At 37.9% G+C, this 461,373-nt stretch carries 402 protein-coding genes, 10 tRNA genes and 1 pseudogene (2 of these 413 cut by a window edge); 214 read left to right on the top strand and 199 right to left on the bottom strand.

What is annotated here, in order from left to right; genetic code table 11:
* Positions 1-1,394: the 3' portion of a hypothetical protein gene (locus GGR22_RS04920; RefSeq protein WP_182492791.1), read on the top strand. 241 nt of this gene lie to the left of the window's left edge; 1,394 of the gene's 1,635 nt are visible here — the last part of the coding sequence; its start codon lies beyond the left edge, outside the window; its stop codon occupies positions 1,392-1,394.
* Between the two features lie 56 nt (positions 1,395-1,450).
* On the opposite strand, the gene GGR22_RS04915 is transcribed toward GGR22_RS04920, so the two are convergent.
* From GGR22_RS04915 to GGR22_RS04900, 4 genes are all read right to left on the bottom strand, one after another.
* Positions 1,451-1,795: a DUF6370 family protein gene (locus GGR22_RS04915; RefSeq protein WP_182492790.1), complete on the bottom strand. Its 345-nt coding sequence runs from the start codon at positions 1,793-1,795 to the stop codon at positions 1,451-1,453.
* A gap of 7 nt (positions 1,796-1,802) precedes the next feature.
* On the bottom strand, positions 1,803-2,963 hold the full coding sequence (gene purT, locus GGR22_RS04910) for a formate-dependent phosphoribosylglycinamide formyltransferase (RefSeq protein ID WP_182492789.1): 1,161 nt from the start codon (positions 2,961-2,963) through the stop codon (positions 1,803-1,805).
* A 97-nt stretch (positions 2,964-3,060) separates the two neighbouring features.
* Positions 3,061-4,245 (bottom strand): pyridoxal phosphate-dependent aminotransferase, encoded by a 1,185-nt coding sequence (locus tag GGR22_RS04905; RefSeq protein ID WP_182492788.1) that lies wholly within the window; start codon positions 4,243-4,245, stop codon positions 3,061-3,063.
* Positions 4,246-4,279: 34 nt separating this feature from the next.
* Positions 4,280-5,374, bottom strand: a complete 1,095-nt coding sequence (locus GGR22_RS04900) for a fatty acid desaturase family protein (RefSeq protein WP_121375231.1) — start codon at positions 5,372-5,374, stop codon at positions 4,280-4,282.
* A 118-nt stretch (positions 5,375-5,492) separates the two neighbouring features.
* On the opposite strand from GGR22_RS04900, the gene rsmG reads away from it, so the two are divergent.
* On the top strand, positions 5,493-6,122 hold the full coding sequence (gene rsmG, locus GGR22_RS04895) for a 16S rRNA (guanine(527)-N(7))-methyltransferase RsmG (protein ID WP_182492787.1): 630 nt from the start codon (positions 5,493-5,495) through the stop codon (positions 6,120-6,122).
* A 107-nt stretch (positions 6,123-6,229) separates the two neighbouring features.
* On the opposite strand, the gene pruA is transcribed toward rsmG, so the two are convergent.
* The 3 genes from pruA to GGR22_RS04880 form a co-directional block, all read right to left on the bottom strand.
* Positions 6,230-7,858 carry an L-glutamate gamma-semialdehyde dehydrogenase gene (pruA, locus tag GGR22_RS04890; RefSeq protein ID WP_182492786.1) on the bottom strand — a complete coding sequence of 543 codons (1,629 nt, stop codon included), beginning with the start codon at positions 7,856-7,858 and terminating at the stop codon, positions 6,230-6,232.
* Between the two features lie 166 nt (positions 7,859-8,024).
* Positions 8,025-8,411 (bottom strand): Co2+/Mg2+ efflux protein ApaG, encoded by a 387-nt coding sequence (gene apaG / locus GGR22_RS04885; protein ID WP_121375229.1) that lies wholly within the window; start codon positions 8,409-8,411, stop codon positions 8,025-8,027.
* A gap of 101 nt (positions 8,412-8,512) precedes the next feature.
* Positions 8,513-9,763: a type IX secretion system plug protein gene (locus GGR22_RS04880; RefSeq protein ID WP_182492785.1), complete on the bottom strand. Its 1,251-nt coding sequence runs from the start codon at positions 9,761-9,763 to the stop codon at positions 8,513-8,515.
* A gap of 210 nt (positions 9,764-9,973) precedes the next feature.
* Between GGR22_RS04880 and GGR22_RS04875 the strand changes: the two genes are divergently transcribed.
* Positions 9,974-12,784, top strand: coding sequence for a M16 family metallopeptidase (locus GGR22_RS04875; protein WP_182492784.1), 2,811 nt, complete (start codon positions 9,974-9,976; stop codon positions 12,782-12,784).
* A 63-nt stretch (positions 12,785-12,847) separates the two neighbouring features.
* Here GGR22_RS04875 and GGR22_RS04870 read toward each other — a convergent pair whose 3' ends face one another.
* The 5 genes from GGR22_RS04870 to GGR22_RS04850 all read right to left on the bottom strand — a co-directional run bounded on the left by GGR22_RS04870 (position 12,848) and on the right by GGR22_RS04850 (position 22,144).
* The gene (locus GGR22_RS04870; RefSeq protein ID WP_182492783.1) at positions 12,848-13,612 is read right to left on the bottom strand and encodes a class I SAM-dependent methyltransferase; all 765 of its coding nucleotides are present in this window, start codon (positions 13,610-13,612) and stop codon (positions 12,848-12,850) included.
* Positions 13,612-14,433, bottom strand: coding sequence for a type I methionyl aminopeptidase (map, locus tag GGR22_RS04865; protein WP_121375226.1), 822 nt, complete (start codon positions 14,431-14,433; stop codon positions 13,612-13,614). The genes GGR22_RS04870 and map overlap by 1 nt, the downstream gene beginning before the upstream one ends.
* 93 nt (positions 14,434-14,526) lie before the next feature.
* Positions 14,527-18,090 carry a T9SS type B sorting domain-containing protein gene (locus GGR22_RS04860; protein ID WP_182492782.1) on the bottom strand — a complete coding sequence of 1,188 codons (3,564 nt, stop codon included), beginning with the start codon at positions 18,088-18,090 and terminating at the stop codon, positions 14,527-14,529.
* Between the two features lie 208 nt (positions 18,091-18,298).
* On the bottom strand, positions 18,299-19,816 hold the full coding sequence (gene gpmI / locus GGR22_RS04855) for a 2,3-bisphosphoglycerate-independent phosphoglycerate mutase (RefSeq protein ID WP_182492781.1): 1,518 nt from the start codon (positions 19,814-19,816) through the stop codon (positions 18,299-18,301).
* Positions 19,817-22,144 carry a DUF5916 domain-containing protein gene (locus GGR22_RS04850; RefSeq protein WP_317169773.1) on the bottom strand — a complete coding sequence of 776 codons (2,328 nt, stop codon included), beginning with the start codon at positions 22,142-22,144 and terminating at the stop codon, positions 19,817-19,819. It abuts the gene before it with no gap.
* Between the two features lie 295 nt (positions 22,145-22,439).
* Here GGR22_RS04850 and GGR22_RS04845 point away from each other — a divergent pair, with 295 nt between their 5' ends.
* Positions 22,440-23,150 carry a murein L,D-transpeptidase catalytic domain family protein gene (locus tag GGR22_RS04845; RefSeq protein WP_121375222.1) on the top strand — a complete coding sequence of 237 codons (711 nt, stop codon included), beginning with the start codon at positions 22,440-22,442 and terminating at the stop codon, positions 23,148-23,150.
* Here the strand turns inward: GGR22_RS04845 and GGR22_RS04840 are convergent.
* Positions 23,139-24,722 carry a L,D-transpeptidase family protein gene (locus GGR22_RS04840; protein WP_182492779.1) on the bottom strand — a complete coding sequence of 528 codons (1,584 nt, stop codon included), beginning with the start codon at positions 24,720-24,722 and terminating at the stop codon, positions 23,139-23,141. The genes GGR22_RS04845 and GGR22_RS04840 overlap by 12 nt on opposite strands.
* A gap of 77 nt (positions 24,723-24,799) precedes the next feature.
* On the bottom strand, positions 24,800-25,246 hold the full coding sequence (locus tag GGR22_RS04835; RefSeq protein ID WP_182492778.1) for a GNAT family N-acetyltransferase: 447 nt from the start codon (positions 25,244-25,246) through the stop codon (positions 24,800-24,802).
* Between the two features lie 170 nt (positions 25,247-25,416).
* On the opposite strand from GGR22_RS04835, the gene GGR22_RS04830 reads away from it, so the two are divergent.
* Positions 25,417-25,489, top strand: a tRNA-Gly gene (locus GGR22_RS04830).
* Positions 25,490-25,546: 57 nt separating this feature from the next.
* On the opposite strand, the gene pepE is transcribed toward GGR22_RS04830, so the two are convergent.
* Positions 25,547-26,254: a dipeptidase PepE gene (pepE, locus tag GGR22_RS04825; RefSeq protein WP_182492777.1), complete on the bottom strand. Its 708-nt coding sequence runs from the start codon at positions 26,252-26,254 to the stop codon at positions 25,547-25,549.
* Between the two features lie 152 nt (positions 26,255-26,406).
* Here pepE and GGR22_RS04820 point away from each other — a divergent pair, with 152 nt between their 5' ends.
* From GGR22_RS04820 to GGR22_RS04785, 8 genes are all read left to right on the top strand, one after another.
* A complete protein-coding gene (locus GGR22_RS04820) occupies positions 26,407-27,168 on the top strand; it encodes a peptidase associated/transthyretin-like domain-containing protein (RefSeq protein ID WP_182492776.1) in 762 nt (253 codons plus the stop codon).
* The gene (locus GGR22_RS04815; protein ID WP_182492775.1) at positions 27,158-27,895 is read left to right on the top strand and encodes a hypothetical protein; all 738 of its coding nucleotides are present in this window, start codon (positions 27,158-27,160) and stop codon (positions 27,893-27,895) included. The genes GGR22_RS04820 and GGR22_RS04815 overlap by 11 nt, the downstream gene beginning before the upstream one ends.
* A complete protein-coding gene (locus GGR22_RS04810) occupies positions 27,882-28,634 on the top strand; it encodes a carboxypeptidase-like regulatory domain-containing protein (RefSeq protein WP_182492774.1) in 753 nt (250 codons plus the stop codon). Before GGR22_RS04815 ends, GGR22_RS04810 begins: the two co-directional genes overlap by 14 nt.
* Positions 28,624-29,343, top strand: coding sequence for a carboxypeptidase-like regulatory domain-containing protein (locus GGR22_RS04805; protein WP_182492773.1), 720 nt, complete (start codon positions 28,624-28,626; stop codon positions 29,341-29,343). The genes GGR22_RS04810 and GGR22_RS04805 overlap by 11 nt, the downstream gene beginning before the upstream one ends.
* 13 nt (positions 29,344-29,356) lie before the next feature.
* Entirely contained in the window at positions 29,357-29,857 is a 501-nt protein-coding gene (locus GGR22_RS04800) for a DUF6702 family protein (RefSeq protein WP_182492772.1), read from the top strand.
* Positions 29,858-29,923: 66 nt separating this feature from the next.
* The gene (locus GGR22_RS04795) at positions 29,924-32,182 is read left to right on the top strand and encodes a M1 family metallopeptidase (protein WP_182492771.1); all 2,259 of its coding nucleotides are present in this window, start codon (positions 29,924-29,926) and stop codon (positions 32,180-32,182) included.
* A 91-nt stretch (positions 32,183-32,273) separates the two neighbouring features.
* A complete protein-coding gene (locus GGR22_RS04790; RefSeq protein WP_121375212.1) occupies positions 32,274-32,648 on the top strand; it encodes a Sec-independent protein translocase subunit TatA/TatB in 375 nt (124 codons plus the stop codon).
* Positions 32,649-33,254 (top strand): phosphatase PAP2 family protein, encoded by a 606-nt coding sequence (locus tag GGR22_RS04785; protein ID WP_182492770.1) that lies wholly within the window; start codon positions 32,649-32,651, stop codon positions 33,252-33,254. It begins immediately after the preceding gene.
* Position 33,255: 1 nt separating this feature from the next.
* Here the strand turns inward: GGR22_RS04785 and GGR22_RS04780 are convergent, their stop codons facing one another.
* On the bottom strand, positions 33,256-33,897 hold the full coding sequence (locus GGR22_RS04780; RefSeq protein WP_182492769.1) for an O-methyltransferase: 642 nt from the start codon (positions 33,895-33,897) through the stop codon (positions 33,256-33,258).
* Between the two features lie 77 nt (positions 33,898-33,974).
* Between GGR22_RS04780 and rlmN the strand changes: the two genes are divergently transcribed.
* The 7 genes from rlmN to dnaG all read left to right on the top strand — a co-directional run bounded on the left by rlmN (position 33,975) and on the right by dnaG (position 42,020).
* The gene (gene rlmN, locus GGR22_RS04775; protein WP_182492768.1) at positions 33,975-35,018 is read left to right on the top strand and encodes a 23S rRNA (adenine(2503)-C(2))-methyltransferase RlmN; all 1,044 of its coding nucleotides are present in this window, start codon (positions 33,975-33,977) and stop codon (positions 35,016-35,018) included.
* Between the two features lie 130 nt (positions 35,019-35,148).
* Complete coding sequence (locus GGR22_RS04770; protein ID WP_182492767.1) at positions 35,149-36,129, top strand: polyprenyl synthetase family protein; 981 nt, start codon at positions 35,149-35,151, stop codon at positions 36,127-36,129.
* A gap of 101 nt (positions 36,130-36,230) precedes the next feature.
* A complete protein-coding gene (locus GGR22_RS04765) occupies positions 36,231-37,421 on the top strand; it encodes an aspartyl protease family protein (protein WP_182492766.1) in 1,191 nt (396 codons plus the stop codon).
* Positions 37,422-37,569: 148 nt separating this feature from the next.
* Positions 37,570-38,130 carry an RNA polymerase sigma factor gene (locus GGR22_RS04760; protein ID WP_182492765.1) on the top strand — a complete coding sequence of 187 codons (561 nt, stop codon included), beginning with the start codon at positions 37,570-37,572 and terminating at the stop codon, positions 38,128-38,130.
* Positions 38,117-38,821: a hypothetical protein gene (locus GGR22_RS04755; protein ID WP_182492764.1), complete on the top strand. Its 705-nt coding sequence runs from the start codon at positions 38,117-38,119 to the stop codon at positions 38,819-38,821. Before GGR22_RS04760 ends, GGR22_RS04755 begins: the two co-directional genes overlap by 14 nt.
* A 34-nt stretch (positions 38,822-38,855) precedes the next feature.
* Complete coding sequence (locus GGR22_RS04750) at positions 38,856-39,914, top strand: coiled-coil domain-containing protein (RefSeq protein WP_182492763.1); 1,059 nt, start codon at positions 38,856-38,858, stop codon at positions 39,912-39,914.
* 129 nt (positions 39,915-40,043) lie between these two features.
* Positions 40,044-42,020 (top strand): DNA primase, encoded by a 1,977-nt coding sequence (dnaG, locus tag GGR22_RS04745; protein ID WP_182492762.1) that lies wholly within the window; start codon positions 40,044-40,046, stop codon positions 42,018-42,020.
* Between the two features lie 2 nt (positions 42,021-42,022).
* Here the strand turns inward: dnaG and GGR22_RS04740 are convergent, their stop codons facing one another.
* Positions 42,023-42,652, bottom strand: a complete 630-nt coding sequence (locus GGR22_RS04740) for a response regulator transcription factor (RefSeq protein WP_121375202.1) — start codon at positions 42,650-42,652, stop codon at positions 42,023-42,025.
* Between the two features lie 83 nt (positions 42,653-42,735).
* Complete coding sequence (nadE, locus tag GGR22_RS04735) at positions 42,736-43,542, bottom strand: NAD(+) synthase (RefSeq protein ID WP_182492761.1); 807 nt, start codon at positions 43,540-43,542, stop codon at positions 42,736-42,738.
* Positions 43,543-43,670: 128 nt separating this feature from the next.
* Between nadE and gldB the strand changes: the two genes are divergently transcribed.
* Positions 43,671-44,630: a gliding motility lipoprotein GldB gene (gene gldB / locus GGR22_RS04730; protein ID WP_182492760.1), complete on the top strand. Its 960-nt coding sequence runs from the start codon at positions 43,671-43,673 to the stop codon at positions 44,628-44,630.
* Positions 44,630-44,971, top strand: coding sequence for a gliding motility protein GldC (gene gldC / locus GGR22_RS04725; RefSeq protein WP_182492759.1), 342 nt, complete (start codon positions 44,630-44,632; stop codon positions 44,969-44,971). The genes gldB and gldC overlap by 1 nt, the downstream gene beginning before the upstream one ends.
* Positions 44,972-44,984: 13 nt before the next feature.
* On the opposite strand, the gene yihA is transcribed toward gldC, so the two are convergent.
* Both yihA and GGR22_RS04715 read right to left on the bottom strand, forming a co-directional pair.
* Positions 44,985-45,605, bottom strand: coding sequence for a ribosome biogenesis GTP-binding protein YihA/YsxC (yihA, locus tag GGR22_RS04720; RefSeq protein WP_121375199.1), 621 nt, complete (start codon positions 45,603-45,605; stop codon positions 44,985-44,987).
* 98 nt (positions 45,606-45,703) lie between these two features.
* Positions 45,704-46,468 (bottom strand): alpha/beta fold hydrolase, encoded by a 765-nt coding sequence (locus GGR22_RS04715; protein WP_121375198.1) that lies wholly within the window; start codon positions 46,466-46,468, stop codon positions 45,704-45,706.
* Between the two features lie 431 nt (positions 46,469-46,899).
* On the opposite strand from GGR22_RS04715, the gene mraZ reads away from it, so the two are divergent.
* The 16 genes and pseudogenes from mraZ (at position 46,900) to GGR22_RS17130 (ending at position 64,329) form a co-directional block, all read left to right on the top strand.
* On the top strand, positions 46,900-47,373 hold the full coding sequence (gene mraZ / locus GGR22_RS04710) for a division/cell wall cluster transcriptional repressor MraZ (protein WP_182492758.1): 474 nt from the start codon (positions 46,900-46,902) through the stop codon (positions 47,371-47,373).
* Positions 47,348-48,256: a 16S rRNA (cytosine(1402)-N(4))-methyltransferase RsmH gene (gene rsmH, locus GGR22_RS04705; protein ID WP_182492757.1), complete on the top strand. Its 909-nt coding sequence runs from the start codon at positions 47,348-47,350 to the stop codon at positions 48,254-48,256. The genes mraZ and rsmH overlap by 26 nt, the downstream gene beginning before the upstream one ends.
* Before the next feature lie 60 nt (positions 48,257-48,316).
* Positions 48,317-48,664, top strand: coding sequence for an FtsL-like putative cell division protein (locus GGR22_RS04700; RefSeq protein ID WP_121375196.1), 348 nt, complete (start codon positions 48,317-48,319; stop codon positions 48,662-48,664).
* Positions 48,655-50,652, top strand: a complete 1,998-nt coding sequence (locus GGR22_RS04695) for a penicillin-binding protein (RefSeq protein WP_121375195.1) — start codon at positions 48,655-48,657, stop codon at positions 50,650-50,652. The genes GGR22_RS04700 and GGR22_RS04695 overlap by 10 nt, the downstream gene beginning before the upstream one ends.
* Positions 50,649-52,112, top strand: a complete 1,464-nt coding sequence (locus tag GGR22_RS04690) for a UDP-N-acetylmuramoyl-L-alanyl-D-glutamate--2,6-diaminopimelate ligase (RefSeq protein WP_182492756.1) — start codon at positions 50,649-50,651, stop codon at positions 52,110-52,112. The genes GGR22_RS04695 and GGR22_RS04690 overlap by 4 nt, the downstream gene beginning before the upstream one ends.
* Before the next feature lie 7 nt (positions 52,113-52,119).
* The gene (mraY, locus tag GGR22_RS04685) at positions 52,120-53,343 is read left to right on the top strand and encodes a phospho-N-acetylmuramoyl-pentapeptide-transferase (RefSeq protein ID WP_121375194.1); all 1,224 of its coding nucleotides are present in this window, start codon (positions 52,120-52,122) and stop codon (positions 53,341-53,343) included.
* Positions 53,344-54,681 carry a UDP-N-acetylmuramoyl-L-alanine--D-glutamate ligase gene (gene murD, locus GGR22_RS04680; protein WP_121375193.1) on the top strand — a complete coding sequence of 446 codons (1,338 nt, stop codon included), beginning with the start codon at positions 53,344-53,346 and terminating at the stop codon, positions 54,679-54,681.
* A gap of 50 nt (positions 54,682-54,731) precedes the next feature.
* Positions 54,732-56,045 (top strand): FtsW/RodA/SpoVE family cell cycle protein, encoded by a 1,314-nt coding sequence (locus GGR22_RS04675; protein ID WP_182492755.1) that lies wholly within the window; start codon positions 54,732-54,734, stop codon positions 56,043-56,045.
* A gap of 70 nt (positions 56,046-56,115) precedes the next feature.
* Positions 56,116-57,219, top strand: coding sequence for an undecaprenyldiphospho-muramoylpentapeptide beta-N-acetylglucosaminyltransferase (gene murG / locus GGR22_RS04670; RefSeq protein WP_182492754.1), 1,104 nt, complete (start codon positions 56,116-56,118; stop codon positions 57,217-57,219).
* Between the two features lie 50 nt (positions 57,220-57,269).
* On the top strand, positions 57,270-58,619 hold the full coding sequence (murC, locus tag GGR22_RS04665; protein WP_182492753.1) for a UDP-N-acetylmuramate--L-alanine ligase: 1,350 nt from the start codon (positions 57,270-57,272) through the stop codon (positions 58,617-58,619).
* A complete protein-coding gene (locus GGR22_RS04660; protein WP_182492752.1) occupies positions 58,606-59,331 on the top strand; it encodes a cell division protein FtsQ/DivIB in 726 nt (241 codons plus the stop codon). The genes murC and GGR22_RS04660 overlap by 14 nt, the downstream gene beginning before the upstream one ends.
* Before the next feature lie 3 nt (positions 59,332-59,334).
* The gene (gene ftsA / locus GGR22_RS04655; protein WP_182492751.1) at positions 59,335-60,729 is read left to right on the top strand and encodes a cell division protein FtsA; all 1,395 of its coding nucleotides are present in this window, start codon (positions 59,335-59,337) and stop codon (positions 60,727-60,729) included.
* 60 nt (positions 60,730-60,789) lie between these two features.
* Positions 60,790-62,721 carry a cell division protein FtsZ gene (ftsZ, locus tag GGR22_RS04650; protein WP_182492750.1) on the top strand — a complete coding sequence of 644 codons (1,932 nt, stop codon included), beginning with the start codon at positions 60,790-60,792 and terminating at the stop codon, positions 62,719-62,721.
* Between the two features lie 166 nt (positions 62,722-62,887).
* Positions 62,888-63,337 (top strand): GatB/YqeY domain-containing protein, encoded by a 450-nt coding sequence (locus tag GGR22_RS04645; protein WP_182492749.1) that lies wholly within the window; start codon positions 62,888-62,890, stop codon positions 63,335-63,337.
* A 31-nt stretch (positions 63,338-63,368) separates the two neighbouring features.
* Positions 63,369-63,442: transfer RNA gene (locus tag GGR22_RS04640), tRNA-Arg, on the top strand.
* Positions 63,443-63,510: 68 nt separating this feature from the next.
* Positions 63,511-64,329, top strand: a pseudogene (locus GGR22_RS17130) (zinc-dependent peptidase).
* Positions 64,330-64,392: 63 nt separating this feature from the next.
* On the opposite strand, the gene rpe reads toward GGR22_RS17130, so the two are convergent.
* The 3 genes from rpe to GGR22_RS04615 all read right to left on the bottom strand — a co-directional run bounded on the left by rpe (position 64,393) and on the right by GGR22_RS04615 (position 67,282).
* Positions 64,393-65,055: a ribulose-phosphate 3-epimerase gene (gene rpe / locus GGR22_RS04625; protein WP_182492746.1), complete on the bottom strand. Its 663-nt coding sequence runs from the start codon at positions 65,053-65,055 to the stop codon at positions 64,393-64,395.
* Between the two features lie 307 nt (positions 65,056-65,362).
* The gene (locus tag GGR22_RS04620) at positions 65,363-66,226 is read right to left on the bottom strand and encodes a sigma-70 family RNA polymerase sigma factor (RefSeq protein WP_026707723.1); all 864 of its coding nucleotides are present in this window, start codon (positions 66,224-66,226) and stop codon (positions 65,363-65,365) included.
* Between the two features lie 99 nt (positions 66,227-66,325).
* Positions 66,326-67,282 carry a hypothetical protein gene (locus GGR22_RS04615; protein WP_182492745.1) on the bottom strand — a complete coding sequence of 319 codons (957 nt, stop codon included), beginning with the start codon at positions 67,280-67,282 and terminating at the stop codon, positions 66,326-66,328.
* Positions 67,283-67,383: 101 nt separating this feature from the next.
* Between GGR22_RS04615 and GGR22_RS04610 the strand changes: the two genes are divergently transcribed.
* The gene (locus tag GGR22_RS04610) at positions 67,384-67,962 is read left to right on the top strand and encodes a hypothetical protein (RefSeq protein WP_182492744.1); all 579 of its coding nucleotides are present in this window, start codon (positions 67,384-67,386) and stop codon (positions 67,960-67,962) included.
* A complete protein-coding gene (locus tag GGR22_RS04605; protein WP_182492743.1) occupies positions 67,955-68,569 on the top strand; it encodes a hypothetical protein in 615 nt (204 codons plus the stop codon). Before GGR22_RS04610 ends, GGR22_RS04605 begins: the two co-directional genes overlap by 8 nt.
* 101 nt (positions 68,570-68,670) lie before the next feature.
* Here GGR22_RS04605 and GGR22_RS04600 read toward each other — a convergent pair whose 3' ends face one another.
* The 8 genes from GGR22_RS04600 to GGR22_RS04565 all read right to left on the bottom strand — a co-directional run bounded on the left by GGR22_RS04600 (position 68,671) and on the right by GGR22_RS04565 (position 77,185).
* Positions 68,671-69,351 (bottom strand): hypothetical protein, encoded by a 681-nt coding sequence (locus GGR22_RS04600; protein WP_182492742.1) that lies wholly within the window; start codon positions 69,349-69,351, stop codon positions 68,671-68,673.
* A gap of 305 nt (positions 69,352-69,656) precedes the next feature.
* Positions 69,657-71,075 (bottom strand): hypothetical protein, encoded by a 1,419-nt coding sequence (locus tag GGR22_RS04595; protein ID WP_182492741.1) that lies wholly within the window; start codon positions 71,073-71,075, stop codon positions 69,657-69,659.
* Entirely contained in the window at positions 71,065-71,616 is a 552-nt protein-coding gene (locus tag GGR22_RS04590) for an RNA polymerase sigma factor (RefSeq protein WP_182492740.1), read from the bottom strand. Before GGR22_RS04590 ends, GGR22_RS04595 begins: the two co-directional genes overlap by 11 nt.
* Before the next feature lie 31 nt (positions 71,617-71,647).
* Positions 71,648-72,934 carry a DUF1566 domain-containing protein gene (locus tag GGR22_RS04585; RefSeq protein ID WP_182492739.1) on the bottom strand — a complete coding sequence of 429 codons (1,287 nt, stop codon included), beginning with the start codon at positions 72,932-72,934 and terminating at the stop codon, positions 71,648-71,650.
* 46 nt (positions 72,935-72,980) lie between these two features.
* Positions 72,981-73,823, bottom strand: coding sequence for a hypothetical protein (locus GGR22_RS04580; protein ID WP_182492738.1), 843 nt, complete (start codon positions 73,821-73,823; stop codon positions 72,981-72,983).
* Between the two features lie 138 nt (positions 73,824-73,961).
* Positions 73,962-76,115: a polyribonucleotide nucleotidyltransferase gene (locus GGR22_RS04575; RefSeq protein WP_182492737.1), complete on the bottom strand. Its 2,154-nt coding sequence runs from the start codon at positions 76,113-76,115 to the stop codon at positions 73,962-73,964.
* A 152-nt stretch (positions 76,116-76,267) separates the two neighbouring features.
* Positions 76,268-76,537, bottom strand: a complete 270-nt coding sequence (gene rpsO / locus GGR22_RS04570; RefSeq protein ID WP_121375174.1) for a 30S ribosomal protein S15 — start codon at positions 76,535-76,537, stop codon at positions 76,268-76,270.
* A 192-nt stretch (positions 76,538-76,729) separates the two neighbouring features.
* Positions 76,730-77,185, bottom strand: coding sequence for a GAF domain-containing protein (locus GGR22_RS04565; RefSeq protein ID WP_182492736.1), 456 nt, complete (start codon positions 77,183-77,185; stop codon positions 76,730-76,732).
* 74 nt (positions 77,186-77,259) lie between these two features.
* Here GGR22_RS04565 and xrtF point away from each other — a divergent pair, with 74 nt between their 5' ends.
* From xrtF to GGR22_RS04535, 6 genes are all read left to right on the top strand, one after another.
* A complete protein-coding gene (xrtF, locus tag GGR22_RS04560) occupies positions 77,260-77,808 on the top strand; it encodes an exosortase family protein XrtF (RefSeq protein ID WP_182492735.1) in 549 nt (182 codons plus the stop codon).
* Positions 77,792-78,247: an exosortase F system-associated membrane protein gene (locus GGR22_RS04555; RefSeq protein WP_182492734.1), complete on the top strand. Its 456-nt coding sequence runs from the start codon at positions 77,792-77,794 to the stop codon at positions 78,245-78,247. Before xrtF ends, GGR22_RS04555 begins: the two co-directional genes overlap by 17 nt.
* Before the next feature lie 53 nt (positions 78,248-78,300).
* Entirely contained in the window at positions 78,301-78,726 is a 426-nt protein-coding gene (locus GGR22_RS04550) for an HYC_CC_PP family protein (protein ID WP_182492733.1), read from the top strand.
* A 64-nt stretch (positions 78,727-78,790) separates the two neighbouring features.
* Positions 78,791-81,037 (top strand): TonB-dependent receptor, encoded by a 2,247-nt coding sequence (locus GGR22_RS04545; protein ID WP_182492732.1) that lies wholly within the window; start codon positions 78,791-78,793, stop codon positions 81,035-81,037.
* Positions 81,038-81,076: 39 nt separating this feature from the next.
* Positions 81,077-81,418: a heavy-metal-associated domain-containing protein gene (locus GGR22_RS04540; RefSeq protein ID WP_121375169.1), complete on the top strand. Its 342-nt coding sequence runs from the start codon at positions 81,077-81,079 to the stop codon at positions 81,416-81,418.
* A gap of 85 nt (positions 81,419-81,503) precedes the next feature.
* Positions 81,504-82,844 (top strand): hypothetical protein, encoded by a 1,341-nt coding sequence (locus tag GGR22_RS04535; protein WP_182492731.1) that lies wholly within the window; start codon positions 81,504-81,506, stop codon positions 82,842-82,844.
* A gap of 56 nt (positions 82,845-82,900) precedes the next feature.
* On the opposite strand, the gene GGR22_RS04530 is transcribed toward GGR22_RS04535, so the two are convergent.
* The 13 genes from GGR22_RS04530 to GGR22_RS04470 form a co-directional block, all read right to left on the bottom strand.
* A complete protein-coding gene (locus GGR22_RS04530) occupies positions 82,901-85,276 on the bottom strand; it encodes a P-loop NTPase family protein (RefSeq protein WP_182492730.1) in 2,376 nt (791 codons plus the stop codon).
* A 119-nt stretch (positions 85,277-85,395) separates the two neighbouring features.
* A complete protein-coding gene (gene groL / locus GGR22_RS04525; protein ID WP_182492729.1) occupies positions 85,396-87,024 on the bottom strand; it encodes a chaperonin GroEL in 1,629 nt (542 codons plus the stop codon).
* Between the two features lie 34 nt (positions 87,025-87,058).
* A complete protein-coding gene (locus GGR22_RS04520; protein WP_182492728.1) occupies positions 87,059-87,421 on the bottom strand; it encodes a four helix bundle protein in 363 nt (120 codons plus the stop codon).
* A gap of 63 nt (positions 87,422-87,484) precedes the next feature.
* Positions 87,485-87,760 carry a co-chaperone GroES gene (locus tag GGR22_RS04515; protein ID WP_182492727.1) on the bottom strand — a complete coding sequence of 92 codons (276 nt, stop codon included), beginning with the start codon at positions 87,758-87,760 and terminating at the stop codon, positions 87,485-87,487.
* A gap of 144 nt (positions 87,761-87,904) precedes the next feature.
* Positions 87,905-88,273, bottom strand: a complete 369-nt coding sequence (gene secG / locus GGR22_RS04510; protein WP_121375164.1) for a preprotein translocase subunit SecG — start codon at positions 88,271-88,273, stop codon at positions 87,905-87,907.
* Positions 88,274-88,276: 3 nt separating this feature from the next.
* Positions 88,277-89,206 carry a tetratricopeptide repeat protein gene (locus GGR22_RS04505; RefSeq protein WP_182492726.1) on the bottom strand — a complete coding sequence of 310 codons (930 nt, stop codon included), beginning with the start codon at positions 89,204-89,206 and terminating at the stop codon, positions 88,277-88,279.
* Positions 89,207-89,234: 28 nt separating this feature from the next.
* On the bottom strand, positions 89,235-89,738 hold the full coding sequence (locus tag GGR22_RS04500; RefSeq protein ID WP_121375162.1) for an LptE family protein: 504 nt from the start codon (positions 89,736-89,738) through the stop codon (positions 89,235-89,237).
* A 27-nt stretch (positions 89,739-89,765) separates the two neighbouring features.
* Entirely contained in the window at positions 89,766-91,022 is a 1,257-nt protein-coding gene (locus GGR22_RS04495; RefSeq protein ID WP_182492725.1) for a sigma-54 interaction domain-containing protein, read from the bottom strand.
* A gap of 32 nt (positions 91,023-91,054) precedes the next feature.
* A complete protein-coding gene (gene miaB, locus GGR22_RS04490; protein ID WP_182492724.1) occupies positions 91,055-92,503 on the bottom strand; it encodes a tRNA (N6-isopentenyl adenosine(37)-C2)-methylthiotransferase MiaB in 1,449 nt (482 codons plus the stop codon).
* A 113-nt stretch (positions 92,504-92,616) separates the two neighbouring features.
* On the bottom strand, positions 92,617-93,909 hold the full coding sequence (locus tag GGR22_RS04485; RefSeq protein ID WP_182492723.1) for an HlyD family secretion protein: 1,293 nt from the start codon (positions 93,907-93,909) through the stop codon (positions 92,617-92,619).
* A 1-nt stretch (position 93,910) separates the two neighbouring features.
* Positions 93,911-96,103, bottom strand: coding sequence for a peptidase domain-containing ABC transporter (locus tag GGR22_RS04480; protein WP_182492722.1), 2,193 nt, complete (start codon positions 96,101-96,103; stop codon positions 93,911-93,913).
* A gap of 287 nt (positions 96,104-96,390) precedes the next feature.
* Entirely contained in the window at positions 96,391-96,612 is a 222-nt protein-coding gene (locus GGR22_RS04475) for a hypothetical protein (protein ID WP_182492721.1), read from the bottom strand.
* Between the two features lie 252 nt (positions 96,613-96,864).
* A complete protein-coding gene (locus tag GGR22_RS04470) occupies positions 96,865-98,415 on the bottom strand; it encodes a vitamin K epoxide reductase family protein (protein WP_182492720.1) in 1,551 nt (516 codons plus the stop codon).
* 396 nt (positions 98,416-98,811) lie between these two features.
* On the opposite strand from GGR22_RS04470, the gene topA reads away from it, so the two are divergent.
* The 7 genes from topA (at position 98,812) to GGR22_RS04435 (ending at position 108,367) form a co-directional block, all read left to right on the top strand.
* Positions 98,812-101,331 carry a type I DNA topoisomerase gene (gene topA, locus GGR22_RS04465; RefSeq protein WP_182492719.1) on the top strand — a complete coding sequence of 840 codons (2,520 nt, stop codon included), beginning with the start codon at positions 98,812-98,814 and terminating at the stop codon, positions 101,329-101,331.
* Positions 101,332-101,334: 3 nt separating this feature from the next.
* Complete coding sequence (locus tag GGR22_RS04460) at positions 101,335-102,486, top strand: formimidoylglutamase (RefSeq protein WP_182492718.1); 1,152 nt, start codon at positions 101,335-101,337, stop codon at positions 102,484-102,486.
* Positions 102,487-102,632: 146 nt separating this feature from the next.
* Positions 102,633-104,003 carry a T9SS ring complex lipoprotein PorK/GldK gene (gene porK / locus GGR22_RS04455; RefSeq protein ID WP_121375153.1) on the top strand — a complete coding sequence of 457 codons (1,371 nt, stop codon included), beginning with the start codon at positions 102,633-102,635 and terminating at the stop codon, positions 104,001-104,003.
* A 67-nt stretch (positions 104,004-104,070) separates the two neighbouring features.
* Positions 104,071-104,718, top strand: a complete 648-nt coding sequence (gene porL / locus GGR22_RS04450; protein ID WP_121375152.1) for a type IX secretion system motor protein PorL/GldL — start codon at positions 104,071-104,073, stop codon at positions 104,716-104,718.
* Positions 104,719-104,772: 54 nt separating this feature from the next.
* Positions 104,773-106,314, top strand: a complete 1,542-nt coding sequence (gene porM, locus GGR22_RS04445; RefSeq protein WP_182492717.1) for a type IX secretion system motor protein PorM/GldM — start codon at positions 104,773-104,775, stop codon at positions 106,312-106,314.
* 49 nt (positions 106,315-106,363) lie between these two features.
* Positions 106,364-107,251, top strand: coding sequence for a type IX secretion system ring subunit PorN/GldN (porN, locus tag GGR22_RS04440; protein ID WP_121375150.1), 888 nt, complete (start codon positions 106,364-106,366; stop codon positions 107,249-107,251).
* Between the two features lie 66 nt (positions 107,252-107,317).
* Complete coding sequence (locus GGR22_RS04435; RefSeq protein ID WP_182492716.1) at positions 107,318-108,367, top strand: NAD(P)/FAD-dependent oxidoreductase; 1,050 nt, start codon at positions 107,318-107,320, stop codon at positions 108,365-108,367.
* A gap of 1 nt (position 108,368) precedes the next feature.
* Here GGR22_RS04435 and GGR22_RS04430 read toward each other — a convergent pair whose 3' ends face one another.
* Positions 108,369-108,752 carry a DUF983 domain-containing protein gene (locus GGR22_RS04430; protein WP_182492715.1) on the bottom strand — a complete coding sequence of 128 codons (384 nt, stop codon included), beginning with the start codon at positions 108,750-108,752 and terminating at the stop codon, positions 108,369-108,371.
* A gap of 70 nt (positions 108,753-108,822) precedes the next feature.
* Between GGR22_RS04430 and GGR22_RS04425 the strand changes: the two genes are divergently transcribed.
* The gene (locus GGR22_RS04425; protein ID WP_182492714.1) at positions 108,823-110,727 is read left to right on the top strand and encodes an ABC-F family ATP-binding cassette domain-containing protein; all 1,905 of its coding nucleotides are present in this window, start codon (positions 108,823-108,825) and stop codon (positions 110,725-110,727) included.
* Positions 110,728-110,758: 31 nt separating this feature from the next.
* Here the strand turns inward: GGR22_RS04425 and GGR22_RS04420 are convergent, their stop codons facing one another.
* Positions 110,759-111,745 (bottom strand): App1 family protein, encoded by a 987-nt coding sequence (locus GGR22_RS04420; RefSeq protein WP_121375146.1) that lies wholly within the window; start codon positions 111,743-111,745, stop codon positions 110,759-110,761.
* 62 nt (positions 111,746-111,807) lie between these two features.
* On the opposite strand from GGR22_RS04420, the gene GGR22_RS04415 reads away from it, so the two are divergent.
* Positions 111,808-112,683 carry a diacylglycerol/lipid kinase family protein gene (locus tag GGR22_RS04415; protein WP_182492713.1) on the top strand — a complete coding sequence of 292 codons (876 nt, stop codon included), beginning with the start codon at positions 111,808-111,810 and terminating at the stop codon, positions 112,681-112,683.
* A gap of 5 nt (positions 112,684-112,688) precedes the next feature.
* Here the strand turns inward: GGR22_RS04415 and GGR22_RS04410 are convergent, their stop codons facing one another.
* From GGR22_RS04410 to GGR22_RS04390, 5 genes are all read right to left on the bottom strand, one after another.
* Positions 112,689-113,837: a peptidogalycan biosysnthesis protein gene (locus GGR22_RS04410; protein ID WP_121375144.1), complete on the bottom strand. Its 1,149-nt coding sequence runs from the start codon at positions 113,835-113,837 to the stop codon at positions 112,689-112,691.
* A gap of 59 nt (positions 113,838-113,896) precedes the next feature.
* Positions 113,897-114,379, bottom strand: a complete 483-nt coding sequence (locus tag GGR22_RS04405) for a DUF1761 domain-containing protein (RefSeq protein ID WP_182492712.1) — start codon at positions 114,377-114,379, stop codon at positions 113,897-113,899.
* A gap of 80 nt (positions 114,380-114,459) precedes the next feature.
* Positions 114,460-115,776: a TolC family protein gene (locus GGR22_RS04400; protein ID WP_182492711.1), complete on the bottom strand. Its 1,317-nt coding sequence runs from the start codon at positions 115,774-115,776 to the stop codon at positions 114,460-114,462.
* 4 nt (positions 115,777-115,780) lie between these two features.
* On the bottom strand, positions 115,781-118,870 hold the full coding sequence (locus tag GGR22_RS04395) for an efflux RND transporter permease subunit (protein ID WP_182492710.1): 3,090 nt from the start codon (positions 118,868-118,870) through the stop codon (positions 115,781-115,783).
* A gap of 7 nt (positions 118,871-118,877) precedes the next feature.
* Positions 118,878-119,939 carry an efflux RND transporter periplasmic adaptor subunit gene (locus GGR22_RS04390; RefSeq protein WP_182492709.1) on the bottom strand — a complete coding sequence of 354 codons (1,062 nt, stop codon included), beginning with the start codon at positions 119,937-119,939 and terminating at the stop codon, positions 118,878-118,880.
* 414 nt (positions 119,940-120,353) lie between these two features.
* On the opposite strand from GGR22_RS04390, the gene GGR22_RS04385 reads away from it, so the two are divergent.
* On the top strand, positions 120,354-122,729 hold the full coding sequence (locus GGR22_RS04385) for a GAF domain-containing protein (protein ID WP_182492708.1): 2,376 nt from the start codon (positions 120,354-120,356) through the stop codon (positions 122,727-122,729).
* Here GGR22_RS04385 and GGR22_RS04380 read toward each other — a convergent pair.
* On the bottom strand, positions 122,726-123,910 hold the full coding sequence (locus tag GGR22_RS04380; protein WP_182492707.1) for a Pycsar system effector family protein: 1,185 nt from the start codon (positions 123,908-123,910) through the stop codon (positions 122,726-122,728). The two genes, GGR22_RS04385 and GGR22_RS04380, sit on opposite strands and share 4 nt — an antisense overlap.
* 36 nt (positions 123,911-123,946) lie before the next feature.
* Here GGR22_RS04380 and GGR22_RS04375 point away from each other — a divergent pair, with 36 nt between their 5' ends.
* The gene (locus tag GGR22_RS04375) at positions 123,947-127,675 is read left to right on the top strand and encodes a metallophosphoesterase (RefSeq protein ID WP_182492706.1); all 3,729 of its coding nucleotides are present in this window, start codon (positions 123,947-123,949) and stop codon (positions 127,673-127,675) included.
* Here the strand turns inward: GGR22_RS04375 and GGR22_RS04370 are convergent.
* Positions 127,658-128,533: an NHL repeat-containing protein gene (locus tag GGR22_RS04370; RefSeq protein ID WP_121375137.1), complete on the bottom strand. Its 876-nt coding sequence runs from the start codon at positions 128,531-128,533 to the stop codon at positions 127,658-127,660. The genes GGR22_RS04375 and GGR22_RS04370 overlap by 18 nt on opposite strands.
* Before the next feature lie 140 nt (positions 128,534-128,673).
* On the opposite strand from GGR22_RS04370, the gene GGR22_RS04365 reads away from it, so the two are divergent.
* Genes GGR22_RS04365 through GGR22_RS04350 form a run of 4 tightly spaced genes read left to right on the top strand, consistent with a single transcriptional unit; the run spans position 128,674 to position 133,652 of the window.
* Positions 128,674-130,653 (top strand): LTA synthase family protein, encoded by a 1,980-nt coding sequence (locus GGR22_RS04365; RefSeq protein WP_182492705.1) that lies wholly within the window; start codon positions 128,674-128,676, stop codon positions 130,651-130,653.
* Positions 130,650-131,531 (top strand): diacylglycerol/lipid kinase family protein, encoded by an 882-nt coding sequence (locus GGR22_RS04360; protein ID WP_121375135.1) that lies wholly within the window; start codon positions 130,650-130,652, stop codon positions 131,529-131,531. The genes GGR22_RS04365 and GGR22_RS04360 overlap by 4 nt, the downstream gene beginning before the upstream one ends.
* A 33-nt stretch (positions 131,532-131,564) precedes the next feature.
* Positions 131,565-132,233, top strand: coding sequence for a response regulator transcription factor (locus GGR22_RS04355; RefSeq protein WP_182492704.1), 669 nt, complete (start codon positions 131,565-131,567; stop codon positions 132,231-132,233).
* Between the two features lie 6 nt (positions 132,234-132,239).
* Positions 132,240-133,652, top strand: a complete 1,413-nt coding sequence (locus GGR22_RS04350) for a sensor histidine kinase (protein WP_182492703.1) — start codon at positions 132,240-132,242, stop codon at positions 133,650-133,652.
* A gap of 121 nt (positions 133,653-133,773) precedes the next feature.
* On the opposite strand, the gene GGR22_RS04345 is transcribed toward GGR22_RS04350, so the two are convergent.
* Positions 133,774-134,220: a KTSC domain-containing protein gene (locus GGR22_RS04345; RefSeq protein WP_121375132.1), complete on the bottom strand. Its 447-nt coding sequence runs from the start codon at positions 134,218-134,220 to the stop codon at positions 133,774-133,776.
* A 203-nt stretch (positions 134,221-134,423) separates the two neighbouring features.
* Between GGR22_RS04345 and GGR22_RS04340 the strand changes: the two genes are divergently transcribed.
* Together GGR22_RS04340 and GGR22_RS04335 are read left to right on the top strand one after the other, a co-directional pair.
* Positions 134,424-134,954, top strand: coding sequence for an HD domain-containing protein (locus tag GGR22_RS04340; RefSeq protein WP_182492702.1), 531 nt, complete (start codon positions 134,424-134,426; stop codon positions 134,952-134,954).
* 277 nt (positions 134,955-135,231) lie between these two features.
* Positions 135,232-135,432 (top strand): hypothetical protein, encoded by a 201-nt coding sequence (locus tag GGR22_RS04335; RefSeq protein ID WP_182492701.1) that lies wholly within the window; start codon positions 135,232-135,234, stop codon positions 135,430-135,432.
* Here the strand turns inward: GGR22_RS04335 and GGR22_RS04330 are convergent.
* Positions 135,396-135,797: a hypothetical protein gene (locus tag GGR22_RS04330; RefSeq protein WP_182492700.1), complete on the bottom strand. Its 402-nt coding sequence runs from the start codon at positions 135,795-135,797 to the stop codon at positions 135,396-135,398. The genes GGR22_RS04335 and GGR22_RS04330 overlap by 37 nt on opposite strands.
* Positions 135,798-135,934: 137 nt before the next feature.
* Between GGR22_RS04330 and GGR22_RS04325 the strand changes: the two genes are divergently transcribed.
* The 4 genes from GGR22_RS04325 (at position 135,935) to GGR22_RS04310 (ending at position 139,459) form a co-directional block, all read left to right on the top strand.
* A complete protein-coding gene (locus GGR22_RS04325; RefSeq protein WP_182492699.1) occupies positions 135,935-136,576 on the top strand; it encodes a DUF6266 family protein in 642 nt (213 codons plus the stop codon).
* Between the two features lie 177 nt (positions 136,577-136,753).
* Entirely contained in the window at positions 136,754-137,596 is an 843-nt protein-coding gene (locus GGR22_RS04320; protein ID WP_182492698.1) for an FRG domain-containing protein, read from the top strand.
* Positions 137,597-137,880: 284 nt separating this feature from the next.
* Positions 137,881-138,087, top strand: a complete 207-nt coding sequence (locus tag GGR22_RS04315) for a hypothetical protein (RefSeq protein WP_182492697.1) — start codon at positions 137,881-137,883, stop codon at positions 138,085-138,087.
* 169 nt (positions 138,088-138,256) lie between these two features.
* Positions 138,257-139,459, top strand: a complete 1,203-nt coding sequence (locus tag GGR22_RS04310; RefSeq protein WP_182492696.1) for an AbiH family protein — start codon at positions 138,257-138,259, stop codon at positions 139,457-139,459.
* Positions 139,460-139,537: 78 nt separating this feature from the next.
* Here GGR22_RS04310 and GGR22_RS04305 read toward each other — a convergent pair whose 3' ends face one another.
* Together GGR22_RS04305 and GGR22_RS04300 are read right to left on the bottom strand one after the other, a co-directional pair.
* Complete coding sequence (locus GGR22_RS04305; protein ID WP_182492695.1) at positions 139,538-140,320, bottom strand: alpha/beta fold hydrolase; 783 nt, start codon at positions 140,318-140,320, stop codon at positions 139,538-139,540.
* A 46-nt stretch (positions 140,321-140,366) separates the two neighbouring features.
* Positions 140,367-140,720, bottom strand: a complete 354-nt coding sequence (locus tag GGR22_RS04300) for a winged helix-turn-helix transcriptional regulator (RefSeq protein WP_182492694.1) — start codon at positions 140,718-140,720, stop codon at positions 140,367-140,369.
* A 119-nt stretch (positions 140,721-140,839) separates the two neighbouring features.
* Here GGR22_RS04300 and GGR22_RS04295 point away from each other — a divergent pair, with 119 nt between their 5' ends.
* The 7 genes from GGR22_RS04295 (at position 140,840) to GGR22_RS04265 (ending at position 147,043) form a co-directional block, all read left to right on the top strand.
* Complete coding sequence (locus GGR22_RS04295; protein WP_170148740.1) at positions 140,840-141,190, top strand: DoxX family protein; 351 nt, start codon at positions 140,840-140,842, stop codon at positions 141,188-141,190.
* A 179-nt stretch (positions 141,191-141,369) separates the two neighbouring features.
* Entirely contained in the window at positions 141,370-142,707 is a 1,338-nt protein-coding gene (locus GGR22_RS04290) for a tetratricopeptide repeat protein (RefSeq protein WP_182492693.1), read from the top strand.
* Positions 142,708-142,816: 109 nt separating this feature from the next.
* Positions 142,817-143,593 carry a hypothetical protein gene (locus GGR22_RS04285; RefSeq protein ID WP_182492692.1) on the top strand — a complete coding sequence of 259 codons (777 nt, stop codon included), beginning with the start codon at positions 142,817-142,819 and terminating at the stop codon, positions 143,591-143,593.
* A gap of 71 nt (positions 143,594-143,664) precedes the next feature.
* Positions 143,665-144,972 (top strand): alpha/beta fold hydrolase, encoded by a 1,308-nt coding sequence (locus GGR22_RS04280; RefSeq protein ID WP_182492691.1) that lies wholly within the window; start codon positions 143,665-143,667, stop codon positions 144,970-144,972.
* An 18-nt stretch (positions 144,973-144,990) separates the two neighbouring features.
* On the top strand, positions 144,991-145,470 hold the full coding sequence (locus GGR22_RS04275; RefSeq protein ID WP_182492690.1) for a DinB family protein: 480 nt from the start codon (positions 144,991-144,993) through the stop codon (positions 145,468-145,470).
* Between the two features lie 115 nt (positions 145,471-145,585).
* Positions 145,586-146,548: a S41 family peptidase gene (locus tag GGR22_RS04270; RefSeq protein WP_182492689.1), complete on the top strand. Its 963-nt coding sequence runs from the start codon at positions 145,586-145,588 to the stop codon at positions 146,546-146,548.
* A gap of 81 nt (positions 146,549-146,629) precedes the next feature.
* Positions 146,630-147,043, top strand: coding sequence for a DUF6157 family protein (locus GGR22_RS04265; protein ID WP_182492688.1), 414 nt, complete (start codon positions 146,630-146,632; stop codon positions 147,041-147,043).
* Positions 147,044-147,107: 64 nt separating this feature from the next.
* Here GGR22_RS04265 and GGR22_RS04260 read toward each other — a convergent pair whose 3' ends face one another.
* The 6 genes from GGR22_RS04260 to GGR22_RS04235 all read right to left on the bottom strand — a co-directional run bounded on the left by GGR22_RS04260 (position 147,108) and on the right by GGR22_RS04235 (position 151,608).
* The gene (locus GGR22_RS04260) at positions 147,108-147,704 is read right to left on the bottom strand and encodes a short chain dehydrogenase (protein ID WP_182492687.1); all 597 of its coding nucleotides are present in this window, start codon (positions 147,702-147,704) and stop codon (positions 147,108-147,110) included.
* Between the two features lie 36 nt (positions 147,705-147,740).
* Positions 147,741-148,772 carry an NAD(P)/FAD-dependent oxidoreductase gene (locus GGR22_RS04255; RefSeq protein ID WP_182492686.1) on the bottom strand — a complete coding sequence of 344 codons (1,032 nt, stop codon included), beginning with the start codon at positions 148,770-148,772 and terminating at the stop codon, positions 147,741-147,743.
* Positions 148,769-149,002, bottom strand: coding sequence for a hypothetical protein (locus GGR22_RS04250; protein ID WP_182492685.1), 234 nt, complete (start codon positions 149,000-149,002; stop codon positions 148,769-148,771). Before GGR22_RS04250 ends, GGR22_RS04255 begins: the two co-directional genes overlap by 4 nt.
* Positions 149,003-149,090: 88 nt before the next feature.
* Complete coding sequence (locus GGR22_RS04245; RefSeq protein WP_182492684.1) at positions 149,091-149,954, bottom strand: helix-turn-helix domain-containing protein; 864 nt, start codon at positions 149,952-149,954, stop codon at positions 149,091-149,093.
* A 118-nt stretch (positions 149,955-150,072) separates the two neighbouring features.
* Complete coding sequence (locus tag GGR22_RS04240; RefSeq protein ID WP_121375113.1) at positions 150,073-150,624, bottom strand: T9SS type A sorting domain-containing protein; 552 nt, start codon at positions 150,622-150,624, stop codon at positions 150,073-150,075.
* Between the two features lie 6 nt (positions 150,625-150,630).
* On the bottom strand, positions 150,631-151,608 hold the full coding sequence (locus tag GGR22_RS04235; protein WP_182492683.1) for a hypothetical protein: 978 nt from the start codon (positions 151,606-151,608) through the stop codon (positions 150,631-150,633).
* 341 nt (positions 151,609-151,949) lie between these two features.
* Between GGR22_RS04235 and GGR22_RS04230 the strand changes: the two genes are divergently transcribed.
* From GGR22_RS04230 to GGR22_RS04215, 4 genes are all read left to right on the top strand, one after another.
* The gene (locus tag GGR22_RS04230; protein ID WP_182492682.1) at positions 151,950-152,273 is read left to right on the top strand and encodes a DUF6660 family protein; all 324 of its coding nucleotides are present in this window, start codon (positions 151,950-151,952) and stop codon (positions 152,271-152,273) included.
* 97 nt (positions 152,274-152,370) lie between these two features.
* On the top strand, positions 152,371-156,717 hold the full coding sequence (locus tag GGR22_RS04225) for a CusA/CzcA family heavy metal efflux RND transporter (protein ID WP_182492681.1): 4,347 nt from the start codon (positions 152,371-152,373) through the stop codon (positions 156,715-156,717).
* Positions 156,718-156,724: 7 nt separating this feature from the next.
* The gene (locus GGR22_RS04220; RefSeq protein ID WP_182492680.1) at positions 156,725-157,990 is read left to right on the top strand and encodes an efflux RND transporter periplasmic adaptor subunit; all 1,266 of its coding nucleotides are present in this window, start codon (positions 156,725-156,727) and stop codon (positions 157,988-157,990) included.
* A gap of 15 nt (positions 157,991-158,005) precedes the next feature.
* A complete protein-coding gene (locus tag GGR22_RS04215; RefSeq protein WP_182492679.1) occupies positions 158,006-159,907 on the top strand; it encodes a heavy metal translocating P-type ATPase in 1,902 nt (633 codons plus the stop codon).
* A gap of 69 nt (positions 159,908-159,976) precedes the next feature.
* Here GGR22_RS04215 and GGR22_RS04210 read toward each other — a convergent pair whose 3' ends face one another.
* Both GGR22_RS04210 and GGR22_RS04205 read right to left on the bottom strand, forming a co-directional pair.
* The gene (locus GGR22_RS04210; RefSeq protein WP_182492678.1) at positions 159,977-163,093 is read right to left on the bottom strand and encodes a choice-of-anchor D domain-containing protein; all 3,117 of its coding nucleotides are present in this window, start codon (positions 163,091-163,093) and stop codon (positions 159,977-159,979) included.
* 351 nt (positions 163,094-163,444) lie between these two features.
* Complete coding sequence (locus GGR22_RS04205) at positions 163,445-164,302, bottom strand: AraC family transcriptional regulator (RefSeq protein ID WP_246336912.1); 858 nt, start codon at positions 164,300-164,302, stop codon at positions 163,445-163,447.
* A gap of 65 nt (positions 164,303-164,367) precedes the next feature.
* Here GGR22_RS04205 and GGR22_RS04200 point away from each other — a divergent pair, with 65 nt between their 5' ends.
* Complete coding sequence (locus tag GGR22_RS04200; protein ID WP_182492677.1) at positions 164,368-165,309, top strand: NADP-dependent oxidoreductase; 942 nt, start codon at positions 164,368-164,370, stop codon at positions 165,307-165,309.
* A 65-nt stretch (positions 165,310-165,374) separates the two neighbouring features.
* On the opposite strand, the gene GGR22_RS04195 is transcribed toward GGR22_RS04200, so the two are convergent.
* The 4 genes from GGR22_RS04195 to GGR22_RS04180 all read right to left on the bottom strand — a co-directional run bounded on the left by GGR22_RS04195 (position 165,375) and on the right by GGR22_RS04180 (position 167,694).
* Entirely contained in the window at positions 165,375-165,935 is a 561-nt protein-coding gene (locus tag GGR22_RS04195; RefSeq protein WP_182492676.1) for a porin family protein, read from the bottom strand.
* A gap of 88 nt (positions 165,936-166,023) precedes the next feature.
* On the bottom strand, positions 166,024-167,157 hold the full coding sequence (locus GGR22_RS04190) for a helix-turn-helix domain-containing protein (protein WP_246336911.1): 1,134 nt from the start codon (positions 167,155-167,157) through the stop codon (positions 166,024-166,026).
* Positions 167,158-167,490: 333 nt separating this feature from the next.
* A tRNA-Met gene (locus GGR22_RS04185) sits at positions 167,491-167,563 on the bottom strand.
* A gap of 58 nt (positions 167,564-167,621) precedes the next feature.
* Positions 167,622-167,694 (bottom strand) — tRNA-Met (locus GGR22_RS04180).
* Between the two features lie 117 nt (positions 167,695-167,811).
* Here GGR22_RS04180 and era point away from each other — a divergent pair.
* A complete protein-coding gene (gene era, locus GGR22_RS04175) occupies positions 167,812-168,696 on the top strand; it encodes a GTPase Era (RefSeq protein WP_121375104.1) in 885 nt (294 codons plus the stop codon).
* Here era and GGR22_RS04170 read toward each other — a convergent pair whose 3' ends face one another.
* A complete protein-coding gene (locus GGR22_RS04170; protein WP_182492674.1) occupies positions 168,697-169,191 on the bottom strand; it encodes a hypothetical protein in 495 nt (164 codons plus the stop codon).
* Between the two features lie 160 nt (positions 169,192-169,351).
* Between GGR22_RS04170 and der the strand changes: the two genes are divergently transcribed.
* The 3 genes from der to GGR22_RS04155 all read left to right on the top strand — a co-directional run bounded on the left by der (position 169,352) and on the right by GGR22_RS04155 (position 175,179).
* On the top strand, positions 169,352-170,662 hold the full coding sequence (gene der / locus GGR22_RS04165; RefSeq protein ID WP_121376221.1) for a ribosome biogenesis GTPase Der: 1,311 nt from the start codon (positions 169,352-169,354) through the stop codon (positions 170,660-170,662).
* 204 nt (positions 170,663-170,866) lie between these two features.
* Positions 170,867-173,659 (top strand): outer membrane beta-barrel protein, encoded by a 2,793-nt coding sequence (locus GGR22_RS04160; RefSeq protein WP_182492673.1) that lies wholly within the window; start codon positions 170,867-170,869, stop codon positions 173,657-173,659.
* Positions 173,660-173,724: 65 nt separating this feature from the next.
* On the top strand, positions 173,725-175,179 hold the full coding sequence (locus tag GGR22_RS04155; protein ID WP_121375101.1) for a glycoside hydrolase family 30 protein: 1,455 nt from the start codon (positions 173,725-173,727) through the stop codon (positions 175,177-175,179).
* Between the two features lie 66 nt (positions 175,180-175,245).
* Here the strand turns inward: GGR22_RS04155 and GGR22_RS04150 are convergent, their stop codons facing one another.
* Genes GGR22_RS04150 through GGR22_RS04130 form a run of 5 tightly spaced genes read right to left on the bottom strand, consistent with a single transcriptional unit; the run spans position 175,246 to position 178,465 of the window.
* Entirely contained in the window at positions 175,246-176,058 is an 813-nt protein-coding gene (locus tag GGR22_RS04150; RefSeq protein WP_182492672.1) for a TPM domain-containing protein, read from the bottom strand.
* Complete coding sequence (locus GGR22_RS04145) at positions 176,059-176,496, bottom strand: TPM domain-containing protein (RefSeq protein ID WP_182492671.1); 438 nt, start codon at positions 176,494-176,496, stop codon at positions 176,059-176,061.
* 13 nt (positions 176,497-176,509) lie between these two features.
* On the bottom strand, positions 176,510-177,097 hold the full coding sequence (locus GGR22_RS04140) for a LemA family protein (RefSeq protein WP_182492670.1): 588 nt from the start codon (positions 177,095-177,097) through the stop codon (positions 176,510-176,512).
* Between the two features lie 58 nt (positions 177,098-177,155).
* Complete coding sequence (locus tag GGR22_RS04135; protein ID WP_121375097.1) at positions 177,156-177,488, bottom strand: MerR family transcriptional regulator; 333 nt, start codon at positions 177,486-177,488, stop codon at positions 177,156-177,158.
* A complete protein-coding gene (locus tag GGR22_RS04130; RefSeq protein ID WP_121375096.1) occupies positions 177,488-178,465 on the bottom strand; it encodes a M23 family metallopeptidase in 978 nt (325 codons plus the stop codon). Before GGR22_RS04130 ends, GGR22_RS04135 begins: the two co-directional genes overlap by 1 nt.
* A 233-nt stretch (positions 178,466-178,698) precedes the next feature.
* Between GGR22_RS04130 and alaS the strand changes: the two genes are divergently transcribed.
* Entirely contained in the window at positions 178,699-181,335 is a 2,637-nt protein-coding gene (alaS, locus tag GGR22_RS04125) for an alanine--tRNA ligase (protein ID WP_182492669.1), read from the top strand.
* Positions 181,336-181,399: 64 nt separating this feature from the next.
* On the opposite strand, the gene GGR22_RS04120 is transcribed toward alaS, so the two are convergent.
* Genes GGR22_RS04120 through GGR22_RS04110 form a run of 3 tightly spaced genes read right to left on the bottom strand, consistent with a single transcriptional unit; the run spans position 181,400 to position 182,739 of the window.
* Complete coding sequence (locus GGR22_RS04120; RefSeq protein ID WP_182492668.1) at positions 181,400-181,816, bottom strand: VOC family protein; 417 nt, start codon at positions 181,814-181,816, stop codon at positions 181,400-181,402.
* 24 nt (positions 181,817-181,840) lie between these two features.
* Complete coding sequence (locus GGR22_RS04115) at positions 181,841-182,263, bottom strand: SRPBCC family protein (RefSeq protein WP_182492667.1); 423 nt, start codon at positions 182,261-182,263, stop codon at positions 181,841-181,843.
* Positions 182,233-182,739 (bottom strand): hypothetical protein, encoded by a 507-nt coding sequence (locus GGR22_RS04110; RefSeq protein WP_182492666.1) that lies wholly within the window; start codon positions 182,737-182,739, stop codon positions 182,233-182,235. The genes GGR22_RS04115 and GGR22_RS04110 overlap by 31 nt, the downstream gene beginning before the upstream one ends.
* Positions 182,740-183,005: 266 nt before the next feature.
* On the opposite strand from GGR22_RS04110, the gene GGR22_RS04105 reads away from it, so the two are divergent.
* The 5 genes from GGR22_RS04105 to GGR22_RS04085 all read left to right on the top strand — a co-directional run bounded on the left by GGR22_RS04105 (position 183,006) and on the right by GGR22_RS04085 (position 187,117).
* The gene (locus GGR22_RS04105) at positions 183,006-183,233 is read left to right on the top strand and encodes a microviridin/marinostatin family tricyclic proteinase inhibitor (RefSeq protein WP_121375091.1); all 228 of its coding nucleotides are present in this window, start codon (positions 183,006-183,008) and stop codon (positions 183,231-183,233) included.
* 113 nt (positions 183,234-183,346) lie between these two features.
* Positions 183,347-184,321, top strand: coding sequence for an MvdC/MvdD family ATP grasp protein (locus tag GGR22_RS04100; RefSeq protein WP_379730244.1), 975 nt, complete (start codon positions 183,347-183,349; stop codon positions 184,319-184,321).
* Positions 184,322-184,369: 48 nt separating this feature from the next.
* Positions 184,370-185,374, top strand: coding sequence for an MvdC/MvdD family ATP grasp protein (locus GGR22_RS04095; protein ID WP_182492664.1), 1,005 nt, complete (start codon positions 184,370-184,372; stop codon positions 185,372-185,374).
* Positions 185,375-185,479: 105 nt separating this feature from the next.
* Positions 185,480-186,430 (top strand): GSCFA domain-containing protein, encoded by a 951-nt coding sequence (locus GGR22_RS04090; protein ID WP_182492663.1) that lies wholly within the window; start codon positions 185,480-185,482, stop codon positions 186,428-186,430.
* A 75-nt stretch (positions 186,431-186,505) separates the two neighbouring features.
* Positions 186,506-187,117 (top strand): DUF4230 domain-containing protein, encoded by a 612-nt coding sequence (locus GGR22_RS04085; RefSeq protein ID WP_220477629.1) that lies wholly within the window; start codon positions 186,506-186,508, stop codon positions 187,115-187,117.
* 32 nt (positions 187,118-187,149) lie between these two features.
* On the opposite strand, the gene GGR22_RS04080 is transcribed toward GGR22_RS04085, so the two are convergent.
* The 5 genes from GGR22_RS04080 to GGR22_RS04060 all read right to left on the bottom strand — a co-directional run bounded on the left by GGR22_RS04080 (position 187,150) and on the right by GGR22_RS04060 (position 192,073).
* Positions 187,150-188,907, bottom strand: coding sequence for an aromatic amino acid hydroxylase (locus GGR22_RS04080; protein ID WP_182492661.1), 1,758 nt, complete (start codon positions 188,905-188,907; stop codon positions 187,150-187,152).
* A gap of 150 nt (positions 188,908-189,057) precedes the next feature.
* A complete protein-coding gene (locus GGR22_RS04075) occupies positions 189,058-189,594 on the bottom strand; it encodes a DUF4136 domain-containing protein (RefSeq protein ID WP_182492660.1) in 537 nt (178 codons plus the stop codon).
* A 36-nt stretch (positions 189,595-189,630) separates the two neighbouring features.
* Entirely contained in the window at positions 189,631-189,798 is a 168-nt protein-coding gene (locus GGR22_RS04070; protein ID WP_170148736.1) for a hypothetical protein, read from the bottom strand.
* 18 nt (positions 189,799-189,816) lie between these two features.
* Positions 189,817-191,799: a urocanate hydratase gene (locus GGR22_RS04065; RefSeq protein ID WP_182492659.1), complete on the bottom strand. Its 1,983-nt coding sequence runs from the start codon at positions 191,797-191,799 to the stop codon at positions 189,817-189,819.
* A 94-nt stretch (positions 191,800-191,893) separates the two neighbouring features.
* Positions 191,894-192,073: a DUF5522 domain-containing protein gene (locus GGR22_RS04060; RefSeq protein ID WP_121375083.1), complete on the bottom strand. Its 180-nt coding sequence runs from the start codon at positions 192,071-192,073 to the stop codon at positions 191,894-191,896.
* A 28-nt stretch (positions 192,074-192,101) separates the two neighbouring features.
* Between GGR22_RS04060 and GGR22_RS04055 the strand changes: the two genes are divergently transcribed.
* The 4 genes from GGR22_RS04055 to hemL are packed head-to-tail and all read left to right on the top strand — an operon-like array spanning position 192,102 to position 195,568.
* Positions 192,102-192,443, top strand: coding sequence for a hypothetical protein (locus GGR22_RS04055; RefSeq protein WP_121375082.1), 342 nt, complete (start codon positions 192,102-192,104; stop codon positions 192,441-192,443).
* 13 nt (positions 192,444-192,456) lie between these two features.
* Positions 192,457-193,359: a 1-aminocyclopropane-1-carboxylate deaminase/D-cysteine desulfhydrase gene (locus tag GGR22_RS04050; protein ID WP_220477628.1), complete on the top strand. Its 903-nt coding sequence runs from the start codon at positions 192,457-192,459 to the stop codon at positions 193,357-193,359.
* On the top strand, positions 193,352-194,233 hold the full coding sequence (locus GGR22_RS04045) for a glucosaminidase domain-containing protein (protein ID WP_182492658.1): 882 nt from the start codon (positions 193,352-193,354) through the stop codon (positions 194,231-194,233). Before GGR22_RS04050 ends, GGR22_RS04045 begins: the two co-directional genes overlap by 8 nt.
* A 48-nt stretch (positions 194,234-194,281) precedes the next feature.
* Positions 194,282-195,568 carry a glutamate-1-semialdehyde 2,1-aminomutase gene (gene hemL, locus GGR22_RS04040; protein WP_182492657.1) on the top strand — a complete coding sequence of 429 codons (1,287 nt, stop codon included), beginning with the start codon at positions 194,282-194,284 and terminating at the stop codon, positions 195,566-195,568.
* A 56-nt stretch (positions 195,569-195,624) separates the two neighbouring features.
* Here the strand turns inward: hemL and GGR22_RS04035 are convergent, their stop codons facing one another.
* From GGR22_RS04035 to GGR22_RS04015, 5 genes are all read right to left on the bottom strand, one after another.
* Complete coding sequence (locus tag GGR22_RS04035) at positions 195,625-195,942, bottom strand: hypothetical protein (protein ID WP_147406566.1); 318 nt, start codon at positions 195,940-195,942, stop codon at positions 195,625-195,627.
* 79 nt (positions 195,943-196,021) lie between these two features.
* Complete coding sequence (locus GGR22_RS04030; RefSeq protein WP_182492656.1) at positions 196,022-196,444, bottom strand: hypothetical protein; 423 nt, start codon at positions 196,442-196,444, stop codon at positions 196,022-196,024.
* Positions 196,445-196,597: 153 nt separating this feature from the next.
* Entirely contained in the window at positions 196,598-196,924 is a 327-nt protein-coding gene (locus GGR22_RS04025; RefSeq protein WP_121375077.1) for a hypothetical protein, read from the bottom strand.
* A gap of 310 nt (positions 196,925-197,234) precedes the next feature.
* A complete protein-coding gene (lysS, locus tag GGR22_RS04020) occupies positions 197,235-198,938 on the bottom strand; it encodes a lysine--tRNA ligase (protein WP_182492655.1) in 1,704 nt (567 codons plus the stop codon).
* Between the two features lie 130 nt (positions 198,939-199,068).
* A complete protein-coding gene (locus tag GGR22_RS04015) occupies positions 199,069-199,881 on the bottom strand; it encodes a GEVED domain-containing protein (protein WP_182492654.1) in 813 nt (270 codons plus the stop codon).
* A gap of 171 nt (positions 199,882-200,052) precedes the next feature.
* Here GGR22_RS04015 and lipB point away from each other — a divergent pair, with 171 nt between their 5' ends.
* Positions 200,053-200,772, top strand: a complete 720-nt coding sequence (gene lipB, locus GGR22_RS04010; protein WP_121375075.1) for a lipoyl(octanoyl) transferase LipB — start codon at positions 200,053-200,055, stop codon at positions 200,770-200,772.
* Here the strand turns inward: lipB and GGR22_RS04005 are convergent.
* Positions 200,769-201,377, bottom strand: coding sequence for a ribonuclease HII (locus GGR22_RS04005; protein ID WP_182492653.1), 609 nt, complete (start codon positions 201,375-201,377; stop codon positions 200,769-200,771). The genes lipB and GGR22_RS04005 overlap by 4 nt on opposite strands.
* 194 nt (positions 201,378-201,571) lie before the next feature.
* On the opposite strand from GGR22_RS04005, the gene GGR22_RS04000 reads away from it, so the two are divergent.
* The 5 genes from GGR22_RS04000 to GGR22_RS03980 all read left to right on the top strand — a co-directional run bounded on the left by GGR22_RS04000 (position 201,572) and on the right by GGR22_RS03980 (position 211,779).
* A complete protein-coding gene (locus GGR22_RS04000; protein ID WP_121375073.1) occupies positions 201,572-204,712 on the top strand; it encodes a SusC/RagA family TonB-linked outer membrane protein in 3,141 nt (1,046 codons plus the stop codon).
* Between the two features lie 14 nt (positions 204,713-204,726).
* Complete coding sequence (locus tag GGR22_RS03995; protein WP_182492652.1) at positions 204,727-206,256, top strand: RagB/SusD family nutrient uptake outer membrane protein; 1,530 nt, start codon at positions 204,727-204,729, stop codon at positions 206,254-206,256.
* 112 nt (positions 206,257-206,368) lie between these two features.
* A complete protein-coding gene (locus GGR22_RS03990) occupies positions 206,369-208,225 on the top strand; it encodes a S8 family serine peptidase (RefSeq protein WP_182492651.1) in 1,857 nt (618 codons plus the stop codon).
* A 94-nt stretch (positions 208,226-208,319) separates the two neighbouring features.
* Positions 208,320-210,290 (top strand): putative porin, encoded by a 1,971-nt coding sequence (locus GGR22_RS03985; protein WP_182492650.1) that lies wholly within the window; start codon positions 208,320-208,322, stop codon positions 210,288-210,290.
* 127 nt (positions 210,291-210,417) lie between these two features.
* Complete coding sequence (locus GGR22_RS03980; protein WP_182492649.1) at positions 210,418-211,779, top strand: pyridoxal-phosphate dependent enzyme; 1,362 nt, start codon at positions 210,418-210,420, stop codon at positions 211,777-211,779.
* Positions 211,780-211,839: 60 nt separating this feature from the next.
* Here the strand turns inward: GGR22_RS03980 and GGR22_RS03975 are convergent, their stop codons facing one another.
* Positions 211,840-213,516, bottom strand: a complete 1,677-nt coding sequence (locus GGR22_RS03975) for a GLPGLI family protein (protein WP_182492648.1) — start codon at positions 213,514-213,516, stop codon at positions 211,840-211,842.
* 113 nt (positions 213,517-213,629) lie between these two features.
* Here GGR22_RS03975 and GGR22_RS03970 point away from each other — a divergent pair, with 113 nt between their 5' ends.
* From GGR22_RS03970 to GGR22_RS03855, 24 genes are all read left to right on the top strand, one after another.
* Positions 213,630-214,898 (top strand): DUF2851 family protein, encoded by a 1,269-nt coding sequence (locus GGR22_RS03970; protein WP_182492647.1) that lies wholly within the window; start codon positions 213,630-213,632, stop codon positions 214,896-214,898.
* Between the two features lie 56 nt (positions 214,899-214,954).
* Positions 214,955-215,182 carry a hypothetical protein gene (locus tag GGR22_RS03965; protein WP_056071361.1) on the top strand — a complete coding sequence of 76 codons (228 nt, stop codon included), beginning with the start codon at positions 214,955-214,957 and terminating at the stop codon, positions 215,180-215,182.
* 49 nt (positions 215,183-215,231) lie between these two features.
* Positions 215,232-216,101, top strand: a complete 870-nt coding sequence (locus tag GGR22_RS03960) for a ComEA family DNA-binding protein (protein ID WP_182492646.1) — start codon at positions 215,232-215,234, stop codon at positions 216,099-216,101.
* Between the two features lie 203 nt (positions 216,102-216,304).
* Complete coding sequence (locus tag GGR22_RS03955) at positions 216,305-217,474, top strand: acyl-CoA dehydrogenase family protein (protein WP_182492645.1); 1,170 nt, start codon at positions 216,305-216,307, stop codon at positions 217,472-217,474.
* Between the two features lie 72 nt (positions 217,475-217,546).
* On the top strand, positions 217,547-217,741 hold the full coding sequence (gene rpsU / locus GGR22_RS03950) for a 30S ribosomal protein S21 (RefSeq protein ID WP_121375064.1): 195 nt from the start codon (positions 217,547-217,549) through the stop codon (positions 217,739-217,741).
* A gap of 72 nt (positions 217,742-217,813) precedes the next feature.
* Positions 217,814-218,710: a tyrosine-type recombinase/integrase gene (locus GGR22_RS03945; protein WP_182492644.1), complete on the top strand. Its 897-nt coding sequence runs from the start codon at positions 217,814-217,816 to the stop codon at positions 218,708-218,710.
* Between the two features lie 32 nt (positions 218,711-218,742).
* The gene (gene hpf, locus GGR22_RS03940; RefSeq protein ID WP_121375062.1) at positions 218,743-219,045 is read left to right on the top strand and encodes a ribosome hibernation-promoting factor, HPF/YfiA family; all 303 of its coding nucleotides are present in this window, start codon (positions 218,743-218,745) and stop codon (positions 219,043-219,045) included.
* A 91-nt stretch (positions 219,046-219,136) separates the two neighbouring features.
* Positions 219,137-219,210, top strand: a tRNA-Thr gene (locus tag GGR22_RS03935).
* Positions 219,211-219,244: 34 nt separating this feature from the next.
* Positions 219,245-219,325: transfer RNA gene (locus GGR22_RS03930), tRNA-Tyr, on the top strand.
* A gap of 83 nt (positions 219,326-219,408) precedes the next feature.
* Positions 219,409-219,480: transfer RNA gene (locus GGR22_RS03925), tRNA-Thr, on the top strand.
* 54 nt (positions 219,481-219,534) lie between these two features.
* Positions 219,535-220,728 (top strand): elongation factor Tu, encoded by a 1,194-nt coding sequence (tuf, locus tag GGR22_RS03920; protein ID WP_121375061.1) that lies wholly within the window; start codon positions 219,535-219,537, stop codon positions 220,726-220,728.
* A 59-nt stretch (positions 220,729-220,787) separates the two neighbouring features.
* Positions 220,788-220,858, top strand: a tRNA-Trp gene (locus tag GGR22_RS03915).
* A gap of 15 nt (positions 220,859-220,873) precedes the next feature.
* The gene (secE, locus tag GGR22_RS03910) at positions 220,874-221,071 is read left to right on the top strand and encodes a preprotein translocase subunit SecE (protein ID WP_056069298.1); all 198 of its coding nucleotides are present in this window, start codon (positions 220,874-220,876) and stop codon (positions 221,069-221,071) included.
* 8 nt (positions 221,072-221,079) lie between these two features.
* On the top strand, positions 221,080-221,631 hold the full coding sequence (gene nusG, locus GGR22_RS03905) for a transcription termination/antitermination protein NusG (protein WP_121375060.1): 552 nt from the start codon (positions 221,080-221,082) through the stop codon (positions 221,629-221,631).
* Positions 221,632-221,700: 69 nt separating this feature from the next.
* Positions 221,701-222,141: a 50S ribosomal protein L11 gene (gene rplK / locus GGR22_RS03900; protein WP_056069304.1), complete on the top strand. Its 441-nt coding sequence runs from the start codon at positions 221,701-221,703 to the stop codon at positions 222,139-222,141.
* Between the two features lie 8 nt (positions 222,142-222,149).
* On the top strand, positions 222,150-222,839 hold the full coding sequence (rplA, locus tag GGR22_RS03895; RefSeq protein ID WP_121375059.1) for a 50S ribosomal protein L1: 690 nt from the start codon (positions 222,150-222,152) through the stop codon (positions 222,837-222,839).
* Between the two features lie 22 nt (positions 222,840-222,861).
* A complete protein-coding gene (gene rplJ / locus GGR22_RS03890; RefSeq protein WP_182492643.1) occupies positions 222,862-223,362 on the top strand; it encodes a 50S ribosomal protein L10 in 501 nt (166 codons plus the stop codon).
* 53 nt (positions 223,363-223,415) lie between these two features.
* Positions 223,416-223,787: a 50S ribosomal protein L7/L12 gene (gene rplL, locus GGR22_RS03885; RefSeq protein WP_121375057.1), complete on the top strand. Its 372-nt coding sequence runs from the start codon at positions 223,416-223,418 to the stop codon at positions 223,785-223,787.
* Between the two features lie 256 nt (positions 223,788-224,043).
* Positions 224,044-227,856 (top strand): DNA-directed RNA polymerase subunit beta, encoded by a 3,813-nt coding sequence (gene rpoB, locus GGR22_RS03880; protein WP_121375056.1) that lies wholly within the window; start codon positions 224,044-224,046, stop codon positions 227,854-227,856.
* Between the two features lie 96 nt (positions 227,857-227,952).
* The gene (gene rpoC, locus GGR22_RS03875) at positions 227,953-232,254 is read left to right on the top strand and encodes a DNA-directed RNA polymerase subunit beta' (RefSeq protein WP_121375055.1); all 4,302 of its coding nucleotides are present in this window, start codon (positions 227,953-227,955) and stop codon (positions 232,252-232,254) included.
* 3 nt (positions 232,255-232,257) lie between these two features.
* Positions 232,258-232,569 (top strand): DUF3467 domain-containing protein, encoded by a 312-nt coding sequence (locus GGR22_RS03870; RefSeq protein WP_121375054.1) that lies wholly within the window; start codon positions 232,258-232,260, stop codon positions 232,567-232,569.
* 947 nt (positions 232,570-233,516) lie between these two features.
* Positions 233,517-240,461 carry an Ig-like domain-containing protein gene (locus GGR22_RS03865; RefSeq protein ID WP_182492642.1) on the top strand — a complete coding sequence of 2,315 codons (6,945 nt, stop codon included), beginning with the start codon at positions 233,517-233,519 and terminating at the stop codon, positions 240,459-240,461.
* 241 nt (positions 240,462-240,702) lie between these two features.
* Positions 240,703-242,940 carry a T9SS sorting signal type C domain-containing protein gene (locus GGR22_RS03860; RefSeq protein WP_182492641.1) on the top strand — a complete coding sequence of 746 codons (2,238 nt, stop codon included), beginning with the start codon at positions 240,703-240,705 and terminating at the stop codon, positions 242,938-242,940.
* Between the two features lie 12 nt (positions 242,941-242,952).
* The gene (locus GGR22_RS03855) at positions 242,953-243,156 is read left to right on the top strand and encodes a hypothetical protein (RefSeq protein ID WP_121375051.1); all 204 of its coding nucleotides are present in this window, start codon (positions 242,953-242,955) and stop codon (positions 243,154-243,156) included.
* 69 nt (positions 243,157-243,225) lie between these two features.
* On the opposite strand, the gene GGR22_RS03850 is transcribed toward GGR22_RS03855, so the two are convergent.
* Positions 243,226-244,815 carry a peptide chain release factor 3 gene (locus GGR22_RS03850; RefSeq protein ID WP_121375050.1) on the bottom strand — a complete coding sequence of 530 codons (1,590 nt, stop codon included), beginning with the start codon at positions 244,813-244,815 and terminating at the stop codon, positions 243,226-243,228.
* Positions 244,816-245,067: 252 nt separating this feature from the next.
* Between GGR22_RS03850 and GGR22_RS03845 the strand changes: the two genes are divergently transcribed.
* The 6 genes from GGR22_RS03845 to GGR22_RS03820 all read left to right on the top strand — a co-directional run bounded on the left by GGR22_RS03845 (position 245,068) and on the right by GGR22_RS03820 (position 254,079).
* Positions 245,068-247,038 (top strand): peptidylprolyl isomerase, encoded by a 1,971-nt coding sequence (locus GGR22_RS03845; RefSeq protein ID WP_182492640.1) that lies wholly within the window; start codon positions 245,068-245,070, stop codon positions 247,036-247,038.
* Positions 247,039-247,887 (top strand): hypothetical protein, encoded by an 849-nt coding sequence (locus tag GGR22_RS03840; RefSeq protein WP_182492639.1) that lies wholly within the window; start codon positions 247,039-247,041, stop codon positions 247,885-247,887.
* Complete coding sequence (locus GGR22_RS03835; RefSeq protein WP_182493506.1) at positions 247,850-249,280, top strand: peptidylprolyl isomerase; 1,431 nt, start codon at positions 247,850-247,852, stop codon at positions 249,278-249,280. The genes GGR22_RS03840 and GGR22_RS03835 overlap by 38 nt, the downstream gene beginning before the upstream one ends.
* Positions 249,281-249,332: 52 nt before the next feature.
* Entirely contained in the window at positions 249,333-250,286 is a 954-nt protein-coding gene (locus GGR22_RS03830; protein WP_182492638.1) for an AAA family ATPase, read from the top strand.
* Between the two features lie 80 nt (positions 250,287-250,366).
* Positions 250,367-251,494 carry an acyltransferase family protein gene (locus GGR22_RS03825; RefSeq protein ID WP_182492637.1) on the top strand — a complete coding sequence of 376 codons (1,128 nt, stop codon included), beginning with the start codon at positions 250,367-250,369 and terminating at the stop codon, positions 251,492-251,494.
* Between the two features lie 317 nt (positions 251,495-251,811).
* Positions 251,812-254,079 carry an aconitate hydratase gene (locus tag GGR22_RS03820; protein WP_121375044.1) on the top strand — a complete coding sequence of 756 codons (2,268 nt, stop codon included), beginning with the start codon at positions 251,812-251,814 and terminating at the stop codon, positions 254,077-254,079.
* Positions 254,080-254,128: 49 nt separating this feature from the next.
* Here GGR22_RS03820 and GGR22_RS03815 read toward each other — a convergent pair whose 3' ends face one another.
* The 6 genes from GGR22_RS03815 to GGR22_RS03790 all read right to left on the bottom strand — a co-directional run bounded on the left by GGR22_RS03815 (position 254,129) and on the right by GGR22_RS03790 (position 259,397).
* Complete coding sequence (locus tag GGR22_RS03815) at positions 254,129-254,542, bottom strand: DUF1801 domain-containing protein (RefSeq protein WP_182492636.1); 414 nt, start codon at positions 254,540-254,542, stop codon at positions 254,129-254,131.
* Positions 254,543-255,001, bottom strand: a complete 459-nt coding sequence (locus tag GGR22_RS03810) for a GNAT family N-acetyltransferase (RefSeq protein ID WP_182492635.1) — start codon at positions 254,999-255,001, stop codon at positions 254,543-254,545.
* 13 nt (positions 255,002-255,014) lie between these two features.
* Positions 255,015-255,482 carry an OsmC family protein gene (locus tag GGR22_RS03805; RefSeq protein WP_182493505.1) on the bottom strand — a complete coding sequence of 156 codons (468 nt, stop codon included), beginning with the start codon at positions 255,480-255,482 and terminating at the stop codon, positions 255,015-255,017.
* Positions 255,483-255,559: 77 nt separating this feature from the next.
* Positions 255,560-256,237, bottom strand: a complete 678-nt coding sequence (locus GGR22_RS03800; RefSeq protein WP_121375040.1) for a C1q-like domain-containing protein — start codon at positions 256,235-256,237, stop codon at positions 255,560-255,562.
* A gap of 166 nt (positions 256,238-256,403) precedes the next feature.
* Positions 256,404-257,852, bottom strand: coding sequence for a glyceraldehyde-3-phosphate dehydrogenase (locus tag GGR22_RS03795; RefSeq protein ID WP_121375039.1), 1,449 nt, complete (start codon positions 257,850-257,852; stop codon positions 256,404-256,406).
* Positions 257,853-258,005: 153 nt separating this feature from the next.
* Entirely contained in the window at positions 258,006-259,397 is a 1,392-nt protein-coding gene (locus GGR22_RS03790; RefSeq protein ID WP_182492634.1) for a S1C family serine protease, read from the bottom strand.
* A 181-nt stretch (positions 259,398-259,578) separates the two neighbouring features.
* Here GGR22_RS03790 and dapF point away from each other — a divergent pair, with 181 nt between their 5' ends.
* The 5 genes from dapF (at position 259,579) to GGR22_RS03765 (ending at position 263,629) form a co-directional block, all read left to right on the top strand.
* Positions 259,579-260,361, top strand: a complete 783-nt coding sequence (gene dapF / locus GGR22_RS03785) for a diaminopimelate epimerase (protein WP_182492633.1) — start codon at positions 259,579-259,581, stop codon at positions 260,359-260,361.
* Positions 260,362-260,382: 21 nt separating this feature from the next.
* Positions 260,383-260,916: a GNAT family N-acetyltransferase gene (locus GGR22_RS03780; protein ID WP_182492632.1), complete on the top strand. Its 534-nt coding sequence runs from the start codon at positions 260,383-260,385 to the stop codon at positions 260,914-260,916.
* 16 nt (positions 260,917-260,932) lie between these two features.
* A complete protein-coding gene (mltG, locus tag GGR22_RS03775; RefSeq protein WP_182492631.1) occupies positions 260,933-261,973 on the top strand; it encodes an endolytic transglycosylase MltG in 1,041 nt (346 codons plus the stop codon).
* A 56-nt stretch (positions 261,974-262,029) separates the two neighbouring features.
* Complete coding sequence (locus GGR22_RS03770) at positions 262,030-262,890, top strand: DUF2279 domain-containing protein (protein ID WP_246336910.1); 861 nt, start codon at positions 262,030-262,032, stop codon at positions 262,888-262,890.
* A gap of 97 nt (positions 262,891-262,987) precedes the next feature.
* Positions 262,988-263,629 carry a peptidoglycan-binding protein LysM gene (locus GGR22_RS03765; RefSeq protein WP_121375033.1) on the top strand — a complete coding sequence of 214 codons (642 nt, stop codon included), beginning with the start codon at positions 262,988-262,990 and terminating at the stop codon, positions 263,627-263,629.
* A 75-nt stretch (positions 263,630-263,704) separates the two neighbouring features.
* On the opposite strand, the gene GGR22_RS03760 is transcribed toward GGR22_RS03765, so the two are convergent.
* The 3 genes from GGR22_RS03760 to dnaA are packed head-to-tail and all read right to left on the bottom strand — an operon-like array spanning position 263,705 to position 266,363.
* Entirely contained in the window at positions 263,705-264,421 is a 717-nt protein-coding gene (locus GGR22_RS03760; protein WP_182492629.1) for an SAM-dependent methyltransferase, read from the bottom strand.
* A complete protein-coding gene (locus tag GGR22_RS03755; RefSeq protein ID WP_121375031.1) occupies positions 264,418-264,885 on the bottom strand; it encodes a low molecular weight protein-tyrosine-phosphatase in 468 nt (155 codons plus the stop codon). Before GGR22_RS03755 ends, GGR22_RS03760 begins: the two co-directional genes overlap by 4 nt.
* 50 nt (positions 264,886-264,935) lie before the next feature.
* Positions 264,936-266,363 carry a chromosomal replication initiator protein DnaA gene (gene dnaA, locus GGR22_RS03750; protein ID WP_121375030.1) on the bottom strand — a complete coding sequence of 476 codons (1,428 nt, stop codon included), beginning with the start codon at positions 266,361-266,363 and terminating at the stop codon, positions 264,936-264,938.
* Positions 266,364-266,563: 200 nt separating this feature from the next.
* On the opposite strand from dnaA, the gene GGR22_RS03745 reads away from it, so the two are divergent.
* On the top strand, positions 266,564-266,974 hold the full coding sequence (locus GGR22_RS03745) for an acyl-CoA thioesterase (RefSeq protein ID WP_182492628.1): 411 nt from the start codon (positions 266,564-266,566) through the stop codon (positions 266,972-266,974).
* 23 nt (positions 266,975-266,997) lie between these two features.
* On the opposite strand, the gene GGR22_RS03740 is transcribed toward GGR22_RS03745, so the two are convergent.
* The 3 genes from GGR22_RS03740 to ribD are packed head-to-tail and all read right to left on the bottom strand — an operon-like array spanning position 266,998 to position 269,256.
* Entirely contained in the window at positions 266,998-267,609 is a 612-nt protein-coding gene (locus tag GGR22_RS03740; protein ID WP_182492627.1) for an IMPACT family protein, read from the bottom strand.
* Between the two features lie 2 nt (positions 267,610-267,611).
* Positions 267,612-268,220 carry an HAD family hydrolase gene (locus GGR22_RS03735; RefSeq protein WP_182492626.1) on the bottom strand — a complete coding sequence of 203 codons (609 nt, stop codon included), beginning with the start codon at positions 268,218-268,220 and terminating at the stop codon, positions 267,612-267,614.
* Complete coding sequence (ribD, locus tag GGR22_RS03730; RefSeq protein WP_182492625.1) at positions 268,213-269,256, bottom strand: bifunctional diaminohydroxyphosphoribosylaminopyrimidine deaminase/5-amino-6-(5-phosphoribosylamino)uracil reductase RibD; 1,044 nt, start codon at positions 269,254-269,256, stop codon at positions 268,213-268,215. The genes GGR22_RS03735 and ribD overlap by 8 nt, the downstream gene beginning before the upstream one ends.
* Positions 269,257-269,284: 28 nt before the next feature.
* Between ribD and GGR22_RS03725 the strand changes: the two genes are divergently transcribed.
* The 3 genes from GGR22_RS03725 to prmC are packed head-to-tail and all read left to right on the top strand — an operon-like array spanning position 269,285 to position 271,465.
* Entirely contained in the window at positions 269,285-269,770 is a 486-nt protein-coding gene (locus tag GGR22_RS03725) for a GNAT family N-acetyltransferase (RefSeq protein ID WP_182492624.1), read from the top strand.
* A 3-nt stretch (positions 269,771-269,773) separates the two neighbouring features.
* A complete protein-coding gene (locus tag GGR22_RS03720; RefSeq protein ID WP_182492623.1) occupies positions 269,774-270,586 on the top strand; it encodes a hypothetical protein in 813 nt (270 codons plus the stop codon).
* Positions 270,587-270,610: 24 nt separating this feature from the next.
* Positions 270,611-271,465 (top strand): peptide chain release factor N(5)-glutamine methyltransferase, encoded by an 855-nt coding sequence (prmC, locus tag GGR22_RS03715; protein ID WP_182492622.1) that lies wholly within the window; start codon positions 270,611-270,613, stop codon positions 271,463-271,465.
* A 6-nt stretch (positions 271,466-271,471) separates the two neighbouring features.
* On the opposite strand, the gene GGR22_RS03710 is transcribed toward prmC, so the two are convergent.
* Complete coding sequence (locus GGR22_RS03710) at positions 271,472-272,713, bottom strand: ABC transporter permease (RefSeq protein WP_121375023.1); 1,242 nt, start codon at positions 272,711-272,713, stop codon at positions 271,472-271,474.
* 149 nt (positions 272,714-272,862) lie between these two features.
* On the opposite strand from GGR22_RS03710, the gene hisS reads away from it, so the two are divergent.
* Complete coding sequence (gene hisS / locus GGR22_RS03705) at positions 272,863-274,230, top strand: histidine--tRNA ligase (protein WP_182492621.1); 1,368 nt, start codon at positions 272,863-272,865, stop codon at positions 274,228-274,230.
* 87 nt (positions 274,231-274,317) lie between these two features.
* Here the strand turns inward: hisS and GGR22_RS03700 are convergent, their stop codons facing one another.
* From GGR22_RS03700 to GGR22_RS03675, 6 genes are all read right to left on the bottom strand, one after another.
* Positions 274,318-278,964, bottom strand: coding sequence for a LamG-like jellyroll fold domain-containing protein (locus GGR22_RS03700; RefSeq protein ID WP_182492620.1), 4,647 nt, complete (start codon positions 278,962-278,964; stop codon positions 274,318-274,320).
* A gap of 325 nt (positions 278,965-279,289) precedes the next feature.
* Complete coding sequence (locus GGR22_RS03695; RefSeq protein WP_182492619.1) at positions 279,290-279,496, bottom strand: hypothetical protein; 207 nt, start codon at positions 279,494-279,496, stop codon at positions 279,290-279,292.
* A gap of 17 nt (positions 279,497-279,513) precedes the next feature.
* Complete coding sequence (locus tag GGR22_RS03690) at positions 279,514-283,560, bottom strand: M14 family zinc carboxypeptidase (RefSeq protein WP_182492618.1); 4,047 nt, start codon at positions 283,558-283,560, stop codon at positions 279,514-279,516.
* A 384-nt stretch (positions 283,561-283,944) separates the two neighbouring features.
* Positions 283,945-284,493, bottom strand: a complete 549-nt coding sequence (locus GGR22_RS03685) for a hypothetical protein (RefSeq protein ID WP_182492617.1) — start codon at positions 284,491-284,493, stop codon at positions 283,945-283,947.
* Positions 284,494-284,946: 453 nt separating this feature from the next.
* Entirely contained in the window at positions 284,947-286,065 is a 1,119-nt protein-coding gene (locus tag GGR22_RS03680; RefSeq protein WP_182492616.1) for a DUF4238 domain-containing protein, read from the bottom strand.
* A 30-nt stretch (positions 286,066-286,095) separates the two neighbouring features.
* Positions 286,096-287,181, bottom strand: a complete 1,086-nt coding sequence (locus tag GGR22_RS03675) for a DUF3883 domain-containing protein (RefSeq protein ID WP_182492615.1) — start codon at positions 287,179-287,181, stop codon at positions 286,096-286,098.
* 252 nt (positions 287,182-287,433) lie between these two features.
* On the opposite strand from GGR22_RS03675, the gene GGR22_RS03670 reads away from it, so the two are divergent.
* From GGR22_RS03670 to GGR22_RS03635, 8 genes are all read left to right on the top strand, one after another.
* Entirely contained in the window at positions 287,434-288,198 is a 765-nt protein-coding gene (locus GGR22_RS03670; protein ID WP_182492614.1) for an HNH endonuclease signature motif containing protein, read from the top strand.
* A gap of 4 nt (positions 288,199-288,202) precedes the next feature.
* Positions 288,203-288,613, top strand: a complete 411-nt coding sequence (locus tag GGR22_RS03665) for a hypothetical protein (RefSeq protein ID WP_182492613.1) — start codon at positions 288,203-288,205, stop codon at positions 288,611-288,613.
* On the top strand, positions 288,586-289,149 hold the full coding sequence (locus GGR22_RS03660; protein WP_182492612.1) for a hypothetical protein: 564 nt from the start codon (positions 288,586-288,588) through the stop codon (positions 289,147-289,149). The genes GGR22_RS03665 and GGR22_RS03660 overlap by 28 nt, the downstream gene beginning before the upstream one ends.
* Positions 289,150-289,337: 188 nt before the next feature.
* On the top strand, positions 289,338-290,675 hold the full coding sequence (locus GGR22_RS03655; protein WP_182492611.1) for a hypothetical protein: 1,338 nt from the start codon (positions 289,338-289,340) through the stop codon (positions 290,673-290,675).
* A 21-nt stretch (positions 290,676-290,696) separates the two neighbouring features.
* Positions 290,697-291,227: a hypothetical protein gene (locus GGR22_RS03650; RefSeq protein ID WP_182492610.1), complete on the top strand. Its 531-nt coding sequence runs from the start codon at positions 290,697-290,699 to the stop codon at positions 291,225-291,227.
* Between the two features lie 76 nt (positions 291,228-291,303).
* Positions 291,304-294,978: a YecA family protein gene (locus GGR22_RS03645; RefSeq protein ID WP_220477627.1), complete on the top strand. Its 3,675-nt coding sequence runs from the start codon at positions 291,304-291,306 to the stop codon at positions 294,976-294,978.
* 191 nt (positions 294,979-295,169) lie between these two features.
* A complete protein-coding gene (locus GGR22_RS03640; protein WP_182492609.1) occupies positions 295,170-297,122 on the top strand; it encodes an ATP-binding protein in 1,953 nt (650 codons plus the stop codon).
* Positions 297,123-297,374: 252 nt separating this feature from the next.
* The gene (locus tag GGR22_RS03635; RefSeq protein ID WP_182492608.1) at positions 297,375-297,962 is read left to right on the top strand and encodes a hypothetical protein; all 588 of its coding nucleotides are present in this window, start codon (positions 297,375-297,377) and stop codon (positions 297,960-297,962) included.
* Between the two features lie 37 nt (positions 297,963-297,999).
* On the opposite strand, the gene GGR22_RS03630 is transcribed toward GGR22_RS03635, so the two are convergent.
* Positions 298,000-298,239, bottom strand: a complete 240-nt coding sequence (locus GGR22_RS03630; protein WP_182492607.1) for a hypothetical protein — start codon at positions 298,237-298,239, stop codon at positions 298,000-298,002.
* 1 nt (position 298,240) lies between these two features.
* Here GGR22_RS03630 and GGR22_RS03625 point away from each other — a divergent pair, with 1 nt between their 5' ends.
* Both GGR22_RS03625 and GGR22_RS03620 read left to right on the top strand, forming a co-directional pair.
* Positions 298,241-298,477: a hypothetical protein gene (locus tag GGR22_RS03625; protein WP_182492606.1), complete on the top strand. Its 237-nt coding sequence runs from the start codon at positions 298,241-298,243 to the stop codon at positions 298,475-298,477.
* Between the two features lie 25 nt (positions 298,478-298,502).
* Entirely contained in the window at positions 298,503-298,718 is a 216-nt protein-coding gene (locus GGR22_RS03620; protein WP_182492605.1) for a hypothetical protein, read from the top strand.
* 38 nt (positions 298,719-298,756) lie between these two features.
* Here GGR22_RS03620 and GGR22_RS03615 read toward each other — a convergent pair whose 3' ends face one another.
* Both GGR22_RS03615 and GGR22_RS03610 read right to left on the bottom strand, forming a co-directional pair.
* On the bottom strand, positions 298,757-299,824 hold the full coding sequence (locus tag GGR22_RS03615) for an ImmA/IrrE family metallo-endopeptidase (RefSeq protein ID WP_182492604.1): 1,068 nt from the start codon (positions 299,822-299,824) through the stop codon (positions 298,757-298,759).
* A gap of 9 nt (positions 299,825-299,833) precedes the next feature.
* Positions 299,834-300,244, bottom strand: a complete 411-nt coding sequence (locus GGR22_RS03610; protein WP_182492603.1) for a hypothetical protein — start codon at positions 300,242-300,244, stop codon at positions 299,834-299,836.
* A 318-nt stretch (positions 300,245-300,562) separates the two neighbouring features.
* Between GGR22_RS03610 and GGR22_RS03605 the strand changes: the two genes are divergently transcribed.
* From GGR22_RS03605 to GGR22_RS03575, 8 genes are all read left to right on the top strand, one after another.
* Entirely contained in the window at positions 300,563-301,486 is a 924-nt protein-coding gene (locus GGR22_RS03605) for an IS1595 family transposase (RefSeq protein ID WP_182492602.1), read from the top strand.
* 24 nt (positions 301,487-301,510) lie between these two features.
* The gene (locus tag GGR22_RS03600; protein ID WP_182492601.1) at positions 301,511-301,750 is read left to right on the top strand and encodes a hypothetical protein; all 240 of its coding nucleotides are present in this window, start codon (positions 301,511-301,513) and stop codon (positions 301,748-301,750) included.
* 284 nt (positions 301,751-302,034) lie between these two features.
* Complete coding sequence (locus tag GGR22_RS03595; RefSeq protein WP_182492600.1) at positions 302,035-302,460, top strand: hypothetical protein; 426 nt, start codon at positions 302,035-302,037, stop codon at positions 302,458-302,460.
* Positions 302,461-302,513: 53 nt separating this feature from the next.
* Positions 302,514-302,870 carry a hypothetical protein gene (locus GGR22_RS03590; protein WP_182492599.1) on the top strand — a complete coding sequence of 119 codons (357 nt, stop codon included), beginning with the start codon at positions 302,514-302,516 and terminating at the stop codon, positions 302,868-302,870.
* A gap of 27 nt (positions 302,871-302,897) precedes the next feature.
* On the top strand, positions 302,898-303,206 hold the full coding sequence (locus GGR22_RS03585) for a hypothetical protein (RefSeq protein WP_182492598.1): 309 nt from the start codon (positions 302,898-302,900) through the stop codon (positions 303,204-303,206).
* Positions 303,207-303,495: 289 nt separating this feature from the next.
* Positions 303,496-303,630: a hypothetical protein gene (locus GGR22_RS17165; protein ID WP_262888860.1), complete on the top strand. Its 135-nt coding sequence runs from the start codon at positions 303,496-303,498 to the stop codon at positions 303,628-303,630.
* Positions 303,631-304,289: 659 nt separating this feature from the next.
* Entirely contained in the window at positions 304,290-305,153 is an 864-nt protein-coding gene (locus GGR22_RS03580) for a hypothetical protein (protein WP_182492597.1), read from the top strand.
* A gap of 83 nt (positions 305,154-305,236) precedes the next feature.
* Positions 305,237-306,040 carry an AAA family ATPase gene (locus tag GGR22_RS03575; protein ID WP_182493503.1) on the top strand — a complete coding sequence of 268 codons (804 nt, stop codon included), beginning with the start codon at positions 305,237-305,239 and terminating at the stop codon, positions 306,038-306,040.
* A gap of 144 nt (positions 306,041-306,184) precedes the next feature.
* On the opposite strand, the gene GGR22_RS03570 is transcribed toward GGR22_RS03575, so the two are convergent.
* Entirely contained in the window at positions 306,185-306,472 is a 288-nt protein-coding gene (locus tag GGR22_RS03570) for a hypothetical protein (protein WP_182492596.1), read from the bottom strand.
* Positions 306,473-306,528: 56 nt separating this feature from the next.
* On the opposite strand from GGR22_RS03570, the gene GGR22_RS03565 reads away from it, so the two are divergent.
* The 3 genes from GGR22_RS03565 to GGR22_RS03555 are packed head-to-tail and all read left to right on the top strand — an operon-like array spanning position 306,529 to position 308,446.
* Positions 306,529-307,095: an SHOCT domain-containing protein gene (locus GGR22_RS03565; protein WP_182492595.1), complete on the top strand. Its 567-nt coding sequence runs from the start codon at positions 306,529-306,531 to the stop codon at positions 307,093-307,095.
* An 11-nt stretch (positions 307,096-307,106) separates the two neighbouring features.
* A complete protein-coding gene (locus GGR22_RS03560) occupies positions 307,107-308,000 on the top strand; it encodes an SHOCT domain-containing protein (RefSeq protein ID WP_182492594.1) in 894 nt (297 codons plus the stop codon).
* 38 nt (positions 308,001-308,038) lie between these two features.
* On the top strand, positions 308,039-308,446 hold the full coding sequence (locus GGR22_RS03555) for a hypothetical protein (RefSeq protein ID WP_182492593.1): 408 nt from the start codon (positions 308,039-308,041) through the stop codon (positions 308,444-308,446).
* A gap of 306 nt (positions 308,447-308,752) precedes the next feature.
* Here GGR22_RS03555 and GGR22_RS03550 read toward each other — a convergent pair whose 3' ends face one another.
* A complete protein-coding gene (locus tag GGR22_RS03550) occupies positions 308,753-309,376 on the bottom strand; it encodes a recombinase family protein (protein WP_182492592.1) in 624 nt (207 codons plus the stop codon).
* Positions 309,377-309,636: 260 nt separating this feature from the next.
* On the opposite strand from GGR22_RS03550, the gene GGR22_RS03545 reads away from it, so the two are divergent.
* Entirely contained in the window at positions 309,637-310,026 is a 390-nt protein-coding gene (locus tag GGR22_RS03545) for a hypothetical protein (protein WP_182492591.1), read from the top strand.
* Between the two features lie 381 nt (positions 310,027-310,407).
* Here GGR22_RS03545 and GGR22_RS03540 read toward each other — a convergent pair whose 3' ends face one another.
* From GGR22_RS03540 to GGR22_RS03525, 4 genes are all read right to left on the bottom strand, one after another.
* Positions 310,408-311,037 (bottom strand): hypothetical protein, encoded by a 630-nt coding sequence (locus GGR22_RS03540; protein WP_182492590.1) that lies wholly within the window; start codon positions 311,035-311,037, stop codon positions 310,408-310,410.
* A gap of 587 nt (positions 311,038-311,624) precedes the next feature.
* On the bottom strand, positions 311,625-312,425 hold the full coding sequence (locus GGR22_RS03535; RefSeq protein WP_182492589.1) for a DUF5131 family protein: 801 nt from the start codon (positions 312,423-312,425) through the stop codon (positions 311,625-311,627).
* A 187-nt stretch (positions 312,426-312,612) separates the two neighbouring features.
* Positions 312,613-312,912, bottom strand: a complete 300-nt coding sequence (locus GGR22_RS03530) for a hypothetical protein (protein WP_182492588.1) — start codon at positions 312,910-312,912, stop codon at positions 312,613-312,615.
* 118 nt (positions 312,913-313,030) lie between these two features.
* A complete protein-coding gene (locus GGR22_RS03525) occupies positions 313,031-313,768 on the bottom strand; it encodes a hypothetical protein (protein ID WP_182492587.1) in 738 nt (245 codons plus the stop codon).
* Positions 313,769-314,016: 248 nt separating this feature from the next.
* Between GGR22_RS03525 and GGR22_RS03520 the strand changes: the two genes are divergently transcribed.
* Positions 314,017-314,673 carry a hypothetical protein gene (locus GGR22_RS03520; protein ID WP_182492586.1) on the top strand — a complete coding sequence of 219 codons (657 nt, stop codon included), beginning with the start codon at positions 314,017-314,019 and terminating at the stop codon, positions 314,671-314,673.
* On the opposite strand, the gene GGR22_RS03515 is transcribed toward GGR22_RS03520, so the two are convergent.
* The 3 genes from GGR22_RS03515 to GGR22_RS03505 form a co-directional block, all read right to left on the bottom strand.
* The gene (locus GGR22_RS03515) at positions 314,674-316,140 is read right to left on the bottom strand and encodes a hypothetical protein (protein ID WP_182492585.1); all 1,467 of its coding nucleotides are present in this window, start codon (positions 316,138-316,140) and stop codon (positions 314,674-314,676) included.
* Between the two features lie 44 nt (positions 316,141-316,184).
* Positions 316,185-320,435, bottom strand: coding sequence for an NACHT domain-containing protein (locus tag GGR22_RS03510; protein ID WP_182492584.1), 4,251 nt, complete (start codon positions 320,433-320,435; stop codon positions 316,185-316,187).
* Between the two features lie 110 nt (positions 320,436-320,545).
* Entirely contained in the window at positions 320,546-322,699 is a 2,154-nt protein-coding gene (locus tag GGR22_RS03505) for a CHAT domain-containing protein (protein WP_182492583.1), read from the bottom strand.
* Between the two features lie 643 nt (positions 322,700-323,342).
* Here GGR22_RS03505 and GGR22_RS03500 point away from each other — a divergent pair.
* Positions 323,343-323,720: a hypothetical protein gene (locus tag GGR22_RS03500; RefSeq protein ID WP_182492582.1), complete on the top strand. Its 378-nt coding sequence runs from the start codon at positions 323,343-323,345 to the stop codon at positions 323,718-323,720.
* The gene (locus GGR22_RS03495; RefSeq protein WP_182492581.1) at positions 323,720-324,979 is read left to right on the top strand and encodes a site-specific integrase; all 1,260 of its coding nucleotides are present in this window, start codon (positions 323,720-323,722) and stop codon (positions 324,977-324,979) included. The genes GGR22_RS03500 and GGR22_RS03495 overlap by 1 nt, the downstream gene beginning before the upstream one ends.
* Positions 324,980-325,089: 110 nt before the next feature.
* On the opposite strand, the gene GGR22_RS03490 is transcribed toward GGR22_RS03495, so the two are convergent.
* Positions 325,090-325,163, bottom strand: a tRNA-Met gene (locus GGR22_RS03490).
* A 150-nt stretch (positions 325,164-325,313) separates the two neighbouring features.
* On the opposite strand from GGR22_RS03490, the gene GGR22_RS03485 reads away from it, so the two are divergent.
* Together GGR22_RS03485 and GGR22_RS03480 are read left to right on the top strand one after the other, a co-directional pair.
* Entirely contained in the window at positions 325,314-325,706 is a 393-nt protein-coding gene (locus GGR22_RS03485) for an START-like domain-containing protein (RefSeq protein ID WP_121374990.1), read from the top strand.
* A 56-nt stretch (positions 325,707-325,762) separates the two neighbouring features.
* Positions 325,763-326,599, top strand: a complete 837-nt coding sequence (locus GGR22_RS03480) for an aminotransferase class IV (RefSeq protein WP_182492580.1) — start codon at positions 325,763-325,765, stop codon at positions 326,597-326,599.
* On the opposite strand, the gene GGR22_RS03475 is transcribed toward GGR22_RS03480, so the two are convergent.
* The 5 genes from GGR22_RS03475 to GGR22_RS03455 all read right to left on the bottom strand — a co-directional run bounded on the left by GGR22_RS03475 (position 326,596) and on the right by GGR22_RS03455 (position 331,116).
* On the bottom strand, positions 326,596-327,156 hold the full coding sequence (locus tag GGR22_RS03475; protein ID WP_182492579.1) for a YqgE/AlgH family protein: 561 nt from the start codon (positions 327,154-327,156) through the stop codon (positions 326,596-326,598). The two genes, GGR22_RS03480 and GGR22_RS03475, sit on opposite strands and share 4 nt — an antisense overlap.
* A gap of 117 nt (positions 327,157-327,273) precedes the next feature.
* Positions 327,274-327,552, bottom strand: a complete 279-nt coding sequence (locus tag GGR22_RS03470; RefSeq protein ID WP_056069491.1) for an HU family DNA-binding protein — start codon at positions 327,550-327,552, stop codon at positions 327,274-327,276.
* A gap of 178 nt (positions 327,553-327,730) precedes the next feature.
* Positions 327,731-328,678 (bottom strand): methionyl-tRNA formyltransferase, encoded by a 948-nt coding sequence (gene fmt / locus GGR22_RS03465; protein ID WP_182492578.1) that lies wholly within the window; start codon positions 328,676-328,678, stop codon positions 327,731-327,733.
* Position 328,679: 1 nt separating this feature from the next.
* The gene (locus GGR22_RS03460) at positions 328,680-330,572 is read right to left on the bottom strand and encodes a RecQ family ATP-dependent DNA helicase (RefSeq protein ID WP_182492577.1); all 1,893 of its coding nucleotides are present in this window, start codon (positions 330,570-330,572) and stop codon (positions 328,680-328,682) included.
* Positions 330,573-330,576: 4 nt separating this feature from the next.
* Positions 330,577-331,116, bottom strand: a complete 540-nt coding sequence (locus tag GGR22_RS03455; RefSeq protein ID WP_121374986.1) for an AAA family ATPase — start codon at positions 331,114-331,116, stop codon at positions 330,577-330,579.
* Positions 331,117-331,311: 195 nt separating this feature from the next.
* On the opposite strand from GGR22_RS03455, the gene GGR22_RS03450 reads away from it, so the two are divergent.
* From GGR22_RS03450 to murA, 3 genes are all read left to right on the top strand, one after another.
* Positions 331,312-331,596: a DUF493 family protein gene (locus tag GGR22_RS03450; protein WP_121374985.1), complete on the top strand. Its 285-nt coding sequence runs from the start codon at positions 331,312-331,314 to the stop codon at positions 331,594-331,596.
* Positions 331,597-331,613: 17 nt separating this feature from the next.
* Positions 331,614-332,318, top strand: coding sequence for a DUF4290 domain-containing protein (locus GGR22_RS03445; protein ID WP_121374984.1), 705 nt, complete (start codon positions 331,614-331,616; stop codon positions 332,316-332,318).
* A gap of 67 nt (positions 332,319-332,385) precedes the next feature.
* A complete protein-coding gene (murA, locus tag GGR22_RS03440; RefSeq protein ID WP_121374983.1) occupies positions 332,386-333,693 on the top strand; it encodes a UDP-N-acetylglucosamine 1-carboxyvinyltransferase in 1,308 nt (435 codons plus the stop codon).
* 56 nt (positions 333,694-333,749) lie between these two features.
* On the opposite strand, the gene GGR22_RS03435 is transcribed toward murA, so the two are convergent.
* The 3 genes from GGR22_RS03435 to GGR22_RS03425 form a co-directional block, all read right to left on the bottom strand.
* Positions 333,750-336,218, bottom strand: a complete 2,469-nt coding sequence (locus GGR22_RS03435) for a DUF5686 and carboxypeptidase regulatory-like domain-containing protein (RefSeq protein WP_182492576.1) — start codon at positions 336,216-336,218, stop codon at positions 333,750-333,752.
* A gap of 94 nt (positions 336,219-336,312) precedes the next feature.
* On the bottom strand, positions 336,313-336,726 hold the full coding sequence (gene aroQ / locus GGR22_RS03430) for a type II 3-dehydroquinate dehydratase (protein ID WP_182492575.1): 414 nt from the start codon (positions 336,724-336,726) through the stop codon (positions 336,313-336,315).
* Positions 336,727-336,834: 108 nt separating this feature from the next.
* Entirely contained in the window at positions 336,835-337,371 is a 537-nt protein-coding gene (locus tag GGR22_RS03425; protein ID WP_182492574.1) for a porin family protein, read from the bottom strand.
* A gap of 199 nt (positions 337,372-337,570) precedes the next feature.
* Between GGR22_RS03425 and GGR22_RS03420 the strand changes: the two genes are divergently transcribed.
* The 3 genes from GGR22_RS03420 to GGR22_RS03410 all read left to right on the top strand — a co-directional run bounded on the left by GGR22_RS03420 (position 337,571) and on the right by GGR22_RS03410 (position 339,992).
* Entirely contained in the window at positions 337,571-338,095 is a 525-nt protein-coding gene (locus GGR22_RS03420; RefSeq protein ID WP_182492573.1) for a porin family protein, read from the top strand.
* Between the two features lie 218 nt (positions 338,096-338,313).
* Entirely contained in the window at positions 338,314-338,916 is a 603-nt protein-coding gene (locus GGR22_RS03415; RefSeq protein ID WP_182492572.1) for an OmpW family outer membrane protein, read from the top strand.
* Between the two features lie 128 nt (positions 338,917-339,044).
* Positions 339,045-339,992: an ABC transporter ATP-binding protein gene (locus GGR22_RS03410; RefSeq protein WP_182492571.1), complete on the top strand. Its 948-nt coding sequence runs from the start codon at positions 339,045-339,047 to the stop codon at positions 339,990-339,992.
* Positions 339,993-340,053: 61 nt separating this feature from the next.
* Here GGR22_RS03410 and GGR22_RS03405 read toward each other — a convergent pair whose 3' ends face one another.
* Positions 340,054-342,462: a S9 family peptidase gene (locus GGR22_RS03405; RefSeq protein WP_182492570.1), complete on the bottom strand. Its 2,409-nt coding sequence runs from the start codon at positions 342,460-342,462 to the stop codon at positions 340,054-340,056.
* A 213-nt stretch (positions 342,463-342,675) separates the two neighbouring features.
* On the opposite strand from GGR22_RS03405, the gene GGR22_RS03400 reads away from it, so the two are divergent.
* Both GGR22_RS03400 and GGR22_RS03395 read left to right on the top strand, forming a co-directional pair.
* The gene (locus tag GGR22_RS03400; protein WP_182492569.1) at positions 342,676-343,686 is read left to right on the top strand and encodes a 3-oxoacyl-ACP synthase III family protein; all 1,011 of its coding nucleotides are present in this window, start codon (positions 342,676-342,678) and stop codon (positions 343,684-343,686) included.
* 179 nt (positions 343,687-343,865) lie between these two features.
* Entirely contained in the window at positions 343,866-344,285 is a 420-nt protein-coding gene (locus tag GGR22_RS03395) for a L,D-transpeptidase family protein (RefSeq protein WP_317169784.1), read from the top strand.
* A gap of 89 nt (positions 344,286-344,374) precedes the next feature.
* On the opposite strand, the gene GGR22_RS03390 is transcribed toward GGR22_RS03395, so the two are convergent.
* Together GGR22_RS03390 and GGR22_RS03385 are read right to left on the bottom strand one after the other, a co-directional pair.
* A complete protein-coding gene (locus tag GGR22_RS03390) occupies positions 344,375-346,795 on the bottom strand; it encodes a TonB-dependent receptor (protein ID WP_182492568.1) in 2,421 nt (806 codons plus the stop codon).
* Positions 346,796-347,041: 246 nt separating this feature from the next.
* The gene (locus tag GGR22_RS03385) at positions 347,042-351,211 is read right to left on the bottom strand and encodes a T9SS type B sorting domain-containing protein (RefSeq protein ID WP_182492567.1); all 4,170 of its coding nucleotides are present in this window, start codon (positions 351,209-351,211) and stop codon (positions 347,042-347,044) included.
* A 589-nt stretch (positions 351,212-351,800) separates the two neighbouring features.
* On the opposite strand from GGR22_RS03385, the gene argS reads away from it, so the two are divergent.
* The 5 genes from argS (at position 351,801) to GGR22_RS03360 (ending at position 358,705) form a co-directional block, all read left to right on the top strand.
* Positions 351,801-353,579, top strand: coding sequence for an arginine--tRNA ligase (gene argS / locus GGR22_RS03380; RefSeq protein WP_182492566.1), 1,779 nt, complete (start codon positions 351,801-351,803; stop codon positions 353,577-353,579).
* Positions 353,580-353,601: 22 nt separating this feature from the next.
* A complete protein-coding gene (locus GGR22_RS03375) occupies positions 353,602-355,050 on the top strand; it encodes an SGNH/GDSL hydrolase family protein (RefSeq protein WP_182492565.1) in 1,449 nt (482 codons plus the stop codon).
* On the top strand, positions 355,043-356,473 hold the full coding sequence (locus GGR22_RS03370) for a LysM peptidoglycan-binding domain-containing protein (RefSeq protein ID WP_182492564.1): 1,431 nt from the start codon (positions 355,043-355,045) through the stop codon (positions 356,471-356,473). Before GGR22_RS03375 ends, GGR22_RS03370 begins: the two co-directional genes overlap by 8 nt.
* Positions 356,473-358,161, top strand: a complete 1,689-nt coding sequence (locus tag GGR22_RS03365; protein WP_182492563.1) for an MBOAT family O-acyltransferase — start codon at positions 356,473-356,475, stop codon at positions 358,159-358,161. The genes GGR22_RS03370 and GGR22_RS03365 overlap by 1 nt, the downstream gene beginning before the upstream one ends.
* Before the next feature lie 85 nt (positions 358,162-358,246).
* Positions 358,247-358,705: a hypothetical protein gene (locus GGR22_RS03360; RefSeq protein ID WP_182492562.1), complete on the top strand. Its 459-nt coding sequence runs from the start codon at positions 358,247-358,249 to the stop codon at positions 358,703-358,705.
* 41 nt (positions 358,706-358,746) lie between these two features.
* On the opposite strand, the gene GGR22_RS03355 is transcribed toward GGR22_RS03360, so the two are convergent.
* The 3 genes from GGR22_RS03355 to GGR22_RS03345 all read right to left on the bottom strand — a co-directional run bounded on the left by GGR22_RS03355 (position 358,747) and on the right by GGR22_RS03345 (position 362,560).
* Positions 358,747-361,014: a TonB-dependent receptor plug domain-containing protein gene (locus GGR22_RS03355; RefSeq protein WP_182492561.1), complete on the bottom strand. Its 2,268-nt coding sequence runs from the start codon at positions 361,012-361,014 to the stop codon at positions 358,747-358,749.
* An 83-nt stretch (positions 361,015-361,097) separates the two neighbouring features.
* A complete protein-coding gene (locus tag GGR22_RS03350; protein ID WP_182492560.1) occupies positions 361,098-361,997 on the bottom strand; it encodes a FecR family protein in 900 nt (299 codons plus the stop codon).
* A 38-nt stretch (positions 361,998-362,035) separates the two neighbouring features.
* Complete coding sequence (locus GGR22_RS03345; protein WP_182492559.1) at positions 362,036-362,560, bottom strand: RNA polymerase sigma factor; 525 nt, start codon at positions 362,558-362,560, stop codon at positions 362,036-362,038.
* 174 nt (positions 362,561-362,734) lie between these two features.
* On the opposite strand from GGR22_RS03345, the gene GGR22_RS03340 reads away from it, so the two are divergent.
* From GGR22_RS03340 to GGR22_RS03330, 3 genes are all read left to right on the top strand, one after another.
* Complete coding sequence (locus GGR22_RS03340; protein ID WP_182492558.1) at positions 362,735-364,114, top strand: LamG domain-containing protein; 1,380 nt, start codon at positions 362,735-362,737, stop codon at positions 364,112-364,114.
* A gap of 147 nt (positions 364,115-364,261) precedes the next feature.
* On the top strand, positions 364,262-365,599 hold the full coding sequence (gene ffh / locus GGR22_RS03335; RefSeq protein ID WP_182492557.1) for a signal recognition particle protein: 1,338 nt from the start codon (positions 364,262-364,264) through the stop codon (positions 365,597-365,599).
* 81 nt (positions 365,600-365,680) lie between these two features.
* Complete coding sequence (locus GGR22_RS03330; protein WP_121374960.1) at positions 365,681-366,562, top strand: bifunctional 5,10-methylenetetrahydrofolate dehydrogenase/5,10-methenyltetrahydrofolate cyclohydrolase; 882 nt, start codon at positions 365,681-365,683, stop codon at positions 366,560-366,562.
* A 40-nt stretch (positions 366,563-366,602) separates the two neighbouring features.
* Here GGR22_RS03330 and rluF read toward each other — a convergent pair whose 3' ends face one another.
* Entirely contained in the window at positions 366,603-367,430 is an 828-nt protein-coding gene (rluF, locus tag GGR22_RS03325) for a 23S rRNA pseudouridine(2604) synthase RluF (protein ID WP_182492556.1), read from the bottom strand.
* Between the two features lie 159 nt (positions 367,431-367,589).
* On the opposite strand from rluF, the gene GGR22_RS03320 reads away from it, so the two are divergent.
* Positions 367,590-369,251, top strand: a complete 1,662-nt coding sequence (locus GGR22_RS03320; RefSeq protein ID WP_182492555.1) for a S8 family peptidase — start codon at positions 367,590-367,592, stop codon at positions 369,249-369,251.
* 16 nt (positions 369,252-369,267) lie between these two features.
* Here the strand turns inward: GGR22_RS03320 and GGR22_RS03315 are convergent, their stop codons facing one another.
* Genes GGR22_RS03315 through GGR22_RS03305 form a run of 3 tightly spaced genes read right to left on the bottom strand, consistent with a single transcriptional unit; the run spans position 369,268 to position 372,058 of the window.
* A complete protein-coding gene (locus GGR22_RS03315) occupies positions 369,268-370,143 on the bottom strand; it encodes an alpha/beta hydrolase (protein ID WP_182492554.1) in 876 nt (291 codons plus the stop codon).
* A 37-nt stretch (positions 370,144-370,180) separates the two neighbouring features.
* Entirely contained in the window at positions 370,181-370,960 is a 780-nt protein-coding gene (locus GGR22_RS03310) for a zinc ribbon domain-containing protein (protein ID WP_121374956.1), read from the bottom strand.
* A gap of 3 nt (positions 370,961-370,963) precedes the next feature.
* The gene (locus tag GGR22_RS03305; RefSeq protein ID WP_182492553.1) at positions 370,964-372,058 is read right to left on the bottom strand and encodes a Nif3-like dinuclear metal center hexameric protein; all 1,095 of its coding nucleotides are present in this window, start codon (positions 372,056-372,058) and stop codon (positions 370,964-370,966) included.
* A 116-nt stretch (positions 372,059-372,174) separates the two neighbouring features.
* Between GGR22_RS03305 and lpxK the strand changes: the two genes are divergently transcribed.
* Both lpxK and GGR22_RS03295 read left to right on the top strand, forming a co-directional pair.
* Positions 372,175-373,197, top strand: coding sequence for a tetraacyldisaccharide 4'-kinase (gene lpxK / locus GGR22_RS03300; RefSeq protein WP_182492552.1), 1,023 nt, complete (start codon positions 372,175-372,177; stop codon positions 373,195-373,197).
* Entirely contained in the window at positions 373,169-373,981 is an 813-nt protein-coding gene (locus GGR22_RS03295; protein WP_121374954.1) for a purine-nucleoside phosphorylase, read from the top strand. Before lpxK ends, GGR22_RS03295 begins: the two co-directional genes overlap by 29 nt.
* On the opposite strand, the gene GGR22_RS03290 is transcribed toward GGR22_RS03295, so the two are convergent.
* From GGR22_RS03290 to recF, 11 genes are all read right to left on the bottom strand, one after another.
* Entirely contained in the window at positions 373,978-376,164 is a 2,187-nt protein-coding gene (locus tag GGR22_RS03290) for an ATP-binding protein (protein WP_182492551.1), read from the bottom strand. The two genes, GGR22_RS03295 and GGR22_RS03290, sit on opposite strands and share 4 nt — an antisense overlap.
* A gap of 30 nt (positions 376,165-376,194) precedes the next feature.
* The gene (gene gap / locus GGR22_RS03285; RefSeq protein WP_182492550.1) at positions 376,195-377,199 is read right to left on the bottom strand and encodes a type I glyceraldehyde-3-phosphate dehydrogenase; all 1,005 of its coding nucleotides are present in this window, start codon (positions 377,197-377,199) and stop codon (positions 376,195-376,197) included.
* Positions 377,200-377,289: 90 nt separating this feature from the next.
* A complete protein-coding gene (gene lipA, locus GGR22_RS03280; protein ID WP_121374951.1) occupies positions 377,290-378,162 on the bottom strand; it encodes a lipoyl synthase in 873 nt (290 codons plus the stop codon).
* 173 nt (positions 378,163-378,335) lie between these two features.
* Complete coding sequence (locus tag GGR22_RS03275; protein ID WP_182492549.1) at positions 378,336-379,187, bottom strand: energy transducer TonB; 852 nt, start codon at positions 379,185-379,187, stop codon at positions 378,336-378,338.
* A 210-nt stretch (positions 379,188-379,397) separates the two neighbouring features.
* A complete protein-coding gene (locus GGR22_RS03270; RefSeq protein WP_182492548.1) occupies positions 379,398-380,876 on the bottom strand; it encodes a T9SS type A sorting domain-containing protein in 1,479 nt (492 codons plus the stop codon).
* A gap of 85 nt (positions 380,877-380,961) precedes the next feature.
* Positions 380,962-381,513, bottom strand: coding sequence for an RNA polymerase sigma factor (locus GGR22_RS03265; RefSeq protein WP_182492547.1), 552 nt, complete (start codon positions 381,511-381,513; stop codon positions 380,962-380,964).
* A complete protein-coding gene (locus tag GGR22_RS03260) occupies positions 381,504-382,610 on the bottom strand; it encodes a glycosyltransferase (RefSeq protein ID WP_182492546.1) in 1,107 nt (368 codons plus the stop codon). Before GGR22_RS03260 ends, GGR22_RS03265 begins: the two co-directional genes overlap by 10 nt.
* Before the next feature lie 140 nt (positions 382,611-382,750).
* The gene (gene murB, locus GGR22_RS03255) at positions 382,751-383,764 is read right to left on the bottom strand and encodes a UDP-N-acetylmuramate dehydrogenase (protein WP_182492545.1); all 1,014 of its coding nucleotides are present in this window, start codon (positions 383,762-383,764) and stop codon (positions 382,751-382,753) included.
* A 61-nt stretch (positions 383,765-383,825) separates the two neighbouring features.
* Positions 383,826-384,497: a DUF2461 domain-containing protein gene (locus GGR22_RS03250; protein ID WP_121374945.1), complete on the bottom strand. Its 672-nt coding sequence runs from the start codon at positions 384,495-384,497 to the stop codon at positions 383,826-383,828.
* Positions 384,498-384,595: 98 nt separating this feature from the next.
* Positions 384,596-386,707, bottom strand: coding sequence for an ATP-binding response regulator (locus tag GGR22_RS03245; protein WP_182492544.1), 2,112 nt, complete (start codon positions 386,705-386,707; stop codon positions 384,596-384,598).
* A 177-nt stretch (positions 386,708-386,884) separates the two neighbouring features.
* Positions 386,885-387,964, bottom strand: a complete 1,080-nt coding sequence (recF, locus tag GGR22_RS03240; RefSeq protein WP_182492543.1) for a DNA replication/repair protein RecF — start codon at positions 387,962-387,964, stop codon at positions 386,885-386,887.
* 145 nt (positions 387,965-388,109) lie between these two features.
* Here recF and GGR22_RS03235 point away from each other — a divergent pair, with 145 nt between their 5' ends.
* From GGR22_RS03235 to GGR22_RS03210, 6 genes are all read left to right on the top strand, one after another.
* Positions 388,110-388,898: a tetratricopeptide repeat protein gene (locus tag GGR22_RS03235; RefSeq protein WP_182492542.1), complete on the top strand. Its 789-nt coding sequence runs from the start codon at positions 388,110-388,112 to the stop codon at positions 388,896-388,898.
* Between the two features lie 65 nt (positions 388,899-388,963).
* Entirely contained in the window at positions 388,964-389,458 is a 495-nt protein-coding gene (gene ribH / locus GGR22_RS03230) for a 6,7-dimethyl-8-ribityllumazine synthase (RefSeq protein WP_182492541.1), read from the top strand.
* 141 nt (positions 389,459-389,599) lie between these two features.
* Positions 389,600-391,492, top strand: a complete 1,893-nt coding sequence (mutL, locus tag GGR22_RS03225; RefSeq protein WP_182492540.1) for a DNA mismatch repair endonuclease MutL — start codon at positions 389,600-389,602, stop codon at positions 391,490-391,492.
* Entirely contained in the window at positions 391,489-392,307 is an 819-nt protein-coding gene (locus tag GGR22_RS03220; protein WP_182492539.1) for a rhomboid family intramembrane serine protease, read from the top strand. The genes mutL and GGR22_RS03220 overlap by 4 nt, the downstream gene beginning before the upstream one ends.
* Before the next feature lie 9 nt (positions 392,308-392,316).
* Entirely contained in the window at positions 392,317-393,180 is an 864-nt protein-coding gene (locus GGR22_RS03215; RefSeq protein ID WP_182492538.1) for a rhomboid family protein, read from the top strand.
* A gap of 48 nt (positions 393,181-393,228) precedes the next feature.
* Entirely contained in the window at positions 393,229-394,278 is a 1,050-nt protein-coding gene (locus GGR22_RS03210; RefSeq protein ID WP_182492537.1) for an endonuclease/exonuclease/phosphatase family protein, read from the top strand.
* A gap of 12 nt (positions 394,279-394,290) precedes the next feature.
* Here GGR22_RS03210 and GGR22_RS03205 read toward each other — a convergent pair whose 3' ends face one another.
* The 14 genes from GGR22_RS03205 to udk form a co-directional block, all read right to left on the bottom strand.
* Positions 394,291-394,905, bottom strand: coding sequence for a WbqC family protein (locus GGR22_RS03205; protein WP_182492536.1), 615 nt, complete (start codon positions 394,903-394,905; stop codon positions 394,291-394,293).
* A gap of 1 nt (position 394,906) precedes the next feature.
* Positions 394,907-396,481 (bottom strand): signal peptidase I, encoded by a 1,575-nt coding sequence (gene lepB, locus GGR22_RS03200; RefSeq protein WP_182492535.1) that lies wholly within the window; start codon positions 396,479-396,481, stop codon positions 394,907-394,909.
* A gap of 44 nt (positions 396,482-396,525) precedes the next feature.
* A complete protein-coding gene (dapB, locus tag GGR22_RS03195) occupies positions 396,526-397,227 on the bottom strand; it encodes a 4-hydroxy-tetrahydrodipicolinate reductase (protein WP_182492534.1) in 702 nt (233 codons plus the stop codon).
* 9 nt (positions 397,228-397,236) lie between these two features.
* A complete protein-coding gene (locus GGR22_RS03190) occupies positions 397,237-397,797 on the bottom strand; it encodes a DUF5683 domain-containing protein (RefSeq protein WP_182492533.1) in 561 nt (186 codons plus the stop codon).
* Positions 397,797-398,696, bottom strand: coding sequence for a ParB/RepB/Spo0J family partition protein (locus GGR22_RS03185; protein WP_121374932.1), 900 nt, complete (start codon positions 398,694-398,696; stop codon positions 397,797-397,799). Before GGR22_RS03185 ends, GGR22_RS03190 begins: the two co-directional genes overlap by 1 nt.
* Before the next feature lie 4 nt (positions 398,697-398,700).
* Positions 398,701-399,468, bottom strand: coding sequence for a ParA family protein (locus tag GGR22_RS03180; protein ID WP_121374931.1), 768 nt, complete (start codon positions 399,466-399,468; stop codon positions 398,701-398,703).
* 154 nt (positions 399,469-399,622) lie between these two features.
* Positions 399,623-400,411, bottom strand: coding sequence for a T9SS type A sorting domain-containing protein (locus GGR22_RS03175; RefSeq protein WP_182492532.1), 789 nt, complete (start codon positions 400,409-400,411; stop codon positions 399,623-399,625).
* 126 nt (positions 400,412-400,537) lie between these two features.
* The gene (locus GGR22_RS03170) at positions 400,538-401,419 is read right to left on the bottom strand and encodes an SDR family oxidoreductase (protein WP_182492531.1); all 882 of its coding nucleotides are present in this window, start codon (positions 401,417-401,419) and stop codon (positions 400,538-400,540) included.
* 114 nt (positions 401,420-401,533) lie between these two features.
* On the bottom strand, positions 401,534-402,187 hold the full coding sequence (locus tag GGR22_RS03165) for a VOC family protein (protein WP_182492530.1): 654 nt from the start codon (positions 402,185-402,187) through the stop codon (positions 401,534-401,536).
* Between the two features lie 144 nt (positions 402,188-402,331).
* Complete coding sequence (locus GGR22_RS03160; protein ID WP_182492529.1) at positions 402,332-402,787, bottom strand: YciI family protein; 456 nt, start codon at positions 402,785-402,787, stop codon at positions 402,332-402,334.
* Positions 402,788-402,875: 88 nt separating this feature from the next.
* Positions 402,876-405,005, bottom strand: coding sequence for a methylmalonyl-CoA mutase (gene scpA / locus GGR22_RS03155; protein ID WP_182492528.1), 2,130 nt, complete (start codon positions 405,003-405,005; stop codon positions 402,876-402,878).
* 3 nt (positions 405,006-405,008) lie between these two features.
* Positions 405,009-406,379, bottom strand: a complete 1,371-nt coding sequence (locus tag GGR22_RS03150; protein ID WP_182492527.1) for a methylmalonyl-CoA mutase subunit beta — start codon at positions 406,377-406,379, stop codon at positions 405,009-405,011.
* A gap of 63 nt (positions 406,380-406,442) precedes the next feature.
* Positions 406,443-406,793 (bottom strand): FtsB family cell division protein, encoded by a 351-nt coding sequence (locus GGR22_RS03145; RefSeq protein ID WP_182492526.1) that lies wholly within the window; start codon positions 406,791-406,793, stop codon positions 406,443-406,445.
* A gap of 35 nt (positions 406,794-406,828) precedes the next feature.
* Positions 406,829-407,437: a uridine kinase gene (gene udk / locus GGR22_RS03140; RefSeq protein ID WP_121374925.1), complete on the bottom strand. Its 609-nt coding sequence runs from the start codon at positions 407,435-407,437 to the stop codon at positions 406,829-406,831.
* A gap of 169 nt (positions 407,438-407,606) precedes the next feature.
* Between udk and GGR22_RS03135 the strand changes: the two genes are divergently transcribed.
* Positions 407,607-408,152 carry a GNAT family N-acetyltransferase gene (locus GGR22_RS03135; RefSeq protein ID WP_182492525.1) on the top strand — a complete coding sequence of 182 codons (546 nt, stop codon included), beginning with the start codon at positions 407,607-407,609 and terminating at the stop codon, positions 408,150-408,152.
* A gap of 303 nt (positions 408,153-408,455) precedes the next feature.
* On the opposite strand, the gene GGR22_RS03130 is transcribed toward GGR22_RS03135, so the two are convergent.
* Positions 408,456-410,042, bottom strand: coding sequence for an ABC-F family ATP-binding cassette domain-containing protein (locus GGR22_RS03130; protein WP_182492524.1), 1,587 nt, complete (start codon positions 410,040-410,042; stop codon positions 408,456-408,458).
* Between the two features lie 589 nt (positions 410,043-410,631).
* Between GGR22_RS03130 and GGR22_RS03125 the strand changes: the two genes are divergently transcribed.
* On the top strand, positions 410,632-411,270 hold the full coding sequence (locus GGR22_RS03125; RefSeq protein ID WP_182492523.1) for a DUF6624 domain-containing protein: 639 nt from the start codon (positions 410,632-410,634) through the stop codon (positions 411,268-411,270).
* Between the two features lie 87 nt (positions 411,271-411,357).
* Here the strand turns inward: GGR22_RS03125 and GGR22_RS03120 are convergent.
* Positions 411,358-411,432, bottom strand: a tRNA-Pro gene (locus GGR22_RS03120).
* A gap of 161 nt (positions 411,433-411,593) precedes the next feature.
* On the opposite strand from GGR22_RS03120, the gene trxB reads away from it, so the two are divergent.
* Positions 411,594-412,541 carry a thioredoxin-disulfide reductase gene (trxB, locus tag GGR22_RS03115; protein ID WP_182492522.1) on the top strand — a complete coding sequence of 316 codons (948 nt, stop codon included), beginning with the start codon at positions 411,594-411,596 and terminating at the stop codon, positions 412,539-412,541.
* 67 nt (positions 412,542-412,608) lie between these two features.
* On the opposite strand, the gene GGR22_RS03110 is transcribed toward trxB, so the two are convergent.
* The 6 genes from GGR22_RS03110 to GGR22_RS03085 form a co-directional block, all read right to left on the bottom strand.
* Positions 412,609-413,442 carry a GIN domain-containing protein gene (locus tag GGR22_RS03110; protein WP_182492521.1) on the bottom strand — a complete coding sequence of 278 codons (834 nt, stop codon included), beginning with the start codon at positions 413,440-413,442 and terminating at the stop codon, positions 412,609-412,611.
* Positions 413,443-413,529: 87 nt separating this feature from the next.
* The gene (locus GGR22_RS03105) at positions 413,530-414,267 is read right to left on the bottom strand and encodes a head GIN domain-containing protein (protein WP_182492520.1); all 738 of its coding nucleotides are present in this window, start codon (positions 414,265-414,267) and stop codon (positions 413,530-413,532) included.
* A gap of 2 nt (positions 414,268-414,269) precedes the next feature.
* A complete protein-coding gene (locus tag GGR22_RS03100) occupies positions 414,270-416,030 on the bottom strand; it encodes a PspC domain-containing protein (protein WP_182492519.1) in 1,761 nt (586 codons plus the stop codon).
* A 5-nt stretch (positions 416,031-416,035) separates the two neighbouring features.
* A complete protein-coding gene (locus GGR22_RS03095) occupies positions 416,036-416,365 on the bottom strand; it encodes a PadR family transcriptional regulator (RefSeq protein WP_056069700.1) in 330 nt (109 codons plus the stop codon).
* Positions 416,366-416,418: 53 nt separating this feature from the next.
* Complete coding sequence (locus GGR22_RS03090) at positions 416,419-417,195, bottom strand: GIN domain-containing protein (RefSeq protein WP_182492518.1); 777 nt, start codon at positions 417,193-417,195, stop codon at positions 416,419-416,421.
* Positions 417,196-417,278: 83 nt separating this feature from the next.
* Positions 417,279-417,821 (bottom strand): DUF4870 domain-containing protein, encoded by a 543-nt coding sequence (locus GGR22_RS03085; RefSeq protein ID WP_121374918.1) that lies wholly within the window; start codon positions 417,819-417,821, stop codon positions 417,279-417,281.
* A 243-nt stretch (positions 417,822-418,064) separates the two neighbouring features.
* Here GGR22_RS03085 and GGR22_RS03080 point away from each other — a divergent pair, with 243 nt between their 5' ends.
* Together GGR22_RS03080 and GGR22_RS03075 are read left to right on the top strand one after the other, a co-directional pair.
* Positions 418,065-418,517 carry a DUF4442 domain-containing protein gene (locus GGR22_RS03080; protein ID WP_182492517.1) on the top strand — a complete coding sequence of 151 codons (453 nt, stop codon included), beginning with the start codon at positions 418,065-418,067 and terminating at the stop codon, positions 418,515-418,517.
* Between the two features lie 95 nt (positions 418,518-418,612).
* Positions 418,613-419,524, top strand: a complete 912-nt coding sequence (locus GGR22_RS03075; protein ID WP_182492516.1) for a TIGR01777 family oxidoreductase — start codon at positions 418,613-418,615, stop codon at positions 419,522-419,524.
* A 55-nt stretch (positions 419,525-419,579) separates the two neighbouring features.
* On the opposite strand, the gene GGR22_RS03070 is transcribed toward GGR22_RS03075, so the two are convergent.
* A complete protein-coding gene (locus GGR22_RS03070) occupies positions 419,580-420,254 on the bottom strand; it encodes a YceI family protein (protein WP_182492515.1) in 675 nt (224 codons plus the stop codon).
* Positions 420,255-420,431: 177 nt separating this feature from the next.
* Between GGR22_RS03070 and GGR22_RS03065 the strand changes: the two genes are divergently transcribed.
* The 8 genes from GGR22_RS03065 to GGR22_RS03030 all read left to right on the top strand — a co-directional run bounded on the left by GGR22_RS03065 (position 420,432) and on the right by GGR22_RS03030 (position 427,297).
* Positions 420,432-421,010: a nucleotide exchange factor GrpE gene (locus tag GGR22_RS03065; RefSeq protein ID WP_121374914.1), complete on the top strand. Its 579-nt coding sequence runs from the start codon at positions 420,432-420,434 to the stop codon at positions 421,008-421,010.
* 66 nt (positions 421,011-421,076) lie between these two features.
* Positions 421,077-422,195, top strand: a complete 1,119-nt coding sequence (gene dnaJ, locus GGR22_RS03060; RefSeq protein WP_182492514.1) for a molecular chaperone DnaJ — start codon at positions 421,077-421,079, stop codon at positions 422,193-422,195.
* 193 nt (positions 422,196-422,388) lie between these two features.
* Positions 422,389-423,312 carry an ABC transporter ATP-binding protein gene (locus GGR22_RS03055; protein ID WP_182492513.1) on the top strand — a complete coding sequence of 308 codons (924 nt, stop codon included), beginning with the start codon at positions 422,389-422,391 and terminating at the stop codon, positions 423,310-423,312.
* Positions 423,313-423,373: 61 nt separating this feature from the next.
* Positions 423,374-424,678 (top strand): ABC transporter permease, encoded by a 1,305-nt coding sequence (locus GGR22_RS03050; RefSeq protein ID WP_182492512.1) that lies wholly within the window; start codon positions 423,374-423,376, stop codon positions 424,676-424,678.
* A gap of 20 nt (positions 424,679-424,698) precedes the next feature.
* The gene (locus GGR22_RS03045) at positions 424,699-425,862 is read left to right on the top strand and encodes a sigma-54-dependent transcriptional regulator (RefSeq protein WP_182492511.1); all 1,164 of its coding nucleotides are present in this window, start codon (positions 424,699-424,701) and stop codon (positions 425,860-425,862) included.
* Between the two features lie 19 nt (positions 425,863-425,881).
* Entirely contained in the window at positions 425,882-426,520 is a 639-nt protein-coding gene (locus GGR22_RS03040) for a DEAD/DEAH box helicase (RefSeq protein ID WP_182492510.1), read from the top strand.
* 24 nt (positions 426,521-426,544) lie between these two features.
* The gene (locus GGR22_RS03035; protein WP_121374908.1) at positions 426,545-426,760 is read left to right on the top strand and encodes a putative signal transducing protein; all 216 of its coding nucleotides are present in this window, start codon (positions 426,545-426,547) and stop codon (positions 426,758-426,760) included.
* 12 nt (positions 426,761-426,772) lie between these two features.
* Complete coding sequence (locus tag GGR22_RS03030; protein ID WP_182492509.1) at positions 426,773-427,297, top strand: GNAT family N-acetyltransferase; 525 nt, start codon at positions 426,773-426,775, stop codon at positions 427,295-427,297.
* On the opposite strand, the gene GGR22_RS03025 is transcribed toward GGR22_RS03030, so the two are convergent.
* Entirely contained in the window at positions 427,298-428,410 is a 1,113-nt protein-coding gene (locus tag GGR22_RS03025) for an AI-2E family transporter (RefSeq protein ID WP_121374906.1), read from the bottom strand.
* A gap of 163 nt (positions 428,411-428,573) precedes the next feature.
* On the opposite strand from GGR22_RS03025, the gene GGR22_RS03020 reads away from it, so the two are divergent.
* The gene (locus GGR22_RS03020; RefSeq protein WP_121374905.1) at positions 428,574-430,208 is read left to right on the top strand and encodes an ABC-F family ATP-binding cassette domain-containing protein; all 1,635 of its coding nucleotides are present in this window, start codon (positions 428,574-428,576) and stop codon (positions 430,206-430,208) included.
* Positions 430,209-430,259: 51 nt separating this feature from the next.
* The gene (locus GGR22_RS03015) at positions 430,260-431,342 is read left to right on the top strand and encodes a PAS domain-containing sensor histidine kinase (RefSeq protein WP_182492508.1); all 1,083 of its coding nucleotides are present in this window, start codon (positions 430,260-430,262) and stop codon (positions 431,340-431,342) included.
* Between the two features lie 51 nt (positions 431,343-431,393).
* Here the strand turns inward: GGR22_RS03015 and GGR22_RS03010 are convergent, their stop codons facing one another.
* The 4 genes from GGR22_RS03010 to GGR22_RS02995 all read right to left on the bottom strand — a co-directional run bounded on the left by GGR22_RS03010 (position 431,394) and on the right by GGR22_RS02995 (position 436,009).
* A complete protein-coding gene (locus tag GGR22_RS03010) occupies positions 431,394-431,750 on the bottom strand; it encodes an FEKKY domain-containing protein (RefSeq protein ID WP_182492507.1) in 357 nt (118 codons plus the stop codon).
* A 5-nt stretch (positions 431,751-431,755) separates the two neighbouring features.
* A complete protein-coding gene (locus GGR22_RS03005; RefSeq protein ID WP_317169771.1) occupies positions 431,756-434,509 on the bottom strand; it encodes a YfbK domain-containing protein in 2,754 nt (917 codons plus the stop codon).
* Between the two features lie 2 nt (positions 434,510-434,511).
* Complete coding sequence (locus GGR22_RS03000; RefSeq protein WP_182493501.1) at positions 434,512-435,012, bottom strand: RNA polymerase sigma factor; 501 nt, start codon at positions 435,010-435,012, stop codon at positions 434,512-434,514.
* Between the two features lie 151 nt (positions 435,013-435,163).
* On the bottom strand, positions 435,164-436,009 hold the full coding sequence (locus GGR22_RS02995) for a DUF6929 family protein (RefSeq protein ID WP_182492506.1): 846 nt from the start codon (positions 436,007-436,009) through the stop codon (positions 435,164-435,166).
* Between the two features lie 129 nt (positions 436,010-436,138).
* Here GGR22_RS02995 and GGR22_RS02990 point away from each other — a divergent pair, with 129 nt between their 5' ends.
* Entirely contained in the window at positions 436,139-437,020 is an 882-nt protein-coding gene (locus tag GGR22_RS02990) for a PPK2 family polyphosphate kinase (RefSeq protein ID WP_182492505.1), read from the top strand.
* A 46-nt stretch (positions 437,021-437,066) separates the two neighbouring features.
* On the opposite strand, the gene GGR22_RS02985 is transcribed toward GGR22_RS02990, so the two are convergent.
* The gene (locus GGR22_RS02985; protein ID WP_121374900.1) at positions 437,067-437,612 is read right to left on the bottom strand and encodes a hypothetical protein; all 546 of its coding nucleotides are present in this window, start codon (positions 437,610-437,612) and stop codon (positions 437,067-437,069) included.
* 223 nt (positions 437,613-437,835) lie between these two features.
* On the opposite strand from GGR22_RS02985, the gene GGR22_RS02980 reads away from it, so the two are divergent.
* From GGR22_RS02980 to GGR22_RS02970, 3 genes are all read left to right on the top strand, one after another.
* On the top strand, positions 437,836-439,227 hold the full coding sequence (locus tag GGR22_RS02980) for an MATE family efflux transporter (RefSeq protein ID WP_182492504.1): 1,392 nt from the start codon (positions 437,836-437,838) through the stop codon (positions 439,225-439,227).
* A 20-nt stretch (positions 439,228-439,247) separates the two neighbouring features.
* The gene (locus tag GGR22_RS02975) at positions 439,248-439,478 is read left to right on the top strand and encodes a hypothetical protein (RefSeq protein WP_182492503.1); all 231 of its coding nucleotides are present in this window, start codon (positions 439,248-439,250) and stop codon (positions 439,476-439,478) included.
* 187 nt (positions 439,479-439,665) lie between these two features.
* On the top strand, positions 439,666-440,229 hold the full coding sequence (locus GGR22_RS02970; RefSeq protein WP_182492502.1) for a hypothetical protein: 564 nt from the start codon (positions 439,666-439,668) through the stop codon (positions 440,227-440,229).
* 53 nt (positions 440,230-440,282) lie between these two features.
* Here the strand turns inward: GGR22_RS02970 and meaB are convergent, their stop codons facing one another.
* The 3 genes from meaB to GGR22_RS02955 form a co-directional block, all read right to left on the bottom strand.
* A complete protein-coding gene (gene meaB / locus GGR22_RS02965) occupies positions 440,283-441,383 on the bottom strand; it encodes a methylmalonyl Co-A mutase-associated GTPase MeaB (protein ID WP_182492501.1) in 1,101 nt (366 codons plus the stop codon).
* Between the two features lie 150 nt (positions 441,384-441,533).
* Positions 441,534-442,181, bottom strand: coding sequence for an NAD(P)-dependent oxidoreductase (locus GGR22_RS02960; protein WP_182492500.1), 648 nt, complete (start codon positions 442,179-442,181; stop codon positions 441,534-441,536).
* Positions 442,182-442,236: 55 nt separating this feature from the next.
* A complete protein-coding gene (locus tag GGR22_RS02955; protein ID WP_121374895.1) occupies positions 442,237-442,644 on the bottom strand; it encodes an Rrf2 family transcriptional regulator in 408 nt (135 codons plus the stop codon).
* A gap of 138 nt (positions 442,645-442,782) precedes the next feature.
* Here GGR22_RS02955 and GGR22_RS02950 point away from each other — a divergent pair, with 138 nt between their 5' ends.
* The 4 genes from GGR22_RS02950 (at position 442,783) to GGR22_RS02935 (ending at position 447,257) form a co-directional block, all read left to right on the top strand.
* On the top strand, positions 442,783-443,988 hold the full coding sequence (locus GGR22_RS02950) for a multidrug effflux MFS transporter (RefSeq protein ID WP_182492499.1): 1,206 nt from the start codon (positions 442,783-442,785) through the stop codon (positions 443,986-443,988).
* A 43-nt stretch (positions 443,989-444,031) separates the two neighbouring features.
* Entirely contained in the window at positions 444,032-445,249 is a 1,218-nt protein-coding gene (locus GGR22_RS02945; RefSeq protein WP_121374893.1) for an MFS transporter, read from the top strand.
* Positions 445,250-445,321: 72 nt separating this feature from the next.
* On the top strand, positions 445,322-445,753 hold the full coding sequence (locus GGR22_RS02940) for a DoxX family protein (RefSeq protein WP_121374892.1): 432 nt from the start codon (positions 445,322-445,324) through the stop codon (positions 445,751-445,753).
* A gap of 91 nt (positions 445,754-445,844) precedes the next feature.
* Positions 445,845-447,257 (top strand): FAD-binding oxidoreductase, encoded by a 1,413-nt coding sequence (locus GGR22_RS02935; protein ID WP_182492498.1) that lies wholly within the window; start codon positions 445,845-445,847, stop codon positions 447,255-447,257.
* A 30-nt stretch (positions 447,258-447,287) separates the two neighbouring features.
* On the opposite strand, the gene GGR22_RS02930 is transcribed toward GGR22_RS02935, so the two are convergent.
* From GGR22_RS02930 to GGR22_RS02860, 15 genes are all read right to left on the bottom strand, one after another.
* Entirely contained in the window at positions 447,288-448,544 is a 1,257-nt protein-coding gene (locus tag GGR22_RS02930; RefSeq protein ID WP_121374890.1) for a cation:proton antiporter, read from the bottom strand.
* A gap of 256 nt (positions 448,545-448,800) precedes the next feature.
* Entirely contained in the window at positions 448,801-449,409 is a 609-nt protein-coding gene (locus GGR22_RS02925) for a hypothetical protein (RefSeq protein WP_182492497.1), read from the bottom strand.
* Between the two features lie 84 nt (positions 449,410-449,493).
* Positions 449,494-450,093 (bottom strand): N-acetylmuramoyl-L-alanine amidase family protein, encoded by a 600-nt coding sequence (locus GGR22_RS02920; protein ID WP_182492496.1) that lies wholly within the window; start codon positions 450,091-450,093, stop codon positions 449,494-449,496.
* 23 nt (positions 450,094-450,116) lie between these two features.
* On the bottom strand, positions 450,117-450,626 hold the full coding sequence (locus GGR22_RS02915) for a GNAT family N-acetyltransferase (RefSeq protein ID WP_182492495.1): 510 nt from the start codon (positions 450,624-450,626) through the stop codon (positions 450,117-450,119).
* The gene (locus GGR22_RS02910; RefSeq protein ID WP_182492494.1) at positions 450,623-451,078 is read right to left on the bottom strand and encodes a GNAT family N-acetyltransferase; all 456 of its coding nucleotides are present in this window, start codon (positions 451,076-451,078) and stop codon (positions 450,623-450,625) included. The genes GGR22_RS02915 and GGR22_RS02910 overlap by 4 nt, the downstream gene beginning before the upstream one ends.
* A gap of 28 nt (positions 451,079-451,106) precedes the next feature.
* Complete coding sequence (locus GGR22_RS02905; protein ID WP_182492493.1) at positions 451,107-451,598, bottom strand: hypothetical protein; 492 nt, start codon at positions 451,596-451,598, stop codon at positions 451,107-451,109.
* A 31-nt stretch (positions 451,599-451,629) separates the two neighbouring features.
* Positions 451,630-452,802, bottom strand: coding sequence for a non-hydrolyzing UDP-N-acetylglucosamine 2-epimerase (gene wecB, locus GGR22_RS02900; protein WP_182492492.1), 1,173 nt, complete (start codon positions 452,800-452,802; stop codon positions 451,630-451,632).
* Positions 452,799-453,980, bottom strand: a complete 1,182-nt coding sequence (locus GGR22_RS02895; protein ID WP_182492491.1) for a glycosyltransferase family 4 protein — start codon at positions 453,978-453,980, stop codon at positions 452,799-452,801. Before GGR22_RS02895 ends, wecB begins: the two co-directional genes overlap by 4 nt.
* Positions 453,980-454,819 carry a DUF2334 domain-containing protein gene (locus GGR22_RS02890; RefSeq protein ID WP_182492490.1) on the bottom strand — a complete coding sequence of 280 codons (840 nt, stop codon included), beginning with the start codon at positions 454,817-454,819 and terminating at the stop codon, positions 453,980-453,982. The genes GGR22_RS02895 and GGR22_RS02890 overlap by 1 nt, the downstream gene beginning before the upstream one ends.
* Before the next feature lie 212 nt (positions 454,820-455,031).
* Complete coding sequence (locus tag GGR22_RS02885) at positions 455,032-458,409, bottom strand: T9SS type B sorting domain-containing protein (protein ID WP_182492489.1); 3,378 nt, start codon at positions 458,407-458,409, stop codon at positions 455,032-455,034.
* A 189-nt stretch (positions 458,410-458,598) separates the two neighbouring features.
* Positions 458,599-459,015 (bottom strand): hypothetical protein, encoded by a 417-nt coding sequence (locus GGR22_RS02880; RefSeq protein WP_182492488.1) that lies wholly within the window; start codon positions 459,013-459,015, stop codon positions 458,599-458,601.
* 274 nt (positions 459,016-459,289) lie between these two features.
* Positions 459,290-459,721 carry a hypothetical protein gene (locus GGR22_RS02875; protein WP_182492487.1) on the bottom strand — a complete coding sequence of 144 codons (432 nt, stop codon included), beginning with the start codon at positions 459,719-459,721 and terminating at the stop codon, positions 459,290-459,292.
* Positions 459,718-459,984 carry a hypothetical protein gene (locus GGR22_RS02870; protein WP_182492486.1) on the bottom strand — a complete coding sequence of 89 codons (267 nt, stop codon included), beginning with the start codon at positions 459,982-459,984 and terminating at the stop codon, positions 459,718-459,720. Before GGR22_RS02870 ends, GGR22_RS02875 begins: the two co-directional genes overlap by 4 nt.
* 501 nt (positions 459,985-460,485) lie before the next feature.
* The gene (locus tag GGR22_RS02865) at positions 460,486-461,031 is read right to left on the bottom strand and encodes a hypothetical protein (RefSeq protein WP_182492485.1); all 546 of its coding nucleotides are present in this window, start codon (positions 461,029-461,031) and stop codon (positions 460,486-460,488) included.
* A gap of 70 nt (positions 461,032-461,101) precedes the next feature.
* Positions 461,102-461,373 carry the 3' portion of a hypothetical protein gene (locus GGR22_RS02860; protein WP_182492484.1) on the bottom strand. The gene runs 1 nt beyond the window's last position, so the window shows 272 of its 273 coding nt (coding positions 2-273); only part of the start codon is in view: it crosses the right edge, with 2 bases visible at positions 461,372-461,373; the stop codon is at positions 461,102-461,104.

Raw genomic sequence — 461,373 nt, 5'->3', positions numbered from 1 at the left:
TGGTGGTGCCGTTAGCGACATCGTTGCCGATGTTCAGAAGCAGTGCTTATCAAAAATTAATCGGGAAAGTTGAAAATGGAGAAGACCTTAAAAATCACATCGCGCCGATTTCTCTCGATAAAATTAGAGTGGTAGATGAAGAACTTGCCATGCTTTTAGGCGAAAAGATAATCGGTTCGCAGCCGTCTTTAGGGAGCCAAGCAGAAATAGGGGAGTTTACGATTCAAAAAGTAAATGATGAATTGTATTGGGTTGCCCCATTGCTGCATACAGGTTTCTTTAAATGGTATAATAATTCTGAAGGTACTCCTGGCTATGTTATGGTTTCTGCTACAAACGAAAGAGATGTCAAGCTGATCCAAGATATAAATGGGAAACGCCTTTCTATAAAATACCAGCCAGCGGCCTATTTTGGGTCTAGGATTGATAGACATGTTTATTTTAATGGCTATGCAACCGTCGGATTAGAAGATTTTAATTTCGAGATTGACGATAAAGGAAATCCGTATTGGATTGTTACCAAATACAAAAAAAGAATAGGCTTTGCCGGAAATGACGCGACAGGTGTTCTGACAGTTGACGCACAGACCGGAGAAATTAAAGAATACGATATCAATAATACGCCGCTTTGGGTAGACAGGATTCAGCCGATAAGTTTTATCGAAGAACAGCTAAACGATTGGGGCGAATATGTTCATGGATTTTGGAATTTTTCGAATGAAAATAAACTCCAAACCACCGAAGGATTGACCCTTGTGTATGGCGAAAATCATAAATCCTATTGGTACACAGGATTGTCTTCTGTTGGTAAAGAAGAATCGACTGTAGGATTTGTTTTGGTAGATACAAGAACCAAAGAAACTACTTATTACAAGCAAAGTGGTGCCACTGAATATGCGGCCCAAAGTTCTGCCGAAGGAAAAGTCCAAGAAAAAGGATACCATGCTTCGTTGCCTATTCCGTATGTGATTAACAACATACCGACTTATGTAATGACTTTGAAAGACGATGGCGGTCTGGTAAAAATGTTTGCCATGGTTTCCATAAACGATTACACGATTGTTGGCGTTGGAAATACAATGAGGGAAACGCTTATGGCTTATAAAAATGTGTATAACATGGCCGATAATGGTATCAATCCGGAAAGTGTAACTAGCAAGAAAAGCTTAAAAACTATAGTGACAAGAATTGAAAATGATGTCAAAAACGGCAACAGTTTTTACTATTTTACCGTAAAAGATTATCCGAATATTTTTGTAGGATCATCACAGTTGTCAAATGAATTACCTGTAACAGCCATTGGAGATTCCATCAGTATTTCTTTCGATGTAGATTTGGAAGAAGTAATAGATGTTTCGAGTTTCGACAACAAGAACATCGGAAATAAAAAATAAGATGCAACTAAAAAGCGCTTGAATTTCAAGCGCTTTTTTTATGTAATAATTTAGGACTATTTCCCTTTAGGTTTTTCAGGAAGTAATTTGAAAGAAGTAGCTACAAAACGATTGTTTTTAACTTCACCTACAACTTCTGCTTTTCTGATTTTGGAGCAAAATCCATCGCCAGCATGAGAATCGCCATGGTCGTCAATTCCAGTGCCGTCTACAAAATAAGGCTTTCCATCAATTCGTACCGCCAAATCACAGCCGTGTCCTTTCATTCCGAATTGGCATTGGCCGCATGAGGCTTCAACTATTTGTGGTTTTGGTCCTGTTTTTTTCTGTTTTGATTTTGAGTCTTGCGCATTCGCTGAGAAAGCCAAAAACAAGAAGGCAATTGCAATTATGTTTTTCATATCTCGATTATTTTATGGTTACTAATCTGGCAGCATTTTGTGCTCTTTCAACTATTTCTTCAATAGGAGTTTCTAAAGTGTCGTTGGTCAGTGCGACAGCCATTCTTCGATACGGTCTTGTTGTCGGCTTGCCAAAGATTCTGAAATCTGTTTTAGCAAGGCCAGCAATTTTTTCCAAACCTTCATAATTCGGATTAGAACCTTCTTTTGAAGCCAGAATTACGGCACTAGCACCTGCTTTTTCGAGTTTTATTTCAAAAATAGGCAAGCTTAAGATGGCACGCAGATGCAATTCGAATTCGTTGAAATTTTGCGTTCCAGCCAAAGTTACCATTCCAGTATCGTGTGGTCTTGGAGATAGTTCCGAGAAATAGATGCCGTCATCAGCCAAGAAAAATTCCACACCAAAAAGTCCGGCGCCGCCTAAAGCTTCGGTTACTTTTTCAGCCATGTCTTGCGCTTCAAATAAATCTTTGTCCGAAATTCGTGCCGGTTGCCAACTTTCTTGGTAATCGCCGCGTTCTTGTCTATGTCCGATTGGAGCGCAAAAAAGCGTCGGATTGTTATTTTGGGTAATCGTTAATAAGGTAATTTCAGAATTGAATTTTACAAAAGCTTCCACGATGACTTCCACGACATCGCCACGTGAGCCTTCTACAGCGTAATTCCACGCTTTTTCAATATCATCCGGAGTCTTGATTGTGGATTGCCCTTTACCCGAAGACGACATTAATGGTTTTACAACACAAGGAATTCCGACTTCTTTTACTGCTTTCTGTAATTCTTCGGCTGAGGTAGCATATCTGTAATTGGCTGTTTTTAATCCTAGTTCTTTTGCTGCCAAGTCGCGTATTGCTTTTCGGTTCATTGTAAAATTTGCCGCTTTCGCAGAAGGAACCACGGTAATACCTTGCTTTTCGTACTTGTAAAAACGTTCGGTACGGATGGCTTCAATTTCAGGAACAATAAAGTCGGGTTGGTGCTTTGCGACGATTTTGTCTAAGGCATCACCATCTAGCATGTTGATGACTTCAAAACTATGAGCAACCTGCATGGCAGGAGCATTTTCATAACTATCGACAGCAATTATGGTCTGTCCGATGCGTTGTGCGGCGATTGTAAATTCTTTTCCTAATTCTCCGGAACCGAGTAATAGTATTTTTGACATTCGTATCTTTTTATATGACCCTGTCAGAGTTTAAAACTCTGACAGGGTTGGAGTTGTAGATTAAAAAAGCCCCAAGTTTCCTTGAGGCGTATTTGTTTTAAGCTAAAGCTTCTTTGATTCTTCGTAAGGCTTCTGTCAGCAATTCTTCGCTTGTTGCGTAAGAGAAGCGAATACAGTTCGGATTTCCGAAAGCATCTCCTGTTACAGTAGCAACATTTGCTTCTGCCAAAAGATACATAGAAAAGTCATCTGCATTTTTGATTTCAGTTCCTCTTAATGTTTTTCCGAAATAGGAAGAAACATCAGGGAAAACATAAAAAGCACCTTCTGGAACATTGAGTTTCAATCCAGGAATGTCTTTAATCAATCCAACAACTAAATCTCTACGGCCTTTGAAAGCAGCCACCATATCGTTTAATACGCTTGGGTCGGCATCAACAGCAGTAATCGTAGCTCTTTGCGCGATTGAATTCGCACCGCTGGTTACTTGTCCTTGCATTTTTGTACAGGCTTTTGCGATGAATTCTGGAGCGCCGATGTAACCGATCCTCCACCCAGTCATAGCGAAAGCTTTAGCAACACCGTTTACCGTTATAGTTCTGTCAAACATTCCTGGGATAGAAGCAACGCTGCAGAATGTTCCTGAAAAGTTGATATGCTCGTAAATTTCGTCAGCGACTACAAAAATATTTGCATATTTTTCTAATACTTTCGCCAATGCTGTCAATTCTTCACGGCTGTAAACAGAACCGCTCGGATTGCAAGGAGAGCTGTACCAGATCATTTTTGTTTTTGGCGTAATGGCTTTTTCTAACTGTTCTGGCGTAATCTTGAAGTCGCTTTCTACTGAAGTCGGTACTTCAACCGGAATACCGCCTGACATTTTTATGATTTCGTAATAACTTACCCAATATGGAGCAGGAAGGATTACTTCATCGCCCTCATTAAGCATTACTTGTGCGACATTGTATAAAGATTGCTTGGCACCAGTGGAAACAACAATGTTTGCTGGCGTATAGTCAAGATTATTGTCTCTTTTGAATTTTCTGCAGATGGCTTCTTTTAGCTCTACATAACCGTCTACAGGTGAATAAGTACTGTAGTTTTCGTCGATTGCTTTTTTTGCGGCTTCTTTGATAAAATCCGGCGTGTTGAAATCCGGTTCTCCTAAGCTTAAGCTGATAATGTCTTTTCCTTGTGCTTTTAATTCTCTTGCCAATGCCGCCATTGCCAAGGTTTGTGAAGTTGATAATTTGTTAATTCTATCCGATAAATGATTCATGGAAAAACTTGTTGTTTGTGTGTATTGTAGTTAATTATGCGATGGCAGGATTTTGCCCTAGTTCTTTCAGATGCTTGAAATGAGCTACAACCGCGCTACGCATTGTCTTAAATTCATGATAAGGAAGATTGCACTCTTTTGCTGTCTGTTTTACAATTTCAGCAATTTTTCCATAATGGACATGGCTGATGTGAGGGAAAATATGATGCTCGATCTGATGATTCAATCCTCCAGTAAACCAGTTGACAATCTTATTTTTTGGAGCGAAATTCGCTGTAGTATACAATTGGTGAATGGCCCAAGTATTTTCGATTTCTCCTTCTTCATTCGGAACAGGGTTTGTCGTTTCATCAACAACGTGCGCCAATTGGAAAACGATGCTCAAGATCAAACCTGCTGTGTAGTGCATTACTAAAAATCCTAGTACTACTTTCCACCATGTAATTCCTAAAATCATAGGAAGTACCAGCCAGATCGAAACGTAGATGATTTTCGTAATAACTAAAACGGTCCATAATTTCGCCGGGCTTTGCGGTTCTCCGTAAGACAGTTTTCTTTTTAGGTAGCTTTTCATCTGTTTGAAATCGGTTGTGATTGCCCAGTTGAAAGTCAATAATCCGTAAAGAAAAACAGAGTAATAGTGTTGGAATTTATGGAATTTGTGCCATTTTGCTTCTTGTGTAAATCGGATAATTCGTCCAGCATCTAAATCTTCATCATGTCCGTGAATGTTAGTGTAGGTGTGGTGAAGTACATTATGCTGTACTTGCCAGTTGTAAACATTTCCTGCCAAGATATAAATACTGCCTCCCATGAACTTATTCAGCCATGATTTGTTGGAGTAAGAGCCATGATTTCCGTCATGCATTACATTCATTCCGACGCCTGCCATTCCAATGCCGATTACGATAGACAAAAGTAACATTACCCAAAACGGCATGTCTAAAGTCAGGATCAAGAAATAAGGCGTCAGGAAAATCGTAAACATTACGACTGCTTTTAAGTGCAATTTCCAGTTCCCGGTCTTCTTGATATTATTTTCTTTGAAATAATTATTGACACGCGTATTTAGAGTCCTGAAGAATTTCAGGCTGTCTTGTTTGGAAAATGTTGGAATTGTGGTATTCATATATAATTTATAATTAATCAAAATAAGTTTTCAAAGGTAAATATTCTTAATAATGTAAACGGATAAAAACCTAAAAAATTTCAATTTGAAAATGATTACTTTTGTGAAAATTTTTAAAATGGAAGAAATTCTAAAATATTTCCCTAATCTGTCTGATATTCAGAAGCAACAGTTTCAGAAATTAGAGGAATTATATCATGATTGGAACGCTAAAATCAACGTGATTTCTCGCAAGGATATCGACGAATTATATACGAAACACGTGCTTCATTCACTGGCAATTGCAAAAATTCAAGAATTTGATCCTGGAACGTATGTCTTGGATGTAGGGACTGGCGGTGGCTTTCCTGGAATTCCGCTCGCTATTTTGCTTCCTGAAACTCGATTTTATCTTATTGATGTTATTGCGAAAAAAATAAAAGTGGTTCAGGCTGTTGCCGAGGCTTTAGAGCTGAAAAATGTAAAAGCCGAACAGATTCGTGCCGAAAATGTCAAAGGCGATTTTGATTTCATCGTAAGCCGCGCCGTGACTAATATGCCTGATTTCGTGGCTTGGGTAAAATCAAAAATCAAAAAACAGCAAAAGCACGAACTCAAAAACGGAATATTATATCTTAAGGGTGGCGACCTGACCGAAGAGTTGAAAGATTTTCCAAAAGCCAAAGAATACAATATTGCCGATTTTTTCGATAATGAATTTTTCGAAACTAAAAAGGTGGTTCATCTACCATTGAAGTTTAAAGTGTAAAAGTCGAAAGTCATAAAGTAAAAAGCCGAATCTATATTTAGACTCGGCTTTTTTTATTTACAATCAAAAGTCTTTACAGCTTTCGACCTTCAAACTTTATGACTTATTTATTCCCCAAGAAAAGGATATCTATAATCCGTTGCAGGAATAAAAGTTTCTTTGATGGTTCTTGGAGAAACCCAACGAAGCAAATTCAGGATAGAGCCCGCTTTGTCGTTTGTTCCCGAAGCTCTTGCGCCACCAAATGGCTGTTGGCCAACTACAGCTCCAGTCGGCTTGTCGTTGATGTAGAAGTTTCCGGCAGCATTAACCAAAGTTTTTGCAGCAAAGTCAATAGCGTAGCGGTCTTGAGAGAAGATAGCTCCAGTCAAAGCATAGATTGAAGTCTCGTCAACTAATTTTAACGACTCTTCCCATTTGGCATCTTCGTAAACATATATTGTCAATACAGGACCAAATAATTCGGTCGACATCGTGTCGTATTTCGGATTTGTAGTAACGATAATCGTAGGCTCGATAAACCATCCTTTTGATTTGTCATAACCACCGCCAACAATAACTTCTGCTTCTGAAGAGGCTTTTGCATCGTCAATTGCTTTCGCTAATTTATCAAATGATGCTTCTGTAATTACGGCAGAAACAAAGTTTGTTGTGTCTTCTGGTGAACCCATTTTAAACGATTTGATGTCGGCTACAACGCGTTCTTTTACAGCACTCCAGATAGAAGCAGGAATATAGGCTCTTGAAGCCGCAGAACATTTTTGTCCTTGGTATTCAAAAGCGCCACGAGACAGGGCAGTAGCTACTTCAATCGGATTGGATGACGGATGTGCCCAAACGAAATCTTTTCCTCCAGTTTCTCCGACGATTCTTGGGTACGTTTTGTACTTGCTGATGTTTTGTCCGATTTTTGCCCACATACTATTGAAAACTCCAGTTGAACCTGTAAAGTGGATTCCGGCGAAATCTGGGCTTTCCAAAAGCGTATCTGTAATCATGGCAGAATCTCCATTGACCATATTGATAACGCCTTTTGGCAATCCCGCTTTTTGGAAAACTTCCATAATTACATTCGCAGAGTAGACTTGAGTTGCAGAAGGTTTCCAAACCACAACATTACCCATCAAGGCAACGCAAGAGGGCAGGTTTCCTGAAATTGCAGTAAAGTTAAACGGAGTAACCGCATACACAAAACCTTCTAACGGACGGTGCTCTAAGCGGTTCCAGATTCCTTCAGAAGAAACAGGCTGTTGTGCATAGATTTCCGTCATGAACTGTACGTTGAAACGCAAGAAATCGATAAATTCGCAAGCCGAATCAATTTCTGCTTGGTGAACCGTTTTTCCTTGAGCAATCATAGTTGCAGCATTGATCTTAGCGCGATAAGGTCCAGCTAATAATTCAGCTGCTTTTAAAAATATCGCCGCTCTATGTTCCCATGGCATGGTAGTCCATTTTTCACGAGCTTTCAAAGCAGATGAAATCGCTTTTTCTACCAAAGGCTTGTCCGCTTGATGGTATTGACCTAAATTATGCTGATGGTCAAACGGCGGAAATAATCTTTTTGTATCTCCCGTTTTGATTTCTTCATCACCGATAAATAAAGGGATATCGACAGTTGAATTATATAATTCTTTATACGTTTTTAAAACTTGTTCTCTTTCTGGACTTCCTGGAGCATACGACTTAACAGGTTCGTTAATAGCTCTCGGAACATTGTAAATTCCTTTTGGCATACTGATTTGTTTTTATATTTAATAATATCAAATTTTTGCGTGGCAAAGATACGAAATGAATAGGGATTATAGAAAGAATTACCATTTCAATAACAATAATGTAATTCTTATTGAATGAAACAGCTTATGCCGACTAAGCAAGATGAAAGGGCTAGAATTTTTAAGATTAATTCAACGCAAAAGGAGCGCTTAATCTGAAAGTAGGAACAATCACTCTAAAGTTTCTTGTCGATGTAAAATTGATCATGTTGAAATAGCCTTTCATAGCGCCAAAAGGCGATGAAAGAAGACAGCCAGAGCTATACGTATGGGATTCTCCTGGTTTTAATACAGGCTTTTTGCCGATCACACCTTCGCCATCGACAAATTCTTTGTTATTTAAAGAATCAAAAATTTCCCAGTGGCGGGACATGAGCTGTACAGAATCTTTGCTATGGTTTTCAATCGTGATTTCATAACTAAAGGCAAAGTGAATCTTGTAGTTCTTGAAGTACGTTCCTTCAAAACTAGTCAGGACAGAAATTTTAATGCCTCGAGTTATTTGCGTAACCATAAATTGCTAATAATGTTTCAAAATTACAAATTTATACTATTGGATGGCTGTTTTTGCTATTAAATTTTGCTTAATGGTTTTAAAAACAGTTTTTTAGCATTTTAGTTGATAATGTTTTCAGAATTAGCGATTCCTCTTCCGATTACTTTATCATACCTTTCATTCATGCCTCTGTAATAAACAATTACCTGATAGTTGTTCTCCGTTTGGTAAAAATTTCCGTCAATTGCATTGGCATGATCAATCTTGCCTGTTTTGTCTGCAATGACATACTGGAAGTTCGTAAAGCCTTGCTTGATAACAATTGCTTTTTCATACAATCCTGTTTTTGTATTAAAATCCATACGATTTTCGTCATTCAAAGCATAATTGTTAAACATGCCATTGATGTATATATTATTCTTGCCGAAATAATTAGGTGCATCTAACGTGAAAAATACCCACGCGTAATCAGCTTCTACTTCATTGTTTTGTGCGTTCAGATTACGGACCACGAAGTTTCCGTTTACGTCAGGATTGAAAGTATATACTTGGCTCGCTCTTGCTTTGTTGGCGTAGAGGTGCGGCTCATACAAATCTTTTGCTTGTACATAACTGATGTTGTTTACCGGCGATCGGATTTCCTTATTGTCAAAATATAAAAATTCGTTGCCTCCCCAAAACTGGGTCTCTTTATCGTATTTATAAATCAGGTCATTGCCGATTGTGTATTGCGGTTTGATATTGTAGATAGCTTCGTTAAACTGCCCGTTCTGCAAGAGCATGACTTTTACGCTTTGCAACGGATTGACAAAAGTGATGGCATTCGATTTTACTGCGAAATCTAAATTGTGCATATAATTGATATCGCGGACATCCCTGGCTCTTTTTATCTGTAAAGGAACAGAAACCAAATCTTCATATAAAATGAGTTTTCTAGAAAAGACGACATCTTTGTCTTCATTTAAAATTTTGATCATGTAATTGCCGCTCACCCTAAATTGTGTGAATTTATTTGGGAAGGACAATCTGTAGTGAGAGTAAAGTTGCAACGTATTAAAAGAATTTTCATAATCTTGAATTCTTTGGTTGTCGAATCCTTGGATATACTCGCTTTTTACAAGTTGAGAAGGCGTCCAGTTATAGTCACAGTGAACAATCTCATAATAATAGTTGGCCTCGTTGCCGTATAAATCGTCAAATTGAAGCTGAAATCCATCTTGAAGACTGAATATCGGAATTACATTTTGTCCGTTTTGAACAAATGAAACTGTTTTTATATTGAAAGGAGGAGCAATTTCTGTTTGGACTTGTGCTTTACTTACGCTACAGAATAAGCAGGCAAGCAAAACAATAAAATAATTCTTATTCATCTTAAAGTAGATTTTATCGGATTTATAATAACAAATATAATGATAATAAATTGTACGAGAATTATGCCAAACATTGAGGGTGTTAAGGAATAATTAAAATAATTTTAATAAGATAAGAAAAAGGTGCGTATTTTCTGTTAAATGTTTTATAATAAATAGTTTTATTTGTAGTTATAACTTTAGTTTTATAACAACAAAAATAGCAACCAAATGAAACATTACAACAAACTATTTGTGCTTTTGCTGGCATTTCCGATGTCGATTTTTGCACAAGAACTTAAAGGCGACAGTCCCGTTCCTTTTGACTCCACTGTGAAAACAGGAAAATTGGAGAACGGATTGACGTACTACATCAAAAAAAATGCAAAGCCTGAAAACAAAGTAGATTTAAGGCTTGTCATTAATGCCGGTTCTATCCTTGAAAACGACGACCAGCAAGGTCTTGCGCATTTCATGGAACATATGTGCTTTAACGGAACAAAGCGTTTCCCGAAAAATAAATTGGTAGACTATCTGCAGAGTATCGGCGTTAAGTTCGGACAGCATTTAAATGCTTATACCAGTTTTGACGAAACCGTTTATTTCCTTCCGATTCCATCTGACGATCCTGAAAAACTTGAAAAAGGGTTCCAGATTATCGAAGATTGGGCTTTCAATGCTGTTCTTACTCCAGAAGAAATTGACAAAGAACGTGGGGTTGTTTTAGAAGAATATCGTATCGGTTTAGGAGCGGGTAAAAGAATGATGGGACGTTATATGCCGAAAATGATGTACAACTCGCATTACGCGGAACGTCTTCCGATCGGTAAGAAAGAAATCCTTGAAAACTTTAAATACGATAAGCTGGTAAGCTTCTATAAAGATTGGTACCGTCCGAACTTGATGAGCGTTATCGTGGTTGGAGACATCGATGTGGCGGCTATGGAGAAAAAAATTAAGGAGCATTTCGCTTCGTATAAAAATCCTAAAAACGAAAGACCTAGAAAAGTGTATGATGTTCCAAACCACAAAGAAACTTTTGTAGCCGTTGAGAGCGATAAAGAAGCTTCGGCAGCGCAAGTTCAGTTGGTTTATAAAGACTACGATACGCCAAAACCGATTGTAAATGTCAATGATTTTAGAAAATCTTTGGTTGAAGGATTATATTCTACAATGATCAACAACAGATTGAATGAGCTTACCAACTCGCCAACGCCGCCATTTACCTATGGTTATTCCTATCATGGAGGCACGTGGGCTCGAACAAAAGAAGCGTACCAATCATTTGCAATGTCGCAAGAAGACAAGCAATTGGAAGCTTTAAAAGTGTTGGTTACAGAAAACGAAAGAGCAAAAAAATACGGCTTCACGCAAGGCGAGCTAGATAGAGCAAAATCTGAATTTTTAGCGAATACAGAATCTGCGTATAACGACAGAGACAAAACAGATTCTAGAGAATTTGTAGGCGAGTATCAGTCGCATTTCCTAGAAAAAGAGCCAACTCCTGGAATTGAGTGGACATTTAATGCCATGAAAAAAATATTGCCAGGGATTGAACTGAAAGATGTAAATGGTCTGGTTAAAGATTATATCAAAGAAGACAATAGAGTCGTAATCCTTACAGGTCCTGAAAAAGACGGATTGAAAAAACCGACGGAACAAGAAGTGTTAAATACTTTAAAAGTAAACGACGCTGACATTACTCCTTATAAAGATACAGAAATTGCTTCTAGCCTTTTGAGAAAGGAACTAAAACCGGGAAGCATCGTAAAAAAAGAGAAAAACGACAAAATCGGAACGACTACTTTGTTTCTTTCTAACGGAGCAAAAGTGACTTATAAGAAAACCGACTTCAAAAACGATGAAATCTTGATGGAAGCTATCAGCTTTGGAGGTACGAACTTGTATTCGAATGAAGAGCTTAAAAAAGTACAGTTTGCTAATGGAGGCTTGACTCAGGCTGGTTTCTCTGGATTAAAAGAGAATGATATCAACAAATTCATGTCTGGGAAAGTAGCCAGCGTAAATCCATACATCGGTAATACCACAGAAGGTCTTAGAGGAAGCGCTACGCCAAAAGATTTGGAATACCTATTCCAGATGATGGTTGGGTATATCACCGACTTGAATTTTGACAAGGACGCTTTTGAAGGCTACAAGCAAAAACAATCAGGTTTTTTCAAAAACATGGCATCGCAGCCAGGATTCTATTTCCAACAAGAATTGTATGGCTACCTGCTTAAAGAAAATCCTAGATTCTTTGGAATGATTCCTGATGAAAAAGCATGGGAATTTACAGATTACCAAGTAGCGTACAATAAATATAAAGAGCGTTTTGCGAATGCAGCCGATTTCGAATTTTTCTTTGTAGGAAACATCGATGATAAAAAAATAGAAGAATATTCAGCTAAATATTTGGCGGCTTTGCCATCTAGCGACAAGAAAGAAAAAGCAATCGACTTAGGCTACAGAATGCTTAAAGGTGAACATAAGAAAATTGTAAACAAAGGTACTGATCCAAAAAGTACAGTTTCGATTATGTTCTATGGCGATGCACAATACAGCCCAAAAGAAGCCTTGGCAATGCAGGCTCTTGGCGAAGTGTTGACAATCAAACTGATTGAAGAGCTAAGAGAAAACGAAAGCGGTGTTTATGGAATCAGCGCTAGAGGAAGCATGAGCAAAGTGCCAAACGGAGCTTATAACTTTACGATTGGTTTCCCTTGCGGTCCAGACAATGCAGAGAAATTGACAGCTTCGGCTTTGAGAGAGTTGCAGAAAATAATCGACAACGGTCCTCAAGCTGCTGATGTTACGAAATTCAAAGAGGCAGAACTTTTGGATTATAAAAAAGACATCAAAGAAAATAGATATTGGCTGACAAATTTCAACCGTTCTTACACGAATGGGACAAGTCCAGAAGATATCTTGAAAGTGGAGGAGAAAATCAATGCTATCACGGCAAAAGACATCCAAGACGTAGCTAAAAAATACCTTACAAAAGATAAAGTAGTTGGTATCTTGATGCCAGAAAAAAGCTAATTAGAAATAAGCAAAAATGTAAAAAGCCTGATGAATTTCATCAGGCTTTTTTATTAAATTTTGTTATTTATAGCAGACCGGAATGATTTCTCCGTTGGCTAAACAATACTGTTCTACGAGCTCGGAGCCTAATTTTTTAGTATAATCTTCTTCGACAACGGTAAAGCCAATGCTTCTTAGTTTATCGAAATAATCCCTTCCGTACACGCGAACGTGGTCGTATTGTCCGAAAATTTTAGCACGCTCTTTTTGATCAGTAATCGAATTGTCTTCAAAAGTAGTTTCTCTTTTTAGGTCTTGCGGAATTTGAAAAATTCCCATGCCGCCAGGTTTTAATACCCTGTATAATTCCTGCATGGCTTTTGTGTCGTCTGGGATATGTTCCAAAACGTGGTTGCACAAAATGACATCGTATGAATTATCTTCAAAAGGCAAATTACAGATGTCTGCTTTTACATCGGCCAATGGCGACAGCAAATCGGTTGTCATATAATCCAGATTTTTTTGATTTCTGAAGATTTTATAAAATGCCTGTTCTGGAGCAAAATGCAGTACTTTTTTCGGAGCCGTAAAAAAATCAGTTTCGTTTTTTAAATATAGCCAAAGCAGACGATGCCTTTCTAAAGATAAAGTGCTTGGGGAAAGTACATTGTTTCGCTGCGTCCCATAGCCATACGGTAGAAACTTTTTAAAGCTTCGTCCGTCAATCGGATCCGTATATTTTTTTCCTTTCAAAGCAAGGGCAAGGACAGGGCGTATAACATAGCTAAGGCGAATCAATATCGGCCTCGGAATCGTATTTAAGACAAATCTGAAAATTTTTTTCATTAGGAAAGTACCAAAGGCTGACTTCTGAATTCATTTTCTTCATTGCTTTCAATTCCTAATGCTTTGTAGATATAAGAAAAAGTCGAAAGCAGTTCCGGTTTTCCGTTGACCAAAGCCACGTCATGCTCGAAATGGGCACTCGGTTTTCTATCGGCAGTAACAATCGTCCAGCCGTCTTTTAGCTGTTTGATATTTTTTGTGCCCAGATTGATCATCGGCTCGATAGCGACGACCATTCCTTCTACAAATAATTTTCCGCGTCCGCGTTTTCCGTAATTCGGCATTTCTGGATCTTCGTGCATTTTTTTGCCAAGACCGTGTCCTACCAATTCGCGAACTACTCCATAACCATGAGCTTCGGTATATTTTTGGATAGCATTTCCTACGTCTTCAACACGGTTTCCCATCTTGAATTCTCTTATTCCTACATACAGTGATTCTTTGGTAACTTGAAGCAGTTTTTTAGTTTCTGGAGCCACGTCACCAATTTCAAAAGTATAGGCATGGTCGCCATAATATTCATTCTTTAAAACACCGCAATCTACAGAAACAATATCGCCTTCTTCAATTATAGTATTTGTCGGCAAGCCGTGAACAACTTGATCGTTAACGCTAGTCAAGATGGAAGACGGACAGCCATAAAGACCCAAAAAACCTGGAACGGCATCATGGTCGCGAATAAATTCTTCTGCTAATTTGTCCAGATGCAAAGTCGTGATTCCGGGCTTGATTTCTGCGGCAATCATGCCTAATGTCTTTGAAACTAAAAGAGCACTTTCACGCATCAATTCAATTTCTTCTCTAGTTTTTTGGATAATCATAAATTTGAATTTATCAGTTTGCAAAAGTACTATTTTTATGCGAATTAGGCCAAATAAAAAAGCTGCCTCCATAAGAGACAGCTTTTTGTGGTTTTATCTTTTCAAGGTAAAGTGACTCTTGAATTCTTTTTTCACTCCATCCTTTTCGTAAAGTATCTTAAACCAATAATCGTCAGATGGAAGCGGATGTCCATTATACATACCGTCCCAGCCGATGCCATTTACGCGAAGGTCTGTCAAGATTTTACCATAACGGTCAAAAATATAGATGTTAGAAATATCTAGCGAAGTCCTTCCGCCGATGTTCCAGGTATCGTTAAATCCGTCACCGTTTGGTGTAAAGTATTTAGGGTAATCGACGATTACGATTCGTGTGCTGATTTCACCACAGCCAAAACGGTTTCTGACTTTCAGAATATGTATGCCTTCTTTGATATTATGGAATACATTGCTGTCTTGCCAGCCGTTGTCATCGATCATGTATTGAAAATCGGGCGATTGCGGCGTAACAATTGCAGTAACCTTGCTATCCGACTCGAAAGTAATTTGCTCCGCTGGATCTCCTAGGATTGAAAAAGGAATCAATGTGTTCCTCACCGTGAAATTTATTATTCTAGAACAGAGAGCCGTGTTGGTTGTATTCGTGATTTTAACAGAATAATTTCCAGGTACTGATGTAGAAAAAGTGCTTGTTGTTTCAGACGAAATTTCGTTTGATGGATTCGCGTCTGATTCATTATACCATACAAAATCATAGTCGGGTTCTGATAATTGCGTATCAATAAATGCGGGATTGATCACATTGTTCTGAATGTCGATACAGATTCTGTAGGGTTGCGGCTGAAGATTATTTGCAGGCAGCGGCCTTACGAACAATTCTAATTCGAGTATCCTGAAACAAGCGATTCCGCTTTCGCTGTCAATGTTTACGGTGCTGTTCAATCGCACATAAATTTTTTGATAGCCTGCTGTTCTGTTAGTGAAAGCACTAGGCACAGGAATAGTAGTATTGGAGTTGGCCAAGGCTTCCGTCTCATCCGTATAATATCGGAATTGAATCGTATTCAAAGGAGTCGTTCCTGCCATCTGGCTTTGTCTTTGGGTCAAGTCGAAACTATAAAATCCGCTGTCATCACACGCTTGAAGGATGTCAGGATTGACAGTGTTGCCAGGACTTCCCACAACTCTCAATTGCAATGAAGTTGTTGATGAACAGCCGTTGTTTGTTGGGTCAATGACTTTTATGTAGATTGTTTTTGAGGCCGAATTGTAGGCGTTTGTGACAGGTATACGAGTATCAGTTGCTAAGTCGGCTGGTGTTTCATAAAAGAATACCTGATAGTTAGTATTGCCCGAAGTAATCTGTGTAATTCTTCCGTCAAGATTAAAATCGGCTGTTGTTGTACCACACATTGTGATCGGATCAGGAGCAGTTATTACTGGATTTGCAAATACGTTTATATTGAAATCGGCTATGGAGAAACATTGTGTTGCTGTATCAAATAATCTCACAAAGATTGTTTTGGTTCCTACAATTAATGGGAGAGACGTGTTTTTGTTTATAGCGCTGACATTGTCTCGAGCATTATCAAATGTGTTGAAATAGGTAGCGCTTACCGTAGGATTCTGTCCTGTTAATATTTCAATGTCTTTGCTGGACAAAATTATGGTTTCTGTTTGGCAAGCATTGATAGGGGTTATTGCATTTCGAGCAGGAGTGCTATATACTTCAACCGTAAAAGTCCCAATTCCTGCGCAATTGTTATTTGTTTCTACTCTGGTATAGATGGTTGAAATTCCTATTGGTAGTTGCGATGAATTTGTCAGCTCATTTGCTTCGATAGAGGCATCAATTTCATTACTGTAAAAAGCAATATTAACATTGGTTGTAGGGAAGAACGTATTTTTTATGATAGTTCTTTGCGAATCAAAATCAATCAGCCCGTAGTTCGTGTTTAATTCAGGACATACAGGAGCCCTATTGGTATAGGCCGCAACGCTTGTCGGGTTTATGACCAGATTGATAATTGCTACATTCGATGTGCATATTGGCGTTTGAGCAGGATATACTCCTGTAACGTAAATATTTTGGGTAAATGGAAGTGTATTTGTAAATACATTAGGATTGGTTATAGGCTGTGTCAGTCCTGCATCCAAAAAGTAGCTTAAGGTCAATCCAGTAGCTCCGTTCGTGATGCTGTTGTAGGCTTGATTCAGGTTTACGATGGCGATTCCGTCATTATTTGGTGAAATATAATCGCATTGCTGGAGCAGGACAGGAGTCGTGCTTAAGCTTGGCTTCGCATTCATCGTTATGGATACTGAATTCGAAGCGGTCATGCATAATCCTTGTTCTGTAACTTCTAAAACATAGGCAGAAGTCGTATTCGGATTTTGATTTGCAACAGAAACAGTATAGGTTGCCGAAGTAGCACCAGCAATCGGATTGCCGTCTTTGTACCACTGATACGTCATACTTGTAAGATTGGCGTTGTTTGCAATAACCGATGTTATTTGATAAGTAGTATTCTCACAGATGGTCTGATTGTCTGATATCGTAACTTGAGGGGATTCATAAATAGTAATCACATTTGAATCAACAGGAGAACAGCCGTCATTTGAAATTCTCACAAAATAATTTCCTGCCAAAGTAGGAGTAAAAGTAGAGCCGATAGCTCCAGCAATAGAAGCTCCATTTCGGAACCATTCATAGGTATAAGTCTGAACAACCGTATTATTGTCAACCGTTTGCAAAACGGGTGTACTGCTCAAGCATTGCGTATTGGTGTTTTGCAATGTCATGTTTGGAGCAATAAAGAATTTCAGCGCAATTTCGGCATCGCTTACTTCTAGCGTATTGAGGTCTACTGTCGGATCTGTACTGTCGTAAGCTGTTGTCTCGACTTTATAGGTGCCGCTTTCCGAAACGGTTAAGGCATTAGTGCTAGAAAGCGAATTTGCTATGGTCGAAATCAAAATTCCGTCTTTATACCATTTGTAATTAAATCGTAAATCAGCGACATTTCCAGGGAAATCAGTGACATCGATAGTAGCAACAAGGTCTTTAGTCGCAGGCTGGCAATAATTGAACTGCGTGATGTCATTTCCTGCATTGTCTTTTATCTTGACTGAAGAAAGAAAGCTACAGTCGGAACTTCCATCGCCTCCAGTTTGCGTAATGGTTATCTGGCCTGGCGTGTTGGAATAATTGTCTACTAAAAGGATGTATAATTGCCCGGCAACTGCATTTGGTAAGGCTACATTTTCGGTTCCATCTGGCAGCCAGCTACAATCCACTTCTTTCGATAAGTCCAATTGGCTGCAGATATTGTTCAAATTATTGAACGGTCCCCATAAGACAAAATCTACATCAGAAGGAATTCCGAAATTGTCAACTTGAGAAATCTGTAAAAAGATATCACCGCTCGTCTTAATCTTCATGAAAAACCAGGTCGGACCTTGAAAAGGTTCCCCGATACAAGTCGTATTAAAAACCTCGCCACTAATATTATTGGTCGAGTTTTCAAAAGGAATGCTTGTTGCGCAAGATTGGTATTGCTCAAAATTAGCTTGCAGTTCTGCGCAAGAAGAAGCTCCGCCTTGTGAATAGGCAATTTCTGCTAAAACAAGAAAAATGAAGAGTAGTGTTCTGTTCAATGATGTCATATTAAAAAAGAAACAACGTTGTGAAATTTAAATGTTTTCAACGCGAAAATAATCAGTTTATTTTTAATTGATGATAATTTGTAACAATATTCTGCTGTAAATCTGTAATTTAACAATTGATATCAAAGAAAAACAGCAAGAACTTCACTTTTTGGATGAAATTTTGCTGTTTTAGTGTAGATGTCTTATTTGCAATTGATTAGAGCAAGGAATGCTGTGTCATCGCTTCTGGCTTTTTGATGCCCATCAGATCAAGGATGGTTGGGGCAATGTCTCCCAAAACACCATTGCTGATATGTTTTAATTCTTTATCGACTAAAATAATCGGAACCGGATTTGTCGTGTGCGCCGTATTTGGGCTTCCATCAGGATTAATCATCGTTTCGCAATTTCCATGATCAGCTATAACAATGGTCGTGTAATTGTGTTCCAAAGCGGCAGTAATTACTTTTTCGGCACATTTGTCAACGGCTTCACAAGCTTTTATAGCTGCTTCCATAACGCCTGTGTGGCCGACCATATCACCGTTGGCAAAATTTAGGCATACAAAATCTACTTCTTCTTTTTCTAATTCTGGAACCAATGCGTCTGCTAGTTCATAAGCACTCATTTCGGGTTTCAAGTCGTAAGTCGCAACTTTCGGAGAGTTTTTTAAGATTCGGGTTTCACCAACAAAAGGAGCTTCTCTTCCTCCTGAGAAGAAAAATGTCACATGAGGATATTTTTCGGTCTCGGCAATTCGGATCTGTTTTTTATGGTTCTTTTCTAAAACTTCGCCAAGCGTTTCGGTGATGTTGTCTTTATCGTAAATGACATGCATTCCAACAAAACTATCATCATAGTTGGTCATCGTAACATAATACAAGTTCAGCTTGTGCATGTTTTGCTCATGACAGTCAAACTGCGTAAGAACTTCAGTCAACTGTCTTCCACGGTCTGTCCTGAAATTGAAAAATATCACGACATCATCATTTTGGATTGTTGCGACAGGATTATCGTTTTGATCGACCATTACTATAGGTTCGATAAACTCGTCGGTTATATTTTTTTCATAATTGTCATGGAGGCTGCTGACAGCATTTTGAGAATGAGTTCCGATTCCGTTGACCAATAAGTCGTAAGCGCGTTTTACCCTTTCCCAACGCCTGTCACGGTCCATAGCATAATAACGTCCGATTATCGAGGCCAATTTTACTGGCGTGTTTTCGATATGTTTCTCTAAAGCCGAAATGAAGAATATTCCAGATTTTGGATCGACATCTCTTCCATCGGTAAAGGCATGGACAAAAACATTTTCTAGTCCGAAATCTTGCGTAGCATCAATCAGACCTTTTAGATGATTGATGTGGGAGTGAACGCCGCCATCAGAAACTAGGCCTAAAAGATGTATTTTTTTGTTGTTTTGTTTTGCGTATTGGAAAGCTTCAACCAATGTTTTTTCTTGTTCCAGTGTTTTATTTTCAACAGCAAGATTTATTTTTGCCAAATCTTGATAGATAATCCTTCCGGCTCCAAGATTCATGTGTCCAACTTCTGAATTTCCCATTTGGCCTTCTGGCAGACCAACATTCAGTCCGTCAGTTCGTAGCTGAGCGTTTGCATATCGTGGATATAAGCTGTCTATAAAAGGTGTGTTCGCATTGTCAATTGCAGAAACTTTCGGATCTGGAGATTTGCCCCAGCCATCCAAAATCATTAGGATTACTTTCTTGTTCATCTAAAATTTATTTTTAATCGAATTGTAGTCAATAAAATATCTGATGCTGATCGAGAAGATATTGTTCAGGTTGTTGTCAAAAAGATTCTTGAAATTATTTCCTAGCCTTCTGTCGATTTCTGTCCTAAAGTCGGTTGCGTTGTTTCTGTAAAGTACAGAAATCTGGCTTCCGGGAGCAAACCACCACGAATAGGAAAGGTCAAAATTCCAAGTGCTGAAATTCGAATTTTTATTTACTGTAAATGTACTATTTGATGCTAACGTTCCGTCGTTTTGAAGTGTTAAATATTGGTTATTTTCTGCATAAGACCAGTAATGCCTAGCGGCTAGGTTTAAAGTCATTTTCGGATTCATAGCGTATTTCAACCCAAGCTCATTGGTCAGTGTTCTTCGGTCCCGTTCTGCAAAAATAATGTCGTTATTGTCAAAGGCAACCCAGCCTCTGTCGCTATTTTGGTTGTAAATCTCAATCATGTAATTCATCAGCAGTCTGTTGCTGAATCGGTATCGCGGGGCTATTTTTAAGCCGTAAGAAGCACGATTTTTTTCGCTTGTTATCGTGCAATAAGGTGTTATGTCTAGAGCAAATTTTCGGTTGTAATTCGACGAGAAATAAATTGAAGAATAAATGTTCTTCGGGATATTTACATATCGTCCGTCTACTCTCGACTCGTAGAAATCATAGGTTTCTAGCGGATTGATATAGACTGCTAATGCATAATAGTCGTTTTTTCTGCTGGTTGAGTTAAAATCAATGTTTATTTCTCCTTTCTGCAATCGGCCTGTTGTATTTTGAAACTCGGCATAATAATTTGTGTTGATCTTGAAAGTGTTAAAAATAGAATTTGGATTCAAGATTCGGTATCCAATGTTAGTGTAAACACCATGAAAATTGTTTATGAACGTAATTCCCAAGTCATTTGCATCGTATTTTTTTGAAACATACGATCCTCCGGCATTATACCTCCATTTGCCGCCTTTTTTTCCAATTTGTATTGCTGTATTGATGCCTTCTTGATTGTCATTGTCGCCATATTCGTTAATGTAGCTGTATTTGAAATCGCCCGTAAGGTTGAATTTGTTGTTCTTGGTATTTAGGTCGTAAACTATGGCAGAAACATTCGCATCGCGGAATTCTCCATTGCGTGTTACATTGGTGTTGACAAGCGCAACCGACGAATTTTGGTTGAACCGTTGGTCTAAAACCAGGATATTATAATTGGTTAGCGGTTCTACGACTACTTTTGTTGTCTCGTTTGTTTGGGTATTTCTGAAGTTGCCATAGGTTTTTTCGGTAACGGCATTAAGCACTCCAATTCCTAATCCTTTTGAGGTTCTTCCAGAGACTTTTACGGCGTTGATGAGGTTTACAGAAGACGGATTACTGGCAATAATATTTTCGTCGGTTGAAGATAAGTATACCGAAGGGCTTCCGCCGATTCTTCTAGAGTACAATAATTCTCCTTTGTTAAAAAGGTCGGTTCCTTCTGTAAAAAAAGGACGATTTTCATTGAATTGCTGTTCAAAAGGACCAAGATTTAATACTACATTGTCGTACTTGGTCTGGCCGAAGTCGGGAACCAAGATAGCATCCAGCGTAAACGAATCGTTGATGCCGTATTTGATGTCCATTCCGGCTTTGAATTTGTTGTCGGTTCCTTCTTCGCTGTTTTCCACATAAAAAGAAGAATAGGGGATAAAGAAAAGGCGAGTAGGAGGTTTTATATTTTCAATACCTTCCAGCTGTCCGGTTTGCGGAAGTGTCGCCCCGATTTTCATGTCAATCAAGTTCCAAGTATATTTTTGGCGGTCTCTTTTGATTTCTCTGTAAAAGTTAACGCCCCAAGTCTGCTTTTCGGCATTAGAGAAACGCAAGGCGGCATAAGGGATTTTCATTTCAACGACCCAGCCGAATTCTGTTATTGAAACTTCACTGTCCCAAATAGCATCCCAGCTGTAGTCTTCGTTGCCTTCGGTAGCAAGACAGTCCATCTGTACGCCTGAAGCACTTACAAAAAACCGAAAATCTTGCTGGCCGTCATTAAATCCGTTGATAAAGATTCCAAAATAATCTGCTGTCCCAAAATTATCTCTTTGGGTCATTTCTTTCAGGATTTTTTTAGGATCGTCATCATAAAGCAATGCGGCTACATAAATGGCATCATTGTTGTAAAGTATACGGACGTCGGTTTTTTTTTCGGAGCTTATTGGCCTTCCATTGTCAGGCTCGAGCATTAAGAAATCGGTAGCAACAGCGGCACTATTCCAGATGGATTCGTTTAATTTTCCATCAATGGTAATGCTTTCAGAAATTGATTTTGTTTGCAAATTTTTTCTTTGACCGTAAGCATCAAAAGTAAAAATGATTGAGAAAAAGAATAAAATCAATAAAAGCGGCTTGCCCATTAGTGCTTGTTTGGAGTAACAAAAATAGCCATAAAATATAGATACACAATTACTTTACAATATTTTTGAATTTTTTCCGTTAGTATCTCTGTTACATTAATTTTAAGAAACGGTTATTTTTGTTAAATACCTCATTTTAAGAGTAATAAATTTTGTGAGTAAATTTTTTTTAATACTTTTGGCGCTCCCCAAGTCAATTTAACCCATCAGAATTTCAATGATTTATAAGTTTTTACCCGTCTTTATGTTGTTTATTGCTTCATTTTCAACAAATGTGAGCAAGCCTACAGAACCTGAAAAATTAATCGCAGCCACTTCAGAAGCAAGTTTTTCGATGAAAGCCGAAAAAATATACAGCACGCTGCATTCTAATAATCTTCCTTTGCCAAAAATGGAGAGCTTTTCTAAAGCGCTTCAAGGTTTTTACCAGCTGAAAGAAAAAGGACTGATTACAAAAAATATCCTGACAATTGTTGATTTTAGCTTGTCATCTAATGCGAAAAGGCTTTGGATTATTGACATGTCTACAAACACAATCCTTTACAATTCGCTTGTTGCTCACGGAAGAAATACTGGTGAAGAGTTTGCAAAAGAATTTTCAAATGCATCTTCTTCAAACAAAAGCAGTCTTGGATTTTATGCAACAGGAGAAGTATATCAAGGAAAACATGGACTTTCGCTTCGTCTTGACGGACTGGAAAAAGGAATCAACGATAATGCTAGAAATAGAGCGGTCGTGATTCACGGTGCAGATTATGTGGCAGAATCTTTTATAAAAAGTCATGGAAGATTAGGAAGAAGCCAAGGTTGTCCTGCATTGCCAGTCGGAATTACGAAAGAAGTTATCAATGTGATTAAAGATAAGTCTTGTCTTTTTATTTACCATCCTACGGCAAATTACAAAACAGCTACCAAATTAATTTCGTAATTTAGAATACAGTTCGCTGTCTAAAGTATAGATATCTGGCCTGAACTGGAGTATGTTATCATGGCTCCAAGCGGTCCAATAGAGCTGGTAGATGTAGATTTCATTTTTGATTTTAGCACTTTGTGTTTTTTCTCTTTTTAGCGTTTCCGTAATTTTTTCAAGACTCCAGTTGGCTTTGTCATCTAGTAGATACTCGGTCAATTCTAACGGATTTTGAACGCGGACGCATCCAGAACTTAGCGAGCGGTTTGTCTTGTCGAAATATTCCCTATGATTCGTGTCGTGCAGGTAAACCGTGAAATTGTTTGGGAATATTATTTTTACCATTCCTAACGAATTATAAGTTCCAGGACTTTGGACATATCGGTAATTCAAGGCTTTTTCTGGATTCCAGTTGGCAGCGCTTATTTCTTTTCCGTTTTTGTCATAGACTGTAATGTTTTTGCTAGCCAGATAATTTCGGTTTTTGGTCGTTGCAGGAATAATATCTTCTTTGAGAATTGTCGGCGGTACAGTCCATGTTGGGTTAAAAACGGCATAGCTTAGCTTAGAACTTAATATGGGCGTCTTTCTTTTAGAAGTCCCGACAATAATATTGTGTGTTCGCGTCGTATCGTTCTTGAAAACGGTATGAAGCTTATAATCGGGAATATTAGCAATGATATAATGTTCTCCCATTTCTCGCGGAAACCATCTCCAGCGCTCAAGATTTGCGATAATCTGTTCTTTTCTTGTGTTTTTTGTAGTATTCAATGCCATAACGGTACCGCTTCCAATTACTCCGTCTGCGGCTAGTCCATGCCTAAGCTGGAATCGTTTTATAGCCTTTGCTGTTTCCGGATCATAAAGTGAAGTAAGAGAATCGGGGGCTTTTAAATCCCTCCAATACATCAGTCTTTTTTTGATGTCTATCAAAGAAGAGCTGGTGTCATTGACCTTTAATTTTACCGCAATTTCAATTTTTTTTAAGGTATCGGTAGGGAAAGTATTAATGAGAATCAGAGCGTCTTTCAGTTTCTTGTAAACGATATGAGTCGGTTTGGCCTTTTCGATAATGATTTGCAAAGAATCTCCATTAGCTGCAGTCGTCAGCATCTGGTTGATGTCAGCCTTGTTCTGTGCCAGGTCCCAATCGGTGTATAATTCTCGAGGATTTAGTTTTCCTTGTGTTAAATGCCGGAGGTATTTTTGGATAGAAAGCGTCATCAAAACATCATAGCCGGCAATTTCTTTGTTGGTTAATGTAGTGATGTTTTCTCCATAACGATTCAAATCTTTGACATTATACTCTGTAGGGTCTAATCCTTCCTGATCGGCTCTTAAAAGCGCATCAATGATTACCGTCCTGTTTTTTGGAGTGTTCCATACAGTCTGGAAGCCATTGATTTTATAAAACGAAGTAAGCGAATCGTTTTCAAAAGTTGCGACATAAGTAGAATCGACTGCATAACGCTTAACTTCATTTTCGGTTTTCTTTGTGACATCTTTTGAAGGCTCAGCGTATGCAATTTCTTTCTCCTTGCAGGAAACCAGCAGCATGAATAATGTCGTTATGAGAACAAATCGATACATGGCCAAAATAGCTTTAGGGGACTTCTTTGGTGAAATTACTTAAAAAGTTTCAAGTTGCGAACTAATTTGGATAAACTTTATATCGTATCCAGATTTTTATACATGACGTAATGCTTTCCGATATCTTCAATGTCGAACGGATCGCCGATAATTTCATAGCCTAACTTTTTATAGAAGGGCACGGCTATTTCTCGAGCATTAAACCACATGAGTTTTCCGCCTCTTTCGATAGCATCTTTTTCGGCATGCTTGACCAAAATTTCTCCTATTCCTTTTTTTTGATATTCCGACAATACAGCCATGCCTCTCAGCTGAAATTGCTGTTCTTCTTTGAAAAAAGGAGTAGGGTGTTTAAATAATGAAGCGATACCTGCTAATTTTTCATCATTAAAATACCCGAAATGCTTCGTTGTTTCTAAATTATCACCTTCAAATTGGCAAGTTTCTATCGATTTACCCGGCCTCAAAACAGGAAGTCGGACCGAAAATGTTTCTAGCGCGGGTATTTCTTTTATCGTTTGCATTTTTATTTTGAAATTTTTTTAATTGAATTGAAAATATAACATTTTAATACTAAAACTTTTAGAGGCTAAAAAGCGCATCACTGCAAAGTTTGCGAAAAAAAGATTGCATTTTTTTTGAAAAAAAACTTGCAACTGAAAAAACTTATTACTTATATTTGCACCGTAGTAATGCGGAAGTAGCTCAGTTGGTAGAGCTCCAGCCTTCCAAGCTGGTTGTCGCGAGTTCGAGCCTCGTCTTCCGCTCTAAAATCAAACCTCAAGTGAAAGCTTGAGGTTTTTTGTTTTTAGTATTTCTGTAAATTATTTAAGAAAACTCAGATCGCTTCCACTTTCTAATTCTTCTGGTTCTTGGTTTTGCCTAAAAAGCCTGGCTTTTAAATTTCCTTTCAAAGTGATGGTTTCGTTTCTTACCTCGAGCCAGCTTCCTTCTCGCAATCCTAAAACAGGCAAAGTGTTGAATTGGTGAAATTCTTTGATTCTCGTTTCTCTGGTTTCGCCCATGTGTGTTGAATTAGTATCAGGATCCAAATAATGTGGATTCAAGTTAAAAGGAATCATTCCTAAAGTCTGAAAGCTGGGCGGATAAATGATAGGCATATCGTTCGTAGTTTGCATGGTCAGTCCCGTTATATTACTGCCAGCGCTGGTTCCTAAATAAGGCGTTCCTTTTTTTAAAGTTTCCGATAGCAAGGTCATCAGGTCATAACGGTACAATTGGGAAACCAATAAGAAGGTATTTCCGCCGCCCGTAAAAATTCCCTCTGCCTGTTTTATAGCTTCTTTCGGGTTTTCAAATTCATGCAATCCTTTGACTTTGATGTCGATTTTGGAAAAAGCCTGTCGTACTTTTTCAGTATATTCGTTATGGGTAATGCCGCTGGGCCTTGCATAAGGTATAAAGAGCAGCGTGGTGATATTTTTAAAATGTGCCGAAAGCTCAGGCAGCAGATAGTCGAGGTAGCCACCGCCATGAAGTGTTGAAGTGCTGGCGATAATCAGGTTTTTCATTTCGTTAGATTTAATAGCCGTAAAGTTAGCAAGGTTTATAAATTATTGAGTGCTGGTTTGCAAAAGTTTATTATTAACATAATTTTAGTACGTCTTTGGCAATATATTTGGAGGCAGATAGGATATTTTTACCAGACAAACCTATCCCCCACATGATTATGCTTAAAAAGTTATTTTTATGCTCCTTTTTTATTGCCATTTCTCCTTCGGTGCTTGCCCAAGCTTCTGAAAGGAAAACGCTGAAAGGAAAAATAACTGCGTATACGCCGAGTCTTGACGGGATTTACGTTCTGAATCTGTCTTCTAGAAAAGAAACAGTAACCAAAGAAGGCGGTTACTTTTCGATTATGGCTAAAGAAGGCGATTCTATAATGTTTTCGTCCATACAGTTTAGAGGAAAAACCGTTGTTGTCGATCCGAGTGATTTTGAAAAGGAATTGCTTTTTGTAAAACTGGAAACCATGGTAAACCAGCTGGATGAAGTTATGGTCGTCCAATATAAGAGTATCAATGCCTATGATTTGGGAATTATTCCGAAACCTGCCAAAGTCTATACGCCAGCCGAAAGAAAATTAAGAACGGCCACTGGTTTAGATCCAAAAGTAGGACTGAATTCTTCGCTTACGATCGATCCGCTCTTTAATATGCTTTCGGGAAGGACAGCTATGCTGAAAAAAGAATTAGAAGCTGAGCGGAAAGAAAAATGGATGAGCCAGCTCGAGGATATGTTTGATGAAGACTATTACACGCAAAAACTAAAGATTCCTTCCGACCATGTAAGAGGATTTTTGTATTATGCGGTGGAAAACGAACGATTCGTGAAAATCTTGAGCAGTAAAAATAAAGCGATGACGACATTTTTATTAGGAGAGATAGCTAAAAAATACATTCAAACCATAACCGATGAAAAATAACTACTTTTTTATAATGCTGATGATGCTTTCTCAAGTCGTCTTTTCTCAAAAAAACGACAACAAGAAGATGCAAGGAAAAATAACGGCTGGCAAAGCTTTGGTCGAAGATGTTGAAGTTGTTAATTTTTCGAATGCTACCATGGCGCGTTCTAATGCCAAAGGCGAATTCGTCATTTATGCAAAAACGGGTGATGTACTGATATTGTCAGGAACAAATTTAGAGCATAAAAGAAAAACCATTACCCGCGATGAATTCACTGCTGGAACCCTTGAAATTGTCATGCAGCCTAAAGTTACGGTACTTGACGAAGTCGTTGTCAACAAAGACAGCGATGGTTTTTCGGTTGTGAAGCCAGCAAAAGTCTATACGCCAGCAGAAAGAAAACTAAGAACAGCCTCAAAACCTGTAGAGCTGATTCAAGGCCTGGGTATCAGCAACGATGCCATACTTAATTTTTTATCTGGAAGGACAAAAACACTGAAAAAAGGCGTCCAAGTTGAAAAAGAAATAGCCAGGCTCGAAAAAATCGATAATTATTTTGATGAAAGCTATTATACTGAAAGTTTGGATATTCCAAAAGACTACGTTAATGGTTTCAAATACTACATTGTCGGCGATGAAGAATTCGCGAAGGCTATGGACGCAAATAATAAGATAGCCATGGAAGCTTCCATAATCAAGTTAGCAGAAAAATATAAAGCCTTGCTAGCCGATGAGAAAAAATAATTATTTTGCCTTATTTTTTCTCCTGCTGACAGGGATTGTGTTTTCGCAATCTCAGGAAAAGCTACTCCACGGAAAGGTTCTAGCCGATGGTAATTATGTGCAAGGAATTAATGTGGTCAATCTTGTCAATGAAAAATCAGCTATTACGGATGCTGATGGAGAATTCCACATTTTGGCAAAAGAAGACGATCTGCTCGTGCTCTCGGCGATAAATTTTGAATATAAAAGAAAGATTATAGCTTCAGAAGATTTGAAGGCAGAAATAATCACAATCCATATGGTTCCAAAAACGAATCAGCTCGACGAAGTCGTCATTACAGAATATTCCAATATCAATGCGGTTGATTTAGGGATTTTGTCAAAGCCAGCAAAAGTATATACGCCAGCAGAAAGAAAGCTCAAGACCGCTACTGATTTAAATCTTTCGGTAGGTTTTGGAGCTATATTTAGTCTTGATCCTATTATTAATGCAATCTCGGGACGTACAAAAAATTTAAAAAACCAATTAAAAGTAGAGCGAAAAGAGCTTTTGATAAAAAGATTTCAAGAGTTGTATGAAGATGATTATATCATAAATACGTTGAAAATTCCATCAGAAAATGTAAAAGGCTTTCAATATTATGCTATTGAAAACGCGCAGTTTATAAAAGAACTTAACAATAAAAACAAACAAATGATGAATTTTTTGCTAGGCCAATTGGCAACAAAATACATCCACATTCTTTCAGATGAAAAATAGCTTCCTTTTAATAGGCTTGTTTGTTGTGCAGTTTCTTTTTTCACAAGAAAAAACGATCCACGGAAAAGTCACGGCCGACGGCAATAATGTGGAAGGAATCAACGTGGTCAATCTTGTCAATGAAAAATCGGCTCAAACTGATGCAAAAGGCGAATTCCGAATTCTTGCTAAAGAAGATGATCTTTTGGTGTTATCTGCCCTTAGCCTAGAATACAAAAGAAAAATTATAGAAGCTGACGATTTGAAATCTGAAACCGTTTTCATCACTATGATACCCAAAGCGACGCAACTAGATGAGGTCGAAATTACCAAATATAATAACATCAATGCTGTTTCGCTAAGCATCTTATCCAAGCCTGCAAAAGTATATACGCCTGCCGAAAGAAAGGTACGAACGGCGACGACAGGACTTCTTGATCCGTTGCTAAATTTCATGTCAGGAAGGACAAAAAGGCTTAAACAACAAGTGTCTGTAGAAAAAAAAGAAATGCTTTTAGAGAAAGTAGACAATCTGTATGACGATGCTTTCTACACTGAAACGCTCAAAATCCATCCCGATTATATAAGAGCATTCAAGTATTTCTGTATCGAAGATTTGAAATTTGCGACTGCTGTAAGGGCCAAAAACAAAACGCTGGCTACTTTTTTGATTAATGAGCTTGCAGTGGAATACAATAAGCTGCAAAATTCAGAAGTTCCGAAAGATTAAGTATTTTTGGAAAATGAAAAAAGTAATCCAGACAATTTCTCTTCTATTTCTTTTTGTGACACTGACTTCCGTGTCGCTGCATAAATTTTATGTATCTGTAAATCAGCTGGATTATGTTCCGCAAAAAAAAGCGATAGAAATTACTTCCCGATTATTTATTGATGATATAGATTTGGCTCTCGAGAAAAAATTTAATAAAAAAATATACCTCGGAACCTCAAAAGAATTAAAAGATAGCAAAGAGTATCTTCAGAAGTATTTTCAAGAAAAATTCAGCATCAAGGTAAATGGCCAAGAAAAAGAAATTCATTTTTTAGGAAAAGAAGTCGAAGACAATGTGCTGATTTGCTACTTCACCATCAAAAACATCGAAAAAGTGAGTTCGTTAGAAATAAAAGACGCCATCCTCATGGAGTTGTACGACCAGCAACATATTTTCCATACCAATATTGCAGGGAATAAGCAAAGCTTGCTGCTTACGTCGGGAAAAATGCGCGGAGTGTTAAATTATTAGCAATTTTTTTTGCATTACGCCAAATTGACTAAATTTCAATCCTTAAAACAAAATCATCGATTTTCAATGAAAAGAATAATTTTTCTACTAGCAATGCTTCCTGCCGTAGTTTTCGCACAGGAAACAAAAAACACCGATAAGAAGCGCGAGCCTGGAAAATACGATACCAATAAATTCAGCCAGATGTATGATCTTTTGGCGACACCTAATATGTTCAGAACGGCTTCTGGAGCTCCAGGACCGGCCTATTATCAGCAGCAAGCCGATTATAAAATGGACATCGAATTGGATGACAAGAACACGAAAGTTTATGGGACGGAAACGATAACATATCATAATAATTCGCCTGAAAATCTGGAATATTTGTGGGTGCAGCTGGATCAAAATCAAAAAGAGAGAAACTCTAAATCTACATTGGTAGAAAATCAAAAAATGGAGAAAGCCATGACTCCTGCTGGATTTTCAAAGAAATTCATGGAAGAAAGCTTTGACGGAGGTTTTGTAATCGAATACGTAAAAGACGCCAAAGGAAAACCGATGAAATACACCATCAACCAAACCATGATGCGTATTGATTTGGACACGCCGCTAAAATCAAAAGAAAAAATCTCATTTTCCATAAAATGGTGGTACAACATAAACAATTATAGAGTAGACGGAGGACGTTCTGGATATGAGCATTTCGAAAAAGACGGCAATAATCTCTATGTAATCGCTCAGTTTTATCCAAGAATGGCTGTCTATAATGATGTGGAAGGCTGGCAGAACATGCAATTTTGGGGAGCTGGAGAATTTGCGCTTCCTTTTGGAAATTTTGATGTGAATATTACGGTTCCTGCCGATCATGTTTTAGAAGCTACAGGCGACCTGATGAATAGAAAAGAGGTTTTTACAGCAGAACAATTAAAAAGATACCAATTAGCCGAAAAGACCTATGACAAGCCTGTCGTGGTAGTTACTCAAGAAGAAGCAGAAGCTGCATCAAAAGGATTCTCGGATAAAAAGAAAACATGGAAATTCAGCGCTAAAAACGTACGCGATTTCGGAATTTCGACATCCAGAAAATTCATCTACGATGCTATGGCTGTGAAGCTTTCCGAAAAATCAGTGATGGCGATTTCTTTATATCCGCCAGAAGCCAATCCGCTATGGGGCGAATATTCGACAAAAACGGTTGCGCACACTTTAAGAAGCTATTCGTCGCACACTTTTGATTACCCGTATCCAAAAGCGATTTCGATTTCTGCCGAAGATCAAGGTATGGAATATCCGATGATTTGTTGGAATTACGGACGTCCGGACGAAAATGGTTTCATCAGCGAAAGAATAAAATACGGAATGCAAAGCGTGATCATCCACGAAGTAGGACACAATTTCTTCCCGATGATTGTTAATTCAGACGAACGCCAATGGACATGGATGGATGAAGGTTTGAACACATTCATGCAATATATGGCCGAGCAAGAATTGAGTTCTAGCTATCCTTCACAAAGAGGGCCTGCGGCAAAAATTGTTCCGTATATGAGCGGTCCTCAGGACTTTTTGGAGCCTATCATGTCCAATTCAGAAAGCCTCCAACAATTTGGAGCGAATGCGTATGCCAAGCCAGCAACGGGGCTTAACATTCTTCGTGAAACTATTATGGGAAGAGAGCTGTTTGATTATGCATTTAAGACCTATGCAAATCGATGGAAATTCAAGCATCCGACGCCAGAAGATTTTTTCAGGACGATGGAAGATGCATCTGCAGTTGATTTGGACTGGTTTTGGAGAGGATGGTTCTATTCAACAGATTATGTAGATATCGGAATCCAAGACGTGAAAGAATACTATGTGTCGTCTGAAGCTCCAAAAGAGACTAAAGACGTAACGATACGAAGAGGCCGTTTTAATAAAGAAGATGGGCCATTTGTGTATATGGTTTCTGGGGATTCAAAAGATCTCAATAAAAAGAATATGAAGTCTTTTGATGTAAATGATATAAAAGTTTTGGCCGATTTCATCCAAGAAAAATATACGCAAGAAGAAAGAAGCAAGCTTAAATCTCCGAAATATTTTTATGAAGTCGCCTTTGATAAGCCGGGCGGCATGTTGATGCCTATTTTGGTACAGCTGACTTACGATGACGGATCTACAGAAGATTATAATTTTCCGGTACAAATCTGGAGAAAAGGAAATCAGACGGTATCCCGTGTTTTTGCTACTGAGAAGAAAGTTGCTAAGATAAAACTGGATCCAAAATTACAGACTGCCGATATCGATCTTGAGAATAATTCATGGCCGAAAGAGAAGATAAAATCAAAGTTTGACGAATTAGGAGGTTAGTTAAAATCGTATTAAAATAGATTAGTAAAAAGATAAAGCTGAAACTGCAGCTAGTTTTTTACCGTATCTTTGTGATATAAAATACAAGATTATGTTTGGTATAGGAGGATCAGAATTTATATTCATCATATTCATCGCAATCATGCTTTTCGGAGCAGACAAAATCCCAGAAGTTGCAAGAGCACTCGGTAAAGGAATGCAGCAGCTTAAAAATGCGACTGAAGATATTAAGTCGGAAATTCACAAAACTGCCTCAGATAGCGGTCTAGATACAAAATCTTTGACAGGTGGTTTTTCTGATGAAATCAATAAAGTAAAGGAAAACTTCAACAAGATTATTGAAAATTCCAACGACAATAGTTTTGGCTTAGATAAAATCACTCAAGATGTAGATGCCGAAATTAATAAAGTCAAAGAAGATATCGAAACCATAGGAGAGGGGCCAATAAAAAGACAAGACAGATAGATGGAAACAATATTGGAACTTGATAAAAACCTGTTTATTTATCTTAATAGCCTTGGTTCGGAACAATTCGATGGTTTTTGGCTATTCATTACAAAACAGATAAATTGGATTCCAATCTTTGCGATTATCATGTATCTTGTGTTCAAGCACCTTGGCTGGAAACATGCCTTGATGATAATAGTGGTCATGGCTTTGCTGATTGCATTGACAGATCAAACTACAAATCTTTTTAAAAATGGCTTTCAACGACTGCGGCCAGGTAGCAATCCTGATCTGGCGGACTTGATTAGGGCCGTACAAAAAAGAAAATCCTTTAGCTTTATTTCGGGCCATGCCTCAAATTCGATGGCGGCAGCCTTCTTTCTGTATAAGGTACTAAAGCCTTATCTGAAATACATGGGATTCATTTTCCTTTGGCCTTTAATTTTTGCGTATAGCAGAATCTACCTTGGACTACATTACCCTGGCGATATACTTTGTGGTTACATCTGGGGAATCCTGATGGCTTTGATTATGCTGAAATTATATGCTTATTTAAGAGATAAGTATTTTCCGCAAAAAGAATATGTCGACAATCCGACGAACGACGAGCCAATCCGAAATTAAGTTACAGAACTCTGCTCACGGTTAGTCCGTCTCGAATTGGCAATAATACTGTTTCTACTCTCGGATCTTCCTTAAGTTTTTTATTATATTCTAATAAAACATTTGTACTTAAGTCCCTTGGATCTGGCGTTTCGAGTACTTTTCCGCTCCATAGCACGTTATCGGAAAGAATAATTCCGCCTTTGTTCATCAAGGGAAGAATCATGTCAAAATAATTCAGATAGTTGTCTTTGTCGGCATCAATAAAAACTAAATCATAGGTCTTTCCCAAAGTTGGGATGATTTCTAAAGCATCACCCAAATGCTGTGAGATTTGGTTTTTCCATGGCGATAAGTCAAAATACTTTTTTTGGATGCTAGACAATTCTTCATTGATATCAATCGTGTCGATTGAGCCATTTTCCTGCATTCCCTCTGCTAAACACAAAGTTGCATAACCAGTATACGTCCCGATTTCAAGGATATTAACTGGACGTATCAATTTAGAAAGCATGCTCAAGACTCTCCCTTGAAAATGACCGCTCAGCATTCTTGGCTGCATGATTTTTTGATAGGTTTCTCTATGCAGTGCTGCTAAAAGCGCAGGCTCGTTTTCGGAATGCCTTTCGACATAAAGTTCTAGTTCGGGAGAAATAAAATGCATGGTAAAAAGTTTTTGCAAAATTATAAAATATTAACACTCATTAGGTACTTATCACTTCTAATATATAACTTTGCGCCATGCAAATCGAGAAAAAAGACATCAGAGCATTATCCAAAGACCAGCTTCGCGAGTTTTTTGTATCCAACGGAGACAAAGCCTTTCGTGGTAACCAAGTCTATGAATGGCTCTGGAGCAAGGGCGCCCATAATTTTGACGACATGACAAATGTTGCAAAAACAACGCGCCAAATGTTGGAGAAAAACTTCGTTATCAATCATATTAGGGTAGACCAGATGCAGAAAAGCGAAGATGGGACTGTAAAAAATGCAGTACGTCTTCACGATGGCTTAGTAGTAGAATCTGTCTTGATTCCAACAAATACAAGAACAACAGCCTGTGTTTCTTCTCAAGTTGGCTGTAGTCTCGATTGTAATTTTTGCGCTACCGCAAGACTCAAAAGAATGCGAAACCTCAATCCAGATGAAATCTATGACCAAGTTTTAGCTATCGATAACGAAAGCAAGCTCTATCATAATCGTCCGCTTTCCAATATTGTTTTTATGGGCATGGGCGAGCCGCTCATGAACTACAATAATGTTATCAAGGCGATTGACAAGATTGTATCTCCAGAAGGACTCGGAATGTCGCCAAAAAGAATAACTGTTTCTACATCAGGAATTCCGAAGATGATTAAAAAACTTGCCGACGATGAAGTGAAATTCAGGCTGGCTGTTTCGCTCCATTCCGCAATAGACGAAATTCGTTCTCGAATCATGCCGTTCAGCCAAAACTTTCCGTTGGCAGACTTGCGTGAGTCATTGGAATATTGGTATAACAAAACCAGAAGTAAGATTACCTATGAATATGTTGTCTGGAAAGGCATTAACGATAATAAAGCTTCGGTTGATGCTCTGGTGAAATTCTGCAAATACGTTCCTTGCAAAGTCAATCTGATCGAATACAATCCAATTGATGATGGTGAATTTCAGCAAGCTTCAGAAGAATCTATAAACGAATACATTAAAGCTTTAGAAAAAAATGATATCGTTGTTAAAGTGAGAAGGAGCAGAGGAAAAGATATCGATGCTGCTTGCGGACAATTGGCTAATAAAGAAGCATAATTTAGAGTAAAAGAATATACAAGGACGCTGTCAGGGTTTCAAATCCTGACAGCGTCTTTTTTTAAAAGAGAACTTTATAATCTTATGACACTTCTTGCACTTTAACACTTAAATAGTATCTTTGTTTCCAATGAAAATCACCGAGCAAATAAAACAGCCGATTCTTGCCGAAATGGAACTTTTTGAAAAAAAGTTTCACGAAGCAATGTCTTCAAAAGTAGCTTTGCTCAACAGGATAACTTACTATATCGTCAACCGAAAAGGGAAACAAATGCGTCCGATGTTTGTTTTTCTGACAGCCAAGATGGTTTCTGAAGGCATAGTCAATGAAAGGACGTATCGTGGTGCTTCAGTCATCGAATTAATCCATACCGCAACCTTAGTTCATGATGATGTCGTAGACGATAGTAACAGGCGCCGTGGTTTTTTCTCCATCAATGCCTTATGGAAAAATAAAATTGCCGTTCTTGTAGGCGATTACTTGTTGTCGAAAGGATTGTTACTTTCTATTGATAATGGCGATTTTGATTTACTGAGAATCATTTCCGTAGCCGTTCGCGAAATGAGCGAAGGCGAACTACTCCAGATCGAAAAAGCAAGAAGGCTTGATATTACTGAAGATATTTATTACGAAATCATACGCCAGAAAACAGCGACTCTGATTGCTGCTTGCTGCTCGCTTGGAGCCTGCTCTGTGCTTCCAGAAAATAGCGAGATTATTGAAAGGATGCGCAAATTCGGAGAACTTATCGGTATGGCTTTTCAGATAAAAGATGATTTGTTTGATTATACAGATGACGCTATCGGAAAGCCGACTGGAATTGATATAAAAGAGCAAAAAATGACGCTTCCGTTGATTTATGTCTTGAATCACTGTTCGCCAAAAGAAAAAAGCTGGGTAATCAATTCCATCAAAAACCATAATAAAGACAAAAAACGCGTCAAGGAAGTAATCGCGTTTGTCAAAAACAACAATGGCTTGGCATACGCCGAAGAAAAAATGATTCAATTTCAAGAAGAAGCCCTTCTTCTGATACAAGATTTTCCAAGCTCTCCTTATAAAGACGCGCTTACCTTGATGGTAAATTACGTTATCGAAAGAAAAAAATAATTTCTTTCAATCCGTTGACAACTATTATTTTATCCTTCATGCAACCTTTTTTGTAGCAGTATCGTCTTAGACTATAGCATGTCTAACCTAATACTTTTGCTATGAGATTCTTATATGTGTTTTTTTTTCTTTGTTCAGCGTATGTACATGCCCAAAAACCTAAAGAAGTTCTGAATTGGATCAACACCGCAAAGTCAGAAAACAAAGATTTTTATTATGAAATTCCTTTTGAATATCGCAATAACGAAATCGTGATTCAAGTTCGGATAGGAGGCCAGACGTATGATTATATTTTTGATACCGGCGGCTATAATAATATAACCGATGCTATTCAGGCGAAAAACAACTTTCCGATACTGACGAAACAGACGGTCGGAAGCAGCAACAAAATCAAAAAAGAAATCAACATCGTAAAAGTGGACAGCTTGCATATCGGAAAACTTATATTTCATGATATAGTTGCGCTCCAGATGAATTTTGATGAATCGCCAACTATAAAATGTACGATTGATGGCGGATTGATTGGAGCCAGTATTATCAAAAATTATATCTGGCAGATTGATTACCCAAATAAGAAAATAATAGTAACAGACCAGATTAGTAGGATAGTGAATCTAAAACAAGCTGTGAAAGTTCCTGTTACGTTTAATAGCAGGCTCATGCCTTATATCGAAATAAAGATAAACGACAAGAAAGAAAAAATGATGTTTGATTTAGGAAGCGCTACGTTATTCAGCATGACTGAAAAAATAGCCAAAAAGCACGGAATAGAAAATGCGATTACTTTAACAGGCGGCGGAACTGAAGGCGGAAACGGTGTTATCAAAGAGCCGATTTATATCATAAACTCCGGTAAGGTCGAAATTAAAAACCTCCTTTATCTGAACAAGCCGATTTATTATACTTCGACAAACAACGAACCGCTAATTGGCAACCCAATCATAAAAGATTATATCGTCACAATGAATTTCAAGGACGATCAGATCTATTTTCTTCCTATAAATGAATCTGCTGTGAATGATGGCTGGAGTACATTTGGCTTCACAATAGAATATAACGACGGGAAATCAAAAGTAGCCACGTTGCTCAAAGATTCCGAAGCAGCAAAAGCAGGACTTCAGGTCAATGACGAAATAGTGGCTGTTGACGGACAAAAAGCAGACTGTCTTGATTATTGTCAATGCAAAAAAATATATAGCATGCTTTTAGAAACCAAGAACGAAATTACATTAGACGTAAATAAAAACGGGCAGACACAAAAGATAACCCTCAAGAAGCAAAAAATATTTTAACTTTAACCCTTGTTTTATAAGAGGTTGCTACCTTTAAGCAATTTAATTTGAATTTTTTTTACACCCCATGCAACCCTTTTCGAACGAATCTCGTCTATGCTAATAGAACACTGATTGAAATGTTCAAGTCAAAGATCAAAAACACTAAATGAAAGTAATCGCTTTACATCAAGAGGAAAAAGACATAATCAGCCAGGCTGTCGCAAACAACCGTCATGCGCAGCAAAAGATTTATGCCGGCCATGCCCCGAAGATGCTAAGTGTCTGCAGGCAATATATAAAAGATGTACACCAAGCAGAAGATGTGATGATTACCGCTTTCATGAAAGTTTTTGCCAACCTTAAAAACTTTGAACACAAAGGAAGCTTTGAAGGCTGGATCAGAAGAATAATGATCAACGAATGCATTTCGTTCATCAGGGTTCAAAAAAAAGTAAAATATATTGAAGATGAGACTTATTTCGAAGAGACTCATAATAATACAGACAGCCAATTCAATGTTGAAGATATTCAATTTTTGATTGACAGTCTGCCAGACGGCTACAGGATGGTTTTCAACCTCTATGCTATTGAAGGATTCAAGCATCAGGAAATTGCGAAAATGCTCGGAATAAACGAAGGGACATCCAAATCGCAATTGTCACATGCTCGAAAAATGTTGCAGGAACAAATTAACAAACTAAAGAATTTTCAAAATGGAACCGAATAAACTAGAAAAGGATTTCAAAAAGAAACTAGACGAAAGGACCATTCAGCCTTCTGAAATGGCCTGGGATAGATTGGATGCCATGCTTTCGGTAGCCGAAAAGAAAAAACCTAAAAAAAGAACATGGCTCTATATCGCAGCAAGTTTTTTGGGATTTTTATTGGTCGGGACAATCTTCTTCAACCAATCAGAAGCGGTAATAGAGAAAGGGAATGATGTAGTTGTGACTGAAGAAAAAACTGAAAAAACAGTTGAAAACAGGACCCCAGAAGAACAAAATATAAAATCATCAAATCAAATCACGATAGTTAATTCAGAAGCCATCGCTTCAAGGTTGCCGGTGCAAAAAAAGAATCAAAAAGCTGGGTCTTCCACTTCTTTGAAGAAAGAAGACCAAGCGCTGCAGCCGACGCAAGAAAAGACAGAAATGATAGCTTCTGCTGGGCAAAACGAGATGACAAAAGCCAATAAGTATATCGAATCAGAACAGCTTTTGGCTGAAGCTGAAACGAGAATCCAATCGCAGTCTATCAAAAAATACGTTGCAAAATCGAGCGTGAAAGTAGATTCCAAAGGCTTGCTTTCTTCTGTAGAAGGAGAATTGAACGAAACTTTTAGAGACAAGGTGGTCAAATCCATCGGCAAGAATTACGAAAATGTAAAGACGTCTCTTGCAAATAGAAATAACGAATAAATCAATCTGACTTTACAAACTAAAACCAAATATCATGCAAAAAATTATTTTTTACGCAGCGGCATTGCTATGCCTTTTTGCATCCAAAGCATTTGCACAAGAAACCTTTGAGCAAAGAGCCAAAGCAATCGCACAGCGTATTGAAGCCATCACAAAAGAAGAAAAAGATGCCCTAAAAGAAGAGGTCGAAGCCGTAAACAAACAGCTAGACAATGGGGAAATTTCGCAAGAAGAAGCGGATAGCCAAAAAGCCACGCTTGCCGACAGCAGAGCAAAAAATATTGAAGAAAGAGTCGGAACCGAAGAAGCAAAACTGACCGCTTTAGTGAAAGAAAAAGTAGATGGCAAATTGCCTCCGGAACGAAGAAAAACAGCCTTCAGTATTTATTGGGATAGTTGGGATAAAGACTCTAAAAAAAGAGACTCTATCGTAAGAACTAGAAGCGAATCCAGGACAACATCACAATTTGTTTTTGCTTTTGGTCTTAACAATGCGCTGACAGAAGGCGACCTGAGTTCTGTTGAAGGTTCTGATTATAGAGTGTGGGGATCGCATTTTTACGAATGGGGAATCACGTTCAATACAAGATTAGCGAAAAACCACAACCTTTTGCATGCCAAATACGGACTGTCGTTGATGTATAACAATCTTCGCCCTACGGACAATCGTAATTTTGTGGTAAACGGCGACCAGACAAATTTGGTGACAAATCCAATCAATCTGAAGGATTCACGTTTTAGAAATGTCTATTTGGTAGTTCCTGTGCATCTAGAATTCGATTTCACAAAAAAACGCGTTACCGAAAAAAGAACCTACTTCCATTCGCATGAAAGCATCCGATTCGGTATCGGAGGTTATGGAGGAGTAAATGTAAAATCCAAACAAATCTTGCGCTATGAAATCGACAATCATAACGTAAAAGAAAGAAGCAAAGGCGATTTCAATGTAAACGATTTTATTTATGGACTTAGTGCCTATATCGGATACGGCGAAATAAGTTTGTATGCCAAATACGATCTGAATACGATTTTCCGAGATAATCCAGTAGACCAAAATAATATTTCCGTAGGAATTAGATTTGATTTAAATTAAAGAGTGTTTAAGTTAGTGAATACGTAGAAAAGTGCTCATGCCGACAAAAAGGTGTGAGCGCTTTTTGTATTTATGCAAGCCGAAAATCTTCGTATCTTTGAACTCTTAAAACCGAATACTTCTTTATAATTGATAGCCAAGACAACCATAGATACAGTTTTTGAAACCGCCCGAGTCGAGGAGGTCATAGGCGATTTCGTGCAGCTCAAAAGAGCAGGGAGCAACTTCAAGGGACTGAGTCCTTTTTCTGACGAACGCTCTCCTTCGTTTATGGTTTCGCCCGTAAAGCAGATATGGAAAGATTTTAGCTCGGGAAAAGGAGGAAATGTCGTCGCTTTTTTGATGGAGCACGAACATTTTACCTATCCAGAGGCGATTCGCTATTTAGCCAAGAAATACAATATAGAAATAGAAGAAACAGAGCAGTCGCAAGAAGAAAAAGCAGAAGCAAATGAAAAAGAAAGCATGTATCTGGTTTCTGAATTTGCCAAAAAGTACTTTCACGATATATTGCTCAATAACGAAGAGGGCCAAGCTATCGGCTATTCGTATTTCAAGGAAAGAGGCTTTACCAACGAAACGATACGAAAATTCGAATTAGGCTATTCGCCAGAATCATGGGATGCCTTGACCAAAGAAGCTTTAGGTAAAGGGTATAAGCTCGACTATCTTGACAAGACAGGATTGACTATCGTTAAAGAAGATAAGCAATTTGACCGATTTAAAGGACGCGTGATGTTTCCGATACAAAGCATGTCGGGACGGACGCTCGGTTTTGGAGGAAGGATTCTCGGAAACGACAAGAAGGCCGCAAAATATATGAATTCGCCTGAAAGCGATATTTACCACAAGAGTAAAGTCCTTTATGGTATATTTCATGCCAAGCAGGCCATCGCAAAACTTGATAATTGCTATTTAGTTGAGGGATATACGGATGTGATCCAATTTCATCAAGCCGGAATAGAAAACGTGGTAGCTTCCTCCGGAACGGCACTGACGCCCGACCAGATTCGTTTAGTCAACCGTCTGACAAAAAACATCACGGTGCTTTTTGACGGCGATGCGGCCGGTTTAAGAGCTTCAATTAGAGGAATCGACCTTATTCTTGAAGAAGGGATGAATGTCAAAGTGTGCACGTTCCCTGACGGTGAAGATCCGGATAGTTTCGCCAGAAAAAATTCTCACGATGAGGTTGTGCGATATTTGGAAGCCAATTCAAAAGATTTTATTCAGTTCAAGGCTTCGTTGCTTATGAATGAAGCCAAGAATGACCCTGTCAAAAAAGCGGGACTGATTCGCGATATGGTGGCCAGTATTTCAAAAATTCCAGACCGTATCCAAAGAGAAATCTATCTTCAGGAAACGGCAAGAATAATGGATATCTCGGAGCAAGTCTTGGTCAATACATTGGCACAGCTTGTGCAGAAAGAAGTTACGGATACCGGTAAAAAGCAAAAACAAGAGCAGAAAGCTTTTGAAGTCGTAAAGAATGAAAACTCAGAAACGGCTCCAAAAATCGATGTCCTTTATGAATTAGAGCGAAAAATAATCGAAATTCTTCTGTTGTATGGAAATAAGGAAGAAGAATTCGAAGATGTACTGCTCAAGACCAACGACGAAGGCGAAATTGAAGAAGCAATCGAAAAAAAAGAATATAAAGTATACCAAAGAATATATTTGAGCCTTCAAGAAGACGAAGTAGAACTTGCAAATCCGCTATTCAGAGATATCTACAACGATTTGGTGAATTATTTCCATCAAAACGAATCTTTCAACATGGAGCATTACCTGATGCATCTTGCGCCAGAACTGGCTCAAGAAGTTACGGACATATTAATGTATGAGGAAAGGGAGCTTCTTCATAACTGGGAAGGACAAAATATTATCGTAAAACAAAAAGACCAGACCATAGGCCAATATGTTTCAGAGACAATTCTGACATTGAGGTGGTATCTCGTAGACAGAATTATAGAGGAGTTGAAAGGCAGCATTACATCTGGCCCAGATTCAGACAATACAGAAACACTGTCTATGGCAATGGATTATTATAAACTAATCAATTCTTTTTCGTCTAAACTAGGCAGGGTAATGTCGCGTTATAGCTAAGCCTAGACTATCTCAAGAGTTTTAGCTTTGTTGACAAGATCTACGAGGTTTGTCACGTTTAGTTTTGTAAGAAGCCTCAATTTATAAGTACTTACTGTTTTTTCGTTTAAGTCAAGAATTTTTGCAATTTCTTTGTTCTTTTTTCCATCGCTGAGGTAACGCAATACTTCAATCTCGCGAGTTGAAAGTTTTCTATACAGACGTTCCGATTTATTTCTTTTTCCAATCAGCGCAAGATTTTTCTTCACAGTCTCGCTAAATACGACAGCTCCGCCGTATACTTTAGTCAATGCAGATGCAAGTCCTTCTAATTTTGAAGTCTTATGAATGTAGGCAGAAACACCAGCTTTCAGAGCGTTTGGGGCGTACATTTGCTCCGAAAGGTTTGTGAAAATCACAATCTTAGTGGAAGGATAGTCTTTAACCATTCCTTTTATAAGATTAATACTCGAAAGTCCTTCCAAATCAAGATCAAGGATAACGATGTCTACAGACTTTTTACTCAGGATGTCTTCCAGAGTATTATAGTCTTCAGCATGTCCAACGATACTGATTTCTGAATTGTCTTTAAAATAGGATTTTATTCCATAATGGACGATAGGGTGATTATCGGCTAAACATATTTTAATCATAATGCATTTTTTTAAATTTAAACTGATAAACCTTTAGTAAATTTAGTTAAATTTTTTTAAAATAAATAAGGTTTGTATGAAAATCATTTCAAATCTTCCGAAATTTTGCAAATCGGTATCGGAATCATTTTATGTTGATTTACGTAATTAAGTCTTTTATAGATTGAAAAGACTTCAGCTTCTCTTCCGGAAAAATCTTTTGCTTCTTTTCCGTCCTCTGCAGCATTCATTGCCCACTCTAATTCGTCATAGCTGGCACCAAGCTGGTCCTCATCGCTTCTGTCGTCTCCAAAAAGCCCATCGGTAGGAGCGGCATTCAGAATAGAAGTCGGAACTCCTAGAAAAGCAGCCAGCTGAAATACTTCCGATTTCATCAAATCGGCTATCGGACTCACATCTACACCGCCATCGCCATATTTGGTATAAAAGCCTACGCCAAAATCTTCGACTTTGTTTCCGGTTCCGACCACCAAGCGACTGTGTATTCCTGCATGGTAATATAAAGTGGTCATTCGTAAGCGCGCTCTAGTATTTGCTAAGGAAAGATGTAGTTTTTTTTCGTCGTCGCCAGATGGGACTATACTTTTAAACATCTCAAAAACAGAAGTTAGATTCGTTTCGATGCTGTCTACGTTAGAAAACCTTTTTTTTAATTGCTCAATATGCTCCCGTCCTCTTGAAACATGGCTTGGCGCTTGATGGATTGGCATTTCTACACAAAGAGTCGGTAGTCCTGTAAGCGCACAAAGCGTTGAAGTGACTGCAGAATCGACTCCTCCAGAGATTCCTACAACAAAACCACTTACTTTTGCGTTTGTTGCGTAGTCCTTTAGCCAATTTGCAATATGGGTTGTGATCTTATCGGCTTGGAGCGTATTGTTTTTTTGCATTACAATTTTATTAATTTAAATACGTGAAGTGTATATTTGCACTTTATTTTTTTTGCCTATTAAAGTTAAAAAAAACAATTCATAATTTAAGGTTAAGATTTAATACAAAAATACTAACAAAAATATAAATGAGAAAACTTACTGTATTATTGATTTTTACTGTTTTTTTTATTTCTTGTGATAAAAAAGACAAGGTCGAAAAAGCAATAGAAGAAGTGCCAGTTGAGCTTGATGTAGAGCGTTTTGATAAGGTTTTTTATGAAACGCCTCCTGAAGATCTTTCCAAGATAAAACGACAGTATCCTTACTTTTTTCCAGCCGGAAATGAAGATACGGTTTGGACAAACAAGATGAAAAATCCACTTTTGAGAGAATTGCATGCAGAAGTTCAAAAAATATTTGGCAATTTTCAAAAAGAAAGAGGTGATTTAGAAGAGTTATTTCGCCATATCAAATATTATTTTCCAGAGACCAACCTTCCAAAAGTTATAACGCTGATTTCAGAAGTCGATACGCAAAGTAAAGTGATTTATGCGGACAGTTTGCTGTTAATCTCATTGGATGTTTATTTAGGAAAAGACCATAAATTCTATTCAGGCTTTCCAGAATACCAAAGAAGAACTTTTGAAAAATCACAAATCCTTCCAGATGTTGTCTCTGATTTTTCGCTTAGAAAAATAACGCCTCCGACAGACAGAGCGCTGCTTTCTCAAATGATCTATTTCGGGAAAGAACTATATTTGAAAGATGTACTGATTCCTCAAGTTTCCGATGCAGACAAGATAGGCTATACGCCAGAACAGATTACTTGGAGCCAAGAAAATGAAGGATACATTTGGCGCTATTTCGTAGATGAGAAGTTATTATACGATTCTGATCCTAAATTGCCCGGAAGATTTATAAATCCAGCTCCGTTTTCCAAGTTTTATCTTGAAATCGATAATGAGTCACCCGGACAGATCGGAATGTGGATTGGATGGCAAATTGTGCGTTCCTACATGAAAAACAATGATGTATCTTTGCAGCAATTATTGCAGACCGATGCAAAAGAAATTTTTGATAATTCTAAATACAAACCTAAAAAGTAATGCCTAAAAAAATAACTTCCGAAATAAAAATAACCGTTGAGCTTGATGATAACAGAGTGCCAGAAAAGCTTTTCTGGGCCGCTCAAGATGGAGGCGTTGTTCAAGAGGAATCAAAAGCCATGATGCTTTCGTTTTGGGACAGCAATGTTCAAGAAACAATGAGAATCGACCTTTGGACAAAAGACATGCCGGTTGATGAAATGAAAAAATTCTTTCACCAGAGCCTTGTCGCAATGGCAGATACTTTTCAGAGAGCGACAGACGATGAGAAGATGTCGGATACAATGAGAGATTTCTGCGACTACTTTGCAGAAAAAATGGAATTAAAAAAAGGAGAATAGTTTTTATTTGTAACTAAAAACTATTCAAGTCTTTAAAAACCTCGGTGTTGATTTCGTCTATATAGGCCAAGACTTTTTCTTTTCCGGTGCCTTCGGTCGATGAGGTGACGAAATAAGGAGGCATCTCTTCCCAATTGCTTGCCAGGAGCTTCTTGCGGTAAGCAGCTACATTTGAATCTATTTTCGTCTTGCTGATTTTATCCGCTTTGGTAAATATGATGCAAAACGGAACTTCTATTTCTCCTAAATAAGTTATGAATTCCAAATCAATTGCTTGTGCTTCCAGGCGGATGTCAATCAATATAAAAGCGCAAACCAGCTGTTCTCTTTTTTCGAAATAATCCGTAATGAACTGCTGGAATACTTCTTTTGTCTTTTTGGAGACGCGGGCATAACCATAGCCTGGCAAATCGACCAAAAACCAATTGTTGTTGATCTTGAAATGGTTGATAAGCTGTGTTTTTCCGGGTCTTCCCGAAGTTTTAGCCAAGCTCTTGTGGTTGGTCAGCATATTGATCAAAGAAGACTTTCCTACATTTGATCTTCCAATAAATGCGTATTCAGGCAGACGCTCTTGCGGACATTTGCTTACTTCGGAATTGCTGATAACAAATTCAGCGGAATTGATTTTCATAACGGATGTTCGATTTCTGCAAAGGTAGTCAAAAAAAATAACCGCTGTTTTTCTGGAAAAATCCTTCAAACAGCGGTTAGGGTATACTGTGCTAAAATTTATAAGTGTGTTTTCTGAAGCCAGTCGTGCATCAGTCGGTTAAACTCATCCGGATGCTCCATCATTGCTGCATGCCCGCATTTGTCAATCCAATAAAGGCTGGAGTTAGGCAACAATTGGTCAAATTCTTCAGCGACTTCGGGAGGCGTAACTTTGTCGTTTTTCCCCCAGATAATACAAGTAGGAACGTGCATTTTTGGAAGGTCTTTCGCCATATTATGACGAATGGCGCTCTTGGCGATAGTCAAGGTCTTGATTAGCTTGATTCTGTCATTGGCCATCGCATATACCTCGTCAACGATTTCTTTTGTGGCTATTTTCGGGTCGTAAAAAACATCTTCTGCTTTTTTCTGAATATAGTCATAATCACCGCGGCGTGGATAGCTGTCGCCCATAGCGCTTTCATAAAGCCCTGAACTTCCGGTGATTACTAATCCTAGCATTTTTTCAGGATACATTTTTGTATGATATAAGGCAATATGTCCTCCAAGAGAATTTCCTAAAAGGATAACTCGGTCAAAACCTTTGTAAGTGATGAAATCCTTCACATACTTTGCAAAAGCCTTAACGTTGGTTTTCAGTATGTTTTGTGTGTAAATCGGCAATTCAGGAATAACGACTTTGTAGCCATGCTTTGGAAAATATTCTGCAACTCCGTCAAAATTGCTTAGTCCTCCCATCAGTCCGTGAAGAATAATGATTGGAGTTCCTTCGCCAGTTTCAAAATATTTGTATTTACCTTCTTTTTTTAAGTGTTCTTCCATTGATCTTTTTGGACGTTTCAAATTCACACAAATATATGATTTTATAGATAAAAACGAATTTTTGGCTTGATAATTTACCTTTAAATTTTAAATGGAATTTATTATGCTGTAAGGATTTTCGTCTGAAAATATTTTTTTGGATTTCTCGTCTTCTAAAGTGTTATCGGTCAGCTCTTTTGATGCGGATATTTAAAATTTCTTTTTTCTGAAATCTTTAAAATTTCCATCAAAAATCATAAAACTCTTATCGAATTTTTGACTAAAGTTAAATTTAGTTAAAATATCTACAACAAATCCTAAAGCTCTGGCAAGCTATTAATTATCTGTTTTGATTCTAAAGTGGTAAAACTTATCAACAAAGTGGTAAAATGTGGTAGATTGTGGTAATTATTTTTCTACATTTGCTATGAAACAGTAAAAAACGTAACTCATTGAATACCATCATTGGAACATATGAATGCAAGGTTGATGCTAAAGGAAGGGTGCTTTTGCCAGCTCCTTTGAAGAAGCAATTGACCGATTCTTTGAACGATGGTTTCGTGTTAAAACGTTCTGTTTTTCAGCCTTGCTTGGAGCTGTATCCGATGGCGGAGTGGAATTTAATGATGCAGAAAATAAACAAGCTGAATCGATTTGTAAAGAAAAACAACGACTTCATCAGACGTTTTACGGCTGGCGTAAAAGTCGTAGAAATCGATAACTTGGGAAGGCTTCTAATCCCGAAAGATTTAGTGGCTTTCGGAAATATCTCAAAAGATTTAGTGTTGTCTTCGGCAGTGAATATTGTGGAAATCTGGGATAAGGATTTGTATGAAAAATCAATTTCTGGCGATGATGTAGATTTTGCAGATTTGGCGGAAGACGTAATGGGAAATATAAATGATGACGACAATGGAATATCATAATCCGGTTTTGTTGAAAGAAACTGTAGATGGTTTGGATATCAAGCCAGATGGAGTTTATGTGGATGTGACGTTCGGCGGTGGAGGTCATTCAAAAGAAATTTTAAAACGTCTAGGTCCAAACGGTAGGCTGTTTGGATTTGATCAAGACGAAGATGCTCTGGCAAATGCCTTGGATGATGAAAGATTTACGCTGATTAATGAAAATTTCAGATTCATAAAAAGATTCTTAAGATTCCACAACGTGAAAAGCGTTGATGGAATTTTGGCTGATTTAGGGGTTTCTTCGCATCAGTTTGATGTGGCAGAAAGAGGTTTTTCGACACGTTTCGATGCGGAATTGGATATGAGAATGAGTCAAAAAAATGATTTGAGCGCTTACGGAGTGGTGAACGAATATGACGAGGCAAACCTGCGTCGCGTGTTTTATGACTATGGCGAGCTAAAAAATGCCCCTGCAATTGCAAGAGTCATTTTGGAAGCTAGAGAACATGAGCCGATTAAAAATACAGAACAACTAAAAGCGGTCTTGAGCCGATTTTTGCCGGCTCATAAAAGCAATAAGATTTTGGCTCAGATCTATCAGGCGATCCGCATTGAAGTAAATCAAGAAATGGATGTCTTGAAAGAATTTTTGGAACAATCCCTAGAAATATTAAAGCCTGGCGGAAGATTAAGCGTGATTTCTTATCATTCTTTAGAAGACCGATTGGTAAAAAGATACATCAAAAACGGAATGTTTGAAGGCGAGCCAGAACGTGATTTCTTCGGAAATTTTTCTGTTCCATTCAAGACAATTGGAAAACTAATCGTTCCAGACGATGCAGAAATCAGAATCAACAACAGGGCTAGAAGTGCGAAACTAAGAATTGCAGAAAAGATATAGTATTCAGATGGCAGGTTTCGGTTGCAAACAACAGAAATCTAAAATCTAAAATCTAAAAACATGAAAGGCGGAATTTACAGCATATTAAAAGCAAAATTTCTGATCAATGATGATGCGGCAAAAAACTGGCAGTTTATCATTTTCCTGATCATCTTGGCTTTGATCATGATTGCAAATTCGCACAATTACGAGCAAAAAACATACAGGATTACAGAATTAGATAAAGAGGTGAAAGAACTCCGTTCCGAATTTGTCGACAGGCGTTCCGAGTTGATGAAATTAAAGATGGAGTCGACGATTTCAGAAAAAATGGAAGTCAAGGGAATTTTTCCTTCTTCTGTTCCTCCAAAAAAAATTAAAGTATTAAAAGAAAAAGAAAAAGGCTTTTTTGAAAAGTTATGGCAGTAGAAGAAAAAAATATTTCTTACAGAATTTATCTCGTTGCATTTGCAGTCGTGATAATGGCTACTGGAATACTCGTAAAGCTCACGAACATTCAGTGGGTGGAAGGCGATTATTACAGGAAGCTGGCGAAAGACCGCACTGTGAAAAATTTTGTGATTCCTGCTAATAAAGGAAATGTGTATTCTGCCGACGGAAGTCTTTTAGCGACATCAATTCCGAATTATACGATCCGATTTGATGCCGTGGCTCCAAAAAAAGAAGATTTTAATAAAAATGTTGAAGCGCTTTCCGATTCGCTTTCAGTCTTATTGGGCAAACCAAGTTCACATTATTTGAACGAGTTCCGTAAAGCAAAAGCCAATAAAAACAGGTATATGCTTTTGGCAAGAGGCTTGAGCTACACAGAATATATGAGAATCAAGACATTTCCATTATTCAACTTAGGCGCTAATAAAGGTGGATTGATTTCAGAACAAAAAACGGTAAGAGAACATCCAATCGGGATGATTGCCAATAGAACTATCGGATACGAAAGAGAGTATGTAGACGGCGGTGTAGATGGAAAAGGAATCGAATGGGCGTTCAAAAACTATATCAATGGTAAGGACGGAAAAGTACTGAAACAAAAAATTGCAAAAGGACAGTGGAAGCCGATCAGCGATAACAATCAGGTAGAGCCTCAAGACGGTTATGATATTATCTCTACGATTGATGTCTACATACAAGATATTGCCCACCATGCGTTGCTTAAGCAATTAGAATATTACGAAGCAGAACACGGTTGTGTGGTCGTAATGGAAACAAAAACCGGGGAAGTTAAAGCCATTTCAAATCTAGGCAGAGTAGAAGACGGAAGCTATTCCGAAACATTGAATTATGCTGTAGCCGAATCGCACGAGCCTGGATCAACATTCAAATTGATCGACCTGATTGCTCTTTTAGATGATAAAAAAGTTGATACAAGCAAAGTGTATGACAGCCGAGGCGGAGATATTACCTATCACAATAGACACGTAAGAGATTCGAAAAAAGGAGGTTACGGAAAAGTCTCTTTGGCAAGAGGTTTTGAGCTGTCTTCCAACACGATTATGGTGCAGGCCGTGTATGAAAATTACAAAGACAATCCGAGAGAATTTGTAGACCGAATCAACAGAATGGGGCTAAACAAACCATTAGGATTGCCTTTTGAAGGCGAAGGAGTGCCATTTATTCCGCAGCCAGGAACCAAAAGATGGAACGGGACATCATTGCCTTGGATGGCTTTCGGATATGGAGTTTCCATGACGCCATTGCAAAGCTTGGCCATCTACAACGCTGTTGCTAACGACGGAGAAATGGTGAAGCCGATTTTCGTAAAAGAAATCAAAGAATGGAACAAAACCATCAAGAAATTTGACAAAGAAGTAATCAATCCGAAAATCTGCTCTGACGAAACACTTAAAAAAGTGAGGAAAGTTTTGGAGAATACGGTAAAAAAAGGAACAGGCTCAAAACTATATTCCAAAGATTTCTCAATGGCAGGAAAAACAGGAACAGCGCAGGTGGATTATGCTAAAGGAAAACATACCGACGCCATGTATTATGCATCGTCTTTTGCCGGATATTTTCCAGCCGACAAGCCAAAATATTCCTGTATCGTGATCATTCATAAGCCAAGTAAAAGCAAAGGCTTTTATGGAGGAGACGTTTCCGGTCCGGTTTTCAAGAGAATCGCACAGAAGATTTTTACCGATGTTCCGTCGACCAATGAAATTAAAAACCTGAACAAAAAAAGCATCAACCAAGACAAAGATTACGGAAGATATTCTGATTTAGTATCAAAAGAAACGATTCCAAATGTTCACGGAATGGCAGGAATGGACGCCGTAGCGCTTTTTGAAAACCTAAAGATGAAAGTAAAAGTCATCGGAATAGGTAAAGTAAAAAGACAATCCATCCAGCCTGGAGAAGCAATAGTAAAAAACAGAACCATAATATTAGAATTATCGTGATTATTCTAAAAGACATATTATATAAAGTCGCCATTGAAGCTGTAAAAGGTTCAACGGAAATTGCTATTAACGCGATCGACTTCGATTCAAGAAAAATCGAAGCGAACGACGTTTTTATTGCAATCCGTGGTGCAGTAGCAGACGGGCATGAATATATCGAAACGGCTATCAACAAAGGAGCAGTGGCTATTATTTGCGATACTTTTCCAGAAAATATAGCACAAGGCGTGACGTATATCCAAGTAAAAGATACCAACCGAGCGCTAGCTTTTATTGCTTCTAACTATTATGGAAATCCTTCCGCAAATTTAAAATTGGTCGGAATTACAGGTACAAATGGCAAGACAACCATAGCATCGTTGCTTTTTCAGCTATTTAAAAAAGCAGGATATAAAGTAGGATTGCTTTCGACCGTAAAAAATGTGGTAGATGATGTAGAATACAAATCAATGCTGACAACTTCAGATTCAATTACGATCAATAAGTTCTTGAAAGAAATGAACGATGTAGGCGTAGAATTTTGCTTTATGGAAGTCAGCTCTCACGGAATCGCTCAAAAAAGAACCGAAGGTTTACAGTTTGCAGGAGGCGTTTTTACCAATCTTTCGCACGACCATTTGGATTACCATAAAACATTTGCAGAATACAGAGATGTCAAAAAGATGTTTTTCGACCAGTTGCCAAAATCAGCCTTTGCTTTAGTGAATTCTGATGATAAAAACGGAATGGTCATGTTGCAAAACACGATAGCTAAAAAACTGACTTACGCTTTAAAATCATACGCCGATTACAGGGCGCAGATTCTAGAAAACCAATTGTCAGGATTGTTGCTGAAAGTAAATGAGCAAGAAGTCTGGGTAAGGCTAATCGGAACATTCAATGCCTATAACCTGCTTGCGATATATGGAACTGCTATCGAATTAGGACTTGACAATTTAGAAGTCTTACGATTGCTTTCTGAACTTGAAAGCGTTTCTGGACGATTTCAATTTATCGTTTCCAAAGAAAACATTACCGCTGTTGTAGATTATGCCCACACGCCAGATGCTTTGGAAAACGTATTGAAAACAATCGATGATATCCGTACAAAAAACGAACAACTTATTACGGTTGTAGGCTGTGGCGGCGATAGAGATAAGACTAAGCGTCCGATTATGGCGAATATTGCTTCAACATTAAGTGACAAAGCCATTCTAACGTCAGACAACCCAAGAACCGAAGATCCAGAAGCCATTATTTTAGAAATGGAACAAGGCGTAGAGCCTCAAAATTATAAAAAGACAATAGCGATTGTCGACAGAAAGCAAGCCATTAAAACAGCCTGCCAGCTGGCACAGCCAAACGATATTATCCTGATTGCAGGAAAAGGACACGAAACCTATCAAGAAATCAACGGAGTCCGTCATGATTTTGACGATATGAAAATTGTAACTGAACTATTAGAACAACTGAATAAATAGAGGAACTATGCTATACTATCTATTTGATTATTTAGACCGAATGGACGTCCCAGGAACTGGGGTCTTCCAATATATTACTTTCCGTTCCGGTTTGGCTATCATACTTTCTTTGTTGATTTCGACTGTTTTTGGTAAAAAGATCATCAACTTTTTAAGAAGACAGCAAGTAGGGGAAACCGTTCGTGAGCTTGGTCTTGCTGGACAAAACGAAAAAGCGGGAACACCTACGATGGGCGGTCTGATTATTATCGTTGCCACTTTGGTACCGGTTTTCTTGTTGGCCAAATTGAACAATATCTATATTCTTTTGCTGATTGTAACCACGCTTTGGATGGGAACTATCGGATTCATAGACGATTATATCAAGATTTTCAAAAAAGATAAAGAAGGATTAAAAGGGAGGTTCAAAGTTATCGGTCAAGTCGGACTTGGACTGATTGTCGGGACAGTACTGTATTTCCATCCAAGTGTAACCGTGCGGACAGATACTGGAAACACCAATGTTTTTGCGACAAATCAAACGACTGTTTCTGCAGTTCCATTAGAAGAAAAATCGACAGCAACAACAATTCCTTTCTTCAAAGACAACGAATTTGATTACGCAGAATTGCTTTCATGGGCTGGAGATGACTATAAAGATTACGCTTGGCTGATTTTTATTCCAGTTGTGATTTTTATCATTACGGCTGTTTCCAACGGAGCCAATCTTACCGACGGAATCGATGGTCTTGCCGCTGGAACTTCTGCTATTTCCGTAATAGCACTTGGTATTTTCACCTTTGTTTCGGGTAACATTATTTTCTCGAACTACCTGAACATAATGTACATCCCTAATTCAGGAGAGATGACGGTTTATATCGCCTCATTTGTCGGAGCGCTCGTCGGATTCCTTTGGTACAACACCTATCCTGCGACCGTATTCATGGGCGATACAGGTAGTTTGACCATTGGTGGAATCATCGCCGTTTTGGCTATTGCAGTTAGAAAAGAATTAATGATTCCTGTATTGTGCGGTATTTTCTTGGCAGAAAACCTTTCCGTCGTGCTGCAGGTCTCTTATTTTAAATATACAAAAAAACGTTTCGGCGAAGGCCGGAGAATCTTTTTGATGTCGCCATTGCATCACCATTACCAGAAGAAGGGTTATCACGAAAGTAAAATCGTGACCCGCTTCTGGATCGTGGGAATCTTGCTGGCAATTCTGTCAATCGTAACCCTAAAATTAAGATAAATGGAACAACGATTGGTCATTTTAGGCGGAGGAGAAAGCGGTGTAGGAACCGCAATTCTCGGAAAGAAAAAAGGATACGATGTTTTTGTATCTGATTTCGGAAAAATAAAAAACAATTATAAAGAAGTTCTTGGCCTTCATGGTATAAAGTGGGAAGAAGAAAAGCATACAGAAGATTTGATTCTCAATGCAGATGTAGTGATGAAAAGCCCCGGAATTCCTGATAAATCGCCAATCGTAAAAAAACTTTTGGAACGAGGAATAAAAGTGATTTCCGAAATTGAATTTGCCGTCCAGTACACAAAAGCAATAACCGTTGGGATTACCGGAAGCAACGGAAAGACCACGACGACGATGCTGACCTATCATCTGCTGAAACAAGGAGGCATAAACGTAGGATTAGCAGGGAATATCGGAAAAAGCTTTGCCTGGCAGGTGGCCGATGACAAACACGATGTGTATGTTTTAGAATTAAGCAGTTTCCAATTGGATGGGATTATAGACTATAAGCCGCACATTGCCATAATCACAAATATCAGCCCAGATCATTTAGATCGATACGATTATGATTACGGAAAATACATCGCCTCAAAATTCAGGATTACCGAAAACCAGACAGAAGAAGATTACCTGATTTATGACGCCGACGACGAAGCCATAGGAAATTGGCTCAAAATGAACAAGACAAAAGCGCAGCTGCTGCCCTTTTCAATGACAAAGACAATTGAAAACGGAGCTTATGCAAAAGAAGATACAATCAATATAAACATCAATAACGAAGAATTTGTTATGCCACAAGACAAACTAGCCCTAGAAGGAAAACACAACGTGAAAAATGCAATGGCAGCTTCAACAGTTGCGCAATTGCTGCGAATCAGGAAATCCACAATCCGTGAAAGCCTTTCTGATTTTCAAGGTGTGGAGCATCGTTTGGAAAAAGTGCTTAAAATTCAAAACGTGCAATATGTGAACGATTCAAAAGCAACCAATGTGAATGCCGCATTCTATGCTTTAGATAGTATGAATACGCCAACCGTATGGATTGTTGGAGGTGTTGACAAAGGAAATGATTATTCAGAATTGATGCCGTTGGTTCGCGAAAAGGTAAAGGCAATCATCTGCCTTGGTATTGACAATAAAAAAATTATTGATGCCTTCGGTGATGTCGTGGATGAAATGATTGAGGCTCAAAATATGAGAGATGCGGTAAAATATGCACAAAGAATGGCAGAAAAAGGTGATACTGTTTTGCTTTCGCCGGCCTGCGCAAGTTTCGATTTGTTCGAAAATTACGAAGACAGAGGAAGGCAGTTTAAGCAAGCTGTTCAAAATTTATAGTTGCCAACCTGTTTTCAGGAAAGTAAATTACAAGTAAAAGAAAGGGAATTATGAAAGAGTTTATAAACAATCTTAAAGGAGACAAGGTCATCTGGGCGTTCATCGCTCTTTTGGCATTGATTTCGTTTATGCCTGTTTACAGCGCAAGTAGTAATTTGGCGTATAGTGCAAATGGCTCTGGAAACACAGTAAGCTTTTTGATCAAGCATTTTGCGCACGTAGGAATCGGATTTCTGATTGTTTATATGGTGCATAAAATACCATACCATTATTTCAAGGCGATTTCAATGATTGCCCTTCCGATTGTAGGACTGCTCTTGCTGTACACGCTTTTCCAAGGAAAAACAATAGGCGGTGCGAATGCCAGCCGTTGGATTCAGATTCCTTTTGTCGGAATCAGCTTTCAGACTTCAACACTCGCCGCAATGGTGCTGATGATTTATGTGGCAAGATATCTGGCAAAAAAGCGAGAAGTCGAAGACACGTTCCAAAAATCGGTAATCGAATTATGGCTTCCAGTATTCGGAATAATACTGCTGATTTTACCGGCTAACTTTTCTACCGCGGCACTGATTTTTTCAATGGTCGTAATGCTGGTATTTGTGGGCAAATATCCTTTGAAATATCTAGGAATCGTAATCGGAGCTGGAGTTGTTGGATTGACTTTTTTCATCTTGGTGGCAAAAGCTTTTCCAGATGCTTTTCCTAACCGTGTTGACACTTGGGTCAGCCGTATTGAAAACTTTACGAGCGACAAACCAGACGAAGATAATTATCAGATTGAAAAAGCAAAAATAGCAATAGCTACTGGCGGAATACGTGGCTTAGGTCCAGGAAAAAGCGTTCAGAAAAACTTCCTGCCGCAATCGTCTTCCGATTTCATCTACGCCATTATCGTAGAAGAAAACGGGCTTATTGGTGCCGTTGTCGTCATGTTCCTATACATCATGCTTTTCATCCGATTCTTGATTGCATCGCACAAAGCCAATACCTTATTTGGAAAACTATTAGTTGTCGGCTTAGGATTTCCTATAGTATTTCAGGCGCTAATTAATATGGCTGTTGCCGTTGAATTATTGCCCGTAACAGGACAGACTTTGCCGTTAATAAGTAGTGGAGGTAGCTCTATTTGGATGACTTGTGTGTCGCTTGGGATTATTCTCAGCGTGACCAAAAAAGATGAGGAAATTGCTCAAGAAAATCTTGAAAAAGCCCAAAGAGAAGAAGCATTGCAACGATTGATCGAAAGAGAAATGAACGGTGAAAATGTCGAAGAGGAAGAAGAAATCACAAATGAAAAAGAACCACAATATGCAATCGAGGATGTAAGCGACAATCCAATGAAAGCAGTGATGGGGAAATAATTTAAGATGGCAGATATAAGATTTCAGATGGCAGTTTGCAGATGAAATCAGTGAAAAAAGATTTAAAAAAATGCAAAAATTAAAATTCATATTAAGCGGTGGCGGTACTGGTGGACATATCTACCCGGCAATTGCTATTGCAAATGAATTAAAAGAACGTTTCCCAGATTGTGAAATCCTATTTGTAGGGGCCAAAGACAAAATGGAGATGCAGAAAGTGCCACAAGCCGGCTACCCGATAAAAGGACTTTGGATTTCAGGATTGCAAAGAAGGCTTACGCTGGATAACTCGCTTTTCCCATTCAAGCTTTTTGATAGTTTGTTGAAATCAAGGACGATTATCAACAAATTCAAACCGAATGTAGCCATTGGAACCGGAGGATTTGCAAGTGGACCACTATTGAGAGTTGCAGGTTTTGCAGGAATTCCGACCGTAATCCAAGAACAAAATTCGTATCCAGGTATCACAAATAAATGGTTGAGTAGCAAAGCAAGTAAGATTTGTGTGGCCTATGAAAATCTGGACCGATTTTTTCCAAAAGATAAGATTGTCTTCACAGGAAATCCGGTTCGCCAAGATTTGATCGATATAAAAGGGAAGAAAAAAGAAGCACGAGACTATTTCAAGCTGAATCCAGATAAAAAAGTGTTATTGGTGCTTGGCGGAAGTTTGGGTTCAAGAAGAATAAACCAACTGATTGCGAAAGAATTAGTGAATTTTTCTTCGCAAGAGGTACAAGTTATTTGGCAGTGCGGCAAGTTTTATATCGAAGAGTACAAGCATTTTAATGAAAAAGAAAATGTTCAGGTGACAGCGTTTATTGATAGAATGGATTTGGTGTATGCCGCGGCAGATGTCATCATTTCTAGGGCTGGAGCTTCTTCAGTTTCGGAATTGTGCTTGGTGGGTAAGCCAGTAATTTTTATACCGTCGCCAAATGTTGCCGAAGACCATCAGACAAAAAATGCAAAAGCAATCGTAGATAAAAATGGAGCCCTGATGATAAAAGAAAACGAGCTGGATACAAAATTCACCTCAGTTTTCAACAATCTCTTAAGCGACAAGAACCTGCAAGAAAACTTGAGCGAAAACATAAAAAAAATGGCAATGCCTAATGCAACAAAAGACATTGTCGACGAAATAATAAAATTAGTTGAAAGCCAAAAAATGTAAAGTCTGGCGACTTTATGACTTTGAAACTTTACAACATTAAGACTAAAAAAATGAATTTGAATCAGATACATAACGTTTATTTCATCGGAATCGGAGGCATCGGAATGAGCGCACTGGCGCGTTATTTCAAAGCCATCGGCAAAAACGTATGTGGATATGATAAGACCGAAACAGAGCTTACGAAAGAATTAGAAGCTTTAGGGATCGAAATTCATTTTGAAGACAGTATTTCCTTGATCCCGAAAGACTATTATTCCGAAAATACTTTAGTAATCATTACTCCGGCTGTGCCTAAAACGCACTCGGAATGGAACTATTTCTTAGAAAGAGAATACCAAGTTAAAAAGAGAGCAGAAGTACTTGGTATAATTACAAAAGATACCTTCTGTTTTGCCGTAGCAGGAACGCACGGAAAAACGACGACTTCGAGCATTTTAGGACATATTTTATATGAAAGCGGAGCCGATGTTACGGCATTTTTAGGCGGCATCGTAGAAAATTATAATTCCAACCTAATCGGAAGCGGCAAGACTGTAACCGTTGTTGAAGCTGATGAGTTTGACCGTTCCTTCTTGCATTTATATCCAAATATTGCCTGCGTCACATCGATGGATGCTGATCATTTGGATATTTATGGAGATACAGCTTCTATCGAAGCTTCCTTTGTTGAATTTGCAGGCAAAGTAGAAGATAAAAACAATTTGTTTATTGCAAAAGGACTGCCTTTAGAAGGGATTTCTGTTGCAGTTAATGAAGAAGCCGATTACAAGGCTTTTAATATCAGAATCGAAAATAGCGCTTATGTTTTTGACGTGCAGACGCCTTCAGAAATCATAAAAGACATACGATTTAGTTTACCAGGAAAACACAATTTGACAAATGCCTTAATCGCTTTGGCAATGGCAAATACCTACGGCACCCCGACCGAAAGCATTGCCAAAGCATTATTTACATTCAAAGGCGTAAAACGCAGATTTTCCTATCAGATTAAAGAAGAAAATGTAGTGTATATCGATGATTATGCACATCATCCGACTGAAATAAATGCGGTACATCAAGCGGTTACGGAGTTGTATCCTGAAGAAAAAGTTTTGGCTATTTTTCAGCCCCATCTGTTCAGCAGGACAAAAGATTTTATCGACGGATTTGCGTCAAGTTTGTCTGCTTTTGACGAAGTGATTTTGTTGGATATTTATCCGGCTAGAGAGTTGCCAGTCGAAGGAGTGAATTCTGAATGGCTTTTAAGCAAGATGGGCAATCCGAATAAAAAATTAGTATCAAAAACCGACCTGATTTCAGAGATTTTGAAAAGCAATGCTAAAGTTGTCGTTACAATTGGAGCAGGCGATATAGGTGAATTGGTGAAACCGATTAAAGAGGCTTTGTATGAAAAAGTTTAACTGGACAAATATCAAATTAGCGTTCATGTTTGCGCTTGTGATTTTCCTGTATTCTTTTACTTCGAAGAGAAATGAACAGCGAAAATTGAAAAAATCCGTAGTAGAATTTGTCAATGAAAATAGTCCGTTTATTACACAAGAAGCGGTTAATAAATTGTTAATAGAAAATAATGCAGCCCCTACGAGCATTCAAAAAGATGAGTTAGATTTGAATAAATTGGAGAAAACTCTCAATAATCACAATATGATCGAAAAGTGTGAAGTATTTGTGAGTGTTGATGGCGTCTTAAAAGCTGTCGTGAAACAGAAAACACCTGTTGCCAGAGTGTTTGAGGATAACGGTTCTTTTTATATTGATTACGAAGGACATAAGATGCCGTTGTCAGACAATTTCACAGCTAGAGTTCCAATTGTTTCGGGGGGGATTAACGGTAAAAATAATGAAAATCTAAACGAGGTTTTTCGTTACATCTATGACGATGAGTTTTTGCATAAAAACATCATCGGTATACAGGTTTTGCCAAATGGTAGCCTAAAAATGATGAACAGAAATTTTAATTACGTCATCGATTTTGGCAGAACCATCAATGTTGATAAAAAGTTCAAGAATTATAAAGCCTTTTTTCAGAAGGCAATTCGAGACAGTTTGATAAATAAATACAAGACAGTAAATCTGAAGTTTACGCAACAGGTAGTGTGCACCAAAAATTAGGATATGGAAAAAGAGAGCATTGCAGTAGGTTTAGACATTGGGACAACCAAGATTGTCGCTATGATTGGCAAGAAGAATGAATACGGGAAGCTTGAAATTTTGGGCGTTGGAAAATCCAAAAGCCTTGGTGTGGCAAGAGGCGTTGTAAACAATATCACGCAGACGATTCAATCTATCCAGCAGGCAGTACACGAAGCAGAAGTAGATTCAGGTTATAAAATAAAAGACGTTGTTGTCGGCATTGCCGGACAGCACATCAGAAGCATACAGCACAGCGATTACATCAGCAGAAGCAATCCTGAAGAAGTAATCAGTGAAAATGATATCGACCTGTTGATCAATCAGGTGCACAAATTAGCAATGCTTCCTGGAGAAGAAATTATCCACGTGTTGCCGCAAGAATTTAAGATTGATGGTCAAGCCGAAATCAAAGAGCCAATCGGAATGTATGGCGGAAGACTAGAGTCTAGTTTTCATGTTGTCGTAGGCCAAGCTTCTTCAATCAGAAATGTTGGAAGATGTATCAAAAGTTCAGGCCTAGATTTATCCGGATTGACATTAGAACCGTTAGCTTCAGCCGACGCGGTGTTGAGCCAAGAAGAAAAAGAAGCTGGTGTTGCGTTAATCGATATCGGTGGTGGAACAACAGACTTGGCAATTTTTAAAGATGGAATTATCCGCCATACGGCAGTGATTCCTTTCGGTGGAAATGTCATTACCGATGATATCAAAGAAGGCTGTTCGATTATTGAAAAACAAGCTGAGCTGTTGAAAGTGAAATTCGGTTCTGCATGGCCAGGAGAAAATAAAGACAATGAGATTGTTTCTATTCCAGGTTTGAGAGGAAGAGAGCCTAAAGAAATTTCGTTGAAAAACTTGTCAAAAATAATTCATGCTCGTGTAGTAGAGATTATCGACCAAGTTTTTACAGAAATCAAATCATACGGACACGAAGATCCACGTAAAAAACTGATTGCAGGTATTGTCTTAACAGGCGGTGGAGCACAATTGAAGCATATCAAGCAATTGGTAGAATATATCACGGGAATGGATACGAGAATTGGTTATCCGAACGAACATCTCGCTGGAAATTCGGATGAAGAAATTTCAAGCCCGCTCTATGCAACAGCTGTGGGATTAGTGATGAACAGCATCAGGAATAATACCACAAGTGCTGTTCCGTTCAATCAAACAGAAGTTGAAAAGGTCGTTCCGGTTCAGATGCAGCAAAAAGAAGCTGTTGCGGAAACGAACCATTACGAGGAAGAAATTATTGAAGAAGAAGTTCCTAAAAAAGTAGAGCAGGCCAAGACGGTTTCTACAGAAGGAAGAATGAAAAAGTCGTTTTTTGACAAATATATCGACAAGATTAAGGAGTTTTTAGACAATGCGGAATAGGGCCTAATAGCCAGACAGAAAAATTAAAAAGAAAAGGAAAAGAAATTAAAACCAAATATTATGATGAGCAACTCAGATTTTGGAAGCATTTCATTTGATTTACCAAAAAATCAATCAAATGTAATTAAAGTAATTGGTGTTGGAGGAGGCGGAAGTAATGCGATCAACCACATGTTTCAGCAGGGAATTAAAGGAGTGGATTTTATTGTCTGCAACACAGATTCTCAAGCTTTGCAGAATAGTGCAGTTCCAAACAAGATTCAGCTAGGGGTTAACCTAACAGAAGGTCTTGGAGCTGGAGCTAATCCTGAAGTTGGACAACAGTCGGCTATCGAAAGCATTGCTGATATCGAGAAGATGCTTGACAGCAATACCAAGATGGTTTTTATCACGGCTGGAATGGGCGGTGGTACCGGAACTGGTGCTGCGCCGGTAATTGCTCAATTGGCTAAAGAAAGAGACATCCTTACAGTAGGAATTGTGACTATTCCTTTCCAATTTGAAGGAAAAGTTCGTTCTGACCAAGCTTTATTGGGTGTAGAAAGATTGAGAAAGCAAGTAGATTCGCTTATCGTAATCAACAATAATAAATTAAGAGAAGTATACGGAAATCTTGGCTTCAAGGCCGGATTCTCAAAAGCGGATGAAGTTTTGGCAACAGCCTCAAGAGGCATTGCTGAAGTAATTACGCACCACTATACTCAAAATATCGATTTAAAAGACGCAAAGACCGTATTGTCAAACAGCGGAACGGCTATAATGGGTTCGGCTACGGCAATCGGAGAAAATCGTGCTAAAGAAGCTATAGTTTCAGCATTAGATTCGCCTTTGTTGAATGATAATAAAATTACAGGCGCCAAAAACGTATTGTTGCTTATCGTTTCTGGAACCAACGAAATTACGATTGATGAAATCGGAGAAATCAATGATCATATCCAAGCTGAAGCTGGCTTTAATGCCAACATCATCATGGGGGTTGGTGAAGATGATACGCTTGGCGACTCAATCGCTGTAACGATAATCGCTACGGGATTTAACGTAGAACAACAAAACGAAATCGTCAATACTGAGCCAAAAAAAATTATCCACGCATTGGAGGATGAGCAAAAGATGGGTCGTGACTTGATGCAAAAGCAAACGATTCCGTCTTTTGATCTTACGCTTTCAGAAGAAAAAAAAGAAGCAGTAAATGATGAAAAAATTGTTTTTGCTTTGGAAGATTTCGACGTATTTGAAGCAAAAGTAGAAGAGCCAGAAATCGTTTCTGATTTGGTTAAAACGACAGAATTCATCAAGAATATTGATGTGGAATTTCAGATTGTTTCTCCTATCAGCGAGCACGAATTTTACATCACGACTCCAGAAGTTAGAGAAATGGAAGTACGCGAGCCAGAATTTGTAGCTTACAAAGAAGAAGAGCAGATTACTTTTTCTTTTGACTTGCCGATTGCAAAAACAGAAGCGCCAAAAGAAGACCGAATTCTTTTCGAATTGTCAAACGAAACTAAAGAAATCAAGGTGAATCAGCCTGTTCAAGTGGTTCCGATGACTGAATTGAATGAGAAAGGCATCATCAAATATTCTCTAGAAGAATATATGGAGGTTGAAAACGAATTGCTTCAATCGAAGCCAGTTGCAAAAGTAGAGGAGCCAGTTGACAAGGAATTGGATTTGACGATGAAAGTTGAAACTCCAAAATTCAACAATCCAGCTTTTGAAGAAATTTCGCCTCTTGAAATGACCATCGAGCAGACCTTGAAAAAAAGAGCTGACGAAAGAAGGATGAAGATGAAAGAATTTAATTATAAATTCCACAACAATCCTTCAAGAGTTGATGAATTTGAAAAAGAACCAGCATACAAAAGAATGGGAATTGATTTAAACAGTGCCCAAGCTGACAATAGCAAATCTAGGATGTCACTAGGAACGGACAGTAACGATGATTTACAATTACGTTCAAACAATTCGTTTCTTCACGACAACGTAGATTAACTAACTCAAACCAAAACCCGATAACCCGAAAATTGAATGTGATTTTCGGGTTATTTTTTTTATCTTCGCATCAAGTTTAAAAAATAAGGCATTGGCAATAAATTTGAAAAATGCCTTCTTGATTTTAAGCATTTTGAGAAGAACCTAATAAAAAGAATCATACTAAATGAGCCTGCAAAATCAAATCAACGAAGAAATCAAAACGGCTATGAGAGCCAAAGATACTGTCAGCCTTGAATCGTTAAGAGCTGTAAAGTCGGCTTTATTGCTGTTACAGAGCGAATCTGGGGCAAAAGAAGAGATTTCTCAAGATGAAGAAATTAAGCTTTTACAACGATTAGTGAAACAACGAAAAGACAGCGCCAATATTTATACACAGCAAGGAAGACCGGATTTGGCTGAACCTGAATTGCTACAAGCTTCTATCATCGAAAAGTTCCTTCCGGCTCAATTAAGCGAAGAAGAAGTAGAAGCTGTTGTGGCAAAAATTATTGCCGATACAGGAGCTTCTGGAATGGCTTCGATAGGGAAAGTAATGGGCCAGGCTTCTGCTGAATTAGCTGGAAAAGCAGATGGCAAGACTATCTCTACAATCGTAAAGAAATTATTATCATAAATAATATATTTTAGACTAAACTCTAAAAAATGACCCTGTAGTTCAACTGGATAGAATATCAGATTTCGGCTCTGAGGGTTGGGGGTTCGAACCCCTCCAGGGTCACAGATTTTTAAAGGGACTAGGCTTAGTCCCTTTTTTATTTTCCAAAACGTAATGCTTGGATATTGAATATGGGCGAAACAATTTTAGTTTTTTTGACATACATACTTGTTGTAATCGTGTCTTTATGTATGATTATGGGCTTTTTAAGACTTGTTGTTGAACCAGCTTATGTGTTGGCATTCAACAAGCCGTTATATCTGCATTGGTATCCAATTCCTAAGAAATTAAAATCTTCTCAAAGATTGATGTTGGAAAAGGAGTTTTCTTTCTACAGAAAACTTTCTAATAAACGGAAAGCCTATTTTGAGCATCGTGTAAAATCGTTTATTGAGTATTATCAATTTCTCGGCAAAGACGTCCATGTTTCTGAAGAAATGAAGATCATTATAGCCGGAACCTATGTTATGCTGACATTCGGAATGCGGTATTATCTTACTCCTTTGTTTCAAAAGATTATTATCTATCCGAGCCAGTATTTCTCAACAATAACAGAGCAGAATCATAAAGGCGAGTACAATCCGAGGTTGAAAGCCGTCGTGTTTTCATGACAAGATTTTCTTTTAGGACACCAAACGACTAATGACAATGTGAATTTAGGGCTCCATGAATTTACACATGTGCTGCATTTTCATGCCATAAAAGGGAAAGATCCTAGCGCTTCTATATTCTACGACGAATTCAATGAGATTGCAAAATACTATAATGATGCTAGATTGTCTGCTGAATTGACGGAGAGAGGGTATTTCCGGGATTATGCTTATGAGAATCAATTTGAATTTCTATCAGTGCTTCTAGAACATTTCTTTGAATCTCCAGAGACTTTTAAAAAAGAATTTCCAGAACTATACGAAAGAGTAAAGGCAATGATTAATTTTAATGAAGAATAAACCAAATAAAAAGACCTGCCAACGAATTTGTTTGCAGGTCTTTTTTTATGGATAACAGAGATATTAAATTGCCGTGATTTTCTTCAAATCAGCAATAGTCTCTAGTTGATTTTCTGCTTTGAATACATAGCTGCCGGCAACTAGAACATCGGCTCCTGCTTCGGCTAATTGTCTTGCGTTTTTGTTAGTAACGCCGCCGTCTACTTCAATTAAAGTGGTTGCTTTGTTTCGAGATATGATTTCTTTTAGCTGTCTTACTTTTTTATAAGTTGATTCAATAAATGATTGACCGCCAAAACCAGGATTAACGCTCATTACGCATACTACGTCAATATCGTTGATAATGTCTTCTAGAAGGGTAACGCTTGTGTGTGGATTCAAAGCAACTCCAGCTTTCATGCCTTCTGCTTTTATGGCCTGTAACGTTCTATGGAGATGCGTACAAGCTTCATAATGGACGCTTAGTACATTTGCTCCAAGCGATGCAAAAGTCTTGATATAACGATCAGGATCGATAATCATCAAATGTACGTCGATTGTTTTCTTTGCATGTTTTTGTATAGTTTCCAAAACGGGCATTCCATAAGAAATGTTCGGAACAAAAACACCATCCATGATATCAATATGAAACCAATCAGCCTCACTGGTATTGATCATTTCCAAGTCGCGCTGCAAGTTTCCAAAATCAGCAGCAAGCACAGAAGGTGCGATTAAAGTATTTTTCATTTGTAGTTATGTTGTTTGTGTTGAAAATTGGAAATTCAAAATCGAATATTCAACTTTTTGCAAAGGTACAAATTCTAAACCTTTCTTTTTTCAATTTTCAATGTCCAACTTGGAATTTTGAATTTCGAACTTTTATAAAAAACAAAACTCCGGTAATCAGCCGGAGTTTCAATCATCAATCAAAAAACGAACAGTTTTGAACTGTTGTTGCGTTAAATATTGTAGTAAATGAATGTCAATTTTTTGGAAAACCAATATACAAATAAATTCTAACAATCAAAATGATTATAGAAAACTTTGCGATTGTTTATCCTAAATAGGTTTTTAAGATCTTGCTTCTTGAAGTGTGTTTCAGTCTGCGGATTGCTTTTTCTTTAATCTGACGCACACGCTCGCGAGTCAAATCGAAAGTTTCGCCTATTTCTTCCAAAGTCATCGGATGCTGGTCGCCTAAACCGAAGTATAAACGGACAACATCTGCTTCTCTTGGAGTCAATGTTTCCAAAGAACGCTCGATTTCTGTACGAAGAGATTCGTGAATTAGCTCTCTGTCTGGATTTGGAGATTCTCCTGAACGTAAAACGTCGTAAAGGTTTGAATCTTCTCCTTCCACAAGAGGAGCATCCATAGAAAGGTGACGTCCAGAATTTTTCATAGATTCTTTTACGTCGTTCACCGTCATATCCAATTCTTTTGCAATTTCTTCAGCAGATGGCGGACGCTCGTTTGATTGCTCAAGCAACGCATACATCTTGTTGATTTTATTGATAGAACCGATTTTGTTTAATGGCAGACGAACAATACGAGATTGTTCTGCCAAAGCCTGCAAGATAGATTGACGAATCCACCATACAGCGTAGGAGATAAATTTGAAACCACGCGTTTCATCGAAACGTTGCGCAGCTTTTATAAGACCTAAATTTCCTTCGTTAATTAAATCAGGAAGTGTAAGCCCTTGATTTTGATATTGTTTTGCTACCGAAACTACGAAACGCAAATTGGCTTTTGTCAATTTTTCTAACGCTCTCTGGTCTCCGGCTTTTATTTTTTGAGCTAATTCTACCTCTTCATCAGCTGTAATAAGGTCAACTTTTCCAATTTCTTGTAGGTATTTGTCTAAGGAAGCAGTTTCACGGTTAGTTACCTGCTTGGTAATTTTGAGTTGTCTCATTTAGTTTCTCCTTAATTTAAGTATTCAGGTTGTTATACGTAATGAGTTGCCAAAAAGTTACAAAAAGGTAAAAAAAATATTTCTATTTTTAGTCTTTTGTTATATTTCGAAGTCTAACTTGTTGATTTTCTGTAAATAAAAATCAATTTTTTGATGGCCTCTGCCAAAGAAAATTTTTCGATCGCGTGTTCCTGACGAGTTTAACGACTTCGAATTTTTAATTTGATGGATAAAATATTCCGAAGCGTTTCGACAAGTAGATTCATCTTCTGTAATAAAATAACCGAGCATGGTGTATGGAATAAATAAGGATTTCTTTTCTGGACTCGACATGAGTACATTGTTGTTCAAGATCAACAGCTCATTATAATACAAGTGATATCCTGTCGTGTTCTTGCTTGATTTTTCTTCAGCTTTCTGCAAAAGTTTTTTTAAATCTTCATAGAGAAGTACTGCATTGGAATGCGATAATAATCCAGATTCAAAAAAATATAAGATTTGCTGTAATGTACTGTTGATGGTAGTGTCGTTCCAGATTTCATGGACTTCAGCATTTTCATAAACGCTTTGCAGCTGCGAGCTATATTCTAAAAGTGACTGATCTAGAGTGAACTTTTCAAAGTTTTCCTGATTTTCTGTTCCTACCAAAAGATTCAGCCATACATATAATTTGAATTTTGAAAGCAATGTTCCTCCAATAGTATAAAAAAGAGGAATATCTTTTGAAGAATAATACATCTTCGAGTTGGCGGCATAAGGTTTCAGATTTTGTGCTGACTGTTTAAAATAGAGCGCTAAATCTTCTAGTGAACGTATTTCTTTTGTCTTTTCTGCAATTACTTTATTGCTATCTCCTTTGAAAATATTGTCCATCGAAATGGAATAGTGCTGGCAGAGCTTTACGGTTTCTTCAATCGAAAACTTGCTTTTGCAAGAGACTCTTCGATGAGAAGCATCATAACTTATGTGTAAGACGGAAGCTATTTCTTCAATTAAAGAAGAATTCTTAGGCAAATGTTTTCTGATATTTCCTAGTAAAAGGTCTTGATTATTCATGTTTTTTGCGATTATCACAAATGCTAAAGTACAAAATATTATTTAGCACAATATTATTTGCGATAAATAAGAGAATTTTGGATTACTAAAAATAAGTAATTATGAAAACAATCATTGAGAATTTTGACAGCTTTCAAAAGTGCATTGGCAATTCTTTGAAACGAAACTGGCCGTTTTTATTTGTGTTTTGCATCGCTTCGTGTACGGTTCACAATCAAATTAATCGGGAAAATTTTAAAAACATTCCTAAAAATTTTTCGGGTAAATTTTATGATCAATTGGATACGGTGCATGTTCAGTATGATAATAAGATTTTTACCAGGAGTTTTATGAAGCACATTTCCAATGTAGATAATATCAATTACTCAAAGCCTATTCAAATAGATATAGAAAATAAAGAACTGTTTTTAAGTTTTGAGGATACTCGTGCAAAACGTTATGTCTTGAAATTTTATGGGAAGCATTATAAGAACAAATTTGTTTTTCATACCAATTACGAAACGGTTTCCTTTCCGATCGTTTTTGTAACCAAGAGCATGACCAAATACTCGATTTACTTACCTAGCGAAAAAGAAATAGTCTTTGAAGAACATAATGTGAACGAAGGGATGCTATTACTTTTTGGGGCTGGAAACTCTCACAAATCAGATAATAAATTTAAACTTTTGCCAAATGAATAAAATGCTTTTTTTGGTTTTGATTGCATTTGAGATGAATGCGCAAGACACTATTGTTTTTCCGAAAATCGATTTATATAAAAGAAATATTATAGAAGTGAGTTATGGGATTCCGCTTGGTGCTTTGGCCGACAAATATGAAAGTTCGATTAACACGGCTTTTTATATGAGGACAAAAATTGCAAAACGTCAATTTATAGATTTTGGTGCTGAACTTAGCGGTATTGTAAAAGGGAAAAGCATTTCTTATAAAGTAGATAATGAAAATATACTATTGGAAGGAAGTAAATCTTCTTTTTTATTAGGCTTAAGATATACAAGATTTTTATATCAATCTCCTAATGAAAATTTCCACATTGAGTCAAATTCTGGAATCGGTTGGAAATATTTGCATTATAGCAAGCCCGATGGAGAACGTTTTGATAAAATGGATTTGAAGCCGACGCTTCACACGATTGTTTTCTCACAAGGAATTAAAATTATGTTTTATGGATTTGGAGTTCATTGCAATTACCATTATTCGCCTTATGATTTGTTCAATTCAAGAGCAGGGAAAGATTTTGGAGCCTCTTCTATAAATCTTGGTTTGTCTGGAAGCTGGAATTTTTAGATGGCAATAAAAAAATGCTAAAAAATGCCCACGCGAAGATGGATTTTGGGATAAGAAAAGTGGCTACCGTGAATGCTAGGTAGCCACTTTGATTCTTTTAATTATAGGTTTGGTTCAATATAATTTAATGGTTCTGAAGCACTTTTTAACGCGCCGCTTTTTACTGGAACAAATTTTCCAGTCGCAGAGTCATACGTAATTGAAATTTCAGTTACATTGCCTCCAAATTTTAATTCAGTAATAGGAGAGGTTATAGTAGTAACAACTGAATTGCTAATAACTTGAGATTGCAACCAGATATGAAGTGTCGTGCTTGGGGACATTACCGCAGCACTTTGCATTAAAACTGGAGTTGCAGAAACGGCATTTCCAATTATTTCAGTTCCATTGATAATGGCATTTTGATAAAGGCCAGCTGTCATATAAGGTTTACTTCCAAATTGGTTTAATAATACGAATGCATTTGGATATCCTCCACTCATAGGTCCAGCGATTACTCCAGAGGGTTGTAATATATATTGCTTGCCTATTTCTGATCCGATTGGAGTGTTTGATAATTGAGGTAAAACTGCGCCATTTCTGATGTCAGCAGCCGATGCGTAAATTCCATATTCTTCTTTCCATGAAAATAGGTTTGTTTGCAAGGGCTTGAAAACTTGCCATGCAACATTTGTAGGACGTCCGTCAGAAGGTTTTCCAATGATGACATTCGTTCCTGTTACATACAGGATGTTCAATTGCTCGTTTGTAAATACTGTTTTTAAATTGAATTGTTGTGACATGATTCTAGATTTTTGTGGTTGTTCCTACTCATATGGCTTTTCGGTATCCGCCGTGATTGCTTGTTTTGCTTAGTAAAAGTAGAGGCAATTCGGTTTTTTATGGAAGAAAATGCTACGAACTAGAAAATAGATGTCACGGAAAGAAGAAAAAGAGACATGAACTATTAATGAGAATAAACCTGACAATTAAGAATACCAGTTTTTGCTGTAAATGATATTTTGAGACAAAATCCACGTACAACTTAAAAGCCCCATTCCAAATTAATGAAACAGGGCTAAGATAACTAACCAACTTATCTAACTAACTAATTGTTTAAATTATACTGGAGTCCAGTTTGGAGTCCGAAGGATATTTTTTTAGGTGAGCCTTCGGAAGGATTGAAATGGTATTTAAAAATAGGCTCAGCGTTGAAACGTAAATTTTTGGATATTTTATAATAGAATCCCGCTCCAAAATTTGTCGTAAAATGCACTTTTAGAAGATCACTTCTTTTACCAATGATGAGACTTTGGTTGTTTTTTTCGACCTCTATGGTATTTTTATTCAGGTACAAGGTGCTGATGCCGCCAATGGCCTCGATTCCGATTTTTTTATCTAACAAAGTATACTTGAGTTCAAACGGAATCTCTAAAAAAGAATATTCTTCTCGGATATCAAGATTTTCATTGTTAAATTGCACCGCAATCGAACTGTTTGTAATGCCTGACTTATATTCTATATTTTCAAAATTACTTGTATTAAAGTTCACATTTTGAGTTATAGTATTAAACTTGGAAAGGCTGGCACCCAATCGAAGATTTAGTCTTTCAGTTATATTTACGCCAATATAACCGCCAAAATTGAATGTAAATTCAGCACTAGATTTATTGTTTTCAAGGCGGTTGTCTAAAGAAGATTTGTTTGAAAACAGTCCATAGTAAGTAGGGGCAACATATCCAAAAACATAGAATTTGCTAAAGGGTTTGACACTGTCTTTTACGGTTTTTTTCTCGTCTTTTACTTCAGGCTTTTTTTCTTTCTTTTTCTCTTTTAGGCTGTCCTTCTTTTTTTCTGTCGGAGTTAAATCAGTTTCTGTATTTGGAGAGTAGTTCCTTTGATTCTCGGCAATAGTTGTATTTGTGGTTTGAGATAAGACATCTTTTTCAAATGGAGCTTTTTCTGAAGACCTATTCCCAAGACGTGATTTTTTACTTTTACTTTTTGCTGTCTTGGGAGAATTTTGTGCTAAAGCTTTATTTTTTGATTTTTTTTGAAATACATTGTTCGATTTGAATTTGGTGATTTTTGATTTTTCAGATGAACTTATGCCATTACGTAACGCTGAAGCATTGTCGGAACTATTAGCATTGTCTTTTGAAGTTGGAGAATTGATTTTCTCATGACCAATTTTAGAATTACCAGAATTTGAAGTATCGATAGAGTTTGTAGTAGAATTGTTATTGTCATTAGTACCATTGCTACTGTTGTTTTTTTCAGTAGTATCTGTCTTGGTATTATTATAAAACGGAAAATTTCTGCTCCATTCCAATGTTGAAAAAGGCAGTAATAAGAATAGGAATAAGATCGCAATTCCGGTAGTTTTTATCCAGAATGGCAACAGTCTTCTTTTTTTCTTTTTTTTCAGCTCGGCATTTATTGAGTCCCAAACTTTAGGGCTTGGAGATTTATCCAAACCATCAATTTTGTCCCTAAATGCTTTTCCTATGTCTTTTTTATTCTCCATTGCTAATATTGTAATTGTTATGGAATGAATTTTTCTGCTTTATTTTTTCTTTCAAGATGGTTTTGGCTCTATGCAGATTCGATTTGGACGTATTCTCTGAAATTTCCAGCATTTGTGCTATTTCTTTATGTGAATAATCATCCAGTTCATACAAGCTGAAAACCAACCGGTATTGCGTTGGAAGCTCTTGAATCAATGATAAAATCGTATCTAAAGAAAAATCGATTTCTTTTTCTTCAATCAAAGTGTCTTGAAAATCATCTTTGATCGGAACCATCTGGTAGCTTTTTTTATAACTGTCGATGGCTTTGTTTATGGTAATTCGTTTTATCCAACCTTCAAAAGATCCTGAGCCATTGTATTTTTTAATATTGGTGAATATTTCAATGAAAGCATTGTGCAGGTTGTCTTCGGCTTCGGCCTCATTGCTGCAATACTTTAAGCTCAGCACAAAAAGAATATCTTTATACCTGTTGTATAATTCTTCTTGTGCCTTGCTTTTTTGCCTGATGCAGTCCTTTATGAGGCTTTCTAAGTTCAATGGATAGTACGTACTTTAAAATTAGTTGACTTTAAAAATATCTGACAGCTCTAGTATTTATACCAACTGACGGGATTTTTGCTGCAGAAACTGAAGTACCATTGCTAAAGTTAATTGCTTTTGCTGTAGTACCATCTATTTCTGTAGAACTCCAATATAATGAATTTGTATAATTGCCCAAGTTTTGCGTATGTAGGTTTTGATATATTAATTGCAATTCATTTTCAGAAGGTAAAAACCAGTCTTTATAGCTGTTTAAGTTATATTGTAAGGCCTTTTTGGCTGCAACGGTACCATTATTTAAGGCATTGCAAATCGCAGGAACCGCATAATAGTTCGTCAAATCATCATGATAATTGGCTATTACAGCAGAATTAAACAGCCCGCTTCCAATTTCAGGCTTGCTAATGCTTTGGGTTTGCGAACCAGAGCATCCCCATTCAAATGGACCTAAATCAACCAAAGAAGTTTCAATATACCGCCAGCCTTCGCTATAGCTTCCTTTATCGTAAAAAACAATTCCTCCTGCTGGACCTGTTTCGCCAACGTGATATTCTGTTAAGGTTTGGCAAGATTTTCTTAAGATAATATCTTTTTGGCCGTTTAGTATTCGCATTTCGGTTTCGGTGACTTCTACTTCTCTGTCAATACTCAAGTCTTGCGCCACTTGTGAAGTTCCTCCGAGATGAATATTCATGTGAAGTTTGTCATCGACAAATAAAAACACCCATGTCCCAACATAACTTGTTCCGTCAAATCGAAAAGTTAGAGAACCATCGCCATTTGCTTCAAAAAAGCCGCTCGTATATTTATTGTCTTCTCCATCGGTGTATTGGATTTTCCAAACACATGGAGAATTATCGCCGAATAAACCGCTACAATAGCTTATGATGTCTTCTTTGGAACAGCTATCGATTGCCAGTTTTAGTTCCTGATTGTTGTTTATCCTAAAGATCGTACCATCTGCCAAAGTCGTGCTGATGGGATAGCTGATACTGATAGAATGATCGCTGGGCAATTGCCCTAAAAATGCGCTGAATTGGTTGTCGCCGATCAGGTTATGGATGCCGATTTGGTGCAGATCTGAGTCATAAACCAAAACGTTTATTGGGTAGATAAAATCAAGGCAGACTACATGCTCTGTAGGATTGTTTCCTTCGGAAGTTACGCCTTCAATAAGCTTGAACAGTTCGGAATCTTTAGTGATTACGTTTCTTACCACGTTAACCGATTCATTGTCATCCCAATCATTGCCACAGCCATTTATTCCAAGAAGAATAAAGAAAAGGCCGAATAAAATAAGTTTGTTTTTTTTCATAGCTAATTTTTTTGAAGAAATAATAATTTACATAATCATAGATTGTTTAATTATAGAAATAAGTAGTTTCGTATGTGGATGTGACGTTCGGAGAATTCTGATTGACGTAAGTATGTTTTTCAGACATCTTATAATTGAATCCGTTAAAAATGGTCTCGTAGGTGTTCTCAGAATTATTAATTTCCTGCGGATAAAAATTACCTTCGCGCCCTAATTTTTGAAGATCGTTCGCAATCAAGATACTATTGTTTAGTTCGGTAGGAATCCTTAAGAGATTGCTGGGTTTTGGATTTGGGAAGTAATTGAATGTAATTGATGTAGTGCCGTCAGAGATTGAAATCGGCTTGTCACCTTGAAATGTAATAACCCTTTCTTTATTGGTAAGGATATCTAATTCTTTATAAATTATTCCATTGCTGTTTTTGTAATACTTCCTGTAATTGGAGGTCTGGTTATTGATGTCATTATGCATGACGGAAGTAATCGTGTTATCCGGATTATAGACATATGTAAAACTGATTGCATTGTTAGCAGGTGATGTGTGGCGGGAAATTAATTTGCCTTGAGTGTCATAGCCTTCGATTTGACTTACATCGCTAGAGCCGTCAGTAGTGTAGCTTGTGTATTTTTTTATATTTCCTTCTGTAGAAACGACACGTCTTGTGTACCATTGATTCTGAGCATCAAAAGTAGTGTCGGCAAATGCCTTATTGTCTGAATAATATACTATTCTTTTACTGTAATGCCCAGCCGTATTCGAAGAAATGATTACCGCTTTTTTAAGAGTCATTAAGTTTCCGTTTTCTGGAGAATCGTTGCTCTCATCATTGGAACAAGAAATTAAGCTGATGCTTATTCCCAAAACAAAATAAATCGCAAACTTTTTCATAATTAATCTTTTAAGGTTTTCTATAAAAAAGACTTAGAAAGATGAAAAGGTTGCGTAAAAAATCATAAAAACTTAAAAGCCCCATTTCAAATTAATGAAACGGGGCTTCAGTTGAATTAACCTTTATATAAAAATTAATTATTTTTTCTCCTCCCTTGGAGGTTTTGATTCTTCTCTTGGAGGTCTAGGAAGCAATGCTTTTCTAGAAACCTTTTCTTTTCTTGTTTTTGGATCAACGCCCAAGTATTTCACTTGGAAAACATCGCCCATTTTTACAACATCAGAAACATTTTCAGTTCTTTCCCAAGCCAATTCCGATACGTGAAGCAATACTTCGTTTCCTGGAGCAGCAGTATATTCTACTACAGCACCAAAGTCAAGCATTTTGATAACTTTTACTTCGTAAGCTTCTCCCATTTGTGGTTTGAAGATGATAGAATCGATTTTAGCCAATACAGCTGCGATTCCATCAGGATCTGTTCCAAGGATTTCAACAACACCTTGTTCGTCCACTTCATTGATAACGATTGTCGTTCCAGTAGCTTTCTGTAATTCTTGGATTACTTTTCCACCAGGTCCGATCAATGCACCAATGAAAGCACCAGGGATTGTACGCATGATGATTTTAGGAGCGTGAACTTTAACATCCGCTCTTGGGCGCTCTAAAGTTTCCATCAATTTTCCTAAGATATGCAGACGTCCTTCACGAGCTTGAGCCAAAGCTTGCTCCATGATTTCATATTTCAATCCGTCAATTTTGATGTCCATTTGACAAGCTGTAATTCCTTCAGAAGTTCCAGTTACTTTAAAATCCATATCTCCCAAGTGATCTTCATCACCTAAGATATCAGATAAAACAGCAAAACGATCTCCATCAGTAATTAATCCCATCGCAATTCCAGAAACTGGACGAATCATTTGAATACCGGCATCCATCAAAGATAATGTTCCAGCACAAACGGTAGCCATTGAAGAAGAACCGTTAGATTCTAAAACTTCAGAAACCACACGGATTGTATAAGGACAATCAGCAGGAATCATGTTTTTTAAGGCTCTTTGTGCCAAGTTTCCGTGACCCACTTCTCTTCTTGAAGTTCCTCTTAAAGGACGAGCTTCTCCTGTTGAAAATGGGGGGAAGTTATAGTGCAAGTAGAATTTTTCTTCTCCTTGTTCCGATGGCGAATCAATTTGGTTTGCTTCTCTAGAAGTTCCTAAAGTTGCAGTTGCCAAAGCTTGAGTTTCTCCACGCGTAAACAATGCAGAACCGTGAACTGATGGCAGATAATCTACTTCGCTCCAGATAGGTCTGATTTCTGTAGTTTTTCTTCCGTCAAGACGAGTTCCTAAATCTAAAGTCACATTACGGACAGCTTCTTTGTTAGTTTTGTAGAAATATTTGGAAACTAAATCTCCATTTTCTAACAATTCTTCTTCTGTAAATAATGCTTTTACTTCTTCTTTTACGGCATCAAATGCATCAGAACGTTCGTGTTTTGCCGAACCTTTGCTTGCAATTGCGTAAATTTTATCATAAGCCGCTTCTTTTACTTTTGCGTAAATAGCGTCGTCAGATTTTTCTTTTTCGTATTCACGAATTTCTTTTTTTCCAAAAGCCGCTGCCAATCTTTCTTGAGCATCGATTTGTACTTTGATATGTTCGTGAGCAAATTTAATGGCTTCCACCATTTCTTTTTCTGAAATTTCTTTCATTTCACCTTCTACCATTGCGATAGAATCTCTTGAAGCTCCAATCATCATGTCAATATCAGACAATTCTAATTGTGCGCGTGATGGGTTGATGATGAATTTTCCATCAATTCTTCCAACTCTTGCTTCAGAAATTAAAGTTTCAAAAGGAATGTCAGACAAAGCAAGCGCTGCCGAAGCGGCCAAACCTGCTAATGCATCAGGCATAACGTCTTCGTCATGAGACATTAATTGAATCATAACTTGAACCTCTGCATGGTAATCGCTTGGGAAAAGCGGACGCAAAACACGGTCAACTAATCTCATTGTTAATACTTCGCTATCACTTGGACGAGCTTCTCTTTTGAAGAAACCGCCAGGAAAACGACCTGCTGCAGCAAATTTTTCACGATAATCTACCGTTAATGGTAAAAAGTCGATGCCTGGACTTGCTTTTCTTGCGGAAACAACTGTACCTAAAATAACAGTTTTTCCAATTCTTACTACTACAGAACCGTCAGCTTGTTTGGCCAAACGCCCTGTCTCGATTGTGATGCTTCTTCCATCACCTAAATCGATGCTTTCTACAAATAATTGTGGAATCATAAATTAATTCTCTAATTGATTAAACAATGGGTTTTAGTTGTGTTGTAGTTGTTGTTGTGTGTAGTTGTCTAAAACCCAATGAAAAACCAAACTTTTCTTGCAATATGTGTAAAAACAAAAAGAGGCGCGTGAGCACCTCTTTTCTATTGAAATTATTTTCTAATATTCAATTCTTTGATAATCTCACGATATCTGTTGATATCTTTCTTTTTAAGATAATCAAGCAAGCTTCTTCTTTTACCTACTAGTAGGACAAGCGAACGCTCAGTATTGTAATCGTGACGATTTTTTTTCAAATGCTCTGTCAAGTGGCTGATTCTGAATGTGAACAACGCAATTTGACCTTCTGCTGAACCTGTATTTTCAGCTTTTCCTCCGTGTTTAGCGAAGATTTCTGCTTTAACTTCATTAGTTAAGTACATGCTAATATTATTTAAATGATTATTATGTATGAATAAGTTTTTCTTATTCGTGTGCAAAGGTAATATTTATTTTTAGAAAAAATAATTTTCAGATTGAAAGATTTAAAAAAATAAAACCTTCTATACAATTCTAGACTAATAGCTTAGTCAATAGAATCTTTCAAACCTTTGCTGTCAGGAATTTTTAAATAACTAAAATAGTTTAGCTATTTCTGCATTTACAAATTCCAAAAATCGTTCGTCCATTTCTGTAAACGGATCTAAGACATTAGAATCGATATCTATTTGTCCGATGTTTTTTCCTTCAACGAAAAGCGGAATCACGATTTCAGATTTTACGGTGAAGCTGCAGGCAATGTAGTTGTCTTGGGCTTTTACGTCTGGAACGACGAAATTTTGGTTAGAAACAGCAACCTGTCCGCAGATCCCTTTCCCGAACGGAATGACAGTATGGTCTGTCGGTTCTCCAGCATAAGGTCCTAAAATCAGCTCTTCTTTTTCGCCATTCCTAAAATAAAACCCAACCCAGTCGTAGTAGTCAATATTATCTTTCAAGAGGTGGCAAATTTGCATCAGTTTGTCATCTCTCAAAGTGTCTTTATGGTGAATTATATCTTGAACCTTAGGTTTTAATTCTTCGAAAGTCATAATTTAATTATTTATATACAAAGGTATTTAATTGCGTAAAGCTAAAATTGTATAGTTTTGTTAAAAATATTTTTTTGAAAAGCTACTTCGTCCAATATCGGCCTTTTTTTATTTTCCTGCTGAAGTTCTTTGTGACTTATGGAGTGCTGACTTTTTTTTACCAATTGTACTTAAATAGTTTTGATGCCGCACGTTTTGAAACAGACGGCTTTACAAAGTTTGTAGCAACTCAGACCAATGATGCTCTTTTGCTTTTCGGGCAAGATGCTTATACGCTGCCACATCCGTCGCAGCCTTCTGTTAAGCTTTTCTTGAATGAAAAATTTATTGCAAGGGTCGTAGAAGGTTGTAATGCGATGAGCGTCATGATTCTTTTTGTGGCTTTTGTTATTGCTTTTAAAGGAAAATGGAAACATACCGTCTTATTTGTCTTGGCAGGAATTTTAATTATTCACGTATTAAATATTCTTAGAATCGCGCTTCTGGCAATCGCTTTGTATCATTATCCGCAATATGAACATATTTTACACGGTGTCATTTTTCCGCTCTTCATTTATGGAGTCGTATTTGGATTGTGGGTTCTGTGGGTCCAAAAATTTTCATTGCATGCAAAAGCTTCTTAACTATAAAAAAGAAATCGGGTTTTCGATCTTGTTGGTTTTTTTGCTGGCTTTGGTTAGAAGCTTTGAAGAATTGTTTTATGATCCATTTTTGGAATATTTCAAAAGTGATTACATGAAATTGGCTTTCCCAGAGTACGATTCCCTGAAGTTGTTTTTTAGCCTTTTTTTAAGGTATGCATTAAATAGCCTGATTTCGCTTGCCATTATTCAAGTACTGTTTAAAGATTTTACACTGACAAAATTTGCAGGAATCTTATATCTTATCTTTTTCCTAATTTTGATACTTGTCTTTTTTTCAATTCTTAATTTTTCTGATGAGGACAACAATCTGATGCTTTTTTATGTGAGAAGATTTTTAATCCAGCCACTTTTCTTATTACTCTTCGTACCGGCGTTTTATTATCAAGATAAGATTTCGAAAAAAAATAACAATTCTTAAATAGTTTTGTGTCCGCAATTTTAATAGTTTTGCATCAGATAACTTCATAATCAATGAATTTAAGAAAGAGCACCAGTTTGATTTTAGCATTTTTCCTGTTGGTTTCCAACATGGGATTGGCTTTCAACGTGCATTTCTGCGGAGGCGAAGTGTCTTCGATTTCAACAAATTATAAAATTTCAGAAGCCTGTGCGATGCCTAAAAAAGCAAGTGCGCAGAAAAAATGCTGTGCTGCAAAAGCAGAAGAAGGCAAAAAATGCTGTTCTGATAAAAAAGTAGACCTTAAGAAAAAATCAGAAGAAGTTGTCGTAAAAACATTTTCTTTCCATGTTGCGCTTCCTTTTATTGTGCAAGACTGGAAACCTGTAGTGTTTGAAAATCCGTTACAATCTACAAAACAAGACACTATTGAATATTGTTGCGATGCCAATGCGCCGCCACTATTCAAGCTGTATTCCCAATATATTTTCTACGCGTGATTTGATAGGTAATGACCGAGCCATTTGCATGGCAAATTTTCATTTACACTATTAAATCTTTTTTATGCAAAAGCAATTCATTTTGCTGTTGTGTTTCATGGCTTCCACAGTTTCTTTCTCACAAGAGTTAAAAGGAAAAATAACCGAAGCTGCTACAGAACAGCCCATTATAGGAGCCAATATACAATGGCTCGACACCCAAATAGGCACAACCTCAGACGAAAATGGAAACTTTTCCATTTCGTATAAGCCTGAATTTACAAAACTAGTCATCAGCTATGTCGGATTTACGACAGATACGATTTCGGTAAATTCTTCGAATTTCATCAATCATGCTCTTTCTCAGAACAATGATTTGGAGGTAGTTACGATTAACAAAGAACGAAAAAGTCTTCAAAAATCCTATATGAAGACGGCAAATGTCACGACCATGTCCAGTAAGGAATTGCTAAAGGCGGCTTGCTGTAATTTGGCAGAAAGCTTCGAGACAAATCCTTCTATCGATGTGAATTTTTCTGATGCTCTAACAGGGACAAAACAGATCAAGATGCTGGGCTTGACCAGTCCTTATTTGATGATTACCGAAGAAAATATCCCTTCTGTCAGAGGCGCTTCTCAAGCGTATGGACTTTCTTTCACGCCTGGAACTTGGGTCGAAAGCATCCAGATTACGAAAGGAGCAGGTTCTGTGGTGAACGGTTTCGAAAGCATTTCAGGGCAGATTAATACCGAGCTGATCAAGCCTGTCAACGACATACCGTTCTTTTTAAATGCTTATGGTTCGACCGACAGTCGTTTTGAGCTAAATACCCATTTCAATAAAAAAGTTTCCGACAAATGGAGCACGAGCTTGTTTTTGCACGGAAATGCCAGAGTCGCAAAAAACGACATGAACGATGATGGTTTCTTGGACAACCCGCTGGCGAAACAAATCAACGTGTTGAATCGCTGGCAATATACCGATATGGAAAAGGGCTGGGTCAGCTTTTTGAATTTTAGGTACATGAACGATGCCAAACAGACTGGCGAGATGGATTTCGATAAAGACCGTGACAAACTAACCACCAATTATTGGGGTTCAGAAATTAAGACCGAACGTTATGATGTTTCGGCAAAGCTCGGCTATGTTTTTCCAGATATGCCGTATCAAAGTATCGGCCTTCAGGCAGCTTTTAACGGTCACGATCAAGAATCGTATTTTGGATTGAATCAGTATGATATCAACCAAAAAAACTTTTATTCCAACCTGATTTTTAATTCGATTATCAACAATACGCTGAATAAATTTGCAGCTGGTTTGAATTTTACTTACGACAAATACGATGAGTTTGTTGGCGTTCCGAATATTTCGAGAGATTTCAACAGGATTGATAATTCTGTCGGAGCCTTTTTTGAATACACGTATGACAATACCACAAATTTCAGTCTGGTAGCGGGAGCAAGAGTAGACAATCATAACCGATTGGGTACTTTTATCACACCAAGACTTCATGCTAGATATAATCCTTGGGAAAAAGCTGTTTTGAGAGCTTCTGTCGGAAGAGGAAAACGTTCGGCTAATATTTTTGCCGAAAATCAGCAGCTTTTTGCCAGTTCTAGAGTTTTCGATATTCTCAATACAAATGGTAAAATCTATGGTCTGGATGCAGAAATCGCTTGGAATTACGGCTTGAGCTTTATGCAAGGTTTTACGCTTTTCAACAGGCCTGCCGATGTAACTCTTGATTTTTATAGAACCGACTTCCAAAATCAAGCAGTTGTCGATTTGTATGCTAGTCCGCAACAGGCTTTGTTTTATAACCTCGACGGTAAATCGTATGCCAACAGCCTTCAGATTGATTTCAACTATGAATTGGCGACACATTTTAATCTTAGGACAGCGTATAAGTTCTATGAAATCGAAACTGATTATCTAAGCGGCAGCGAACAAAGGCCGCTTCAGGCAAAGCATCGTTTTTTTGCTAATTTAGAGTATGCGACTCACATTGGAGAAAAAGGAAAACAATGGAAATTTGATTTTACCTATAACTGGCTTGGAAAACAGCAATTGCCAAACACAGCTTCTAATCCAGCGGCCGACAGGCTTCCTGATTATTCGCCAGCATTTTCTTTAATGAACGCGCAAATCACGAGAACTTTTTCTTCTACATTTGAAGTATATGTCGGAGGCGAGAACATCGGAAACTATAGGCAAGACAAAGCAATTTTGGGAAGCGATAATCCGTTTGGACCCAATTTTGATACTTCTATAATTTATGCACCGGTTTTCGGACAGATGTATTATGCAGGATTACGATTTAAAATAAAATAATCACAAAAAACGATTTCAATAATATTAAAATAGAGAAATATGAAAAAAATACTGATAGTGCTTTTTATTTCCTTATTAGGATTTACATCCCAGGCACAAGAAAAAAAGAGCAAAAATGCTAAACACACAGTCGAAGTACAAGGCAATTGTGAGATGTGTAAAAAACGAATCGAGAAAGCTGCTTTTTCGGTTTCAGGTGTCAAATCGGCTACTTGGAGCCCAGATGATAAACAATTGCATTTGATTTTAAATGAAGAGAAAACATCCGATTTAGAAGTCCAAAAAGCCATTGCAAAAGTTGGGCATGATACTGAAAAAGTAAAAGCAACAGATGAAGATTACAAAAAGCTTCATACCTGCTGCGCGTATGATAGGAACTAAAGGTTAGAATGCCCTAAATTTTAGGGCATTTTTTCTGTTAGAAATACATAACAATGAATTACAATCTGTTTAATAAATAATTAGAATGAAAGCATTAAAATATGCAGTAGCCTTTTGCGGGCTATCCGCTCTCTTTTTGTCGCCTGAAGCCAAAGCACAAGAACAACAGCCAGCACCAGAAAAAACAAAACATGAGTTTTGGCACGACAAAAAATTATATTTGAATGAAGACGGTTCTAATTATTTAAAATTTGCACTTCTTTCTCAAGTGTGGATCAGAAATCAAGTGTACAATCCCGGAACTACAATTTTTGATTCCCCAAAATCAGGCGGAACTGATATCGGCATCCGAAGATTCAGGATCCAAATGTATGGGCAAGTAGCAGATCGTGTTTTTATTTATGGACAAATCGGACAGAATAACTTCAATAATGTTTCTGACAGAAAGCAAGGATTTTTTATCCACGATGCGCTAGGAGAATATGAAATCGATAAAGAAAGATTGTCTTTAGGAGCTGGATTGTCTTCTTGGACAGGGTTGTCGCGGTTTTCTGCTTCTTCTGTAGGTTCCATTATGGGGATTGATATACCTTTATTTTTAGAGTCGACAAACGACGTGACAGATCAATTTGTAAGAAAGCTTTCGTTTTATGCCAAAGGTAAGTTAGGGAAATTGGACTATCGTGTTGCATTTGCACAGCCATTAGCCATACAGAAAAGTTCTAGTTATGTTGCGGCAATAAGCGAAAGGTCAAATTTTTCTCCAAAACCGCCACAGATGCAATACAATGGTTATTTTCAATATCAATTTAAGGATCAAGAATCCAATCTGACGCCCTATGCTACAGGAAGTTATCTAGGTAAAAAGAAAGTGCTGAATATTGGAGCTGGAATCGTGTATCAGCAAGATGCGATGTGGCATAAGAATATTGCAAATGATACTATCCACACCGATATGCTTCACTTAGCGGCTGATATTTTTTATGATGCGCCAATAGGTTCAAGAGGCGAGGCGATTAGTTTTTACGGAAATTTCACGCACTATGATTTTGGGACGAATTATATCCGAAATGCAGCTCCTATGAATCCGGCGAACGGAAGCAATGATTCTAGTATTTTAAACGGAAGCGGCAACGGTTTCCCGGCTTATGGAACTGGAAATGTCCTATATGCTCAATTGGGCTACAAGCTCAAAGATAATTTAATCGGGACTACGACTTTGATGCCGTATGTTGCTATTCAGCATGCTCATTATGAAAGGCTAAATAAGGATATGAATTTTTATGATATTGGAGTAAACTGGCTGTTGAATGGTCAGACTTCAAAGTTCACTGTGTCCTACCAAAACCGACCGATATACAATACTTCAGGCAATCTGATGGATCATAAAGGAGCATTTATTGCTCAATATCAAGTTTCTATTTAACCTAGTTGGTTGGTTTTATAGCTGAAAATCCGGAACGCAAGCTCCGGATTTTCTTTTTATTCTAAATCAATTGTCCTGATTTCTGAAATTAATTTTCCATCGGCCGAAAACCCTTCAATAAGAAGTCTTGCTTTCTTTTGTCCGTATGTCGGAAATTTGAATGTAAAATTGTTCGTTTCGTTGGTAATAGTATTCGGAATCCAATCGATTAATCCGAAATTGCGAAATCCTGCACTTTCTGTGGATGTATATGAAATGTTTTTAAAAGCTTCATTTTTAGAGAATCCTTGCTTGACAATATAAGGTACCGCTTTGCTTTTTGAAGGCTCGGTGCTATCCATGATATTTTTCCTGTATATTTTTATCACGCCCATATTGCCTTTCATTGAAGGAACAATAGCATGCGGATTAAGGTATATTTCATCGATTTCTGACATTCTTAGTCCTAATAGCATATCATTTGATAATAATTGTACGTCATCGACATATATTAATGCTGAAAGTTTTTGCGCACGAAAGGAGTTTCTTGTTCTAGACAGAATTTGAATAGTGCTAGCCATAACATCATTCACAAGCTCAAAACCATGTATCTGGATAAATTGCAAGAGATCCATCTGATTGTTTTTTTCTGTGAATTGGAATCCGATCAAGTGGCTATTTGCAAGCGAGGAACCTCGTTTTAATTTCTTTTTGACGGTTTTGTTTATTTCCACATCATCTAACGTAATCGAACCGATAGCAAATTCTGGCATTTCTATTGCAACTGACTCTGATTTTACTGGGCAAAATTTGTTTTTGATTTGCAGTGTTTTGTTAAAAGCTCTTCTTCCATTTACTAGCTGAGGATAAACTTTAAAGGACGTTGACCTGTTTTTTTCATCTATCAGATTGAAGTTTATGAATGCTGACTCCTCTAAGACTAGATTGTTGAAATAAAATTCGTTTTTCTCGTTGATAGTAGTAGACTCATTAATTCCGTATTGCAACGCAAGCATATTCACCTTGAAATTTTTAGGATTGCTTAAAGTTTGATTTACCGTTCCCTTGAGAGTCAATCCAAAATCAAAATCAAATTCCGTTTTCGGTGCCGAATTTTTGATGTCCTGCCATTTGTATTTGCTCGATTCTTGCGTTAGAAGCAATATGTCTAGTTCGTAAGCTTTTTTCGGCGTTATTTCGTTAAAATAATATTTAGAATAAGCAGACTTCTCATTAAAATAAGGGTTTAACAAAAAGTCGCCGTAGATATCATTTTCTTCATCAATGGCAAGCGATTCTTGAGGAAGTACAGAAATGCTAATATTTGTATTTATAAAATTAAATCTGCTTTTGATTACTGCGGTATCTTTTTCTTTTTTGACGCTTTCAAAATCTAACTTAAGATTTTCTTTCGGATATTTGAACACCAGTCTTTCTGCAATCTGATTGTTTTCTGAATCAATTATTCTGATTGTATTGACGCCAGGAAAAAGAATGTCGTTCGTAAATGCAATAGTCTGTTCTAGATTTTTATTCTTGAAGTCCACATCAAAAATAGCCGATTTGTCATCTTGATGCACGACCATAAGTACGGGTTTGCCGATATAGTTTTCAACGCTGGCTGCATTAGTCCTGATTTTTATGATGGTCTTGTCTTTAAGAGCATAACTATTGGCATCTAAGGAGATTCCTTTAGGATTTGCTGCAGGAATGATTCCTTCAATTTTTTTGTCGTCAATAACAAATCGTACTTTGTATGTTTTTAGATCAGGTACCAATTCAAATTTTCCTAAACCAAATTTATTAAGGCTTATTTTTTGTAGAATTTGGCCAGTTGGGCTTACTAATTCACCTTCAGAGATTGATAAAATATTGCCATTACAGTCTCTAACTTTGATGCCAATATTGTTTTTTATGCCTTCTATTATACTGCCGCCTTCGGGATAAAAAGTGATATTTACCTGAGAATAATCGGCTATGTCTCTACTATAGGAAGAATCATTTTTATTAATGATATTGATCTTATAGATTGAGGATTCATCTTCTTTGAAATTTTTCATCCAGTTTGTGAAGACATGCACATAATATTTTCCAGACGGGAGCTCGTCATCTAGTTCGAAATTCCCAATGAAACTTCCGTTTTTGGAATAAAAAAGCTTGTCTTCGATTTTGTCTCCCTTTTCATTATAAAGAGAGGCATTTACGTTTGTTGTAGTAAAAAAAGGAGCGCTTTTTTTTCGATGGTACACATAGCCTTTCATCCAGATTTTTTCTCCTGTAAAAAAAGTAGTTTTGCTAAAATGGAGGTGAATATTTTCTCGCTCTAGAAAGAAATAATCTTCAATTTTTTTTGAAATAGAATCTTTTTGAGGACTAGTTTCCTGAGAATAAGAAACAGATATGGCTAATGAAAAAAACAATACTATATAGAGGCGAAGAAATGTGTGTTGCATAATAAGTAATATAATTTATTGCAATATATATATAAAATCGTACATTTTGTTAATTATATAAAAATAAAAAAGGACGTTCAATTGAACGTCCTCTAAAATAAAATTTATGAAAATGAGTCTTACATCATTCCTGGCATACCGCCGCCCATTGGGCTTCCACCTGCATTTTCTTCTTTGATTTCTACCAAAGCACATTCTGTAGTCAGAATCATTCCTGCCACAGAAGCTGCATTTTCTAAAGCAACACGAGTTACTTTTTTAGGGTCGATGATTCCGGCTTTTAGCATGTCAACATATTCGTCTGTTTTAGCATTATAACCAAAATCTCCAGAACCTTCGGCAACTTTAGCCACCACAACAGAACCTTCAAGACCTGCATTTTCTACAATTGTTCTCAATGGAGATTCTACTGCACGAGAAACGATTTGGATTCCAGTAGCCTCATCTGCATTGTCTGCTTTGATGTCTTTCAATACGTTTTTAGCTCTCAAAAGAGCAACGCCACCACCAGCAACGATTCCTTCTTCAACAGCAGCACGAGTCGCATGCAAAGCATCGTCAACTCTGTCTTTTTTCTCTTTCATCTCTACTTCTGAAGCGGCTCCAACATAAAGAACAGCAACACCGCCAGCTAATTTAGCCAAACGCTCTTGCAATTTTTCTCTGTCGTAATCAGAAGTTGTAGTTTCCATCTGACCTTTGATTTGGTTCACGCGATTTTTGATCAAATCGATTTCGCCAGCACCGCTAACCAATGTCGTATTGTCTTTATTGATAGTCACTCTTTTTGCTGTTCCAAGCATTTCAAGCGTTGCGTTTTCTAAAGTATATCCTTGCTCTTCAGCAATTACAGTACCGCCTGTCAAGATTGCTATGTCTTCTAATAACGCTTTTCTTCTGTCTCCAAAACCTGGAGCTTTCACGGCAGCAATTTTCAAAGCACCTCTTAATTTGTTTACCACTAAAGTTGATAAAGCTTCTCCGTCAACATCTTCAGCAATAATCAACAATGGTTTTCCTGATTGTGCTACTGGTTCCAAAATTGGAAGTAGTTCCTTCAATGAAGAAACTTTTTTATCGTATAATAAGATATAAGGGTTTTCTAATTCCGCTTCCATTTTCTCAGAATTGGTAACGAAATAAGGAGAAAGATAACCTCTGTCAAACTGCATTCCTTCTACAACATCAACATACGTATCAGTTCCTTTTGCTTCTTCAACCGTAATTACACCTTCTTTTCCAACTTTTCCAAATGCTGTAGCAATCAACTCTCCGATTACGTCATCGTTATTTGCTGAAATAGAAGCTACTTGTTTGATTTTGTCCGTGTTTGTTCCAACTTCTGTAGCTTGTTTTGCTAAGTCGGCAACGATAGCTTCTACCGCTTTATCGATACCTCTTTTCAAGTCCATCGGATTTGCACCTGCAGCCACGTTTTTCAAGCCTTCTTTTACGATAGCCTGAGCTAAAACAGTTGCAGTTGTAGTTCCGTCACCCGCTAAATCGTTGGTTTTTGAAGCGACTTCTTTTACCATTTGCGCTCCCATGTTTTCTAGTGTATCCTGAAGCTCGATTTCTTTTGCTACAGAAACACCATCTTTTGTAACTGTTGGTCCACCGAAAGATTTTCCAATAATTACGTTACGACCTTTTGGTCCTAAAGTTACTTTTACTGCATTAGCTAATGCATCAACACCACGTTTTAAACCGTCACGTGCTTCAATATCAAATTTTATTTCTTTTGCCATTTTTTTATTTGCTTTAGGCTTTAAGCTTTATGCTTTAGGCCGTTGGTGAAATTAACTTTTGTTTTAAATTGTAAATTTTGCTTTTTATACTATTGATTTTTTCTAGAAGATTTTCCGCAATTTCATTATTGATATATTGCAAATCTCTAGATAAGATCAAAAGATATTCAGTTTCATTTGCTGATCCTAATGCTATATTGAGAAATTGATTGAATTCTTTATCGCTATTTCTACCACAGCCTTCACTAATGTTCGTTGGAATAGAAGAGGAAGCTCTACGAATTTGGCTTGTCAAGTTGTAAATTTCTTCTTTCGGAAAATGAGAAGTGATCTTATAAACTTCTAAGGTGAAAGAATGGCTTGATTGCCAAATGTCGTATTTTCTAAAATCTCTCATTGTTTTCGGCTTATATTGTATTCTAAAAATAGCTTAAGGCATAAAGCCAATAGCATAAGGCTATTATATTATCGCAAGAATGTCGTCTTCTCTCATAATCAAGTAATCTTTTCCTTCCAATTTTAGTTCTGTTCCTGCATATTTTCCATAAAGGACAGAATCGCCAACTTTTACAGTCATATCGTGGTCTTTTGTTCCGTTTCCTACAGCTACAACGGTTCCTTTTTGAGGTTTTTCTTTTGCTGTGTCAGGAATAAAAATTCCAGATGCAGTTTTTGTTTCTGCTGCAACCGGTTCAACCAATACACGGTCTGAAAGAGGTTTAATGTTTAAAGCCATAATTATAAAATTTATATTTATATGTGTTTTTAAAGTTTTCTTCTAGTAGTCAGAAATTATGCCAATCGCTATTTATGCCATTTTGATCAAAAAAAAATGCCAACACGTCAGATGTTGGCATTTTGAATCTATTTTCAAAAGAAATTATTTTGCTGTGTCTTGTGCTGCAGGCTGTGCTGTTGTAGCTGCAGGAGCTTCAGTCGCAGGTGTTTTTGCTGCAGGAGCTGTTTTTGGAGCTGGAGCAGCATTTTGGTCGATTGTTTTTAATGAACTGTCACCAAAAGTTCCTGTAAAGCTTAAGCTTGATAATAAAATCAAAACGATTAGCAAAGTTGCCAACGTCCAAGTACTTTTATCTAGGAAATCTGTAGTTTTTTGAACTCCGCCCATTTGTCCGCCGCCACCTAGTGTAGATGACAAACCGCCACCTTTAGGGTTTTGTACCATAATAACTACGATTAGTAGAAAGCAAACGATTGTGATTAAAACCAAAAAAATTGTAAATGTGCTCATTGTTTAATTATTGTTATTTTGTTGTAATGTCTTAATATCCAAAATTCGGTCTGCAAAGAAATGACTTTTTTCTGGATATTTCAAAATTAATATTTCATAAGCTTGAATTGCTTTCTGATATTTTTTCTGTTCGAGATAAACCTTAGCCAAAGTTTCGGTCATCAGGTAGGAATTATCTTGTGAATTTCGCTCCGAAACCAATGAAATAGGAGAGGTGTTCTTGACAGGAGAAATTTTCGGATTTGCCTCGATAAATTTGTCGATAATTTCTAATTTCTTCTTTTTCTCTTGATCGATTTCTGAAACTTCTTCTGGTTTTTCTGTAGCAGCAGTTATTTCTTCTCTTTCAATAGGCTTGAAACTTGACAGCTGGAGCCACTCTTGGAAAGAATGTTTTTCTTCCTTTGAAAAATCTAGCGGTTTTCCTATTTCTAGTTTTTCTTCGATTGTTTCTGCTGGAATTTCTATTCCCGTTTTTAATTCTTCTTGCTGGGTTTCAAGGATATTTTCTTCTTCGCGTTGCGGCTGAGAGGCAGCGGCTTCGCGAATAGAGGCAAGCATCGATTGTTCTAGCGGGTCGATTTTTGCGATCGGTTCTTCTATTTCAATTTCTGGACGAAGAATCTCAATTTCATTCACCTTGATTTCATTAATGCGAGCTTCTTTTTCTTCAAAAAAGGCTTTATTGATAGCCATGAAATTTTCAGAAGTGATAAATTCGAATAAGACACTTCTGTCAGTTGTATGAGCAGCAGTGACTTTTAGTTCTCCGTTGTATTTAAAACTGTCTTGATTGTACAATCCTTTTAGGCGTAATGCTCGAGCGCTTTGGAAATAGGGAAATTCTTCCACTATTTTTTCCAAAGCAAATACCTGCCGTTCACTGACAGCATTTGGGTTGCTCAATAAAGATGTAAATTCCGTTAGGTTCAATTTTTAAATTTTTAGAAACGGTTTTTGCTTACCATTTTGCTAAAGACGCATTGAATATGTCTTGTGTAATTCTTTCAAAAATCACATCCAAGGCGGTTGTCAGCTGCGATCCAACTAGCTGGTTGGTTCCTGGGTAATCATAGAAGAAAGAAAATCGTTTTTCAAAATCGTCTTCTTCTTTATTTTTATTGGTGAAACGCACCATTACAGAAATTGTTAATCTGTTTTGGGCCGCTTTTTGATCTGCTGTTGCGGTCATCGGTGAAACTCTATAATCTACAATTTCGCCTTCATAAACTAGATCACCGCCTGAATTTGTCAAGCTGAGGTTGGTCTGATTTTGAATAAGATTTTGTAATGCTTGCGTAAAAGTACGTTCTATTCCAGGTTCGATAAGCTCTGCATTGTTCTGGAAATAATTTACTTGGAAGGTTTTGGCGTCAATTTTTCCAGTCCCTGTAAAATTATATACCGAACAGCTATTGAAGGCAAAAAACAAGACCGGAAGAATTATATATTTAATGTATTTCATAATTTATTTTGTCAAATATAGCAGTTTTTACAAATCGAACTGTTTGATTTTTCTATATAACGTCCTTTCTGAAATCCCAAGTTCGTCAGCCGCTGCTTTTCTTTTTCCTTTGTTTTTTTCTAAAGATTTTTTGATAAGCTCGATTTCTTTTTCTTCTAGTTTTAAGATTTCTTCTTCTTCGACGGTTTCTGCAAATGTAAAGTTGTCGTCGTTTTCTTCAAAATGTTCTTCAGCTTTAGGCTTGGTAATCAGCGCTACACTAGGCTGTTCTTCAAAAGAAATTTCGCTGTCAGACGGATTGCTTCCGTAAATTTTCTGAATCAGATTCTTGTTGTTTTCCTGAACTTTAGCATTGCCGTTCTGCATTAATTCTAAGGTCAGCTTTTTTAAATCGTTAAGGTCGCTTTTCATGTCAAAAAGCACTTTGTACAGAATTTCTCTTTCGTTGCTGAAATCGCTTTCACTTTTTTTGTCTTTTATCACTGAGGGAAGCTGGCTTCCTTCGGCCGGAAGATACGATTGCAAGGTTGCGGCAGAAATATCTCTATTGGTTTCCAAAACCGAAATCTGTTCTGCCACGTTTCGAAGCTGTCGGATATTTCCGCTCCAGCGGAATTGCAACAAGAAATGAACTGCATTGTCGTCTAGCTTGATCGGAGGCATTTTGTATTTATGGGCAAAATCAGAAGCAAATTTTCTGAATAACAAGTGGATGTCGTCTTTTCTTTCTCTTAATGGAGGAAGCGTGATATCGACAGTACTCAGCCTATAATAAAGATCTTCCCTGAATTTTCCTTTTTCAATCGCATCGAACATGTTGACGTTGGTGGCAGCTACAATTCGGACATCGGTTTTTTGGACTTGAGAAGAGCCTACTTTTATGAATTCGCCGTTTTCTAGCACACGAAGCAATCGAACTTGTGTTGTTAAAGGCAATTCTCCGACTTCATCCAAAAAAATGGTCCCGCCATCAGCTACTTCAAAATAACCTTCACGGGTAGATGTCGCTCCCGTAAATGCCCCTTTTTCATGTCCGAATAGTTCACTGTCAATGGTTCCTTCTGGAATGGCGCCGCAGTTTACGGCAATATATTTTCCGTGCTTTCTGTGTGAAAGGGAGTGGATTATTTTTGGGATGCTTTCTTTTCCGACACCGCTTTCTCCTGCAACTAAAACAGAAATGTCTGTCGGGGCAACTTGAATTGCTTTTTCTATCGCACGATTGAGTTTCGGATCATTTCCGATGATTTCAAATCGTTGTTTTATGGCTTGAACTGATTCCATTTAAATTATTTTAAATGATGAATTTTATATTTTTAATTCATGTCGCTATATCCCACGGCTTCACCAATCAAGGTGCCGCTCGTACAGCTGTTGATTTTTACATTTACGAAATCACCGATTTTATAGTTTTCTCTTGGAAAAACTACGGTAATGCTTTGTGAATTCCTTCCTGAAAATTGCTCTTCGGATTTTTTAGATGTTTTTTCGATTAAAACTTCCACTGTTTTTCCAACAAATTCTTGAGTCCTGAAAGCACTGTGTTTTCTTTGAAGATCAACGATTTCCTGAAGCCTTCTCATTTTTGTTTCTTCGGGTACATCATCTTCCATTTTTCTTCCTGCGAGTGTCCCTGGACGTTCCGAATACGCATACATATATCCGAAACTATATTGTACATATTCCATCAGGCTTAACGTATCTTGATGGTCTTGTTCGGTTTCTGTAGGAAATCCAGAAATCATGTCTTGGGTTATGCTACAGCCTGGTATTGTTTTTCTGATAGTGTCAATCAATCTGAAATATTCTTCTCTTGTATGAAGACGGTTCATCGCGGCCAAAATCCTGTCGCTTCCTGATTGTACCGGCAAATGGATATGCTTGCAAATATTTGGATACTTGGCAATTATATGCAAAGCGCTTTCGTGCATGTCTTGTGGGTTCGATGTTGAAAAACGGATTCGCATTTTTGGAAAACCTAACGCCACCATTTCTAATAGCTGGGCAAAATCTACGGCTGTTGCTTTTTGGAATTCGCTGGCTTTTTCAAAATCTTTTTTCAGCCCTCCGCCATACCACAAATAACTATCAACATTTTGCCCTAAAAGCGTAATTTCTTTGAAGCCTTTATTTGACAAATCAGTGATTTCTTCCATGATGCTTTGAGGTTCACGGCTTCTTTCGCGGCCGCGTGTAAAAGGAACTACGCAGAAAGTACACATGTTGTCGCATCCACGTGTTATGGAAACAAACGCCGTAACACCATTGCTTTGCAGGCGTACAGGAGAAATATCGCCATAGGTTTCGTCTTTGGAAAGAATAACGTTGATGGCATCATTTCCAGCCTCTACTTCTTGCAATAGGTTTGGCAAATCTTTGTAGGCATCTGGACCAACAACCAAATCCACAATTTTTTCTTCTTCAAGGAACTGGCTTTTTAGGCGTTCTGCCATACAGCCCAACACGCCGACTTTCATCTTTGGATTGACGGTGCGTTTTACGGCATTGTATTTTTCGAGTCTTTTGCGTACGGTTTGTTCTGCTTTATCTCGGATAGAGCAAGTGTTTACTAAAACCAAATCGGCTTCTTCTAAAATTTGGGTAGTATTAAAGCCATTTTCTGAAAGAATGGAAGCGACAATTTCACTATCTGAGAAATTCATCGCACAGCCATAACTTTCGATAAAAAGTTTTTTTGTGTTTTCCGTTTTATGTTCTAAAACAAGACTTTCGCCCTGTTTGCTTTCTTCTATTGTCTTTTCCATAGTCTCCCAAAGAGGAATTTAATCAGTTTGCAAAGATACAATTATTTGAAGCAATATGACAAGATGTCAGACTTAGATTTAACAATGTTTTTGGAATCTTTTCTTGCTATTTGTCAGGATCTTTTGAATAAGTCTCTGAATTGATAGAGCAACCTCTCAATTAGCCTCAAATCTTGGGTTACAATGTCGGCAGTTCCGCTCATTTCTTGCTGGAAAGCAATTTTTTTCTGATAGGAAGTTTCCAGCTTGTTAGGCAAGGAAACATCGATAAGCAAGTTGCCGTCTTTGTCAGGAGTTAGTGAAATGGATTGAATTTTTCCTCTGATGACTCCAAATTCTCTATCGGGATAATTTGCCAAGCGGATATTTACGTTTTGCCCGACTTTGATTTTTCCTGAATTTTGAGCTTTGGCTTTGATTTTTCCGATATAATTGTCAACTTCTTTTGGAATGATCGAGAAAACATTATCGCCCGCCGTGATGGTTTGGTTTTCGGTCCATATTTGCATGAAAGAAACTTCGCCTGCGATTGAAGATCGGAGTACATACGCCAATTCCCAGTCGGCAATTGCTTTTTTCAGCTGGTTGTAGGATTGTATGGCATTTCGGAAAAGGCTCACATCGTCTTTAGTCTCGTTGATTTTTGTCGACTTGCTGCTTTTGTTTAGGTCGTTTAAAGAAGATTTCATCTGTGAAATGGAAGAGCTTAGGCTTCTTAATTCTTTTTCGGTTTGAAGATAATTCAAGCTTTTGGTTTCCCATTCTTGAGTAGAAATGATGCCTTTTTCGTGTAGTTTTTTATAACGCTCAAGTTCTTTTTTCTTGAGCTGTATTTCGGTTTCGCTTATTTGCTTTTGTTGCTGTAACAGGTTCAGTCTTTCCTTGATTTCGATTACTTCATAGCTTTGCGCAGCACCTTCCACTTTATAAGGCTGCAGGTCGCGATTAAGGCTGTAAGCAATGAAATCTTTTTCAAATAGGGCGAAAGGGCCTTCGATTTCTCCTAATTGCATGGTAGGAAGCGCTTCAAAAGGAAATTTGATGAAGTTTTTATCAATTTTTAAAGTGTCGATTATACTTTTGAGCTTGAAAACGTCTTCATATCTTGCCGAATTTTCAATAACGGCCAATGCTGTATTTTCAGAAACATTTTCTCTATTCTTGACAAAAATCTTTTCAATCCTTCCCGAACTTTTGGTAATGAGTTTTTGCGGCGGAATCTGTGTAGTTATGGTGATTTCTGTCGTAACTATATCTGGATATTTTATAATCCATGACATGAGAAATAGGGACAAAAGCACAGTTAATACGACTACATTTCCCCATCGGATCATCCAATGCGGCACTTTCGTCAAAATATCTTGAACTTCTTCGCTTCTTAGCTCTATGTGTTTGTTATCTGGCATATTATTTTCCGAGTTGCAGTTGGTTCTTGACAAGCTGGTAATAGCTTCCTTTTAGTTTTACTAGTGCTTCATGATTGCCCTGCTCGATAATTTTTCCGTTATCGAGTACTACGATTTGGTCGGCGTTCATGACGGTGCTCAAACGGTGTGCAATAACAACGACTGTCTTGTTTTTAAAGAAAACGTCCAATTTTTCCATGATTTCCTTTTCGTTATTGGCATCAAGGGCTGACGTAGCTTCGTCAAAAAACAGCATTTCAGGATTTTTATAGACAGCTCTTGCTATCAAAAGGCGCTGTTTCTGTCCGGTGCTCATCCCGATGCCTTCCATTCCGATTTTCGTATTGTATCCCAAAGGTAATCCAGAAATATATTCTTTGATGTTTGCCACATCAGCGGCATAGACAAGGCGGTCTTTGTCAATAATGTCTGCTCCAATGGCGATATTATTTGCAATGGTATCGTTGAAAATATAGCCTTCTTGCATGACAGCTCCGATATTTGCTCTCCATGTTTTCTGGGCAATATTTTTAAGCAAGGTATTTCCGATAGAAATTTCTCCTTTATTGCTTTCGTAAAATTTCAACAACAATTTCATAAGTGTTGTTTTGCCACTTCCGCTGGTGCCGACAATGGCCGTCACTTTATTTGCGGGAATGATAAGGTTAAGGTCTTCAAGGACCAGTACATCCGAACCGACATACCTGAAACTTACGTCTTTTAATACGATATCCGAATCTAGAGGGAAATCGTGTGTCTGATTTTCTTCCTGCTGGCTTTCGTCTTCTTTCTCATGAATTTCAGACAGTCGTGATAGCGATATTTTAGCGTCTTGCACCTCACGAATAAACCCGATCAATTGCGTGATAGGCCCATCTAAGCTTCCGACGATACTTGTAATTGCCATCATCATACCTAGTGTCAGTTCGCCGTCGATTACCAACTTGGCTGACAAGAAAATGATGAAAATGTTTTTAAGTTGGTTGATAGTCGACGATCCAATATTTTGGGTCTGCTCGAGTATCAATCCTTTCATGGAAACTTTGAAAAGACGAGCCTGAATGTATTCCCAGCCCCAACGTTTTTGTTTTTCGGCATTGTGAAGCTTGATCTCCTGCATGCCATTGATAAGCTCGATGACTTTGCTTTGTTCTTGGCTTACTTCGGAAAAGCGTTTGTAATCTAAGGCTTCTCTTCGTTTAAGAAATAAGATGATCCAAAGGAAATAAAGCAAGCTTCCTGCAAAAAAGACAAGAAATATTTTCAGGTTATAATAGGCTAGGACGCCTCCCATGATAATCATATTGATCATAGAAAACAGCACATCTAGCGAAGAAGTCGTAAGTATCCTCTCGATTCTGTGATGGTCGTTGATGCGTTGCATGATATCTCCTGTCATTCGCACATCAAAAAAGGAAATTGGGAGATTCATAAGCTTGATAAAGAAATCCGAAATCAGCGAAATGTTGATTCTTACTGAAAGATGGAGTAATATCCAGCTTCTGATAAGTTCGAGAGCAGTTTTTCCTACAAACAGAAATAATTGGGCGAAAAGAATTAAGTATACGAAATGAATATTCTGATTCTGTATCCCAATATCTACAATACTTTGCGTAAGAAATGGAAAAATCAGTTGCAGTAAGCTGCTCGCTAAAAGCCCGATACTTAGCTGTATGATAAAAGATTTGTACCGCAGTATGTATCTGGTAAGCAATCCAAAACCAAAAACATTCTTGGTGTCTTTCTCAAATTCGTTCTGGTAGAATTTTGGCGTCGTGTCAAAAAGAAGGGCAATGCCTTCTTCTGTGGCTTCGGTCGCATTGTTTCCGATCCATAATTTTAAGAATTCTTCTTTGCCGTATTGAAGTAGCCCAAAAGCAGGATCTGACACGTAATAAGTTCCTCTTTTAATTTTGTACAACACGATATAATGATTATTGTTCCAATGCAGGATACAAGGAAGCGGTGCTTCTTCCAGTTTTTCTAAGCTTAATTTTACACCTAATGTTCGGAATCCAATTTTTTCGGCTGCTTCGCTCAACGATAGCAGATTGCTTCCTTCGCGCGTGGTTTCGCTAAGGCTTCGTAGCTTTTGTATGTTGATGTTTTTGCCATGGTATTTGGCAATAATTTTTAAGCAGGTCGGGCCGCAGTCTTTTTGGTCTGCTTGTTTAAAAAATGGAAATTTCTGCATTAATTTTCAGAATATTAGTCAAATATATTTCTTATTTTTTTAGGATATGTAGCGTGGGATAAATTATTTACAAGATATACTTTTTTCTTAATAAATCATTATCTGTGCGAGTGTTTGTATTTAATTTGCAGAAAACCTTGATAAGACTGAAGTGACTCTATTGGGGTATTATTAGATATATGATATTAGATGTATGATAAAGAGGGAAGAGTAAACGAAAACCTACTTTTTGGAGAAAAACTTAAGATCGGTTTTATCCAATCTTAAGTTTTAATGATTAGGAATAATTATTGTCTTACCCAACGACCGCCAGGAACGCAAACATAGTGGCAGGTAGCCTGTTGCCAAGAACCATTGTTAGGTTGTACAGGACATCCATACAATGCTGCGCTATAATTGTCATAAGAGCAATTTTGCAGGATAGGACCAAGATCTCCTCCTACGGTGTCTTTTTGTTGTTGTTTGTCTAATTTTTGAACACCATTTAGATTTAAAATGTCTTTTAACATAAAAATAAAGATTAAAAATTGATTGGCTCAAGCATTTAAAGTCAGTTGAGGATCTGACTATCGTTGCAACAATATTTTTAGTACTTTGAATCTAGAATATAAAATAAGTAATATTTATCGTGTTAAATTACAATTAAAAAATGGATTACAAACTTATCTTGAATGAATTAACATAGTTATTTGTTTTTGGAAATCAGTATTTTAATTAATCGTGCCTATGCGCGTTTTGCGCCAGAGTATTGTTTCACTTTTCTAATGGCTTTTTTCTGATTTTTGGTCTTCTAGTTCAGACAGAAAATATTTTATCTCGTCAATTTCATATTCTCTAGGCAATAATTTATGGTCCATTATTTTTACAGGAGTATAATTAAATTCGTTTTTTACACACCACTGATATTGATTGTTTAGTTCTATTTCGGCTTCCGTGCTGATGGTTTGCTGTTTCCATTTTTTTAGCCAATTCTCAAGTCCCAGATTCAATACATGCCAGTCTTCGATAGCCTCAAGAATGTTGCTTCCGCTAAAATGGATCTCCAACAAATTCCTAGCGATTTCCAAATAAGGATTGTCCAAATTATCGATATTTAGATTGAAATAGACAGCCAATTTTACTTTTTCTGGATACATCTCGGCAAATTCTTTTCCTTTTTTATAAGCAGTATGGCAATGCCCGCAGCTAGGGCTGAGAAATAATCGCAAGGTCAAAGCTGCGTTAGGATTTCCTATACTGATTGGCTTTAATGCTATCAATTCATCCTGTTCTTTGACTTCTGAGGAAAGCAAATCAAATAGGCTGAAATTTCTCTTAAAGCGGAAAAGGTCTTTATTTCTATTGGCTAAATCTTTTCGCTCTTCCATGATTTTTTTTGTGTAGAACCAAATAGCTGTGCAGATTGCAGCTATAATAGAATATTGAATGACTGTAGTTAAATGGATATCTAAGAAATCCATATTGAGTGCGTATAATACCGACTGCCCAATAACCACAGAAGAAATAACCAAACAGAGAATGCACCATTTTTTGAGCGTGGCTTTTTGAAGGTAAATAGAATAGAGACAGACAGGCACAGACAAAATGCTAAGCAGTCCGATGGTTCCGAAAGAAGAATTGCCCAATGAAACTGCCATGAAATTTATAGAGAAGAATAAAATCGGCAGGTCTGTAAAGCTCAGCCATTTTGTAATCTGGCTATTTTTTGACTTTATGACCGAATCGCAAGAAGTATTCGCACTAAAGCTGCATATTTTGGATACGAGTTCGTTAGCTTCCTCATTCTTTTCTTGAAGTATAAAAATACTAACAAACAATCCGGCTAAGGACAAGGCTCGGAAAATCAAACCATAGATTTCGAAGCCATAAGCAAAAATTGAAACTAAAAAAATCAAAACTAATAAGCCAAACGAAATAGGCAGTATCAAATTCGATTTTTTGAGATCCGCTGCTTTTTCGTTTTTTTCGACCGCCAAGATCAAGCCATCCCACAAACCCCTGAATTCATCGATAGGAAGCGAGTGCTTTTCGTCGCTTTCTGTTTCATAGGTAATGATATCGCTGCTTTTGCTGACAAATACAAAACCTTCCATCGTCTCGCTTTTTACGGAAGCAATAAAGGAATCCGGCAGATTTTCAAGCTGATTTTTTGGCACATTAGCCGCCATGTTTTCAATTCCCAAAACATCTAAGGTGTCGGTTATTGAATACAAGCTTGGGTAATTCGGATGAGAAAGATGGAGGTCTTTAAATTCCTCCACTACATGGCCATGCCGATTGCGTTCTAGGTATTTTTTGAGGACTGAAATCACGCTATTTTTCTTTTTTTATTAAATTATTTTAGATTTTGAGTAGGAAAAATCTTGTCTTATATAGGTCTAAATTTATAAATAAGAAATGAAAGTCTGCTATCAAGTTGCAATGTTTAACAGAATAAAGAAAAAAATAAAAGATTGTTTAACGAATTAACTTAAAAAGCATTTCTTACAAAATGATTAAGAAATAGGTAGTGTAATAGGAATCGAAAAGCTTTTGATATTTATGCCTAAAATAATTATAAAGGGCTTTTTTGCGTAAATAAATGGTTTAAAATCAGTTATTTATTTTTTTTGAAATAGGTTTTTCTATGATGTGAATTTACTTTTAAATTTTTCTGAAACGCAATATTTAAAAAATTCATATACTTTTGCGACACAAACAAAAGCATTATGGCAAAGAATTTAGTGATCGTTGAGTCGCCTGCAAAGGCAAAAACCATAGAAAAATTTTTAGGAAGCGACTATCAAGTAGAATCCAGTTATGGACACATTGCAGACTTACCTTCCAAAGAAATAGGAGTAGATGTAGAAAACGGCTTTAAGCCAAAGTATGAAGTTTCTCCAGATAAAAAAGCGTTGGTTAAAAAGCTCAAAGATCTTTCTAAAAAAGCCGAAATGGTTTGGCTGGCGAGTGATGAGGACCGTGAAGGAGAAGCAATTTCGTGGCATTTGTCCGAAGAATTAAAGTTAGAGCCTGCCAAGACAAAAAGAATCGTTTTCCATGAAATTACAAAAACGGCCATACTAAAAGCGATTGACAATCCAAGAGGAATCAATTACGATTTGGTAAACGCGCAACAGGCGAGGAGAGTTTTAGACAGATTGGTGGGTTATGAACTTTCGCCGGTTTTATGGAGAAAAATTAAAGGAGGCCTTTCTGCCGGAAGAGTCCAGTCGGTTTCAGTAAGGCTGATTGTGGAAAGAGAAAGAGAAATCCAAAACTTTAAAGCAGTAGCTTCTTATTCTGTGGTTGCAGAATTTTCTAACGAAGCTGGAAAGACATTTAAAGCGAAACTTCCAAAAAACTTCAATACAAAAAAAGAAGCCGAAGATTTTTTAAGCAAAAATATCGGTTCTATATATAAGGTGTCGGATTTAGAAACCAAGCCTACGAAAAAAACACCAGCTGCGCCTTTTACGACTTCAACATTACAGCAAGAAGCAGCAAGAAAATTATACCTTCCGGTTGGAATCACGATGCAACTGGCGCAAAGATTATACGAAGCGGGACTTATTACTTATATGAGAACCGATAGCGTAAATCTTTCGAATGAAGCTATGAATGCGGCACAGGCAGAAATTATAAAATCATACGGGAAGGAATTCTCAAAACCTAGAACTTTTGCCAACAAGAGCAAAGGAGCGCAAGAAGCCCACGAAGCTATCCGTCCGACAGATATGTCTCGTCACACCGTGAATATCGACAGAGACCAGGCTCGTTTGTATGACTTGATTTGGAAAAGGACTCTGGCTTCTCAGATGAGCGATGCGGAATTGGAAAGAACCAATGTGAAAATTGAAGCTAACAATCACCAAGAATTATTTACGGCAACAGGAGAAGTCTTGCTTTTTGAAGGTTTCTTGAAAGTATATTTGGAAGGACATGATGATGAAGACGAAGAACAAGAAGGAATGTTGCCAGCATTGAAAGTGAATGAAAAGCTTCAAAATAATTATATCACGGCAACCGAACGTTATTCAAGACCGCCGGCGAGATATACCGAAGCTTCTTTGGTGAAAAAATTAGAAGAATTAGGAATCGGCCGTCCGTCGACGTATGCTCCGACAATTTCTACTATCATCAATAGAAATTATGTCGAGAAAGGAAATCTTGACGGACAAGAAAGAAATTATACACAATTGACTTTGAAGTCGGGGAAACTTGACGAGAAATTGCTTAAAGAAAACACAGGTTCCGATAAAGGAAAATTAGTTCCTACCGATATTGGTGTAATCGTAACAGACTTTTTGGTAAAAAATTTCGAACGAATATTAGACTATAACTTCACGGCAAAAGTCGAGCAAGATTTTGACGAAATTGCCGAAGGAAACGTGAACTGGGCTAAAATGATGCAAGAGTTCTACGACCAATTTCATCCTAATGTAAAAGACGTCGAGGCTAATGCAGAAAGAGAATCCGGAGAAAGAATTTTAGGGAAAGATCCAAAAACTGGAAAACCAGTAAGCGTTCGTTTGGGCAAATTTGGGCCGATGGCGCAGATTGGCGAGCCAGATGACGAAGATAAGCAATTTGCGAGCCTAATGGCAGACCAAAATATCGGAAATATCACTTTGGAAGAAGCACTGAATCTGTTCTTGCTTCCTAAAAACTTAGGAACGCACAAAGGAGAAGAAGTAGAGGTGAACAATGGGCGTTTTGGACCGTATGTTCGTTTCGGAAAAATGTTTATTTCCCTTCCAAAAGGAGAAGATCCGTTGGATGTTACTTTTGATCGTGCTAAAGAATTGATTGCCGAAAAAGAACAAGCCGATGCTCCGATCGGGACTTATAAAAATGAGCCGGTACAAAAAGGAGTCGGTCGTTTTGGTCCGTTTATCAAATGGAACGGAATGTTTATCAATGTCAGCAAAAAGTATAATTTCGACAACCTTTCACAATCTGATATTACAGAATTGATTGAAGACAAACTTCGGAAAGAAATTGACAAAGTCATTCACAATTGGGAAGAAGAAGGAATCCGAGTTGAAAAAGCACGCTGGGGACGTTCAGTTATCACCAAAGGAAAAATCAAGATTGAATTGAGCAAAGATGTTGATGCGACGAAATTGACGCTTGCTGATGTTCAAGAGATGATTGAGAAAAAAGCGCCTGCTAAGAAAACAGCAGCAAAGAAAGCTACGGCAACTAAAAAGCCAGCGGCTAAAAAAACTACAGTAAAAAAGAAATAATATATGGAATTTGATTTTCTATCGCCCTTAGATGATGAAATCCTGGAGTTTATAAACGGATTGTCTTCCCAAAATCTAGGGAGCAAGGTCGTGTTGCATACGAGTGAAGATTTTCCAGATTTGAGCAAAATCAGGCTGGCGATCATAGGCGTAAAAGAAAATCGCGGTGCCCATATTGAAATTGAAAATACTAAGCTATCCCATATCCGTAAAGAATTGTATGGGCTATTCCCTGGAAACTGGGAAGCATCAATTGCTGATTTAGGAAATATCTTGGCAGGTAACGAAGTAGAAGATACCTATTTCGCTCTTAAAAAAGTTGTTGCTTCATTGCTTAAAAATAAGATTATCCCGATAGTAATCGGAGGTTCCCAAGACCTGACGTATTCTTTGTATAGAGCGTACGATGAATTGGAGCAGATGGTGAATGTCGTTTCGATTGACAGCAAGTTTGATTTTGGAGCGGCCGACAAGCCTCTGTCTGCGAATTCCTATCTTACGAAGATGATTGTCGAAGAGCCGAATAATCTTTTTAACTACAGTAATCTAGGCTTCCAGACTTATTATAACTCTCAAGAAGAAATTGATTTGGTCGAAAAATTATTTTTCGATGCCTATCGTTTAGGCGAAGTTTCCAATACTATTTCGATTGCAGAACCCGTTTTTAGAGATGCAGATATTGTGAGCGTAGATTTAACATCCGTAAAATCTTCTGATTCCGGTAATTTTATTACTTTTACACCCAACGGTTTTAATGGTAAAGAGATATGTTCTTTATCAAGATATGCAGGAATAAGCGATAAAGTTTCAATATTTGGCATTTTTAATCATAATAATTCGAAGCAAGAAGCAGTCCTGATAGCACAAATCATATGGTATTTTATTGAAGGTTTCCATTATCGTTCGAATGAATATCCGTTCGGAAGTCGAGATAATTATTTAAAATACATTGTTCCTTTAGAAGATGAAGAATTGGTTTTCTTTAAAAGCCACAAAACAGAGCGTTGGTGGATAGAAATACCTTTTATTTCAAATGTTAATAATAAATTAAAAAGAAATACGTTATTACCTTGCACTTATGAGGATTATCTAGGTGCTTGTGCCAACGAAATCCCGGAAAGATGGTGGAAGGCACAAAGGAAAAACATAATATAACAGGCGAGCCTATATTTTTTTTAACACATCCTTAGACTAATGTTATACTTTATTTAAGGATTTTTAATAAAAAAATTGTTTTTTAGAAAAATAATAAATAGGTTTACGCCCTTAAAAAATAAGAATATATCATAACCCAAATTTATATGAAGAAGTTCATTGCATTAGCAGCATTAGCATCAGTATTGTCTAGCTGTGGTTCGAGCGATAAAGGGGAGTTAGTAGGTGTTAAAGGCAGAAAATGGCATCCAGAGAAACCGTATGGTATGACTCTGGTTCCAGGTGGTGCTTTTATCATGGGTAAATCAGATGATGATTTAGCCAACGTACAGGACGCTCCGACAAAAACTGTTACCGTTCGATCCTTTTATATGGATGAAACAGAAATTACGAACAGCGAATACAAGCAATTTGTGAATTGGGTAAAAGACTCAACAATCAGAATGCGTTTGGCTATCTTGGCAGAAGAGATGGGGCAGGCTAAAGGAAGCGGTGGTATCGGTGAATTTGCATTTGATGATACAGATCCAGCAACTATGTCTCCTTATGATAAATATATGTATGAGAACTACTATAGTTTAGGTACAGATGATGATCAATTTGCAGGAAGAAAGCTGAACAAAAAAGTAAAATTGATTACAGATCCTCAAAAATATCCAGATGAATATTATGTTGAGGTAATGGATTCAATGTACTTGCCAGCTGCTGAATCATACAATGGTTTAAGGACTATTGATGTTTCAAAATTAAAATTCCGTTATTCTGAAGCAAACCTAAACGAGGCTGTTAAGAAAAAAGGAAGAAAAGATTTCTACAAAAAAACAGAACCAATCGAAATTTATCCTGATACTACGGTATGGATTAAAGATTTTGCTTATTCATACAATGAGCCAATGCATAATGATTATTTCTGGCACCAAGCTTATGATGACTATCCTGTAGTTGGAGTTAGCTGGAAACAAGCGAAAGCTTTCTGTGCTTGGAGAACATTGTACAAAAATGCATTTATCAAAGCAAAGAAAAAAGGAAGAAACCAAATCAACTCTTTCCGACTTCCTACAGAAGCAGAATGGGAATACGCTGCCAGAGGTGGTCTAGAGTCAGGAACTTTCCCATGGGGTGGTCCTTATGCTAAAAATGACAGAGGTTGTTTCTTAGCAAACTTCAAGCCAAACAGAGGAGATTATGCAGCAGATGGGGCTTTATATACTGTAGAAGCAAAATCTTACGATCCTAACGATTATAACTTGTATAATATGTCAGGTAACGTAGCAGAGTGGACTAACTCTTCTTATGATGCATCATCATATGAGTATGTATCTACAATGAACCCTAACGTGCCGGATGCTAAAAACGAGCGTAAAGTAACTCGTGGAGGTTCTTGGAAAGATGTTGCTTATTTCTTGCAAGTAAGTACAAGAGATTTCGAGTATGCTGATTCAGCAAGAAGCTTTATCGGTTTCAGAACCGTACAAGATTACATGGGTGTTCAGAATACAGGAAACACACCAAAATAAGAATTTAACCAACTTTATATTATTTATATTTACTATTTACTTAACTAACTAAAAACTATTTATTATTATGGCAATTTTAAGCAAAAAAGCAATGAATTTCGCTTACGGTATGGGAGCGGCAGTTGTAATCGTAGGGGCATTATTTAAGATTATTCACTTTGAAATCGGACCATTAACAGGAAACGTGATGTTGACTATTGGTCTTGTGACAGAAGCGATCATCTTTGCTTTATCTGCATTCGAACCTGTTGATAACGAAATTGATTGGACTCTGGTATATCCTGAATTAGCAGGAGGTGAGGCTAAAAAGAAAGACGCTAAAAAAGAAAACCCAGCTGAAGCTCAAGGTTTATTGTCTCAAAAATTAGACAACTTATTAAAAGAAGCTAAAATCGATGGCGAATTGATGGCTAGCTTAGGAAACAGCATCAAAAACTTCGAATCTGCTGCAAAAGGAATCTCTCCAGCTGCTGACGGAATTGCTGCTACTAAAAAATACAGCGAAGAATTATCTATGGCTGCTGCTCAAATGGAATCATTAAACAGCTTGTACAAAGTACAATTGGAAAGTGCTTCTAGAAATGCTGAAGCTAACAAGGAAATCGCTGACAATGCATCTAAATTAAAAGAACAAATGCAATCTATGACTGCAAACATTGCTTCATTAAACAATGTTTATGGTGGTATGCTTTCTGCAATGAGTAACAAAGGATAATTAGTTTAAGACTATATTTTCATTAAACAAAATAAACTAAACTAATTAGAAAAAATGGCAGGAGGAAAATTAACCCCTAGACAGAAGATGATTAACCTGATGTACTTGGTTTTCATCGCGATGTTGGCACTAAATATGTCCAAAGAAGTTTTATCTGCTTTTGGACTAATGAATGAAAAATTTGAAGTAGCAAACGAAGCTGCGAAATCTACTAATGAGCAGATGATGCAGGCATTGGATACCAAAGCTGCTGAAGCTAAAGGTGAATTTGCTGTTGCGGCAGAAACAGCTCATAAAGTTCAGGCGGCTACAAAAAAGTTTTATGATTTCATTGGAACTTTAAAAGCAGAAACTGTAAAAGGTATCGAGCCAGAAAATGGTAAATTACCATACGAATCAATGGATAAAGGTGATAACCTTGATAATAGCTGGTTCATTGGTGACGGATATACGAAGAGAGGTAACGAAGTTATGAGTGCTATCGAAGCGTACAAAGCCGAAATGAAAAATGCTCTTGGTAACGAGAAAAAATATTCAGCTATCCTAAACCAAGTTAACAAATCTTTCGACGTTTCTGATGTTACTACTAAAGATGGTCTAAAAGATAAATTCTTAAACTATCACTTCAAAGGATTTCCAGCAATTGCTTCTTTAGCTAAATTGTCTGCTTGGCAAAGTGATGTTAAAAAAGCGGAATCTGATGTAATCAGTGCTGCTTTAGGAAAAGCTGCGGTACAAGCTGCTTCATACAGCAACTATCAAGCAATCGTAGTTTTAGAGAAAAATGCTTATTTCCAAGGAGAGAACGTAAAAGGTAAAGTTGTATTGGGTCGTTATGACGAAAATACGAAACCAACTTCTTTCCAAGGTCCTGGTAAATTAGAAAATGGTCAAGCTGTTATTTCGTTAACTGCTGGTGGTGTTGGTGAGCAATCTATCAATGGTCAGTTTACTTTCTTGGAAGATGGAAAAACTATTCCTTTGAAATTTGAGGGGAAATATGTTGTAGTTCCAAGACCAAACGAAGCTACTATTTCTGCGGATAAAATGAATGTGGTTTACCGTGGTGTTGTTAACCCAATGACAATTTCATTTGCTGGTGTATCTGATAACAATGTGACAGCTTCTGCTCCAGGTTTGACAAAAGCTGGAAAATCTGGAAGTTATAACATGAGCCCAGGTGCAGGTCGTGAAGTAGTTATCAATGTAACTGGAAAATTACCTGACGGTAAAGCTGTAAACTCTAAAAAAGTATTCAGAATCAAAAATATTCCTGGACCAACAGGAGCGTTAAGAGGAAAAGAAACAGGTACTGTTAAAGGTCCTAAATCTAACCTAGAAGTTCAAACTGTAAATGCTGTTCTTGAAGACTTTGATTTCGACGTAAAATTAAATGTTGTTGGATTTAACATTAAAGTTCCTGGACAACCAACAATCGTAGTTTCTGGTAACAAAATGGATGGAAGAGCGAAAGCAGCAATCCAAAAAGCAACTAGAGGTGATGTAGTCATTATTTCTGAAATCAAGACTAAGTTAGAAGGTAGCGCAATCATGCTTCCTAAAACTGCTCCTGTTGCTTACGAGATAACACAATAATTATTCAAAGTTTGAGTTTTTACTTAAACGAACTAATAAATTACAAAAAATGAATTGGAGAAATTTTTCATTGATAGTAACATTAAGCTTAGTTTCTAGTGTTTCTTTTGCACAGTCTAATCTTTTAAATGCTAAGACTCCTGAGGAAATCGGGAAAAAAACTGAAGCACAGCTTAAATCTGATAACGACAAGCCACTTCCATATGGTTATGTTCACGATCGTGATGTACTTATGGGAAAAATGGTATGGGAATTTATTGACCTTGATGAAAGAATCAATTTTCCAATGTATTTTCCAGTAGACGGAAATCTTGGTCCAGACAGAAAATCTCTTTATGCTGTTCTTGTTGATAATATGAAAGAAGGCAAAATAACTGAAGTATATGATGACAGTTATTTTACTACTAAAAAATCACTTAAAGACATTGAAACATCGCTATCAAAAATTGATACGGCTGATGCAGGTAGAGAGCAATATAACGCAGGTGAGAAAATCTCTGAAGAGTATATCGTAAAGACTGATATCACGCCAGCGAATGTTATGGGATACAAGATTAAAGGATATTGGTACTTTGACAAACGTCAAGGTGAGTTGAAATATCGTTTGCAAGGAATTTGCCCTGTTGTTCCTGATGTTTACACAATGGGAACTGAAGAAGAAGATCCAATCGAATTGTTCTGGGTATATTTCCCTTCTGTTCGTGACGTTCTTCATGAAGCAAAAGCTTTCAACGATAAGAACTCTGCACTTCCAATCACGTTTGACCATCTTTTAAATTCGCGTCGATTTAATGGTGTGATTTATCAAGAAGAAAACGTTATGGGCGATAGAAAAATCGATGAATACATGAAAGACAATGCTCAGATGCAATTATTAGAATCTGAAAGAGTTAAAGATAAGATCCGCAACTTCGAACAAGATATGTGGAATTATTAATAAAAATTTCTCCAATACAAATAAAACTCTTGCTTTAATCGGCAAGAGTTTTTTTATTTTTGCACTATGGTAGATTACTTGATTGTTGGTTGCGGATTAGCAGGTATTGCATTTGCAGAAACTGCATTGCTGGAGAACAAATCCATCCAGGTCTTTGATAATAATTCTCAGCAATCTTCAAAAGTTGCTGGCGGATTGTATAATCCAGTAATACTCAAAAGATTTAGTGAAGTGTGGAAAGCGCAAGAACAACTGGATTTGCTACATTCCTTTTATGGGAATTTGGAAACGAAATTAAGCTCAAAATTTAATTTTGAAATTCCTATTTATAGAAAATTGTTTTCTGTAGAAGAACAAAACAACTGGTTTCTGGCTACAGACAAAATTGGTTTAGCGCCTTTTCTTTCTTCTAAGCTCGTTTCTAAAAAATATAATGGAATTGATTCTCCTTTTAATTTTGGTGAAGTCCTGCAGACTGGTTATGTGGATACTGAATCTTTGCTAATAAGCTATCATGAGTATCTTAAAGAAAAAGAGTGGCTTGCAAATGATACTTTTGATTATGCAGCTCTTGAGTTAAAAGAAGAATATGTCCAATATAAAGGCATCCAAGCCAAGAATATAGTTTTTGCAGAAGGCTACGGGATGATTTCAAACCCATATTTTGGACATCTTCCTTTAGATGGGACAAAGGGCGAGTTGCTAATAATTAAAGCTCCTGACTTAAATTTGGATGCTGTTATCAAGACATCTGTTTTTGTATTACCTCTTGGAAATGATTTATACAAAGTTGGTGCGACTTATGATTGGAAAGATAAAACCAATCAGCCGACTGAAGAAGGCAAACAAGAACTTCTTGAAAATATAAAAGAAATACTTCATTGTGATTTTGAAATCGTTCAGCATTTGGCCGGTGTTCGACCAACAGTAAAAGACAGAAGGCCAATGGTTGGAACTCATCCGAACCATAAAAATGTTCATTTGCTAAACGGACTTGGAACTCGCGGTGTTATGCTTGGACCAGTTATGGCCAAAGAATTGTTTGAAAACATAGAATTTCGAAAACCTCTAGACAGCTCAGTCGACATCAAAAGGTTCAGAAAGGTACAATGGTAGTTTATTTCTTGTTCCAGTCTTTATCGTAGTCTACAAACATATTGATCCAGATATTCCTTGACAATCTCATGATAACCGGCATAAAGGCAACTAGGGTAGCAATAATTGCTATAAAAGAAACCTTGAGATTAGTGCCTAGAAAAATATACGAGATAATAAAAGCGGCAACGCCAAACGCAATCCCGACACCATAACTCACATACATGGCTCCATAAAAAAAAGAAGGCTCAATCTTGTATTTTTGCTCACAATGACTGCATCTTTCATGCATTTGAAAAATTCGGGACAGATTATAAGGATTTTTGTCTACATACATACTCTCGTTCTGACATTTAGGACAAGTTCCTGTTAAAATGCTATATAATTTGGATCCTTTTTTTAACATTTGCAAAAAATTTAGTTTGCCAAGTTCGGCAGTGCAAATTTACACATACAATTTACAAAAAATACAATAAATGCTTAATATACATAATTTATCAGTTTCTTTCGGAGGAACCTATCTTTTTGAAGAAATTACTTTCAGGTTAGGAGCTGGTGATCGAGTGGGACTTGTCGGCAAAAATGGAGCGGGAAAATCAACAATGCTGAAGATTCTTGCCAGAGATATCGCTCCCGACACAGGAAGCATAGCTACCGAAAAAGAAGTCAAAATCGGCTTCTTGCGTCAGGATATCGATTTTGAGCAAGGTAGAACTGTTTTGGAAGAAGCTTATGAAGCATTTACAGATATTAAAATCGTTGAGAAAAAGCTTGAGGAAATAAACCACCAGCTGGTTACAAGAACCGATTACGAAAGCGAAGAATACAGCCAGATTATTGAAGATTTAGCAGATTATACACATCGTTTTGATTTGCTTGGAGGATATAATTATGTCGGTGACACAGAGAAAATCCTTTTAGGACTTGGTTTCAAAAGAGAAGATTTCAACAATCAGACCGAAACTTTTTCAGGCGGTTGGAGAATGCGTATCGAATTAGCAAAACTGTTGCTACAATCGAATGATATTTTGCTTCTGGATGAGCCGACCAATCACTTGGATATCGAATCGATTATCTGGCTCGAAAATTTCCTGCGTAATTACCCTGGCGTTGTAGTAATCGTATCGCACGATAAGATGTTCTTGGATAATGTAACCAACCGAACTATTGAAATTTCTCTTGGAAAAGCCTATGATTTCAATAAGCCGTATTCCCAATATTTAGAATTACGCCATGAAATTCGCGAGAAGCAATTGGCAACGCAGAAAAACCAAGCCAAAAAAATTGAAGAAACTGAAAAGCTGATTGAAAAATTTAGAGCGAAAGCATCTAAAGCTTCAATGGCACAGTCGCTGATTAAAAAACTAGATAAAGTAGAAAGAATTGAAGTTGATGAAGATGACAATTCTGTCATGAACATTTCGTTTCCCGTTTCTATAACGCCTGGTAAAGTCGTTATCGAAGCCGAAAATGTTACTAAAAAATATGGCGAAAAAACCATATTGAAAGATATTTCCCTTTTAGTAGAGAGAGGAAGCAAGATTGCTTTTGTCGGACAAAACGGACAAGGAAAATCTACCTTTATCAAAGCAATCGTAAAAGATATTGACTATACCGGAACTATAAAATTAGGACATAACGTACAGTTAGGGTATTTCGCTCAAAATCAAGCGGAGTATTTGGATGGCGAAATTACGCTATTGCAAACTATGCAGGACGCTGCTAATGACACCAACCGCTCAAAAGTACGCGATATGCTGGGTTCTTTCCTTTTTAGAGGAGATGATGTAGAGAAAAAGGTAAAAGTCCTTTCAGGAGGCGAAAGAAACCGTCTGGCGCTTTGTAAATTATTATTACAGCCGATTAACGTGTTGGTAATGGATGAGCCGACCAACCACTTAGATATTAAATCTAAAAATGTCTTGAAAGCAGCATTGCAGCAATACGAAGGAACACTGCTTCTAGTTTCTCACGACAGGGATTTTCTTCAGGGTATGTCCAATATCGTTTATGAATTCAAAGACCAGAAAATAAAAGAATATTTAGGTGACATTAATTTCTTCTTGGAACAGCGTAATCTAGAAAATATGCGTGAAGTCGAAAAGAAAGATGCGGTTAAAAAAGAAGTGCCAAAAGATAAATCACTTTCTTACGAAGAACAGAAAAAAGGCAAAGCACTTCAAAACAAATTGAGCAAAGTCGAAAGCCAGATCAAGCAGCTCGAAATTGATATCCAAAAAGATGACAAGTTATTGGCTTCTAATTACGACAAGCATATCGAAGACGCTTCTTTTTTTATGGCCTATAACAAAAAGAAAAAAGACCTCGACAATCTTTTAGAAGAATGGGAAGCCATTCAGATGGAAATAGAAAATGCATAAAAAAGAAGCCAGACCTATCGTCTGGCTTTTTTTATAAAGTATACAGTGAATTTGCCGTTATCCCGATTCGTTCCGAATGTTCGATAGCTTCGCTACTATTTTTAAAATAACAAGTATCGACGCCCATAGTTTCCATATTAGCTAAAGCATCTATTGCTTTTTGCTTTTTATGTTTTCCAGTCTGACGGATATAAACTGCCTTTACCGTAACCGGAAATATTTTACAAATGTCCTCATATAAAAAAGGATCATGCTGTGAGTCGTCGCCAAGAAGCACATATTTCAGATGTGGATAAAACTCCAAGATGTGTTTTATCTTCTCAAACTTATGATTGTGGTCGCCTCGTCCGGTAAGAAAAAAATCAGTAAGGCTCGTCTTGATATCCTTTAAGAGAAGCACGGCTTTTGGCAGTTCATGCAGTTCTGTAAACTGTGTGATAAACCGATACAGATTCCATTCGCTGCTGGAAACATAAAAAAAAGCATTCTTTTCCGTATCACTATTCCTGCCTGCCGAACTCAAGGCTTGGTAATGAGGCACGACATCTTCAAAAATCTTGCGGTCGTTTACGTTTCGGAAAAGCAAGATATAGAGCTTTTTGAAAGGATTTCGAGTATGCGATACCAAAAAAGTATCATCAATATCCGATATAAAGCCCCAATTTCCGTCATGTGGGCGTATGTAGCTGCCTTTGCTCGTAATTTCTCTGTCGTTGTGATAAATGCTGACTTTATATTCGTTCCAGCCATAAGCCAAATCGTTTGTCAGCGGAATGCAGAATTTAAAATAACCGTCGTCTAGACTTTTAGTGTGGATTTTCATGCCGTTATGCTCCAAATAGACAGAAGCATTTTTCTGCGTCTTAATCCGAAACATACGAATAACAGATTTCGCATTCTTGAAATTTTTCTTTTGAAAATCGTAATCTTCCTTTGTAGTAGGCTTAAAAATATGCCCCATCACAATCAGTTCCTGATCATTTGCATAACCTCGGTATAACTTTAGGATTGGCTTCATAAAATGTCTTATATTTATATTACGATATAACAAATTACAAAATTTATAGCACAAAAGAAATTATGAGCACGCAAAAGAATTATATTCTGGTAGTTAATCCGATATCAGGCGACGTTGACAAGACTGAAATTATAGAAACAGCTAAAAATTTTGCAACAAAGGAAAACATAAATCTGGCAATTTTTGAAACAACTGGAAAAAATGATGAAGCCAAAATCCAAAAATTGCTAGAAGAAAAGAAGGCCGAAAGAATAATAGTTGCCGGTGGCGATGGTACCATAAAAATGGTGGCCGAAGCTGTCGAAAACCATGATGTGATTTTAGGAATATTGCCTGCCGGTTCTGCCAACGGGCTTTCGGTTGACTTAAACCTTCCAGACAATCTTGAAGAAAACCTAGAAATTGCCTTTCATAGCAATTATATGGAAATGGACATGATTGCTATCAATGGCAAAAAAAGCCTGCATTTGAGCGACATCGGTATCAATGCCGAACTGATCAAGAATTATGAAAATAGTAACATACGCGGCAAATTAGGGTATGCATTGCAAGCTATCAACACGCTTACTGGACTCAAAGATCCTTTTCATGCTGTTATAGAAACGAGTAACGGGAGAATAGAAACAGAAGCGAGAATGGTAGTTGTGGCCAATTCCCAGAAATACGGTACGGGCGTAACAATCAATCCTCATGGCGTGATGAACGACGGAAAATTTGAAATCGTAATTCTTAAAAATTTAGACCTGATTGTTTTCAGCAAGATACTTTCTGGAAATATGCCTATTGAAAACGGCGATGTGGAGATTATTTCTACAGACCAAGCGACAATTACTACCGATTCGCCCGTAAGCTTTCAGATTGATGGCGAATATTGCGATGAAGTCAGCAAATTAGAAGTAAAGATTCTGCCCAACCAGATGAAGGTAGCGATTCCTTAAAAATCTTATTTAAAAGGATTCCGCTCTTTCCATACCGTTTCAGGTTCTAGATAGCCAAAAAGTCTTGAGATAAAAAGGTTCAGGAAATAATTATGGTGTTTGATAAAACCATACATCTTTTCAGGAATGGCTCCTACAGAGCTTTTGATCTCTAAGGCTGTTCGTGCAAAAATAATCTGCTTGAAACCTTTGTTTATAGAATGACTGATCATGTCGTACAACATGTTCAGGTACAGCATTTTTTCTTTTTGGCAGTTTTCGTCATAGCCCAAAAAATACGTATCGATTACATCGCCATTTTTGATAAGCGTGTTAAAGCCGATCATTTTGTTGTTTTCAAAGTAACCGTAGAACAAAAAATTATCTTGCAGCTGCAGCTTGAAATTAGAAAAATGCTTTTCCGGAAGATAAAAAGTATTGAACGGAGCATTTTTGGCTACGCAATAATACAAATCATAAATCAGTTTTTCCTGCTCTTGAATTTCAGCCAAAGACAGTTTCTTTTTGACAAGTCCTTCCGATTTTTTCCGTGCCCTTTTGTATTGGTCGCGGTATTTTTTGTTCAATGCGCTTACATAATCTTCAGCCTCGTTCCAATTCTTTGGGATAGTAAAGACCATATTTGGCTGGGTGCTGAATTGGTAAAAATCCTGAAACTCTGGAATCTCAAAATGGCTCGCTTCGTCTTTCTCAAAATCCTTAAAAACCGTGATGTGAGTTTTCATCCCTTTCAGGCTTAATTTTCTCTCGATTTCAATCGATGCTTTTCTTAGCAATTTTAATCCTTGAGAATATTCCAAGCTGGAGTCAAATTCGAATGCATTTTGGCCTGTAAGCATGTTGTTTCCAATAATCAATACTTTAGAGCTGAAATTCTTAAAAATAAATTTCCGGATAGACGTTTTTGCGCAATTGTCTCTTTCGCCATACGAATTCACCTGACTCAGGTCTAGAAATTGCGAAAGCGCGATCCCGACCAGTTTTTCGGCATTAAAAAGACCAATAAAATGACAGGTCATGTTTTCGGGTGCTGCCGTCTCTAATAGTTTTAGATACGATTTTGAAAGAAATATGTTAGTCGAAGCAAGGCTGTCCCAATTTTCGGGAAGCGCTGTTGTGGTCGTAAAAATGGTAAAGCGTAAGGTAGTTTTCAAAGAGTGAAAAATAATAAATCTCGCCCGTTAAGGCGAGATTTTTTTTGGTGATATAAAGATTAAATCCAAGCGCAAATAATACCGCCCATAATGGTCAGGTTGACAAGCCAGTAGCCTGCATTGATAAAAATAAACTTCCAGCTTTTTCTTTCAAACATCGAATTGATGGCAATCAGAGGAAATGTGAAAAGCAAGCCAGTCATAAAACCATGCAAAGCACCATGCTTGAACGTTCTAAAAGCCGTTCCGTACTCTGCCATATAAGCTTCATATACTGGACTAACCTTATCTGAATCTCCGCCAGTAGCGGCAAGAGCGCCCCATTGGTGGATAACCAAAAACTGGAGGATAAAAGCCATAAAAAAGGCAAATAAGACAGCTAGTCCGTAAATAACAGCCATATTGGCTCCTTTTAATTTCTCTTCTGTAAGTCCGGCTGCATTCATCCAAGCGGTTCCAAAAACTTTAGGGTTGTACCAGATAAAGCCAACAACCAAAGTTGACAGTGCTGCTACTACCAATGCTAAAAAATTTACTTCCATGATTGATTTGTTTTAAGGGTTTCTCATTCAAAGATAACTAAAATTTTAACATTAAATTAAGGATATGGCAATTCGGGAGCTTAATTTTGAGAAAGCGATAAATTTCCTGCCAATTCTTTCAGATTAATCTCAGAAACTTTTGCGGCGTATTGAGCGTTGCTGTTTCGCACTTTCGCATTGACATAATTGAGCTGTGCCTCACGAAATTCTAACGGAGCGATAGTTCCTATCTTAAATTTGGCCAGCGTAATATCTAAGTTTTCTTTTGCAATATCTTCGTTTTTAGCTTCCAGTTTTGTCAGCTGCAAATTGGTCAGATACGTTTGGTAAGCAGAAGATAGCTGTGATTCAAGCATCTTGAGCTGCTGTTCAATAACGATTTTTGAATTCTCAACTTGAATTTTAGCTACTCTCTCGTTGCGATTTTGAAGCCCCCCGTTAAAGATATTCATGGTCGCGTTGATGCCGTACGTAAATCCCTGCCCGGTAGACTGTGTCGTAAACCCAAGAGAAGCTTCCGTGCGCGTAAAATTATACCCAGATGTGATATTGACAGTCGGATAACGGTTGGCTTTGACCTGCTTCAGCTGCAATTCGCTAATCCGTTTGTTGATAATCTGCGACTGCAGTTGCGGATTTTGTTTCTCCGCTAAGGTCATCAGCTCTGGCAATAAAAGCGTTTCGTCTATAGTAACTTCGTCGACTACCGAAAAGTCTGTTTTTACATCCCTTGCCAAAATTTCATTCAAAAAGATTTTGGTATTGGTATATAATTCTTTCTGGCGGAGCAGGGCAGTGGTATCTGTATTTAAATCGACCTGCGCGTTTAAGACTTCCAGTTTCGAAGCTTTCCCGATCTTATAACGGTTATCGGCAGTACTGATTCTTAGGTTTGAAATTACAATAGCCGTATCGAGTGCTTTCAATTGCTGTTGCTGTTGTACAAGATCATAGTAGGTCGTGATGACGTCAGAAACCTTCGTAAAAATGGCAAGCTTTAATTCGGCATCGCCTAATTTTTCTAATTCTTTCAGCTGGTCATAACGGGCAAACATACGTAGTCCGTCAAAAATTGTCCAATTTAGCGCAACACCATAGGCTAGATTCATGTTACGGGCTCCGTTGAGCTCTCTTTCAGAACCGTCAGACTGTGTCTGTTTAGTGTCCAATATGCTATTATTGTCAGTAACCGTAGCGTTAAATTGCGGAAGCACGCCAGCGTTGGCAAGGCTTACGTTCTGCTGATCGATCTTCAGGTCGTTGCTGGCAATTTTTATTTCATAATTATTCTCTAAAGCAATCTTTACCGCATCTTCGACAGTCAGTAGTTCTTGAGCCTCTGCCGTAAGCGAAGCTGTGAAAAGAAATACAATCTGGAAAAATATCTTAAGTTTCATGCAATTATTCTTTTTCATATTCTTTTATGTTGTCAAATTCCGGCCTGTGTTTCTTTTGTCTAGACCACATAAAATAAATTGCCGGAATTACGAAAAGCGTAAGGATTAACGAAAATAAAGTTCCTCCAACAATCACGACTCCCATCCCGATACGGCTGGTAGAAGCAGCGCCCAGAGACAGTGCAATCGGCAAGGCGCCCAGTGCAATCGCCAAACTGGTCATCAAGATAGGACGAAGGCGCGATTCGGCAGCTTCCATAATGGCTTCCATTTTGTCTTTGCCCTGTTCTCGGAGCTGGTTGGCAAACTCTACGATCAAGATTCCGTTCTTCGTCACGAGCCCGATCAGCATGATGGTTCCGATCTGGCTGAAAATATTCCAAGTCTGGCCAAAAAGCCAAAGCGAAAATAAGGCTCCCGCTACTGCCATTGGAACGGTCAAGATGATGATAAACGGATCGATAAAACTTTCAAACTGCGCCGCAAGAATCAGATAGATAAGCAGTAAAGCCAATCCGAAAGCAAAAGCCGTATTGGAATTACTTTCTACGAAATCTCGCGATTCGCCGCCCAAATCCGTCGTAAACGTTTCGTCCAGCACTTTCTCTTTGATTCTTTCCATAGCATCGATACCGTCGCTGATACTTTTCCCTGGAGCAAGTCCGGCAGAAACCGTAGCCGACATATATCGGTTGTTGTGGTACAATTGCGGCGGACTGCTTTGTTCTTCGATAGTCACAAGATTATCCAACTGTATAAGCTCGCCCGAAGTGTTTTTCACAAAAATAGAGGTCAGATCGATGGGAGCCTCGCGGTCCTTTTTGTCAAACTGGCCCATCACTTGGTATTGTTTTCCGTTCATCATATAATAACCGAAACGCTGGCCGCTCAAAGACAACTGAAGTGTTTGGGCGATATCAATAACCGAAACGCCAAGACTTTGCGCCTTTTCCCTGTCGATGGTTACATAGATTTCTGGCTTGTTGAATTTTAAGTTTACGTCGGTAATGGCAAAAGTCGGGTCTTGAGCCGCTTCGTCCATAAACTCTGGAATCTTCTCTCGCAGCTTTTCGAAATTCTGCGCTTGGATGATGTATTGTATCGGCAAGCCTCCACGTCGGTTTACGGCAATGGTAGGCTGTTCAGAAACAGAAACTTTGGCTTCCGAATACCTCTTTGTCCATTTAGTAAGGTCTTCCGCTATTTCTTTCTGTGAACGTTCCCTTTCTCCCGGCTCGACCAAAGCAATCCTGGCACGGCCGCTGTTTACGGATGCAGAACCAAAGCCTGGCGAGGTAATTATCAAGCTTACTTTTTTCTCAGGAATTGAATCATTAATCAGGTCGGATAGCTCGGTCATAAAGCGATCCATATAATCATACGAAGCACCTTCTGGAGCAGTTACGTTTACCCCGATAAAGCTCCTGTCATCATACGGCGCGGTTTCTTTCTGCAGCGTACTGAAAAACAAGGCAATCAATCCGATACAGATAACCAAGATAGGGAAACTCAGCCATTTTCGTTTCATGAATTTTGCCAATGCTCCAGCATATCCCGAATTCATTTTCAAAAAGTAAGGCTCGCTCCAATTATAGAATTTAGACTTTTTCTGCTCGCCGCCCTTCATCAGGTAAGCGTTCAGCATAGGCGTCAAGGTCAAGGAAACAAAAGCAGAAATTAATACCGCAGCGCCAATCACGACACCAAATTCCCGAAACAGCCTTCCCACAAAACCTTCTAAAAATATAACCGGAAGGAATACTGCAGCAAGCGTTATCGAAATCGAGATCACGGCAAAGAAAATTTCATTCGAGCCTTTAATCGCGGCTTCTATAGGCGTCATTCCTTCTTCGACTTTCTTGAAGATATTTTCGGTTACAACGATACCGTCATCCACAACCAACCCGGTTGCAAGAACGATAGCCAATAATGTCAGTACGTTTACAGAGAAGCCAAAAAGCCACATGATAAAAAAGGTCGCAATCAAGGAAACCGGAATATCAATCAGCGGACGAAAGGCAATTGCCCAATTCCTAAAAAACAAATAAATAATCAGGACTACTAGCACGATAGCAATCAATAAAGTTTCAGCAACTTCTACAACCGCTTTTTTAACAAAAACCGTATTGTCGATCGCCACGTTTAATTTGAAGTCTTTCGGCAGGTCTCTTTTTAACTGATCGTACTGTATATAAAAAGCCTCTGCAATGTCAAGATAATTCGTTCCTGGCTGCGGAATAATAGCCATCCCGACCATTTCCTGACCTGAATCGCTCATTTTAGTCTCTAAATTCTCCGCTTCCAGCGAGGCATTCCCGACATCGCTAAAACGGACTATTTTTTCTCCTTGCGCAAGAAGGATGATATTGTTGAATTCTTCTTCCGTAGAAAGGTTTCCGATGGTTTTTACCGTCAATTCCGTATTGGCACCCGTCAGTTTTCCCGAAGGCAGCTCCACGTTTTGGCTTTCTAATGCATTTCTCACATCCGAAACCGTCACGCCATAAGAAGCCATCTTGACCGGATCGATCCACAAACGCATCGCGTATTTGCGCTGTCCCCAGATCTGCACGCTGCTGACGCCCGGAATGGTCTGCAATCTTTGAGCGATGACATTGTCGGCATAATCAGAAAGTTCCAAGACATTCTTGTTGTCGCTCTGTACCGTCATGGTGATGATTGGCTCTGAATCCGCATCCGCCTTAGAAACTACAGGCGGCGCATCAATATCCTGCGGAAGGCTTCGTACAGCTTGCGAAACTTTGTCACGCACGTCGTTGGCAGCTTCCTCTAAATTTTTATCTAAGTTGAATTCTATCGTGATGTTACTGCTTCCCTGATTGCTCGAAGACGTGATGTTTCGAATACCGTCAATAGAGTTGATGGCTTTTTCCAAAGGTTCGGTAATCTGCGATTCGATAATGTCAGCGTTGGCTCCTGCATAGCTCGTTCTTACCGAAATCTGCGCAGGGTCGATGGATGGAAATTCTCGCACGCCCAGATAGGTATACCCGATTATTCCAAAAAGAATCAGCATTAGGTTCAAGACAATTGTCAGTACCGGTCTTTTTATGCTTGTGGTTGATAAGCTCATCTGGTGGCTATTTAAGGATTTGGACGCTCACTGGCATTCCGTCTTTCAAGGTCATTACGCCGGTAGTTAGTACCGTATCTCCGACTTTCAGTCCAGACGTGATCAAGATATCTTTATCCGTTCTGGCTCCCGTTTTCACGATTATTTCTTTCGCTTTTCCGCCTTGAGAAACAAACAATTTCTTTCCGTTTTGGATCGGAATTAATGCCTGCGTAGGAACCAGCAAGGCATCCTTGATGTTGTCTAAAGGAAGCGTTACGTTCGCAAAAGTTCCCGGATAAAGCTTGCCATCAGGATTCTCTGCAATAGCGCGGAGTCTAAGAGTTCTGGTAGCCACTTCAATTTCAGGTTCGATGGCATAAATCTTGGCAGTAAACTTTTCAGTAGAACCAGCGGTCGTGAACGAAAGCGTTCCGTTGACCTTCATCTGCGACGCATATTTTTCTGGAATCGAAAACGTAATTTTCAGTCGGCTTGTATTTACCAGTTTTGCAATCATGGTAGTGGGCGTGACATAGGTTCCTTCAGAAATTGAACGTAATCCTATTTTTCCGGCAAAAGGTGCGCGTACTGTTGTCTTCGCTATCTGGGCGCTGATCAGCTGTGATTGCGCTTTGGCAGATTTAAAATCGGCGCTGGCAATATCATATTCTTCTTGGCTGATGGCTTCTTTCTGCAATAAAAGCTTGGCCCTGCGCTCGTTTTCAGAAGCCAGTCCTTGTGCCGTTTTTGCTTGTGTCAGCTGTGCTCTTAACTCAATGTCGTTTACTTTAAAAAGCACTTGTCCTTTGGCGACCATAGTGCCTTCGCTAAAATTGATGCTTTCAACAATTCCCGAAACCTCGCTTCTAACATCAATCTGCTCATTTGCTTCGATAGAGCCCGAGAGCGAAAGATTGTCTGCAAAGTTTTGAGGCTGTACGACGATGCCGCTTACTCGTGATGGTTTTTTATTTCCCTGTCCTTTTCCGTTTTCTGAATCTGATTTTTTATTGCTGGAGATTCGGTAGGCAATCATGCCCCCAATCCCAAGGATGAGCAGTGCATAAACTAGATGTTTTATTTTCATGAGGAACGAGGTAATTATAATTTTAAGTTAAGAAAAGCCGCATTTTGGCACCAAACAAAACTAAATTTTATTCTTCAAACCCAAGTTCTCCTTTGCTATAATTTAACATTTTTTAGCATATACACAAGCAATTAGCTTTTTTTGACCTGCCAACTCCTAAAATACGAACGTTAAATAATCATGCTTTTCGTCGATTTTATTTGTTTCGAGCAGATTTGTTTCCTACATTAGCGAGAGTAATAAATTTAAAACCGAACCCACAAAAACAGCTTTCTGTTTTTCAAAATAAATAGTATTTAGTTTTTAGATTTTTATTTGAAAAAGCCGTCATTCCTTCGACGGCTTTTTTGTTTTCTTTTACAATTGCGAATCTATTTATTTCGTAAATTTGCATACAATTTGAATCCTCAAAATATGAATCCCCTTCACGAGAATCCCAGTCCGTTTAAAATCAAGATTTCTTTTCAGAAAGTCATTGAGGTTTTAGAGCAAATAGCTGATTCTGATGTTGATTATCGGGCGGCTTATGCCAAGGGACTCTTGAAGGAAATAGAGCCCTTTCCGGAACTGAGAGACGGTATCGAATCGTACCAGCAGATCGAAAAGCACTACAACAGAATCAAATACCTTTTGGCCGATTTGTTTCCTACGGCCCTAACGCATAACGAAATCAAAGCCGTAACTGTTCCGTTTGACAATTATATTTTTAATACGACAGAAAGGCTGAACAAGATTCTTACGGAAGCCGGAGACGATTTTGAGATCATCATCAGAGATTTCGACGAGCATCGGTTCTATGTCATGAACTGTTCTATCATACTGAACTATTATTACGGCTGCAAGATTGATTTCAGCAGTCCTATATTTTATGATATTCCCAATGCAGAAGGTATCGTAAAACATTACAGGATTCTTTACAATGCCGACTTCCTTGAGGTGTTCCCGACAGAAAAATCGGTGGCGCTTACGCAAGAAGACATCAATCAGCTGATCGATAATTACGATGACCTCGACCTGTGGAAAGAAAAATTTCCGCCAGAAAGTTGGATACTCAAAGGCTTCGGAATCATGACACTTTATGACAATTCCGTCGAAAGTGCCATTTCTAATCTGAAAAGCAACCTGCTGAGCAACAACGAAGATTCTGAATTCAAGAAAGAGACCATTGAAACCATATTTCGTTCCATCTACAAAATTGCAGACCTCAGGACGGGCTTTACCGCTTTTAGCAGTGACGGTACCCGATTGAAAAAAGCCGATTTTGAAGACGAGATGCACAGCTTCATCTTGACGAAAGATTACGAAGAAGAATGCCTGAACGCCCTAGGACAATGCCCGCTAGATACCCTTGTAGGAGAGAAGAAATACTTTATTATTTCTGACGTAAAAGAATTTCTAGTCACAAATCCAGAAGAAAAAGAGCTGGCAGAGCACCTGCTCGCGCAAAACGTACAAAGCTGTATTTTTGCACCTGTCGTTAAAGACGATAGGCTGTTGGGCATCGTAGAATTAGTTTCTTCCGAGCCAAAACAGCTAAACAGTATCAATGCCAACAAGCTCGATCTGGTCATGCCTTTCTTGGTAGACACGATCGACAGGTATTTTTCCGACATGCAGAATCAGATCGATGCGATCATCCAAAAAGAATACACTGCTATCCATCCGAGCGTCTATTGGAAGTTCAGGGAAGAAGCCTCACTGCATACTACAGATAAAAATACAAGAGACCTGCCATTCAAGGAAATCGTGTTTAAGGAAGTCTATCCATTATATGGACAGATCGATATCAAAGGTTCCTCCGTTGCCCGAAACGAGTCCATCGAAAAAGACTTGACGGCCCAGATCGAATTGCTGCTCCAGTTGCTCCGCTTTATAAGCGACAACCTGAAACTGCCGGTCATCTACCAGAACATCTACGAGCTCGAAGACCTAGAGAAACAGCTGAAAGAAACCCTTAAAGCCGATACCGAGTCGCTTATCCAAAGCTATGTTCTGAATGAGATCCATCCGATGCTGCACCATTTCGAGACCTCCAATGACAAGGTACGCGAGAAAATAGAAGCCTATTTCAAATCGCTCGACCCTAAGATTATGATGGTCTATGATGCAAGGAAAGATTTTGACCAGACACTTTCGCTGATCAATAAAAAAATGGCTTTTATCTTAGACAAGAAGCAAGAAGAAGCCCAATCGTTCTTTCCGCACTATTACGAACGCTTCAAGACAGACGGCGTAGAGCACAATCTCTATATCGGAGCCTCTATAGCCCCGCAATTGTCCTTCAGTCCTGTCTATCTGAGCAACCTGCGTTTGTGGCAGCTTCAGGCCCTGTGCGAGCTAGAAAACGAATATTACCACCTGCGTCCTTCCTTGCCGTATGATCTCGATGTGACTTCGCTGATCCTCGTGTTCAGCACGCCGATATCCATCCGATTCCGTATGGACGAAAAACGTTTTGATGTAGATGGTACCTACAATGCCCGTTATGAAGTCGTGAAAAAACGAATCGACAAGTCGAATATCAAAGGCACCAACGAAAGGATTACAGAAAAAGGCAAGATTACCATCGTCTATTCACAGCATCAAGAAGAAGCAGAATACAGAAGATACATCAGCCTGTTGCAGCACAAAAACAAGCTGGGTGCTATCGAGACTTTTGAAGTAGAAGACTTGCAGGGCGTTACCGGACTAAAAGCACTGCGTGTGGAAATCTTGTATACGCAGCCTGAAAAATCAGAGAAAAGCTATACCTACCAAGACCTGCTGAAAGAATTAGCCCTTAAGAACTAAACCGACTTGAATGCCCATACAAAGGCAATCACCGAAATAATGATGCCGAACATAAACACCGTGTACGTAATGCGCAGCAATTTGTATTTTCGGTTCAAGACCAGCCCAAGAAAATAAAGATCCTTGATCATCGAATTATAAAGATACTCGCGGTCTTTCATCAGCACATTCATGGCCCACTGGTACTCGTCCAGCGGCATCTTGTGGAAATTCCCGAAAAACAAAAGGTTTACGTTTTTGTCCTCGATATCCTTTCGCGTAAAAAGTCCGCTGGTGACTTTTGGACGCGTAGAAAGTATCGCAAAAATAATAGAGATCACACTAAACAGTAACATTACGAACGTAGGCACGATCAAATGCGCATTCGTCGGGCTGTCCAGCTTAGGAATCAAGGTCGATAACGCAATCGAAATGATAATCGCATTGACAGAAAGCAGTATGTTCGCCTTACTGTCGGCAATCTGGCTGAGCTTGGTATGGTTGTTCAGCGTCACCCGAAACATAGTATCGATGCCCCGTTCCGGACTTTCCAGTTTTTCCAGCTTTTTCTTATTCAAGATGTCTTTCGGCTTTTCCTTTTTGCCTTTCTCAAGAGAAGTGATCTTGTCCTGTATGTCAGAAAGGTTCAGGTCTTTCTGCGGCTGCCAGTTTTGCTTGGCAAAATCCGTATAAAAACGATGGTATTTCAAGAAAACAGTACGGTTTTCTTTTGCCCATTCCAAGTCAGTATATTGCTTGTCGCAGATGATTTTCCACTCCTGGCGCAGCAGTTCCGAAAAATTAGGATATTCCTTATGTCCAAAGTGAGAGCAGTCCGCATCGCGTATGATTGTCTCCAGATGGCCTACAGGAGTACTTTTCAGTTCCGTCGCCATGATAAGCGACTTGATTTTTTCTATCTTTTCCTCAGGATACGCGTTTTCTTTCAAAAAGTCGGCCGCAATCAAAGCGCCGCGTTCCTCGTGCTTCTCGCCGCCCTCAATATATCCCGCGTCGTGAAACCAAGCCGCGATTTCCAGCATTTCAGCTTCTTCTGCAGACACATTTTCGCCTTTGATCAGTATCTGCACGCTGTTAACAACTCGTAAAGTATGATTAAAATTATGGTAAATATAATCAGAAGATAAGCTATCTTTGAATAATTGGAATATAAAATTTTCGGCTTTTTGAAGAATATTCATGTCAAATATCAATTGAATTAAATCCACTACCAAATTATGAAATTATTTTGGCTTAATGTAACTAGTAAACGAAATATAACGCTATTCAAGTATGCCTGCTTGATAATTTTTTTACAGTCCTGCGCCACGAACCACTCGCAGTTTGGAAGCAAGGCCCCCGTTACGATCAAAGACAACTTTGATAACCCCAAAGCCATTTCACATACCTTTTATCTTGTAGGCGATGCAGGCAATGCCGATGAGGTGAGATCGCAGCAGCTATTAAAGCTGTTTGAAGAAAGGCTCAAAAAAGCCGATACCAACAGCACGCTGCTTTTTCTGGGCGACAACATCTACCCGCTGGGCATGCCGCCAAAAGACAGCCCCGACAGAAAGACGGCAGAAGAAAAGCTCGACATACAGCTGGCGCTCTCCAAGAGTTTCAAAGGAAAGACCATATTCATACCCGGCAACCACGACTGGTATAACGGTGTAGAAGGACTAAAAGAACAAGAAAGGCTGGTCAACGAATACCTCAAGCAGAAAAAATCCTTCCTTCCGAGAAAGAACTGCGGGATCGACCATATCAATATCAACGATAACCTAGGACTGATCGTAATCGACAGCCAGTGGTATCTGGAAGACTGGGACCAGCATCCTACCATCAACAACGACTGCGACATCAAGACACGCGAGCAGTTTTTTGAAGAATTAGAAAACAAGTTGAACGACTACCAAAAAAAGACCACCATCATTGCCATTCACCATCCGCTGATGAGCAACGGCACGCATGGCGGCGAGTTTTCGCTAGAAAAGCACCTTTTTCCGTTCAGCAAAAAAATACCGCTGCCGGTCTTGGGAACGGTCGTCAACCTGCTGCGCAAGACCTCTGGCATCAGCCCGCAAGACTTGCAAAATAAAAAATACAATGCCTTCGTAAAAAGAATCAAGACCCTGATACAGACCCGTAGCAACGTGGTCGTAGTTTCGGGGCATGACCACAACCTGCAATACATAGACAAAGACAACGTCAAGCAGATCATCAGCGGCGCCGGATCAAAACACGAGGCCGCTAGGGCGATCAATGAAAACGACTTCTCTTTCGGAAACAACGGCTATGCCGTGCTCGAAGTGCTCAACAACGGAGCTTCAAAAGTATCGTATTACGGTGCCGACTCCAAAGGAAAAGAAGGCTTGCTATACAAACAGCAGCCTACGTTCCCGAGGCCAAAACCGAACCTGAGAGAATTCCCGAATACTTTCCCTACCCATAAGGATACGACCATCTATACTTCAAAAATGACAACCAAAGGCGGCGCCTACCGTTTCCTTTGGGGCAAGCACTACCGAAAGATCTACAGTACCCCGATAAAAGCAAGAGCCGTAAGCCTCGATACGCTATACGGCGGACTGACGCCTACCATTTCTGGCGGCGGACACCAGTCTAAATCGCTCAGGCTGGTAGACAAAAACGGAAAGGAATATGTGATGAGGGCCCTGAGAAAAAGCGCTACGCGCTTCCTGCAATCCGTAGCTTTCAAAGACCAAGCCGTAGAAAAAGACTTCCGTGACACCTATGCAGAAGACTTTATCATGGACTTTTACACGACGGCCCATCCGTATACGCCTTTTGTAGTGGCCGAATTGGCCGACAGGGTAGGCATAAGCCATTCCAACCCTAAGCTGTTCTATGTTCCAAAACAAAACAGGCTGGCCCTGTTCAATGAAGACTACGGCGACGAGCTCTATATGATCGAAGAACGCCCGATGGACGAATTCAAGGACCTGAAAAGTTTCGGCAAGCCCGGCAAGATCGTGAGTACAGATGACGTACTGGCCAATGTCCGCTCCGATGAAAAATACGAAGTAGACGAGCAGAGCTATATCCGAGCAAGGCTGTTCGACATGCTTATCGGCGACTGGGACAGGCATTCTGACCAATGGAGATGGGGCGAATACAAAGAAAACGGAAAGGTAATCTACCGTCCGATTCCGCGTGACAGAGACCAAGCCTTCTCCAGATACGACGGCACGCTGCTGTCGATACTGATGAACATTCCGGCGCTGCGCCACATGCGCTCTTTTGACGACAAGCTCGACAACGTCAAATGGTTCAACCGCGAAGCTTATGCACTAGACCTTGCCTTTATTACCAAATCAGACGGAAGCGTCTGGAAGCAAGAAGCCAAATACATTACCGACAACCTTTCCAATGCCGAAATCGACAAGGCATTCGAAAAGCTGCCGAACGAAGTAAAGGACGCCTCGATAGACAAGATCAAATCCGACCTGAAAGCCAGAAAGAAATACCTGGAAAAATACGGACAAGAATACTATGAAGTGTTGCAGAAAACAGTGCTCGTTGTCGGTACCGACAAAAAAGACCGTTTTGTCATTACCCGATCTGGCGATGCTACCAAAGTAGAAGTCTACCGTATCAAAAAAGACAAAGAAGAGCTCATCCACGAACGAACCTACCACTGTCCGGAAACCAAAGAACTGTGGGTATACGGATTAGACGACGATGATATCTTTGAAGTAAAAGGCGAAGGCCGAAAAAGACTCAAGATCCGTCTCCTGGGCGGACAGAATCACGATACCTATGACGTAGAAAGTGGCAAGAAAGTGCGAATCTATGACTCGTCTACCAAAGACAATACGATCACCAGCACCGGAAAAGGAGAAAAGATGCTTTCCGATTCCTATCAGATTAATACCTACGATTACGAAAAGCCGAAATACAATGTCTTGGCAGGATATCCCTTATTAGGATTCAACCCTGATGACGGTGTCAAGGTAGGAGCCAGGGTCAACTATACCGTAAACGGCTTCAACAGGTTCCCCTATTCACAAAGACACGTCGTAGGCGCCAATTACTATTTTGCGACCAGCGGCTTTGAATTGTACTACAAAGCTATTTTTCCGCACCAAGTCGGAAAATGGAATTTTGTAGTCGATGCCCTCTATACCAGTCCTAATTTTAGTATCAACTACTTTGGTTTCGGTAACGAGACCGAAAATCCAGACGATGATATCGACATGGATTATAACCGCGTGAAGATACGTAGGCTAAAAGCCACTCCTTCTTTGCAGTGGACTGGAGAAATGGGCGGTTCGGCCGTGGTGCAGGCCAGCTTTGAGCGCGTACAGGTAGACAAGACCGCCGGACGCTTTATTACCCTGCCGGGTGTCGTGAACCCTGATGTTTTCGACTATAAGAACTTTGTAGACCTGAGCGCCAAATATACGTTTGAAAATTACGACAACCCGTCGAATGCTACGCTGGGAATGGTCTTCTCAATGCTAGGCGGCTATACCATAAATATCAATGAAACCGGCAAGAAATTCCCGTATGCGGAAAGCTCGTTAGGCTTTACCTATAAGATTTCGACCAGCGGCAACTGGGTATTGGCTACCCTGCTGAAAGGAAAAGTCTTGTTTGACGACGAATACGAGTTCTACCAAGCGGCTACCGTAGGCGGCGATTTCGACCTGCGCGGTTTTAGAAACCAGCGTTTTTCCGGCAAGCAGTCCTTTTACCAAAGCACCGACCTGCGCTGGAACCTCGGCAAGGTAGACAACGGCTTTGCGCCTTTGCGCTATGGTGTTTTTGGAGGATTCGACTACGGACGCGTTTGGGTTCCGGGCGAAGAGTCAGACAAATGGCACCAAGCCTATGGTGGCGGTATCTGGATCAACGGCGTGAATCTGGTTACAGGTAAAGTCTCCCTGTTCAACTCAACAGATGGTGTCAGGATTTCGGCAGGACTAGGATTTGGATTTTAGGTCGGCCAGCTTGATCTCATAAAGATTGCCGCCCGTCTTTTTGCTTTTTTCATCCACGATAAGAAGCGTCTCGTTGTCTTTAAAACAGACGCCTTCTTTTTGGGTCACGTCATTCAGCTCGAACATTTCGGTCGTTCCGCCCAGAAAATCAGTTCCCGAAAAACCCGAAAGCAGCCACACCTTGCTCGCACTCAACAGCACGACCTTCTTCCCGTCAGGGCTGATGTCGGCGCTGGTAATGGCACATTTGTGGTAGCTGTCGCACGCCTTGAATGTACCCAAGAGCTGGGCCTTATGGTTGCCGCTTTGGTTTGGCACCCTATATAACATGACGGTTCCGTCAAAGCCCTTGCTTCTGTTTTTGGTAAAGATGTAAAAGTTGCCCTTGTAGAAAAAGAACGATTCTGCATCATAAAAAAGCTCCGACTTCTTCGGCGGAAACTGCTGCTGCTCCGGATAGTAGAACGAAATTTTGGCAGGCGATACCGCCGTCTCATGCTGCAGGTCGCCCGCATTCACCTTATAGATGCACAGGTCTTTGCGCAGGTTGTCGTTATTGCCAAAATCCCCTACATACACATTGCCCTCCTCGTCGGTAGCAAGATCCTCCCAGTCTACGTTTGCCGCATTGGTTACGGTAACCGTATGCGCGATCTTTCCGTCGGCATCCAGGCCATAGATTCGGTTTTTATTGCCGCTGTCCTCCGCCACCCAGATATAAGGCGAAGCCTTCGAGACCGCTACGGCAGAAGCCTCTTTTAATGACAGTTTCTTTGTATTCGTCGGCAGCTCTTGCGATTTTCCAGAACAGGAAAGGAGTAGGACCGATAATAGTGGCGATAGCGTAAGTAGTTTCATAAGCAATTTTTAATAGGTAAATATAGGAAATCGCCCGCAAGAAACATAGCCTGCCTATTCTTAAGATTCACTTAAGACTGCTTGGCGCATCCAATTTAAGGCAATTCGTGCCGTTACATTTGCAAAACAAAGTAACAGACATGAAATTAAAATCATCATTTCAATTTGAAATTTCCCTGCCTCAGCGGTTCTCGCTGCTATGGAATTTCTTCAAAGGATTCTTGTTCCTGTCAATGGTGCTCCGCATCGTCTTTATGTTCTGGCAGAAAGATGAGGTTTCTTGGAACCTGGTCACGGTGCTAAGGACATTGGCAACCGGAGCCTTTTTCGACAGTGCGGTTGCCGGCTTTGCAGCCTTTCCAGGAATCCTCTACCTGCTGCTGTTGCCAAATCGATACAGCGGCTCCCTGCTAGATAAGATAGTTGTTTATTTTTTCTTTTCGCTTACGGTACTTGTCTTAGTATTTGTGTTTTTTGCCGAAATAACCTTTTGGGAAGAATTTAGAACCCGCTTTAACTTTATCGCGGTCGACTACCTTATCTATACCCATGAAGTAGTCCGCAACATACAAGAATCCTATCCGCTTCCGTATCTTATCCTAGGCGTTGCTGCCATCACCTTGCTGATTGTGTTCCTGTTTAAAAAAAGAGGCATTTTTGCGGCCACATTTGCTGGAAAAGCTTCCCTGAAGCAGAAGCTGTCCCTGTTTATTTCCGCCTTCCTGATATTGTCTTTCTATGTCGTATTTATAAAAAACAACCAAGCAGAATGGTCTTCCAACCGCTATAATAATGAAATTTCTAAAGCCGGAATCTATTCGTTTTTTGCCGAATTCCGAAACAACCAGATGAAATACACGCAGTTCTATACGGCAATCGATACCAAAAAGGCCTTCGAGACCGTAAGAAACGAAATAGCAGAACCCGACAGCCGCTTTATCAAAGGCGGAACGTCTATCCGACGAGAAATCACTGATTCGCTGCCTTCAGAAGCAAGACCCAATGTTGTTTTCATATTGATGGAAAGCATGAGCGCCAGCTTTATGAAAGAATTCGGGAATGAAAAAGACATCACGCCCAACATGGACAAGCTGGCCCAGCAGAGCCTTTTCTTTACCAATCTCTACGCTACCGGAACCCGAACCGTGCGCGGCATGGAAGCCGTTACCCTATGCATCTTGCCCACTCCAGGACAGAGCATCGTGAAGCGTCCCGACAACCAGAACCTATATACAGTTTCCAATGTCTTTCAGGAGAAGGGCTACCAGAATAGCTTCTTTTATGGAGGCGATGGCTACTTCGATAATATGAACTGCTATTTTGGCGGCAACGGCTTTACGATATACGACCGAGGGAGAGGAAGCGTGCTGAGTGATAAGATCAAGACCGAACGCCACAATATAGAAGACAGCGAAGTGACTTTCGAGAACGCCTGGGGCATCTGCGACGAGAACATCTACGACAAGATGCTCCAAGTGGCCGACGAGCATTTCGCCTCAAAAAAGCCCTTTTTTAATTTCGTGATGACCACTTCCAACCACAGGCCCTATACCTATCCAGAGGGCAAGATCGACATACCTTCTGGCAAGAACAGGGATGGAGCGGTGAAATATGCCGACTATGCGCTTGGCCAGATGCTCGAAAAAGCAAAAACAAAGCCTTGGTTTAAGAATACGGTCTTTGTGATTATTGCAGACCACTGTGCCAGCAGTGCAGGAAAAGACGAAATAGATGTCGCAAATTATCATATTCCAGCATTTATTTATAATTTGCCGGCCCAAGCGCCGGAAAAGGTACTGCAGCAATGCTCGCAAATTGATCTATTTCCTACCTTGTTTGCAATGTTACGCTGGAATTACCGTTCTAACTTCTTTGGGAAGAATGCTTTAGGAAGAACCTACACAGAAAGAGCCTATGTAGGCACCTACAGGAAGCTTGCCTATATGAAAAAGAACAAGGCCCTGATATTGTCAGACCAGAAGCAGCAGGCCCTTTATGACTGGAACAAGAAAACCAACGAGCTCAAGCCTGTCCCGATGGACAACGCATTCCTGGAAGAAGCCATATCCGGCTATCAGGCGGCAGATTATTTATTTACGAACAAATTGCTTAAAGAATGACCTATATCCATTTTATCGTCAATCCTATCTCTGGAAAAGGAAAACACCAGATTACCAGAGAATTTTTGGAAGGACATTTTCCTGTCGCATCCTACAAGATAGAGATCGACTATTCCCGATATAAAAAACACGCCATAGCGCTGACGGAAAAAGCCATAGCGCAGCAGCCCGATATCATCGTAGCCTGTGGGGGCGACGGCACTATCAGCGAGATCGCTTCGCAGCTTGTCAATACCAATATAAAGCTGGGTATCATCCCGGTCGGTTCAGGCAACGGCCTGGCATCTAACCTCGATATCCCGAGGTGCGTCACAAAATCCATAGCCATCATCAAAAAGCAAAAGTCGGTTGCCATCGATTCCGGAAAGGTCAACCAGTACTGCTTTTTCAGCAACATGGGGCTCGGTATCGATGCCATGATCATCAAGAAATATGAAAACGCCAACAAGCGTACGCTGTCTGCCTATGTGAACGCGTCGCTCAAGGCCAGCTCGCAATACAAGCCCCAAAAGGCCATACTGCGCTATAACGGAAAAGAGCAAGAAGCAGACCCGTTCCTGCTGTTTATCTCCAACTCTAACGAAATGGGCTATAACATGAGCCTTACCCCAAAAGCCAGCCTGTCAGACGGCTTTTTAGACCTGCTCTATGTACCCAAGATAAGCTTCCTGCAAAAGATGCTTTTTGGAGGCCTGGTAGTAACCAAACAGTCAGAAAAATTCAAAAAGGCAGAACATGCCATGATCCAGAGCCTGAATGCCGAGCTGCCCGATAGGATTTTTACAGACGTGCAGATCGATGGCGAATACCACAGGCTAGAGACCAACAAGGTACAGGTAGACATTTTGCCCAAGTCTCTGAACGTGCTCGTGTCCTGATATTTTGACCCTATTTATCTAAAATTGCCGCCTATGAACATACTGGTAGCCGAAGACGAGATCGGAATTTCAAACTTCCTGAAACAAGGACTCGAAGAAGAACATTATACAGTGACCCTGGCTTCCGACGGAGAACAAGCGCTTCGGCTGGCTCTGGCACAGCATTTTGACCTGCTGCTGCTTGACTGGATGCTGCCCAAATTGTCAGGCATTGAAGTCTGCAGGTCCTTTCGCAAGGCCAACCAGTCAACGCCTATCGTATTCCTTACGGCCAGAGATACCGTGCAGGAAACCATCGAAGGCCTCAAGGCAGGTGCCAACGACTATATCAAGAAGCCTTTCAGCTTTGAAGAACTGCTGGAACGCATCAAAGTACAGTTCCGCTCGGCTGCCTCAGAAAATAAGACCTATACGCTCGGGCCTATCCGATTAGACATCGAAAAGCACCAAGTCTTTACGCATGACAAGGAAGTCTACCTTACCCATAAAGAATTTTCCCTGCTCGAATACCTTATCAAAAACAAGGGCGCGGTCTGTACACGCAACCAGATCATCAAGGAAGTCTGGAACATCCATTTTGATTACGAGTCTGGAGTAATTGATGTGTTTATCAATTCGATACGCAAAAAGCTGGGGCTGAAAAAAGAAGAAGACTACATCAAGACTATCCGCGGAATTGGCTACATTGCAAATGAAATCTAGCAGCCCATGCCACTGTCGTTTAAAAACAGGATTGCCGTCTACAACCTCATCAGTGCGGCCACGCTCATCGCAATAGTATTTGCGGTCGTATATGTCATAGTCTCTCTTTCTGTCAATTACGATATCAACCAGAACCTCGGTACCGAGGTCCGCTACCATCAAGACTATGTGGCAAACCAGCCGCCGAGCCACCCCATGCTGGTCGAGCCCGGCGAATGGGATGAGACCGAGCACAACGAGATTGATGTCAATCCCATATTTGTCCAGATTTTTGACAGCACGGGGCATTTTTACGAAAAATCCAACAACCTCAAGGGTGAAAACCTTAAGCTTCGCTACGAGGAAACAAACATCCATTCCCAAGATACCTATCTCGTCGATATCCCTGTCAGGCAGGTACAGGCGCCGCTCCTCAACCACGGCAAAAAGGTAGGCTATGTCATCATAGCCATGTCGGTAGAAGAAGAAGTGCGGGTCTTGGGCAACCTGAGCCGCGTGCTGTTTATTGCCTTTCCTATTGTGCTGCTAGCGCTGTTCTTTGTCACGCGCTTTATTGCCGGAAGAAGCATAAGGCCCGCCGTAGACATTATCAATACAGCGAGCAAGATCACCAACAGCAACCTGAGCGAACGTATCGAACTGCCAAAAAACAAAGACGAGCTATTTGAGCTCTCTGCTTCCATAAATCAGCTGCTGGACCGTATCGAAGATGCGGTTGTCAGGGAACGCCAGTTTACGTCAGACGCCTCACATGAGCTGCGGACACCGCTGGCCGTCATTCAAGGAACGCTTGAGGTGCTGATCCGCAAGCCCCGCGAAAGCGCCGAATATGAAGAAAAGATACGCTACTGCATCAGCGAAGTCAACCGCCTCAACGACCTGGCAGACCAGCTGCTGCTGCTTGCCCGGTTCGAAAACCAGAAGGCCGCCGTGCATATTGAAGACGTGGCAGTCGATGAGGTCATCCTGCAGGTACTGGAACGCTACTCCTCTAAAATTGCGGCCAAGAACATCGCGCTGGGCTTTGAATCAGGCCAGCACTTCTGGATCCGCTCAGACGCCTATCTCTTCTCGGTCATTCTCGATAACCTGATTTCTAATGCCGTGAAATATACAGGAGAAAATGGCAGGATCGATATCGCCCTTGCAAGGCAGGAAGACAGGATTGTCTGCTCGATTGCCGACAATGGTGTAGGCATTGCGCCAGACGACCTTCAGAAAATCTATAACGAATTTTTTAGGGCCGAAAGCCAGAGACGAGCCGTAAAAGGAACAGGTCTTGGGCTATCTATTGCAAAGAGGCTGTGTACGCTGCTGCATGCCGAGCTAAAAATACATAGCGACTTAGGCAAGGGCACAAGGGCCGAAGTCATTCTTGCCGCCGCACCTGATCTCGAAACAATAGTGCCCCAGCCGTAATCGGCAAGGCATGCAGGTTGCGAATAGGTTTCCGAATCCCAAGAGTAGGCACAGGATAGCCGAGCATAAAAAAAGGCCCTCGGTATCCCAAGAGCCTTGCTTATTATAAAACGTGCAGCAATTAATCTTCGGCTGCAACGCCTGATTTTCTGTAGATAAAGCTGCCATAGATATGTCTTCTGGCAAAACGGCTTGGCGATTCTGCATTCACCATCTTGATATAGGTGTTTCTCGGAACCCCGATATACTCATACGAATTCCCGTTCAGGTGCTGGATGACCAAGATCTGCTTTTCGTAGTAGAAATCATGGATGTTCGATTTTGCCGTAGTCTCGGTATACTCGTCTCGGAAACGCTCTTGTGTTTCCGGATTGATGCTTACCAAAAAGTGGTAGGCCTCGATCACCGACTTGCTTCTTTCTTCTGCCTCAAGCTTTCCAGCCTCATCATCTACGAACTTGTCAGGGTGCGAATCTTTCATCACATTCCTGTAGATCGTTTTCAATTCTTTTAGCGTAACGGTCTTGTCGACTCCCAAAAGCTTCCTGTGCTCAACAATTCTTTTCATAAATACTACTTTCTTTTAATCGGGCGCAAAAGTAGGCAAATAAAAATAAAAAATCCTAACCCGTTCAGTATTAATTTATTTTGGCTTCAAAATTGGCCCGAATCGGCGCAAAACCACCTGCCGCTATTCGCTTTTTATACGTATCTTGCATCCAGCGAGCACTATAGCTCGCACAGCGAGCTTAACAAACCAACAGACAGCTTATGGAACATCAGGAACAGGCCATCGAAACACTGCTGCAGCCCTTCCGGCAGCAGCTTGGCGGCGACTACGAAAAATACAAGAACCACACGTGCCGCGTACTGGCCGCCTCTATGCTGCTCGACAGTGCCGCGGAGAATAGCGAGAAGTATGCCATAGCCGCCGCTTTTCACGATATCGGCATCTGGACGCACCATACGCTCGACTACCTCGGCCCTTCTGCCGAGCAGGCGGCTGCCTACCTCAGCAAAGCCGGAAAGGCAGACTGGGCAGCCGAGATTGCGCTGATGATCCACTGGCACCACAAGATGACGCCCTATAAGGGAGAAAATCAGCACACGGTAGAAACGTTCCGCAAGGCCGACTGGATCGACGTGTCATTGGGACTGATGCGGTTCGGGACCGACGGCAGGCGCCTCCGCGATAACCGCAAAAGATGGCCCAACTTAGGCTTTCATCTTTTTTTGGCCAAAGGCACGTTCAAGAACCTGCTGCGCCATCCGCTTAATCCGCTGCCCATGTTCAAGAAATAACTCCAAAAAGCAACGTCACGGCTAGGCCGGTAAACTGTTTTGTTTATCACGGCGGCGGCCCGCTTCAGGGCTCCTGCACCCGCCAAAAAAAATACATTTTAGGCATACTTTTCCGAAGTTTTTGCCGTTATGGGAGAAACATACGAACCGATACAAACTTGTTAAACTATACGCCAAATGAAAGAAGAACTCGACCGACTGCGCAAAGAAAACGAAGAACTCAAGGCCAAGATACAGCGTCTCGAAAACGAATGCTGGGTTTGACACCTCAGACCTGATGAGGATATTCAAATGCAGCGACACCAAGATTGCCAAGATGCGGAAGCAGCAGCAGATTCCTTACGAGCATTTTGGCGGAACCTTTATCTATCCCAAGATCCATTTTACGCACATGCTGGTGCTCAAGAGCTACAAAAACTTCAAGACCTCAGACCTCAGCCATTACCCGCCGTCTTTGCTAAAAGACCTGGGCTTATAGGCGTTCCTGCTTTCTGGAGTCTGAAAATCACCCTCTTTTTTATGCCATAGCGGCTGCTCTGGCAGGCTATTTCTTGTCCTGTCGTTATGTTCCGATGCCTTATTTTGGGCAATCGGCAAAGCCGTTCTGCAGCCCTCTGTTCGGGCTTCCTTCGGGAGTGGTTCGGGACTTGTTCGGCAGGAAACTTTTTTTGGGTCATTTTCTCGAACGAGACCCGAACGAAACCCGAACAAAACCCCTACCGATTCGGTGCCAAAAACAGGCCAAAAATTAGCCTTTCGGTACCTGTTTTTGAAAGGCTCTAAAAGCATCAAAAACCCGAATCGGGATGCATAATCTGCCCAAAAGGCGAAAAAGAGCTTCAAGAGGTACTTAATACGGCCTTTTCCTATTGTCTTCTTTCGTGCCGTTACAGTCTGACACAAAGCGACTTACCTTAGTGTCACCGCAGGCGATACTAGGGCCTGCAAGTCGATTTATTAACCATTAATTTTTTAAGATTATGGGCAAGTACAACAAAGGCATCCTGGGCGCTTTTTCCGGCAAGGTCGGAAACGTGGTAGGTGCCAGCTGGCGCGGCATGGATGTGCTGCGCAGCCTTCCGAGAGCGGGCACTAGTGCGCCGACAGAAAACCAGCTGCAGCAGCGCGAAAAGTTTGCGCTGGTCGCGCGCTTCCTGCTGCCGTTCAAGCCGATGCTGGCGAGCTATTTTGGCCAGCCGAGCGGCGGCCGTTCGCGAACCAATCAGGCTACGAGCTACCACCTTAGGGAAGCGGTGGTGCTAAACGGCAGCGTGCTGTCTATGAATTATGCCAAAGTACTGCTGAGCCGCGGCGATCTGCAGGGCACGACGCAGACCGTTGTTACTGCCAGTGCTGGCAACCTGCTGCGCTTTTCGTGGGCAGACAATTCGGGACAGGCAACGGCCAAGTCGACCGACCGCTTAATGATAGGCGTGCACGATGCCGAAAGCGGCTTCTCGGATTTTTTTCTGGCCGTGGGAACACGCGACCAAGCGGCCGCCGAAATCACGCTTCCGGACTATTATGCGGGAGCGCAGGTGCACTGCTGGATGGCTTTTGCTTCTGAAAATGGCAAGCTGAATTCGACCAGCGTCTATTTGGGCATGGTCGAGGTGGTGTAGCGCTGGCAGCAGTGCAGGAAAGGGGCCTTGGAGGATTTTTCTCCGAGGCTTTTTTTATAGGCGCGCGCAACGGGTTCTGTACGGAGCGGGGAGCATTATTTTTAGGTGCGGATGCATTTAGTAGGAGGCAGGTATCATAGTTTTTATATCTTTATACGGCACAATCATTTCTTTTGTATGAAACTAATTTCCTCTTCTTTTTCCCATACCAATCTTGACGAAAAAAGTAGCCATCCTGACGACAGGAGGTGGGCGGCTGCCACGCCTTGGGATGCCATAGCCAGGTCTGAGGCCCGAAAGGTACAGACGTATGACGACTTGGTGACCGATGTTGCCCAGATCATGTTCTACAATCGGAACCTTGCCTTGTATTACAGGGGGCAGTCGAAGGATTATAAAAAGAACGGCATGACAACGCTGCTGCCTACCATCTACAGGAAAAAGGAAGGCGAAAGGCTGATGCTCAAGGAAAAGTTTGCCTTGCTGGAGGAGAAGGTTGGCGATATCAAACGGCTGTTTTCTGAAAGCGAGGTACGGTATGAAGGCATATCGATGCTGAAAAAATATCCCGAGATTGCCTGGTCGCTGTTGCAACATTATGAGATCTGCGAGACGCCGCTGTTAGACATCACCCATTCCCTGCACGTGGCCTGTTCGTTTGCTTTTGACCGGAACAAAGGAGAGACGGGCATTGTTTATGTACTCGGCATGCCTTGGCAGACCGACGGCATAGGATACAATACGTATGAGGAACTGCTGAATGTGAAGCTGCTGGGCGTATGTCCGCCGCAGGCACAGCGTCCGTTTTTTCAAGAAGGCTACCTTGCGGGCCCTTTCCCAAACTACCAGCTAGACAACCCGAGGCGCGTGCCTCAGTTTGATTTTGCGCGCAGGCTGATTGCCAAGTTTGAGATTCCGATAGACCCGAGCTTTTGGGGCGACGGTTTTGGGCGCATTCCTTCTAAGAAATTATACCAGCCAAAGGATAAGATATTTGAGTTGTTGAGCGGGAAGGGGTAGACGAATTGGATAGGGAATAATAATTATTTTATGTAGATACAATTTTAAGATAAGAATAAAATAAAGAATAAGCCTTGGTGAATTTTTCACTGAGGCTTTTTTATTGTAAAGATGTAATATTTTTAAATTTCATAAAACGCGATTATTTATGAGTTATAATGAATATTTTTTGTGTACTTAAACGATTGTTTAGGTATTTTTAAAGATTTTATGCGATTTATTCTCGTTTTGATGATTATAAGTGTCATATTTACTGTTATTAATTAATAAAACAAAAATACAATATGGAAAAATATTACGTAAACAACAATGCACAGCCAAATGGTGATCATGAAGTGCATAAAGATGGGTGCTCTTATTTAAAATTAGCTTCAAGCACTAAATATTTAGGACTGTTTTCTAATTGTAAAGATGCTGTAGCAGAATCAAAGAAAACTTATACGAAATCAAATGGCTGTTATTATTGTAATAATAGTTGCCATACATCATAAATTATATTAGAGGATAAATTAAGACTGCCTTTGAGAATTTTTTTCTCTTGGGCTTTTTTTATATAAAATAAATAAGGAACAAGAAGATTTTTTGAAATTTGTTATGATTATAGTTTTGAATAAAATAAAAACTATGATTTTTTTAATATTAATATAAAATTAGATATAAATGAATAGATTAATTATCATTGGAAATGGTTTTGATTTAGCGCATGAATTACCCACCAAATATTGTGATTTTATAAATGATTATTGGGATACAGTTTCTAGTTCTAACCATTCAGATGAATTTATAAACTTTAGTAAAAGCAATTTTATTTTTAAAAAACCCATTTCGCTGTCTAGTATTTTAGAGCATTTAAAAGATTCTGGCGCCTTTAATCGAGCAAGTGTCAAATCTGCAAACTTGGGATATTTTGAACATGGAAATCGTATGGCTATCAATTATAAAAATAGATTTTTTGAGATTCTATGTGAAAAATTCATAGAAACTAATTGGGTAGATATAGAAATGGAATATTATAAACAACTAAAATATATAATTGGAGATGCTGATGATATTAATATAGAAAATGAAGTTTTTCAAAAGGTTTTAAAACTAAATATAGAATTCAAACAACTCAAAGATAAATTTAATGAGTATCTGGTTAGGAAAGTAGTTCCTGAAGTTCCTAATAAAAAATATCAAAAAATGGCAGATATTTTAAAACCTATAATAATCTATAAGAACGAAGCTTATGCTGATTTTTTAAATGAATTTCCATATAAAACAGTAAAGGAAATAGAAAAAGAAATTAGAAGTACTGATGCGCTACTTGATAGTGCTTTACAAGGCTCAGCATATAGATTAAAAGAAACTTTTATTTTGAATTTTAATTATACAGAAACTATAAGCAATTATAGTAATGATTTGTTAGATTATGATACTGTATATATACATGGACAGGCACACAATAAAATAAATCCAATCAATTTTGGTTATGGTAATGAAATGGATGGTAAATATGAACTAATAGAGAATAAGAACCAAAATGAGTATTTAAAATACATGAAATCTTTTGCTTATTCAAATAATTCAGGATATAGAAAGTTTTTAAACTTCATTGAAAAAAATAAGTTTCAGGTGCATATTTTAGGTCATTCTTGCGGTTTATCTGATAGGACGCTCTTAAATACAATATTTGAACATGAAAATTGTGTGTCTATAAAAGTTTTTTATCATAAATATAAAACTGCTGATGCGCATGGGAATATGGACAATTATACAGATATTGTTCAGAATATATCACGGCAATTTAATAAAAAAAAGATGATGCGCGAGAAAGTCGTATCACGTGAAAATTCTCAATGTCTTCCACAAATCAAGGATTAATTTGGTTAAAAAAAGATTTATTTCTAATTTAGAAAACTCATATATGGATATGTTAAGTTTATATTCGAAGATGGGATATTATCCTAGATTTTCTATAAATTCTTTTGCCATAGCAAGCGTTAACTCAGGAGCTTCTTTATGCGGCGTATGCCCGACCTCCGGAATACTATACAACAAAGCCTTCCCGCTCACTTGGCTGACTGTTTTTTCTGCCTGTTCCATAGTACCGTATTCATCGGCTTCGCCCTGTACAAACAAAAGTGGACAGGTGATTCCCGATAAAAAAGATTCGATATTCCATTCCCTAAAATCATCCCGCGTCCATGTTTCGGTCCAGGCCTTAAACAGCGTATCGACCTTGTCGCGGTGGTATTTCTGCAGGCGTTCCGGCAGGCTGGTGGTCTTATAGGCTTCCATGGCTTCGCGGATACCCTGCAAGGTGACTTCTTCTACAAAAATATGAGCGGCTTCGCAGATTACGGCTCGGATTCTTTGTCCGTAACGGCTTGCGGTAATCAAGGCGATAGAACCGCCGTCGCTGTGACCGAATAAGAGGGCATTATGAATGTCTAGCGCGGCCAGCAGTCCGTCCAATACGGCCGCTTCCGTTTCCAGATAGCGTACGGGCCTTTCGTGCGTGAGCATTGGGGCCGACTTGCCATAGCCCAATCGGTCATACACCAGAACATTGCATTGGGCGGCTTCGGCCAGCTTCTGCGGAAAATCGCGCCATAGCGCCGTACAGCCCAAAGAGTCGTGCAGGAAGACCAAGGTCGGGCGGTCTTTGCGCGTATTGTGGAATTCGATATAAAGTTCTTGTCCGTTTATAGTAATCAGCCTGCCGTTATTTTGTGGTGTCATCGAGGGCATACGAGTTAGGTTGTGGGCATTTTTTGGAGTATCGGCTTTAGTGAGAAGGCTCTTTCTGCTCTCCCCATTCGTCCATCAATTCCAAGATTTCCCGAAGCGAATGGCCCAGTGCTGTCAGCTCGTATTCTACCTTGGGCGGCACCTGCGGGTAGACGATACGGTTTACGAGTCCGTCCTGCTCCAGTTCTTTCAGTTTTGAAATCAGCATGCGTTCCGAGATGCCTTCGAGGCGGGCGCGGAGCGCGCTGTAGCGGAGCCTGTCTTCGTTGAGCAGGTAGCTGAGGATGTTGATCTTCCAGCGCCCGCCGATGAGAGAGAGCGTGGCAGAAATACCGCAATTTTGGTTGAGGTGCTTTTCGTTGATGCTGTTGGTAGAATTCTCTTTGCGCATACGTACTTACTTATTTGTTAGTACCCAACAATTTTGTAGGTTCTGTTATTCCTGCAAGCTAATAAAGATATTTGCAATAACAAAATCACAGTAGTATCATGAAAAAAATCAACACCCTCGTGCATTGGCTGAGCTATGCCTATTATGTCTATGTTTTCGGCTATGCCTCGCTTTTTAAAGTATTCCAGAAAGAATCCATGATGTCCAGCATGCAATCGCTGGGCTTTAATACGGCCTGGACGATCGCCATCGGCATTTTTGAGCTGATAGGCGTCTTGATAGTCGTGGCCGGACTGTGGAAGCCCAAGCTCAAGAACGCCGGCATCCTGTTTTTGGCTCCGTTTGCGGCAGGGGCTTTTACGGCCCATATGGCGCATCAAGAATACCACCATTACTTTGATTCCTTGGCGATGTGCGTCCTGACCGTCGTGTTATTGTATACCGACAAGCAGTTTAAGATTACGCTATAAGCAAGCCGGCTGCTGGACGCCATAGGATAGACCTATTTTTATGGGGCTGCCGTTTCTTGACGGCAGCCTTTTTTTAGTTGTAAAAATACAGGCATATAAAGAAAGCTGCTATATTTGGTCATCGGGCATCAAGGCAGCACGGGCTGTCGGCCGCTATACCAATTACTAGAACAGCAGCAATGGGATTATTTGGTTTTTTTGACAAGAAAGAAAACGATTCGCCTGCCAAGGAAGATCTGGACAAGGCAAAAGAATATTTTGACAAGGGCGAGTTTCAGGAAAGCCTGCGCGCCTTGTCTTGGGGTTTTAAAAAAGACGCGGGCCATAAGCCGCTCTATAGGCTGGCAGCGGACAGCCTCAAGCAGCTGGGCGGTTATGACGAACAAGAACTCTTTGAAGCCGTCTATCGCGACATGCGTAATGCCGAAGGATTCGATGTCTTGGGCAGCTTTTATTTTGAACAGCAGTATTATGACATGGCACAGGCCTTTTATGAAAAAGCGGTCGAGCTGCAGCCCGATAACGAAGAGGCGCGGCACAACCTTGCCATCTGTTATGCAAGGCAGTTTGAGGTAGGGAAAGCCGTTGAAGTGCTAAAGAAATCAGACCTTGGCGACTTCTGGAATATGTATTTTTTGAACAAGTGCAAGCTGCTGGATGGGCAATTAGACGGAGTGGCAGAAGCTGTGGCGGGCCTGAGGGCTGTTATCGATACGTATCCCAACGAAGAAGAAATTGAAATACCAAGAATGAAGATTGTAGAACTGGAGGAAACGCTGCAGCGCTACAATACGGTAGCCGAAGCGCAGACGCACATACGCGACTGGCAGTACATACAATACGGCGGCGTGATGCTGGACTTTTTTGAAAGGGAAGACAGCGACGATTATGTGGCAGGCGGCAGGTATGTGGCAAGCTGGGGTTCTAACGAATCGATAAAGGCGGCAGCCGAAAAGCTGGCGCGACTGGCGGACAGGCTTTCGGTTTCTTTCCGAGACATTGCGGCACTTCCGGATCGGGATTCTGAGATTATCGGAAGGCTGCTGGCCAGGCAGCTCGGCATAGGCTTCTGCACCTACAGTCCGGAAAGCGAACACGAGGGCAGCCTTATCGTTGCCGCAGACAGCTCGCTGCTGATGGAGTACCAAGAGCTGGGCACCATACGCAACGGCCAGATTGTCTTTTCGCTGAACCATAGCTGGCTGGATGCTGCGGCCGTGACGCCGGATATTATCGGCTTTATGACGCAGACGTATGTGTTTCCGTGGAACGGAGGGGGCTTTAAGTTGACAGATCCAGAGCAAGGGACTTTAGAAGAAACGCAGCCAGACAGCCGCCAGCCCGAAGAAATCGCAGCCGATATTTTTAATGCGGAATCCGAAGAGCCTGAAGCAGACCCGCATCTTGAGTTTTATGCTTCCCGAAGGGACTACCTGAAAGGAATAGGCTCGGAGGCAGGCAGCAGCAGGTATGTTTTTATGATCGAGAGCCCAGTGCCGGGATCTTATTTTGCCTAGGACAGATAGGAAGGGGATGCCAACCTATCCAGTTAAAATAAAAAACACAGGCGTAGCGTTTAAGCTGTAAAGCAGAAGCATTTCGCAGCCTGCAAAAAACCAGAACAAGATGAAAAATATAGTGGCATTTCTTTTCCTTTTTATCGGAGTCGGCAGCGTGCAGGCAGACTGCGCGATGAGCGGCATGGATTTTTTTCCGAGGCAGAAAGAAATCTCCCTGAATCCGATGTTTATTGTCCAAGGCTATTCCCGCAGCCAGAAGACCATCGAAAGTTTTGGCAGCAGAAAGGCCTACTTGAAGGATGCTGAGGGACAGATTACCGAATTGCAGCTTGTTGAGGTTCTGAAAGGACGCAGGGGCGTATCGCAGGCTCTTTTCAAGGTGTCGGGAACCTTGTTGCCCGACAGGCGCTATACCTTGCACTTTGAAGGGGAGACGGAAGCAGAGGCAGCGGAGATGCAGCGAAACGATCCGTCGACCGGAAAAAGAGAACGGGTCTATTGGCAAACGGGAACCGTGAACGAGCAGCCAGCGCCCGACCCTGCCACCAAGATAACCTATGTAAGCAATAAATGGCAGGTATTTGGGTGCGGCGATGCCGCAAACGCCATCTTCAAGAGCAAGGCAGGCGGAAAAAACGAAATCTGGTACAAGGCCGAATTGGTAGAAAACAAGACGGGCGAAAAGACTGTTTTTTATATTCCTTCGGAAGAAGGCAAGTTGTGGGTCGGATTTGACATGTGCGGTGGACCGTTTTCGTATGCCCGTAAAGGAACCTACAAGGTTCGGTTTACGCCGACCAGCATTGACGGAAAACAAGGCGCCATCACCCAGTGGATGACCTTCAAGAGTCCGTATGAGACCGAAAAAGCGTTTGGCGGCTAAGCCTCTTTCCATTTTTACAATTTTTACTGCGCCAGCCTCTTTAGTTTTGTAGGAACAAACACGACAAGAAGATGAACTACCTACTCGCAGGCTTTTTTCTGATGTGCCAGCTGCAGGTACATTCACAGCTGAAATATACAACGACCAATGTCGGGCTCGTCAAGCTTATAGAGGCCAAGAAATATGCAGGAAAGCAATTCCAGCTTGTGGTCGATATCAAAAGCCAGCCTGCCGATTCCATCAGCGGCAGCGCAATCATGAGCCTGCAGACAAAAAAACAGGATTGGGACTATATCAACAGCGCCCGCCAAGGAGCCAGGGTGCCTAGCGGTACCGCAGGGTGGAATACCTATACCGTCAGCGGTACCATTGATGCCGAAGCACATAAGATATGGGCGATGCTGGTTACCTACGGCAATGGCGACTTTTGGTTTGATGCGGTCCGGTTCAAGATCAAAGAAGGCGAGGGGTGGACAGACATACCGGTAGAGAACGGCGATTTCGAAAAATCGCCTGCCCAAAATCCGCTCAAGGGATTCAAGAATGCCGAGTCGGCCACGAAGAAAGGGGTCTCTGCTTCTTTGGAGAAGGAAAGCGGCCGAGGGCAGTTCCTGCACATCCATGCCGAGGGCGGCACTATCGTCAACACGGCACTGTACGGCAATAATGCCGAAGCGGGCAGCTATGTCACGAGCGCAGGCACAAAAATCTATTATGAAATCTATGGACAGGGCGAACCTTTGCTACTGCTGCATGGCAACGGCGGTTCGATCAGCAGTTTTGTCGGACAGATCGAAGCGTTTTCTAAAAACTATAAGGTCATAGCGGTAGATACTCGAGGGCAGGGCAAGAGCCTAGATACGACAACACGCTATTTTTCATACAATCAGTTTGCCGACGACATGAAGATGCTGCTGGATTCGCTCCACCTGAAACAGGTAAGCCTCGTGGGCTGGAGCGATGGGGGCAATACGGGATTGCTGCTGGCAAGCAAATATCCAGACTATGTCAAGAAGCTGGTTACTATGGGGGCCAACCTCAACCCTTCGGACAAGGCGCTGGATAAAAAGATACTCAAGCAGGTGGCCAAGGACCTGAAAGAGATGAAGGACCAAAAGGATGCAGATCCTGTGGTTATCCGCCTGATGGAAATGCTGCTGAAGGAACCGAACATCAGTCCGGAGAGCCTCGGCACCATCACGGCCCAGACGCTGGTGATGGCGGGAGAGCATGACCTGATACTGGAAGAGCACACGAGGCTTATAGTTGCCAGCATTCCGGGCGCGCAGCTGCTGCTGCTCAAAGGGCAGACGCACAACGTGGTAGCCGACAATCCGGAGCTGTTTAACAAGGAAGTACTCGAATTTTTAAAGAAATAACAAGAGATGCATATGTTTATGAAAGACAAGAGTAAAGACATGAGCCATATCGTCAAGACCCAAAGAAACGTGATCGGAGGGGAGAATTGGTATGGAGAGAATTTCAAGAATAAGATCGACGGACTTACGGAAGCGCAGGCTTTTGAACGTCCGGTTGCCAGAGTGCATACCGTGGCAGAGCTGATCTCGCACATCACGGTATGGAGGGACTCGATTATCGGAAAGCTGAAAGGCCAGCCTACGGGACTGACGATGGAGAGTCCGGAGAACTGGAAAGACAACGAGCTCCTCATGCAGGAGGGCTGGGAACGGCTCAAAAGGGAGTTTTATGAAAGCGCCGAAACATTGATTAGCCTTTTGGAAAAACGCGAGGATGCTTTTTTGGAGGAAACCTATAACGGGAACGGCCACGATTGGAGAGGGCTCCTGGAGGGGCTTATACAGCACGATATCTACCATCTGGGTCAGATTGCGATAACTTTAAAATTAATGGAATAGGCCTGCAGCGCAGGCTTGTCTTTTTGCTGGCAGCGCCAAGGATACGGCTTGCTGTCTGGGCAATGGCAGCATTTGCCTTGTTCAAACTCAATCCAATAAACAACACTTACCGATAATGAAAAAAATGATTGCCCTATCCCTGTTGCTTTTTGTCTCGCTTGATGGCTATTCACAAGCCGACAGCATCAAGAATTATGTTGCCGAAGCTTTAGGCGTGATGAAGCAGTATTCTGTAAACAAACACCGGCTCGATTGGGACAAGCTGTACCGCACGGCCTATGATTCTGTAAAAAAATGCAAGACCCTACGCGAGACCTATCCGTCGCTTGTACAGGCGCTTCACAGTCTAGAAGACAGCCATTCTAATTTTGCAGTTCCCGAAATGGTAGCGCAGTATTCCCAACGCTACGATTTTCCGAAAGCAAAAGACAGCCTGATAGTGGGCAAGTATGCCTATATTACGATTCCGCCAATAGGAAACTTCAACAAGGAAGATTGGAAAAAGTACGTAGGATTGGTGTATGAAAAAGCAGCAAGGCTCGACAAGGCCAATCCTGAGGCATGGATTATCGATCTGAGGGATAACGACGGCGGCATGTTCCATCCGATGTATGCGGCCATACAGCCGTTTCTGGACAAGAAAAAGGTGGTGGGCGATATCGACCCGCAGGGCAAGACAAGGTACTTTTCGTATTCGGGCGGAAAGGTGTTTTATGACGGCAAGCTGGATCATGTGTTCGAAAACAGGCTAGTGAAATTAAAAACGGCTTCTAGGCCTATTTTTATACTGACAAGCAAAAAAACGTCGAGTTCGGGAGAGTTTACGGCGGTAAGTTTTGTGGGACAGAAAAACGTAAGGCTGGTAGGGAAGAATACGCAGGGGCTGACATCTGCCAATACGGAGTACAAGCTTTCTGACGGCGCCATGCTGATATTGACGGTAGGGAATCTGGTAGACCGAAACAAGAAAGAATATAAGGTCATTGGTGAAGGGATAACGCCGGATATTCTGGTGAAGGGCAACGAGCTGCAGGAGTATGTAAATGAAATCGAGACGTATCTCAAGGCCAAAAAATAGGAGAGCACCTTGCCAAGAAATGGCTTTTTGGTTATATTTGGTACAGGATACTTTATACAAAAACAGCAGACCCAATACCCGATGAAAACGCATACCACCAACTACAAAGATACTTTTATCGAGGCGGCAGAAGACTGTCCGGCCACAAAAGGAGAACTGCCGCCTGTAAAGGGAGATGCTAAAACGATAGCGAATATCCAGTTTGACCTCTTGAGCAGGAACCCGTATCAATTTACGTCAGACGATATACTCTTTCAGGTATATGCACTGCGCAACGACCTGTCTCCAAGCGAGCTCGCGGCGGCAAGGGAACAGTTCTTTTCAAAAGGGCAGGCGTGTCTCCGGACTTCGCCGCTGACAAAACGCTACGGCTGGGGCATCCACAACGACAGCAACGGAAAGGTAGCGCTGTACGGACGCGAAACGGATACTTATGAAGCGTTTCGAAAGGACAAGAACCTTAAGATAGTAAAGGCCGTAAGGTCGCGCAAATAGCCTGTCTGTGATAGATACAATAAAAAAGCCCTGCAACAGCAGGGCTTTTTTATGGCCTAAGACATCAATAGGGTTTTATGACCTGTCCGGTGTTGGCGCCAAAGACGCTTTTGCGGAAGCCGTATTCCAGCTGTTTCATGGTCACGGGAATATCGCCGGGAAAGAAAGGGAAATACTGGGGCGAATCTTCGATCACGGTAGGGCTTACGGCATTGATTCGGATGCCGTTTTCTAATTCGATGGCGGCGGCGCGCACAAAAGCCTCGACGCCTCCGTTGGCGGCCGATGCGCTGGCAAAGTTCAGTACCGGCTCTTGTGCCAGCGCTCCGGTAATCAGGGTGAAGGAGCCTTTCGGGTTGATATAGTGCTGGCCTATGAGTACCAGGTTGACCTGTCCCATCAGCTTGCCGTCGATTCCTTTTTGGAATTCTTTTCCGGTCATGGTCTTCCATGGGCCTACATACGAAGGTCCTGCGGTAGAGATGAGCGCATCAAAAGGTCCTGCCTGCCTGAACATATTTTCTATGGATGCGGCAGAGGTGATATCGGTTGGTATGTCGCCGCTTTTGGAAGCTACTCTTATGATTTCGTGTTCTTTTTCAAATGCGGCTGCCAGGTGTCTTCCCATGGTTCCGGTTGCGCCTACGATTATGATTTTCATGTCTTGTGATTTTTTTAAGTGGGTAGGATGAGCGTCTTAAAACGCCTCGAAAATTAGCTTTTTGCTTGCGGCTACGCCCGCCATTGTTCCTGCCGAAACGGCCATGGCCACGGCACGCATGCGGGTAGTGTTATCGCCGCAGGCAAAAATGCCGTCTATGGTCGTCGCCTGAAGGGCATCGACCTTGATATAGCCTTCTTCGGTCAGCTCGCATCCGAGGGCTTCAGGAATACTGCAGTGCTGTTCAAAGGGTCTGGGAGCATAGAGGGCTTTCAGCGGTGCTCTTGTACCGTCCTTGAAGGCGATATGGTGGAGGTAGCCATCCACGTGTTCTAGTCTTTCGATTTCTTTTTCGACTATTTTTATACGGTTCTTCTGGATGGCTTCTGCCTGTTCGGGAGTCAGTATGGAAGGGCCGTTGGTGTATAGGGTCAGGTCTTTGGTCCAGTTGGAGATAAGACGGGATACTTCATAGCCGTGTTCTCCGTTGCCGAGTATGCCGGTGGTTTCATTGCGCACTTCGTAGCCGTGGCAATAGGGGCAGTGGATGGCAGAAATTCCCCAGCAGTCGGAAAATCCGCTTATTTCGGGCATGATATCGCGTACGCCCGTAGCAAAAATCAATTGCCCGGCATGGAAGGTCTCGCCTGATGCGGTCTGGATTTCAAAACCACTGCTCGTCTTCTTGCCGCCAGTAGCAAGCCCGATGAAAAAGGAAACGGTATCATAGAATTGTACCTGCAGTTTGGCCAGGGTTGCGATGGCCGCAGGCGTGTTTCCGTCTTGGGTAAGGAAGTTATGGGAATGGGGCGTCTGCGCATTGCAGGGCTTGCCGCTGTCGATGATCAGGACTTTTTTCAAGGCTCTTCCTAGAGCCATGCCTGCAGCAAGTCCGGAGTAGCTGCCGCCGATGATGATTACATCAAATGTGCTGTTGTCTTTCATGTCGTCGTATTTTGAAAATGGAGTTATTGAAAATGGGAGGGCCAGTGCTGTCATGGCGAGCCCGCCCTGCTTGATAAATTCGCGTCGGGAGGGAGAAGCCGGGAGTTTTTTTCTTGCCTTCATCTCGGACTGTTTTTAGGGTCTTTGGGCAAAAGCCTTCGGAGGATAAAATCGACCAAGGGAACGCCGATAAAAATGATCCACGGAACCAAAGCCAGCGTGAGCAGTAGGGTTCGCTGGTATAAGGGCAATACGGATAAGGGCTTTCCGAACAGGTAGAGAAACAGCGTGATAGAGGGATAGATAACTACCCATATCTTGAGAGAAGCCAGTAGTTTCATTCTTGTTTTCATACAGCTTGCGTTTGAAGTGTTAGTACAAGTGCAAAGTTACTTCTGGATGCAAGGGGAAGGATAGGACAAAAATAAAGTTGAATAGGACTTATTTGAAATTATGGCGGAAGGCTTCTGGCGAGAGGCCGATATGTTTTTTAAAGAAACGGATAAAATAGGAAACGTCTTCATAGCCAAGATTGTAGGCAATCTGGTTTACTTGGTTCGAGGTAGCGAGCAGCTGTCTTTTGGATTCTAACAGGAGGTGTTCGTTGATCAATTCGGAAGGCGTCTTGTCCATTACTGCTTTTGTGATGGAATTGAGCTGGTAGGCAGAAAGGTGCAGCAGGTCGGCATAATAAGAAACCTGCTTGTGCTGGGTGCTGTTGGCTTCGAGAAGGTCTAGGAACTTATCAAGCTGTTCTTGTACATAGGGATTGATGGCAGCAGCGCCGGTCTCCCTGTTTTTGCGGTGCCGGACGAGCTCGATAAAGAAAATGCTGAGGTTGGATTTGATGACTTCGTCATAGCCTTCTTGTTTGTCGGTATACTCTTTTAGGATATCCGCAAGGATGGAATCTAGCTTTTGGAAGGTTTCGGAATCGAGCGAGCAGAAGTTCTTGTTGCTTGCCTTGCCCAACAGCCTTTGCGAGAGCTTGTTTTGGGAATAGAAAAAATCATTGCGGAATTGGATGAGGTATCCTGTGCTGCCTGCCTTTAAGGTGAGCTTGTGCACCTGCCTCGGGCGCATCAGGAACACGGAATGGTTGCATACTTCATATGGCGTAAAGTCGATTTCATGGAAGCCCGTACCGTTTTTAAGGATCAGGATAAAGAAGAAATCGTGCCTGTGGAGTTCCTGCACCATGTCTTTTTCTGCCAGCAGCTCTTGGATATCCCGTATGCTGAAGCCGCCGGACAGGCCGGGTTCTTTTTGAGTTTCGGAGATATGCCGTACCGGAATTTTATCCATACTACCAGATAATGCTGCAGGGTTGCTTTTATGAGATTCAAATATAGCAAAAAAATGGGTTGGGGTGTCGGGCTTAACGGGCCAATAAAAAAGCCCTGCATGGGCAGGGCTTCTGTTTTTAGTTCTTGACTATTTTGTCTCGGAAGACTTGTCCGTCAGCGGTCTCTACCGTAATCAGGTAGATTCCAGAGGAATAGTTGCCGAGTTCTAATTGCAACGACGTTTCGTTTTTGGCTTCGTGCGTTGCGATCACTTTTCCGTCGAGCGTAGCCAGCGTTATTTTTGATAACTCTGCATGGTCTACAGAAAGGTTCAGTGTCGATTGTACCGGATTCGGGTAGGCCATAAGGGCTGATATAGCGGCAGACTTGTCAGAGAGTCCCTGCTGTCTTGCTTTTGGCTTCCCGCATGGCGCAATATGAGCCAGAAACAAGGCACCCGATTTGATATAGACATCGTCTTTGAGCTCTACCAAGACTCCTGCACGAAGCGTGCTGTCGTAGCCCGGACTCACTCCATAGCCGGAGGAACCCACTACGGTATTGGAAGCCTGATGCAAGACAGGTGTCGTTGTTTCGTAGGTAGTGAGGGTGATGTCGGGCACGCATCCTTGGGCCTGCAGCTGTACTGCCCCAAGAATGAAGGTCAGAAAGAGTATACATTTTCTCATAGCATCTTATTTTTTAGCGGCTAGGCTTTGTACCATTTCTCTCAATTCTTTCAGCTCTTCGGCTTGTTTTTCATTGATTTTGTTCTGCTCGATGATATAAAGCGTCAGTTCTTCTATTTTCTCTTGCTGGATTTTTGCCATCTCGCCTACAGAAATACCGTCTTGCTCGACTTGTTTTGCAGACGGCACATTCATAAGGTGTCCTTTTTCGGCAATGTGCTGCTCTACTTCTTTTAGGGATGGAAGCTTGTAGCTTTCTTCAAAAACATAGTCGGCCCAGGTGGTAGCTACGCGGATTTCTTCTGCAAGAAGTCCTCCCTTGACGAAGAATTTATAGCCTGATACATCTACAGAGCCTGCTGTTGAAGGGAAATCTGTAACGTTGATTCCGACTTTTCCAGTTGCGAATTCTCCTTTGATAAGCGGATTAGGCTGGGAATAGTTGTAGTTTTCTACGATAAAAGCGCCGTCTATAGTCTGGCTGAATCCGGATCGGATGCCCAAGAAAACGTTTCCTTCGCCTATAGTTCCTTCTCCTGCACCAGCGCCCACATAGACATTGTAGCCTCCTGAACTGTTGTTTCCGGATTCAAGGCCTAGGAACGTGCTGTGCGTGTCGTTGTTTAAATAACCCGAATAGGCGCCCACGTAGGTATTGGAGTGCCCGTTGGTTTCATCTCCGGCAGCAATACCGACAAAGGTATTTGCAAAACCGGAACTGTTGCTTTGTCCGGCATAAGACCCTAGGAAGGTATTTCCCCAGTTGGCATTATACTTTCCGCTGAAGTTACCGATAAAGGTATTGTGGTTGCCCAATGTGTTGGTCATACCGGCTTCATACCCGTAATAGGTGTTTTGTCCGGCGCCGCCGCTTCCGGCATTGAGACCGCCGCTCGTTAAGAAGCTGTTGGATTGAACATTTTGCGCATTCGCAAATAAAACGCTTAGGCCAAATAGGCCAATGAATAGTGATTTGGATTTCATTTTACATAAAATTTAATAGGTTAATACTGTAAATTTAAATAATAAGAAGTACCGTTAATCGAAAGATAGGAAATGTAACAAATTCTCGTTTTGCGAATAATAAAGTAAGAAAAAAGTTAGTTTTTTGTTGTTAGTGTTCTGTTCTTCAATGTGTTGGTTTTTATGGTGGTTGTCGCATAGTGTAGTGGTATGGGCTGTCGTATTGGGTTGTGTGAGCTATCCGCAGGAAAATGGTATTGTTTTAGGGCTGCTTAGGCAAGTCCTAGCCGCTATAGGACAGCTAGATGATTCTATAGCATTGATTTGGTTGTCTGTAAATTATTTTTTCCTACATTTACTCCATGAAACAAGCGAGGCATATACTAACGTCCTTTTTATCAGTGTACCTGCTGGTATTGATGGTCTTGCCGTGCAATGATGCGCATGCGCATCCGGAATCGGCGGCCTTGTCTCATGTTTCGCAATTGCAGAACGAACAGCACCATGAAGATTTCTGTACGCCGTTTTGCATCTGCGCCTGCTGTACTACCCCGATTATCATGCAGTCGGTTGCTGTTTTTGAAGTGCCTTATTTTGAAAATTCCTATACAAAAACGCCAAGTTTTTACAAATCGATCGCATCCAGTTTCTTCGGGTCGATCTGGCAGCCGCCGCAATTAGTATAATGTTTTGCCGATGAGAGTCGGCTGATTTATCGCGGGATTTCCGCAAACGAATCCGGATACTTTCGGATAGAATCAACATTATAGTAATTTATAATCTATGTTAGACAAGATTATCCATTTCAGCATCCATAATAAATTTATTATCGGACTGTTTACGCTGGCACTGGTCGTTGTGGGAGGCTATTCGCTTTATAACCTTCCGATCGATGCCCTGCCAGACATTACCAACAACCAAGTACAAGTCATTACGAGCTCGCCTACTTTGGCTACGCAAGAAGTAGAGCAGTTTATCACCTATCCTATCGAACAGGCTGTAAAGCCGATTCCCAAAATCGTCGAATTGCGTTCCATCAGCCGTTTCGGGCTGAGCGTCGTGACTGTCGTTTTTGAAGAGGATGTAGATATCTATTGGGCCCGAGCCCAGATATCGGAACGCATCAAGGAGGCAGAAAATGCCATTCCGAAAAATGTAGGCACGCCCGAAATGGCACCTGTGAGCACGGGACTTGGGGAGATTTATCAGTATGTCGTATTTCCTAAAAAGGGCTACGAAGACCAATACAATGCGACCGACCTGCGTACCATACAAGACTGGATCATCAAGCCGCAGCTGATCGGAACGCCGGGCGTAGCAGAAGTGAATACCCTGGGCGGCAACCTCAAGCAGTATGAAATTGCCGTGCAGCCAGACAAGCTGAAGAGCATGGATGTGACCATTCCTGAGATATTTGAGGCGTTGGAATCGAACAATGAGAATACGGGCGGCGCTTATATCGACAAAAAGCCGTACGCTTATTTTATACGCGGTATCGGGATGGTGAGCAACATCGACGACATCAGCAAGATTGTAGTAAAAAACCAGAACGGGATTCCGATCCTGATACGCGACATCGCAAAGGTACAGATAGGCAGCAGCATCCGCTATGGCGCCGTGACCAAAGACGGTAAAGGCGAAGAGGTGAGCGGCATGGTCATGATGCTCAAGGGCGAGAACAGCGGCGAAGTCGTGAAGAGAGTAAAGGAGAAGATGGAACAGATCAAGAAATCGCTCCCGGAAGGAGTTTCCATCGAACCGTTTATGGACCGTACGAAATTGGTCAACAAGGCCATCCATACCGTGCAGACCAACTTGATTGAGGGAGCCCTTATCGTCATTTTTATATTGGTCTTGCTGCTCGGAAACTGGCGTGCCGGACTGGTCGTGGCTTCCGTGATTCCGCTGGCCTTGCTGTTCGCAATCGCCATGATGCGGCTTTTCGGCGTAAGCGGCAACCTGATGAGCTTGGGAGCAATCGATTTCGGGATCATTGTCGACGGGGCGGTGATTATCGTAGAAGCCATCATCCACAGGCTGCAGGTCCGAAAAAAGGAGGTGCTTACTGCAGAACAGATGGACAATGAGGTATACCAAGCCTCGGTAAAAATAAGAAGCAGTGCGGCCTTTGGCGAGATTATCATCTTGATTGTCTACCTGCCGATCTTGGCGCTGGTCGGCATTGAAGGAAAGATGTTCAGCCCGATGGCACAGACGGTTTCGTTTGCCATCTTGGGAGCCTTTATACTTTCGCTTACCTATGTGCCGATGATGAGCGCGCTGGTCTTGAAAAAAGAGACAGGTCATACTAAAAATATAAGCGACAGGATTATTGAGGCGATTACGCGATTCTACAGTCCAATACTGCAGAAGGCGCTACAAATCAAAGGAATTGTCATTGCTGCGGCTGTAGGATTGTTTGCCGTATCGTTGTTCGTGTTCAGTTCGTTAGGGGGAGAGTTTATCCCTACGTTAGACGAAGGAGACATTGCAACCCATTTGATTATTGCCTCTGGCAGCTCGCTTTCGCAGGAAATCGAGGCGACAACCAAAGCGGAGCAGCTGCTCAAGGCCAAGTTTCCGGAAATCAAGATGGTGGTGACCAAGATAGGGAGCGCCGAAATTCCGACCGACCCGATGCCGATTGAGGCAGGAGACATGATTATCTTGCTGAAAGACCGAAAAGAGTGGACATCGGCCAAGACCAAGGAGGAATTGATGGAGAAGATGGAAAAAGCCCTGCAGGATATTCCGGGTGCTACGACCGAATTCTCACAGCCGATACAGATGCGCTTTAATGAACTGATGACAGGCGTGCGGAGCGATGTAGCCGTTAAGATATTCGGAGACGATATCGACATGCTCGTGAGCAAGGGCGATGAGGCATTGCAGCTGATTCAGGGCGTGGAAGGTGTTTCTGATGCCAAGCTCGAACGCGTTGCGGGACTGCCGCAGATTACGGTACGCTACAACAAAGACAAGCTGGCGCTTTATGGATTGAACATTGGCGACCTGAACCGGGTTATTCGCATCGGCTTTGCCGGAGAGGCGGCAGGGGTGATTTATGAAAAAGAAAAAAGGTTTGATCTGGTGGTACGTCTGGAAGCCGACAGCCGACAGGATATCTCTAACTTGAAATCGTTGTTTATTACGCTGCCGTCTGGCAACCAGATTCCGCTGGAGCAGGTGGCCGACATCAAGTATGAGGATGGCCCGATGCAGATCAGCCGCGAGGATGGAAAGCGCAGGATTGTTGTCGGTTTTAACGTGAGAGGCAAGGACGTGAAGGGCGTTGTTGAAGAAATCCAGGCCAAGCTAGACAAGAGCCTCGTGCTTCCAGAGGGTTATTATACTACGTATGGCGGACAGTTTGAAAACTTGATTGATGCGAACAAGCGCTTGATGGTGGCGGTTCCGATTGCGTTGGGACTGATTTTTATCTTGCTGTATTTTACCTTCAATTCTGTAAAACAGTCGCTGTTGATTTTTACGGCAATTCCGTTATCGGCCATCGGAGGCATTTTTGCCTTGTGGATTCGGGGCATGCCGTTCAGCATTTCGGCGGGAGTCGGATTCATTGCATTATTCGGGGTTTCGGTATTAAACGGAATCGTACTGATAGCCTATTTCAATCAATTAAAAAAAGAAGGAATGAACGATATTTATGAACGTATAAAAGAAGGAACAAAGGTGAGATTGCGACCAGTTATCTTGACGGCTTCCGTAGCTTCCTTAGGCTTTCTGCCAATGGCCATCAGCAGTAGTGCGGGTGCAGAAGTACAAAAGCCGTTAGCTACCGTAGTAATCGGCGGCTTGCTGACTGCAACGATCTTGACGCTGATTGTACTGCCGATCTTGTATTATTATTTTGAAAAAGGATTTAAAAGGAACAAAAACACGACATTGCTCTCAATCGTAATCTTGGCGCTTTTTACAGCCAATGCCAACGCTCAAGAAGTTCCAAAAAGCCTCGATTTAAAGCAGGCCATCGAGTCAGGAATAAAGAACAATTCGCTGATCCAATCGTCTGAGCTGGAAAGCAAGATGCAGTCGCAGCTAAAAGGCACTGCATTTGATCTGCCGAAGACGGAAGTGACGGGAACGTTCGGGCAGATTAATTCGAATGCACAGGATAAGAATTTCAGCATATCCCAAACGTTCAGTCCGTTTCAATATGGTGCAAGAAGAAAGCTGCTGATTGAGAACAGCAACTTGAGTCAGCTGAAAGCGGGAGTGACCCGACAGGAAATTACGTTCAACATCCGTCAGTCGTGGAATGCGATATTGTATTATTCTGAATTGAACAAGATGCTTTCTAAGCAGAACAGCCTTATGCAAAAGTTCGTGCGTTCAGCTTCGCTTCGTTTTGATACGGGCGAGACAAATTCGCTGGAAAAAACGACAGCCGTGGCAAAGCAGCAGGAACTGGAACAACGAATCAAGCAGAACGAAGCCATGATCTGGGTCGAAAAATCCAAAATCAAGACTTTTTTGAATCGGAAAGAGGATTTTGCCGTGAGCGATACTGCTTTTGCAGCCTTGCCTTCGTTAGCTGTTTTAGACAGTGCTTTGGTGAAGCAGAATCCGAATCTTAAGCTCGCGGAAGCACAAGTGAATGTTGCCGAAGCAAGCCGCAAAGTGGAGAAAGCGGCCTTATTGCCAGACCTTACGGCAGGCTATTTTATACAATCTTTCAAGGGAAGCCAGGAAGTGAACGGCGAAACGGTTTCGTATGATGGCTCGCTGCGTTTTCAAGGATTTTCGGTAGGCATCTCGCTGCCGATTTTTGCAGGAAGCAGTATTGCTAAGATACAGGCTTCTAAGACCAACATTGAAATGCAGCAAAAAAATGCCGACTATATGCAGTCGCAGCTGATCAACCAACACGAACAGCAGCTGCAGCAGTTGCATACGTTTCAGTCGCTGGTCGATTATTATAAAGCCACAGCATTGCCTAATGCAGACCTGATTACTAAAAATGCAGGAAAGGCATATATGAATGGGGACATTTCTTATGTGGAATATGTGCAGGGGCTGGAGACGGCTTTGGGCATCCGAACGAATTATATCAATGCAGTAAATAACTTTAACCAGACTGTAATCAACTTGCAGTTTCTGGCGAATCAATAATATCAAGATGAACAGAAGAACTATAGTATACGGAAGCCTTGCGGCGATTGCGATTGCCCTGATTCTCTATTTTTCGCTCCGTCATACCGAAAATGACGGGCATAACCATGGAGAAGAAACTACAGAAGCGAAACCAAAAGAACAGGCTCCGGTCAAAGAAGTAGAGCTAAACGAAGCGCAATACAAAGCCTCAGGAATCGAACTGGGGACTTTTGCGATGAAAAACCTAAGCGAGGTCGTGAATGCCAACGGCTATACCAAACTGCCGCCTCAGAACCAGGCTGATGTTTCGGTGCACGTAACCGGAATCGTGAAGTCTATAAACGTGATCGAAGGGCAGTCCGTTAAAAAAGGACAGGTGCTGGCGACTATAGAAAGCCCGGAATTTGCTAAATTGCAGGAAGCCTACCTGACTTCGAAAAGCAATCTGGAATTCCTGACGCTGGAGTATGAAAGGCAGAAGACGCTGAGCGAAGAAAACGTGAATTCGAAGAAAGTCTTCCAGAAGACGAAGGCGGAATTTGAGATGGAAAAGGCAAGGCTCAGTTCTTTGAGACAGCAATTGGCGGTGCTCAACTTGAGCGGAAGCAACAGCCCGAGTTCGGTAATGCCTATTCTGGCGCCGATTTCAGGTTATATCACCGAGATCAACATCAAGATAGGAAGCAATGCGGAAGTGGGCAAGCCGCTGTTGAGCATTGTGGATAATTCGCAATTGCATGTCGACCTGCTGGTGTATGAAAAGGATTTGCAGAAGGTAAAGCCGGGGCAGAACATCCGCTTCGTATTGACCAATCAGGACAATACGGAGATTAGCGGGAAGGTCTTTAATGTCGGCAAGGCTTTTGAGAACGAGACCAAATCGGTGGCAGTCCATGCCGATATTGCGAACAAAAGCCAGACGCTGATTCCAGGAATGTATGTCAATGCCTTGATTGATGTGGGTGCCAAAGACGTGCAGGCGCTTCCGGTAGAGGCCGTGATAAAGGCGGAAGGAAGGGAATTTATCTTTATACTGGAAGAGGGGCATGAAGAAGCCTCGCATGATAAAGAAGAGGGGCATTCGCATGAGGACGGGCATGCCCATGAAGAGGCGGGAAAGATGTTCCATTTTCAGCGTATCGAAGTAAAAACGGGCACTTCGCAATTGGGATTCGTACAGGTTTCGGTCTTGCAAAAAATTGATGCCGACGCCAAAATCGTCTTGAAAGGAGCGTATTATATCCAGAGCCACCTGCTGAAAAGCGAGGGGGGCGGAGGCCACCAACATTAACCTAAAAATACAACTATGGCACACGATCATAGCGAAATAGGGCATTCGCACAGCCACGACAGCCAATGGAAAACATATTTTCCGGCTGCAGCCAGCTTCTTGCTTTTGGTGTCGGGAATCTTGCTGGAACAAACCGAAGCGGCATTTTTTAGCTATCCGGTTACGCTTGTCTGGTATATTGCTGCTTACCTTTTGGTGGGATTGAAAGTCAATTATCAAGCGGTAAAGGAAATCCGGAACGGCAATATCTTTTCAGAGTTTTTCCTGATGTCGATTGCCACGATAGGCGCCTTCTTGATTGGAGAATATTCTGAAGGTGTTGCTGTCATGCTTTTTTATGCGATAGGGGAGCTGTTTCAAGATGCTGCAGTCGAAAGGGCACAGCGGAGCATCAAGGCCTTGCTGGACATCCGTCCTGATGAGGTGACTGTAATTCGCAATAATGAGCCTGTAGTAGTCAATCCGTCAGAGGTAGTTCTAGGCGAGATTATCCAGATAAAGCCGGGCGAGAAGGTCGCTTTGGATGGGGAATTGTTATCCGAAACGGCCGCTTTTAATACGGCTGCCCTGACAGGAGAAAGCAAGCCGGATACCAAAACAAAAGGGGAAGCGGTCTTGGCGGGCATGATCAATCTGCAGACTTTGGCCGATGTAAAAGTCACAGCCTTATTTAAAGACAGCAAGCTTTCTCGAATATTGCAGATGGTGCAGGAGGCGACGGCCCGGAAATCAAAAACACAGCTTTTTATTTCAAGGTTCGCTAAGGTCTATACGCCGATTGTAGTTTTCTTGGCTATTGCGATTGTCTCGCTCCCATATCTTTTTGTAGCAAACTATGTTTTTAACGACTGGTTGTACCGCGGGTTGGTTTTCTTGGTGATTTCTTGTCCGTGTGCCTTGGTCATCTCGATTCCGCTGGGTTATTTTGGAGGTATCGGACTGGCTTCGCGAAATGGCATCTTGTTTAAGGGAAGCAATTATCTCGACGTAATGACAAAAGTAGACACGGTGGTCATGGACAAGACGGGAACCTTGACGAAAGGTGTTTTTGAAGTGCAGGAAGTGATAGCTCATACGATTTATAAAGACAAGCTGGTGGTTTTGACGGCGGCTTTGGAAAGCAAGTCGACGCATCCTATTGCAAATGCGATTGTCCGTTATTCGAAAGACAGTTATAAATCCGTTTCGGTTTCAGATGTGGAAGAAATTGCGGGGCACGGACTGTCAGGTACAGTCGAAGGCAGAAAAGTACTGGCCGGAAACCTGAAATTGCTTAAAAAATATGGCATTGCGTACGACAAGGCTATCGAATCGAAAGTGGAAACTATAGTTGTCGTAGCCGTTAATGATGAATATGTAGGTTATTTTACGATTGCAGACGAGCTGAAAGAAGATGCCCAGGTTGCTATTTCGAGACTGCATGAGCTGGGTATCAAAACTGTCATGCTGAGCGGCGACAAGCAGAGTATCGTAGATAAGGTAGCGCAAGAGGTGCAGATTGATGCGGCTTATGGCGACTTGCTTCCGGAGAACAAAGTTGAAAAAGTACAGGAATTGAAGGATAAAGGAAGGACGATAGCTTTTGTCGGCGATGGCGTAAACGATGCTCCCGTGATAGCGCTTGCCGATGCTGGAATTGCCATGGGCGGACTGGGAAGCGATGCTACGATTGAAACTGCAGACATCGTAATCCAGAACGACCAGCCGAGCAAGATTGCTTCTTCGATACAAATAGGCAAGGTGACAAGAAGAATCGTCATGCAGAATATTACGCTGGCTTTTAGCGTAAAAGTGGTCGTGCTTATTTTAGGGGCCGGCGGACTGGCTACGTTATGGGAAGCGGTTTTTGCCGATGTAGGCGTGGCACTGCTGGCTATAGTAAACGCAGTCAGGATCCAAAGGATGAGAATATATTAAATAGAGAAACCATCAATTAAATTGATGGTTTCTTTTTATGCTTGCTGGGCAAGTTCAATAAGAGCGGTCTTATTTTATAGCTACTTTTTTAGTAGTTGTAGTGTTCCCAGATTTGATAACAACGATGTAGATTCCTTTTTGAGAAGTTCCTAAATCGATAACTTCTTGAGAAGCTACTTTTTTAGAAAGGATGTTTTTTCCTAAAGCATCGAATACAGTGATATCTGCATTTTCACCTGCAAAATCCAATTGGAATTGGCCATTGCTAGGGTTTGGGTATAATTTTACTTCGTTGTTCAAGGCTGCAGTACCTTTTTTAACTTCTGCAGCTGCTCTTGGAGAAGCACCGTAGCAAGTCCAAGCTACGTCGTCAATGATTACACGGTTACCGCTGTTTCTGATTTCGATTGTAGCGTTTCCAGATACGTTGATAGCTTGAGAATAAGTAGCTGTAGCAGTTGAAGTAACATTGATATCAGCACCGTATTGTACACCGTTAACGAAAACTTTCAATACAGAATCACCTGTGAAAACTCTTTGGTAGTTGAAAGACAATGTACCGATACCTGTTGTGATAAAAGTCGTATTTGTCAAAGTACCTACTCTTAAAGCGATAGCGTCGCCGTTTAAGTCTTGGTCAGTTCTAGCGTCAGTTGCAGACCAATTGATACCATTGTTTCCTGTCCAAGTTCTAGTAGCATAAGAACTAGCGCTGCTTCCTAAGTTAGAGAATGTTTCTGTACCTCCAACACATGGAGCGCCAGTAGTCAAAATCTCGTCGTTTGCAGGCGTTGTAGCATATAGAGGACCTCCGATACATTCAGCATTGTATGGATATACAGTGATAGAATAGTTAGTATTAGCAGTCAATCCAGAAAGAGCAAAGTTTGCATTTGTACCTACATAAACTACTTTTCCAGCACCTAGCATATCATTTACTTGGTAAGCTGTTCCGTTAACTGGAGCTGTAACTACACCAGTTGTACTGATCATGGCAAGGTATCCAGTAGCTGTAACACCAGAAACTGCTACAGAAGCAGTAGTATCAGTAATGTTAGAAGAAGCGATAACAGCAGTTCCAACTGGAGCTACACAGTTTTCTTGAGCGCTAGCCTTAAGGTCGATTACGCAAGAACCTTCGTTTGCATCATTGCTTACTACAGTAAGAGTTCCAAGTTTGTTTCCTAATGTAGCGCTGTTGAATTTTACTTCAACTTCAATTGCGCTTGAAGGTACTAATGTGAAAGGAACCGATGGATTAACGATAGAATAGTTAACAGCATCGCTTAACGTAAGAGCGCTAACTTCTAGATCTTGAGTACCTAAGTTTTCGATAGTAAAGATGATAACTTTGTCTGTGTTAGGCAATACCGCCCCAAAATCAATTGTAAAATCACCACATGATTTCAAGATCAATTCGCTGTCTGATAACTGCAATTCTGGACCATCAGGTGTCGTGTAGCAATTCCAAGACAAATCGTCGATAATTGTTCTGTTTCCGCTGTTTCTGATTTCGATAGTAATCGGACCAGAAAGATCGATAGCTTGAGAGTAAGCAGTAGTAACGTCAGAAGTAACATTGATATCAGCACCGTATTGTGTTCCGTTTACGAATACTTTTAATACAGAATCACCGCTGAAAACTCTTTTGTAGTTGAAGTTCAACGTTCCGATACCTCCAGCAACAGGAGTCGTATTAGTAAGAATTCCAGTTCTCAAAGCGATAGCGTCTCCAGTTAGATCTTGGTCGTTTCTAGAGTCAGTTGCAGACCATGTCACGCCATTATCACCTGTCCAAGTTCTTGATGTGTATGTGCTAGAAGCAGTTCCTAAGTTTGAGAACGTTTCGTTTCCACCGATACATGGAGCAGCAGTAGTTGTGAAAGTTTCGTCAATTGAAGCTTCTGTGTAGTATAATGGACCTCCAGTACAATCTGTATTGTTGTAAGGGAATACGAAAAGGTGGTATGGCGTGTTTTCTGTAAGACCAGTAAGAGAGAAGTTGGCACTAGTTCCGTTATACGTTACTGTTCCGCCTCCAAGGCTGTCACCTACGTTGTAGCTTGTAGCGTTAGCTGGAGCAGCAGATAAAGTACTTGAAGTAGAAAGAACAGCAAGATATTTGTCAGCTGTCGCGCTAGTTACCGCTGCGTCAGCAGAAGCGTAAGCGATATTCGAAACCGTAACGTCAGCACCTGTAATAACTGGCGCAACACATGGCTGAAGAGCAGTTCCAGTCAAATTAACTACGCAAGAAGCTTCATCAGCATCATTGCTTGCAATAGTCAGTGTAGAAATCTTGTTTCCAGCAGCAGCGCCTTGGAAACGAACCAAAACCAATCCTGAACCTGACGGAGCAACCGTAAAAGGTACTGATGGTGAAATAATAGAGAAGTCTGTAGTGTTGCTTAATGTCAAAGCAGTCACGTTCAAGGCAGAAGTGCCAAGGTTTTTAACAGAGAAAACAGCATCGTGATATTGGCCTACAGCGTGAGAACCAAAATCAACAGCTAAGCTTCCGCACTCGCGGTTTGTTCCAGCTGCATCTGCTAGCTGAAGTTCTGGACCAGCAACAGCTGAGTAGCAGTTCCATGATAAATCGTCAACAATAGTTCTGTTTCCGCTGTTTCTGATTTCGATAACTACGTTTCCAGAAACATTGATGGCTTGTGAGAATGTAGTTGCAGTAACATCAGAAGTAACAGCGATGTCACCACCGTACTGAACTCCATTAACAAATACTTTTAAAGTGGAATTTCCAGAGAAAACTCTTTTGTATTTGAAAGAAAGCGTACCGATACCGTTCGCTACAATACTTGTGTTTTTTAAAGTACTTGTTCTTAAAGCGATAGCATCGCCTGTAAGATCTTGATCAGTTCTTGCGTCTGTTGCAGACCAAGCTACGCCGTTGTCGCCTGTCCATGTTCTTGTTGCATAAGTACTAGAAGCAGCACCTAGGTTTGAAAAGGTTTCAGAACCACCGCCTGTGCATTCGAAGAAATTCCAAGCAAAAGAAGCAGAAGGATTAAAAAGGTTGAATCCTTGGAATGGATTTGCAAGCATTGCTGCAGTAGAAGCTGTAGAAACATTCGTGGTTTGCAGGCTGTTGGCAGAAGACGATTTCCCAAAGGAAAGTCCCGACATGCTTGCGAATACTAAAGCTAATAAAAATCGTTTTTTAAACATAATTATAAAATTTAAGATTGGAAGGAAATCGTTTTATAAAGGATATTTATACCTGCAGGGTTTATCGCTTTAACATTCCAAATTTAATTTTAATAATTTTTGAAGAACGGATTTTTAGAATAAGTATTTATTAAAAAATAGTTACTAACTATCTAGTATTTAATAGTTTAAATTACGTATTAATAACAAATGAAGCACGCGATTTTCTGATTTCTTGCTTATATTTATTAGGGCAAAAAACGAGAATTTAAGGCGGGCACTGGCTTGCGAATAGAAAAGACAATTCGAATCTCAATTTGTGATTATCTTTTTAGTTATCCTAAATTTTACAAATCGTAAATTACCTAACAATTACATTCTGATTGTCTTTCGGTAGACTTTCGGACTGCTTCCTTTTTGTTTCCTAAAAAACTTATTGAGATGGCTTTCGTCAGTAAATCCGAATTCGTCTGCTATCTCGTTGATGCGTTTGTCGCTAAACTGTAGTCGGTGTTCGATGAGCTTGGTTTTGTACGTAGCAATATACTGCTGCATGGTTTCGTTCGTATGGCGTTTGAAATATTTGCCCAGATAGGCATTTGAGATGCCGAATTTCGTACTGATGTTTTCTGCTTTGAGTTTTTCAGGATGGTAAATATTGCTCTGGATGTATTGCAGAATATCCATTGCTTTTTCTTCGGTGCTGGTATTTACTTGTTCCGGAAGGTATTTGGCGATATTTCGGGCAACAATAATAATAAGCGTATTTACCAATTGATGAATAAGCTCCTTGTTGAAAAGATCGGCGTTTATGGATTCTCTTACGATTGCATCTACCATTGGCTTTACCAAGCTTTTGTCGATTTGGTTTTTTAAGATACACCCAGGCTGATGGTTGGCATTCTGCAAGATATATTCAAGCCGCTTGATGTTTTCGGTAGGCAAGCCGCCATTTTGGATGTAGATATCATTGAAGCGGAGGAATAAAAATTCAGTAGTCGTTTCAATTTCAAAAGAATGGCAATCTTCTGGAGTAATCAAAAACATATGTCCGGCGAAATAGCTAAATTTATTCTGGTTGATGCACTGTTTACCAGTTCCTGAAATAATATACACAAGTTCAAAGAAAGTATGCGTGTGTTCTTGTTTCGGACATACATCCAAAGTTACATAAGTTATGGAAAACGGCTGATGTAGATTTTCTTTTCTCATGATGCAAATGTACTGCATTTTGGAAATATTATACCAATAGTATTAAATTTATCAGTATAAATTTGCTTTAAAATACAATAACAATGAAAGCAATAATTTTAAAAGAGCCTGGAACAGTTGAAAATTTAATTGTTTCAGAAGTACCCATCCCTACTATTACAGAGGGTGAAGTTTTAATACAAACAAAATCAATCAGTATCAATCCGGTAGATATCAAGACGCGAAAGGGAAATGGGACTTATGGAAAAATAAAAGATGAAAGTCCGATAATTCTCGGTTGGGATGTTTCTGGGGTTGTGGTCGAGTCTAAATCTGAACTTTTTAAAAAGGGAGATGAGGTTTTCGGAATGGTTAATTTTCCAGGACACGGAAAAGCGTATGCTGAATATGTAGCGGCCCCGGCATCACAGCTGGCTTTAAAACCAAAGAACATCTCTTTTGATGAAGCGGCAGCAGCAACGCTTACGGTTCTTACGGCTTGGCAGGCATTGATTACGAATGCAAAGATAAAAGCAGGCGACCGAGTACTGATTCATGCGGCCTCTGGAGGAGTAGGACATTTTGCAGTGCAGATTGCGAAACATTTTGGAGCGTATGTCATCGGTACGTCTTCTGCGGCCAACAAAGATTTTGTGTTATCGCTTGGCGCTGACGAACATTTGGATTATAAAGCACAGCCTTTTGAAGATGTCGTAAAAGATATCGATTTTGTATTGGATACTATCGGAGGAGACAATATCGACCGCTCTTTAGAAGTAATCAAACCGGGTGGTACGTTGATTAGCATTCCATCCGGATTAAACGAACTGCTTGTTGAAAAAGCAAAAGCAAAAAATGTAGACGGCTATTTTATTATGGTACATTCTAGCGGTGAAGACATGAAGACAGTAGCTTCTCTTTTAGAAAAAGGAATTCTTAAGGCTCATGTTTCAAAAACGTTTCCTTTTGAGAAATTAGCAGATGCCCATATGTATGTTGAAACGGCCAGAAGTGTTGGAAAAGTAATCGTGAAAGTTTCAGAATAAGAAAGTTAGAAAGTATGAAAAAAACCACTAATAACAATTAGTGGTTTTTTTGAAATTAGTAAGTTCTAGAAAAAGAAATAACCAACAGATACTTGAAGTACTCCGTTTTTGTTCTTACTAGAAGAGTTATCTAAATTATTAATATCAGTTAATCCCAGATTATATCTTGCGCCAAAATTAAGTCCATTGTCAAGTTTATAGCCTAAGCCAAAATTAACACCGAAATCAAAAGTTTTAAACGAATCTTTTACATCTTTCTTCTCGTTTTTAGCAGAAAGTAAAAAACCAAGTTGCGGTCCGGCTTCAATACTCAATCCTTTTGTTAAATAATACTTCCCCATTAAAGGAACGTTCAGATAATTTAAGGCAACTAGATTATCATTGTCCTTGAAACTATATCCCTGACCAGAAAACATTACTTCAGGTTGAAAAGAAAATTTATCTGAAATAGGAATTTCTGATAAAAGACCAAAATTAAATGCAGCTACAGCATCAATATCTTTCGTGTTATCTCCACTGATAGAGGCAAAGTTTAAACCTCCTTTAGCACCAAATTTAATTTTTTGGGCATTGACATTTGCAAATCCTAAAACTGTAACAACAGCTAGTAATAAAAATTTTTTCATAAAAAGTGATTTGAATTATTGAGCTCCAAAATTCACATAAGAAAAAATAGAAAAGGTTTCAAAAGCTTAAAAATGTATAAAATGGTACCTATTTGCAGGTGTTTTTGTATTCATTGGGTGTTTGGCCAGTAGCTTTTTTAAAGGCTTTATAAAAAGTCGTTTTTGAAGTAAACCCGGATTCTAATCCCATCGTCAACAAATTATAGTTTTCATATTCAGAATTTGAGATCATTTCCTTAACAGCTTCGACCCTGTATTGATTAATGTAATTGGCAAAATTGTCTCCTGTTATCGTGTTTACAATTTGTGAAACATATCCCGCACTTATGCCTAGTTTTTCAGCGACTTTTTCTCTGTTTAATGTGCTGTCAGTATAAATGTGCTGCTCTTTGCAAAGAAGTTCTAGTTTTTGAAAATAAAGATTGTCTGCGGTAATAGATTCCTTGTATTCTTCTGGTGTACTATTTTCTACAATTTGCAGATTGTTATACGAAATGACCAAATCATTATTTAGAAAATTGGAAATAGCTTCTTTGTTTTTGGCCAGTTTGTATTTGTAAATGCCCATATAAGCTGTCCAGTGAATTATGAACGTTGCAGATAAAGCTAAAACGCTCATAGTAGAAGAAATGTCATATTGAAGAAATAAGCCGGCTAGACAGGTAATAAGCCAAGCAAATAACAATGAAGAAACAAGGGTTAATACAATAATTACCCATTTTTTTTCTTGTGGATCTTTTAAATGTCTTATCATAAAATAAGAGTAAAGCAGCAGAAAGGGGATAAATGTAACAGCTAAAATAAGTTGAAGCAGACCAAGTATTTGGATTAGATAAGTGCCTGATTCAGGTATAGTATAAATTCCTGCAACACTATCAAGATCGTTTATAATATTAAGAATAGCGGAATAGGCAAATGGAATAAAACACAAATAAATTTTTTGTTTATTTTTTACAGCATCGTCAATCCGATTTATAATAAACAGAAATATAAAAACAGGTACTAGAAATGCCCACTCGACATCGTCAATAAAGTGCAGGAAAGGATAGGGAGTATAGGCACCTTCAAGCTCAAGAACATGATTCAGTAAAAGAATTGAAAGTGTAAATAGTAAGCAGGCTAGGTGTTTGTTTGAATTACTATTAAATAAGGAAGACTTTAAAATAAGCAAGCCTAAGACTATTCCTTGAAAAATCGCAATATTTAAGAGTGTAGTATACATCAATTTTTTAATGTAAAAGTTGTTTTTAAGATTTGCTTTGGGATATCATGGTAATTAGTCATTTTTTAAGGCATGGCTTATTTATTCGAATTAAGAAGACGAATTTATAGTAATGCTGATGACTTTCTTAAGGGATTAAGAAATGATTAACTAAGGTGATTTGTAAAGGCTGTTACAAATATTTGTGGATTTCTACCTTTTGAAATACTACTGTATAAGGTTGCTAAGATTTTGTCTACAGCATGTGAATCTGAATCATTTTGAGTGGTTCCCTGGTTGGCACAGGTAGTCCAAAACAAAAAAAGCTCCAGATTTCTCTGAAGCTTTTCTTAGTAGCGGGAACTGGACTCGAACCAGTGACCTTCGGGTTATGAGCCCGACGAGCTACCTACTGCTCTATCCCGCGATGTGCGTTTGTATTCTCAATATGTCTTTGTTATTGGGCAAAACCTCAATAAACTTAGTAGCGGGAACTGGACTCGAACCAGTGACCTTCGGGTTATGAGCCCGACGAGCTACCTACTGCTCTATCCCGCGATGTTTCGGGTGCAAATTTACAACGATTATCTTGAAAAACAAGCGTTTTTATGAAAAATGTTTTATTTCTTCTATTGGACTGATATGATTACCTTTGCAACATAAATTATTTTTGAGATGTCACATAAAGCAGGTTTTGTAAATATTATTGGTAATCCTAACGTTGGAAAATCGACCTTAATGAATGCGTTTGTTGGAGAAAGGCTTTCCATAATTACGTCAAAAGCACAAACAACACGCCATAGGATTTTAGGAATCGTAAATGGAGAAGATTTTCAAGTCGTGCTTTCGGATACGCCCGGAATTATCAAACCAGCTTATGAACTGCAGTCTTCGATGATGGATTTCGTGAAATCTGCTTTTGAAGATGCCGATATTTTAATCTACATGGTCGAAATAGGCGAGAAAGAACTAAAAGATGAAGCTTTTTTTAATAAGATCATCCATGCGAAGATTCCGGTATTATTGCTTTTGAATAAGATTGATAAATCGAACCAAGATCAATTGGAAGAACAGATTGCGCTTTGGAAAGAAAAAGTACCTAATGCAGAAATCCATCCTATTTCGGCGCTGGAAAATTTTAATGTAAAAGAAGTTTTTGCTAGAATCATTGATCTTTTGCCAGAATCGCCACCTTTTTATCCAAAAGATGCTTTAACAGACAAGCCCGAACGTTTCTTTGTGAATGAAACCATTCGTGAGAAAATCTTGATCAATTACGAAAAAGAAATCCCATACTCTGTAGAAATAGAGACAGAAGAATTTTTAGAAGATGAAAATATCATCCGAATCCGTTCGGTAATCATGGTCGAACGCGATACGCAAAAAGGAATCATTATCGGACACAAAGGCCTTGCATTGAAGAAAGTAGGAATGCAGTCGCGAGAAGATTTAGAAAAGTTCTTCGGAAAGCAGATTCATATTGAATTGTATGTGAAAGTCAACAAAGACTGGAGAAATAGCGCGTATCAGCTAAAACGATTCGGCTACAATAATAGATAATCAGGCAATAATTTTATTGGCTAGTGAAAGGAGTTCCCGCATTTGGGTAGCTCCTTTTTTTCTGTTTAGTCGTGCGATAAAATAGAGCAGAAGCCAAGCATTCAGAAGCGCGAACATCACGACTAAGTCAAATTCATTTGACTGTGAAAATGTCCATTTCGAATAAGCAATAATTCCGAAAAGGATAAACAACCCGCCGACAATAAAGTGCATGGCCAAAAAGATAAACCATAAGACAGGGTCAGGTCCAAACATTCCTTTTACGTAGGTTCTGCCGTCTTCATACGTATCTAATTCGATGTGAAGTGATGGCGACCAGTATTCTCTTCGGAACAATCCAACGCCCAGCCAGATGTGGTTTCCAGCATCTTTAAATTTAAAATCTTCCGATTCGAACGTTTTCACTTTTTCATACGACAATTTGATTTCATCAATTGTCTTTGGTGAAAACTGCTCAAATTTAGGGCGAAGCTTTATGTTTTTATCAAAATCCATCTTGAAATCTATAACACCAAATTACTGTTTTTATTTTGATGAAAATGCTAAATTGTCGTTAAACCTCTGTCTAGAAATGAGGCCAAAACAACAACCTTTAACTTTACACTTTTTACTTGAAACAAAAAACGTACCTTTGCAAAATATTTCAAAAAATAATATGAACAATATCGTTGCCATTGTCGGAAGGCCAAATGTAGGAAAGTCAACACTTTTTAATAGGTTGATTCAAAGAAGAGAAGCTATCGTAGATTCTGTATCGGGTGTTACCCGTGACAGAAATTACGGGAAAAGCGAATGGAATGGAAAAGAGTTTTCTGTTATTGACACTGGCGGTTATGTTCGCGGTTCTGAAGACGTTTTTGAAGGCGAAATCAGAAAGCAGGTCGAATTGGCAATCGATGAGGCCGACGTTATTATTTTTGTCGTAGATGTAGAAGAAGGTATTACGCCGATGGATGATGCTGTCGCGAAATTGCTTCGTAAAGTAACAAAGCCAGTGTTGCTTGCCGTAAATAAGGTGGATAACGCCATGCGCGAAAAAGATGCGGTTGAGTTCTATAACCTTGGATTGGGAGATTATTATACGTTTGCCAGTATTTCGGGCAGTGGAACAGGAGAATTGTTAGATGCATTGATTGAAGCGTTTCCTGAAAAACCAGAGCCTACAAAAGAAGAGCTAGAATTGCCTCGTTTTGCAGTTGTTGGCCGTCCGAACGCAGGAAAATCAAGCTTTATCAATGCCTTGATTGGAAAAGATAGATATATCGTGACTGATATTGCAGGAACTACTCGTGATGCAATCGATACCAAATTTGACCGTTTTGGATTTGAATTCAATTTAGTCGATACGGCGGGAATCCGACGCAAGGCAAAAGTAAAAGAAGATTTAGAATTTTATTCTGTAATGCGTTCTGTTCGTGCGATTGAGCATTCTGATGTCTGTATCTTGATAATTGATGCTACAAGAGGATTTGAAGGACAGGATCAGAATATCTTCTGGCTCGCCGAGAAAAATAGAAAAGGTGTTGTTATTTTAGTCAATAAATGGGACTTGGTTGAAAAAGATACCATGTCGACAAAAGAATACGAAGCAAAAATCCGCAAAGAATTAATGCCGTTTACAGACGTGCCGATTATCTTTACTTCGGCTTTGACAAAACAACGTTTGTTGAAGGCGTTGGAAGAAACGGTAAAAGTTTTTGAAAGCAGAAAGCAGCGAATCGCAACTTCAAAATTCAATGACCACATGCTGAAAATCATAGAAAATTATCCGCCGCCAGCCTTAAAAGGGAAGTATGTGAAAATCAAATTCTGCATGCAGTTGCCAACGCCTACGCCACAGTTTGTGTTTTTTGCCAACCTGCCGCAATATGTAAAAGAACCCTACAAACGATTCTTAGAAAATAAAATCCGTGAAAACTGGGATTTCTCAGGAGTGCCAATTGATATTTACATCAGAGAAAAATAATAGTTTAAAATTTTAAACAAACTAAGGGATTGCTTTCTAGCAGTCCTTTTTTTTTGTCCATACAAAAAATCTTTGAGTTATTTTTGAATGTGAGGTTTTTTATACAGTTTGTTAAAAATTATGTAAGAAATTATTTCTTTTGACAATAAAAGTTGTAATTCGCAGTTTTATTTTCTTACAATCATCAATCAAAAAACTAACTTAATGCCAAGAATCATCCTCCATGTTCTCTTTGCCCTGCTTTCGTATGCAGCATTTGGGCAAAATTCTTTTACAATCAAAGGAAAAGCAATCAGTAAAGAAGTGAATAAGCCGATTGAATCAGCAACGGTCTATATTACTTCTGCAAAAGACTCCACAGTAATTGATTATACGATTACAAACAAGAACGGCAACTTTTTAATTACAGTCAAAAAAATCAATCAGCCTTTTATAGTGAAGGTAGCCTCTTTGGGCTATCAGACTTGGGAAAAGGAATATCCAAAATTGACATCGGATATCGACTTGGGCGATGTTTTTGTTTCTGACGCTGTCACAAATTTAGGAGAAGTTGTTATCGTAAGCGAAGCACCGCCAATCCGAATCAAAAACGATACGTTAGAATTTAATGCCTCTTCGTTTAAGGTTCGTCCTGATTCCAATGTAGAAGCTTTACTAAAAGAGCTTCCAGGAGTGGAAATTGACAAGGACGGAAAGATCAAGGTAAACGGAAAAGAGGTAAACGAATTTCTCGTGAATGGGAAATCGTTTTTTGGGAAAGATGGAAAAGTAGCCATAAAAAACCTTCCTTCGGAAATCATTGACAAAATTCAAGTTTCGGATACGAAAACTAAAGAAGAAAAATTGTCCGGCGATGGCGCAAGTTCCAATAACAAAAGTATCAACATTACAATCCAAGAAGACAAGAATAAAGGTTTGTTTGGGAAATTTACGGGCGGTTATGGAACGGATAAAAGATACGAATCCAGCGGTCTTGTAAATTATTTCAAGGACAAGCAGAAAATCAGCGTACTGGCTTCTTCAAATAATATCAATTCAGTAGGCTTTTCCATGGACGAAATTTTCGATGCCATGGGCGGCGGGCGAAATACATATGTAAATGGCAATGGTTCGTTTGGAATAGACGGGATGAATTTCGGCGGCGGCAATGAAGGAATTACGCAGTCGAGCATGATAGGCCTTAATTTTGCCGATGAATGGTTCAAGAAATTGGAGCCTAACGGAAGTTATTTTTACACCAATTCCAAAACCGATAACGATACTCGAAGCAGGACGGAAAATCTTCTAACATCTGAAGACGGAACGAACAGCACTTTTATAACAGAATCAAAAGGTACGACACGAAAAACAAGTGACGGACATAATTTTAATCTTGAATTTGAGTATAAAATCGACTCATTATTGACGCTGTCTGTACGTCCAAGTTTGGTGAAAAGCAATTCGATTTCGAAAGATTTCTCGGAACAATCTTCAACTAATAATTTAGGTTTGGTGAACGAAAGCACCAACTCTGCAAAGACTAACAACGCGTCGTCTAGTTTCGGAAACGAAATGTACCTTCACAAAAGGTTTAAGAAGAAAGGAAGAAACTTTGGTTTTACGTTTAACAATACCAATAAAAGTAATGACAGGGACAATATCACAAACTCTGAGACCTATTTCTTTCAAGATCCCGACAGGACAGAGGATATTCGCCGCCAAAGAGTATTCGACGACATAAAAGATAATACCTATTATACCCGAATAGGATATTCAGAACCGATAACGGATTCTTTGACATTGACAGTCAGGACCTCCTATGAGTGGAAAGAGTATGACAATGGCAAATCGACCTTCAATCTGAATGAAGCCTCTGGTCAGTATTCTGAGTTTAATAACCTACTTTCTTATAATCTCATGTCAAAGACACGCACGCTGAATCCGAATGCTTCCTTGAGCCTAAGAAAGAACAAATATGCAGGAGGAATTACGCTCGGTACGAAAGTCATCACTATGGAAAATACGTCGCTGTATAATGGAACGACAAGCAACATAGATAAAAATTATGTGTATCCGTCTGCAAACGCTTGGTTCAATTATAGGATTTCCAAATCAAAATCGTTGTATATAAACTATAATTTTGATGTTCAATTGCCTACAGCAGCGCAGATCCTTCCAGTTGTCGATTTGACGGATCCGTTGTATCAAGTTACGGGTAATCCGAATTTGAAGCCGACAAAAAACCATAATTTTCATTTGAATTTCAACAACTACGACTACGCTTCGAAATCAGGTTTTTATCTGTACGCAGGATTTAATTATTACGAACAGCAGATTGTTTTTTCAAGAGTTTTCAATCCTACTGATTTGATAAATCGAGCGGACTACCAGAACATAAATGATACGTATTATAGCTATGGAGGTTTGAATTGGAGCAAGTCTATAAAAAAAGAACAAAATACATTTAGGTTTAGTTTAGGCGCCAACACAAACTTTAATCTAAACAAAGGATTGACAAATAATGCCTTGTACGAAGCAAGAGGAGTTACCCTCGAACAACAAGTTAGCGTAGGATGGGATTATGGCGAATTGCTGACAATCGAGCCATCGTACACCTATTCTTTAAATATGACAGATTACACGAATTATTCGGTAAAAAGCTCTTCTAATTTTACTCATAACTTCAAGGTACAGACAACGAGCCATTGGCCAAAGCATTTTGTTTTCGGGAATGACTTCGGATATACTTACAATTCGAATATTTCGGATGGCTATAAAAAAGACTTCTACCTCCTAAATACCAGTTTAGGCTATAATTTTATGGACGACAAACTACTGTTTAAAGTAAAAGTATATGATGTACTGAATCAGAATCAAAGTGCCGTAAGGTATATCAATCCAGAATCGATTCAGGATATCCAAAATACGGTTTTGAAAAGGTATGCCATGTTCTCGCTGACGTATAAGATTGAAAAATTTGGAGGAAAGAAAAAAGAGGAAGGCGGTTTTGGCTTTTAAGGACAGCTTTTAAGAAATTTTAATATTCAATTTGGTAAATTAGCAAACCAAAATTAAATATTCAAATGAGAAAAAAAGTAGTAAGTGTCTTGTTGGCGCTGACTTGTTTTGCCGGATTCAGCCAGAATTCGAAGAACAAGCCATTTTCAGCAAGCGGAAAAAAAATCAAGGTGTATACCACGGCAGAAAATACCGAGTTGAGGCTGTCACCATCAGCAACAAATCTTGAATTCAGGCCTTCAAAACAACCTTTAGAAAACGAAGTTTCGGTTTTTGTAAATCCGAACAAGCAATTCCAGACTTTTATGGGAATTGGCGGGGCTATTACAGATGCCAGCGCCGAAGTGTATGCAAAGCTTACAAAAGAGCAGCAGAAAGAATTCTTGAACGCCTATTACAGCAAGGAAAAAGGTATTGGCTATTCTTTAATCAGGACGACCATCCACAGTTCTGATTTTAGCAGTGCGAGCTATACCTATGTCGATGAAAATGACAAAGAATTAAAGTCGTTTTCGATCGATCACGATAAAAAGTTCAGGATTCCTTTAATCAAAGAAGCGCTGAAAGCTGCCGGAAAAGAGATGACGCTATATGCAAGTCCTTGGAGCCCGCCAGCTTTTATGAAAGATTCGAAAAGCATGCTGAAAGGCGGTAAATTGGCTCCAGAATTTTATCAGGCTTGGGCAAATTATTATGTGAAATTCATTAAGGCCTATGAAAAGGAAGGGATTCCGATTTGGGGAATAACCGTGCAAAATGAGCCAATGGCAACCCAGACATGGGAATCTTGTATTTTTACGGCAGAAGAAGAAAGAGATTTCTTGAAAAAATACCTTGGGCCTACGATGGAAAAGAATGGCTTCGAAAATAAAAAAATAGTCGTTTGGGACCACAACAGAGATTTGATGGTACAGCGTGCCAATACTATTTATTCAGATCCTGAAGCATCGAAATATGCATGGGGAATGGGTTTTCACTGGTATGAAACTTGGAATGGCGGCAAGCCGATGTTTGATAATGTAAAACTAGTTGCCGACTCATTTCCGGATAAAAAACTAATGTTTACCGAAGGTTGTATCGAAGCTTTTAATCCAGCGCGTTATCAATTTTGGGCGAATGCTGAGCGTTACGGAATCAATATGATCAATGATTTCAACAATGGAACCGTTGCTTGGACTGATTGGAATATTCTTTTAGATGAAAAAGGAGGGCCCAACCATGTTTCTAATTTCTGTTTTGCGCCAATCCATGGGGATATAGCTGCTGGAAAATTGATTTATACGCCATCATATTATTACATCGGGCATTTCTCAAAATTTATTCGCCCAGAGGCAAAAAGAGTAAGCACGGCTGCCAGCAGAAGCCAATTGTTGAGCACTTCATTCCAAAATGCTAACGGAGAAATGGTAACTGTCGTGATGAACCAATCAGATAATGAAATAAAGTATAAATTGTTTGTAAACGAATCAGAATCAGAAGTCGTGATTCCGGCTCATGCCATCCAAACGTTGTTGTATTAATTTAGAACGATTTAGCTATAAAAAAAGACTGCAATTTGCAGTCTTTTTTGTTTTATGATATAGATGTTACCAGCTTCCTCCAGCGCCGCCGCCACTAAAGCCGCCGCCGCCGAAACCTCCACCGAAGCCACCGCCTCCGCCACCAAAACCACCACCGCTGCCAAAGCCTCCTCCGGAAGAACCTCCGCCAAAGCCACGGCCCAAGCTGCTCAAGATAATAATGTCGGAGAGGTCTAATCCGCCTCCGCGATTGCCTCCGTTTCTGTTATTTTTATTTTTAGAAATGATAACGATGATCACGATAAAAATAATTATAAAAAAGATCAGCCCTCCCGGGTTAGATTCTTCTTTGTCTTGTTTCCGCGTTCCTTTGTATTTTCCTTTTAAGACATCAAAAATAGCGTCTGCGCCTTTGTCTAGCCCTCTATAATAACTCCCCGCTTTAAATTCGGGAATGATTATATTTCGGGTCAATTCTCCAGTAATTCCTGCTGTCAGACGGTCTTCAACGCCATAGCCTGGCGCAATCCAAATTTTTCTTTCTTTTACTGCCAAAAGGATAAAAACACCGTTGTCTTCTTTTGCTTGTCCAACGCCCCAAGCGTGCCCCCATTTAGGAGCCAGCAGGCCGATATCTTCGCCATTTATAGTTTCAACGGTAACGACTACAATCTGCGTAGTTGTTGAATCGGAATAGCGAATAAGCTTTGCTTCCAAATCCGTTTTTTCAGAGTTGCTCAGAATTTTAGCATAATCATATACGCTAGTCTGGAAATCAGGTTTGGGCGGAATATTAAACTGCGAATATCCAACAACCTGAATGAGCAGTACTAAAAGAAAGGATAAGGAATAAGTTTTTTTTATAGAGAAAAGTTTCATTTATCCTTTAGATATTTCGTTAGATAATTCATTAGAGTCGTCACTGCTAAAAGGAAAATACTGCTGTAATCTTTCACCGGCTCTTAAAATTCCGGCAACCAACCCGTCTTTGTATTTCTTTTCTTTGAAATGAGAAATAACGGTGTCTTTCGTACAGTCCCAGAAATCCTCTTCAACTACCTTGTGAATCCCTTCGTCGCCTATTATGGCAAAGGTATGGTCTGAAACGCCTACATAAAACAGTACGCCGTTTCGCATCAACGTATTGTCCATACCCAAAAAATTAAAAACCTCCTGGGCTCTTTCGAGCGGAGGTTTTTCATTATGATTTTCAATGTGGACTCTTATTTCTCCCGAAGTGTTTTTTTCGGCTTGCGAAATGGCTTTCACAATCTCGCTCTCCTCTTCTGGAGTTAGGAAATCTTCTACTTTTGACATTGAGTTTTTGTTTTTAGAATTTTACTTCTACAGGTTTTTCAGCGCCTTCTGCTGCTTCGAAATACGCTTTTTCTTTAAATCCGAACATTCCTGCAAATATAGAATTTGGGAAAGTCAAGACGTGATTGTTATACGGTTTAACGGCTTCATTGAATCTAGTTCTAGCTGTTAAAATCTGATTTTCAGTACTAGCCAATTCATCTTGCAATTTCAAGAAATTCTGGTTTGCTTTTAATTCTGGGTAGGCTTCAACAGTTACCAATAATCTTGATAAGGCAGAAGATACACCGCTTTGTGCTTTGCTGAATTCTGCTAATTGTTCTGGCGTGATATTGCTTGGATCAACTGTAGTTGAAGTTGCTTTCGAACGTGCTTCGATAACAGCTGTCAACGTTCCTTTCTCAAAATCTGCAGCACCTTTTACAGTGTTTACTAGGTTTCCGATAAGGTCGTTTCTTCTTTGGTAAGAAGTTTCCACATTCCCCCAAGCTTCTCTGATGTTTTCATTTAGAGAAACAGCCGTATTGTTGATTCCCTTAGCCCAGCTGTAGATTCCGAAGATTACAACTAAAATCACCCCGATAATAATCCATTTTCTCATTTGTTTTTGTTTTTAGAGTTTATTTATTGATTTGTTTTCTATTTACTAAAGCGTAACGCTATAATTCGTTTTTAATGTTGGTCAGCTGCATTTTTATTGATTCCAATTTGCTGATAATCTCAAATTTATCCAATGTCTTTTTCTGGCCTTCTTTTAAATGCGTTTTGGCACCGTCGAGCGTAAAGCCGCGTTCTTTAACCAAGTGATAAATCAGCTGGAGGTTTTTTACGTCTTCGGGCGTAAACATGCGGTTGCCTTTTGCATTTTTTTTGGGTTTAAGGATGTCGAATTCTTTGTCCCAAAAGCGGATAAGCGAAGCGTTCACGTCAAATGCCTTGGCTAATTCTCCAATGCTGTAATATCTTTTGTCTGGCGATAAGTCTAAATGCATTAATCTAAAGATTGGTTTTCTTGGTTCGCTAATTTTGATATGGCTGCAAATTCTGCCGCCGAAATATTTCCGTAATAAAAATTCAAAGGGTTCACGACTTCTCCGTTTTTATGCACTTCATAATGCAAATGCGGTGCTTCGGAACGTCCAGTGCTTCCTACATATCCGATGATATCGCCTCGTTTCACATGCTGTCCGGCTCTTACTTTGTATTTGCTTAAATGTCCGTATAAAGTTTCATATCCAAATCCGTGCCGAATTACGATATGGTTTCCATAACCTGACGCGGTATTGTCGGCGCGTTCAACAACGCCATCTCCTGTAGCATAAATCGGAGTTCCGGTTTTAGCTGAAAAATCCATCCCGGCATGAAACTTCCTGATTTTCGTAAACGGGTCGCTTCTATATCCAAACCCAGAAGCCATCTGTTTTAGCTGTTCATTCTTGACAGGCTGTATGGCTGGAATTGCAGATAATAATTTTTCTTTTTCTTTCGCTAATTTCAAGATTTCATCTAAAGATTTGGACTGGATTACTAATTCTTTTGATATGACATCGACGCGTTTTGTCGTACTGACAACGAGTTCGGAATTGTCATATCCTTCAAGAGCTTTATAGCGATTGACACCACCAAAGCCTGCTTTTCGCTGTTCTTCTGGAATAGGCGAAGAGTTAAAATAGACACGGTATAAATTGTTATCGCGTTCGGCAACATTTTCTAAAACTTCGTCAATCTGGTCCATCTTTTTGTTCAGGATGGCGTAGTTGATTTTCATATTTTCGATTTCTCGCGCTTGCAATCGGTCTTTAGGCGTTTCAAAGAACGGGGTATTAATCAAGATTACGAAACACAAGAACCCAAACAATCCGGAAGCTAATAAAAATAAGGCAATTACGCCTAATTTTTGTCCTTTCTTCGGCTTGATTTTTCGGTAGGCTAAATTTTCGGTATCGTAATAATATTTTACCTTCTTCATATTTTAAAATATGCTACTTTTGCACTTTTTGTATAACTAAAGTTATAACTTTATAACCAGTTGTACGTAAGAATAAATTACAAACGGTTACATTGTTAGACGAACAAATTTAATAAATGTTTCATTGGTTCGCCTTATTTATTTTTTAGAAAAGCAATTTTAAAATAGTGAAGGGTACGATGGCTTCCTAAAGCGTTGAATCCTAACTTAAAGATCATAAAACCCAATTTCAGATGAAATCACAGGATATCAGAAAGCAATTTTTACAATTTTTCGAAGAACGCGGCCATTTGATCGTGCCTTCTGCGCCAATCGTGCTCAAAGACGACCCGACCTTGATGTTTAACAATTCTGGGATGGCCCAGTTCAAGGAATATTTTTTAGGGAATGCCGTACCGAAAAGCAAAAGGATTGCAGATACTCAAAAATGCCTGCGTGTTTCTGGAAAACATAACGATTTGGAGGATGTTGGCTTTGATACCTACCACCATACGATGTTCGAAATGTTGGGGAACTGGAGCTTTGGCGATTATTTCAAAAAAGAAGCCATCAACTGGGCTTGGCAATTGCTGACAGAAGTTTATAAAATTCCGAAAGAGAATTTGTACGTTTCTGTTTTTGAAGGTAATCCTGCCGAGAACGTGCCGTTTGACCAAGAGGCTTGGGACATCTGGAAAACGTTGGTTGATGAAGACCGCATCATTCTTGGGAATAAGAAAGATAATTTCTGGGAAATGGGTGAGCAGGGACCATGCGGACCGTGTTCGGAAATTCATGTGGATTTACGAAGCGAGGCAGAGAAAGCAAAGGTTTCAGGAAAAAGCTTGGTCAATAATGACCATCCTCAAGTAGTGGAAATCTGGAATAACGTTTTTATGGAATTCAACCGTAAAGCGGATGGTTCTCTTGAGAAATTGCCAGCGCAGCACGTGGATACGGGTATGGGATTTGAGCGCTTGTGCATGGCCTTGCAAGGCGTAACGTCTAATTATGATACGGATGTCTTTACACCATTGATTGAAGAAGTTGAGAAAATTACAGGTTACAAGTATACTTCCAACGAAGTTAAGGATATAAGCGAAGAGCAAAACAAGACGAATATTGCAATCCGCGTTATCGTGGATCACGTTCGTGCCGTTGCTTTTGCGATTGCTGACGGACAGCTGCCTTCGAATACGGGTGCGGGTTATGTAATCCGAAGAATTTTGCGTCGTGCTATCCGTTACGGATTTACTTTCTTGAATACGAAAGAGCCGTTCATTTATAAATTGGTGGCTGTTTTAGCCAACCAGATGGGCGAATTCTTCCCGGAAATCAAGACACAGCAGAATTTGGTTACGAATGTCATCAAAGAAGAAGAGAATTCTTTCTTGAGAACGTTAGACCAGGGATTACAGTTGCTTGAAAACGTAGTGAAAGAAACTAAAGGACAAGAGGTTTCAGGTGCTAAGGCATTTGAATTGTATGATACGTTTGGTTTCCCGAAAGATTTGACAGCCTTGATCTTGAAAGAGAAAGGAATGTCGTATAACGAAAAAGAGTTCGATGTCGAATTGCAAAAGCAGAAAGATCGTTCGCGCGCGGCATCAGAAACTTCTACAGACGATTGGACGATTTTGGTAGATGGAAATACGGAAACTTTCGTAGGATATGACGAAGTAGAAAAAGAAGTCAAGATTACGAGATATAGAAAAGTAGATTCTAAAAAGGACGGTAAATTATACCAGATTGTTTTAGATGCTACGCCTTTTTATCCAGAAGGCGGAGGTCAGGTTGGTGATAAAGGAACGTTATTTACGCCTAATCAGGCGATCGAAATCATCGATACGAAAAAAGAAAATAACTTGATCTTGCACTTTGCAAAAGAACTTCCGGAGAATCCAGAAGGGAAATTCATGGCGCTGGTCAATACAAAATTACGAAGCGAATCGGCGAGCAATCACTCGGCTACTCACTTATTGCACCAAGCCTTGCGACATGTGTTAGGAACGCATGTGGAACAAAAGGGTTCTTTGGTGGCGCCAAACCATCTTCGTTTTGACTTTTCGCATTTTGCTAAAGTGACGGATGAAGAATTAAAGGAAGTGGAGGATTTTGTCAATGCACGAATCCAAGAGCAATTGCCGCTGATCGAAAGAAGAAGCATTCCGTTCAAGCAGGCTGTGGAAGAAGGCGCTATGGCTTTGTTCGGAGAGAAGTATGGCGATAACGTAAGAGCGATAAAATTCGGAGAAAGCATGGAGCTTTGCGGCGGTATCCACGTGAAAAACACGGCAGACATCTGGTACTTCAAGATCGTGAGCGAAGGTGCTGTTGCGGCAGGAATACGCCGTATCGAAGCGATTACGAATGAAGGCGTAAAAGAATTTTTTGCTTCGCAGGAAAATACGCTGAAAGAGATAAAAGAGACATTGAAAAATCCGCAGGATTCTATCAAGGCAGTGGTTTCGTTGCAGGAAGAGAATGCTAGGCTGAAAAAACAGCTTGAAGCTTTATTGAAAGAAAAAGCGAAAAACCTGAAAGGGGAATTGGCTTCAGAAATAGAGGAAATCAATGGTATTAAATTCTTAGCAAAACAGGTCGATCTGAATCAGGAAGGGGCTAAAGATCTGGCTTATGAATTGGGAACTCTTGGAAACAATCTTTTCTTAGTACTGGCTACCGCAGAGGAAGGAAAACCGATGCTGACATGCTATATCTCGAAAGAGCTGGTAGCCGAAAAGAACTTGAACGCTGGACAGGTCGTACGGGAGTTGGGTAAATACATCCAAGGCGGCGGGGGCGGACAGCCTTTCTTTGCGACTGCGGGAGGAAAGAACGCTGGAGGCATTCCAGAGGCTTTAGAGAAAGCGAAAGATTTTGTGAAATAGAAAATTCGTCTGAATATAAAAAAAGCCACAACAGTTAGTTGTGGCTTTTTTATTGGTAGTAGGTTTATTGTTTTGGCATTTTGCTAAAATCCATATAGAGTACGTTCCAGCGGTGGCCGTCGAGGTCGCTGAAACCGCAGCCGTACATCCAGCCGTCTTTCTCGCCTGGGTTTGCATATAATTTTGCTCCGGCTGCTACTGCTTTATTCGCGACTTCGTCTACTTCGGCGGGAGACTGTGCATCGATAGAAAAGAGGGCTTCGGTGCCTTTTGCTGTGTCTGCAATTTCAGTATTGCTAAAGCTCTTAAAAAGGGCTTCGGGAAAGAAGTTAACGACTACGTTCTTGTCTCCTAAGAAAAAGGAGGCCATGGTAGGATTTTCACTAAACTGCGCGTTCTCTGTAAAGCCAATTGCTTTGAAAAATGCTCTTGATTTGCTTATCTCTTTTACGGGAAGATTGACCCAAAATTCTTTTGCCATGTCTTTATTTTTTGATTAGTAAGGTTATAATGTTTCTGTGTATTTTTTGAAATTGTCCATGATAGCTTGCCAGCCTGCTTTTTGAAATTCGACAGGATGGGTGTTTTCTGGATCGAAAGTCTCGGTTACGGTTACGCTGTCTCCGAGGTCTTCAAAGGAAACGCTTACGAAACGGCCGTCTCCTAGCTTGTATTCGATTTTTTTGTGGTTTTCTACATTGGTGTACACTCCTTCAAAATCGAAGCTCATACTGCCGTCTTTTGCGGCCATCTTGGTTCTGAACTTTCCGCCGGTTCTTAAATCGTTTTCGGCTTCTGGCGCATGCCAGTCGTCTGAGGCGAAGCTCCAGTTTACGGAATGTTCTGGTGCCGTAAAGCTTTGCCATACTTTTTGAATCGGTGCTTTTACGGTTGCTGCTACTGTAATAGGTTGTTTTGGATTTTCCATTGCTTAACTTTTTTAATGATTGATTTTGTTTTTGTTATGACAAATGTAGCTGCAATTAAGTAAACCGAAAGGTTGCATATTAGACAATGTTGGGGGCAAAATAGGACAGGGGGAGATTTAGGAGGGAAGATTTTTGATTTTGGAAGTTCGGAAGGCGGAAAATGAGCTTCGGAATACGACAAAGTAATTTCCGTAAGGGTAAAACTAGTTTCGGAAGGCGGAAAATGAGCTTCGGAATACGACAAAGTAATTTCCGTAAGGGTAAAATTAGTTTCGGAAGGCGGAAAATAAGCTTCGGAAAGCGACAAAGTAATTTCCGTAAGGGTAACACTAGTTTCGGAAGGCGTAAAATAAGCTTCGGAATACGACAAAGCAATTTCCGTAAGTTGAAAACTAGTTTCGGAAGGCGGAAAATGAGCTTCGGAAAGTGGCAAAGGAATTTCGGATGGAGGATAGTTGATTTCGGAAAGCGGCAAATTAGTTTGGAAAGGGAGGAAAAAGGATTCCGCAAGAGGAAAAATAATTTCCGTAGGTTGTAATTATTTTTTACAACAGAAGAATTTTATGGGAGCTAACTAAATAAAGGGATTGTGGGCTATTTCTTACTTGTACGTAACTAACTAATTGTCAATAAATATGTTAAATTTTTAATTTACCTGTATTCAGGTAGTTTTTGTAGTGTAATTTTTTTTATCTTAGGACTGAAAAATAAACATATTATTAATCCCAAATTAGTATTACTATGGAAAATGAAAAAAAATTAAAGAAGCCTTTCTTTGCCAATTTCTTGGAAAGCCAAGTGCCTGAGAAGGAGCTAGAAAAAATTAACGGTGGTACTGACGCCGTAACTTTAAAATTTCCATCTGATGGTGAAGATGGTCCAGGCCAAATCATCACTAGCAGAATCAAAGATCTTTATCAGACGATGAAGTATCCATCGGATAATGATGAGGATGGAGTTAAGTCTTAAAATGAATTGATAGCAACAGTGTTCTTGATAAGGAATGCTGTTGCTTCTTTTTTTAAGCTCCGGGATTTGAATGTCTTGGGCTTTTTTTTTATTTAATAATTCCAGATTTTTTGATGATACTTTGTCTTACACACAGCAATGATCACTATACGATAGATATAGTAATGAAAAGGCTGAAAGAATTAGGGAAAGAGGCGTATAGAATGAATACAGACCTTTTTTCTTCTAAATTATCTTTTGACTATTCGCTTGACACTGCCAAAAGCAATGTCCACATACAAATAGGGGAGCAAAGTATTGCCGTTGCCGATATTGAAGCGGTTTGGTATCGCAAATTATGGACGGCAGAGATTCCTGAAGAGCTTGACGATGATTTTAAAGAGATTTATTTCCAAGAGTATTTTACGATGCGGAATATCTTTTTTGAGTCTTTGAAAGAAGTGCCTTGGTTTAATCCGATGGCGCGCGATCATGAAGTCAGCAACAATAAATTCGAACAATTGTCTGTAGCGGCTCGTAATGGCATTGAGGTGCCCAAAAGTCTTTTTACGAACGACCAGAAAAAGGTCAAGGCTTTTTTTTATGAAGAATGCAACAGCCAGATGATCGGCAAGCTGCATGGTGCTTTGTCTCGCAGCATGTTGGGGGATACGCCTTTTTTTCCTACTACGCTGATTAAAGAATCTAATTTGGATGATCTTGCTACCTTGATTTATTGTCCGATGATTTTCCAGGAGATGATTCCTAAAGCATACGAGCTTCGGATTGTGTATGTGGATGGTGCATTTTTTGCCGGAAAAATCAACGCAGGCCAATCGGAACGGGGCAAGACGGACTGGCGTATTGCGACTGATATTTATTTGGGATGGGAACCGTATGCATTGCCTGATGGAATTGCGGCTTCGCTCACGAAAATGATGCGCGAGCTGGGTCTCTTTTTTGGGGCTATCGACATGATCCGTCATCAGGATGGGCGTTATATTTTTTTAGAAGTGAATCCTCAAGGCGAGTGGGGCATGCTGCAACGGGATCTTGGGTATCCTATTGGCGAGACTATCGCTGAAAAATTAGTTTCAAAATTGTCCTGAAAAGAAATAGGGCTTATATTTATTTAAATTTTTCCCCTGAATCAAATTATGAAGAAAATATTAATCATTACACATAGCAACGATAACGAATCTATAGCGACTGTTTCTGAACAGCTAAAAAAATACAATGCAAGGGGAATACGTTTTAATGTAGACCAATATCCGCTGTATTACGGCTTGTCAAGCTGTTATGAAGAGGGCCAATGGAAGGTCTATCTTGATTATAACGGAGAAAGGGAATCGTTGCATGATATTGCAGCAGTATGGTACAGAAGGAGCCATAATTTGGGCAGCGGCCTCGGCAGCGTGCTTGAAGGAGAATATTTGGCTTCTGTGCACGGAGAGGTGAGGGCTACGCTTTTTGGCATGCTGGAAAGCATGAATTGTTTTCAGATTGGCAAATTCAGCCAATACCGAAGGCTGGACAGCAAAGAGGAGCAGATGAAAATTGCTTCTTTTTCGGGACTGAAAATTCCGGAAACGTGCATTACAAATAATCCAGAAGAGGCGAAAAGGTTTGTTCGCTCGCATCCTAAGGGCGCAATTACGAAAATGCAAAGTTCTTTTGCTATCGATAAGGAAGGAGTAGAACATGTGGTTTTTACGAATGTCATCACAGAAGATAATCTGGATTCGATTGATAGCTTGCAGTATTGCCCGATGCAGTTTCAGGAAAAGCTCGAGAAACAGAAGGAGTTGCGCATTACGATTGTAGGTGACGCTGTTTTTTCGTTTGCCGTGGATTCTCAAAAACTGGAGAATGCCAAAGTAGACTGGCGCAGGGAAGGTGTAGAACTGCTAGACCAATGGGAGCCTTATGAGCTGCCTGAATCGGTACAGGAAAAATTATTAAAGATGATGGATATCTATCAGATCAATTACGGAGCGGTAGATATTATCGTTACTCCGGAGAATGAGCATTATTTTCTGGAAATCAATTCGGCTGGAGAATTCTTCTGGCTGGATCGCTTGATTGATGGAGCCATATCAGACCAGATAGCTAAAGTGCTGGCAGGAGAAGCGCCTCGACGTTATGTGCCGGTATTGCAATAGGCTTCTGCATCAGAATCATCATAATCCCTAGCTTTAGTAGCTGGGGATTTTTTTTAGTCATTACATTTTTCAACTTCGTATCTTTGAGTTAAAATTTTTCAACTCATGCATTTCACTACTCCAATTCCGATATTAAAAAGCAATCATCCGATAGATTATCATTCTAAGATTGTTTCTTTGGGTTCGTGTTTTGCGGTGAATATGGCTGAAAAGCTAGATTATTTTAAATTCCAGAATGCAGTTAATCCGTTTGGCATCTTGTTTCATCCTCTAGCGTTGAATAAGATGATCCGGAAGGCTGTCTTGCAGGAGCAATTTACCGAAAGTGCTGTTTTCTTCCACAACGAAAGATGGCATTGTTTTGACGTTCATTCTGATTTGAGTCGGGCTTCTAAAGACGAATTTCTAGAACTGCTCAATTCGAACGTGAAGCTTCTTTATGAGGCTATAGTAGGCTGTTCGCATTTAATAATTACGCTCGGGACTTCTTGGGTATATCGTAAGGTCGAAAACGGACAATTGGTTGCCAATTGCCACAAAGTGCCTCAAAAAGAGTTTAAAAAGATGCTTCTTTCTGTAGAAGAGATTACGCAGGGACTTGAGGAAATGATCAAATTGGTTTCTTCTATCAATCCGGAGGCAAAAATAATCTTTACGATTTCTCCGGTCCGCCATATCAAGGATGGTTTTGTGGAAAACCAGTGGAGCAAAGCAAATTTGATTTCGGCTGTCCATCAAGTCAGAACGCAGCAACCTGAAATCGCATATTATTTCCCGAGTTATGAAATCATGATGGACGAGCTTCGCGATTATCGTTTTTATGCGGAGGACATGATTCATCCGAGCGCGACTGCTATTGATTATATTTGGAAGCGATTTGCGGAAACGTGGGTAGCAGAATCGGCTTTTTCAATGATGCAGGAAGTGGAAAGGATTCAGAGGGGATTGGCACATCGTTCTTTTCATTCGGATTCTGAACAGCACCGAAAGTTTTTGGAAGGTTTGCATAACAGCATACAGGCGGTGCAATATCAGTTTCCTTTTATTCGGTTTTAACTTCTTTTTTGGGACGATATGTTTGTTTCTTTTTAGCTTCTTGATTTTATTTTTCTAACTTTATAAAAAAAAGTGATGCGAAGAATCCTCATTTTTGTGGGAATTGTGGTAGTTATTATTTTGGCTTTTCGCTTTTGCGAATTCAAGAAAGGGGATAGCGCTACGATAGAATATGATACGAATCTGATTCAGGAACGTATCGTAAATGTTGGCAAATTGATTGTGACAGAAGGGCATTTTGCTGAAGTGTTGACGTATAAAGATCAGGACAAGTATTTGATGGACTTGATTTCTTTTGAGAAAAAGGCGTTGGTTATCGTTAATGCTGAGGTTACGGTGGCGTACGACCTGCGCCAGATGAAATATGATATTGATGAGAAGGACAAGACGATTACGATTACGTATATTCCAAAGGAAGAGATCAAGATTAATCCGGATATCAAGTTTTATGATGTGAATCAGAGCCGAATGAACCCGTTTACGGGCGACGATTATAATAAAATCAGCAAATCGGTGAAGGCTAATCTGGCGAAAAAGATTGAAAAATCGACTTTAAAGACGAATGCTCAAAATCGCTTGATTAGCGAGCTTTCGAAGATTCTGATTACGACCAATTCAATGGGCTGGACCTTGCGATATGACGGAAAGACTATAAATGAAGAATCGATTGACAAAGTGTTGCTTTAGCCAATCGATTCTGGTTCTTTTTTTATTTCTTTTTAAACGCTTTCGTTTTCAAAAATCAGTTCGAGTCCTCCTGAAATCAGGTGTGCTACTTCTGGACGATTTTGTTTTTGTTTTTCCAGATAGATAATGACTTTCTGCAAGAAATCGGTCTGGTGATTTTTGTCTAAAAGTTCAGCAATTTCAACAGCTAAAAGCCAGTCTTTTGGATGGTTTTCTTTTAGGGTTTCAAATGTTTTCTCGATAGTCATGAAGGATGTTTTTCCTTCGCGTATGTTTCGAATGTTGAGGTAGAGGCTTTCGAGTTCTTCTCTTTCTGTACTTTTTTTAGCTTTTATGGTATGGCTTGAAGGTACATGGCTAATGAGGTCAAAACTTCTGACATCGGCCGGGCCGGAAAAAGCAGAAATTACTTTTTTGCCTACTGCCATATCATAGATGCCCCATTCTGGCTGGAACAATACGGTATCATTGTGGGTTACTGTACAGTTTTTAAAGCTGATCAGGATGATTTTTCCTTGAATGTTTCGGGTTCCCGTAATAATTTCTCCTGTAACGGTAATATCGCCTTGGAATTCTAACGAAACGCGCTCGCCTTCGTAAATGCCGTAAGCTTGCAAGTCTCTAGGGCTCATGTCTTCTATCGCTAGGTTGATTCCTTTCAGTTTCCCTATAGGACTGCCAAAACCTTCAGCATGATACGATGTGGAATGGCCTACTAATTCTTTTTCTCTGTAAGATAGCGCGGTTTTTCCTGTAGTTTGTACATAGACAGGCTTGCCGTCGCTTTCGATTACATTCGTAAAAACACCAGAAATCTGAATTCCGGTGCTCAATTCGATTGTGCCCAATGCTTTTGATTGGATTAGTTTTTGGACGCCTGAAAGACCTCCGGTTCGGAGCGCCATTTTATTGGCAAATTCTTCCAAGACCAAGCTTAATTGTGCAAAATCAGGGGTGACGAATAGTTGCGGCTGCGGTTTCGTAATGTCGAAACTTTGGTACGCTGCATTGATATCGTAAGGTATTTTCTTTACGTTATCGGTCATGCACCAAGCACTTTCTCCAATAGAAGAAAGCAATCCGGCACCGTAGATTTTGGGATTGTCAATATCGCCAATCAGGCCATATTCCACAGTCCACCAATGCAAGTTTCGGATAAGAGCCATTTCGGATAATTCGCCCATGTCATTTTGCAGGTCGTCTACTTTTTTCTCGATGGCGTCGATTTCGTTTTGAGGTGTTCCTTCGGCTTCTTTCAGGATAGAAAGGAGACGTATGGCTTCATACATTTCATAATCTCTAGAAGAAGAAATGGCCTTGCAGCCGATTTCGCCAAAACGTCTTAAATATTCAGCATATTCCGGATTGGCGATAATAGGGGCGTGGCCGGCTCCTTCGTGGATAATGTCTGGAGCGGGAGTATATTCGATGTGTTCTAACTGTCGGATGTCGGAAGCGATTACCAAGACATTATAGGCTTGGAACTCCATAAAGGCATTCGGGGGAATAAATCCGTCGACTGCAACGGCAGCCCATCCTATTTCTTTTAGGATGCGATTCATTCCGTACATGTTTGGGATGTTTTCAATCTCTAGGCCTGTTTTTTTCAGTCCGTCGAGATACGAATGGTGTGCTACTTTTGAAAGGTAATCTACGTTTTTGCGCATCACATAGCGCCAAACCGCTTGGTTTATAGGCGTATAGTCTGCATAATCCTGTGGTTTAATAAATTGCTTTAAATGTTCAGGAAGTCTGTCAATCAAAGGGTTGCTTTCAAATGCTGCATTCATATTTTCAAACGTTGTAGTTTTGGTAAAATTACAAATCTTTAGCAGAAACAAGTCTTAAAAAAACATAAAAAATGCTTGTCGGTCTTGTTATTAGCATAAAAAAACCGCAATAGGATTGCGGTCTTGATTTGGTTTTGCGTTATTTCTGGCTTATTTTTTTTCAGGCGGGTATTTTGCCAAGATTTTTTTGACGAATTCTTGGATCCGCTCGTCTTTTTTGTTCATGTTCTGTGTCAGCACGCCGACACCTTCACCTTGCCAGATCAGTTCTTTTTTTCTAGCATCGATCAAATCGATGTATAGTGTTCCTTCTGTAGAAGTTGAAACAGTAGTGCTTCGTCCGCCCCACATCCAAGGGCTCCATCCCCATCCCCAACCGTAACCCCATCCGGCGTTAAATTGGTTGATATCGACTTGTTCGCGCGATTTGGTAAAAATGTTTACCAATAGATCTGGACTTTCGCTTTTTGTAAAGCCTTTTGCGGTCAATTCTGCATCAATAGCATTTAGGATTCTTCTTTTGTCCAGATCAGAAATTTCTACTTTATCGACTCCGGATTTGAAAAAGGCAAATGATTTGTATTTCGTAAAATCGACGTTTTTGTCAAAATCACTAGCAACTCTAACAGAGGAGCAGGAGGCGACAGCAAATAGAAAAAGCAGGGGTAATAATTTAATAGTTTTCATAGCAGTTTATTTTAATACCTAGTGTTGATGAATGTGTTATTTGTTCTTTTTCTTTTCTTGAAAGCTTCTTATGGCGGCAACAATGCTTAGGATTGCGGCAGCCGATAAGACTACAATTTTTAATCGTATATTTTCAAAAAGCAGACCTAGAATAAAAAATCCGAGGCTCATAAACATTAATGAAATACTATTCAGCTTCTTCATAATTGCTTGATGAAAATATTAAAAGTCTAAAAGCGCATCATCAACTTTATTAGGGATGGTAACTTTTAATAAAGGTTGCGCTTCCATGGCTCTTTTTATAGCAAATATAGCTCCGTCGTTTCTGGCCCAGCTTCTTCTGGAAATACCGTTGTTTACATCCCAGAAAAGCATTGATTCCAAGCGTCTTGAAGCTTCTTTAGAGCCATCAAGAACCATACCAAAACCACCGTTTATAACCTCGCCCCAGCCCACACCGCCGCCATTGTGAATCGAAACCCAGGTAGCGCCTCTAAAGCTGTCGCCAATAACATTATGGATGGCCATGTCTGCCGTAAATTTAGAGCCGTCATAGATGTTTGAGGTTTCTCGGTAAGGAGAATCGGTACCAGAAACATCATGGTGGTCACGGCCTAAAACAACGTATCCAATTTCGCCTCTGGCAATGGCTTGGTTGAAGGCTTCTGCAATCTTGGTTCTTCCTTCAGCATCGGCATAGAGAATTCTTGCTTGTGAGCCTACGACTAGTTTGTTTTCTTGTGCGCCTTTAATCCATTGGATGTTATCTTGCATCTGTTGCTGGATTTCGATCGGTGCTGTTTTCGACATTTCTTCTAGCACTTTTGAGGCAATTTCGTCTGTCTTAGCTAAGTCTTCGGGTTTTCCGGAAGCACAAACCCAACGGAAAGGACCGAATCCGTAGTCAAAACACATAGGTCCCATGATATCTTGTACGTAGCTCGGGTATTTGAAATCGATATTATTTTCGGCCATCACATCTGCTCCGGCACGGGAAGCTTCTAATAAAAAGGCATTTCCGTAATCGAAGAAATAAGTTCCTTTTGCGGTGTGCTTATTAATAGCTGCTGCGTGACGACGCAATGTTTTCTGTACTTCGGTCTTGAATTTTTCAGGATCGTTGGCCATCAATTCGTTGGATTCTTCAAAAGAATAGCCCATCGGATAATAGCCTCCGGCCCAAGGATTGTGCAACGATGTCTGGTCGGAACCTAAATCGATATGCAGGTTTTCTTGGTCAAAGCGCTCCCAAACATCTACTATATTTCCTAAGTAAGCGATAGAAACAATTTCTTTGTTTTCTAACGCTTTTTTGACTCTTGGAACGAGTTCTTCTATATTTTCGATAATTTCGTTGATCCAGCCTTGTGAATGGCGTATGTGGGTGATCTTAGGATTGACTTCGGCGCAAACGGTAACGCATCCGGCGATGTTTCCAGCTTTTGGCTGTGCTCCAGACATTCCTCCTAATCCAGAAGTGACAAATAAGCTGCCGCTTGGGGATTTTTTTATTTTTCGGAATCCGTTTAGAACGGTAATCGTGGTTCCGTGGACAATTCCTTGCGGTCCGATGTACATATAGCTGCCCGCTGTCATTTGTCCGTATTGTGAAACGCCTATGGCATTGAATTTTTCCCAATCGTCAGGTTTGGAATAATTTGGAATGACCATTCCGTTGGTAACAACAACTCTTGGTGCTTCTTTGTGCGAGGGAAATAGTCCCATCGGGTGTCCGGAATACATGACCAACGTTTGTTCTTCAGTCATTTCCGAAAGGTATTTCATGGTCAGCAGGTATTGTGCCCAGTTTTGAAAAACGGCTCCGTTTCCGCCATAGGTAATCAATTCGTGCGGATGCTGTGCTACGGCATAATCCAAGTTGTTTTGGATCATCAGCATGATGGCTTTTGCTTGTTCTGATTTTCCAGGATATTCTGAAATCGGACGGGCATACATCTTATACTCCGGACGAAGGCGATACATGTAGATTCTGCCGTACGTATCCAATTCTTCTAAAAACTCTTTTGCCAAAACCGCATGGTCTTTAGCGTCAAAATAACGCAAGGCATTGCGGACGGCTAGTTTTTTTTCTTCGGCAGAAAGAATTTCTTTTCGCTTTGGAGCATGGTTGATAGTGGTTTCGTAAGGTTTCGGCTGTGGCAAAACGGAAGGAATTCCTTGCTGTATTTGTTCTTGGAAAGTCATTTTTTTGTAGTTGCTAAGTTTTTTAGTTGCTGATTTTCAAAGGTTTTATTTTTGAAGGCTCAGCAAATTTAGTTTTATATAATTAAATTAAACGTCAAGGTTTTTTGTTTGTTCCCGTCTTTTTGTCGAAGCCATACGGACAATGGCGGCAGCCGCTTTTGCAGCAGTAGCCGCGTTTTAGGTGAAATTTTTCAGTAAAGCACTTGTAACCTTCGGGTGTATAATAAAAATCTTCGCCTTCTTTTAATTTATTTTCATTATTTTGCTCATTCATAAATACAAATTTATAAACTTTATAATGAATGTTTCTAATCGTTTCCAAATATTTAATTCCTAAAGGATATCGAGGCCTGACGGTGTTTCCTTTTGTGATTCTCAAAAATCTTTTTGACAAGGAAAATAAAGTATTGGTAAATCATGAAAGTATCCACATCCGCCAGCAGCTGGAACTCTTGATTGTTCCGTTTTTTGTGTGGTATTTTTTGGAATACTTGGTCAGATTGATGCAGTATAAAAACAAAAATGAAGCTTACAGGAATATCAGTTTTGAAAGAGAAGCGTATGGCAACGAAAGAAATTTAGAGTATCTGCCGTCGCGAAAATTCTGGAGTTCCTTTAAATATCTAAAAGCAAAACCGATTTAAGCAAATAACAATTTTGAAAATTCCAACACACTATCTGCCCATAACAAAAAATGGAATTTCGGTCGCAATTCGCCGAGAAGACCTTATCCATCCTTTTGTTTCGGGAAATAAATTCAGAAAGCTAAAATACAATCTGCTAAAAGCGAAAGAAGAAGGTCATGCTGCTTTATTGACTTTCGGCGGTGCTTTTTCGAATCATATCGCTGCTGTTGCTTTTGCAGGAAAGGAGAATGGTTTTAAAACGATCGGAATTATCCGAGGAGACGAATTAAGGGATAAGATTGCGGAAAATCCGACCTTAAAATTTGCCCAGCAAAACGGTATGGAATTTGAGTTTGTTTCGCGAACGCAGTATTCGGACAAGGAAAATCCCGAATTCATCGAAAAATTGAGACATAAGTTTGGCGATTTTTACCTGATTCCAGAAGGAGGCACAAATGCGTTAGCAGTAAAAGGTTGTGAAGAAATAGTGACAGAGGAAGATTCGCAATTTGACTATATCTGCTGTGCCGTTGGAACAGGAGGCACGATTTCGGGAATTAGTAATTCGGCCTTGCCGCACCAAAAGGTTTTAGGTTTTCCAGCGTTAAAAGGGGATTTCCTAAAAGAAGAAATTCGTAAATTTGCCACAAATGAAAATTGGGAGCTGGTTACGGAATATCATTTCGGCGGTTACGGAAAGGTGAATGCAGAACTGATCGATTTTATAAATAATTTCAATCAAAATAATAATATTCCGCTAGACCCCGTTTATACTAGTAAACTGACCTTCGGAATTTTGGATAAGATTGAGAAAGATTATTTTCCGGCGAATTCAAAAATCTTGATTATCCATACAGGCGGATTGCAAGGAATCGAGGGGATGAACAAGGTATTAGAGAAGAAACAATTACCCAAAATAAAAATCAATGTTTAAAAAAATCTTATTTCTATTGGCAATCGCAACACTGGCAAGCTGCGGTTCTTCAAAGTCAAAAGTAGCAACGACTAAAAAAACGGCTTATAAGCCGAAAAGGGAAGTGGTTACTAGGAAATCTCACACTGGAAAGCCAGTGGCAACTACAAAATCGAGTTCTGCTTCTAACAATCGCTCTACTGAAGTCATCGAATCTACTTCACGAACAGTCGTTTATAGCGAAGTGGTAAACAATTATGTTTCCCAATACAAGGAAATCGCAAAAAGCAACATGAGACAGTACGGAATTCCTGCGAGTATTATTTTAGCGCAAGGCATCTTGGAATCGGGTGCTGGTTCAGGAACCTTGAGCAAAACGGCAAACAACCACTTTGGAATTAAATGCCATACGGGCTGGACAGGAGAAAGCGTGCGTCATGATGATGATTCGGACCAAGAATGTTTCAGGAAATACAATGACCCAGCGGAATCCTATAAAGACCATGCTGAATTTTTGACTGGACGTAGTCGTTACGCAAGTCTTTTCAAATTAGAGAAAGGCGATTATGAAGCGTGGGCAAAAGGACTGAAAGCGGCAGGATATGCTACCGATCCAAAATACCCAGACAAATTAATTAGCTATATCGAGCGCTATAATCTGCACCAATACGATTCTGAAGTTTTGGGTACCACGTTTACGCCGATCCAAAAAAGTCAGCCGATAGCTTCAAACACAACAATTCCGAATAATTCAGAAGGTTTTTATGAAGTAACCAAGGGAGATACTTTGTATTCGATTTCTAAAAAATTCAACACTACGGTCGACGATTTGAAAAGATTGAACAATCTTTCGGATAATGCTATTTCGATCGGACAATTCATAAAAGTAAAATAATTCAACTCGGAGTTTTTAAATCCTTTCCGGGTTCTTTCATAGAAAAATATGCTATACCAAAGAAGCAGCCAGCTTTTTGCTGAAGCTGAAAAAGTAATTCCTGGAGGAGTCAATTCTCCAGTCCGTGCGTTTAAGGCAGTTGGCGGAACGCCGATTTTTGTCAAATCTGCTAAAGGGGCGTATCTGTTCGACGAGGACGGTAACAAGCTCATCGATTACATCAACTCTTGGGGACCGATGATTTTGGGACATGCTTTTGATCCGGTTGTGAATGCCGTAATCGAAAGGGCCAAGCTCGGGACATCTTTCGGGATGCCGACAGCTTTAGAAACAGAAATTGCAGAATTGGCCGTTTCGATGGTGCCTAATATTGACAAGATTCGTTTTGTAAATTCAGGGACAGAAGCTTGCATGAGTGCAATCCGCTTGGCGAGAGGTTATACCAAAAGAGATAAGATTATCAAATTTGCAGGCTGTTATCACGGACATTCGGATTCGTTTTTGATACAAGCTGGAAGCGGAGCAATTACTTTCGGAGCGCCGAACAGTCCAGGCGTGACCCAAGGCACGGCAAAAGATACGTTGTTAGCGAAATACAATGATCTTGAGAATGTAGCCGAATTGTTTGCGGCTAATCCAAATGAAATTGCGGCTATCATCATAGAGCCAGTAGCTGGAAACATGGGTTGTATTCCTCCTCAAAAAGGGTTTTTGCAGGCTTTGCGAGAACTTTGCGATAAAAACGGCACCTTGCTTATCTTTGATGAAGTAATGACCGGATTTCGCTTGGCAAAAGGCGGAGCGCAAGAATTGTTTGGTATTAAAGCGGATATCGTGACTTTTGGAAAGGTAATTGGTGGCGGACTCCCGGTTGGAGCTTTTGGGGCAAGAAACGAAATCATGAATTATCTGGCACCGCTTGGGCCTGTGTATCAGGCAGGAACATTGTCTGGGAATCCTTTGGCAATGGCGGCAGGTCTGGAAATGTTGAAAGCTTTACACACAGATGCTGGAGTTTTCCAGCGTTTGGAAGAAAAGACGGCTTATCTTGAAAAAGGAATACGAGAAAAATTGACGGCAAATAACATCAAGTTTACCATCAATAGGGTAGGCTCGATGATTTCGGTTCATTTTGACGAAAGTCCGGTAACCGATTTGCAATCGGCTTCAAAAGGCGATAACGAAAATTTCAAGAAATTCTTCCACGGATTGCTGCAAGAAGGTATTTATATTGCTCCTTCTGCTTATGAAACGTGGTTCATAACCGATGCTTTGACTTACGAAGACTTAGATTTTACTATAAAGGCTGTAGACAAAGTAACCAAACAGTTCTAAAATAAAAAAGGCTTTCCGATCGGAAAGCCTTTTTTCTATTACATGCTCAATTGTTATTATTGAGTCAATTGTTTTAATAATGCAGGATTGCTGTCGATTTTAGCCATCTGGTCGGCATTTAAAGTACCTCTCAATTTAGCATCGATCGATTTGTAAATGACTTTTTTCTTGTCATCTGAAAGCCCTGGTTTTGACAGCGCTTCATGCTTCTTTTTGAAAAGCTCCAAGAATGTGGCTTTATTTTGCTCGCTCAGCGTTACCGCCTCAGATAAGGAAGCAACATCTTTTTTTGCTTGTTCGGCTGGATTTGCTTGTGCAAAAGAAGCGATCGTGAAGGCAAAAAATACAGATAGAATAGCAATAAATTTTTTCATAATAAATGAATTTGTTTTGATATAGTATATCAAATTTGAAGCCAATTTAAGATAATTTCAAAAAAGAGTCAACTTTTGCTTACTTTTTTTCAGCTCTTTTTTTTCTGTCTTGCAGTTTTTCTTTGGCTTTTTCGCGTCTTTCCGTCTTCATAGCTTCCCATTTTTTAGTCTGTTCTGGAGTCAGGATGGTTTTGATTTTTGCGTCTGTCGCTTCCATTTCCGCCTTTCTTTCAGAACGTTTCGCTTCCATCACTTTTTCTCTTTCGGCTCTTTTAGCTTCTCTTTTTGCAGATTGCTCAGAAAGTACCGCGGCCATCTGTTTTTGCTGTGATTCGCTTAAGCTTAAATCGGCAGTCAGCTTTTTCAGGTGTTTTTCATTACGCTGTTCTGGAGTCAATTTTTCCATTCTAGCTTTTTCTGCTCTTTTGCCTTCTGCTGGCTTTTCTTGTGCAAACGATGTCATTCCGATCATCAATACTGCAAGTGCAAACATTTTTTTCATAATTTTTCCTTTTATTAATTTTTAGTTTGATGGTAAGACCTTGATAAAAATAAAAGGTTTAATGAGAAGGTATTTTTTCTGATTTATTTAAGACTTTCAGAAAAACAGGAGCGAAAAAAAGCCCGCTTATAAGCGGGCTTTTGGTTTTGTATATTATTGAACTAATTTTTTGTAAAGTTCTCTGTTTGCTTTTAGTTTTTTAAGCTGCTCTGGCGACAATAGTTCTGCTAGTTTTGCCTCAGTTTCTGTAGAAATTTGTGCTTTTTGCTCTGCAGTAAGATCTGTCTGCGTTAAGAATTTATGTTTCGCATAAAACGCTTCTTTGATTTCTCTTTCTGATGCTTTTGATATTGGAACTACCTTGTTTAAGGCTGCAAGATCTGCCGCTGCTGCCGTATCAGGATTTTTTTGTCCTTCCTGAGCTACTGCGCTGATTGAGAATGCTAAGAAAAGAGCAAGAATAGCGAATATTTTTTTCATAATTGTTGATTTGAATAGGTTTAAGAAATCAAATCTAAATCATTTAAAAATAAAATCAAAGAAATATAATGGTAAAATTATGACTTGTAAATTTTTTTAACAGGATTGCTGTCTTTGAATAGGATGAGTTTCGAAAGTTTATGCTAAAATAGTATTAAAGGTATGGGGTTAAAGCCTTTTTTTATTTGGATTGAAGACTTTCTTGATTGGTTAAGGGCTTTAGTGTGCATTAAAGATTTTGCTATTTGGCAATTGATTATACTAAAAAAGACCGTTCATTAAACGGTCTTTTTGGTTAGCGTAAGGAAAATTATCCTATATGTTCTACTATTTTGTCTTCGCCGTTTACGGCTACTTTTACTAAGGCATGTTTGGACAAAGATTTCATGGCAGCGTCCCATTTTTTACCGCTTAAGTCTGCTTTGACTTTTAATAAGTTCAAAGGCATAGCATTTTCATTGGCTTTCAAGATTTCAATGATTCCTTTTTCTTCAGCAGATAATTCTACCTCTACTGCTTTTTTCTCAGGACGCATTTGAGGGAAGAATAAGACTTCTTGAATCGAAGCGTTATTGGTCAAGAACATAATCAAGCGATCCATGCCGATTCCCAAGCCCGATGTAGGAGGCATTCCGTATTCTAAAGCTCTAAGGAAATCATTGTCGATGAATTGGGTCGCTTCGTCATCGCCTCTTTCCGACAATTTCAACTGTGCTTCAAAACGTTCTCTTTGGTCGATCGGGTCGTTTAGCTCAGAATAGGCATTCGCTACTTCTTTTCCGCAGACCATCAATTCAAAACGCTCTGTAAGATCTGGGTTGTCGCGGTGTTCTTTGCAAAGCGGACTCATTTCTTTTGGATAATCGGTAATGAAAGTCGGCTGGATAAAGTTTCCTTCACATTTTTCTCCGAAAATTTCGTCGATCAGCTTTCCTTTGCCCATGGTTTCATCCACAGCAATTCCCATAGATTTTGCGGCTTCGAATATTTCTTTTTCCGATTTTCCAGAAATATCAAAACCAGTATATTTTATAATGGCGTCGGTCATTGTGACTCTTGCATAAGGCGCCTTGAAGCTTACGTGGTGCTCTCCAAAGGTAGCATCGGCAGTTCCGTTTACGGCAACGGCGCAATGTTCCAAAAGATTTTCAGTAAACTCCATCATCCAGTTGTAGTCTTTATAGGCTACATAGATTTCCATAGCGGTGAATTCAGGATTATGCGTCCTGTCCATTCCTTCATTTCTGAAGTTTTTGGAGAATTCGTATACGCCGTCAAAACCACCTACGATCAATCTTTTCAGATACAATTCGTTGGCAATTCTCATGTATAAAGGAATATCCAAAGAGTTATGGTGTGTAATAAACGGCCTAGCGGCAGCACCTCCAGGGATAGATTGCAATACAGGGGTTTCGACTTCCATGTATCCGGCCGTATTGAAGAAGTTGCGCATCGCATTGAACAATTTTGTTCTTTTTACGAAAACTTCTTTTACCTGCGGATTCACGACTAGGTCTACATAACGCTGGCGGTAACGCAATTCTGGATCGGTAAAACCATCGTGCAGGTTGCCTTCAGCATCTGTTTTTGGCAAAGGCAACGGACGAAGGGTTTTGCTCAATAGGGTGAAATTCGTAGCGCGGATTGATTTTTCGCCTACCTGCGTAGTGAACAATTCACCTTCAACTCCAATAAAATCGCCTAAGTCTACCAGTTTCTTGAATACCTCGTTGTATAAGGTCTTGTCTTCACCAGGGCAAAGCTCATCACGATTGATGTAAATCTGTACGCGTCCTTCGCTGTCTTGCAAGGAAGCAAAAGAAGCTTTTCCTTGAATACGGGTACTCATCACGCGACCTGCAACAATCACTTTCTTTCCTTCTTCAAAAGCGTCCTTGACCTGTTTCGAAGTGTGGTCCACTGGAAACAAATTAGCCGGATATGGGTTGATGCCGAGTTCTCTCAACTTGCCCAATTTTTCTCTTCTGATGATTTCTTGTTCTGAAAGTTGCATATCGTATTAATTTTAAGCGTGCAAAGATAGTTAAAAGTTGGAAAGTCAGAAAATCAAAAAGTTGAAAAGATAAAATAAAAAGGCCGTCACGTTTAAGCGACAGCCTTTATGATTTTGAATTGAGCAAGGGTTAGTTTGCTATTTTTTTGATATGCGTAATTTGATCGGCAGTCCTTACTTTCAATACTAAAATTTGATTGGCAAAAAGCGAACTGTCCAGGCTTGAAACATTGTTGTTGATGCCTGTTTTATAATAAATCAGTTTGCCTGTAAGATCATATAGTTCAACTTGCTCAATTAAGTCGGCAGCACTGTTGATGTTTAGCATGCCGTTTGATTTAGAAACTACCAGTTTGTTTGCGGCATTTACGTCATCAATGCCTAAAAGAGGCTGGATGTTTACAGTGTAGTCTTCAGTTTCGCCATATTCATCCTCTTCATCACAGGCTTGCTCGCCTGTTGCTGCCACTGCTCCAACTGCTGCTACACGAACTCTCATTCTCTTGTTGCCTGCTGTTGCAGTTTGGATCGTGATATTTCCTGTAACTACACTTCCGCTTCCGGTACCGATATAGGTAAATTCTGAGGTTTCAAAAATTTCATTTCCGTTATAATCGATCCAAACGCTGACAGATTCATTTGACCATCCATCTCCAACTGTTACAGAAATAGGGTAGGAGGTTCCCATAGTAAGAGTTGGGGCAGCCATGGCTGTAAAATCATTGTAACCGCCACCGCCGCATGTACTCGCGTTCGTCAATGTTGCTAGCGAGACATTTAGGATCAGATCGTCATCCGTGCAGTCTAAAAAGGGTTCGCAGTACTGTGAGTGGGCTTCAAATCCCAGAGAGCAGAAAGCAATTCCGAAAACGAATTTCAAGTTGCGAAAAAAGCTTTTACCAAATAGTGGATTTTGGTTTTTAAGAGTAGTTTTTCTAATCATAAAATGTAAAGTTTTAGGGGTTAATGTTAATATTACTTTATCGTAAATATATAAAAAGATTTAAATATCTGGCAATCAGCTATACTTTTGTGGTTTTAGAAGTAAGGAATGACTTTTATAAATCATGGCATTTTAGTTTGTAACTTTGTATCCTTAAAAGGTTAAATTGAAATGAACAAAAAAATTCAACTTCTAGACTTAGGTCAGAAAGATTATAAAGAAACTTGGGAATATCAAGAAGATTTGTTCAAGGACATACTGGATCTAAAAATCAGGAACAGAAGAGAAGAGCTGGAACTAGAAACTCCAAATTATTTTCTCTTTGTAGAACATCCGCATGTATATACGTTAGGAAAGAGTGGCGATTTGAGCAATTTGCTGTTGAGCGAAAAGCAGCTGGAAGACAAAGGAGCTACTTTTTATAAAATCAACCGGGGTGGCGATATCACCTATCATGGGCCTGGGCAAATTGTAGGTTATCCTATTTTGGATTTGGAGAATTTTTTCACAGACATCCATAAATACCTGCGTTTTTTAGAAGAAGTCTTTATTCGGGTTTTGGCTGATTATGGCTTGACAGGCACTAGGAGTGAAGGCGAGACAGGTGTGTGGCTAGGTGTCGGGACACCATTTGCTAGAAAAATATGTGCTTTGGGCGTTCGCGCTTCCCGCTGGGTTACGATGCATGGGTTTGCCTTGAATGTAAATTCTGATTTAGGTTATTTTGATAATATTATTCCGTGCGGAATAAGAGGAAAGGCGGTAACTTCTTTAAATGTCGAACTTGGTATTGAAGAAGTAGATGTGGCCGAAGTGAAAGAAAAGATCAAGAAGCATTTTACCGAGCTTTTCGAATCTCAGTTTGTGGCTTTCCAAAAAGAAACAGTCTAAAATTCTTGAAAATCGATTTCTAATTGTTCTGGCAACAGTCGGAATGACATCCTATGGTATTTTGTGCTGCCATATTTTCGTATGGCTTCGCGATGTTCTTTTGTTGGGTAGCCTTTGTTTTGTTTCCAATTATACATTGGAAATTCTTCATGAATTTGATTCATGTATTCATCCCTATATGTTTTTGCTAAAACAGAAGCGGCGGCAATGCTTAAGTACTTGCTGTCGCCTTTGATGATACAGCTGTGCGGGATGTTTTCTACGGGCTTAAAACGATTTCCGTCTACAATTATATAATTAGGTATGGGAGTTAGCTTTTTTATGCAGGACTGCATGGCATGTATCGAAGCGTTCAAGATGTTAATTTCGTCAATAATTGTAGGCTCTATATGCGTTACCGAGAAGCAAAGCGCGTTTTCTTCTATTATAGGTCTTAAAAGGTCTCTATTTTTTTCTGAAAGCTGTTTGGAATCATTCAGTAATTCATTGATAAAGTTTTCCGGAAGTATTAGGGCAGCTGCAGTCACAGGGCCTGCAAGGCATCCTCGGCCGGCTTCGTCGGTACCACATTCAAATGTTAAATTGGAATAACTAGTAAGTAACATATCTGCGTTTTAGCAAAACTATAAAAAATAACGCAACCTTTTGATTTTTGTGTATCTAATAGATAGATTATGTGCAAAAATCTGAAGTAATGGTCTTTTTTAACATTCGTAAAAATATTATTCCGGAGTAATATTTGTTTATTTAAGAAATTATTAAGAAGTTTGCAGGATAACTAACTCAAATAAATTTAAATATGAGATCGAAGTTCAAATGGATTTTTGCGCTTTTACTAGCGTTTTCAATGCAGTTTTCGTTCGCACAGGAGAAAACTATTTCTGGTACAATTACCGATAGCCAAGGCCTACCATTGCCTGGCGTTGCAGTTGTAGTTAAAGGGACAACTCGTGGAACACAAACTGATTTTGATGGTAAGTATTCCATCGCTGCAAGTCAGGGAGAGGTTTTGGTGTTTACGTATGTAGGTCATAAAACTTCTACAGTAACTGTTGGAGCTTCTAGCTCAGTAAATGTGGCTTTGCAAGAAGAAGCAACTTCTTTGGAAACTGTGGTTGTGGATAGCTATAGAACTACAAGTAAGAAAAGATCAGCGAATGCTGTTGCTACAATTACTTCAGAGACTATGGAAGGAAGACCTAACGTTTCATTTTTGCAAACACTTCAGTCTCAGGTTGCAGGTTTGAATATTGCAACATCATCTGGTTCACCAGGTTCTGCAAAAATTGACGTAATCTTGAGAGGACTTTCTTCTGTGAATGGTAACACAGAGCCTTTGTTCATTATTGACGGAGTTGCTGCTAACCAAAACGTATTCAGAAGTTTCAACTCTGAGGATATCGAGCGTATTGACGTTCTTAAAGATGCCGGTGCAACTTCTATTTATGGTAATAGAGGAGCAAACGGGGTTATTGTTGTAAAAACTAAGAGAGGTTCTTATAATTCAAAATTGAAAGTAAGATACACTGCTACAACAGGTTTTACAAATTTGCAAGATCACGATTATAAGCTTACAAACGCTCAACAGCTTCTTACATTGGAGAACATAGTGGGTGCTGGTATGGGTGCAACGTTAACTCCAGAGCAAGTTGCGGGCTGGAATTCTCCATTAACTCCTGAATTGTCAGTAGGATTGACTGAAAACCAAATTAAATATTGGGGTACAAATACAGATTGGCAAAAGGTTTTCTTTAGAACTGGAATCTCAAAAAATCATAACCTTAGCTTTACTCAAGGTAGTGAGAACATGACAAACTTTACGTCATTGAGCTATTTCGACCAAGATGGTATTGTTCCAAATACAGGTTTCAAAAGATTTACTTTCAGAACTAACTTTACAGGTAAGTCTGCAGATGGTAAATTTACTTATGGTACTAATTTAACTGCTGCTTACTCTAAAAGGGTTCAGTTAGAGCAAGAAACAAGAACTGACATTAATGCGAATACACTTCAAAACCCATTACAAGGTCTTTTAGCTTCTCAGCCATATTTAAACCCAGCGCAGTATGTGAATGGTCAACAATTGTTTGATGAATTTGGAGCGCCAAGTTTCGAAATCAATCCTTTCATGTTGATGGATTATTTAAATCCTGAAAATATCCCAAGCTCATTCGAAGAGACTAAAATTTTAGCTAATGCTACAGCTACATATAATTTTACTGATGCATTAAGCTTCACTACTACAATGGGTATTGATTATGTATTAAACCAAAGACTTTTTGCAAGAGCGCCACAATCTTATTTGGCAATTGTTGCAACACCAGCAGGTGCACAGTTTGGTGGTATTGAGCAACAACAAACAGATAGAGATTTCTCTTTCAATCTTGTTAACAAGTTGAGCTATAACAAAACTTTCAACGATAAACATACTGTTGAAGTATCTGTGTTTAATGAGTACATCAAAGCTCACAGAAGAGCTGAAAACTGGACACAACAAGGTCTTGATCCAAGAACTTGGTCTTTAGGAGCAGGTACTGGTTTTGTTCCTTTCAACCCAGCAACACCTACATTATATAATAGAATTATTGGTGGTTTGAAAAGAGATGCTGGATTGTTCTCTTACTTTGCTACTGCAAGTTATGATTATGATTCTAAATATGGTGTTGAGGCAACTGTTCGTAGAGATGCTTCTTACAAATTTATCCAAGACAATACTTGGGGTACTTTCTGGTCTGTTTCTGCAAGATGGAACATCGATCAAGAAGCTTTCATGGAAAACTCAATCTTTGATGTCTTAAAATTAAGAGCATCATACGGTACTACAGGTAACCAAAACGTATTAGCAGCTGCTTATGGAGCTAACCCTCTATACTTGGCTAACAACAACGTAAGAGATTTGAACTCTTCTCAAGCAGGTTATAACAATGCAGCTTCACTTGGTGTAGCAACTATTGCAAACGTTGACCTTCAATGGGAAACTACTAAACAAGCTAACGTGGGTATTGATTTCACAATGTGGAAACGTTTATCTGGTTCGTTAGATGTGTATAGAAAAAAGACTATAGACTTATTTGATGACAACTACGTATCAGCTGTTAACCAGCTTTATACTATCGCTGCTAATACTCAATCTAGTATTATTAACAGTGGTGTGGAGTTGTTATTGAGATATGATGTTTTCAAAGAAGGTGATTTTAAATTGGATTTATTCGTAAACGGTTCTTATAACAAAAACGAATGGGCTGATTTAGTATATCCGAACCCAGCAAATGATTTTATCCAAGTAGCTGACAATTTTGTTCAACAAAATGGTAGCCAAATCAATACTTATTTTGTTGTTCCTTACGTAGGAGTTAATCCTGATAATGGTAACTTGTTGTTCTTAGACAGAAACAATAATCTTACAGAAACTCCAACAAACGAAGATAGAAGAAATTCTGGAAAATCAATGATCCCAAAATACCAAGGTGGATTTGGTTTCAATACATCTTACAAAGGATTCTTTGTTAACGCAAACTTCTCTTTTGTAGCTGATATTTACAGATTTGATTTTGACCTTTTGAACTTGTCTAATCCAGCTAGTGGAATCGGAACAGGTCCTGTAGTTTCTGAGCTTTTAAATGCTTGGACGCCAACAAACACTGGTTCTAATGTTCCTTCATTAACAGCTACAAATATTAATGCTGCTGAGACTTTCTCTGACAGATACTTAGTTGATGCTGATTATATCAGAATGAGAAACTTATCTTTTGGATATGAGTTCCCTGCTAAATTGCTTGATAAGACATTATTCTCAGGAGTAAAATTCTATACTCAGTTAGAAAACTATTTGACTTGGTCTAAATGGAGAGGATTTGATGTTGAAGGATTAAACTCTAGCAACCAAGGAGGATATCCATCTCCTAAAGTTATTTCTTTCGGTGTAGACTTACAATTTTAAAAAAAAAGATAATTATGAAAAAAATAAGATTAATACTTTTGTTTGCCATAGGCTTGTCGCTATTTTCTTGCGAGGACGCTTATCGTATTGAACAAGACGGTGAATTCGGTGAAAACGTTACTTTTCAGTCTCTAGATGACATGCAATTGTATCTTAACCAAGTTTACAATAGAGCAACAATTACTAATGAGATTGCATTCAGTGCTGTATTTACAGATGAATTAGGTATAGGTTCTCAAAATGCGGGTCAAAATCTTGATTTGTATAAATATACATTGAATAGTGCAACAGCTGAGCCTGCTGCTATGTGGTTAGCACACTACACTTTGATTAACTATACAAATAGATTTTTAAGAGGTGCTGCTAGAATTACTCCAGAAGCTGATGAAGTAGCTGCGTATAATTCTATGGTTGCTCAAGCAAGAGCTTTAAGAGCTTTCGGTCACTTCCAATTGCTTTCTTTCTTCTCTGAGAATATCAAAGATGACAATGCATTGGGTGTAATCTTGATGGATAGAGTTCCTGCATTAACTGAAGAGTTACCTAGAAATACAAACGGTGAAGTTTTCGCATTAATCGAATCTGATTTGACTTATGCTGATGCTAACTTAGTTGACCAAGCTGGAGCTAATAGCTTTAAGTTTGTATCTAAAAATTTCTTGAACGCTTTCAGAGCTAGAATGTATGCTTACAGAGGTAACTATACTCTTGCTGCACAATATGCTGATATCGTAATCAATACTTCAGGATTGAATTTGACTGCTGCTACTCCTTATGTAGCAGGTAACTTCTACACTGCGACTACTACTAACCCATACCGTCAAATGTTTGCAGACGTTAATCAAGGTGAGATTATCTTAAGCTTGGCTAGACCTGCTGCTCAAGGTGGTATTGCCGGTACATTCTATTTCAACAGAACGAACTTGTCTGGAGGTCCTTTCCACGATATGGGAAGAAATCTTTTCAACTTGTTAGGAACATTTGAGCAAGGAGATATCAGAAGAAGAGCTTATATTGATCCAACTTCTGTTATTGCTGCTGATCCTGCAACTGTTGCAAATTATAAAGGAGCAGACGTTTTATTGATTGATAAATATCCTGGTAAAGCTGGAGGTGATTTAACAAACGATTTGAAAGTTTTCAGATTGTCTGAAATGTACTTCATCAAAGCTGAGGCTTTAGCTTCAACTGGTAATATAAATGGAGCTACAAATTCAGTAGCTGCTATCTTGAAACAAATAAGAGATAGAAGAAACTATCTAGGTCTTGTTCAACCTCTTCCAAATTATGCTTCTGCTACTGAGGCATGGGCTGATATCCTAAAAGAAAGACGTATCGAACTTTGTTTTGAAGGTCACCGTTACATTGACTTGAAAAGGTTAGGTGGTTTGGCTAACGTAACAATCGACAGATACTTTAGAGATTGCGAAGAAAACAACGTTCCTGTTTGTAGTTTGCCTCTTACTGATCACAGATTTACATTGCCTATTCCTCTTGATGAGATGTTAGGTAATAGAAATATCCAACAAAATACAGATTACTAGTTTTTAGTAATTAAAATTTTAAAAAGCTGTTATTTTTTAACAGCTTTTTTTTTTATTGCTTTCGTTATTATTTTACATTTGTTAAATCTAAAAATATTCAATACTATTAAAAATGAAGGGATTACTACTATTTTTATTAATGCCTGTCTATGTTTTTTCTCAAAATGCAGAAGAAAGGCAGAAGATTATAACTTCTTACGACAAGAAAGAAGTGGAACAACTGAAAGAATATTCAAAAGCACGTAGCTTAGAGCAAAAGAAACTGATTGATGACTATAAGGCAAAAAATCTATTTGTCGAAAGTGAAACACATTCTTTGCAACGAATTTTTAATGGTATTCCAATATTCTTCACTACTTCCAATGCAGGTTCTTCTCAGACCATAAAAACGAATACACTATATCCAGGAGGATCTTTGGGTCTTAATGTTACTGGTTCTGGTATGACTGCTGGTGTTTGGGATGGCGGTAAAGTTAGAAATACACATACCGAATTTCAAACAGGCCGAGTACTATTAAACGATGCTGCAACTACATTAAGCTTGCATGCGACTCACGTTACTGGAACAATTATAGCAAGAGGAGCCGGATTAGGAGCACGTAGAGGTATTGCCTATCAAGCACAAGCACTTACTCATGATTGGGATAATGATTATGATGAAATGGTTAGTTTTGGTAGCCAAGGTTTCTTGGTTTCTAATCATTCCTATGGATATGCTTCTGCCTCATTACCCGTTTGGCTTTTTGGACAATATGATACTTCTTCAAGAGAAATTGATATGTTAGCTAATGCTTATCCTTACTATCAGATTGTCATTGCTGCCGGTAATGATAGAGATCAGTCTTTTGCTCACGTTGTTCAGAATGGAGGATATGATTTATTATCTGGAACTGGAACTTCAAAAAACGGAATTACTGTTGCGGCTGTAAATGAAGTATTGAATTATACAGGGGCTGGAAGTGTTGTGATGAGTGATTTCAGTAATTATGGCCCTACAGATGATGGCCGTATTAAGCCAGATATTGCTGCTAAAGGTGTTAATGTGTCTTCTTCAGTTAGCAGCTCTGATACAGCTTATGGAGAGTTAAATGGAACTTCTATGGCAGCTCCTGCAATTACAGGGATGGTTGTGCTATTGCAAAAACACTATAACAACATTAATGCAGCTTACATGAAAGCGGCAACTGTTAGGGGGTTAATTTGCCATTCTGCAAGTGAGGCAGGTGCAAATCCAGGTCCTGATTATGAATTTGGATGGGGATTAGCGAATGCTGAAGCAGCTGCTAGAATTATTTCTGGTAAAGGTACGACAACAATCTTAGAAGAAAATACTTTGGCAAATGCACAGACTTTTACTAAGAATATTAGCATAAGCGGTCCGCAAAAATTACAAGTTACAATTTGTTGGACAGATCCTGTTGGAGCATTAAATACTGCAGGTACCTTAAATAATAGAGTTCCAAGACTTAGAAACAATCTGGATTTGAAAATCTTAAAAGACGGTACTACTTACTATCCATGGAAAATGAATCCAGATGATCAATTTTCTGGTGCTACTCGCAACTCAGATAACGAAGTTGACAATGTTGAAAAAGTTGAAATCGATGTAGCGCAGGCTGGAACCTATACGATTCAAGTTACTCACAAAGGGACTTTAGTAAACGGTTCGCAAGAATTTGCATTGATTGCAAATAGTGATAATGGATTGACTTTAAACAGAGATAATTTTGTTGCCGATAATTCTATCGTTGTATATCCGAATCCAGTTGCAAACAATCTTAATTTCTCAATAGCTAATGATATTGTGTTGTCGGATATCTCTATTTTTGATATTACAGGAAAATTAGTTATTTCAAGTAAAGACTTTTCATCGAATTCTGTTAATGTTTCTAATCTTCAATCAGGAGTTTATTTTGCTAAGTTCTCTAGCCAAGATAAAACTGTTACAAGAAAATTCATCAAACAATAATTCTATATGATCTTCTAAAGCCCGCTTTTAAAGCGGGTTTTTTTATGTTTTTATTTTACTTAAAAAAAGTATCTTTGCTCAAATTGTTTTTTAGATGGCAAAGTTTTTTTATGTAGCGATATTTTTATTACCTCTGTTTGCGCTTGCACAAGAGAAAGATTTGCCGACAAAAGAAAATGTCGCTGTTACAAATAAGGCCAAAAAATCTAAATTAGCCGAACCGTCTAAAAATGACTCGATTGCTACGATTGATCTGTATAAGATAATCACCTTGCAACATGATACTACGTATGTAGATACATCGCTGACCATTCAAAAAGAATATAAGTTTAATTATCTGAGAAAAGATAATTTTGGGTTGCTTCCTTTTTCAAATGAAGGACAGACATTCAATACGCTTCAATACGGACTTAATAAAAGTACTGCCTATCCAAGTTTTGGTTTTGCTGGAAAACATTTCAATTACTTGGAAGTCGATGACATAAAATACTATAACGTTGCCACTCCGATGACTGAATTATATTTCAAGACGGTTATGGAACAAGGCCAGATGATTGATGCTTTTATTACGCTGAATACTTCCGAAAGATTAAATTTTTCAATAGGCTATCGTGGACTTCGTTCGCTCGGAAAGTACGTAAATCAGCTTTCGAGTAATGGGAATTTTAAATTCATGACAAGCTATAATACTTCAAACGAACGGTATTTCTTGAAAGCCCATTTTACGGGTCAGGATTTGACTAATGGCGAAAATGGCGGAATCGTAAGTCTGGAAGATTTTGAAGGAGGCGATAGTGAGTTTGACGATAGAGCCAGATTGGATGTGTATTCGCTTGATGCTACTTCGATCCTAAAAGGGAATCGCTATTTTTTCGATCATTATTTTAGGATTAATAAAGAAAAAGGAGGAAACAATCTTTATATAAACCATCAGTTTAATTACGAAAATAAATTTTTCGAATATACTCAGCCGACAATTATTACTACGATAACTACTCCTGCACAAGGGACTATTAGATTATCAAGATTTGGAACATCCTATCGATCTAGTAATATAAACGATAAGACTAGATACAACCGTATGTACAATAAAGTCGGAGCAACGTATGAGAACAGCACGCTCGGACAGTTCCAGTTTTTTATAGAAGATTTCAGATATAATTATTTTTACAATCGTATCATTGTGAATCCTACAAATACGGTACAAAACCTTCTCTCGGATGAATTTAATGTAGTCGGCGGCCAATATACTTATCAGAAGAACAATTGGAATGGAAGATTCTTGTTTTCAAGTTCCATTTCCGACCAAAAAATGTCTACTCTTGACGCCAATCTGTCATATAAATTTGATGACAGAAACAATGTGCATTTCCAATACCAAAATTTAAGCAAAGTGCCAGACCATTTGTTTAATCTTTTTCAAAGCAGCTACGTAGATTATAACTGGTCTAATAATTTCAAAAACGAAAAGATAAACAGCCTGACAGTTAACGCGAATACACAATGGGCAAGCGCTTCATTGCAGGTTTCAAGCTTAAAGAACCATTTGTATTTCTTTAATGAAAGTACCGTTGCAGACACGCTTACCGTAAAACCAGACCAATATTCTAAAACGATTAACTATGTCTCTTTAAAAGTTTCTAAAGAGTTTAAATTCAGGAAATGGGCACTTGATAATACTGTTCTTTACCAAAAAGCAGATCAAGAAGATGATATCTTGAACGTTCCGCAGTTGGTTACGAGAAATACGCTTTACTATTCAGACCATCTTTTCAAAAAAGCTTTGTTTTTGCAGACCGGAATTACATTCAGTTATTTTTCGAAATTCTATGCAAATGATTATAATCCGGTTATTGGCGATTTTTATATACAAAATCAAAGAGAAATCGGTGGCTTTCCAACATTTGATTTTTTTATCAATGCTAAAATCCGTCAGACAAGAGTCTATCTAAAAGCAGAACATTTCAACTCTAGTTTTACGGGCAATGATTTCTATTCGGCTCCTAATTATCCTTACCGTGACTTTATCGTACGTTTTGGATTGGTATGGAACTTCTTTTCATAATTTTTTTCAAGCTGTTTATTGCGAAACTGTAATTTAATGAAATTACGGAATGTATAATTTATGCTTCATAATTCGTAATTAATTTTGTAGTTCCTATCTTTGCGACTTAAATAATCACGAATTATAAATGAAATACGCAAATAATATATTAGAAACTATTGGAAATACGCCTCTAGTAAAATTAAACAAGGTAACTAAAGAGGTCGATGCTTTGGTCTTGGCAAAAGTAGAAACCTTCAATCCTGGCAATTCTGTAAAAGATAGGATGGCCGTGAAAATGATAGAAGATGCTGAAGCAGACGGACGTCTAAAACCAGGAGGAACCATCATTGAAGGGACTTCAGGAAATACCGGAATGGGATTGGCTTTAGGTGCAATAGTAAAAGGATATAAGCTGATTTGCGTAATTTCAGACAAGCAGTCAAAAGAAAAGATGGATATTCTTCGTGCCGTTGGCGCAAGAGTCGTGGTTTGTCCGACAGATGTTGAGCCTACAGATCCACGTTCTTACTATTCAGTTTCGAAAAGGCTGGCAGAAGAAACTCCGAACTCTTGGTATGTAAACCAATACGACAACCCGTCAAATTCATTGGCACATTACGAGCAGACTGGACCTGAAATTTGGGAACAAACCGAAGGCAAGATCACGCATTTTGTAGTAGGTGTTGGAACTGGAGGAACAATTTCTGGAGTTGCAAAATTCTTAAAAGAAAAAAATCCAAATATTAAGATTTGGGGAGTAGATACCTACGGTTCAGTATTCAAAAAATACCATGAGACAGGAATCTTTGATGAAAACGAAATCTATTCGTATATCACTGAGGGAATCGGTGAAGATATCCTTCCAAAAAATGTTGATTTTTCGCTAATTGATGGTTTTACAAAAGTAACCGATAAAGATGCAGCCGTTTATACCAGAAAGATTGCTTTGGAAGAAGGAATATTTGTCGGAAACTCTGCAGGGTCGGCTATAAAAGGACTGTTGCAATTAAAAGAGCATTTCAAACCAGAAGACGTAGTCGTTGTTCTTTTTCACGATTCAGGAAGCCGTTATGTAGGCAAGATGTTCAACGACGACTGGATGCGCGAAAGGGGATTCTTAGACGAAGATATTACCAAAGCAGAAGATGTGATCAAAGACCATATAGATAAGCCGCTTGTGGTTGTTCGTACCGAAGAATTGGTTTCTCATGCAATTGAAAGAATGCGTAAGTATAAAATTTCTCAGATTCCAGTAATCGATATTAATGGTTTTGTAGGTTCTGTCGATGAGACTGATTTGTTCCAAAGTTATGTTTCGGATAAAAATGTGGCTGAAAAGCCAATCAAAGAAGTCATGGGAAAACCTTATCCGATTGTAAGAACTGGAACTTCGATGGAAGAAGTTTCCAAATTGTTCAGCAAAGACAATCAAGCGGTGTTGGTTGATTTAGGAAATGGCAAACATCATATCATTACCAAATACGATATTATTGGTTCTATAAAATAACAATCCTATCATATAAAAAGCCTAGCACATTGCTAGGCTTTTTTAGTTATATCAACTAAATTATTCTCCAATCAAAACGCCAGAAACATTCCAAGAGCTGAAGCTTCCGCCTTCATTTTCTCCTTGCGGTATTTTCACCTGGATTGTATGTTTTCCGGCTTTCAAATCCCCTAAGTCGATTAAGTTAGGATTAGTTACCGTTCCAGGACACCAATTCGAACGGCTGTAGTCTGATGATGACAATCCGTTGCCGAAATTCCCTGAAGCCGGATTAAAAAGACGGTAAGAACCACAATCCATTCGCCAAGGCACAAAACTGAAAGCTTCATTGCCATCTAAAAGAATCGTGTTTTTCTTTGGGACAAATTCATCACCGTTTTCCCAGCCGCCATGTCCGGTCGTAATGTAGCGAAGCTTTGCGTTTTTTATGTCTTTCTCCAAAGTAAAGCTAACTTCGATTCCTTTCTCGTTATTGAACATCGTAGCATATTCTTGGCCTGCCATTTCCATGATATTGGTCGTGTTGAAAAGAGGCAGTAAGAAAGTGTTTTTTGGATTTTGCTTTTCTTCGCTATGGATTGTAATATTCAAGCTTATCTTATGCCCACCTTTGTCATAGTTTCCGATAAAAGCACCTACATATATTATTTCTTGATTGCTCAACGCTGATTGCAACTCGGAAATATCTTGGCGATACGGAACGCTTTCATGCCAAGTTTTGTCTTTCAACTGAATGTGTCCGTATTGTTTTATACCGAAAGGTGTGAAAAAACGCATCAATTCTAATAGTGGAAGATAATTATCTGTTTTTACGACACCTTGATATTGCTTTCCGTTTCCATTTTCATAAATAGGAAGCGTTTTGGCTCCTTCTTGCAATCCGTTCAGGAAAGAGAATTTCTCTTTTGCTGTAATTACAAAAACCGAACCTGTCCTGTCATATGCATCGCCATTAGATTGTTCTTTTAGGTCAACAAATACTTGACTTCCAGGTTTGATTTCTGGAAATTTAATCTTCTTTAGGATGATGGTTCCATTCGCAAATCGAAAAATACTGTCGTTTGATTTTGACTCTTCCGAAAAATTGATAACCTCGTTTTCAAAAACAGGAATAGTCGTAAATCGGCTTTTCCATAACAAGTCTCTAAACGATAGCAAGTCAATAGCCGTGAATTTTGTTTTTAAAGGCGATAAGTTAGCAGGGATCGCTTTGATCTTTTCGATTTTGGTAGCCGTAATCACATAATTGTTGTTGCGGACCATCTCTAATACTAAACCTAATTTTTGGCCTAAAACTGATGGGGCGCCTTTTGCGTTTAGGTCATTAGTATACCATAGTTCGATGGTGTTTGAATTTACGATTGTTTTTGCCTTCTTGCATTTGTAGCCTAAAATGGTCTTTGTCTCATTGCTGATTTCAAATGTCTGTTTTCCTAAAGATAAGCTGTCAATCGTAACTATTTTTTTTGAAGCTGAAAGTTGTGCTGACTGGACTATAGCATTTGAATCTTGAGCAATAAAAGTTTCTTCAAATGGAAAATCTGCTTTGCCCGTAATATTATTTTCTGAAGTGATAATCGTTTCCTTCGAATCAGAAAAAACTAAAATTGGATCTTGGCCTTCGATTGTTTTTCCGTTGGAGGATCTGGAGTAGCTTATTTTATAAGCCTTGTTATTCTTTTGGGCTGTAGAAGCAATTGTAAAAAAAGCAAAGAGCAATAAAATGTAGTATCTCATGGTGATTATGATAGTTAGAATAGCAAATATATGTTTGTTTGTTAAATAAATTTTGCTACATTAGTTAATCTTTTGAATGATAAACGCCTAGAATTTTTTAAAATCCATACAAAATGAAAGAAGATTTTCTGCATTATATCTGGCAGTTTAAAAACTTTGATTTTACAAAACTGCATACTACACAAGGTGAAAAACTCCTGATTATTAATTCCGGACAGTACCTTCAAAAAGCCGGGCCTGATTTCTTTAATGCTCAAATTGTAATTGGAACTCAGAAATGGGCCGGAAACATAGAAATACATCTCAAGTCTTCCGATTGGTATGTCCATCACCATGAAACCGATCCCAATTATGAAAATGTCATTCTTCATGTAGTCTGGGAACATGATACCGAGGTTTTCAGAAAAGACAATACTGAGATTGCAGTTTTGGAACTCAAGGAATACGTTTCTAACAAAGTGCTTGAAAATTATCAATCTCTTATTGCATCAAAGACATGGATTTTTTGTGAGAACGAAATTGACTCTATTGATGAGTTTTTTTTTAAAAATTGGCTCGAACGGCTGTTTTTTGAAAGACTTGAAAAGAAATATCAACCTATTGAGAAACTATTTTCAGCAACTATAAAGGATTGGGAGGCTGTGCTGTTTTGCCTGCTGGCTAAAAATTTCGGATTGAATACAAATGGAGAGACTTTTTTCAAAATTGCCAATTCTATTCCGTTTCAGAAAATCAGAAAAGAAAGTTTCGATGTCCAGAATCTCGAAGCTATGTTCTATGGCAGGGCAGGCCTGTTTATGAAAGAATGCGAAGATTTTTACTTTACAGAACTGAAAGAACGCTGGGAATATCTTTTGCAAAAGCACGACTTGAAAAAAGTCTATGTCGAGCCGATGCAGTTTTTTAAGCACCGTCCTGATAATTTTCCGACAATAAGACTTTCTCAGTTGGCAAATCTGTATCATTCGAGACAAAATTTATTTTCAGATATGATGGAAGCGGAAACGCTCTTGGAGTTCTATGAAATATTCAATATTGCCGCTTCTGACTATTGGGATGATCATTATCAGTTTGACAAGCGAAGCCCTAAAAAGAAAAAGAAACTCACGAATTCTTTTATCGATCTATTGCTTATCAATACGGTTGTCCCGTTGAAGTTTGCTTATGCCGGTTCTCAGGGAAATGACGTTTCGGAACAGATGATACGATTGCTTGCAGATATTCCTGCCGAGAAGAATAGCATCATTGATAAATTTCATAGCTTTGGAATAACGGCTAAGAACGCTTATGAAACACAGTCCTTATTGCAACTCAAGAACGAATATTGCAATAAGAAACGTTGCCTCGAATGCGCTATTGGGCTAGAGCTGATGAAAAGCTAAAATTTATTAGCTGTTGAAATCGGAAATTCTTAAATTTGAACTTTGACTTTTATAGTATGTCATTTATAACCAACATCAGGCATTTTTTTGAAAAGCATGGCTTTGAAGTTTCGTCCCGTTTGGCTGACCGCTTGGGGATGAGAGCATCGAGTGTACGTTTGTTTTTTATCTATATTTCTTTTTTTACTGTTGGTCTCTGGTTTGGTGTGTACCTGACGCTTGCCTTTCTCGTCAGATTAAAAGATCTAGTCTATACGAAGCGAAGTTCCGTCTTTGATTTGTAATCCTATTATTCCATTATGTTATCTCTCCGCCACTTAAATTTTTTATTCCATGCCAACCAACTCATTCTTCAAGTTTGATTCCCAACAACGTACCGGCATTTTTGTACTGATCCTTATTATCGCAGGAATACAGTTAGCCTATTATTGTATCGATGTAGAAATCGAAGAAGATAATTCTGTCGAAAAGCAAGAATGGCTTTCGCTACAGCCAGAAATTGACAAGATGAAAAAGGCCAAGATTGATTTCAAGCCCAAAATTTATCCTTTCAACCCAAATTTCATAACCGATTTTAAAGGCTACAAATTAGGGATGTCTACAGTTGAAATAGACAGGCTTTTGAAATTCCGAGAAGGCAATAAATATGTCAATTCGGCCGAGGAATTCCAAGCAGTGACAAAAGTTTCAGACTCGTTGCTAAATGCAATTGCGCCTTATTTTAAATTTCCCGATTGGGTTAAAAATAAAAAAAGCAGTTTTACTTCCTGTGAAAAACAATCATTTGTAAAAAATGAAAAGATTATCCTAATCGATATTAATAAAGCGACACAAGAAGATTTGATAAAGATATATGGCATCGGGCCTGGCTTGTCAGAAAGAATTTTAAAGCAGAAAGAAATTTTGGGAGGCTTTGTAAGCATGGAACAAATGAATGATATCTGGGGGCTTTCACCTGAAGTTATAGAAAAACTAAACGCCCAATTTAAGATAGGAGTTGTTCCAAACGTCAAGAAAATAAAAATCAACGATGCTTCCGTAAAAGAACTTTCCCAATTTCCTTATTTCAGATATCCAATCAGTAAAGAGATTGTCACCTATAGAAGTATGAATGGAGGGATTTCTAGTAGTGAAGATTTAATAAAGATAAAAGGCTTCCCTGTGGAGAAAGTGAAAATAATCGAAAAATATCTAGAGTATTAATTATTGGAATAATGTAATATCTAAATTGAAATGCAAGCAGTATAAGAAACTCTAATTGTGAATTTTGTTTAAATAAGTACTAAATGATTTGTTAAATTGCGGATTTGATAAAAAATAATAGCTTTTCTGTTGAAAAGAAAAAAACAATTGCCTTATATTTGGATTTCTAAAAAAATAAGATATAAAAATACCCTTGTTATAATATGAATTCAATATATTTTACTGAAGAGCACGAATTATTTAGGAAGAGCTTACAGGATTTTTTGCAAAAAGAAGTAGTTCCGCACATTGAAAAATGGGAAAAAACAGGAACAATCGAGCGTTTTATTTGGAAAAAATTTGGCGAAATGGGGTTCTTCGGAATCAATTATCCTGAAGCCTATGGAGGGATGAGCTTGGATTTATTCTATACGGTAGTCTTTTTAGAAGAACTTCAAAAAATTAAATCTTCTGGTTTTGCCGCAGCAATGTGGGCACATGCTTACTTAGCGATGACGCATTTAAATGCAGAAGGCAGCGAGAGAATCAAACAAGAGTATTTAGCACCAAGTATTTCGGGAGACAAAATAGGAGCTTTATGTATTACAGAGCCTTTTGGCGGAAGTGATGTTGCAGGAATGCGTACGACAGCGGTTAAACAAGGCAATAAATACATTATTAATGGTTCGAAAACTTTTATCACAAACGGAGTTTATGCCGATTATTATGTAGTTGCAGCCAAAACAAATCCAGAATCTGGTAATAAAGGAATCAGTATGTTTTTGGTGGATGCAAACCTGAAAGGAATAGCGGCTACAAAGTTAGATAAATTAGGATGGAGAGCTTCTGATACTGCCGAAATTGCATTCGATAATGTTGAAATCCCAGAAGAAAATTTAATGGGCGAAGAAGGAAAAGGCTTTCCTTATATTATGCAGCATTTTGCGCTAGAACGATTAATTATGGCAATAAATGCTCACGCTAGAGCAGAGTATGCGATTGAATATACTATCGGATATATGTCAGAACGTGAAGCGTTTGGGAAAACAATAGATAAATTTCAGGCTTTACGACACACTATTGTAGAGCATGCAACCGATGTGGAGCACTGCAAGCTGTTTAATTATGCAGCAGTTGCACGACTAAATCAGAAAGAATATGTAGTTAAAGAAGCCACAATGGCAAAATTGAAATCTACAAAAGTGGCCGATGAAACAATTTACAGCTGTCTGCAAATGCTAGGAGGGTATGGTTATATGGAAGAATATCCTTTGGCACGCTTGTTCAGAGACAGCCGTTTAGGGCCAATTGGAGGCGGAACTTCAGAAATTTTGAAAGAAATTTTATCGAAAATGATAATTGACAAGCAGAATTATAAGCCTGCTGTAAAATAATTTGTAATTCGTGATTCATAATTCGTAATAATTTTATAAGTTTGCACCCTTAACGAGAGGAGGTGTCATATTATGTTAATTATACCAATTAAAGACGGAGAAAATATCGATAGAGCATTAAAGCGCTATAAGAGAAAATTTGATAAAACTGGAACAGTTCGTCAATTAAGAGCACGTCAAGCTTTTATTAAGCCATCTGTAATCAAGAGAGCTCAAATTCAAAAAGCTGGTTATATCCAAAACCTAAGAGATCAATTAGAAAATTAAGAATTAATTTTCTTCAGGATACAAAACCGTTAGTCATGAAAGTTTAATACCTTTGATGTTAACGGTTTTTTTATGCTTACTACCAAAGAATCATTCAAGGATTATCTTCAGAAAGAGAAAAACTATTCGCTTCATACCGTTACGGCTTATTGTAACGACTTGTCTGATTTTGAGTTTTTCCTAAAACAGAATTTTGATCAAGATGAGCTAAACGAAGTAAATTACAGTCAGATCAGGAGCTGGATTGTTTCATTAGTCGATGCTGGAATTTCAAATACTTCTGTAAACCGAAAAATTTCTTCGCTAAAGTCATTCTATAAATTTCTTCTAAAAATAAAGCAAGTAGATGCGAGTCCGTTGCTGAAGCATAAAGCTTTAAAAACGCCAAAAAAACTGCAGATTCCTTTTTCTGAAAAAGAATTAGACAATGTGCTGAATACTATAACGTATCCGGAAGGCTATGAAGGTGTCCGTGACAAGCTTATTATCGATTTGTTTTACACGACAGGAATTCGAAGAGCGGAGCTTATTAATCTAAAAGTATCAAATATAGACCTTTCAAAAGGAGTGTTGAAAGTGCTCGGGAAGAGAAATAAGGAAAGAATCCTTCCGTTGTTACCAATAATACAAGATCAGTTTAGGCTTTGTTTTTCGGAAAGAGCTAGCTTGAAGGAGGTTAAGGATGAGTCGTTTTTCTTTCTTACGTTAAAAGGCGTTAAATTAAATGATTCCCTTGTGTATCGACTAATAAATATGTACTTTAGTAATGTCTCCGAGAAAGTAAAAAAGAGTCCGCATATCTTAAGACATACCTTTGCGACTCATATGCTAAACAATGGAGCAGATTTAAATTCAGTAAAAGAATTATTAGGGCATTCTAGTTTGGCATCTACGCAGATTTATACGCATAGCAGTTTAGCAGAGCTGAAAAAAGTTTACGGAGATGCGCATCCGAGGAACCGGAAATAATTCAAAATGTTCAACCGTATAAAAATTTTATTATGAAGGTAAACGTTCATGCAGTTAACTTTAATGTTGACGGAAAACTTGTAGGATTCATTCAAGACAGAATGGATAAGTTGGAAAAGTACTATGACAGAGTGGTTTCGTCAGACGTTTTTTTGAAGGTAGAAAAGACGAGCGATAAGGAAAATAAGATAGTAGAGGTGAAAATTCATGTTCCTGGAGATGAGTTTATTGTTAAAAAGCAGTGTAAAACATTTGAGGAAGGTGTTGAGCTTTCGTCAGAAGCCTTAGAGAGAGTATTGCTGAAACGAAAAGAAAAGATAAGAACGCATATATAATATAATTTTTTTTCAAAAATATTTTGATTAAGAAACAAAAAGATATACATTTGCAGTCCGTTAGAAATAGCGGACTTTTTTTATTGAGTTTGCCGGTGTAGCTCAGTTGGCTAGAGCAGCTGATTTGTAATCAGCAGGTCGTGGGTTCGAGTCCCTCTATCGGCTCGGTTCTTTATTAGATTGACAATAAAATGGTTAAGGGGAGATACTCAAGCGGCCAACGAGGGCAGACTGTAAATCTGCTGTGAAAACTTCGCAGGTTCGAATCCTGCTCTCCCCACAAAAAAAAGATTTGTGAATTAAGATTTTTGATTTATCTAAGTCTTAAATCTGAAATCATAAATCCTTTAATCAGGATTCCCTGCCGGTGTAGCTCAGGGGTAGAGTGCTTCCTTGGTAAGGAAGAGGTCACGGGTTCAAATCCCGTCATTGGCTCAAGTAAGAAAGAATTTGAACACTAATATATAACTAAGATTAAAATTAAGTAAAATGGCAAAGGAGAATTTTAACCGTTCCAAACCGCACTTAAATATAGGTACAATTGGACACGTGGATCACGGAAAAACTACATTGACTGCTGCAATTACTAAAGTAATGGCAGAAGCAGGTTTTTCTAAAACAGCTGCAAAATCTTTCGATCAGATTGATAATGCTCCAGAAGAAAAAGAAAGAGGTATTACAATTAATACATCTCACGTTGAGTACGAAACAGCTAACCGTCACTATGCTCACGTTGACTGTCCAGGTCACGCGGATTACGTGAAAAACATGGTTACTGGTGCTGCTCAAATGGACGGTGCTATCTTGGTTGTAGCTGCTACAGACGGACCAATGCCACAAACTCGTGAGCACATCCTTTTAGGTCGCCAGGTAGGTATTCCTAGAATCGTTGTATTCATGAACAAAGTGGATATGGTTGATGATGCTGAGTTGTTAGAGCTTGTTGAAATGGAAATCAGAGACTTGTTGTCTTTCTATGAATATGATGGAGATAACGGTCCAGTTATCCAAGGTTCTGCTTTGGGTGGATTGAACGGAGATGCTACATGGGTTCCTAAAATTATGGAATTGATGGAAGCTGTTGACAACTGGATCGAAGAGCCGGTTCGTGACGTTGCTAAACCATTCTTGATGCCAGTTGAGGACGTATTTACAATTACAGGTCGTGGAACTGTTGCTACAGGTCGTATCGAAACTGGAGTTGCTAATACAGGAGATGCTGTTGAAATCATCGGTATGGGAGCTGACAAATTGACTTCTACAATTACAGGAGTTGAGATGTTCCGTAAAATCCTTGACAGAGGTGAAGCTGGAGATAACGTAGGTTTGTTGTTAAGAGGTATTGATAAAGCTGATATCAAAAGAGGTATGGTTATTATTAAGCCAGGTTCAGTAAAACCACACGCTAAATTCAAAGCAGAGGTTTATATCTTGAAAAAAGAAGAAGGTGGTCGTCACACGCCATTCCACAATAACTACCGTCCACAGTTCTACGTACGTACAACTGACGTAACAGGAGTTATCTCTTTGCCAGCAGGTGTAGAGATGGTAATGCCAGGTGATAACTTAACTATCGATGTGGCTTTGTTAAGCCCAATCGCTATGAACGTAGGTCTTCGTTTCGCTATCCGTGAAGGTGGTAGAACGGTTGGAGCTGGTCAGGTGACTGAAATCGTAGAATAATTAGAATACTATATTTAAAGAACCAGCAGCGCCTATCGGATGCTGCTGGTTTTTAATAAACGGGCGTAGTTCAAGGGTAGAATAGCGGTCTCCAAAACCGTTGATGGGGGTTCGAATCCCTCCGCCCGTGCAAAAATAAATTACAATGACAAAAGTTGTTAATTACATAACCGAAGCTTTCGGTGAATTAAAAAATAATGTTACTTGGCCAGAATGGGCAGAAGTACAGCGCTTGACAATTGTAGTTGCTGTTTTCTCTGTAATATTCGCCTTGGCAACATGGGGAGTAGACGTTGTTTTCGCAAAAGCATTAGCTGGTTTCTTTAATTTGATAAAAGGTTAATTTTTGAGATGGCGGATAATAATGTGAAAAAATGGTATGTGGTCAGAGCGGTAAGCGGACAAGAAAATAAAGTCAAAGCTTATATCGAAACTGAGATCAACAGATTGGGAATGGCAGATTATATTTCTCAAGTACTTGTGCCTACTGAAAAAGTAGTGCAAGTAAGAGATGGGAAAAAGATCAGCAAAGACAAAGTCTATTTTCCTGGTTATGTAATGATTGAGGCTAATCTTGTTGGCGAAATACCTCATATTATTAAGTCTATAACTAGCGTTATCGGTTTTCTAGGTGAAGTAAAAGGAGGAGATCCTGTGCCTTTAAGACAGTCTGAAGTAAATAGAATGTTAGGAAAAGTAGATGAGCTTGCTGTGAAAACAGACAATCATTCTATTCCTTTCACTATTGGCGAGACAATTAAGGTGGTTGATGGGCCTTTCAATGGTTTCAATGGAACTGTTGAGAAAATCAATGAAGAGAAGCGTAAGCTTGAAGTAATGGTGAAAATTTTCGGAAGAAAAACACCATTAGAGTTAAGCTTTATGCAAGTTGAAAAAGTATAATTTTTTGTTACACACATAATAGAACCGCATCTGTCGCTTCCAATGAAGATGCGTTAAATTTTTTAAACAATGGCTAAAGAGATTAGTAAAGTAGTTAAACTACAAGTTAAGGGAGGTGCTGCGAACCCGTCGCCACCGGTTGGACCTGCTCTGGGTGCTGCTGGTGTTAATATCATGGAGTTCTGTAAGCAGTTCAATGCTAGAACACAAGATAAACCTGGCAAAGTGTTACCAGTACAAATTACTGTATACAAAGATAAGTCTTTCGACTTCGTTGTAAAAACACCACCTGCTGCTATTCAACTATTAGAAGCTGCAAAATTGAAATCTGGTTCTGGAGAGCCTAATCGTAAAAAAGTAGCGAAAGTTACTATGGATCAGATTAGAGCTATCGCTGAAGACAAGATGGCTGATTTGAATGCATTCACAATTGAGTCTGCTATGAGCATGATTGCTGGAACAGCTAGATCTATGGGTATAACTGTAACTGGAGACGCTCCTTCTAATTAAGAAAAGACATGGCAAAATTGACAAAAAAACAAAAAGAGGCTGCATCTAAAATTGAAAAAAACAAGCTATATTCTTTGAAAGATGCTTCTGCATTAATCAAGACTGTTGCTTCTGCAAAATTTGATGAGTCTGTTGATATCGCTGTTAAATTGGGTGTAGATCCAAGAAAAGCAAATCAAATGGTAAGAGGTGTAGTAACATTGCCTCACGGAACTGGTAAAGACGTTAGAGTTTTAGCATTGGTTACTCCAGATAAGGAAGCTGAAGCTAAAGCAGCTGGTGCTGACCACGTTGGATTGGATGACTATTTACAAAAAATCAAAGATGGTTGGACCGATGTTGATGTTATCATCACTATGCCAGCTGTTATGGGTAAATTAGGTCCATTAGGAAGAATCTTAGGGCCAAGAGGTCTTATGCCAAACCCTAAAACAGGAACAGTTACTATGGATGTTGCGAAAGCAGTTCAAGAAGTAAAAGCTGGTAAAATCGACTTTAAAGTTGATAAGACTGGTATCGTTCATGCAGGAATCGGAAGAGTTTCATTTGGAGCTGATATGATTACCGAAAATGCGCATGAAATTATTCAAACATTAATCAAAATGAAACCAACTGCAGCGAAAGGTACTTATATTAAAAGTATCCACATCTCATCAACAATGAGCCCTGCTATAGCTTTAGATCCTAAAGCTGTATAATTGGTAGTTAAAAATTTTTAGTATGACTAGAGAAGAAAAATCAATCGCGATTGAAGATTTAACTGCACAGTTAGCTGGTACAAATATTGTTTATGTAGCAGATATTTCTGGACTAAATGCAGAAACTACTTCAAGCTTAAGAAGAGCTTGCTTCAAAGCTGGTATCAAATTAGAAGTTGTTAAGAACACATTGCTTACAAAAGCAATGGAAGCTTCTGAAAACAACTACGGTGAACTACCAGAAGTTTTGAAAGGAAACACTTCTATATTCATTGCAGACGTGGCAAACGCTCCTGCAAAAATTATCAAAGAATTCCGTAAAAAATCTGATAAACCAGTTTTTAAAGGGGCTTATATCAACAGTGAAATCTACATTGGAGATAACCTTTTAGATTCTCTTGCTTCACTTAAATCTAAGGAAGAAGTTATCGGAGAAATCATCGGATTACTTCAGTCTCCGGCTCAAAGAGTTATTTCTGCTCTTAAGAACCAATTCGCAAACGAAGAAGGAGCTGAATCTTAATCAGTACGCACAAATAAATTATATTTTACAAAATCATTTAAACGATAGAAAAAATGGCAGATTTGAAACAATTCGCAGAACAATTAGTTAACTTAACTGTAAAAGAAGTTAACGATTTAGCAACAATATTAAAAGACGAGTATGGTATCGAACCAGCTGCAGCTGCTGTTGTAGTTTCTGGTGGTGGTGATGCTGGCGCAGCTGCTGAAGAGCAAACAGAATTCACTGTAGTATTGAAAGATGCTGGTGCTTCTAAATTAGCTGTAGTTAAAGCTGTAAAAGAACTTACAGGTTTAGGTCTTAAAGAAGCAAAAGACTTAGTTGACGGTGCTCCTGCAAACGTTAAAGAAGGTGTTTCTAAAGACGAAGCAGAAGGTCTTAAAAAATCTTTAGAAGAAGCTGGAGCTGTAGTTGAACTTAAATAAGTTTACTCGGTTTTAAGAACTAGGTTTAGGTCTTGAGTTGATGCTCAATGGCCTAAACCATTTTTCGTATAATAAAATTATATCCGGTTTTATTAGTCATTGAGTTGAATACGAAAAGCTTTTAATCCGTACGAAGAAAGAAATAAACTCCAACTTGGTTTATTTTTAAAGATGTGCAGATTATAAAAGAAAGTAAGGATTACTTAGTGTTTGCACACAAAAAATCACTTTTTTTTAATCAAAATTTTGTCCATTGATGATAACAAATCAGACTGAAAGATTGAATTTTGCCTCAACAAAAAATATTCCTGACTACCCAGATTTCTTGGATATTCAGGTTAAATCTTTTAAGGATTTTTTCCAATTGGAAACCAAATCTGACGAAAGAGGCAACGAAGGACTTTATAACACCTTCATGGAAAATTTTCCAATCACAGATACAAGAAATCAATTTGTGTTGGAATTCCTAGATTACTTTGTTGATCCACCACGTTATACAATTCAAGAATGTATAGAAAGAGGACTTACATATAGTGTTCCCTTAAAAGCTAGGCTAAAATTATACTGTACAGATCCAGAGCACGAAGATTTTGAAACGATTGTTCAAGATGTTTATCTTGGTACAATTCCTTATATGACGCCAAGTGGTACATTTGTTATCAATGGTGCTGAACGTGTTGTTGTTTCTCAATTGCACAGATCGCCAGGTGTTTTCTTTGGACAATCATTCCACGCAAATGGAACCAAATTATATTCTGCCAGAGTAATTCCTTTCAAAGGTTCTTGGATAGAATTTGCTACCGATATCAACAGCGTAATGTATGCGTATATCGATAGAAAGAAAAAATTACCAGTTACCACTCTATTTAGAGCAATTGGTTTTGAAAGAGATAAAGACATTCTTGAAATTTTTGACCTTGCAGAAGAAATCAAAGTTTCAAAAACAGGTCTTAAAAAATACGTAGGCAGAAGATTGGCTGCGCGTGTTTTGAATACATGGCACGAAGATTTCGTGGACGAGGATACTGGCGAGGTAGTTTCTATCGAGCGTAACGAGATCATCCTTGACCGTGATACGATTATCGACAAAGATAACGTTGAAGAAATTATCGATGCGAACGTAAAAACTATTTTGTTGCATAAAGAAGATGCGAATCAAGGTGATTATGCTATCATTCACAATACGCTTCAAAAAGACCCGACAAACTCTGAAAAAGAAGCCGTTGAGCACATCTACCGTCAGTTGCGTAATGCAGAACCGCCTGATGAAGAAACGGCTCGTGGTATTATCGATAAATTGTTCTTCTCTGACCAACGTTACAACTTAGGTGAAGTAGGTCGTTACAGGATGAACAAAAAACTTGGTTTGGATATCCCAATGGAAAAGCAAGTCTTGACCAAAGAAGATATCATCACCATTGTTAAATACTTAATCGAATTGATCAACTCTAAAGCAGAGATTGATGATATCGATCACTTGTCAAACCGTCGTGTTAGAACAGTTGGTGAACAACTTTCTGCTCAATTCGGTGTTGGTTTGGCTCGTATGGCAAGAACCATTCGCGAGAGAATGAACGTTAGAGATAACGAGGTGTTTACACCAATTGATTTGATTAATGCTAAAACATTATCGTCAGTTATCAACTCTTTCTTTGGAACGAACCAGTTATCTCAATTCATGGACCAAACGAATCCATTAGCTGAGATCACGCACAAAAGAAGATTGTCTGCCCTTGGACCTGGAGGTCTTTCGAGAGAAAGAGCTGGTTTCGAGGTTCGTGACGTTCACTATACGCACTACGGACGTTTATGTCCGATTGAAACACCAGAGGGACCAAACATTGGTTTGATTTCATCTCTTGGAGTGTATGCTAAAGTAAACGGAATGGGATTCATCGAGACACCTTACCGTAAAGTAACTAACGGAAAAGTGGATTTAGAATCTACGCCAGTTTACTTAAGTGCTGAAGAAGAAGAAGGCAAGATGATTGCCCAAGCAAATATCGAAATGGACAATAATGGACAAATTACTGCTGATAAAGTAATTGCCCGTGAAGAAGGTGACTTCCCAGTTGTTGACCCAACTGTTGTTCATTATACTGACGTTGCTCCAAACCAGATCGCTTCGATTTCTGCATCTTTGATTCCTTTCTTGGAACATGATGATGCGAACCGTGCGTTGATGGGATCGAACATGATGCGTCAGGCGGTACCTTTGTTGAGACCAGAAGCTCCAATTGTTGGAACAGGTCTTGAAAGACAAGTAGCGTCTGATTCTAGAGTATTGATCAATGCTGAAGGTCCTGGAGTTGTTGAGTATGTTGATGCTAATATCATCACTATTAAATATGACAGATCTGAAGAAGAAAGAATGGTAAGCTTTGACTCTGATGACAAGACTTATAATTTGATCAAATTCAGAAAAACCAACCAGAGTACGTCTATCAACTTGAAGCCTATCGTTAGAAAAGGGGACAGAGTGGTAAAAGGACAAGTACTTTCAGAAGGTTATGCAACTCAAAACGGAGAGCTTGCTTTAGGTAGAAACCTTAAAGTAGCGTTCATGCCTTGGAAAGGGTACAACTTCGAGGATGCAATCGTAATCTCTGAAAAAGTGGTTCGTGATGACATTTTTACGTCTATCCACGTTGATGACTATTCATTAGAGGTTAGAGATACTAAATTAGGTAACGAAGAATTAACGAATGATATTCCGAACGTTTCTGAAGAAGCTACCAAAGATTTAGATGAAAATGGTATGATCAGAATTGGAGCCGAAGTAAAACCTGGCGACATCCTGATCGGGAAAATCACTCCAAAAGGAGAATCAGATCCTACTCCTGAAGAAAAATTGTTAAGAGCAATCTTCGGTGATAAAGCAGGTGACGTGAAAGATGCTTCATTGAAAGCTTCTCCTTCATTGCATGGTGTGGTTTTAGATAAAAAATTATTCGCGAGAGCGGTAAAAGATAAACGCAAGAGAGGCAAAGACAAAGATGATTTGGCTGCCCTTGAAATGGAGTTCGAAACCAAATTTGTAGAATTAAAAGACAAATTGGTTGACAAGCTTTTCAACATCGTAAACGGAAAAACTTCGCAAGGAGTTATGAATGATTTGGGTGAAGAAGTATTGCCAAAAGGTAAAAAATACACTCAAAAAATGCTAAACGCTGTTGAAGACTTCGCTCACTTAAGCAAAGGTCAGTGGGTTGCAGATGATGAAACCAATAAAATGGTGAACGATCTAATCCACAACTACAAAATTAAGCTGAACGATTTACAAGGTGCTTTGCGTAGAGAAAAATTCACGATTACTGTTGGAGATGAACTTCCAGCTGGAATCTTGAAACTAGCGAAAGTATATATCGCTAAGAAACGTAAGTTGAAAGTAGGAGATAAGATGGCAGGACGTCACGGTAACAAAGGTATTGTTGCTAGAATCGTTCGTCACGAAGATATGCCTTTCTTAGAAGACGGAACACCTGTTGATATCGTGTTGAACCCGCTTGGGGTACCTTCACGTATGAACATCGGTCAGATTTATGAAACGGTTCTTGGATGGGCTGGACAAAACTTGGGTAGAAAATTCGCTACGCCAATCTTTGACGGTGCTTCACTTGACCAAATTAATGAATTGACTGACGAAGCTGGAATTCCAAGATTCGGACATACTTATCTTTATGATGGAGGAACTGGAGAGCGTTTCCACCAGCCTGCAACCGTTGGAGTTATCTATATGTTGAAACTAGGACATATGGTTGACGATAAGATGCATGCACGTTCTATCGGACCATACTCATTGATTACGCAACAGCCACTTGGAGGTAAAGCTCAATTTGGAGGTCAGCGTTTCGGAGAGATGGAGGTTTGGGCTCTTGAAGCTTATGGTGCATCAAGCACGCTTAGAGAAATTTTGACTGTTAAATCGGATGACGTTATCGGTAGAGCGAAAACTTACGAAGCAATCGTTAAGGGTGAAACTATGCCAGAACCAGGATTACCAGAATCGTTCAACGTATTGATGCACGAATTGAAAGGTCTTGGATTAGACATCAGATTAGAGGAATAGTTTTTTAGTCCTAAAGTTTAAGGTTGTATAGCCTTAAGCTTTAGGCTTTAAACAAATAAAAGGTTTTCAATTATCACAATATCAATAGTAAAGACTATGATGAACAGAAATAAAGATAAAAACCAAGTGAAAAGGTTTGACAAAATTTCGATAGGATTAGCTTCTCCAGAATCTATCTTGGCCGAGTCAAGAGGTGAGGTTTTGAAGCCAGAAACTATCAACTATAGAACACACAAACCAGAGCGTGATGGTCTTTTCTGCGAACGAATTTTCGGTCCGGTTAAAGATTTCGAATGTGCTTGTGGTAAATATAAAAGAATTCGCTACAAAGGTATCGTTTGTGACCGTTGTGGTGTGGAAGTTACAGAAAAGAAAGTACGTAGAGACAGAGTAGGTCACATCAACCTTGTTGTGCCAATTGCTCATATCTGGTATTTCCGTTCACTTCCAAACAAAATTGGTTATATCCTTGGACTTCCGTCTAAAAAATTAGATATGATCATCTACTACGAAAGATACGTAGTAATCCAAGCAGGTATTGCTAAAAATCCTGACGGAGAATCATTGCAAAGGCTAGACTTTTTGACAGAAGAAGAGTACCTAAATATTTTAGATACGCTTCCAATGGAAAATCAATATCTTGATGATAGCGATCCAAATAAATTCATCGCCAAAATGGGTGCTGAATGTATCATGGACTTGTTGGCAAGAATCGATTTGGATGAATTGTCATACGAATTGCGTCACTCTGCAAACAACGAAACTTCTAAACAACGTAAGACTGAAGCCCTAAAAAGACTTCAAGTTGTGGAGTCATTCCGTGAGTCTAACGAAAACCGCGAAAATCGTCCAGAATGGATGATTATGAAAGTGGTTCCAGTTATCCCGCCAGAATTGCGTCCGTTGGTGCCGCTTGATGGTGGTCGTTTCGCTACATCCGATTTGAATGATTTGTACAGAAGAGTAATCATCCGTAACAATCGTTTGAAAAGATTGATGGAAATCAAAGCTCCAGAAGTAATCTTGAGAAACGAAAAACGTATGTTGCAGGAATCTGTTGACTCGTTATTCGATAACACAAGAAAAGCATCTGCAGTAAAAACAGAATCAAACAGACCATTAAAATCGCTTTCTGATTCGTTAAAAGGTAAGCAAGGACGTTTCCGTCAAAACCTTTTGGGTAAACGTGTGGATTATTCTGCTCGTTCGGTAATCGTCGTTGGACCTGAATTGAAATTGTTCGAATGCGGTTTGCCAAAAGATATGGCGGCTGAACTTTACAAACCTTTCGTGATCCGTAAATTGATCGAAAGAGGAATTGTAAAAACAGTGAAGTCTGCTAAAAAAATCATTGACAAAAAAGAGCCTGTAGTTTGGGACATCCTTGAAAACGTAATCAAAGGTCACCCAGTATTACTTAACCGTGCTCCTACGTTGCACAGATTGGGTATCCAAGCGTTCCAGCCAAAATTAATTGAAGGAAAAGCAATTCAGCTTCACCCATTGGTTTGTACGGCGTTCAACGCGGATTTCGATGGTGACCAGATGGCGGTTCACTTGCCATTAGGACCAGAAGCTATTTTGGAAGCTCAATTATTAATGTTAGCTTCTCACAATATCTTGAATCCTGCAAACGGTGCTCCAATCACGGTACCTTCTCAAGACATGGTTTTGGGTCTGTACTACATGACTAAAGAGCGTTTGTCGACTCCTGAGCACAAAATTTTAGGAGAAGGTTTGACTTTCTATTCTGCTGAAGAGGTAAATATCGCCTTGAACGAAGGAAGATTGGAATTGAACGCAAGAGTAAGAATCAGAGCTAAAGATTTCAATGAAAATGGAGAATTGGTTTATAAAATTATCCAAACAACTGCCGGACGTGTACTTTTCAACGAAGTAGTACCAGAAGCAGCTGGATTTATCAACCAGGTATTGACTAAAAAATCGTTAAGAGATATTATCGGTGGAATTTTGAGCGTAACTGATGTTCCTACAACAGCCGCCTTCCTTGATAATATGAAAGATATGGGTTACCGATTCGCCTTCCGTGGTGGTCTGTCATTCAGTTTAGGAGATATCAAGATTCCAGAACAAAAACAATCATTGATTGATGATGCCAACGAACAAGTAGATGGTATCTCAATGAACTATAACATGGGTCTTATCACCAATAACGAGCGTTACAACCAAGTTATTGACGTGTGGACTTCAACCAATGCTTTGCTTACAGAATTAGCGATGAAAAACATTAGAGAAGACCAGCAAGGTTTCAACTCTGTGTATATGATGCTTGACTCTGGAGCAAGGGGTTCTAAAGAACAGATTCGTCAACTGACAGGTATGCGTGGTTTGATGGCTAAGCCTAAAAAATCAACTGCCGGCGGTGGTGAAATTATCGAGAACCCGATCTTGTCGAACTTTAAAGAAGGTCTTTCGATCCTTGAGTACTTTATCTCTACTCACGGTGCTCGTAAAGGTCTTGCGGATACGGCTTTGAAAACGGCCGATGCGGGTTACTTGACAAGAAGATTGCACGACGTTTCTCAAGACGTTATCGTAAATACAGTAGATTGCGGTACATTGAGAGGTGTTGAAGTAGGAGCATTGAAAAAGAACGAAGAAATCGTAGAAACTCTAGGCGAAAGAATCTTAGGACGTGTGGCATTACAAGACGTAATCAACCCACTTACTAGCGAAGTTTTAATTTCAGCTGGAGAGCAGATTACAGAAGCTATCGTTAAATTGATCGACGAATCTCCTATCGAAAAAGTGGAAGTTCGTTCGCCATTGACTTGCGAAGCTACTAAAGGTATCTGTGCTAAATGTTACGGAAGAAACTTAGCAACTGGAAAAATGACTCAAAAAGGAGAAGCTGTCGGTGTAATTGCTGCACAGTCAATCGGTGAGCCAGGAACACAGTTGACACTTCGTACATTCCACGTCGGTGGGGTTGCGGGAGGACTTTCTGAAGAATCAAGCATCACTACGAAATTCAGTGGTCGTCTTGAAATCGAAGATCTTAAAACTGTAAAAGGTGAAGATCTTGAAGGAAACACCACAGATATCGTAATTTCTCGTTCTACAGAATTGAAATTAGTTGACGTTAAAACAGGAATCATCCTTAATACACATAACATTCCTTACGGTTCTAGTATTTTCGTTAAAGACGGAGATGTAGTTGAAAAAGGAACGACTATCTGTAAATGGGATCCATATAACGGTGTAATTATCTCTGAATTTACGGGTAAGGTAGCTTACGAAGATTTAGAACAAGGACAATCGTTCCAAGTTGAAATCGATGAGCAGACTGGTTTCCAAGAAAAAGTAATTTCTGAGGGAAGAAACAAAAAATTAATCCCGACTTTATTGATTTATGGTAAAGATGGCGAATTGATCCGTTCTTACAACTTGCCAGTGGGTGCCCACTTGATGGTTGAAAATGGTGAGAAGATTAAAGCAGGTAAAGTTTTGGTAAAAATACCACGTCGTTCTTCAAAAGCAGGAGATATCACGGGAGGTCTTCCAAGAATTACAGAGTTGTTAGAAGCTCGTAATCCTTCGAACCCAGCCGTTGTTTCTGAAATTGATGGTGTTGTTTCTTTTGGTAAGATCAAAAGAGGTAACCGTGAGATTGTTATCGAATCTAAATTTGGTGAAATCAAGAAATATCTTGTAAAACTTTCAAGCCAGATTCTTGTACAAGAAAATGACTTCGTAAGAGCAGGTGTTCCATTGTCTGACGGTGCTATCACTCCAGATGATATCTTGAGAATCCAAGGACCATCAGCTGTTCAGCAATATTTGGTTAATGAAATTCAAGAAGTTTACCGTCTGCAAGGGGTAAAAATCAACGACAAGCATTTTGAAGTTGTAATCCGCCAGATGATGCGTAAAGTTAAAGTTGAAGATCCAGGAGATACGCTATTCTTAGAAGATCAATTGATTCATACCAAAGACTTTATCGTTGAAAATGATAAGCTTTACGGAATGAAAGTAGTTGAAGATGCTGGTGATTCTGAAAACTTGAAACCAGGTCAGATTATTTCTCCTCGCCAATTGCGTGATGAAAACTCACTATTGAAGCGTACGGATAAAAATCAAGTTGTAGCAAGAGACGTTATCACGGCTACTGCAACTCCGGTATTACAAGGTATCACTAGAGCTTCGTTGCAGACTAAATCATTCATCTCTGCGGCATCGTTCCAGGAAACAACTAAAGTATTGAACGAAGCTGCTGTTGCTGGAAAAGTAGACTTACTTGAAGGATTGAAAGAAAATGTTATCGTTGGTCACAGAATTCCTGCTGGTACAGGTATGAGAGACTATGATAACGTGATTGTAGGTTCTAAAGAAGAATACAATGAGCTAATGGCCGCAAAAGAAGAATATAATTATTAAGATATGAGCGATTCAAAACAACCACAAGGTCAGATTAATATTGAATTGGATGAAAAAACAGCCGAAGGAATTTATTCTAATTTGGCAATCATCAACCATTCAGCATCAGAATTTGTATTAGATTTCGTAAGCATAATGCCAGGAATTCCAAAGGCAAAAGTGAAATCTAGAATCGTTTTGACGCCGCAGCACGCCAAAAGACTACTAAAGGCGATAGGAGAAAACATTCACCGTTTTGAAAGCGCCCATGGCGAAATAAAAGACACCGAACAGCCTCCGATTCCTTTGAATTTTGGTCCAGCTGGGCAAGCATAGATAAAAAAAGCCTCCTAATTTTAGGAGGCTTTTTTATTTCCATCCCATTCTGCATTAACTACCTTAAACGTTTTTTATTGAACTTCATCGGATTTATTTTTTTATAGATAGGGTTTTGCCTAAGTTTATCTAAGAATTAAAATTTCATAACAAATACTGTTGATACTGCCACATGTCAATGTGTTATTCCTAAGACTAGCGTTAATGTATTTAATTATTTGTAATGAAAATTTTGTATAGAGAATCGCAAGTTGCAAACCGAGAAAATAGTTTGGCAATATCAAACAATACCATTATTAGGTTTTTTGTCTTTATGGTCTTGTTTATATTGAGTAGTGCTGGTCTTTTCGGATAATTGCTTAAATAATTATAAAGGTTTTTAGTTAAGTAAAAAACACTCTTCTTCCTATTTGTGCCAAATTAGAGATGGAGAGTTTTTTTGTGCCTAGATTTTACCATTAAATACGGGAATCAGTAAAATCACTAGAATCTGTTTAAAAGTTATGGATTTGTTTATGCAATTTAGAATAAATTATTGTTACTAAAAGTGTTTAAAAAAGGATGTTTCATGGCTAATTGCAGGTGATTTTTCCTTTGTTCATAAGTTTTTTATCAAAACTATAATTTTGTGTTAAATTTTATATTAATTTTCCGTGTTGTTGAATCGCATTTTTTTATATAAATATTAAAGGATGTCTGAATGAATCATTTGATTTGTTTCGACACTTATTATTGTAAATTAATGCCTTTAGTTAACAAAACGTTCTTACCTTATTTTTAATCAATTTACTTAAACTATGATGAATTATTACAATCCTTCGGGTCTTAGACAACGGTCTAGACTCAAAAAAGAGATTGCGAATTCGGCTGCCCCTCGGCCTGATTCTATTTCTCGCTTAGCTAGGCCCTCGTGGATTAGCTTATTTTTTATAGTCATGCTAATGGCTATGAATCATTCAGTTTGGGCCCAGTCTTCGGCAAATTATACTTTTGCTACGAATACGACAGGATCACTAGCCCTTGATATGAATGGTACGGCCATTGATATGAGTGCAGGTACTACACAATTAGTAGGCCCTGGCCTTGATGCAGCAGCGTCTGCTGTTACTAACATCGGATTCGATTTCCACTTTATGGGTACAAGATTTACGCAATTTTCTGTACAGGAAGATGGTATCTTGCAGTTAGGCGCTACAGCAGCTCCAACTAATACTTATACAATAAGTGGAGGTTCAGCTACATCTCCAAGGCTATCAGCTTTGAATGCTGATTTCAGAACAGGTTCGACTACAGGAAAAATCCACTACAAAGTCGTAGGAACTGCGCCAAACCGTGTGTTGGTTGTAGAATTTTTTAATATGCAACTTTTCTATACGAGTGCAGCAATGGCAGGAACTTCTACTTGGCAAATGCGTCTTTATGAAAAAGGAAATATAGAATATGCTTATGGAACTGTTTCTGCTGTTGACATTGGAAATGGCGCAGCAAATAGATCTCCTTCTGTTGGTTTCTACACAGGATCGGCTTCAGGAGCTTTTGCTTCAATTTTATATGCAGGTAATACAGTTTCAGTAAATACACCTTATGCTGCCAATCCAGCTGTTGCTGCTTTGGGAGCTATTGCTAATTTAAGTTCTTCTGCCGATGGAAGCAGAAGAGTATACCAATTGATACCTCCTGGAAACCCAGGTAATGCATTGGCTACGGTTATCCCTCCGCCAACATTTCTATCGTTTTCAAGTGTTGCAGGAGGTAGTATGACATTAAATTGGGCAGAATCTTCTCCAAACATAGATGTGTTAAAATACATTATTTTGAGATCTTCAGACGGTGGCGCTACTTATACGCTAGCAGGTAGTGTAAATGTAGGAACTACTACATATAATGCTACAGGTTTAACGCCAAGTACTTCTTATTCATGGCGTGTATATGCTATTAGTGAAGGAGGTTTAAGTACTAATTTAGATGGTGTTCAGGCAACTAATCCTCCTGGAACTTATACTTCAGTCGCAACAGGAAACTGGAATTCTCCAACAACTTGGGATGCAGGAAGTGTTCCAAATTCTTTTGACAATGCAGTAATATCTGCAGGGAATACAGTTACAATCGATGCGACTGGTTTGTCTATAAATAATCTTTCTGTTCAAGGAACTTTAGCCTATGCGACCACACCTACAAATTTCACGGTTAACAATAACTTGACTGTAGCGAATGGTGGAATCATTAATGCCTTTAATGGAACAACAGGTAAAACGCTTACGGTTGCAGGAAATATCCAAAACAATGGTATACTTGATTTTTCTGTAGGTACTACAACTGCAGCAACACTGACATTGACTGGAACAGCTGTACAAACAGTAAGTGGTTCGGGAACGTTTAATACAGGTGTAATCCGAAACTTAACCTTCAGCAATACGAATACGGCTACTCCAAATATTAATTGGCTTATTAATGATGTTAAAATAGCTAATAACTTAAACCTTACTGGAGCAAGAGTCAATTTAGGAACAAATAAAATGACTTTTGGTGCTGGTGCTGCAGGTGGTACTCTTACGGCTCCTGTAGGTACTGGTTTCTTGTCAGGAGGTAAATTCTCTAGATGGTGGACGGCAGCTGCAACAGGAACGTCAGTTACAGCTGGAACAGATCCAACAAATGCAACGAGCAGATATCCGTTTATTAATGCTGCTGGCGCAAACAGAGCAATGTATATTACAAGAACCAATGCTACAGGCGGTGTCGCTGGTGAGTTAGCGGTTGTGTATAACGATGCTGCTGGAGTTACTTCTGGATTGTCTGTGGCTGATGGTGCTTATACAGTAAATGAAAGATATGATGGAAATTGGGTAGTTTCAAATGAAGGAACTCCTATCGCTTCAAGTTCATATACAGTTGTTCTATTGGCACAAAACGCATTCTCAGGATTATCGAATGGAAATGCAAGAGTTATGTTTGCTAATGCTGCAATCGGAGGAGCACACCAAAATGGTACGACAACTCCTGGTGCGCAAAGAATAACGGTATCCCAAACAGATTTGCTTTCAGGCCCTTTATATGTAGGAGTTTCATCTTCTGATATTCCATTTATTTCTGTTGCTAACGGAAACTGGACTACTCCGGCCACATGGAATAAAAATGCAGTGCCTGGTGCAACAGATACGGTTACTATCGCTAATGCTACTAACGTAACTTTAGATGGTACTAATACTATCACAAGCTTAACTGTAGCAACAGGAGGTACTTTGACAGCTGCAACTGGAGCTCTTAATTTTACTTCACTTACAAACAGTGGTACAATAAACATCTCTGGTGCTAACTTGAGTGCTTCTGGTACAGTTACAAATAATAGCATATTAAATGTTACTGGTGGTAGCTTAAATGTTACAGGTGCAAGTACTACAGGTATTACAAACGCAGCAGCTGGTACAATTACTGTTGGCGGTGGTGTAATCAACTTATCTACTGCGGGAGCAAACAACCGTACTTTCGCAAACAACGGAATCATGACGGTTACGTCTGGAACAGTGAATGTTTTTGGTAATATGGCTCATAATGGCGGTTCTACTTTTAATCAAAGTGGTGGTAACATCAATATAGATGGAAATGACGCTGGTAATGCGGCCAACTCTGTTGCTTCAGGAACACACTTAATGAATATTACTGCAACAGCAGTGTCTAACTTGAGCTTGACAGGCGGTACAATTACTATTGTCGATCCTCCTCAAAGTTCAAGTACTTCAACTTATGCTTTGAGAGTTTCTCAAGGTGGAGCATTCAACTCGGCAGGTGTTAACCATACAATTAAATTTGGAGATGGGGTATCTAACGATAGCAGTACAACGGGAAGTAACGGATTTTACGTTTATCTTTTCCCAGGAAGCTTCCTTTATGGTTTAGGAAATGTTGTTGTGGATGCAGGAACTATTGGTACTAATAGATTTGTAAGAACAACTTCTACTGTGCCAATCAAAAATAACTTGAACATTATATCAGGAGAATACCAATTGGGTAGTACAACGCATTTAGGAGGTAACCTTACTAATAATGGAATATTAACTGCTGGAAGTACATTAAACATTAATGACTATAATGGTGCTGCAGTTGCATCTACAAACCCTCAGACTATTTCTGGTGCTGGTGTTTTTAGAAATCTTGCGACTAGCCCAACAGCTAATTTGACATCGTTAACGGTTAATAACACTAATGCAACTGGATTAACTTTAGATGTTCCTTTATCACTTAGCGGAACATTAACTCTTACAAGTGGAAAAGTTAATACGACCAATGTTAATTTATTGACAATGGGTACAGCTACGGCTTCTGGAACTATTTCTGGAGGAAGTGCTACAGCTTATGTAAACGGACCACTTGCAAGAACAATCATAAGCGGAAATTCTAATACGACGTACCAATATTTCCCTGTAGGAAAAGCAGCTTATGCACCAGTTTGGTTAGCTCCTACTACTACAGCGGTTTCAAATTTTAAAGCAGAGGCTTTTGACTCAAATTCAGGTACTGCAGATGTAAGCTTGATTAACTTGTCTGCGACAAGAAGATGGGAAATTCCTTTAATGTCAGGTACAATTACTGATATGAATGTAAGAGTAGGAGATGCTTCAATTGTAAGCACTAGTATTCCGGTTCAAGGACTTACTCCTGCTGGTGTTTATTCAAATGCTTTTGGAAGTGTGGCTACTTATGTTGCAGGAACTCCTAATACGACGCAGTCTAATACACCAATATCGGCAGCAAATTTTACAGGATATATATCTTTTGCTGATTCGAATTCTTGTAGCGGTACTCCTAACCCAGGAAATACAATAGCTTCTAGTACTTCAATTTGTGCAGGTGCTTCAGTAGCATTAAGCTTGCAAAATGCAGTTTCTGGCTCTGGTGTTTCTTACCAATGGAAAAGTTCTACGAACGGAACAACGTATAATGATATTTCAGGAGCTACTGGACCTACGCTAACTGTAGTGCCAACTGTCTCTACCTACTACCAATGTGTGGTTACTTGTTCAGCTGGACCAGCTACAGGAACTTCAGCTCCAGTACATATTGTTTTTGCTAATGAAGTTGCTACAAACACACCAAACACACGTTGTGGTGTTGGAACGGTTCAGTTAGCGGCTACGCCAAGTGCAGGTGCTACTATCAATTGGTATGCTGCAGCAACTGGAGGTCTTCCAGTTGGAACAGGAAATACTTTTACAACTCCTTCGATTTCTGCAACGACTACTTATTATGCTGCTGCTGAAGTTTCTACTCCTCCAGTAACATCTGCTTTAGGTGCAGGAGCAACAACTTCATCGACTGTAGCCCAAACATTCTTCCCAGGAAGCTGGGGTGGAACTAAGACTCAATATATTATCAGAGCATCAGAGCTTACTGCTGCAGGATTTAATGGTACAACTAATTTGAGTAGCTTAGGATTTGAGCCTACAAATTCGGGTCAATCATATCAAGGTTTTACAGTACATCTTGCGCATACGACAGCTACAACAGCTCCTACAACTACTTTTATTAGTGATGGACTGACTCAAGTGTATGCAGGAACTGGAACTAATGGTGGTATTACGCCTGTGGCTAATACTGTTAATACGTTAGCTTTTGGAACAGGCGCAGGCTCATCGTCAGTATTCAACTGGGATGGTACTTCAAATGTTGTTGTTTCTATCTCTTGGAGCAGTGTTCCAAGTGCTACGACGGCTACAAGTACTTCTATGAAGGTTGACAATGTAGGATTCGTGGCTTCGGCTTACAGACAAAGAGATAGTGCTACTCCAGCAGCTATGTTAGCTGAAACTAGTGTAAATACTACTGACAGTTTCAGACCGAGATTTACAATCAACGGACAATCTATTTGTTCTTCTCCAAGAGTTCCTGTAGTTGCTACTGTAACTACAGCACCGGCCTTTACATTGAGTGGAAACCCGGCTTCTGTTTGTGGAGGAACTTCAACTGCAGCGGTAACTATTACTGCGGGTGCTGCAGATTATGATACTTATGTATGGACACCAGCTACAGGTGTTTCTGGAAATGCTGTTACAGGTTGGACATTTAATCCAGCGACAACGACTACTTATACTCTTGCTGCAACTAATACTGTGTCTGGCTGTGCTGCAACTGCGACTGTTGCTGTTACAATAAATACAACTCCGCCAGCAATTACAGTTGTGCCAGATTTGCCAACAATCTGTCAAGGAAGTATTCAAGAGTTGACTGTGTCAGGAAATACTGTTACACGACCTATTGTGTCGGGAGCAGGAACAGATACATCAGGTACTAATGCTACTGGAGCAACTCTAGGGCCAAATCCATTACAAGCTTATTACGGAGGTACAAAACAACAGTGGATTTATACTGCTGCTGAACTGACGGCTTTAGGCTTTGAAGCAAACGCACAAATTAGTGCTATAAAACTAAACTTAGTTACTGCAAATCCAGCCAATGTACTTAATAATGTTGTTGTGAAAATGAAAAACTCACCTACAGCAAGTTTTGCTACAACAACCTCATGGGAGTCAGGTATGGTAATTGTTAAAGCAGCAGCTTCCCATACTCCATCTGTTGGTGTAAATAACTTTGTGTTAGATACTCCTTTTGCATGGAATGGTACTGATAATTTAATCATCGAGATGAATTATAGTAATAATAATGGTGGTAGTACGGTAGCTTATAACACAGCTAAGCATAGTCCTACAACTTTCGTAAGTACAATTTATTACAGAGTAGATACCCAAACTGCAGCAACTGTTGATGCTTATGTTGGTGCTGCAAGCTATACTTATAGTGCTAGAACTGACGTTACCTTTGACGTATTGCCTAAAGTAACTTGGAGTTCAACAGGTTCAGGAGATTTATTTACAGATGCAGCGGGTACAATTCCTTATGTTTCAGGAAATGGTGCAGCGAAAGTTTATGCTAAGCCAGTAGGTAACACGACTTATTCGGCTACTGTCGCAATTGGAACTTGCTCGTCAACAGACAGTACTTTGATTACTGTTACGCCTAGCACGACTCCTAACTTTGCTGAAATTGGAACAATTTGCCAAGGATCTACAGCTCCAACTCTAGCAACAACTTCTCCAAATGGAGTTACAGGAACTTGGGCGCCAGCTGTAGTAAGCAATAGTGCAAATGGTACATACGTATTTACGCCTGCAACAGGTCAATGTGCAACAACTCAAACATTGAATGTTGTCGTTACTCCTGCTACAGTTCCTAATTTCGCTGAAATAGGATCTATTTGCCAAGGATCTACAGCTCCAACTCTTGCAACGACTTCTCCAAATGGAGTTACAGGAACTTGGGCGCCAGCTGTAGTAAGCAATACTGCAAATGGTACGTATGTGTTTACGCCAACTACAGGTCAATGTGCAACAACACAAACATTAAATGTAACCGTAACAACAACTCCGGCTCCGACTGGTACTTCTCCTCAAGATTTCCCTGCAGGAGCAACGTTGGCTAGCTTTACAGTTAATGGTACTGGAATCATTTGGTATACTGCAAGTTCATTAGGTACAGTGTTGCCAGCTTCGACTCCAATCGTTGCCGGAACTACATACTATGCTTCTCAAACCGTTGGTGGTTGCGAGAGTGTGCTAAGATTGCCTGTACAAGCAGGTACGATGCTTAAAGTTGATGGATTTGATAATGCTAACTTTAAGTACTATCCAAACCCTGTCAACAATATTTTGACTGTGTCTTATACAGAGGCTATTACAGGTCTTAAATTGTATAACATGGTTGGACAGCAGCTTATCACAAAATCTGTAAATTCAAATGAAACTCAAATTGATATGTCTCATTTGCCAGCTGGATCTTACCTATTAGAAGTATCTGTAGGTAGTAAATCTAAAATGGTTAAATTGATAAAAAATCAATAATTTAGCTTTATGAATAAGTAAGAAAGCCTCCTTCGGGAGGCTTTTTTTTGTTTATAAAAGGTTATGAAAGTTAAATCTTAGATTTAGTCGAAGAATTTTATTGTTAAAAAAATAGATTATAAACGACTAAAGTTCAATTAGTTCGATAAAAAGCATATTTTGTTATTTCTTAACAAAAAGATAATGTGATTGTTTAATTTTTTATTAACGAATCGTTAACTTTGTGGAAAACAAATTTATAATGAAAAAAACTTTACTTTTTAATTACATTACGCGTGTATTCTTTTTAGGTTTATTCTTCGGTTTTGTTCATGAATCGTCTGGGCAGATAATAATCAGTCAGGTTTATGAAGGACTAAGTAATAACAAATGGATTGAGATAACAAACATAGGATCAACTTCGATTGATTTGGCATCGCCGATTCAATATAAGGTTGGAATGTGGAATACTGGTAGTGATACTGGAAATGCGACCATGAGCGGAACTCCAACAACTAGTATTAATTTATCTGGAACATTGGCGCCTGGAGGTATTTATTTAATAAAAAATACGGGCTCATCAACAACGGTTCCTCATAGCCCGATGCCCGCTGCAAACGTTGCGAATACGACTGTTGCTGGTTTTAATGGTAATGATGCATTGGCAATTTTTACAGGTACAAGTACAATTGTAGATGCGTTTGGTGTTGGAATAAATAATAAAGATATTTCATATCACAGAAATGCAAATGTGCTTTCTGCAAATAGCACTTTTACTATCTCAGAATGGACATCTAAAACATTGGCTCAAGTAGCCTCAGCAGACAATACTCTTTCGGAATATATAGGAGTTCATATATATGGTGCACCAACTTCTACAACTTGGGATGGAACTTCTTGGTCAAACGGAACGCCAACTTCATCTCTTGATGCAATCATAGCAGGAAATTATTCAACTGGAACAGCGTCTCCACAAGGGCCGTTTACTGCAAAATCTCTAACAGTAAATTCAGGAATTTTTACAGTAGCATCAGCAACATCCGTTACTGTTGAAAATGCGATTGTCAATAATGCAGACTCAAACAATTTTATTGTTGAGAACAATGCTAACTTGATTCAAAATACTGCTGCGACAAATACTGGAGCAATTAAAGTAAAAAGAACTAGCAATCCACTGTACCGTTTTGATTATACATTATGGTCTTCTCCTGTAGTTGGGCAAAACCTTAAGGCTTTCTCTTCAGCAACGCTTTCAAACAGGTTTTATACTTACAATACTGCAACAGGAGCTAATGGCGATTATGTGGCTGTTTTCCCAACACAAAGCGAAGGAACTTATAGTTTTGAAGCAGGAAAAGGATACCTAATCAGAACTCCAGATTCGCATCCGGCCTATGTTGAAGGAAATCTTGGAACAGCAATTAATGCAGAATTTACAGGAACGCCATACAACCAAAACGTTAACGTAGCACTTTCAGCTGTAAACACTGGATTTAATCTTGTTGGTAATCCATATCCATCAGCAATCTCTATCTCACAATTGTTTACTCTAAACTCTAACGCTATTGACGGAACAATCTGGTTCTGGAGAAAAAGAAATGGAGCCTCAGGAAGCGGTTATGCTACTTCAACAGGAATGGGAGTGACTAGTGCTCAGCCAGAAGCTGCTGCACTCAATCCAAATGGAGTAATCGGTGCTGGCCAAGGATTTTTCGTAAAAGTAAAATCTGCACCTACTCAAACTACCTTGAATTTTGACAATACGCTTCGTTCTAGTGTAACAGGAGGTTCTTTCTTTAGAAATTCTAATGCCTCTTCAGATGAAGTGGAAAGACACAGAATCTGGCTAAATCTTTCTAATGGTTCAGAAGTAATCGGGCAGACTTTGTTAGGATATATGACTGGTGCGACTGCTGGAGTTGATTATGGAATTGAAGGAAAATATTTTAACGATAGTCCAATTGCATTTACATCATACCTGGAAAATCAAGAATTTGCCATCCAAGGAAGAAGCCTTCCGTTTACCACTGAAGATGTTGTTCCAATGAGCTTTAAGACAGACGTAGCAGGAAACTATTCTATAACGATTGATCATGTTGACGGTCTTTTTGCGGGAAGCCAAGATATATTCTTGAAAGATAATTTCACAGGACAAATCCATAACATTAAAGCATCAGGATATTCTTTTGCAACTGAAGCAGGCGTTTTCAACAACCGTTTCGAAATTGCATACAGATCTTTGCTTGGTGTTGATGTTCCAACTATCGCTGCAAATAATATCGTTGTTTATAAGCAGAATGGAAGCCTTGTTATCAATTCAGGAGCTTATATCATGAACAAAATTGAGCTTTATGATATCAGCGGCCGTCTAGTTTATTCAAGAAATAATGTTGATGCTGCTTCTGCCGTGATTTCAAATCTTGCTATCGCAAACCAAGTATTGGTTGTAAAAATTACTACTGCCGAAAATGGAACGGCTAACAAAAAAATCGTTTACTAATATATAGGGAATATGAAAAACTCAATTACAATAAAAATAGCAAGCTTATTATTTCTATTATTCTTAAGTACTGCCGCTTTTGCACAAAATCCTTCTGAAGCACCAGATGACGAAGATGGACCGCAAGCGCCAATTAATGATTATGTCGTTCCTATGCTTTTAGCAGGCGTAATCTTGGGCTATTCTTTCATCAAAGGAAAAACCAAAAAAGCGTAAGCTTTATTATTAAGGTTCACAAAAAAGGCTGTACAAATCGTACAGCCTTTTTTATTTGTAATCTTATCTTTATTCAAATTCCGAAGTAAAGAATAATTTCACTGTCGGATATTTACTCTGCGTCATTTGGATGGTAAAATCAGAATCTGCTAAAAACACCAATTGTCCATATTTATCATGAGCTAAAAACTTTTGCTTTATACGCTTAAACTCTTTGAATTCTTCATTTTTAGCATCATCAGGTTTTACCCAACAAGCTTTGTGTACCGGGAAATTCTCATAAGAGCATTTAGCGCCATATTCGTGTTCTAGTCGGTATTGGATAACTTCATATTGTAAAGCTCCAACGGTACCGATTATTTTTCTGTTGTTCATTTCTAAGGTGAAAAGCTGTGCAACGCCTTCATCCATCAATTGGTCGATTCCCTTGTCAAGTTGCTTGGATTTCATCGGGTCTGCATTGTTGATGTAGCGGAAATGCTCTGGTGAAAAGCTTGGTATTCCCTTAAAGCTCATCAATTCACCTTCTGTCAACGTATCACCGATTTTGAAATTTCCAGTGTCATGCAATCCAACGATATCGCCAGGATATGAAATATCGACAATCTCCTTTTTTTCTGCGAAGAAAGCATTGGGGCTTGAAAACTTCAGGTTTTTATTTTGACGTACGTGCAAGTACGGCTTGTTTCTTTCAAATGTTCCAGATACGATTTTTACGAAAGCCAATCTGTCGCGGTGTTTTGGATCCATGTTGGCGTGGATTTTAAATACAAATCCTGACATCTTATTTTCATAAGGATCGACCAGTCTTGTTTCTGACTCTTTTGGTCTTGGCGATGGCGCTATTTCTACGAAACAGTCCAAAAGTTCTCGTACTCCGAAATTGTTTAACGCAGAACCAAAAAACACAGGCTGTAATTTTCCTTCCAGGTAAGCTCCTCTGTCAAATTTAGGATAGACTTCATCGATTAGTTCTAATTCTTCACGAAGTTTATCAGCTGGTTTTTGACCGATGATTTTTTCCAATTCAGGGCTTTGAACATCAGAAAAAGCAATCGTTTCTTCGATGTTCTTACGGCTGTCTCCGCTGAAAAGATTAATATTTTTCTCCCAAAGATTGTAAATTCCTTGGAAATCATATCCCATTCCGATTGGAAAGCTTAATGGTGTTACAGTCAAGCCTAATTTTTGTTCCACTTCGTCCATCAAGTCAAAAGCATCTTTTCCTTCGCGGTCTAATTTGTTGATGAAAACAATCATCGGAATATTCCTCATACGGCAGACAGCGACTAATTTTTCCGTCTGTTCCTCAACCCCTTTTGCAACGTCGATTACAACGATAACGCTATCGACTGCTGTAAGTGTTCTATAAGTATCCTCAGCAAAATCCTTGTGGCCGGGAGTATCGAGAATATTGATTTTTTTATCCTTGTAATTGAATGCCAATACAGACGTAGAAACCGAAATTCCTCTCTGGCGCTCGATTTCCATAAAGTCGGACGTAGCGCCTTTTTTAATCTTGTTGTTTTTTACGGCGCCAGCTTCTTGTATCGCGCCTCCAAACAAAAGCAATTTTTCTGTCAGTGTCGTTTTTCCGGCATCGGGATGCGAAATAATCCCAAAAGTTCTTCTTCTTTCTATTTCTTTTTGAAAACTCATATCCTGTATAAAAATGGATTGCAAAAATACTATTTATTAAACAAATAATCAGTGTATAATAATAAGAGAAAATCGGAGTTATGCTTTTTTGCAAATACAGCTTCTTAATTGATGAAAATATCTCTAATAATTTGTTAATAAATTTTTGTTAATAGTAAGGGCCGTACTTGTTTAATGCAATTGAATTGTTACTTTTGTTGATTGCTATCTAGGCGTTAAATTAATTTTTTTCCAACTTATAGAATTTACATAATGAATTTAAAACAATTGTTCTTCGGAGTACTGCTTTCTGCGAATTTTACGAGTTTTGCTCAAAATGCCAATAAGGAAGTTTTATTTACAATTGATGATAAGCCTTATTATACTGACGAGTTTGCAAGGGTTTACAACAAGAATATTGATTTGGTAAAAGATGAATCTCAAAAAGATTTGAATCAATATCTCGATTTATTCGTTGGTTACAAACTGAAGATTAACAAAGCAAACAAACTTGGTCTTCAAAATGGACAGGCTTACCAAGCTGAATTGAAATCCTACAGAAATCAGCTTTCTAAAAATTATCTGACCGACTCAAAAGTGACTCAGGAACTTATTGAAGAAAGCTACAAAAGATCCCTAAAAGAAATCAAAGCGGCTCATATTTTGTTTATGGTCGATGAAAATGCTTCTCCTGAAGATACCTTGAAAGCCTATAAAAAAGCAGTTGAGGTAAGAGAGAAAGCTTTAAAAGGAGAAGATTTTGGAGAATTAGCGGTTAAATACTCTGAAGATCCATCTGCTAAAGAAAACAAAGGCGAACTAGGCTATTTTTCTGCTTTCAGAATGGTGTATCCTTTTGAGTCGGCGGCCTATAAAACTCCAAAAGGACAAGTTTCTAAAATCACAAGAACACGTTTCGGATATCACATAATTAAAGTGGAAGATGTGAGAGACAACCGTGGCGAACTTACGGTTGCGCACATCATGATCTTGAAGCCGCAGAATCAGAATCCTGAAGAATCTGAAAAAGCAAAAAACACAATACAAGAAATTTATACTAAATTACAGCAAGACGAGAACTTCGAAAGCCTTGCAAAGCAATTCTCTCAAGACAAATCTTCTGCTTCTAAAGGTGGTTTATTGAACCGTTTTGGCTCTGGACAGCTAAGTTCTGAAGAGTTTGAAGACGCTGCATTTGCATTGAAAAATCCTAATGATTATTCGACTCCAATAGAAAGTAATTTTGGCTGGCATATCATAAAGTTGATTGAAAGACATCCAGTTAAGACGTTGGAAGAAATGCAAGCTGATTTGGATAACAAGATCAGAAAAGACGAGCGTTCAAGGTTGATTACCAATTCCTTGACAGAAAAACTGAAAAAGAAATATGCTGTAAAAAGAAACGACAAGCTTTACGCTGCGCTTTCAAAAACAGTAACTGATAAATTCTACATGGGAGAGTGGAAACTTCCTGAAAACACAAAACCTTTTGCTGGAGATTTAGTTACAATCGACAAAAAAGCAATTACAGGAGAAGATTTTCTTAAGTTTTTGGCAACCCAACAGCGAGGCGAAAATACGATTAAACCAATTGGTAAATTGGTGGATAAAAAATACCAAGAATTTGTTGATGTAAAAGTCAATGAATTGTATAATAATAATTTAGAGAACGAGTTTCCTGATTTTGCTGCCGTAATGGAAGAGTATCGTGACGGTCTGTTGCTTTTTGACCTGATGGAAAAAGAAATTTGGGAAAAAGCAAAAACAGATACTATCGGATTGCAGAATTTTTATGAATCTCGTATAAATAATTACCGTTGGGGAAATAGGTTAGACGCCATAGTACTGACTTCTACAAAAATGGATGTTGCCAAAAAAGCACAGAAATTATTAAAACAAGGAAAAACAGCTGACTTTATAAAAGAAAAATTGAACCTGAATGGCAAAGTAGATGTAATGTCAAATGCTGGGATTTTCGAAGAAAATAGCGATGCATTGCCAAAAGGATTGGTGAAAAAAGACGGAGTTTCTGACATCATAAAAGATGGAGAATACTATTTTATCGTAAAAATAAACAAGCATCTGGAAGCCGGACCAAAAACGCTGGACGAAGCAAGAGGAAAGGTAATCAACGATTATCAGCAGTATCTCGAAGAGAAATGGGTAGGAGATTTAAAACAGGAATTTAAGGTAAACGTAAACCAGCCTGTTTTTGAAAAAGTGAAAAAGCAGATCAAATCATAAATGATAAGGTACGCAGTCATAGTTTTGCTATTGCTTTTTGTTTCATGCAGCTATTTTAAGCCAGAAGCAAAGCCACAGGCAATTGCAAGAGTAAATGACTCCTACTTGTTCAAAGATGAAATCAAGGATCTGGTACCCCCTGGAACTTCCAAGGAAGACAGTATTGTTATCGTAAGAAGTTTTATCGACCGCTGGGCATCACAAAAACTGATGATGAACGCAGCAGAGATTAACTTGAGTTCTGAAAAACAAGCAGAATACAATGAGCTGATCAGGCAGTATAAAATTGATTTATATACAAAAGGCTATCTAGAAGAAATCGTAAAAACAACAGTTGATACAATAATTTCGGAAGCAGAATTAAAAGGATATTATAAAGAAAATAAAGAGAATTTCAAGACAGACGGAACTTTGGTCAAACTGCGTTATATTCATTTGCCGAAAGATCATCCGAAATTCCAGACCATAAAAAGCAAATTCTTTGATTATAGAAAATCAGACAAGAAATTTTGGGATACGTATGGGATGCAGTTCAAAAGCTTCGTGCTGAATGACTCCGTTTGGGTAGAAATGAATCAGGTCTATAGAAAATTGCCTTTTATCACTCCAGACAACAGGGCACAATATATTTCAAGCGGGAAATCTATTGAAAAGCAAGATTCTCTAGACGTCTATCTTGTAAAAGTCACGAATGTTTTAGATAAAAACCAAGTAAGCCCGTATGAATATATAAAGCCCACATTGGAGCAAGTGATTTTAAACAAAAGAAAATTAGAATTAATAAAAAAATTTGAAAAAGATATTACCGATGATGCCATTAAAAATGAGAAGTATGAAATCTATAATTAAAAATGCCTGCCTGGTTTTTGGTGTTGTTGCGTTTTTCAATGCCGCAAGTGCACAGGAAATTATTCAGAGCGATACAGTAAAAACTGTTGCTCCGAAGCCTGTGAGCCAAAAACAGAAAATCGATGGCGTTATTGGCGTAGTAGGTGATTATGTGATTTTAGATTCTGATATTGATATTGCTTATATAGAAATTACAAGTCAAGGAAATCCGACAAAAGATATTACTCGTTGCCAGATTCTTGGCAAATTGCTAGAAGATAAATTATATGCGCACCAAGCAATCCAAGATAGTATCGTTGTGACCGATGCCGAAATCAATAATATGATGGAAGAAAGAATCGATGCTTTCGTAGAACGTGCGGGGTCAATGGAAAAATTGCTTAAGATTTACAAAAGACCTACTGAAGAAGATTTTAGAACCTATTTCTTCGATATCTTGAAAATGGGTAAACTTACTTCCGAAATGAGAAATAAGATTATTGAAGCTGTAGAAATCACTCCAGAAGAAGTAAGAACTTTTTTCAAAAAGTTTCCAAAAGAAGACTTGCCGCAAATTGGAGCAGAGATTGAGGTTTCTCAAATAGTCATAAACCCGGAAGTTACAAAAGCAGAAAAGCAAAAAGTCATTGACAAACTCAATGAATTCAGAACCGATGTGCTTTCAGGAAATGGTAGCTTTTTTAGTAAGGCTGTATTGTACAGTAAAGATGAAGGAACGAAATCCAATGGTGGTTTCATGAGGGTCAACAGGAAAAATAATTTGGTCAAAGAATTTAAAGAAAGAGCGTTCAGTCTTGAAGAAGGCCAGATTTCTGAACCTTTTGAGACAGAATATGGCTGGCACATCATCATGGTTGAAAAAATTCGTGGGCAAGATGTGGATTTGAGACACATCTTATTAATCCCGAAAATCTCTGAAGAAGCAATGCAAGAGGCTAAAGACGAAATCGTAGGAATCAGGAATAAAATAGTGAATGGAGACATTACATTTGCCGACGCAGCGAGAAGCTCATCTGATGAAAAAGAAACTAGAGCAAATGGCGGGGTTCTTACAAATCCTCAGACATTAGATCCGCGTTTCGATTTGACAAAAATGGATCCTTCTCTGTATGTTCAAGTTTCTGATTTACAAGAAGGACAAGTGTCACAGCCTATTGTTGATGAAGATAGATTGGGTCGTAAAACCTATAAGCTAATTACAGTTACAAAACGTTATGATGCACATACTGCCGATTATGCCTTGGATTATTTGAAAATAAAAGACTTGGCTTTAAAAGAAAAACAGATTAAGGCAATTGGTGATTGGACTGAAGAAAAAATCAAGGAAACCTATATCAAAATCAACGGTGAATACAGAGAGTGTACTTTTGTAAACAACTGGGTTAAAAAATAATTTAGCGTACTGCAATAGTAAAACCGAAATTTTAACTAACACAATTCATAGGATGTCAGACGTCGCTGCAATACAGAATCTAGTTCAAAAAAGAATAGAGCTAAAGAAAGAAATCTCAAAAATAATTGTAGGACAAGAAGTCGTTGTTGACCAAATCTTGTTAAGTATTTTTTCTGGAGGACACGCCCTTTTGGTAGGGGTTCCTGGATTAGCAAAAACCTTGATGGTCAATACTATTTCTCAAGCACTAGGACTAGATTTCAAACGTATACAGTTTACGCCAGACTTAATGCCTTCTGATATTCTCGGAAGCGAAATCCTTGATGAAAACAGGCAGTTTAAATTTATAAAAGGACCGATTTTTTCCAACATAATCTTAGCGGACGAAATTAACAGAACGCCTCCTAAAACGCAAGCAGCGCTTTTAGAAGCAATGCAAGAAAGAGCAGTTACCATTGCTGGTCAGCACTATAAATTATCATTGCCCTATTTTGTTTTAGCGACACAGAACCCAATCGAGCAGGAAGGAACTTATCCGCTTCCGGAAGCCCAACTTGACCGTTTTATGTTTGCGATTAAATTAGATTATCCATCATTCTCTGAAGAAGTCCAAGTAGTAAAAAGCACGACGACAGATTTTACCGAAAAAATAAACCCGCTTTTTTCTGCACAAGAAATTATCGACTTTCAGCAACTCATACGCCGTATTCCTGTAGCAGATAATGTGATTGAATATGCCGTGACTTTAGTAAGCAAAACACGTCCAGACAATCCGCTGTCTAATGAATATATCAAAAATTACCTAGATTGGGGTGCAGGGCCAAGAGCTTCGCAAAACTTAATATTGGCCGCAAAAGCTCATGCCGCATTCAATGGCAAATTTTCTCCAGATATCGAAGACGTGAAAGCAGTTGCAACTGGAATTCTTCGTCATAGAATCATCAAGAATTACAAAGCAGATGCCGAAGGAATTACAGAAGAAATAATTATCCAAAAGCTGATGTAAGTTTGTTTATAACAACAAATTCTATCGCATCAGATTAATTCACAATTTGTATTTATATTTGAGTAGAAATACAAATACAATTGCTGAAAAAACAACTAAACGATTCCCGTCGCATTTTCGGTTTGGATCTTATGAGAGCCGTAGCCATCTTAATGGTTTTGAGTTCGCATTGCCTTTGGATCTATCCTGAAAGCAATAGTTTTTTTGCGCAATTGCTGAAGTTATTCGGTTTTTTAGGAGTAGAAATTTTCTTTGTCTTAAGCGGATTTCTTATTGGTAAGATACTGTTACAATCTTTTCTGAAACACGATTTTTCGTTTTCCCACACGATAAAATTCCTAAGAAGAAGATGGTTTAGAACACTTCCTAATTATTTTCTTATTCTACTTGCCAATATAATAATAGCAGGAATCATAGGCTATAAGATTGAGTCGTTGTGGAAATATTTCTTCTTCCTCCAAAATTTCTCAGGTCCTATGCCAGCCTTTTTTCCTGAATCTTGGAGCTTATCTGTTGAAGAATGGGCTTATGTGCTCTTGCCATTGTTACTGCTCTCTGTGGCCTATATCACAAAGCCAAAAAACAAATCACTCTTTTTTATAATCCTTTTGTGTTTGTTGCTGATTCTGTCTTTAGTGGCAAAGATGTATTCGTATGGAAATACTGCGGTTGCAAACCTAAACGATTGGAATGTTTCATTAAAAGCTATAGTTGTCTATCGACTAGACGCTATCCTTTATGGTGTACTATCAAGCTGGATATATTGTCAATACTATGATTTCTGGAAGAAAAATAAAGCAGTCTTCTTACTGATTGGAATAATCGGTCTCTTGTTTATCTTTTTTGGGTTTGGAAAAATGGCCTTGACTGCCGAAAGCCAGAACATCATTTTGTATACAATATACCTCCCGGCAGTTTCTGCATGCATAGCGCTATTTCTTCCTTTCTTGTCAGGATGGAAATCTGAAAACTCAATAGCAAAGAAACCAATCGTTTATATCAGCCTGATTTCCTATTCGATTTATTTACTGCATTATAGCGTAATACTTCAGCTGATGAAATACTTTTTTCCTGTTAATGATTTTTCGGAAATTCAATTGCATATTTTTACAGTTGTATATCTTCTATTGACAATAATTTTCAGTTTTGGACTCTATGTCTTTTATGAAAAACCTATTATGGATTTGAGAGAGAAATCAAAAAAATAATGCCCCAAATTGCGCTTTTTTTACAGTTTTCTGCATAGTGTCTGTAATTTAGAAACATTCTTAATTTTAAAGCCACTATTTCAGTCCATTTCAATTTCGAATTTGACAAAAAAAACTTTTTAAATTAACAAAAACGGAAAAAATTAATTCAATTTTAATTATAATTTAATAATAATCACTAAAAATTATATTTTAGGAATAATAATCTTTTGAAACCCCGCTTTTATTAAAAATAGTTCAAATGTGAGTGGAATTCAGTAAATTTGCAGTGCAAAGAAACAAACTAAAATATAAACAAAATAGACTAATTACACATTATGGCTTTTGATATTGAAATGATTAAAAAAGCATACGGGACAATGGCAGAACGTGTTGATAAAGCACGTCAGTTGGTGGGTCGCCCGTTAACGCTTTCAGAAAAGATTTTGTACTCACATCTTTGGGAAGGAAACCCGACCCAAGCTTTTACAAGAGGAAAAGATTATGTTGATTTTGCTCCAGATAGAGTAGCGTGCCAAGATGCAACGGCACAGATGGCGCTATTGCAATTTATGCACGCTGGAAAAAATAAAGTTGCTGTGCCTACTACAGTTCATTGCGATCACTTGATCCAAGCAAAAGTTGATGCTGCAACCGATTTGGCGAGAGCAAAAACACAAAGTAATGAAGTTTTTGATTTCCTTTCATCAGTTTCAGATAAATACGGAATCGGTTTCTGGAAACCAGGTGCAGGAATCATCCACCAAGTAGTTCTTGAAAATTACGCTTTCCCGGGAGGAATGATGATTGGTACCGATTCACATACAGTAAATGCTGGTGGATTGGGAATGCTAGCTATCGGTGTTGGTGGTGCTGATGCTGTTGACGTAATGTCGGGTATGGCTTGGGAATTAAAATTCCCTAAACTAATCGGAATCAAATTGACAGGAAAATTATCAGGTTGGACAGCTCCAAAAGATGTTATCTTGAAAGTAGCAGGAATTCTTACCGTTAAAGGTGGAACGGGTGCCATAGTAGAATATTTTGGCGAAGGTGCAACAGCAATGTCTTGTACTGGAAAAGGTACTATTTGTAACATGGGTGCAGAAATTGGTGCTACGACTTCTACTTTCGGTTATGACGATTCAATGCGTCGTTACTTAAAATCTACAGGAAGAGCTGATGTAGCGGAAGCTGCTGATGCAGTTGCTCCTTATTTGACTGGAGATGCTGAAGTTTATGCAAATCCGGAACAATATTTCGACCAAGTTATCGAAATCAATCTTTCTGAATTAGAGCCGCATTTGAACGGTCCTTTCACGCCGGATTTGGCTACGCCAATTTCTAAAATGAGAGAAGAAGCTGAAAAAAATAACTGGCCATTGCAAATCCAAGTAGGTTTGATCGGTTCTTGTACAAACTCTTCATACGAAGATATTTCTCGTGCCGCTTCATTGGCTAAGCAAGTAGCTGACAAAAATTTAAAAACAAAAGCACAATTCACAATCACTCCAGGTTCTGAAGTTGTTCGTTATACTATCGAAAGAGACGGATTTATCGACACATTTGATAAGATTGGTGCTACAGTTTTCGCAAATGCTTGCGGACCATGTATCGGAATGTGGGATAGAGAAGGAGCTGAAAAAGAAGAACGAAATACAATCGTTCACTCGTTCAACCGTAACTTCTCAAAACGTGCCGATGGTAACCCGAATACTTTGGCATTCGTAGGTTCTCCGGAATTGGTTACAGCTTTGGCGATTGCAGGAGATTTAGGTTTCAACCCGCTTACTGATAAATTGATCAACGAAGATGGACAAGAAGTAATGCTTGACGAGCCAACTGGTAATGAATTGCCTCCAAAAGGATTTGATGCTGAAGATCCTGGTTTCCAAGCGCCGTCTGAAGATGGTTCTGGTGTTCAGGTTGTTGTGAGCCCGACTTCTGAAAGATTGCAACTGTTAGCACCTTTCGAGCCTTGGAACGGTGAAAACATTATTGGAGCTAAATTGCTTATCAAAGCTTTCGGAAAATGTACAACTGACCATATTTCTATGGCTGGACCTTGGTTGCGTTTCCGTGGACATTTAGATAATATTTCAAACAATATGCTTATCGGAGCAATCAATGCCTTCAACCAAAAAGCAAATTCTGTTAAAAACCAATTGAACGGAAAATACGATTCAGTTCCTGCGGTTCAAAGAGAATACAAAGCAGCTGGAGTTCCGACAATTGTTGTGGGTGACCATAACTATGGTGAAGGTTCGTCTAGAGAGCATGCGGCAATGGAGCCACGTTTCCTTGGCGTAAAAGCAGTATTGGTGAAATCATTCGCACGTATTCACGAGACAAACTTGAAAAAACAAGGAATGTTAGCGCTTACTTTTGCTAATGAAGCAGATTATGATAAAATCCAAGAAAATGATACTTTCAATTTTGTAGATTTGAAAGAGTTTGCTCCAGGAAAGCCTCTTACAATCGAGCTTTTCCACGATAATGGAACAACTGAAACTATCTTGGCAAATCATACCTATAATGAAGGTCAGATCGGCTGGTTCGTTGCAGGTTCTGCATTGAACTTGATCGCGGCTGCAGGAAATGCTTAATTGATATTTCTTTTATAAATAAAAAAACTCCTGAGAAATCGGGAGTTTTTTATTTTTCAACTTGGCTCAGCCAATCCTTTAGTACATTTTCTAAATCTTTTTGTCTACTTTTTGCATCTTGTAAATCCTTTATTTGAGCAATTTTTCTTCCGTCAGTATAATTCTCTTCAAGAAATCCGGATGAGTCGTTGATTTTTGCCCCTGTCGGAAAGACAAGCAAAATGGTTCCCTTGCGATGAATGTTAAGTACCAAGATGTCTCTTTTGTATTCTTTAGGATCAAAAGGTTTCATTTCTCCAGAGTAATAAAAGCTTGGAGAATTCCATTTGATATGCTCGCCAATTTCTTTATCTACAGCTAAGACAGTCTGTCTTAGAAACGTTATTGTTGTCGCAAGTGTCGGATTGAGCTGTTGGATATATTCTGTTACCTGCTCTTCGTTAGTACCTTTTGATTTTGCCATCTATATTGTTTTTACTTGTCTTTTCGCCATACATACGCTACTTTCAATATTTTCATACTGTCCATAGTTAGGAATCCGATGGTATCCTGCTTTTTCATACAGCTTGATAGCTTCGACCATCTTTTGTCCAGTTTCAAGTATATAGGCGGAATAGCCTAGTTCTTTTGCCCACGTTTCCAATTCCTCTAAGACTTTGTAAGCGATTCCTTTTCCTCTGGCTTCAGGAAGCACAAACATCCTTTTGATTTCTACAGTAGTATCAGCATAATGTTTAAAAGCTCCACATCCTGCGGGAATACCTTCGTGATAATAGAGGACAACGTTTTTTATATGGTCGAGCTTGTTGTATTGTGAGAAGAAGGAATGTTCATCGCCGTCTTTGATCTTAAGGTCTTGGTCGAGAAGAATAACAAGTTTTTGAAAGTCGCTGTCTTCAGAATTTGTTCTTTTAATTGACATAGAAATAAGGTGATTAAACTTTACTTTGCGGAATATGTCTTACCGGAAAATTTACAGAGTTGGCGATAAAACATAGCTGATTGGCAGTTTTATGCAGCTCATTCGCCTTTTCAAGCATAGAAGAATCGCTTACTGTTACGATAGGGTTTAAGGTGACTTCTGTAAAATGACCCGATCCGTCATCGTTGACGGCCATCTTTCCTGTAGCATTGTCAATGTAATCGGTTACGACTATCCCGGCTTTGACACATACATGAAGATACGACATCATGTGGCAAGCCGAAAGCGAAGCGAGCAGAAGATCTTCTGGGTTATGGACGGTTTTGTCTCCATGGAATACAGGATCTGACGAACCTTTGATGTCAACTTTATTGTCAATTTGGATTGTATGGCTCCTTTCATAAGCCCTATAGCTTGAAGTGCCTGTTCCGTTGTTTCCTGTCCATCGGACTGTAAGTTGGTAATTGTGTTCTGGATACATGTTGTGAAGATGAATTGGTTGCTTCACAAATTTAGCTAATTTCGGTAAAGTCTCATTGTCTTTTTATGAGAGAAAATTTATCGTACCTGATGAATGGTAAAATAAGATTCGTCTCCACTCGTTAATATGCCTACGGTAATAACTCCGCCGCTATAGCCTTTAAAGCTTATAGTATCGCCCGTATTCAGTTGCATCAAAGTCTGGATAGACCGATTGGGCGGATTAATATTAATTCCTAAAAGCTGGACATTGATATAACTTTCCTTAGCATTTATAACGCCGTTTTTGAATACTGCTACCCCAAAATCACTTGCTGCAACAAGGCCAGGATTTGCCTTAATCGCAACATAGACAGAATAGATTCCGGGTTGTTTTGCGGTAAAAGTATTGGTTGTTGTGTTGTATTCGCTATTGGTGTCAAATTCTATAGTATTGAAAGGTATAGTGGTATAGGAATTGGCTAGAATGCTCAAGCTAATTGTGGCCGGACTTCCAGAAACAAATCCTCCTTTGATAAAAGTCTTAAGATGGCTTTCGATGACTTTCTTAGCAGAAATTCGTTGCACATTTCCCAAGGCATCTACCACCATGATAGAATCTTTCGCGGCAGTTTCACGGGTATTGCTGGTAGTGGTGCGTATCCTAAAATCTCCATTTACATCCAAAGTTGCTGTTGGAGTTGTCGTGCCGATTCCTATTTGGGAAAAGCCAAGAATAGGAAGTAGGATCATAAGGCTGAGCACTAGTGATTTCATAAATTTTTAGATTTGGTGGCAAATCAAAGTTACGAAATAAATCTATAAAATCTCAAAATGAGAATATAAATGTTTTTAAAGTTTCATTTTGAGAATATTTTGGGGATAAAAAAATCCGCCTTATTGCTACGACGGATTTTTACCAAAATTAAAATTCAAAAAACCACTAGTAGTAAGAATACCTTCTTACTTTAGAAATGTATTTCGCAAGGCGAATTACCTGGTGGCTGTAACCATATTCGTTGTCATACCAAATGTATAGTACAATATTTTTTCCGTCGCCAGAAACAATCGTTGCATTGCTATCATAGATAGAAGGAGCAGAAGTTCCTACGATGTCTGAAGAAACAAGCTCGTTGTTAAGCGAATATTTGATTTGTTCCACCAACTCGCCTTCAAGAGCATAACGTTTCATGATTTCGTTGATTTCTGAAACAGAAGTTTCTTTGCTTACTTCAAGATTTAGCACGACCAATGATCCGTTTGGAACTGGAACACGGATAGCATTTGAAGTTAGTTTTCCAGCAAGGCTTGGCAATGCTTTTGCAACGGCACTTCCGGCACCTGTTTCTGTAATAACCATATTCAAAGCAGCAGCTCTTCCACGACGGTATTTCTTGTGCATGTTATCGACCAAGTTTTGGTCGTTAGTATAGGCATGAATCGTTTCTAAATGTCCTTTTACCACGCCCAAAGTATCTTCTACAGCTTTTAGAATAGGAGTAATGGCATTGGTAGTACAAGATGCTGCAGAGAAGATATTAACTTCATCCGGATTGTATTCTGTGTGGTTCACGCCATGTACGATATTTGGAACGCCTTTTCCTGGAGCAGTTAGCAAAACTTTGTCCACGCCTTGAGATTTCAAGTGTCTTGCCAAAGCTTCCTGAGTCGTGAAAGCACCTGTATTGTCAATTACTAAAGCATCAGAAATTCCGTAAGTCGTGTAATCAATTTCTTCAGGGCTTCCTGCTGTGATGATATGAACGGTTGTTCCATTGATAATCAAAGCATTGTTCTCTGGATCGGCAGCAACAGAACCTTGGAAATCTCCGTGGATAGAATCGTATCTCAAAAGAGAGGCTCTTTTTTCTAAGCTTGTAGCATCATTTTTTTCACGAACTACGATAGCTCTCAATCGTAACTGTGTTCCTTTTCCGGTTTTAGACATCAGCTCGCGAGCCAATAATCTTCCGATACGTCCAAAACCATACAATACGACATCTTTCGGCTTGTTGTTTTTGAAATCTTTTGCATTTCTTAATTTGTCGATTACAAAAGCCTTTGCGTCGTTGTACTTGTTGTCTTCCAAGTGATATTCATACGTCAACTTTCCGATATCCAATTTTGCAGGTGGCAAGTCTAGTGATAAGATAGCACGAGCAATTTCGACAGAATCAAAAACATTAATCGGCTTCCCGACAAATTCTCCAGCATATTCGTGAAGATTGATAATATCGCTCACGTTTGTGTTGATCAGCTGGTTTTTGAAAAGAACCAATTCGATAGATTTATCATACCATAAATCGCTGATGATTTTGATGAATTCTACGCCAGCTCTTCTTCGGTCTGCCTGAAAAGAAAGCTCTTTTTCGTATAACGCGTTCTTTGTCATAATGTAAAAAATGTAGTTTAGTTGTGTTGTAATATATTTCGATGGCGCAAAAGTATAGATTTCAAACGTTTTCGTAAAGTATTTTGCCAAAAATTTTGCATAAAAAAAGCCAGCTTTGTCAACTGGCTTTTCGCAAAAGAAATTTTTGTTTTTTTATCTGAAAATATAGCGCTCGATTTGCCCATTTCTATTTAGCATTTCTATTTTTGTCGGCTCATTTTGCTGTTTTCTGGACAACACGCTCGATGCTTTTTTAACATCCTCAATTTTTATGTCGTCAATTTTTAGGATGATACTTCCTTCTAAGCCTCTGTAATAGTCGCTAGCAACATCCTTGATTTTGACTCCGTACGACAAGTTCATTCTTTTCTTGTCATCAGAGCTGATATTTTCTAACTGCAATCCGTTATAATCATAGCTGAAAAACTCATTCTTAGAAAGTTTTACAGGAACTTCAAAAGCTTTTCCGTTTCTCAAATAGGTGACTTTGACAATATCATCCGGCCTTTTTGTATTTACAAATGCTGAAAGCTCTGCATACGTCGCGATATTTTGGCTGTCGAGTTTAATGATGATATCACCTTTTTTAAGACCCGCTTTTTGGGCTCCAGAATCTTCGGTAACATCATTTACATAAAAACCCTTGGTTTCAGAAACTCCTAATTCTTTAGAAGCAGCACTGTTCAATTCCCCGCCTTGGACACCTAAAATTCCCCTTTGAACATTTCCATATTCCATAATGTCCTCGATAATTTTTCTAGTAATATTCGACGGAACGGCAAAAGAATAGCCTACATAAGAACCTGTCATCGAAGAAATCATGGTGTTAATTCCGATAAGCTCTCCTCTTGTATTTACCAAAGCACCTCCGCTATTTCCTGGGTTTACAGCCGCGTCAGTTTGGATAAAAGATTGGATTCCTCTTTGGTCCAGATTTCTAGCTTTAGCAGAAACGATTCCAGCCGTAACTGTTGAGGTCAGATTGTAAGGATTTCCTACAGCAAGCACCCATTCTCCAACTTTCACGTTGTCAGAATCTCCAAAAACAGCATAAGGCATTTTTTTGCCTGTATCAATCTTGAGTAAGGCGATGTCCATTTTAGAATCAGTTCCAATCAGTTTTGCTTTGTAGGTATCGCTATTGTTTAGGGTTACTTCAAGTTCTGAAGCATCTTGGATTACGTGATTGTTGGTCACAATGTAGCCATCTTCAGAAATAATGACTCCAGATCCAGTTCCGACTTGCGCTTGCTGCTGGCCTCCTTTATAACCGTAAAAATATTCAAGCATCGGGTTGGTCACAGTCCTGTAAGAAAGATTCTTGACATGGACTACGGTATGGACCGCATTGTCTGCGGCGGTCGTGAAATCAACTGCTTCAGCACCCAGTCCGACATTTTTGGTATAATTGGCGGGGGCCGAAGTTACGATTGATTTTTTGTTGTTAGATAATAAGCCGTCATTCTCGATAAACAGCTTATAAGCGCCCAAAGTGGTCGCGCCACTTAATAGGGACACTAAGAATAAACCGGAAAATCTTTTCATAGTATGTTAATAATTAAGTTATTTAATCGTAAATATAGATTGAAAATTGTATCGTGATTTTGAGTTTAACTCACGATTAACAATGATTAACTTTTCATTAATATTCGTACTTTTGTTGTAATTAATTTTGCCCTGTCAGAGTTCTTAACTCTGACAGGATTGAATAAAATAAAATTTCGAAATGGAAATCAATTTCTATAAATATCAAGGAACAGGAAACGACTTTATCTTGATTGATAATCGTCAAGATGTATTTTCCAAAAATAATACCAAACTGGTAGAAACCCTCTGCAACAGACGTTTCGGAATAGGCGCTGACGGATTGATTCTTTTAGAAAATGACAATTCGACAGACTTCAAAATGGTCTATTACAATTCTGATGGTAACCAAAGTTCCATGTGTGGTAACGGGGGACGATGCTTGGTTGCTTTTGCAAAAAGCTTAGGGATTATCGAAAATAAAGCAACTTTTATTGCAACAGACGGGCTGCATCATGCTACTATTTCTGATGATGGAATTGTTTCCTTGCAGATGAAAGATGTCGATGAAGTCAGAATCGAAGATAGTTATGTGTTTTTAGATACAGGTTCGCCACATCATGTGCAATTGGTTGAAGATTTAGAGCATTTCGAAGTAAAAGAAAAAGGCGCGGCAATCCGATATGGCGAATTATATGGCAAGGCAGGAAGTAATGTGAATTTTGTAAGTCAAAAATCTGCTGACACTTTTTCACTAAGAACCTATGAAAGAGGTGTTGAAGATGAGACGCTTTCTTGCGGAACCGGCGCTACAGCTGTAGCCATAGCCATGAAAGCTTTAGGAAAGACAGAATCCAACAAAGTCAACCTGAATGTACAAGGCGGAAAACTCGAAGTTTCTTTTACTCCAACTGAAGGAAAATATGTTGATGTTTTTCTAAAAGGCCCAGCTGCCTTTGTCTTTGAAGGGAATATTTCGGTCTAATCTAACGCCTAATTAATCTGAATGATAACCTTGCAAGGAAAAAATATCTACCTGCGTGCTCTCGAACCTGAAGATCTTGAGTTTATTTTTGCTATCGAGAACGACGAATCGATATGGGAATTTAGCAATACGCAGACGCCATACAGTCGTTTTCTCATACGGCAATATCTCGAAAATGCATATCAAGACATTTATGAGGCAAAACAATTGCGTTTGGCAATCTGTAAAAATGATACTTTTCAAGCGGTAGGATTGATTGATTTATTCGAATACGATCCGAGAAATAATCGTGCGGGTATCGGAATTATTATCAAAGATGAAGGAAATAGAAATCAAGGTATCGGTTCACAAGCACTTGAACTCCTAATAGGTTATTCTTTCAAGCAATTAAACGTAAAACAGTTATTTGCAAATATCAATCCCGAGAATGAAGCAAGTATCACGCTTTTTACTAATTTTGGCTTTCAAAAAATCGGAATAAAAAAACAATGGAATCTCATCGACGGCGTTTATAAAGACGAAGCGATGTTTCAGTTAATCAATCAGCAATCTTAAAAAAAACATTTACAAAGTGAAAATCAAAAAAATCCTTGTCATATTTTCAGTGCTTTTAGTACTTGCCTTGTCTATTTACGGCTATATGCTTTACAGAAAGATTTTTTCTGCCAATACAAAATTTGATGAAAAAGAAGTTTTCGTATATATTCCTACCGATTCTGATTATGCTTCTGTAGAGAAAATTGTGGCGCCATACATTGATAATATGGACAACTTTAAAATGGTTGCCAAGAAAAAATCGTATGTAACCAATGTAAAAGCAGGAAAATTTCTTTTGAAAAAAGGAATGAATAATAACGATATTATCAACTCTTTACGCCAACCTTTAGAAACAAAAATTGCTTTCAATAATCAAGAAAGATTAGAAGATTTTGCAGGAAGAATCGGTTCTCAGATTGAAGCTGACAGTACTTCTTTGATGAAAGCGTTTACAGACAAGACCTTTTTAGAAGAAAACGGATTTACAGAAGAAAATGTATTGAGCATGTTTATTCCCAATTCTTATGAGTTTTTCTGGAATACATCTGCTGAAAAATTCCGTGATAGAATGGCAAAAGAATACCGCAATTTTTGGAATGCCGATAGGAAAGCAAAAGCTGAAGCATTACATCTTACGCCGCTTGAAGTTTCAGCTTTGGCTTCAATCGTGCATAAAGAAACGGTAAAAACAGATGAAAGACCTAGAGTTGCAGGTGTCTATTTAAACAGACTGCAGTCCGGAATGAAGCTGGAAGCGGATCCGACGGTTATCTATGCCGTTAAAAAAGAAGCTAATGATTTCGACCGAGTTATCAAAAGAGTTTTATATAAAGACTTGGAAACTGTTTCTCCTTATAATACCTATCGAAACACTGGATTGCCTCCTGGGCCGATTGCAATGCCCGACGTCACGGCAATCGATGCGGTCTTGAACCCAGAAAAACACAATTATATTTATTTCTGTGCCAGCGTTACTAATTTTGGATACCATGAGTTTGCAGTAACTCCTGCACAGCATGAAGTAAATCGCCAGAAATATGTGGCTTGGGTTAACAAACAAGGAATCAATAGATAGTTTTGAGATTCTCTAAAGTAGTATATTTTTTATTTTTTCTAATAGTCTCAGATGGCTTGGCGCAAAATCAGTTTCAGGATTTTCTCAAGCCATCTGATAGTTTAGATATTTCCCGAAGAAATGCCGTGGTAATCTCAGAAAGCATAGCGATTAGCGGTGCTTTAGTCGGATTGAATCAACTTTGGTATAGCGATTACGAAAAATCAAGCTTCCATTTTAAAAATGATAATGCCCATTGGCTGCAGATGGACAAAGCCGGGCATGTGTATTCTTCCTACCATATTGGCCGTTTTGGAGCCGAGCTTTTGGATTGGAGCGGCGTTTCTAAAAAAGACCAGCTCATTTATGGCGCCACGACAGGTTTCGTGTTTCTGACAGCTGTTGAAATCCTAGATGGTTATTCTTCTGAATGGGGATTTTCTTGGGGTGATGTTGCAGCAAATGCTTCAGGAACCGCATTATACGTTTCTCAAGAACTGCTATGGAAAGAGCAACGCATTGTTCCCAAATTCTCGTTTCATCAGACTCCGTATGCTAAAGCAAGGCCTGATGTTTTGGGTGCTTCTTTTTCTGAAGAAATCTTGAAAGATTATAATGGACAGACGTATTGGCTTTCGGCAAATATCCATTCCTTTTTTAAAGAGTCAAAAATTCCGAAATGGCTGAATGTTGCCGTTGGTTATGGAGGTGAAGGAATGATTACCGCAAACGATGAGCTAGTGAACACTATTTTTCTTCCTGAAAAGGAAAGAACAAGACAATTTTACCTGAGTTTGGATGTTGACTTGACTAAAATTAACACCAATTCTCACTTTTTAAAGACGCTTTTTTCCATTTTTAATTCTGTGAAAGTTCCTGCCCCTACTTTAGAATTCAGGGAGTTAGGCGGTGTAAAATGGCACTTCGTCTATTTTTAGAAAACATTAACAGCCTGATTTTCAGATTCATATTATTTATCGTATATTTGCCCCGTAGAAATTTCAAGATGGTGACAGGGCTTGAGAAATCAAATTTATGATAAAAAAATGTTACTTTTTTGCGGGTCTGATAGTCTCAGTCGCATTCATTACTTTAGGTTTTACATCTAAAGAATCAGAAAAAAACTCTTGGTTTTATGTAGGAGAAGATGAAGAAATCATTTGCACCGTTCCCACACAAGATGAAAGCCAATATGTTAATCTAGAACTTCCTTACACAGGAAAATCGTACACCGGCTTTAAACAGGCAATCGCCATAAGAGAATCTCAAGGCCAATACAAGTTAGTTAATTCTTTCGGATACATGGGAAAATACCAATTTGGTATGTCTGCCTTGCGTTCTATTGGAATTAAAAGTAAAGTGGAATTCCTGAATAGTCCAAGACTTCAAGAAAAAGCTTTCAAAGCATTGCTTTCTATCAACAAAGCACAGCTTGCGGCAGAAATTGAAAAATTTGAAGGAAAGATTATTAACGGCGTAAAAATTACCGAATCTGGAATCTTGGCTGCAGCACATTTAGGTGGCGCGGGTTCTGTAAAAAGTTATTTGAATAGCAACGGAAGACGCAAATTCAAAGACGGCTTTGGTACTTCAATGAAAAGTTATTTTAAACTATTTGGAGGGTATGATACTTCGCATATCATTGCCAATATGAACGCAAAGGTGAAGCTGAACTAATTGTCAGATTTACTTAAAATAAAAAAGGAAGATTGATTTTGTCAGTCTTCCTTTTTTATTTAGATTTATTTTTGCCTAATACATTTTATGGATGATAAAAATACAAGGTCGGTTGTGCAAATCGACTTTTGTTTTCTTCCAATCCGCTACTCTTAAAGTCTTGATGTACTCAGTCGGTAGGGTAATATCACATGCAATGCACAAATGTGTGTTCGGCTGTAAAGTCTGAAGAATGTCTTCTAAAAGTTTGTTGTTTCTATAAGGTGTTTCTATAAAAAGTTGCGACTGGTTTTTGTCGTACGATAGTTTTTCTAAATTTTTTAAAGCGGATTTCTTCTCCGATTTGTCAATCGGAAGATAACCGTTGAAAGCAAAGCTCTGTCCGTTCATCCCCGAACCCATAAGAGCTAGCAAGATAGAAGAAGGGCCTACAAGCGGAACAACCTGAATTCCTTTTTCATGCGCAATTTTGACGATGGCAGCACCTGGATCGGCAACACCCGGACATCCGGCTTCTGACATTAGCCCGACATTGATTCCTTGAAGGCAAGGAGCAATCATTTGGGCGTGTTCTTTGACTTCGGTATGTTTGTTTAGTAGGCTGATTTTTAAATCTGGCTGTTTCTTTTCGGGATGGGCAGCTTTGATAGATTTTCTGGCTGTTTTTTCGTTTTCTACAATATAATAATCAATGAAGTCTATGGCTTTTTTAACGGTCTGAGGCAATACGTCCATCGGATCGCTTTCGCCAAGAGTGGTTGGGATCAGGTATAATTTTCCTAGGATTTTCATTGATGTTTTGCTATAAGTTTTTCAGCTATGATGTCGCAGACTTCGTCCAGCATTCCGTATACATTTGCGAATCCGTCTTCCAATCCAAAATACGGATCAGGGACGTCTACATTTTCGTCAGGAAAAAGTTCGTTGAGAATCAAGCTGACTTTTGATTTTGCTTCTGCGTTTGGAGCCAATCGGATCACATCTTTATAATTGGAATTGTCCATTACAAAAATATAATCGTTGGTTTCAAAATCTTTTGTAGTAAATAATCTGCCTTTCTGCCTTGAAATATCAAGTCCTTTTAATTTTGCAATGGCTATAGAACGGGAATCAGGCTGCTTGCCTACATGCCAATTGCCCGTTCCAGCTGAATCTACAAGGAATTTGTCTCGAGGGAGTTTTGATTGTAAAATTCCTTCTGCCAAAGGCGAACGGCAAATATTTCCGAGGCAGACCATCAAGATTTTTACAGGCATAATTGTAAAATGTAGGTTATCAGATTTTAGATTTCAGAAGGTCTGAATTCTTATAAAGATAATTTCTTATTGATATCGTCAACAAATTTCTTAAACTGTTTGTCTGTCGAAACTAGATTGTCAACGGTCTTGCAGGCATGTAATACGGTTGCGTGATCGCGGTCTCCAATTTGAGATCCGATATTGGCTAAAGAGGCTTTTGTGTATTTTTTAGCGAAAAACATGGCTAGCTGTCTGGCTTGTACCACGTGGCGCTTTCTTGTTTTTGATTGAAGCATGTCCAAATCCAATTGGAAATAATCTGAAACTACTTTTTGGATATAATCGATCGAAATTTCGCGCTTTACGTTTTTTACGAATTTTTCTACAACCTGTTTTGCCAAATCTAAAGTCACTTCTTTTTTGTTGAAAGAAGATTGTGCAATCAAGGAAATAATAGCTCCTTCTAATTCACGGACATTCGATTTGATATTTCTAGCTACATATTCAATGATTTCTTCCGGAACTTCAACACCATCACGGTACAGGATATTTTTTAAGATAGAAATCCTTGTTTCGTAATCAGGCTGGTGCAATTCGGCCGAAAGTCCCCACTTGAAACGTGAAAGCAATCGCTGCTCGATATCTTGCATGTCTACTGGAGCCTTGTCGGAAGTAAGGATGACTTGTTTTCCGTTTTGGTGAAGGTAGTTGAAAATGTGGAAAAATACGTCTTGCGTTCCTGTCTTTCCAGATAAGAATTGCACGTCGTCTATAATCAAGACATCAATTAATTGATAGAAATGAATAAAGTCGTTACGTGTATTTTTCTTTACCGAGTCGATATATTGTTGCGTGAAAATCTCGGCAGAAATATAAAGTACCGTTTTTTCAGGATATTTGTCCTTGATTTCGACACCGATAGCATGAGCTAAGTGCGTCTTTCCCAAACCAACACCACCAAAAATCAACAACGGATTAAAAGAAGTTCCTCCAGGTTTGTTAGCAACAGCCATACCTGCAGAACGCGCTAATCGGTTGGAATCACCTTCGAGAAAATTATCAAAACTGTAATTCGCATTCAGCTGTGATTCGATTTTGACGTTTCTGATTCCAGGAATGATAAACGGATTTTTTAGCTCTGGATTTTTATTTTGCAATGGAACGTCGACATCCTGAGCTTTTACAGGAGAACGATGAGCACTTGGCAATTGTTCCGTAAACGGTTGTTTGTTGCCATAAGTGTTTTCCATCTTGATTTTATACAGTAACTTTGCGTTTTTTCCAAGTTCTTTTGTCAACGCAACTTTTAATAATTTAACGTAGTGTTCTTCTAGCCATTCATAGAAAAATTTACTAGGAACTTGAATGTATAAAGCATTGTCTGTTAGCTCAACCGATTTAATTGGTTCAAACCAAGTTTTGTAGGCTTGATCTTGAATGTTGTCCTTTATAAATGAGAGACAATTTTCCCATACCGATTGCGCAGTTTTGTTCATATATTAAGATAAATTATTATGTTTTTTAAAGTAAATCCTACAAAAGAAAAAGTGCATCTTTCGTAACTTCTTCGGGAGAACAAATATGTGACAAAAATCTGTAAAAAAAAATTAATTACATGTTGATTTTGTAAAAATATTGTTGTAAGTACACAGTATAAAAACATTGTCTTAACCTTAAATTTAAACTGAAAAAAGACATGCGAGAATATGAATTTAAAGTAAGGGTTCGCTATGCCGAAACGGACCAAATGGGAGTTGTTTATCATGGCAATTATGCCCAATATTTTGAGATGGGTCGCGTGGAATGGCTCAGAAACCTTGGGCTTTCTTATAAATGGATGGAAGAGAACGGAATCATGCTTCCAGTAGTTTCACTTTCCATGAATTACAAAAAACCGGCGCGTTATGACGATTTGATTCGGGTAAAGACAATCTTTAAAAGCCAGACTTCTGTCAAGATAGAATTTGACTACGAAATCTATAACGAAGAAAATGAGTTATTAACAATCGGCAATTCTGTGTTAGTATTTGTGGACATGAAAACAGGGCGTCCGACCCTTCCTCCAAGTTATATTGTTGAGAAACTTTTAGCGTTTATTGAAGAATAATATTGAATTCGCATTTTTGTAATTTATTCTTTCAATTTAATGCTGATTTCATATAAATTTGAAAAAATGTCGAATACCATTTCGGCATTTTTTTTTCGGGTTTTTAGTTCAATTTCACAGCTCATTTCCATTTTTTGGGAAACAATGTCAAGGTTTTTTTCTTTGATGACCCGCATCACCTTGTTCATGTTTTTGTAGTCAAAAGAAACTAAATAGTGGATGTCGATAGTTTTTTCTACGATTTCAGAAGCTTCCAAAGCCATTTGGGCTGCAGTTCTATAGGCTGAAATCAAGCCGCCGACTCCTAATTTTACACCTCCAAAATAGCGTACAACTACAACTAAAACATTCGTGATTTCAAAAGATTGAATCTGTCCGTAAATAGGCATTCCGGCACTATTACTAGGTTCGCCGTCATCATTGGCCCTGAAATGAATTTTTTCTGTTCCAAGTTGGAAGGCATAACACCAATGTCTTGCGGAATGGTGTTGTTTGCGTAAGTCGTCAAGAAAATCTTTTGCTTGTTCTTCTGAAGAAATCGGGAAGGCATAGCCGAAAAACTTGCTGTTTTTTTCTTTGTATAAAACTTCTTCCGAAGGAAAGTCAAGCGTCCTATAAGTGTCTTTTATTTCCAAACCTATAAAGAAATGATTTTTTTATCGAACAAGTCTACCACATCTTCTTCGCCGACCTGTAGATTCCAAACTTGGAAGCCAAGGCTTTCTGCAACATCGGTATTGGCTTTTCTGTCGTCTACAAATAAAGTGCGCTTAGGTGATAATTCGTGCTTGTTGATAATATAGTTAAAGGCTTCCGGTTCTGGCTTTCGCTGTCCTATTTCGAAAGAAAAATAAACCTTTTCAAAACATTGATAAAAATCACGACTGAAAGATTCGCCTACCATATTTTCGAATTGTTCTACATGGATAGCGTCAGTATTGCTCAACAAAAACAGCTGGTAATTGTGCGAAAGCTTTTGCAGGAATTCTAATCGATACAAGGGAAAATCTAATAGGACTTTGCTCCAAGCGTTTTTTATCTGTTCTAAAGAAGCTTTCGGAATATAATTTTGAATTCCTTTCAAAAAATCTTCTTCCTTGATCTTTCCTTTCTCAAATTTATAATTCAGCTTGTCTAGATCTTCATTCCATTCTTTGAGCCCTAGTGATTTCATGGCGTTTTCCATAGCATTGAAATCCAGGTTTATGAAAATATCTCCAAAATCAAAAATTATCGTATTAACCATGGCTTTTGAAAATTAAAAGTTCGTCATTCAAGATGTTTTTCCTTTCGATTAATTCTCCTTTAAGCTTAGGGGCTGCTGTTCCGGATAGAAAAAAATGTGTTCCTTTAAAAACCCGTGCTTCATCCCAAAGACCTGCGTCAATGAAAGTCTGCAACGTTTTTTTGCCACCTTCGATGATGACCGATTGGATATCATTTTTATATAAAATTTCCAAAATGGAATCAGGAAGGCTACTATCAAAGATAACATTTTCAAAAATAATATTTTCAGAATTTGTTAATTTTTCCTGTTCGGTAATGATAATTGTTTTGGTTGTATTGTCTTTTACAAAATAGTCATTAGAGATTTTTCCAGTCCTGTCTAGTACGATCCGTATCGGGTTATTTCCTTTCCAGTCGCGGGAATCTAGTCTTGGATTATCATCTAAAACAGTTTGTGTTCCTACTAAAATTGCTTGCTCTTCAGTTCTCCATTTGTGAACCATTTGACGGGAATACGTATTAGTAATCCAAACCGGCTTTTGTTCTTCTTTGGTATTAGGACTCAAAAATCCGTCAGCACTTTCTGCCCATTTCAAGATTATATAAGGTCTTTTTTTCTGGTGAAACGTAAAAAAACGCTTGTTCAGTTCATTGCATTCTTTTTCCAAAATTCCGACTGTCACATTTCTGCCCGCTTTAATCAGTTTTTTGATTCCGTTTCCAGAAACTTTAGCAAATGGATCGATGGTGCCGATAACAATATTGGGGATTTTTTGCTGGATAATTAAGTCGCAGCAAGGAGGTGTTTTTCCGAAGTGGCTGCAAGGTTCCAAGCTGACATAAATTGTCGATTCAGCAAGTAAAGATTTGTCTTTTACAGAATTGACGGCATTGACTTCAGCATGTGGCTCGCCCGCTTTTTTATGCCAACCTTCGCCGATAATTTTATTTTCATGCACGATAACACTTCCTACCAATGGATTCGGATAGGTTGTTCCCAGTCCATTTTTGGCAAGCTCGATGCATCGTTTTATGTATTTTTCGTGTATCTTCACGTCACAAAAATAAGTTTTTCCGTCAAGAATGAGCACGATTATAATAAGAGAAATCCAAAAGACTGACAACGTTGCGATTGCCAAAGTGATTCGCGAGGTTTTGATTGAACATAATGTGCCAAAAGTCGGTACGGCCTATGCCGATCCGTCGCTTGATTTTATGCAGGAGAATTATTCAGCGCCAAAATCTGCTTATTTTGTTGTTGAAAAAGACGGAAAAATTATAGGCGGGGCAGGTGTGACACAGCTTGAAAATGGACCGAAAGACGTCTGCGAATTGCAGAAAATGTATTTTTTATCAGAAGCCAGAGGATTGGGCTTAGGTACAAAGATGATGGAGAAATGCCTAGGCAAAGCAAAAGAATTTGGCTATGAAAAATGCTATCTTGAAACCATGCCTTACATGGAAGAAGCCCAAAAGCTTTACAAGAAATTTGACTTTGATTATTTAGATGCGCCGATGGGCAATACAGGTCATACCTCTTGTCCGGTTTGGATGCTAAAAATATTATAATCTATGAAGAAGCTATTTGCATTAGTGTTTTTGTTCTCAATTTTAGTATCCTGTACAAAAGCCAAGACAAAAACTGAGGAAGCGAACGATACTTTGTCTGTTAAAAAAGAAGTTTCTTCGATAGAGATAAAATCCGTTGAAACAGTCGTAGATGAAGAGTTCAAAAATGATTTTGCTATTTTACTAGCTTCTACTTTTAGAGATTGGGAAGGTGAAAATCCGGCAAAATCGCTAACCAAAAATTGGATTGATTTATACGAAAAGAATGGAAAATATTATTTAGGAAAAGCCGATTTTGATCTTGAAAGCGGTTTTTCAGAATGCAGCGGCGATTCTACAAAGACAATCGAATCTCGAAATAAAACGGTTCTTTTCATGGATTATCCGGAGTTAAAATTAGGAGAAGTGAAGTCGTTGAAAATTTCTCAAAAACGAATCTGGCCAAAAGAGAAAATAGCGTTTACTTTCAACAATGTTGAATACTTTTTGAGAGGCGAGGGAGATATCATCGAAAAAGGAGAGACGATGGAAGATGGCAGTGAAAATCCTGTGCCTTGGCATAAAGTGGAAAACTACAAGCTTTTTATTTCCACAAAAGATACTCCTGAAAAATTGCTTTTAAAAGAAGATTCTTTTAATGATACTTTCGTAGAACTAATTTTTGTCGGCGACATCGATCGCGATGGAAAACTTGATTTTATCTTTAGCGCGAATAGACATTACGAAGAAGAAAGGGTAATTTTGTTCCTTTCCTCAAAAGCAAAAGAAAATTTGGTCAAAAAAGTGTCTGAAATAGTCAGGACTTTTGACTGTTAATCTTGAATCATAAATTACGAAGCAATGCTTGCCAAAGACTACAAAACTCTTTTTATCGAAAAACTCACTCCGCTATATGATTTACTTGAAACAGAAAGTTTCTTTTATATCATTTTAGAAGATTTGCACCTGATGAAAAGGATTGATTTGGCTTTGAATCCAGGATTTTCTTTTTCTGATGAAGAACTTGAAAAGTGGAATTCGATTACAGAAAAGTTGCAAAAAGAAATTCCAATACAATATATTTTAGGTAAGGCACATTTTTACGGATTAGAATTTGAAGTTAATGAAAATACACTGATTCCGCGCCCAGAGACGGAAGAATTGGTAGAGTGGATTGTCAAAAAAAATGAATTTAAAGGAAAAATAAAAATTCTTGATATCGGGACAGGAAGCGGCTGTATTGCTATTACGCTGGCCAAAAATCTTCAAGATGCAACAGTTTTTGCTATTGATGTTTCTGAAAAAGCGCTGGAAACTGCAAAAAGAAATGCGGTGAAAAATGAAGTAGATGTGACTTTTCTATTAAAAAATATTTTAGAAACTGAAGATCTAGGACAAAATTTTGACATTATCGTTTCCAATCCGCCGTATGTGAGAAATCTTGAAAAAGAAGAAATCAAAAAGAATGTTTTGGACTACGAGCCGCATTTGGCATTGTTTGTTGAAGATGACGATGCCCTAATTTTCTATCGAAAAATTGCTGAATTAGGACAAAAAAACCTTGTCCAAAACGGACAGCTTTATTTTGAAATCAATCAGTATCTAGGAACAGAAATGATGGATTTGTTGCAAGCAAAAAACTTTAAGGATATAGAATTGAGAAAAGATATTTACGACAATGACCGGATGATTTTTGGATTAAAATCAGACGGTTAAATTGATTTATTCGTATCTCAAAGCCTCGATAGGATCCAGATAAGCGGCTTTTATAGCAGGGTAAAGGCCTGAAAATAAAGCTACGATAAAACTGATAATTACAGCGGCAATAATAGCTTTCCAAGGAGCGACAAATTCAAAATCCAGCCCGGTAGAAATTCCATAGCCAATCAATACGCCGAGAATAATTCCCACAAAACCGCCCAGCTGTCCAATAACAAGACTTTCTGTGAAAAATTGGAAAGCAATGGTCGAACGTTTAGCGCCAAGTGCTTTTCGGACTCCAATTTCGCGTGTTCTTTCCGTCACCGAAACAATCATGATGTTCATCAAAGCAATCGATGACCCGAAGACGGTTATGATACCAATTATCCAAGCCGCATAACCCATAAATTCCGTTTGAGATCGGAGCATTTCCAATAGCTCATCGCTTCTGGTGATTCCGAAATTATTTTCTTCAACAGGGTTTAGTTTTCGAACTTTTCGCATCGTGATAATGGCATCATCTACAGCAGCATCTAATAATTCTTCTTTCCCAACAAGTACTTTTAAGTCATAATTGATGTTGGGAGCAGTAAATAAGGAACGTGCAATCTGTGTCGGGATGAGGACTCGCAAATCTTGGCTGTTTCCAAAAGTGGAGCCTTTCTCTTTCAATACGCCAATCACCCTAAATTTGGCACCTCGTATAGACAGCACTTTGTCAATCGGGTTTATATCTTTTAAAAGTCCTTTTAAAAAATCAGAACCTACTACGCAGACATAATTATTGTTTTGGATGTCAAATCCGGTAAAATTTCGTCCCATTTGAGTTTCCAGACCCGAATTGATGAGGAAGTTTTCATCGACTCCCAAAACTGAAATATCTGGATCGGTCTTTTTGTTTTCAAACTTAATTTCGGCTGTTGAAGTCGCTGTAAATGATAAAGAAGTCGAAGTAAAAGGATAGGAGTATTTCTCTTGGAAAGCCTTTGCCTGCGGATAACTGATAATCGGATTTATCTTTTCAACATTGTTATTTCGGTTGATTTGGGCTGAAGCGTCATATTGGCCCATCGAAAACGTGTTGGCACCCATAGACGAAAAGTTGCCGCTGATAGTATTTTCTAAAGCTGATACCAAAGTAAGGATTCCGACCAATGCCGTGATTCCGATTGCAATGATAAGTACCGTAAGGATAGTACGCAATAACTGTGTCCGAATGGAACCCATTGCGATATGCACATTTTCTTTCAGCAGTTTGAACATGTTTCTGTTTTATGGCTCTAAAGTATGAATTTTTAGAACAAAAGTGGCAAGCCGAAAGTCAAAAGTTGAAACCCGATTCTATTTTCCCAAATCCCAAATAAAAATAAGATATTTGCATAAGTTTAAAGTACAATCTAAGAAGTCAAAAAATGGCCAAACCAGGAATTCCAAAAGGGACCAGAGATTTTTCTCCGATCGAGGTTTCGAAACGACAGTATATCATCCAAATCATCAAAACCAATTTTGAAAAATTTGGCTATCAGCCTATTGAAACGCCGTCTTTTGAAAATTCAGAAACCCTCATGGGGAAGTATGGAGAGGAAGGAGACCGCTTGATTTTTAAAATCTTGAATTCTGGCGATAAAGTCAAAAAAGCTGATTTGGCGGCTTTGGAAGCAAATAATCTGGCTAAATTTTCCAATTCTTTGTCAGAAAAAGCATTACGCTATGACCTGACTGTGCCTTTTGCCCGATATGTCGTGCAGCGTCAAGGAGAATTGGAATTTCCTTTCAAGAGGTACCAAATCCAGCCGGTATGGAGAGCCGATAATCCGCAGAAAGGCCGCTTTCGTGAATTTTATCAATGCGATGCCGATGTTGTAGGTTCGACATCTTTGTGGCAAGAAGTAGAATTAGTGCAATTGTACGATTCGGTTTTTGCAGAATTAGGTCTGGAAGGCGTTACGATAAAAATCAACAATCGAAAAATACTATCTGGAATTGCAGAAGTTATCGGCGCAAGCGACAAGCTGATTGATTTTACCGTAGCATTGGACAAGCTAGATAAAATAGGCGAGGACGGCGTAAAAAAAGAAATGCTAGAAAAAGGGATTTCAGGAGAAGCCATAGAAAAAGTCCAGCCGCTGTTTCATTTTACAGGAACGATTTCTGAAAAAATCAGCCAGCTTTCCGAACTTTTGTCATCATCTGAAGAAGGCAGAAAAGGAGTAGAGGAGTTGCAGTTCATCTGCGATACGATTGCCAAATTGGGCTTAAAAAAATCGAATTTTGATTTGGATGTCACTTTGGCTCGCGGACTGAATTATTATACGGGAGCTATTTTTGAAGTGGCCGCTCCAAAAACCGTAGCCATGGGTTCTATCGGAGGCGGAGGCAGGTATGATGACCTGACTGGAATTTTTGGACTGAAAAATATGAGTGGGGTCGGAATTTCTTTTGGACTTGACCGAATTTACTTGGTTTTGGACGAACTAGGTCTTTTCCCGGAAACGGTAACGGTTTCTTCAAAAGCTATCTTTTTCAATTATGGAAATGAAGAAGCTTTTTATGCTATGCAGGCCATTACCCGATTAAGAAATGAAGGAATAAAAGTAGAATTATATCCAGACAAAGCGAAATTAGACAAGCAGTTCAAACATGCAGAAAAGCGCCAGATTCCTTTTGTGGTCATGGCAGGTTCTAATGAAATTGCAGCCGAAACTTTTAGCGTAAAAGATTTGATAACAGGCGAAAAACATACGCTAGATTTTAACGGTCTAAAAACATTATTGCAATAATTTTTGAATACTATAAAAGTAAAAAGTCCCGAGAAATCGGGACTTTTTTATTAAACAAACCTAAATTATAATCCCCATAAATTATAATTATCTTACAATGATTTTTGTACTCAAGTCACCTTTTGTAGTTTTTACCTTAACGATATAAGCTCCTGTACTTAAGTTAGAAATCGGAATTTGGATATTTTGTTGTATTTCGTTTTCAACATTCCACGAACGTAAATTTTGGCCTAAAAGTGTATATGCCTCAACTGAAGTTATGGTTGTGTCTAGCAATTTATTTTTGATGTGTAATATATTGTTGTTGCTTGTAAAAGCGATGTCAATGCCTTCTTCAAGTCCATGGTCGACAGTGCCTAGATTTTCGGTTGTAGAGAATCTCAACGAGAATCTTCTGTCGTGTAATCCAGCGTCAAGATTTACCTGAAAAATGTTGTTTTTAATGCTGTGGTAGATTCCGGTCATGTTATCAAAAATGTAGACTTCTTGATCTTCATCTAGGTTTTCTACTTTGTCAAGCATGAATTTTACATTTCCGGCAGCGTCTGCTTTTACGGCCAAAGGATAGATACTGTCTGTGTTGAAATAACCATCGCCTTGGATTACCAATTTGGTTCCGTTGTGGATAAAATACATATCGTTGACTTGGCTGTCAATGTGGATTGCGTCATAGCCTGGCTCAATCTCACTGCTTGCATTTTCGTTCATGAAGCCCAATAATATTTGCCTGTGATAATTATTTCTTGAATCAAATCCAAGCCTTATTTTGATGAAATTATCAGGATCTTCTCCTAGATTTTCTGAATTGTTCTCGAAATGATTAGCATGAGGAATTGTTCGGTTTCCATTTCTGAACATCGCATTTGAATCAGCGTGATTCTCTTTTGCAAACTGTCTTTGGTTGTTATTAAAAATCATATCCCCTCCGATATTGCTTGATGTCACAAAGAATCCTTGTCCTACTGGCACATATCGGTTTGGAGCTTTTGACCCAGGTCCGATGTCTTCAAGCTCTGGCTGTGACATGGCAACAACTCCTCCGACAAGATTTCTCGCCGCATAACCCCCTAGATACGATAGCAATACGTGAGTTTCGCCGCCAAAATGATCCCAGAAATATAAAGTTCCTGTTGTCGAAGTCAAGTTGTCATTGATAAAGGCAGTTGCGTCTAAAGCAGAAGTATACGGATTTCCTGCCAGATTCAATAAGTTCGGACCGATATTGTATTGGATTTTTCCATTGTTTGGCTTGCCGACAAAAGTATAATTTTGGTTTGGCGTTGCAGCGGCACTTCCTTTCATCGTAAAACCTTGAGCAGCTTTCAAAGCTCCGGTATGTCCGACATAAATCCAGTTGGCGTAATTATTAGAAGAACTTTGGAATTTATAAATCCATTTGTTGCTTAATGTTATAGGCGAACCAGCAATTGCATCATTGGCCGATGTCCATAATATGGTTTGCGGTGTTGTCGTTGTTCCATCTCTCAGTACGCTATTTACAGTATAATTATTGTTGTTGGTAGTGCTATTTGGATTACCTACAGGAGAGCACCAGTAGTTGTAATTGTATTTGTTGCTAGTTCCTTGTTGGTCTCTTTCTAAAGAACCTGAACTTGTCGGATCTAGATCGCTATTTAATGTCTGTAGTAGCTGTGATTTCCCTACCAAGTCGATTTTTCCATTTACTTTCAAGTAATGAGAAACCTCTAGTTTGGTGTCGTTTTGGGCACTGAGCGTATTGTTGCTAACGATTAATCCTAAGACCGTCTTGTTTCCTACTGAAGTAACATTGTGGGAAGTTTGTACGATATTCCAATCTACAGGGATGCTGCTGTTTACGATAGATACATTATTTGGAAGCTCTTGCAAAGTACCGTTTGTCCATGTTGCGATTGTAGCCCAGGCTCCGTCTGTTGTAGATACATAAGGCATTGGCGCTGTTTGCGTGCCTACGATGTTTTTGTCAACCGTAAGGTATTTAATTCTTGCCCAACGATTGTTGTCGGATTTATCTTTTATAGATGTTCCGTAAAAAGTATTCAAATCATAATAAGCTTGAAGACTGTTCCATGGAATTACGGAAATATCGTTTTTTGTAATTGTGCTCGGAATGGTTCTTCCGTTAGTGGCGGTTCCGGTTTTTTCTATTTCCTGATTCATCACAAAGCGGATTTGAGTGCTTGTCAGCGCATTGCTCCAGATTCTGATTTCATCAATATCGCCAGAGAAAGTGCTTGTGATAGTTGATTTTCCTTGCCAAACCGCACCAATAGAAAAGTTAGCTGTGTTTGAAACAGGAGTAGGAAGGCTAGAAGCTGTTGCATCTAAAACACCATCGATATAAAGATTTGCAGTTCCGCTAGCGAAAGTAACTGCTACATAATGCCATTTTCCATTATTAATAGAAGTAATGCTCGTAATCCTGTCAGCACCGTTCCAGTTTCCAACTAGCTTATTAGAAGCGTTGATGTAGAACTGATAGGCACCATTTTTTGCAAGAACTGCGCCGCCGCCGCTTGTATGTCTGATCCATCCAGAAACGGTAAAGCTTGAATTTAGATTGATGTTTTTTTCTCCCAATACAAAGTCTCCAGTCTGGTTGTCTAATCTGTATTTGCTGTCGAATTGGTTGGCAACACCAAAGCTAAAGTATTTGGTAGTGTCAAAGTCGTACCATGCCTCATAGTTACTGCCTGTATCGGTCAATGGAATAATATCCACAATGTCATTACTGCCGAAAGCACTGCTTGACGAAACGATCAATACATATTCTTGTGTTGCCGTTTTGGTAAAGTTCGAAGTTAAAGATGATTTAGGAAGAGAAACGACAGTCTGTCCGACATCTGTACCAGTTTCTACAATTTTCCATTTTCTGTTTCCAGAAATAAAAGAAGTGGTAAGACCACCTAAGTTTACGTTAGTTGTTGTTCCTGAAGAAGCAAAAGAGCCGTTGTTGCATCCCCATACCAAATAATCTTTATTGGTTGAAAAAGTTGTTGCATTTGCTGTATTTGTGGCCGCAACTTCTCCCAATCCTATGGCTACATCAGTAGCTAAATTGACACTTCGGGATTGTTTTTGATTTAATTTTGAAAGATCGTCTCTTCCGATTCCTGCAATATTCCAGTTGAATCCTGCATTGGCAGTCGTGTTCCAGATTACTGTTCCGTCTGAATTTACGTAGTTTTGCGACGTACCATTAACGCCCATGGTGATACCGTATTTGATAGCCAGATAACTTTCGATTTTGATTCTTTCGGAAGCATCATTTTTACGAGAACTGAACGTAATGATTTCTGCAACTCTTCCGTCAAGGGTAGCTTTCCAGCCTTCGCTTCGTCCAATCCAGTATTTTCCATTGGATAAGTTCATGAAAGTTCCTGCTGAGGTTGTATTTACGACATTCAATCCGTTATAAAAAAGTTCTTGCGCTGTCGAACCAGAATTATTTCTAGTGTTGATTATACCGACATTAGAATATGTTTTTGAGGTACTTGTTTCTGCAACTCCATATCCATTTCCTAATCCTGAAGATGTATTGTAGGCATAAGAAAGGACTTCGTTGTTGAATCGTTGTGAATAAGCTCCAAAGCCAACGCCGGTAGCGTCATTTGTTTGTGTTGAAGTATCAGAATCTGCACAGAATATATCCATACTTCCGAAAGAGCTGTTTACGGTAACATTCGGAATGACAACTACAAACACGTCTTGGGTATAGTATCCTGTACTGCCGCCAAGGTATTGCTGGCCTGCTAAAGCATAATTATAGCTGCTCGATGCTTCTGTCGAGATATTGTCAAAATCAATAACAGCGTTAAAATTGACGTTATCAGTTTGATTGTTTTTGTATTTAGGTTCCTGTCCTGCTGTATGTACTGTTGCATTGCTTCCCATCGCTTGTGTCTGCCATGAGGTTACATTGGTATTGTCTGTAACTGTTGAAGTACCGTTTACTAAGTCAGCACGTAGCCATAATTGTAAGGCAGAAGTAACGCCACCCGGACCGTTTGGCAACGTGTAAGTAATGATTACCTGTCCGTTTCCGCCATCACCTCCATTTCTATTAGAGGAACCGCTTGTTTTCTTGGCACCGCCACCGCCACCGCCAGGGTTGGAGCCGTCTGTCCCGCCAGCATTTTGAGTACCTGATCCAACACCAGCGCCTCCATTTCCTCCGCCTGCAGGAGCTGTACCGCCATTAGCTGTATTTCCACTGACTCCGTCAAGTGCTGTTCCAGCGGATGAACCACCGCCGCCGCCATAAAGTGTTATAAGGGCTGAACCGTTGGCACCATTTCCGCCAGAGCGTTTGAAGTCGCCGATACTGGAACCTGCGGCGCCTCCATTGCCGCCTCCTGTTGTGTTATTGGCAACGCTTTCTCCTCCTTTGGCAAGTAATAGTGTGTTTGATCCGAACCAAGAGTCGCCTCCCGCGGCAGTGCTTGTACTTCCTGCTCCGACAGTTACGGTATAAGAAGTTGTGGGTACTACAGTTAGTACGCTTCGAACATAAGCGCCACCGCCGCCGCCGCCAGCGCCACCGCTGTTATTGGTTCGTGTTCCGCCTTTTCCGCCGCCGCCCCATGCTTCAACAGTAATACTGGTGACGCCTACAGGTACAGTGAAAGTTCCAGAAGATGTAAATGTTTGATTTTGCGAATAGCTCACGGAAGTAAGCAATACAAGAAATAGTGTAAGCGCTAGCTTACAGCCTAGTAGGTAGGTTTTTTTCATAATCTTATGGGGTTTAGATTAATGATAAATACGATAAAATAGATTTGGGATTTTTTTGCTCCGGGTTACAGGGGCTTAGTAACTTGAGCGGCTATTTTATAGGTTTTAAAGATTAATATTAGATTTGGGTAGTCAAATATAAAAACTTTTTTCGAATTTTAACATAAAACAGTCAAAATATATTGTAAAAAAACGTAAAGGCTTACAAATACTGGTTTTGCAAGCCTTTAGCTAATAGGGAGTTATGGTTTTGATTAAGGTTTTATACCTACAAAAGCATAATTTTTGTCATGGAATTTATTGTTAAAATATCAGTCTTAGAATTTTACAAGTTTTCTGTAACTCTTTTTGATCTGTATTTTAAGAATATATAAGCAAATCCTACTAAGGCTAATAGCCATATATGATCGCTGATTGGAGCGGTCGGACCGTCTAAATCTTCAGGAACTTCTTCAGGATTATCAGCAAACGCAGTTGGTGTCGTAAATAAGAAGAAAATCAAGCTGCAAGTTTTTATTACTGTATTTCTCATGGTTTCCTTTTTATTAATTAGTAAACTGCTTTTTTGATGGCAACGCCATTCTCTGCAGTAGTAATTTTTACAAGCAGTACTTGGTTTGCAATTAAAAGATTTGAAATAGTCGCTTCGTTGTCATCCACACCTAGCTTTGTGTAAATAAGCCTGCCGCTTACGTCATATAGCTCAATCTTGTCCATGATATAGTTTCCGGAATTGATGTGAAGGGCTTCGTTCTTTTTATAAATCACGATGCTGTTGGTGCTTACGGTAGGAGTTTCTACACCTAGCAAGCTTCTGTATACGATTTCAAATCGATTGGTAAAGTTTCCAGATTCTGTTGAAAAGCTATAGCTTGACGTTTTCAGATTATGGATTTGTGCCGTCAGATTATCTTTTAACAAGATGTCTTGGTCGGTTTCAAAAAGACCGTCGACATGATCGATAGCAATGGTGTAATTACCTGGCGTATTCGTTTTAAAGCTTAACGGAACGATATCCTCTGGAGAGAAAGGCAAGCTTCTTCCTTGTATGGCATATTCCGAGTTATCGATATAAGAGGTCAAGGCAATTGGACTATCGTTGAAATATTTTCCTTCAATTCCATAATCTATTCCTTCGGTAGCTCCGGCCATATAGCCAAGCAAAGTCTGGCTCACGACATCAGTTTCATTTGATAAATTCAACCAAATACGGTGTTTTTCAGCTTCATCAGAATCGGAATGGTTTTCTAGGCTGCCGTTTCTCAAAAAGATGCCTGTATTAGTAGAACGTATGCTGTTGTTGAAATTTAGCGTTGATTGCGTTGCGCCATTTTTTACTTTCACGAAAAATCCTTGTCCGGTGCTGATGATACCATTCGGATTCATGGCAGCAACTTCAGGTTGAGCGCTTGTCATTCCAAGTCCTGTAGTTGTTGCATAACCGCTTCCAGCCACACCGTTTCTTTTTCTCCAAAACCAAATTGTTCCGTCAATTGCGTTAGAGTTCGAAGAAAATAATCCTGAAATCGAAATTGCTGATGGATATGGATTTCCTACAAGATTAAATCCGTTGTTAGCATTAGAAAGTGTAAAGCTATAGCTTCCATTGTATGGAATTCCGATAAAAACTCCGTTATAAGAAACTCCAGGAATTGAAGAACTTACATAAGAAGCATGATTGTCCGGAACTCGTATCAGATAACCTTTTGCTTGTGCAAAAGTATACGTTGCTTCGTTTTGGGCAGGATAGATGGCTTCGTAACTGCCATTATTTCCAAGCATAGGATTGTAAATGTAAAACCTGTTTGTTAGAGTTGAAGGCGAAAAACTGCGAAGGTTTTGTCCGCTAACTGGCGATGACCATAAGGTATAATCAAAACGATACAATGGCGCACTATTTCTTTTGACAGTAATTAGTCCTGTATTTGTAGCGTTATTTGTTTGGATTAAATTGGCATTGTTTTCTACTATAAAGTTTTCAGCGCCTGCATTGTTTGTAATGCCGTTGCTAACGGTGAGGCTTGTTCCTGTATTTACAATTATTGTATAGCCAGAGTTTACGGTTAGGCTTTTTGTAGTGAAAGAACCATTAGTGCTTGTCGAGAAATTTCCGTTTATGATCGCATCAACACTTGCTGTTGGCGCTCCGTACGACCAAGAAGTACCGTTCCATGTAGTTGAGGTCGGTGCTGTAATCGTGAAAGCAGTTGCTACTGTCGAAAAATTATTGCAAGTGTTGTTGATTTTTACATCAATGGTACCGCTGCTCGTAATTTCAGAGGCTAGGATTGGAGCTGTTAATTGAGTCGCGCTTACAAAAGTCGTAGTTTTGTTTACGCCGTTCCAACTGATTATAGATTCTCCGCTTACAAAATTAGTTCCGTTTACGGTCAATGTAAAGCCTGCATCACCTGCAATTTTGGTAGTCGGAGTAATTGTAGTTATCGCAGGGTTTGGTTTTACGGTCACAACAACTTCGTCTCTGGTACTTTTGAATGTCTGTAATTTCCAGTTGAAGAAAGTCAGGAATGTTCCGCTTCCGCTATTAGCTGTTATTGATACGATTCCATTCGTGTAGGGATAAGTGATTCCCGAATCTGCTCTATAAATACTAGCTCCAGAAATTTCTCTTAAGACTAATCTCAAGTTGTTTTCTGCTGGAACAAAGAAATTCAAGTCAATCTCTTGCGTTCCCGAAGCAGCCAATTTTATTACTTTAGATTCTAGCATTGCTCCAGCGCTATTTTGCAGTTCGACCATTACCTCTCCTGTAGCGCTTGTGTTGATCAAGACACTTTTTAGCCTTGCAGGGGCAGTAGAACTGAAAATAGAATATCTGTTTCTAGCAGTCGCGTTATCTACAGTAGCACCTCCAGCAATTGTAGCCGGGCCAACTGTCTGTGGCGTTTCGCGCTCTACAAAATAAGATGTAGTTGTGCTTAGCTCTGGAGTCGTGTAAGAGCTTCCTGTAGCCAAAACCGTTGGAGTCGTATTATTAGCATACCATCTGATAGTTCCGGTTCCTGTAGCTGTCAAGGCAGCAGTCTGGCCTTCGCAGATGGTCTTGTCGGCTGCAGTAGGAATAGCTGTGCTAGCCACCATAGTTATATTCAAGGTTGTCGCTGCATTGTTAGCAACGGTCACGCTTTGCGTCTGGCTAACATAGCCTGGTGCTTCAAAAGTAACATTATATGTTCCTGCAATAAGTACTTTGTAATAATCTCCTAATGGACCTGTCTTTACCCAAGAACCCATCAAGTCATAATTGCTGATGTATACTTTAGCTTCAACAGCTTCGCCAGCGGCATTTTTCACGGTTCCTTTCAGGCCATAACTGGCTTGTTTCATGTAATTTAGAAGTGCCTGTCTGTTTCTTTCCCAATAAAAAGGAAGGCTGGAAGCAGCCGGAAACTTTGTGGCTGAAATCTCAATGGTAACTTCTTTATTATGGTTAAAAAAGTTGTTCCAGTCTTGTCTTCCTCCGTAAACCGAATACCAAGCCGCGCCATTTGTTGTGCCTGCAAATTGTCCAGAATTGTAAACATCGTCCATGTAATTTGCATTTCCATCGGCAGTCTGGCACAATTGGGCATATTCTTTAGAGACAAATTTGAAATAGTTATCGTGTGGATGGTAGCTAAAATTAGCAGTACTCGGCGTATTCGAAGTATCCCAAGGGAAGTTTACGACTTCAGCGCCTCCGTGATAGTTGGCTGCCAAGACAAAATTTCTTGTTTTTTCAAATTCGATAAAAGCAAGAGTTTCAGCTTGAAATGGATTGCCATCAGGATGGATGCCGTCAATTGGGTCAGGATAGTTTCTGTTTAGATCGACTCCTGCCGCATTTGCTCTTGTTGCTGTATTTCCTGTGGAATTCATAGTGTCGTTTCCAGCTCTTTTATAAGAACCATCAGGATTTGCTAACGGACAGATGAAAATTTCTGTATTATTAACGATACTGCTGATTTCGCTATTTGTAGCGTATCCTGTCAAGAGATAATCAATAAGGCGCAGCATCGTAGGGTATCCGGTAATCTCGTCTCCATGCATGGATGAGGTATACAGAAATTCAGGCTCAGCCTCATCAACTTGTGCATTGTCTGAAATTTTCAGAACATATAATGTCCTGCCGTTTGGAGTTGTTCCAATGCTTTGGAGCTTACACAAGCTAGGGTATGTTGTTGCCCAATATTGCATTTTTGCAACATATTCAGAATACTTTGGATATGCATTCCAAGTATCATCCCAAGCGGCTGTGCTGAAGGTAGTGTATTCATCTACAGCAAATTCATTTTCTGAAACGCTTACTTCAAACGGAATTCCATACGTCTGGAATTTTTTGAATTGCTCCGGATTGGCATACGCCTCGACCTTCAATTCGACAGGATCGACTCTTTTGTGGCTGATGGATAAGAAATCGGCCAGTTCTTTAAATTGTTTTTGGTTTTGAGCTCGAAAAGTGAAGACAACTTCGCCTTTTTCTTGTAGATAGTGCTGAGCTTTTTCAAGTGGGGACTTGCTGTCAGACATCACTTGACCTTGAGTTATGCCCATAACGAATAGGCACAACATTCCTAGGAAGGTAGTTTTGTTCATAATTAATATTAGATTTGGGACTACAAACGTAGGAAAAAAGTTTTAAATAATGTTAAATTGTTGTAAATTATTTGATTTTGATCAAAAATGTTACTCAGATTGCATGAAATAAGACAGATGAAAAAAAGAAAAATGAGGAGTAAATATTAAGTTATCTATAAATCTTATTAGGATTTTAAGCTTAATATTTAATACATATTTTTTACCCCTAATAGTTAGTTAATTGAACGTTCTGATGCGGAGAATAAATATTCCTATTTGTATTGTTTAAGTAAAATAGAAAGGGCTGACAGAAATGTCAACCCTTTGTTTTACAAATAGTTCAAAAGTGAGATTCTTTGAATACTTTGCTAGCGTTTATGGAGATATTAGAGTTGGTAATACTCAGCAACCCTTATTTTTGCTAAAGTCACGCTTAAAAAGTATCTTATTATTTCGCTCAATATAGTCGCCCGATAGAATCAAATAGGGATGATTAGGCGAATACCCTGCGCTGCGACTTCTTACGATTATTTTGTCGTTAACTTTCAGGCTATTTAACTGCTGAAAATCCTTAGGAATAAATTGCATCATGTATTCTTCGCCATCAATCCTGACGATAAGCCATTTTGGTCCTGGCGATTTCGCGTTTGCGCGCTTAAAAGTAACTGAGGTTACCACGGCCTCCATATCGGTAAAATCTTTTATATACTTCCTTATTTTATCATGACTGGCATGCACTTTTTTACCTTCAGGAGAAACCTCCCATTCTTTATACTTTATACCGTCAGGTGAAGCCTCCCATTTTTTCCTGTTATCCAGGACGGCTTTTCTGTAAGCAATAGAAGACGGCTTTGGGGATGGCTTAGTTGCAATTTTAATTTCACGATTAGCAAATACTAGTCCGCTTACCACAACCAGCAGTAAGATCAGCACATAGATGACTCTTTTCATATTTTTTATCCTTTCAAAATTGATTCACCGAATTTACTTTGGTATTTTTCAATTTGAGCGATTTGGATTGTAAATAAAAATGTAAAACTTTGTAAATGATTGTAAATAGTACGTTTGATGCGGCCTCAGGCGGTTATGAAGCAAAAAAAAGCTACTCTCGTTACGGGACCATACCCGCTGTATTAATTAAGAGAAGCAAAAAATTGGCCATAAAAAAAAGCAGTAATCATCAGATTACTGCTTTCCGTAGCGAGAGAGAGATTTGAACTCTCGACCTCAGGGTTATGAATCCAAAAGCCAACCAACTCACACCTCTCGGAATTGCTGTTTTATAGGACCTTTCAGATTTTAAGGAATTCTTGTTTTATTGCCTAATAAAAGTCGTCCTCACTCCAAAACCTCACTCCCACTAAAAGTGCATTATTCATCTTTTTATTTCCCAAAATCCAACAATTATTTAATATCTCTATTATTAATTGAGATGGTTTTAAAAACACCAATATCACCTAATTTAACTCCTTTTCTATGCTGCGCAAAACTATCATCCAATTTTATAGCAATTGATTTAGAAATAAAGTTAATTTTTTGAACACATAGATTAGTTTTTAAATCGGTAACACCAACTTCAATTGCCTCTTCAAAAGGCTTAACTCCACCTTTACCATCATCAATATGGTGAACATTTACAAACGCTTCATTTGCTTTTTTAAAACGCTTTGATTTTTCGAACAAAGTTCTAATATAGTGCTCAGAAGCTCTATGATTAAAATTAATCGTATCAGTTGAATTTAAAAATTGAAGTATATTCAACTGGTCAATACTTTCTTTATTATCTACTTCAACTATTTTCTCTTTTTTGTTGCCTATTTTATACACTTCGGAATCATAAACTACCAAAATATATTTATCGTTTACTGGTAAAAACATTTGTAAGCCTTTCGAGCCATATCCACGTTGACTCACAAAATTCCATTTTCTTTTTTCCAAAAATTGATTGTATATTACTAGTGGATTATCAGAAATAATAAGTGGTGTATTGGTCACATTCTTAATTAATTTATATTTTAAATCAATCAAATCAGGAACAATAGCTACAGCATTGATTAAAGATGTTAGCTTACCTCTTTCACTTTGCAAATGTTGAAAAACTGTTATCAAGTCAGTTGGGACATTATTCCCTGTAATACGTGACTTAGTATTTTGTATTATTTTTTCAAAATTCTTTAGTGTATTGAACCTGACAGGATTCCTTAAATCAAGAACTAATAAAAAATGTAACATCTCTAACTGTGTAGTACTTTCGCAAGTGGGTAATTGTTCTCTTTCCCACATAACTCTAAATATAGGAGCTGATTTACTTTCTAACTCTGATAACCATGTCTCTAAATCTCCAGACTTGCCATAAAAGAAATTACCATAGGACTGTGTGCGAATAGGTGTTGATGCTTGAAAAATGTTATTGTTAACATTGAACATGCCAATGGTCTTTCCATCATTATTGTAAGAAAAGTATCTTTGAAAGAATTGAGGAACGAAATGTTGTATTTTAGTGACTCCTTCTTTATTATTCATAACTATTTTTTTATGACAACTTAAAATCCATTATGTTTTTTTTATTAAAACCCGATATTGTGTTGGGGCCATTAATAGCTGATTTTCAACATTTCCATTTAGCTCGAAAAATTCACCAAAATTATTCTCAGCATTATAGTTGTAAATTCTATAAATGGAATATTGATTAGAGTGCAATCTCATAAAATCAATTTCATTTTCACTTAAATAGAATGGTGAATATTCGTTACCTGCCGTTGTTTTTACCTCTATAAATTTTTCAACTCCATTTTCGTCAAAAGAAAAAACATCATACCCTTTTCCATCTTTAACGATGTCGACTAATGAAGCCTTTTCGTGCAACCCTTTTTCTTTTAAAAAATCAATCTCTCTTTGCTTTACTAAAGCTTCTCCTGCGTTACCTAAATCCTTTTGTATTTTAGCTTTGCTTTGAAAATCTATTTCAACGCCATTAAATTTCCTTTCAGTTTCTGGGATTGATTCGCAACCATTAATTGGTTTACCTCTTTTTATAAGTTGATTTTTGAAAAAAGCAGGTGGAATTGGTTCTCCCCAAACAGAATTAACAATAGCATCGTAATGTTCAATGTGGTCATTAATAAATTCAACACAGGCATTGATTAGTGTTTCCCAATCACTTCTTATTAAGTTTTCAAAAGTGATTTCATTCCATTTAGCTCTTTTTTTAATCAATGATTTACAAAGTTCAATTTGTGATTTACTGAGCTTTGAATCTCTTTTGTCTTGGCAATCAATCTTATACACAAATGCTTCTATAGTCGGATAGGCATCTATTCCGAAAGTAAAAAAAATATCTTTTCCTTTATCATTGTTTCTGAATATTTTGACCCAAGTATATGGTTTAAAAATGGCTCCTTTAACATTGACACCTTCATTATTTTCTTTCCATCCTCTTTGATGCCAGATTTTTTTTCCTTCAATACTAAATCCATCCAGTCTTTTTATAACCTCTTTTCCTAAATAAATACTCTTTTTCCACACAGAATCCATTAAATGGTTTTTAGCGTCTACATGCTTTTTATTTTTAGGGTCATAAGCCTGTAGTTGCCATATTTTGAAAAAATCTAATTCATCTTGAGTAAAAAAATCTATCATATAATTTTATTGTGTATGTTGATTGATTCAACTTTATTAATAAATAAAAAACAAAACTAAATAAAGTTAACACATCAAAATTCAGTATAAATACGTATAACATCACAATGTAAAATTAATTTCTTATTAGGATGAATATGCTAACTTAGCATAGAGTCAGGATAAGGGCAAAATCTTAATTTTAAACTATGTAGAAAATCAAACTTCTTACTCTGATTAATGCTGTTAATAAAAAATATTTTGTTATTAAATATGAATAAAAAAAATAGAATTCCAATTCCACAACACAATAAAACAAAAGCATTTCTTCAACAAGAAGTAAATTCAGAATGTCCTTTTTGTGAAAATAAAGATGTTGGGCATTTTGAAATACATCATATTGATGAAAATCCATCTAATAATGATGTAACTAATTTAATTCTACTTTGTCCGATATGTCATTCTAAAATTACAAAAGGCGACATTAAAAATGAAAGTGTAATCAAAGTAAAGCAAGAATTGAAAAATAAAAAATCTGACATTCAATTTATTTCTCTATCTATTGACAGTGAAAATTGTGGTTGGATTGCTTATGAGAATAACCCATTTGCTTTTCAAGCCATAAAGTTGAAATCATTATTTCCCATTTTCAATTTTACATTTATAAATAATTCTAATAAAACCATTTTACTAACGAATATCAGTTTATCTAACAAACACTTACCAATTGGTCTTTCTGGCCCTTATATACCCTTACCAAATATTTTGAGACCTTTAATAAAATACCAAACAAAGTTACCTGCTGATAAAAAAACAGTAAATACTCAGCTTGCTGATGAAATTGAAGTCCCTCAAGGTAGAGCTTTTAAATTCCAAGTTGAAGTTTTCTCAGAAGCTATGGAAGCTTTTTCACCACCAAATAAATATGCTTTAAATTTCAAATTTGGTTTTAATAATGATAATTACATAGACATCCCTATGATATTACTAAATTCAGAAGAATACTATGAAAAATTAAAATTTATCGGTCTAAGTTAATCTTATGGAAAATTATAAAATATTTGATACCGCATGGGAACCATTAGGAATAGATTCGGAAGTATCTTACATTAAAAGATTCATTATTAAAGGTAAATTTCATCCGAATGTTCCTAAAAGAATTATAAATGAATTCGAAACAGTTGAATACTTAATGGCATTTGCTTATTACCGTATTGAGCTATATAATGAAGCATTTAACAAATGTATGAGACTTATGGAAATGTCTCTAAAGTTGAAAGCAAAGCAAATTGGTATTGATACAAAATTTCAAAATGGTAAAGAAAAAAACCTAAATGCATTAATAAATGAGATTTGCCAAAATTCATATTATGTCGAGTTAAAAAACCAATTAGATTGGTTTAGAAAATTACGAAATATGGAAAAATGCATCCAGAAGAAGGAAGCTATTTAGGAGCCTATTTAAATCATACTTCAAAGTTCAAATTATTTGTAAACATAATTAACCATCTATTTGATGATTCAGATAAATTAGATGATATCCTAAACAACCAAAATAATTTAAAAGCAACGATTGAAAAATTTGACAAAGAATATTACACAGTCTTAATTGACAATAAAAAATATCTCATTAAAAAGGTTGTTGATAGTCGAGTAATCAGTTATAAAGATGAAACAGCATTACTTCTCATATTAGCTCCTGTATTAAAAAATGCATTTGAATACTTATCAAAATATACGTGCAAGCCTTTAGGTGTACTTGTACATAATTATTCAGTTGACAGTAATAGTATCATAGGAGTAACATTAACTGGTAATTCATTTGAACTTATCACAGATAATGAAAAAGAGAATTTAAGTACTGTAATTAAATTTGACAATGATGTTAAAGTTCTAGGGGATATAAATATGATAAATTATGAAATGAGCTTAAAACATCATGCAGTATTAGAAATAATAAATTTGACTTATACTTATTCATGCAACTAATTTATCAACTAAGGGAGATACGTAAAAAGTGAATTAAAATAATAAGAATAGCATTTTGTCCATCCTTTAACCAAATAATGGCTAATCTTTTATTGTGTAATTTCCTATATTTGAAATATGGGCTTATAAATGAATTAATATCAAAAATACATATGCATTGACTGTAATTGTAACAGAATTTTATAATAATGAATCCAAGAGAAAAAAAAGAAATTTTAAATAATATTAGTGAAAAAGAGTTCAGGCAGGACCTTATCATTCCACTGTTAAGCAAAATGGGGTATTTAGCACCAATCGAATATCATGGAACTAACGAAAGAGGTAAGGACATAATTTGTTTTGAATACGACAAATTAAATGAGCAACGTTTCCTGTCTGTTGTTGCAAAAGCTGGTGATTTGACAGGAAGTGCAGCGAGCAATGCGGGATTGATGAATGTAGTTAGTCAAGTTCAACAAGCATTTGATGTTCCATATGAAGACCTTTACAATATGAGACAAGTTTATATAAACGAAGTTTGGGTCATGACATCAGGCAAAATAGTTAGTGGAGCGCAAGAATCCGTGATTAATACTCTCAGAAAGAACAATCTAGACAAACAAATTAAAATAATTGGAGATGACCGTTTAATTTACCTAATTGATAAACATTTCAGTACTTATTGGAATTCAAATACGGAAACGAAAGAAAGTGTTATAATACAACGAGACAGATTGATTTTCTTTATTGAAAAATTATTAACAGTTAATAATGTTGACAAATCAACAATAGAATCCGTCAAGGCTTCGATACTTTATTCTGATTATAATCCAACTATCGCAAAAAATATTGAAGGGTTACATATTTCAAGTGTATCACCATATTCAATTGAGCTTGGGGAAATTGACCCAGAATTTGATGATTTTATTGTTTCAAAAACTTATGGTGTTACAAGTACAATATTTCAAGAATCAAAAAAACAACTATCACACAGCTTTTTTGATATTGAAGAAACTATTGACCACGCTAATAAAATTTCCAAACTGACTAATCCTTGGGAATTTGTTGTTGAAACTCAATCAAACTTAGTAAGAGAATATCCTTTTTATAAGCCATATGGAGATGCTTCAAAATTTATAGACAATATAAGTTTACTTGAAGAAGGTTTAAATGAATTGAAAGTCTTCAAAGCCTTTTTAAAACATAAAAGTAAGTTAGAATGGGTAAAAGAATTAGCTAAATCTATCCCAGAATTATTATCAGAAATTGAAAGTATATTAGAAAATAATAAAGAAGATGAAGTAATTATAAACTTTAAAATTGATGATAGTACAAACAAGGTCTTTATTGAATATAATAATCTTGATGATTCAATTTGTTTTACAACTAAATTTAAACGAATTGAGTTAAATGGATTTCAAAGAAATAAAGATGGTACCTTACCCTCAATAAGGGTAATTGATAACGCATTATTCATATTTAGGAAGTATATAGAAAAAGCTCTTGAATACGATGAAGACAAATGGTTAAATGAGTATGAAGACTAGGCAAAATAATTGTTAATATTTATGGAAGAAATAAGAAATAAATTGGATGAATATTTAGTAATTAGAAATAGATTAAATGTCATAAATCTAAATCTTTCCAATGAGGAAGCCGAAAATCTAAATTCAAAAATATTAGGGTTGAGACATCTTTTTCAGAATAAAGATATTAGTAATGAGCAAGTCTTAGAAAAGAAAGAAGCCTTAATTAATAATTTAACAAATCTGAAAGATTCAATAGAAAAGCTTTCTAGAACAAATCCAAACGAAGGATTGAGTAGAAGTCAGTTTTTTGGAAATGGTGGAATTGAACTATTCAAAAGATTATGCAGGGATATGCTTCATATTATTTGCAGTAAATATAATGGTGGATTTGGCTATGTCGATTTGAAAATAACTCAAAATGTAAATGATTTGATTTCTTATGATAGCTTTATAAATTTCTTAAATCTTGAGATTAGGATATTATCGAATTATGAATGTGAGGATTTTTATTCATTTGTACAATATTATACTGATTTTGAAAACAGAATATTATCAAATTTTACTCTTTAAATTCTAACTGCTGAAAATAATTTAATTAATAAAGGTGAAAAAGCATCTCATTATTTGGTAGCAAAATAAATTGATTATGAAAGTAGGTAGAAATGAAGTGTGCCCTTGTGGTAGTGGTAAAAAATATAAAAAGTGCTGTATTAATTCAGACAATGAATTACCTGATACTTTTTCAAACTATTTAAAGACACATAATTCGGTTGAGTTATTAAAAGTTTTTTCATTAATTCAATTATTACCAATAAATCAATCAAAGATTCTTCGTTTAGAAACTATTCAAAATTTAATTTGTTCAAATCTTAATAATATTTCGGGTAAAATAAATTATAATGCTGTAAAATCTTTAATTCAAAAAGATTATACTCATGATTATAGAGAGGACCCTGCTGAATCATGTGCAACTGAAAATATAATGTTTTTCAACGGCAATAATATTGTTTTTCCAGGTATTGCAAAAGATAGCGCACCAATTAATCAGTTAATTTTAAATACCATTTTTGCACTCCCTAATGCCTTAAATGATAAAACGAAGAAAACAATTCATGAAGGGGTGTTTTTCATGCTTTATATACACGATGTCATAGCAAAAAAGCTTGGATTGAGTAGATACTTATACGAAGATGATTGGAGAGGAAATATTTACTTTCCATCGGAGAATTTTATCAATATTAATAAAGAAATATTTGAATTTTCAGAAGAAGATGTAAAATATATCTATAGAACATTAGGAATTGAAGAGGATGTAATTCAATATTTCTATACTACTAAAGAAGAACTTCTTAGAAATAAGAATGAAGATACTTTATTAATTGAAAAACCATTTATAAAGTTTAACAATAAGTATATTCTTGTGCTTCCATCTACCCAAATGTATTCTGTAAATATTTTTATACGCAAAGTACTTAAACTAAATGGTGAGCAAAAGACTTTCAATAAATATTACAAAGCAATGGTTCTCAATGAATCACAAAAGTACTTACATGCAAAATGGCAAAGAGAAAATTTAAAAACAAAATTAGAAGACACAGAATCAATATGGAGATTAGACTATAACAAATTAGCGTATGTCCGATATATAGATTCATCTAAAGAGTCTGATATCCAAAAAAGAGCAAATAGAATAATAACTGATATTAGAAAAGAATTAAAAAGAGACGATATTGAATTCTTGGTTGTTTTATTCTTTGCTTCATACGAATTAGATATGCACAATTTGTACATGTTTGAAAACATTAAAGAGTCAAAATATCAATTGGGGATAAGTTTTTTTGATTTTGAAAGGTTTTACAACCAATGGGAGCCAGATAAATTAACTTTATGGAAGTATGCAAAAGCAGAAAAAAGAGCTGAAGAACATAATATAAGAATATCTCCAAACTTCTCTATTCTAACATATTTTCAATGGTACAAAAAAAATAATGATTCTTTTTTCCCTTCAGATGATACTACTCCTAATTTTATATCCTTTGATTACACTATTCAAGCAAAAATTATAGCAGAATCGACTCAGAAATCGGATAAGCATTTTGTTATGCATATAAAAGAAAATTTACAAAGAAGATTTTTGCCTGTTATTAAAACAAAAGAGTATGCCCCAATTTATATTTCAGAGGAAATTTTTGGTGGTAAATATCGAATCGTTTTGGAAAAATTTTCCTTTCCTATATGGTTTAGTTATAGAGACCGAATTGGCTCATTAGGGAAAAATTTTATAGAAGCGATAACTTATTGGTTAAATGAATTTTCTGGAACTCTTAATCCTTATTTTTCCATTTTAGGTAATTATCCAGTGGAATTTGTGGTTCATTTTGACGAAAAGATGAAGGAAATATCAACTTCGGGAATAGAACTTAAAGATAATTCTGAAGTGAATATTGAATATAGCATTGCCAAGGATTCAAGAAGGATATCACTAAAAATACCAATAGAAATATTTTCGGCTTTACATAGAAGTGACAATTTTGGTGAAAGTTTATTAATGAAAACTATTATTGAATCTTTAAACGAACTTTCAGGATTAGATAAAACGAAGTTTTTTACAGTTGATGAAATTGACGAATTTATCAAACAACAAATGCCTTTAAGTAGAAGAAAAATGCTGTTAACATCACATCAGGAAGATGATTTTAAAAGATTTGACATGTATATTCCATCTGTTCGATTTGTTCAAGATGCAGACATCGCTATTGTACTTGAAAACAACGTACAATGGTTAAATTACCCAGAAAAAATCCCAGAAAAAGTCAAAGATGAGAATAAAATTGAGCTTTTATATGATATCGTAGATTCTCTGACCAATCAATTACAACAAAGAATCAAACAGTATGACTCAAATGAATTGATTGTTTTTTTAATGTTAAGACATGAAGCAGTAATCCAAAGGTTTAGTATGTGGGATATGAATTTAGCTGCAAAAATCGAATGTTTTAGCAAATATGAAGATGTTATTGATGATTATAAAGAGGAGTATGGAAAAATAGTCAGTACATCACATGCTTTAAGAAGTTTAATAGAGTATGTTTTTGCAGAACTCCCCTCAGGTAGTAAAAAGATTAATGACGATGACATTGATTTTTTACTTGCATTAGTTTCTGAAATTATTTTTTACGGTTCAGTTAAAGATTCAATTCATCAGCGTCTTGACAACCCCGATATCGGTTTACTCCCTTCAGGCAGAATTGGTATGAATCATGATTTTCACGATACAATTGTGACTGAATACCGTGAATCAACAATCTTAGATGAAATCCATAATAACGTAGAGGATTTTGAAAATCAATTTGAAAGCGAAGAATTACCAATAATTACAGACCCTAAAAAGAATGAATATTATGATAGAGTTGATAATATCTTTGAGGAAGAATTAGGTATAGCAATTTATAAGATTTCAGATATTGCTACTTTTTTGACACGCTTTTGTTTTCAAAATGAAAACTCATATTGCATTTGTGATGAAAATGATTTGGTTCAACTTATAAAAGATAATTCAAATTTAACCGAAAAAGAAATTTTAGCTTTTATTGAATTTTTGAGTTTGGAAAGTAGAGGCGGGATAAATGTTGCTCCAGTAGGATTAGATATTAAAGAAACATGGGTTTGGAGATTCAATAGGAGAATATCTTACATTAGAAGACCATTATTAAAATTTAAAAATAATGATTCTCAGACTCAATTTTTATGGAGTGCTAGACATCTTATTATGGCTGCAGATAATTTAAGAGCTTTATTTCATAATGGAACATTGAAAGTAGAAGAAGACAAATATCCAAAAATCACTTCTTTGATTAAAGAACGTACAATTATTAAAGGCAAAGAGTATAGAGCAAAAGTATTATCTTGGTTGAAAACTACCTCATTACATATTATTGAACATGAAGTCAAGATTAGACCAAGTGTTTTTCCTAATGCAGATAAGGATTATGGCGACATAGATATATTGGCTGTTGATTTAAATAAAAAAAAGGTTTATTTGATTGAATGTAAGAATACTAAACAAGTAAAGATTCTTTATGATTTTCAAAATGACGCAAGGAATTATATAGATAAACAGTTACCCAAACATTTAAATCGTGGAAATTTTATAACTGCTAATTTAAATCAGCTTTCAAATAAAATTGGGATTGATGTAAACGATTATGAAGTTTTACCTATTGTAATCTCATCTTATCAGCTTCCAATTAAATTTTTACAATCTCTACCAATACCAATTTATTCATTCACTCAAATTAAAAGAGAAAAAGTCTTTCTATGAAAGTTCAGCTAAACATTCTATTCCAATAAGTTGGAATTTCCATTTAACAATTTCTCTATTATTTATTTTTAGAAATTGGAAAGTCATCAAATTCAGTTAGATTAAATATCACTAAAATCAGGGATTGTGAATCTTCAGCTAATATTATAAATTGGACGAATCTTTTAAAATTTTAAATCAATTAACAGTTTATGGAAATAGCTCAAAAAGGTTCAGAATGGCGAAAATGGGACTTACATTTACACACACCATTTACTAAATTATCTAATAACTATTCAAAAGAAAATGATAGTTGGGAATTGTTTAGTCAAATTATAGAGGAATCAGATGTAGCTGTTTTTGGCCTAACAGATTATTTTTGCTGTGAGAATTATTTTTATTTCATAGAAAATCATAAAGTAAAATACCCACAATCTGAAAAAGTGTTTTTCTTGAACATTGAATTTAGATTAGATATTGCGGTAAATAAAAGTGCTGAAGAAATTAATCTACACGTTATTTTCTCGAATGAAGTAAGTAAAACTGATATTGATAATTTTTTAATAAGCTTAAAAACTAATCATACCAATGGAACTGGTGGAGCAAGAATACCTTGCAAAAATTTGAATGATTCACAATTTGTAAGTGCAACTGTGAATTATAATGAACTCTTACAAAGTTTAGTAGAAACTTTTGGACAACATAAACCGTATATTATACTTGCTGCTGCCAATAATGCTGGATTGAGACCAGTTAAGGATTCTCCTAGAAAATTAGCTATTACTGATGAAATTGATAAAATTTGTGATGCCTTTTTTGGTGGAAGACAAAATGTAGCCTATTACCTCAATTTACAGAGATATGAAACTAATGAAATATCTAAGCCTAAACCTGTAATTAGTGGATGTGATGCTCATTCATTTGATGATTTGGATTTAACTTTGGGTAAGTATGTTGAGAGAACAAACCCTCAAAATCATCAGCAAGAAATTTTAAAAGATATTACGTGGATTAAATCCGACACAACTTTTGAAGGATTAAAACAAGTTTTATTCGAGCCTGAGCATAGAGTCAAAATTTCAGAGCAAAAGCCAAGAGAACCTATTCGTAAAATTGAAAGTATCAAATTTAATTTCCCATCTGGAACATTTGTAAAAAGAAATAACTCATCAGATAAACAAGAATTTTGTTTAAACAGTTTAAAAAAAGATATTGCTTTTAGCCCTTATTTCACATGTTTAATAGGTGGTAGAGGAACAGGAAAAAGCACTATAATCAATATATTAGGAGAAAGACTCGGTGAAAAAACAGATTTTTTTTATGATAACAATCTAATTATCAATAATAAAAAATACGATATAGAGACAGACTCAGATAAAATCATCAATGTAACTGGAACCAATGAAATAGAATTTGTCAGTCAGGGTAAAATTGAAAAACTTGCTGAAGGAAATGAGTTAACAAAATTAATATTTAATGAACGAATTAAAGAATCAGAAAGTGGTTTTTATAATCTTGATTCAGAAATTGAAATTATTACTTCTTTAATTGATGAAACGATTCATATGCTCTTTGATTTAAAAAATTTCAACAACACATTAAAAGAAAAAGAAAAAGAAAAAGAGACAACACAGAATATAATAGATTCAGTAAATGATGAACGATACAAGGTAATAACAAATAAAATTAGTGAAATAAGAAAGGAATTTAGTTCAATCAAAAACAGTGAAACAAGATATGACACTTTATTGAATTCCATTCGAACAATATTATTAGAAACTACAGACGTTGATTACCAAAATGATATTGAAGTTAGAATTAATGAGATTTTAAGTTTACTAAAAGAGATTAAAGAAGTCTCTATTGTTGAAAATGAGATAAATATCGAATTACAAGAATTTCAAACAACTAAAACCAGATTAGATGAATTGACAAATGAATTTAGAAATGAAAATCAAAAATTAAAAGATTTCTTTGAAGAAAAAGGAATGAGTGAAGAAACTATAAAAGATTCACAAAAAGCAAACGAAAATTTGGCAATAATAAATTCGGAAATCATTAATCTAAATTCTAAAATTGAACGAATAAAAGAACAATACAAAGAAAATTTAAGTAAAATTGAAGAGTTTTCAAATATTAACAAGTCTTATAATAAATTAAGGTAAGTATACCCATTTTACACCGAGCAAAAAAACTGTTTTAAAAATTTTTTCCTCCGCGGTATCTGATTAATATTGTTTGCTTATTCTTCTAATTTTTCTATAAATATAATTAAGCCCTAGCTAACAGTCAGGGCTTTCTTGTTTCATAATGCGATTAGTTTGACGTAAAATACGCGCACTTTGTCTAGTTTTTAATTCATATAGAAATTTTTAGGTTTTAAAATCTACATTTGATATACTTAAAAGTTTAGAAATATGACAATTATTGAAAAACAAGCTGTACCTTATATCGAAGACTTATTTGATACACGGACATCTTCAACACTTGAAGGCATAAAAGGAGAAATACAGTCAAAACTTTACTTATTTGATAGAGATAAGGATAGATTATACTTTTTGAATATTTTACGAAAAGGAATATATGAGGCTAAAATAAAACACGAAGAAACCTGCACAAATAAAACTAGTTGTTCATACTCAGACCAAAGAGACAACGCCTTATTTATCATAGATCAAGAATTAGACAGCCTTAACCAGTATTTTACTGCCGAAATCCCTAATGAAGATAGGTTTACTCCTGAACAAGAATCAGAGCAATACAGTAAAATTAATGAAGTTTTAGATAAGCTTGAAAAATTAGGCTATGGGCAGGAAGTAATCTTTAAAGAGATTGAAGAACTGAAACTTTATTTCAATCTAGGAAAAAAGAACTGGACTCATCTCCTTGCTGGAAAATTAATGGATATAAGTGTTACAACCGTTATTGAAAAAACAATAGTAGAAGATGCATTTAATTCTCTTATCAAGGGTCTTCAAGATTTTCCATTCTTGATTTCTAAGTAAATTTAATTCAAATGGGACATGTTTATGGTAATTATTTCTAATAGAATTTTACATAGCTTTCATTTATCTGCAAAATCATGATATTGTTTCTTAGTTCATCAATATTTGCCTGATCGAGTATTTCTACCAATTTCTTGATTTCCTCAAAATTAAGGTTTGAGGATGCGTCTGCTATTATCCTGCATCTAATCTCATCATCAGTCCAATGCGAGTTTTTCAGGTAGCAAGGTGAGTCTTTTTTCCTATCTTTGAAAGGAATAACTTTTATTTTTTCCATTATGAGTAATTTGAAATTTAATATTGGTAAAAGAGGGACTGTCATAAATAGGACAATCATTGATGGCGAACAAATTGAAGAATATATACAGGGCAAACTAAAGAGTGTAGAGAACAGCACTGTTGTTATTTTGCAATATGTACCTTATATAGCATTTCTCCAAGGAGGTGAGTATGTTACTGTTGAAAGAGTATTAGAATTGGCAAATCTTGATTTTAAAGGCCATATTTGGAAGTAAGAAGATTAAACTTAAAAATAGACACATGGAAATAACACACACATCGACTTTTACAATTCCTGAAAAATATAGCAGCAAAAAAGATATTGTTGATTTAATGATAGCAGAGCATGATGGTGACATCTCTATCAATGAGTCAAAAGACGGAACATATTATTCTGTCGAATTTACAAGCTTGAAACAGGGAAGGTTATTTGATGAAAGGATGAGTAAGCTGATTCCTGATCTCTATGAGTATTAGTATCAAGTTTTTCCATACTTCAATAGGAGGAAATCGTTTTATTTGATTTGAAAAGGAGGCATATAATCCTTAGTTGTCCAACTCCTTATCCTTGCTTTCTTCATCCAAAAAGCTACGAACATCTTATTGACACCAAATCTAGCCGACATATCATGTATAAAATCCTCTTGTACAGATTTATTTCTTTGCCCAAAAAGATATTTTCTTAAATTATCACCGTTGAAAAGGTAATCATATGCAAAAGAATTTGCTTCTTTCTCTTTTTTGTTGATAGATGATTTTGACAAATCTGCCTGTCCTTCAAAAATTTCATCATTTTCATGTTTTATAACATGACCAAATTCATGAAATAATGTATACCAAAAAGTTGCCAAACATTTGCCTTTATCAGAGACTTGTACCAATGGCCTGTTCTCAAACCATCTAACCGCTCCGAAAACTGTTTTTTCTAAATATGGAGTGTATACTAATGCAACGCCGTACGTTTCTAAAATCTTAGGGAGTTGGCTGATATATTCAAGATTTGTTAAATTATTTTTCCATTCTTTTCTCTCTAGCCATTCAGTAAATAATCCTTTATTGTATAACTCTAATTTTTTCTGAAAGAAATCTAGTTCTCCTCGTCTTAGCCATGCATAAAGATTTAAATCATCAGGAACGAAATTAGAAATTTTATATAAAGCAATGTTCTCTTTTACCTTATCTAAAATTTCTGATTCTTCATCTATACCTAGAAAATTTGAAATATCTTCCAAAACATCAATACCATCACTAAATTCATTTCGTAGTAATGGAAGTAAGTGTTCTAATTTTTTATATATTTTTAGGTTATCTTTATATGTATTTTCTGCACTTTCTTTAGATGATTTATAATCATTTTGAAAATTTAATATGTATGATGAAATTTCCCCAACACTTATAAAATCTTCAATCTTTTTAGCTTCAGATTTTGAAATTTTCATGATTGACTTCAATTCTTTATCATTCCATTTCATAGAAGATAAGAATGAATCCATAGAAATCTCATTCGAAGATAAAATGTCCTCGATTTCTTCCCCAACAGTTGTAAAATACTGAATTGGATTAATTACCTTAAGCTTTTCCATAAAAAATATTTAAATCACAGAATAATCATGTTTATTTACTTCAAAAACATGGATTTTGCAAACTTTGTCAAACTGTCCACACCAATTATTTATTGTACAAAAATCTTCAACCCCCGCTGTATTAGTTTCATAAAAGTTAAAGAATTTTCTATAGCTATCCTGAATCCTAACTTTTAATACGACTGGATTTTTATCTTTAACTCCAGATGCTTTTTCAATCTTATTGCCCCCAGATGCTGTCAAATTATATATAAAAGCATTATCAGAATTTTTGAGTTTTTGATAAATCTTAATTGACGCTTTTAATATTGTTTGATTATAGCTTCTATTGAAATTTTTAATTGCTTTTCTATCAGTGGGATTATCCATTAACTCTTTAAAAGCATCACATTCCTTACTCTTTCCAAATGATATTTCCATATTATAATCACGATTTCAAATTCAAATGTAAGAAATTATATCACAATACGGATGTAATTTGCTGTAAATAACTTAATTATTCGGCGTGCAAATATACAAAAGCTAATAAATAAAAATTTTAATTCTTAAATACTATTTATAGGGTATAAGTACAAAACAGTCATTAAATATACAATTTAAATCATAGATATCCAAATATATAAATCATCTTTTTATTTATTCAATCTTCTTTAAATCAATTATTTAACTAATTTTTATATTTTAATATAGAAAGAAATTTCTTATATTTGATATAGATAATTAAACAACTCAAAAACAATGTTTGATACTAACATAAAATCGATGCTTGACTTGATGAAGACCTTTCCTACTGAACAGTCTTGCATTGATTATCTTGAGAATATTATCTGGGCAGGTACCCCCGTTTCGCCTTTTGACCCCGAATCAAAAGTGTATAAATGTAAAGACAACAAATACAAGTGCAAAAACAGTGGGAAGTATTTCAATATCAAGACAAGCACTTTCCTGGGTGGTACAAAAGTTGGTCTACAAAAATGGATGCTCGCAATCTGGCTCGTGACATCACATAAGAAAGGGATTTCATCTTTACAGTTAGGCAGAGATATTGATGTCTCACAGAAAACGGCTTGGTTCATGCTTATGAGAATCAGGAAATGCTTTGGTATTGAAAATGCAAATACTCTAGAAGGAACGGTTGAATGTGACGAATCATTTTATGGCGGCCGTAACATTAATAGACATAAAGATAAAAAAGTTGAACGTTGCCAAGGAAGATCATTCAAAGACAAGACTCCAATACTTGGAATGCTTCAGAGAGGCGGAAAGCTTAACTGTTTTGTAGTTCCTGATACCAAAAGAAAATCAATACAGCCTTTAGTAAGAAAATATGTTACTGAAGGTACTAGGCTTATAAGTGACGAATGGCATGGTTATACTGGCTTGAGCAATAAATATAATCACGAAATTGTAAACCACGCAAAGAAAGAATATGTAAATTTGGATGATCCTACGAGGCACTCGAATACCATTGAGTCAAGCTGGAAAATAATGAAGAACTCACTAAGGGACATGTATAACTCTGTTTCTAAAAAGCATCTTCAAGATTATGTCGATGAACATGTCTACAGATACAACATGAGACTTCACCCTGATTCTGATAAATTCAACTGGATGATTGTAAATGGAGGAGTAAGGACTAGATACATGAAATTAATTGCTTAATTTTAAGGCGTAGAAAAAACTTAGATGGAAATTACGTCAGCAATATTATTAAGCAAGAAAGTCCCATTTGTCAGGAAAGATAAAGTATTATACTTTAGCATTGAAGGGATAAGAAAGTATTATCCACATGCCAAATTTCCTGCTGACAAAATAAGAAATCTCGTTGTGGGTGTAATGCCAACCGCCGTCATAAAGCCTTCAGATATTGAAGAGATGACAGAATTCGACAAGAATATAGCCAACATGATGAAATTCAAAAAATAAAACAAAGAGCCTCTTAATCGAGGCTTTTTTTATTCAATATCCCTATATTTGTTACTAAGTAAAATATTTGCAAGCGTTAGCTTTTATCGTGGTTCCGAAATCTGGACAATTTCAACACACACCACAAAGATAATAGACTATGCTCATGCTATGGCGTGGGCGTAATTTATCTTGGTGTGAGGTTTGTCCAGAACCGAGGAACAGGTAAGTTACAAACCCGCGCCTCTTTGTTTCTTTAATCTTCACTATTTGGGTTTGGTGGTGGCTTAAATCTTTTAAGTCCTATGGTAGCGATCATAATCATTGCCCTTGTTATAGCCGTTTGGTGGTTTAAAACCTCCGCAAGCGAAGCAAAACAAGATTTAGTTAACGAAAAAAGCAAGATTGCCAATTTCAGTGAACTTATATCCTTACTTAAAAATTCCGAATCGGGCTTTACTGAGCATAAACTAAATACCCTACAAGTCTGTATATTCAAAAATTTTGACAGTAGTCTAAAAAAGAGCTTTATAATTACTTCATCTAATGGTGTCCTCACTATCAACTTCTTTATTCAGGCAAGCTACCTAAAGGAAGTCAAGACCTTTCACTTTACAATATATGATCAGCCAAAAGTAATATCAAACATAGTAATCTCTCAATCTCATATACACGAAAGAGAGTTTTTTGAAAAACATAATCTCACAAACCCATTTATCACTCAATCTTAGAACCAATGAAAAACATATTTTACTTATATAACCGTTACTAACTTCAATTAATTATGAGAACAGATAGATTAAGATTTAGTCAAAAAGAAAAACGCATAGTAATTGTGCTTATGTTGATAAATTCCTTCGCATTATTTGTAAACTATTTTGGGCTATCCCCTAAAGTAGATAAGGATTGCGGGGAGGCTTACATTTTCACATTTACTGGAAGAGAGGTTGTAAATTATAATTATTCTTATACCGCACTCTATGACAGCGACCTGTTTCCAAATTTCTGGCCTTTCGTAGATTTCACCTATCCAAATTATTGCGCACCATTCAAAGGAATTTTTGCATATTATGATACATCAGAGTTTCTTGTATATACATTGCTTATATTTGGAATAGTGATAATTAGAAAAATTTGGTGAAAATTATAAAACTTCAATTCAACTATCATGGAATATACAAATACACAAATTAAAGAAGAATACCTAAGACAAGCTAAAGTAGATTTTGATAAAGCCAAAGCTAAAATTGAAGAGTGCTTTCAAGAAAATAAGGGCTCAATCACAAATAAGATAGAACTCTATGAGGCAGTAAGCATTTGTGCTGATAAAGAAATGGATTTTTTTAGGGTAACTTGGCTAAGAACTGCACCAAAAGCTTTAAACGATTATCTAGATTATATAGATTGTATTTTAAAAATACAGAATATGTATATGGAGCTAATTAAATTGCCAAAGAGTCTAATTTCCGCCATCTGAGTTTTTGTATTTTTCAAATAATTTTTTTTCGTCAATTTCCCAAGTAACAATTATGGGCAATTCGAAATCCTTAATAATATTTCTGATTTGCGAAATTTGTATATGTAAGGAAGCAATCAAAAGTTGTTCTTTTCTGTCTTCATTCATAATTTCCTATAAATTAAGAAAGCCACTCCATTAAATCAGAGTGGCTTTTGTTGTTAATAATATTGTTTATAATCACAGTCTATGTTTAGACTCGTCTAAATAGTATTTGTCTATATTTGATAAACTTTAAATTTTAGAAATCATGGCAGATAAGGATTGTCCAGAATGCGGCGGTGAAGGAACATTAGAAGGAAAAGGGCTCAATATGTGGAGAAATACGATTACCTTCATATGCAAAAATGAAGATTGCTTGTATGAAGAAGAGCACCCTGCATAACAACTTAAGGTAGGTGTAAAAAGCCTACCTTTTTGTATTGTAGAAGCAGACGAATCATTCTACGGCGGAAAGAATAAGTTTAAGAAATAAGCAAAAGAAATAAAGTCAAATTCCCAAACTGTTTATAAGTCTTAAATACTAAAAAAAGACTACTTCAAAATTATGCTTATCTTTGGAAAACTAAAAAAGGACCACAGATTCGAAGCCTTGGTCCTTTAATGTTTTTTATGGAATCTCTTACGTGCATTCCAGTTTTAGTTATATTCTACCTCATTTTGCGAGAGAGTAATAGAAGAAACTAGACTGGTCTTAGAGAAGTGAGTGAACAATAGTAGCTCCTCTCACAGTATCCTATGAAAAACCACTTGATTCTTTTACAGGTTCAGGTGGTTTTTCTTTATCAGTACAAAAATAGTTATTATTTCAATATGTTGTACACATAATACAACAACAATTTGTCCTCCCTTTTGATTTGATGTAATAATAGCAAGTCCTCCTTTTCTAAGTTGATCTCCAATTCCTATATTACTATCATCATTTACAGTATGTACTGGTTCAGTATTTAGAACAATAGCTATTTATTTTCTTTGCAATGCGGCTTTCCGTAAGGAAGATGATGGCTGTCTTTTTATTTTAGCCGAGAACTTTAAAATGTTTTTATGAAATATTTAGTCATCGTATGCTTCTTAGTCTTATCTCTCTTTGTTGTAAAGCAATATGATGAGATCAATAATTTAAATTCTAAAATTGATAGTTTAAGCGGTAGATTGGAAAAATCTGCAATTTGTGACACAGAGACTCTGAAAGAATTGTCAAAGCAGCAATATAAGGAAGATTTCTACTTAAATCAATTGAGCAATTCTACTACATTGATACTAAGTGTTATCGGGTTTGCTCTTGTTTTGGCTGGAGTGTCCTCTTATTTCATCATCGATGAGAAACTGGAAATTATCAAACAGAATTTTAGAACAGAGCATGAATTGCTTTCTACTCTCTTTACGAATACGATAAATACTCAAAATATTAGCATTGATACGTTTAGAAAGGATATGAATGCAAATACCACCCAGAATATAGCTGATTATAAGGAATTGGAGCATAAGATGTTGGATGTTAAAAATGATTTGGATTTCGAATCTGCAACAATAAAACATAATGAAGGAAATGAAGCACTTTCCTATGGACAGTTAGGCGTTTTTATTTTCTTTAGGTTTCGAAGTATGAGTTCTACAAGCAAGAATATAGCTTATTATAAAAGCAGGAAATTAGATGATTTGGCACAATCATCTATTGACTTATTAAATAGCAGATTGGAAAATTTACACAGTAAAATCGAAAACTACATTACTTCAAACAATCTCCAAAAATATCGTCTCTCAGATATTGATTATGATAGAAAAATGCTTATGTATGATATTTCAGAGATAAACAAAGAGGGTAACATTAAAACTTTTGATTTGACTAATAAAATATATGGGTTTTTAGATTTTACCGAAGAAAATCAAAACACAGATACAAATTAAAGAATTTATAAATTCGAACCTGATATGCTTATCCTCTTAAAATAAGAGTGGCTTAATTTAACCTCGGTGTAAAATGGGTATACATCCCTAAATTAATAACTCAAAATATTACTCAGATTAATAAAAAATTAGAAATTGATAACGAAAATGTTTTAAATATTAATTTCACTTTCGAGTTTAATTTTGAAAATTATAAGGAAGTACTTTTTGAAGAATTTTACAGTACATTCTCAAATTATCACATCTCTGGTACTTCGTCCTCTAATGTAAAAGAGGTTCTATTCCTACTTGAGCCAACTGAAGAATTATTAAATAACAATGCTAAAACTTTTTTAACTAAACTTGAAAATGAAATTGATTTAAAAGGTTTTAGAAGAACTAATAATTATGTCAAAATCATTACGGACATATTTTCTTCTAATATTAACATTGTTATATATAAGTTAATGATAAGAAAGTATTTTTATAATCTCTCAAAATTTATTAAAATAAAAGGATTTTATGGAGACAGGGAGTTGCAAAATTGCTCTTTTGGTCAAAGATGTACTGCTGTGATAGTAACTTTGTTAATGACAGGTGTAAAACCTCTTATCATTGATGAACCTGAAGCCCATTTAGATAATAGATTAGTAGCAGATTATCTAGTTGATTTAATAAAAATGAAGAAATTGGACAGACAAATAATATTTGCGACTCATAATTCTAATTTTGTTATCAATGGAGATTCAGAATTAATTCACATTCTTGAAATACCCTTAAATAATATTTTTACCAACCTTACTTCGACATCAATTGAAAATATAAACAATAGAGATAAATTATTAAAACTTGAAGGTGGTCGAGATGCATTTGTTATTAGAGAACAAAAATATGGAATACATAGTTGAAAAATATAAATCAGCTTATGATAGCTACAACTAACTAAAGATGATACATTCAATTTCAATTGGAACGAGACTTACCCGCCAACCATTCTACGAATGAAATTAAGGCTATTTAAGACCTGCTAAAAGAAAAGATGACTTGGGTGCTTATTCGTCTTTTTTGAACTCCAAGCCATCAAGAAGTTGGCTTGGGCTAATTTTGATTGCCCTAGCAATTTTAAAAAGTAAATTCAACGTCATGCCCTGATTATGGTCGAACAAGAAACGTATTGTTTTTTCATCACAACCAACTTCTTTAGCAAACTTTCGGTTGTTCCCATCGAAATCTCTTTGGAATACTACGTGTATTCTCTGAACTACCTCTTTTTTGATACTGTCTAGTTGCTTCTGCATTGAGCAAAATTGCATAAGTCCAGTCAAAATAATTGATTTCAACTTGCGGGTTTTTGCCCGCAACACACTATATTTGTGAGGCGAATAAAATTAAATTCATGGATAAATACGATAAACTCAAAGAACTTAAAGAGATGTTTGATAACGGATTGCTAGAAGAAAGCGAATTCAACAAACTAAAAAAACAAATTCTTTTCAAGACTGAAACAGATAATGAAAACGATGCGGAACTACCTCGAAATTATGTTTCCGATTATCAGAGTAAAAGTGAGAAGCCAAAAAGAATGAGTACAAGTGCAACAATCCTTTACACAATTATTGGGATTGCACTTTTTGCGTTTGCCAAAAAAACCTTTTTTAAGGCAGATGAGCCAATACAAATAACAACCGAAAACAGGTCAGCTGAACTAGAGAATAACAATTATACAAATGAACATAATGAGTCGAAAGGCAATACTAATAAAAACAATAGCTATCAAAACAATAATAATAGTATTATGAATAACAACGGCTATCACATGGGTCGTGATGGTCGGGTTTATGAGAATAGTGCCTGCTCTTTATGTAAGGGCACTGGAGTAGAAACGGGTCGAAATATTGCAACTGGAGAATTAGAAGGCAGAATTTGTCCTATGTGTGACGGTAGAGGTGTTAGAAGCTATTAAAATCAAATTGTATGAACAAAATAGATGAAATTTTAAAATTAAAAGAACTTCTTAATTCTGGGGTTATTACTCAAAATGACTTTACCGAATTAAAAAATAAATTACTAGAGGATTCCAATCCTAAAAATGAAGATGCTCAAATCAAAGTTGAAATTGGTATTGATGAAAAAGAATGTCCGAATTGTAATGTTATTCTAAATAAAGACATTGAAAAGTGTGAGTTTTGCGATTACGATTTTATTTCAAAACAGGTAAAAATTGAAAATGATAAAGTAAATATTGGTGGCAAGTCCAGAAAAAAAGTATTAATCTTCTCCATCATTATGCTATTCATTTTGTTTGCCATGTGGTTTGTGGTGGATTTTATGCCACATAAAAACGTTAGTAAAGATGAAGTGTTATCAAAATCTAAAAATGATTATAATGCTCATAATATTGTAAATCAAAAAAATGAAATAGATAGTTTAGTGGCAAAAAACAAATTATCAATTGAAAACCAATCAAATTACAGTGAAGATAATTTGGAAAATCTCAAATTTAACGGAAGCGAGTTAGACTTTGAAATTTATCACGATTCTAAATCCCACGTCAGTTTAATTGTAGAGACTCCCCGATTAAGTATGAACGATGGAAAATATAGTGAGAAACATAAATATTATTTTAACTCAAATAATGAAGTTTTCGCCCAAGAGTCTAATTTTTATAATGCCTATTTTAATGAAGATTTGGGAGAAGTGATTTCGAAGAAAACCACACTTACTAACTATTATGTTGAAAACAGATTAGTAAAAAGTGATACGGTATATCAAGATAAGGATAGAAAACCTATTTCATGCAAGCATTATGCTAATTTAACCCGATACATTAAAAGAACTGGATTAAAGTTAAGTTTTAAAGCAAATTGATTTCATTAATTCAATTAACTATTATCAATAAAACAATTATGAAAATACTTTCAATTTTATTTCTATTTAATACCATCATTGGTTACTCACAAAATCAAGTAAACGTTGATATTGTAACCTTAAAACAGTTAGACAATAATATTGCAATGTATATTCATACCCGCCCAGATAGCCTAGCTAATAAAGGAATTAAGATTAAAATAAATGTTCTCGAGAGTGATTATGAAATAAAATCGGATAAGAAATATAAAAACGTATTCAAGAAATCTGTTGATAGCACAAAAGGTGATTACGACCAATTTGGTCTGAAAACGAATGATGGAATAATTACAACTCAAATAAGCCCAATCACTTCCAAATATTATAAACTGGAAGTGATTTTATTATTTCCAGATGGAACAAAAAAAGTAGAATCTAAAGTTCTGAAAATAAAAAATAGGGTTTAGCTAATTAATTAGCGCTATGTTCAAAATCATATTCAATCATTCCTTTTACAGAATGATACTGAATACAGATAATTAACTTTGAGTCTTCTTGGACCACAAAAAATTTCTTAACCAGTTTAATTTCTCTTTCAAGGACCCGATTCAATCTTCTAAGATTGACTTTTATATCCCTATTCAGATAAAATTCTATCATGGTTTCAGTAGGTACTCGATAATGATTAACAACGCTAAAAACCTCAAATTTTGATACTCCATAGAACTGAATCAAATGAAGATATATATTGGATAAGTTTACATTTCTCATAATTATATCATTTTTCTGATTTTTGCCACTGTTCCAAGGGAAACATCATACAACTTAACACATTCCCTTACACTGTACCCTTTCTTTATGCCTTGAATAACTTTCGGATATTTGGATAAGAATTCTTCAGATTCTTCTTTACTGTTTTTAGGTCTTCCACAATGAATATTATTTGCCTTAGCCTGTTGCATTCCAGACCGAATACGACTAATCAAAGTCTGTCTCTCATTTTTAGCAAATAAACTAAGTAGATTGGTTAATATTTCCGTTTGAAAAGAGACCTCTCCTTTTTCGTTTAATGTTTCTGAATTCAAATCTTGAAAATATATACTTATCCCCAATTCATGAAGCTCATCGATTAAACACAATGTTTGAGTATTTGACCTTCCGAGCCTTGAAATTTCAGTACAAAGGACTTTTTTAAATTTTCCAAGTTTGGCTTCTTCTAACAACTGTTGAACTCCCAAACGTTCCTGATTTGTTTTTGCTCCTGATATTTTTTCTGTTATGACACTAACAACTTCATAATTCTGTTTGTCAGCTACTTTTTGCAAGTCACTTATTTGTCTTTGGAAATCCATCGAATCTAAACTCACACGTCCGAAAATTGCAACTGGTGTTTTCATCTTCACTGTTATAAAAAAAGGGTTCCTGAAAAATGAAGTCAATTTGTTGACTTCAAAGGTTGTTTTTTACTCATTTGCTGTTATACAAAAAGGTAAACCTTATTTTATAACAACTTTACAATATTCCAGGTTTTAAATTTTACAAAAAAATAATTCACTTAAAATCCTGGATTTCAAATTGTTATTTAAAATAATTCAAAATTAAATGAGATTATTTTGAATAAAATGAAAAGCTAGATATTTATCATAAAATGATAAATATGAATCTAAAACTAAAAACTGGAAAAGAAGTCTCACTTGAAACATTTAGTATGTCCATGACCTATGGTGGGCTTTTAGTTGGTGAACCAAATGAAGCAATAAATGACAGTATTATAGGACTCATCAAGTATTCTAAAGATTGGGGAAATAAAAAAGTTCTGCTAAAAAAAAAGAACCAGTATAGCTCTAAGAATGTTTTGAAGCCTATTATATATACTGTCTGGTTAACCTCAGAAGCTGTTCCAACCAACACAGATATAAAAGACGCAAGTTCTATAGTTTTAATTTGGTTTGGAGAAGCACATTCAGATAAATCAATCCATGAAATTATCATTGAAGGTGTAGGTGATTTTGACTGGGACTCAAATGCCGAAAACATATACTATTAGAGCAAATAAATACTAATTCACATAATGATTTAAAATTTCCCAAAAAGAAAGTACACACATTGATGTTTTTAGGGTCCTTTAGTACTAAAAGCAAGGTTTTTAAATCTTAAATGTATTGCAAATACTTGCTAATAGGCAAACAATTGGGATAGGTAATTTGGAGTTCACAACCATTTAAGAACTGATTTTTTTATTTGAAAATTTTGTGAAAAATATTTTTTTTGAAAACCATTTCTCTTTTTTTGGAACCCAAAAAATTTCCAAAATAAATAAACACTATCATGTGCCTATATTCGCCTATGGGGGAAGGGGGGCTTGAGCAGGGCGGTAACGGGGGAAGGAAGGGGTTGAGATTGGGTATAACTCAACCCTGTTCAATGATTAATCTTCAAAACACATCTCAAGGAATTTTTCATATTGCTCACTTGAAATTGCAATTCCGTCATCTGGCATGTACTTTTGCACTCCATATCTTCCTGAAAAAGTATATTGGAACTCTCCAAATTTTACATTATTCGAACTGAATAAATTTCTAAATGAATTTATGTCATCGATATTAAAGTCTAAAATGGTCATTACTTCCTCAATGTTAATTATTTCATCATCATGATATTGCATCGTTGTTTTTGAATTATCTTGACTTACATCTTCAATTCTCTCTGGCTCTTTTGAATCTGTTTCTTGAGATGTTTTTTCGGGAGATAGAAATTCTCCTAATTTGCCAATATCAACTGTTATTTGGTGCCCTGACGTTGAAGTTGTTTTATCATAATCAAAACTCTCAGATTTGAAAAAATCAAATTTATTTAAAGATGATAGTAATGACCTAATACCACCATATTTCATTCCAAATTTTAATGCTAGGTTATTATTGGTTTCTTTACAAAAAAGTTTATTTCTCTGCCATCCAATGATATAGGATATAAACAATTTTTGAGTTGAATTTAGTTTTGTTGTTGCTAGTAAATTATAGTTTACTTGTACAAAGTTTTGTTTGTTGTTTTTCTTCATGATATTCTGTTATTAGTTTATGTTATTTACTTTTTCACTTGGAGCAGAAGTTGGGGTAAAGCACCAAGAAAAAGATTCACTTTGTGAGTTGAATATGAATCTTTTGACCAATTATAAAATGTTTTTACTTGAAGTAAAGAGTATTTACTTGAATTGAGATGTTTTTTAACAACAGGAGATATTTTTTGTAGAGCAGGTGTATGATGTTTTTACAACAGGGACCTATCTCTACTTCAACAGACGGGTGTTGTTCCAACGACAGCAGGGATATTCTTTTAAGCTCTATCTATTAGACTATAACTATATTAATTAGAATAATAATTATATTAAAAATTATATTATCTATTATATTTCAAAAAATAAATTCAATTACTGCGTAGCAGATTATTTAATTACTTACACAATTGTGTTTAAATAAAAAATACATCAACTTAAAACTCTAAGAAGCAGTTAATCACATATTGTATATAGAAATCCATCTCAACCTGCGGAGCGTAACTGAAAGTACACATCTCAACTTAAAAACAATGTTTTCTGTTCAATACCCATCCCCCCAATTCCGCTCACCCCCCTTCCCAAATTCTAAATTATTTGGGAAATTCTCGAACTAACAGGTCTTCAGGTATTGCCTTTACTTTGTCAATCTGTTTAAAGAAAAACGGAACGGCTCTTGTTTTACATGCATCTCTAATCAATCGCCCCCAGTCAGCATCAAATGGTCTTTTAGTATGTCCGCTTTCACCACCGTTTATAATCCAGTCAACCATATCCAGCAAAATCATATCAGAATCTTTGGCTTTGACCAATAAATCAATTTTCTCTAATTGAGGTTCAATTGAAAGAAATTTATGTCCATTTACTTTAGATAATTGTAATATCAAATCATTTGCTGTTTTTTGGCTAACAGGTGAAGTCCCAAACATCACATTCTCTGGCGGATTTTGTTTCCAACTTTCAGGGATATACTTGTTGATATTCGAAGGTCTTTTGGTTAATAATAAAAACTTCAGGTTTGGTGAATTAGGAACCACTTCATTGAATAACTTATCTCTCAATTGACCTGTATTCCAAAATTCATTGCCGTCTTCCAAATATGGGTTCCCTTTATGGTCGACTAGGGGCATTGGTTTTTCAAAAATGTCCATCATGGAGCCGACAAATACTCTGTGAATTTTATTTTGCTTTTGTGCTTCTTTTTGGAACCTCTCAAATTCAGCCCATACATTTTTAATCATTCTTCTGGGTTTATCATTCCCCCAAATGTCATTGCCAACCCTTTTTGCGAAGGTTAATGCATAACAGTTATCACATCCTTCATGTACTTTTGTACAGCCCCACCAAAGATTTGCAGTGTGATGTGTCCATTCAATTTTGCTATTCTCAGCCATATTTTTTTGATTTTACTTGTTAATAATATTTTCATTTTAGACATAGAAATTCCATTACCCATTTGATGGGCAAAAAAAGTTTTCGGTGAAATTTGTTAGGATTGCTTTCGGAATTAGAAGCAGACGTGTTAAAAGATTACTAGCCTAAATCTATTCGTGAACTGAATTCTTTGTATTTAGATATAGATTACATAATAGAGTCGATTACTTGTTTCATGAATTTTTCTTTTTCATCATCAAAATATAATGGATATTCTTCCGCAATCATATCTGAAATATTGTCACTCAGAATTACCAGCTCTTCAGGTATATCTTCAAATTCTATTTCTTGATGAAAAACGAAAGAAGCGGCTCCTTCATAACCTACATCAAACAATGTAATTTTACAATAATCGATTTCATTTTCTTCACAAAGAGTTATTACATCTAATAACATTTCAGTCACTTCAATTTTTAAGTTTTCCATTTCCATTTTTTTAGTTTCCATAATTTTTTATTTTTAAGATTATTATGGTACAAATGAATCTTAGGGAAATTTTAGGGAATCCCTAAAAGATGAAAAGCTGAAAAATTGTAGTGATTTTTTTAAAAATTACATTAGAAATTTATTTAGGACTATAACCTATATTAATCAACTTATTGGTAACAACTTTAACTGTATTTGTCGATTTTAAAGGATTATTTTTGTCTGATGTCTCTTTGCTAAGCATTGCATTTAACATTGGCTGAATAGAAGTTGGTTTTGCTCCTGTTAATCCACTTATTGCATTTGCCAAACTATTTATGGAAGTATTAAATGGACTCTTAGTTCTTAAAAATTCAATGACCCCCAATTTTTCCAAGAAAATTATTTTTGAGGTTATGGTGCCTTCACTTAAATCGATAAGTTCATTTTCTTCAACTTCTTTCTCATCATTATCAACTACTGGAGAACTCATTTTCTTTTCACTATAACGTATGAGTTCATCAATATCAAATATAAAGTCAGCAATACCTTCAAATATGAACTCAACCAATTTGTATTCATTATCGGAGATTAAACCATCAAGAGTTTCGTTTAAAATATCAATTTCAGTTTTATCACTTTTATTTCTGAAATAATCTTTCATAAATAAATATGCATTATAATACTCTGTACCAGATTCTTGAGGTAGATTACCATTTATATGGTCTTTAGCCAAGTTTAATCCTTTTTGAAGGTAATATGCGGTAAAATCCCTTTTCAAAGTCTTTAATAAAAAGATATCGAGATTATTAGTTAATTCATATAATTTTTTAGTTCTGTAAAAATATCCTAGGTAAGGATACTCTTCAAAAAATTGCTCTAACTCTTTTTCGTTCATTGCCAATCAGTTTTTTATAGTATAAAAATAATTACAAATTAAGATTTAAAAAATAGTTGATTAAGACATCTTATAAATTTTGATGATTAGAACTATTAAAGTAATACAGGAAATATACGATGATTTTTTAAAATCATTATTCAAGCTCTACTCATAGCTATTATTAAATCTTAAACTATTTTGTAAAAAAAGTTATATAAATTTGAAAATATTTTAATTTCGAAAAAACTTATCTTAATATGGATAATATGAATGACTTTTATCATGAAGCTGGACATGTAGTAATGGCTTTTCTTTTTAAAGATATTTTTCAAATTGATTTTGTTACATTAGACATAAAAAAAAGCAAAGAATATGACAATCTATCCTTGGGCGGGCTTAAAGGAAAAATAAAGAAAGATGTAAAATCACTTACTCCAGTTGAACATGATAGTATAATTTTAATTCTTTTCGCTGGGTTTTGTGCTGATAATATTTTTAAGCTGGAGCCTTTAACGGATGAATTTTACGACCCGACTTGTTGGTCACCTAAGTTAGGTGATATAAGATATAGTGGTGATATTAAAAAAATGAATGATTATTTAATTCTACTATTGCCAAATCTTAGATTAAAACAACCATCATACTTTTCAAACTGTATTAAATCATTACATTTATTATTTCAAAACAAGCAAGTTTGGGATGCTATAACATTGATTAGTGAAACTTTATACTCTAAAGAGAATAATACATTGACATCTCAAGAAATTGATGAAATAATTAAATCTTCTGAATTGCCAGACTGGTGGAAAAAAAATAAAGATTCTTTCTTGGATGAAAGATTAAAACTAATTAAAACTTCTTCAAATAAAATTTCGCAAAAAAAGAAACTTACTTGGTGGGAGAGAATTCTTAATTCATTCTAATCATATTGTACGTCTTTTTGAATATTTCTCTTTGAATTTTCTAGTGACTAAGCAAGCCATCTCTTTAGTTGTTTTTAAAATACGTTCTAACCTTTTCATTTTCCTACATTGTTGCACATCAAGAATAAGTGATGCCTCTATATATTTAAAATCAAATAGGACTAAATCTTCTGTCATCCAGCTTATAGCATAAAATTCATCGCCAATGTTACCATATTCAATTATTGGATTTCCTAATAAATTCAATAATTTGTTTCTTATTTCTGTTATTTCTCTAATAAGAACACCAATATTGTTTGAAGTACTGAACTTCCTTAAAACAAGTTGTTTTGGATTTTCTATTGGTGTTGTAATTATATTGAAATAGTCTAAAACATATGAAAAAACATAATGGAACTGGAGTCCGTTTTTTATCAATATTGGCTTATTAGTTGTTACCCAGAATAAATAATCAATTAACTGTTTTTTATTTTCAATTTTTACAAAATTGTTGTCTGAGAAGGCAACAAATTCCTGCGGGCTTAAAACTTCAACCTTAATGTTAAGCATATCAAAGGCCATAATGGCTTTTTCTTTTGTCTTTTTATCTGAAATGATAAAAATATCGCAAGTTGAAGCATATCCAATATGTTTATAATCAGTTTCAACATTATCTAAATGATGTTCGGGAGTAATGTTATCAGCAAAAAAACCATTAAAATCCAAATGGCGACAAAGTGCAATTATTCGATTGAAAAGACTTTTATCATCGTTTCCAATTAAAAGACTTTGATGGAGTTCCATAAAATTTTCTTTTTTAAGCTTTTGAGCATTTTCATCGAGCGTTTCCATCGGGTCGAATCTTTTGTTATTCAATCTCCCTGTATTAACTTTTAAATCCTTTTGGAAATTATCTCGCATTTCGCTATAGCTATTATCTTGAAGGATAGTACTGGACATTTTTAATAGGTTCTCCATTATTTGCCCAAAAGATGTAGTTTCTTCATCTCCTAACAACTTTTGCGCATCTTTAGTTGTCCGTAATTTATTATTACATGTTTTATTGTCTTCACTTTCTTGAAATGATAAAAGTGGATTTGGAATTTGAAAGTTTAATAATGGCTCAAGAAGTGATTCGAACGGTTTTATCAACTCAGCTAAATCAAAATTAAAATCTTGATGGTCATTATATGCTTCAATATATTGTTGCATAGCTTCCCTCGTTGCAAGATTTTGGAATTCTAACTGATGTTTAATTGTATCTGTTATGAACAATGACTTAGAATATTGTTGTAGCTTATCTAAATGACCACTTATTCCATCATTTCCTACTTTTTTATAGCTTCTATAAATATCAATTAGGTGTGCCTCTGAATAAGGGATTAAGAACTTGGTTTCATCACTAAGGATTTCTGTTAGCCTTTTATGTGTTTCATCTTTCGAACCTAGTCTACTGAAAACATTCCAATCTAGATATATCCTAATCATCTTTATACTATTTTGATAAAATACTTTACAAAAGAATTAATAATTTAATTCAAAAAAATATACTTTTTTTCTTCAAAAACTTTTAAAACCTGAACGATGGTAAATGGTTTGGATTTATGACTATAATAAATCTCTTGAACATCATTTTTTAATTTGTTATAATGGAATAATTCTCCATCTACAGATTTTATTTTATTAAGGTCAAAATCATTAAGCTTCTCAATGACATCTACACAAGTTTCGGAATCATTAGTTTTACAAATATTTAGAATAGTTTCTGATGCTATTCTTATTGGGTCGGAAAATCTATCAAAAAAGCTATCAATGTTAGACGTTGACAAACAAAGCTCCAAAAGTTTTATTAACTTGTCGATTGCAAATTTATTGGTGTACTTCTGCCAATCATTATTACGAAGCTCGGTTCCTAACTTTATTGAATTCTCAATACTCGTTTTAATTAAATTATAATAGTTATCAAATGTTCTTTCATAGTTTAAGTCAATTAGCTTACCTATTATCTCAATCTCTTGGTACACATTCTGAGAAATAAGTTGTTCATAGTTTACAATAAGAAAAACCTTTGCTGTTTCTGCATGGTTGTTTTTTAATAATATCGAGATTGTGTTATCGAAAAAATGTTTCTTACGTTCAGGAGAAATGGTAATATCACAATTAAGGAATTCCTTAAGAGTTTTCAAATCATTGGAAAAGAACATTTCAAGTAGCTGACCAGAATAAAAATAATAATCACTATTTAAGAAAATATTGATTTTCTCTTTTATATCTAAATTAAGTTGTTTGTAATTTATTTTATTTTCAATACAATATTTCAGATGGTTACAATAGCTTGTTGGACTTAATCTATCATCTTTCAGATTTTTTAAAATACGGTTATTAATTTTTTCTTCACTAACAACACCTTGCATATAGTCAATTTCAATCCCTTTTTCATAAGTGTTAAACCAAATCATATCAAGTAATAAAGTTTCATCTAAATTAAATTTAAAGTGCTTTTGAAATTTAAAAATTGCTTGAAAGAGATTGTATTTTTCATCATCTCGATTATTCCCAATTGAAAGATGTTTTAAATAGTATTCTTTGGCAGTTTCTGTATTTTCATTACACCAATCATTAATGTGTTTCTTTTGCTTATCTGAAATTTCAATTTTTTTGCCTTTTTCTGGTAAACAATTCATAATGTCAAGCATTATATTGAATTTGTAATTTTCAATTAATAGTGGGAGTTCTTTTCTATTTAACTTGTCACTGTGCTTATAATTGTCTCTTAAGATTTCATATAAAAGATGTTTCGCATTTTCTGTTACTTCTTTTTGTAATTCAAAATTTTCATAATATTTATGATAAAATTTATCTAAATCATCATAGGATAATTCTTCCTTTCCAAGAAAATCATAAAGCTTTGTTATCTGAAAAACAATTTCCTCGTTTTTAAATAAAACATCGAAATTCTTTTGGTTCTTTGATTCCCAATATTTTTTCCTTTCTTCTATTTCGTCAGTACTAATTTTATCTCTAAAAATATATTTTGAATTACTTTCTATGTACTCTTCAAATTGTCTACTTAAATTTAAATCCCTATGACTTATCACATTTCTGAATTGATGCAAAAAATCGTCATTCAGTTTTTTATTCAAGTAAAGGTTAAGAACTTCATTAAAGTAATCTTTAATTATTATTTCAGCTAAAAAATGCTTTCTGTCTGAATTTCCTGATATTGTTTGAATTATTTTCGTGAAGACTTTTTTTTCAATTTTACATGCTTTAACAATATCTACAAGTAAATCATCTTCGAAATATCTGATTTTGTCGTTTATTACAGCATTTGAAATTATTTCAATAAGTGAATCATGATGTTCTAATTTGGCTTCGAAAAACTCTTTAAAATAGTTTAAAAAGTCCTTTATGAGATTTTCTCTTATTTGATAATTTTTATGCCTTTCAACTAAAAAAGAATAGATTTTCAATAAGATATCTGGATTGTTAACTCTTAGAAACAAATCAAACAATTTATCTTTTGTAGATGTTATCGAATTATATTTTGATACCGCTATCCAATTTTTATTTCCAATTGATTTATCTAGAATTTCTAAAAAATAATCAATATTATCCTCAATAGATTTGTTAGGTACAGAATGTATTATTGAACTAATAATTTCTTTATTATCTCTATGTCTTAATAACAATATAATTTTGTTGAAAAATTCCACATCTTCATTTACTCCAACACTATCAGTCAACATAATTATATCTTGCTTTAGATATAAATTATTTTCATCTTCAAAATTATCTTCTTCTAATATGTCGGGAATTATCAACTTTAGCTCATCAAGAAAATGTTGAGACATATCCATATGGGAAAGCAACTTAATGGCGGACATTCGTGCTCTCCGATGTATAGTTTTGTCTTTAATCTTTTCTATAAGATATTTAATGTTAGCTTCACATTCACTAAAATTAGCTACTTCTTGAGTATTATTAATCCAGAGCGTGTTCTCAATACAGTTTCTACTGAAAAAAGTTTCTAAAACATTTATTTTGACATCATTATTAATGCGGTCAGAATCTGCACTGAAAAGCAGTTCAAAATCATTTACCAATAACCAATCCACTAAAGATTTATGGATTTCTGAATCTATTTGAAGGTTAAGTAAAAAAGTAATTACATTATGCCAAGTTGGATGAATTTTATTTGTTTTATCATCTATTTTGATAAAACTTATTATTTCTTCAAATGAAAGATTTTCTAGCATTTTTGCTACAAAATATTCTTGAATATTTTTAAAAGCAAAACTCCAATTATCACTAAGATTCTCTTCTATGAATGGATTTTTAGCAAAATCTCTTTCATTAATATTGGATATTATTTTTATTTGTGATGAGGGTAAACTAGTTTTTTGCATTGCTTCTAAAGCAAATGCTATTTTTTGGGTATAACTAATTAATTTATCCTTATCAAAAATTGTGTCATTTTGAAATTTGACTTCTTCATCTTCAAATAATCTTGAATCAACAAATGCATTTATCAACTGTGCTTTATTAGTTAACAGAATTCCTGTTTTTTCAAAATGGCTTCCGATTAATTCTAAATAGAAAGGACTTTCAAGTATTTCTCTATGTTTGTGGAAATCGAATTTTTTCTCGTTTAGGAAATCAAGATTGTACTTTTCATTTAAAAATTTGTTTGATGATTGTAAGCTGATTTCATTTAAATAACAGATTTCAAAATCATCTATGATTTTAATATATTTCTTATAAACATTTGTTCTACAACTAATAACAAATTTGGTTCTTTTATCATCGATATTCTTCCTGTTTTCAGAAATAAAATTTCTTAATTTATTGGTAAAATCAATAATATTTTCTATTTCGTCAATTCCATCTAATATAATTGTAAAGTCATAGATAAATTTATAATTTGAAGGTAAAAAGTCTTCAATTTTTGAACTAGAAGTAAAGTTTTTTAGCTTGTAAAAGAAAGGAATAAGGTCATTCTCATTTCTATTATCCCATAAATCAACGGCAAAATGTTTTAATTCATTAGTTTTTCCATAACCTGGATTTCCAAGTAATACAACGCCAAGTATTTGGTTTTTAATAATTGTATTTAACGTGCTTTTTCCTGAATCAGGATTATAAAAATAAGATTCTCTTTTTTGTGATGTTCTAATTGTCCTTTCAATATGAAAGTTATCTTTTTCAAGGTTTTTAATGAATTTTTCTTTGTCAGTTTCGTCAATTATTACCTTATTTAAATTTTTGCTAGAAAAAATAAACTTATTGAATTGGTCCAATATCTCTTTACGGTCTTCTATTGTTAGAGTTGGAGCATTTTCTGCATAAATTTTATTATAGATTTCGGGATAGAGTGAAAAATACTTTTGCACATCAGTTTCAGGACTCAAGAAAGTAACCCTAAAATTTGAATTTGATAAACTTTCTAGGAATGGCTTATTTCTTGTCTCTTCAAAAATATTACTAAAGTTTCTTCTCGGTGAAATAAAGACAACCAAATCAATATCTTCATGAGTTGAAGCTATTTGAGGTAATTTAATAATTGCATCACTATAATTAAGCTCAACATTATAATCTTTACACTCGATAAAAATGTAATAACTTCTAAATCTCTCATCAACAATTTCAATCAAGATATCGTATCCATCTTGTGAGCCTGAGTTTTGAATTCTCTTTCTTACAACTTTGAAGTTTAATTCTTTAAAAATATTTTCAAAAAAATCAATCGCAATAACTTCAAATTCACCACCTTTTTTAGACATACCTTTATAAATTAATTAAAATATCAACCTCTTAAATTAGAAAATGTGCTGTTTAATTATCATTTTATAGAATTTGAAATACATTTTTGTATTCTAAATTTCTTAAATGATTATATATTGTATACAGGGCTTCCTGTGGTAATAATATTGTCCCATTCAGTGCTATCATTGTTCTGAATTCTTTCTTTCAAATTAGTCAGATTTACTGGAAAGGTTTCCAATTCCTCAAGAATAGTTTCCTTATCAATTAAAACTCTTGAAAGTGAATATTCGAATGCTTCAAAATAGTTTTTCTGTAATAAAGCTACACCTAACGCTACAAAGACACCAAAAACACATGCAAAACGAGCTTCTACCATCCATAAATGTGAAATAATATCTTGATTTGTTGCAGTTAATAAGTTTGGGAAACCAATATTTTTAAATTCTCCAGTTTGAGAATGAACTCCGCCTTCACAAACGTTTAAAAACAACAAACGTCTTTTATCGTCTTTATTAATAAGCTGTTCGAAATCTCTGATGCTTATGGATTCTGATTCAGATAATTTTATTGAAGAAATATTTGGTTCATAATGCTGATATTCCCCATGTGAAGAAATCCATACAATATCTGGTTTGTATTCAATTATCCTATTTTGAAATTTTTTCAAACTACTGTTTTCTTCATTATGTACTTCAAATTCAATCTCAGCAAATTGAAAAATTTCTTCAAGAGCTTCTCTTTCAATTTCTGATGTTTGACTAAAGCCTGACCAAAACAGAATCTTCTCTATTTTAGGAAAATCAAGTTTTTTAGATAAGCTTAAGTTTATTGGTAAAGTTTTATTTATTGTCTTCATCATTAAAGTTTGAAGAGGGAATGAATTTAAATCAAATTGAGACATTGAATTTGCATTGAATAAATCTTCTTTAATTTTATTAAAGTCATATAAACTTAGAAGTCTTTTTTCAAAGTCATATGCAAATTTTGGAAGAGGCATTCCAACAGAAAAATCAGTTATAATTATTTCCTGCTTTATTCCCCCTTTAAGTAATCTATATGTGTTGAAAGCTTTATTTTCAGCATCAATAATTTCAATTATCAATTTTTGCGAGTCTTTTTCATCATAGACTGATTTGTGAGGAAAACAATATGCAACTCTCTTGTATTGATTAGGGATAATAAATAGTGTTTTTCCTGTTTCTTGAGGTTTGTCTACATTGTAATAATTTAAAAGTATCTCTTCAATTATATTGGTTTTTTCGATATCAGAAGCTATGTTAAAAATACTTAAGAAAATTTTAAAAATTCTAGCTCTTTGGTACGTACATTGAAAAATGTCCAAGTTTTGAGTTTCTAAGAACAGGTTGTAATCTTTTATGGAAGCAATTAACTCACTAAAATTTTTAGTCAAACTTTCCTCATCATAACATAATGCTTCTCTTGATTGCATTTTTGATAATGGATTGAATTCAGAATTATGTTCTAACTCAGCTAATAATTCACCCTTTTTAGTATTTCTATAATCTCTACAAAGTAACAATTGAAGACCAAGTGATTTTTTTATTTCATTTTCATTTTCATTTTCTGACCAAGTAATTAAATTAAATTCTCGTTCTATAATATTTCTTATTGCTCGAGAAGCTCTTTTATCAAAATTTACCTCGCACCAAGATAATAGATTTGAAAGAAATTGAGGATGATATTGTTCTATTTGAAAATCTTCATTTAAATGATAATATACCTCTTCAAAAAAATACACACACCACTCATTCAACCCTGAAAATGATTTTGAATAATAATATAATTGACTAAACCATTGTTCTACAATTTCTTTAGAATTTGCGATGTAATTGTTTTTTGAATTTAAGAAACCATAAGGGTCAATATCACTCAAGTCATATTGTTCACCATTTTGAAATGTTCTGCCAAAAACAGATTTCATAAAAACATCAAAACAGTAAATAAATTCTCCATCTAAATTCAGTTGTGTTGTTGCACAAATTCCCCAAGTAAATTGTAAATATGAGAAAACATCTTTATGTTCTTTAAGTTTACTTCGTTGCTTCCAATTGATGATTTCATCAAAATGCAAATGAATAATTGGAATAACTTTTTCAGATGCCTTATAAGTATAAAACAGCTCCATCAGTTCATGTTGAAAAAGTGTTTCAACAAGGTTAAAAGTAAGTTCATTTTGACAATCACATTCTAGCTCCCAAGCTGGATTTTCTTTTGTAATTGAATGTTTATATAATTGTGTGAAAACTTCTTTAACTAACATGCTTCTTTGATTTGACTATTACTCCCAAAGATACTTACAATCAATTTGATTTTATAAGAATATACACTTTAAAATTGTTATTAAATAGAAGTAGGATTCGCTAGTAATATTTTAATATTTCATTCGATTAATTAAAATGTCTATCAAATAAATTTATCTGTCTGATACTTGCTGTTTTTTATCTAAATATAAGAGCTCACTATTGTACTTTTTTACTCGAGCCCAGGAAACACGAGCCTCTTCTTGTTTATGTCCTAAAAAACCTGGAATATTTGTGAAAGAAAATTTCGAGAGGTTTTAAGAAAGTTTGAAAAACACCGTGGACTTTAGGATTTGTGTAGTAAGTTTGTAATAGTGATATAAAAAAGGATAAAAACGGAGACTATAAACCGCTCTTTTTATTCATTACTCTAAACTCGCCAGAGGACAGTATAACTGTTTAGACGATAATCTTAATTAGCCACTTTGTCTTTAAAAAGTGGTTTCAGCATCCATCTTTTAAACCAAAAAAAAGGAGTTTTACTCTGCATGATTTGCTATGCATTTAATTCAGACTAGAATTATAATCTTTTTACTGGTTCAACATAATTCTCAAAATCTTCTGAAATAATAAAAAAATGAGAATCGAAGATTTATTAAAAGTTTGGAAAATAATTCAACAACAAATGACGATAGCTTAAAATTATTAACTATCAACGAGGTTGCGCCCTTAATTAGACGCAAAGGGTGGCAGGCAACCAAAAACTGGCTTAAATCGAAAGGAATTACGCCTGTGATGATTACTAATCGTCCTTGTGTCTATAAAATTAATGTAGACATGGCACTTTATTATCCATTGGTTAAAGGAATTTATAAATCAAATCCAAATAACTGGGAATCCTTGTGCCGAGGAATTCTAAAAAATGAGGCATTATTCCAATTACTAAAAAATCAATTGGAATCCGAAACTCATATTTTGCCAAAAACAAAAGTGATTCCTAGGGATGAGTCAGATAACGAATTACTTAAAAGGTTCAGATAATGGAAAAATTGAAATTACCTAAGAAACCTTTCAAGGGAATGAAAGTGTATTGCAATAAATGTAAAATTGACAATCCTAACTGTAAGCATTTTGATTTTCAACAATATAGAGTTAGGATTCATGTAAGTGGGACCAGAAAAAGTGTCAGAACTAGAATTTTATCTTCAAGAGACTATGAAGAAGCTGTTAAAGAAGCGATTGATTTCAAGAAGGATTTAGTTCAGAATAATTATGAAAGTCTTAAACAAACAACTGAAGGAAATGATTATTCGATTATTGATGCTATACTCAAGTACAAGCAGTTTTTAAGCGGGGAACATGCATATTCACATAAAGTTAGAAAAATCGGTGTAGACTATCAGAAAGAATTGATTAGATATTGTGTTTTATTTGGCAAATCTGTTCATAAAACCAAAAACATAAATACTACTAGAGTGGTCAGTGTGACACAAACAGATGTAGGAATATTTTATAAATCCATGGAAAGTAAATACATGCCTAGAACATTCAATAAATGTATGATTTCTTTAAAAATGTTCTTCGATTTCTTAATTGAGGTAGAAGAAGTGGAAATGAAAAATCCATTTGCAAGATACGAGTCAAAAAATGTTCAAAAGAAAAATAATAAAATAGTAAGTCAAAATGATTTCAATGAAATATTGAAAGTGGTTGAAGCCAACAAAAATCCAATAAAAGTCTTGGGTGGTAAAGGGGAAAAGAAAAACATGCACCGAACTTATCTGATAAATGGTTTTAAACTCTTTTTACTGACTGGGGGGAGACGAGAAGATGTAGTTGACTTAAAATGGTCAGATATTTATACAAACGAATCAACTGGCACTATGTTTTTTATGATTAGCAACAAAAAAGTAAATGCAATTTTAAAGAGTTCAGACTATATTAAATACATCCCAATTAATTCAGACTTGCAAGATTTTCTAAATCAAATGAGGTATGAAGAGAAAAAACACACTAATGAGTACATTCTTTTCCCTGAGAGAACAGTTAAATCAAAAACGATAATGAATGACCTTTCAAAAGGTTTTACCTTTTATAAAGACCAGTATAATTCAGATTTAGAGATAAGTTTGAAGAATTTGAGAAAAACATATATAACTTGGGTTAATCACGCTATGGGTAAAGAAACGGGGAAATTAACATCACATTCAACAGAACAGGTACTGGAGAATCATTATCTAGACCCAACCATACTATCAGCAGTAGAAGAGGCGGCTCTAAAAGTTAGGGTTTTAAGATAGTCTTCCTCACTCCATTTCCTCACTCTAAGATTGTAAGGTATGATTGAATCCTCAAAACAAAAGCAATAAAAAAACCCTAACTATCTGATTAGTTAGGGTTTTGATTTTCGTAGCGAAGACGGGAGTTGAACCCGTGACCTCAGGGTTATGAATCCTGCGCTCTAACCAACTGAGCTACCTCGCCATTTTTAGGTCATGCATCCTTGTCGAATGCGGGTGCAAATATAAAATTAAATTTACAGGTTGCAAATATAAATCAGCAAAAAAAAATAATTTTTAAATCATCGTTAATTTGATTTTATTCTATATATTTCCAAAAAAATAACGATGCCCTATGGAAAATAAAGTACGATATGAATTAGAATTTCCTCTAAATTCTTCACCGCAATTGCTATATCAGTATATATCAACACCTTCTGGATTGTCAGAATGGTTTGCTGATAATGTTAATTCTCGAGGGGAGTTTTTTACGTTCATATGGGATGATGCAGAAGAGAAAGCCAGATTGGCTTCAAAAAAAACAGGAGAGAAAGTGAAATTTCGCTGGATTGACGAAAATGGCCAAGATGGGGAGTATTTTTTTGAATTGCGAATCCTTGTTGATGAAATCACTAAAGACGTTTCTCTTATGGTAGTTGATTTTGCCGAAAAAGACGAAGTAGAAGAATCTACACAATTGTGGGAAAACCAAATTTCGGATTTGAAGCACGTAATAGGATCTGTATAGTGTAATTCTGTTTTTAAGACTTATATTTGCCCTGATTTAATTTCAGGGCTTTTTTTATGATCAATTTCAACGGAAACATTACTTCAGAAGCAAATTTATTGATAGGTAACAGAGGATTCTTATATGGGGATTCTGTTTTTGAAACGGTAAAAATTTTAGATGGAAAAATTCTTTTCCTTGAAGATCATTATTTTAGGCTGATGTCTGCCATGCGTATCGTTAGGATGCAAATTCCGATGAATTTTACGATGGAATATTTTGAGGAACAACTTCTCTCGCTGGCAGCTGCTGAAAATCTTTCAGCTTCTTCAAGAGCTAGAATTTCTGTATATAGAAACGAAGGAGGATTTTATCTTCCAAAAGATAATAATGTTTCCTTTTTGGTTACCGTACAGCCTCTCGAAAATTCCGTTTATCGTATTGAAAAAGAGGAGTATGAAGTAGAGCTTTATAAAGATTTTGTTGTGGCAAAACACCTGCTTTCAACCATAAAGTCGTCAAATAGGATGATAAACGTGACCGGAAGTATTTTTGCTGATGAAAACGGCTATGACAACTGCCTTCTTATCAATGATGATAAAAATGTAATCGAAGCATTAAACGGAAATCTTTTTATGCTTATGGGCAATAAATTGATTACACCGCCAATTTCTGAAGGCTGCCTGAATGGCGTGATGCGCAAACAAATCTTGGCGCTTGCCAAAAAGATAGAAACAATTGAGGTGGAAGAAACGCCAATTTCTCCTTTTGACTTGCAAAAAGCGGATGAATTGTTTATTACGAATGTAATTAGAGGAATTCAGCCAATAACAAAATATCGCAAGAAAGAATACGAGACAAAAACGGCTAAAGATTTATTACTTCGATTGAATGCTCAGATTCGCTTAAGCTAATTTAAGATAGGGTTTTCCGGAGCATTGGACCAGATTACATAATCGCCTCCTAATTCTAAAATCTTTTGCTTCCAGAAGTCAGTAGTTGATTTTCCGATAATTTTATTTTCGTAGATGTTTTTTGTAATTATCCACGAATTGGCCTGCATCTCTTTGTCTAATTGCTGTGCATCCCAGCCTGTATATCCTAAAAAGAAACGGATGTTGTTTTTCTTTATTTTTCCTTCATTGATGAGGTCTTTCGTAGATTCAAAATCACCGCCCCAATAAATTCCGTTTGAAATTTCAATGCTGTTAGGAATCAAGTCTGGAATATTATGGATAAAATAAAGATTGTCTTGTTCGACAGGCCCTCCGTTATAGATTTTAAATTTTGCATTAATTTCAGGAATCAAATCTCGGATGCTGTACTCTAAAGGCTTGTTAAGGATAAATCCTACAGAACCTTCTTCATTATGATCGGCAAGCAAAATAACTGAGCGATTGAATGATAGGTCTCCGATTATGGATGGTTCCGCAATCAGTAAGATTCCTTTTTTGAGTTTTTCTGAAATCATTTTCTTGCAATTTTTACTAAATTTAACAATAAATTTTTTTTGTTCCAAATTAATTCGATGAATTGCATAAAAAAAGCCCTCCAAATGGAAGGCTTTGATTTATATCGGGACAAAAAACTATTTAGAGTTAACTGATCCTTCTAATTCAGCACCAGCTTTGAATTTTACTACATTTTTTGCAGCAATTTTGATAGTTTTTCCAGTTTGAGGATTTCTTCCTTCTCTTGCAGCTCTAGAAGATACTGACCAAGATCCAAATCCTACTAAAGATACTCTGCCACCTTTTTTCAAAGTACCACCTACGTTATTTAAAAAAGACTCTAAAGCTAGTTTTGCAGCTGCTTTAGAAATTCCTGCGTCAGCAGCGATAGCATCGATTAATTCTGATTTGTTCATAATAATAGTTTTAATTGTTGGTTAAACATTATGTTAATTATAACAAATTTAATAGGATTTCCTTACTGGGCAAGACATTTCGAGTGTTTTTCACCGATTTGTTGATAACTTAGGGCTTTTGTTAATAAAACCGACTTGTTTTTCTCAAAATCGCTGTCAAATCAGTGTTTATGCGGGATTAGAAAGCTTTTGCCTCGTCTCTAAAACTAATACCGTTTAATAGTTCGGCTGTTTTTAGATTTTTCTTTCCTGGAAATTGCAATTGTAGTATTTCAATATAACCGTCACTAACCGCAACTTTCATTTCTTTTTTGGTCGTAATGATTTTTCCGATAGCTTCTGTGTGGTCTTGTTGTAAAAATCGTGCTTCGTATATTTTTACATTCCATTCTTGGTCCTTGTCGCTAAAAAAGCTCCATGCTGCAGGATAGGGAGAAAGGCCACGAATTAGATTGTGAATTTCTTTTCCAGATTTGGTCCAGTCAATTTTGCAATTGTCTTTATTTAATTTGTAAGCTGTTTTGATATCGTCTGTATCTTTTTGTATGGTAGTTGCTGCTTTGCCATTTTCAATCAAATGTAAAGTATCAATTACGGTCTTGCTACCCAAATCCATCAGCTTGTCATGGAGAATTCCTGCATTTTCGTCTGGAGTAATTTCTATTTCTTTGCTCAAAATCATCGCTCCGGTATCAATTTTATCATCGATGAAGAATGTAGTCACGCCAGTCTTGGTTTCCCCATTTATGATGGCCCAATTTATAGGAGCTGCACCACGATAATTAGGCAAGAGCGAAGCATGAAGGTTGAATGTTCCGAATTTAGGCATTTCCCAAACCACTTTCGGGAGCATTCGAAAGGCAACCACAACCTGAAGATTCGCATTTAAGTTTTTTAATTCTTCCAAGAAAGTTTCGTCTTTTAGATTTGTCGGCTGTAATAATTTTAAGTTTTTTTCTAGTGCATATTCTTTTACAGCCGAATATTTTAGCTTCTGGCCGCGGCCGGCTGGCTTATCGGCAGCAGTGATTACTCCAACGACTTCAAAATTATTTTTAAGTAGTGTATCCAGAATTCCGACTGCAAATTCTGGTGTTCCCATAAAAACGATGCGTAATTTTTCCATTCTATTTCAAGGTATATTTATTGTTTGGCAAGAGTTCGATCTTGTTCGTTTCTAATAGTTGTTTCAGTGCAAAGATAATGGCATCGTCGGGAAATTTAGAATACATTTGGATTTCTCTTGAACTCATCGGACTGGTTTGCAACAATCCCAAGATTTTTTCTGCAATAGAGGAAAGAGGACTCGGTGTTTTGTCTTGTTTGATACAGAAGGAACAGATACCGCAGTTTTGGCTGTCTTTTTCGCCGAAATAACTCAAGAGCTGATGGCTTTTACAGGATTTGTCATTAGTCACATAGTCTAAAACTGCCTCCAGCTGGGCTTTTTTCAAATTATTTTGATTTTCCAGGTATTTTGAGACGCGGTTGATCGTCCTATCGTCTTCGCGAACTTCATTGAAGGTAATCGTAGAATCATTGCTCTTGGCATGGTACTCGATGATTTGTCTTTCTTGTAATTTCTGCAATACAGCGGCAACTTGGTTTTCTTTGCTGCCTGATTTTTTTGCGATTAAGGAAATGTTTATAGGAGTAACAACTTCATAAATGCCAGGATAGGTGCGCAACATCGCCAGAATGATTTCTTCATCTTGCGGATTCAGGCTGGTATAGCGGATTACTTCTTTGGATTCTATGATAAATTGTACGGTTACTTTTTCTGAAAATTCCTGTGAAAGCGTAATAATTCCTTGCCTGTCCAAAAATTGCAAGCCGTTAAAGGTTTTCAAGATTGGAAATCCGTATTGGACGCAGAACTGGTTGATGTTGAAAGAAAATTGCTCGTCAATTCCTTCGCCATAGGCAATTTGGAAAAAGTTGCACAATTTTACATACATCTCATTCAAGAATTTCTTGTCGGGAAGATTATTCAAGATCTGGTTTTCGGAATATTGGACGTCAGACGGGCTGTTCAGCAAAACGGCAAAAGCCTTTTCACCGTTTCTGCCCCCACGTCCTGCTTCTTGATAATAATTTTCAAGATTTTCTGGCAATTGGATGTGGACTACTGTTTTTACATTTGCCTTGTCGATTCCCATGCCGAAAGCATTTGTCGCAACTATGGCTTGGACATCTTCGTCCATCCAGAGCCTCATGTTTTTTTCTTTTTCCCTGCTATGAAGACCGCCGTGATAAAACGTAGCTTTGATTCCTAAAGCTTCTAGCTGCGAAGCCGTATCAAGGCAGGCTTTTCTATTTCTGACATAAATAATAGAAGGCTGCGGATTTTTTTTTAGTATTTGTTCTAGTCGGTAAAGCTTGTCTTCCACATTAAAAACCATATACGCCAGATTTTCTCTCGCAAAAGACTTCTGGAAAATATCTGGATTTTCTAATCCCAGCTGAATAATAACATCTTCTTTTACACGCTCGGTTGCCGTTGCCGTCAAGGCCAAGAAAGGAATCTTTGGAAAATGGGTCTTTAGAGAAGCGATTTTAAGATAGGCTGGACGAAAATCATGTCCCCATTGCGAAACGCAATGCGCCTCATCTATTGCGATAAGATTAATCGGCAGATTTTTGATGCGGTCCATAATCCAATCCGCCTGCAATCGCTCTGGCGACAGGTATAAGAATTTATAATTCCCGTATAGGCAATTGTCTAAAAGATCACTGATTTCATCGGTAGAAATGCCTCCAGTCAAAGCAATTGCTTTGATGCCTACCTTTTGAAGATTGGCCGTCTGGTCTTTCATTAAGGCAATCAACGGTGAAATTACGAGGCAGATTCCATTACGCATCATGGCAGGAATCTGGAAGCAGATGGATTTCCCCCCGCCAGTAGGCATTAGGGCAAACGTATCGTGTCCGCTCAAGACCGAAGCTATGATTTCAGCCTGTGGCGTTCTGAACGAATCGTGTTTCCAATATTTTTGAAGAATCGATAGCGCTTCTTGCATATTTCTAGTTCGAAAGATGCCCTAAGATAAAAAGAATTCTGTTATCTACCGTGTCTTTTGGAACTTCAATCAAGGAATAGCCATAACTTTCGTAGGTTTCCTTCAAGTGTTTGTAGATCAAAGTAGCTTGTTCGTAATTTTCATACCGCGCATCGTCGCTTTCATAAATGGCTTCCCATGGCGGCAGGATAAAGATTTTTGTGTATTTGTGCTCGCGACAGGCTTCGTCGAAAAAAGCAGGATAAGCATCGCCGATATAGTGCATGTAAGCCAAAACATCTGGAATGCCGCGGTCTATAAAAACTACAGGGCTTTTTTCTTTTAAGGCCTGGTGGTATTGTTTTTTTCTTCCTTCCAAAAGCAATTCGCTAAAAAGCAATGGATTTTCGAGGAACAATTGCTCAATTCCTTGTTTTTTGGCTTCCAGCGTTATTTCTCGTGAAATTTCAGGAAAACAGCAGTGTCCGCGTTCTAACAAACCATCGATGATGGTCGTCTTGCCAGTTCCCGGGCCGCCGATAATTACAACAATATCTTTTTGCACTTTTTGAAAATAAGGCGCAAATTTACTTAAAGATTTTTAGATACTAAAGCGAATTTAGTTTTTTTAAAAGCGCTTGGTTTGGATGGCTTGATGTTTTATGCGAATGGCGAATGTTCTCATTTCATATTAAATTAATTTCATAATTCTTAAATCTAAAATCAATACCGTATATTTGCTTTTATTTTAATTTTGAAGATGGATAAGAAGACCCAGGAATTTTATGAAAGGCTGAAAGTAGAATTGGATGATGCAAATGTCTGGCCGGCAGAATATCTTTTTAAATTCATAGTGCCTACAGATAAAGAAAAGGTTGATGCGGTAGAAAATGCTTTTAATGCTATGGGTGCCGTTATCAATACCACGCAGTCGAAAACAGGAAAATTTACAAGTATTTCTGTAAATGTAAGAATGAAAAGCTCACAGAGCATCATTGATAAATATTTAGAGGTTTCCACTATAGAAGGGATTATCTCGCTTTAAAGCTTCACGACAATTTTATGTACATAAAAGAAAACCCGCACGACATCGTTCATCATTTGGAGTACAATGCCGAAAGACCGCATTTGATTATTCCGGAATACGGACGCCATTTGCAGAAACTGATCGACCAGGCCACTGTAATCGAAGACAAGAATGAGCGAAACAAAGCCGCAAAATATATTATTGCGGTGATGGGAAGCTTGAATCCGCATTTGCGCGATGTTCCAGATTTTCAGCACAAGCTTTGGGACCAGATTTTTATTATGTCTGATTTTAAATTAGATGTCGATTCTCCGTATCCGGTACCATCGAGAGAAATGCTACAGCAGAAGCCGGATCGCTTGAAATATCCGCAAAATTTCCCGAAATATAGATTTTACGGAAACAACATCAAATACATGATTGATGTGGCCAACAAATGGGAAGAAGGCGAATTGAAAAGCGCGCTGATCAAGGTTATTGCCAATCACATGAAAAAGTCTTACCTGAGCTGGAACAAGGATACGGTAAAAGACGACGTTATTTTTGAACATTTATACGAGCTGTCAAATGGCAGAATCAACTTGAAGGCGAGTTCGGAAGAACTGCTCAATTCTACAGATTTGATGCGTACGAATAAAAAAATGTCGAATAAAAACCAGCCGCTGCCGCAAAAAGCAAAGCCTAAGAACAACAACGGCAAGCAAAACAATCAGAACAAAAACAACAATAGGAAACCTTAACGTTTTGAGTTATAAATTGTAAAATATACACTTATACTCATAATCGATAAACTCATAATTTTAAAAAATGGAAACTTTCAAGATTGAAGGTGGCGTTCCTTTAAAAGGAGAAATTACGCCACAAGGAGCGAAAAACGAAGCATTACAGATTTTATGCGCTGTATTGCTGACTCCGGAAAAAGTAACGATAAACAATATTCCGGATATTATCGATGTCAATAAACTGATTACTTTATTGAAAAATCTTGGGGTCAAAATCGAAAAGATCGGAAAAGGATCTTATACTTTCCTTTCTGATGAAGTGAACATGGCTTATTTAGAGTCGGAAGCTTTCAAAAAAGAAGGAAGCTCGCTTCGCGGTTCTATTATGATTGTCGGTCCGCTTTTAGCTCGTTTCGGAAAAGGATACATTCCAAAACCTGGAGGAGACAAAATCGGAAGAAGAAGACTGGATACACATTTCGAAGGCTTTATCAATCTTGGAGCTTCGTTCCGTTACAATAGAGAAGACCATTTCTATGGCGTTGAAGCAACTAAATTAATAGGAACTACAATGCTTCTTGACGAGGCTTCTGTTACAGGAACTGCCAATATCGTTATGGCAGCTGTTTTGGCAGAAGGAAAAACGTCGATTTACAATGCCGCTTGCGAGCCTTATTTACAGCAGCTTTGTAAAATGCTGAACTCTATGGGGGCTAAAATTACCGGAGTTGGCTCGAACTTGTTAGAAATTGAAGGTGTTGAATCGTTAAAAGGTTGCACGCACACAATTCTTCCAGACATGATCGAAATTGGTTCTTGGATTGGATTGGCAGCGATGACGCGCAGCGAAATCACCATTAAGAATGTAAGCTGGGAAAATCTTGGAGTAATTCCTGGAACTTTCAGAAAGCTTGGAATTACGCTAGAAAAAAGAGGCGATGATATTTATATTCCGGCTCATACAGAAGGTTATGAAATACAAAATTATATCGATGGTTCTATCTTGACAATTTCAGATGCTCCATGGCCAGGTTTTACTCCTGACTTGTTGAGTATTGTTTTGGTTGTGGCGACACAAGCGAGAGGAAGTGTCCTGATTCACCAAAAAATGTTTGAAAGCCGTTTGTTCTTCGTAGATAAATTGATTGATATGGGAGCAAAAATCATTCTTTGCGACCCACATAGAGCTGTTGTTATCGGACATGATTTCAAATCGCAATTAAAAGCGACGACTATGTCATCTCCAGATATCCGTGCCGGAATCTCTTTATTGATCGCAGCGCTTTCTGCAAAAGGAGTAAGCAAAATCCAAAACATCGAACAAATCCACAGAGGATACGAAAATATAGAGGAACGATTGAAAGCTCTAGGAGCCAAAATCGTAACCGAATAATTTCTCTAAATACTATTAAAAAAGGCGTTTCAATCGAAACGCCTTTTTGTTTTTCATTATTCTAGAATATTCAAGAATTTCAGTCCGAAGATGACACCGTCGCCTTGGAATCCGTTTTGGTAAGAACGTACATAATCCACACGAAGCATCCTGAATTTTCCAAAACCAAGATTGTCTAATCCAACTGTAAACTCTGAATAAGGTTTTACGTCTGGAATTGCAATAGCATGATATCCGACCACAAGATTTGATTTCAGCTTGTTTAGTAACGGAATCTTATTCATGATATAGCCTTTAAAGTTGTGCTCGGCATGCAACTCAATATAGGAATCATTTGTGCTATGCGTATAATAAGGAAGAAGATTGAATACATTCAAATACCTGTCAGATTGCCCGATATGAGTCTGGTTTCCGTTAAAGTGTTTGTAATCTGCAAAAGAAATATTTTCAGCATTAAAGAACTTCCCTGCTTTCAGGTTAATGCCAAATTCTCCTTTGTTTCCTAAAGTAACATCATATACTAGGCGCGCATGAACAGCATCGTATTCGTATTCTTTTTCACTTCCAGCAAAAGCTTTTTCATAAGTTGCCGAAAGTACAGGGTATTTGTCGTTTCTAAGGTTTAATTTTCCGTCAGGCCTAGAAATATATTCCTGTCCGAAATTAATTCGTGCCGTGATAGAAGCTTTTGCCAAGTTGTGCGTTTCGAAAATAGGCAGCGTATGCGCATCAGGAGCAAGAGGATTGTTTGAAGTATATTCTTTATCTCTTTTTATCATTACATAATCCGTATTGTTGAAAAGCGATTTTCTTCTAGAATATTCTGCGTTTCCGGTTAGCGTAAGGCCATTTACGACTTCTTGCTGGTATCCGATTCGCCCGAAAGTCTTGTCGTATAACTTCATGTAGTTATCCTTGAAGAATAAAGTGCTTACGGTATTCACGATACCGCTAATTGCAGTAGGATTGAATTGGGCAACTTCATTACCCGCAGCAGCGTAGAGATAGGAATTGGTCTGGTTGTTCAGTCGGGTTGAGAAATAACCAATAGCTCTTAGCTTTTCCTCAGCAAACCCGTAATTCATTTTTACGCCAAACGTCGTATATGTATTTTCGTCTGGATTTCTTTTCATGAATGAAAAACCAGAATTCAGATTCCAGCCTTGAACTGTATTAAAAGTAGGGAACTCTAGAATTCCGTCGTATTTCAAAGACCAATTTTCATAAGAGTTTTTGTAAGTATAGCCGGTAATTAGGTCAGGAATCTTAAATTTATTATCCTTTCTGTCAATCGAATCAAGATAGGTTTTCGATTTGCGTATCGTTTGTATGCTGTCTTTTTTGACATAGTCTTTTGTTTCTTCGTCTGTTAAAGGAACCGGACGCATCGCATCCCAAAATGTATCATCTTTTTTATTCGCTTCTTTATCGATAGAAACAATTTCTTTAGTAAAAGTTTTCTTTTCAAATTCTTGCTTGAACTCATAGTTGCTAAAAGCATGCGTAAATTTTCCTGTGAACGTAATTCCGAAAAGCCCAGCATTAAACTCTAAAGTCTGCAGACTTTTTGCCCATATTTTTGAATTGGAATTGTAGCTGAAGTTTTGCGTAAGATTCATCACGTCTATAATTGGCTCCTGCATTCTGTAGCCCTTGATATCAAGATCGACGGCATAAATAGCCCATGAATCTTCAACAATATAAATGTAGCCTTCAAAAACAGGTTCGCTGTCTCTTCTAGGAGTTACCTTAATCTTGTTGATAGTGTTGTTGTTTTCGTCGATAAAAGTACCCTCCATTTTGAACTTGTAATAGTTAAAAGCATTGTTCGCAATAGGAGAGACCATATTAATGTTGAAGTCGATATAATTTTCATAAAAATCATAATCGGTATTTCTGGCCGTATTATAGCTGAATCCTTTATCGTTTCCACTTATTTTAGAAGCGATGATGTTTTCTTTCAGCTTGTCTGGCTTTTGGTAAGTAATTCTGGACACGGTTTCAGACAAATAAATAATTCCTGTTCCTGTAGAATCTAAAATACCATCTTCGTCTACTTTCTGGCCTAAAATCTTTTTCGGTGCATCCTTTACTCTAAAAATACCGCGAGAATAAAAATCAGCATTAAATTTTGCCGTCATCTCCGAATTCTGCTTTTTAGCAGCTATCGCGCTTCGGATAATAGCATTGGCAGGGTTTTCTTTTGAATCAATAACAATTTCAGGAATCGAGATGTTTTCTTCGGCAAGAGTAACGTTCAAAACATGAGGAAATTTTTCTGCATTAACCGTTGTCTTTTGCGTCTTGTAACCTAAGTATTGGAAAACGACGATATATTTCCCTGGTGATTTTATATTTAGTTCATAAAACCCGAGCTCGTTAGAAGATGTTCCGTTATAAGTGTTTTCGATATATACGTTTACGGCCGGAAGTTCTTTTCCGGATTCGTCAGTAATTTTTCCCTTGATCTGCGAAAATCCACAAATAGAAAAGGCAAGTAGAAGTAGCGTAAAAATTTTTTTCATGCGGAGGATGTAATAGTTTAAGTTAATATACAATCATACGTGTAAATAAATAGACGAATTTATTTACAACATGGTTGCATGGCCGAAATTTTTTTTAGAGAAAAGAGTTTATTGCCAGTTTGTAGCTTTCAAGTCCGAAGCCGATAATGATGCCTTTTACATTTGGCGAAATATACGATTGGTGCCTGAAAGATTCTCTCGAAAAGGTATTGGAAATATGTACTTCGACAGTAGGAGTGCTAATCGCCTTTACAGCATCTCCGATTCCTACAGAGGTATGCGTGTACGCAGCCGCGTTGAGAATGATTCCATCAAAAGAGAAGCCTGTCTGATGAAGCTTATCAATGATCTCTCCTTCAATATTGCTTTGGAAATAATGAAGCTCAAGAGAAGGAAATTCAGCTTGAAGCGATGCGAAGTACTCCTCAAAGGTAGTATGTCCATAGACTTCAGGTTCGCGTTTTCCGAGCAGATTTAAGTTAGGGCCATTGATGATAATGATTCTCATGGAAGATGTTTTTGTAAAAATAGGAATTTCCAGTGTTTGTGAAATGATAAATAATAAAAAAACCGTCCTGCCTAAACAAAACGGTTTCTTTTTATTGAGAACTATTTTTTAAAAGAAGTATCCAAGAGATAATTGGAATACAGCATTTTTAACTTCGGCTTCTTTTGAAACTTCCGAAAGCCCGATAGTATATCTTGCCTGAGCAAAGAAGTTGTCTGTAATGTTAAGTCCTAAACCTCCCGCTGCTGCGAAATCAAAACTTTTGTTGTTATAAGCTTCTTCTGCTTCGTCAATCAAGAAAGAGAACTGAGGGCCTACTTCAAGGCTTAATTTTTCAGAAATAATATAAAACTTCGCCAAAACAGGAACAGCCACATAATCCAAATTGAAATCGTCAAATCCGTCTACATCGGCACCTTGAGAAGTGTATAAAAGTTCAGGTTGTAATGAAAAATTTTGAAAAAGTTTTATTTCTGCAGCCGCACCAGCGTGAAAGCTTGTTCTGCTGCTGTAGTCGATACCGTCGACGCCTCCGTTAAAGTTGGCAAAGTTAACGCCTCCTTTAATACCAAATTTTAAAAGTTGTGCATCAGCATTTGTTGCTCCTGCAATGATTAAAATTGCAGCTACGATAAGTTTTTTCATAATAAATTTTTTAAAGTGGTTTAAAGTTTTTCTATTCGCTTCTATGGACAAATTTAGCCATGTTTTTTTGAGATAAATTTAAATTTAGGAAATTATTAATATTTTTTTTCTTAAAATTAAGTTAATTAAAAAATTGGTCGTAAGTTGATTCGTATTATTTTTTTTTTACATTTGTTCATAATTTTAAAACTAAACAAACATGAAAAAAATTATTTTAACAGTTGCAGCAGTATTCGCTTTCGGATTTGCTAACGCCCAAGAAGGAATAAAATTCGGTGTTAAAGCTGGAGCAAACTTCACAAATTTTGGTGCTGATGCTGATACAGATGGCAAAACTGGTTTTTACGTTGGAGGTTTGGCAGATTTTACAGTAAGTGATAAATTTCACGTTCAGCCAGAATTATTGTATTCTAATGAAGGAGCTGAAGATGCTAAACTAGACTATCTTAGAATTCCAATTATGGCTAAGTATTATGTTTACGAAGGATTGAGCATTCAAGCTGGTCCAGAAGTAGCATTTAAAATTGCAGCAGAGAATGATTTCTTAGACGAAGCTACGAAATCTATTGATTTTGGTCTTGGTATAGGTGCAGGTTATGAACTACCAAACGGTTTGTTCTTTGATGCTAGATACAATGCAGGTTTGTCTGATATTTCTGATACTGAAGGAGATGCTAAAGTTACTAATACAGGTTTTCAAATTGGTGCTGGTTACAGATTTTAATATCGTTATCACCTAAAATAAAATAAAGGCCTTCCAATTCGGAAGGCTTTTTTATTTGAAATTATTAAGTTTAAAATTTGCATTGTTTTGAATGTCAGAAAATTAGAGGATAGTGATGCTTTTTACCTATATTTTAGGGTAAATGAAAAAATAACACGTAAGTTGTTTCGTGTTATTTTTTTTATACATTTGCGCCATAATTTTAAAACTAAACAAACATGAAGAAAATTATTTTAACAGTAGCTGCAGTATTCGCTTTCGGATTTGCTAACGCTCAAGAAGAAACTACTGAAGGGTTTAAAAAAGGTGATGTATTCATCTCAGGAGCTGTAGGTTTTGGTTCAACTAAAACTGGAGACTTCAAAACAAGTGATTTCGAAATCGCTCCAAGAGTTGGTTATTTCGTAACTGAAAACATCGCTGTTGGTGTTGCAGTAGGATACCAATCTTCAAAAGTTGAATTTGGTGGAGAAGATGCTAAAAACAACACACTTTCTGTAGGTGCTTTTGGTAGATATTACTTTACACCAGCTTCTAAATTCTCTCTTTTCGGACAATTGGGTGTAAACTACAATAGCTACGATAATGAGTTTGATCTTGAAGCAGGAGAACTTGGAGAATTCAAAGGTGACGGTTTTGGTGTTGCTGTAGCTCCAGGTGTTAGCTATTTCATCACTAAAAACTTCTCTTTAGAGGCTACTTTCGGAATCTTAGGTTTCGAAACTACTAAACCAGATGCTGACGGTGCTGAAAAAACAAACTCTTTCGATTTTGGTCTTGACATGAGAGACATCAACTTAGGATTGGTTTACAAATTCTAATTAAAAAATTAGATTACATAAAAAGAGCCTCCCATTGGGAGGCTCTTTCTTTTCTCAATATCGTTAAAAGTTTCTATTTCTGTTGCAGTCAAACTTTGTAACTTTGCATTCTTCAATCAAGACCATACATGTTATCAGTTCAAAATATTTCTTTCGGTTATTCCGAGAAACAAGTCATACAGAATATCAGTTTTACGATCCAAAAAGGACAAAATATTGCAGTAATCGGCGAAAGCGGTTGCGGAAAGAGCACGCTTTTAAAATTAATCTACGGACTTTATGATTTAGATGAAGGCGAGATTTTTTATAATGAGACCCAAATTTTAGGTCCAAAATTCAATCTGATTCCAGGAGAAGATTATATAAAATACTTAGCACAAGATTTCGATTTGATGCCTTATATAACGGTAGAAGAGAATGTAGGCAAATACCTCTCCAATGTCCATAAGGAAGAAAAGGCGCAACGTGTCGCAGATTTGCTCGCCATGGTTGAAATGTCTGATTATGCTAAGGTAAAAGCAAAGTATTTAAGCGGAGGCCAGCAACAGAGGATAGCGCTGGCACGCGTTTTAGCATTAGAGCCGGAAGTTCTGTTATTGGACGAACCTTTCAGCCATATTGATAATTTTAGAAAAAATGCGCTCAGAAGAAATCTTTTTGCCTACTTAAAGAGAAAGGGCATAACCTGTATTGTTGCGACACACGATAGCGCTGATGCGCTTTCTTTTGCTGATGAGACTATCGTGATGCAAAAAGGAAAAATGCTTGAAAAGGCACCTTCAAAAGAATTGTATTTTAATCCTATTAATAAATATGTGGCCTCGCTGTTTGGAGAGGTCAACGAGATTGCTGTCGATGATGAAGAGGGAACGACGACTACGTTGCTTTTGTATCCGCATCAGTTGAAGGTAGCCCAATCCGGTTTTATTAAAGTTCAAGTAAAGCAATCTTTTTTTAAAGGAAATAGGTATCTTATTAAGGCTGTTCTTGAAAAACAAGTCATTTTTTTTGAACACAATACTGCTTTAGAAAACGAAACATTGGTTTTCTTAGAAGTAAACAATAAAGTGTTTTAAAATAAAAATCCCGAAATCTTCTGATTTCGGGATTTTTTAAATGCAGTTCCTAAGAACAAAATTAGTTTTTCAAATATTTTTCTAAAAATTGGTCTTGTTCCCAAAGCAGGTGCAGGATATTTTCTTTGGCAGCATATCCGTGGCTTTCTTTTGGCAATAATACCATTCTAACAGGCGCACCAAGTCCTTTTAATGCTTGGAAATAGCGTTCTGTCTGCAACGTGAATGTTCCAGGGTTGTTGTCAGCATCTCCGTGAACTAACATCAATGGTGTTTTCATCTTTTCAGCATTCATGAAAGGCGACATCGTATTGTAGACCTCAGGAACTTCCCAATAGTTACGTTGCTCGCTTTGGAATCCGAATGGGGTAAGTGTTCTGTTGTAAGCGCCACTACGTGCAATACCACACGCAAATAAATCAGAATGCGTCAATAAGTTTGCGGTCATAAAAGCACCATACGAATGGCCTCCAACAGCAACTTTCTTGCGGTTGATGTAGCCTAATTTATCTACAGCGTCGATAGCTGCAGCGGCATTGTCTACCAATTGAGTAATGAACGTATCGTTTGGTTCAGTTGTTCCTTCTCCTACAATCGGGAAAGAAGCATCATCTAAGACAACATAGCCTTTTGTTACCCAGTATACAAAAGAACCGTAATTCGGGAACGTAAATTCGTTTGAATTTTGAGCGCTTTGTCCCGCGCTGTTTTTGTCTTTGTATTCTTCTGGATATGCCCAGATCAACAAAGGAAGCTTTTCTTTCTTCTTCATATCATATCCGACAGGAAGGTATAAAGTTCCAGAAAGTTCAACGCCATCTTTTCTTTTGTATTTGATGACTTCTTTGTGTACATTCTTGATGCTTTCAAATGGATTTTTGAAATCCGTAATCTGTGTCAGCTGGTTTTTCTTTTTGATATTTCTGAAGTAATAGTTCGGATATTCGCTTTTTGACTGAATTTGAACCAAAACGTCGCCTTTTTTGAAATCTTCAATAGAGAAAATACTTTCGACTTTATCTTTATAATTTGATTGGTACAAACGTTTCGGTTTGAAGGTCTTGATGTTGAATTCGTCAATAAAAGGGAACTGTCCGTCTTTTGTATGACCTTCTCCAATTAAGAAAGCATTGTCGTTTTCTAATGCTAGTACTTGTCTTCCATATTGGTTTTTTACAGTTTCAAAACTTCCCGGATCAGAATAAATATCTTGAGAATTTCTGTCGAAAATTACTTTTGGTGCCTGATTTGGATTCGACGGATTGATTAGATAGGTCTTCTCGTTTCTAGTGTCATACCATTGGTCGTATAAAATAGCAGTCGTGTTATTTCCCCAAACAATTCCTCCATAACGTTGTGCAGTCTTTGCCAAAGAAGTCGGATTTGAAGCAAAAGGAGCTTCCCATAAGAAAACTTCATCTCTAAAATCTACTTTGTTTGCAGGATCTCCGCCGTCTAATGCTTCTACGAAATAAAGTGTTGCAGGCGCATCACTTCTCCAGCTCATGCTTCTTTTTCCTTTTCTCGTAGCCATAAATCCTTTTGGCATAATTTCAGAAAGAGGCACTTCGTTGACTACTTTTATTTCTTTTCCGGTTTGATCATAAACTATGGATTTCATAGGGAAACGGCTCAAAGGAACGATATAAGAGAATGGTTTTTGAATAGTTGTGATCAGGATGTAATTTCCGTCAGGAGAAAAGCCTTCTCCGGCATACAAATCGGCTTTTTTGAACAACGATGCTTTTCCGTTAAGATCAACTTTGTATAATTCTGAAGTTACCAAAGTTTCGAAATTCGTTTCGTCGGTCTTGTTTTTTAATAAGTCTTGGTACGTTCTGTTTTGTGATTTCGAACCGTCGCTTGTAGAAACCGTCGGTCCTTTTGGAAGGTCTTTCTTCGAATCGATCAAGGCAGGACGGTCTTTCGGAAGCATTTTAACCAACAAGCTTTGGTTGTCTCTGTACCAGCTGAATGGTCCGCCCATGTTCGCATTTACAGTTGCGTCTGTCAATCGTGTCGCTTTCGCTGAAGCAATATCCAGAACCCATAATTCTACGCCTGTAGCGGTCGTATGTGAAAAAGCAATTTTCTTCTCGTCTGGCGACCATGCTATATTGCTGATTTTTGGATTTTGCGGCAAGCCCGTCACTTGGATTTCATTCTTGTCCTTAATTTTACGGACTTTAATGTTGTTGATGTAAGTAACAGTGCTTGAAATATTGGTAATCGGATTGATTCTCAAGCCGCCCAATCGTAATTCCTCCTGATTTAGTTCATCCAGAGTCTTATAGGTGTTTCGGTACGAAAGAAGCATATATTCTTTTTTGGTATCCATGGTAACCGATGGAGCTCTTTCGTAATCTGCCAGCTCCAAAATTTCTTTGGAAGGCTTTTGGTAAGTAAGCTCTTCCTGGGAAAATCCGGACAGCCCGACAAGCAAGAAAAGCAAGGATAACTTTAATTTCATAGATTATGTGTTATAGTTGATGAATATTTGTCTAAAATAAGTCAAGGTTGTTACATACGCTAAAATATTTCGTTAATAATGCGGTTAATCTTGTTGAAATACCTTTCAATAAAAATGGTTGGATTGCTGATATCGAAATATTTACTAACTTGTGCAATAGATAATTCGCAGATGCGTAAATTTGCGGTCTGATTTTTAACGAAATAATAAAATATGTATCATTCAAAAATTGCAGGTTTAGGATATTATGTTCCTGAAAATAGAGTTACTAATGATGATTTGTCAAAAATAATTGACACGAATGATGAGTGGATTCAAGAACGTACCGGAATTCAAGAAAGGCGCCACATCACAAAAGGCGACGGAAATACGACCACGACCATGGGCGTAAAAGCCGCCAAAATTGCGATCGAGCGTTCTGGAGTAGCAAAAGAAGATATCGATTTTATCATCTTTGCGACCCTAAGTCCTGATTATTATTTTCCTGGGCCTGGCGTTTTAGTACAGCGAGATCTAGGATTGAATACTGTTGGCGCGTTAGATGTCAGAAATCAATGCTCTGGATTTGTATATGCATTGTCGATTGCCGACCAATACATCAAGACCGGAATGTATAAAAACATACTAATTATCGGTTCGGAAGTACATTCTACAGGATTGGACATGACAACCCGAGGTCGAGGTGTTTCCGTAATTTTTGGCGATGGGGCAGGAGCAGCGGTCCTATCAAGAGAAGAAGATTTGAGCAAAGGAATTTTATCTACGCATTTGCATTCTGAAGGCCAATACGCCGAAGAACTGATCGTAAAGGCACCAGGAATGGGCGGTCGCTGGGTTACTGATATTATTGCAGATAATGATCCGAATGACGAAAGTTATTTTCCATACATGAACGGACAATTTGTATTCAAAAATGCTGTAGTTCGTTTTAGCGAAGTAATCATGGAAGGCCTAAAAGCAAGCAATCTAGAAGTTTCTGATATCGATATGCTGATTCCGCATCAAGCAAATCTTCGAATTTCTCAATTCATTCAGCAAAAGTTTAAGCTGACTGACGATCAAGTTTATAATAACATCCAGAAATACGGAAATACTACTGCAGCTTCTATTCCGATTGCACTTACGGAAGCGTGGGAACAAGGAAAAATTAAATCTGGCGATACTGTTGTTTTAGCCGCTTTCGGAAGTGGCTTTACATGGGGAAGTGCTGTGATTAAATGGTAGAATAAGGTGCTGAGAAGTTAAGGCGCTAAGGTTCTAAGTTTGAAAAGCTTTAAAGCCATAGTTCTTAGCTTCTCAGAGCCTCAAAACCTTAATACCTCCACATGATTTTCATAATAATCCTTCTTATTATTGCCACCTATTATTTCTATCCCGAAAGCAAGCTGCCAAAAGGAAAATAAATTGATCGGATTGAAGTCTTCAAATCGAAAAGAAGAATGAAGGTTTATTCGGAAGGCGTGCTTTTGAAAACGTATAGAATATCTTTAGGAAAGAATCCTGTCGGACATAAACAATTTGAAGGCGATTGCAAGACGCCCGAAGGAATTTATAGTATTGACGGAAGGAATCCGAATAGCACTTTTCATAAAAACCTAGGCATTTCTTATCCCAATGAAAAGGATTTAGAGAAGGCAAAAAGTCTAGGGAAACCAGCTGGAGGTGATATAAAAATCCACGGACTTAGAAACGGAAGGGGCTATATTTCAAAATTCCACCGATGGAGAGACTGGACGGCTGGCTGTATAGCTGTTACAGATGTTGAAATTGACGAATTATACGATGCCGTAAAAATTGGAGCAGAGATACAAATTTATCCATAAACAAGGCTTTATAAAATAGAAAAACTCGGAGGCATCACTTCCGAGTTTTTCATTTCTAACCCAATATATAAAAACCTAAAAATTCATTTTTAAAACATTCCGCCGCCTTGTTTCGTGTTGTCTTCACGATACTTTCTTTGTAACGCTCTGTTTTTACCACCTCCAAACATATAGTTGATTCCGAAGTAAAGACTTTGGCTTTCCCATCTGAAAACACCTGTGCTTGGATACGGATTACGGCTGTCAAAACCATATTCCATCATATTGAAAACGTCATTGAAACGAGCGCTGAAAGACAATTTGTTGTTTAGCATCGCATAACGCGCGCCCATGTCAATTTTGTACATTTCCCTGCTGTCGTTTTGGATTCCGTTTACGCCGCCTCTGTAGAAACCGAATAAAAGGAAGCTCAAGCTTTTTGTTGCTTTGAAATTGCTGTTCATTCTTGCGTTGAAAGCAGAAGCATCAATTTCTCTTCTAACGAAATCAAATACATCGGTTGTTCCAGGTCGCAATACAGAAACCAAGCCTTTTTGCGAAATGTTTGAGAAATCTATCGAAGGCTGAACATCCCACCATTTTGTAATTTTATAGTTGGCAGACAATTCAAATCCATACGCTGAATTGTTATCGAAGTTGGCCCAGCTCATGATCAAGTCGTTTGGATTGTCTGTAGTCTCATCAGAATACAAAACTCTGCTGATCTCATCATTGATCAATCGGTAGTAAACACCTCCAGTGAAAGAACCTTTTCCAAACATTTTTGTATAGTTCAATTCAACAGAATTTGTGAATTGAGGCTCTAGTTCTTGATTTCCTAAACCGGTAACCAATGGCGTAGAAAACTCCCTGATTGGTTTTGTTTGTTCCAGACTTGGTCTGTCAACACGACGGCTGTAGCTCAATTGGAACATGTTTTTCTCATCTAGATTGTATGTGAAATAAGCTGACGGATATACTGTCATGTAATCATCATCGAATTTTTTCAATCTTTGATCTGGATCTACGTTGTTGCTTTCCAGATTTGCTTTTACTTTATAGCTTTCAAAACGAGCTCCGATTTGATAGCTGAATTTTTCGAACTTCTGACCAAAAGTAGCATAGGCTGAATAAATATCTACGTCATAATCATAATGGCTAATCGTAAAAGGAGAAACCGGATTTTGAGTATTGTAATCGTTTGTAGTTCTGATTATTCTTGCCTCAGCACCTAACTCTAAAGTCGATTTTTCATTTAATGGATTTACATAATCCAAATTCAAAGTCGTGTTTTCTCTCTTGTCTACAATTTTGTCCGAATAAATTAGAGACTCAATTGGAGTTTCAAAAGTAGTCGTGTCAAAATTAGCATGTTGTGTCTGCTTGTAATCATTGTAGTTTCCTTCAAAATCTAACGTATGGCCTTCTTTTGCGAATTTATGTTTGTACGCTAAATTATAAGCGCCACTATTGTTGTCTGTAAGATACTCTCCTAATTGCAATACATTTGGCTGATCACCGTTCAAGTATCGGATGTCGGTATTTACATGTCCTGTTCCGTCAGTTCCGTTTTGGTTGGTGTAGAAAGAAAGCGTATTGTTATCGTCGATATAATAATCCATACCAATTTTATACAAGTACGATTCATTGTCGTTTACGATATCCAGAATTTGCTGTGAGTTGTTGTCGAATCTTTGGATAAAACCGTCATTGTAGTATTTTCCGAAATTGCTACCCACATTTCCGAAGAAATTTACTTTTCCAGTTCTGTAGTTCATATCCAAAGAATTGTTGAATTTTGGCTCTTTGGCAAACGTAATTCCGGCATTCAAACTTCCGTTAAAGCCATCATTTGAATTTTTATGCAATACGATGTTAATAATCCCAGACATACCTTCTGGATTGTATTTCGCGCTTGGATTCGTAATCAGCTCAATCTTTTTGATAGAAGTTGAAGGAATCTGTTTTAGCAATTGAGCCGGATCCATGTTGGTTGGTCTTCCGTCAACTAAGACTCTAACGTTTTGATTTCCTCTCAAGGAAATTTTTCCGTCTTGGTCTACATTCACCGATGGAATATTGTTCATAATTTCTGAAGCTGTTGCTCCAGCTGTTGTCAAATCACGTCCGACATTGATTACTTTTCGGTCGATTTTTTGCTCGATAGTAGAACGTTCCGCAACCACTTCTACGCCTTCAAGCTGTGTTGCTTCGTCGGCAAGAGTAATTTTGTTCAGTGAAAAACCTTTTTGACCAGAGGTAAGATCCGCTTTTCCGTTATACGGCTTGTAGCCGATAAATTGTATTTCTACATTGTAGTTTTTAGGAGCAAGTCCTTTTACTTCAAAGTCACCATTGTCATCAGTGATGCTTCCGGTGATGACAGTTTCGCCTTCTTTGACCGTTACGGTAGCATAAGAAATCGGCTGTCCTGCCTTGTCGGTTACTTTCCCTGAGATTGTAAGATTATTTTGCGCTTGCAACGAAAGCATTGGCATAATAAGGCACAGAAAGAATAATTTTAGTTTCATTTAGCTTTTTTTGATTGATTTTGATGTTGCAAATGTATTTCTTTTTCTTGTAATATGTAATGCATAGTACTATTTTATACAAATATTAACATCTTTTTATAAATTGGACAATTTTTTTGTTGCTTACTAGACTATAAAATTTAAAATATGTTACACTTTTTTTGATATTTAAAATCATTCCAAACAATAAAAAGGCTTCTAAAATAGAAGCCTTCTGATTAACTGAATGTTAGCTGTTACTGGTATTTATCGCTTCATGGCAAAATGTGCCCTGAATTCTTTTGTAGTGCCATTTTCTAAATAGATAACCTTAAACCAATAATCGGTCGATGGCATTGGAGCATTGTTGTAGAAGCCATCCCAGCCTCCCGGTTGAGAAGGTTTTATCTGTTTCAGGAGTTTGCCATAACGGTCAAAAATATAAATCACGGCCTCAGGCTGGTGCGATAAGTCCCAGATATTCCAATAATCATTATAGCCGTCGCCGTTTGGAGTGAAATATTTCGGATAGTTTATGACGAGAGCCACAATCGTAGTACTTTCACATCCGTTGAGGTCATTTACCGTAATCGTATGTTCGCCCGAAGCAACATCCTCAAACACATTGCTTTCTTGGAAAGGCCCTCCGTCAAGTTGGTAGACGTAATTGCCGCCGACTCCGGTTGCTATGACAGTGATGCTCTGATTGTCTCCAAAGTTATTGTTAACGGTATAGGTCACAGTCGGTTTTTCTGAGCGTACGACTTCAACCGCAACCAGATTGGAAGAACATCCCGTTGCATTGCTCGTTGCAATTACCGAATACGAACCAGGAACTGTCGCTGTGTAGGAACTCCCCGTCGCGCCAGAAATCAATCCATTCGCATCAAACCATTGAAAAGTATGCAACGATGTGCTGAGTCCGGTTTGGATGGTATGCGAGCTTACAAGCTGATTGGTTTCGCTGTTTATACAAACTGTTCCTCCTCGCGGATGTGGCTCTGGGACACGGTGTACGGTTATGCGAATCGGCATTATGGCATAACAGCGATCTGAAATCCTGCTTGAAATTCGCACATAAATGTTTTTTATTGCCGATGCTGTAACTGGATTTGTCCTAGTGAGCGCATTATTTTCGGATTCAAAATATTCGACGATATAATCTTCTGGCAGCTGGCTTCCTAATGCAAAATCTGAAAAAGCAGTCAAGTTAACCGAGGTAAAACCGTCATTGATAGCATCATTGTCGCAGGTGATTTTTAAGCCTTCTGGAATAGGATTCACGACAGGAGTCGTAGCAATCGTAATTTCGAATAAATTGTCATCAGAACAAATTTCGCCACGATTGTCTATTTCTGCGTAAATATGTAAGGTTGTGGTTGTGGAGATTGCATCACCGGCATTTAGCATGGTTCCTTGGCCATTAGCTTCAGTAAAATAGTCGCCTACAGTCAAAGCTGGAAGTAAATAACTATCGCAACTGATTACAGGATCTGGAGAATCAGCTTCGATTCCTACAATTGTAATCGTAAAGCTGTTTTCGGCGCTACATGGCGGTTCTGTCGTTGTCGTGGCATAAATATAGATAGTCTGGGTTTCAGAAATCACATCGCCAGCAGAAAGCATGGTTCCGTTTCCACCAGGTGCGGTATAATAGTTGCCTACAGCCAAAGGTGTCAGAGTATAAGGAGTACAAGTTGGACCAATGTCGGATCTGGAACTAATCTGAGGAATAGGATTGATGGTCACCATATAGCTTATCTCATTCGTACAGTTCTGTCCTGGTGTAATCGGTTTGTAAATATAGACTCTTTGGGTTGAGGTTATGGTCTGTCCAGCTAAAAGCATTGTTCCTGTTCCTCCCGGTGCTGTGTAATAATTTCCAACGGTAATTGCAGGTAATACATAACTGCCACAAATAGTTACATCGTTTGGTATTGCTGGGAATGGATCTGTAATGGTGACTTCAAAATGTATATTGTCTGTACAATTTGGCACTTCGGTTGTTGCCACATACACATAAATGGTCTGGGTTGTAGTGATTACTGTTCCGGCGGGAATTTGTGTGCCTGAACCCGCTGGTCCGGTGTAATAATTTCCGATTGGCAATGGTGGAAGCGTATAGCTAGAACAATTTTCAGCGTTGGGAGGCGTGTCTATCCCGATGAATACGGTAAATGGTTTTTCATCTACACAGATATCATTTTGGACATACGCATAAATAGCCTGCGTAGTAGTAATTGTAGCTCCTCCTGGAATTATCGTTCCGGTTCCTCCCGGTTGCGTATAATAATTTCCAAAGGCTAGAGTAGGCAAGACATACGAATCGCAGTCAAATACCGAAGCAATTTCAGGCAGGTTTTGGAAAGGAATTATTTCTACTTCAAAACTGCTGTCGACGATACAGAATGGTTCTTCTGGAAATCTGTAATATACATAGATTGTCTGCGTACTTGTAATTTCAGTCCCGAAAGGTATCTGAGTGCCGTTTCCGCCGGGCTGAGTAAAATAGTTTCCATATTCTAAGCTTGGCAAAACGTAACTTGTACAATGCCTTCCGTCTGGAGGAGTAAGTGATTCTGGGTCAATAATTGTGATTCTAAAGCTGCTTTGGTTAGAACAATTTGGAATCCCGCCAGATTGATTATAGATATAAATGGTTTGTGTTTCTGTAATAATATCACCCGGAAGCAATGGCGTTCCTGTACCGTCAGGCCCTGAAAAATAATTACCATTTGTCAAAGCAATCAATTCGTACTGATCGCAAACGATTATGTTTTGAAGAATATCAACTACTGGCAAATTTTTGACAAAAATCTCAAAACTTGTAGTGTCGTAACAATCGGTATCGGTCTTGTTTTCGATTCTCACATAAATCGTTTGATTCCCTCCTGTAATGTAATCCACAGAAGGTAGGGGATTTGTGCCTGCTTGTGCATTCTCTAAAGAAGTGTAATACAGAACATTATAAACAGAAGAAGGCAATGCACCTAATACGGCTGTATTTTGCGATGCAAAGGTGAAATTTCCGTCTGTAGAATTTAAAGAAATGGCACATTCTGTAATATCATCTGGCTCTGTAGCAGTTGGTGGCGTAATCAAAAGCAAGTCGAATGATTTTATGGTTACACATCCGTTTGTGTCTGTGATTCTTACGTAGATGCTTTCATTTCCAGCGCTCTGGCGGATAGCTGGCAAGATGTTTTCTCCACTACCAGCGTCTATTCGGTTCGCATGATACGAAACCGTCACGCCCGGATCGATTCCAGATAAAATAATAGGAGTGTTATAAGACAGGTCGAAATTATAAGTAGGCTGTCCTGTGTTGCATTTGTATAGCGGAACAGGGTCAGGAGTAATTAATTGTCGATAATATTCTACGATAATCGAATCTGTTACAGGAGCTTCACACGGAAACAATATATTATTATAGGTAACGGTATAAGTGCCTGGATCGCTGATGCTAAGTTCGGCAACATTTCCTCCGATTGGCGCTCCGTCTTGTGTCCAAGCAAAAGAATAGGTGTCTGTGCTCAATCCTGTTGTTAGGGTATGCGTTCCGCCTTGACAGATTGCGGTATTGTTTGCAATGGTCAGGTCAGGACCTAAGACGTCTTGTCCGATATTGAAACTGTCTGAAGAAAGAAAAATCGCCGAATCAGATTTATAGTCGGATCGATCGGCAATAACCAGTTTTATGTGATAAGGTGTATTTGGGATTAAGATTGATGCGGCTTGGAAAAGAACCGTCTGTCCGTTAAAATTGATGGCAGCGCCAGAAGCTTCAGAACCTCCATTGAACTTTCCAAAATATTCGGCATTTGCCGAAGCACAGCTCGAATTATATAAAAAATCACGTATGGTCAGAACCGAAATAGGTGTAGTCGTATTTGGAATCACTGCGAGATTTTCGGTCACGCCCGTATTTTGATTCGTGAGCAGGAAAGCAAACGCATCCGAAAAGCTACATTGTGAGTTGCCATATTCTTCAGACGCAAAAAGAAAATCTACGCTAAAATTTGACGAAATAGGAACAAAATCAAACTCAAGAACAGTAGCATTGACAGAATTCATGGTAATTCCTGCCGCAGCAAGCACATTTTCTAAATCCGTATCGCCTACCCACGCAGGAGTATTTCCGTCATTAAGAATCGAAGTATTAGGTCCGGGAGCATTATTGGCATCTCCTGTTGTCAAGACAACGCCGCTGCTGATTGGAAAATTTGGATTGGTATTTTGGAAATATCCAATTCCGTTGCTGGAGCCAAAATTAGTTCCCGTTCGCCAAGAGATATTCGTTACTTCTGTGCAAGGGGAATTGATTAGAACGTCTGTTACAAGTTGTGGCACCGTGCGAGTTGAGGTATCGACAGTTATAGCCTGCGAATAGCCGAGTATTGGCAATAGAGCCAATAGAATCAATAGGTTTTTTTTCATATCAAAATTAATCAGGGCAAATCAATTTTTTGATACTTACTTAATAAAAATTGGGGCTTTTATTTGAAAGTTCTTAGCAAAGATAAAGATAAGCATCGACGAAATGCAAATTAATACGATGAAATGTAATGTTTTAGGGCTTTCTATGTTATAAATCTTACAGATTTGCATTTATAAGAAAGAAAATTCAATCGAATTTGTATTGTTTTGATTTTTCAAAAACAAATTATGATCTAGATAAATTTCTTATAATGTTAAATAGTGCTCTAGGCAACGCTCCCATTATTTTTAAACAGATGGCAAAAATAGGAAGCACTAAGTACGCCCATACAGGAAATTTGAATTTTGTGCTTACTCCACTTATAACATCTTTCCAACTAGCTAAATTTGTTGGTTAACATGACTTTTTTAGCCGTCAACAGGCTTGTTTATTTGAGACGAGCGGTTTTAAGTTTTGTTACTTGCCTGCTAAAAATAGAACTGGTTTTTCAGCCAAAGCAAAAAGAAAATCTATCTTTGATAAATGGAATTTCCTATTGCCTAAATTCAGACAGAATTAGTATCTTTGCACGCTTAAAAATTACTTAAAATGACATTATCTCAAATTCTTACACCGCAGATTGAAAAAGCTGTTTCCGCTTTGTTTGGAGTTACTATTGACAAAATAGAATTTCAGGCAACACGGAGAGAATTCGAAGGTGATATCACCATGGTGATTTTCCCGTTGCTGAAGCTTGTCAAAAGTAATCCTGTAGAGCTTGGAAATAAAATCGGAACCTATCTCGTTGAAAATGTTGCAGAAGTCGAAAAATTTAATGTCGTTTCTGGATTTTTGAATATCGTGATTTCTGATAAATATTATCTGGATTTCTTTGCCAACATCAGAGGCATAGAAAACTTCGGTTTTGTGTCTCCAAAAGAAAATGAAAAAGCCATTTTGGTAGAATATTCTTCTCCAAATACCAACAAGCCGTTGCATTTAGGGCATGTACGTAATAATCTTTTGGGTTATTCGGTAGCCGAAATTATCAAGGCTTCGGGCAAAAAAGTATATAAAACGCAAATCATCAACGACAGAGGAATCCATATCTGCAAGTCGATGTTGGCCTGGGAGAAATTTGGCAACAATGAAACGCCGGAAACTTCTAAGATGAAAGGCGATAAGTTGGTAGGAAAATATTATGTCGAATTTGATAAAGCCTACAAAAGCCAGATCAATGAATTAATGCAGCAAGGCAAATCAGAAGATGAAGCCAAAAAGCAAGCGCCAATTATTGTAGAAGCTCAGGAAATGCTGCAAAAGTGGGAAGCCGGTGATGAACAAGTCATGAACCTTTGGAGAATGATGAACCAATGGGTGTATGCCGGATTTGCCGAAACCTATAAAAACCTAGGCGTTGATTTTGATTCCTATTATTACGAAAGCAATACCTATTTATTAGGGAAAGATGTTGTGGAGCAAGGTTTGGATAAAGGTGTTTTCTACAAAAAACCTGACGGTTCGGTTTGGATTGACCTGACAGAAGATGGTTTGGACGAAAAATTAGTTTTGCGTTCTGACGGTACTTCTGTTTATATGACGCAAGATATCGGAACTGCAATCCAGCGTGTGAAAGACCTTTCAGATGTTGGCGGTATGGTGTATACTGTCGGAAACGAACAAGATTACCATTTCAAAGTATTATTTCTAATCTTGAAAAAACTCGGATACGATTGGGCCCAAAATCTTTTCCATTTATCGTATGGAATGGTTGACTTGCCTTCAGGAAAGATGAAAAGCCGTGAAGGAACCGTTGTGGATGCCGATGATTTGATGGAAGATATGACTGAAACGGCCAAATCGATTTCTGAAGAATTGGGCAAGCTCGATCATTATTCCGAAGAAGAAAAAGCCAAGCTTTATAAAACCATCGGATTAGGTGCTTTAAAGTACTATATCCTAAAAGTAGATCCCAAAAAACGTATTCTGTTTAATCCCGAAGAATCTGTCGATTTTGCTGGAAATACAGGGCCGTTTATTCAATATACCTACGCTAGAATCCAGTCGATTATCCGAAAAGCAGATTTTGACTATTCCAGCACCATGACTTCTATTTCTTTGCACGAAAAAGAAAAAGAACTGCTAAAGCAGATGGAAACTTTTCCAGAGATTATTCAAAATGCGGCACAGAATTTCAGCCCGGCATTGATTGCGAATTATACTTACGAACTCGTAAGAGAATACAATTCGTTTTATCAAGCCGTTCCGATTCTTGGCTCTGACAACTTTGATGAAAAGGTTTTCCGTGTCCAGCTGTCAAAAAAAGTAGCCGATATCATCGCTTCAGCATTTAGCCTTTTGGGAATTGATGTTCCTGAAAGAATGTAATTCCTAACTCATAATTACCGTAGTGAAAACGAATTCTTATTTCTTTCAATCTTTTGCAATCGTGCTTTTGGCCGCTGGCGCCTTTATTGGATTCAAGCAGTTTCTGCCAAAGAAAATTTTTTCCGAAGGTGTTCCAAACTCAAAGAACGTGCTGATTGACAGCATGCTTTTGGATGCAGTTGCCAAAGATGTCAAGGCTACTGCAAAAGATACGCTGATTAATGAAAAAATCGTCTTTGATCCAACTTTAGGGATTACTTTCCCTGCCGAAAAATTTGAAGACTACAAAGGCTATCAGTACTTGATTTCTTTTTATGAGAAATTGTACCAGTTAGAAACAAATCCAGAATCAGAAAGTGTAAGGATTGCCTATTTCGGAGATTCGATGACCGATGGCGATATGATTGTTCAAGACTTAAGAGCCGATTACCAGACAAAGTTTGGAGGTCACGGCGTTGGTTTTGTTTCCATAACGTCAGAATCTGCGGCTTCCAGAAGTTCGATCACACACCAATATTCAGGAAACTGGAAAACCCAATCCTATTTGAATGTCAAAAGGCCTAGAAGTCCGTTTGGAGTTAACGGGCATGTCTTTTTTGCAAATGATACGGCTCATGTAGAATGGATACGCTTTAAGGCAAATAATGCGAAGTTTGCGACGATGCTTGACAATCCTACGCTTTTCTACGGAAGGTCATCCAATCTTAACGGAAAAGTAGATGTTATCATCGGAAAAGATACTATCGTAAAAAGCTTAACGCCAAACAGTTTGGTCAATACATTAAAGATATCTTCAAGCAGTGTCAAAAGCTTCAAGGCTGATTTTATAAAAGCGGATTCTATTCCAATTTTTGGTTTCAATTTTGATGACGGAAAAGGTGTCCATGTGGATAATTTTTCACAAAGAGGAAACTCAGGATTGCCGATTTCAACCTTTAATCCAGCTGTAATGCAAGCCTTCAACAGTAAATTAGGCTACGACTTAATCGTGCTGCATTACGGGACAAACGTCTTGAATTACGGAACTAAAGATTATACTTGGTACGACAGAAGCATGACAAAAACGGTAAACCACCTGAAAGAATGCTTTCCTGGAGTTGCCATCTTGATTGTTTCGACAGCCGATAAGTCTACAAAATACGACTTGGAAATGAAAACCGATTCTGCCGTAGTTCCATTGACAACAGCGCAAAAAAGATACGCCTTGAAAACACAATCAGGATTCGTAAACCTATATACTTTGATGGGCGGAGACGGCTCTATGGTAAAATGGGTAGAAGAAGAACCAGCAAAAGCCAATAAAGATTATACGCATTTTAACCACCGCGGTGCTAAAAAAATAGCTGGCTTGCTGTATGAACAGCTCAACCAAGGTTATGAAAAATATAAAGCTTTAAGAAAGAAAAGAAAGCCTGCCGAGAAGAAACCTTCTGATTCAACAGGAATTAAAAAAGACAGTGTCGATGCATAAGCTGAAATTATTTTTTTATCTGATATGCCTCGTAACAGCTGTCAAATCGTATGCGCAAACAGATTCTCTGTTTGTCGAAATCGATACTGTCGCAGCAATTGATACGACGGAAATTATCGTAATTCCAGACAATCACATTCACAATGCTAAAACGCTAAAGCCTTTTTTTGAAAAATTAAGCTTCAGCCAGCAAAATAAATCGGGCAAGATCAATATTGTGCATATCGGAGACTCTCATATCCAAGCTGACCTGATGACGAATGTCATTCGAAAGAAACTACAAGGAGAATTCGGAAATGGTGGCAGAGGATTTATTTTTCCGTACAGCTTGGCAAAGACGAATGGTTCCTATAATGAACGATTTTCATCAAACAGAAGCTGGGAAAGCTACCGAAATATCTATCCGGTAATCGGAAATCCTGTTGGCTTGAGCGGTATCGGTTTGTGGACAAAGAACAAAGATTTTGCTATCGAGATTAATGTTAAAGACAGTTCGTATGGCTTCAACACCATCAAGATCATCACTCCAAAAAATAAAGATTTGTTTGATGTGGCTACGGCTTCAAAAACAATAGTGATGGAGTCTTCGGTTCCGAAAAAGATCACGCACAGGATTAAAAAAGGAGAAGCGGTATCGATTATTGCCGAAAAGTATGGCATTTCGGTTTCGCAGTTGAAAAAAGCAAACAACTTAAAGTCAAATAATATCCGAGCTGGAAAAACACTAAAGATTCCGACGAATGAAATGCAGCAGAAATCCATTTCACGGTCAGAGTTTATTCCGCTGGAAGTACAATCCGATGCACTTTCGCATTATTATAAAAGCGAAACTGTCTTGAGCAAGATTTATCTTATTCCGAATCCCGAAACTTCGGAATTTGCCTTAAACGGATTAGTGCTTGAAAATAATAACCCAGGGGTAATTTATAGCAGCATCGGTGTAAATGGAGCAAAATTTTCTGATTACAACAAATATCCGTTGTTTTTTGAGCAGTTAAAAGCATTGCAACCTGACATGATCGTGCTTTCTTTAGGAACAAACGAAACTTTTGACAAGATGGTCTCTTCGGAATATATGGTGCAACTTAACCTGTTCCTAGAAAATCTGAAAGCACAGCAGCTAAATGTTCCTGTTCTTATATCGACACCGCCGCCGTCCTTGTTTAAACGAAAATTTCCAAATACATTTGCAGCCGATTATTCAGAAAATATCCTGAAATCAGCTGAAACAAAAGGCTTTGCTGTTTGGGACTTGTATTCTCAGTTTGGAGGATTATACGGTGTCAGCAGAAATGCGGCCAAAGGATTAATGTCGGGCGACAGAGTTCATTATTCTAAAGCAGGATATGAAAAACAGGGGAATTTATTATCAGAAGCGCTTCTAAAAGCATACAGTAATTTTAAATCGGGCATAGAGAATTAATGACAATCAACAGCATAAATGACTGGTTTACGCAGACCTTTGGAGTAATCACTTTAGAACAAGTGAAAGGCTGGTTTATATACAATCCGAAAGAACCTTTGCTGTTCAATACAGGACTGTTTTTAGGAATGTTCCTGATTTTTTATCTGGTATATGCCTTTATGCGCAAGACTTTTTACTTGAGGCTGGTATATGTCATCCTATTTTCGCTTTTCTTTTATTATAAGTCGAGCGGTGTCTATTTTCTGTTGCTCATCCTGTCATCTGTCGTCGATTACAATCTAAGTGGCGTGATTTATCGGGAAAACCGCGAAGGCTGGCGTAAGTTTTACATCTGGCTCAGTGTTATCTTAAATCTCGGACTTTTAGGCTATTTTAAGTACACCAATTTCCTCATCGGTACCTATAACGATATGTTTCAAGGACATTTCGAACTGCATAAGATACTATTGCCTGTCGGAATCTCCTTTTACACATTTCAGTCGATAAGCTATATTATTGAAATCTACAGGAAAGAAATCGTACCGACGAACAATTATATCGAATACCTATTTTTCGTTTCCTTTTTTCCGCAGTTGGTTGCTGGACCGATCGTCCGCGCAAAAGATTTCTTGCCGCAGATTTACCAAAAATTAAATCTTACCAAAGAAGACGTAAACAATGCCTTGTTCCTTATAATTGGAGGTCTTCTCAAGAAAACAGTTATTTCAGATTATATTTCCATAAACTTTGTCGACCGTGTTTTTGATGCGCCGACAAGCTATACGGCTTTTGAAAATCTGATGGCTTCTTACGGTTATGCAATACAGATTTATTGCGACTTTTCTGGATATTCAGATATGGCAATCGGAGTAGCATTATTGCTCGGATTTAAATTGCCGACCAACTTTAGGACGCCCTATAAATCAGCTTCGATAACAGAATTCTGGAGAAGATGGCACATTTCGCTATCAACTTGGCTAAAAGATTTCCTTTATATTTCGATTGGAGGAAACCGACACGGTTCCTTCGCAGGATTTTTATTTCCAGCGTTGTTCTTTTTCGGGTTGGTCATTTGGGGAATCAGCTATTCTACCGTAAGTCATATTCCGCTGATTATTGCGGTTTCTTCTTTAGTTCTTTTTAGCCTGACTTTCATCTTGTCTAAAGACAGAGAAAAAACAATGTTCACGAATGTGAATCTTTTAACGACGATGCTTTTGGGAGGCTTATGGCACGGAGCCAGCCTTCGTTTTATTATTTGGGGCGCCTTGCATGGCGTTGCCTTGGCTGTGCACAAAATTTTCCTTGAATTTTTTCCTTCCAAAAAAGACGCCAAAAAGAATGCTTTTGACTACATCTGGAGGTTTTTCTCCATCCTGCTAACATTCCATTTTGTTGTATTCTGCTGGCTATTTTTTAGGGCGAAAGATTTTGATACGGCATTGCAAATCATCAATAATATAGGACAGCTGACTTTCGATCCGAAACAGTGGCAGATCATTATTTCGGGCTACAAGAATGTATTCCTTTTGATGCTGTTGGGTTATGTATGGCATTTCCTTCCAGAAGGAATTACCAAGAACATGAAGCTGGCTTTTGACAAGACACCATTAATTGGAAAGGCCTTGATTCTAGGTTTTGTCTACTGGATTGTCTACGCAACAGCAACCGCAGGACCGCAGCCATTTATCTATTTCCAATTCTAAAATAAACGTTTTTTATACTAAAAAAAGGTTTGGTGCCGTTATATTATTGTTAACCAATTGTTTTTTGACAATAAAAAACCAAACCATGAAAAAGAAATTAATTTTTGCAGTATGTGCCGGAGCGTTCCTTTTTACGACGGCATGCAGTTCAGATGACGATAGTAGTTCGCCATCAAACACGACAGTAGAAGAAGTTGTCAATACGGTAACTTCAGGAACTTGGAGAATTACCAGCTATATTGATAGCGGGAATAACGAAACAGCGGATTTTACAGGCTATAATTTTACTTTTGGAAGTACCAGTTTACTGACCGCTACCAATGGTACCAATACCTACGAAGGCACCTGGTCCGTAACTGACGACAATGATGACAGCCCTAGCGACGACATCGACTTTAATATCCTTTTTTCTGCTCCAACAGCTTTTGCTGATTTGAGCGATGACTGGGATGTGGTGGAAAGAACTTCGACGAAAATCAGGCTTGTTGATGACAGCGGAGGAAACGGAGGCACGGATTATCTGACCTTTGAGAAGAATCCATAATAAATTAAGTAAGCCAGTCGTTAGACTGGCTTTTTATTTTGCTAAAAATTGAATTTCAACGAAGCATTAGGCGTTCTTTCTAAAGAATATGTATTGACACTTTCAATGGTATTGTTGCCGTTATTTACCCTATAATAACGACTAATTGTGTTTTTTTTGTTTAGTACATTGAGGACAGAAATGCCTAATTCTAATTGATTTTTTGAATTCCATTTCCAGCTATAAGAAGCCGAAAAATTTACTTGAAAATAATCGCCCAGGTCTTTATTGTTTGGAAAATTATAATTGATTTCGGGCTTTGCTGGATTGCTGAAATCCAAAAGATTTGTCGCCGGAGTTGTTTCGGGCCTTCCAGAATTCCATTTTGCGCCTAAAGCCACTTTAATATTTTGCCAGTCATAGATGGCGGCCCAATTGATACTATGGATAATCTGGAAATTATTGGCAAATTCCGAAGGTATAAGCGAATCGAATTTATAGTCACTGTTGCTCAAGCTATAGCTGACCCAAGAATAAAAGCGGTTAAAGTTTTTCTGTACCAAAAGCTCCGATCCCAACACCTTATAATCGCCATTAATCTTTATAAATTCTAGTTGATTCTGGAAAGCCTGGCTTGGCGTTGAGATTCCAGTAACCTTTTTATAAAAATTATCTAACGAAACCAACCATTGCCCAGTCTTGTAAGTCAGTCCAGTGGAAATCTGATGGCTTTTTTGAATTGGAATCTGATCGTCGTCAGACAAAATCCAGCGCCTTTTTTCAATGCCTAAAAAGTCTTGTTGCTGATCGATAACCTGTGAAGCCGTCTGGCTTTTCTGCTCACCTAAAACCTCAATACTTAGTTCTTCATTGAATTTGTAATTGAATTGTAGTCTCGGTTCAAAAAGATAGGTTTCTAATTCCTCAATATAGTTCAAGCGCAAACCCGGTTTCAAGAAAAGACGCTTGTTATTGGAATGTATTTCTCCTTCTGCAATCAACGAATGGGTTCTCAAGACTTCTTTGATGCTTCTTGAAAATCCTGGATTATCGATGTTTTCAAAATTCCTGACTCCAATTTCATTGTACTGATATCCTGTATTCAAGGTCAGATTTGGATTAAGGATGTGTTTGTTTTCCAATCGGAATCCCATATCGATAACGGTATTCTGCTGTACTAGCGTCTGGGTGTTTTCGACAGCCTCATTCCTTGAATTTAGATTATAATAGGAAAGGTAGCCGCTAATTGTACTGTAATTTTTTTCATTCCAACCTGTTTTCAAAGAAAGGGCACCGCCAAAATTTTGCTGTTCTAAATCGCTGTTTCGGGATCTTAAAATACCGTCAAAAGTTATTTTCTGGTCAAGATTTAAAGAATTATTGATTCCGATAAAAGCGGCGGTTATTTGAGTAGCAGTACTTATTTTCTGCTGGTATTGGGCCGTAAAGTCGTAAAAATAAAACTTTTCATCGGTATGGTAATTCGAGATTTCGTTATTTTCGATATTCGTAACGATGGTATTCTGGAAGATTCGATTGTAATAGTTCTTGTAGGTTGGGGAAGTAGCCCAGTCGGTAAAAGAACGTCTTCCTGAAATCTGGAAGCTTGAATTATCTGAAAGCCGTATCTTGGAATTAAATTGCGCGCTGATCAAGTTAGAACTTAGGCTTGATGCGGTAGTTCCGATAGTTTCAGGAATAGAAGAAATATCGATGACGCTGGAGACACTTTCCCCATAAAATGCAGAAGTTCCATTTTTTGAAATAGAAATCTTTTGCGAAAGCGACGGATTGAAAGCAGAAATCAAGCCGAAGAAATGTCCAGTCTGGAACATCCGAATTCCGTTCCATAAAAATAAATTTTGGTCGTGCGTGCCGCTCCTGACATTGATATTAGAAATCGTCTCGTCGGCACTATAGATTCCTGGAACCTGCTGAAGGGTTTGCAGGACATCAGCCTCTGTCAGTCCCGGAAGAATCCCAAATCGTTTTGGCCTTATGATAAGGCTCCCTTCTACGGTCTTAGAAATTCCGCTAGTTAGGTATTTCTCTATAATCGTTTCTTCGAGAGTGATCGGAATGCTGTCGCTTGGCTTTAAGGCAATATTAGTAGCGCTTTTTTGTTTTTTTCTTGAAGCGACAACAATATAGCGGTCGTTTATGATTTCAAAATCCAAAGCTGTTTGATTGTGCAAATAGTTTAGTTTTTCGGGCAATTTCAGTTCGGGAGCTGGCGGAATCAGAAAAAGAGGCGCTACTTCTTCCTCAATAAAATTAAACTGTACTTTGTGCTCTTTGGATAGGCTCGCAAGAATTTCTTTTAAAGGCATGGCTGTTCTCTTTTCTTGCGCCCAAATCGATTGGAAAGCTAAGAAAAGGAAAAAAAATAACAACAGCCGGGGGATGAGTCTCGTCATTCTTTTATCAAGGTAATCTTTTTATCAGAAGTTTTTGTATAATCCAAATGATAGGTCTTGCATAAGATTTCAAGGGCAGTATCGATATTGTCTAAAGGCAATATTCCGGTAAAATACTGATCAGAACTAATTTTAGAATGTTCGATTTCAACAGCGTATTGGCGTTCGATCTCGCTAATTGCTTCGTTCAAGGCGGCAGCATTGAGCTTTAGTTCGTTTAAAAGCCAGCTCGGCTTATCGGTAGTTAGCGGCAGGGACTGTAGCTGTTTTCCGCTTCGGACAATAACACTGCTTCCTTTTTCTAAAAATAGTATTTTATTGTTGAAAGCTACTTTTACTTTCCCTTCATAACATTCTACTTCAAAATTAGTATTCCTAGCCCTTACATTAAACTGGGTACCGACTACCGTTACTGTCCCAAGGCTGGTATTTACGTCGAATTTTTTGCCTTTGGCAACCTTAAAAAAAGCTTCTCCTTTTAAATCCAAGCTTCGGTTGCTGCTCCAGTTCCATTTTTTATATCGGATTTCAGAATCAGAATTCAGCGCAATTTCGGAATCATCAGGCAAAAGAAAAGTGGTTTTTTCTCCAGCCTTGGCATATTCTGTGCTCGTAATCTGGTGCTTCAAAATAAATAACGTGCCCAAAGCAATGACTAGGATAGCCGCAGCTTTCAAAAACCAATTGTTGCGCAATCTAACGACAGGTTTCTCTTTAGCTTGGCCCATTATGTTTTGATAGGAACTCTCGGCATCAAAAGCAAGCGCTTCCATTTGGCTTGAAAGTTCTTTTATCTTTTTATACGTATTGAATTCGGGCGACTTCTCGAAAGCTTCCAATTCATCTGCAGTCATTTCTCCAGCCAGCCATTTTGCTAAGTCAAAATTATTTTCCATCACTTCTTTTTGTTAAAACATATCAGCGCTCAAAAACCCTACTTTATAGCTTCGATTTCTTGCCGCAGCGAAACCAGCGCTCCGTGGATTCTTTTTTCTACGGCCTTGACGCTGATGTCTAGCATTGCCGCAATCTCGCTATATTTTTTGCCATCAATTCTGTTTAAAAGAAAAGCCGTTCTCTGTCCTTCCGTCAGATTCTGGATTGCTTGGTCGAGTTTTTTCTTGAACTGTTCTTCTTCTAGAATAAATTCAGGACTTTCGTTGGTATGCTGTGTCGGATTTTCTTTTTTCGCATATCCCAAAACTACCTTTTGATGTGCGATCTGATTCAAGGTAGCGTTTTTTGCCACCTTATAAATAAAAGATTTTGCCTTTTCTAAAGGAACTTGGCCACAATTTTCCCACAACTTTACAAAAGCTTCTTGAGAAATATCATTCGCTTGTTCCTCATTGCCGAACTTATAAAATAAATAATTCCGCAAGGTTTTTGCGTTGGAACGGAAGAAATCTGAAAAGACCATTTCTTCGCAGACGCCCGCAATTTTTTTTATTTCTTTCATACAGTTTAAAAGACAGTCCTTCTGTATAACAGCCAAGTTGATAAAAACCCTACTTTTATATTCAGTTTTTTTTAGTTGTATCAAATATAGCTTTTAATTAAAAAAAGAAGTTTTGTCGGGTAGGGTATTTTCCATAATGCTTGTTTTAGTACCAAACCAATAAATTTAGTAATCATGAATAGGAAGAAAATTCTACAATCAATTTTAGCACTGGGCTGTATTTGTATTGCCGCTTTTACGGTGTCCTGCCAGGATGAAGAGAATGAAACCAAGCAGAATGAGGAAACTCTGAGTAAGACGGCACCGTTGACAGGGCTTTTTGAAAGAGTCGCGATGAATGCAACGGCAGACGATAATATAATTGACAGCACAAGCTGCTTTAGCGTGAAATTGCCAGTCAGCCTGATTGTAAACAGTCAGGCAGTAACCATCAATACAGAAAATGATTATCATTTGGTAAACGACATATTTGAAGTTACAGATGCTGATCACGATTATGTAGATTTTGTATTTCCTATTACGATTGTTTATCCAGACTACAGAGAAGTTGTCGTGCAAAATGAAACACAATTCAATGCCTTGAGAGACGACTGTCAGGAGCCAGAACCAGGAGAGCGAAACATTGCATGCGTTTCTATCCATTATCCGATACGCGTTTTTGGGTATAACAGCAACTTCCAGCTCGCGCATACCTATACAGTTCATAATGACTTGGAATTTTTTCTGTTGCTTTTCAATTTGGGCAACAACGAATTTTACGCAGTCGATTACCCGATTACAATAACAAATAGAAACGGCATTGAGGTCACGATTCGCAACAATATAGAAATGTTGGGAGCGATTCAGGACTGTGTCGATAATATATGTCCGAACCCGAATATTTTGACCAACGATCTGATTATTTACATGCCCTTTGCCAATGAAGTTCGAGATTTGGTTAGTCGAGATTTGGCTGTTCCTGCTGCGGCTCCAACATTTGTTACAGATAGAAGCGGCAATGCAAATAGCGCGATTTCATTTACTCGTACAAACTTCTTAACGCTCAATACGACTACAGCTCGTAATATAGAAGTAGGTAGTTCTGTAACTGTCAGCCTATGGTTCCGAATGCAGAATACTGAAGCAGGAGATTTTGAGCGCATGTTTGAAAAATCAAACGGAAGCATGCCATATCCGACAACTTTTGGTGTAGGTGTTTATGATGGAAATACGCCTCTAGTTTTTTGGCCTCAGGGCGGACTTTGGGATATGTCATGGAACGTAGATCAAAATTTGTGGAATGATACTACAAATTGGCACCATCTAGTGGTTACCGTACAGCATGATACCCCTAATAATATTGATCATGTTAAAATGTACAGAGATGGCGTCTTAAGAAACTCAGAAGATGTATCCAATATATTCTTAAATACGCAGGCTCTTGATTATATAATAGGAAAGAATTTCGAAGGATATCTTGATGACTTACGTGTCTATAAAAAAGTACTGACCCCGCAGCAAGTCACAACGCTTTTTCAGCTTGAAGGCGATACCAATACATGCTTCGAAAATTAGTTTAGTTTAGTTAAGTGAAAGGCCAGGCAGCAATGCCTGGTTTTTTTATTTTAACTATAGAAGTTACCGTGCTATAACTTTGCCCCTTTGGCTCTTTGATACTTACCGTCTTTCTCTTATCTTTGCACCTCAATAAAGAAAATCATTATGTTTGATAATTTAAGCGATAAATTAGACAAAGCCTTTCATATACTAAAAGGACACGGAAAAATCACCGAAGTTAACGTTGCCGATACTTTAAAAGAAGTACGCCGCGCTTTGCTGGATGCCGATGTCAACTTTAAGATTGCTAAAGAATTTACGACCAAAGTAAAAGAAAAAGCAATTGGTCAGGACGTTTTGACTACGTTACAACCAGGACAGCTTTTGGTAAAGTTGGTTAAGGATGAATTGACCGAATTGATGGGTGGCGATGCGGCAGGAGTGAATCTTTCTGGAAACCCGACTGTAATATTGATGTCTGGTCTTCAAGGTTCTGGAAAAACGACTTTCTCTGGGAAATTAGCAAATTATCTTAAGACAAAGAAAAATAAAAAACCATTGTTGGTTGCCTGTGATATCTACCGTCCTGCGGCGATTAATCAGTTGCACGTTGTCGGCGACCAGATTGGCGTAGAAGTATATTCTGAGCCAGAAAATAAAAATCCGGTCGAAATTGCACAAAATGCCATCAAGCATGCAAAATCAAATGGATTTAACGTAGTCATTGTCGATACGGCGGGTCGTTTAGCTGTCGATGAAGAAATGATGGCCGAAATTGCCAATGTCCATAAAGCGATTCAGCCACAAGAAACACTATTCGTTGTCGATTCGATGACGGGACAGGATGCTGTCAACACAGCAAAAGCCTTCAACGACAGATTGAATTTTGACGGAGTTATCCTTACCAAATTAGACGGTGATACGCGCGGTGGAGCAGCAATTTCTATTAAATCCGTCGTAAACAAGCCTATCAAGTTTATCGGTACAGGTGAAAAGATGGATGCTATCGATGTATTCTATCCAAATCGTATGGCCGAAAGAATCTTAGGCATGGGAGACGTTGTGTCTTTGGTAGAAAGAGCCCAAGAGCAATTCGACGAAGAAGAAGCAAGAAAGCTACAAAAGAAGATTGCCAAAAACGAATTTGGTTTCGACGATTTCTTGACGCAGATCCAGCAAGTGAAAAAGATGGGTAATATGAAAGACTTGGTCGGGATGATTCCCGGTGCAGGAAAAGCATTAAAAGATGTCGAAATCGAAGACGATGCCTTCAAGCATATCGAAGCTATTATCCACTCGATGACTCCAACAGAAAGAAGCAAGCCTGCGATTATCGATCTCAAAAGAAAAAACCGTATTGCAAAAGGCTCTGGAACCGATATCCAGCAAGTCAACCAGCTTATGAAGCAGTTTGACCAGATGAGCAAGATGATGAAGATGATGCAAGGCGGTGGCGGCAAGAACCTCATGAGAATGATGGGCGGTATGAAAGGAATGAGATAATAAAATACTGTTAGGGCTTAAAGTTTCAAGCTGAAATTTTAAGCCCTAAAAATTTTCATAAACAACACTAACTACAAAAGAATGCAACTACTAGACGGAAAAAAAATTTCTGACGACATCAAGAACGAAATCACTGCCGAAGTCCAAAAGATGAAAGACAACGGCGAGAAAGTGCCTCATCTGGCCGCGGTTATCGTGGGGAACGATGGTGCGAGCTTGACGTATGTTGGAAGCAAAGTAAAAGCTTGCGAAAGAGTAGGCTTCGAGTCGACATTGGTCAAGATGCCAAGCACGACTTCTGAAACTGAACTGCTTAAAAAAATCAAGCAATTGAATGAAGATGATAACATCGACGGATTTATTGTCCAATTGCCTTTGCCAGAACAGATTGATACGCAGAAAGTATTGATGGCGATTGATCCTAGCAAAGATGTAGACGGATTCCATCCAGAGAATTTCGGAAAGATGGCCTTGGATATGACAACGTTTATTCCTGCGACGCCTTTCGGAATACTAGAATTATTAGAAAGATACGGTGTAGAAACCAAAGGAAAACATACGGTTGTTATCGGAAGAAGCCACATTGTCGGCAGACCGATGAGTATTTTGATGGGACGTAAAGGTTTTCCTGGAAATTCAACAGTTACATTAACGCACAGCTATACCAAAAATATTGCTCAGATTACGACTCAGGCAGATATCATCATCACAGCGCTAGGTGTACCGAATTACCTGAAAGCAGAAATGGTGAAAGATGATGCAGTTGTTATCGATGTCGGAATTACCCGAGTTGCTGACGAAAGTGAAAAAGGATACCGAATCACAGGCGATGTTGATTTTGAATTCGTAAGCAAAAAAGCCTCTTTTATAACGCCTGTTCCAGGCGGTGTCGGTCCGATGACGATTGCCATGTTGCTTAAAAATACGCTTTTGGCACGCGAGCAGAAACGTTTAAAAAACTAGATTTAAAAAGAAACCCAAGATGAAAGTCTTGGGTTTTGTTTTATTTGTCGTTTTTAAAATTCCTATTATCGTTATTTCTTGGCGGAATTTTTCGGATAACCCTTTGCTGCTGCGGACGCCTCTGTTCCGGTTTTGGAAGGCTAGCTTCCTCTGTCTTGCTTGAAGGTTCTATTAACTGATTCAGTTCTTTGATTTCGTCATCGGTCAAATCTCGGTATCGGCCTACAGGAACATCTAAGGAAATATTGATGATTCGGATACGCTTCAAGGCAGTAACCTCATAACCTAAATATTCGCACATTCTTCGAATCTGTCGGTTCAGTCCCTGTGTCAAGATAATCTTGAAAATATACTTGCTGACTTGTTCGACCTTGCATTTTCGAGTCACTGTATCTAAGATAGGAACACCGTTGCTCATTCTTTCGATAAAGCGGTCGGTGATGGGTCTGTTGACGGTTACCGTATATTCTTTCTCGTGGTTGTTGCGGGCTCTCAGAATTTTATTGACGATATCGCCATCGTTTGTCATGAAAATCAAGCCTTCGCTGGCTTTGTCCAGACGTCCGATAGGGAAAATTCTTTTCGGATAATTGATATAGTCGACAATATTATTTTTGACTTCCAAGTTGGTCGTACATTCTATACCTACAGGTTTGTTAAAAGCAAGATATACCGGCTTGTCTCTTTTTTCGACAATCAGCCTGCCATCAATACGAATTTCATCTTCTGTAGAAACCTTTGTTCCCATTTCTGCTACATTTCCATTGATGGTAACACGGCCTTCGTCGATAAGCTTGTCGGCTTCACGGCGGGAACAATAGCCTGTTTCGCCTATGAATTTATTGAGTCGCTTGAGATTTTCTTCCATAGGGCAAAGGTAGGGTTAATTTGTATTTTAGAAAAACATCAGGAAAATTTATATAAGCTGCTTTAAAACAACTAAATATTAACGCGCGCCAAAACTATGTGTCTTAAAATTATATATCTTGCACCAAATTTAGAGTACTAATCAATTAAGCTTATTATTTTGAAAAAAATTACCTTGATTATACATTTGATGTTGCTTTCGATAGTAGCTTCCTACGGGCAAAACAGGAAAGGAGATTTTGCCTTAGAAAAAGGCAGTAATGCGCACGAGCTGTATGTTTCGTTTGATACATCATTGCATTTTGATGAAGCATCGTATAATACAGTAGCACAATCAATCCCAGGTTTTAAGGCGCTGCAGCAAGAATATGGTCTAGTTCTAGAAAAAGGAATAGAAATTTCTGATGAAAAGCTTGATGAATTAGAACAGAAAGCTATCGAATTGACAGGCAAAGGGCATTCGGTTGCAAAACTGCGAAACATACTTAAGATAAAAATTAATAATCCTACAAATGATAGGCTGCTTGCGCTAGCAAAAAAACTAGAAGAATTTCCGGAAGTTGAATATTGCTCGTTGAGCTCCTTGGAGCCTATACAGCCGCCTGCTGATATTCCGCCAACAACTCCTAATTTTGAAGTAAATCAGACTTATATCCAGCCTAATCCGGGAGTAAACATGACATATGCATGGGGATTAAATCTTAATGGTGCTGGTATCAGAATTCGTGATGTGGAGTACGGTTTTAATAGCGAGCACGAAGATCTTAACGAAAGAAATGTAATATTAGCACCAGGAATGAACATTTCATCGAGCGTGACGACAAGTTATTCAGAACATGGTACTGCCGTTTTTGGAATTGTTTATGGCGACAAAGGTGCTTATGGTATTTCCGGTATGGCTTATGGAGCAGCACAAATGATGCTGGCTCCAGAGTGGCAGACATCAGGTTACAATCGTGTTGCAGCAGTTACTCAGGCTATCGCTAATTCAGCTGCCGGGGATATTTTGATTTATGAAATGCAGGCAACCGGAGCTCAAGGAAACTACGGCCCGGCCGAATATGTAGGTGCAGTTTGGGATCTAACCAAAGCGGCAACCGATGCAGGGATAATAATTGTAGCGGCAGCAGGAAACGGAGCAGAAAATTTAGATTCGGCACCTTACCTGAATTATAGAAACAGAGGAAACAGCGGTGCCATTATGGTCGGAGCTGGTGATAACACCATCAATCATAACAAGCTTTCTTTTAGTACCTATGGTGCTAGGGTAGATGTGCATGCTTGGGGAACTGGCGTTTTTGCATCTGGTTATGGAGATGCCCAACAGATTGGCGGCGATTTCAACCAATACTATACTAATTTTTCTGGGACGAGTTCGGCAACGCCAATAGTCGCTTCTTGCGCGATCGTGTTGCAATCGTATTACCATACCCTTACCGGTAACTACATGACGCCTGTACAAATGAGGAATCTTCTTCAATCTACTGGAATACCACAAGGAACAGGTGGTAATATCGGGCCAATTCCTAACATGCAGGCAGCTATTCTTCAAGTGCAGAGTGAGTTTTTAAGTGTGGATGAGGTTAGCGGGTTGGAGTTTATTGTATATCCGAATCCAGCAACAGACAGGCTGACGATCAAGACAAAAGATTTATCTGCAGACGCAAGAGTTGAGATTTGTAATGCTGTAGGACAACGCGTTTATGGAGCTCCAATCTCTGAAGATAATGCAATCGATTTGAGTTCTTTTTCTCAAGGATTGTACTTTGTGAAAGTCGTAGACGGAAATAGGTCAGAAACCAAAAAGATCATTAAGAAATAACTAAAAAGAGCATCGATTACGATGCTCTTTTGTTATCCATATAATTTCCTTTATCGAATAAAAAGGAACAAATCTTCTTGTATAAGATATCGTCATGCATGCTATGACCTAAGCCGCGGGTTTCAATAAAGGTAGCTTCTTTCCATGAACTTACTATCTTTTTAGCTTCTTCAAAAGAAACCACATCATCATCGATATCATGGGCAATCAAGCCTTTTACTTTTATTCTGGAACCAAATATCTTTCCAGAAAACTCTTCTACCTTAATTTTGAAGTGCTCTAGAAAATGATTTTCGATCATGCTGATAGTTTTCATATTCAAGCTTAATAGCTTTGCATAATTTAGGACTAAAGTCTGCAAGTCAGACGGAGCGCCTAAGAGTACCATCTTTTCAATCGCTTTGTTTTGATAAAGATGTTGGTAGTATAAAGAAGTAGCACCTCCCATAGAATGGCCGATTAAAAACTGCGGCTTGTATTTTTCGACAACGACATCTACAAATTCAGCATATCTCGGAACGTTGAACTCCCTTCCCGAAGATAAGCCGTGAGCTGGAGCATCTAACGCAATAATCGAACACCCTGATTGTTTTAGGTAGGGAAGGAAATTTTCCCAACGTGAAGCATTACTTTCCCAGCCATGGACTAAAAGGACATACGTGTCATTCCCTTCCCAGATATAGACAGGGAATTGATGTTCTCTCATCTCCAGGATTTCAGTCTTGGCATTTTTCAAGACTTCGGGCATCTGGTCTGAAAAAAGCTTTCCTGTTCTCGGTTCGCTAAAAAACTTATAGGCCAATTGCGACGCTTTTTTTGGCGACACATAGCTAAGGAGATTAATATATAATCCGATAGATTTGGCGAGAAGCAGGTTGCTGATTTTTTTCATAAAAAAAAGTCCCGATGATTATCGGGACTAAATATATCTAGAATTTTGAAAATAATTTCTCCATTTTTTCTTTTTCTTCATCAGCTAATGCTGCGTCGACTAAGATTCTTCCGGAATGCTCGTCGGTAATTACTTTTTTACGAGAAGCGATTTCCATTTGTGTTTGTGGCGGAATCGTAAAGAAAGAACCTGCTGAGGCGCCTCTTTCAATTGAAACGACAGCTAGTCCGTTGCGAACACTGCTTCTGATTCTTTTGTAAGCTTGCAATAATCTTACCTCAATCAACGCTTCATATTCTGCTGATTTTTCAGAAAGGAAAGTTTCTTCTTTTTCTGTTTCAGACATGATAGCGTCTAATTCAGATTTTTTATGCTTTAAGTGAGACGATTTTGCTTCTAATTTTTCTTTAGAATCTGAAATTACTTGCTTTTTGTGCTCGATAGAAGCTTTCATTTCTTTAATCTGCTTTTCAGCCAATTGAATTTCTAGCTCTTGGAACTCAACCTCTTTAGTCAAAGAGTTGAATTCTCTGTTGTTACGAACAGTTTCTTGCTGTTTTGTATATTTTTTGATGGCTTCTTTATGTTCGTCGATAGCATTCTTTTTTACTTTGATCTGCTCTTCGATAACTTCCAAATCGTTTTTCAATTTGTCAAGACGTGTGCTCAAGCCAGCCACTTCATCTTCCAAATCTTCCACCTCCAAAGGCAATTCACCTCTAACATTTCTGATTTCGTCAATTCTTGAGTCGATTAACTGTAGATCATAAATCGCTCTTAACTTGTCTTCAACACTCAATTCTTTTGTAGTCGCCATATTCTATAAGTACTTAACTGGATTTGTATTTTCTTCTGATAAAATGATTGCAAAATTAGGAATTTTTTTCGTAAGATAATCAACTATATAATTTTTTGTATAGCGTTCACTTTCGTAATGCCCTATATCCGCTAAAAGCAGCTGATTTTCAGACTCATAAAACTGATGATATTTCAAATCTGCGGTCAAAAAAGCATCTGCTCCGGCCTGAATTGCCTTTTTAATTGCAAAACTTCCCGAACCGCCAAGCATGGCTACTTTTTTTATCGGTTTTCCAAGGTATTCGGAATGACGGATTCCTTCGGCTTTCATCTTGGTTTTTACAAATTCTAAAAACTCTTTCTCAGGCAGTTCAGTTTCTAGCTCACCAATCATTCCTAAACCTATATTTTGATGAGAATTCTGCAAATCATAAATTTCGTAGGCAACTTCTTCATAAACGTGATTTGAAAATAAAGCCTTTAAAATCTTGCCTTGTAGGTGTTTTTCAAAAGTGACTTCTATTTTTATCTCTGTATTTTCTACAAATTCGCCTCTTTCACCAATTTCGGGATTGCTGTTCTCGTTGCCTTGGTAGCTGCCAATTCCCTGTGAATTAAAGCTGCAGTTTTCATAATTCCCTATATTTCCAGCGCCTGCGTCAAATAAGGCATTTCGTAATTTCTGGTGATTTTCTGGAATCGTATAAGTGATTAATTTTTGGATAAAATTTTCTTTAGGAACTAATATTTTTGTGTTTTTCAGTCCTATAGCATCACAAAAAATCTTATTCACGCCATTTTGGTGATTGTCTAAAGCTGTATGTACGGCATAAATTGCAATATCATTTTTGATGGCTTTCAAGACGGCACGTTCTACATAATTTTTTCCGGTAATTTTTTTCAGCCCCGAAAATAAAATCGGATGAAAACAGACAACGAAATTGCATTTTTTTGAAATAGCTTCTTCGATTACGTTTTCTAAAGCATCATGGCAAACCAAAACACCTGTGGCTTCATCATCTTGATTTCCGACAAGTAATCCAACATTGTCAAAATCCTCCGCATAAGCTAACGGCGCCATAGTTTCTAGTACCGAAATAATTTCTTTTATCTTCATAATTTTAAAAATTAGGCTTAAATTGCCAAAAAGCATGAATAGGCAAAGCAGAATTCAATAGTCGCAAATATGCCCTAGCTTTATGTTTCAAAGATAAAATATTATACTTTCGTACTATGATGTTATTGCGAAAAATACTTTTCCCTTTTTCTGTTTTATATGGTCTTATTACCAGCATTAGGAATTTTCTTTTTGACAAAGGGATTTTAAAATCGTATTCTTTTGACCTTCCCATAATAGCTGTCGGCAACCTGAGCGTTGGAGGAACGGGCAAAACACCGCAGATTGAATATTTGATTCGTCTGCTTTCTCCTAATTACAAGATAGCGACATTGAGTCGCGGTTACAAACGAAAATCAGAAGGTTTTGTCTTAGCCGATGAAAATTCAGATGCCGCAATTTTAGGAGATGAGCCTTTTCAGTTCTATAAAAAGTTTCCCAACATCCAAGTTGCTGTAGATGCAGATCGAAGGAACGGAATTGAGCAGTTACTGAAGATTTCACAGCCTGATATCGTTTTACTAGATGATGCTTTTCAGCACAGAAAAGTAAAAGCAGGGCTTTATGTTTTATTGACAGCTTATGGAGATTTGTATTCAGATGATCTTATTTTGCCAGTAGGGAATCTTCGCGAAAGCAGAAATGGAGCGGAACGGGCAAAAATTATCGTAGTTACCAAATGCCCGCCAGATCTATCTGCCAAAGAACAAGATAGGATTCAGAAAAAGCTAAAAATTGATTCAGACCAAAAGTTATGTTTTACCTCGATAGCCTATGATGAATTTGTGTTTTCGGAAGAAAAGCAGCTTTCTGTTTCCGAAATCAAGCCTGTTGATAAATTACTTTTGGCAGGAATAGCCAAACCCGAACCGTTTTTTGCATATTTGCAAAGCGAAAACGATGTAATCCTGACATTTCCGGACCATCATCATTTTACGGAAAAAGACATTGCAGAGATAAAAAATAAAGCGCAGGATAAAAAAATCATCACGACCGAAAAAGATTTCGTCCGATTAAAAGGAAGGCTTCCAGACAGCCAGCTTTTCTATCTCCCGATAAAAAGCCATTTTATTTCTGGCGGTAATGATTTTGACAAAACTATTTTAAATTATGTGGGAAAAAGTTCAAGAAACAGTTAATTATATACAATCAAAAACTAATTTTTCGCCAGAATATGGAGTAATCCTTGGTTCTGGATTAGGAGGTTTTACAGAGGATATCCAGATTGAATTTACGTTGCCATACAACGAGATTCCTAATTTTCCGGTTTCAACGGTGCAAGGCCATAAAGGAGCTTTGGTGTTTGGAACTATCGGAACTAAAAAGGTGGTGGCCATGCAAGGCCGTTTCCATTTTTATGAAGGATATGACATGAAAGAAGTGACTTTTCCGGTAAGAGTAATGAAATATCTTGGCGTGCAGAAGTTGGTTGTTTCTAATGCTTCTGGAGGCGTGAATCCTTTTTATAAAGTGGGAGATATCGTCATCATTTACGATCATATCAACATGATGCCCGAACATCCGCTTCGAGGAAAAAATGATGAAAGATTCGGTCCGAGATTCGTCAACATGAGCGAGCCTTATTCTAGAGAATTGATCAACAAGGCCAAAGCGATTGCTATTGAGCTGAACATCGAAGTGAAGGATGGTATTTATTACGGACTACAAGGGCCGACATTTGAAACACTTTCGGAATACAGAATGGTAAAAATTCTTGGCGCAGATTGCGTCGGAATGTCAACGGTTCCTGAAGTTATTGTTGCCCGCCATATGGACATGCAGTGCTTTGGTATTTCTGTGATTACGGATATGGGCGACGAGCACAACATCGATACGGTTTCTCATCAGGAAGTATTGGAAGCGGCTAAAAAGGCTGAGCCAAAAGTTAGGACGCTTATCAAAGAGCTGATTTCTAGAAACTAATTGCTATTCATCGTTTCTGCAATAACCCTGTAGAAAGCTTCTGGATTGAATGGTTTGGTGATAACATCTGTCATTCCGAAGGAAAGCAGCATTTCTCTGTTTTCATTTAAGGAAATCGCGGTTAATGCAATAATCGGAGTCTTCTTGTCGAATTTTCGGATACTTTGGGTGGCAATAGTTCCGTTTATGCCCGGAAGATGCACATCCATCAGTACCAAATCGTATTTGTTGTTTCTGACAGCTTCTATGGCGTCTTCTCCATTCTCGACAATTTCACATTCAATCTGCTTCTTTTCTAGCATTTTTTTGGTCACCATCTGGTTGATTTTGTTGTCCTCAACAAGAAGCACTTTTTTATCGATAAAATCACTATCGTTTGTATAGAGTTTTAAGATTTCATGGTTTTCAATTCCTTTATCTAATTCTAGGCTGAAATTAAAGTTAGACCCTTTTTTAATAGTACTTTCTAATTTGATGGTGCCGCCTAGCATTGTGACCAATCGTTTTACAATGGCCAGTCCTAAGCCAGTTCCGCCATATTTTCTGTTGATTTCAACAGAGCCTTGCGAAAAGCTTTCAAAGATAATTTCTTGCTTTTCTTCTGGAATTCCAATGCCCGTGTCTACGATTTCAAAATAAATGTTCTGCTTGGTTTCTGTTTCGTCCAGAAGTTTTGCGCGGACAATTACAGTTCCGTTTTCCGTAAATTTTAAGGCATTATTGATCAGATTCATGAAAATCTGGGAAAGTTTTGTCGGGTCGCCAGAAAATGTCTTGCAAATTTCAGGATCTATTTCCAATCCGAAATTGATGTTATTTTGGCTTGCGATTTCTTTTAGCGAATTCTGTATGTCAATTAGAAGCTGTCTAAGGTTGAAGCAGATTTTTTCAACTTCAATATTATTTGACTCGATTCGGTTGATTTCTAGGATTTCATTTATAAAAGTCAGCAGGTAATTTCCGGAGAACTTCAGTGACTTCAGGTAATCGATTTGCGATTTTTTCGGGTTTTCTTCAATCAGAAGGTGTGTGATTCCGTTAATGGCATTTAGAGGCGTTCGAAGCTCATGGCTTACGGTTGATAAAAACTCAGCTCTTGCTTGAGAGGCTTTTTCAGCCTTGTCTTTTGCAATTTCAAGTTCCGTATTTTTTTCCTGTAGCTGTTTGTTCGTCCTGTTCCGGATGATGTTGTTTTTATATAACGACAAGCTTAATAGTGAGAGAATCGTAATCAAGGCAATGCTCAATACGCTGGTAAGCTTGGAAACTTTGATCAATTTTTTCTGCTCTCGATTTTCTTTGTCTTTTTGTTTTATGGTTTTCATCTGCTCGCTTTCTTTGAATTTTTCGAAAGCTTCTGCCCCAATTTTTTTGCTGTTTAACTGTATGATGGAATCTTTTAAGACCAAGTGTTTTTTCAAGTAAAGAAACGAATTATCGATGTCCATCATCATTTCATAAACCTCACTGATTAGCTTCAGGATTTTGGATTTCTGCTCAAAATTATCGCTTCTTGAATTTAATTCTAAGGCCCGATTGAGGTAATTTAAGGCAAGATGGCTACGGCCAGCCTCGAACTCAATTGTGCCCATCTGGTACAAGGCTTCTGCCTTGGTCTTAAAACTGTCATCGTTATCAGGTTTGGCAATAATCGTATTGAAGATGGACGATGCTAATTGTGTTTTTCCTTTGGCCTTATAAAGAATTCCTTTCTGGAGATTTAGGAGCTCTTTAGCATCAGGAATCTCTATGATTTCATAAATCGCATTGGCTTTATCAAAATAGATTTCTGCCACACCGTATTTTCCCTTTTCCATGTAACACAATCCGAGATTGTAATAGCAATAAGCCTGTTCAGTAGAAGGTTCTAGGTCATTATATAGCGAGATGCTGCGTACATATGTTTCAATAGCATCATCGTATTTTTTAAGCTCAAAATAGATGCTTCCTAAAAAAGTATAAGCATTTGCTTCCTGTGCCTTGTCGCCTTTTTTTTGTGAAAACTCAATGGCATTTTGAGAACTCTCTAAAGCATTTTGATAATTATTGATCTTTAGATTGAAGCTTGCCAGCTGTATGTAGTAATCAACGCTGTCGACTTTTGTAGACGCAGTTTTTTTTTGCTGTGAATACAGCAGGGAATTAAATAAGAGAATAAAGAGTAGTGGTGGTAAATACTTCATTTTAAAGCCCTTGATAAGGGATAAAAGTAGCTATTTCTTATTTGTTAATGAAATTAAATCGATAATGCGCGAAGAATATCCGATTTCATTATCATACCAGCCAACAACCTTTACCATTTTGTCAATTACAGAGGTTAGCTGTGAGTCAAAAAGACAGGAATTTCTATTGCCTATAATATCTACCGAAACGATAGGGTCTTCTGTATAGGCCATGAGTCCTTTGAATTCGTTGCTGCAGGCATTTTGAAAAGCTTTGTTGATTTCTTCGATAGAAACTTCTCGTTTTACATAACAAGTGATGTCTGTCAAAGATCCATCGGGTACAGGAACACGAATACCGCTTCCTCCAATTTTGCCATCCAATTCAGGGAAAATTTTTGTAAGTGCTTTTGCCGCGCCCGTTGTTGTGGGAACGATAGATTGTGCCGCGCCTCTGGCTCTTCGAAGATCCTTATGAGGCTGATCGTGAAGACTCTGGTCTGTAGTGTAAGAATGTACAGTGGTAATATAAGCTTGTTCGATACCGCATAAATCATTGATGACTTTGATCATCGGTGCAGCGTTGTTTGTCGTACAGCTGGCGTTAGAAATGATTTTCTCCGTACCATCAAGGATATGTTCATTTACGCCCAGAACAACCGTCTTAATCTTGTCGGTTTCTGAAGGAGCAGAAAGAATTACTTTTTTTGCACCCGCCAGGATATGAAGGTTGATTTCTTCAAAGGTCTTATATTTTCCTGTCGATTCGATTACGACATCAATATCGAGCGATTTCCAATCGAGATTCGAGATGCTTTTTTCATGAAAGAAGGGATAGGGTTTTCCATCGATGATAATATTCTCTTGATCAGAAGAACATTCAAAGGGCAAAACGCCATGAATACTGTCGTATTTCACTAAATGCGACATTGTTCTGTTGTCTGCAATATCATTGATGGCTACGACTTCGATAGTCGGGTGGTTAAGCAAAAGGCGGAATAAGTTTCTTCCGATTCTGCCGAATCCATTAATAGCAATTCTAGTTTTTAAAGTCATAAAGTTTTAAAGTCAACAAGTTTTTAAAGTCAGAAAAACAAAAGCATTTATAAAAACGGCTTTAAGACTTTCGTCTTTGGGTTTTATGACTTATAAAATGTGTTTTTGGGCTTTGTAAGAAGATCTCACCAAAGCACCGCTTTCTACATGGCGGAAACCTAATTCCAAACCGATTTTTTCATATTTCGCGAACTGGTCTGGCGTGATAAATTCTTTTACTGGCAGGTGTTTTTTGCTTGGCTGCAAGTATTGTCCTATGGTTACTACATCAACATTAGCATCGCGCAAGTCATGTAATGTTTGGATTACTTCTTCTTCAGTCTCTCCAAGACCCAACATGATACCTGATTTGGTTCTATTGATTCCTTTTTCTTTTAGGTATTTTAAAACGGCCAAGCTCCTGTCGTACTTTGCTTGAATTCGAACCTCGCGAGTTAATCGTCTAACGGTTTCCATGTTGTGCGAAACTACTTCTGGATTAGCTTCTACGATTCGGTCGATATTTCTTTCAATTCCTTGGAAATCAGGAATCAGTGTTTCTAGTGTAGTGTTGGGATTCATTCTTCGGATGGCTTTTACGGTTTCGATCCAAATAATCGAGCCTCCGTCTTTCAAGTCGTCTCTGTCAACGCTTGTTACTACTGCATGCTTGATGTTCATGATTTTGATAGAGCGTGCCACTTTTTCAGGCTCGTCCCAATCAACCGTTTCGGGTCTTCCTGTTTTTACACCGCAAAAACCGCAAGAACGCGTACAGACATTCCCTAAAATCATAAAGGTAGCAGTTCCTTCGCCCCAGCATTCACCCATATTCGGGCAACTTCCTGAGGTACAGATCGTATTCAGTTTGTATTTGTCTACTAATCCTCTAAGTTCTGTATATTTTTGGCCAATAGGTAGTTTTACCTTTAGCCATTTTGGTTTTCCTGTAGGTAAAACGGCAGTATCTAAAACGGTTTCCATAAACTCTATTTTGAAAGTACAAAGATAACGAATGTTTTTATTTAATACGTTAATGTGATGTTAGCGAAATACGGGTTTTTAGCCGGCATGAAAAATGAATCGTTCTTAAATAAAAAACCCTGCAGGCACAGTTCGCAGGGTTTTTTGAAAATAAAAATAGTTAACTACTCAAATTAATTATTTTTGATATCGACACTGATAGGCAGATTGTAAGCCGTTCTAACAGGTTTGTCATTTTGTATGCCAGGTTTCCATTTTGTTTTTATAGATTTCAAGACACGTATGGCTTCTTCGCCTAATCCATATCCTGGATCTCTCAACACTTTGATATTACTCAACGTTCCGTCTTTTTCAACAACAAAATAGACAAAGATTTTCATTATTCCTTGCTCGTCGATTTCGGGAGTCTTGAATTTTTTTCCGACTAAAGCTAAAAAGTTCTTAATGCCTCCTGGGAATTCTGGATTGGCTTGAAGCACTCCAATATTAAGTATTTCGTTTCCAGTATCGTTGCCCTTTGTTGTACCAGAGTCATACGTTGTTTCGTTTCCTTTCCCATCAGATGAACTGTTTCCGAGTGCAATGTTACCTTTATTATCTCCTGGATTATCAGAATCTCCTGTTTTGATATTTTTGGTAGGATCTATCTCTTGTACTTCATTGGGAGTGTCTTTCGCATCAGTTACAGTAGGAGTTACATTTTTGATTTGTTTTTCTGAAGATTTCTCAGGCTCTGATTTTTTAGCAGGCGCCTCGGGTTTCGTCTTTTTGAAAATTTCTGTATTTACAAGAATGGCATCTGGAAGGACATAAGGAGCATCAGTGACGTTGGGCACTTCTTTTTTTAATAGCCCAGAAATTAGAGGTATGCTAAGCAAAGAAGCACAAGCGAGTATTCCAAAAAACAATGCTTTTAAAGTAGTTCTTGGATTCTCTTGGCGTAGCTGGTACGCGCCATATTCCTTGTTTCTGCCTTCAAAAACAATTTCATTCCAGCTTTGTTTAAAAATGTTGAGGTTTGACATGATTGCATAATTTAAAGTTAGCGTAGATGTTTACCATAAGCTGGAATTGTTTAGTAGTATAACGAAATCGTTAACTTTTTTATTGTACTTTTTTTAAAGTTTTTGTAGGTTTTTTATGTTTATAATTTGTAATGCGTTAATATACTTTGTTATCCATAAAAAGAAGGCAAGCCTAGCTAGACTTGCCTTGAGATTTTGAATCTGATTTTGTTATTGAATAACTAATTTATTACTGAAATTTTTACCTTGTGTTTCGGTTTTTGTAATATAAATCCCAGCTGGAAGATCTACATCAATAGTATTTCTTCCTTCATTTAAATCGAAATTTTGGATAAACATGCCATTGATAGCGAATATGCTTATTGTGCCGCTTTCAGCCATCTCGATATTGATTTTTCCCTTGCTCGGATTCGGATAAATAATAGGTTTTGAAGTAGCGAATCCTGGAACTGATAAGGCATCACAGCCAAAAGGAGTAAAAGTCACCGGTCCTAAAGTGTTGTCATCAACCTGATGGCTGATTACATTTTCGACATCGGCTGCAGTTGGTTCAGTCCCTTCAATCCAGCAATTGTTCATGGCCATGATTGGCAGCGCCGTATTGTTGAATAATGCGTATGTTGCTCCGCCATTTGCGTTTTCGGAAAAAACATTGCCTCCTTCGTTTAAGGTAGCCGTATTTGTATCGCCAAGGTTGATTCTTGCCGTTCCGATAACCGTAATTCCCCAAAGATTTCTTCGGATTTGGTTACGGCTGGCAATAATATTCATGGTGGTCGCTCCTGAAGCGCTAAGTGAAATACCACTTCCTCCTTGAGCAGGAATATTTTGGGTATTATTATTTTCAATAATATTTCCTCTGATGTATCCTGATGAAGCAGCTCCAATAACAGTAATGCCGTAACGGTTGTCTGTAATAATATTGTTGTCGATGATGACTTTAAGCTGACCTCCTCCCAATAGGTTCGACGCTCCAATACCGCCAGTCATGATTTTAGTACGATCGCCTTTTATGGTGTTTCCAACGATTCGTAGCGTATCTGCACCACTCGGACCCATATTGATTTGCGGACGGTTTCCATTGGATTGGTTGTTTCCTTCTAGATAATTGTTGGTCAGTGTTGGAGCAACTGACTGATTGGCTCCTGAATTGAAAGCCGGATAAAAATTGAATAAGAACCTGGAATTGTTGATCAGCGCATTTCCGCCAGTCGAAAAGGTAATGGCTCCGCTTGTCGTTGTTCCGTTCGTATGATATGCCATTACGCAGGACTGCATTTCGAAGTCAGGCGTAGCCACCCGTATTCCTTTTCCATAATTGATTGTCGTGTTCCTGAAATAACCGCTGGAACCTGATTCAAAAGTAATGGTATTGTAGGGTGTGGCGGTGTTTGTTGCTGTAATCGTGATAGCATCAGAATCAGATGTAAAATTTCCCTGCACGGTAATCTGTACATCTGCATTGATGTGTAATGTTACATCAGTATCGATTATGATACTGTCAGTAGGAGCAATCGTAAGGTTTTGTGATAAGGTGTAAATTCCTCCTGTGAGACTTACTGCCGAAGGAGCATTGGCCATCAAATCATCAAGGCTCCAGCTTACTCCGGTATTCGGAGTCGTAAATTGTGCTTTTGCTGCCGTGACAGAAAAAATCACGAACAGCATAAAAAATAATTTTTGTTTCATTTTAAGTATATCAATTGGTTAACCACATAAAATTACGATTTTTTGTAATAGTGGCTGTTAAAAAAGATAGGATTAAAAAGAAGTATTATCTTTTGTTTTTGATAATTTCAGCCAAGAGTTTTTTGGCACGGAGCAGTTTTATCTTCACATTACTCAAGGGTTCTTGTAGTTCTTCGGAGATTTCCTGATAGCTTAATTCTTGGAAATAGCGGAGTTGGATGACTTCTTGATAGTGAGGTTTGAGTTCTTTGATGAATTGCAGAAGACGTGACAAATTTTGCTCCGTAATCAATTTGTCTTCTGCGGAAGGAGAACTATCAGCAATATTATAGGCCTGATTGTCTTCTTCATCAGTAATATCAACGAAAAGCGTGGATCTTTTCTTGCGGAGCATGTCGATATGGACATTTTTTGCGATAGAAATAAGCCAAGTGTTGAATTGAAAATCAGGGTTATAGGTGGAGATTTTGTCAAAAGCTTTTGCGAAAGTCTCGATTGTAATGTCTTCCGCGTCCGTTTCGTTTTGGGTTCTTTGGAGCATGAATCCGTACACCTCGTTCCAATAATAATCCAATAGAGTAGTGAAGGCAACTTGGTCTCCGATTTTAGCTTTCTCTATTTGTTTTTTTATTTCCAATGTACCGGCTTTGAAAAGATATTTGTTATAAAGATATTCAATTGCGTGAATATAAGCGCAATTTCTATAACAGGATACCAATACATAACGTCTTTTTCTCTTAGTTTATTTGCGCCATAGCCTAAAGAAATCCAAGCAAAGATATATCTTCCGGCCACGATAGGTGTTATAATCATCCAATTGTATTGGAATGCAAGCAGGAGTATTGCCATGACTAGAAAAAGAAACTGTGACAAGAAGAAAATAGCAAGTTGCATCCTATCAAATGGTTTGTAGAAGGTTGCGGTTGAAACGTGCCTTCTTTTTTGATCAAACCATTCCTTGAATGATTTTTTCGGTTCAGAAAAAGTGAAGCTTTCGGGCGTAAAGCAAATAGTCGTATTCTTTCCGCTTGAAGCTTGATTGATGAATAAATCATCGTCGCCAGATCGGATTTTCATATGGTCGATAAATCCGTTTACATTAAAGAATTCTTCTTTTTTGTAAGCCAGATTTCGTCCAACACCCATATACGGATGCTTCATTTTTGCCCATGAAAAATATTGTACGGCAGTCAGCATCGTTTCAAAACGTATGATTTTGTTTAGGAAGGAACCTGCAATTTTCTCATAAGCCCCATAACCGAGGACAATTGTCTTGCTCATGGTGAATTGCGAGCTCATTTCTTTGATCCACTCTTTTGTTGACGGATAGCAATCGGCATCGGTAAACAAAAGATATTCGTTTTTGGCCGCTTTTATTCCTAAGGTAAGCGCGAATTTTTTATTGCCCCAGAAGGCTTCGTTATTCTGTACTTTTACTAAGCGTATGTTAGAATATTGTTTTTCAAATTCCTCGAAAATATCCAAAGTCGAATCGCTTGAAGCATCGTCAATCAAGATAATCTCGTAGTCGGGATAATTTTGCTCTGCCAGAAGCGGGATGAATTTTTTTACATTTTCTTCTTCATTTTTAGCGCAGACAATGACTGAAATAGGAATTCTTTTCGGAGTACTTTTCTGAGGCTTTGCAAAAGAAAATTTTCCAAAAACAATGATATAGTAGAATAATTGTACAGCTACAACCCCGATAAATGCATAAAAAATAATGTTCAACATATAAGCTTGGTGTCTTTAAAAAATGTGTGCAAAGGTACAATTGAAATGCGGAATTTCAATTCTGAATCTTAATTAAAATTAAGAAAATTATCCATTACGATTTTTATATTTTTCTCTGAATTTCGAAAGCTTATTTTTGATTAAATCACGTTCACTTCCGCTTCAATTTCAATATCGAAAAGCTCTTTTACCTTTTTTTGGATGTCTTTTGAAACATTCAAGATTTCTTGTCCGGTAGCGTTTCCGTAATTGACTAAGACTAAAGCTTGGTTTTTATGTATACCTGCATCGCCAAAACGCTTTCCTTTAAATCCAGCTTTCTCGATGAGCCATCCGGCAGGAACTTTTACTTCGGTTTCCGAGACGCTATAGCTCGGCATTTCAGGATGTAAAAGATGGATTCTTTCGAAATCGCTTTTCGGAATGATAGGGTTTTTGAAAAAACTTCCACTATTGCCTAGTTCTTTAGGGTCAGGCAATTTGCTTTGGCGGATTGCAATAATTGCATTGCTGACGTCTTTTAGCGTTGGTGTCACGATATCTTTTTTGGTAAGCTCGGCCGCGATATCTCCATACGAAATGTTGATTTTGTGTTTTTGCTTTGTAAGCTTGAAAACGACAGAAATGATGATATATTGGCCTTTGGCTTCATTCTTGAAAATGCTTTCGCGGTATCCGAATTTGCATTCTTCTTTCGTAAACTTCTTGATTTCAAAAGTTTCAATGTTCATCGCTTCACAGAAGACAAAAGTATCCTTGATTTCTGTTCCGTACGCGCCAATATTCTGTATAGGCGTTGTTCCTACATTACCGGGAATCAGCGACATATTTTCCAGTCCGCCAAAATCTTGGCCGATGGTCCATAAGACAAATTCATGCCAGTTTTCGCCGGCTTTGGCTTCAACCCAGACAGCATCTTCTGTCTGCTCAATGATTTTCTTTCCTTTTAGGTCAACGTGGATTGTCAATGCGTCAATGTCTTGGGTCAGCAACATATTGCTGCCGCCGCCAAGAATGAATTTTTTTTGTGTTGGGTTTTCCTGCAGGACTGTTTTGAGTTCTTCAACAGAATGCACCGAAACGAATTGCTTTGCTTTGGCCTCGATGCCAAAAGTATTGTAGTTTTTAAGGGAAAAATTAGCGAGAATTTCCATTATGATGAGGAATAAAAATGAACGGCAAAAGTACTTTAAACGATCTGTAATTCATAATGAACTACTCGGTATTTAGGCCGCGAGTTAAAAAATCGTTCAAAGGCTTGGCGGTAATCAATTTTTTTGCGGTTTTTTTGACAAAATCCTTTTCAAATAACGACTTGTCGTCTAGTTTTTGAGATACAGTAAAGCTCTTGAGCTTTAAGAATTCAATTGCCGGATGGTCTTTTTCATAATCTTTTGGAGCCGTTTTTAAGGAATTGGCTTCGGTTCTGTCTAATTCTGGATATATCTTTTTAAAATCTTTGTCGTTTACGATTTCTTCTAAATCTTCATAGAAATAGGCAATCTCTTTGCGTACCTTTTTTAAATCAGCTGCTTCTGGCACATGCAATCCTACGGCGATAAAACTACCTCCTTTTTCGATATGGACATAATAACCAGGAGAATTGCTGCGATTTTGGTCGGTTGTCATCCAGATGCCCATGTGGGTTTTATATGGCGATTTGTCTTTCGAAAAACGAATGTCGCGATTGATCCTGAAAGCACATTTTTTAGGTTCTAGATTTCGGAGTGAATCGTCGAAAGGAACCATTTCCTCTAAAAAATCAGAAATCAGCTGATGGTATTCTTTTTTGTATTCTTCGTAATATGATTTGTTAGCCAAAAACCATTCGCGGTTGTTGTTTTCTTTGAGGTCTTCTAAAAATTGAAGCGTTTTTGGTGAAAGCATTTTGATCGGAATTTAAGTTATGGGCTGTTTTTCAGCCTAACAATATTAAGAAAATTTATTGGATTAGTTTTTGTGAAATTGGGTAATTTTAAAAGCTTTTATTGCAGTACTTTCAGCAATTTTGAATACAATTCTTCTCGATTTATGGGTTTGATTATTAGCTCGTCGGCTTGTATGCTGGACAGCTCAATCGAATTCATGTAACTGTCGCCCGTTATGGCTATAATAGGTGTCATGGTATTTTTGTTACTCATGTTTTTGATGTCTTTTATGAGGTCGATTCCAGAAGCGTTGGCAATCTGGAGGTCGGTCATGATGATGTCGACGGTTTCTTTTTGCAGGTATTCTTTTATCGTATTTTCAGAACTGAAGCCTATCATGGTGAAATTGATATCGGACAATATTTTTTTTAATACTGCCATCACCATAGCGTCATCGTCTACTACTGCAACTTTGATTTTGGCGTTTCCATAAGTGTTAATCAATTTTGTTTGGCTTGTTTCCTGAGCAGCATCTGATTTTTCTAAAAACAGATGGAAAGAGATCTCGGTTCCTTTGCCGAGCTCGCTTTCTACCGCGATTTCTCCGTTGTATAATTCCACGATTTCTTTACATAGGCTAAGGCCTAGTCCAGCGCCAAAACCGACTTGTTCGGTATGGTGCTTGCTTTGGTAATATTTGTCAAATATTTTTTCTAAATCCTCTTTTGGAATTCCGGCTCCGGTATCTTGAATTTTTACGTCAAACCTGAATTTTTCTCCTATATCAGTAAAGTGACAATACACTGTGATATTTCCTTTTGAAGTAAATTTTATGGCGTTTCCGATCATGTTATAAAACAGCTGATGTATTTTTCCGCTGTCAACCCAGACTTCTTTTTCTAAGGAATTATCAACGTGTGAGATCAGTTCTATTTTTTTTGCATCTGCTAACGATCCCAGCGATTCCAGTATTGCTGAAACTTCATCTTTAAGGATAATTTTAGAATTGTATAAAACCAGCTTTCCGTTTTCATTTTTGAAGAAATCCAAAATCTGGTTTACGGTAATCTGTAGCGAATTTGACGTAAAATTCAACGATTTGGCCATTTCGCTTTGTGAGCTGTTCATTTTTGTAGCTTTCAGTTTGTGAGTCAGATTCGAAATAATGCTCAGCGGAGAGCGCATTTCATGACTCAACATTCCGATAATACGATTTTTGAATTCTAGATTTTTCTCGGCTTCTATTTTGGCAGCGGCTAATTTCTTTTCGAAATGGTAGGCAAAAATAAAGTAGAGCAGTAGCAGTCCTGTGCATACTGCCATTACTATGATTAAGATAGTAATCAGGCTTCGTTTGTTCCGTAGATTTTCTAACGCTTTTTCAAATTGCAGCTTGTTGGATTCTTGCACCGATTTGTCATATAACAGGATAATGTCTTGACTGTTTTTCAAGATTTTTTTATTAACAATCATGAGCTCGCGGTCAATTTCTCTTAATTTAGAATAGGTATTTTTCAATCGCCCAAATTCTTTTTCGTAATGCTTTTGTGTGGTATTGAAAATCATAGCCATCTGTTCTTCGGGCGTTCCAGTCTTTTCGACCGAGCCGTACATCATGGTCATATAATAATGAAGTTCCTCTTTTTCTACATCATATTTTCCAGCGATAGCGTTGCCGATTCTCGTAAAAAAGCCTTTTCTTTCCACGCCATCTGTAGAACGTATTGTGTCATACGAAATCGAATTCAGGACTTTCTTGTGGTTATAAGGCTTCAGATTAAATTGCTCCAGCTTTTCTTCAGAAAAAGGATCGACTCTGTATTTTATCAATGAGTCCAATTCTTTTCGGAGCACGATAATCTTTTTTTCTTTTTCTTTTTTGCTTTGGATGTTAGGAAGCGCTTCCTCGTCTTTATTCATGACATGGTTAAGGCTGTCCAGATAAGAGGTCATCTTGACAAGCGAATTACGGTATTTATGCAGCGAGTTCAGGTCGTAATTGTACAAGTATTCCATGAAAGAATTTTCTGCATCGAAATAATTTTTTGTCACTTCGCCAGAATAAGTCATCACCAAGCTTTGTTTGCTGGCTTTTTGGAAAGAATCCGCAAGTTCGTTTTCATTGGTATTTTGATTGCACCATAAAGAAAAAATCAGCACTTGCAATAAAATAACAAAAATAAAAAGTCCGCTGTGGATTGCTTTTCTGTGTTTTAGTGAAGCTAACATTTGTGCAGGTTTAAGTTAAGAAAGCCAATAGTCAGAACGTTTTTCGCATTCAAAAACAAACCGGGGAAGTTTGTAGATTAAAAAAGGTATATAAAATTAAGAAAACTTATGTTAAATGGTAGAATAAGTTCTAAGAATTTTAAACATAAAATCTAGGAGATAACCGATTTTTCGGAATTAAAGATTGAAAATCTTATAGCTTTGGTGCATCGATTTTATAACAGTTTCCGTGCGTTCAGGATGTGTATCCGATATAAATAACTGTCCAAAATCATCATTGTTGACCATTTCGATTATTTTTCCAACACGAGTTTCATCCAGTTTATCAAAGATATCGTCAAACAACAATATCGGATTTTGCTTGCTTTGCTTTTTGACAAATTCAAACTGAGCCAATTTCAGGGCAATCAAAAAGGATTTCTGCTGGCCTTGTGAACCGAATTTTTTTATAGGATGGTGGTCGATTTCAAAAGACAAATCATCTTTGTGGATTCCTACTGTGGTATAATGCAAGACGCGATCTTTTGCCAGACTTTCTTCAAATAAGGCCAGCAGGTCTTTTTCATGCAACTGACTTTCGTAAACCAGCTGTACTGTTTCAGCATTCCCAGTTATAGCTTGATGGTGCTTGTTGAAAATTGGTATAAAATCTTCTAAGAATTGTTTTCTCTTTTCAAAAATAGAATGTCCCAACTCATGAAGCTGTTCGTTATAGATGCTCAAGGTTGTGCTTTCGAAAACATGATTCAAGGCAAAATATTTCAACAAAGCATTTCGCTGGATGATTACCTTTTGGTATTGAATCAGTTGTTGTAAGTAAGTAGCGTCCAATTGCGAAATGACAGAATCAATAAACTTTCTTCGGGTTTCGCTTCCTTCAACAATCAAGTCGCGATCGGCAGGAGAAATAATGACCAAGGGAATAAATCCGATGTGGTCAGAAAACTTTTCATATTGTTTTCCGTTTCTTTTCAGGATTTTTTTCTGTCCTTTTTTTAGGCTGCAGACAATTTGTTCATTCCTTTCATCTTTTTCAAACTCGCCGTCGATTACGAAAAATTCCTCATCATGTTTTATGTTTTGCACCGCCAACGGATTGAAATAGCTTTTACCATAAGACAAATGATAGATAGCATCGAGCACATTCGTCTTGCCGATGCCGTTTTTGCCAACAAAACAGTTTATCTTGCTGTCAAACTCGAAATTTGCTTCCGAAAAGTTTTTATAATTGAATAAGGATATTTTTTTTAAATACATCTGCAAACGCCAGCTGATAGTGAGAACTTTGTAATTTTTACCATCATTTTTTTAAGAGCGTGCAAATTATTGAAAAATAACGACAAAAACATCTTTTACATTTGAATAAAAATTTTATTTTTGCACCTCACTAAATTAAAAATTAATGGCAACATATAACAAAAGAGGATATAAGGCTCCTAAACCAAAAGAAGAAAACGAATTCGAACCAGACCCAATTGATGCAATATCAGAAAAAGATAGCACGACTGCAGGAGTATTCAATTCTTTAGATGAAGGTGCTTCTAGAACCGAAGAATGGGTTGCTAAAAATCAAAAAGGAATTTTCATTGTTATTGGTGCTGTTGCGCTTTTGGCTGCTGGATATCTTTTATACAAGAAATTTATTGTAGAGCCTAAAGAAGAAGATGCTACAAACGTAATGTTCCAAGCTCAAAAACATTTTCAAGAAGCAACAGATTCTCAAGACCCAAAGGTGAGCGATTCTCTGTATGCGCTTTCGCTTAAAGTTTCTGAAGGACAGCCAGGATTTATTCAAATCGCTGAAGATTACTCAGGAACAGATGCAGCAAACTTGGCAAACTATTATGCAGGTATGGCTTACTTGAATACTAAAAAATATAAAGAAGCAATTGACTATCTTGAAAAATTCAGCTCAGACGATATGATTTTGTCAGTAGTGGCAAAAGGTGCTATCGGTGATGCCTTTTCTCAATTGAATCAGCCAAAAGAAGCGTTAGAGTATTACATCAAAGCTTCTGAAATGAACCAAAATGATGTGACTACGCCACGTTTCTTATTGAAAGCAGGTCAGACTGCTTTGGTATTGAAGCAAAAAGAAGCAGCGTTGAAATATTTCACTGAAATCAAAGAGAAATACGAAACAGCTCCTGAAGCGATGAATATTGATGCAATGATTGGATTGGCACAATAATTAGATTTCAGTTTTCAGATTTCGTTTTTGGGAATCTATAAAAACCGAGTCGCAACCTAATTACAATGGCTACAGCTAATAAAAACTTATCAGAATACGATAAAAATACGATCCCAAGCGCGAAAGATTTTCGGTTTGGGATTGTTGTTTCAGAATGGAACGACAAAATAACCGAAGGTCTTTTTTCGGGTGCAGAGAAAGCACTTTTAGATTGTGATGCTTTACCAGCAAATATTGTCCGTTGGAATGTTCCGGGAAGCTTTGAGCTTATTTATGGCGCAAAACGAATGATAGAGACCCAAAACGTCGATACAGTTATTGTTATCGGGTGCGTAATTCAAGGCGAGACCAAACATTTCGATTTTGTCTGCGAAGGCGTTACCCAAGGCATTAAAGATCTGAATGTTCAGACAGATGTTCCTGTTATTTTCTGTGTGCTAACAGACAATAACGAACAACAATCGATCGATAGAAGCGGCGGTGTTCATGGAAACAAAGGAACTGAAGCGGCAATTGCGGCTATAAAAATGGCTTATTTGAGACAACAGTCTTCAAAATAAAGGAATTAACCCAATAGATGAAGCCTATTTCCGTTATCAGAAATAGGCTTTTTTATGTGAAAAACTTTCGGGTTTTCCTATTTTCTAATTTTTCAATTGTTATATTAATTATGTAACTTTGGAAGTCAACAAATTTACAGAATGTCGAGTATAATTCAATTGCTTCCCGATCATGTCGCCAATCAGATTGCCGCTGGAGAGGTCGTCCAAAGACCTGCATCCGTAGTAAAAGAGCTTCTTGAAAATGCGGTCGATGCAAAAGCCACTGATATCAAGCTGATTATTAAGGATGCCGGAAAATCACTGGTGCAAGTCATCGATAACGGACTAGGAATGAGCGTTACCGATTCTCGTTTGTGCTTTGAGCGCCACGCTACTTCAAAAATCCGCGTGGCAGAAGATCTGTTCTCGTTGCATACGAAGGGTTTCCGCGGTGAAGCTTTGGCTTCTATTGCTGCAATTGCCCATGTGGAAATGAAAACCAGGCAAGAACAAGATGAATTGGGAACGCACCTGATTATTGAAGGAAGCAAATTTGTTTCTCAAGATGTGGCCGTTTTGCCAAAAGGGACGTCTTTTTCTGTAAAAAATCTTTTCTTTAATATTCCGGCAAGGAGAAATTTCTTGAAATCGGATACGGTAGAACACCGTCATATTGTCGATGAATTCCAAAGAGTTGCGTTGGCCCATCCTAACATCCATTTTACGATGTATCATAACGGGAGCGAGCTTTTTAACCTTCCTGCGTCAAATTTCCGTCAGCGTATCGTGAATATTTTTTCAGGAAAGACAAATGAAAAATTAGTTCCGGTACAAGAAAGCACGGAAATAGTAGGCATACAAGGCTTTGTTAGCAAACCCGAATTTGCAAAGAAGAATAGGGGAGAGCAATTTTTCTTCGTCAACGACCGTTTCATTAAAAGCGGCTATTTGCATCATGCAATCATGGCAGCGTATGAAGGGTTGCTGAAAGACGGTTGCCAGCCGAGTTATTTCATCTATTTGGATGTGCCTCCGAATACGATCGATATCAATATCCATCCAACAAAAACGGAAATAAAATTTGACGACGAGCATGCGCTGTATGCTATTTTGCGTTCATCTATAAAACATAGCCTTGGACAATTTAATGTGGCACCCGTTTTGGATTTTGACAGAGATTCAAACCTTGACACGCCATACGATTACCAAAATAAAGAAGCTTCAATGCCGTTAATCCAGGTGGATGCTAATTTTAATCCTTTTGGAGATCCTGCGCCTACAAAATCGTATACAAGCGGAAGTGGTAGCCACAGTAGCAGCCATAGCGGAGGAGGAAGTTCTTATAGAAAACCCGAACCTTCAAACTGGGAAAGCTTGTATGTAGGATTGAAACAGGACACAGAAACTATTACCGAAATCCAAGATATTCAGTTTGAGTCAGAAGAAGTGACAGGTTCTCTTTTTGACGAAAAGGAAGTAGAAGAAGCGGTTTATAGGACGTACCAAATTCACAAGAAATATATCGTCAGTCCGATTAAATCGGGGATGGTAATTATCGATCAGCAGCGAGCGCATCAAAGAGTCTTGTATGAGCAGTTTTTGACCAACATGACTGTCAATCAAGCTTCGAGCCAGCAATTGCTATTTCCGCTGAATCTTTATTTTTCTTCTTCGGAGATAAGCCTTATTTCTGAATTGGAGCAATCATTGGTTAATACCGGATTTGTATTTGAAGAAGTTAATGAAGATAGCGTTGTTATTTCTGGTTTGCCAGTCAATGTGACAGAAAGTGAAGTCTCGATCCTGCTGGAACAGTTATTGAGTGATTTGCAAGACGGCATTCCTGAAAGCAGCTTTAGCCAAAATGACACGATTGCAAAATCGATGGCGAAAAGCCTTGCCGTAAAGACAGGAACGTATTTGACCGAGAAAGAACAAGAAAATCTCGTGAACGGGCTTTTTGCCTGTAAGGAGCCGAATGTTTCGCCTTTTCATAAACCTACCTTTATCACGATGCGTGTTGAAGACTTAGACAAAAAATTTGCAATATGATGAATATCACGCCTGTAGTCAAGCAGCTACTGATTATAAATATTATATTTTTTATTGGAACACAGATAGTCGGCGATTATGCAGAATATCTTTTCGCACTTTTCTATCCAGAAAATGACCATTTCCAATTCTGGCAACCGATAACCCATATGTTCATGCATGGAAACATCATGCATATTTTCTTTAATATGTTTGCTTTGTTTTCTTTTGGAAGCGCTTTGGAACATTTTTGGGGAGGAAAGAAATTCTTTTTTTTTTATGTTTCTTGTGGTTTAGGTGCTGCTTTGTTGCAGATAGGAGTTAATTATTTAGAATTACAAAACACCTTAGAAGCTGCTCGCGGACTAAATTTATCTGATAGTGTGTTGCATCAGATATTGAATGCAACAACTCGCGATAGTACTCATTATCGCCCAGATTTATTTCAGAATGAAGTAGTTCAAATTTTAAATAATGTTGGAAAAACAAATTTATTAAATACTGAAAATTTTGAAAGTTTGTACAATTCCGCAGTATCAGTTCAAACTCCAATGGTTGGAGCTTCTGGTGCGATTTACGGGTTGTTAGTGGCTTTTGCTTTTATGTTTCCAAATGCCGAATTGATGATGTTTTTTATACCAATTCCTATCAAGGCCAAATACTTTGTTCCAGGATTATTAGCTGTCGATTTGTTTTTAGGAACTTCAGGAAAATCTTTATTTGGCGATGGACCAGGCGGTGTTGCCCACTTTGCACATATCGGCGGAGCCATAATAGGATTCTTGATGATGTGGTATTGGAAGAAAAATCAATTTCATAACAATCGCTGGAGTTAATCTTTGTATATGGGAATTATTGATGATCTAAAAATGCAATATAAAACAGGAGGGATTACACAGCAGTTAATCTTCTGGAATATCGGCATCGCCATACCTTTATTTTTGCTGTATTCTTTTTCAAGTGATACTTATTTGTCTATAATGTCATGGTTACAGTTAACGTCCGATCCTGCGGAGTTTATTGTTAAACCTTGGACTCTATTGACCTATGGATTTCTTCATGTCGGGATACTGCACCTGCTTTTTAACATGATCATGCTCAATTTTGCAGGCAGGTTGTTTTTGACTTTTTTTACACAGAAGCAATTTTTAGGTGTTTATATTCTTGGGGCTATTTTCGCAGGATTAGTCTTTATCGGTTCTTTTTTTCTTTTTAATGTAAAAGCACCTATTATTGGTGCTTCTGGTGCTATTATGGCGGTTCTTATCGGTTCGGCGACATATGCCCCTTTATATCAAATTAGGCTATTACTGATTGGAACTGTCAAGTTATGGCATATCGCTTTTGTCTTTTTGATTTTAGACTTGATTCAGCTTCCAACAGATAACATGGGCGGACATATTGCGCATTTAGGTGGGGCCTTATTTGGATTTGCTTATATAAAGATATTGCAGAATGGAACAGATTTAAGTCTTATCGTGACTAAAATCATTAACTTTTTTGCCAATCTATTCAAGCCTAGAAAAGGAACGCCTTTCAAAAAAGTACACAGAAATGTCAGTCAGCCTAAGCCGAAAACAGCCAGCAAGATTGTTGTTAAGGATAAAGCCCAGCAGCAGATTGATGAAATTTTGGATAAGATAAGCCAATCTGGTTATGACAGCCTTACGAAAGAAGAAAAAGAATTTCTTTTCAAGGCAGGAAAATAAAGAAAGTTTTTTAATCTTTGTTAGAAACCCAAAATAGTTTACCCAAAAATGAAGAACCTTTCATGGTTTAATAAAGCAATGTTTTTCTTCAATATAGTGCTGACTGTATTGACGTTTGTTGCTTATATTTTACCTTTTTTGGCTCCTAAACTATTTCCTATTTTATCAGTATTGACCTTGATGCTGCCGTTCATGCTGATATTAAACCTGCTCTTTTTTATATATTGGGGTATTCAGATGAAAAGGCAGATTCTGCTTTCTTCGTTGGTACTGCTAATGGGTATTACTTTTATCAATAAATTCTATAAATTTTCGACTACAGACTTGCCAGCTTCTGATAATGATTTTACGGTAATGAGCTATAATGTACGCCTTTTTAATCTCTACAAATGGATTGAAAGAGACGATGTGCCTGAATTGATTGCCAATTTTATCAACGACAAGAATCCGGATATTTTATGTATTCAAGAATATTCTGAAGGGAAGATTAATTTGAGAGCCTACAAGCACAAATACATCTTGATGAAAGGGGATAAGACATTAACCGGACAGGCTATTTTTTCTAAATTTCCGATAATTGGAAAAGGCGATATCGTATTTCCGAACTCCAGCAATAATGCAATTTATGCCGATATCAAAAGGGGGAAAGATACGATTCGCGTCTATAATATGCACCTGCAGTCTATCAAGATTACGCCAGATGTGCATGAAATCAATGAAGACATAAATGGCATAAACGAGCAGAAATCCAAAAAGATGATCAAAAGGATGAGCGAGGCTTTCAAAGAGCAGCAGGAGCAGGCCGAAATCATCATGAACCACAAGAAAAACAGCAAGCTTCCTGAAATCATCTGTGGTGATATGAACAATAGTGCTTTTTCATTTGTGTACAGAAATATCCGCGGAAAGCTGAACGATACTTTTGAAGAAGCCGGAAGCGGTTTCGGAAAATCATATAACTTTAAATATTATCCAGCGAGAATCGATTATATTTTTGCGGACAAAAAAATGCAGGTCAAAAATTTTGAAAGCTATCCCGATTTTGTCAATTCCGATCACTTTCCGATCATGACAAGGCTTGCAATCGAAAACCCATAATAATTTAAAAGGCTAAAGAGACTGTTTTTTCAGATATTCTAAGGCATATCTTCCTTCATTGAACAGCAAGTCCAAAGTACTCAAATTGTTCAGATAGCCATGCTTTTCTTCAAAAACTTGGGTATATGGTTCAAATTCTAAAGTATCTTTTTTGCCATTTGCCAAAGGCCTGAAATCTGAAAATTCTGAAACTTCATGGAAATATTCTTCGGTTTTTCCATAGTTAAAATCAAAACCAAGACAGTCCGAAACAATTTCCATTGCCTCAAAATTTAAATCCATCAAAAACGTATGTTTTTTTTGAAAAATAGGCGATAAGTCATCCTCAAAATATTCAAAAAAAGGTGATGTTCTATAAGCGGCTTCTAGCGATTTGAAATGTTGTTTTTGCCAATCGAAGGCATCTTCAATTCGCACATCTTTTGTCTTTTGATGCCTGTCGCTTTTCGAATGTTTTACAGGAATATTAAGCAATTGAATGCCGTTTGGACTGTAAATGTACATCCGGTTCCTATTCGTCTGTTTCTGGAAGTTGTCTTCCATCTCAAATGTAATGGTATCGGCCTGTACCATTGCCGCAAACTGGCTAATGGACGGGAAATAAGTGGGAAGCAAAAGGGCATTCATCTTAATACTTTTCTGATCTTTTCTTTTTTCTTCTGATAAAAAAATCAGCAACAAAATAGCCTACAAGCAATATCATGAATATTCCAAAGTAAGAAACGGGTTCGCCGCTTCCGCCAACCGTCGTGAACATTCTTTCCCAACGGATTTTATCGAAAGCTTTCCCCCATGGAATATAAGGATCTAAACTCATCCAGATAAACACAGGCTTTCCTACGATATGATCTGCCGGCACATAACCCCAATAGCGGCTGTCTAGCGAATTATGGCGGTTATCTCCAACCATAAAATAGTAATCTTGCTTGAAAGTATAAGAATCTACGACCTTATCATTGATTCTGATTTCATCGCCATTCACTTTTAGGTCGTTGTTTTCATACTCCTCAATAATCATTTTGTAGAAAGGCAACGATTCTTTGTCTAGTTTGACTGTTTTTCCAGCCTGTGGAATATAAATAGGACCTAGATTATCCTGATTCCAGTTTTTAGTATACGGAAAGATCCTAGGATCTGCATTTTCGCCTTTTTTAGAAATGCGTTTTGTAATGCTTTGAATGGTTGGGTTTTTCTTCAAGATGGCTGCGTTCTCATCTGTCAAAGAAATAAAAGAATAGCTATTGTCATTTTGGTTAAAGTAAATGTCATCTGGATTTATCTTCAATTCTTTTGTTAGGTAATTTGGATCAAGCATACTACCGCCAACAGTAGTCAGCGTATAAGAATACTGTACTTTTGCCCTGTCTGACAAAATTAATTTTTTTCCATTGATGTAAACATAGCCATCAATAAATGAAAGGCTGTCACCAGGCGTACCTACGCAACGTTTTACATAGTTTGATTTTTTGTCAATCGGTTTTCTGATTCCTGAGGAATATGTTCCTTTAAAATCCACTACAGTATCGGTCGGCCAGTTAAAGACCACGATATCGTTCTTTTCTATAGGTTCAAATCCTGGAAATCTAAAGTAAGGAAGCTGTGGCTTATTTAAATACGATTTTGTATGAATAACAGGAATCGTATCATGAACCATCGGCATGGCAACCGTAGTCATTGGCGTTCTCGCCCCATAGTGATTTTTGCTTACGAATAAGAAGTCACCAACCAAAAGTGTTTTTTCTAAAGATCCTGTCGGAATCGTAAAAGGCTGCATTACGTAAGTATGGACTAGAGTTGCCACTACAACGGCAAATAACAAAGAGCTGACCGTATCAGCAGTCTTGTTTTTTGGGTGCAGGCTTCTGTTTTCGATGTATTTTACATCTTGTGTATAGTTGATGTAATAAATGTAAAGTCCTAACGTAAGCACACCCAAAGCTGTATCTAGAGTTGTGTTTTTTCCGAAACTTCTCAATGTTTCAACCCATACTACCGGAAACATAATCAAGTTTACAATCGGAACGAAAAGCAAGATAACCCACCATTTCGGGCGGTTTATGATTTTCATCAAGATGATAGCGTTATAGATCGGAATTGCAGCTTCCCAAGCTTGTCTTCCTGCTTTTTGATACAATTTCCATGTTCCTAAGAAATGCACGACTTGCAGGATGAGGAAAAATATAAACCATTGTGTTAGTGTCATCTTTGAATATTTTTAATGTATATGTCTGTTGTGAAGAAGATTTGTTACTTTAAATCAAGAACATCTTTCATCGTAAAAACTCCTTTTTTACCTTGAATCCATTCTGCGGCAACTACGGCGCCCAAAGCAAAACCTTCGCGATTGTGCGCGATATGCTTGATTTCTATAGTGTCGACATCAGAGTTGTAAAAAACGCTATGGGTTCCAGGAACATTTTCGATTCTTTTGGCATCAATCAAAATTTCATCGTCTTTGGCATTTTCCAAAGCCCAGCTTGAATAGTCTGAATTGTCAATGATTCCTTTGGCCAGCGTAATTGCGGTACCACTTGGAGCATCTAGTTTTTGTGTATGGTGTACTTCTTCCATGGCTACTTTATACTGCCCGATCTTTGACATGATCTTGGCTAAATAATCGTTTAGCTGGAAGAATATATTTACGCCTAAGCTAAAATTAGAACCATATATGAAAGCGCCATTTTTTTCTTGGCATAAAGCGACCATTTTATCATAATTTTCAAGCCAGCCTGTGGTTCCGGAAATTACGGGTATATTGTTGTCAAGGCAAGTGGAAATGTTACTTACTGCTGCATCAGGAATACTGAAATCTATGGCAACATCGGCATGTTCCAATCCTTCAAATGTATCTTTTCCGGATTTTCTCAGGACGATTTCATGGCCTCTTTCTAAAGCGATTCGTTCAATCACTTTGCCCATTTTACCGTATCCCAAAAGTGCTATTTTCATGCTGTGAAATTAAAAATTGTAGTTTAATGTCAGCCCGACATTTTTTTTGTAATTCAAATCGTTTTGGTAGATGTCTGGCTTAAGTGTTAGCTTTTCGCTGACGTTGAATTGCAAAAGATGCGCATCAACATTGGCTTCGACAATATTCAAGATGTAAAGGCCTACGGTAACAATCAGCGAAAGATCTCTGTTTTTTTGAAATTGCTTTTGTGCAGAAATCAGCTGCGAATCGGTTAGATTGGATAATTTTCCGTTCGGATCTTCTGTACCATTTAGACGCCTTTTGTACTCGTCTCTATACTTATGATAGTTTTTATTGTTGTAGGCGTAGATTCCAATTCCGGTTCCCAATGCCGCATATACGATAGGGATTTTCCAATACTTTTTATTGTAGGCTTGTCCAAGTCCTGGAAGTATGGCAGAATAAAAAGCCGCCTTTGAAGGTGCTAAAGGATTGATTTCTTCTCCTTTGATACTATCTTGTACGACAATATTCAATTCTTCTTGCGCTATTGCATGAGTACTTCCGATTAGGAAAAAGAAAAAAAATATGGAAATTAACTTGTTCACTAACCTTTGATTAATTTGATAATTCTGTTGAAATCTTCTTCTGAATGGAACGGAATAGTGATTTTTCCTTTGCCATTTCCGGCCACTTTCACATCTACTTTTGTGCCGAAATAGTTTCCGATTACTTTCTTTTCAGATTCATCGATTGTGAAAGCCGTTCCTTTAGCTGGTTTAGGTGCAGCCGGTTTTAGGCTTTCCTGATAATTTTTAACTAACGTCTCAGTTTCCCTTACAGAAAGATTTTGACTTACGATTTTTTGGTAGATATCGGCCTGGATGTCCTGATCTTCGATATTGATGATGGCACGGCCATGTCCCATAGATATAAAACCATCGCGGATTCCGGTTTGGATAATTGGGTCTAGTTTTAATAATCGAAGGTAGTTTGCAATTGTCGAACGTTTTTTTCCAACACGGTCGCTCATCTGCTCTTGAGTCAATTGAATTTCGTCAATCAATCGTTGGTAAGACAAGGCAATCTCAATCGGATCAAGGTCGTGGCGCTGGATATTTTCTACCAATGCCATTACCAAAGATTCATTGTCGTTGGCAATTCTGATATAAGCAGGAACAGAAGTCAGTCCAGCTAATTTAGAAGCGCGAAGCCTTCTTTCTCCAGATATCAGCTGGAATTTATTAAAGTCTAATTTACGTACGGTTATGGGCTGAATAACGCCTAATTCTTTAATAGAAGTAGCCAATTCCTGAAGCGATTCTTCATTGAAATTAGTTCTCGGCTGAAACGGATTTATTTCAATAGCATCAATTTCAAGCTCAATAATATTGCCTACAACTTTATCCGCATTTTTATCCTCAACCGACTTGATGTCGTTTTCAGGATCTTTTAGCAATGCTGATAAACCTCTTCCTAATGCTTGTTTCTTAATCGCTTTTGTCATAAAACTATTTCGTATTTTTCTTAATGATTTCTTCTGCCAGATTGATGTAATTGGTTGCTCCTTTGCTTGTTGCATCATAGTTGATGATACTTTCTCCAAAGCTAGGTGCCTCGCTCAATTTTACATTTCTTTGGATGATGGTTTCGAAAACCATATCGTGGAAATGTTTCTGGACTTCTTCTACGACTTGATTGGATAGGCGAAGGCGGGAATCATACATCGTCAATAGCAAGCCTTCAATATCCAAATCAGGATTGTGTATTTTTTGGACGCTTTTGATTGTGTTCAATAATTTCCCCAATCCTTCTAACGCAAAATATTCGCATTGGATTGGGATTACCACAGAATCTGCAGCAGTCAGTGCGTTTAATGTCAGCAACCCGAGCGAAGGAGCACAGTCGATCAAAATATAATCGTACTTGTCTTTCACGCTTTCGAGCGCTTTTTTAAGCATATATTCTCGATTTTCTTTGTCGACCAATTCAATTTCAATGGCCACCAAATCGATATGGGCAGGAATCACAGAAACGTTTGGTGAAGAACATTGGATAGTTGCTTCCTCTGGCGTGTTGCTGTGTTCTAAGATTTGGTAGGTTCCAATTTCTACTGATTCTACGTCAATTCCCAGTCCAGAACTTGCATTGGCTTGAGGATCAGCATCGATCAGTAAGACTTTTTTTTCTAAAACTCCCAAGGAAGCTGCTAAATTTACAGACGTTGTTGTTTTTCCAACACCGCCTTTTTGATTTGCAATAGCAATGATTTTGCCCATTTAATTTCTAAAATTTTGAACCGTAAAAATACAATTATTTATGGGTTTTGAAAATCTATTTTGTTAACAAATGTGAAATAGAATATGTAATAAAAAAAGCCAGAAGTATTCTTCCGGCTTTATGCAACTGCTTTTACTTTTATTAATCGGTTTATTATTTCAATACCAATTTTTTAGTTGAAGTGAAATCTCCTGATTGTAATTTCAAGATATAAACACCGCCTGATAAAACAGAAAGATCTAGTGTTTTTTCTTCCGAATTGCTATCAATTTGTGTTTCGAAAACTTTTGCTCCGGTTACACTGTAAATCGCTACTGAGCTGACCGCATTGCTGTCATAAGAGATAGTGACTCTTTTGTTATCTGAAGGATTTGGATATAGCTTGAAAGTGTTTGCTTGCTGCGTATCGATACTCAAGTCAGGCTGATAGTTAATATTATCAATCAAAGCCGCCATGTGTTGCGTATCTGCTACGATTTTAAGCGCAATAAATTTATGAGCATTTGAAGCTGGTATGGTACGGGCAAAATTGGTTTGAGAAGCAGAAACTGTAATTGGAGTCCCGACTTCTTGGAATGAACCAAAATCGGTAGCAGTTGTCATCGTTCCAATCTGAATTGTCATATTTCCTGGTGCAGATCCTGTTGCTGGCTGGGCTGTAAAAGAAATTGCTTGGTTGCCATCGATGCTTGTCAATTCTGGACTTACGATATAAATAGGTGCCGTTGGTGAAAAGAAGCTATATGCTTGAAGCACCTTGTTTCCTGAAACTGTCGCAACTGTCAATTTTGGATTTCCAGTATTTCCGGTCCAGCAATTTTGTGGAAGCACACCGTCTGTAAAAGTTTCAAAATTTTGGGTGAATGCCATAACAGGATCGCATTGAGCATTGCTGATTAATGATAGGAAGCATATTGCTCCAGTAAGTAGAGTTTTTTTCATGGTGTTTTTATTTGGACTTAAAATTTGCGCAAATATATACAATTTATATCAAGTCTAAATAAAGTTAAAGGGTTATAACAAAAAAATATTTTTTGTTATAACCCTTTAAATAGAAGTAAGTTATGTTTATTTGTCTTTCTTTGCTTTAATCATGGCTTCTAGCATGTCCCACATTTCTTCTGGAATAGCCTCCAAAAGATTAAATTGTCCGGCACCTTTGAGCCATTCGCCACCATCAATTGTTACGACTTCGCCATTGACATACGCAGAAAAATCAGAAACAAGATAAGCGGCTAGATTGGCTAATTCTTGATGATCACCAACTCTTTTTAAAGGTACTTTTTTAGCCAAGTCGAATTTGTCTTTTAAGTCTCCAGGCAATAGTCTGTCCCATGCTCCTTTGGTTGGAAATGGTCCCGGTGCTATTGCATTGGAACGGATTCCGTATTTGGCCCATTCCACCGCAAGGCTGCGTGTCATGGCTAAAACACCTGCTTTGGCTGTTGCCGATGGTACTACGTAGGCTGAACCCGTCCAGGCATACGTGGTCACGATATTTAGTATTGTAGAATTCTCCTGTTTGGTATCAATCCAATGCTTTCCGAAGGCCAAGGTGCAGTTTTTCGAACCTTTAAGGACGATATCGATAATAGTGTCGAAAGCATTAGCCGACAGTCTTTCGGTAGGAGAGATAAAATTTCCTGCGGCATTGTTAAGCAGTACATCTGCTTTTCCAAATTTATTTAGGACTTCTACAAGCATGGCCTCAACTTGGTCATAATGACGGACATCGCAAGCCAGTGGCAGGCATTCGCCACCAGTTTCTTTTTCAAGTTCAGAAGCTGTAGCCTTAAGTTTATCCAGATCACGTGAAGTTATCGCTACTTTGGCTCCAAGTTCTAGAAAATATTTTGTCATTGCCTTTCCAAGACCGCTTCCGCCTCCTGTAACCACGATTACTTTCCCTTGGAGTGCATCGTCGCGTAGCATTTTTTTTGTAAAATCCATTTTGTGTTGTTTTATTTTTCGCTGCACTAAAAATACGCATTTCGTTTCCAAAAATATCTTTTCAGATTTAAAATATAATAAAGATTGTAAACTCACCGCGACTTAAAGGAGAATTTACTCAATCGTGAGTTCTAAATTCTGGCTGTTTTCAGTGCCAAAGATTATTCTTGATGGAAAAGGGATGGCTTTTTTATCCGTCGGAAACCAATTCCTGTTTTGATTTACTATAATTAATAAGCCAGTCTCGTCTCCTAAAGCGATGAAGTTCTCTTGCGGAAGTTGTTTAGAATAAACGGAAAGCAAATGGTCTTCTTGAAGCTTTTTTGCTAATGAGGGAACATCATCCGTAACGATACCGATTTCACTTGCGTATAATATGGAAGAACTATTAAAGGTGTTTTCAGAACGATTGTCAAGGTCATAGCGAACAATAAATTCTAAAAGGTTAGAGTTGTTATCGTAAAAATAAAACGATTTGGCATTCCATGATTCAAAATCTGCAAATGGGCTTTTTTCTAAGACTGGAAGGACTTCTGTTCTTGATTTTAGCCACGCAAAAGCTTCATCAAGCTGGTTGTTCGGAATGTCAAAAGCGATGTGATATTGGGAATTAGCTTCTGTTTTTTTGAAAAAAAGTAACGTTTTTCCAAAAGCGAAAACTATTTCATTTTCCGTTTTTTTATAGGTTGGAATATCTAGAATCGTATTGTAAAATTTTTCGGTTTCTATCAAGTTGTTGGACGATAGATGCAGTTCTTTAATTTTCATAATCAAAACTTAATTTTCAACTAAGTTAGGACTCTTTGTGTATGAAAATAGGAGGACAGCCTGTCAAAATATTGATACTATTATTTTAATTTTCTATAGGGAAATCTAGTTTTTCCTTTTTTAATTATGTAGAAAAAGAGCGAACTAATGTTTCTTTTTTTCTATTTTTTCATGGGCTTTTAAATATTCTGGCAATGCCGCTGAGCCATACCATTCGAATATTTCGACATCAAAAAGCTTTTCTTTTACGGCAGGATCCGTCAGTAATAAAGCATTTGCTTCTTCTGTTGTTTTTACGTTTAAAATAAAAATCCCTCGATAATTTTTATCATTCTTCTTTAATGGTCCTGCGACAATGAGCTTTCCGTCTTTAGCCAAACGGTTTATATTGTCCATGTGGCCTTTGAAAAGTTCGTTTAGTTTCTCCTTGTCTTCGGTTTTATTGGTTCCCGTTTTAAGAATGGCCAAGATATACATTTTCATTCCGTAGTCATCACCGCCCAAAGATTCAGCCAATGTGTTGTCGTATTTAGTGTTTTCTGTTTGCGCATTTGTCTTGAAAAAGAATGCCAAGAAAAGTATGAGTATGATTCTTTTCATATTGCTTTTTATTTAAGTATAACTTATTTTGGGATACATAATTCTGATAAGCAAAAAAGCAGAACACAACGTTCCGCTTTTTGAAATTTTATTCTTGTAATAAGATATCTAAAATAGTAATTGCCGCTTCACTAATTTTAGTTCCAGGGCCAAAAACAGCAACTGCTCCAGCATCAAAAAGATATTGATAATCTTGTGCCGGAATCACGCCTCCAACAATTACCATAATGTCTTCACGACCATATTTCTTTAATTCTTCAATAACTTGTGGAACCAAAGTCTTATGTCCGGCAGCTAAAGAGGAAACTCCTAAAATGTGTACGTCGTTTTCTACGGCCTGTTTTGCAGCTTCGGCAGGAGTTTGGAATAACGGACCAATATCCACGTCAAAGCCAACATCGGCATAGCCAGTTGCGACAACTTTGGCGCCACGATCATGACCGTCCTGTCCCATTTTTGCAATCATTATCCTTGGACGACGGCCTTCAAATTTGGCAAACTCGTCGGCTTTTTGCTTTGCTTTTTCAAAGCTTTCGTCATTTTTGATTTCTTTGCTATACACGCCACTAAAAGATTTGATTTGCGCTTTATATCTTCCAAAAACAGTTTCTAATGCATCGCTGATTTCGCCTAATGTGGCTCTATTCCTTGCGGCATCGACTGCCAGTTCTAATAAATTGCCTTCGCCAGATTTCGCGGCTTCGGTCAATTTATGCAATGTCTCTTTTACTTTTTCTGTATTTCTGGTTGCTTTTATTTTTTCTAATTGCTCTAATTGCTGTCTGCGCACCATTTGGTTGTCGACATCTAAAATATGCAACGGATCTTCTTTTTCTAAACGGTATTTGTTTACGCCTACAATAATGTCTTGGCTAGAATCAATTCGAGCTTGTTTTCTTGCCGCGGCTTCTTCGATTCTTAATTTAGGAATTCCAGCTTCAATGGCTTTGGTCATACCGCCTAATTCTTCTACTTCTTGAATGAGTTGCCATGCTTTATGGGCAATTTCATCTGTCAATTTTTCAACATAATAACTTCCAGCCCAAGGGTCTACTGTTTTAGTAATCTTAGTTTCTTCTTGAAGGAAAATTTGTGTATTTCTGGCAATTCTTGCTGAGAAATCGGTTGGTAAGGCTATCGCTTCGTCTAAAGCGTTGGTATGTAATGACTGTGTTCCTCCAAAAGCGGCAGCTGCGGCTTCAATACAAGTTCGTGCTACATTATTGAAAGGGTCTTGTTCGGTCAAACTCCAACCAGAAGTCTGGCAATGTGTTCTTAAGGCTAAGGATTTTTCATCTTTTGGATTGAATTGTTTTAGCAATTTGGCCCAAAGCATTCTTCCGGCGCGCATTTTTGCAATTTCCATAAAATGATTCATCCCAATGGCCCAGAAGAAAGAAAGGCGAGGGGCAAATTCATCAATTTTCATTCCCGCAGCCAAACCAGTTCGGATGTATTCGAGTCCGTCGGCTAAAGTATAGGCTAGTTCAATGTCGGCGGTGGCTCCAGCTTCTTGCATGTGATAGCCAGAAATTGAGATCGAATTGAATTTCGGCATCTTTTTGCTCGTGAAATCAAAAATATCAGCAATGATTTTCATCGATGGAGTAGGCGGATAGATGTAGGTATTTCTTACCATGAATTCTTTTAGGATATCATTTTGGATAGTACCCGAAAGCAATTCTGGATTTACGCCTTGTTCTTCTGCGGCAACGATATAAAAGGCCATGATTGGAAGCACGGCACCGTTCATTGTCATCGAAACCGACATTTCATCTAACGGAATCTGGTCGAAAAGCACTTTCATGTCTTCGACAGAATCGATGGCTACTCCGGCTTTTCCAACATCGCCCACAACTCTTTCATGGTCGCTGTCATAGCCTCTGTGCGTTGGAAGATCGAACGCAATCGAAAGTCCTTTTTGTCCTGCTGCAAGATTTCTTCTGTAAAAAGCGTTGCTTTCTTCGGCAGTAGAAAATCCGGCATATTGGCGGACAGTCCACGGACGGCGGACATACATAGTGGAATAAGGACCACGAAGATTTGGTGCAAATCCTGCTCCAAAATCAAGATGTTCCAATCCTTGAATGTCTTCTTCAGAATAAATTTTCTTTAGCTCGATTCCTTCAGCAGTCAGGAAGTTTTCTGTGCTTTCTATTGCTTTTTCGTTGTTGGATTCTGAGCTTACTTTTATATGTTGGATGTCTTTTCTTTTCATGGCTTATTTTTCTTTCTCGCTTTCCAAACGTTCCTGTTCCATTTTCTCGGCCAATCGTTTTTCAATAATTGGCGTCACTAATGTTTTTCTCGGTTTTGATTTTACAAAAGGAAATAATTCCAGATCGTGGCTCATCCTGTCGTTTTTGTTAGGATATTTATTAGTTCCCAAAAGAATTTCTTTGCCAGAATCGAACAATTCTTGTTCTTTCGCGGCACTTTCCTGAATTTTTCTTTGGATGGTTCCTTCTATTAATTGTGTGATAAGTCCTCCGTTAGCTTCAATATCTTTAAAAAGAGCAAGGGCCTTTTCGGCTAATTGCTGTGTAAGGTTTTCGATATAGTAGCTTCCGTCGGCTGGATTTCCTACTTTATCAAAATAGCTTTCGTGTTTTAAGACAAGCAGCTGGTTTCTAGAAATTCGGTCTCCAAATTCATTGTCTTTATGGTAGAGCGCATCGTAAGCCAAATTTGAAACAGCATCGGCTCCACCTAAAATAGCACTCATGCACTCGGTTGTCGTACGAAGCATATTTACGTTATAATCATAAAGCGTTTTATTCCTTTTTGTCGGGATGGCAAGAATATGGCAACCTAGATTATGGTCGTATTCTTTTGCCAGTAGGTCGAAAAGTACTCGCAAGGCACGTAGTTTTGCGATTTCAAAAAAATAATTGGTTCCAACGGCAATTTGAAATACGATTGGTTTTGAAATAGTTGCCAGTCGGTTAAAATATTCATTGGCATGAGCTAAAGAATACGCAATCTGTTGCACGATTGTAGCCCCAGAATTTTGATAAAGGCTTCCATCAATACTTAGGAAATTAATATTCTGGCAGGAAATAGAAATCGTATTTAAGGTGTCAAAATCTGAATCGAGATTGGAATGCCAATTGCCTTCTATTGCTAATTTTCCGATCGGATCGATTTGGACAAAAATCTGTGCGTTCCTGTTTTTTGCAATGGCATCAATTTTTTTTACGAAATCGATTGAAAGGAATGCTAAATGAAAATAAACCGTTGTCGTTTCGAGAGGTAATTTTTCCAACAGCTTGGCAACATCTAGATTTTCGTCTTCTATAGTAAAACGAATGCTTTCTGCACCTCTATTTAGCGTTTCTAAAGCACGGTTTACTGATTTTTCAAGGTCATGTACGAAGATATCCTGCGTGATCTTAAAAGGTGCTGTTTTTTCTGAAACAGTAATCGGGTTTTCAAATTCGTCAATGTGGTAAAAAGGCTTTACTTTTATGCCTTCGGGACTTTCCCAGACTAAGGTCTCGTTATAATCTGCTCCTTTGAGTTCGTACTGGATCTGCTGTTTCCATTGTTTGGAAGTTACGGGATTGAAGTCGTCAAATAGATGGTCAGCCATTTTTTTAGGTTATGTTGTTTTGGGCTAAAATAATCGGTTGGAGTATTTTCAGCTTCAAAAATATTATAATGATTTGCTTTGTTCGTCTTCGGGCAAATCTTCTTCAAATTCAATAATATAGATGTCTTCGCTGTCGCGTTTCATATAGTATTTTTCGCGAGCATATTTTTCAATCTGATCCGGATTTTTAAGAAGTTTTATTTTTTCTTCATCCAGCTTTATTTCGTCCTGATAGTATTTTTTGTTGTCTTCGAGTTCTTTTATTTCCTTGTTAAGGATTCGGTGGTCAAGAAAAGAATAATTGTCCAGAAAAACCATCCAGGCGATAAAAAGCGCCAATACCAATACATATCTGTTTCCGAGGAATCTCAGAAAAGGATAGCGGTTGGTAATGTTTTTGAGTGGGTTTTTCATCTGCAATTTCTATTCTATAAAATTAGGCAATTAAATTATAAAATACGCTGATTAATAACAGCCCGGACTACATCAATTGCTACGGTATTGTATTTGTCGTTTGGAATAATGATATCAGCAAAAGCTTTGGTCGGTTCTATGAATTGTTCGTGCATCGGCTTTAGCGTGGTCTGGTAACGGTTTAGGACTTCTTCCATGTCGCGGCCTCGTTCGGCAATGTCTCGTTTGAGTCGTCGGATCAAGCGCTCGTCTGAATCGGCATGTACGTATATTTTGATGTCAAACATGTCGCGAAGTTCAGGATTGGCAAGGATTAAGATACCTTCCACAATCATTACTTTTCTAGGATGCGTGTTGATCGTATCTTCTGTCCTGTTGTGCGTTACGAAAGAATAAACGGGCTGCTCAACATTCTTTCCTGCTTTTAGGTCTTTAAGCTGTGCCACTAACAATTCGAAGTCAATAGCTCTTGGATGGTCAAAATTGATAAGGGCTCGTTCGTCAAAACTAAGATTGTGGTTTTCTCTGTAATATGAGTCTTGAGAGATGATTCCAACTTCAGTCTGAGGCAACTCGTTCATAATTTGTTGAACTACAGTTGTTTTTCCGCTTCCGGTTCCACCGGCAATTCCAATAATGAGCATATGGGTTGTGTTATGTTTTCTTTTGGCAAAAATAGAAATTATATTGAGAGTGGTTTTTGTTTTTTCTGGAAATGTTTAAGAGCCTATTCCAAAGCATAAATCGAAATTCTTCGATAAGAGCATTCTTTATTGTAAATAAGCTTTATATTTAAGGAAGAAACAACCATAGATGAAAATAAGTAACTTCTCTTCTTTTCCGCAATTAACAACAGAACGACTTCTTTTGCGTCCGTTAGATGAAACAGATGAATTGGCCATTTTTTTACTTCGGACGAACGAAAGCGTGAATCGTTATATTCAACGAGATCAGTTTGCAAATAATAAAGATGCCCACGCATTTATTAGGAAAATAAGAGATGATGTTGATAGCGGTACTCTGATTTTTTGGGCCATTTCGCAAAAAGACAGTAAAAAATTAATCGGTACAATCTGTCTATGGAATTTCTCTTTGGATAAAACCGAAGGAGAATTGGGCTATGAACTGAATCCTATTTTTCACAGAAGAGGATTCATGAATGAAGCAGTAAAATCTGTTCTGGAGTATGGTTTTGTGACGCTCGGACTAAAAAAAATCGAGGCGTATACGCATAAAGAAAATGAGCGTTCCAAAAAACTTTTAAAAAAACATTTCTTTGTTCTTGAAAAAGACAGGAAAGATGAAGATAATGAGAATAACGTCATTTTTTCTTTAAAGAGAAACTGGGATGTCCAATAAATAAGTGAAATAGCATTCAAAAGAATATGAAAACAAACAAATTTGAAAGTAAGGCTTCAATTAGGTACTGAAACCGGTAGGTGAAGTATTCGAAGCTATTGTTGACACGAAAAAGATGTCAAATTATTTTATCTCTGAAGCTTCTGGAAGGATGGAAGAAAAAAAGAAATAAAGAGGAAGTTTCCAGAATTTGATATCTGTTTCCAATCACTGTCAGAAAGAAAGTTAAGTATTTTGTCAAAACATTCAAGTATAAAAGAGCCGGAGAATTTCCGGCTCTATAATTTTTAGGCAGCAACCTATTTAATCTAACGAAAGGATAGTTCCAGCATTGATCTGTTCTAAAAAAGAATTGTCATGTGAGATTACCAGTAATGTTCCTTGGTATTGATTAATTGCGGTTGTGAGTATCTCGATATTCTGAATGTCAAGGTTATTGGTAGGCTCGTCAAGTACGATAAGATCAGGGGGCTGATTGTCTATCGTAAGACAACAAAGCAACAACCGCATTCTTTCGCCGCCACTTAAGGCATTACAAGGCTTATCCCAATCTTCTCTTGTAAACAGAAAGCTGTTAAGCTTGGTTTTGATATCATGCTCCTGTAGACCTGAAGTATTGAATTGCTGCGCCTGAAAATAAACACTTAAAGAATTGTCTATTAACGAATAATCTTGATCGATATAAACTGATTTTTTGTCGGCATGATAAACGGTTCCTAAAGTCGCTTCCAGCTTGCCTAAAATTATTTTAATAAGCGTAGTCTTTCCTGAACCATTTGATCCCTTTATTGCAATCCGTTCACCGCTTAGAATTTCAAAATTTAGATTTGCCTTCCAGATAAGATGATCATCATAACTAAAATTAATGCCTTTGGCAGAAAATAATATTTTGCCTTTATGCAGAGACGAATCAGCAAATCCCATTTTTATTTTGTCGATGGCAGGAAGTGAGAAACGCAGCTCTTTTAGGTTTTGGCTTATTTCGCCAATTTTTTCAGTGTGAACTCCTTTGATTTTCGACGTGCTGTTTTCAGCATTATTCTTTAAAGTATTCAGCACTATGCGAGCAACACCTGATTTTTCCTGCTTCTTTTTTCCTCGAGCATCTAGTTTTTGTTTGCGCTCCATTACTTCTCTTTCTTTTTCACGGGCCTTTCGCAGTTCTTTTTCTTTAGCTCGAATATCGTTATTTAGGACATTGTTTTCTATTGCTTTTTGTTCAAAATAGAAATCATAATTTCCTCCATATATTGCGATTCCGTCTTTTTGTAACTCGCAAATAGTGTTGACAAGATTTAAAAGTTTTCTGTCGTGGCTTACGATAAGCAGGCTGGCAAATGAAGTGCGGATAAAATGGTATAATAATTCTCTTCCTGCTGTATCAAGATGGTTGCTGGGCTCATCCATCAATACCAAGTCAGGCTGGTGGATTGAAATGCCAGCGAGCATGACTTTTGTTTTCTGGCCGCCACTTAAAGTGCTCATTTTTTGAGTTAATTCTAATTTAAGATCCCAATATTGAAGTGCTTCAGTACAGCGTTCCTCGATTGTCCAGTCGTCATCGAGTAGTGTCAGATTTTCTTCTGTAACATTGCCATTGAGAATATTTTTTAAAGCATTTAGTTTGTCCTCTATTTTCAATGCTTGGGCTACAGTAAGTTCATCATATTGCCCATAAATCTGTGGTATATGATAAATCTTGGAATTAAGATACAATTGTCCGCTAGAAAATTCTAATTCTCCTGCTATAATTTTAAGGAGTGTCGATTTTCCAGATCCATTATTGCCAATTATGGCTACTTTATCGTGATTGTTTATGTTTAGGTTAATGCCAGCAAAAAGCAAATCCTTACTGGGATGTAAGTAGGAGATATTGTGTAAGATAAGCATAATTTCTTTCTTAGAAGTTAATAACTATGCAGTCGCAATTGCGACTTGCAGTTTATCGTATCCGGAAGAAATTAATTTTCACACTGAGGAAGTAATTTTAATTAGTGAATGCAAAAATACAAATCATCTGTCAAATAATCAACGATTTTAGTTGCCAAAACAGTAATTTTCAGCCTTGTCCAATTGAACAAAACAAAAAATATTAGTCTGAATTTCGTGATTTTATTTCAGTTTCGACTTGCTTTAAGATTGTTATACAAAGCAAAAGGGTAATGGAGCAGCCGCCTAAAAGCACAAGAAAATTATAGTTGTTGCTTTTAATCGCGAAATAGACGAAAGTGATTAACGCAAGTAACGTCACAACACTTAGGATACTTACAAAACTTCTAAATCTTTTTTGCTTTATCTTTAACTCTTCTATTGTTAATTCCGTGAGTTTCCTGTTTCCTGACATACTAATTGTTTAAGGAGTTTTCTGTGATTTGTGTCAATACGTAAATAAACGAATTAAGGTATGAGATTCCAAAAAAGATTGTGTAGTTTCCATTTGTACAATTATCAAATGTAGTGAAACGGTTATGTTTGTACCATGAAAGAAATCTGTTTGCTAATTTTCTGCTTGTTTTCTATCCGCACAGCTGCACAGGAGAATTACAAGCTCGCCAAAACCATTGACAGCCTATATGAACAAGATCAGTCCGTTCAGCTCAAGCTAAAGGCAATATATGAAAGGAATGCTCCTCAGGATAGCCTGAAGCAGCAGGATTCCCTAAAAAAGGCAATCTATCTCAGGGGCGCACAATTCTCAAAGGATATCTATGGAAAATTTGGCTATCCGACCAAAAAAATGGTAGGCGAAGATGCTTCCCATCATTTTTTCGTACTCATACAGCACGCCGATATGGATACGTCTTTTCAGCTTGCAATGCTTCCCATATTGGACAAACTTTCCAAAAAAGGAGATATCTCAAGAAGGGATTATGCCTACCTGTATGACCGCGTACAGCGGAACACTGGAGGAAAGCAACTTTATGGCACCCAGCCTACCTATAACGAACAGGGCAACCTGTTTGATGACAAAAACAACATCATCTATCCAGTTGATCTTGCCGATCCAGAAAAAGTAGACAAAAGAAGAAAGGAAGTCGGACTAGAACCGATTGAAGAATATTATGAATCCATTCTACAGATGCTGGGCAGGCCCAGGGCAAAAACAAAACAAAACTAAACTCACATAGACACACCTGCAGCTATTGCGAATTACAAGAAAATAAAAAAGGACAAAATGAAACTGAATTCACTTTGTCCTCTTAAGTCGGGGTGGCAGGATTCGAACCTGCGGCCTCCTGCTCCCAAAGCAGGCGCGATAACCGGGCTACGCTACACCCCGAAAATGTGAGTGCAAATATAAGACTATATTTTTATTTTGCAACAGTAAAAATGAAATAGGAGAATATTATTTTTGAATAGTTAAAACTAATCTCTTTTTGCATTTAATCTTTCAATAAAAATGTACTTTTGCGATGGAAAAAAACAAACTCACTATATATTATGTCTGATACAATTGAAAAAATAAAATGCTTGATCATAGGCTCTGGGCCTGCTGGATATACTGCTGCAATTTATGCCGCTCGTGCGGATATGAAGCCTGTCATGTATACGGGTATGGAACCTGGAGGGCAGTTAACTACCACGACAGAAGTTGATAATTTCCCAGGCTATCCAGAAGGTATTGATGGACCAACGATGATGGTGCAATTGCAACAACAAGCGGAGCGTTTCGGTACAGAAGTAAGAATCGGAATGGCAACGGCTGTTGAGTTTTCAAAGGAAAAAGGAGGATGGCATAAAGTTACTGTTGACGGGAATAAAGAAATTCACGCACAGACTGTCATTATTTCTACAGGTGCCACTGCAAAATATCTTGGATTGCCAAGCGAGCAAAAATTGCGTGGAGGCGGTGTTTCGGCTTGTGCGGTTTGCGACGGTTTTTTCTATAAAAATCAAGACGTGGCTATTGTTGGAGCAGGAGATACCGCTGCAGAAGAAGCGACGTATTTAGCAAATATCTGCAAAAGTGTAACCATGCTAGTCAGAAAAGATGCTATGAGAGCTTCTAAAGCCATGCAGCATCGTGTTGAAAATACGCCAAACTTAAAAGTACTTTTTAATACAGAAGTTGATGAGGTTATTGGTGATCAAGTTGTTGAAGGCTTGAGAATGGTGAACAACGTAACTGGCGAAAAATCTGAAATTGCTATTACTGGATTGTTTATCGCAATCGGGCATAAGCCAAATACAGATATTTTTAAAGGACAGTTGGATATGGATGATACGGGCTACTTAATAACTGCCGGTAAAACTACTAAAACCAATTTGCCAGGTGTTTTTGCTGCCGGGGATGTTCAAGATAAGGAATATCGTCAAGCAATTACAGCGGCTGGAACCGGCTGTATGGCAGCTTTGGACGCAGAACGTTATTTGGCAACATTAGAATAAATTTCTGCAAATAATAGATATAAAAAATCCCAAGTAAAAGCTTGGGATTTTTAGTTTATAAAAGGAATTACTTTGTGGGCTTTTTCATGATTACAGCACTGTCTGTAAAATTCTTGATTTCAATTTTTTGGTCACCATAGAGTTGCAGTTCTGATTTTCCTCCTGCATCTATAAGCGCTTTTACACTGACCAAGATACTTCCGGTTGCATAGGCTTCAGTTGTGATTTCAGCATTTTTAGCATTAAGGTTTTTTCCTGTAAAATTAGCATTGTTGTCTAATCTTAATTTTAAGTCCACGACATCGCCTTCGATAGCGGCAGTAGATTTCTGGTACATATCGAATTTCAACGATTCGGAAGAAATCAACGCTTTCATGTTTGCGCTTTTGCTCAATTCAACTGCAGCTGTTTCTGATTTGACATTCAGTTCTACTTTCGATTTGTCGTTGGCAAAAATGGTAAACAGCCTTGATTTTACATTCAGAAACAGTTTGGTATAATCAAATGTCTTGAAAGTGATATTGTCTAATTCGATATCAGAAAGGGCATTAATTGTTGCTTCATTTTTGGCAGTAACCATTTTGAAATCATCGGTATACGTTACTTTTACGCTCAATTTCTTAAAGCTGGTCACGTTTTTTGTTGTCGTTAGACGTAATGTTCCACCGTTAAGGCTGGATTCGATTACTTCGTGGAGATTTTCATCGGCTTCAATTTCTAATGCATTGTTGTCGCCTTTGACTAAAAAAATCTCAATGTTGTCTTCGACTTCAAGATTTTCGAAATTTTGGATTTCTCGTGGTGCAATAGTTACTGTTTTGGTGCCTTTTATTTTTTCCTTGCTCTGTGCAAAAGAAAAAGCAGTTGTGAGGATAACGGCAAGTAGGATTACTCTTTTCATTTGTGTCAGGATTGTTTCACAAATATAAATAAAGATTGCAATGCGGATTAAAAAAAATCCCGATAAAACTATCGGGATTTTTGATTATTAATTTTTGCTGATACTGCCACCAGAGTCTGCCTTTTGAGTCAGATTATCTCGAGGAACTGTATTGTAGGTAATCGAACCGCCGCTCGAAGCATCTGCATTTAGTGTCAGGATCGGATGGAGACTGATGGTACTGCCGCTTGAAGCCTCTGCAGTAATGTCATTCGCCAATAATCCTTGGGCTTCTATGTCGCTTCCGCTTGATGATTCTGTCTTGAATTTTAGCGCTTTCCCTTTAACATTGACAGAACTGGCGCTGCTGCTGTTGCAGGTCAAGTCATCAGCTTCTACGTCGATGTTGATTTCTGCAGCACTGCTCGCGTCTGCCAAAAGCTTTTCGGTCTTTAAAGTATTGACGCTTTTGATTGATGAAGCGCTTGAAGCTTCAAGGCTCGAAATGATAGGCATTTTTACCTTTATTCTTTTTGCTTCTACGTTTTTAAAATTGTTGACATCTGTTTCTATGATGAGTATTCCGTTTTCTACTCTTGTAGTGATGTACTGCTGCAGGTTGTCATCTGCTTCTACAGTTACTCCAAAAGAATCGGCTTGTTCTAGTTCTACTTCTAAAGCATTGTTTACGCTGATGCCTTTGAATTCGCCGACGCTTCGAGTTTCAGTAGTGATATTGCCGCTTCCGGTTACCGATTTTCCAGTCGTGAATTGGCACGATGCAAAGAATAGTGAAACTAAGAGAGCTACAATTAATTTCATAAAATAAATTATAATTCGAATCATAATTAGTTGGTTTTAATGATTACTCCGTCTTTATCTATTTTTAAGCCTTTTACTTTTTTATTTTGTTGAGCGTTTGCTCCTTCTTTTATTTGTACACCTTTTTCGTTAATTGTTACAGTTGTACTAGTAGAATCATTTGCTCCTATATTCATGTCTTCAGCATCTACTCCATACGCTACCTCTTCACCTGCTCCTTCACCTGCCTCAGGAGGACAATTCAAGCATTTTACTTGCGAAGCTTCCATTTTATAGACATAGATATCAGAATCAAACCATAGGTTAAAGAAACCGTCGTCGGTGTGGTCATAATTTTGAACGGTCATATCTGGCTTAAAATACGTTCCTTCTGGAAGGTATAAGAAGATTTCTACTTCTTGATTGCGGTATTTATTCTTGATGTCTGTCAGCAGATAATTGTCTAAAATTAGTTGATTTCCTTCAATCTTGAAATTATATTTTATCTTTTCTGCTCTTTGTCTTGCTACTGCGAATGATTTGCCTTCTGCTTTTTTCTCGATCTGGATGTATGGTGTTTTTTCATCCGTTTTCATGATACGAAGACTTACATTATTAGAATAGATCAATAATGTGTTTGTTGAATCTTGCACAAACTCAAAATCTTCTGTGTCATAGATGCTTTTTGCATAATAATCATTGTAGGCGAATTTGATTTTTAACGTATCATTCGGATCAAGGTCAATTTTTTGTTTCTGAACCACTTTAGCATCAAAAGCTACTTCTGTGGCTTGTTGCAATCCTAATGCTGTCAAAGCTCCTATTGAGATGATCCAAAGTGCAAGCAACGTATACTTTGCAGGATTTCCGATAGACTTCATGTTTGTAATCAGCAATTTCAGACCTAATATCAGAAGGAAGAAAAATGGTATTCCGATAGCAGCTAGAATCAACATTCCCACTATCCAAAGTGGCACGTCTGTAAAGTTATCGATATAGCTTTGCCAAGGGAAGTCTACCATTGAGATGGATCCTGCCGTGATTACTCCTATGATTAAGGATCCAAGCGTTGCGGATGCAAAAACAACAAGGAATGCACCGATAACTTTTCCTAAGATTGAAAATATCTTTAGGATGACATCACTCAGGCTGCTTCCGATTTTTTCGCCTGTGCTTCTAACTTGGTTTCCCATTTTGTCATAGTCCACATTCTTGAACTTGTCTGAAATATTTTCGAATTCTTCGCGAACTTTTCTTTCGATATTGGAAATCGTAACAGGCTCGCCAGTCATTTCTAATTTTTCAGTTGTAGTGTTTGCCGCTGGCATCAAGATCCATAGGATGACATAGATTAAAAAACCTGTCCCAAAACCTAATAGAAGAATAACCATGATGATTCTTAGCCATAAAGCATCAATTCCAAGGTAATGACCAAATCCAGATAAAACACCTCCTACCATCGCATTGTCTTTGTCGCGATATAGTTTTCTGCTTTTTTTCGCAGATGTGCTATAGTTATAAGAAGGTTCTGGAGCTCCATCATCATCGATTCTGTAATCTTCAGGTTGTCCCATTACCGTAATTACTTCTTCAACATCCTTGATTCCCACGACTTGTTTGTCGCCACGGTTTTTTTCGGTCAGCAATTCAGCAATTCGCATTTCGATATCCTTCATTATCTCGTCTTTTCCAGTAGAGTTTGATAAGGATCGCTTTACAGCATCGAAGTAGCGATTTAATTTTTGATATGCATCTTCATCGATGTGAAAGAACATACCTCCTAAGTTAATATTTACTGTTTTGTTCATGATGATTATTTTTGGCTGGTTATTATGTTTACGGCATCAGACAATTCTGTCCATGTGCCATTTAATTCTTTTAAAAATTGTTTTCCTAATTCTGTCAGGCCGTAATATTTTCTTGGCGGTCCCGAGGTTGATTCTTCCCAACGATAGTTGAGCAATCCGTCATTTTTCAGTCTTGTTAGTAGCGGATAAACAGTTCCTTCTACGACAAGCAATTTAGCGTTTTTTAAAGTGTCTAGTATTTCAGAAGTGTAAGCATCTTTTTCTTTTAAGACCGATAAGATACAGAACTCCAACACTCCTTTGCGCATCTGGGCTTTAGTGTTTTCAATGTTCATATATGTGCTTTTAAATTTTTAATAAACTGTGTTTTTTGATTTCTATTCATGATCTACTCCATTGCTATTTGTACAGGTTTTGCAGGTTTTTTAGTAACGATTGCAAAAGAATCTTTTCCTGTTTTTAAGTTTTCCGGTTCTCCGAAAAAGGTTATTGACGAGGCATCCGTTGCATTCGCTTCTATTTTTTTTGCGTTCAGCAAAGCTGAAGACTTGGTTCTTGCTGTGGCTTCCATGTTGTCTACAAAGAAATTTTTGGCATTACAATAAGCTCCAGAACTTGTGTTAATCGTTGCTTTTTTGGCTGATCCTGTAAGACTTACAGTGGCGCCACTCTTAAAGCTTCCCTTAAAATAATCCGTTTCAAATTTACCGCTAAAAACAGAACCAGAGCTAACATATACTGTTGTCTTTGAATTCGCCAAAACAGTTCCTCTAAAATAAGAGCCTGATGCAATGTCAATGTGTATATCGTCGGCGGTGATTGGTCTATCAAAAATAATTTTTGATTTTGACGATGCCTTGAATGAATTTACATTTTTTCCGGCGATAAAAACTTTCAAAATAGTTTCTTCTGCATTTGCTTTGTTCTTTTTGGAATAATAAACTCTTAACGTTTTTCCGTCTGTTTCAGTAATAACATTAGCAATATCAATTTTACTGTCTGTCTCAATTTTTACTGAATTTTCGTCGCTTTCCATATAGGTCATTTCAATTCCCGATTCTACTTCTATTTTAGAAAAATCGTTGATTTTTCTGCTTTCTGAAACCTGAGCACTGCTTACTAGCGTTGCCAAGGTCATGGCTGCTGTGAAGATAATTTTTAACATAATGTCCGTTTTTTGATTGATGATTGATGATTGTTTAGGGTGATTAGTCCTGGTATTATAATTTTCTCATGGCTTTTCAATAATTAAACTGTTTCGTTTTCTGATTGATGATTGATTGATGATTCTGGTTCTTGTGGAGCTTCTGTTTTTACGTTTTGTTTTTCGTCTGTGGTTTTGATAAAGTTGATTGTTAGCGGGTATTTGTATCGTTCTCCGTTTGCCGCCTTTACTGTGGCATAAATGATTAAGAAGAATTCGGCCACTTTTAAAGTAAAGAACAAAACTACTGCTGTTATGGCAACGACTACGATTCCTGTAATATGTTCAAGGCTGAAATTCTCGATAATAAAATCGTCTCCATCGATGATAGCATTCATAGGAATGTTTTTAAAAATGGTAAAGACGAAGATGGGTATGGCGATTAGACTTAGGATCAAGGTATATAAAAGCAGGCTTAACTGAAAGTTGATGGCTTGCTTTCCATGATGGTCGATATAATCGGAATCCTTTTTACTTGCTCCCCAAATGATGATCGGAAATATGTAATTTCCAAAGGGAATAAAGTATTGTGTTAACGTACTTAAATGTACTAATGCGGCTGTTGTTTTTTGATTTGATGTTTCCATGATTAAAAGTATATAATAATATCCTATGCAAATATATGGCTAAAAAACAGTATCTTGTTTTGCATAGTACTAATATTTAACAAAAAATTAACAAGTGTAAAATATTAGAAAATAAACTAAAGTATTGTTTTATAGTGGTTAAGATGGTTTTTAAGGCTTTTTGGTGTAGGATTTACTGGAGTAGCTTTTTTAATTATTTACCCCATTCCATTAATATTTACTATATTTCGGAAAAATATAATCATGGAATTTACGGCCGGAAAACTCAATAAGTTTCTTTTTTTTAAATTGCCTTCAGCATTTTTGTGCGGTGTAAGAGTCAAGGAAATTGATGGCATGCGATGCGTGGTTGCTGTAAGACACCGCTGGATCAACCAGAATCCTTTTAATTCGATGTATTTTGCGGTTCAGGCAATGGCGGCAGAATTGTCTACAGGAGCTTTGGTAATGCATCATATAAAGAAAAGCAACAGGAAGATTTCTATGCTTGTTGCCAACAACAAAGGGAATTTTACGAAAAAGGCCACGGGACGCATTCTTTTTACTTGCCAAGACGGACATCTGATCGAAGAAGCCATCAAGCAAACCATAGCAACAGGCGAAGGGCAGACTTTCTGGATGAAATCGATCGGAATAAATGAAAAAGGAGAGCAGGTTTCTGAGATGGATTTTGAATGGAGCATAAGAGTAAAGTAAATTCCGAACCAAGCATAGGCCGTTAAACCTAACTTAATTAACATTTTATTACACTGATCCGCTCGTAAATTTGAAATACAGAAAATTTATATGCTATGAAAATTTTGATTACAGGAGCGACGGGTCTGGTAGGAACAGAATTGGTTTCCCTGTTATTGCAAAACGGTGTTTCAATACATTATCTTACGACTTCAAAAAAAGAAATTAAAAGCGAACCCAACTATCAAGGCTTTTACTGGAATCCGCAACAGGGAATTATTGACGAAAATTGTATTCTAGGAGTTGACGCGATTATTCATCTTGCTGGCGCATCAATTTCAATGCGCTGGACATCAAAAAACAAACAAGAAATTATAGAAAGCAGAACCTTGTCTACCAACCTGCTTTACAGAATAGTGAAGTCGCGGCCGAATCAAGTCAAGCAGATTGTGTCCGCATCGGCTATAGGAGTTTATCCGGACAGTCTTTCGGCCGTCTATACCGAAGAAAATAAATCAGTTGACAATTCCTTTTTAGGACAAGTCGTTGTAAAATGGGAAGAAGCCGTTGATAATTTCAAAAGGCTGAATATTAAAGTCTGTAAAATCCGAACAGGACTTGTCCTGTCAAAAAAAGGCGGTATGCTTAAAGAACTGCTTAAACCAATAAAATTGGGCGCTGGTTCTGCTTTTGGCTCAGGAAAACAATGGCAGTCTTGGGTACATTTACATGATTTAGTGCATCTATATTATTTCGCGATACAACATCAATGGGAAGGTGTCTATAATGCCACAGCTCCCAATCCTGTCGATAATCATGAGCTGATAAAGAAAATAGCAAAGACTATAGAAAAGCCTTTTTTTATGCCTAATGTGCCTGAATTCTTGCTGAAGCTCATGTTAGGAGAAATGCATATATTGTTGGTCGCTAGCCAGAATGTTAGTTCCCAGAAAGCACAGGATAACGGATTTGTTTTTAAATTCAGAACTTTAGATAAAGCACTAGATGACCTTTTAGGTGATCGTTAAAATAAAAAGAGCTCCATTTCTACAAATGGAGCTCTTTTTGGAGGTGAATTAACAATTATTTTTTAGCTGTAACGCTAACCTTCAGTTCAATATCGTCATTAATAAATTTGTCTCCCAGGTTGTCAAATACAGATTTTGATCCATAGTTGACGTTCCAAAGCGTTCTATTTATAGTAAACGGATCGCTAACTACTGTTACCGTGTTGCCGTTAACCGTTACAGTTGCAGGGAATTTTACATTTTTTGTGATGCCTTTCATGGTCAAGTTTCCTTCTACAGACGTTTTTCCGTTTTCAGTAACTGCTTTCGTAATTTCAAAATTGGATTGAGGGTATTTTTTCACGTTGAAAAAGTGGTCAAAATCCGCTTCTGTACCGCCAGTACCTTTTAAGTGCCCTTCCAAATCTTCTTTACCGTCGCCAGCTTTAAGATCGGTCACGGTAATCGTATTCATGTCAATCGTAAATTTTCCTGTATCCAAAGCATTGTCTTTAACAGAAACAGTCCCGTCAGCAAGATTGATGGTTCCAGTATGCTTTCCGGTAGGCTTAGATCCAGTCCATTCAATTTTAGAATTTTCTTTATCGATAGTATAAGTTGCTGCTTCGCCAGAAACTTCTTTTACAGTTCCGGCTTCTGTTGTTTCAGCTTCAGCAGCTTTGTCATTTTTACATGAAACTGTCAGTGTTAAGGCTGACAAAACTAGTAGAGATGCAATACGATTCTTCATAAGACTTAAATTTTTAGCTTAGCAAACATATCAAATCAAAGCTAAAAATCTCTTAAAATTATATTAAAATCAAAATGTTTGTGATTGTTAACATTGAAAATTACCTGAAAAAAAGCGTGACAATTTGACATTTTGAAACAATTGGCAGTACTTTTGCAATCTCTCGAAAAGCAGAAAATGAAATTTAAGAATATATTTAAAAGTAAAAATACTATGAATGCTGAAAACCAAGACAAAGAGCAGGAAATCGATGACGCAACTTTAGAGGCAAATGCAAATGCAGAACAAATAATTGTAGAAGAGTTAAGCGTTGAAGAGCAACTGACCCAAGATTTGGCAGCCGAAAAAGACAAATTTATTCGTCTTTTCGCAGAATTCGAAAACTATAAAAGAAGAACGGCAAAAGAGCGAATTGATCTGTTCAAGACAGCAAACCAAGAAGTTCTTTTGGCATTATTGCCAGTTTTGGATGATTTTGACAGGGCTAAGATTGAAATTTCAAAATCAGAAGACCAAAGCCTTTTAAAAGGCGTGGAATTAATCCATGAAAAACTAAAAAATACTCTTGCGTCAAAAGGACTTGAAGAAGTTGACGCTAAAGCAGGTGATGCTTTTGATGCCGATTTTGCCGAAGCTATTACGCAAATTCCAGCGCCTTCTGACAAGCTAAAAGGCAAGATTGTTGATGTTTTAGAAAAAGGATATAAATTGGGCGACAAAATTATCCGTTTCCCAAAAGTGGTAATCGGACAATAATTATTCGATGAGAATGTAGTGGCATGAATGATGCCTTTGCAACATTTCAATGTTAAAAATGAAAAAATGAAACAAGATTTTTACGAAATATTAGGAATTTCAAAATCTGCTGACGCAGCTGCGATTAAAAAAGCATACCGAAAGAAAGCAATAGAATTTCATCCCGATAAAAATCCGGGCAATAAGGAAGCCGAAGAGAACTTTAAGAAGGCTGCTGAAGCCTATGAGATTTTGAGCGACCCTCAAAAGAAAGCAAAGTACGATCAATACGGTCATCAAGCTTTTGACGGAGCGGGAGGATTTGGAGGCGGAAGCATGAATATGGATGACATTTTCAGCCAATTCGGTGATATTTTCGGAGGTGCTTTTGGTGGCGGTTTTGGCGGATTCGGTGGCGGAAATTCCGGTCCACGTAGAGTAAAAGGAAGTAATCTTAGAATCAAAGTCAAACTAACTTTAGAAGAGATTGCCAATGGTGTTGAGAAAAAAGTAAAAGTCAAAAGAAAAGTCCAAGCCCAAGGCGTTCATTATAAAACCTGTCCTACTTGTAATGGTCAAGGCCAGGTAATGAAAATAACCAATACCATTTTGGGAAGAATGCAGTCAGCAACCACTTGTCATACTTGCGGCGGTTCTGGGCAAGTACTTGAAAGCAAGCCAAAAGATGCAGATGCTCATGGAATGGTAATGGTTGATGAAACTGTTTCTATAAAAATTCCTGCAGGTGTAGTGGACGGAATGCAATTAAAAGTTTCAAACAAAGGGAACGATGCGCCAGGAAACAACAGTATCCCAGGAGATTTGATTGTTGCGATTGAAGAAATCGAGCACGAATTTTTAAAACGTGAAGGCGAAAATCTTCATTTAGACCTTTATATAAGTTTTCCAGAAGCGGTTCTAGGAATCTCAAAAGATATCGAAGCAGTAAACGGAAAAGTAAGAATCAAGCTAGAAGAAGGAATCCAATCTGGAAAAATTCTTCGCCTAAAAGGCAAAGGAATACCAAGCATCAATGGCTACGGAAATGGCGATTTGCTGGTACATGTCAATGTTTGGACACCGAAAAATCTAAATAAAGAACAAAAGCAATTTTTTGAAAAATCAATTACAGAAGATAACTTTATCCCAAACCCTGAAAAGAGTGAAAAATCTTTTTTTGAAAAAGTTAAGGATATGTTTTCGTAGTAATTTAAATTTTTTATATATTTGAAGATTACTAGGCAACTAGTAATTTTCTTTTTCATAGCAATTTTTCCCATCCTTGTGCAAATAGGGGTGGGTTTTTTTTGAAATTCTGACAAATTTCACCTCTCAATTCCTTACTTTTACAGACTCGTGGCTACGATAGCCCAGCTGATGAAATAAATCAAAAAGCATAATGAACAACATACTTGAAGTTAAAAATGTAGTCAAACAATATGGCGATTATACTGCTTTGAATAATGTTTCGCTACAAGTTCCAAAAGGGAGCATCTACGGACTTCTCGGTCCAAATGGCGCAGGCAAAACCTCGCTAATCAGAATTATCAACCAAATAACCATGCCCGATAGCGGTACTGTTCTTCTTGATGGAGAAAAGCTGCAGCCAGAACATGTACAGCACATCGGCTACATGCCGGAAGAAAGAGGCTTGTATAAAACCATGAAAGTTGGTGAGCAGGCACTTTATCTTGCCCAGTTGAAAGGACTTTCAAAAGACGAAGCAAAAAAACAATTGGATTATTGGTTCGATAGGTTGGAAATCCAAGGCTGGTGGAATAAAAAAATTCAGGAGCTTTCAAAAGGAATGGCCCAAAAGATACAGTTCGTAGTTACTGTACTGCACAAGCCAAAGCTTTTGATTTTTGATGAGCCTTTCAGCGGTTTTGATCCTGTAAATGCAAATTTGATAAAAGACGAGATTCTAGAATTAAAAAAACAAGGTGCTACAATCATCTTTTCTACCCATAGGATGGAAAGCGTTGAAGAACTTTGCGACGATATTGCTTTGATTCACAAATCCAATAAACTGATTGAAGGAAAACTCAACGACGTCAAAAAAGAATACAGAACCAATAGCTTTGAAGTCGGAATCATGACGTCTAATGTCGAAGGGCTTATGTATCAGCTGACGCAGAAGTTTACTGTCGGGCAGACTAATTTCAAGACGCTTAATGATGACCTGAAACTGGAAGTGCAGATTGGCGATTCTTCTCCAAATGAGCTTTTGAGTATTTTAACTCAAATGGGACAAGTGACCCATTTTGTAGAAAAAATTCCAAGTGTTAATGATATTTTTATCAAGACAGTAAGCGACAAATAAGTATAGATTATCTGTTCTGGAGGGAAAATCCAGAATCATAAATCATAAATTGAAAATCTAAATGAGCATACTAAAATTAATTATAAAAAGAGAATTCGTTGCAAAAGTCCGCAACAAATCATTTATAGTCATGACTTTCTTGAGTCCGTTGCTGATGGTTGGATTGGCCGCTTTTGTGGGCTATCTGAGCACAATGAAATCAGATGTGAAGGAAATTGCAGTTCACGACGAATCCAATCTTTTTGTCAAAGAATTTAAGAATTCCGACGAATATCATTACCTCAATAAGTCTGATGTAGATTTGAAGGTGTTGAAAGACAGTATTATTTCAGAAAAATACGAAGCCATACTTTATATCCCTAAAATTGAAGATAATAAAGAACTGGCCAAGAAAATCCAGTATATTTCAAACGATAGCCCGAGTCTTTCGTATATAGACGATTTGGAAACTATAATTGGACAAAAACTTACAAAATCAAATTTTGAAAAAGCCAGCCTTGACACGCTTGCTATTAAGAATGCAGAAGCGAAAGTTGATATTAATTTGGCCAAAGCTTCCGGCGAAGAAACCGTAAAAGGCCTGAACGAAATCAAGATTTTTATTGGAGCAGCTTTCGGATACCTTATTATGATGTTCATCATTATCTACGGGAATATGGTCATGAGAAGCGTCATCGAAGAAAAAACAAACCGAATTATCGAAATCATTATTTCCTCCGTAAAACCTTTTCAGTTGATGATGGGGAAAATCATAGGGACCTCTTTAGCAGGTGTGCTTCAATTTGTCATTTGGGCATTGTTGGGAGGTATTTTATTATTCATCGGTTCTGCCTTTTTAGGAATTAATGTTGGTCCATCTTCAGGGGTTTCATCTGAAATGATGGCAACAGCAAACCATGGAGTTGCAGCAAATATCCAGCTTTATGTCAATGAATTTAAAAACCTTCCGATAGCGACTTTATTGGTTTCATTCATAGTGTATTTTATTGGAGGCTACTTTTTATACAGCTCGATTTATGCGGCAATTGGCGCAGCTGTTGATAATGAAACCGATTCTCAACAATTCCTATTGCCGATTATTCTGCCGCTGATGCTTGGCGTTTATGTAGGTTTCTTCAGCGTTTTGAATGACCCTCACGGAACGGTAGCCACTGTTTTTTCAATGATTCCGCTAACATCGCCAATCGTGATGCTGATGCGTATTCCTTTTGGAGTGCCATGGTGGCAGATTGTACTTTCGCTAGTTTTATTGTTCGGAACTTTCTTTTTAGTGGTATGGTTCGCTTCAAAAATATACAGAATCGGAATTCTTATGTACGGCAAAAAACCGACATGGAAAGAACTTTACAAATGGCTTAAATACTAATAGCGCAAAAAAGATAAAATATGCCTAAAATATTAATCATAGAAGATGAAGCAGCAATCAGAAGAGTCCTAACAAAGATTCTTTCTGAAGAAAATGATTCGTATACAGTAGAAGAAGCCGAAGATGGGCAGCAAGGTCTTGAAAAGATCAAGAACGACGATTATGACTTGGTTCTTTGCGATATCAAAATGCCAAAAATGGACGGTGTCGAAGTACTTGAAGCCGTTAAAAAAATCAAGCCGGAAATCCCAATGGTCATGATTTCGGGCCATGGCGATTTAGAAACAGCTATCAATACGATGCGACTTGGTGCTTTCGATTATATCTCCAAGCCGCCCGATTTGAATAGGCTTCTGAATACAGTTCGAAATGCTTTAGACAAGAAACAGTTGGTTGTTGAAAATAAGATACTCAAGAAAAAAGTCAGCAAAAACTATGAAATGATTGGCGAAAGCGAAGCCATCAACCATATCAAGCAGATTATCGAAAAAGTAGCACAGACAGATGCACGAGTTTTAATCACCGGACCTAACGGAACTGGAAAAGAATTGGTCGCACACCAACTTCATGAAAGAAGCGAACGTTCGGGCGCACCTTTAATTGAAGTAAATTGTGCTGCGATTCCATCAGAATTGATTGAGAGCGAACTGTTCGGACATGTGAAAGGCGCATTTACTTCTGCCGTAAAAGACAGAGCTGGAAAATTTGAAGCTGCCGACAGAGGAACTATTTTTCTAGATGAAATTGGCGACATGAGCCTTTCTGCCCAAGCCAAAGTATTGCGTGCCTTGCAGGAAAATATAATCACAAGAGTAGGTGCCGACAAAGACATAAAAGTCGATGTTCGAGTAGTAGCCGCTACAAACAAAGATTTAAAAAAGGAAATTGAAGAAGGCCGTTTCAGAGAAGATTTGTATCATAGGCTTGCGGTTATTTTAATTAAAGTACCGGCATTAAATGACAGGCGCGATGATATTCCATTATTGATTAATCATTTTACCGAAAAAATAGCATCGGAGCACGGAAATGTGCCAAAACAATTTTCTAAAGAAGCCATTGCCCTTTTGAAAGAATATGACTGGACCGGAAACATACGCGAATTAAGAAACGTAATTGAACGCTTGATTATCTTAGGCGGAAATGAAATTTCTGAAACAGACGTCAAGCTTTTCGCCAGCAAATAATAAGCTTACAGCATTTAAAATGAAACTAAAAAAAATAAACGAAAATCTTCAAAGAGCTTTAGCCGAAAACGGACTTACAGAAGCCAATGAATTGCAAAGCGAAACGTTTTCGACCATAAAAAGTGGTGCGGATTGCGTCATTATTGCTCCTGCCAAGTCAGGCAAAACGACTACTTTGGTGATGAACGTAATCCAAAGGCTTGAAAAAGAATTTGAAGAATCTCCCCGAGCATTGATTGTTGTCGAAAGCAAGGAGAAAATGATTGAAATGAAACAACTTTTCGAAAAGCTAGGAAATTATACGAATCTTAGAGTGTACGGAGTTCATGATAAAGGCGATATTGATTTCGACAAAAACCATATTTCTCTTGGAATTGATGTGCTGATTGGAACTCCAAACCGATTGAGCGATATGTTTGCATCGGCAGGATATGACGTGAACCGACTGAAAATGTTCATTATCGAAAATACCGATGAACTATTGAGGTTGCGTTTTGATACCAAGCTGGCGCGAATTTCGGAAGCGATGGGCAAGACGCAAAGGATTTTCTTTTCTGAAAACATTACGGAAAGAATAGACAATTTTGCCGATAGGATTATGATTGAACCGCTGTTTTTTGAAATGGACGATAGCGAAGAAGAGGAAGAAACAGAATAATTAAAAACTAAAAAAAATAATAAAATGGGACTAATGAAAGTATTTTCGGGAAGTGAGATCTTAGCAACAGCTTTGAAAGCGAAACTAGAAGAAGCAGGCATCGAGACGCTTATGAAGAATAACAACCAGTCCAATATTATTCTTGGATCGAATGGAAGCATTGCTGTCGAGCTTTTTATCGATGAATCGAAATACGGGAAAGCCGATCCGGTCATTACTGATTTTAAGATGAGCCTTTAAGAAGAATTGCGTATGAGAACTTCTTTAGAAACCGAAAGATTGCTATTGCGAGAACTCCTGCCAACTGATGATGTCGGGATGTTTGAGCTCGACTCTAATCCGCAAGTACATATTTATCTAGGCAATAAACCGGTTACTTCTATTGAACAAGTCCGTGAAGCCATTGCTAATATCCGACAGCAATATCTTGAAAATGGAATTGGTCGTTGGGCAGTAATCTTAAAAGAAACCAACGAATTCATCGGCTGGTCCGGATTGAAATTAGAAAAAAATGTCAACGGATACCGAACGTTCTATGATTTAGGTTATCGATTCATCCAAAAGCATTGGGGAAAAGGCTATGCTTATGAAACGGCAAAAGCTTTTGTCGATTTTGGTTTTAACGATATGAAACTGGAAAAAATCAATGCCTATGCCGATTTTGACAATCTTGCGTCAAGAAGAGTTCTGGAAAAAGTAGGAATGCATTTTGTGAATGCATTCGATGATGAGGGAACCCAAGAAGCCTGGTATGAAATAAAAAATCCGAATAGTTAATTATTCGGATTTTTCTTTTTGTTCAATTTCTGCTTTCTCAACTTCGGGAATAACAGTTTTTGAAATTTCTTCATCTTCTCCTAAAACATACCCCCACGGTTTTAATCCATCGACACGGTCAAAAACTACCTTAAAGATTGCAATAATCGGAATGGACAAGAACATTCCTTTGATACCCCAAACCAATTCTCCTAAGACCAATCCTAAAAGCGCTGTCAAAGTATTGATTTTTACTTTCGAACCGACAATTTTCGGCATGATATAATTACTGTCAATCAAATGGATTACGAAAACAGTAAAAATGACCAATAGCACGGCTGTAGAATCCATGGTCGAAAAAGTCAGCAAGACAGTAAGTATTAATGAAGTCAGAATTCCGATATAAGGAATTACATTAAAAATTCCCGTAATCAGCCCCAAAAGAAAAGCATATTTTATTCCGATGATTTCAAATGCAGTGCAAGCTAATACCGATACGATTAGCATCTGGAGAAAAAGTCCTGCAATATATTTTTTGACAATATATTGAATATTAAAAACAACATCGTACACAACGGCAGAATGTTCTTCCCTAAATAGCGATACTAAAAAAGAAAGCAACAGGCGGCGATGCAGCAATATAAAAAAGGTATATAAAAAGATAAAGACCAAAAAAAGCATCACAGAAGAAACGGATAATAACGTCTGTCCCAATAAAGATGTCCCTTGGCTTAAAGCTTCGCTAGTAGCCGAATTGATATAGCTTATCTGCTCATGATTGTCAATATGAAAAGTATCCGAAATCCAGTCTTGAATAATTGTAGACGTAGCCAAAAGCTGTTCCTTAAACGCCGGCAAGTCGTTTGTAAGGTCGCTCAATTGGTTTAAAAGGAGGTAAGTAATAGCAGTAATCCCAAGCACTAATGTCATAAGCACCGTTGCTGAAGACAAAGAACGAGGAAACTTCCAGCGTCTTTCTAAGAAATTCGCAAACGGAAGCAGAAGCAACGAAAATAAGAAAGCAAAAATAAGCGGTGCCAGCAAGGTTTCTCCGATAATTGCGAGATAAAACAAGCAAATGATGGAAATTAGCACGTGGGCAAGCCGGGTATAAAAAGGCGTAGTTTTAACCATTATTGAAAATCTTTACTATAAATATAAGTCAATAATTTTATTTTCCACCATCGCGTTTAATATAGATTTTTTCAGATTGCCTAATCCCTTAATTACGCTATCTTTGCACCTTCAAAAATTCGAGCAGTCGAAGAATCACAATCCAATTAATCGAATAATCTAGATGATTACAGTAAACGATATTTCAGTCCAGTTTGGAGGCACGACGCTTTTCAGCGAAGTTTCTTTTGCCATAAATGAAAATGACAAGATTGCCCTCATGGGTAAGAATGGAGCCGGAAAATCAACGCTCCTAAAGATAATTGCTGGGCAAAGCAAGCCCTCCGGAGGAAATATTTCAGCACCAAAAGAAGCCGTAATTGCCTATCTGCCTCAGCATTTATTGACGAAAGATGGAGCTACGGTAATGGAAGAAGCTTCAAAAGCATTCAGCGAAATTTTTAAGATGAAGGCTGAGATTGATGAACTGAACGAACAATTGACCGTTCGTACAGATTATGAATCAGACGATTATATGAAATTGATTGAAAGAGTTTCTGACTTAAGCGAGAAGTATTATGCGATTGAAGAAGTAAATTACGAAGCGGAAGTCGAGAAAATTTTGATGGGACTAGGTTTTGTAAGAGAAGATTTCACGCGCCAAACGTCTGAGTTTTCTGGAGGATGGAGAATGCGTATTGAATTGGCCAAAATCCTTTTGCAGAAACCAGACTTGATTCTTCTGGATGAGCCAACCAATCACATGGATATCGAATCGATTCAATGGTTGGAAGATTTCTTGATCAATTCTGCGAAAGCCGTTGTCGTTATTTCCCACGATAGAGCTTTTGTCGATAATATCACCAACCGTACGATTGAAGTAACGATGGGTAGGATTTATGATTATAAGGCCAAATATTCGCATTATCTGGAATTGAGAAAAGACCGAAGAGTGCACCAGCAAAAAGCCTATGACGAGCAGCAAAAAATGATTGCTGACAACCAAGCTTTTATTGATCGTTTTAGAGGAACTTTTTCTAAAACAGACGCCGTACAATCACGTGTTAAAATGCTGGAGAAGTTGGTTATTGTACAGGTTGATGAGGTAGATACATCTGCATTAAAACTGAAATTTCCACCCGCAGCTCGTTCTGGAAATTATCCTGTAATCGTAAAAGATTTATCCAAATCGTATGGTGACCACGTAGTTTTTAAAGATGCCAATATCGTAATTGAAAGAGGACAGAAAGTAGCTTTCGTTGGAAAGAATGGAGAAGGAAAATCTACGATGATCAAGGCTATCATGAAAGAAATTGGAATCGACAGCGGTTCTGTAGAAATAGGTCACAATGCACAAATTGGTTATTTTGCTCAAAATCAAGCCTCTTTATTAGATGAAAATGCTACGATTTTTGAAACTATTGATAACATTGCAGTTGGAGAAGTTAGAACGCAGATTAAAAATATCTTGGGAGCATTTATGTTTCACGGAGATGATACTACAAAAAAAGTAAAAGTACTTTCTGGAGGTGAGAAAACACGTTTGGCAATGATCAAATTGCTACTTGAGCCTGTAAACTTGCTGATTCTGGATGAGCCTTCCAACCACTTAGACATGAAAACAAAAGACATCATCAAAGATGCACTTCGTGATTTTGACGGAACCTTGATTTTGGTTTCCCACGATCGTGATTTCTTAGATGGCTTGGCAACAAAAGTTTTTGAGTTTGGTAATAAAAGAGTCAAAGAACACTTCGAAGATATAGCCGGTTTCCTTGCTCATAAAAAGATGGAAAGTCTTCGTGAGATTGAGAAATAATTTCTGATTTGACGTATTTAATGATTAAATTGCCTTCAAAATCAGAACTATATGATTCCTGAAGAAATTAGCAGTTTAAGAAATTCGAGGATAGAATTGCAAGGCGTTGCAGACTTTCTGCCGTATCCGTTTATTATTGCAGAAGTTATCGATGGGCAACATCTTAATACCTACCTAAACGAAAAGTTTCTCGAAGAAATTGGCTACACTCTTGATGAAATCCCAACCATAGAAGCTTGGTACGGCAAGGCTTATCCCGATTACGACTACAGAAATAATGTAATTACTACTTGGGATGATGAAGAAACTTTATCCCAGCAAGAAGGCAAGGTTTTCGTTAAAAGCAAGTCGCATGTTACTTGTAAAAACGGTACGATCCGATGGTACGAAGTAAAAGCTTGTGTCATCAATAAAATTCATATTGTCGCTTTTATTGATCTCGATAAAGAGATTCGTTTTCAGGAAGAACTGAAAAATATCAATAAGAACAATGACAGAATGCTGTCGATTTTAGGACATGATTTGCGAAGCCCTGTTGCCAATCTAATGTCGATATCGTCAATGGCGGCCAATACAGAAATTTCGCCGGACGAGTTTGCTTCCCTAATAAAAATGATCAATGAGCAGTCCAAACAAGTATTAGAATTATTAGACAATACGCTCAATTGGGCAAAACTGAACTTTAATACCATCAAGCTAAATCTCGTTGAAATTGATTTCCGGGTACTTATAGCCAATATTCTTGAAATCTATAAAACTCCTTCCGAAAGTAAAAACATCAGTGTCAAGGTGGCGATTAAAAATTTCAAAATAAATTCTGATATTGAAATCGTGACCATAATTATCAGGAACTTAATTTCTAACGCGATCAAATTTACACCTCAAAATGGAACGATTGTTATTGAATCTTTTGGAAATGAATTAAGTATCAAAGATAATGGAATTGGAATGTCTCAAGAAATGATTGAAGATATCCTGCGAAACACTAATTCGTCAAGAAGAGGAACAAACAACGAGCAGGGAACAGGCGTAGGATTGCAATTGGTTGTGAATTTGGCCGAAAAAATAAATTGTAACCTAGGCATATCCAGCGAAGAATCGAAAGGGACAGAAATACGCCTGACATTTAAATAAACAAAACCGATAGCTTAAAAACTATCGGTTTTTTATTTTATAATCCTTGAGTTATTGTATGCCAAAAGCATTTGCGTTTAGTTCCTTCTTCCAATCTTCGCCAAATTTTTTAGACAGATAATCAAACACCAGATGATTATACATTTTGTAATAATCAAAATCTCCCATCGCTACACAGCCAGAATCATGATAATTGACGCCATATTTCTTTTGAAATAGCAAATCTGCATCCTTGATTACAGAAACAATTCCGCCTCGGAGATAAATCGTAACATGATTGTTTTTTAAATCGTCTTCAAAATTCATTTTGGCTGAAATTGCTAAATGTTTAGTGCATCCAATTCTATCTTCCGTTTGACCAAAAGAAAGAGAAGAGATCAAGAACATAAAGAAAATATACTTTTTCATCTTTTTCATTTTACGCTTTCTACCAATCGAACAAATTCAGCTTTATAACCATCCTCGTCATTAGACAATCCTTCTTTTGCTAGTTTTTTGATGTCTTCAGATGATTTGTTCGGAATTAGTTTTGAATCTCTCAGTTTTAATCCGAACCACGCTACTGCGGCAGAAAATTTGAAATCATCAGACGCAGCGTTTAAAGGAACCGATTGGTTTTCGATTATACTTGTCATCTCAATGCTTTTGTCGCCATCAGGTTTTTTATATCGGAATTTTATGGTTGCCAATTCTTCATTATAAACCGTTCCGTTTTCTTGCACTTTCGTGTATTTCAAATCAGGTGTTTTGTTGAGAAATTCACTTTCGACTCCTGTCGGAATAATTTCATACAAAGCCGTAACCGTATGGCCACTTCCTAATTCGCCAGCATCAATAGCATCATTTGTAAAATCTTCCGGACGCAATTTTCTGTTTTCATAACCTATCAATCGGTACGACTGAACGTGCTTTGGATTGAATTCGATTTGGATTTTCACGTCTTTGGCAATCGCAAACATAGAGCCTTTGAATTCTTTGCCTAAAAAGCGATTTGCTTCCTGTATATTATCGATATACGCATAATTTCCATTTCCTTTATCGGCAAGAATTTGCATTTTGCTGTCTTTATAATTGCCCATGCCATAGCCAAGACAAGTCAAGAAAACGCCCGATTTTCTTTTTTCTTCTATCAACGTTTCCATGTCGGTATTCGATGAGCTTCCTACATTGAAATCACCGTCAGTTGCCAAAATCACACGATTGTTTCCGTTTTTGATAAAGTTTTCTTGCGCTGTCTTATACGCCAATTCAATTCCAGCTCCACCGGCCGTGCTGCCTCCAGCATCTAGCTTTTCCAAAGCATCAATAATTGTTTTCTTATTGTCTCCAGAGGTTGGCGGCAAGACCATCCCTGCGGCTCCCGCATATACGACGATGGAAACCTTATCTTCTTTTCTCAGCTCATTGACTAAAATTTTCATGGATTGTTTCAGCAAAGGCAATTTATTGGCATCGCTCATCGATCCAGAAACATCGATCAAAAAGACAAGATTAGAAGCAGGCAATTTTTCTGTCGGAATTATTTTTCCCTGCAATCCAATTTTTACCAGCTTGTGTTTTGGATTCCATGGCGCATCGCTGTATTCTGTATTGATAGAAAACGGATGATCTCCTTTCGGCTGCGGATAGTTGTATTTAAAGAAATTGACCATTTCTTCTACTCGAACAGCATCTTTCGGAACCGTTTGGCCGTTGTTTATGAATCGGCGTACATTTGTATATGAAGCATTATCAACATCAATCGAAAAAGTAGAAAGCGGTTCATTCTTTGGACTTTCAAAAGGATTTTCGATAAAAGGATCGTAATCTTCTTGGGAAGTTTCCACTTTCGGCTGGACATCCATTCTGTAAGTTTCGGTATTTTTCTTTCTTTTCAGTTCTCTGAGTTTTTTTCTAATTTCTCTTTTGGAAAGGTTTTTAGTTGTCCCTTTTTTAGTTTTAACTACAATCACGCCGTTTGAGCCTCTATTTCCATATATTGAAGTTGCTGTAGCATCTTTTAAAACATTGATTTCCTCGATTTCATTTTGGTTGATCGTCTTAAAAGTTTTTTCATCAACAGGAAGTCCATCTACTATATAAAGAGGTTTACCTTGTTCTTTAATTGATCCAGTTCCTCTCAAAACAATTGATTGCTCACCACTGTATTCTTTTTTTGCTTCAGTAATATTTAGTCCAGAAACTTTTCCTTGCAAAGATTGAATAACAGGATTGCTATTAATATCTCCATCTCTATAATTCTGTTTCTTTGCTCTAATGTCTTGACCTAGATAGCCTATAGGATTTGATGTCTTTTCTTTTTTAGATTTGCGTTTGGATTGGATGGATTCCTTATCAATTATTGCTACAGAAGCCATAGCTGATTGCTTCTTCGTTGTTTGGTACGCTGTCACCGCTACTTCCTCAAGCGTATTAGAGTCATCTTGTAAAGCGATATCCAGTCTTGCATTATTTTCAACTGAAGCAACTGAAGATTTCATGCCAATATAACTAAATTCCAATTTTTCTCCAGTTTCTACAGCAATAGTATATTTTCCGTCGAAATCTGTTTGAGTTGCGCGAGATGTTCCTTTTACGGCCACAACCGCGCCAGGCAAAGGCAAATTTTGATTGTCAACAACAGTCCCGGTAACTGTCTTTTCTTTGGTGATTGGATTTGTTTTTACCTCTGCAGCAATGATTTTTGCATCTTTGAGTGCCAAATTTTTAGGCTCAATTTGAATTAATTCTACTTCTTCTTTAGCATAATCATCGTTCGTTTTATCGGCAACGGAACTTTCTACCTGTACGGTTACTGGCTTACTTTTTATGATTGTAGCTTTTTTACTTTTAGATTCTTCGGGTTCTTTAGCAGTTCCCGTTTTTTGAACGACAGCTTCTTTTTCAGACTCAGAAATTATCGGCGTATTTTCCTCAATTACCACCGGGTTTTTAGGAGTCTCTATGCTGTCGTCTGTTTTCAGAAATTGATACCCTAAAGAAAAGAACAATAAGAGTGATGCCGCAATCCCGATTTTCTTCCAGATTGCAATTGTTTTTTTGTCTTCTTTTTTATCTAGTTTTTCTTCTACGCGAGCCCAGACTTTTTCCATAGCTGGGAAGTCTTTCGCTTCTACCTTTTTCGAGGTATCTTTGAATTGTTCGAATATTTTATCTTGATTTTCCATCGCTACTTTGCTTTTTGATAATACAAATTATTAACCAATTCTTTCAATTTGGTCTTTGAGACATTCAGCTGTGATTTAGATGTTCCTTCTGAAATATCAAGCATCTTGGCAATCTCTTTATGAGAATAGCCCTCAATAGCAAAAAGGTTGAAAATGGTTCGACATCCTTCGGGAATAAAATTCAGCAGGTTCAGAAGATCTTCTTCCTCTAAATCGGTCACGTGATTTGTAATCGGCTGTGAAATGATTTTCACGTCATCAAGATACATGTTGAAGTTGACGTTTTTCTTGAGTGACAGTAAGCATTGATTGACCGCAATCTTTCTGGCCCAGGCTTCAAAAGCTCGGACTTCTTTCAATTGTTCGATTTTCGTAAAAATAGTATAGAAAGCATCGGCCAGCGCTTCTTCTATTTCTTCCTCTTTCTTTAGGTATCGCTTGCAAGTTCGATACAGCTTTGGAGCCAAAAGCTCATACACCTGACGCTGTGCGTCTCGTTGCATCTTTCTGCAGGCTGTAATTAGTTTTTCGTCTATCACAATGAATGTCTTTCCTATATAGAGAGAGAAAAGGATAAAAAGGTTGGAAAGCGATGTGAAAATTTATGATTTTAGATTTATGCCCAAACGGAAATCCTAAATCTAAAATCATAAATTATTTATCAAGCGTAAGCTTGTAAATGTCTGACTTTAAGTCGTCGTTGTCTTTGTCTTCGCAAAGAAGAAATTCGATGGTCTTGTCGTTTTCTTTGTAAACCGTAAGTCCTTCGAATTTATGCGTAGTTGTAATCTTTTCGGTAAAATCGATTTTCATCTTTTCGATATCCAGCCTTCCGATGAAGGTTCCGAGAACGGCACCGTCGTCATAAGTAGATTTAGTATCTTCAACAGTGGCCAGAAAATAAATCTTCCCATCCACTCGCACAGCGTCTGTAAAAGAACTTTGGATTCCTTTTATTTTAGGAAGTTTGTAAGAGTTATACAAAACAGAGAAATCATCAATCAAGTTATTTCCACCGATAGTGAAAATTCCGTTTTTGCCCGACTTGCCATTGCCGCGGTTGAAAAGAAACCAATTTTCTCCATTATAAACAGCGCCTTCGATATTGAAATCTTCAGGTTTCGTATTCCCGAAATTCTGCATCACCAAATAAAGGTCGGTGACATCCGTTTCCTTTATTTTTTGTTTTTGGTTTGTGTCAAAATGAACCATTTTATTTCGGTTTTCGGTAGAACCGGAGCCAAAAATATAACAGTCTTCGCCGAAATTGGCAATAGCTTCAAAGTCGGGCTTTTTTGCTTTTGGAATGTTTTCTGTTGGCGCCCCCGATGTTGTTTCTAGAATCGTATGCGATTCCAGATTTTTGCTTTCGATATTGTATTCATAAAGGACGCTACTATTGTCGGAAATTATAAAAAGAGAATTGTCTTTATAAACCAATCCTGAGGCAGAGCCAATGCCGATAATCTGAAATAATAATTCGAGCTGAAATTTTTGCATAGTTTCTGTTTTAGGTTCCTGATGGAATAATTCGGGCGAAAGGGATTCGTTTTCCTGAAAAAAATAAATATAATTTTTAGAACGTAATTTCTGAGATAAATATATACATTTATGTAAAATAATATTCTTATGAAAACGATAAATACGGATGATTTTAAAATTACGAGCCCTAAAAAGCTTTCAGATTTGCCGACATTAGTTGATTTGAAGGCTACCAAACAGGAATTAAAAGAAGCCCTAAATGAAACCCGTGAAGCTTTAAGCGACTTGCAAGATAAGATGTATGCTCATAACCGCTATGGCGTGCTGATTTGCCTGCAAGGTATGGATACTTCGGGGAAAGACAGCCTTATACGTGAGGTTTTCAAAGAGTTTAATGCTAGGGGAGTTGTAGTTCATAGTTTTAAAACGCCAAATTCAACCGAACTGGAGCATGATTATCTGTGGAGGCATTATCTAGCACTACCCGAAAAAGGAAAATTTTCAGTTTTCAACAGGACACATTATGAAAATGTACTAGTCACAAGGGTACATCCAGAATATATCTTGAACGAAAGCTTGCCAGGAATCGAGGACGTAAAGGACATTCCTAAAGATTTCTGGAAGAAACGCATGGAACAGATTGTTAATTTCGAAAAGCATATAGTCGAAAACGGTGTGATAGTCTTGAAGTTTTTTCTACATCTAAGTAAAGAAGAGCAAAGGCAGCGACTTTTGAGACGCCTTGAAAAAGAAAAACACAACTGGAAATTCTCGCCTGGCGATCTAAAAGAAAGAAGCTTTTGGAAAGAGTACCAACACCATTATGAAGAAGCAATTAATGCGACGTCTAAAGAAAAAGCGCCATGGTATGTGATTCCAGCCGATGACAAAAACGCCTGCCGTTTTCTTTTGGCAAAGGCAATTTTGGATGTGCTTTTGCAATATAAAGACATAAAATTTCCTGAGTTGGAGGAGAAAGTACAGGAAAATATATCATTTTACAAGAAGGAACTGAGCAATGAGAAATAAAAAAATGCCTTGATAATTCAAGGCATTTTCTTTTATATTTTTCAAATTAGAGTCTAAATCCGTAAGCTAGACGCAAAGCAAGTTGTCCAACTCCTTCACCATTTTCTCTCGGAAAGTCGTTGTAATATTCGTAGCGGATGCTGGCATCAAAATATTTATTGGCATATCCAATTCCTGGCGCTAATAACAAACTCGTGTCGTTATAGTCATTCGTGACAGGAATAGCAGCTCCAAGCTCGCCAAGCACATAAAAACGATCTTCCCATACAAAGGCTTTGAAACCAGCCTTTGCCGGAATGAATCCTAAATCAGGAATATCATCGCCCACAAATAGATTAGTGAACCCAGTAGTGAACGTAATCGAATACCTTTGGTTTAAGTCATACTGGATACGCGCATCGGCTCCTAGCGCAAAATCATAAGGATCGTCAAATATAAAACCTCCGTTTATTCCAAACCCTAAACGAAACCCTTGGTCATAATTTTCGGTTGCGCCAATAGCGGAGGTGGTTTCTTGTGCTGACATGCTCGATGTCATTAAAACCGTCATGCAAACTGCAAATAAGCCTGTGATTGATTTCAAATTTTTCATAGATTAGGATTTTAAAAGTTAGTACTATAAAATTAACAATAATAAAGCCACTCTTCCAAATGTTAATTTTTAAAGTATTGTTAAAAGGTTAGTAGCGTGATAAGGCTTTGAAAGCAAGTGATTTGCTTTATGTTTCAATTTTTGCTTAAAATATTTAAATATCTTTAAAAGTGTGGAATTGTAGGATATGGTGCTATCTTTGCCCCACATTTTTCTACATATCGTGAGCTTACATCAATACACCAAAGAGTTTTCTTATAATTTAAAATTAGCGTATCCTATCATACTAGGAATGCTAGGGCATACATTAATCGGAATTGTCGACAATATTATGGTTGGCAAACTGGGTGCTACTGAATTGGCGGCTGTTTCATTAGGAAATAGTTTTATCTATGTTGCCATTTCGCTCGGGATTGGCTTCTCTACAGCCATAACTCCAATCATTGCTCAGGCTGATGCGGAAAAAGATACTCAGAAAATCAGGTCGGCTTTCCATCATGGACTTTTTTTATGCGGGATATTGGGCCTCACCTTGTTTGGTGTTATCGTATTGGCCAAACCGCTGATGTATTATATGGGACAGCCCGAAGAGGTAATCGTCTTGGCCAAACCCTATATTGATTGGGTCGCTTTTTCTTTGATTCCACTAGTTGTCTATCAAGGATATAAGCAATTTGCCGATGGACTTTCGATGACAAAATATTCCATGTATGCAATTATCATGGCCAATGTCGTGCACGTCATCTTAAACTATTTTCTGATCTACGGAATTTGGATTTTTCCAAAAATGGGCATTATCGGAGCAGCTTTAGGAACGGTAATTTCAAGGCTTATGATGCTTGCTTTTATGCACCTGATCTTATCCAGAAATAAAAAACTGACTGCTTATTTTCAAAATTTTAGTTTCCAAGATATCAAAAAGGCGATGCTCAATAAGATTGTAAGTTTGGGACTGCCATCGGCTTTGCAGATGTTTTTCGAAGTTGCACTTTTTACATCGGCAATCTGGCTTTCCGGCTCTTTAGGCAAAAACAGCCAAGCGGCCAACCAGATCGCCTTGAGTTTAGCATCGGCTACTTTTATGTTTGCTATGGGATTGAGCGTTACCGCCATGATTCGCGTAAGCAACCAAAAAGGACTTAAAGATTATAAGAAGCTTGTGGTGGTTGCCCGATCTATTTTTCTTTTAGCCATTATTATTGAGATTATTTTTGCAATCTGCTTCGTGCTTTTCCACCAATACCTGCCGCATCTGTTCCTTAATATGGAGAAGAATGCACTGGTTATAGATAATGAAGAAGTAATCGCGATAGCCGCACAATTATTGCTTGTAGCTGCCGTCTTTCAGATTTCAGACGGAATACAAGTCGTTGTGCTAGGAGCTTTAAGAGGTCTTCAAGATGTAAAGATACCCATGTACATTACGTTTGCAGCCTATTGGGTAGTCGGCTTTCCAGTTTCGTACTATTTAGGAAAACATACGGAACTCAAAGCTACTGGAATTTGGATCGGCCTTTTAGCCGGATTGACAGTTGCCGCAGTATTTTTGTATATTCGCTTTAATTATTTGACAAAAAAATCAATAAAAGAGGCAGCTCCAGTAGCTGCAATCTAAAATCATAAATCTAAAATAAAATGGAACTACCAAAATTTTTACTAGGTGACAATACCGATTTTCCGGAAGATATTTTTATCATCCACATGGATTATCCAAGATTTATAATCAATCTAAAAGACGACGAGGTCGAGTTTCTCGAAGAAGCAGAAGATCTTGATGAAGGCGAATTAAATCAAGTTATGGAAAGCTTGATTGCTGAAGCCAATGAGTTTTACGATAGGGAAATGGAGCGTTACGAGAAAGAATAAGAATTCTGGCGTAAGCACTAAATCCAAATACACAAAGGTTGCAAGACGGTTAATTATACCGTTTTGCAACTTTTTTTTTTGAAAATGTAAAACTAAGGGGTAACAAAAAATAATTTAATTGATATACACTAAAGTTGGCGGAACCCGAAAAGCCAATCCAAGAGTAGGGACAATTAAATTATAAATTATGAAGAATTTTTTACAAGGAGATTTTAAAAAATCGAAACAAACAACAAACAAAATTGTATCGTTTACGGGGGTAAAAGCGATATTGGCAACACTCTTTTTAACAGCTTTTATTATGGTAAGTTGTAGCAAGGACGATCAGCAGGATATTAAAACCGAGGAAGCTTCTACGGACACTTTCAATCCGGCGGCCAGACGTTACGAATTCCCTTTTATTGTACGTGCTTGGGGATCCCATAACATAGATTGCAGTCAACCAAATGGATTTTGTCTTGATGTATGGACAATTATTAGAACTTTTTATAAACCATTACCAACTGGTACTCCAGTGAAAGCTGCAAATATTAATGGAGCATTTGTTATGAAGTTTTACAAAAGTGCTCTAACTGAAGAAGATAAAGCAACATTGTTGAGAAACGGAAATTCCTTTAATATTCCTGAAGGGCAAATCATTCCCGATGAGCTTGTGGAAGCTTTAGGTTTTAGTTCAAACTCGTTGCGTGCAGGAAACTATAGAATTCAAGAAAACGATGAGCTCTATGGCATTGCAATAGCAGTAAATTAAATTACTTTTACCCCAAACAAAGAAAGCCGTTTCAATTTATTTTGAAGCGGTTTTTATTTAAGATTCTTACTGTTTTGATAGATTTGTAATAAATTTTGTGCAGCGGCAAACGGGGAAACTTCGCTATTTTGTACCGCTTTTTTATTTTCTTCTAATAGATTTTTTATTTGAGGATGCTCAAAGAAATTGAGCTTGAGCTGTTCGTTGATTGTTTCCAGAAGCCAATGCTGGTTCTGGTTTTTTCTTCTTTCGTAAAAATAGTCGTTGCCTTTCGTAAGCTCGAGATAGTCTGAAATCATAGTCCAAACGTCGGAAATTCCGTCATGCGTAATAGCGCTACAGGTCGTGACTTTAGGCTGCCAGCCTGAACTCTTTGCAGGAAATAAATGCAAGGCACGATTAAATTCAGTTTTAGCCATATTAGCTTTCTTGATATTATCGCCGTCAGCTTTATTAATAACGATAGCATCCGCCATTTCCATAATGCCCCTTTTGATGCCTTGCAATTCGTCTCCGGCTCCTGATATTTTCAAAAGCAAGAAAAAATCCACCATGCTATGAACTGCAGTCTCGCTTTGTCCGACTCCGACCGTTTCGATGATAATCGTATCAAATCCGCAAGTTTCGCACAAGATAATGGTTTCGCGGGTTTTTCTGGCAACGCCTCCAAGCGTTTCTCCTGAAGCCGACGGTCGTATATAAGCTTTTTCGTCCTTGACCAATTCTTCCATACGGGTCTTGTCGCCCAAGATACTGCCATGAGAGATGGTACTGCTCGGATCGACGGCCAATACGGCTACTTGTTTGCCTGATGAAGTCAAGAATTTTCCAAAAGCTTCTATAAAAGTACTTTTTCCGACACCGGGAACTCCGGTAATGCCAATCCTCACAGAATTATTCGCATACGGAAGGCAGGCTTGGATAATCTCATTGGCCTTTTCCAGATGTTTTGGATTTGTGCTTTCCACCAAAGTAATGGCTCGACTCAAAGCCGTTTTATCGCCTTTCAAAATTCCTGAAATCAGTTCTTGGGCTGAAGGTTGTCGCTTTCGCGATTGTATGATCTGGGCAACAGAAGCCTTGCCGATGCTTTCGGGCTGGCTGATCCCTTCTTTTTCCTGTAAGGCTGATTTATGTGGGCTTGGTTTGGACACAGTAGCGGTTTTGAGAAGTAAAAGTAAGGAAAACAAAAACAGTTTCAAAAAGGCGATGCTTAAAGAAACTGTTTTTTGGTAATTATGAATTATGAATTATGAATTATGAATTATGAATTTTTGTCTTATGCCTAAAACTTTAAAGCAAAATTAATAAGCAGCTGTGAAGCGAACTTGGTGGTGTTTTGGGTTTTCGACTTCATCAGCGATGACAACAGCAAGATCTTCTACCGAAAGTATGCTTCTTTGGTTAGTGTCAAAAACGGGATTGTCTAATCCAAGGCGATAGTTACCTGTTCGTCCGGTCGTGATGCCTTGGTGCATTTCAAATGCAGGGCTAAAAAAGGCCCAATCCAATTCTTTTTCTTCTTTTATTAAGTTGAGATAATCTCTTGCGGCTGTAGCTCCGGCATGATATTCTTTTGGGAAATCTGGTGTGTCCACTGCTTGAAGTCCCGGCGCGACAAATAGGCTTCCCGCTCCTCCAATAGTGATAAATCTTTTAACGCCTGAAAGTTTCACCGCTTCTTGGATTGCTTTGGATCCTGCAATAAAATCATCGTAAATGTTCGGGTTTGTCCAGCCTGGATTATAAGCGTTAACAACAGCATCATGACCTTTTAAAATTGTAGCCAATTCTTTTGTATTAAAAATGTCAGCCGAAATAGATTTCAAGTTTTCTTTCCCTGAATCTTTTGCATTTCTAGAAATTGCTGTCACCTCGTGGCCGCGATTTACCAATTCGTTTGTAATATTTGAGCCAACAAATCCTGTAGCTCCGATAATTGCGATTTTCATAAAAATATAAATTTAAAAGTAATAAAAAATGTTACAGTTTTAAGTAAAAAAATAGCTAGAACTTGTTAGAGAATTCTGTAAGGGAAATACCTCTCAGTTCTTTGCTAATTTTGTCATTGATGTCGATGTATAATTCGTCCAGCTTTTTATTGATGTTTTTTCCGACCGGACAATCCGGATTTGGATCGTTTTTAGAATAACCCAAGGTCACTCTTTCAAAAGTAAGCTTGAAAATATCATCTAAGCTGATGTTTTCTGCCGGTCTCAACAATTTTGTACCGCCGTTTTTTCCTTCTTTGCTTTCTACAATATGATGCTTTTTTAAGTTGGCGATCTCTTTGCGAATCAATACCGGATGCAGGTTCATGCTTCCTGCTAAAAAATCAGACGATAAAAATTCATCCGGAAATTTAGAGAGGAGCGTCAAGATATGAAGCGTTATTGCAAACTTGCCTGAAATCATACTGTAATAAAATATATTACAAATGTATGGCGATATGGATTGCGAAAAAAATATTTTGGCTTTTTTTTATGATAATGCAGTTGTCAATTAATTGTAGGTAATGCCGTAAATTTGCACTTCAATTATTCCTCCTACTTAATGACCACAAGACAAAAATACTCCATACTTTTTATACTCGGAGGATTATCAGCTTTAGCACCATTCAGCATCGACATGTACCTGCCTGCTTTCCCTGCCATAGCAAAAGGATTGGATACTGACATTTCTCAAGTTGCGCTTTCGCTGACAAGCTATTTCGTCGGAATCAGTATCGGACAGCTTTTTTACGGTCCGATAACCGATAAGTTTGGCAGAAAGAAACCGCTTGTTTTTGGTCTTACAATTTTTCTTTTGGCTTCTATCGGTTGTGCTTTGTCACCAACAATCAATTGGCTGATTGCCATGCGTGTTGTTTTGGCATTAGGCGGGTGTGTAGGAATGGTTGTAAGCAGGGCAGTAGTTCGTGACTTATTTCCAGTTTCCGAAATCGCAAAAATATTTTCAATCCTGATGCTGATTGTAGGAGTGGCACCCATCTTAGCACCGACTATCGGCGGCTGGGTACTGACTGTTTCGATCTGGAGAACCATCTTCTATTTCCTGACTGCTTTTAGCTTGATATTAATCTTAGCCGTAATCTTTTACCTGCCAGAAAGCAAAAATCCCGATCGCGCCAAATCGCTTAGAGCGGGCGATATCTTAAAGGATTATAGAGACGTGCTGCAAGAAAAAACCTTTTTGTTTTACGCTTTTGGCAGCAGTATTGCCATGGCGGGCATGTTTGCCTATATCAGCGGATCGCCTTTTGTGTTCATGAAATTCCATGATTTTACCGAAGCACAGTACGGCTGGGTTTTTGGTACAAATGCCATGGGATTCATTATTGGCAGTCAGCTCAACAGGGTGTTACTAAATAAGTTTACTTCCCTGCAAGTTATCACCTTTTCAAGCCTTACTTTATTGACGGTTTCAATACTTTTAATGACACTGCTAGGCCTAGACCTTTTGACCCCGGCACTACTGATTGCGATGATTTTTACCTTTTTGTTTTCACTCGGACTGCTGGTTCCAAACTGCACCGCTTTGGCTCTGGCACCGTTTACATACAACGCAGGAAGCGCTTCAGCATTGATAGGATTTATCCAAATGATTACAGGTGCGGGAGTTTCTGCATTGGTGAGCGTCTTGCATGATGGCACTAGGTTTCCGATGGCCTTCGGAATGTTTTTCTGCGGCACGATGTGCTTTTTTATCATCATGGTGCTGAACGTGAAAGTCAAGAAATGGAGGACAGAACTCGCTTAAAGGGAAGCGGGCCTGATTAGTTGATTTAATTATTTTAAAAATCATGAATACAACAAAACTAGATTTTGAAGCTCAAGAAAAAAGGGATCTTACTCAAAAAACAGTCTATCCGATTCTTTTTTCAATAGCCTTTGCGCATTTGTTAAACGACATGCTGCAGGCCGTCATACCCTCTGTCTACCCAATCTTAAAAGACAGCTATAGCCTGACGTTTACGCAGATCGGACTGATTACTTTTGCTTACCAAATGGCGGCTTCAATTTTGCAACCTTTTGTCGGCTTTTATACCGATAAGAAACCACAGCCGTATTCGCAGATATACGGCATGCTTTTTACCTTGTCGGGCATTATCCTGCTATCGTATGCCGCTAATTTTTATATCATCATCCTTTCGGTAATCTTGGTCGGAATCGGTTCGTCTATCTTTCATCCTGAAGCCTCAAGGATTTCCTTTTTAGCCTCAGGCGGCAAGCGCGGATTGGCACAATCGGTATTTCAATTAGGAGGAAATGCAGGAACGGCAATCGGACCCTTATTGGTCGCTTTGATTGTAGTGCCGAATTCGCAGAAATACATCCTGTCTTTTGTAATCGTTGCCGTCATCGCTTTGTTTGTTTTGGGCAGCATCGCACGCTGGTATGACAACCATCTTACGCTAAGATCCAAAAAGAAAGTAGAAGTCGTCTTGCCGGACCTGTCGCAAAAAAGGATTGTCATTTCAGTAATCATCTTATTGGTATTGATCTTCTCTAAGTTCTTCTACATGGCAAGCATGTCTAGCTATTTTACGTTCTATCTGATTGAAAAGTTCAATCTTTCTGTTCAAGACGCACAATTCCACCTATTCTTGTTTCTGGCTTCTTGTGCTTTAGGAACACTGCTGGGTGGACCTTTGGGCGATAAATTCGGAAGAAAATACGTCATCTGGTTCTCGGTTCTCGGAGCAGCGCCTTTTGCCTTGTTCCTGCCGTATGCCGACTTGTTCTGGACTGGAATCTTGTCTGTGGTTATCGGAATCATCATTTCTTCGGCTTTCCCAGCCATCTTAGTATATGCACAAGAGTTGTTGCCTAAAAAACTCGGAATGGTTTCTGGGCTTTTCTACGGCTTTGCTTTCGGTATGGGAGGCCTTGGCTCGGCTTTGCTTGGTTATACGGCAGATCATATCGGTATCGAAGCGGTGTACAAGATATGCGCCTATCTGCCATTGATCGGAATCATTGCCTTGTTCCTTCCAAATCTCAAGAAGAAGAAAATTTAGTCCCGGCTGCCATTTTTATCTTGTTAATTTTTGTAAATTTATAGGGTGTAGAACCCATAAATTACAGCTATTATGATGAAAATTTTTAGTACCGCACAGAACAAGAATCTTTCCAACATCATGCTTTTTATTGTGAGGGCTACGGTCAGCAGTTTTATGCTGGTTCATGGCGTGGAAAAATTCGATACGCTTTATGCCGGCGCGCCTTTTGAGTTTCCCGATCCTTTGGGAGTAGGAACCACGGCATCCTTATCGCTGGCTGTTTTTGCAGAAGTTTTATGTTCGGGTCTGCTTTTTGTAGGATTCGCGACACGATTGGTTACCATTCCGCTCATCATCACCATGTTTTTTGCAGTCTTCGTGATTCATGGAGCCGACGGATTTGACAACCAAGAATTAGGAGGACTCTACCTCTTGATTTATGTGCTCTTGTTGGTCACAGGTAGCGGCAAATATTCTGTCGACCATTTCATCTATAAAAATACAAGGCCCGCAAAACCTTGATTTATTTAAAACAAAACCTTTTCTGGCGTAATGCCGCAATCAAATAAATAGTATTTTTGAAAATCATTTATTGATTTTTGAAACTGCTATCATGAAGACCGAACTGCTTTCTAAAGAAATGATCAGCCAGCTGCAAGAAATTGTAGGCGAGTCCTTTCTTTTTCTAGATGAAGAAACCCGAAATAATTATGGACATGACGAAACGGAAGATTATGTTTTTCCGCCCAGCGTAGTCTTAAAGCCCGCTTCTGCTGAAGAAATTGCGGCCATACTAAAGCTGGCCAATCAGTATGCTATTCCCGTAACGCCTATCGGAGGAAAGACTGGCCTGAGCGGCGGTGCCCTGAGCATCTACCAAGGCATAGGGCTTTCGATGGAACGTTTTAATAAAATCCTTCATATCGACGAACAGAATCTTCAGGTTATTGTTGAGCCAGGTGTGGTAACCCAGACGTTGCAGGAAGCCGTTCTTGAAAAAGGCTTGTTTTATCCGCCAGACCCGAGCAGTCGCGGCAGCTGTTTTATTGGCGGTAATGTGGCCGAAAATGCAGGAGGGGCAAGAGCCGTAAAATATGGCGTGACCAAAGATTATGTATTGAATCTGGAAGTCGTTCTGCCTACAGGCGAAATCATCTGGACCGGAGCCAATACGCTGAAAAACTCTACAGGTTATAATCTGACACAGTTGATGGTAGGCAGCGAAGGCACTTTGGGAATCATTACCAAAATCGTCATGAAGCTGCTGCCAAAGAATTCTCATAATATACTGATGCTTGTTCCTTTCTTTAATTCGGGACAGGCTTGCGAAGCGGTTGCCCAAATCTTTAAGGCAGGCATAACGCCAAGTGCCTTAGAATTTATGGAACGCGATGCGATCGATTGGACACTGCGGTTTGTGGATGGTGTCAGCCTGAATATAAAAGACGAAGTACAGGCGCACCTGCTGATTGAGGTTGACGGCAATTATCCTGACGTGTTGTTTTCTGAGGCTGAAAAAATCACAGAAGTGTTGGAGCAGTTTGCTATCGATGAAATTCTTTTTGCCGATTCTGAAGACCAGAAAAATGCGTTGTGGAAGCTGAGAAGAGCGGTAGGCGAAGCCGTCAAGTCGAATTCAATCTATAAAGAAGAAGACACGGTCGTACCGCGCTACGAACTGCCGAAACTGCTTGAAGGCATCAAGAGCATAGGAAACAAATACGGTTTTAAATCGGTGTGCTACGGACATGCGGGCGACGGAAACCTTCACGTAAATATCGTTAAAGGCACCATGTCTGACGAAGACTGGAAGACCGAAATACCAAAAGGCATCCGCGAGATTTTTGAATTGACGGTTTCGCTAAAAGGTACCTTGTCTGGCGAACACGGCATCGGCTATGTACAGAAAAATTATATGGACATTGCTTTTTCGCCTGTACAATTACAGCTGATGAAAGGCATAAAGGCTATTTTTGATCCTAACGGCATCTTAAATCCGGGCAAAGTATTGCCGGATTCCTTATAAAAAAAGGAGCTTCAAACGAAGCTCCTTTTTTTATAGTGTGGCCGACTTGGCTTTTGGCAGCAGCTTGTTGGCCAGCTTGCCGATGGTGAGTCCTTGTACGATTATTGAAAATACGACTACAAAATAGGTAATCGCCAAGATGATTTTTTTATGCGGACCTTCTTCTATCGAAAGGGCCAAGGCAATAGAAACACCGCCGCGCAGCCCTCCCCAGACTAATATTTTTATGGTAGACGATTCAAATTTCTTTTTAAAAGGAATAATCTTGGTCGGAATCCAAAGCGATACAAAACGGCAAAACAGCACGATAAAGATACAGATAAGCCCGATAGACCAAAAGCTTAAGATGTTCGGGATAAGCAATAATTCAAAGCCGATAAAAAGGAAAAGGATGGCGTTGAGGATTTCGTCAATCAGTTCCCAAAACTTGTTCAGGTAATCTTTTGTAGTAGCCGACATGGCTGTCTTTTTTCCGTAGTTTCCGATAATGATTCCGGCAGCCACCATCGTTAGCGGACCCGAAATGTGCATGGCTTGGGCAATCAGATAACCGCCCATCACGACAGACAGCGTAATCAATACTGATACTTTATAATCGTCTACTTTTCGCATGGCTTTGCTAGACTGTACGCCCAGAACAGTTCCGAGCAAAAATCCGCCCAAGGCTTCGCGTATGAGCAGCCAAGAAACGTGTGGCAGCGAAAAGTCGCTCGCCGGATCTTGTGCCAGCTTTAGGATTACGGCAAAAATTACGACCGCCACACCGTCATTAAACAGCGATTCTCCGGCAATTTTTGTTTCTAATGATTTCGGCACTTTGGCATCTTTTAGGATGCTCAGTACCGCAATCGGGTCGGTAGGCGAAATTAGGGCTCCAAACAGCAGGCAGTAGATAAACGGCAGGTTGATATGGAGCAGGTCGGTAGCAAAGTCAAGAATAAGCCCGATAGCAAACGTAGAGATCAGCACGCTGATGGTAGAAAAGACCATGATAGGGCCTCGCTGCTCGCGCAGGTCTTTAAGGTTAACGTGGATGGCGCCGGCAAAAAGCAGAAAGTTTAGCATGGCGCCCATCAATACTTCGGTAAAATCAAACTCGGCAATGAGTTTGGAGAAATTCATGAATGTTTTTGGAAAAATAGTACCGGTCACTACCAGCAATATCGAGCTGATCATGGCAATAATCATGATTCCGATGGTAGCCGGAAGCTTGAGAAACCGAATGTTGAGGTAGGCAAAAAAAGAGGCCAGTACGATGAGTACCGAGAACGAGTAGTATAATTCCATAGTTGATTATATTGATGATTTTGGCATTCTTACAAATATAAAAAACGAGGGTTAAAACGGGCAGGGATTGGTTCTTTTTTAGAAAATTTTGGCAAAAAAAAATCCCCAACGAATTGGGGATGGCTAACTAATCTCTTTTTGGATTGTTTTTCTTTTCTCTTTTTTCCTCTTTTTTTTCCTTAGCGGTCTTTAGAGGTTCTTTTTTTACGTTTTTCTTTGCGTCTTGACTCTTTGCCATAATTTTTAGTTTTAGAGGTTATTTTTTTTGTATCACAGCTTCTCCTGCTGCAGGCCCAAGCCCCAGCTCGGTTTTTATTTTTTCATTAAAGATCATCGGAAAGATTTGGTCGCTATACGTCAGGTACTTCCACTCTTTGTTTGTTGTTTCGTCGGCAACGGCAATTAGTTTTGATCTTGCCTTAATGTCCATCGTTTTGTTTGGTGCATCATAAACAACATCTTGCGTATTCATCGTGGCCTTGAACGAATCGATATAGGATTGTATTTCTTCTGCCGGAATAGGCTCGTCCCAAATGATCTTAAATGCAGTGTCGTGGTTGATTACAGAAAACGACTGGTTGCCGATTTTTTTAATGTCGCCAAAAACAAAATTCGGAGCTACGGGCATCAGCTTGACTTTAAAACCTTCATTTTCCTCAAATGTCTTCTTCAAGGTAGTGAGCATGGTTTCTTTAGGAACAATGTCAAATAGTTTCGGATAGATCATCTCCATCATCATGGTATAGTCGAGCTTGACCGTAATATCGTAATACTTTTGTGCATTTGCCTTTAGCGAGGCTGCGTCTTGAGAGAATCCTTGAAAGGAAACCAACAGCACGGCGACGATATAAAGTAGCTTTTTCATGTTTTTTTTTATTTCAAATATAAATTAAAAATCCTCTGGCGGCAGGCTGGCAAGAGGATTTTATGTTTTATTTATAATTTTTGCTTATCGGTTCAGATAGCCTACAATCTTTTCTGCAATTTCTTTCTGTCCGCTGTCGCTGGTAAGATAGCCTCGGTCTTCTGCATTAGATAAAAAGCCTAGTTCTAAAGTTATGGCGGTAGTCTTGGCCTTTTTTAATACGGCAAACGGTGCGGTCTTTACGCCCCTGCTTTTCAGCTTGTCGGTAGACAATAGCGCGACCAATTCTTCTGCTTTGGCTTTAGAATCTTCAAACTTTTCGTTAGCGTCGCATACAAAAGCCTCAATGCCGCTGGCCGTTTCGTTTTTGCTTTGGTTTACATGTAACGAAAGTACCAGATCGGGCTGCAGCTGGTTGATCTTGTCAATCCTGTCCTGTAGTGAGCTAAACTCATCATTGTCGCGGGTCAGTACAATCTCGATCTCGCTGTTTCGGTTTAAGGCGGCAATCTTTTTGGCAATTTTTGAGACGATTTCTTTTTCGGAGTGGAAACCGTAGGTAGAGCCGATGTCGTGCCCGCCGTGTCCGGCATCAATCACGATTAATTTTTTACTGCCAGGAGTCGTAAACGACATTGTAAAGGCGAGCAGGGCGATTCCTAAAATTCTAAAGGTGTTTTTCATCATTTTAAGTTTAGGGTTGTAGTCTAAAACGATGAATGTATGAAAATATTTGCCAAAAAGGAAATAATCGTCGAAAAAGTCATGCCGTCGTCTTTGCGTTTTCTCCAATCGGCGGCTGTCATCTCAAATTTGATTTCGCCTTTTCCGTGTAAGCCAATTTCTTTCCAGCCGCGTTTTCTATAAAAAGCTTCGGCGCGGGTATTGGGGGAAGTACCGAGCCAGACCTTTTGGCTTGTCTGCGAGAAATACCAGTCGAGCATATCGTCGTGCAATTTTTTTCCGATGCCTTGCTGTTCGTAATCCGGATGCAGGAACAGCGCCCAGATGTTGTTATCCTGAAGGTCGGCAATGGCAAAACCTACGATACTGCCGTCGATTTCGCACACCCAGCCTTTTCCTCTCGAAAAGAGAAATTCTTCGCAGTCTTGGTCGGTAACAAGGCCAGGGTCGGACAAGGTGTTTTCTTTGACCGAATTCCTGACTTTTTGTATTTGTGGGATGTCTTCTAGCTTTGCTTCTCTAAATTGTTTCATATCGTATTTTTTATCAAGTTCATGTGCAGGATAGGATAGGGCTTGCCGAATCCGTCTGTTTCTGAGACCTTATAGGTCTGGAAACCGAAGCGTTCATAAAAGCCTACGGCCTGCGCATTGTCTTGGTTTACGTCTACTTTGGTAATCTTGAGTTCCTGCAGGGCATACAGCAACAGCGTCTTGCCGATGCCTTTTCCGCGGGTGTCGGCATGCACAAAAAGCATTTCGAGATTTCCGTCTGCGGTGCCTATAAAGCCGAGTATCAGTCCATTTTCATCCTTAAGGCTTTTTAAGGCCACAGCGTTCAAGAACTGCGGCATCAGGTTCTTATAAAATTCAAAATCTTCTCCTTTCAAAAAATGGTGCGTGGCCTTAACGGCCGATTCCCAGACCTGCACGAGCCTATCGTATTCCTGCTCTGTGACGTTTTGTAGGGTATAATGTAGGGGCATTTTGTTTGTTTCTTTTTAAGCCAGACTTCTAAAATTTCAGGATCTCGTCGGCACTGTTGCATCGAATGTTGAGCGCTTCGCACAGTTCTTTAATGCGGGGCACGTCTTCGGCATATACAAGCATCAGCTGGATGTTGTCGCCATAGCTGTCGCCGATCTCGATAAGTTCCAGCTCGGGATATTCTTTTTTGATCTCGGCCGTAACCCACTGGATATAGTCGGCGGCATTGAGCTTTTTTTCATAGGGATAGGCCGGAAGGTCGCCTTCCAGCTCATCGACAATCAGCTCATGAATCTCGTCGATCTTGTCGCCGATAATCATAAACTCGCCAATTTCGTTAGAAACGGCATACTGCACAATGCCTTCGGGATCGGCTTCCAGCAGCCACTCGGCTTCGTTATCATCGAGATACTGCTTTGGATTGTCGACTGCCAATTGCAGGGCCGTCCACATATCGTCTTCGTTTTCGAGTTCAAAATCGGCCAAAAGCAGGCCAATGAGTTCTTTTATTTTTTCCATTTGTTTTGAAGAGTGTTTAGGAGCTGTTTATCTAAGCTAAAGGTACTGAAAAGGCAGTATTAAGAGGTGTATCTTTGGCTGTTTTTATATCCATTTTTTGTATTTCTTCAATTATCTTTTCAACTGCAGTTCCATTTCCAAAAGGATTGTTAACCAGGCATTTGCTCTCATAATATTCTGAGTCGTTTAATAATTTTTTTGCTTCAGAGACAATAGCATCATGAACAGGACCTACTAAGATAGAAGACCCTATCTCTACTGCTTCTTGCCTTTCGGTAGAAAAGCGGGTAACCAAAACCGGCTTACCTAAATAAGGAGCTTCTTCTTGAATGCCTCCAGAATCGGTAATAATAAGGTGAGAATTGTCTAGTAAGTATACAAAGGATAGGTAATCAATCTGGCCGACAAGAAATACATTTGGAATACCTTCAAGTTCTTGCTCAATATGTTTTTTGCTATTTGGATTGTGGTGTATCGGAAATAATACCTGAATATTTTCTGTAGCTACCAGCGTTTTTATAGCCTTACATATATTTTCAATTCCTTCGCCATGATTTTCACGACGATGGGCAGTAACTATCACCAGTTTTTTATCTTCTTGCAGGAAAGAAAATTTTTGCAGTACTTCTTTTTTCAAGGAAGGATCTTGCTGCATTCTTTCTTTTATAAAGAATAAGGCATCAACACCTGTGTTGCCGCACAGAACTATATTTTCTTTCGGAATGTTTTCATTTAATAAATTTTGCTGTGCTCTTGTTGTAGGAGCAAAATTTATGTTGGAGATCATTGCGGTTACTCTTCGAGACATTTCTTCTGGAAAAGGCGAATAGATATCGCCTGTTCTCAAGCCTGCTTCTATATGAATTACTTTTACTTTTTCGTAAAATGCGGCCAAACAGGTGGTGAACGAGGTAGCCGTATCACCTTGCGAAACCATCAAGTCGGGCTTAAATTCGACAATGAGTTTTTGCAATCCGATTAAGATTTTTGCGGATAGCTCGCTAAGGCTTTGGTTGGGCGACATGACATTTAAATTATAATCGGGTTTTACTCCAAAAACAGCAAGGGCTTGATCCATTATTTCAGCATGTTGGCCGGTAGAACATATGGCTACTTCGAATCCTTTTATCTCGCGTAATTTTACTGCTAGAGGAATTGTCTTAATTACTTCTGGTCTGGTTCCAATAACGACTAGTATTTTCATGTTTTTTTATAAATTTCTAAAGTTTGTTGTGCTATAGATTCCCACGAATATTTTTCTCTGAATTCGAGGGTATTGATTGGCAGATTTGTATCAGGCCAATTATGGACTATTCTGGTAATTTCGTCTGCTATTTTTTGAGCATCCTTTTGGGGTACCAGCCAGCCATTTTCATTTGTTTTGATGATTTCGGGAAGCCCTCCGACATCAGTTGCCAGGACGGGTATGCCGCAAGAAATCAGCTCAATAGAAAAGAGGCTCATTCCTTCCATTAGTGACGGAATAACCCCAATATCGCTTATGTTTATAAGTGGGATTAATTTATCGTGGTCTAGATTTCCGTAGAGCCTAAAATCGACGCCTATGCATCTGTCTAATTCTGATTGGACTTGTTTTTTATACAATTGAAAGTCTTCGGCATCATTTCCGGCAAATAAAAAAACAGATTTCTGCTTTATGTCATCGCTTAATAAATTGAGTGCTTTTGCTAGATATAGCACTCCTTTTGTAGGCGCCCATCTTCTAGCACATAAAAACACTACTTTTTTTTCTAGCCCCTGTTCTGTTTTTAATTTTATCTTTTCGTCAGACGCAATTTCTTTAAAGCCATCGGTATCAAATCCGTTAGAAATAAAATAACTGTTATTCTGGAGAGGCAGTAGGTTCTGGCTTGGGGCAATAATAGCATTAAAATGTGCCAAGAAATGACTTTGCAGATAACGGGTTATTCTGGTTTTTTGGAGGAACAAATATTCTCCGTAATGATTCGTAAAGATGATCTTGAATTTTTTTGAAATTTTCCGACTCAGCCTAACGCTTGAAAGATAATCGTGCTGGTGTATGATATCTGGATTAATATCTTGTACCAGCTTTAGTTTTCCAGAAACCCTCAAATTTTGCCGTAGTCTTTCAAAAGGCGTAATTACAAAGCCCAGGCCTCCGCTCTCGAAAGTTTTAAGTTTCTGAGCTATCTTATAGACAGGGTCTTTGACTTCTAACATATGCCAATCAATACCGTTGCGGTTTTCAACAGTCAGATGGTTTCTGTTCGATAAAGAAAAAGTCAGCACGCTAGGCATATGCCCTAGCTTTTGCTGTTGCTGTACCAGATATTTAATATGGTATTCGACGCCGCCTATCTGCCCTTCATTTTTTTCGCGATAAATATGTAGAATTTTCATTAGATATGCCTGCTTATGTTTTGTAAGCTTTCTATTGTATAGCCCTTACTTAGGCTTATTTCTATCATTTGAGAAAGAATTTCTAGTTCTTTAATACCGATATAAAACGGATGATCAAATACCATCTTATAATTTCCTTCGGTGTCTAGCTGCCTTTTAAATTCAGACAGAATTTCTTCGGATGAATAGCCTAATGCTCTCAAATTTTCGACAAATCCAACGTTTCCGTGTTTTCCTATCACATTGGTTGGAAAATGGATAAAGCCCGAAACTTCTTTATTGGGCTGGTGGGTAGCAGAATACTCATCGGCTAAGATGGAGAATCCTCTTTGTTTGAGCAGTTTTTCTATTCCGATGGGCGACTGCCAGCATGGCGAGGCAAAAGAAACAGGAGCTGGAAGCTGTTGCTGCCTGAAATGGCCCAAGCCATAGTCTATTTCTTGAAGGATTTTTTGTTCACTCCAATTTTTAGCATTTTTCTCCCACAGGGCATGATTTTTTCCGCCATGTAGTCCCAATTCATGCCCATGTGCTATTATATCGTGAAGTATAGTTTTATGAACAGCTCCGATCCTAGGATTGAGCAGCAACGCTGTAGCACTATTGGCGGCTCCCAGCTTGCTAAACATAGAGAAAGTTCCATTTGCTGTTTTTTTGCCCGAAAATTGTGCTTTGATCTTTTCTCTTAAAAATAGGGAGCGGTCAAACGATCTTCCCATACTTACAAAAAAGGTACCCCTTGCATCATAGGCTTCAAATAGCTTAAGCAAATTAGGGACGCCTTCTCTCAGGCAGATATGAGTATCTATATCGAATCTAAAACAAATATATTTTTTCACTTAAGAAATTCTAAACTATTTATATCAAACAGGCTTGCATGGATTTTATTGCCTACTTTTTAAAGAAGATTTTAAAGATAGAAAATTCTTTCATTCTGCAAGCGTTTTGTGCTAAGAATGCTAATCTTGCGTGTTATTAAATAGTATTAATTACTTACTTGTGTTTTTATGCCAATCATAAGAAAAACTTTAAATGAAGCATTAAAATTATACTATCTTTTTAATGAGAAATGCCCTCTATATTCTTTTCCATCTGCTTTTGTTATTACAAACCAATAATCGTCTGACGGAAGATCTTTACCGTTATACTTGCCATCCCACGCATTTTTATGATCTAATTTTTTTAATAGTTTTCCATAGCGGTCAAAAATGACTATTTCTAGACCGGGTTCGAAATTTGAAAGCTTGATGCTCCATAAGTCGTTATGCCCATCGGCATTTGGAGTAAAAAATTTAGGATACATTAATAAAAAAACATCCTCTTTTACAATTCCGCATTCATTTTTATCTTTTACATATATGGTATAGACGCCATTTGCCAAGCCTGAAAATATATTGCTGTCTTGATAGTTAACTCCATCAATTGAGAATTGATAGTTTCCGACACCGCTTACATTTATTATGATTACATTATCATTGTCTGTAAAATCTTCAGTAAGCACGCTGGTAATTGTAGCAATATTGGATAGTATTACTGAAAAGGTTTTAGTCGTAGAGCAAATCTGGCCGCCATAATCATAAGAAGCGGTTAGCGAATAGCTGCCTGGATTGGAGATAACAATAGAACTTGTTGTGGCACCTGTTGACCACAGATAGCTATCAAAAGAGTTGCCGCCATTTACAACAACAAAGCTGTTTTCGCATACTATTACTGTATCCTTTAGAGTTGTAATGACAGGAGCATTTAAGAGAGAGAAAGTAATCTTGGCAACACTATAGCAGTTTTCTGAAGATACAATGCTAACAAAGACGGTATTGTTAGTGCTTGATATTTCGTAATCAGTATAGTTGTGAATTTCATTGCTGAGATTTAAGTTTTGTGCGTCACTTATAGTAGTGAAATAATGAAATACATAATTTGAGGGATTATTAACCACATAGCTGTTATATGTTGCTAAATTTACTTTTTCGGTATTGTTGTTTGATAAATCGCAAATAAAGGCTTGGTAGTCATTTACTAAAGGATTCGTAGAATAATTCGAATTAAAATTGATACTAGCTGCTTGCGAAATACAGCTTCCGTTTTTAATGACTATGTCAAAAATATAATTACCCGATAGATTTGAAATAGTATTGTTTGTAGACCATGTGACGCCGTTGTCAAAGCTATATAAATCTGCTATTGAAGTTATTGTAACAGTTCCATAACTATTGCATCCAGCATTTACAATCTGATAATCGGGAGGAGCATTTCCGCTATCGATTAAAACAACTAACGCCGTATCTGATTCACAATTAATGCCATTCCTGATTTTTATGAAATAATATCCTGGAGATAAATTAGATGCAGTAGCATCTGTGGTCCAAGTCATGCCGTTGTCAAAGCTGTATTCTTGGGCATTAGTAGTAATAGTAATGCTTCCATTGTTAGAACAGAAGGCATTCTGTACGGTATAATTCACATCAACGTCCCATATATAGTCATTTAGAGATACAAACTCAGAATACGACATACAATTTTGCGCATTCTTGATCCGTATCTGATAAAACCCTCCAGGTAGATTGGTAGCAGTATTGTTGGTGGTCCAAGTGCCGCCATTGTCAAAACTATATTGAGAAGCCTCTGTCAATACCGTAATAGTACCTAATGCTCCGCAAGAGGGTTGGGTAAAAGAAATTTGGGGCATTGGTAAAAAAGTGGTCCATAGTTCAACTACACCAATTTGAGATACGCAGAGTTGCGTATTTCTGATCTTGACGTTATAGGGTCCGGGCGGTAAATTAGTAAAGACAGGATTTGTTGACCAAGAGTATCCATTATTTATAGAATATTCATGTGCGGGTGTAGTCACCGTTATAGTTCCGCCTACACCGCAGCTGGGATTTGTAAAAGTAAATTCGGGTTCTGGCAGAAGAAAAGGATACATCGTTATATACTTGGGAATGGTAACACATCCGAGCGCTGTTCTTACTCTTACTTTATACGTATGATTATAGCTTGGAGGCAAGTTATCCAGTACTGGGTTTGTTGTCCAGGTTACTCCATCATCAAAACTATATTCTTGGCCAGGAGTCGTGACTGTTATAGAACCATTGGTCTGGCATCCTGGCTGTACTACTATGACTTGTGGCTCGGTATAGACTGTTGATAGAGGCGGATAGATTAAAGAAACATATCTTGCATTTGAGATACATCCGTTTTTCTTAATCACCAATTTAATCGGATTGTAATAGGCCGTAAAATCTCCTTTTGAGGGATTAGTTGTCCAAGTAGCCCCATTATCAAAACTAAACTCGTCTGCAGGAGAAGTGATGGTTATTGTAGTAGTGCCCGGAAAACATGGAGATTGGACAAAACTATATTCGGGAACATCCATAACGGTATTGACGTTGTATTTTGGGCTTATCTTGCAAGAACCGCTACTACTTATTTTAACTTGATAATTGCCAGTATTTGCGAGCCCATATGCAATTGGCAACGCAGCATTAGTAGCACCTACTAGAGCTATACCGTCTCGATACCATTGATAAGAAGGGGGGCTGGGCTGGCCAGATTCTATAGCAGCGGTAAGCACTAGGCTATTTTCGCAAAAATTTCCGACAGCAGTAACGTGCACGCCCAAACTTGACGTTGTGTTTAGCATAATATTGTCAAAGTAAAAATAAGGAAAGCATAAAGTATAATCGAGTTCATTGAGATAGCTTTCTGGGGCATTGTACTGCGAGCCAAGCATTATTGAATTAATGTTTGCGGTAGGCGTAAAGATTATCGAGAGTTGTCCCCACTTTTTAGAAGGAATGTAAGTTGCCGTTCCCAAAGGCTGCCATCCCACAGGAAAAAAATTCGAATTTGAAGGCGTAGTATTACAGTCTGACCTTCCGTATAATGTGATGTCGATTTTTCCGGCGTTTAAAACATTGTCATTGCAAATGTCGCCTATATTAGGCTGCGTGCTTACAATTCTGCCCGAAGTAGAAGAGGCGATATCAAAATTTAATTGATATTTTGTGCCTGCTAGCAGCGGAGCATTTGTGCAAGTTGCTATGTATTCTTTATAATCTTTTGTAACTAATATTCCGGCTACGCCATTGCCGTTTGAGGCTGGAAATGGATAAATTCCTGCCCCTATAGCAGATGCCGGTATGAATCCGCATGAATTAATATAATCTGATGTGGCTGAACTTGGCGCGAACCAGCTTGATGCGGCGTTAAACTTTGACCAATCATTTGGGCAAAAATTCATCTGTTCGAAACCAGGGTTATTCACCAAACTTGATACAGATGTGCCGTTGCAGGCGCATTCACTATCATTTAGATCTATTTTTCCATCTCCATCATCATCAACACCATTATTGCAATTTTCTTGAGAATAAGCAAAGGCTGAGAAAAGAAGAAAGGTTATGAAGAGGAGGTTTTTTTTAAAGTGCATTATAGTTTGTTCGTTATTCTAAATTTGTTGTTGTCTGTAATGATAATTCTAGGTTTTTGGCCTAGCTATTTTTATAGGGAGTACTTTTTTTGCACAATTTTACGTAATAAATATCATATCTGCTAGAAATATAGGAGTTATCAATAGTATACAGTTTTAGCAAATTGGTTTGACTATAAAGTTGTCTCCTCATTCTTTAAGAAAGCTCTCTTTGCTATCGTAGGCCCGCCTAACGGCCAAACCTAAATTAAACAAGACATATGATAACAGCAAGCATAAATAGCCCCAGATGTTGATATTTCTTGCCATAGCATCGCCTTTTTCAAGAGGATTTGAGTCAAAATAAAAGATAAGTACCAAAAAGTAGAATAGCGCAAACATCGTGGTGCTTGCAGGCAATGTTATTTTTGTCTTGATACTAAGCAGCAACAGCAAGATAAATGCTATGCAGGCTGCTATTATGCAGTTTAGTATGATTAAGAGCGGTGCCATCCCAGTTGCACCGCCCGGATATTCTGGATGAGAAACTAAGAATGCACCAAATATCATAACGCTCAGCACGCTTATAATGACATAGGAAAAAAAGTGTTTGATATAGTAAATCATAGCTTGCTTTGGATTGGCTTAAATGTAATTATTTTTGTAAAGTAATCTGTAAAGTGATAAATAAAAACCACTTCTTGAGTGGTTTTTATTGAATTCAGATTTAATAATAGCATGTTTTTATTTTTCTTTATCTGATTTGATTTTATAGATAAAATAGGCTGTGCCCACGATGCCAATTACTAAATACATTGGACCCGCGTTTGGTGATTTATTGAGGCTAAATGCCACAGAACACATCAATATAAGTAATACTATTTTGATATAATACTTCATCTTATTTTTCCCAAACTGTTACAAAACAACCTCCAGTACATCCCAATATACCCGCCGCCGCATAGACACCAGCTGCCACTCCGCAAGGGGTACAAAATGTTCCAATTATTCCAACATGCCAGAGAGGAAGGTTATTCATAAGTTCGCTGGCACATCTTTTATAGCAGGAAGAAGAAAAACGAACTTTATTAGCTACATAAATTGGACTTTCTATTTCGTGAATTTGAATGTCAGGCTTGGCTGTGGGATAATCTACAAACGCAGCATCATAAATTAGTATGTTATCGAAATACTTATTCTCTATAATTACCATTGACCTGACAGCATCATATTCTTTATACCTTATCACAAAAATATCAAATTCTTCTAATTCATTATCGGCTAAAAATGATATGCGAATAGTTTCTTCTACAATTTGAACTTTCTTGTTCATTTTTGTGACATAATATTCATAATTGGTGGTTTTGCATTATCAATCTTGGTTATTGATGATTTAACATTTATGCCTTTTAGCTTTAGTTGGTTTTCTAATATTGAGTTGGCTTCTTTTAAGAGGTCATCTTCATTTGTTCGACTTAACACTTGGTTTTGGGGTGATACGTCTGTTGTAAGGCTTTCGTCTGCAGAGCAGGATGCAATTGCAATTGAAACACAATAAACAAGCATGAATTTTTGGAAAAGATTGAATTTTAGCATAATGTTATTTGTTTAAATTAATAGTGCAGCAAATGTTTCATTTATCCCCTTAATTTCATAGCGAGAAGTAATAAGTGGTCGAATATCGGCGTAAGTGGTCGATTTTAGCCGATAAGTGTTTTTTAGGGTTGTCAAAACTCCAGCTATCTAAACGGCAAAGCACACCTGCATGCCACCCCAGGCCTACCTTGCCCAACCTCAAGGTCTACCTACGTATATGGCTAGGCCAACCTAGGTGTAGGGCTAGGTACTCTTGCCTATACCTCTTGGCATAGCTTGCCTAAGAGCTAGGCCGACCTAGATGGCAGGCAAGGTATACTTAGATGCAGGGCAAGGCATGCCTACCTAGCACCCAAGTTATACCTAGCCCAATAGCAAGGTCTGCTTAGGGGATGGGCTAAATGCTTCTCCATTTTTCTTAGGCAGACATAAAAAAAACCTGCCGCAGCATTTGCTACGACAGGCAACCTTAAAATTAAATATGGGAAAGATAACAAGGTATTATTCTGTAGGAGGCGAATCTAGCGGTGGCTCTCCATCTTTTGTAGGTTTCTTTTCTTCTTCTTTTGTGGGTTCGGGATTTTCTGGCTCTTGCGGAGTCCTGTTGCCAAAACGGGCGTTCCAGTCGTCAACTTCTCTCATGGCCAGATCAATAGAAGCGTCGTGGTTTCGGGCAATCTTGAGATTTGCATGGTAGCGGTCTGCAAACGTCATAATGTCGGTAGCAGTGCCCAGGCTAATTTCTTGTATGACTTCTAGTGCCTGCAGCAGTGCCAAGCGATTGGATTCGAGCCTGTCATAATAGTCTAGGTGCGTCACGAGATCATCGGGAGCATCAGAACGGCTCAGGGCATCTGGAAACTGGTTGGCGATTCTTGAAATTAGGCGTACATAGCCTTCGCGGTCTTCGGCCATAGAACGGCCTGCTTTTTCGCTGTCTGTCATGTAGACTCTAAAGCCTGAAAATGGAACCAAGGCAGCATTGATGGCCGTAATGAAGTTGTTGGTTACTTCTTGTGGCGGAATTGTAGAAATAAACTTTCTCATTATTAATCATGTTTAAAATTACTACTCTATTGTGGCGTTTAGGGGTAAAAATCAATTCAATTTTACGAACTTATTTTGTAACATGCAAGGCTTGGAATGTTAAAAATGATTGCTTCTTGTGAAATTTATCTTGGTGATTACCTGAACGCAACTGCTGTTCTTGTGCTTCTTGCAGATAGGCCAAGAGAAAATAAATGTCTTCTATAATGGTCTGGAAGTTATCGGGCAGTACTAGATCTTTTTGGTTGAGGTAGTTAAAGAGCACATAGTGCAGGCTTTTTTGCAGGCTGTGTGGTGTGGTGAATTCGAAGAGTTTAGCGTGGGTTGGGTCTGTTGTTTTCA

This window comes from Flavobacterium gossypii (assembly GCF_014138495.1).
GTDB lineage: Bacteria > Bacteroidota > Bacteroidia > Flavobacteriales > Flavobacteriaceae > Flavobacterium > Flavobacterium endophyticum.
This window is presented reverse-complemented; position numbering and strand designations above follow the sequence as displayed.

Excerpts from the sequence above, each read along its gene's own strand:
- GGR22_RS04115 (WP_182492667.1), bottom strand. The coding sequence starts at position 182,263 with ATGGAAAATCCAAAACAACCTATTACAGTAGCAGCAACCGTAAAAGCA.
- GGR22_RS04480 (WP_182492722.1), bottom strand. The coding sequence starts at position 96,103 with ATGCAGAAATTTCCATTTTTTAAACAAGCAGACCAAAAAGACTGCGGC.
- topA (WP_182492719.1), top strand. The coding sequence starts at position 98,812 with ATGGCAAAGAATTTAGTGATCGTTGAGTCGCCTGCAAAGGCAAAAACC.
- GGR22_RS04800 (WP_182492772.1), top strand. The coding sequence starts at position 29,357 with ATGAAAAAAGTAATCCAGACAATTTCTCTTCTATTTCTTTTTGTGACA.
- pepE (WP_182492777.1), bottom strand. The coding sequence starts at position 26,254 with ATGAAAAACCTGATTATCGCCAGCACTTCAACACTTCATGGCGGTGGC.
- lipB (WP_121375075.1), top strand. The coding sequence starts at position 200,053 with ATGAACAAAAAAATTCAACTTCTAGACTTAGGTCAGAAAGATTATAAA.
- GGR22_RS03445 (WP_121374984.1), top strand. The coding sequence starts at position 331,614 with ATGTACATAAAAGAAAACCCGCACGACATCGTTCATCATTTGGAGTAC.
- GGR22_RS03655 (WP_182492611.1), top strand. The coding sequence starts at position 289,338 with ATGAATCCAAGAGAAAAAAAAGAAATTTTAAATAATATTAGTGAAAAA.
- GGR22_RS04600 (WP_182492742.1), bottom strand. The coding sequence starts at position 69,351 with ATGTCACAACAATTCAATTTAAAAACAGTATTTACAAACGAGCAATTG.
- mraY (WP_121375194.1), top strand. The coding sequence starts at position 52,120 with ATGCTATACTATCTATTTGATTATTTAGACCGAATGGACGTCCCAGGA.
- GGR22_RS04390 (WP_182492709.1), bottom strand. The coding sequence starts at position 119,939 with ATGAAAATAAAACATCTAGTTTATGCACTGCTCATCCTTGGGATTGGG.
- GGR22_RS02875 (WP_182492487.1), bottom strand. The coding sequence starts at position 459,721 with ATGAACAAGAAAGTTCAAATTGTAGAAGAAACTATTCGCATATCATTT.
- GGR22_RS03290 (WP_182492551.1), bottom strand. The coding sequence starts at position 376,164 with ATGAAGTATTTACCACCACTACTCTTTATTCTCTTATTTAATTCCCTG.
- GGR22_RS03415 (WP_182492572.1), top strand. The coding sequence starts at position 338,314 with ATGAAGAAAATTATTTTAACAGTAGCTGCAGTATTCGCTTTCGGATTT.
- GGR22_RS03295 (WP_121374954.1), top strand. The coding sequence starts at position 373,169 with ATGTGGGAAAAAGTTCAAGAAACAGTTAATTATATACAATCAAAAACT.
- GGR22_RS04070 (WP_170148736.1), bottom strand. The coding sequence starts at position 189,798 with ATGAAGAAGCTGAATAGTATTTCATTAATGTTTATGAGCCTCGGATTT.
- pruA (WP_182492786.1), bottom strand. The coding sequence starts at position 7,858 with ATGCCAAAAGGAATTTACAATGTTCCGAGAGCTATTAACGAACCTGTT.
- ftsA (WP_182492751.1), top strand. The coding sequence starts at position 59,335 with ATGGAAAAAGAGAGCATTGCAGTAGGTTTAGACATTGGGACAACCAAG.
- GGR22_RS04200 (WP_182492677.1), top strand. The coding sequence starts at position 164,368 with ATGAAAGCAATAATTTTAAAAGAGCCTGGAACAGTTGAAAATTTAATT.
- GGR22_RS03205 (WP_182492536.1), bottom strand. The coding sequence starts at position 394,905 with ATGAATGCCCTTTTGCTTCCCACTTATTTCCCGTCCATTAGCCAGTTT.
- aroQ (WP_182492575.1), bottom strand. The coding sequence starts at position 336,726 with ATGAGAATCATTATCATCAATGGCCCTAACTTAAATCTGCTCGGAAAA.
- murA (WP_121374983.1), top strand. The coding sequence starts at position 332,386 with ATGGAAACTTTCAAGATTGAAGGTGGCGTTCCTTTAAAAGGAGAAATT.
- GGR22_RS03540 (WP_182492590.1), bottom strand. The coding sequence starts at position 311,037 with ATGAAGAAAAACAACAAACAAAACTTTGTACAAGTAAACTATAATTTA.
- GGR22_RS04790 (WP_121375212.1), top strand. The coding sequence starts at position 32,274 with ATGTTTGGTATAGGAGGATCAGAATTTATATTCATCATATTCATCGCA.
- GGR22_RS03985 (WP_182492650.1), top strand. The coding sequence starts at position 208,320 with ATGGCAAAGTTTTTTTATGTAGCGATATTTTTATTACCTCTGTTTGCG.
- GGR22_RS04235 (WP_182492683.1), bottom strand. The coding sequence starts at position 151,608 with ATGAAATCCAAATCACTATTCATTGGCCTATTTGGCCTAAGCGTTTTA.
- GGR22_RS04675 (WP_182492755.1), top strand. The coding sequence starts at position 54,732 with ATGAAAGAGTTTATAAACAATCTTAAAGGAGACAAGGTCATCTGGGCG.
- GGR22_RS03650 (WP_182492610.1), top strand. The coding sequence starts at position 290,697 with ATGGAAGAAATAAGAAATAAATTGGATGAATATTTAGTAATTAGAAAT.
- GGR22_RS04805 (WP_182492773.1), top strand. The coding sequence starts at position 28,624 with ATGAAAAATAGCTTCCTTTTAATAGGCTTGTTTGTTGTGCAGTTTCTT.
- GGR22_RS03700 (WP_182492620.1), bottom strand. The coding sequence starts at position 278,964 with ATGAAAAAAACCTACCTACTAGGCTGTAAGCTAGCGCTTACACTATTT.
- GGR22_RS04835 (WP_182492778.1), bottom strand. The coding sequence starts at position 25,246 with ATGCAAACGATAAAAGAAATACCCGCGCTAGAAACATTTTCGGTCCGA.
- rpe (WP_182492746.1), bottom strand. The coding sequence starts at position 65,055 with ATGAAAAATACTTTAATCGCACCTTCTGTGCTTGCTGCTGATTTTGGA.
- GGR22_RS03525 (WP_182492587.1), bottom strand. The coding sequence starts at position 313,768 with ATGAACGAAAAAGAGTTAGAGCAATTTTTTGAAGAGTATCCTTACCTA.
- GGR22_RS04075 (WP_182492660.1), bottom strand. The coding sequence starts at position 189,594 with ATGAAAACTATTAAATTATTACCCCTGCTTTTTCTATTTGCTGTCGCC.
- scpA (WP_182492528.1), bottom strand. The coding sequence starts at position 405,005 with ATGAAAAGAAAAGACATCCAACATATAAAAGTAAGCTCAGAATCCAAC.
- GGR22_RS03385 (WP_182492567.1), bottom strand. The coding sequence starts at position 351,211 with ATGAAAAAAAACCTATTGATTCTATTGGCTCTATTGCCAATACTCGGC.
- GGR22_RS03180 (WP_121374931.1), bottom strand. The coding sequence starts at position 399,468 with ATGGGCAAAATCATTGCTATTGCAAATCAAAAAGGCGGTGTTGGAAAA.
- GGR22_RS03100 (WP_182492519.1), bottom strand. The coding sequence starts at position 416,030 with ATGAACAAAACAGTAAATATTAACTTAGGAGGTATGTTCTTTCACATC.
- GGR22_RS03635 (WP_182492608.1), top strand. The coding sequence starts at position 297,375 with ATGACAATTATTGAAAAACAAGCTGTACCTTATATCGAAGACTTATTT.
- GGR22_RS03400 (WP_182492569.1), top strand. The coding sequence starts at position 342,676 with ATGTATCATTCAAAAATTGCAGGTTTAGGATATTATGTTCCTGAAAAT.
- GGR22_RS03365 (WP_182492563.1), top strand. The coding sequence starts at position 356,473 with ATGACAATCAACAGCATAAATGACTGGTTTACGCAGACCTTTGGAGTA.
- porN (WP_121375150.1), top strand. The coding sequence starts at position 106,364 with ATGAATTGGAGAAATTTTTCATTGATAGTAACATTAAGCTTAGTTTCT.
- GGR22_RS03765 (WP_121375033.1), top strand. The coding sequence starts at position 262,988 with ATGATAAAAAAATGTTACTTTTTTGCGGGTCTGATAGTCTCAGTCGCA.
- GGR22_RS02960 (WP_182492500.1), bottom strand. The coding sequence starts at position 442,181 with ATGAAAATCGCAATTATCGGAGCTACAGGATTTGTTGGCTCAAATATT.
- GGR22_RS04005 (WP_182492653.1), bottom strand. The coding sequence starts at position 201,377 with ATGTTACTTACTAGTTATTCCAATTTAACATTTGAATGTGGTACCGAC.
- GGR22_RS03185 (WP_121374932.1), bottom strand. The coding sequence starts at position 398,696 with ATGACAAAAGCGATTAAGAAACAAGCATTAGGAAGAGGTTTATCAGCA.
- hpf (WP_121375062.1), top strand. The coding sequence starts at position 218,743 with ATGAAGGTAAACGTTCATGCAGTTAACTTTAATGTTGACGGAAAACTT.
- GGR22_RS02950 (WP_182492499.1), top strand. The coding sequence starts at position 442,783 with ATGACCACAAGACAAAAATACTCCATACTTTTTATACTCGGAGGATTA.
- GGR22_RS03435 (WP_182492576.1), bottom strand. The coding sequence starts at position 336,218 with ATGAAAAAAATTTTTACGCTACTTCTACTTGCCTTTTCTATTTGTGGA.
- GGR22_RS04000 (WP_121375073.1), top strand. The coding sequence starts at position 201,572 with ATGAGATCGAAGTTCAAATGGATTTTTGCGCTTTTACTAGCGTTTTCA.
- GGR22_RS03600 (WP_182492601.1), top strand. The coding sequence starts at position 301,511 with ATGGAAATTACGTCAGCAATATTATTAAGCAAGAAAGTCCCATTTGTC.
- GGR22_RS04870 (WP_182492783.1), bottom strand. The coding sequence starts at position 13,612 with ATGAAAAAAATTTTCAGATTTGTCTTAAATACGATTCCGAGGCCGATA.
- GGR22_RS03215 (WP_182492538.1), top strand. The coding sequence starts at position 392,317 with ATGGGAATTATTGATGATCTAAAAATGCAATATAAAACAGGAGGGATT.
- GGR22_RS04715 (WP_121375198.1), bottom strand. The coding sequence starts at position 46,468 with ATGGAAGAACACTTAAAAAAAGAAGGTAAATACAAATATTTTGAAACT.
- GGR22_RS03135 (WP_182492525.1), top strand. The coding sequence starts at position 407,607 with ATGAAAATAAGTAACTTCTCTTCTTTTCCGCAATTAACAACAGAACGA.
- GGR22_RS04620 (WP_026707723.1), bottom strand. The coding sequence starts at position 66,226 with ATGAGACAACTCAAAATTACCAAGCAGGTAACTAACCGTGAAACTGCT.
- GGR22_RS03625 (WP_182492606.1), top strand. The coding sequence starts at position 298,241 with ATGAGTAATTTGAAATTTAATATTGGTAAAAGAGGGACTGTCATAAAT.
- GGR22_RS04095 (WP_182492664.1), top strand. The coding sequence starts at position 184,370 with ATGAAGAAAATATTAATCATTACACATAGCAACGATAACGAATCTATA.
- GGR22_RS02940 (WP_121374892.1), top strand. The coding sequence starts at position 445,322 with ATGATGAAAATTTTTAGTACCGCACAGAACAAGAATCTTTCCAACATC.
- GGR22_RS04795 (WP_182492771.1), top strand. The coding sequence starts at position 29,924 with ATGAAAAGAATAATTTTTCTACTAGCAATGCTTCCTGCCGTAGTTTTC.
- secG (WP_121375164.1), bottom strand. The coding sequence starts at position 88,273 with ATGAGCACATTTACAATTTTTTTGGTTTTAATCACAATCGTTTGCTTT.
- GGR22_RS04905 (WP_182492788.1), bottom strand. The coding sequence starts at position 4,245 with ATGAATCATTTATCGGATAGAATTAACAAATTATCAACTTCACAAACC.
- GGR22_RS03425 (WP_182492574.1), bottom strand. The coding sequence starts at position 337,371 with ATGAAAAAACTTATCGTAGCTGCAATTTTAATCATTGCAGGAGCAACA.
- GGR22_RS04595 (WP_182492741.1), bottom strand. The coding sequence starts at position 71,075 with ATGGAGAATAAAAAAGACATAGGAAAAGCATTTAGGGACAAAATTGAT.
- GGR22_RS03805 (WP_182493505.1), bottom strand. The coding sequence starts at position 255,482 with ATGTATCCAGAACACAATTACCAACTTACAGTCCGATGGACAGGAAAC.
- GGR22_RS03355 (WP_182492561.1), bottom strand. The coding sequence starts at position 361,014 with ATGCCTTTAAAAGAAATTCTTGCGAGCCTATCCAAAGAGCACAAAGTA.
- GGR22_RS03840 (WP_182492639.1), top strand. The coding sequence starts at position 247,039 with ATGATAAGGTACGCAGTCATAGTTTTGCTATTGCTTTTTGTTTCATGC.
- GGR22_RS03460 (WP_182492577.1), bottom strand. The coding sequence starts at position 330,572 with ATGCAAGAAGCGCTATCGATTCTTCAAAAATATTGGAAACACGATTCG.
- apaG (WP_121375229.1), bottom strand. The coding sequence starts at position 8,411 with ATGGTTACGCAAATAACTCGAGGCATTAAAATTTCTGTCCTGACTAGT.
- GGR22_RS03095 (WP_056069700.1), bottom strand. The coding sequence starts at position 416,365 with ATGAACATTGAAAACACTAAAGCCCAGATGCGCAAAGGAGTGTTGGAG.
- GGR22_RS04430 (WP_182492715.1), bottom strand. The coding sequence starts at position 108,752 with ATGTTAAAAAAAGGATCCAAATTATATAGCATTTTAACAGGAACTTGT.
- GGR22_RS04250 (WP_182492685.1), bottom strand. The coding sequence starts at position 149,002 with ATGAAAACAAGAATGAAACTACTGGCTTCTCTCAAGATATGGGTAGTT.
- nadE (WP_182492761.1), bottom strand. The coding sequence starts at position 43,542 with ATGCAAAAAAACAATACGCTCCAAGCCGATAAGATCACAACCCATATT.
- GGR22_RS02930 (WP_121374890.1), bottom strand. The coding sequence starts at position 448,544 with ATGGAATTATACTACTCGTTCTCGGTACTCATCGTACTGGCCTCTTTT.
- GGR22_RS03125 (WP_182492523.1), top strand. The coding sequence starts at position 410,632 with ATGAAAGAAATCTGTTTGCTAATTTTCTGCTTGTTTTCTATCCGCACA.
- GGR22_RS02925 (WP_182492497.1), bottom strand. The coding sequence starts at position 449,409 with ATGAAAAAGCTACTTTATATCGTCGCCGTGCTGTTGGTTTCCTTTCAA.
- GGR22_RS03720 (WP_182492623.1), top strand. The coding sequence starts at position 269,774 with ATGAAGAAGCTATTTGCATTAGTGTTTTTGTTCTCAATTTTAGTATCC.
- GGR22_RS04345 (WP_121375132.1), bottom strand. The coding sequence starts at position 134,220 with ATGAAAAGAATTGTTGAGCACAGGAAGCTTTTGGGAGTCGACAAGACC.
- GGR22_RS04550 (WP_182492733.1), top strand. The coding sequence starts at position 78,301 with ATGAATTTAAGAAAGAGCACCAGTTTGATTTTAGCATTTTTCCTGTTG.
- GGR22_RS03970 (WP_182492647.1), top strand. The coding sequence starts at position 213,630 with ATGAAAGAAGATTTTCTGCATTATATCTGGCAGTTTAAAAACTTTGAT.
- GGR22_RS04340 (WP_182492702.1), top strand. The coding sequence starts at position 134,424 with ATGGAACATCAGGAACAGGCCATCGAAACACTGCTGCAGCCCTTCCGG.
- GGR22_RS04840 (WP_182492779.1), bottom strand. The coding sequence starts at position 24,722 with ATGTATCGATTTGTTCTCATAACGACATTATTCATGCTGCTGGTTTCC.
- GGR22_RS02955 (WP_121374895.1), bottom strand. The coding sequence starts at position 442,644 with ATGATTTCAGGCAAGTTTGCAATAACGCTTCATATCTTGACGCTCCTC.
- porL (WP_121375152.1), top strand. The coding sequence starts at position 104,071 with ATGGCAATTTTAAGCAAAAAAGCAATGAATTTCGCTTACGGTATGGGA.
- GGR22_RS03550 (WP_182492592.1), bottom strand. The coding sequence starts at position 309,376 with ATGAAAACACCAGTTGCAATTTTCGGACGTGTGAGTTTAGATTCGATG.
- GGR22_RS04485 (WP_182492723.1), bottom strand. The coding sequence starts at position 93,909 with ATGCCAGATAACAAACACATAGAGCTAAGAAGCGAAGAAGTTCAAGAT.
- GGR22_RS04765 (WP_182492766.1), top strand. The coding sequence starts at position 36,231 with ATGAGATTCTTATATGTGTTTTTTTTTCTTTGTTCAGCGTATGTACAT.
- GGR22_RS04500 (WP_121375162.1), bottom strand. The coding sequence starts at position 89,738 with ATGAAATACATTAAATATATAATTCTTCCGGTCTTGTTTTTTGCCTTC.
- GGR22_RS03545 (WP_182492591.1), top strand. The coding sequence starts at position 309,637 with ATGAATCTAAAACTAAAAACTGGAAAAGAAGTCTCACTTGAAACATTT.
- GGR22_RS03560 (WP_182492594.1), top strand. The coding sequence starts at position 307,107 with ATGAACAAAATAGATGAAATTTTAAAATTAAAAGAACTTCTTAATTCT.
- GGR22_RS04660 (WP_182492752.1), top strand. The coding sequence starts at position 58,606 with ATGAAAAAGTTTAACTGGACAAATATCAAATTAGCGTTCATGTTTGCG.
- rlmN (WP_182492768.1), top strand. The coding sequence starts at position 33,975 with ATGCAAATCGAGAAAAAAGACATCAGAGCATTATCCAAAGACCAGCTT.
- GGR22_RS03815 (WP_182492636.1), bottom strand. The coding sequence starts at position 254,542 with ATGGCAAAATCAAAAGGTACTAACGAAGAGCAGGTAACAGAATATATC.
- GGR22_RS04195 (WP_182492676.1), bottom strand. The coding sequence starts at position 165,935 with ATGAAAAAATTTTTATTACTAGCTGTTGTTACAGTTTTAGGATTTGCA.
- GGR22_RS04225 (WP_182492681.1), top strand. The coding sequence starts at position 152,371 with ATGTTAGACAAGATTATCCATTTCAGCATCCATAATAAATTTATTATC.
- dapF (WP_182492633.1), top strand. The coding sequence starts at position 259,579 with ATGGAAATCAATTTCTATAAATATCAAGGAACAGGAAACGACTTTATC.
- GGR22_RS03690 (WP_182492618.1), bottom strand. The coding sequence starts at position 283,560 with ATGAACAAAACTACCTTCCTAGGAATGTTGTGCCTATTCGTTATGGGC.
- GGR22_RS03315 (WP_182492554.1), bottom strand. The coding sequence starts at position 370,143 with ATGAAAAAAATCAGCAACCTGCTTCTCGCCAAATCTATCGGATTATAT.
- GGR22_RS03980 (WP_182492649.1), top strand. The coding sequence starts at position 210,418 with ATGAAATACGCAAATAATATATTAGAAACTATTGGAAATACGCCTCTA.
- GGR22_RS03110 (WP_182492521.1), bottom strand. The coding sequence starts at position 413,442 with ATGAAAAGAGTAATCCTACTTGCCGTTATCCTCACAACTGCTTTTTCT.
- GGR22_RS04315 (WP_182492697.1), top strand. The coding sequence starts at position 137,881 with ATGGAAAAATATTACGTAAACAACAATGCACAGCCAAATGGTGATCAT.
- der (WP_121376221.1), top strand. The coding sequence starts at position 169,352 with ATGAACAATATCGTTGCCATTGTCGGAAGGCCAAATGTAGGAAAGTCA.
- GGR22_RS03725 (WP_182492624.1), top strand. The coding sequence starts at position 269,285 with ATGAGCACGATTATAATAAGAGAAATCCAAAAGACTGACAACGTTGCG.
- GGR22_RS03485 (WP_121374990.1), top strand. The coding sequence starts at position 325,314 with ATGGAAAATAAAGTACGATATGAATTAGAATTTCCTCTAAATTCTTCA.
- gpmI (WP_182492781.1), bottom strand. The coding sequence starts at position 19,816 with ATGAACAAGAAAGTAATCCTAATGATTTTGGATGGCTGGGGCAAATCT.
- GGR22_RS04030 (WP_182492656.1), bottom strand. The coding sequence starts at position 196,444 with ATGAAAAAAATGTTTGCACTTGCAGTATTGATGATCGGAATGACATCG.
- GGR22_RS02905 (WP_182492493.1), bottom strand. The coding sequence starts at position 451,598 with ATGGAAAAAATAAAAGAACTCATTGGCCTGCTTTTGGCCGATTTTGAA.
- GGR22_RS04535 (WP_182492731.1), top strand. The coding sequence starts at position 81,504 with ATGAAAGCATTAAAATATGCAGTAGCCTTTTGCGGGCTATCCGCTCTC.
- GGR22_RS03475 (WP_182492579.1), bottom strand. The coding sequence starts at position 327,156 with ATGATTTCAGAAAAACTCAAAAAAGGAATCTTACTGATTGCGGAACCA.
- GGR22_RS03675 (WP_182492615.1), bottom strand. The coding sequence starts at position 287,181 with ATGATAGATTTTTTTACTCAAGATGAATTAGATTTTTTCAAAATATGG.
- GGR22_RS03055 (WP_182492513.1), top strand. The coding sequence starts at position 422,389 with ATGAACAACATACTTGAAGTTAAAAATGTAGTCAAACAATATGGCGAT.
- GGR22_RS03835 (WP_182493506.1), top strand. The coding sequence starts at position 247,850 with ATGCCATTAAAAATGAGAAGTATGAAATCTATAATTAAAAATGCCTGC.
- GGR22_RS04915 (WP_182492790.1), bottom strand. The coding sequence starts at position 1,795 with ATGAAAAACATAATTGCAATTGCCTTCTTGTTTTTGGCTTTCTCAGCG.
- GGR22_RS04105 (WP_121375091.1), top strand. The coding sequence starts at position 183,006 with ATGGAAAATGAAAAAAAATTAAAGAAGCCTTTCTTTGCCAATTTCTTG.
- GGR22_RS03520 (WP_182492586.1), top strand. The coding sequence starts at position 314,017 with ATGAATGACTTTTATCATGAAGCTGGACATGTAGTAATGGCTTTTCTT.
- GGR22_RS04875 (WP_182492784.1), top strand. The coding sequence starts at position 9,974 with ATGAAACATTACAACAAACTATTTGTGCTTTTGCTGGCATTTCCGATG.
- GGR22_RS03020 (WP_121374905.1), top strand. The coding sequence starts at position 428,574 with ATGATTACAGTAAACGATATTTCAGTCCAGTTTGGAGGCACGACGCTT.
- GGR22_RS04530 (WP_182492730.1), bottom strand. The coding sequence starts at position 85,276 with ATGCAACACACATTTCTTCGCCTCTATATAGTATTGTTTTTTTCATTA.
- argS (WP_182492566.1), top strand. The coding sequence starts at position 351,801 with ATGACATTATCTCAAATTCTTACACCGCAGATTGAAAAAGCTGTTTCC.
- GGR22_RS02870 (WP_182492486.1), bottom strand. The coding sequence starts at position 459,984 with ATGCTAAAATTCAATCTTTTCCAAAAATTCATGCTTGTTTATTGTGTT.
- GGR22_RS04025 (WP_121375077.1), bottom strand. The coding sequence starts at position 196,924 with ATGAAAAAAATATTCGCTATTCTTGCTCTTTTCTTAGCATTCTCAATC.
- GGR22_RS03710 (WP_121375023.1), bottom strand. The coding sequence starts at position 272,713 with ATGTTCAAACTGCTGAAAGAAAATGTGCATATCGCAATGGGTTCCATT.
- GGR22_RS03220 (WP_182492539.1), top strand. The coding sequence starts at position 391,489 with ATGATGAATATCACGCCTGTAGTCAAGCAGCTACTGATTATAAATATT.
- GGR22_RS04155 (WP_121375101.1), top strand. The coding sequence starts at position 173,725 with ATGAGAAAAAAAGTAGTAAGTGTCTTGTTGGCGCTGACTTGTTTTGCC.
- GGR22_RS03350 (WP_182492560.1), bottom strand. The coding sequence starts at position 361,997 with ATGGAAAATAATTTTGACTTAGCAAAATGGCTGGCTGGAGAAATGACT.
- GGR22_RS04100 (WP_379730244.1), top strand. The coding sequence starts at position 183,347 with ATGATACTTTGTCTTACACACAGCAATGATCACTATACGATAGATATA.
- GGR22_RS04320 (WP_182492698.1), top strand. The coding sequence starts at position 136,754 with ATGAAACTAATTTCCTCTTCTTTTTCCCATACCAATCTTGACGAAAAA.
- GGR22_RS04305 (WP_182492695.1), bottom strand. The coding sequence starts at position 140,320 with ATGACACCACAAAATAACGGCAGGCTGATTACTATAAACGGACAAGAA.
- GGR22_RS04140 (WP_182492670.1), bottom strand. The coding sequence starts at position 177,097 with ATGAGAAAATGGATTATTATCGGGGTGATTTTAGTTGTAATCTTCGGA.
- fmt (WP_182492578.1), bottom strand. The coding sequence starts at position 328,678 with ATGGAAAAATTACGCATCGTTTTTATGGGAACACCAGAATTTGCAGTC.
- GGR22_RS02880 (WP_182492488.1), bottom strand. The coding sequence starts at position 459,015 with ATGATTTACTATATCAAACACTTTTTTTCCTATGTCATTATAAGCGTG.
- GGR22_RS03870 (WP_121375054.1), top strand. The coding sequence starts at position 232,258 with ATGAGCGATTCAAAACAACCACAAGGTCAGATTAATATTGAATTGGAT.
- GGR22_RS03965 (WP_056071361.1), top strand. The coding sequence starts at position 214,955 with ATGTCATTTATAACCAACATCAGGCATTTTTTTGAAAAGCATGGCTTT.
- GGR22_RS03130 (WP_182492524.1), bottom strand. The coding sequence starts at position 410,042 with ATGCTTATCTTACACAATATCTCCTACTTACATCCCAGTAAGGATTTG.
- GGR22_RS03855 (WP_121375051.1), top strand. The coding sequence starts at position 242,953 with ATGAAAAACTCAATTACAATAAAAATAGCAAGCTTATTATTTCTATTA.
- map (WP_121375226.1), bottom strand. The coding sequence starts at position 14,433 with ATGATTATCCAAAAAACTAGAGAAGAAATTGAATTGATGCGTGAAAGT.
- GGR22_RS04575 (WP_182492737.1), bottom strand. The coding sequence starts at position 76,115 with ATGATTCCACAATTATTTGTAGAAAGCATCGATTTAGGTGATGGAAGA.
- GGR22_RS03535 (WP_182492589.1), bottom strand. The coding sequence starts at position 312,425 with ATGGCTGAGAATAGCAAAATTGAATGGACACATCACACTGCAAATCTT.
- GGR22_RS03615 (WP_182492604.1), bottom strand. The coding sequence starts at position 299,824 with ATGGAAAAGCTTAAGGTAATTAATCCAATTCAGTATTTTACAACTGTT.
- GGR22_RS04900 (WP_121375231.1), bottom strand. The coding sequence starts at position 5,374 with ATGAATACCACAATTCCAACATTTTCCAAACAAGACAGCCTGAAATTC.
- rpoB (WP_121375056.1), top strand. The coding sequence starts at position 224,044 with ATGATAACAAATCAGACTGAAAGATTGAATTTTGCCTCAACAAAAAAT.
- GGR22_RS03150 (WP_182492527.1), bottom strand. The coding sequence starts at position 406,379 with ATGGCTGACCATCTATTTGACGACTTCAATCCCGTAACTTCCAAACAA.
- GGR22_RS04740 (WP_121375202.1), bottom strand. The coding sequence starts at position 42,652 with ATGATTAAAATATGTTTAGCCGATAATCACCCTATCGTCCATTATGGA.
- GGR22_RS04150 (WP_182492672.1), bottom strand. The coding sequence starts at position 176,058 with ATGAAACTTTTCTCTATAAAAAAAACTTATTCCTTATCCTTTCTTTTA.
- GGR22_RS02975 (WP_182492503.1), top strand. The coding sequence starts at position 439,248 with ATGGAACTACCAAAATTTTTACTAGGTGACAATACCGATTTTCCGGAA.
- purT (WP_182492789.1), bottom strand. The coding sequence starts at position 2,963 with ATGTCAAAAATACTATTACTCGGTTCCGGAGAATTAGGAAAAGAATTT.
- GGR22_RS03050 (WP_182492512.1), top strand. The coding sequence starts at position 423,374 with ATGAGCATACTAAAATTAATTATAAAAAGAGAATTCGTTGCAAAAGTC.
- GGR22_RS03275 (WP_182492549.1), bottom strand. The coding sequence starts at position 379,187 with ATGTCAAACCTCAACATTTTTAAACAAAGCTGGAATGAAATTGTTTTT.
- GGR22_RS04750 (WP_182492763.1), top strand. The coding sequence starts at position 38,856 with ATGCAAAAAATTATTTTTTACGCAGCGGCATTGCTATGCCTTTTTGCA.
- GGR22_RS03070 (WP_182492515.1), bottom strand. The coding sequence starts at position 420,254 with ATGAAGAATCGTATTGCATCTCTACTAGTTTTGTCAGCCTTAACACTG.
- ribH (WP_182492541.1), top strand. The coding sequence starts at position 388,964 with ATGGCTACAGCTAATAAAAACTTATCAGAATACGATAAAAATACGATC.
- GGR22_RS03065 (WP_121374914.1), top strand. The coding sequence starts at position 420,432 with ATGAAATTTAAGAATATATTTAAAAGTAAAAATACTATGAATGCTGAA.
- GGR22_RS02865 (WP_182492485.1), bottom strand. The coding sequence starts at position 461,031 with ATGAGAAAGTTTATTTCTACAATTCCGCCACAAGAAGTAACCAACAAC.
- GGR22_RS02935 (WP_182492498.1), top strand. The coding sequence starts at position 445,845 with ATGAAGACCGAACTGCTTTCTAAAGAAATGATCAGCCAGCTGCAAGAA.
- dnaA (WP_121375030.1), bottom strand. The coding sequence starts at position 266,363 with ATGAACAAAACTGCGCAATCGGTATGGGAAAATTGTCTCTCATTTATA.
- GGR22_RS04520 (WP_182492728.1), bottom strand. The coding sequence starts at position 87,421 with ATGAGAGATTTTAGAAAATACGACATTTGGCAATCAAGCCATTCTTTC.
- GGR22_RS04190 (WP_246336911.1), bottom strand. The coding sequence starts at position 167,157 with ATGTATACTACACTCTTAAATATTGCGATTTTTCAAGGAATAGTCTTA.
- GGR22_RS03790 (WP_182492634.1), bottom strand. The coding sequence starts at position 259,397 with ATGAAAAGATTTTCCGGTTTATTCTTAGTGTCCCTATTAAGTGGCGCG.
- GGR22_RS03595 (WP_182492600.1), top strand. The coding sequence starts at position 302,035 with ATGGTAGCGATCATAATCATTGCCCTTGTTATAGCCGTTTGGTGGTTT.
- GGR22_RS04205 (WP_246336912.1), bottom strand. The coding sequence starts at position 164,302 with ATGCAGTACATTTGCATCATGAGAAAAGAAAATCTACATCAGCCGTTT.
- GGR22_RS04170 (WP_182492674.1), bottom strand. The coding sequence starts at position 169,191 with ATGGATTTTGATAAAAACATAAAGCTTCGCCCTAAATTTGAGCAGTTT.
- yihA (WP_121375199.1), bottom strand. The coding sequence starts at position 45,605 with ATGAAAATCAATTCCGCTGAATTTGTTATCAGCAATTCCGAAGTAAGC.
- GGR22_RS04265 (WP_182492688.1), top strand. The coding sequence starts at position 146,630 with ATGAAAACGCATACCACCAACTACAAAGATACTTTTATCGAGGCGGCA.
- GGR22_RS04130 (WP_121375096.1), bottom strand. The coding sequence starts at position 178,465 with ATGAAGAAGGTAAAATATTATTACGATACCGAAAATTTAGCCTACCGA.
- rpsO (WP_121375174.1), bottom strand. The coding sequence starts at position 76,537 with ATGTACTTAACTAATGAAGTTAAAGCAGAAATCTTCGCTAAACACGGA.
- GGR22_RS03450 (WP_121374985.1), top strand. The coding sequence starts at position 331,312 with ATGGATAAGAAGACCCAGGAATTTTATGAAAGGCTGAAAGTAGAATTG.
- GGR22_RS04285 (WP_182492692.1), top strand. The coding sequence starts at position 142,817 with ATGAAAAATATAGTGGCATTTCTTTTCCTTTTTATCGGAGTCGGCAGC.
- hisS (WP_182492621.1), top strand. The coding sequence starts at position 272,863 with ATGGCCAAACCAGGAATTCCAAAAGGGACCAGAGATTTTTCTCCGATC.
- GGR22_RS02885 (WP_182492489.1), bottom strand. The coding sequence starts at position 458,409 with ATGCACTTTAAAAAAAACCTCCTCTTCATAACCTTTCTTCTTTTCTCA.
- GGR22_RS03865 (WP_182492642.1), top strand. The coding sequence starts at position 233,517 with ATGAATCATTCAGTTTGGGCCCAGTCTTCGGCAAATTATACTTTTGCT.
- lipA (WP_121374951.1), bottom strand. The coding sequence starts at position 378,162 with ATGGAAACCGTTTTAGATACTGCCGTTTTACCTACAGGAAAACCAAAA.
- GGR22_RS04785 (WP_182492770.1), top strand. The coding sequence starts at position 32,649 with ATGGAAACAATATTGGAACTTGATAAAAACCTGTTTATTTATCTTAAT.
- GGR22_RS03665 (WP_182492613.1), top strand. The coding sequence starts at position 288,203 with ATGGAAAATTATAAAATATTTGATACCGCATGGGAACCATTAGGAATA.
- GGR22_RS04375 (WP_182492706.1), top strand. The coding sequence starts at position 123,947 with ATGAAATTATTTTGGCTTAATGTAACTAGTAAACGAAATATAACGCTA.
- GGR22_RS03405 (WP_182492570.1), bottom strand. The coding sequence starts at position 342,462 with ATGAAATTAAAGTTATCCTTGCTTTTCTTGCTTGTCGGGCTGTCCGGA.
- GGR22_RS03345 (WP_182492559.1), bottom strand. The coding sequence starts at position 362,560 with ATGAAAGAAATAAAAAAAATTGCGGGCGTCTGCGAAGAAATGGTCTTT.
- GGR22_RS03670 (WP_182492614.1), top strand. The coding sequence starts at position 287,434 with ATGAATAAAAAAAATAGAATTCCAATTCCACAACACAATAAAACAAAA.
- rsmG (WP_182492787.1), top strand. The coding sequence starts at position 5,493 with ATGGAAGAAATTCTAAAATATTTCCCTAATCTGTCTGATATTCAGAAG.
- wecB (WP_182492492.1), bottom strand. The coding sequence starts at position 452,802 with ATGAAAATACTAGTCGTTATTGGAACCAGACCAGAAGTAATTAAGACA.
- GGR22_RS03580 (WP_182492597.1), top strand. The coding sequence starts at position 304,290 with ATGAAATATTTAGTCATCGTATGCTTCTTAGTCTTATCTCTCTTTGTT.
- GGR22_RS03000 (WP_182493501.1), bottom strand. The coding sequence starts at position 435,012 with ATGCAACGAGACGCACAGCGTCAGGTGTATGAGCTTTTGGCTCCAAAG.
- GGR22_RS04400 (WP_182492711.1), bottom strand. The coding sequence starts at position 115,776 with ATGAAACTTAAGATATTTTTCCAGATTGTATTTCTTTTCACAGCTTCG.
- GGR22_RS04460 (WP_182492718.1), top strand. The coding sequence starts at position 101,335 with ATGGAATTTGATTTTCTATCGCCCTTAGATGATGAAATCCTGGAGTTT.
- rpsU (WP_121375064.1), top strand. The coding sequence starts at position 217,547 with ATGTTAATTATACCAATTAAAGACGGAGAAAATATCGATAGAGCATTA.
- GGR22_RS04035 (WP_147406566.1), bottom strand. The coding sequence starts at position 195,942 with ATGAAAAAATTTATTGCTATTCTATCTGTATTTTTTGCCTTCACGATC.
- GGR22_RS03645 (WP_220477627.1), top strand. The coding sequence starts at position 291,304 with ATGAAAGTAGGTAGAAATGAAGTGTGCCCTTGTGGTAGTGGTAAAAAA.
- GGR22_RS04220 (WP_182492680.1), top strand. The coding sequence starts at position 156,725 with ATGAACAGAAGAACTATAGTATACGGAAGCCTTGCGGCGATTGCGATT.
- GGR22_RS04160 (WP_182492673.1), top strand. The coding sequence starts at position 170,867 with ATGCCAAGAATCATCCTCCATGTTCTCTTTGCCCTGCTTTCGTATGCA.
- GGR22_RS03995 (WP_182492652.1), top strand. The coding sequence starts at position 204,727 with ATGAAAAAAATAAGATTAATACTTTTGTTTGCCATAGGCTTGTCGCTA.
- GGR22_RS04310 (WP_182492696.1), top strand. The coding sequence starts at position 138,257 with ATGAATAGATTAATTATCATTGGAAATGGTTTTGATTTAGCGCATGAA.
- GGR22_RS03145 (WP_182492526.1), bottom strand. The coding sequence starts at position 406,793 with ATGAAAAACCCACTCAAAAACATTACCAACCGCTATCCTTTTCTGAGA.
- ffh (WP_182492557.1), top strand. The coding sequence starts at position 364,262 with ATGTTTGATAATTTAAGCGATAAATTAGACAAAGCCTTTCATATACTA.
- GGR22_RS04120 (WP_182492668.1), bottom strand. The coding sequence starts at position 181,816 with ATGGCAAAAGAATTTTGGGTCAATCTTCCCGTAAAAGAGATAAGCAAA.
- GGR22_RS03860 (WP_182492641.1), top strand. The coding sequence starts at position 240,703 with ATGAAAAAAACTTTACTTTTTAATTACATTACGCGTGTATTCTTTTTA.
- GGR22_RS04540 (WP_121375169.1), top strand. The coding sequence starts at position 81,077 with ATGAAAAAAATACTGATAGTGCTTTTTATTTCCTTATTAGGATTTACA.
- GGR22_RS03010 (WP_182492507.1), bottom strand. The coding sequence starts at position 431,750 with ATGAAAAAGTATATTTTCTTTATGTTCTTGATCTCTTCTCTTTCTTTT.
- GGR22_RS03605 (WP_182492602.1), top strand. The coding sequence starts at position 300,563 with ATGTTTGATACTAACATAAAATCGATGCTTGACTTGATGAAGACCTTT.
- GGR22_RS03760 (WP_182492629.1), bottom strand. The coding sequence starts at position 264,421 with ATGAAAATCCTAGGAAAATTATACCTGATCCCAACCACTCTTGGCGAA.
- murB (WP_182492545.1), bottom strand. The coding sequence starts at position 383,764 with ATGGAAATTCTCGCTAATTTTTCCCTTAAAAACTACAATACTTTTGGC.
- GGR22_RS04135 (WP_121375097.1), bottom strand. The coding sequence starts at position 177,488 with ATGCATTTAGACTTATCGCCAGACAAAAGATATTACAGCATTGGAGAA.
- GGR22_RS03250 (WP_121374945.1), bottom strand. The coding sequence starts at position 384,497 with ATGCTTTCACCAAAAACGCTTCAATTTTTAGAAGACCTCAAAGAAAAC.
- GGR22_RS03045 (WP_182492511.1), top strand. The coding sequence starts at position 424,699 with ATGCCTAAAATATTAATCATAGAAGATGAAGCAGCAATCAGAAGAGTC.
- miaB (WP_182492724.1), bottom strand. The coding sequence starts at position 92,503 with ATGGAAAAGACAATAGAAGAAAGCAAACAGGGCGAAAGTCTTGTTTTA.
- GGR22_RS03360 (WP_182492562.1), top strand. The coding sequence starts at position 358,247 with ATGAAAAAGAAATTAATTTTTGCAGTATGTGCCGGAGCGTTCCTTTTT.
- recF (WP_182492543.1), bottom strand. The coding sequence starts at position 387,964 with ATGTATTTAAAAAAAATATCCTTATTCAATTATAAAAACTTTTCGGAA.
- GGR22_RS04495 (WP_182492725.1), bottom strand. The coding sequence starts at position 91,022 with ATGGAATCAGTTCAAGCCATAAAACAACGATTTGAAATCATCGGAAAT.
- murG (WP_182492754.1), top strand. The coding sequence starts at position 56,116 with ATGCAAAAATTAAAATTCATATTAAGCGGTGGCGGTACTGGTGGACAT.
- GGR22_RS03025 (WP_121374906.1), bottom strand. The coding sequence starts at position 428,410 with ATGGTTAAAACTACGCCTTTTTATACCCGGCTTGCCCACGTGCTAATT.
- GGR22_RS03955 (WP_182492645.1), top strand. The coding sequence starts at position 216,305 with ATGAATTCAATATATTTTACTGAAGAGCACGAATTATTTAGGAAGAGC.
- murD (WP_121375193.1), top strand. The coding sequence starts at position 53,344 with ATGGAACAACGATTGGTCATTTTAGGCGGAGGAGAAAGCGGTGTAGGA.
- dnaJ (WP_182492514.1), top strand. The coding sequence starts at position 421,077 with ATGAAACAAGATTTTTACGAAATATTAGGAATTTCAAAATCTGCTGAC.
- GGR22_RS03005 (WP_317169771.1), bottom strand. The coding sequence starts at position 434,509 with ATGGAAAATCAAGATAAAATATTCGAACAATTCAAAGATACCTCGAAA.
- GGR22_RS04475 (WP_182492721.1), bottom strand. The coding sequence starts at position 96,612 with ATGTTAAAAGACATTTTAAATCTAAATGGTGTTCAAAAATTAGACAAA.
- GGR22_RS04425 (WP_182492714.1), top strand. The coding sequence starts at position 108,823 with ATGCTTAATATACATAATTTATCAGTTTCTTTCGGAGGAACCTATCTT.
- GGR22_RS04770 (WP_182492767.1), top strand. The coding sequence starts at position 35,149 with ATGAAAATCACCGAGCAAATAAAACAGCCGATTCTTGCCGAAATGGAA.
- murC (WP_182492753.1), top strand. The coding sequence starts at position 57,270 with ATGAATTTGAATCAGATACATAACGTTTATTTCATCGGAATCGGAGGC.
- GGR22_RS03585 (WP_182492598.1), top strand. The coding sequence starts at position 302,898 with ATGGAATATACAAATACACAAATTAAAGAAGAATACCTAAGACAAGCT.
- GGR22_RS03960 (WP_182492646.1), top strand. The coding sequence starts at position 215,232 with ATGCCAACCAACTCATTCTTCAAGTTTGATTCCCAACAACGTACCGGC.
- GGR22_RS03850 (WP_121375050.1), bottom strand. The coding sequence starts at position 244,815 with ATGAGTTTTCAAAAAGAAATAGAAAGAAGAAGAACTTTTGGGATTATT.
- GGR22_RS03040 (WP_182492510.1), top strand. The coding sequence starts at position 425,882 with ATGAAACTAAAAAAAATAAACGAAAATCTTCAAAGAGCTTTAGCCGAA.
- GGR22_RS04555 (WP_182492734.1), top strand. The coding sequence starts at position 77,792 with ATGCAAAAGCTTCTTAACTATAAAAAAGAAATCGGGTTTTCGATCTTG.
- GGR22_RS03800 (WP_121375040.1), bottom strand. The coding sequence starts at position 256,237 with ATGAAATCACTAGTGCTCAGCCTTATGATCCTACTTCCTATTCTTGGC.
- rsmH (WP_182492757.1), top strand. The coding sequence starts at position 47,348 with ATGATGACGACAATGGAATATCATAATCCGGTTTTGTTGAAAGAAACT.
- GGR22_RS03085 (WP_121374918.1), bottom strand. The coding sequence starts at position 417,821 with ATGGAAACATCAAATCAAAAAACAACAGCCGCATTAGTACATTTAAGT.
- rplA (WP_121375059.1), top strand. The coding sequence starts at position 222,150 with ATGGCAAAATTGACAAAAAAACAAAAAGAGGCTGCATCTAAAATTGAA.
- GGR22_RS04585 (WP_182492739.1), bottom strand. The coding sequence starts at position 72,934 with ATGAAAAAAAACAAACTTATTTTATTCGGCCTTTTCTTTATTCTTCTT.
- GGR22_RS04385 (WP_182492708.1), top strand. The coding sequence starts at position 120,354 with ATGAATCCCCTTCACGAGAATCCCAGTCCGTTTAAAATCAAGATTTCT.
- GGR22_RS03105 (WP_182492520.1), bottom strand. The coding sequence starts at position 414,267 with ATGATTCGAATTATAATTTATTTTATGAAATTAATTGTAGCTCTCTTA.
- GGR22_RS03235 (WP_182492542.1), top strand. The coding sequence starts at position 388,110 with ATGGCAACATATAACAAAAGAGGATATAAGGCTCCTAAACCAAAAGAA.
- GGR22_RS04405 (WP_182492712.1), bottom strand. The coding sequence starts at position 114,379 with ATGGAAGTAAATTTTTTAGCATTGGTAGTAGCAGCACTGTCAACTTTG.
- GGR22_RS02990 (WP_182492505.1), top strand. The coding sequence starts at position 436,139 with ATGAAAACGATAAATACGGATGATTTTAAAATTACGAGCCCTAAAAAG.
- GGR22_RS03755 (WP_121375031.1), bottom strand. The coding sequence starts at position 264,885 with ATGCCTGTAAAAATCTTGATGGTCTGCCTCGGAAATATTTGCCGTTCG.
- GGR22_RS04360 (WP_121375135.1), top strand. The coding sequence starts at position 130,650 with ATGACCTATATCCATTTTATCGTCAATCCTATCTCTGGAAAAGGAAAA.
- trxB (WP_182492522.1), top strand. The coding sequence starts at position 411,594 with ATGTCTGATACAATTGAAAAAATAAAATGCTTGATCATAGGCTCTGGG.
- GGR22_RS03035 (WP_121374908.1), top strand. The coding sequence starts at position 426,545 with ATGGGACTAATGAAAGTATTTTCGGGAAGTGAGATCTTAGCAACAGCT.
- GGR22_RS02985 (WP_121374900.1), bottom strand. The coding sequence starts at position 437,612 with ATGAAAAATTTGAAATCAATCACAGGCTTATTTGCAGTTTGCATGACG.
- GGR22_RS17165 (WP_262888860.1), top strand. The coding sequence starts at position 303,496 with ATGGCAGATAAGGATTGTCCAGAATGCGGCGGTGAAGGAACATTAGAA.
- rplL (WP_121375057.1), top strand. The coding sequence starts at position 223,416 with ATGGCAGATTTGAAACAATTCGCAGAACAATTAGTTAACTTAACTGTA.
- GGR22_RS03260 (WP_182492546.1), bottom strand. The coding sequence starts at position 382,610 with ATGTTGAACATTATTTTTTATGCATTTATCGGGGTTGTAGCTGTACAA.
- GGR22_RS04090 (WP_182492663.1), top strand. The coding sequence starts at position 185,480 with ATGCATTTCACTACTCCAATTCCGATATTAAAAAGCAATCATCCGATA.
- GGR22_RS03170 (WP_182492531.1), bottom strand. The coding sequence starts at position 401,419 with ATGGATTTTACAAAAAAAATGCTACGCGACGATGCACTCCAAGGGAAA.
- GGR22_RS04210 (WP_182492678.1), bottom strand. The coding sequence starts at position 163,093 with ATGTTTAAAAAACGATTTTTATTAGCTTTAGTATTCGCAAGCATGTCG.
- GGR22_RS03075 (WP_182492516.1), top strand. The coding sequence starts at position 418,613 with ATGAAAATTTTGATTACAGGAGCGACGGGTCTGGTAGGAACAGAATTG.
- GGR22_RS03505 (WP_182492583.1), bottom strand. The coding sequence starts at position 322,699 with ATGTTAGTTAAAGAAGTTTTCACACAATTATATAAACATTCAATTACA.
- secE (WP_056069298.1), top strand. The coding sequence starts at position 220,874 with ATGACAAAAGTTGTTAATTACATAACCGAAGCTTTCGGTGAATTAAAA.
- GGR22_RS03270 (WP_182492548.1), bottom strand. The coding sequence starts at position 380,876 with ATGAAACAAAAATTATTTTTTATGCTGTTCGTGATTTTTTCTGTCACG.
- GGR22_RS04880 (WP_182492785.1), bottom strand. The coding sequence starts at position 9,763 with ATGAATAAGAATTATTTTATTGTTTTGCTTGCCTGCTTATTCTGTAGC.
- GGR22_RS04615 (WP_182492745.1), bottom strand. The coding sequence starts at position 67,282 with ATGAATAATCAAGACCTTTTACTAGGAAATATCAGAAAACATTTGCCT.
- GGR22_RS03515 (WP_182492585.1), bottom strand. The coding sequence starts at position 316,140 with ATGATTAGGATATATCTAGATTGGAATGTTTTCAGTAGACTAGGTTCG.
- GGR22_RS03780 (WP_182492632.1), top strand. The coding sequence starts at position 260,383 with ATGATAACCTTGCAAGGAAAAAATATCTACCTGCGTGCTCTCGAACCT.
- GGR22_RS03310 (WP_121374956.1), bottom strand. The coding sequence starts at position 370,960 with ATGGCGACTACAAAAGAATTGAGTGTTGAAGACAAGTTAAGAGCGATT.
- GGR22_RS02910 (WP_182492494.1), bottom strand. The coding sequence starts at position 451,078 with ATGCCCCTACATTATACCCTACAAAACGTCACAGAGCAGGAATACGAT.
- rluF (WP_182492556.1), bottom strand. The coding sequence starts at position 367,430 with ATGGAAGAAAATCTCAAGCGACTCAATAAATTCATAGGCGAAACAGGC.
- GGR22_RS03015 (WP_182492508.1), top strand. The coding sequence starts at position 430,260 with ATGATTCCTGAAGAAATTAGCAGTTTAAGAAATTCGAGGATAGAATTG.
- GGR22_RS03695 (WP_182492619.1), bottom strand. The coding sequence starts at position 279,496 with ATGAGAAATACAGTAATAAAAACTTGCAGCTTGATTTTCTTCTTATTT.
- GGR22_RS04565 (WP_182492736.1), bottom strand. The coding sequence starts at position 77,185 with ATGACTTTCGAAGAATTAAAACCTAAGGTTCAAGATATAATTCACCAT.
- GGR22_RS04240 (WP_121375113.1), bottom strand. The coding sequence starts at position 150,624 with ATGAGAAAATGTATACTCTTTCTGACCTTCATTCTTGGGGCAGTACAG.
- GGR22_RS03620 (WP_182492605.1), top strand. The coding sequence starts at position 298,503 with ATGGAAATAACACACACATCGACTTTTACAATTCCTGAAAAATATAGC.
- GGR22_RS04300 (WP_182492694.1), bottom strand. The coding sequence starts at position 140,720 with ATGCGCAAAGAGAATTCTACCAACAGCATCAACGAAAAGCACCTCAAC.
- GGR22_RS03175 (WP_182492532.1), bottom strand. The coding sequence starts at position 400,411 with ATGAAAAAAACTCTACTTACTGGAGCAATATGCTTCCTATCATTAATC.
- GGR22_RS02920 (WP_182492496.1), bottom strand. The coding sequence starts at position 450,093 with ATGAAAAACACCTTTAGAATTTTAGGAATCGCCCTGCTCGCCTTTACA.
- GGR22_RS04515 (WP_182492727.1), bottom strand. The coding sequence starts at position 87,760 with ATGGCTTTAAACATTAAACCTCTTTCAGACCGTGTATTGGTTGAACCG.
- GGR22_RS04380 (WP_182492707.1), bottom strand. The coding sequence starts at position 123,910 with ATGAATATTCTTCAAAAAGCCGAAAATTTTATATTCCAATTATTCAAA.
- GGR22_RS04255 (WP_182492686.1), bottom strand. The coding sequence starts at position 148,772 with ATGAAGGCAAGAAAAAAACTCCCGGCTTCTCCCTCCCGACGCGAATTT.
- rplJ (WP_182492643.1), top strand. The coding sequence starts at position 222,862 with ATGACTAGAGAAGAAAAATCAATCGCGATTGAAGATTTAACTGCACAG.
- GGR22_RS04230 (WP_182492682.1), top strand. The coding sequence starts at position 151,950 with ATGAAACAAGCGAGGCATATACTAACGTCCTTTTTATCAGTGTACCTG.
- GGR22_RS04245 (WP_182492684.1), bottom strand. The coding sequence starts at position 149,954 with ATGGATAAAATTCCGGTACGGCATATCTCCGAAACTCAAAAAGAACCC.
- GGR22_RS04085 (WP_220477629.1), top strand. The coding sequence starts at position 186,506 with ATGCGAAGAATCCTCATTTTTGTGGGAATTGTGGTAGTTATTATTTTG.
- GGR22_RS04280 (WP_182492691.1), top strand. The coding sequence starts at position 143,665 with ATGAACTACCTACTCGCAGGCTTTTTTCTGATGTGCCAGCTGCAGGTA.
- GGR22_RS03845 (WP_182492640.1), top strand. The coding sequence starts at position 245,068 with ATGAATTTAAAACAATTGTTCTTCGGAGTACTGCTTTCTGCGAATTTT.
- GGR22_RS03470 (WP_056069491.1), bottom strand. The coding sequence starts at position 327,552 with ATGAACAAATCAGAATTAATCGATGCTATCGCTGCTGACGCAGGAATT.
- GGR22_RS03305 (WP_182492553.1), bottom strand. The coding sequence starts at position 372,058 with ATGAAGATAAAAGAAATTATTTCGGTACTAGAAACTATGGCGCCGTTA.
- GGR22_RS03680 (WP_182492616.1), bottom strand. The coding sequence starts at position 286,065 with ATGAATAATAAAGAAGGAGTCACTAAAATACAACATTTCGTTCCTCAA.
- GGR22_RS04260 (WP_182492687.1), bottom strand. The coding sequence starts at position 147,704 with ATGAAAATCATAATCGTAGGCGCAACCGGAACCATGGGAAGACACCTG.
- GGR22_RS04755 (WP_182492764.1), top strand. The coding sequence starts at position 38,117 with ATGGAACCGAATAAACTAGAAAAGGATTTCAAAAAGAAACTAGACGAA.
- GGR22_RS03030 (WP_182492509.1), top strand. The coding sequence starts at position 426,773 with ATGAGAACTTCTTTAGAAACCGAAAGATTGCTATTGCGAGAACTCCTG.
- GGR22_RS03630 (WP_182492607.1), bottom strand. The coding sequence starts at position 298,239 with ATGGAAAAAATAAAAGTTATTCCTTTCAAAGATAGGAAAAAAGACTCA.
- GGR22_RS03090 (WP_182492518.1), bottom strand. The coding sequence starts at position 417,195 with ATGTTAAAAATTATCTTCACAGCAGCCATGACCTTGGCAACGCTAGTA.
- GGR22_RS04045 (WP_182492658.1), top strand. The coding sequence starts at position 193,352 with ATGTTTAAAAAAATCTTATTTCTATTGGCAATCGCAACACTGGCAAGC.
- gldC (WP_182492759.1), top strand. The coding sequence starts at position 44,630 with ATGCCTAAAAAAATAACTTCCGAAATAAAAATAACCGTTGAGCTTGAT.
- GGR22_RS04145 (WP_182492671.1), bottom strand. The coding sequence starts at position 176,496 with ATGTCAAAAGTAGAAGATTTCCTAACTCCAGAAGAGGAGAGCGAGATT.
- GGR22_RS03410 (WP_182492571.1), top strand. The coding sequence starts at position 339,045 with ATGTTATCAGTTCAAAATATTTCTTTCGGTTATTCCGAGAAACAAGTC.
- GGR22_RS03610 (WP_182492603.1), bottom strand. The coding sequence starts at position 300,244 with ATGGAAATATCATTTGGAAAGAGTAAGGAATGTGATGCTTTTAAAGAG.
- GGR22_RS03830 (WP_182492638.1), top strand. The coding sequence starts at position 249,333 with ATGTCAGACGTCGCTGCAATACAGAATCTAGTTCAAAAAAGAATAGAG.
- GGR22_RS03820 (WP_121375044.1), top strand. The coding sequence starts at position 251,812 with ATGGCTTTTGATATTGAAATGATTAAAAAAGCATACGGGACAATGGCA.
- ftsZ (WP_182492750.1), top strand. The coding sequence starts at position 60,790 with ATGATGAGCAACTCAGATTTTGGAAGCATTTCATTTGATTTACCAAAA.
- GGR22_RS03530 (WP_182492588.1), bottom strand. The coding sequence starts at position 312,912 with ATGGAAACTAAAAAAATGGAAATGGAAAACTTAAAAATTGAAGTGACT.
- GGR22_RS03245 (WP_182492544.1), bottom strand. The coding sequence starts at position 386,707 with ATGTTAGCTTCACTAAAACACAGAAAAGCAATCCACAGCGGACTTTTT.
- udk (WP_121374925.1), bottom strand. The coding sequence starts at position 407,437 with ATGCTCATTATTGGAATTGCCGGTGGAACCGGAAGCGGAAAAACAACT.
- GGR22_RS02915 (WP_182492495.1), bottom strand. The coding sequence starts at position 450,626 with ATGAAACAATTTAGAGAAGCAAAGCTAGAAGACATCCCACAAATACAA.
- GGR22_RS04395 (WP_182492710.1), bottom strand. The coding sequence starts at position 118,870 with ATGAGCTTATCAACCACAAGCATAAAAAGACCGGTACTGACAATTGTC.
- GGR22_RS04645 (WP_182492749.1), top strand. The coding sequence starts at position 62,888 with ATGAGCCTGCAAAATCAAATCAACGAAGAAATCAAAACGGCTATGAGA.
- GGR22_RS03330 (WP_121374960.1), top strand. The coding sequence starts at position 365,681 with ATGCAACTACTAGACGGAAAAAAAATTTCTGACGACATCAAGAACGAA.
- GGR22_RS03510 (WP_182492584.1), bottom strand. The coding sequence starts at position 320,435 with ATGTCTAAAAAAGGTGGTGAATTTGAAGTTATTGCGATTGATTTTTTT.
- GGR22_RS04610 (WP_182492744.1), top strand. The coding sequence starts at position 67,384 with ATGAAAACAATCATTGAGAATTTTGACAGCTTTCAAAAGTGCATTGGC.
- GGR22_RS03685 (WP_182492617.1), bottom strand. The coding sequence starts at position 284,493 with ATGAAAAGAGTCATCTATGTGCTGATCTTACTGCTGGTTGTGGTAAGC.
- GGR22_RS04080 (WP_182492661.1), bottom strand. The coding sequence starts at position 188,907 with ATGAATGCAGCATTTGAAAGCAACCCTTTGATTGACAGACTTCCTGAA.
- GGR22_RS03810 (WP_182492635.1), bottom strand. The coding sequence starts at position 255,001 with ATGTCAATTAAAAGAACAAATTCTGAAGACAGCGACTTTCAAAAACTT.
- GGR22_RS03660 (WP_182492612.1), top strand. The coding sequence starts at position 288,586 with ATGCATCCAGAAGAAGGAAGCTATTTAGGAGCCTATTTAAATCATACT.
- GGR22_RS04700 (WP_121375196.1), top strand. The coding sequence starts at position 48,317 with ATGAAAGGCGGAATTTACAGCATATTAAAAGCAAAATTTCTGATCAAT.
- GGR22_RS03370 (WP_182492564.1), top strand. The coding sequence starts at position 355,043 with ATGCATAAGCTGAAATTATTTTTTTATCTGATATGCCTCGTAACAGCT.
- GGR22_RS03735 (WP_182492626.1), bottom strand. The coding sequence starts at position 268,220 with ATGGTTAATACGATAATTTTTGATTTTGGAGATATTTTCATAAACCTG.
- GGR22_RS03555 (WP_182492593.1), top strand. The coding sequence starts at position 308,039 with ATGAAAATACTTTCAATTTTATTTCTATTTAATACCATCATTGGTTAC.
- GGR22_RS02895 (WP_182492491.1), bottom strand. The coding sequence starts at position 453,980 with ATGAAAATTCTACATATTTATCGCGAAAAAAATGAAGGGCAGATAGGC.
- GGR22_RS04275 (WP_182492690.1), top strand. The coding sequence starts at position 144,991 with ATGAAAGACAAGAGTAAAGACATGAGCCATATCGTCAAGACCCAAAGA.
- GGR22_RS04415 (WP_182492713.1), top strand. The coding sequence starts at position 111,808 with ATGAGCACGCAAAAGAATTATATTCTGGTAGTTAATCCGATATCAGGC.
- GGR22_RS04215 (WP_182492679.1), top strand. The coding sequence starts at position 158,006 with ATGGCACACGATCATAGCGAAATAGGGCATTCGCACAGCCACGACAGC.
- era (WP_121375104.1), top strand. The coding sequence starts at position 167,812 with ATGTCACATAAAGCAGGTTTTGTAAATATTATTGGTAATCCTAACGTT.
- gldB (WP_182492760.1), top strand. The coding sequence starts at position 43,671 with ATGAGAAAACTTACTGTATTATTGATTTTTACTGTTTTTTTTATTTCT.
- lysS (WP_182492655.1), bottom strand. The coding sequence starts at position 198,938 with ATGCAACTTTCAGAACAAGAAATCATCAGAAGAGAAAAATTGGGCAAG.
- GGR22_RS04370 (WP_121375137.1), bottom strand. The coding sequence starts at position 128,533 with ATGAAACTACTTACGCTATCGCCACTATTATCGGTCCTACTCCTTTCC.
- GGR22_RS04270 (WP_182492689.1), top strand. The coding sequence starts at position 145,586 with ATGAAAAAAATGATTGCCCTATCCCTGTTGCTTTTTGTCTCGCTTGAT.
- dapB (WP_182492534.1), bottom strand. The coding sequence starts at position 397,227 with ATGAAAATAGCACTTTTGGGATACGGTAAAATGGGCAAAGTGATTGAA.
- GGR22_RS03990 (WP_182492651.1), top strand. The coding sequence starts at position 206,369 with ATGAAGGGATTACTACTATTTTTATTAATGCCTGTCTATGTTTTTTCT.
- GGR22_RS04055 (WP_121375082.1), top strand. The coding sequence starts at position 192,102 with ATGTTTCTAATCGTTTCCAAATATTTAATTCCTAAAGGATATCGAGGC.
- GGR22_RS02945 (WP_121374893.1), top strand. The coding sequence starts at position 444,032 with ATGAATACAACAAAACTAGATTTTGAAGCTCAAGAAAAAAGGGATCTT.
- GGR22_RS03640 (WP_182492609.1), top strand. The coding sequence starts at position 295,170 with ATGGAAATAGCTCAAAAAGGTTCAGAATGGCGAAAATGGGACTTACAT.
- GGR22_RS03975 (WP_182492648.1), bottom strand. The coding sequence starts at position 213,516 with ATGAGATACTACATTTTATTGCTCTTTGCTTTTTTTACAATTGCTTCT.
- GGR22_RS03080 (WP_182492517.1), top strand. The coding sequence starts at position 418,065 with ATGGAATTTACGGCCGGAAAACTCAATAAGTTTCTTTTTTTTAAATTG.
- GGR22_RS04845 (WP_121375222.1), top strand. The coding sequence starts at position 22,440 with ATGATTTATAAGTTTTTACCCGTCTTTATGTTGTTTATTGCTTCATTT.
- gap (WP_182492550.1), bottom strand. The coding sequence starts at position 377,199 with ATGACTTTAAAAACTAGAATTGCTATTAATGGATTCGGCAGAATCGGA.
- GGR22_RS04820 (WP_182492776.1), top strand. The coding sequence starts at position 26,407 with ATGATTATGCTTAAAAAGTTATTTTTATGCTCCTTTTTTATTGCCATT.
- tuf (WP_121375061.1), top strand. The coding sequence starts at position 219,535 with ATGGCAAAGGAGAATTTTAACCGTTCCAAACCGCACTTAAATATAGGT.
- GGR22_RS03340 (WP_182492558.1), top strand. The coding sequence starts at position 362,735 with ATGAATAGGAAGAAAATTCTACAATCAATTTTAGCACTGGGCTGTATT.
- hemL (WP_182492657.1), top strand. The coding sequence starts at position 194,282 with ATGCTATACCAAAGAAGCAGCCAGCTTTTTGCTGAAGCTGAAAAAGTA.
- GGR22_RS04695 (WP_121375195.1), top strand. The coding sequence starts at position 48,655 with ATGGCAGTAGAAGAAAAAAATATTTCTTACAGAATTTATCTCGTTGCA.
- lepB (WP_182492535.1), bottom strand. The coding sequence starts at position 396,481 with ATGACACTAACACAATGGTTTATATTTTTCCTCATCCTGCAAGTCGTG.
- GGR22_RS04605 (WP_182492743.1), top strand. The coding sequence starts at position 67,955 with ATGAATAAAATGCTTTTTTTGGTTTTGATTGCATTTGAGATGAATGCG.
- GGR22_RS04060 (WP_121375083.1), bottom strand. The coding sequence starts at position 192,073 with ATGAATGAGCAAAATAATGAAAATAAATTAAAAGAAGGCGAAGATTTT.
- GGR22_RS04365 (WP_182492705.1), top strand. The coding sequence starts at position 128,674 with ATGAAATTAAAATCATCATTTCAATTTGAAATTTCCCTGCCTCAGCGG.
- lpxK (WP_182492552.1), top strand. The coding sequence starts at position 372,175 with ATGATGTTATTGCGAAAAATACTTTTCCCTTTTTCTGTTTTATATGGT.
- GGR22_RS04355 (WP_182492704.1), top strand. The coding sequence starts at position 131,565 with ATGAACATACTGGTAGCCGAAGACGAGATCGGAATTTCAAACTTCCTG.
- GGR22_RS02995 (WP_182492506.1), bottom strand. The coding sequence starts at position 436,009 with ATGCAAAAATTTCAGCTCGAATTATTATTTCAGATTATCGGCATTGGC.
- GGR22_RS03590 (WP_182492599.1), top strand. The coding sequence starts at position 302,514 with ATGAGAACAGATAGATTAAGATTTAGTCAAAAAGAAAAACGCATAGTA.
- GGR22_RS03495 (WP_182492581.1), top strand. The coding sequence starts at position 323,720 with ATGGAAAAATTGAAATTACCTAAGAAACCTTTCAAGGGAATGAAAGTG.
- GGR22_RS04290 (WP_182492693.1), top strand. The coding sequence starts at position 141,370 with ATGGGATTATTTGGTTTTTTTGACAAGAAAGAAAACGATTCGCCTGCC.
- GGR22_RS04435 (WP_182492716.1), top strand. The coding sequence starts at position 107,318 with ATGGTAGATTACTTGATTGTTGGTTGCGGATTAGCAGGTATTGCATTT.
- GGR22_RS04335 (WP_182492701.1), top strand. The coding sequence starts at position 135,232 with ATGAGGATATTCAAATGCAGCGACACCAAGATTGCCAAGATGCGGAAG.
- rpoC (WP_121375055.1), top strand. The coding sequence starts at position 227,953 with ATGATGAACAGAAATAAAGATAAAAACCAAGTGAAAAGGTTTGACAAA.
- GGR22_RS03565 (WP_182492595.1), top strand. The coding sequence starts at position 306,529 with ATGGATAAATACGATAAACTCAAAGAACTTAAAGAGATGTTTGATAAC.
- GGR22_RS04810 (WP_182492774.1), top strand. The coding sequence starts at position 27,882 with ATGAGAAAAAATAATTATTTTGCCTTATTTTTTCTCCTGCTGACAGGG.
- GGR22_RS04015 (WP_182492654.1), bottom strand. The coding sequence starts at position 199,881 with ATGATTAGAAAAACTACTCTTAAAAACCAAAATCCACTATTTGGTAAA.
- GGR22_RS04815 (WP_182492775.1), top strand. The coding sequence starts at position 27,158 with ATGAAAAATAACTACTTTTTTATAATGCTGATGATGCTTTCTCAAGTC.
- GGR22_RS02970 (WP_182492502.1), top strand. The coding sequence starts at position 439,666 with ATGAAGAATTTTTTACAAGGAGATTTTAAAAAATCGAAACAAACAACA.
- GGR22_RS03745 (WP_182492628.1), top strand. The coding sequence starts at position 266,564 with ATGCGAGAATATGAATTTAAAGTAAGGGTTCGCTATGCCGAAACGGAC.
- GGR22_RS04760 (WP_182492765.1), top strand. The coding sequence starts at position 37,570 with ATGAAAGTAATCGCTTTACATCAAGAGGAAAAAGACATAATCAGCCAG.
- GGR22_RS03160 (WP_182492529.1), bottom strand. The coding sequence starts at position 402,787 with ATGAAAAGAATCATACTCATACTTTTCTTGGCATTCTTTTTCAAGACA.
- GGR22_RS03945 (WP_182492644.1), top strand. The coding sequence starts at position 217,814 with ATGCTTACTACCAAAGAATCATTCAAGGATTATCTTCAGAAAGAGAAA.
- GGR22_RS03390 (WP_182492568.1), bottom strand. The coding sequence starts at position 346,795 with ATGAAACTAAAATTATTCTTTCTGTGCCTTATTATGCCAATGCTTTCG.
- prmC (WP_182492622.1), top strand. The coding sequence starts at position 270,611 with ATGCTTGCCAAAGACTACAAAACTCTTTTTATCGAAAAACTCACTCCG.
- porM (WP_182492717.1), top strand. The coding sequence starts at position 104,773 with ATGGCAGGAGGAAAATTAACCCCTAGACAGAAGATGATTAACCTGATG.
- GGR22_RS03420 (WP_182492573.1), top strand. The coding sequence starts at position 337,571 with ATGAAAAAAATTATTTTAACAGTTGCAGCAGTATTCGCTTTCGGATTT.
- GGR22_RS03795 (WP_121375039.1), bottom strand. The coding sequence starts at position 257,852 with ATGACAAAGAACGCGTTATACGAAAAAGAGCTTTCTTTTCAGGCAGAC.
- GGR22_RS04325 (WP_182492699.1), top strand. The coding sequence starts at position 135,935 with ATGGGCAAGTACAACAAAGGCATCCTGGGCGCTTTTTCCGGCAAGGTC.
- GGR22_RS04420 (WP_121375146.1), bottom strand. The coding sequence starts at position 111,745 with ATGAAGCCAATCCTAAAGTTATACCGAGGTTATGCAAATGATCAGGAA.
- rplK (WP_056069304.1), top strand. The coding sequence starts at position 221,701 with ATGGCTAAAGAGATTAGTAAAGTAGTTAAACTACAAGTTAAGGGAGGT.
- GGR22_RS04780 (WP_182492769.1), bottom strand. The coding sequence starts at position 33,897 with ATGCATTTTATTTCTCCCGAACTAGAACTTTATGTCGAAAGGCATTCC.
- GGR22_RS04065 (WP_182492659.1), bottom strand. The coding sequence starts at position 191,799 with ATGACTTTCCAAGAACAAATACAGCAAGGAATTCCTTCCGTTTTGCCA.
- GGR22_RS04545 (WP_182492732.1), top strand. The coding sequence starts at position 78,791 with ATGCAAAAGCAATTCATTTTGCTGTTGTGTTTCATGGCTTCCACAGTT.
- GGR22_RS03165 (WP_182492530.1), bottom strand. The coding sequence starts at position 402,187 with ATGAAAATTAAAGAACTGCATCTATCGTCCAACAACTTGATAGAAACC.
- groL (WP_182492729.1), bottom strand. The coding sequence starts at position 87,024 with ATGGCAAAAGAAATAAAATTTGATATTGAAGCACGTGACGGTTTAAAA.
- mutL (WP_182492540.1), top strand. The coding sequence starts at position 389,600 with ATGTCGAGTATAATTCAATTGCTTCCCGATCATGTCGCCAATCAGATT.
- GGR22_RS03210 (WP_182492537.1), top strand. The coding sequence starts at position 393,229 with ATGAAGAACCTTTCATGGTTTAATAAAGCAATGTTTTTCTTCAATATA.
- GGR22_RS04350 (WP_182492703.1), top strand. The coding sequence starts at position 132,240 with ATGCCACTGTCGTTTAAAAACAGGATTGCCGTCTACAACCTCATCAGT.
- alaS (WP_182492669.1), top strand. The coding sequence starts at position 178,699 with ATGAAATCACAGGATATCAGAAAGCAATTTTTACAATTTTTCGAAGAA.
- nusG (WP_121375060.1), top strand. The coding sequence starts at position 221,080 with ATGGCGGATAATAATGTGAAAAAATGGTATGTGGTCAGAGCGGTAAGC.
- porK (WP_121375153.1), top strand. The coding sequence starts at position 102,633 with ATGAAGAAGTTCATTGCATTAGCAGCATTAGCATCAGTATTGTCTAGC.
- GGR22_RS03480 (WP_182492580.1), top strand. The coding sequence starts at position 325,763 with ATGATCAATTTCAACGGAAACATTACTTCAGAAGCAAATTTATTGATA.
- GGR22_RS04580 (WP_182492738.1), bottom strand. The coding sequence starts at position 73,823 with ATGAAAAAGTTTGCGATTTATTTTGTTTTGGGAATAAGCATCAGCTTA.